399 protein-coding genes, 3 tRNA genes and 4 pseudogenes (2 of these 406 cut by a window edge) are annotated in these 461,373 nt (G+C 61.8%); 161 read left to right on the forward strand and 245 right to left on the reverse strand.

From position 1 onward, the window contains the following. The 9 genes from ispF to nuoH (J8C01_RS08225) form a co-directional block, all read right to left on the reverse strand. Positions 1-116, reverse strand: the beginning of a protein-coding gene (gene ispF / locus J8C01_RS08185; protein WP_211431593.1) for a 2-C-methyl-D-erythritol 2,4-cyclodiphosphate synthase. It extends 403 nt beyond the left edge of the window; the window shows 116 of its 519 coding nt (coding positions 1-116); the start codon lies at positions 114-116; its stop codon lies beyond the left edge, outside the window. Positions 117-123: 7 nt separating this feature from the next. After that, positions 124-729, reverse strand: a complete 606-nt coding sequence (locus J8C01_RS08190) for a thymidine kinase (RefSeq protein ID WP_211431594.1) — start codon at positions 727-729, stop codon at positions 124-126. Positions 730-773: 44 nt separating this feature from the next. Beyond that, positions 774-1,145, reverse strand: coding sequence for a hypothetical protein (locus tag J8C01_RS08195; RefSeq protein WP_014100147.1), 372 nt, complete (start codon positions 1,143-1,145; stop codon positions 774-776). Between the two features lie 50 nt (positions 1,146-1,195). Then, positions 1,196-2,248: an aspartate-semialdehyde dehydrogenase gene (gene asd, locus J8C01_RS08200; RefSeq protein ID WP_211431595.1), complete on the reverse strand. Its 1,053-nt coding sequence runs from the start codon at positions 2,246-2,248 to the stop codon at positions 1,196-1,198. Then, entirely contained in the window at positions 2,245-3,054 is an 810-nt protein-coding gene (locus J8C01_RS08205; protein ID WP_014100149.1) for a WecB/TagA/CpsF family glycosyltransferase, read from the reverse strand. Before J8C01_RS08205 ends, asd begins: the two co-directional genes overlap by 4 nt. After that, positions 3,051-3,611, reverse strand: a complete 561-nt coding sequence (gene rfbC, locus J8C01_RS08210; protein WP_211431596.1) for a dTDP-4-dehydrorhamnose 3,5-epimerase — start codon at positions 3,609-3,611, stop codon at positions 3,051-3,053. The genes J8C01_RS08205 and rfbC overlap by 4 nt, the downstream gene beginning before the upstream one ends. Positions 3,612-3,613: 2 nt before the next feature. Further along, positions 3,614-4,348, reverse strand: a complete 735-nt coding sequence (locus tag J8C01_RS08215; protein WP_014100151.1) for a sugar phosphate nucleotidyltransferase — start codon at positions 4,346-4,348, stop codon at positions 3,614-3,616. A 114-nt stretch (positions 4,349-4,462) separates the two neighbouring features. Beyond that, positions 4,463-5,908 carry a sensor histidine kinase gene (locus tag J8C01_RS08220; protein WP_211431597.1) on the reverse strand — a complete coding sequence of 482 codons (1,446 nt, stop codon included), beginning with the start codon at positions 5,906-5,908 and terminating at the stop codon, positions 4,463-4,465. Between the two features lie 48 nt (positions 5,909-5,956). Continuing rightward, positions 5,957-6,979 (reverse strand): NADH-quinone oxidoreductase subunit NuoH, encoded by a 1,023-nt coding sequence (nuoH, locus tag J8C01_RS08225; protein WP_014100153.1) that lies wholly within the window; start codon positions 6,977-6,979, stop codon positions 5,957-5,959. A gap of 163 nt (positions 6,980-7,142) precedes the next feature. Between nuoH (J8C01_RS08225) and J8C01_RS08230 the strand changes: the two genes are divergently transcribed. The 4 genes from J8C01_RS08230 to J8C01_RS08245 all read left to right on the forward strand — a co-directional run bounded on the left by J8C01_RS08230 (position 7,143) and on the right by J8C01_RS08245 (position 11,730). Next, positions 7,143-7,571 (forward strand): hypothetical protein, encoded by a 429-nt coding sequence (locus J8C01_RS08230; RefSeq protein WP_148263991.1) that lies wholly within the window; start codon positions 7,143-7,145, stop codon positions 7,569-7,571. Between the two features lies 1 nt (position 7,572). Further along, positions 7,573-8,205, forward strand: a complete 633-nt coding sequence (locus J8C01_RS08235; RefSeq protein ID WP_211431598.1) for a ribonuclease HII — start codon at positions 7,573-7,575, stop codon at positions 8,203-8,205. 152 nt (positions 8,206-8,357) lie between these two features. Continuing rightward, positions 8,358-11,429 carry a tetratricopeptide repeat protein gene (locus J8C01_RS08240; RefSeq protein WP_211431599.1) on the forward strand — a complete coding sequence of 1,024 codons (3,072 nt, stop codon included), beginning with the start codon at positions 8,358-8,360 and terminating at the stop codon, positions 11,427-11,429. Positions 11,430-11,469: 40 nt separating this feature from the next. After that, a complete protein-coding gene (locus J8C01_RS08245) occupies positions 11,470-11,730 on the forward strand; it encodes a hypothetical protein (RefSeq protein ID WP_014100157.1) in 261 nt (86 codons plus the stop codon). Between the two features lie 12 nt (positions 11,731-11,742). On the opposite strand, the gene J8C01_RS08250 is transcribed toward J8C01_RS08245, so the two are convergent. The 7 genes from J8C01_RS08250 to J8C01_RS08280 all read right to left on the reverse strand — a co-directional run bounded on the left by J8C01_RS08250 (position 11,743) and on the right by J8C01_RS08280 (position 19,941). Further along, the gene (locus J8C01_RS08250; protein WP_014100158.1) at positions 11,743-13,557 is read right to left on the reverse strand and encodes a multiheme c-type cytochrome; all 1,815 of its coding nucleotides are present in this window, start codon (positions 13,555-13,557) and stop codon (positions 11,743-11,745) included. Positions 13,558-13,583: 26 nt separating this feature from the next. After that, entirely contained in the window at positions 13,584-15,764 is a 2,181-nt protein-coding gene (locus J8C01_RS08255) for a M1 family metallopeptidase (RefSeq protein WP_211431600.1), read from the reverse strand. Beyond that, positions 15,740-17,188, reverse strand: a complete 1,449-nt coding sequence (locus J8C01_RS08260) for a menaquinone biosynthesis decarboxylase (RefSeq protein WP_211431601.1) — start codon at positions 17,186-17,188, stop codon at positions 15,740-15,742. Before J8C01_RS08260 ends, J8C01_RS08255 begins: the two co-directional genes overlap by 25 nt. Before the next feature lie 201 nt (positions 17,189-17,389). Beyond that, positions 17,390-17,465, reverse strand: a tRNA-Ala gene (locus J8C01_RS08265). 63 nt (positions 17,466-17,528) lie between these two features. Continuing rightward, positions 17,529-18,404 carry a 16S rRNA (adenine(1518)-N(6)/adenine(1519)-N(6))-dimethyltransferase RsmA gene (gene rsmA, locus J8C01_RS08270; RefSeq protein WP_211431602.1) on the reverse strand — a complete coding sequence of 292 codons (876 nt, stop codon included), beginning with the start codon at positions 18,402-18,404 and terminating at the stop codon, positions 17,529-17,531. After that, a complete protein-coding gene (locus J8C01_RS08275) occupies positions 18,391-19,374 on the reverse strand; it encodes a S1/P1 nuclease (protein ID WP_041569163.1) in 984 nt (327 codons plus the stop codon). The genes rsmA and J8C01_RS08275 overlap by 14 nt, the downstream gene beginning before the upstream one ends. Before the next feature lie 207 nt (positions 19,375-19,581). Next, positions 19,582-19,941, reverse strand: a complete 360-nt coding sequence (locus J8C01_RS08280) for a hypothetical protein (protein ID WP_014100163.1) — start codon at positions 19,939-19,941, stop codon at positions 19,582-19,584. A 214-nt stretch (positions 19,942-20,155) separates the two neighbouring features. Here J8C01_RS08280 and J8C01_RS08285 point away from each other — a divergent pair, with 214 nt between their 5' ends. Beyond that, complete coding sequence (locus J8C01_RS08285) at positions 20,156-20,914, forward strand: glucose 1-dehydrogenase (RefSeq protein WP_211431603.1); 759 nt, start codon at positions 20,156-20,158, stop codon at positions 20,912-20,914. Between the two features lie 55 nt (positions 20,915-20,969). On the opposite strand, the gene J8C01_RS08290 is transcribed toward J8C01_RS08285, so the two are convergent. Further along, positions 20,970-23,390: a VIT and vWA domain-containing protein gene (locus J8C01_RS08290; protein WP_211431604.1), complete on the reverse strand. Its 2,421-nt coding sequence runs from the start codon at positions 23,388-23,390 to the stop codon at positions 20,970-20,972. A gap of 112 nt (positions 23,391-23,502) precedes the next feature. Next, positions 23,503-24,252 carry a hypothetical protein gene (locus tag J8C01_RS08295; protein WP_211431605.1) on the reverse strand — a complete coding sequence of 250 codons (750 nt, stop codon included), beginning with the start codon at positions 24,250-24,252 and terminating at the stop codon, positions 23,503-23,505. 269 nt (positions 24,253-24,521) lie between these two features. Between J8C01_RS08295 and J8C01_RS08300 the strand changes: the two genes are divergently transcribed. Both J8C01_RS08300 and J8C01_RS08305 read left to right on the forward strand, forming a co-directional pair. Further along, positions 24,522-25,184, forward strand: coding sequence for an RNA polymerase sigma factor (locus tag J8C01_RS08300; protein WP_014100167.1), 663 nt, complete (start codon positions 24,522-24,524; stop codon positions 25,182-25,184). Positions 25,185-25,201: 17 nt separating this feature from the next. After that, a complete protein-coding gene (locus J8C01_RS08305; protein WP_211431606.1) occupies positions 25,202-25,807 on the forward strand; it encodes an energy transducer TonB in 606 nt (201 codons plus the stop codon). Positions 25,808-25,919: 112 nt separating this feature from the next. On the opposite strand, the gene J8C01_RS08310 is transcribed toward J8C01_RS08305, so the two are convergent. Genes J8C01_RS08310 through J8C01_RS08350 form a run of 9 tightly spaced genes read right to left on the reverse strand, consistent with a single transcriptional unit; the run spans position 25,920 to position 34,034 of the window. Continuing rightward, complete coding sequence (locus J8C01_RS08310; RefSeq protein ID WP_014100169.1) at positions 25,920-26,372, reverse strand: molybdenum cofactor biosynthesis protein MoaE; 453 nt, start codon at positions 26,370-26,372, stop codon at positions 25,920-25,922. A gap of 8 nt (positions 26,373-26,380) precedes the next feature. After that, positions 26,381-26,638 carry a MoaD/ThiS family protein gene (locus J8C01_RS08315; protein WP_014100170.1) on the reverse strand — a complete coding sequence of 86 codons (258 nt, stop codon included), beginning with the start codon at positions 26,636-26,638 and terminating at the stop codon, positions 26,381-26,383. Further along, on the reverse strand, positions 26,635-27,381 hold the full coding sequence (locus tag J8C01_RS08320; RefSeq protein WP_014100171.1) for a 16S rRNA (uracil(1498)-N(3))-methyltransferase: 747 nt from the start codon (positions 27,379-27,381) through the stop codon (positions 26,635-26,637). The genes J8C01_RS08315 and J8C01_RS08320 overlap by 4 nt, the downstream gene beginning before the upstream one ends. A 21-nt stretch (positions 27,382-27,402) precedes the next feature. After that, complete coding sequence (locus J8C01_RS08325; protein WP_211431607.1) at positions 27,403-28,416, reverse strand: ABC transporter permease; 1,014 nt, start codon at positions 28,414-28,416, stop codon at positions 27,403-27,405. After that, entirely contained in the window at positions 28,400-29,908 is a 1,509-nt protein-coding gene (locus J8C01_RS08330; protein ID WP_211431608.1) for an ABC transporter ATP-binding protein, read from the reverse strand. Before J8C01_RS08330 ends, J8C01_RS08325 begins: the two co-directional genes overlap by 17 nt. A 3-nt stretch (positions 29,909-29,911) precedes the next feature. Next, positions 29,912-30,973, reverse strand: a complete 1,062-nt coding sequence (locus J8C01_RS08335; RefSeq protein WP_211431609.1) for a BMP family protein — start codon at positions 30,971-30,973, stop codon at positions 29,912-29,914. After that, a complete protein-coding gene (locus J8C01_RS08340; protein WP_211432705.1) occupies positions 30,970-31,674 on the reverse strand; it encodes a DedA family protein in 705 nt (234 codons plus the stop codon). Before J8C01_RS08340 ends, J8C01_RS08335 begins: the two co-directional genes overlap by 4 nt. A 21-nt stretch (positions 31,675-31,695) precedes the next feature. Beyond that, positions 31,696-33,489 carry a hypothetical protein gene (locus J8C01_RS08345; protein ID WP_211431610.1) on the reverse strand — a complete coding sequence of 598 codons (1,794 nt, stop codon included), beginning with the start codon at positions 33,487-33,489 and terminating at the stop codon, positions 31,696-31,698. Next, entirely contained in the window at positions 33,489-34,034 is a 546-nt protein-coding gene (locus tag J8C01_RS08350; protein WP_014100177.1) for a hypothetical protein, read from the reverse strand. The genes J8C01_RS08345 and J8C01_RS08350 overlap by 1 nt, the downstream gene beginning before the upstream one ends. A gap of 173 nt (positions 34,035-34,207) precedes the next feature. Between J8C01_RS08350 and J8C01_RS08355 the strand changes: the two genes are divergently transcribed. Continuing rightward, positions 34,208-34,633 carry a CoA-binding protein gene (locus J8C01_RS08355; RefSeq protein ID WP_211431611.1) on the forward strand — a complete coding sequence of 142 codons (426 nt, stop codon included), beginning with the start codon at positions 34,208-34,210 and terminating at the stop codon, positions 34,631-34,633. 90 nt (positions 34,634-34,723) lie between these two features. Then, positions 34,724-35,077, forward strand: coding sequence for a hypothetical protein (locus J8C01_RS08360; RefSeq protein WP_211431612.1), 354 nt, complete (start codon positions 34,724-34,726; stop codon positions 35,075-35,077). 198 nt (positions 35,078-35,275) lie between these two features. Here the strand turns inward: J8C01_RS08360 and J8C01_RS08365 are convergent, their stop codons facing one another. Then, positions 35,276-37,954 carry a ComEC/Rec2 family competence protein gene (locus tag J8C01_RS08365; protein WP_211431613.1) on the reverse strand — a complete coding sequence of 893 codons (2,679 nt, stop codon included), beginning with the start codon at positions 37,952-37,954 and terminating at the stop codon, positions 35,276-35,278. Between the two features lie 178 nt (positions 37,955-38,132). On the opposite strand from J8C01_RS08365, the gene pilB reads away from it, so the two are divergent. From pilB to J8C01_RS08380, 3 genes are all read left to right on the forward strand, one after another. Continuing rightward, on the forward strand, positions 38,133-39,977 hold the full coding sequence (gene pilB, locus J8C01_RS08370) for a type IV-A pilus assembly ATPase PilB (RefSeq protein WP_211431614.1): 1,845 nt from the start codon (positions 38,133-38,135) through the stop codon (positions 39,975-39,977). Positions 39,978-40,163: 186 nt separating this feature from the next. Beyond that, positions 40,164-41,333 (forward strand): type IV pilus twitching motility protein PilT, encoded by a 1,170-nt coding sequence (locus tag J8C01_RS08375; protein ID WP_014100181.1) that lies wholly within the window; start codon positions 40,164-40,166, stop codon positions 41,331-41,333. A 266-nt stretch (positions 41,334-41,599) separates the two neighbouring features. Then, the gene (locus tag J8C01_RS08380; RefSeq protein WP_014100182.1) at positions 41,600-42,829 is read left to right on the forward strand and encodes a type II secretion system F family protein; all 1,230 of its coding nucleotides are present in this window, start codon (positions 41,600-41,602) and stop codon (positions 42,827-42,829) included. Between the two features lie 99 nt (positions 42,830-42,928). Here J8C01_RS08380 and J8C01_RS08385 read toward each other — a convergent pair whose 3' ends face one another. Next, positions 42,929-43,810 carry a hypothetical protein gene (locus J8C01_RS08385; RefSeq protein ID WP_211431615.1) on the reverse strand — a complete coding sequence of 294 codons (882 nt, stop codon included), beginning with the start codon at positions 43,808-43,810 and terminating at the stop codon, positions 42,929-42,931. A 120-nt stretch (positions 43,811-43,930) separates the two neighbouring features. Between J8C01_RS08385 and J8C01_RS08390 the strand changes: the two genes are divergently transcribed. Further along, positions 43,931-44,575 (forward strand): zinc ribbon domain-containing protein, encoded by a 645-nt coding sequence (locus tag J8C01_RS08390; protein WP_014100184.1) that lies wholly within the window; start codon positions 43,931-43,933, stop codon positions 44,573-44,575. A gap of 80 nt (positions 44,576-44,655) precedes the next feature. On the opposite strand, the gene J8C01_RS08395 is transcribed toward J8C01_RS08390, so the two are convergent. From J8C01_RS08395 to J8C01_RS08430, 8 genes are all read right to left on the reverse strand, one after another. Then, positions 44,656-45,000: a hypothetical protein gene (locus tag J8C01_RS08395; protein WP_211431616.1), complete on the reverse strand. Its 345-nt coding sequence runs from the start codon at positions 44,998-45,000 to the stop codon at positions 44,656-44,658. A gap of 6 nt (positions 45,001-45,006) precedes the next feature. Further along, on the reverse strand, positions 45,007-45,267 hold the full coding sequence (locus J8C01_RS08400) for a TM2 domain-containing protein (RefSeq protein ID WP_211432706.1): 261 nt from the start codon (positions 45,265-45,267) through the stop codon (positions 45,007-45,009). 245 nt (positions 45,268-45,512) lie between these two features. Continuing rightward, complete coding sequence (locus tag J8C01_RS08405; RefSeq protein ID WP_249355427.1) at positions 45,513-45,926, reverse strand: TM2 domain-containing protein; 414 nt, start codon at positions 45,924-45,926, stop codon at positions 45,513-45,515. A 55-nt stretch (positions 45,927-45,981) separates the two neighbouring features. Beyond that, entirely contained in the window at positions 45,982-46,542 is a 561-nt protein-coding gene (locus J8C01_RS08410; protein ID WP_211432708.1) for a zinc ribbon domain-containing protein, read from the reverse strand. Position 46,543: 1 nt separating this feature from the next. Beyond that, positions 46,544-48,085, reverse strand: a complete 1,542-nt coding sequence (locus J8C01_RS08415) for an ABC transporter ATP-binding protein (RefSeq protein ID WP_014100190.1) — start codon at positions 48,083-48,085, stop codon at positions 46,544-46,546. Between the two features lie 41 nt (positions 48,086-48,126). Continuing rightward, positions 48,127-48,203 (reverse strand) — tRNA-Arg (locus J8C01_RS08420). 70 nt (positions 48,204-48,273) lie between these two features. Continuing rightward, positions 48,274-48,774 (reverse strand): peptidylprolyl isomerase, encoded by a 501-nt coding sequence (locus tag J8C01_RS08425; RefSeq protein ID WP_014100191.1) that lies wholly within the window; start codon positions 48,772-48,774, stop codon positions 48,274-48,276. Between the two features lie 75 nt (positions 48,775-48,849). After that, on the reverse strand, positions 48,850-49,527 hold the full coding sequence (locus tag J8C01_RS08430; RefSeq protein ID WP_249355429.1) for a peptidylprolyl isomerase: 678 nt from the start codon (positions 49,525-49,527) through the stop codon (positions 48,850-48,852). A gap of 131 nt (positions 49,528-49,658) precedes the next feature. On the opposite strand from J8C01_RS08430, the gene J8C01_RS08435 reads away from it, so the two are divergent. Beyond that, positions 49,659-52,811, forward strand: coding sequence for a CHAT domain-containing tetratricopeptide repeat protein (locus J8C01_RS08435; RefSeq protein WP_211431617.1), 3,153 nt, complete (start codon positions 49,659-49,661; stop codon positions 52,809-52,811). 112 nt (positions 52,812-52,923) lie between these two features. Beyond that, entirely contained in the window at positions 52,924-53,292 is a 369-nt protein-coding gene (locus J8C01_RS08440) for a hypothetical protein (RefSeq protein ID WP_014100194.1), read from the forward strand. A 68-nt stretch (positions 53,293-53,360) separates the two neighbouring features. Here J8C01_RS08440 and gyrB read toward each other — a convergent pair whose 3' ends face one another. Both gyrB and J8C01_RS08450 read right to left on the reverse strand, forming a co-directional pair. Next, entirely contained in the window at positions 53,361-55,856 is a 2,496-nt protein-coding gene (gene gyrB / locus J8C01_RS08445; protein WP_081464804.1) for a DNA topoisomerase (ATP-hydrolyzing) subunit B, read from the reverse strand. 75 nt (positions 55,857-55,931) lie between these two features. Next, positions 55,932-56,891 (reverse strand): hypothetical protein, encoded by a 960-nt coding sequence (locus J8C01_RS08450; protein WP_211431618.1) that lies wholly within the window; start codon positions 56,889-56,891, stop codon positions 55,932-55,934. A gap of 162 nt (positions 56,892-57,053) precedes the next feature. Here J8C01_RS08450 and J8C01_RS08455 point away from each other — a divergent pair, with 162 nt between their 5' ends. After that, positions 57,054-57,689 carry a UbiX family flavin prenyltransferase gene (locus J8C01_RS08455; RefSeq protein ID WP_014100197.1) on the forward strand — a complete coding sequence of 212 codons (636 nt, stop codon included), beginning with the start codon at positions 57,054-57,056 and terminating at the stop codon, positions 57,687-57,689. Here J8C01_RS08455 and J8C01_RS08460 read toward each other — a convergent pair. After that, entirely contained in the window at positions 57,675-57,881 is a 207-nt protein-coding gene (locus tag J8C01_RS08460; RefSeq protein ID WP_014100198.1) for a hypothetical protein, read from the reverse strand. The two genes, J8C01_RS08455 and J8C01_RS08460, sit on opposite strands and share 15 nt — an antisense overlap. Positions 57,882-58,092: 211 nt before the next feature. Here J8C01_RS08460 and J8C01_RS08465 point away from each other — a divergent pair, with 211 nt between their 5' ends. The 5 genes from J8C01_RS08465 to J8C01_RS08485 all read left to right on the forward strand — a co-directional run bounded on the left by J8C01_RS08465 (position 58,093) and on the right by J8C01_RS08485 (position 62,200). Continuing rightward, complete coding sequence (locus tag J8C01_RS08465; RefSeq protein ID WP_211431619.1) at positions 58,093-59,493, forward strand: hypothetical protein; 1,401 nt, start codon at positions 58,093-58,095, stop codon at positions 59,491-59,493. Positions 59,494-59,664: 171 nt separating this feature from the next. Further along, a complete protein-coding gene (locus J8C01_RS08470; protein WP_211431620.1) occupies positions 59,665-60,063 on the forward strand; it encodes a YtxH domain-containing protein in 399 nt (132 codons plus the stop codon). Between the two features lie 100 nt (positions 60,064-60,163). After that, positions 60,164-60,802 carry a hypothetical protein gene (locus J8C01_RS08475; protein ID WP_211431621.1) on the forward strand — a complete coding sequence of 213 codons (639 nt, stop codon included), beginning with the start codon at positions 60,164-60,166 and terminating at the stop codon, positions 60,800-60,802. Between the two features lie 121 nt (positions 60,803-60,923). Next, positions 60,924-61,901: a tRNA pseudouridine(55) synthase TruB gene (gene truB / locus J8C01_RS08480; protein WP_211431622.1), complete on the forward strand. Its 978-nt coding sequence runs from the start codon at positions 60,924-60,926 to the stop codon at positions 61,899-61,901. Positions 61,902-61,987: 86 nt separating this feature from the next. Next, the gene (locus tag J8C01_RS08485; protein ID WP_014100203.1) at positions 61,988-62,200 is read left to right on the forward strand and encodes a hypothetical protein; all 213 of its coding nucleotides are present in this window, start codon (positions 61,988-61,990) and stop codon (positions 62,198-62,200) included. Here J8C01_RS08485 and J8C01_RS08490 read toward each other — a convergent pair. Then, positions 62,172-63,173: an NAD(P)/FAD-dependent oxidoreductase gene (locus tag J8C01_RS08490; protein WP_211431623.1), complete on the reverse strand. Its 1,002-nt coding sequence runs from the start codon at positions 63,171-63,173 to the stop codon at positions 62,172-62,174. The two genes, J8C01_RS08485 and J8C01_RS08490, sit on opposite strands and share 29 nt — an antisense overlap. A gap of 125 nt (positions 63,174-63,298) precedes the next feature. Here J8C01_RS08490 and J8C01_RS08495 point away from each other — a divergent pair, with 125 nt between their 5' ends. Then, a complete protein-coding gene (locus J8C01_RS08495) occupies positions 63,299-65,119 on the forward strand; it encodes a M20/M25/M40 family metallo-hydrolase (protein WP_211431624.1) in 1,821 nt (606 codons plus the stop codon). Here J8C01_RS08495 and J8C01_RS08500 read toward each other — a convergent pair. Next, positions 65,100-65,444 (reverse strand): hypothetical protein, encoded by a 345-nt coding sequence (locus tag J8C01_RS08500; protein ID WP_211431625.1) that lies wholly within the window; start codon positions 65,442-65,444, stop codon positions 65,100-65,102. The genes J8C01_RS08495 and J8C01_RS08500 overlap by 20 nt on opposite strands. 103 nt (positions 65,445-65,547) lie before the next feature. Here J8C01_RS08500 and folK point away from each other — a divergent pair, with 103 nt between their 5' ends. Next, positions 65,548-66,090 (forward strand): 2-amino-4-hydroxy-6-hydroxymethyldihydropteridine diphosphokinase, encoded by a 543-nt coding sequence (gene folK / locus J8C01_RS08505; RefSeq protein ID WP_211431626.1) that lies wholly within the window; start codon positions 65,548-65,550, stop codon positions 66,088-66,090. Here the strand turns inward: folK and J8C01_RS08510 are convergent. The 7 genes from J8C01_RS08510 to J8C01_RS08540 form a co-directional block, all read right to left on the reverse strand. Beyond that, positions 66,056-67,264 carry a sigma-54-dependent transcriptional regulator gene (locus tag J8C01_RS08510; protein ID WP_014100208.1) on the reverse strand — a complete coding sequence of 403 codons (1,209 nt, stop codon included), beginning with the start codon at positions 67,262-67,264 and terminating at the stop codon, positions 66,056-66,058. The genes folK and J8C01_RS08510 overlap by 35 nt on opposite strands. A gap of 12 nt (positions 67,265-67,276) precedes the next feature. Beyond that, positions 67,277-67,837 (reverse strand): hypothetical protein, encoded by a 561-nt coding sequence (locus J8C01_RS08515; RefSeq protein WP_211431627.1) that lies wholly within the window; start codon positions 67,835-67,837, stop codon positions 67,277-67,279. A gap of 10 nt (positions 67,838-67,847) precedes the next feature. Further along, a complete protein-coding gene (locus tag J8C01_RS08520; protein ID WP_211431628.1) occupies positions 67,848-69,584 on the reverse strand; it encodes a sensor histidine kinase in 1,737 nt (578 codons plus the stop codon). Between the two features lie 109 nt (positions 69,585-69,693). Continuing rightward, complete coding sequence (locus tag J8C01_RS08525) at positions 69,694-73,383, reverse strand: protein kinase domain-containing protein (protein WP_211431629.1); 3,690 nt, start codon at positions 73,381-73,383, stop codon at positions 69,694-69,696. Between the two features lie 39 nt (positions 73,384-73,422). Next, on the reverse strand, positions 73,423-73,710 hold the full coding sequence (gatC, locus tag J8C01_RS08530; RefSeq protein ID WP_014100212.1) for an Asp-tRNA(Asn)/Glu-tRNA(Gln) amidotransferase subunit GatC: 288 nt from the start codon (positions 73,708-73,710) through the stop codon (positions 73,423-73,425). Between the two features lie 39 nt (positions 73,711-73,749). Further along, complete coding sequence (locus J8C01_RS08535) at positions 73,750-74,181, reverse strand: hypothetical protein (RefSeq protein WP_014100213.1); 432 nt, start codon at positions 74,179-74,181, stop codon at positions 73,750-73,752. An 83-nt stretch (positions 74,182-74,264) separates the two neighbouring features. Then, positions 74,265-76,580: a sensor histidine kinase gene (locus tag J8C01_RS08540; RefSeq protein ID WP_211431630.1), complete on the reverse strand. Its 2,316-nt coding sequence runs from the start codon at positions 76,578-76,580 to the stop codon at positions 74,265-74,267. 78 nt (positions 76,581-76,658) lie between these two features. Here J8C01_RS08540 and thiL point away from each other — a divergent pair, with 78 nt between their 5' ends. Further along, on the forward strand, positions 76,659-77,699 hold the full coding sequence (thiL, locus tag J8C01_RS08545) for a thiamine-phosphate kinase (protein WP_211431631.1): 1,041 nt from the start codon (positions 76,659-76,661) through the stop codon (positions 77,697-77,699). On the opposite strand, the gene J8C01_RS08550 is transcribed toward thiL, so the two are convergent. Together J8C01_RS08550 and J8C01_RS08555 are read right to left on the reverse strand one after the other, a co-directional pair. After that, entirely contained in the window at positions 77,648-78,436 is a 789-nt protein-coding gene (locus J8C01_RS08550) for a dolichyl-phosphate beta-glucosyltransferase (protein WP_211431632.1), read from the reverse strand. The genes thiL and J8C01_RS08550 overlap by 52 nt on opposite strands. After that, positions 78,433-79,485 (reverse strand): class I fructose-bisphosphate aldolase, encoded by a 1,053-nt coding sequence (locus J8C01_RS08555; RefSeq protein ID WP_211431633.1) that lies wholly within the window; start codon positions 79,483-79,485, stop codon positions 78,433-78,435. Before J8C01_RS08555 ends, J8C01_RS08550 begins: the two co-directional genes overlap by 4 nt. A gap of 181 nt (positions 79,486-79,666) precedes the next feature. On the opposite strand from J8C01_RS08555, the gene J8C01_RS08560 reads away from it, so the two are divergent. The 6 genes from J8C01_RS08560 (at position 79,667) to J8C01_RS08585 (ending at position 88,214) form a co-directional block, all read left to right on the forward strand. Then, the gene (locus tag J8C01_RS08560) at positions 79,667-80,374 is read left to right on the forward strand and encodes a response regulator transcription factor (RefSeq protein ID WP_211431634.1); all 708 of its coding nucleotides are present in this window, start codon (positions 79,667-79,669) and stop codon (positions 80,372-80,374) included. An 88-nt stretch (positions 80,375-80,462) separates the two neighbouring features. Next, entirely contained in the window at positions 80,463-81,695 is a 1,233-nt protein-coding gene (locus J8C01_RS08565) for an exonuclease SbcCD subunit D (RefSeq protein ID WP_211431635.1), read from the forward strand. Continuing rightward, a complete protein-coding gene (locus J8C01_RS08570) occupies positions 81,692-85,453 on the forward strand; it encodes an AAA family ATPase (protein ID WP_211431636.1) in 3,762 nt (1,253 codons plus the stop codon). The genes J8C01_RS08565 and J8C01_RS08570 overlap by 4 nt, the downstream gene beginning before the upstream one ends. Positions 85,454-85,512: 59 nt before the next feature. After that, on the forward strand, positions 85,513-85,836 hold the full coding sequence (locus tag J8C01_RS08575; protein WP_211431637.1) for a hypothetical protein: 324 nt from the start codon (positions 85,513-85,515) through the stop codon (positions 85,834-85,836). Beyond that, positions 85,823-86,824, forward strand: coding sequence for a KpsF/GutQ family sugar-phosphate isomerase (locus J8C01_RS08580; RefSeq protein ID WP_211431638.1), 1,002 nt, complete (start codon positions 85,823-85,825; stop codon positions 86,822-86,824). Before J8C01_RS08575 ends, J8C01_RS08580 begins: the two co-directional genes overlap by 14 nt. Positions 86,825-86,909: 85 nt before the next feature. After that, entirely contained in the window at positions 86,910-88,214 is a 1,305-nt protein-coding gene (locus J8C01_RS08585) for a UDP-glucose dehydrogenase family protein (protein ID WP_041569779.1), read from the forward strand. 55 nt (positions 88,215-88,269) lie between these two features. Here the strand turns inward: J8C01_RS08585 and J8C01_RS08590 are convergent, their stop codons facing one another. The 10 genes from J8C01_RS08590 to J8C01_RS08635 all read right to left on the reverse strand — a co-directional run bounded on the left by J8C01_RS08590 (position 88,270) and on the right by J8C01_RS08635 (position 100,822). Then, a complete protein-coding gene (locus tag J8C01_RS08590; protein WP_211431639.1) occupies positions 88,270-89,190 on the reverse strand; it encodes a universal stress protein in 921 nt (306 codons plus the stop codon). A gap of 230 nt (positions 89,191-89,420) precedes the next feature. Then, positions 89,421-90,326, reverse strand: a complete 906-nt coding sequence (locus J8C01_RS08595) for a ferritin-like domain-containing protein (RefSeq protein WP_081464808.1) — start codon at positions 90,324-90,326, stop codon at positions 89,421-89,423. 206 nt (positions 90,327-90,532) lie between these two features. Next, positions 90,533-91,354 carry a patatin-like phospholipase family protein gene (locus tag J8C01_RS08600; RefSeq protein WP_211431640.1) on the reverse strand — a complete coding sequence of 274 codons (822 nt, stop codon included), beginning with the start codon at positions 91,352-91,354 and terminating at the stop codon, positions 90,533-90,535. Positions 91,355-91,470: 116 nt separating this feature from the next. Continuing rightward, entirely contained in the window at positions 91,471-92,631 is a 1,161-nt protein-coding gene (gene sucC, locus J8C01_RS08605) for an ADP-forming succinate--CoA ligase subunit beta (protein WP_014100229.1), read from the reverse strand. 25 nt (positions 92,632-92,656) lie between these two features. Further along, the gene (locus tag J8C01_RS08610; RefSeq protein WP_211431641.1) at positions 92,657-93,916 is read right to left on the reverse strand and encodes a HAMP domain-containing protein; all 1,260 of its coding nucleotides are present in this window, start codon (positions 93,914-93,916) and stop codon (positions 92,657-92,659) included. Positions 93,917-94,064: 148 nt separating this feature from the next. Further along, on the reverse strand, positions 94,065-94,871 hold the full coding sequence (locus J8C01_RS08615) for a DUF4388 domain-containing protein (protein WP_014100231.1): 807 nt from the start codon (positions 94,869-94,871) through the stop codon (positions 94,065-94,067). A 120-nt stretch (positions 94,872-94,991) separates the two neighbouring features. After that, positions 94,992-95,480, reverse strand: coding sequence for a hypothetical protein (locus J8C01_RS08620; protein ID WP_014100232.1), 489 nt, complete (start codon positions 95,478-95,480; stop codon positions 94,992-94,994). 50 nt (positions 95,481-95,530) lie between these two features. Then, positions 95,531-96,784, reverse strand: a complete 1,254-nt coding sequence (locus J8C01_RS08625) for a hypothetical protein (protein WP_014100233.1) — start codon at positions 96,782-96,784, stop codon at positions 95,531-95,533. A gap of 47 nt (positions 96,785-96,831) precedes the next feature. Then, positions 96,832-97,671, reverse strand: coding sequence for a DUF4388 domain-containing protein (locus J8C01_RS08630; protein WP_211431642.1), 840 nt, complete (start codon positions 97,669-97,671; stop codon positions 96,832-96,834). Positions 97,672-97,843: 172 nt separating this feature from the next. Then, on the reverse strand, positions 97,844-100,822 hold the full coding sequence (locus tag J8C01_RS08635; RefSeq protein WP_211431643.1) for a zinc ribbon domain-containing protein: 2,979 nt from the start codon (positions 100,820-100,822) through the stop codon (positions 97,844-97,846). Positions 100,823-101,018: 196 nt separating this feature from the next. On the opposite strand from J8C01_RS08635, the gene hisZ reads away from it, so the two are divergent. The 3 genes from hisZ to J8C01_RS08650 all read left to right on the forward strand — a co-directional run bounded on the left by hisZ (position 101,019) and on the right by J8C01_RS08650 (position 103,675). Next, a complete protein-coding gene (gene hisZ, locus J8C01_RS08640) occupies positions 101,019-102,140 on the forward strand; it encodes an ATP phosphoribosyltransferase regulatory subunit (RefSeq protein ID WP_211431644.1) in 1,122 nt (373 codons plus the stop codon). Positions 102,141-102,299: 159 nt separating this feature from the next. Continuing rightward, positions 102,300-102,968, forward strand: coding sequence for a polyhydroxyalkanoate synthesis regulator DNA-binding domain-containing protein (locus tag J8C01_RS08645; protein ID WP_211431645.1), 669 nt, complete (start codon positions 102,300-102,302; stop codon positions 102,966-102,968). Positions 102,969-103,057: 89 nt separating this feature from the next. Beyond that, entirely contained in the window at positions 103,058-103,675 is a 618-nt protein-coding gene (locus J8C01_RS08650) for a hypothetical protein (RefSeq protein ID WP_014100238.1), read from the forward strand. A gap of 180 nt (positions 103,676-103,855) precedes the next feature. On the opposite strand, the gene hrpB is transcribed toward J8C01_RS08650, so the two are convergent. Beyond that, positions 103,856-106,336: an ATP-dependent helicase HrpB gene (gene hrpB, locus J8C01_RS08655; protein WP_211431646.1), complete on the reverse strand. Its 2,481-nt coding sequence runs from the start codon at positions 106,334-106,336 to the stop codon at positions 103,856-103,858. A gap of 121 nt (positions 106,337-106,457) precedes the next feature. Between hrpB and J8C01_RS08660 the strand changes: the two genes are divergently transcribed. From J8C01_RS08660 to mutS, 3 genes are read left to right on the forward strand one after another with little or no spacing between them, the layout of a single operon-like run. After that, the gene (locus J8C01_RS08660; RefSeq protein WP_211431647.1) at positions 106,458-108,662 is read left to right on the forward strand and encodes a S46 family peptidase; all 2,205 of its coding nucleotides are present in this window, start codon (positions 106,458-106,460) and stop codon (positions 108,660-108,662) included. Between the two features lie 33 nt (positions 108,663-108,695). Beyond that, positions 108,696-110,558 (forward strand): hypothetical protein, encoded by a 1,863-nt coding sequence (locus J8C01_RS08665; RefSeq protein ID WP_211431648.1) that lies wholly within the window; start codon positions 108,696-108,698, stop codon positions 110,556-110,558. A 57-nt stretch (positions 110,559-110,615) separates the two neighbouring features. After that, entirely contained in the window at positions 110,616-113,279 is a 2,664-nt protein-coding gene (gene mutS / locus J8C01_RS08670) for a DNA mismatch repair protein MutS (RefSeq protein WP_249355432.1), read from the forward strand. 54 nt (positions 113,280-113,333) lie between these two features. Here the strand turns inward: mutS and mpl are convergent, their stop codons facing one another. Genes mpl through dacB form a run of 3 tightly spaced genes read right to left on the reverse strand, consistent with a single transcriptional unit; the run spans position 113,334 to position 116,783 of the window. Continuing rightward, positions 113,334-114,743 (reverse strand): UDP-N-acetylmuramate:L-alanyl-gamma-D-glutamyl-meso-diaminopimelate ligase, encoded by a 1,410-nt coding sequence (mpl, locus tag J8C01_RS08675; protein ID WP_211431649.1) that lies wholly within the window; start codon positions 114,741-114,743, stop codon positions 113,334-113,336. Between the two features lies 1 nt (position 114,744). Continuing rightward, on the reverse strand, positions 114,745-115,122 hold the full coding sequence (locus J8C01_RS08680; RefSeq protein WP_148263997.1) for a hypothetical protein: 378 nt from the start codon (positions 115,120-115,122) through the stop codon (positions 114,745-114,747). Further along, positions 115,119-116,783 (reverse strand): D-alanyl-D-alanine carboxypeptidase/D-alanyl-D-alanine endopeptidase, encoded by a 1,665-nt coding sequence (gene dacB, locus J8C01_RS08685; RefSeq protein ID WP_211431650.1) that lies wholly within the window; start codon positions 116,781-116,783, stop codon positions 115,119-115,121. The genes J8C01_RS08680 and dacB overlap by 4 nt, the downstream gene beginning before the upstream one ends. Positions 116,784-117,004: 221 nt before the next feature. Here dacB and chlG point away from each other — a divergent pair, with 221 nt between their 5' ends. From chlG to J8C01_RS08710, 5 genes are all read left to right on the forward strand, one after another. Continuing rightward, on the forward strand, positions 117,005-117,919 hold the full coding sequence (gene chlG, locus J8C01_RS08690) for a chlorophyll synthase ChlG (protein ID WP_014100246.1): 915 nt from the start codon (positions 117,005-117,007) through the stop codon (positions 117,917-117,919). Between the two features lie 75 nt (positions 117,920-117,994). Then, positions 117,995-119,182: an ArsA family ATPase gene (locus J8C01_RS08695; RefSeq protein WP_014100247.1), complete on the forward strand. Its 1,188-nt coding sequence runs from the start codon at positions 117,995-117,997 to the stop codon at positions 119,180-119,182. A gap of 184 nt (positions 119,183-119,366) precedes the next feature. Then, complete coding sequence (locus J8C01_RS08700) at positions 119,367-119,594, forward strand: bacteriochlorophyll c-binding family protein (protein ID WP_014100248.1); 228 nt, start codon at positions 119,367-119,369, stop codon at positions 119,592-119,594. Between the two features lie 117 nt (positions 119,595-119,711). Further along, positions 119,712-121,049 (forward strand): hypothetical protein, encoded by a 1,338-nt coding sequence (locus J8C01_RS08705; protein ID WP_211431651.1) that lies wholly within the window; start codon positions 119,712-119,714, stop codon positions 121,047-121,049. Between the two features lie 214 nt (positions 121,050-121,263). After that, positions 121,264-122,490 carry a 4-hydroxy-3-methylbut-2-enyl diphosphate reductase gene (locus J8C01_RS08710; RefSeq protein ID WP_211431652.1) on the forward strand — a complete coding sequence of 409 codons (1,227 nt, stop codon included), beginning with the start codon at positions 121,264-121,266 and terminating at the stop codon, positions 122,488-122,490. Between the two features lie 6 nt (positions 122,491-122,496). On the opposite strand, the gene J8C01_RS08715 is transcribed toward J8C01_RS08710, so the two are convergent. Further along, on the reverse strand, positions 122,497-124,566 hold the full coding sequence (locus J8C01_RS08715) for a (Fe-S)-binding protein (protein WP_014100251.1): 2,070 nt from the start codon (positions 124,564-124,566) through the stop codon (positions 122,497-122,499). 406 nt (positions 124,567-124,972) lie between these two features. Here J8C01_RS08715 and J8C01_RS08720 point away from each other — a divergent pair, with 406 nt between their 5' ends. Beyond that, complete coding sequence (locus J8C01_RS08720; protein ID WP_211431653.1) at positions 124,973-125,740, forward strand: DNA methyltransferase; 768 nt, start codon at positions 124,973-124,975, stop codon at positions 125,738-125,740. 182 nt (positions 125,741-125,922) lie between these two features. On the opposite strand, the gene J8C01_RS08725 is transcribed toward J8C01_RS08720, so the two are convergent. The 6 genes from J8C01_RS08725 to J8C01_RS08750 form a co-directional block, all read right to left on the reverse strand. Further along, on the reverse strand, positions 125,923-126,567 hold the full coding sequence (locus J8C01_RS08725) for a hypothetical protein (RefSeq protein WP_211431654.1): 645 nt from the start codon (positions 126,565-126,567) through the stop codon (positions 125,923-125,925). Positions 126,568-126,572: 5 nt separating this feature from the next. Then, the gene (locus J8C01_RS08730; RefSeq protein WP_211431655.1) at positions 126,573-126,794 is read right to left on the reverse strand and encodes a helix-turn-helix domain-containing protein; all 222 of its coding nucleotides are present in this window, start codon (positions 126,792-126,794) and stop codon (positions 126,573-126,575) included. 86 nt (positions 126,795-126,880) lie between these two features. Further along, a complete protein-coding gene (locus J8C01_RS08735) occupies positions 126,881-129,277 on the reverse strand; it encodes an LptF/LptG family permease (protein WP_211431656.1) in 2,397 nt (798 codons plus the stop codon). 69 nt (positions 129,278-129,346) lie between these two features. Further along, entirely contained in the window at positions 129,347-130,999 is a 1,653-nt protein-coding gene (locus J8C01_RS08740; protein WP_211431657.1) for a GWxTD domain-containing protein, read from the reverse strand. Positions 131,000-131,236: 237 nt separating this feature from the next. Continuing rightward, positions 131,237-132,559, reverse strand: coding sequence for a spinster family MFS transporter (locus J8C01_RS08745; protein WP_014100257.1), 1,323 nt, complete (start codon positions 132,557-132,559; stop codon positions 131,237-131,239). Between the two features lie 42 nt (positions 132,560-132,601). Continuing rightward, positions 132,602-133,054: a BrxA/BrxB family bacilliredoxin gene (locus tag J8C01_RS08750; RefSeq protein WP_041569173.1), complete on the reverse strand. Its 453-nt coding sequence runs from the start codon at positions 133,052-133,054 to the stop codon at positions 132,602-132,604. 158 nt (positions 133,055-133,212) lie between these two features. Here J8C01_RS08750 and tsaD point away from each other — a divergent pair, with 158 nt between their 5' ends. From tsaD to meaB, 3 genes are read left to right on the forward strand one after another with little or no spacing between them, the layout of a single operon-like run. Beyond that, positions 133,213-134,295: a tRNA (adenosine(37)-N6)-threonylcarbamoyltransferase complex transferase subunit TsaD gene (tsaD, locus tag J8C01_RS08755; protein ID WP_211431658.1), complete on the forward strand. Its 1,083-nt coding sequence runs from the start codon at positions 133,213-133,215 to the stop codon at positions 134,293-134,295. Then, the gene (locus tag J8C01_RS08760; RefSeq protein WP_211431659.1) at positions 134,292-136,262 is read left to right on the forward strand and encodes a tetratricopeptide repeat protein; all 1,971 of its coding nucleotides are present in this window, start codon (positions 134,292-134,294) and stop codon (positions 136,260-136,262) included. The genes tsaD and J8C01_RS08760 overlap by 4 nt, the downstream gene beginning before the upstream one ends. A 9-nt stretch (positions 136,263-136,271) precedes the next feature. Further along, on the forward strand, positions 136,272-137,252 hold the full coding sequence (gene meaB / locus J8C01_RS08765; protein WP_211431660.1) for a methylmalonyl Co-A mutase-associated GTPase MeaB: 981 nt from the start codon (positions 136,272-136,274) through the stop codon (positions 137,250-137,252). 67 nt (positions 137,253-137,319) lie between these two features. Here meaB and murI read toward each other — a convergent pair whose 3' ends face one another. From murI to J8C01_RS08780, 3 genes are all read right to left on the reverse strand, one after another. Next, complete coding sequence (gene murI / locus J8C01_RS08770; RefSeq protein ID WP_211431661.1) at positions 137,320-138,132, reverse strand: glutamate racemase; 813 nt, start codon at positions 138,130-138,132, stop codon at positions 137,320-137,322. Further along, on the reverse strand, positions 138,122-139,153 hold the full coding sequence (locus tag J8C01_RS08775) for a suppressor of fused domain protein (protein ID WP_211431662.1): 1,032 nt from the start codon (positions 139,151-139,153) through the stop codon (positions 138,122-138,124). Before J8C01_RS08775 ends, murI begins: the two co-directional genes overlap by 11 nt. A gap of 118 nt (positions 139,154-139,271) precedes the next feature. Then, positions 139,272-140,348 (reverse strand): homogentisate 1,2-dioxygenase, encoded by a 1,077-nt coding sequence (locus J8C01_RS08780; protein WP_014100264.1) that lies wholly within the window; start codon positions 140,346-140,348, stop codon positions 139,272-139,274. Between the two features lie 93 nt (positions 140,349-140,441). Here J8C01_RS08780 and J8C01_RS08785 point away from each other — a divergent pair, with 93 nt between their 5' ends. Next, the gene (locus tag J8C01_RS08785; protein ID WP_187288361.1) at positions 140,442-141,089 is read left to right on the forward strand and encodes a helix-turn-helix transcriptional regulator; all 648 of its coding nucleotides are present in this window, start codon (positions 140,442-140,444) and stop codon (positions 141,087-141,089) included. Here the strand turns inward: J8C01_RS08785 and J8C01_RS08790 are convergent. Continuing rightward, entirely contained in the window at positions 140,997-142,139 is a 1,143-nt protein-coding gene (locus J8C01_RS08790) for a glycosyltransferase family 2 protein (RefSeq protein ID WP_211431663.1), read from the reverse strand. The two genes, J8C01_RS08785 and J8C01_RS08790, sit on opposite strands and share 93 nt — an antisense overlap. A 120-nt stretch (positions 142,140-142,259) precedes the next feature. Between J8C01_RS08790 and J8C01_RS08795 the strand changes: the two genes are divergently transcribed. Then, positions 142,260-142,730, forward strand: a complete 471-nt coding sequence (locus J8C01_RS08795) for a 23S rRNA (pseudouridine(1915)-N(3))-methyltransferase RlmH (protein WP_211431664.1) — start codon at positions 142,260-142,262, stop codon at positions 142,728-142,730. Here J8C01_RS08795 and J8C01_RS08800 read toward each other — a convergent pair. The 12 genes from J8C01_RS08800 to J8C01_RS08855 form a co-directional block, all read right to left on the reverse strand. Then, on the reverse strand, positions 142,718-143,350 hold the full coding sequence (locus J8C01_RS08800; protein ID WP_211431665.1) for a response regulator transcription factor: 633 nt from the start codon (positions 143,348-143,350) through the stop codon (positions 142,718-142,720). The two genes, J8C01_RS08795 and J8C01_RS08800, sit on opposite strands and share 13 nt — an antisense overlap. Positions 143,351-143,486: 136 nt before the next feature. After that, complete coding sequence (locus tag J8C01_RS08805) at positions 143,487-145,094, reverse strand: VWA domain-containing protein (RefSeq protein ID WP_211431666.1); 1,608 nt, start codon at positions 145,092-145,094, stop codon at positions 143,487-143,489. A 6-nt stretch (positions 145,095-145,100) separates the two neighbouring features. Then, a complete protein-coding gene (locus J8C01_RS08810) occupies positions 145,101-145,715 on the reverse strand; it encodes a hypothetical protein (protein ID WP_211431667.1) in 615 nt (204 codons plus the stop codon). Continuing rightward, entirely contained in the window at positions 145,708-146,628 is a 921-nt protein-coding gene (locus J8C01_RS08815) for a phosphoribosylaminoimidazolesuccinocarboxamide synthase (RefSeq protein WP_211431668.1), read from the reverse strand. The genes J8C01_RS08810 and J8C01_RS08815 overlap by 8 nt, the downstream gene beginning before the upstream one ends. A 21-nt stretch (positions 146,629-146,649) precedes the next feature. Further along, positions 146,650-147,426, reverse strand: a complete 777-nt coding sequence (pgsA, locus tag J8C01_RS08820) for a CDP-diacylglycerol--glycerol-3-phosphate 3-phosphatidyltransferase (protein ID WP_211424142.1) — start codon at positions 147,424-147,426, stop codon at positions 146,650-146,652. Between the two features lie 85 nt (positions 147,427-147,511). Then, positions 147,512-148,630 carry an MlaD family protein gene (locus tag J8C01_RS08825; protein WP_211431669.1) on the reverse strand — a complete coding sequence of 373 codons (1,119 nt, stop codon included), beginning with the start codon at positions 148,628-148,630 and terminating at the stop codon, positions 147,512-147,514. Between the two features lie 26 nt (positions 148,631-148,656). Next, on the reverse strand, positions 148,657-149,463 hold the full coding sequence (locus J8C01_RS08830) for an ABC transporter ATP-binding protein (RefSeq protein WP_014100275.1): 807 nt from the start codon (positions 149,461-149,463) through the stop codon (positions 148,657-148,659). Between the two features lie 33 nt (positions 149,464-149,496). Further along, positions 149,497-150,261 carry an MlaE family ABC transporter permease gene (locus J8C01_RS08835; RefSeq protein ID WP_014100276.1) on the reverse strand — a complete coding sequence of 255 codons (765 nt, stop codon included), beginning with the start codon at positions 150,259-150,261 and terminating at the stop codon, positions 149,497-149,499. 164 nt (positions 150,262-150,425) lie between these two features. Further along, the gene (carB, locus tag J8C01_RS08840; protein ID WP_014100277.1) at positions 150,426-153,665 is read right to left on the reverse strand and encodes a carbamoyl-phosphate synthase large subunit; all 3,240 of its coding nucleotides are present in this window, start codon (positions 153,663-153,665) and stop codon (positions 150,426-150,428) included. A 12-nt stretch (positions 153,666-153,677) separates the two neighbouring features. After that, positions 153,678-154,784: a magnesium/cobalt transporter CorA gene (corA, locus tag J8C01_RS08845; RefSeq protein ID WP_211431670.1), complete on the reverse strand. Its 1,107-nt coding sequence runs from the start codon at positions 154,782-154,784 to the stop codon at positions 153,678-153,680. Positions 154,785-154,792: 8 nt separating this feature from the next. Next, positions 154,793-155,545 (reverse strand): MgtC/SapB family protein, encoded by a 753-nt coding sequence (locus J8C01_RS08850; RefSeq protein ID WP_249355433.1) that lies wholly within the window; start codon positions 155,543-155,545, stop codon positions 154,793-154,795. A gap of 29 nt (positions 155,546-155,574) precedes the next feature. Further along, complete coding sequence (locus J8C01_RS08855; RefSeq protein WP_371821092.1) at positions 155,575-156,318, reverse strand: uracil-DNA glycosylase; 744 nt, start codon at positions 156,316-156,318, stop codon at positions 155,575-155,577. A 666-nt stretch (positions 156,319-156,984) separates the two neighbouring features. Here J8C01_RS08855 and J8C01_RS08860 point away from each other — a divergent pair. The 3 genes from J8C01_RS08860 to J8C01_RS08870 all read left to right on the forward strand — a co-directional run bounded on the left by J8C01_RS08860 (position 156,985) and on the right by J8C01_RS08870 (position 160,457). Further along, a complete protein-coding gene (locus J8C01_RS08860; RefSeq protein WP_211431671.1) occupies positions 156,985-158,556 on the forward strand; it encodes an Hpt domain-containing protein in 1,572 nt (523 codons plus the stop codon). A 139-nt stretch (positions 158,557-158,695) separates the two neighbouring features. Further along, positions 158,696-159,955 (forward strand): pentapeptide repeat-containing protein, encoded by a 1,260-nt coding sequence (locus J8C01_RS08865; protein WP_211431672.1) that lies wholly within the window; start codon positions 158,696-158,698, stop codon positions 159,953-159,955. Positions 159,956-160,031: 76 nt separating this feature from the next. Further along, positions 160,032-160,457, forward strand: coding sequence for a bactofilin family protein (locus tag J8C01_RS08870; RefSeq protein ID WP_014100283.1), 426 nt, complete (start codon positions 160,032-160,034; stop codon positions 160,455-160,457). A gap of 110 nt (positions 160,458-160,567) precedes the next feature. On the opposite strand, the gene J8C01_RS15365 is transcribed toward J8C01_RS08870, so the two are convergent. The 4 genes from J8C01_RS15365 to J8C01_RS08890 form a co-directional block, all read right to left on the reverse strand. After that, on the reverse strand, positions 160,568-160,900 hold the full coding sequence (locus J8C01_RS15365) for a YHS domain-containing protein (RefSeq protein WP_249355435.1): 333 nt from the start codon (positions 160,898-160,900) through the stop codon (positions 160,568-160,570). Between the two features lie 99 nt (positions 160,901-160,999). After that, entirely contained in the window at positions 161,000-161,410 is a 411-nt protein-coding gene (gene crcB / locus J8C01_RS08880) for a fluoride efflux transporter CrcB (RefSeq protein WP_014100285.1), read from the reverse strand. Between the two features lie 176 nt (positions 161,411-161,586). Continuing rightward, positions 161,587-162,504, reverse strand: a complete 918-nt coding sequence (locus tag J8C01_RS08885) for an MBL fold metallo-hydrolase (protein ID WP_014100286.1) — start codon at positions 162,502-162,504, stop codon at positions 161,587-161,589. Between the two features lie 25 nt (positions 162,505-162,529). Further along, complete coding sequence (locus tag J8C01_RS08890) at positions 162,530-162,862, reverse strand: hypothetical protein (RefSeq protein WP_014100287.1); 333 nt, start codon at positions 162,860-162,862, stop codon at positions 162,530-162,532. Positions 162,863-163,711: 849 nt separating this feature from the next. Between J8C01_RS08890 and J8C01_RS08895 the strand changes: the two genes are divergently transcribed. Both J8C01_RS08895 and J8C01_RS08900 read left to right on the forward strand, forming a co-directional pair. Beyond that, the gene (locus tag J8C01_RS08895) at positions 163,712-163,936 is read left to right on the forward strand and encodes a hypothetical protein (RefSeq protein WP_211431673.1); all 225 of its coding nucleotides are present in this window, start codon (positions 163,712-163,714) and stop codon (positions 163,934-163,936) included. Then, a complete protein-coding gene (locus tag J8C01_RS08900; RefSeq protein ID WP_211431674.1) occupies positions 163,926-164,354 on the forward strand; it encodes a putative toxin-antitoxin system toxin component, PIN family in 429 nt (142 codons plus the stop codon). The genes J8C01_RS08895 and J8C01_RS08900 overlap by 11 nt, the downstream gene beginning before the upstream one ends. A 202-nt stretch (positions 164,355-164,556) precedes the next feature. Here the strand turns inward: J8C01_RS08900 and J8C01_RS08905 are convergent, their stop codons facing one another. The 7 genes from J8C01_RS08905 to J8C01_RS08935 form a co-directional block, all read right to left on the reverse strand. Further along, complete coding sequence (locus tag J8C01_RS08905; protein ID WP_014100289.1) at positions 164,557-165,327, reverse strand: hypothetical protein; 771 nt, start codon at positions 165,325-165,327, stop codon at positions 164,557-164,559. 59 nt (positions 165,328-165,386) lie between these two features. After that, complete coding sequence (locus tag J8C01_RS08910; protein WP_041569176.1) at positions 165,387-167,261, reverse strand: extracellular solute-binding protein; 1,875 nt, start codon at positions 167,259-167,261, stop codon at positions 165,387-165,389. Positions 167,262-167,282: 21 nt separating this feature from the next. Then, a complete protein-coding gene (locus J8C01_RS08915; RefSeq protein ID WP_211431675.1) occupies positions 167,283-168,578 on the reverse strand; it encodes a DHH family phosphoesterase in 1,296 nt (431 codons plus the stop codon). Between the two features lie 121 nt (positions 168,579-168,699). Beyond that, positions 168,700-169,845 (reverse strand): carboxylate-amine ligase, encoded by a 1,146-nt coding sequence (locus J8C01_RS08920; protein ID WP_211431676.1) that lies wholly within the window; start codon positions 169,843-169,845, stop codon positions 168,700-168,702. 121 nt (positions 169,846-169,966) lie between these two features. Further along, positions 169,967-171,325, reverse strand: coding sequence for a hypothetical protein (locus J8C01_RS08925; protein ID WP_211431677.1), 1,359 nt, complete (start codon positions 171,323-171,325; stop codon positions 169,967-169,969). Positions 171,326-171,385: 60 nt separating this feature from the next. Continuing rightward, positions 171,386-171,985: a methyltransferase domain-containing protein gene (locus J8C01_RS08930; protein WP_211431678.1), complete on the reverse strand. Its 600-nt coding sequence runs from the start codon at positions 171,983-171,985 to the stop codon at positions 171,386-171,388. 9 nt (positions 171,986-171,994) lie between these two features. After that, positions 171,995-172,948, reverse strand: coding sequence for an ATP-grasp domain-containing protein (locus J8C01_RS08935; RefSeq protein ID WP_211431679.1), 954 nt, complete (start codon positions 172,946-172,948; stop codon positions 171,995-171,997). Between the two features lie 216 nt (positions 172,949-173,164). On the opposite strand from J8C01_RS08935, the gene J8C01_RS08940 reads away from it, so the two are divergent. From J8C01_RS08940 to J8C01_RS08960, 5 genes are all read left to right on the forward strand, one after another. Further along, a complete protein-coding gene (locus J8C01_RS08940) occupies positions 173,165-174,520 on the forward strand; it encodes a TldD/PmbA family protein (protein ID WP_249355436.1) in 1,356 nt (451 codons plus the stop codon). Between the two features lie 71 nt (positions 174,521-174,591). Then, on the forward strand, positions 174,592-175,140 hold the full coding sequence (locus tag J8C01_RS08945; protein WP_211431681.1) for a hypothetical protein: 549 nt from the start codon (positions 174,592-174,594) through the stop codon (positions 175,138-175,140). Between the two features lie 33 nt (positions 175,141-175,173). Then, positions 175,174-175,983 carry a ComF family protein gene (locus J8C01_RS08950; RefSeq protein WP_211431682.1) on the forward strand — a complete coding sequence of 270 codons (810 nt, stop codon included), beginning with the start codon at positions 175,174-175,176 and terminating at the stop codon, positions 175,981-175,983. Continuing rightward, a complete protein-coding gene (locus J8C01_RS08955; RefSeq protein ID WP_211431683.1) occupies positions 175,980-176,678 on the forward strand; it encodes a phosphatase PAP2 family protein in 699 nt (232 codons plus the stop codon). The genes J8C01_RS08950 and J8C01_RS08955 overlap by 4 nt, the downstream gene beginning before the upstream one ends. A 12-nt stretch (positions 176,679-176,690) precedes the next feature. After that, positions 176,691-177,149, forward strand: a complete 459-nt coding sequence (locus tag J8C01_RS08960; protein ID WP_211431684.1) for a hypothetical protein — start codon at positions 176,691-176,693, stop codon at positions 177,147-177,149. Here J8C01_RS08960 and J8C01_RS08965 read toward each other — a convergent pair. After that, a complete protein-coding gene (locus tag J8C01_RS08965; RefSeq protein WP_014100301.1) occupies positions 177,128-177,673 on the reverse strand; it encodes a gamma carbonic anhydrase family protein in 546 nt (181 codons plus the stop codon). The two genes, J8C01_RS08960 and J8C01_RS08965, sit on opposite strands and share 22 nt — an antisense overlap. 50 nt (positions 177,674-177,723) lie before the next feature. Here J8C01_RS08965 and J8C01_RS08970 point away from each other — a divergent pair, with 50 nt between their 5' ends. From J8C01_RS08970 to J8C01_RS08985, 4 genes are all read left to right on the forward strand, one after another. After that, complete coding sequence (locus J8C01_RS08970) at positions 177,724-178,458, forward strand: hypothetical protein (RefSeq protein WP_211431685.1); 735 nt, start codon at positions 177,724-177,726, stop codon at positions 178,456-178,458. A 166-nt stretch (positions 178,459-178,624) separates the two neighbouring features. Further along, positions 178,625-179,218 carry a hypothetical protein gene (locus J8C01_RS08975; protein ID WP_211431686.1) on the forward strand — a complete coding sequence of 198 codons (594 nt, stop codon included), beginning with the start codon at positions 178,625-178,627 and terminating at the stop codon, positions 179,216-179,218. A gap of 7 nt (positions 179,219-179,225) precedes the next feature. After that, positions 179,226-179,648: a hypothetical protein gene (locus tag J8C01_RS08980; RefSeq protein WP_211431687.1), complete on the forward strand. Its 423-nt coding sequence runs from the start codon at positions 179,226-179,228 to the stop codon at positions 179,646-179,648. Between the two features lie 18 nt (positions 179,649-179,666). Next, the gene (locus J8C01_RS08985; RefSeq protein ID WP_211431688.1) at positions 179,667-180,473 is read left to right on the forward strand and encodes a ParA family protein; all 807 of its coding nucleotides are present in this window, start codon (positions 179,667-179,669) and stop codon (positions 180,471-180,473) included. A 4-nt stretch (positions 180,474-180,477) separates the two neighbouring features. Here J8C01_RS08985 and J8C01_RS08990 read toward each other — a convergent pair whose 3' ends face one another. From J8C01_RS08990 to J8C01_RS09000, 3 genes are read right to left on the reverse strand one after another with little or no spacing between them, the layout of a single operon-like run. Then, complete coding sequence (locus J8C01_RS08990; protein WP_211431689.1) at positions 180,478-181,470, reverse strand: ATP-binding response regulator; 993 nt, start codon at positions 181,468-181,470, stop codon at positions 180,478-180,480. A 12-nt stretch (positions 181,471-181,482) separates the two neighbouring features. Next, positions 181,483-182,907: a sensor histidine kinase gene (locus tag J8C01_RS08995; protein WP_211431690.1), complete on the reverse strand. Its 1,425-nt coding sequence runs from the start codon at positions 182,905-182,907 to the stop codon at positions 181,483-181,485. 32 nt (positions 182,908-182,939) lie between these two features. Beyond that, positions 182,940-185,516, reverse strand: a complete 2,577-nt coding sequence (locus J8C01_RS09000; protein ID WP_211431691.1) for an LPS-assembly protein LptD — start codon at positions 185,514-185,516, stop codon at positions 182,940-182,942. Positions 185,517-185,900: 384 nt separating this feature from the next. On the opposite strand from J8C01_RS09000, the gene J8C01_RS09005 reads away from it, so the two are divergent. Then, the gene (locus tag J8C01_RS09005; protein ID WP_211431692.1) at positions 185,901-190,844 is read left to right on the forward strand and encodes a S8 family serine peptidase; all 4,944 of its coding nucleotides are present in this window, start codon (positions 185,901-185,903) and stop codon (positions 190,842-190,844) included. 251 nt (positions 190,845-191,095) lie between these two features. On the opposite strand, the gene groL is transcribed toward J8C01_RS09005, so the two are convergent. The 5 genes from groL to J8C01_RS09030 form a co-directional block, all read right to left on the reverse strand. Next, positions 191,096-192,724 (reverse strand): chaperonin GroEL, encoded by a 1,629-nt coding sequence (groL, locus tag J8C01_RS09010; RefSeq protein WP_014100310.1) that lies wholly within the window; start codon positions 192,722-192,724, stop codon positions 191,096-191,098. Between the two features lie 157 nt (positions 192,725-192,881). Then, positions 192,882-193,199 (reverse strand): co-chaperone GroES, encoded by a 318-nt coding sequence (groES, locus tag J8C01_RS09015; RefSeq protein WP_014100311.1) that lies wholly within the window; start codon positions 193,197-193,199, stop codon positions 192,882-192,884. Positions 193,200-193,358: 159 nt separating this feature from the next. Beyond that, positions 193,359-194,066, reverse strand: coding sequence for a DUF1361 domain-containing protein (locus J8C01_RS09020; protein WP_014100312.1), 708 nt, complete (start codon positions 194,064-194,066; stop codon positions 193,359-193,361). A 5-nt stretch (positions 194,067-194,071) separates the two neighbouring features. After that, positions 194,072-195,337 carry a beta-ketoacyl-ACP synthase II gene (gene fabF / locus J8C01_RS09025; RefSeq protein WP_211431693.1) on the reverse strand — a complete coding sequence of 422 codons (1,266 nt, stop codon included), beginning with the start codon at positions 195,335-195,337 and terminating at the stop codon, positions 194,072-194,074. A gap of 51 nt (positions 195,338-195,388) precedes the next feature. Beyond that, positions 195,389-195,904: a glutaredoxin family protein gene (locus tag J8C01_RS09030; protein ID WP_211431694.1), complete on the reverse strand. Its 516-nt coding sequence runs from the start codon at positions 195,902-195,904 to the stop codon at positions 195,389-195,391. A gap of 177 nt (positions 195,905-196,081) precedes the next feature. Here J8C01_RS09030 and J8C01_RS09035 point away from each other — a divergent pair, with 177 nt between their 5' ends. Continuing rightward, positions 196,082-196,543 carry a MerR family transcriptional regulator gene (locus tag J8C01_RS09035; RefSeq protein WP_014100315.1) on the forward strand — a complete coding sequence of 154 codons (462 nt, stop codon included), beginning with the start codon at positions 196,082-196,084 and terminating at the stop codon, positions 196,541-196,543. A gap of 22 nt (positions 196,544-196,565) precedes the next feature. Here the strand turns inward: J8C01_RS09035 and J8C01_RS09040 are convergent, their stop codons facing one another. The 6 genes from J8C01_RS09040 to J8C01_RS09065 all read right to left on the reverse strand — a co-directional run bounded on the left by J8C01_RS09040 (position 196,566) and on the right by J8C01_RS09065 (position 202,734). Continuing rightward, complete coding sequence (locus J8C01_RS09040) at positions 196,566-198,446, reverse strand: hypothetical protein (RefSeq protein WP_211431695.1); 1,881 nt, start codon at positions 198,444-198,446, stop codon at positions 196,566-196,568. Between the two features lie 24 nt (positions 198,447-198,470). Beyond that, complete coding sequence (locus tag J8C01_RS09045) at positions 198,471-200,273, reverse strand: GAF domain-containing SpoIIE family protein phosphatase (RefSeq protein WP_211431696.1); 1,803 nt, start codon at positions 200,271-200,273, stop codon at positions 198,471-198,473. 53 nt (positions 200,274-200,326) lie between these two features. Beyond that, positions 200,327-200,668, reverse strand: a complete 342-nt coding sequence (locus J8C01_RS09050) for an STAS domain-containing protein (protein WP_014100318.1) — start codon at positions 200,666-200,668, stop codon at positions 200,327-200,329. Between the two features lie 79 nt (positions 200,669-200,747). After that, positions 200,748-201,161: an ATP-binding protein gene (locus tag J8C01_RS09055; RefSeq protein ID WP_014100319.1), complete on the reverse strand. Its 414-nt coding sequence runs from the start codon at positions 201,159-201,161 to the stop codon at positions 200,748-200,750. Between the two features lie 123 nt (positions 201,162-201,284). After that, a complete protein-coding gene (locus tag J8C01_RS09060) occupies positions 201,285-202,205 on the reverse strand; it encodes a hypothetical protein (RefSeq protein WP_211431697.1) in 921 nt (306 codons plus the stop codon). A 43-nt stretch (positions 202,206-202,248) separates the two neighbouring features. Then, complete coding sequence (locus J8C01_RS09065; protein WP_211431698.1) at positions 202,249-202,734, reverse strand: SPOR domain-containing protein; 486 nt, start codon at positions 202,732-202,734, stop codon at positions 202,249-202,251. A 326-nt stretch (positions 202,735-203,060) separates the two neighbouring features. On the opposite strand from J8C01_RS09065, the gene J8C01_RS09070 reads away from it, so the two are divergent. The 3 genes from J8C01_RS09070 to J8C01_RS09080 all read left to right on the forward strand — a co-directional run bounded on the left by J8C01_RS09070 (position 203,061) and on the right by J8C01_RS09080 (position 204,827). After that, positions 203,061-203,432 carry a hypothetical protein gene (locus J8C01_RS09070; protein ID WP_014100322.1) on the forward strand — a complete coding sequence of 124 codons (372 nt, stop codon included), beginning with the start codon at positions 203,061-203,063 and terminating at the stop codon, positions 203,430-203,432. Positions 203,433-203,476: 44 nt separating this feature from the next. Further along, the gene (locus J8C01_RS09075; protein WP_148264004.1) at positions 203,477-203,926 is read left to right on the forward strand and encodes a hypothetical protein; all 450 of its coding nucleotides are present in this window, start codon (positions 203,477-203,479) and stop codon (positions 203,924-203,926) included. Between the two features lie 199 nt (positions 203,927-204,125). After that, on the forward strand, positions 204,126-204,827 hold the full coding sequence (locus J8C01_RS09080; protein ID WP_211431699.1) for a Uma2 family endonuclease: 702 nt from the start codon (positions 204,126-204,128) through the stop codon (positions 204,825-204,827). Between the two features lie 2 nt (positions 204,828-204,829). Here the strand turns inward: J8C01_RS09080 and J8C01_RS09085 are convergent, their stop codons facing one another. The 5 genes from J8C01_RS09085 to J8C01_RS09105 form a co-directional block, all read right to left on the reverse strand. Further along, positions 204,830-206,239: an aspartate kinase gene (locus tag J8C01_RS09085; protein ID WP_211431700.1), complete on the reverse strand. Its 1,410-nt coding sequence runs from the start codon at positions 206,237-206,239 to the stop codon at positions 204,830-204,832. Beyond that, positions 206,239-206,673 (reverse strand): hypothetical protein, encoded by a 435-nt coding sequence (locus J8C01_RS09090; RefSeq protein ID WP_211431701.1) that lies wholly within the window; start codon positions 206,671-206,673, stop codon positions 206,239-206,241. Before J8C01_RS09090 ends, J8C01_RS09085 begins: the two co-directional genes overlap by 1 nt. Before the next feature lie 11 nt (positions 206,674-206,684). Then, entirely contained in the window at positions 206,685-207,725 is a 1,041-nt protein-coding gene (bioB, locus tag J8C01_RS09095) for a biotin synthase BioB (RefSeq protein ID WP_014100327.1), read from the reverse strand. Between the two features lie 59 nt (positions 207,726-207,784). Beyond that, on the reverse strand, positions 207,785-208,663 hold the full coding sequence (locus J8C01_RS09100; RefSeq protein ID WP_148264006.1) for a hypothetical protein: 879 nt from the start codon (positions 208,661-208,663) through the stop codon (positions 207,785-207,787). A 176-nt stretch (positions 208,664-208,839) separates the two neighbouring features. Beyond that, positions 208,840-209,811: a hypothetical protein gene (locus J8C01_RS09105; protein ID WP_211431702.1), complete on the reverse strand. Its 972-nt coding sequence runs from the start codon at positions 209,809-209,811 to the stop codon at positions 208,840-208,842. Between the two features lie 733 nt (positions 209,812-210,544). Between J8C01_RS09105 and J8C01_RS09110 the strand changes: the two genes are divergently transcribed. Both J8C01_RS09110 and J8C01_RS09115 read left to right on the forward strand, forming a co-directional pair. Then, positions 210,545-213,775: a TonB-dependent receptor gene (locus tag J8C01_RS09110; protein WP_211431703.1), complete on the forward strand. Its 3,231-nt coding sequence runs from the start codon at positions 210,545-210,547 to the stop codon at positions 213,773-213,775. A 375-nt stretch (positions 213,776-214,150) separates the two neighbouring features. Then, a complete protein-coding gene (locus J8C01_RS09115; RefSeq protein WP_211431704.1) occupies positions 214,151-217,831 on the forward strand; it encodes a TonB-dependent receptor in 3,681 nt (1,226 codons plus the stop codon). A 125-nt stretch (positions 217,832-217,956) separates the two neighbouring features. Here the strand turns inward: J8C01_RS09115 and J8C01_RS09120 are convergent, their stop codons facing one another. The 6 genes from J8C01_RS09120 to J8C01_RS09145 form a co-directional block, all read right to left on the reverse strand. Next, a complete protein-coding gene (locus J8C01_RS09120; RefSeq protein WP_014100333.1) occupies positions 217,957-218,304 on the reverse strand; it encodes an STAS domain-containing protein in 348 nt (115 codons plus the stop codon). A gap of 69 nt (positions 218,305-218,373) precedes the next feature. Continuing rightward, positions 218,374-219,204 carry a TlyA family RNA methyltransferase gene (locus tag J8C01_RS09125; protein ID WP_211431705.1) on the reverse strand — a complete coding sequence of 277 codons (831 nt, stop codon included), beginning with the start codon at positions 219,202-219,204 and terminating at the stop codon, positions 218,374-218,376. 38 nt (positions 219,205-219,242) lie between these two features. Further along, the gene (gene uvrA / locus J8C01_RS09130; RefSeq protein WP_211431706.1) at positions 219,243-222,149 is read right to left on the reverse strand and encodes an excinuclease ABC subunit UvrA; all 2,907 of its coding nucleotides are present in this window, start codon (positions 222,147-222,149) and stop codon (positions 219,243-219,245) included. Between the two features lie 12 nt (positions 222,150-222,161). Next, positions 222,162-222,704 (reverse strand): peptide-methionine (S)-S-oxide reductase MsrA, encoded by a 543-nt coding sequence (gene msrA / locus J8C01_RS09135; RefSeq protein WP_211431707.1) that lies wholly within the window; start codon positions 222,702-222,704, stop codon positions 222,162-222,164. Continuing rightward, positions 222,701-223,624 (reverse strand): cation diffusion facilitator family transporter, encoded by a 924-nt coding sequence (locus tag J8C01_RS09140; protein ID WP_211431708.1) that lies wholly within the window; start codon positions 223,622-223,624, stop codon positions 222,701-222,703. The genes msrA and J8C01_RS09140 overlap by 4 nt, the downstream gene beginning before the upstream one ends. 94 nt (positions 223,625-223,718) lie before the next feature. Then, positions 223,719-224,117: a hypothetical protein gene (locus J8C01_RS09145; RefSeq protein ID WP_014100338.1), complete on the reverse strand. Its 399-nt coding sequence runs from the start codon at positions 224,115-224,117 to the stop codon at positions 223,719-223,721. Between the two features lie 93 nt (positions 224,118-224,210). On the opposite strand from J8C01_RS09145, the gene J8C01_RS09150 reads away from it, so the two are divergent. The 7 genes from J8C01_RS09150 (at position 224,211) to J8C01_RS09180 (ending at position 229,386) form a co-directional block, all read left to right on the forward strand. Then, on the forward strand, positions 224,211-225,392 hold the full coding sequence (locus tag J8C01_RS09150) for an acetyl-CoA C-acetyltransferase (protein ID WP_211431709.1): 1,182 nt from the start codon (positions 224,211-224,213) through the stop codon (positions 225,390-225,392). A 31-nt stretch (positions 225,393-225,423) separates the two neighbouring features. Beyond that, positions 225,424-225,768 carry an AtuA-related protein gene (locus J8C01_RS09155; RefSeq protein WP_211421898.1) on the forward strand — a complete coding sequence of 115 codons (345 nt, stop codon included), beginning with the start codon at positions 225,424-225,426 and terminating at the stop codon, positions 225,766-225,768. A gap of 132 nt (positions 225,769-225,900) precedes the next feature. Beyond that, complete coding sequence (locus tag J8C01_RS09160) at positions 225,901-227,379, forward strand: hypothetical protein (protein WP_211431710.1); 1,479 nt, start codon at positions 225,901-225,903, stop codon at positions 227,377-227,379. Next, positions 227,376-228,110 carry a response regulator transcription factor gene (locus J8C01_RS09165; protein ID WP_211431711.1) on the forward strand — a complete coding sequence of 245 codons (735 nt, stop codon included), beginning with the start codon at positions 227,376-227,378 and terminating at the stop codon, positions 228,108-228,110. Before J8C01_RS09160 ends, J8C01_RS09165 begins: the two co-directional genes overlap by 4 nt. Continuing rightward, positions 228,107-228,349: a hypothetical protein gene (locus tag J8C01_RS09170; RefSeq protein ID WP_211431712.1), complete on the forward strand. Its 243-nt coding sequence runs from the start codon at positions 228,107-228,109 to the stop codon at positions 228,347-228,349. Before J8C01_RS09165 ends, J8C01_RS09170 begins: the two co-directional genes overlap by 4 nt. Beyond that, positions 228,346-228,663, forward strand: coding sequence for a hypothetical protein (locus tag J8C01_RS09175; protein ID WP_058866928.1), 318 nt, complete (start codon positions 228,346-228,348; stop codon positions 228,661-228,663). The genes J8C01_RS09170 and J8C01_RS09175 overlap by 4 nt, the downstream gene beginning before the upstream one ends. Before the next feature lie 3 nt (positions 228,664-228,666). Next, positions 228,667-229,386, forward strand: a complete 720-nt coding sequence (locus J8C01_RS09180; RefSeq protein WP_211431713.1) for a tetratricopeptide repeat protein — start codon at positions 228,667-228,669, stop codon at positions 229,384-229,386. A gap of 60 nt (positions 229,387-229,446) precedes the next feature. Here J8C01_RS09180 and J8C01_RS09185 read toward each other — a convergent pair whose 3' ends face one another. Then, a complete protein-coding gene (locus tag J8C01_RS09185; RefSeq protein WP_211431714.1) occupies positions 229,447-230,826 on the reverse strand; it encodes a hemolysin family protein in 1,380 nt (459 codons plus the stop codon). A gap of 66 nt (positions 230,827-230,892) precedes the next feature. Beyond that, a complete protein-coding gene (locus tag J8C01_RS09190; RefSeq protein ID WP_187288363.1) occupies positions 230,893-231,432 on the reverse strand; it encodes a CarD family transcriptional regulator in 540 nt (179 codons plus the stop codon). Between the two features lie 248 nt (positions 231,433-231,680). Here J8C01_RS09190 and J8C01_RS09195 point away from each other — a divergent pair, with 248 nt between their 5' ends. The 5 genes from J8C01_RS09195 to uvrC all read left to right on the forward strand — a co-directional run bounded on the left by J8C01_RS09195 (position 231,681) and on the right by uvrC (position 236,940). Then, the gene (locus J8C01_RS09195; protein WP_211431715.1) at positions 231,681-232,571 is read left to right on the forward strand and encodes a class I SAM-dependent methyltransferase; all 891 of its coding nucleotides are present in this window, start codon (positions 231,681-231,683) and stop codon (positions 232,569-232,571) included. Next, complete coding sequence (locus J8C01_RS09200; RefSeq protein WP_211431716.1) at positions 232,564-233,901, forward strand: tetratricopeptide repeat protein; 1,338 nt, start codon at positions 232,564-232,566, stop codon at positions 233,899-233,901. The genes J8C01_RS09195 and J8C01_RS09200 overlap by 8 nt, the downstream gene beginning before the upstream one ends. Positions 233,902-233,983: 82 nt before the next feature. Continuing rightward, a complete protein-coding gene (locus J8C01_RS09205) occupies positions 233,984-234,535 on the forward strand; it encodes a hypothetical protein (protein ID WP_148264007.1) in 552 nt (183 codons plus the stop codon). A 68-nt stretch (positions 234,536-234,603) separates the two neighbouring features. Beyond that, a complete protein-coding gene (locus J8C01_RS09210) occupies positions 234,604-235,071 on the forward strand; it encodes a hypothetical protein (protein ID WP_148264008.1) in 468 nt (155 codons plus the stop codon). 42 nt (positions 235,072-235,113) lie between these two features. Continuing rightward, positions 235,114-236,940, forward strand: a complete 1,827-nt coding sequence (gene uvrC, locus J8C01_RS09215) for an excinuclease ABC subunit UvrC (RefSeq protein WP_014100352.1) — start codon at positions 235,114-235,116, stop codon at positions 236,938-236,940. Positions 236,941-236,956: 16 nt separating this feature from the next. Here uvrC and J8C01_RS09220 read toward each other — a convergent pair whose 3' ends face one another. Next, on the reverse strand, positions 236,957-241,237 hold the full coding sequence (locus tag J8C01_RS09220; protein WP_211431717.1) for a translocation/assembly module TamB: 4,281 nt from the start codon (positions 241,235-241,237) through the stop codon (positions 236,957-236,959). Positions 241,238-241,537: 300 nt separating this feature from the next. On the opposite strand from J8C01_RS09220, the gene J8C01_RS09225 reads away from it, so the two are divergent. Further along, the gene (locus J8C01_RS09225; protein WP_211431718.1) at positions 241,538-242,140 is read left to right on the forward strand and encodes a sigma-70 family RNA polymerase sigma factor; all 603 of its coding nucleotides are present in this window, start codon (positions 241,538-241,540) and stop codon (positions 242,138-242,140) included. Beyond that, complete coding sequence (locus J8C01_RS09230; protein ID WP_211431719.1) at positions 242,137-242,757, forward strand: cupin domain-containing protein; 621 nt, start codon at positions 242,137-242,139, stop codon at positions 242,755-242,757. The genes J8C01_RS09225 and J8C01_RS09230 overlap by 4 nt, the downstream gene beginning before the upstream one ends. 59 nt (positions 242,758-242,816) lie before the next feature. On the opposite strand, the gene J8C01_RS09235 is transcribed toward J8C01_RS09230, so the two are convergent. From J8C01_RS09235 to ffh, 8 genes and pseudogenes are all read right to left on the reverse strand, one after another. Further along, the gene (locus J8C01_RS09235) at positions 242,817-243,338 is read right to left on the reverse strand and encodes an NADH-quinone oxidoreductase subunit B (protein WP_014100356.1); all 522 of its coding nucleotides are present in this window, start codon (positions 243,336-243,338) and stop codon (positions 242,817-242,819) included. 79 nt (positions 243,339-243,417) lie between these two features. Next, positions 243,418-243,834, reverse strand: a complete 417-nt coding sequence (locus tag J8C01_RS09240) for an NADH-quinone oxidoreductase subunit A (RefSeq protein WP_014100357.1) — start codon at positions 243,832-243,834, stop codon at positions 243,418-243,420. Positions 243,835-244,069: 235 nt separating this feature from the next. Then, positions 244,070-244,405 (reverse strand): annotated as a pseudogene (rplS, locus tag J8C01_RS09245) (50S ribosomal protein L19); the annotation flags it as partial. 19 nt (positions 244,406-244,424) lie between these two features. Further along, positions 244,425-245,198, reverse strand: coding sequence for a tRNA (guanosine(37)-N1)-methyltransferase TrmD (trmD, locus tag J8C01_RS09250; protein ID WP_014100359.1), 774 nt, complete (start codon positions 245,196-245,198; stop codon positions 244,425-244,427). A 78-nt stretch (positions 245,199-245,276) separates the two neighbouring features. After that, complete coding sequence (gene rimM, locus J8C01_RS09255; RefSeq protein ID WP_014100360.1) at positions 245,277-245,819, reverse strand: ribosome maturation factor RimM; 543 nt, start codon at positions 245,817-245,819, stop codon at positions 245,277-245,279. Beyond that, a complete protein-coding gene (locus J8C01_RS09260) occupies positions 245,816-246,055 on the reverse strand; it encodes a KH domain-containing protein (RefSeq protein WP_249355437.1) in 240 nt (79 codons plus the stop codon). The genes rimM and J8C01_RS09260 overlap by 4 nt, the downstream gene beginning before the upstream one ends. A gap of 83 nt (positions 246,056-246,138) precedes the next feature. Beyond that, on the reverse strand, positions 246,139-246,408 hold the full coding sequence (gene rpsP / locus J8C01_RS09265) for a 30S ribosomal protein S16 (protein WP_041569185.1): 270 nt from the start codon (positions 246,406-246,408) through the stop codon (positions 246,139-246,141). 80 nt (positions 246,409-246,488) lie between these two features. Beyond that, on the reverse strand, positions 246,489-247,976 hold the full coding sequence (ffh, locus tag J8C01_RS09270) for a signal recognition particle protein (RefSeq protein WP_211431721.1): 1,488 nt from the start codon (positions 247,974-247,976) through the stop codon (positions 246,489-246,491). 494 nt (positions 247,977-248,470) lie between these two features. On the opposite strand from ffh, the gene J8C01_RS09275 reads away from it, so the two are divergent. Beyond that, complete coding sequence (locus J8C01_RS09275; protein WP_211431722.1) at positions 248,471-249,229, forward strand: patatin-like phospholipase family protein; 759 nt, start codon at positions 248,471-248,473, stop codon at positions 249,227-249,229. A 47-nt stretch (positions 249,230-249,276) separates the two neighbouring features. Here the strand turns inward: J8C01_RS09275 and J8C01_RS09280 are convergent, their stop codons facing one another. Next, positions 249,277-251,574 carry a S9 family peptidase gene (locus J8C01_RS09280; protein WP_211431723.1) on the reverse strand — a complete coding sequence of 766 codons (2,298 nt, stop codon included), beginning with the start codon at positions 251,572-251,574 and terminating at the stop codon, positions 249,277-249,279. 82 nt (positions 251,575-251,656) lie between these two features. On the opposite strand from J8C01_RS09280, the gene J8C01_RS09285 reads away from it, so the two are divergent. The 7 genes from J8C01_RS09285 (at position 251,657) to J8C01_RS09315 (ending at position 259,675) form a co-directional block, all read left to right on the forward strand. Continuing rightward, positions 251,657-252,466, forward strand: a complete 810-nt coding sequence (locus tag J8C01_RS09285; RefSeq protein WP_371821093.1) for an ABC transporter ATP-binding protein — start codon at positions 251,657-251,659, stop codon at positions 252,464-252,466. A 60-nt stretch (positions 252,467-252,526) separates the two neighbouring features. Further along, entirely contained in the window at positions 252,527-253,783 is a 1,257-nt protein-coding gene (locus tag J8C01_RS09290) for an ABC transporter permease (RefSeq protein WP_211431724.1), read from the forward strand. A gap of 92 nt (positions 253,784-253,875) precedes the next feature. Beyond that, positions 253,876-255,363, forward strand: a complete 1,488-nt coding sequence (locus J8C01_RS09295) for a DNA methyltransferase (RefSeq protein WP_187288366.1) — start codon at positions 253,876-253,878, stop codon at positions 255,361-255,363. Next, positions 255,363-256,472: a hypothetical protein gene (locus tag J8C01_RS09300; RefSeq protein WP_211431725.1), complete on the forward strand. Its 1,110-nt coding sequence runs from the start codon at positions 255,363-255,365 to the stop codon at positions 256,470-256,472. The genes J8C01_RS09295 and J8C01_RS09300 overlap by 1 nt, the downstream gene beginning before the upstream one ends. A gap of 253 nt (positions 256,473-256,725) precedes the next feature. Further along, positions 256,726-257,175: a methylmalonyl-CoA epimerase gene (gene mce / locus J8C01_RS09305; RefSeq protein WP_014100370.1), complete on the forward strand. Its 450-nt coding sequence runs from the start codon at positions 256,726-256,728 to the stop codon at positions 257,173-257,175. 73 nt (positions 257,176-257,248) lie between these two features. Then, positions 257,249-258,394 (forward strand): peptidylprolyl isomerase, encoded by a 1,146-nt coding sequence (locus J8C01_RS09310; protein WP_211431726.1) that lies wholly within the window; start codon positions 257,249-257,251, stop codon positions 258,392-258,394. 96 nt (positions 258,395-258,490) lie between these two features. Beyond that, positions 258,491-259,675 carry an acyl-CoA dehydrogenase family protein gene (locus J8C01_RS09315; protein ID WP_211431727.1) on the forward strand — a complete coding sequence of 395 codons (1,185 nt, stop codon included), beginning with the start codon at positions 258,491-258,493 and terminating at the stop codon, positions 259,673-259,675. A gap of 103 nt (positions 259,676-259,778) precedes the next feature. Here the strand turns inward: J8C01_RS09315 and J8C01_RS09320 are convergent, their stop codons facing one another. The 4 genes from J8C01_RS09320 to J8C01_RS15610 form a co-directional block, all read right to left on the reverse strand. Further along, the gene (locus J8C01_RS09320; RefSeq protein WP_211431728.1) at positions 259,779-260,954 is read right to left on the reverse strand and encodes a lipase family protein; all 1,176 of its coding nucleotides are present in this window, start codon (positions 260,952-260,954) and stop codon (positions 259,779-259,781) included. 145 nt (positions 260,955-261,099) lie between these two features. Continuing rightward, entirely contained in the window at positions 261,100-263,181 is a 2,082-nt protein-coding gene (locus J8C01_RS09325) for a protein kinase domain-containing protein (protein ID WP_211431729.1), read from the reverse strand. 95 nt (positions 263,182-263,276) lie between these two features. After that, positions 263,277-264,317, reverse strand: a complete 1,041-nt coding sequence (locus J8C01_RS09330; protein ID WP_014100375.1) for a 6-phosphofructokinase — start codon at positions 264,315-264,317, stop codon at positions 263,277-263,279. A gap of 214 nt (positions 264,318-264,531) precedes the next feature. Then, positions 264,532-265,308, reverse strand: coding sequence for a J domain-containing protein (locus J8C01_RS15610; RefSeq protein WP_014100376.1), 777 nt, complete (start codon positions 265,306-265,308; stop codon positions 264,532-264,534). 220 nt (positions 265,309-265,528) lie between these two features. On the opposite strand from J8C01_RS15610, the gene J8C01_RS09340 reads away from it, so the two are divergent. Next, a complete protein-coding gene (locus J8C01_RS09340) occupies positions 265,529-266,320 on the forward strand; it encodes an SseB family protein (RefSeq protein WP_211431730.1) in 792 nt (263 codons plus the stop codon). On the opposite strand, the gene J8C01_RS09345 is transcribed toward J8C01_RS09340, so the two are convergent. After that, a complete protein-coding gene (locus tag J8C01_RS09345; protein ID WP_041569187.1) occupies positions 266,317-267,273 on the reverse strand; it encodes an ROK family protein in 957 nt (318 codons plus the stop codon). The two genes, J8C01_RS09340 and J8C01_RS09345, sit on opposite strands and share 4 nt — an antisense overlap. 138 nt (positions 267,274-267,411) lie before the next feature. On the opposite strand from J8C01_RS09345, the gene J8C01_RS09350 reads away from it, so the two are divergent. From J8C01_RS09350 to J8C01_RS09370, 5 genes are all read left to right on the forward strand, one after another. Next, positions 267,412-268,401: a VWA domain-containing protein gene (locus tag J8C01_RS09350; RefSeq protein ID WP_014100379.1), complete on the forward strand. Its 990-nt coding sequence runs from the start codon at positions 267,412-267,414 to the stop codon at positions 268,399-268,401. A gap of 141 nt (positions 268,402-268,542) precedes the next feature. After that, positions 268,543-270,444, forward strand: coding sequence for a molecular chaperone DnaK (dnaK, locus tag J8C01_RS09355; RefSeq protein WP_014100380.1), 1,902 nt, complete (start codon positions 268,543-268,545; stop codon positions 270,442-270,444). 104 nt (positions 270,445-270,548) lie between these two features. Continuing rightward, positions 270,549-271,490, forward strand: a complete 942-nt coding sequence (locus tag J8C01_RS09360; protein WP_041569188.1) for a DnaJ C-terminal domain-containing protein — start codon at positions 270,549-270,551, stop codon at positions 271,488-271,490. A 23-nt stretch (positions 271,491-271,513) separates the two neighbouring features. Continuing rightward, positions 271,514-271,951: a MerR family transcriptional regulator gene (locus tag J8C01_RS09365; protein WP_081464886.1), complete on the forward strand. Its 438-nt coding sequence runs from the start codon at positions 271,514-271,516 to the stop codon at positions 271,949-271,951. Positions 271,952-271,985: 34 nt separating this feature from the next. Further along, a complete protein-coding gene (locus J8C01_RS09370) occupies positions 271,986-273,500 on the forward strand; it encodes a phytoene desaturase family protein (protein ID WP_014100383.1) in 1,515 nt (504 codons plus the stop codon). A gap of 23 nt (positions 273,501-273,523) precedes the next feature. On the opposite strand, the gene J8C01_RS09375 is transcribed toward J8C01_RS09370, so the two are convergent. From J8C01_RS09375 to J8C01_RS09450, 16 genes are all read right to left on the reverse strand, one after another. Then, positions 273,524-274,984, reverse strand: a complete 1,461-nt coding sequence (locus J8C01_RS09375) for an alpha/beta hydrolase (RefSeq protein WP_211431731.1) — start codon at positions 274,982-274,984, stop codon at positions 273,524-273,526. Between the two features lie 40 nt (positions 274,985-275,024). Further along, positions 275,025-275,618 carry a DUF1990 family protein gene (locus J8C01_RS09380; protein ID WP_211431732.1) on the reverse strand — a complete coding sequence of 198 codons (594 nt, stop codon included), beginning with the start codon at positions 275,616-275,618 and terminating at the stop codon, positions 275,025-275,027. Positions 275,619-275,696: 78 nt separating this feature from the next. Then, positions 275,697-277,160: an NADP-dependent isocitrate dehydrogenase gene (locus tag J8C01_RS09385; RefSeq protein ID WP_014100386.1), complete on the reverse strand. Its 1,464-nt coding sequence runs from the start codon at positions 277,158-277,160 to the stop codon at positions 275,697-275,699. 151 nt (positions 277,161-277,311) lie between these two features. Continuing rightward, complete coding sequence (locus J8C01_RS09390; protein ID WP_211431733.1) at positions 277,312-279,687, reverse strand: ATP-dependent Clp protease ATP-binding subunit; 2,376 nt, start codon at positions 279,685-279,687, stop codon at positions 277,312-277,314. A 501-nt stretch (positions 279,688-280,188) separates the two neighbouring features. Then, positions 280,189-280,521, reverse strand: a complete 333-nt coding sequence (locus tag J8C01_RS09395) for a hypothetical protein (RefSeq protein ID WP_148264011.1) — start codon at positions 280,519-280,521, stop codon at positions 280,189-280,191. Between the two features lie 55 nt (positions 280,522-280,576). Further along, a complete protein-coding gene (locus J8C01_RS09400; RefSeq protein ID WP_211431734.1) occupies positions 280,577-281,224 on the reverse strand; it encodes a hypothetical protein in 648 nt (215 codons plus the stop codon). 141 nt (positions 281,225-281,365) lie between these two features. After that, complete coding sequence (gene pyrF, locus J8C01_RS09405; protein WP_211431735.1) at positions 281,366-282,088, reverse strand: orotidine-5'-phosphate decarboxylase; 723 nt, start codon at positions 282,086-282,088, stop codon at positions 281,366-281,368. 107 nt (positions 282,089-282,195) lie between these two features. After that, a complete protein-coding gene (locus tag J8C01_RS09410) occupies positions 282,196-283,518 on the reverse strand; it encodes a lytic transglycosylase domain-containing protein (RefSeq protein WP_211431736.1) in 1,323 nt (440 codons plus the stop codon). Positions 283,519-283,708: 190 nt separating this feature from the next. Beyond that, positions 283,709-284,719, reverse strand: a complete 1,011-nt coding sequence (gene pta, locus J8C01_RS09415; protein ID WP_211431737.1) for a phosphate acetyltransferase — start codon at positions 284,717-284,719, stop codon at positions 283,709-283,711. 30 nt (positions 284,720-284,749) lie between these two features. Continuing rightward, positions 284,750-285,634, reverse strand: a complete 885-nt coding sequence (gene ftcD / locus J8C01_RS09420; RefSeq protein ID WP_211431738.1) for a glutamate formimidoyltransferase — start codon at positions 285,632-285,634, stop codon at positions 284,750-284,752. A 6-nt stretch (positions 285,635-285,640) separates the two neighbouring features. Continuing rightward, positions 285,641-286,135 carry a DNA starvation/stationary phase protection protein Dps gene (dps, locus tag J8C01_RS09425; RefSeq protein WP_014100394.1) on the reverse strand — a complete coding sequence of 165 codons (495 nt, stop codon included), beginning with the start codon at positions 286,133-286,135 and terminating at the stop codon, positions 285,641-285,643. A gap of 97 nt (positions 286,136-286,232) precedes the next feature. Beyond that, positions 286,233-286,748, reverse strand: coding sequence for an NADPH-dependent FMN reductase (locus J8C01_RS09430; RefSeq protein WP_211431739.1), 516 nt, complete (start codon positions 286,746-286,748; stop codon positions 286,233-286,235). 110 nt (positions 286,749-286,858) lie between these two features. Next, on the reverse strand, positions 286,859-287,335 hold the full coding sequence (locus tag J8C01_RS09435; protein ID WP_014100396.1) for a rubrerythrin family protein: 477 nt from the start codon (positions 287,333-287,335) through the stop codon (positions 286,859-286,861). 66 nt (positions 287,336-287,401) lie between these two features. Next, positions 287,402-287,842 (reverse strand): Fur family transcriptional regulator, encoded by a 441-nt coding sequence (locus J8C01_RS09440; RefSeq protein ID WP_014100397.1) that lies wholly within the window; start codon positions 287,840-287,842, stop codon positions 287,402-287,404. Between the two features lie 47 nt (positions 287,843-287,889). Further along, positions 287,890-289,881, reverse strand: coding sequence for a serine/threonine-protein kinase (locus J8C01_RS09445; protein ID WP_211431740.1), 1,992 nt, complete (start codon positions 289,879-289,881; stop codon positions 287,890-287,892). 159 nt (positions 289,882-290,040) lie between these two features. Continuing rightward, entirely contained in the window at positions 290,041-290,415 is a 375-nt protein-coding gene (locus J8C01_RS09450) for a DUF2752 domain-containing protein (RefSeq protein WP_211431741.1), read from the reverse strand. A gap of 46 nt (positions 290,416-290,461) precedes the next feature. On the opposite strand from J8C01_RS09450, the gene J8C01_RS09455 reads away from it, so the two are divergent. Together J8C01_RS09455 and J8C01_RS09460 are read left to right on the forward strand one after the other, a co-directional pair. After that, on the forward strand, positions 290,462-292,474 hold the full coding sequence (locus J8C01_RS09455) for a tetratricopeptide repeat protein (RefSeq protein WP_211431742.1): 2,013 nt from the start codon (positions 290,462-290,464) through the stop codon (positions 292,472-292,474). Positions 292,475-292,610: 136 nt separating this feature from the next. Beyond that, complete coding sequence (locus J8C01_RS09460) at positions 292,611-293,234, forward strand: PilZ domain-containing protein (RefSeq protein ID WP_211431743.1); 624 nt, start codon at positions 292,611-292,613, stop codon at positions 293,232-293,234. Between the two features lie 53 nt (positions 293,235-293,287). Here J8C01_RS09460 and J8C01_RS09465 read toward each other — a convergent pair whose 3' ends face one another. After that, on the reverse strand, positions 293,288-294,442 hold the full coding sequence (locus tag J8C01_RS09465; protein ID WP_014100402.1) for a hypothetical protein: 1,155 nt from the start codon (positions 294,440-294,442) through the stop codon (positions 293,288-293,290). Further along, a complete protein-coding gene (rpsT, locus tag J8C01_RS09470) occupies positions 294,442-294,807 on the reverse strand; it encodes a 30S ribosomal protein S20 (protein WP_014100403.1) in 366 nt (121 codons plus the stop codon). The genes J8C01_RS09465 and rpsT overlap by 1 nt, the downstream gene beginning before the upstream one ends. Before the next feature lie 215 nt (positions 294,808-295,022). Here rpsT and J8C01_RS09475 point away from each other — a divergent pair, with 215 nt between their 5' ends. Beyond that, positions 295,023-295,445, forward strand: coding sequence for a MerC domain-containing protein (locus J8C01_RS09475; protein ID WP_081464823.1), 423 nt, complete (start codon positions 295,023-295,025; stop codon positions 295,443-295,445). 30 nt (positions 295,446-295,475) lie between these two features. Here the strand turns inward: J8C01_RS09475 and J8C01_RS09480 are convergent, their stop codons facing one another. Beyond that, positions 295,476-296,342: a DUF3108 domain-containing protein gene (locus tag J8C01_RS09480; protein WP_211431744.1), complete on the reverse strand. Its 867-nt coding sequence runs from the start codon at positions 296,340-296,342 to the stop codon at positions 295,476-295,478. A 375-nt stretch (positions 296,343-296,717) separates the two neighbouring features. On the opposite strand from J8C01_RS09480, the gene J8C01_RS09485 reads away from it, so the two are divergent. From J8C01_RS09485 to lpxC, 3 genes are all read left to right on the forward strand, one after another. Then, positions 296,718-297,410, forward strand: coding sequence for a hypothetical protein (locus J8C01_RS09485; RefSeq protein WP_211431745.1), 693 nt, complete (start codon positions 296,718-296,720; stop codon positions 297,408-297,410). A 55-nt stretch (positions 297,411-297,465) separates the two neighbouring features. Continuing rightward, complete coding sequence (locus tag J8C01_RS09490) at positions 297,466-298,125, forward strand: arginine-tRNA-protein transferase (protein ID WP_014100407.1); 660 nt, start codon at positions 297,466-297,468, stop codon at positions 298,123-298,125. Between the two features lie 227 nt (positions 298,126-298,352). After that, entirely contained in the window at positions 298,353-299,294 is a 942-nt protein-coding gene (lpxC, locus tag J8C01_RS09495) for a UDP-3-O-acyl-N-acetylglucosamine deacetylase (RefSeq protein WP_014100408.1), read from the forward strand. Here lpxC and J8C01_RS09500 read toward each other — a convergent pair. The 3 genes from J8C01_RS09500 to J8C01_RS09510 are packed head-to-tail and all read right to left on the reverse strand — an operon-like array spanning position 299,230 to position 302,080. Further along, positions 299,230-300,702 (reverse strand): PDZ domain-containing protein, encoded by a 1,473-nt coding sequence (locus tag J8C01_RS09500; RefSeq protein ID WP_211431746.1) that lies wholly within the window; start codon positions 300,700-300,702, stop codon positions 299,230-299,232. The two genes, lpxC and J8C01_RS09500, sit on opposite strands and share 65 nt — an antisense overlap. A 10-nt stretch (positions 300,703-300,712) precedes the next feature. Beyond that, entirely contained in the window at positions 300,713-301,387 is a 675-nt protein-coding gene (locus tag J8C01_RS09505) for an anti-sigma factor (RefSeq protein ID WP_211431747.1), read from the reverse strand. Between the two features lie 48 nt (positions 301,388-301,435). After that, the gene (locus J8C01_RS09510; protein ID WP_211431748.1) at positions 301,436-302,080 is read right to left on the reverse strand and encodes an RNA polymerase sigma factor; all 645 of its coding nucleotides are present in this window, start codon (positions 302,078-302,080) and stop codon (positions 301,436-301,438) included. 262 nt (positions 302,081-302,342) lie between these two features. On the opposite strand from J8C01_RS09510, the gene amrB reads away from it, so the two are divergent. After that, positions 302,343-303,608 carry an AmmeMemoRadiSam system protein B gene (amrB, locus tag J8C01_RS09515; protein WP_211431749.1) on the forward strand — a complete coding sequence of 422 codons (1,266 nt, stop codon included), beginning with the start codon at positions 302,343-302,345 and terminating at the stop codon, positions 303,606-303,608. Positions 303,609-303,722: 114 nt separating this feature from the next. Here amrB and J8C01_RS09520 read toward each other — a convergent pair whose 3' ends face one another. Next, positions 303,723-306,353: an ATP-binding protein gene (locus J8C01_RS09520; RefSeq protein ID WP_211431750.1), complete on the reverse strand. Its 2,631-nt coding sequence runs from the start codon at positions 306,351-306,353 to the stop codon at positions 303,723-303,725. 86 nt (positions 306,354-306,439) lie between these two features. On the opposite strand from J8C01_RS09520, the gene tnpA reads away from it, so the two are divergent. Further along, complete coding sequence (tnpA, locus tag J8C01_RS09525) at positions 306,440-306,847, forward strand: IS200/IS605 family transposase (protein WP_211431751.1); 408 nt, start codon at positions 306,440-306,442, stop codon at positions 306,845-306,847. Between the two features lie 3 nt (positions 306,848-306,850). Beyond that, complete coding sequence (locus J8C01_RS09530; protein ID WP_211431752.1) at positions 306,851-307,993, forward strand: RNA-guided endonuclease InsQ/TnpB family protein; 1,143 nt, start codon at positions 306,851-306,853, stop codon at positions 307,991-307,993. A gap of 26 nt (positions 307,994-308,019) precedes the next feature. Here J8C01_RS09530 and J8C01_RS09535 read toward each other — a convergent pair whose 3' ends face one another. From J8C01_RS09535 to J8C01_RS09585, 11 genes and pseudogenes are all read right to left on the reverse strand, one after another. Beyond that, on the reverse strand, positions 308,020-308,451 hold the full coding sequence (locus tag J8C01_RS09535; RefSeq protein ID WP_211431753.1) for a HEPN domain-containing protein: 432 nt from the start codon (positions 308,449-308,451) through the stop codon (positions 308,020-308,022). Then, positions 308,448-308,933 (reverse strand): nucleotidyltransferase domain-containing protein, encoded by a 486-nt coding sequence (locus J8C01_RS09540; protein WP_211431754.1) that lies wholly within the window; start codon positions 308,931-308,933, stop codon positions 308,448-308,450. Before J8C01_RS09540 ends, J8C01_RS09535 begins: the two co-directional genes overlap by 4 nt. 75 nt (positions 308,934-309,008) lie before the next feature. Next, positions 309,009-312,158, reverse strand: coding sequence for a DUF1156 domain-containing protein (locus J8C01_RS09545; RefSeq protein WP_249355438.1), 3,150 nt, complete (start codon positions 312,156-312,158; stop codon positions 309,009-309,011). Between the two features lies 1 nt (position 312,159). After that, a pseudogene (locus J8C01_RS15615) lies at positions 312,160-312,393 on the reverse strand (nucleotidyltransferase domain-containing protein); the annotation flags it as partial. 89 nt (positions 312,394-312,482) lie between these two features. Continuing rightward, entirely contained in the window at positions 312,483-315,815 is a 3,333-nt protein-coding gene (locus J8C01_RS09555) for a helicase-related protein (protein ID WP_211431755.1), read from the reverse strand. A 517-nt stretch (positions 315,816-316,332) separates the two neighbouring features. Next, positions 316,333-316,677: a HepT-like ribonuclease domain-containing protein gene (locus J8C01_RS09560; protein WP_211431756.1), complete on the reverse strand. Its 345-nt coding sequence runs from the start codon at positions 316,675-316,677 to the stop codon at positions 316,333-316,335. Further along, positions 316,674-316,967, reverse strand: coding sequence for a nucleotidyltransferase family protein (locus tag J8C01_RS09565; RefSeq protein ID WP_211431757.1), 294 nt, complete (start codon positions 316,965-316,967; stop codon positions 316,674-316,676). Before J8C01_RS09565 ends, J8C01_RS09560 begins: the two co-directional genes overlap by 4 nt. A gap of 2 nt (positions 316,968-316,969) precedes the next feature. Then, positions 316,970-317,197: pseudogene (locus J8C01_RS15620) on the reverse strand (SNF2-related protein); the annotation flags it as partial. A 171-nt stretch (positions 317,198-317,368) separates the two neighbouring features. Further along, a complete protein-coding gene (locus tag J8C01_RS09575) occupies positions 317,369-317,671 on the reverse strand; it encodes a HepT-like ribonuclease domain-containing protein (protein WP_249355439.1) in 303 nt (100 codons plus the stop codon). A 38-nt stretch (positions 317,672-317,709) separates the two neighbouring features. Further along, positions 317,710-318,006: a nucleotidyltransferase family protein gene (locus J8C01_RS09580; protein ID WP_249355440.1), complete on the reverse strand. Its 297-nt coding sequence runs from the start codon at positions 318,004-318,006 to the stop codon at positions 317,710-317,712. Positions 318,007-318,321: 315 nt separating this feature from the next. Beyond that, positions 318,322-318,395, reverse strand: a tRNA-Val gene (locus J8C01_RS09585). A gap of 107 nt (positions 318,396-318,502) precedes the next feature. Between J8C01_RS09585 and J8C01_RS09590 the strand changes: the two genes are divergently transcribed. After that, positions 318,503-319,564, forward strand: coding sequence for a homoserine dehydrogenase (locus tag J8C01_RS09590; protein ID WP_211431760.1), 1,062 nt, complete (start codon positions 318,503-318,505; stop codon positions 319,562-319,564). A 197-nt stretch (positions 319,565-319,761) separates the two neighbouring features. Further along, on the forward strand, positions 319,762-320,286 hold the full coding sequence (locus J8C01_RS09595; protein ID WP_014100428.1) for a TlpA family protein disulfide reductase: 525 nt from the start codon (positions 319,762-319,764) through the stop codon (positions 320,284-320,286). Positions 320,287-320,358: 72 nt separating this feature from the next. Here the strand turns inward: J8C01_RS09595 and J8C01_RS09600 are convergent, their stop codons facing one another. After that, positions 320,359-320,901 carry a NifU family protein gene (locus tag J8C01_RS09600; protein WP_041569832.1) on the reverse strand — a complete coding sequence of 181 codons (543 nt, stop codon included), beginning with the start codon at positions 320,899-320,901 and terminating at the stop codon, positions 320,359-320,361. Positions 320,902-321,058: 157 nt separating this feature from the next. Here J8C01_RS09600 and J8C01_RS09605 point away from each other — a divergent pair, with 157 nt between their 5' ends. Both J8C01_RS09605 and J8C01_RS09610 read left to right on the forward strand, forming a co-directional pair. Then, positions 321,059-321,667: a thiamine phosphate synthase gene (locus tag J8C01_RS09605; RefSeq protein ID WP_014100430.1), complete on the forward strand. Its 609-nt coding sequence runs from the start codon at positions 321,059-321,061 to the stop codon at positions 321,665-321,667. 56 nt (positions 321,668-321,723) lie between these two features. Further along, positions 321,724-322,359 carry a hypothetical protein gene (locus J8C01_RS09610; protein ID WP_211431761.1) on the forward strand — a complete coding sequence of 212 codons (636 nt, stop codon included), beginning with the start codon at positions 321,724-321,726 and terminating at the stop codon, positions 322,357-322,359. Positions 322,360-322,455: 96 nt separating this feature from the next. On the opposite strand, the gene J8C01_RS09615 is transcribed toward J8C01_RS09610, so the two are convergent. After that, a complete protein-coding gene (locus J8C01_RS09615) occupies positions 322,456-323,601 on the reverse strand; it encodes an acyl-CoA dehydrogenase family protein (protein ID WP_211432716.1) in 1,146 nt (381 codons plus the stop codon). A 174-nt stretch (positions 323,602-323,775) separates the two neighbouring features. Between J8C01_RS09615 and J8C01_RS09620 the strand changes: the two genes are divergently transcribed. The 7 genes from J8C01_RS09620 (at position 323,776) to J8C01_RS09650 (ending at position 331,350) form a co-directional block, all read left to right on the forward strand. Beyond that, positions 323,776-325,242 carry a DASS family sodium-coupled anion symporter gene (locus tag J8C01_RS09620; protein WP_211431762.1) on the forward strand — a complete coding sequence of 489 codons (1,467 nt, stop codon included), beginning with the start codon at positions 323,776-323,778 and terminating at the stop codon, positions 325,240-325,242. 220 nt (positions 325,243-325,462) lie between these two features. After that, on the forward strand, positions 325,463-327,529 hold the full coding sequence (locus tag J8C01_RS09625; protein ID WP_148264073.1) for an alpha-ketoacid dehydrogenase subunit alpha/beta: 2,067 nt from the start codon (positions 325,463-325,465) through the stop codon (positions 327,527-327,529). A gap of 21 nt (positions 327,530-327,550) precedes the next feature. Further along, positions 327,551-328,303 carry a 1-(5-phosphoribosyl)-5-[(5-phosphoribosylamino)methylideneamino]imidazole-4-carboxamide isomerase gene (gene hisA, locus J8C01_RS09630; protein WP_211431763.1) on the forward strand — a complete coding sequence of 251 codons (753 nt, stop codon included), beginning with the start codon at positions 327,551-327,553 and terminating at the stop codon, positions 328,301-328,303. A gap of 51 nt (positions 328,304-328,354) precedes the next feature. Then, a complete protein-coding gene (locus tag J8C01_RS09635; RefSeq protein ID WP_187288369.1) occupies positions 328,355-329,041 on the forward strand; it encodes a helix-turn-helix transcriptional regulator in 687 nt (228 codons plus the stop codon). Then, a complete protein-coding gene (locus J8C01_RS09640) occupies positions 329,028-330,107 on the forward strand; it encodes an Mrp/NBP35 family ATP-binding protein (protein ID WP_041569194.1) in 1,080 nt (359 codons plus the stop codon). The genes J8C01_RS09635 and J8C01_RS09640 overlap by 14 nt, the downstream gene beginning before the upstream one ends. A 4-nt stretch (positions 330,108-330,111) precedes the next feature. Next, positions 330,112-330,333 (forward strand): hypothetical protein, encoded by a 222-nt coding sequence (locus J8C01_RS09645; protein WP_211431764.1) that lies wholly within the window; start codon positions 330,112-330,114, stop codon positions 330,331-330,333. Between the two features lie 252 nt (positions 330,334-330,585). Beyond that, the gene (locus J8C01_RS09650) at positions 330,586-331,350 is read left to right on the forward strand and encodes a glycerophosphodiester phosphodiesterase (RefSeq protein WP_211431765.1); all 765 of its coding nucleotides are present in this window, start codon (positions 330,586-330,588) and stop codon (positions 331,348-331,350) included. Here J8C01_RS09650 and J8C01_RS09655 read toward each other — a convergent pair. Further along, complete coding sequence (locus J8C01_RS09655; protein WP_211431766.1) at positions 331,337-332,800, reverse strand: trypsin-like peptidase domain-containing protein; 1,464 nt, start codon at positions 332,798-332,800, stop codon at positions 331,337-331,339. The genes J8C01_RS09650 and J8C01_RS09655 overlap by 14 nt on opposite strands. Before the next feature lie 142 nt (positions 332,801-332,942). Between J8C01_RS09655 and larC the strand changes: the two genes are divergently transcribed. Together larC and J8C01_RS09665 are read left to right on the forward strand one after the other, a co-directional pair. Further along, on the forward strand, positions 332,943-334,286 hold the full coding sequence (larC, locus tag J8C01_RS09660; RefSeq protein WP_211431767.1) for a nickel pincer cofactor biosynthesis protein LarC: 1,344 nt from the start codon (positions 332,943-332,945) through the stop codon (positions 334,284-334,286). A 116-nt stretch (positions 334,287-334,402) separates the two neighbouring features. Next, positions 334,403-335,116 carry an inorganic pyrophosphatase gene (locus tag J8C01_RS09665; RefSeq protein WP_211431768.1) on the forward strand — a complete coding sequence of 238 codons (714 nt, stop codon included), beginning with the start codon at positions 334,403-334,405 and terminating at the stop codon, positions 335,114-335,116. 79 nt (positions 335,117-335,195) lie between these two features. Here J8C01_RS09665 and J8C01_RS09670 read toward each other — a convergent pair whose 3' ends face one another. After that, on the reverse strand, positions 335,196-335,492 hold the full coding sequence (locus J8C01_RS09670) for a hypothetical protein (protein WP_211431769.1): 297 nt from the start codon (positions 335,490-335,492) through the stop codon (positions 335,196-335,198). Positions 335,493-335,749: 257 nt separating this feature from the next. After that, positions 335,750-336,604: pseudogene (locus tag J8C01_RS09675) on the reverse strand (formylglycine-generating enzyme family protein). Between the two features lie 288 nt (positions 336,605-336,892). Between J8C01_RS09675 and J8C01_RS09680 the strand changes: the two are divergent. Both J8C01_RS09680 and J8C01_RS09685 read left to right on the forward strand, forming a co-directional pair. Further along, the gene (locus J8C01_RS09680) at positions 336,893-337,471 is read left to right on the forward strand and encodes a thioredoxin family protein (protein WP_014100447.1); all 579 of its coding nucleotides are present in this window, start codon (positions 336,893-336,895) and stop codon (positions 337,469-337,471) included. A gap of 71 nt (positions 337,472-337,542) precedes the next feature. Beyond that, positions 337,543-338,199, forward strand: a complete 657-nt coding sequence (locus tag J8C01_RS09685; protein ID WP_211431771.1) for a riboflavin synthase — start codon at positions 337,543-337,545, stop codon at positions 338,197-338,199. 17 nt (positions 338,200-338,216) lie between these two features. Here the strand turns inward: J8C01_RS09685 and J8C01_RS09690 are convergent, their stop codons facing one another. Then, positions 338,217-339,665 carry a M16 family metallopeptidase gene (locus J8C01_RS09690; protein ID WP_211431772.1) on the reverse strand — a complete coding sequence of 483 codons (1,449 nt, stop codon included), beginning with the start codon at positions 339,663-339,665 and terminating at the stop codon, positions 338,217-338,219. Positions 339,666-340,010: 345 nt separating this feature from the next. Here J8C01_RS09690 and J8C01_RS09695 point away from each other — a divergent pair, with 345 nt between their 5' ends. The 5 genes from J8C01_RS09695 to J8C01_RS09715 all read left to right on the forward strand — a co-directional run bounded on the left by J8C01_RS09695 (position 340,011) and on the right by J8C01_RS09715 (position 346,253). Beyond that, a complete protein-coding gene (locus tag J8C01_RS09695; protein ID WP_211432717.1) occupies positions 340,011-340,226 on the forward strand; it encodes a type II toxin-antitoxin system HicB family antitoxin in 216 nt (71 codons plus the stop codon). Continuing rightward, positions 340,223-340,447, forward strand: coding sequence for a type II toxin-antitoxin system HicA family toxin (locus J8C01_RS09700; protein WP_211431773.1), 225 nt, complete (start codon positions 340,223-340,225; stop codon positions 340,445-340,447). The genes J8C01_RS09695 and J8C01_RS09700 overlap by 4 nt, the downstream gene beginning before the upstream one ends. Positions 340,448-340,687: 240 nt before the next feature. After that, positions 340,688-342,529, forward strand: a complete 1,842-nt coding sequence (locus J8C01_RS09705) for an ABC transporter ATP-binding protein (protein ID WP_211431774.1) — start codon at positions 340,688-340,690, stop codon at positions 342,527-342,529. Between the two features lie 47 nt (positions 342,530-342,576). Continuing rightward, on the forward strand, positions 342,577-344,187 hold the full coding sequence (gene murJ / locus J8C01_RS09710) for a murein biosynthesis integral membrane protein MurJ (RefSeq protein WP_249355441.1): 1,611 nt from the start codon (positions 342,577-342,579) through the stop codon (positions 344,185-344,187). A gap of 398 nt (positions 344,188-344,585) precedes the next feature. Then, positions 344,586-346,253, forward strand: coding sequence for a formate--tetrahydrofolate ligase (locus J8C01_RS09715; protein WP_211421981.1), 1,668 nt, complete (start codon positions 344,586-344,588; stop codon positions 346,251-346,253). Here the strand turns inward: J8C01_RS09715 and J8C01_RS09720 are convergent. The 3 genes from J8C01_RS09720 to J8C01_RS09730 all read right to left on the reverse strand — a co-directional run bounded on the left by J8C01_RS09720 (position 346,237) and on the right by J8C01_RS09730 (position 349,213). After that, positions 346,237-346,800 (reverse strand): hypothetical protein, encoded by a 564-nt coding sequence (locus tag J8C01_RS09720; protein ID WP_211431775.1) that lies wholly within the window; start codon positions 346,798-346,800, stop codon positions 346,237-346,239. The two genes, J8C01_RS09715 and J8C01_RS09720, sit on opposite strands and share 17 nt — an antisense overlap. Continuing rightward, on the reverse strand, positions 346,745-347,131 hold the full coding sequence (locus J8C01_RS09725) for a hypothetical protein (RefSeq protein ID WP_211431776.1): 387 nt from the start codon (positions 347,129-347,131) through the stop codon (positions 346,745-346,747). Before J8C01_RS09725 ends, J8C01_RS09720 begins: the two co-directional genes overlap by 56 nt. 72 nt (positions 347,132-347,203) lie before the next feature. Further along, a complete protein-coding gene (locus J8C01_RS09730; RefSeq protein WP_211431777.1) occupies positions 347,204-349,213 on the reverse strand; it encodes an arginine--tRNA ligase in 2,010 nt (669 codons plus the stop codon). 146 nt (positions 349,214-349,359) lie between these two features. On the opposite strand from J8C01_RS09730, the gene J8C01_RS09735 reads away from it, so the two are divergent. Beyond that, positions 349,360-350,058 (forward strand): peptidylprolyl isomerase, encoded by a 699-nt coding sequence (locus J8C01_RS09735; protein ID WP_211431778.1) that lies wholly within the window; start codon positions 349,360-349,362, stop codon positions 350,056-350,058. Between the two features lie 22 nt (positions 350,059-350,080). Here J8C01_RS09735 and J8C01_RS09740 read toward each other — a convergent pair whose 3' ends face one another. Then, positions 350,081-350,440 carry an MGMT family protein gene (locus J8C01_RS09740; protein ID WP_211431779.1) on the reverse strand — a complete coding sequence of 120 codons (360 nt, stop codon included), beginning with the start codon at positions 350,438-350,440 and terminating at the stop codon, positions 350,081-350,083. Here J8C01_RS09740 and J8C01_RS09745 point away from each other — a divergent pair. After that, on the forward strand, positions 350,439-351,494 hold the full coding sequence (locus tag J8C01_RS09745) for a threonine aldolase family protein (RefSeq protein ID WP_014100459.1): 1,056 nt from the start codon (positions 350,439-350,441) through the stop codon (positions 351,492-351,494). The two genes, J8C01_RS09740 and J8C01_RS09745, sit on opposite strands and share 2 nt — an antisense overlap. 91 nt (positions 351,495-351,585) lie before the next feature. On the opposite strand, the gene J8C01_RS09750 is transcribed toward J8C01_RS09745, so the two are convergent. Then, on the reverse strand, positions 351,586-353,688 hold the full coding sequence (locus J8C01_RS09750) for an elongation factor G (protein WP_211431780.1): 2,103 nt from the start codon (positions 353,686-353,688) through the stop codon (positions 351,586-351,588). Between the two features lie 309 nt (positions 353,689-353,997). On the opposite strand from J8C01_RS09750, the gene J8C01_RS09755 reads away from it, so the two are divergent. Together J8C01_RS09755 and nrdD are read left to right on the forward strand one after the other, a co-directional pair. Continuing rightward, positions 353,998-355,332: a hypothetical protein gene (locus J8C01_RS09755; protein ID WP_211431781.1), complete on the forward strand. Its 1,335-nt coding sequence runs from the start codon at positions 353,998-354,000 to the stop codon at positions 355,330-355,332. A gap of 201 nt (positions 355,333-355,533) precedes the next feature. Then, positions 355,534-357,621 (forward strand): anaerobic ribonucleoside-triphosphate reductase, encoded by a 2,088-nt coding sequence (nrdD, locus tag J8C01_RS09760; RefSeq protein ID WP_211431782.1) that lies wholly within the window; start codon positions 355,534-355,536, stop codon positions 357,619-357,621. 68 nt (positions 357,622-357,689) lie between these two features. Here nrdD and J8C01_RS09765 read toward each other — a convergent pair whose 3' ends face one another. Further along, positions 357,690-358,457, reverse strand: a complete 768-nt coding sequence (locus J8C01_RS09765; protein ID WP_211431783.1) for an anti-sigma factor family protein — start codon at positions 358,455-358,457, stop codon at positions 357,690-357,692. A gap of 7 nt (positions 358,458-358,464) precedes the next feature. Continuing rightward, positions 358,465-359,040, reverse strand: coding sequence for an RNA polymerase sigma factor (locus J8C01_RS09770; RefSeq protein ID WP_211431784.1), 576 nt, complete (start codon positions 359,038-359,040; stop codon positions 358,465-358,467). Between the two features lie 410 nt (positions 359,041-359,450). Here J8C01_RS09770 and J8C01_RS09775 point away from each other — a divergent pair, with 410 nt between their 5' ends. The 6 genes from J8C01_RS09775 to J8C01_RS09800 all read left to right on the forward strand — a co-directional run bounded on the left by J8C01_RS09775 (position 359,451) and on the right by J8C01_RS09800 (position 366,290). Next, entirely contained in the window at positions 359,451-359,654 is a 204-nt protein-coding gene (locus tag J8C01_RS09775; RefSeq protein WP_211425785.1) for a hypothetical protein, read from the forward strand. Positions 359,655-359,882: 228 nt separating this feature from the next. Beyond that, complete coding sequence (locus tag J8C01_RS09780) at positions 359,883-361,397, forward strand: leucyl aminopeptidase (protein WP_211431785.1); 1,515 nt, start codon at positions 359,883-359,885, stop codon at positions 361,395-361,397. Between the two features lie 52 nt (positions 361,398-361,449). Continuing rightward, on the forward strand, positions 361,450-362,643 hold the full coding sequence (locus J8C01_RS09785; protein WP_211431786.1) for a class I SAM-dependent RNA methyltransferase: 1,194 nt from the start codon (positions 361,450-361,452) through the stop codon (positions 362,641-362,643). A gap of 162 nt (positions 362,644-362,805) precedes the next feature. Then, complete coding sequence (gene rsmH, locus J8C01_RS09790; RefSeq protein ID WP_211432719.1) at positions 362,806-363,747, forward strand: 16S rRNA (cytosine(1402)-N(4))-methyltransferase RsmH; 942 nt, start codon at positions 362,806-362,808, stop codon at positions 363,745-363,747. A 72-nt stretch (positions 363,748-363,819) separates the two neighbouring features. Then, positions 363,820-364,158 (forward strand): hypothetical protein, encoded by a 339-nt coding sequence (locus J8C01_RS09795; RefSeq protein ID WP_211421994.1) that lies wholly within the window; start codon positions 363,820-363,822, stop codon positions 364,156-364,158. Next, on the forward strand, positions 364,158-366,290 hold the full coding sequence (locus J8C01_RS09800) for a penicillin-binding protein (RefSeq protein WP_211431787.1): 2,133 nt from the start codon (positions 364,158-364,160) through the stop codon (positions 366,288-366,290). The genes J8C01_RS09795 and J8C01_RS09800 overlap by 1 nt, the downstream gene beginning before the upstream one ends. A gap of 48 nt (positions 366,291-366,338) precedes the next feature. Here the strand turns inward: J8C01_RS09800 and J8C01_RS09805 are convergent, their stop codons facing one another. The 3 genes from J8C01_RS09805 to J8C01_RS09815 are packed head-to-tail and all read right to left on the reverse strand — an operon-like array spanning position 366,339 to position 369,059. Beyond that, positions 366,339-366,764, reverse strand: coding sequence for a DoxX family protein (locus tag J8C01_RS09805; protein ID WP_014100472.1), 426 nt, complete (start codon positions 366,762-366,764; stop codon positions 366,339-366,341). Between the two features lie 24 nt (positions 366,765-366,788). Next, on the reverse strand, positions 366,789-367,868 hold the full coding sequence (locus J8C01_RS09810) for an SMP-30/gluconolactonase/LRE family protein (RefSeq protein ID WP_249355442.1): 1,080 nt from the start codon (positions 367,866-367,868) through the stop codon (positions 366,789-366,791). Positions 367,869-367,895: 27 nt separating this feature from the next. After that, positions 367,896-369,059, reverse strand: a complete 1,164-nt coding sequence (locus J8C01_RS09815; protein WP_014100474.1) for a 1-deoxy-D-xylulose-5-phosphate reductoisomerase — start codon at positions 369,057-369,059, stop codon at positions 367,896-367,898. Positions 369,060-369,216: 157 nt separating this feature from the next. Between J8C01_RS09815 and fabD the strand changes: the two genes are divergently transcribed. From fabD to J8C01_RS09835, 4 genes are all read left to right on the forward strand, one after another. Beyond that, positions 369,217-370,149, forward strand: coding sequence for an ACP S-malonyltransferase (fabD, locus tag J8C01_RS09820; RefSeq protein ID WP_014100475.1), 933 nt, complete (start codon positions 369,217-369,219; stop codon positions 370,147-370,149). Positions 370,150-370,279: 130 nt separating this feature from the next. After that, complete coding sequence (locus tag J8C01_RS09825; RefSeq protein ID WP_211431788.1) at positions 370,280-371,473, forward strand: type IV pilus twitching motility protein PilT; 1,194 nt, start codon at positions 370,280-370,282, stop codon at positions 371,471-371,473. Next, a complete protein-coding gene (gene chrA / locus J8C01_RS09830; protein ID WP_211431789.1) occupies positions 371,473-372,771 on the forward strand; it encodes a chromate efflux transporter in 1,299 nt (432 codons plus the stop codon). Before J8C01_RS09825 ends, chrA begins: the two co-directional genes overlap by 1 nt. Positions 372,772-372,942: 171 nt before the next feature. Then, positions 372,943-376,374, forward strand: coding sequence for a two-component regulator propeller domain-containing protein (locus J8C01_RS09835; RefSeq protein ID WP_211431790.1), 3,432 nt, complete (start codon positions 372,943-372,945; stop codon positions 376,372-376,374). Between the two features lie 46 nt (positions 376,375-376,420). Here J8C01_RS09835 and mgtE read toward each other — a convergent pair whose 3' ends face one another. The 3 genes from mgtE to J8C01_RS09850 all read right to left on the reverse strand — a co-directional run bounded on the left by mgtE (position 376,421) and on the right by J8C01_RS09850 (position 380,650). Further along, complete coding sequence (gene mgtE / locus J8C01_RS09840) at positions 376,421-377,803, reverse strand: magnesium transporter (RefSeq protein ID WP_211431791.1); 1,383 nt, start codon at positions 377,801-377,803, stop codon at positions 376,421-376,423. A gap of 227 nt (positions 377,804-378,030) precedes the next feature. Then, positions 378,031-378,999, reverse strand: a complete 969-nt coding sequence (locus tag J8C01_RS09845; protein ID WP_211431792.1) for a branched-chain amino acid transaminase — start codon at positions 378,997-378,999, stop codon at positions 378,031-378,033. A 112-nt stretch (positions 379,000-379,111) separates the two neighbouring features. After that, positions 379,112-380,650, reverse strand: a complete 1,539-nt coding sequence (locus J8C01_RS09850) for a MocR-like pyridoxine biosynthesis transcription factor PdxR (protein ID WP_211431793.1) — start codon at positions 380,648-380,650, stop codon at positions 379,112-379,114. Between the two features lie 163 nt (positions 380,651-380,813). Between J8C01_RS09850 and J8C01_RS09855 the strand changes: the two genes are divergently transcribed. From J8C01_RS09855 to J8C01_RS09865, 3 genes are all read left to right on the forward strand, one after another. Further along, the gene (locus J8C01_RS09855) at positions 380,814-381,803 is read left to right on the forward strand and encodes a histone deacetylase family protein (protein WP_014100482.1); all 990 of its coding nucleotides are present in this window, start codon (positions 380,814-380,816) and stop codon (positions 381,801-381,803) included. After that, a complete protein-coding gene (locus J8C01_RS09860) occupies positions 381,800-382,495 on the forward strand; it encodes a hypothetical protein (RefSeq protein ID WP_211431794.1) in 696 nt (231 codons plus the stop codon). Before J8C01_RS09855 ends, J8C01_RS09860 begins: the two co-directional genes overlap by 4 nt. Positions 382,496-382,563: 68 nt before the next feature. Next, entirely contained in the window at positions 382,564-384,231 is a 1,668-nt protein-coding gene (locus J8C01_RS09865; RefSeq protein WP_211431795.1) for a hypothetical protein, read from the forward strand. Positions 384,232-384,345: 114 nt separating this feature from the next. On the opposite strand, the gene glnA is transcribed toward J8C01_RS09865, so the two are convergent. From glnA to J8C01_RS09895, 6 genes are all read right to left on the reverse strand, one after another. Next, a complete protein-coding gene (glnA, locus tag J8C01_RS09870; RefSeq protein ID WP_014100485.1) occupies positions 384,346-385,755 on the reverse strand; it encodes a type I glutamate--ammonia ligase in 1,410 nt (469 codons plus the stop codon). 108 nt (positions 385,756-385,863) lie between these two features. Then, positions 385,864-386,955 (reverse strand): glutaminase A, encoded by a 1,092-nt coding sequence (gene glsA, locus J8C01_RS09875; protein ID WP_211431796.1) that lies wholly within the window; start codon positions 386,953-386,955, stop codon positions 385,864-385,866. A 138-nt stretch (positions 386,956-387,093) separates the two neighbouring features. After that, positions 387,094-387,519: a hypothetical protein gene (locus J8C01_RS09880; protein ID WP_211431797.1), complete on the reverse strand. Its 426-nt coding sequence runs from the start codon at positions 387,517-387,519 to the stop codon at positions 387,094-387,096. A gap of 189 nt (positions 387,520-387,708) precedes the next feature. Further along, positions 387,709-388,071: a hypothetical protein gene (locus tag J8C01_RS09885; protein WP_211431798.1), complete on the reverse strand. Its 363-nt coding sequence runs from the start codon at positions 388,069-388,071 to the stop codon at positions 387,709-387,711. A gap of 76 nt (positions 388,072-388,147) precedes the next feature. Beyond that, entirely contained in the window at positions 388,148-388,528 is a 381-nt protein-coding gene (locus J8C01_RS09890) for a hypothetical protein (protein ID WP_211431799.1), read from the reverse strand. A gap of 23 nt (positions 388,529-388,551) precedes the next feature. Then, positions 388,552-388,920 carry a hypothetical protein gene (locus J8C01_RS09895; protein ID WP_211431800.1) on the reverse strand — a complete coding sequence of 123 codons (369 nt, stop codon included), beginning with the start codon at positions 388,918-388,920 and terminating at the stop codon, positions 388,552-388,554. 434 nt (positions 388,921-389,354) lie between these two features. Here J8C01_RS09895 and J8C01_RS09900 point away from each other — a divergent pair, with 434 nt between their 5' ends. Together J8C01_RS09900 and J8C01_RS09905 are read left to right on the forward strand one after the other, a co-directional pair. Further along, on the forward strand, positions 389,355-390,128 hold the full coding sequence (locus tag J8C01_RS09900) for a type III pantothenate kinase (RefSeq protein ID WP_014100487.1): 774 nt from the start codon (positions 389,355-389,357) through the stop codon (positions 390,126-390,128). Positions 390,129-390,161: 33 nt separating this feature from the next. Next, positions 390,162-390,671, forward strand: a complete 510-nt coding sequence (locus J8C01_RS09905; protein ID WP_211431801.1) for an asparaginase domain-containing protein — start codon at positions 390,162-390,164, stop codon at positions 390,669-390,671. A gap of 35 nt (positions 390,672-390,706) precedes the next feature. On the opposite strand, the gene J8C01_RS09910 is transcribed toward J8C01_RS09905, so the two are convergent. Then, positions 390,707-391,123: a hypothetical protein gene (locus J8C01_RS09910; protein WP_014100489.1), complete on the reverse strand. Its 417-nt coding sequence runs from the start codon at positions 391,121-391,123 to the stop codon at positions 390,707-390,709. A gap of 8 nt (positions 391,124-391,131) precedes the next feature. Between J8C01_RS09910 and J8C01_RS09915 the strand changes: the two genes are divergently transcribed. Further along, positions 391,132-393,375: a transglutaminase TgpA family protein gene (locus J8C01_RS09915; protein WP_211431802.1), complete on the forward strand. Its 2,244-nt coding sequence runs from the start codon at positions 391,132-391,134 to the stop codon at positions 393,373-393,375. A gap of 23 nt (positions 393,376-393,398) precedes the next feature. Here the strand turns inward: J8C01_RS09915 and mnmG are convergent, their stop codons facing one another. From mnmG to trxB, 18 genes are all read right to left on the reverse strand, one after another. Continuing rightward, positions 393,399-395,288, reverse strand: a complete 1,890-nt coding sequence (mnmG, locus tag J8C01_RS09920) for a tRNA uridine-5-carboxymethylaminomethyl(34) synthesis enzyme MnmG (protein ID WP_211431803.1) — start codon at positions 395,286-395,288, stop codon at positions 393,399-393,401. Between the two features lie 136 nt (positions 395,289-395,424). Then, a complete protein-coding gene (locus tag J8C01_RS09925; protein ID WP_211431804.1) occupies positions 395,425-396,543 on the reverse strand; it encodes a nucleotidyltransferase family protein in 1,119 nt (372 codons plus the stop codon). Between the two features lie 47 nt (positions 396,544-396,590). Continuing rightward, positions 396,591-396,854 (reverse strand): PqqD family protein, encoded by a 264-nt coding sequence (locus tag J8C01_RS09930; RefSeq protein WP_058866808.1) that lies wholly within the window; start codon positions 396,852-396,854, stop codon positions 396,591-396,593. Beyond that, the gene (locus tag J8C01_RS09935) at positions 396,851-397,897 is read right to left on the reverse strand and encodes a radical SAM protein (RefSeq protein WP_211431805.1); all 1,047 of its coding nucleotides are present in this window, start codon (positions 397,895-397,897) and stop codon (positions 396,851-396,853) included. The genes J8C01_RS09930 and J8C01_RS09935 overlap by 4 nt, the downstream gene beginning before the upstream one ends. Continuing rightward, the gene (locus tag J8C01_RS09940) at positions 397,890-398,879 is read right to left on the reverse strand and encodes a hypothetical protein (RefSeq protein WP_211431806.1); all 990 of its coding nucleotides are present in this window, start codon (positions 398,877-398,879) and stop codon (positions 397,890-397,892) included. The genes J8C01_RS09935 and J8C01_RS09940 overlap by 8 nt, the downstream gene beginning before the upstream one ends. A gap of 90 nt (positions 398,880-398,969) precedes the next feature. Next, positions 398,970-399,125 (reverse strand): hypothetical protein, encoded by a 156-nt coding sequence (locus J8C01_RS09945; protein WP_211431807.1) that lies wholly within the window; start codon positions 399,123-399,125, stop codon positions 398,970-398,972. Between the two features lie 23 nt (positions 399,126-399,148). Beyond that, the gene (locus J8C01_RS09950; protein WP_211431808.1) at positions 399,149-399,619 is read right to left on the reverse strand and encodes a lasso peptide biosynthesis B2 protein; all 471 of its coding nucleotides are present in this window, start codon (positions 399,617-399,619) and stop codon (positions 399,149-399,151) included. A 147-nt stretch (positions 399,620-399,766) separates the two neighbouring features. Next, a complete protein-coding gene (locus J8C01_RS09955) occupies positions 399,767-400,984 on the reverse strand; it encodes an ATP-grasp domain-containing protein (RefSeq protein ID WP_014100492.1) in 1,218 nt (405 codons plus the stop codon). 135 nt (positions 400,985-401,119) lie between these two features. Beyond that, complete coding sequence (locus tag J8C01_RS09960) at positions 401,120-402,067, reverse strand: DUF4097 family beta strand repeat-containing protein (protein ID WP_211431809.1); 948 nt, start codon at positions 402,065-402,067, stop codon at positions 401,120-401,122. Further along, positions 402,064-403,185: a glutamine-hydrolyzing carbamoyl-phosphate synthase small subunit gene (gene carA, locus J8C01_RS09965; RefSeq protein ID WP_211431810.1), complete on the reverse strand. Its 1,122-nt coding sequence runs from the start codon at positions 403,183-403,185 to the stop codon at positions 402,064-402,066. The genes J8C01_RS09960 and carA overlap by 4 nt, the downstream gene beginning before the upstream one ends. A gap of 1 nt (position 403,186) precedes the next feature. Then, a complete protein-coding gene (locus J8C01_RS09970; RefSeq protein ID WP_014100495.1) occupies positions 403,187-403,942 on the reverse strand; it encodes a lysophospholipid acyltransferase family protein in 756 nt (251 codons plus the stop codon). After that, a complete protein-coding gene (hisD, locus tag J8C01_RS09975; RefSeq protein WP_211431811.1) occupies positions 403,939-405,333 on the reverse strand; it encodes a histidinol dehydrogenase in 1,395 nt (464 codons plus the stop codon). Before hisD ends, J8C01_RS09970 begins: the two co-directional genes overlap by 4 nt. Before the next feature lie 10 nt (positions 405,334-405,343). After that, on the reverse strand, positions 405,344-406,450 hold the full coding sequence (tatC, locus tag J8C01_RS09980; protein WP_211431812.1) for a twin-arginine translocase subunit TatC: 1,107 nt from the start codon (positions 406,448-406,450) through the stop codon (positions 405,344-405,346). Positions 406,451-406,497: 47 nt separating this feature from the next. Then, a complete protein-coding gene (locus J8C01_RS09985) occupies positions 406,498-407,061 on the reverse strand; it encodes a twin-arginine translocase TatA/TatE family subunit (protein ID WP_211431813.1) in 564 nt (187 codons plus the stop codon). A gap of 104 nt (positions 407,062-407,165) precedes the next feature. Further along, positions 407,166-408,149, reverse strand: a complete 984-nt coding sequence (locus tag J8C01_RS09990; protein WP_211431814.1) for a hypothetical protein — start codon at positions 408,147-408,149, stop codon at positions 407,166-407,168. A 26-nt stretch (positions 408,150-408,175) separates the two neighbouring features. Further along, positions 408,176-408,781, reverse strand: a complete 606-nt coding sequence (locus J8C01_RS09995; protein WP_211431815.1) for a 2,3-bisphosphoglycerate-dependent phosphoglycerate mutase — start codon at positions 408,779-408,781, stop codon at positions 408,176-408,178. A gap of 48 nt (positions 408,782-408,829) precedes the next feature. Then, the gene (locus J8C01_RS10000) at positions 408,830-409,606 is read right to left on the reverse strand and encodes an enoyl-CoA hydratase/isomerase family protein (protein WP_211431816.1); all 777 of its coding nucleotides are present in this window, start codon (positions 409,604-409,606) and stop codon (positions 408,830-408,832) included. Between the two features lie 104 nt (positions 409,607-409,710). Next, entirely contained in the window at positions 409,711-410,670 is a 960-nt protein-coding gene (gene trxB / locus J8C01_RS10005) for a thioredoxin-disulfide reductase (RefSeq protein WP_014100502.1), read from the reverse strand. Between the two features lie 269 nt (positions 410,671-410,939). Here trxB and J8C01_RS10010 point away from each other — a divergent pair, with 269 nt between their 5' ends. Both J8C01_RS10010 and J8C01_RS10015 read left to right on the forward strand, forming a co-directional pair. After that, positions 410,940-411,527: a 3D domain-containing protein gene (locus J8C01_RS10010; protein WP_211431817.1), complete on the forward strand. Its 588-nt coding sequence runs from the start codon at positions 410,940-410,942 to the stop codon at positions 411,525-411,527. A gap of 115 nt (positions 411,528-411,642) precedes the next feature. Next, positions 411,643-412,809 carry an exo-beta-N-acetylmuramidase NamZ family protein gene (locus J8C01_RS10015; RefSeq protein ID WP_014100504.1) on the forward strand — a complete coding sequence of 389 codons (1,167 nt, stop codon included), beginning with the start codon at positions 411,643-411,645 and terminating at the stop codon, positions 412,807-412,809. Positions 412,810-412,827: 18 nt separating this feature from the next. Here the strand turns inward: J8C01_RS10015 and J8C01_RS10020 are convergent, their stop codons facing one another. The 17 genes from J8C01_RS10020 to J8C01_RS10100 all read right to left on the reverse strand — a co-directional run bounded on the left by J8C01_RS10020 (position 412,828) and on the right by J8C01_RS10100 (position 437,496). Next, positions 412,828-413,865 (reverse strand): hypothetical protein, encoded by a 1,038-nt coding sequence (locus J8C01_RS10020; RefSeq protein WP_211431818.1) that lies wholly within the window; start codon positions 413,863-413,865, stop codon positions 412,828-412,830. A 25-nt stretch (positions 413,866-413,890) separates the two neighbouring features. Continuing rightward, a complete protein-coding gene (locus J8C01_RS10025; RefSeq protein WP_211431819.1) occupies positions 413,891-417,334 on the reverse strand; it encodes a rod shape-determining protein in 3,444 nt (1,147 codons plus the stop codon). A gap of 50 nt (positions 417,335-417,384) precedes the next feature. Then, positions 417,385-418,407: a class I SAM-dependent methyltransferase gene (locus J8C01_RS10030; protein WP_211431820.1), complete on the reverse strand. Its 1,023-nt coding sequence runs from the start codon at positions 418,405-418,407 to the stop codon at positions 417,385-417,387. Positions 418,408-418,542: 135 nt separating this feature from the next. Beyond that, positions 418,543-420,252, reverse strand: a complete 1,710-nt coding sequence (locus J8C01_RS10035; RefSeq protein WP_211431821.1) for a hypothetical protein — start codon at positions 420,250-420,252, stop codon at positions 418,543-418,545. Between the two features lie 46 nt (positions 420,253-420,298). Next, complete coding sequence (locus tag J8C01_RS10040) at positions 420,299-420,757, reverse strand: hypothetical protein (protein WP_211430725.1); 459 nt, start codon at positions 420,755-420,757, stop codon at positions 420,299-420,301. Between the two features lie 37 nt (positions 420,758-420,794). Further along, complete coding sequence (locus J8C01_RS10045; protein ID WP_211431822.1) at positions 420,795-422,231, reverse strand: hypothetical protein; 1,437 nt, start codon at positions 422,229-422,231, stop codon at positions 420,795-420,797. Between the two features lie 111 nt (positions 422,232-422,342). After that, a complete protein-coding gene (gene lipB, locus J8C01_RS10050) occupies positions 422,343-423,440 on the reverse strand; it encodes a lipoyl(octanoyl) transferase LipB (RefSeq protein ID WP_211431823.1) in 1,098 nt (365 codons plus the stop codon). Positions 423,441-423,461: 21 nt separating this feature from the next. Further along, positions 423,462-424,670: a Na+/H+ antiporter NhaA gene (gene nhaA, locus J8C01_RS10055; protein WP_211431824.1), complete on the reverse strand. Its 1,209-nt coding sequence runs from the start codon at positions 424,668-424,670 to the stop codon at positions 423,462-423,464. Between the two features lie 80 nt (positions 424,671-424,750). After that, on the reverse strand, positions 424,751-426,346 hold the full coding sequence (locus J8C01_RS10060) for an NADH-quinone oxidoreductase subunit N (RefSeq protein ID WP_211431825.1): 1,596 nt from the start codon (positions 426,344-426,346) through the stop codon (positions 424,751-424,753). 39 nt (positions 426,347-426,385) lie between these two features. Further along, positions 426,386-428,209, reverse strand: coding sequence for a complex I subunit 4 family protein (locus J8C01_RS10065; RefSeq protein WP_211431826.1), 1,824 nt, complete (start codon positions 428,207-428,209; stop codon positions 426,386-426,388). A 71-nt stretch (positions 428,210-428,280) separates the two neighbouring features. Next, complete coding sequence (gene nuoL, locus J8C01_RS10070; protein ID WP_211431827.1) at positions 428,281-430,593, reverse strand: NADH-quinone oxidoreductase subunit L; 2,313 nt, start codon at positions 430,591-430,593, stop codon at positions 428,281-428,283. A 5-nt stretch (positions 430,594-430,598) separates the two neighbouring features. Further along, positions 430,599-431,009 (reverse strand): NADH-quinone oxidoreductase subunit NuoK, encoded by a 411-nt coding sequence (nuoK, locus tag J8C01_RS10075; protein WP_014100516.1) that lies wholly within the window; start codon positions 431,007-431,009, stop codon positions 430,599-430,601. 20 nt (positions 431,010-431,029) lie between these two features. Further along, a complete protein-coding gene (locus J8C01_RS10080; RefSeq protein ID WP_014100517.1) occupies positions 431,030-431,614 on the reverse strand; it encodes an NADH-quinone oxidoreductase subunit J in 585 nt (194 codons plus the stop codon). A 54-nt stretch (positions 431,615-431,668) separates the two neighbouring features. Then, complete coding sequence (gene nuoH / locus J8C01_RS10085) at positions 431,669-433,033, reverse strand: NADH-quinone oxidoreductase subunit NuoH (RefSeq protein ID WP_249355443.1); 1,365 nt, start codon at positions 433,031-433,033, stop codon at positions 431,669-431,671. Next, the gene (locus J8C01_RS10090) at positions 433,030-434,127 is read right to left on the reverse strand and encodes an NADH-quinone oxidoreductase subunit D (RefSeq protein WP_187288433.1); all 1,098 of its coding nucleotides are present in this window, start codon (positions 434,125-434,127) and stop codon (positions 433,030-433,032) included. Before J8C01_RS10090 ends, nuoH (J8C01_RS10085) begins: the two co-directional genes overlap by 4 nt. Positions 434,128-434,242: 115 nt before the next feature. Next, the gene (locus J8C01_RS10095) at positions 434,243-435,040 is read right to left on the reverse strand and encodes an NADH-quinone oxidoreductase subunit C (RefSeq protein ID WP_211431828.1); all 798 of its coding nucleotides are present in this window, start codon (positions 435,038-435,040) and stop codon (positions 434,243-434,245) included. A 299-nt stretch (positions 435,041-435,339) separates the two neighbouring features. Continuing rightward, complete coding sequence (locus J8C01_RS10100) at positions 435,340-437,496, reverse strand: radical SAM protein (RefSeq protein ID WP_014100521.1); 2,157 nt, start codon at positions 437,494-437,496, stop codon at positions 435,340-435,342. A 794-nt stretch (positions 437,497-438,290) separates the two neighbouring features. Here J8C01_RS10100 and J8C01_RS10105 point away from each other — a divergent pair. Further along, on the forward strand, positions 438,291-438,704 hold the full coding sequence (locus J8C01_RS10105; RefSeq protein ID WP_014100522.1) for a zinc-ribbon domain containing protein: 414 nt from the start codon (positions 438,291-438,293) through the stop codon (positions 438,702-438,704). 199 nt (positions 438,705-438,903) lie between these two features. Here the strand turns inward: J8C01_RS10105 and J8C01_RS10110 are convergent, their stop codons facing one another. Then, positions 438,904-440,082, reverse strand: a complete 1,179-nt coding sequence (locus J8C01_RS10110; protein WP_014100523.1) for a S1C family serine protease — start codon at positions 440,080-440,082, stop codon at positions 438,904-438,906. 23 nt (positions 440,083-440,105) lie between these two features. Beyond that, a complete protein-coding gene (locus J8C01_RS10115; protein WP_014100524.1) occupies positions 440,106-440,933 on the reverse strand; it encodes an SDR family oxidoreductase in 828 nt (275 codons plus the stop codon). A 175-nt stretch (positions 440,934-441,108) separates the two neighbouring features. Between J8C01_RS10115 and J8C01_RS15515 the strand changes: the two genes are divergently transcribed. From J8C01_RS15515 to J8C01_RS10130, 4 genes are all read left to right on the forward strand, one after another. Next, the gene (locus tag J8C01_RS15515; RefSeq protein ID WP_256444015.1) at positions 441,109-441,231 is read left to right on the forward strand and encodes a hypothetical protein; all 123 of its coding nucleotides are present in this window, start codon (positions 441,109-441,111) and stop codon (positions 441,229-441,231) included. A gap of 121 nt (positions 441,232-441,352) precedes the next feature. Continuing rightward, a complete protein-coding gene (locus tag J8C01_RS10120) occupies positions 441,353-442,708 on the forward strand; it encodes a DUF92 domain-containing protein (RefSeq protein ID WP_211431829.1) in 1,356 nt (451 codons plus the stop codon). 58 nt (positions 442,709-442,766) lie between these two features. Further along, positions 442,767-444,701, forward strand: coding sequence for a bifunctional serine/threonine-protein kinase/formylglycine-generating enzyme family protein (locus J8C01_RS10125; protein WP_211431830.1), 1,935 nt, complete (start codon positions 442,767-442,769; stop codon positions 444,699-444,701). A gap of 22 nt (positions 444,702-444,723) precedes the next feature. Beyond that, complete coding sequence (locus J8C01_RS10130; RefSeq protein ID WP_211431831.1) at positions 444,724-445,584, forward strand: formylglycine-generating enzyme family protein; 861 nt, start codon at positions 444,724-444,726, stop codon at positions 445,582-445,584. A gap of 37 nt (positions 445,585-445,621) precedes the next feature. Here the strand turns inward: J8C01_RS10130 and J8C01_RS10135 are convergent, their stop codons facing one another. Genes J8C01_RS10135 through epsC form a run of 3 tightly spaced genes read right to left on the reverse strand, consistent with a single transcriptional unit; the run spans position 445,622 to position 448,236 of the window. Beyond that, entirely contained in the window at positions 445,622-446,515 is an 894-nt protein-coding gene (locus tag J8C01_RS10135) for a dTMP kinase (RefSeq protein WP_211431832.1), read from the reverse strand. Positions 446,516-446,562: 47 nt separating this feature from the next. Beyond that, the gene (locus J8C01_RS10140) at positions 446,563-447,258 is read right to left on the reverse strand and encodes a dTMP kinase (protein ID WP_211431833.1); all 696 of its coding nucleotides are present in this window, start codon (positions 447,256-447,258) and stop codon (positions 446,563-446,565) included. Positions 447,259-447,315: 57 nt separating this feature from the next. Further along, positions 447,316-448,236, reverse strand: coding sequence for a serine O-acetyltransferase EpsC (gene epsC / locus J8C01_RS10145; protein ID WP_249355445.1), 921 nt, complete (start codon positions 448,234-448,236; stop codon positions 447,316-447,318). A 179-nt stretch (positions 448,237-448,415) separates the two neighbouring features. Between epsC and hppD the strand changes: the two genes are divergently transcribed. Further along, entirely contained in the window at positions 448,416-449,534 is a 1,119-nt protein-coding gene (hppD, locus tag J8C01_RS10150; protein WP_211431834.1) for a 4-hydroxyphenylpyruvate dioxygenase, read from the forward strand. 84 nt (positions 449,535-449,618) lie between these two features. Here hppD and thpR read toward each other — a convergent pair whose 3' ends face one another. Beyond that, positions 449,619-450,209 carry an RNA 2',3'-cyclic phosphodiesterase gene (gene thpR, locus J8C01_RS10155; protein WP_211431835.1) on the reverse strand — a complete coding sequence of 197 codons (591 nt, stop codon included), beginning with the start codon at positions 450,207-450,209 and terminating at the stop codon, positions 449,619-449,621. A 47-nt stretch (positions 450,210-450,256) separates the two neighbouring features. Then, a complete protein-coding gene (locus J8C01_RS10160) occupies positions 450,257-452,221 on the reverse strand; it encodes a ligand-binding sensor domain-containing protein (protein WP_211431836.1) in 1,965 nt (654 codons plus the stop codon). Between the two features lie 154 nt (positions 452,222-452,375). On the opposite strand from J8C01_RS10160, the gene J8C01_RS10165 reads away from it, so the two are divergent. From J8C01_RS10165 to hisF, 6 genes are all read left to right on the forward strand, one after another. Further along, positions 452,376-452,606 (forward strand): DUF465 domain-containing protein, encoded by a 231-nt coding sequence (locus J8C01_RS10165; protein WP_211431837.1) that lies wholly within the window; start codon positions 452,376-452,378, stop codon positions 452,604-452,606. A 170-nt stretch (positions 452,607-452,776) separates the two neighbouring features. Next, the gene (locus J8C01_RS10170; RefSeq protein WP_211431838.1) at positions 452,777-453,925 is read left to right on the forward strand and encodes a M48 family metallopeptidase; all 1,149 of its coding nucleotides are present in this window, start codon (positions 452,777-452,779) and stop codon (positions 453,923-453,925) included. Between the two features lie 30 nt (positions 453,926-453,955). Continuing rightward, a complete protein-coding gene (locus J8C01_RS10175; RefSeq protein WP_211431839.1) occupies positions 453,956-454,846 on the forward strand; it encodes a DNA-methyltransferase in 891 nt (296 codons plus the stop codon). Continuing rightward, on the forward strand, positions 454,800-455,546 hold the full coding sequence (locus J8C01_RS10180; protein WP_211431840.1) for a PmeII family type II restriction endonuclease: 747 nt from the start codon (positions 454,800-454,802) through the stop codon (positions 455,544-455,546). Before J8C01_RS10175 ends, J8C01_RS10180 begins: the two co-directional genes overlap by 47 nt. Before the next feature lie 73 nt (positions 455,547-455,619). After that, a complete protein-coding gene (locus J8C01_RS10185) occupies positions 455,620-455,844 on the forward strand; it encodes a DUF433 domain-containing protein (protein ID WP_211431841.1) in 225 nt (74 codons plus the stop codon). Positions 455,845-455,898: 54 nt separating this feature from the next. Further along, positions 455,899-456,669, forward strand: coding sequence for an imidazole glycerol phosphate synthase subunit HisF (gene hisF / locus J8C01_RS10190; protein WP_211431842.1), 771 nt, complete (start codon positions 455,899-455,901; stop codon positions 456,667-456,669). Here the strand turns inward: hisF and cofG are convergent. Then, on the reverse strand, positions 456,630-457,814 hold the full coding sequence (cofG, locus tag J8C01_RS10195; protein ID WP_211431843.1) for a 7,8-didemethyl-8-hydroxy-5-deazariboflavin synthase subunit CofG: 1,185 nt from the start codon (positions 457,812-457,814) through the stop codon (positions 456,630-456,632). The genes hisF and cofG overlap by 40 nt on opposite strands. 64 nt (positions 457,815-457,878) lie before the next feature. On the opposite strand from cofG, the gene hflX reads away from it, so the two are divergent. Further along, positions 457,879-459,600 carry a GTPase HflX gene (gene hflX / locus J8C01_RS10200; protein WP_211431844.1) on the forward strand — a complete coding sequence of 574 codons (1,722 nt, stop codon included), beginning with the start codon at positions 457,879-457,881 and terminating at the stop codon, positions 459,598-459,600. A gap of 277 nt (positions 459,601-459,877) precedes the next feature. After that, positions 459,878-461,373 carry the 5' portion of an outer membrane protein assembly factor BamA gene (gene bamA, locus J8C01_RS10205; protein ID WP_211431845.1) on the forward strand. It continues 1,402 nt past the right edge of the window, so the window shows 1,496 of its 2,898 coding nt (coding positions 1-1,496); its start codon is at positions 459,878-459,880; its stop codon lies off the right edge, out of view.

Below are 461,373 nucleotides of genomic sequence, written 5' to 3' on the forward strand. Positions count from 1 at the left end.
TGACCGAGCAACCCGCGCTCATAGGGAATAGTCACACCACCCAGAATCAACGGGCGACCTTCCACCAGACGATGGATGTCATAACCCATCCCGACCCGATACGCGCCAGACTGCATCGTGCCTTCAGCTATCCTTCGTCGTTTCCCAGGTTACGGCTTCCGAGGGGCGCACCGGATAGGGGACAAAACACCGGCGACAGCGCGCCTCGTACAGCCCTTCCGCCCCAACAACCACCCGCCGCTCGTCGGCGATGAGCCGCTGGGAAAAGTTGGCTGGATGCCCGCAGACGACGCAGATTGCCTGTGGCTTGCTCACGTATTCCGCCATTGCCAGCAAATGGGGAATTGGCTCAAACGGCTCCCCACGGTAGTCCAGGTCCAGAGCTGCCACAATGACCCGCCGCCCTTCCTGGGCCAGTTGATGACAGACGGACACCAGCCCTGCCCCCAGAAATTGCCCCTCATCAATGCCCACGACCTGGGTTTCCGGCCGCAGACACTCCAGAATGTCCTCGGCGCTTTCGACGACCTGGGTTTCGATCCGCAGGCGGCTGTGCGACACGATGAAGTTGGCTTCATACCGGTCATCGAGCCGGGGCTTGAACGCCTGGACATTCTGCCGCGCAATCAGCGCCCGCCGCAGACGTGTGATGAGCGCCTCGGTTTTCCCGGAGAACATCCCGCCAGCAATGACTTCAATCCATCCGCGCGGACGTGCCGACCACTCCATTGACGCTGCTTCCTGCACGTTTCGGCTGGCCTCCAAAAGTCCCGTTACCGCCGGGTGGGTGGGGGCAGGGTCGGCGGTTTGGGCGTCGGAGAAACAAACGACACAATCACCACCGCTGCCACCGCCAGCAACAGAGTAACAACAAACCATACAACATACCTGCGGACAAACTGGCGCAGGCGTATCCGCCACCGGCGCGGCAGCCTTGGAAACCCGGAAGGCTCTGGGGGCGCGACCGGTTCAAACTCAAAGACTGGTGCCTCTGCCACCAGTGGAATCCGCGAGCGCACCTGGTTGTCCCGCGCCACGGCGTCCGGGAACATAAGCTGCCGCCGGGCCGTCACCCCGGTTGGATGCTCGTCAGGCGGCTGATCACTTGGGTCTTCGCGTTCAGGAGAGGCCGGCCGGTCAGGCATAGGTTTATCGCCAGTTTGGTAAAAGATACAGCCCGCGCCGTCTGACTACTCTAGGTGAAGCAGCCCGTTGCGGCCAAGAACTCTGCGTTGAGTACCGCTGCGCCAGCCGCACCGCGTACCGTATTGTGGCCGAGAATCGTCAGTTTGATGTCCAGCAGCGGGTCAGGGCGCACCCGTCCCACGATGCTGGCCATGCCGCGTTCCAGATCGCGGTCCAGGCGGGGCTGTGGACGGTCCGGCTCACGCCGCAGCACGATGGGACGCGCCGGTGCGCTGGGCAGCGCCGCAACTTCCGCCGGCCCGCGAAAAGCCTCCAGAGCCGCACTGACTTCATCCACGGTTGCCGGCTGCCGGAGCTTGATGGAAGCAGCGCAGAGATGTCCGTCGGTCACGGCCACGCGGTGGCAATGGGCACTGAGCCGCAGCACCGCCGGCTCAATCCGGTCACCGACAAGCTGCCCCAGGATTTTGCGCGGCTCGGACTCCACCTTGTCTTCTTCACCGGCGATGTAGGGAATGACATTGTCCACAATGTCCAGCGACGCCACCCCCGGATAGCCAGCCCCCGAAATGGCCTGCATCGTTGACACCACAACCATCTCCACCCCAAAAGCCCGTTCCAGCGCCGCCAACGGAAGCACCAGCGCCAAGGTCGTGCAGTTGGGATTGGTGACGAGAAAACCGCGCGTCCAATCCCGACGCTGCTGCTGGAGCGGGATGAGACGCACATGTTCGGGATTGATTTCCGGTACGAGCAGCGGCACATCGGGGGCCATGCGGTGGGCGCTTGAATTGCTGATGACCGGGTAGCCGGCAGCAGCAAAAGCCACTTCTGTTTCCGCAGCCATATCACCCGGCAGGCTGGAGAACACCAGGTCGCAGTCCAGCGGCGGCCGGCACGGCGCCAGGGTCAGTTCCGCAATCCGCGCCGGCAGAGGCGTCGGAAGCTTCCAGGCAACGGCATCTCCATACCGCTTGCCTTCGGAGCGGTCCGAAGCCGCAACAGCCGTGATGGTAAACCACGGATGCTGCTCCAGAAGTTGAACGAAACGCTGCCCAACCGTGCCGGTCGCGCCCAGAATACCTACCCGCCAGTGTTTCATGATGTTTTCTCCCCTGATGGCTGGCCTACGGATAACCGGTTGGCCAATTGCCGGTCTGCTGCCCGTCGGCGCTCACGCCGAAGAAACCCCAGAAAGGCCAGATTGCCAATGAGATACCGCCGCCACAGCCGTCGTGGCTCCTGCATCAGTCGAAAGCTCCACTCCAGGCCACAGGACTGCATCCAGCGCGGCGCACGCTTGCGTTTTCCGGCCAGAATATCGAAGTAGCCGCCGACGCCAAGCGCAAACCGTACCCCGGTCTGCGGGCCGTAACGGGCCAGCCACAACTCCTGTTTGGGCGAACCCATAGCGACAAAAAGCACGTCAGCGCGGGCACTGCGGATGGCCGCGGCCACGGCGGACGAAGCAGCTTCCGGGAAGTAGCCATCCTGCGCGCCGGCAATGGACAAGGTGGGAAAACGCTGCTGCAACCGCTCACAGACGGCCGTGACGACTTCCCCCGTGGCACCAAGCAGGTAGATGCGCTGTCCATGGTGCGCACACCAGGCGAGAACCCCCTCCATGACCTCGGGCGCCGCCACCCGCGCCACCAGCCGCCCGCCCAAAAAAGGCAACCACCACGTGGCCCATACAACCGACATGCCATCGGCCGTCACCAGATCAGCCGTGGCGAGGGCCGTCTGAAACCCGGCATCGCGCTCGACATCCAGCAGAATCGCGGCATTGACCACTGCCATGCGGCGAAAATCCGGCTCCTGCAGCCAGGTGGCAACCTGGGCCAAGGTTTCATCCAGCGTGAGGTTGGCCACCGGCACACCGGCAAACACTGGCGTCGGACGCTTCATACGCCGTCCGGCGCTTGTTGCAACTGCTGCACGAGCGTGCGCAAGGTTGGCAGCCGCCGGTCCTTTTCCGACAACAACGGCGACTCAATCCCCCAGTCAATGCCAATTTCGGGATCATTCCAGATGACGCCAATCTCATCACCGGGGTCATAGAGCGCCGTGCACTTGTAAAGGACTTCCGCCATGTCACTCACCACGCAAAACCCATGGACAAAGCCCTGTGGAACATAGAGTTGGCGAAAGTTTTCAGCCGACAGGCGCACGCCCAGCCACCGTCCAAAGGTCGGCGAATCCAGACGGATGTCCACCACGACATCAAAAATTTCCCCCGCAATGACCCGGACGAGCTTACCCTGCGGCCGCCGCCACTGGGCATGAAGACCGCGCAGCGTGCCCTGCACCGAACGCGAGTGATTGTCCTGGACAAAGGTCACATCCAGGCCGGCCTGGGCAAACTTGGCCGCATGGTAGGTTTCCAGGAAAAAACCACGTTCGTCCCGGAAGACCTGTGGCTCAATCAGGATGACACCCGGTAGCTCCGTCGGAATGAAGTTCATGGTCAGTGTGGGGCGGCGGCCAGGCGCATCGCCGCGACAAGATTGGAGGCAAGATGCAGGCTCTCGAAAGTTCCGGCATCGGTCCACCAGCCATCGAGGACTTCCCAGGTGAGTTCTCCACGCGCGATGTAGGCGTTGTTGACATCTGTGATTTCAAGTTCCCCCCGCTGGCTTGGCGTGAGCGTGCGGATGATGTCAAAGACGGTGGCATCATACATGTAAATGCCGGTCACAGCGTAGGGCGATGCCGGTTGCGCCGGCTTTTCATCAATGCGCACGACCTGCGAGCCCTTCAGGGTGGGTACGCCAAAACGCTGTGGATCGGGAACTTCCTTGAGCAGAATCCGGGCCCCGCGCCCCTGCTCCCGAAACCGTGCGACCGGGCCGGCAATGCTTTTCTCAATCACATTGTCACCCAACATGACAACAATGGGACCGCCGTCGGCAAAGTCTTCCGCCAGCGCCAGGGCATCGGCAATGCCGCCTTCACCCTGCTGATAGGTGTAGCTCAACCGCTTGAGACCATGTTCCTTGCCGTTGCCCAGCAGTTGCAGAAAGTCGCCGGCCTTGTTGCCGCCCGTCACCAGCAGGACATCATCCACACCGGCTTCAACCAGTGTCTGAATCGGGTAGTAAATCATCGGCCGGTCATAGACCGGCAGCAGGTGCTTGTTTGTTACCTTGGTCAGCGGATACAGCCGCGTCCCAAGTCCACCGGCCAGGATTACGCCCTTCATTGCAAACTTTCCCCCTGTTCAAAAAAAACGCTTGTATTCAAAATGCGCGTCACAGACGGCGGATAATGCCGCAAATGCCTGGCGAAGGAAATGACTCCGAAAAGCCCGGACTGGCTAGCCGGGTGGCGTCGGGCGATGGGGAAGCGTCACGGTGAAGGTTGTCCCCTGCCCTGGCGTGCTTTCGACGGTAATCGTGCCGCCGTGATCCAGGATGATCTGGCGCGTTACGGCCAGCCCCAACCCGATGCCGGTGTCTTTGGTCGAAAAGTACGGGTCAAAGATGTGCTCCAGATCATTGGGCGCAATCCCCAGCCCGCTGTCCCGTACCTGAACCGCCTGCCCGGTGGCCGTGGGTGTAATGCGCAGATGCAGTTCGCCGCCGTGAGGCATGGCCTCGATGGCATTGATGACAAGGTTTGAGAAGCACGATTTGAGCGAGTCGGCATCCGCTTCGATGGGCATCCCGCCGGTTTCATCCACACAGATCAGGGAGACCTGCTGGGCCTCGGCTTTGGAGCGAACCACGTCGAGTACGGCCGCAATCAATTCGCCCAGCCGGACCGGACGCAGTGAAAGCGTAGCCGGACGGCCAATGCGCAGCACATTCGTCACCAGCGTGTTGAGGCGCGCAATCTCGTCCTTGACGGCTGCGGTCAGCCGCTCGAAGGTGGCGCGTTCAGCCGCATCGGAAGGTGCATAGCGGGTGCGAATGTGATCCATGGTGAGGTTGATGAAGTTGAGCGGGTTGCGGATTTCGTGGGCAATGCCGGAAGCCAGCCGGCCGACGACGGCCGCCCGTTCGGCCTGATTGAGACGTTCTTCCAGTTCCCGGACTTCGCGCAGGCGCACCACCATGGCATTGAAGCGCACTGCCAGCAGGCCGATTTCGTCCCGTCGGTTGAGCCGCAGTTGCACCGTCAGGTCGCCAGCTTCAATCCGGCGCGTGGCCGTCACAAGATCGCCAATCGGCTGCGTGAAGCGCCACACCAGGGCAACCGCGACAACCAACGCGACCAGGAGCGCCGCACCGGTGGCCAGCAGCCGCTGGCGCGAAGTCGTGGCAATGGTCTCCGCCAACGTCTGGGCTGAAATCGTCACCACCACGTAGTTGCGCTCCGGCGCCCCGTCTTTGCCCAGGGCCTGAAAAGGAATGAACACCGTTCTGGCCAGACTGTTTTCTGTGGTGTTCGCCGCCAGCGGATCGCCTTCCTGTACCAGGCTTTCATCGGTCGGGAGTGCTAGCCGCTGTCCGCGCTCCGCCCGCAGGGTGCTGTCTGTTACCAGGCCATTCGCGTCCACGATGGCAATCCGCCGGATACGCTGGAGTTGGCTGGGCGTCAGGCGGCGTGACCGGATGAAATCATCCAGGTAGTCGCTTGTGCTGATGCTCTGCAGGCCGACTTCCAGCGCCGTCGTCAGTTGTGCAGTCTGGGCTTCGACCTGTGCCAAAATCTGGCGTTCAGCACGGCGGTTGAGTTCATACAGCACCGCCACCATGCCAATGATGACAATGGAAAGCAGGGCAGCCAGCCGAAAGCGAAGATCGAGATAACGCGGCATCCGTGGAGACCTGCCAGGCCGGGCACCTGAACACGAGTGGGGAGACAACTAAAACCATAGTCCCAGCGTGGCCGACAGAACGACATTGACCAGAGCCAGCGGGAGCAGGAACTTCCAGCCAAAATTCATCAACTGGTCATACCGCAGGCGCGGCGACGAAGCCCGCAGCCAGACATAAAGAAACAAAAACAGGGCCATTTTCAGTACGAAGTACACCGGCCCCAACCACGGTATCTGCGCCACGCCCGGCCCCTGCCAGCCCCCCAGGAACAGGGTCGTGGCCATGGCCGCTGCCGTGACCATGTTGGCGTACTCCGCAATGAAGAACATGGCAAACTTCATGGAGCTGTATTCGGTGTGAAAGCCCGCCACAAGTTCACTTTCGGCTTCGGGCAAGTCAAAGGGGGCGCGGTTGGTCTCCGCAATCATGCTGATGAGGAACACGAAAAAGCCGATCGGTTGAAACCAGAAGACGTGCCAGCCCAGCCCCCACGCGCCGCCCTGCCGTTCCACAATGGTGACGAGATCGAGCGAACCGGCCTGAATCAGCACCCCGATGATGGACAGAGACATCGCCAGCTCATAGCTCACCAGTTGCGCCGAGGAACGCAGCCCGCCGAGCAGGCTGTACTTGTTATTCGAGGCATAGCCGGCCATGACGATGCCATAGACCCCCATGCCCGTCATCGCCAGCACGGCCAGCAAGCCCACATTGATACTCGTGACGTAGAGCGTTATGGGCCGGTCCAGAAAAGGCACGGTCACTTCCCCACCGACTGGAATCAGCACAAAGGTCATGAGCGCCGGCACCAGCGACAGTGCCGGAGCCATAACGTAAAGAAACTTGTCGGCATCCAGTGGAATAACATCTTCCTTGAAAATGAACTTCAGCCCATCGGCGATGGGTTGAAACAGCCCGAACGGCCCGACCCGATTGGGACCATAGCGCATCTGAATGAAGGCCAGCAGTCGGCGCTCGATGAGCGACAAATAGGCCACCGTCGTCATGAGCAGGACGAAGCCGATGGCGATTTTCACACTCCAGGCAAGCAGTTGCTCAAAAGGCACCATGGGGTTTGACCAGTGACCAGCGTCTCCGTTGCAGCCGGATGCAACGGTTTATGTATGCTGGCGTACCCTATCATTGCCAACCGGCGCTGCAAACCCTTCCCAAACCAGCGACCGATTCGGCACACTGCCCCTTACAGACCTTGCCCACGGAGCGACTGAGTTCATGCCACGTTCCAGCTTTTGCCCGGCCAACTTTTGCCCGGCCTGTGGTGAGTCCTTACCGTTGCCGGCTGACGGGCAGCGTGCGCGTGGGCGGGAGACACTGCGCGGCCGCCGTTGCGCCGCTTGTGGTTATCGCATTGGTGGTTTTCACTGGAAAACCTTTGGGTTAGGCGTCTGTCTGGGACTCTCGCTGGGTGCCGGACAAGTGGTTTGGCAGGCCGTTCAACCGCCACCGCCCCTGCCGCCGCTCACCACGGCGCAGGCACTTACCGGCAGCCCCCCGGTTGGCCCAGAGACCAGTCGGGAAACCGCTGGTACAACCCTTTCCCGCGAGCGCCACCGCTGTGGTGCTCCGACCAAAAAAGGCACCCCCTGCCAGCGGTGGGTCAGTGGTGCCACGGGCTACTGCTGGCAACACCGGAAAGACTGAAATGGCACACCGGGCGTACCCGACCACTGAGTTTGAAGCGCCCTACTGGGCCAGGGGACTGAACCATATTGCCGGTGTGGACGAAGCCGGGCGTGGCGCCTGGGCTGGCCCTGTCGTCGCCGCGGCCGTGGTGCTCAACCCGGAGACCATCCCGGCCGGGCTTCAGGATTCCAAGCAACTGACGCCAGCGCAACGGGAACGGCTTGTCCCCCGGATCGAAGCCGCGGCCTATGGCATCGGCATCGGTGTCGTGGAGGCGGCGGTCATTGACCGCATCAACATCCTGGAAGCCACCCGGCAGGCTATGCAGCAGGCGCTGGCGGCGCTGTCTCCCCGACCGGATGTACTGCTCCTCGACGCCCTCTCCCTTCCGAACGTCCCCATCCCTCAACAGTCGGTCGTGCAGGGCGACGCGCGCTCCGTCTCGATTGCCGCCGCTTCCATCATCGCCAAGGTGTACCGTGACCGGCTCATGGAGAAGCTTGATGCCCAATACCCCATGTATGGTTTTTCACGTCATAAAGGGTATGGGACGGCCTACCATCAGCAGCAACTTCGCCGTTGTGGCCCCAGCCCCGTTCACCGGCTGACCTTTCGGGGCGTTGTCCCCAAGCACCTTGAACGAAGTCTCTAAAACTTTGATTACAAACAATTTATAACAAATTGACCCAGCTTTCCGGCGTTTGACACGGTATATTCTTTGTGATACCGTCACCCACCTATCAGCCTTGAGCTTCTATCGTCGCAATATCTTTCAGCGGCGTTTACCGCGACGGGAGCCACGCCATGTCCTATACAAAAGCCAACGATTTACGAAAAGCCGAGAAGCTCGTTCAACAAGGCAAAGTCAAGCTTGCGATCAAGGAGTATGAAAACCTGGTCGCATCGAATCCGGGCGACACCAATTTGCTCAACATTCTTGGCGATTTGTATGTCCGGGACGGGCGGAATGACGATGCCATTATCACCTTTGTCAAGTTGGCTGAAGCGACGCTGCGCGATGGGCACACGCCGCGGGCAATCGCGGTGTACAAGAAAATCTACAAACTGGCTCCCGGTAACGCCGATGTCGCGCTGAAACTGGCGGAACTGTACATTCGCCAGAATCTGATTGTCGAAGCGCGCAAGCAGTACCTTGAACTGGCCGATTACTACACCAAAAATGGCCGCAGTCAGCAGGCGCTTGAACTCTTGCAGCGCGTTGCCGACCTCGATCCCGAAAATGTTCCCGCGCGGTTGCGTCTTGCCGAGAATTACCAGCGGGAAGGCATGACGGAGAAGGCCATTGAAGCCTACATTGCCGCCGGCTCACAGCTCATTCGCAAGTCCAGCCTGGTCGAAGCCCAACAGGTTTTTCAGCGTGTCCTTGAACTGAATCCGACGAGCACCCCTGCCCTCAACTCTCTGGCTACGATTTACATCAAGCAGGGTGATCCCGGCCGGGCGGTTGAGCTGCTCGACAAGGTGGTGCGACAACGCCCGGACGACACCGACCTGCTCATCCTCAGCGGACGCATCTACCTTCAGGCCGAGTTGCTGGAAGAGGCTGAAAAAGCGCTGCTCAAGCTCCTCAAAGTGGATAAAACCCGCTTTGAATACGTTTTGACACTGGCCCAGAAATTCGCCGAACGCGGTTATCACGACCGGGCTGTAAGCCTGATCGAGCAGTGTGTCGAGCCGATGGTCACCCGGCGGCAGGAAACGCGCGGCGTGGAACTGCTCAAATCCATTCTTGAAACTGAGCCATATCACATTGCGGCTCATCAGTGTCTGGTGCTGCTCTACAAGCGACTCGGCGAAAGCAATGAGTTACCGGAGGCGCTCAAGTCCCTGGCCCAGGCGGCCATGCACCACAACAAGCGCGACATCGCCGAACAGGCACTCAAAGAACTCATCGAACTTGAGCCGAATGAGCCGGCCCATCTGGAACTGATGCAGGCCTGGGGCTTCACGAGCACCGTCAGCCCGACCATCGCCGAACGTGACCGTTTGATCAACGCTCCGGTGTACGCCGGTGGCGTTGGACAGCGCGTGGAGTTCGTTGATATTCCGACGGTAAATCAACCCCTTACACCAACCGCCGGACCAGCGAACGACTTTGGCTACACCTCCGGGTCAGGTTTTCAACCCCAAGAAACACTGGCCTACCATCCGTCTGGAGCACCTGGCTTTGGCTTTGGTGGGACGACTGGTGATTGGACGGACTTTACTTCGCCAGCTTCGGGAAACTTTACCCCACAAGCGCCGGGAACCGGCTTTGAAAGCGGGTTCAACGGCATGCAAAGCGGCGGTTTTGGCGTGCAGGGCAGCAGCGGCATGGGGACTCCAAGCGGCAGCTTCGGGCCATTTGGCGCACCTCCACCGCTGGTCGGCGGTTATATCCCACCCACAACTGAGGTGCTCCCGGAAGGGGCGCGGCGGCTCAAAGCTGATGCCGAGCGTTTTGCCAACCTGGGTATGCCGGATCAGGCTATCCACCTGCTTCACGAAGCCGTCCAGCAGGCACCACACAGCATTGAGCTGCGGCTGCTTCTCAAACAGCTTTACACCGACATCGGACAGCCACAGGAAGCTGCCCAACAGGCGACAGTCCTCGCCTCACTGTATGCCCAACAGGGGGATTACGCCCAAAGCCAACGTTTCCAGCAGGAAGCCCAGCAGGCAGCCGGTTCCATCCCAGCCGGAGGGAGCTTTGACCTGTCATCCGCAACTGTCAGTTCACCACCGCCATCAGGTGGGGATGAAGTCGAGATAGACATCAGCGGCGAGGTACAGGCCCCGGCACCGGCCCCCTTCGCCGCCTCAGCCCCGTCCAGCACCAGCAGTCCGGCCGGCAGTGATTTTGGCTACACGAGCGGCGATGGCTTCGTCATTCCGACTGACGCGATTTATTCCGGCCCAGCCCATTTTCCGGCAACGCAGCCGCCGGAAGAACCATTCACGGTTCAGGTTCCAACCTTTGACCTGCGCAAGGATCAACCCGGCGAAGTTTCTGTCTCCATGACAGAAGAAAAATTGCGTGAGCAGTTGGAGGGCGTGAACTTTTACATTGAGCAGGGGTTCTATGACATTGCCCGCGACAATCTGACCAAGCTGAGTTTGGACTTCCCCAACCACCCTGAAATTCTTGCCCTTCTCGCCAAAGTTCAGGCCCCCGTGCAGCCCAAGGCGTCCGAGCCAACACTGAAGAGCCTGGCCGTTCCGACGGATGCGCCTGCCGAAGTTCCCGTCTCCAAACCGGAATCCATCGGGTCGCTGATGAACGGACTGGTGAGCGAACTCGAAAAGGCTCTCGAAGAACTCGAAATGGGCCACTTCGATGCACCGGCCGTCACCAATCTGTCAACCAAACCCGAAGCTGCAACCGACAAGACGCCGACCGGTCCGCTCTTCCTGGGCGAGTCCGGGCTTCAGGATGTCTTTGACGAATTCAAGCAAAGTGTGGAAGTGGATACCGAGGCCACACCAGACTTTGAAACCCACTATAACCTCGGCCTGGCCTATAAGGACATGGACCTCTTTGATGAGGCTATCGAGGAATTCCAGACCGCTTTTCGCGGCACCGACCCTAACTCTCCTGACCCCCACTACTTCCAAGTCTGTAACATGCTGGGGCTGTGCTTTATGGCCAAAAACGAACCACAACTGGCCACGGTGTGGTTCAAGCGTGGCGTCGAAGCCCCCGGACGGACGGAAGATGAATACCAGGCGATGCGGTATGATCTGGGACTGGCCTACGAGCAGATGGGACGCTACGACCAGGCCCTCGAAGTCTTTGAAATGGTCTATGCCGTGGACATCAACTACCGCGAAGTCGCCGAGAAACTCGCTGAACTCCGGCGACGTGTCAAACATTGACGGTCAAACACTACCCCCACACACCTGACGCCTTTGCCCCGTGTCCGTCAAGCTGACCGCCATTCTCTTCATTGCCCTGTGTTTTGAGGTTGGGCTGCTGCTGGCCATCATCCCGTGGACGAACTACTGGGAAAACAACTTCTTTCTGTTCTGGTTGACGGCCCGTTTCCCAGGCAGTCAGCTTGCGGCCATTGTCCAGAGCGGTTACGTGCGCGGCGCGGTCACTGGCATCGGGCTGGTCAACCTTGCCCTTGGCTTCCTCGAAATCACAGGTTTTCGTCGGCTTCCCACTGAGGCATAGCCAGTCCAACGCCTACTCGCCAATGTCAATGGCCTCGGTTTTGCCCAGTTCAGCGCGGAAAGCCGCGAGTCGGGCGGCTGGAATCTGCCAGTTGGTATCAAGGGGTACGCTGGCCGGGCGAACCCAGTCCGCCCCTTTGGGCAAGGTCCGCCACCACGCGGCGTACCGCGCAATGACCGCCTCCCGATCACGTTCATCGGCCAGGTAAAAGAATCCGAAGTCTTCCCCTGAAACACTGCGCAGGGCATCGTAGGCGAAGTACCGGACGGCCGGATAGCGGTCGCGCAGCGCCTCAATGAGAAAAGGAATCGCCCATTTGCGATCACGGGCGCGCCCATCAGCACCGCTCGTTCCCAAAGCCCACGCAGCCGTGATCCGCGCCGAGGGGTCACGGCTGAAGAGTTCCCGTACGATTTCCGCAATCCTGGCTTCCGGGCGTGCCGCATTTGCGGCAGAGAGCGCATACCGGGACCCGTACCACTGCGTCATGTAGCGCGCCGCCCAGTCGGCACTTTCGCCCGGATGACACATGTTGCACCCGTTCGGCATGTTGGTCGAAAGGCTCTTGTCCGGCTCAGGGTTCAGAATGCGGTGGGTTCGTTTGGCAGTGAGCAACCCAAAGGAAATACGCGGCCGGTGGCATTCGTAGCAGGCGCTGCCGCTGCTGTCGGCCCGGTGATGCGTGTGGGCTTCAAGGTTGGCGGCAATGCTGGCATGGCACTGGGTACAGGACTTGTTCCCCCGCATCTCATCGTGCATCAGGGATTGCTGGCGTCCTTTGTGAACATCGTGGCAGCTCACACAGGTCATGTTGCCTTCGGTGTGGCACTTGCTCATCAGCAGCCCCTGATACTCGTAAGCTGTCAGGCGCGGCGTGCCGTCGGGATAGAAACGTGGTGCAAAACTGTAGTTGCCGACTTTGGCTGTGATGTCCAGCGGGCGGTAGTATTTCGACAAATCCTCACCGGGCGTGTAGGGATCGCCTTTGGCCATAATTTCCCGGATGTTGTTGATCTCGACGGGCAGCCGTTGCCCATGGCAGTGACCGCACACCTGGGTGTTGGTGTGCTTGTCCCGCTTCGCCTGGTTGACAATCGTCGGATCATCTGCCCGTGCCTGCCGGCGTAGCCAGGTCCAGCCAAAGGACTGATTTTTTTCAACGTGCAGCTTTCCGGGGCCGTGGCACGCTTCGCAGCCGATGCCCAGTTCCTCGACACTGGTGTTGGTAAACTGCCCGGTTTTCAGGTCCATGCCGGGCCTGCCCTTGACGTTGTGGCAAAAGATGCAGTTGTTGTTCCACACACTGGTGTGGCGGCTGAAATCGGGCAAATCCGGGTGCAGAAACAGCCCCTGCAGGTTGAACCAGTATTTTTTCTCGATGTTCCAGGCAATAGGCAGGCGGTAAAAGGTTGTCCCGACTTGGGTGACATACTGCTGGAAACGACGCGACCCGATGGTGCGAACGATTTTTGCCACGCCCATGCGGCCGCTCGGATCGAGCGTTTCCATGAAAAATTCATCACCCTGCCGGAACATCCGCGAAGTAACCCCCTGATAGGTGTAGGTGGCGTTGTTGAAATCACCCACCACAGTTTCCGGGGTCGCCGGTTGCGTCATTTTGTGGTGATGCGATTGTGACCAGTGGGCAAACTGGTCCTGGTGACAGGCCCGGCAGCTTTCCGATCCCACATAAGCCACCTGCGACAGGTCTGGGGCGTAGGTGCGCAGTTCGTCCACCTGCCGTTGCCAGACCCACCACACCAAGCCGGCCAGCAGAATACAGCCGAGTAGGACGCCGATTTTGAGTGCAGCCGATTTCGAGACCATAGGGACTTCAGAACAAACCGGAGCTTCTATGGTTCGGGGCGGAACGGCCGTTCAAGATACTGCTGGGCCTGCTGACGGGCAGCCGCGTCATCACCGTCTTCAATGACCTTCTTGTACTCGGCCACGGCACGGTCGCGCTGTCCCAGCGCATCGTACGCATTGCCCTTCTTGAGCGCTGCCCATGACTCAACCCACCGTGGACGCAAATCGCCATCAAGCGCCTCATCAAAGGCATCGCGGGCTTTTTCATAGTTTCGCTGGCTTAGATACAGCAGGCCAAGATTGTACCATGCCCAACTGCTGCGGCGATTGACGCGAATCGCCGCCTCGAACTGCTGCTGGGCTTCGGCCAGCTCGCCATCTTCGATGTGCTGGATGCCACGCCGCACAACAACCGCCACGCGCAGTTCATCAGAAGTGCGGAGAATCTTCACATCCGGGTCAATCAACAGGTCACGCGGCTCAGAAGTGGAGGTCAGACTGAAGCTGGCTTCCCGTCCGTCAAACTGGAGCGTGGCCCGTTCCGCGCTGCCCTTGGTCTCCAGTGTCACCTCAACCGGCATGCGAAAGCCTTCCAGCTTTTGTTCAAGCGTACCGCGCATGCGGTAGGTGCCGCCCGGAATCCGCAGAATCTTGTAATCAGGGACGAATTCGGGAACACCCGTCGAATCCACCCACAGGGCAAAGAACCAGCGCAGGTCCTGTCCGGCCGTCTGCGTGGCAAGGTTTTCAAAATCGCTCAGGCTGATGTTCCGGCCGAGATACTGGGTGTAACAGGTTGCCAGCAACCGGAAGAACGTTTCATCACCCAACAGGACGCGCAGCATCCGAAAGACAAACGCCCCCTTGTAAAACATAATCGAGCGATAAGCCGCCGACTGGTCATCGAGTTCCGCCGGTGCGCGCCGCAGCGACGACTGTGATTCAAACGCCAGCGCGCGTTCCAAAAAATCGCGGACCAGTTCGCGGAATTCCGCGTCGTTGCGCCGGGTTTCCTCAACCAGCAGGTAGGCGTAGGTGGCCAATCCCTGGGAAAGCCAGGCGTCGTCAAACGATTTGAGCACGACGCCCTGCCCCCACCACTGGAACGCCACTTCGCGGCAGAGCAGTTCACGGGGCAGCTCACGGGTCCGAAACAGCCGGGAAGCCAGCAGGGTTACACCGGCGCTGGTGGAACTCTCCAGACTTTCGTCGTCAATTTCCGCCATCGCCAGTGTAGGCCCGAAAGCATAGGGGCCGAAGCTCCGTTCGTAACGCTCAAGCGCCTGCACAGCGATGTCGGCATACTCGGCAGCACGGGCTTCATTACCGGGACGGACATACACCCGGATTTCCGTCTCTCCCTGCTGCCGGGTCTGCACCTGGTAGCGACCGACGGCCAGATTCCCGAACAGGACACTTTTGGCCGAAGCAAACGACCAGCGGGTGCGCGGCCCCGTCCCGGCGGGCAATGTCGGTGCGGCTTGTGGCACATCGGCTCCGCGCATGGCAACCGGAAGGGACGGCAAAAAGGCATTTGACGGCCGCCGTGGGCGCGGCCGCGGTGATGGGCGCGGGGACGGACGCGGCGTGGCCGGCGCCGGAGCGGGACGCCGCTCCGGTTCCAGGGACGGCACTCCCGGCCCTGTCACCGGCTGTTTCGCCTGAAATCCGTAACCCACTACCGTCAATCCATCGGGAACGGTCAGGTTCAGCGTAAAGGTTGCCGTATCGGCCGCATAGCCGTGGAAGGGGAACCAGCGTCCGCCGTAGAGCAGATAACTCCCACCGTCCTGACCAACGTAGGCCAGGCGCTTGTTGGTCAGCACGCCACCTTCGGCCGACAGAAGCTGCCCGGCATACTCGACAATGACGACGAAGGGTGTACCGGGCGTGGTTGCCCGTGGGAGCGCAATCCGCAGATCGAGATCGCGGAGCCGGTCCTGGGTAAACTGAAGCGGCTGAAGGTTCTCATCCAGAACGCGCCGGACTTCCAGCGCCCCATTGAATTCAAACACGACCGACTGCACAGGTCGCCGGGCATCCATCCTGACTTTGGCGCGGGCGACAAAGGTTTGCGTGGCGGGAATGATCTCGGCATCAATCTGGTAGTCGAGAACATCCAGCGGGTCATCGGCCGGAGCCGCCCAAGTTGTCAGGCAACTCACCAGAACGGCAAGCAGCCACGGCACCGGACGCCGGGCTACTTCCCAAAAAGCGTGCGCCATTTTTCATCCACCTTGCGCTGAATCTCGGCCGTCATACGGTTTTCCCGCGGCCAGGGGCGGGTAAAGCCCTCACTCGGCCACTTGCGTGTGGCGTCAATGCCCATCTTCGAGCCGTAGGCCGGCAACCGGGAAGCATGGTCGAGGGCGTCCACCGGGCCGAGGGTAAACTGGATGTCACGCTCCGGGTCAATGTTGTTGAGGACGTACCAGGCCACATAGCTCGGGTCCTGAACCGGCACATCGTCGTCCACCACGATGACGACCTTCGTAAACATAAGCTGCCCGGTTCCCCACAGGGCATTCATGATTTTGCGGGCGTGCCCCGGATAGGCCTTCCTGATGGAAACAATTGCCAGGTTGTGAAACACGCCCTCAAAGGGCAGGTGCATGTCCACGATTTCCGGGAACTGCCGACGCAACACCGGCTTGGCAATCTCCCCGACGGCTTCCCCCATCCAGCAGTCTTCCATCGGCGGCCGTCCGACAATCGTCGTCTGGTAAATCGGACTGCGGCGGTGGGTGACACAGGTGACGTGAAAGACGGGATAGTTGTCTGCCTCCGTGTAAAAGCCGGTGTGATCGCCAAAGGGCCCTTCAGTACGGAGTTCCTGCGGGTCAACGTAGCCTTCCAAAACGATTTCCGCCGTGGCCGGGACTTCCAGATCATTTGTCAGGCACTTGACCATCGGCACCGGCTTTCCGCGCAGGAAACCGGCCAGCAGCATTTCATCCACATCATCCGGCAACGGGAAAATGGCAGCAAAGGTCAGAATGGGGTCGCCGCCAATGGCCACGGCCACGGGCATGCGTTCACCGCGCTCCAGCGCCGTGCGCCAGTGCGAAGCGCCATGCTTGTGAATCTGCCAGTGCATGCCGGTCGTACAGGCGTCGTACAGTTGCATGCGGTACATCCCGACATTGCGCCGTCCTGTGACGGGGTGGGACGTAAACACCAGTGGGAAGGTGATGAAGCGGCCGCCGTCTTCGGGCCAGCACTGGAGCACGGGCAGGCGACGCAGGTCGAACTCACCTTCCTGCAACACGATTTCCTGACAGGGCCCACGCTTCACCCGTTTTGGAAAAACCGCTCCCAGTTCGGCAAACTTGGGCAACAGCTTGACCTTTTCCAGAATGCCCTGCGGCGATTTGAAATCCAGAATCTCGTTGAGGCGTCCGGCAATGTCGGCGTAGCTCTTGACTCCCAAAGCCATAAGCATCCGCCGCCGGCTGCCCAAGGCATTGATGAGCACTGGAATGGGCGACTCCTCGACGTTCTCGAACAGCAGCGCCGGCCCGCCGGCCTTCGACACGCGGTCGGTGATTTCGGTAATTTCGAGGTGGCAGGACACCGGTGTTTTGATGCGCTTGAGTTCCCCGGCCTGCTCCAAATCCCGGATAAACTCGCGCAGGTCTTCATAGGGCATGGTGAGACAACAACCCAGTCCGTCACACTGAGAAAATGACGCCGCGCCACTAAACGGTCTCCGCGACCGCGCGGCTCGGCGTGAAACTACTGCATGTCTGTCCACAACCAGAAATGGTTTTGGACCGAACCACTTTGATGCAGCAAAGATTCGGGCACGAAAAAAGGCAAGCGAGCAGTCAACTCACTTGCCTTTCTTGATTGGTGGAGGTAAGCGGGTTCGAACCGCTGACCTCTGCAATGCCATTGCAGCGCTCTCCCAGCTGAGCTATACCCCCACAAGTCCGAACCAACACAAAGTTGGCTCGCAACGTGCAAATTATCCAAGCCGCGTCCTGCCGTCAAGCCCCCTCCTGCGATGTGCCAGCAGACGGCAGCCTTGCCGCCAGCTCCTGTGCTATACGCACGAACGTCTCGACAGAAAGCGTTTCCGGGCGTCTCTCCGGCGCAATGCCGGCCCGGGCAAGTCCTTCCAGCAAGTCTGTACGTGAGAGTCCAAGCCGCATCAAACTTCCACCCAGCATTTTGCGCCGCTGCTCAAAAGCAACACTGACGACTCGGCAGAAATACGGCATCAACTCCGGCGGCACGATGGCCACCGGGCGCGGTGTCAGGCGGACAACCGACGACATCACCTTTGGCGGCGGGTGAAAAGCGCCCGGCGGAACGTCAAACAACCGTGTCACTTCACAGGCCGCCTGCACCACGACGGAAAAATAACCATAGTCTTTCGTGCCAGGCGCGGCCGCCAGCCGCCACACGACTTCCCGCTGGAGCATGAGCACAATGTCCGTCCAGAGGTGACGCGCGGCCAGCAGCTTCTCTACGATTGGCGTTGAAAGGTTGTAAGGCACATTGGCCACGACCTTGACGGGTGCTGAAGTGAGACCCCACGCTGCACCGGCTTCGGTCACACAGGCCGCCAGGTCAGCCTCCAGAACATCGCCGACGTGCAGACGCCAGCGCCGGTCGGCAAACCGCACAGACAGCCAGGCCGCCAGATCGCGATCAAGTTCAAAGGCGATGACGCCAGCCGCCCGCTCCAGCAGCACTTCCGTCAGGGCCCCGCGTCCGGGTCCGATTTCCACCACCAGGTCATCCGGGCCGACTTCCGCTGCCGCGACGATGCGGGCCAGAAGGTGTCTGTCACGCAGAAAATGCTGACCGAACCGCTTGCGCGGCGGCGGCAGCGAGGGCAGGACGTCAGGGACGGTCATAGAGCTGGTTGAGCAGAGCCGCCAGCCGAAAGCCGGCCAGGCGTACCCGTTCCCGGGCCGCAGTGTGCGCTCTGGACTTGTAGGCGTCGGAAAGCACCGGCGGCTCCGGGGTGTCGTCCTGTCCGGCTTGATAGACAAGGTCCCGCGCCAGTTGGGTACTTTCATCCAGCCAGCGTACCGGCGGCGCAGCGATCTGCTGCCGTGACGGACGCTTCCGGCTGAGTTCCTGCGCCAGTGCCTGGATTGCCGGGAGGGAAAAGGTGTCGAGGGCGGCATTGTCCCAGAACGCATGCAGGTTGGGCTTGCGCGGCCCATCCAGCGGCGTCCCGGCCGTGGGACGCACGATGAACAGGTTGCCCCCCTGGTCTCCCTGGGGATTGTTTTTTGAGCAACGCGCCACCGTATGGAGTGGCTGATGGACATCCCCTACCAGGTGAATCAGCCAGGCCAGATAGTAGGCTTGCCGGGGACTGTCAGGGGGGCTATGCCGCAGGATGTCTTCGATTTCGACGATTTTCCCCAGCGCGCCGCCATCCGGGGCGACGATCTGAAAGTCGGGCGGAATGGTGACACCCGGCGCTGCCAGCGGACGGTTGACGTAGTGCCATGTCCCGTGAACCCGCATGTCCGGGTACGCCGGATGGGTGCTCGGCGGCGGCTCGCGGTCGGAAAAGCCCTGCCGCTGGTCAAATTTGATGTCATCCACCCAGTAGGAAGCACTCAGGAAGGCAATGAAGGGAGCCTGTTCGGGCAGTACGTCCCGCGTCCACTCGGCATATTCCGGGTGTTGCCTGAGAATCGCCGCCACCCGCACCCGGGCGCGGGGCTGCAACTGTCCATAAGCAATTGCAGCGACAGTGGCATGCCCGGCCTGGTTCCAGGCGAGTACAGGCGTTGTCCCCAAGGCAAACCAACACACCCCAACCCACAACCACCATCCACTCCGACACGCTTTCTGGCGAATGAGCATGACAGCCTGTACCTGGTTACGAAGTTTCCCCCAGCACTTCTCTGGCAGACAGCCGGGGCTGCACGTCAAAACGATAGCCCAATCGAACGGCCGGCCCCAAACGCCACCCAAAAGCCAACGCTCAGGCAAAAGCCCACCAAGCAAAAAGCACCGACCGGTTAGGTCGGTGCTTAGTGGTTTGCCACCTGGTGGCGGCAAGCTGTTGTCTCAGGCCGCGCGCCGCAGATGACGGCGACTGGCAGGTAGCTGATCGACCGTTGTCACGGCTGGCGATCTGACCGGTGCCAATGTCGGACGGTAGATGGTTTTGGTGGAAGGACGCCGGACGTAGTAGGGTCCAACCATCTTCCACTGCTGGGTGTCGAAGGCCCGGTGCGCGCCACAGTTGAGGCACATCCGGTAGGTCTCTTGGTCAATTGTGAAGGGGCGGCTCATATTCGTGTGCCAGCACCCAAAGATACGATGATAAGTGTTTTCAATAAACTCGATGGCACGCTGGAAAGCTTCCTTCGGCCACGTGATCTCAGGCAGTTGTGGAAATGTGAATGTCAGCGACTTGACTTGCATGGCGGATTCCCCCTTTCATCAACAACCCGGAAGCCCAACACCCATAGGTGCTGACCGTGGGTGCTGGCTAAAACCTGCCCTGCGCAGAAACGCCGGCATCTTTTCAGGACGCCGGAAGACACCAAAAGGTTCGCCCGTTTTGCCGGGTCATTGCCGAATCACAAGCTTCTGAAAATCAACCTGCGGTTATCCACCTCCAGACCAATCTCCCACGATGATGCAGACATTTTACAACACCTCTGTTCTCGTTACAGGCGGGGCATCCGGCATCGGGCGGGCCACGGCCCTGGCTTTTGCGGCGGCTGGCGCTAAGGTGCTTGTGGCTGACCGGCAGGCCGAAGGCAGCGCCGAAACGGTGTCCCGGATTGAAGCCGCCGGCGGGCAGGCCCTGTCTGCCGTCGTGGATGTCACCGATGCCAACGCCGTCGCCGATCTGGTCAAAACCGCCGTGCACGCCTTCGGCAGCCTGGATGTTGCCGTCAACAATGCCGGCATTCTGGGCGCACCGGCCCCCCTGCACGACACCGACGAAGACCGCTTCGACCAGGTGCTGAACGTCAACCTGCGCGGTGTCTTTTTGTGTATGAAGTATGAAATCCGCCAAATGCTCAAACAGGGCGGCGGGCGGATCGTCAATGTCGCTTCACTGGCAGGACTCGTGGGCTTTTCGGGCTTTGCTCCCTATGCCGCCAGCAAGCATGCCGTACTCGGTCTGACCAAGACGGCGGCGCTGGAGTATGCCAAGTCCAACATCCGCATCAATGCCGTGTGCCCGTCCATCATTGAAACGCCAATGACGACTGGCGAGCACATTCCGCCCGACCTGCTGGCCAAGTATCTCCGCGCCCACCCTATGGGACGGGCTGGCAAGCCAGAAGAAGTCGCTAACGCCATCCTGTGGCTCGCTTCCGAAGGCGCATCCTTCATCAATGGCGTCGGCCTCACCGTGGACGGCGGTGCATTCGTCCAGTAAGGCCTGCGGGTTCGCCCGGCGTGAACGTCCCACCCAGCTTTACAAACGGGTTTGGCTAGTTGCCCAAAACATCGAGCGGAACTTCCCGGCTGGCGACATTGTGGGCAAAGTCTTCCGCCGTCACAAGCAGGACGTACCGCCCAGCAGGCAGCCCCGGCGGCAGCCGTAACACCCCGACGTTTGTCTTGCGCTGGGCGTCCCACCTGACCGGTACGGGCAACCCACCGGCCAACCGCGCGGCAATGCGCCGGGTATCGGCATCGGCCGCCACCAGAACCTCGATGTCCTCACCGGCGCGGGCCGGCGTCGGCTTGGTCGTCACCTGCAACTGCGGCGGACGGCTGTCAATCGTAAAACCTTTTTCCTCCTGGAAGACCTGTCCGCGGGCATCGGTCAGCACCAGCCGACAGCGGTAACGCCCATCCTGCATCGTCTTCGGAGCAAGAAAACGGGTTTCCCACACATCTTCCGAAGCGAGATAGGTCAGCGGTTTGACCAAGCCAAAGGGAAAGACGGCGACCACCGAGCGAATCGAAGCGTCTGTCCGTACGCGCAGCACCGGATCACCCGGCTTGATGACCCGTGGGCGCAGCAGCGCCCGTGGCGCGGCCAGAAAAGCCGTGTACGGTGTGACGATGTTGTACTTCTTCGAGAGCGCAATGACCTCAGCAATGAGTGCCTCGTCTTCGCCATCGAGCGCCATCCGGCGCAGCAGGGCGCTGATACGTTCCTGCGCCCACAGCCGGGGCAAGTGGCTGTGTGTGGCATCGCGTTCCGGCAAGGCCCCGGTTGCCGTCGCCGTGACTGACCGGCCAGCCTGGGTGCCGCTGACCGTACATTCCACCTGCGCCACCGGTCGCCGATAGCGCCCTATGAAGCTGACCCGCGAGCCGTCATAACCGGTTGTTTCCTCGGCAGGGTACACCGCGTAGGCATTGTCCGGGTCACTCAGGCGCAGCTTGAGACCCTCAACCGGACGCTGCCCGACCCTGGCAAAGAAGGCATCCAGCCGGAAGGTCAGATCGTCCGTTTCACGCCCGAACTCACTGACGCCCCGGCTGACCCGCGCCAGTTCACTGAGAAATTCCCGGTTGGCGTCCGCGCCCACGCCAAAGGCAAAAACCCGCACCGGCGCGCCCCCCTTGGCATTGGCTTCGGCAAAGTCCCGGATGAGCCGGTTGCCGCGCGTGGTCGTCAGTGTCGGATTGCCGTCTGTAATCAGGATGAGGGTGCGCTCATCCCCCGGCAGAACCTTCGCCAGCGCCAGTCCGCGCTGGAGCGCTTTGGCAAAGTCCGTCCCACCGCTCAGGTAACTGCGCCGGATGAAATCCAGCGCCCGCGTCGTGTTCTCCGCCGTTCCGGTCTGGGGTGTCTCGGAAAAGGCCTGTACGTCGTCGTTGAACAGCACGAGATTGAAGTGGTCTTCGGGGCGCAGCGACTTCAAAAAGAGACTACAGGCTTCATACGCCCGGTCGAGCTTTTCAAAGTTCATCGAAAGCGACGTATCCAGCATCACCACGACCGACCGTGGCGGCGCTGGCGTGCGCCCGAAGTCACTGACCGGTTGCCCCCGCTCGTTGAACAGGGCCGACACTTCAAAGTAGCCATCCTCATCCGGCTTCGTCCGATTGGGATCACGCAGGTCATAGGCCAGCAGTGGCTCCGGCGAACGATACGCAATCAGACTCGCACTGGTGCGGGACACATCGAGTCCGTAGTCAAAGGCCAGGTCCTGGGTCAGCGCCACGCCTGCGCCCTGATATTCGGCCACCACACGGTTGACGCCCATCGGCGTGACCTGAAGCGGGTAAGCCGTATCGCGCTGCCGGAATCCCACCAGTGGGAAACCGCTGGTGATGTCCACGCGAATAGACAGGCTGCCAACAGCTTGCTGGCCGTACTGGGAAGGTTTGAAGGGCAACGAAAAGAACGACCGCAATCCGGCAACCGGCACAGCCTCGACATATTCCAGCTCAACCCGCTTGGTGCCGTAAGCCGGAATGGGCACGAGACGGACGGTAAAGGCCGTGGCCCCACCGGCTTCGTCCTCCTGTGTGACCAACCCCGGATCAATGGCCTGCCGTTTGAGTTCGGCGTAAACTTCCTGGGCACGCGGCAGTTCGAGCATCACGCCCGGAATCCGCACATCACCATCCCAAACAGCAAAATCGGCAATGGCTCCACTCGTCGGCAGCCGGAAGATGTACTTCCCTTCCAACGGCTGATTTGTCCGGTTGGCATAAATCTGGACAATGCGCACCCGTGCGAACTGTTGATCAATGCGGATGTCCACCCGCATGTCATCCAGGGCGATGCGGGTGGGATCGGGCCTGGCTTCATCACCGGGCAGAACGACGCCCGACTGGGCTGCCGCCGGAAGCCCTCCACCGGCAATGACCAGCCACAGGACAGGCAAAACCCAACGTGCCCAGCCGAGCAGCCGGACCCAGTGCAGATGGTAAACGTGTGGGAGCATGGTCTTGAACGGCCGGAGCAGAATTTCTGGATGCGGCGCTACATTACACCTTCACGCCTGTGGCCGGCTACGTTCAAGCTAAAAAGTTTTTCTTGAATCTGTTTCGCCTTGCTTAGCGCGTTATGCCGGGCTGATGATCGCCAAACTCCACAACTTCAACGGCCGGCTCGGCCGGCGGGGCAAACTCATCCCACCCGGCGATGACCACGCCCAACCCACCGTCAGGAAAACGCTCCATCATCCGGGCAATGTCAGGCATCGGTTCGGCCGAAGCTTCCGTGACGGCGCTGGCCAGCAGGTTTCCGGTAGTTTCCACCCACACGTGCTCCCAGTTCTCACCGAACTTCATGCGTCCAACGTAGGCGTAGGGAGAATGTACCGTGTACTCGCGGCTGCGCCACATCCGGGCCGGTGTGCCGTCTGCCGTCGCCACATAGCCGGCCAGATCATACTGCACCTGCTCGGTTGTCGCCGTTGGCGCTTCGCCGGTCAGGTGAGCCGCAGCCAGGGCGGTGGTGACTTTCGGCGTCGCCACGGCAACGCCCGTCGGGGTTTTGCCAGACCGGATTCGGGCAACCGGCTGTGAACCGAAGGTGGCCTTTCGTACGGCTTTCCGCCCACCGTTGCGCATCATCCGGCGGCGGACCTTTTTCCGTACCGTTTTCTTGCCGGAGACTTTCCCGGAAGTCTTCTTCACCGTTCCGGTTGGAAGGACAGAACCGGAACCGGTCTGCGCCAAGGCATCCACGCTCAGAACAGCCAGCAGGACAAGCAGGATGAGGAAGGTACGGCGAAACAGCGCAATCACGGGAAGTACAGCCTCGCGGTGGGTGATGACGTTCCTGCCCTTGAGCTGGAGCAAGTGGCGTGCCAGACCTGTGGCGGCTTTGTATGGACAACCTAAATTCTTGAAAAGAAAAATCTTGGCTACACTGTAAGGCCAACTGACACCAGCCTTCGCCCGGCTTCCGGCGTTCAGCACCCACACAGCCGATGCGTAACCTGACAGTGCCGAAGGTGTGATGCCAGTGCCAGCGCCAGCAATTTTCGGGAACCTTTTGCGCCCAAAGGTGTCAACGCCATTGCATTGCACCCAAGGCTGGCTGCCAGCACTTCATTTGGAGCGCTTCCATGTCATCGGCTTCCGAACTTCCGCTCCCACTTTCACTGCCAGCAGACACGGTGGCCACAGGGTCATCGGAAACCGCCCGGCCGCTTTCCACGGCGGAAGGTGAGTTGCTGGATGGAATTCGCGCCGGCTCACACGCCGCGTTTGAAGTGCTGGTGACGGCGCACCAGAAGCCCCTTTACAACCTGCTCCTGCGGGTGCTGGGCAACCCCGATGACGCGGCCGATGTCCTGCAGGAAACCTTCCTCAGCGCCTATCGCGGCGCCGGCAGCTTTCGCGGAGACTGCGACATCCGCACCTGGCTCTACCGGATTGCCATCCGCCGCGCTGCCAACCATCGCCGGTGGTGGCGGGCCCGGCGACAGACAGCCACGGTTTCGCTCGATGCCGAAACCGAAGCTTCGACGCCGTCACTGTCTGAAACCCTTGTTGCCCCCAATGCCGACCCGGAACAGCAGGCCCTGTGGCGGGAGCGTCAGGCGCAGGTGCTGGCGGCGTTGGCCCGGCTCAAGTTTGACTTCCGGGTGGCGGTGGTCATGCGGGACATCCGTGGCATGAGCTACGAAGACATTGCCGCAGCGTTGGAAATCTCCGTCGGCACGGTCAAATCACGCATCGCCCGGGGCCGCGCCATGCTCCGCGCGGCACTCAACCTTCCGGCTTGAAGGAAAACGGCAAGCACATGACGAACGATACACCCACCGATCTCGATGCCCTTCTGTCTGCCTTGCCCGAAGTGACGCCCCCGGCACACCTTCACCGGCGCATGGTGACGGCGCTTGACGTGGAAGCAACCCGCCGCCGGCAGCCGGGCAAATGGCCCCTGTGGCTGACCGAACACCCCCGGCTCATCGGCTACGGACTGGGGCTGGCGGTGGCCACGTTCCTGTTTGGGGGCCTGTCCATCCGGGTCTGGCAGCCGCTCCACTACCTCACAACCGAACCGGACTACGCCCTCGTGTATGTCCCCCACAAGGCAAACCACCGCTTCGTCGGCGACCTCACCCCAACCGCCACACGCCCCTACCTCACCAGTGGCAAGGGATTTGACACGCTGCCAGCCCGTCTGGCCGGTCAACCGGAGGGCATGCTCGTCATCGCCGAAATCTCCCCTTCCGGCGAAGCCCGCTGTGTGGATGTCGTTGAACCCGAAGCCGATGCGTCACTGGTGGCAGCCGTCAATCAGGCCCTGCGCAGCATGACGTTCCGCCCGGCGACCCGGGCCGACGGCCGTCCGGTTGCCGCCCGCATTGCCCTCTACCTGGAGCAGATAGCTGTCCGGGGCTAGGAACAGCGAGTGGTGAGTAGCGAGTGGCGAGTGGGGAACAGCGAATGGCGAGTGGCGAGTGGTAGGGGCAGTTCCCGGAACTGCCCGTACTGGCGAATGGGGCGGCTGACGCCTACGGCAGCGATGGGCGAACGCCTTCCACCCACACGTCGCCATCCTCAAAGTATTCGTGCTTCCAGATGGGCACGGTTGTCTTGATGCGGTCAATGCCAAAACGGCAGGCGTCAAACGCCACGGCTCGGTGCGCAGCGGTCACCACCACCAGGACACTGGTCTCCGAAACATGCAGTCGCCCGATGCGGTGGATGAGTGCCACACGGTCAATGTCAGGAAACTTGACATGCGCTTCCGCAGCCACCCGGCGTAGCATCTTCACCGCCATCGGGATGTAGGCTTCATAGTCAAGGTGGCGCGTCCGCCGTCCGTGCAGGTTGTCCCGCACAACGCCTTCAAACGTCACGACCGCGCCGGCACATTCGCGCACCAACTGCCGGACGACCGCCTGGGTCTCGATAGGTTCCGCCACGATTCCGACGAGATCGCCATTATCCAGATGTTCGATCATCCCGGCTTTCAACCTCCGGCAATGGGTGGGAAAACGGCCACGTCATCCCCGGCGCGAATGGGGGTGTCGGGCCGTGCATACTCCTCATTGACGGCGACGAGCAAACTGCCCTCAAACGGCGCAAGCTGCGGATACTGCCGGCAGACCGCAGCGAGGACCGCGGCTGCCGTCGTGGGTACGCTGACCTGTACCGAGGCCGTTGGCTGACCAATCAGCGCCCGGCACTGACCAAACACAGCGATGTCAAGCCTTGTGGAGACGGTCATAGCGGCTGACCTGCAACATCACCAAAGGTTGTCTGGAGTAAGCCCACGGCCAGTATAGCAGCCGTTTCAGCCCGCAGGATGCGCGGCCCCAGCGTGATGCCGTGCGCTCCCTGCGCCTCAGCCAATTGCCGCTCGTCCTCGCTCCAGCCACCCTCCGGGCCCACCAAGGCCACAACCGTTGGCAGATGACCCGGAAACCGGCTGACGACCGCAGCCCAACCATTTCCCTGCCGTTCGGTGAAAAAGAATTTGACACCTCCCGACAAAAGCACATCTGTAACCGGCTGCGGTGGCAGAATGGGCGTCAGGTAGCCCCGTCCGCACTGCTTTGTGGCTTCACGACTGATGCGTGACCAACGCTCAAGTTTTTCTGAAGCGCCACGAATCAAACCCGGTTCAACATGGCGCGTCACCAGCGGAACAATACGGGTGACGCCAAGTTCAACCGCCTTTTGGATGACCCACTCAAACTTGTCCGCCTTGAGCAGCGCCACACCCAAGGTCAGATCAAGTGGGGATTCGCCAAGCGCCGGGAGTGGCGCATCCAGCGCCAGCCGTACGCCACGCTTTGAAGCCTCGGTCACTGTCGCCTGAAACACCTGCCCCTGCCCATCAAAGACCGTTACCACCTCGCCCACTCTGATGCGCAGAACATGGACAGCATGGTGCGCTTCATCCTCCGCCAACTGGACGGAAGTCGCCGTAAAGTTTTCTGACGGTGCATAGAAACGATGTCCCGGCACAGTCCAGCTCCACTGAAGACGCTAGGCGGCAACGTCACGCCGTCCGGCGAGAATGACGGCCAGCATGACCAATGCCTCGATGACGCCGGCCAACCCGGCCGACACCCCAACGGCCCGTTGCAAACCAGCAGCGCCGACTTCCAGCGCCCCAAAGGCCACAGCAGCCGGAATCACCCCCAGCGGATGCTGGCGGGCCAGCAGGGCCACAGCTACGGCCATGTAGCCATACCCCGGCGAAAACTGTTCATAGAGACGGTGACTGACGCTGAGCACTTCCACCCCGCCGGCCAACCCGGCGCACCCGCCGCCCACAGCCAACGCCAGCCAGGTCATCCGGTGCAGCGCAATGCCTGCCGTCGCAGCGGCCACCGGGCTGCTTCCGGCCACCCGCAAGCGCAAGCCGGTTGGAGTGTAAAAAAGCCAGACATAACCGACCACGGCCAAAACCAGCGCCCACAGCGTACCGCTGTGCAGACGGGTCGGGGGCAACCAGCGCGTCAGCCACAGGGCTTCGGACACCAACTCTGTCTGCGGATACCCTTTCGAGGCTTCCTGGAGCGGCCCGTGAACCAACCAACTCACCAGCCAGAAGGCGATGAAGTTGAGCATCAGCGTTGAAATGACTTCATTGACGCCGCGCGTGGTCTTGAGCCAGGCCGCCACGAGCGCCCACGCGCTTCCGGCCAGGATGGAGGCTGCCAGCACCAGTCCGACCGCCCACGGCGTTTCCAACCGCACGCCCAGAAACACTGCTGCCAACGCACCGAGCAACATCTGCCCCTCGGCGCCAATGTTGAACTGCCCGCCCCGAAAGGACAGTGCGACCCCCAGCCCGCACAGAGCCAGCGGTGTGGCTTTGACCAGCGTATCGGCCACGGCAAACGGACTCCCGAACGCCGACTGGAACATCACCTGCAGGGCCGGCAACGGCGCGTAGCCGGCCACCCGCAGCACAAGCATCCCGGCGGCCAGAGCCGCCAGCAGCGCCAGAACTGTCCGCCCCACCGGATGCCACTTCTCAATCCCGGCGGCCATAGCGTTCCCAAGTCGGACCGTCGCCGGCCATGAGCCGGCCCAGATCAGCCGGTGGGATGTCAAATGTCAAAGAGGTTGACAGTCGCCCTCGGTAAAGCACAGCAAACCGCTGACAGAGTGCCTGGATTTCGTCGAGTTCGTTTGACATCAGAACCAGCCCCAGCCCCTGCCGGCAGGCCCCGCGCAGGGCCCGGTGAATCGTGGCCACTGAGGCCACATCAACGCCCCAGGTCGGATTGACGGCCACCAGAACCCGTGGCCGCGGAGCCAGTTCCCGCGCCACAAGCAGCTTCTGCTGGTTGCCGCCGGAAAGCGCCGCCGCCGGAGCATCGGCATGTGGGGTGCGGATGTCGAAGTCACGGATGAGCGTCCCGGCGTACTGCCGCAGGGCGGCTCGGTCGAGCAGCACGCCCCACCGGCGCCAGTCTGGTGCGAGTTCGTCTCCCAGAATGACGTTTTCGGCCACCGACAGCTCAAGCGCCAGACCAGCCTGCCGCCGGTCAGGCGGGATGTACCGCAACCCGGCCGCCAGGCGCGCCCGGCGTCCAGCCGGTAGCGGACGACCATCCAGCCACAGGTTTCCCTGCATCGGGCGCAAACCCACCAGGGCTTCGGCAAGTTCAGTCTGCCCGTTGCCATCCACACCCGCGATGCCGAAGATTTCGCCCTCCCGTACCTCGAACGAAATCCGGTGCAGGGCTGTCCGGCTGCCGTCAGCCGGTACGGTCAGGTTTTCGACGCGCAAGCGCACCGTTTCTGCCGGTGGCGCTGTGGCGCTATGACCCAGGGCGGCTGAAGCCAGGTGCTCGCCCACCATGGCGGCTGCCAGCACATCGGCTGTCACCTGGGATGCCGGATATTCGGCCACTACCCGCCCCTGCCGCAGCACGGTAATGGTATCGCACAGCTCCAGCGCCTCACGGAGCTTGTGGGTGATGAAGACAACACCGGCGCCGGCCGCGCGCAACTCGCGCAGCAGGTCAAACAGCGTCTCCACTTCGGGCGGCGTCAGAACGGCCGTCGGTTCATCGAGCAGCAGCAGCGTGGCCTGGCGATAGAGCGCCTTCAGAATTTCAACGCGCTGCCGCACGCCCACCGGCAGCCCGCCGACGGCGACATCAAGCACCTCCCACAGCCCCAGCCGTGCTGCCAACCGGTCCAGGCGCGGACGGTCTGGCGTCCGTTCACCGAGCAGGACGTTTTCACGCACCGTAAAGCTGTCAACCAGGTGGAAGTGCTGGTGAACCAGACCAATCCCGGCAGCAATCGCCAGCCGGGGCGAAGTCAGCCGGAGCGGACGGCCATCCCGCTCAATCCGCCCCCGGTCCGGCTGAACCGCCCCGAACAGGATGTTCAGAAGCGTGGATTTTCCGGCGCCGTTTTCGCCCAGAATGCCGTGAATCTGTCCCGGCCGGAGCGTCAGGGAAACCCCATCCAGCGCCAGCACGGTTCCGTACCGCTTGGAGATGTCGTGAAGCGCAAAGGCGGCCAACAGTTACGGCTGCTCCTTGAAAACGTCAATCTCGCCTTTCTGAATCGCCAGGGTCAGACCGTTGAGCTTGCCTTCGATTTCCTTTGGAATGAAGCCTTTCTTGATGGCAAAGCCAACGGCGTTGTCCCGAATGCCCAGATGCACGACTTCACCCTTCTGCTCTTTTTGCAGGATGCGGCGGACAATTTCAGCCAGCCCCTGCGGGTTGCTGGTCGGACTGCCCACGATGTGGTCAGGGGCCAGATGGGACTGGTCTTTCTGCATCCCAAAGGCGCGGATGTTACGCTCCTTGACGGCCTGAAAGACACCGGCCGCAGCGGCATCGCAGTCGTGAATGAGAAAATCCGCCCCTTTGTCAATCATCGCCAGAGCCTGCTGGCGCGCGGCAGCCGTATCCGTCCAGCTTCCAATGAAAGCAATCATCACATCTATCTTGGGGTTGATGGCCCGCGCTCCGTTGCGGAAGGCATAGAGGTTGCGCGCCGAAGCCGGAATGTTCTGTCCACCAATGGCCCCGATGCGCCCCGTTTTGGACATCATCGCGGCAATGGCTCCGGCCAGATAGGAAGCCTGCCCAGTGTCGAACACGACGCTCACGACATTCGGTGCGGCTTTGTCGCCGGCCGTCACCACGAAGGTTGTCCGGGGAAAGTCTTTGGCAACCGCGAGGGCCTGATCGGTGAACTCGCCGCCGTGGCCGATCACCACGTCAAAGCCTTCCTGGGCAAAGGCCCGGAAGCCCTGCTCGCGGTCGGCTGGACTGTCATTGACCTGCTGCTGGCGCACTTCACAACCCAGCTCTTTCTCGATGATCTTGAGGGCGTCGTACCCAAAGGCATTCCACCCGTCATCGCTGATGGGGCCGGGACTCAGAAGCGCCACACGCGGTTTCTTCTCACCGGAAGTCGTCGGTGCAGCCGGTTGGGATGCAGGAGTTGAAGCCGGTGTATCCGGCGCTTTGCCGCCACAAGCAGCGCCCACGATGAGCCAGAGGAAACCGGCGACACCAAACAGCCAGGAACGTCGCCGATGGTGAAAAACAACGAAAGGGGTTGAGACACTCACGGTACTCTTTCAGAAGAAGCCAGCGGGGTGGTCGTCGGGGGGGCTTCGGCTGCCGGGCGCGGTCTCCATCGCTCGCGCAGCACTTCAATGACAGCCGGCAGCACCGATACGACGATAATCCCCAGAATGACGAGTGAAAAGTTCTTCCTGACGAACGGGATGTTGCCAAAGGCATAGCCGGCGTAGGTCAGCGAGGCAATCCACAACACACCGCCGATGACGTTGTAGATGAGAAACCGTGGATAGTGCATGGCGCCAATGCCGGCGACGAAGGGGGCAAACGTCCGTACGATGGGGACGAAACGGGCGATGATGATGGTCTTCCCGCCGTATTTGGCATAGAAGCGCGCCGTACGGTCAAGATGCCGCCGGTCAAAAAGGCGTGACGTGTCGCTGCGGAAAACGGCCGGCCCAACCCGTTTGCCAATCCAGTAGTTGACCGTATCCCCCAGCACGGCGGCGACACTCAGGGCCACCACCACGAGGTGAACATCGAGCACGCTGCCGGGTGTCGCGGCCAGGGCGCCGATGGCAAACAGTAACGAATCGCCGGGCAGAAAGGGCGTCACCACGAGGCCGGTTTCGCAGAAAATCACCAGAAACAACAGGACGTACAACCAACCGCCAAGCTGACCGCCCAGGGCGTTGAGGTGTTTGTCGAGGTGCAGGATGAGATCGAGGAGGTATTTGAGCAGTTCCATCATCGGGTCTGGTGCGCGGGTTCAGCGTTGCCGGTTCGGCGCAGTGGGCGTGGCAGTTGCCGGTTTGGTCTCGGCTTCGCCCGACGGGGTAAACGTTCCCTGGATGAAAACAGCCGGGACTTCTTTCATGTCCTTACCGTCGCCGGTCACGATCCGTTTAAGCGACGACTGGCGATATTCCGCATCAGCAACCGTCAGGGTGTAGCGCCCTTCCTGCTGGGGTTCAAGCCGGTTGGGGACAAGGTAGATGGTGCGGCGTTCCGGGGGTGCGCCTTCCGGCTGACGGGGATACAGCTCAATCTCGGCCCGCAGTTCATAGAGCGTCTCGTTGGTGATGTTTTTGACGAGACCGGCAATCGTGACCATACGGACGACTTTTCCACCGGCTCCCTTCGGCGCGGAAGAATAGGCGTTGGCATACTGCCGCACTTCCACCTGCTTGACCGGAAGCGGCGGCGGAGGCGGCGACTCAAGCCCCAGGGCGCGTGGAATGGCGGCCACGCGCTCCGCCCAGGCCGGGGGCAGCAGCCAATGGCGCACGGTGGGGAAAAAGACGACAACCAACCCGCCCAGTACGACGGCATACACCACCAGACTCACCCCAAGCCAGGCTGCCTCGCGCCGAATCCCGGTCGGGCGGTCATCGGCCAGAAAGCGCGGTGGCGCAACTGAAGACGCGGACGGCGACCCGGCCGGTGGCAACGTCCCGGCCGGTGGTTGCGGGCGTACGGCCGGCACCTGCTGCACGGGCAGCGGTAGCGGCGGTGCAGGCGGTGCCACCGCCGGAGCAGAAGCATCAGGGCGGGGCTGGTCCGTGACGGCGGCATCCCTGGCTTCCCAGCTCAGGGCCAAAGTTTCCGCGGCCGTAATGACGGCCGTGGTCGCGGCCGAGGTCGCTGGCGTCACAGGTGCCGGCTTCGGGGGGGCTGCCGCGTCTGGCGTTGCCTTCGGTGCCGCTGCCGGTGGGCGCAGGGACTTCCGCTGGACGGGAAGCCGCTCGGTCAAACCGGCGCGCGGAGGATTCGGTATGGTTTCCGGCTCAGGCGCGGGTGGCACAGGTGGCGGAAGCAATGAACCCGTCGGGCGGCTGCCCAGCGGGCCCGTTGTCTTTGGGCCCGTTGTCTTTGGGGAAGCCGGAGGTGGTGCGGGTGACGGTGCCAGTCGCGCCCGGATGTCCTCGGCAAGCAAACCCGATGGGGTGGAGGAAGGTTCAGAGGTGGAAGCCCCGGCCACGGGTGCAGGCGTCAGGGGCGTTGTGGCCGCGTCCGGGTCAGGCAGGGGAGCAGGGTGGACGCCGCCTTCAGACGCTGGGGCCGGTGGGCGCACAGGCTGGTCATTCGTGGCCTTCGGGCGGATTGCAACCGGGAGAACCGGCGCGGCGTGAGGCGCCAGCGAGGACGTTGCCGGGGCGGACGAAGCGTTCTCTGATCCTGACCAGTAGGCGGCAATGTCTTCTGCCACAGCTTCCGGCGGCGCTGGCACTGGAGCTGAAGCCGGGGCAGAGTGCAGGGCAGGCGATGGTGCTGCCGGAGCGGCTGGGACGGGTGCGACCGGTGGGACAGACAACGGAGCCCCCACAGGAGTCTCGGCGACAAGCGTCGGCGCAGGCGGTGCCTCACTGGAGACGATTCCAAGCAATCCATCATCGCCAATGTCCCGCTGGTCAGGGGCAGCCCGCAGGCTCTGCCAGGCCACCCACAGCAACACCAGAGCCAGCAGGACAAAGAACACTATCAGCGTCACGCCGGCAATAAACGACCACTGGGCGGCCGGCATGAGGAAACCAGGGCTGACGAGGGCTTTGAGTACAAACATCAGGATTCGCCGTTGAGGTGTTTGATGATGGCTTCGAGGATTTCATTTTCCTTGATGCCCTTGGATGGGCATTCAACCCAGACGCCACCGGTTTCCGTCTGATACTCCCCTTCGATGCGGGCATAAACTGTCAACTGGGTGCGCTGGGGATCAAGCGGCAGGGCTTCCAGTTCCAAGGCGTAGCGCCCGCGTACCCAGGTGAAGTTCCCTCCACCGGGACGGCGCGCGATGAACTCCAGGTTGGCGCCGGAAGTCAACGCGCCACGGGTGAAAATGACCGGTTTGGTCACAAGGCGTCCGGGCTTTTCGGCGCTCAGTTTTTCATCCAGGACAAGTTCGCGGTCACTGAGCACCTGCCGGATGGCATCCAGCAGCGTATCGCGCGGCACGTTGAAGGTGTAAGGGTTGGGCAGCATGGGCTTTCTTTCCTTGCCCCGCCCCCAACTGATCTGCCCGGTGGCCGGGGCGCACCACCCGCCGGCGAGAACCCCCAGCAGCAGTCCCACGGTGAGTACCCATCCCTGGAAGTTTGTCGTCCTGGTCATCCGAACCCCCTTTGTGCCCGCCGGCACGGTAGATGTCTGGCTGGCATTGCCTCAAATCCAGCCCCAGCATAGGGTGACACCAAACGCTATGGTAGCATTTCACGGCGGACTGCGGCCTCACGTTCCAGCGGATGTTCCCGCGCCGTGAAACGTTTTCCCAACGATGGAGAACCATGACTGACCATTTTTCTGTTGCCGATTTTCAGCGTGCGGCCGACATCGCCTGGATTCTGGAACACTGCCGCCGGATTGCGGTCGTCGGGCTGTCGTCCAAACCCGACCGCGCCAGTCATGGCGTGAGCCGGTTCATGCTCGAATGGGGTTACGACATCATCCCGGTCAACCCCATGGAAGTCGCGGTTTTCGGGCGTCCGAGCTATCCCGATCTTGCTTCCATCCCCGGTGAGGTGGATTTGGTCAACGTTTTCCGGCGCTCGGAAGATGTGCCGCCGATTGTCGAAGCCGCTATTGACAAGGGTGCCAAAGCCCTGTGGCTCCAGCTTGGGGTTGTTCACCCCAGCGTCCAGCGGGCGCGGGAGGCCGGTCTGCGCGTGGTTGTGGATCGCTGCCTGATGATTGAACGGCAGCGCCTGGGCTGACCCCGGTGGTTCGAGCAGGGTGAAGGTTTCAAAGAACCGCTGCACGTCGTCCCGGTCCAGCTCGATGGGAAAGGTTGTGATGACGGCCAGTTGGTAAAGGCGTGGCGCAGCAAAGATGAAGTCCACGCGGCCAAAGATGGCCTTGTCATCGCGCATACCACCGAAGAAAACGGCGCGCGCCGGATGGCCCTGAACGATGTAGCGGTCTTCCTGCTCGATGGCTCCCTTGTACGGGCGCAGCAACGCATCCCGCGCCGCATCCATGACCTGATCCGGCGTGGCGTCTTTCAGTTCCAAGCGGGTAAAGGTTCTGACGGCCACGCTGCACAGGGTTTCATTGGCCGACAGGCTGGTGAATGCAATGACGGAGCCGTTGGCGCTGTCCTCACGCCTGGGCTGCTCGAAGCCGCGCGGCAGACGGACGCGGAAACCGCCGTCGGTTGAAACGAGTTCAAAACCGGTGCGGGGCTTATCATCCGGGCGTTCCCGCTGCCGTCCGCTCTGGGCTGGCACAGCCCCGACCGCGGCCATCAACCAGTACACCGTCAGGAATACAACACACCACCTCATCGCCCTAACCTCACCTGATGCACTCTCCCACGGCGGCCGCTTCCAACCCGGACTGGCATCCCTGGCGCCCCGTCACCAGACACCCGTGCGGCCGGCGTAAGTTGCAACGCGCAGGATGTCGCCATTCGTTTCAAACGTCACCGCACCGTCCCGTCCGGTATGCCACTGCGCGGCCCGCGGCAGAAGTGCCGCATAGCGATTCACCACCTCCGGGTGGGGATGCCCAAAGGGGGACTGTCGCGGCGCGCTGAAGACCACGTGTGCCGCCCGCGTGGCCCCGATGAAGTCAACCGAACTCGAACTGCGGCTGCCATGATGGGGTGCTTTCACGACATCGCAGGTGAGGTTGGCTGGTTGGGCCACAAGCTGGCGTTCCGCCGCAGCTTCAATGTCACTTGTGAGAAGGAAGGCGCGCCGGCCGTACTCGACCCGCAGGACGACGGAATCATCATTGGCGCCGGTCGGGACCGCTCCGGCCGGCGGCCAGAGAAAAGTCAGGGTGACATTGCCAAGCTGAAGGCGCTGACCAGTGCCAACGGCCTGGCGTGGAATAGCCCGGCGATCAAGTGCCTGCACCAACCGCCGAAACACCGGGTCATCCAGGCGCGCTGGCCCGTGCCAGACTTGGCCCCATTCAAAACTGTCCACCAGCGGAATAAGTCCCCCGATGTGGTCGGTGTCGGGGTGCGTGGCCACCACGGCGTCAAGCCGTCTGATACCACGCGCCCACAGGCAGCGGGCAACGACGCGCTCACCGATGTCCAGGTGGTCTTCACGAAAGCCATCCGGCCGGGGGCGGCGGCTGTCGGACTGTCCGCCGCCATCCACGAGGATGCTTTCACCGGTTGGGAACTCCAGCAGGATGCTGTCTCCCTGCCCGACATCCAGGAACGTCACCCGCAGCCAGCCGGCCGGCGGCATGCGCCAGGTGCGCGGCGGAGCCACACTCAGCCAACCGAAAACGACACACAGCGCAGCCCCCAGCATGACCGGGGCCACCTCGTGTCGGCGGCCGGAAGGCGGCGCCAGCGGTTGCCACCGCTCAAGCGCCACAACCAGCAGGAGACACCCCAGGGCAAAGCCGCCATACAGCGCAAGCCCCCACCCTTCCCAGTGTGGCACCCGCCAGCTTCCCCATCGGCTTCCCACTTCGGCCACCCGGACGAGTCCGTGAACACTCCCGGCGACCAGCCATTTGACAAGCGCGGCACCCGGCGGGAAGACCACCAGCAGGGCAAAGTACGCCAGCGTGGACAACAACACGACACTCATCATGAGTTCTGCCACCAGTGTCGCCACCCCGCCGCCCGGCGTGAGACGGTTGAAGTAGAAGAGGTTGAGGGGCAACAGGACGATTTGCACACAGGTACTCGCCAGCAGCAGCCCAAAAGCCCACCGCAACCCGGTTTGGAGGTTCCAGTCGCCAAATCCGAGGCGTTCGAGCCGCGCTGCCCAAGGGGATTTCTCCAGACGGTACGTCACCGGCTCACCCCGCATCCGGGCCTGAAACGCCGAAGGTCGCCAAAAGAGGGCCTCGGCCAGACGGCGGATGAAACGCGGCGCATGGGGCGGATAGGGACTGGTACGTTTCGGCTGCCAGGCACCAATGGCCCGCAAACGGGCATGGATGGGCGCGGCCACGCCGACGAGCGCCAGGACTGCGCCGAATGTCAACTGAAAACTCGCGGCAAAAAGATTCGAGGGCTGCGTCACCAGCAGCACGCAAGCGCAGGCTCCCAGAATGTTCAACCAGTGCGGCCGGCGATACCACAGACCGACGAACTGCCAGATGGAAACCGCCACCACGGCCCGCCAGACCGGCGGATCGAGGCCGACCAACAGAGCGTAGCCCCACGCCGCAGCCAGTACTGCTAGCGCCACGGCCCAGCGGTGGATGCCAAAACGGGTCAGTATCCAGGCCATGAGTCCGGCGACCAAGGCAAAATGCGAACCCGAAATGACAAGCAGGTGAAACGTCCCACTTTGACGGAATGCGTCAGCCCAGGTGGCATCCAGAAAGCGCTCACTCCCCAGCACGACTCCCGCCAACAACCCGGCGGTGCGGGCGTCGAAGTCCCGCTGCAACTGGTAGATGGCATGCAGCCGCAGTTTTTTCAGCCACGAGCCAGCCGGTGAAGCCGTGGGGCGCAGGCGCGTCAGGGTAATGATCTGACCCTGAGCATCATAGCCGCGCCAGTCGAGATAGTCGCCGACCGCGTAGCTTCCCGGATTGGCGTAGCGGCCCCGGCGACTGAGGGTGGCGGTGACAGCAAGCAGGTCGCCTGGCGTCAGGGTTGCCTGCTCCCATTCGTGGACATGCTCGGGGCGGGTCAGCAGCAGCACCAACCGTACCCGTCCGCGTGCCGGGACAGGAACTGACGACGGTGTTGACTGGAGGGTGGCGACATCCACATCGAAGGACAAACGTCCGACGGCCGGTTCAGGCCAGTCGGCAAGCTGGCCTGTCAGCCGAAGCGAGGTATCCGGCGGCAAGGTCCGCAGCCGGACGCGCACCCGGTCAGGGGCTTCCCGTGCCGCCTGCTCCAGGGAAGCACACCAGGCTCCGCCCAGTACTGTACATACAGCAGCCAATCGCAACCCGGATTCCGGGAAAAAGCAAGGCTGCCGTCGCTGGCTGGCCCACAACAGCCAGACGCTGAAACATCCCAGTCCCCACCACCAGGGCGAGGTTTCAGGTAGCCAGGACGCAAGCAGGATGCCGCCGCTCAGCCAGACCGCAGCCCAAAACATTGGGCAGTGACGACAGGCACTCGGCTGCCTGAAGCTCTGGCTTGACATGCTTGCAACCATTCACTTAGTTTCCATGCCAAACTGGAGAAAAGCCAACCTCGTACAGCTCCTGCAAGCTGAGCTTTACACGTAAGCGTTTCTGGTCAGTCTCGACCTCTTACCGCAGGGTATTCGGAAAATGTCAGCAAAACTTGGTGAAGTCCTCATCAAGGAGGGACTAATCACACCCCAGCAGTTGAAGGAAGCGCTTGACTACCAGCGGGCTCATGGTGGTCGGCTTGGCTCCATTCTTGTCTCGCTGGGGATGGTGCAGGACGAGGCCATCACAGCCGTTCTGAGCCGACAGTACGGTGTTCCGGCTGTCAACCTCGACCTGTTTGATGTTGACCCGAACGCCGTCCGACTTTTGCCCGAAGAAACCGCCCGTAAGTACATGGTTATGCCGTTGGCGCGCAACGGCTCGACGATGACGCTGGCGATGGTGGATCCGGCCAATGTCTTTGCCATTGACGACATCAAGTTCATGACGGGGCTCAACATCGATCAGGTCGTTGTTTCAGAGCTTTCGCTTGAACGTGCCTTGGCGCGCTACTACGCCCCGGAAAAGGGACTCGTTCTGGCGGAGAAAATGAGCGAGTTCTCAGCCGGACTCAATGACCAATTCAGCCTCAGCAGCCTCGCTGGCGGGGCTAATGTCCCCACCACAGCACCTGTCAACCTCGATGAGGCCATGAGCGAACTCAACGAGGCGCTGGGCGACAGCGATCTTGAAGTCAGCGAATCCAATGAAGATGTCCTTGACCTTAGTGCGGCCTCAGCCGATGAAGCGCCGGTCGTCAAGCTGGTCAATATGATCCTGGTCAGCTCGCTGGAATACGGGGCAAGTGACATCCACATCGAGCCGTACGAGAAAGAGTTTCGTGTCCGCTTCCGCGTGGATGGTCTGTTGCGGGAAGTTATGCGCCCACCGCTGAAAATGCGTGCCGGGCTGACCTCACGCATCAAGATTATGGCCAAACTGGATATTGCCGAGACCCGGCTGCCCCAGGACGGACGCATCAAAATCAAACTCAAACGCGACACCGGCGTGCGCGACCTGGATTTCCGCGTCTCGACGCTGCCCACGATCTGGGGCGAAAAAATCGTGCTTCGGCTGCTCGACAAAGAGAAGCTGATGCTTGATATGACCAAGCTGGGGTTTGAGCCGGAAAGCCTCGAAAAATTCAAACGCCAGATTGCCAAACCCTACGGCATGGTGCTGGTGACAGGGCCGACGGGATCGGGAAAAACCAACACGCTCTACTCGGCACTGGCCAGTCTCAACACGCCGGACACCAACATCATGACGGCAGAGGACCCGGTCGAATTCAACCTGACTGGTATCAACCAGGTGCAGATGAAAGAACAAATCGGGTTGAATTTTGCGGCTACGCTGCGCTCATTCCTGCGCCAGGACCCCAACATCATCCTCGTCGGTGAGATTCGTGACTTTGAAACGGCGGAAATCGCCGTCAAAGCGGCCCTCACCGGGCACCTGGTGCTCTCCACCCTGCACACGAACGATGCCCCTTCGACCGTCAGCCGCCTGATGAACATGGGGATTGAGCCGTTTCTGGTTGCCACTTCGGTCAACCTTATTCAGGCACAACGACTCATCCGGCGCATCTGTACCGAGTGCAAGGCCCCGGCCAAAATCCAGCCGCCGGCTCAAACGCTGATCGAGCTGGGCTTTACTCCGGAAGAGGCCTCGAAAGTCGTCATCTACGAAGGGACTGGCAAAACCAAGGACGGGCGGGAGTGTCCGAAGTGCAAGGGTTCGGGTTACAAGGGCCGGGTTGGTCTTTACGAGGTGATGGAAATGAATGATGAGTTACGTGAACTCATCCTCATCGGCGCCTCGGCCTTGGAGTTGCGCAAAAAGGCGATTGAGCACGGGATGCTCACACTGCGGCGCAGCGGATTGCGAAAAATTATGGATGGGATCACCACCATCGAAGAAGTGGTGCGGGAGACGGTTCTGTGACCACCCGACTCTGGTCCATCAGCCACCAACCCTGACATAGTGCGGATGTCAATGCTGACGCAGGGGCTATGGTATCAGGCCGGGGACACCAACCTGAGTTACTCCTACCGACGCACACACTGCGTCTGAACCCCAGATATGCAGGCAATCGCCTGCCACAAGCGCCAACCCAGGGAGGGACCTGCCATGTCGTCAAACCTCGTGCTGAGCGACCTGCTTCGGAAAATGATCGAGCTGGGCGGCTCAGACCTGCACATCACCACCAACTCACCACCTCAGGTCCGCGTTCACGGGCATCTGCGTCCGCTGGACTACCCGGAACTGACACCAGCAGACACCAAGCAGTTGGCGTATTCCGTATTGACCGACGCCCAGAAGCACCGTTTCGAGGAGACACTCGAACTCGACTTCTCCTTTGGCATCAAGGGCCTGTCCCGCTTCCGGGCCAACCTCTTCAACCAGCGCGGCGCTGTGGCAGCGGTCTTCCGGGCTATCCCCTACGAAATCCGTACCTTTGAGGAGTTGGGACTGCCGCCGGTGGTCAAGAAGCTGTGTGAAAAACCACGGGGTCTCATCCTCGTCACTGGGCCGACCGGTTCCGGCAAGTCCACAACCCTCGCGGCCATGATCAACAAGATCAACGAGGACCGGCACGAACACATCATCACCATTGAAGACCCCATCGAGTTTCTCCACCCGAACAAGAACTGCCTCGTCAACCAGCGTGAAGTCCACGCCGACACGCACAGTTTTGCCAACTCCCTGCGCGCTGCCCTGCGACAGGACCCTGACGTGGTGCTTATCGGGGAGATGCGTGACCTGGAAACGGTTGAAACGGCGCTGCGCATCGCTGAAACCGGGCACCTGACCTTCGGCACGCTTCACACAAACTCAGCCTACTCGACCATCAACCGGATCATTGACATCTTTCCAGCCCACCAGCAATCGCAGATTCGGACGCAACTCAGCCTGGTTCTTGAAGGCGTGCTGTGCCAGTCGCTGCTTCCTAAAGCCAACGGACAGGGACGCTGCATGGCGCTCGAAATCCTTGTTCCAAACTCGGCCATCCGCAACCTCATCCGGGAAGACAAAATCCACCAGATTTACGGAATGATGCAAACCGGGCAGGACAAATTCGGGATGCAAACCTTCAATCAGTCATTACTCAACTTGTATCTCAGTCGTCAGATTACACTCGAAGTGGCGATGGCACGGTCGCACAATCCCGATGAGTTACAGGACCTCATCAACCGTGCCACCAGCGGGGTCGGCGGCGGCGCCATGCCTCCCGGTGGACGGCCGATGCCACCGGGCGGTCCGGCGCGGCCCGGCATGCCTCCCCCTGTTCGCCGGTAGCCAGGTCTGATCGGATGGATGAATCCTGCAAAGTCACGGAGTTTTCACTTCGTGACTTGCGCTCGGCGCTCATATCGTCAACAATATGTACACGCTTTTCATCGAATACACCACACTTGAGAAATCACCGGCAGTAGGGTGGTGTTGTCGGGCGTTGTCCCGTAAGTCACAGTCGCTGGGCAAGGCGATAGCGCCACAGTCTGTTTGAGGTATAGGGCTTTGTCCAAAGCCGTTGCAGATGCATCCGTGTAAGGAGTGATTCGGTCATGCCGACGTATGTTTTCGTAGGACGCAATCAGCTCAATCAGCAGGTGCGTGGCGAGCGCACGGCTGCCAACCGTGAGCAGCTCGAAAGCATGCTCCGCCGCGAACAGGTCACCGTACTCAGTGTCCAAGAAAAAGGCCGGGACACAGCGATTGCCCTGCCCAAGTTGGCCGGCGGGAGCGTCAGCGCGAAGGAATTGGCCATCTTCACACGTCAGTTTTCCGTGATGATTGACGCCGGCTTGCCGCTCGTCCAGTGCCTTGAAATCCTTGCCTCCCAGCAGGACAAAAACAAATACTTCAAACAGGTTCTTACACAGGTGCGTTCGGATGTCGAAAGTGGCTCAACCCTTTCCGATGCCATGTCCAAACATCCGAAGGTTTTTGACAACCTTTACACGAACATGGTGGCGGCGGGGGAAACCGGTGGTATTCTCGATACTATCCTGCAACGGCTCGCCACCTTCATCGAAAAAATTGTCAAGCTCCGCTCGGATGTTATCTCGGCCCTGATTTACCCAGCAGCGGTCATTGTGCTGGCTGTTGCAGTCATCTCGGTCATTATGGTCGTGGTCATTCCGGCCTTCCGCAACATCTTTGAGGGGCTGCTTGGGCCAGGTGAACGGCTTCCCCTCCCAACCGAAATCGTCATTGGGATCAGCGCCTTCTTGGCTAGCTACTGGTGGCTCCTGCTTATCGCCATAGTAGGTATTGCCCTGTCGATTCGCTCTTGGTACGGGACACCCGCCGGGCGGCTCTTCATTGATCGCCTGATGCTCAAGATTCCCCTCATCGGCGACATCCTGTTGAAGATTGCCGTTGCCCGTTTTTCACGTACGCTGGCTACCCTTTTGTCAAGTGGCGTCCCGATTCTCGAATCCCTCGACATCACCGCCCGTACCGCCGGAAATGTCGTGATTGGCAACGCCATCAATCGTGTGCGCGACTCAATCGAACAAGGACAAACCATCGTTGAGCCGCTCAAGGCCAGCGGTGTATTTCCTTCAATGGTGTGTCAGATGATCGGTGTTGGGGAACAAACTGGCGCTCTCGACGCCATGCTCTCCAAGATCGCCGATTTCTATGAACTCGAAGTGGATGCCGCCATTGCCAACCTCCTGACCCTCATTGAACCGATCATGATTGGCTTCCTGGGTGTCACCATCGGCGGCATCGTCATTGCCATGTACCTGCCGCTCTTCACCCTCGTCGGCAAACTGGCAGGACGCTGATCCAGACTCAAACGTACTGTACGGCTATTCGCTGGGCATCGTCACTAACAGTGTGGCGATGCCCTAAACTTTTTCCAACCGGCTTCCTGCTCTCTCAACTCAATCGCGTGGCGGGCGTCTAGTCATCGCCCAAGAAGGCAACGTCAGCACCGGACGATAGTTACCTTCCTCAAAGCTGAACTTGAAGTAGCCATCAAAGCGCGCCACATCCGACAGTCCCTCACCGCGCGCCAGCGTCGGCATACGGAAGCGGTCATTGAACTGTGAGTAATCCACCGTTGCCGAAATGGACCGGATGTTTTTGAGGTTCTTGTCGAGAACCTCCAGGTTGTACATACCGTCTATGGTGAGCGTCAGCATTTCGCCCTGTTCGTTCAGGTAAATCACTCCGGAAGCCAGCGGGATCGTCCGTGAGCGCGTCCGGGGACGGAACCGGAAGGCCAGTTCCCCCTCACGGGGGGAAGTCGTCGGCTCAAACTCGTAATAGGCAACCCGCTCAGGCGTCAGTGGGAAAAAAATCAGGTCGAAAAAGCCCTGGGCCGAGAGGATGGTCAGTGCCTTTGGGTCAATCCGGCTCTTGGGGCGTCCGTTGTCATCCGTGTCGCTCACGATGCGCGTCAGTACCGGATACTGCCCGGTTTCATCAGGTCGGGTCGCTGGTTCGACGATGACTTCGGTCTCACGATTCTGGCGCTGGCGGCCCGGCGCATCACCGGGCCGGCGTGGTTTCTCGTACCGTTCAATCACCAGCCGTTGCCGATAGGCACAGCGATCACGCACAACAGCCGATTGGAACTGGTTACAGATTGTTCGGCAGATGACGGGGGGAATCCCGCTACAGTCATAGCTTGGACTGCCGGGGCATTCCGGGCTGGGGATGGGTGCCGAAACCGGCGCGCCAACCGTCGTGGACATACCGCTGAAGCCGAGCAGGCCACCGGACAGCGCCATGGCCAACCAGGGTCTGAGTGCATACGTCATGGCTCTGTTTTTCACCTCAATCGTGGTTGCATTCCAGCAGCCTGGCGTTCTACAAGCAAGGCTGACATCGTTCAATAAGGTAGTCCGAACCTTATTGTCATCCAAGTCTGGAGTGCTCGCATGCAAGACCGCACCTATCGCCTTCCCGCAGGATTCAACCTCACGGCGCTGGCCAATGACATTAGGCATTTTTTTCTGATGCGGGACCACCGCGTACAGGTTGTGCCGGTCGGTGGGGCCACGGTCATCCAGGCCGTCCGGGACTCAACACTGACAACCCTGCTGGGCCAGTCCTCTGCCCTGACGGTACGGCTTCAGGTCTTGGGTGACCGTCTGCTTGTCGAGGTTGGTACGAGCAAGTGGCTGGAGAAAGCCGCTCTGGGTGTGGTCGGCTATGTTTTGCTGGGGCCGCTTGTTGTCCTTCCCATCGTTGGTGCATTCAATCAACTCAAGCTGGTCGAGGACTTGTGGACTCACATTGACAGCCGTCTGGCGCAGCCCTTCGAGTTCTACGCGCCGACGGCACCGCCTGAACCGTCGTACCGGGCCTATCAGCCGCCGCCGGCTGCGCCAGAACAACGCTGTCTCGCCTGCCAGTCTCCCATGCCAGCTAATGCCATCTTCTGTTCACGGTGCGGAGCGAAAGCTTCCGTCGTGCCTCACACCGCAGAAGCAACGTCCGGGATGCCGTCCTGTCCTCAGTGCGGACTCGTCAACCAGATGGGGGCCCGTTTCTGCTCCGGCTGTGGCTACCGTTTTCCGTAGGGCTTCACGGGGATGGCGAGTGGCGAGTAGCGAGTGGTGAGTGGCGAGTAGTGAATAGTGAATGCACTCCAAAGCCGAGCTCAGGTTGACGAAAGGTAAAGCCAGAGAAACCGGACGAGGCTCACGAGGAAGAAAACCGTCCCGACTACACCGAGCACCAGACTCCAACGCGCACGGCGTTGAAGCCTGATCAGTCGCTCCCGGACGACTTCCGGCAACGGGTCATGGTCCTCAAGGCGAAGGATGGCAGCCTCAGACTGAATCGCCAGAAAAAGCGCAAAAACGCCCAGCGGAAGAGTACAGAGCCAGCCGATCAGCGCGGAGATAATGCCGAGCACCAGCGCCAACCAGGTACGCCCTTCCAACCGCGCCACTTCATCAAGCGGCAACTTCACGGCTGGCGGGGCATCAGCAGGTTCCAGCACAGTCCCTCAAAACCAGCCACGGCGTCCCTGAATATAGGTCGCCACGAACTCCTGATCGGATTTGGTGAGATACATAATCCCTTCCACCAGTCCGATGATGCCGGAGATCAGGCTGCCAAGGCCACAGGTCAGCACGGTAATCCCCAGCATGATGAGACCTTCCACCGTGTACCCCAGGATGAACTTGTGAACGCCGAGCCCACCCAACAGGATACCGCAGATGGCCGCCGGGATTTTCTTTTCAGCGCCGGGGATGGGCCCACCCACCGGCGGCGGATAGGGCGCGGGTTGATACGACGGAGGAGTTGACCCACCGTAGGGGCTGGAGAAGAGGTTCAAATCAAGGGCCGGTTCGTAGCCATTTGTGGTTGCCAGGCGCATCTGTCGGAGCATTGCCGTTCTCTCAGGTGAGGGGAAAACCAATACAGCAGGGTCAAGACATTTCCCCAAAGCCAGTCGAAGCTGCCTCAAGCTTCGCCTCATCAGAGGACAAGCGTGGGCAGGGGGATTTCTCAAAACCAGGGGCGCCGCCCCTGAACATACGTCCGCACAAACTCTTCGTCGCTTTTGGTCAGATACATCACGCCTTCAATCAGCCCAATGACCGAAACTGCAAAGGGGATAATGAGCAGGAAAAACCCAATGCCACAGGTCACAAGTCCAATGACGATGGAAAGGATGAAGCCGCCCACCGTGCCGGCGGCCATGATAAGCCCTTCCTGCTGATAGCCGAGCAGAAATTTATGTGCGCCGAAACCACCGAGAAAGATTGCCAGCAGGGCCGCTGGCATTCGCTTCTCTGCACCCGGCAGTTGCCCCCCTGGCATGGGGGGCATAGGTGGTGGATAGGACGGTTGCTGGTAGGGTGACTGGGAAGGCTGCCCGTAAGGTGTTGTCAGAATAAAGGAACCAGGTAGTATCGCCAATGTTGTCTTCTCCTCTCAAAATGGAACTCAAACCGCCAGATGGCCCCTGAAAGCATCACCTGGAGACGAGGCTCACCAGCGTCCACAGCAGCCAGAGGGCAGTGGCCACCCCACCGAGAATCATACCGACAAGGGCCATGGTTTGACCTTCCATGACCCCTAGGCGCTGCAAGCTGTTTTTCGCTTGCATCCCAAGCGCCAAGGCAACCGGCCCCAGCAAGCCACAACAGAGCAATCCCAAAATTCCCAAGATAAGCGACGTCCGCGCCCGCCCTTGCCAGTGCTGTGCCTCGACGGAAAATGCCGGGTTCTGATACCCAACCTGTCCGTAGAGTGGCGCCCCATACGCCGGAGTGACATCGGGAGTTACGTAAGGCTGCTGATACGGTGCCGGTGGTGGCATTCCATAGGGCGAGGGCGTTACCGGCGGAGGATAGGGAGGATAGGACGGCGCCTGGTAGGGAGATTGCGGCTGGGTTGGAGCCTCAAAAGGACTGGTTGCTACAGGCGGTGTCGGGTCAGTGGGCCTGACAGTTGGGTTCGGTGCTCCACAGTTGTAGCAGGCCGCAGCCGAATCAGGATTGGAAGCGCCACAGTTTGGGCAGTAGTAAGGCATGTCAGCGATGCTCCACAGCCGTGTCAGAATGGACAGCGCCGGTCATCATCAACCCCAACTCGGCCTGGGAAACCCGGTCTGGCTCAACGTTACCGACGATGCGCCCATCATACATGACCAGAAGGCGGTCACTAAGGGACAAAACTTCCTCCAGTTCCGCCGATACCAGCAGGATGCCTACGCCAGCGTCACGCAGCTTCAGCAGCTTGCGGTGAATGAACTCAATAGCGCCGATGTCCACTCCACGGGTCGGCTGGGCCACGAGCAGAAGTTTTGGCGGCAGCTCAAACTCCCGTCCGACGACAAGCTTCTGCTGATTCCCTCCCGACAGTGACCGGGACAGCGCCCGGCGATTGGGTGGACGCACATCAAAAGCCTGCAAAAGCGCCTCCGTTCGCTCGTTGATGCGCGGGCGGTCAAGAAATCCCAAACGGGCTGCCGGAGGATGGTAATGGTCTCCCAGGATGACGTTGTCCGACAGGTCGAAATCCAGCAGCAGAGCGCGTTTGTGGCGGTCTTCCGGGATGTGCGCCACACCCAGCGCCCGGATGGCACGGGGCGATTTCCCCACCAGCGACTGACCCAGCAACAGTATCTCCCCACCGGTGGGCTTCAGCAGCCCGGCCAGACATTCAATGAGTTCTGACTGTCCATTCCCCTCCACCCCGGCAATCCCGACGATTTCTCCGGCGCGCACTTGCAATGACACGCCTCGCAGAGCTGGCGTCCCATTGGGCTTCAGGGCTGTGAGTTGTCTGACCTCAAGCAGCACGTTCTGGGGTCGGGCCGGCGTTTTTTCAACCCGCAGGAGCACCTCGCGCCCAACCATCAATCGGGCCAGAGCTTCCGCCGAAGTCTCGTGGGTTTCGACTTCCCCCACCACGCGCCCGTCACGCATCACGGTCACACGGTCGGAAATCGCCAGCACCTCGGCCAGCTTGTGGGTAATGAGGATGATGGTTTTGCCCTGCTGGCGGAGCGTCCGCAGCACTGCAAAAAGTTCCTCGACTTCCGGCGGCGTCAGAACGGCCGTCGGCTCATCGAGAATCAGAATGTCCGCGCCACGGTAGAGGGTCTTGAGGATTTCGACGCGCTGTTGCTCACCAACCGACAACTCCCCGATGAGGGCATCCGGGTTGGCGCGCAGCTTGTAGCGCTCACACAAATCAAGCACCTTGCGCCGGGCACCGGCCTTGTCCACCATCCACCCCACCCGCGGTTCTGCGCCAAGGATGATGTTTTCAAGGACGGTCAGCGTCGGCACAAGCATGAAGTGCTGGTGAACCATGCCCAGCCCGGCGGCAATCGCAGCGCGTGGGGAAGTGAAGTGGACCGGCTGACCGCGCAGCCGGATTTCTCCGGCATCCGGTGTGTACAGGCCATAGAGGATGTTCATGGCCGTGGACTTGCCAGCGCCATTTTCCCCGATGAGGGCGTGAACCGTCTGTGGGGCAATGGTGAGCGTCACCGCGTCATTGGCCACCAGAGACCCAAAACGCTTTGTGACCCCGCGCATCTCGACGGCAGCAGTGTGAGTTTCCATGGCAGGAGGGCGGCGGACCGGCGCGCAGGGGAAAAGCAAAGTGGTGCATCCTGCTGGATTCGAACCAGCGACCTTTGGCTCCGGAGGCCAACGCTCTATCCAACTGAGCTAAGGATGCAGCCGTGCAATGCGGGACGTGAAACTAGCGCGTTCATCCCCGAAAAGCAAGTGACCTTCTCAGCCGCGGCTCAACCGGCCGGAACCTCCTCCACCCGCGCCGACTCGATGATCACCGGCTTGAGGGGTCGGTCCTGGGCATTTGTCGGCGTCTCGGCAATGGCGTCCACCACCTCCTGCCCGGCAATGACCCGCCCAAAAATCGTGTAGTTGGGCGGCAGGGCGCTTTTCTTGTGCATGATAAAAAACTGGCTGCCGTTGGTGTTCGGCCCCCGGTTGGCCATGGCGACAATCCCCGGCACATAGCCCGTCCGGTACAACGGCGAGGCAGGATTGATTTCATCTTCAAACTCCCGCCCGAAAGCCGACGTTCCGCCCGCACCGGTGCCGGTCGGGTCGCCGCCCTGAATCATGAAACCGCGAATAACGCGGTGAAAGGTCACGTTGGTGTAATAGCCACGATTCGCCAGCAGCGTGAAGTTTTCAACCGTCCGGGGGGCGTCCTCAGCCAGCAGCTCAAACTGAATCGTGCCGTAGTTGGTGACGAGCGTCGCAATGCGCCGGGTGGACATACCGCAATATCCTTTCCAAAGATGAGTTGCGTAGCAGGATAGGTCAGAAGGCTCCCCTTCGTCATGGCGCGCAGGTCAAAATTCGCTGACCGTCGCCGAAATGATGCGGATGGGCGTCAGGGGCCGGTCCCGCTTCAGCATTTCCGGGCCCTGGTAGGTCGGCGTCTCGGCAATAGCATCCACCACGTCCTGGCCTTCAAACACCCGCCCGAAAATCGTGTACTGCGGCGGAAGCTGGTAATCCCGGTGCATGATGAAAAACTGGCTGCCGTTGGTGTTCGGACCGCGATTGGCCATCGCCACAATACCGGCCTTGTACCCGGCCAGATACAGCGGCGATTTGGGGTCAATTTCATCGGCAAATTCGCCCCCAAAAGCCGATTCACCACCTGTTCCGTCACCTTTGGGATCGCCGGTCTGGATCATGAAGCCCTTGATGACACGGTGAAACGTCAGCCCGTTGAAGTACTTTCGCTCGGCCAGCAGGCGGAAGTTTTCACAGGTTTTGGGCGCATCCTGCGTCAGGAGTTCAAAGCGAATCCGGCCCTTGGTCGTTTCCAGGGTTGCCACCAGACGCTTGGCAGGAGTCGTCGCCGGAGGTGATGCTGGCGCAGATGGCGGCGGAGGCGGAAGGGAGGGCGGTTGCGCCGGGGGTGGAGAGGTGCAGCCAAAGGTCAGAAGCACAGTCAACATCAGCAAAAGCAGCGCCGTCCGGTGTTGCGCCGTGTGCTTTTGATTGCCAGAGAAAGTCATAGGTCGAAAAGGTGTCCTCTTCGTGATGATTTGGAACGTTTCGGTAAAGCAGGTTCACCAGCCATGTATTGGCACGCCAGGTGTACCGATGCAATATGCTCCGAATAGAAAGCCACGGAGACGGGATAGCCATGACCAGCCGGCAACGTGCAAGTGTTGCGCTTGTGCCCTGCCTGTGGCGTATCACCTGGCCGGGAGCCTGGCTGCTGGTGCTGGTTGTCGCTGGCCTGCCGGCCTGCCGGCAGCCATCTCTCACCAGCCAACCTGATGTGTGGCAGAGCCTTCGGCAATGGCCGGTGACTTCGCCCCATGGGTTTCGTCTTTCCGGGGCGCCGGCACCTTCCACCGGGACGACGGCCCGCCTCAACCTGGCACAAACCACAAGGCTGACGGCTGCTGTCGCCGCCACAACAACGCTTGAACCTGCCGCCTGTACCCATGCCCTGCTCTGGCGCGACCTGGCCGCTGGGGAGATACACCTGGCCCGTCGTCGTCTGACATCCCCACACCCCGCTACGGCGGACTGGTCCAACGACGCAGCCATTGTGCAGTCCGAATGGGGACTCCGGCACGGGCGACCGGAAGACTTCGAGGCGGCGCTCAAAGCGCTCAACCAGGCGCTTGAACACCCCGACCACGCCCAAGCCGCCCACTTCAACCGTGCGCTCCTGTTTCAGCAGCTTGGTCTGGCACGCCGCGCGGAAGCCGAGTGGCAACACTACCTTGACGAAGAACAGGACGAAGCCTGGGCCGCCGTCGCCCGGCAGCACCTGGATGACCTCACCCGCCAACCACCTGACCTCTCACATCTTCAGAACACGCTGGCCAAACTTGCCGACCACCCGGAGACGCCCGAAGCACAGAGCTTTTTCACCCACCATCTGGGTGCATTACTCGACGGGGCAGGTGTGCTGGCCGAAGCCTTTGTGACTTCCGGTGCATCGCGACACCTCAAGCTGCTTCACTGCCTGGCTCAGCAGAGCAGGCAACAAGCCGGTGATCTGTGGGCAACCGACCTTGCCCAGGCTGTCGCCAGGCTTCGGGACACAGAACAGGCGGCCCCGTGGCTGGCGGCCCGGCAGAACCTGCGCCAGGCCCGCCAACGCTATCCCATCGAGGGCCAACCCACCGCCGCCGAGCCGCTCTACGAGCGCGCACGCCAGACCTTTCTCGCGGTCGGCGACCTGGCGAGCGCGGCCGAAGCCGAACTGGGACTTGTCTATTGCGCCGTACAGCGCCCCGAAACCGACCTGCTTGACCGGCTAAGCGCGGCCCTGCTGTCCACGGCGCACAGCCGACACTATACCCGCCTGGAAGGGCAAACCCTGCGGGTGCGCGCCCAGCTTGCCCTCCGCCAGGCTCGGCCGGCGCTGGCCGTCGCCCACTGCCAGTCGGCGCTGGCGACCTTTCAGACGCTTTCCGACTGGGAGGAAACCCAACGCACCCTGCTCATTCTCAGTGATGCCCACGAACACCAGGGCAATGCGCCCGCCGCACTGCTGGCGCTGCGCAAACTGCTCCAGACCGGCCGCCAGCGAGGCACAAACCCCCGGCGGTATTCCCAAGCCTGCGCCTTCGCGGCCCGAACCTGCGCGGCGGCCGGGGCTTTTGAACTGGGACTCGCCTTTGCCGAAGAAGCCCGCGCGGCGGCGGCCGGACAAACCTTCCCGGCCTTTCAGCTCGATGCTGAAACCCTGCTGGCGGTGTTGAACATCAAGTCCAGCCGGCCGGCAGAGGCAGCGGCTGCCCTTGACCGGGCCGCCAGGGTTTTGGAGCAGGTCAACGACCCGCGTGTGCGGCGCGTGCTGTCCCTCGACTACCTGCCGACGGCGGCCTGGTGTCGCATGGCGCTAGGGGAACCCGTGGCTGCGCTTCAGCTCTGTACGGCGGCTGATGAAAACCTGCGCACCGGGCAGCACGATGCCTACTGGCCGCTTGTGGAATCCGTACGGAGCGCCGCCCACCTTGCCCTTGGCAACCCCCAGTCCGCTGAAGCCGCCCTGGAAGCCGGTATCCGCTGGCTGGAAACAACGCGCCTTCGCCTGACCCAAACCCCTGACCGCCAACGCTTTTTCCACCGGCATGCCGAGTTGTACGAGCGTCTGGCCGCCCTGCGGCTGAAACGCGGCCAGGTTGTGGAAGCCTTCGCCTGTCTCGAACAGGCGCGGGCGCGAACCCTGCTCGACCGCCGCCGCCCGGACACCGGAGGACCCGGCGGGTCATCCCCCCTTCCAGTCACCGGAGCAGCTTTCATCAGGGCTTTACAGGCACGTTTGCCGGAACAGGTCATCGTTCTGGCCTACGCGGTCGGAGAGGATCAAACCGAAAGTTTCGTACTCACACGACACAGCCTGCATCACACGACACTGGCTATCACCGGCGGGCGGCTGGCCCACGACATCCATACCCTCAACCGCCTTTTAGCCGATGCGACGAGTGACATCGCCCACCTCCGCCACATCGGACAACATCTGTACGCCACACTCATCGCGCCCCTGAACCTTTCCAGGATGGCTTCCACGCGCCTGGTCATCGTTCCCGACGGCCCACTTTACAGCCTGCCGTGGGCGGTTCTCTGTGATGCTGAAGGACAGTGGTTCGCCGGGCACATCCCATTTTCAGTGTGTCCGAGCGTGACATCTCTTGTCCATGTGCTTGAAAAGTGCACTCAGGCGCCACAGACTGCGGGGGTTCTTGTCGCAGCCGATCCAGACCTGTCCGCCACTGCTGAAGCTCAGGACCTGCCGCCGCTTCCCGGCGCGCGGGATGAAATCCGCTGCCTGCAATCCATTCTGGGGACAGGAGTGACACTGACCGGCGGACAGGTCACGAAAGCGAACCTCATGGCGGCGCTGCACCAGGCCCACCTGGCCCACTTGGCCGTTCACGGCCGGGCTGAACCGGATGCACCGCTGCGGTCGGTGCTTTACCTCACATCCACTGCTGAAGATGACGGGGAACTTACGGCTGCCGAAGTGTACGAATGTTCCTTTCCACAGCTCCGCCTGGTGGTGCTTTCAGCTTGCGAGTCGGCGCTTGGAGCTTCGTTGCGGGGCGAGGGCGCAACGGGCCTTGGACAGGCCTTTCTGGCAGCGGGCGCGGCGAGCGTCGTCGCCACGCTGGCCCGTACGGATGACCACTTCATGCGTGACCTGATGTGCGCGTTTCATCGGGTGCGGCAGGCGGGAGCCAGTCCGGCCGTGGCGCTCCAGCAAGCCTGGCGCACGGTCCCAGCCCACCATCCGGCACAGTGGGCAAACGTGATGCTCCTTGGCGCACCGTAATTTTTCGGACTTAATTTTTTCGGACTTACCAAGCCACGGCAGCGCAATGTAGCTTGGAAGCAAGTTTCTCCGGCGTCCCTGCCATTTCTCATCTTTTGCAGGTGAGGCGAGTATGTCGTTTCCCATCAATGTTCAGGTCGAAAATCCCATCAACGATCCGCTCCGCATTGAAAGTTGTACGGCTGAAGTAGCTGAAAATGGTGACATCGTGATCAGCGGCGAGGTTGTCCACACGGGCAATGACGGTGTCCGGCGCTACAATCCGTCCCTGTTGTTTATGGTCTTGGACAAGTACAACGTGCCAATCGGAAGCGGACGCACCATGGCGGGCGGTGAGTTTCTCGTGCCTGGGCAGCGGGCCTATTTCGTCGGGACGGTGCCACGGATTGGCCAGTCGGCACGGTTTGGCAAGGTCGTCGTCAGCGCCATTCCCAACAGCGGCTTCCGGGAAAACAAAAAGCGGGGCAAGGCAGCCAACTGACTTGCGCCCTGCCCGCCTGGGTGTCTGACGCTCCCGGCCATAACACAACCAGGCCGGCAGAGGTTGGGTCAAACGTCGATGTTTTTCACATCGAGGGCGTGTTCGGCGATGAACTGTCGGCGTGGTTTGGCATCATCTCCCATCAGGATGGTGAACAGGTTTTCAGTCTCGACAGCATCATTGATCCGCACTTGGAGCAAGGTTCGTTTTTCAGCATTGAGGGTGGTTTCCCAGAGCTGCTCCGGGTTCATTTCGCCTAAGCCTTTGTAACGCTGGATGGAGATGTCACCCCGGACGAAAGCAAACACCTGCTCGCTGAGCGCAGCGCGTTCCGCCACAGGCGTGGTTGTCGTTCCAAATGAGACCCGGTAGGGACCCGTCATGGCGTCGCGCCACTCGGCATAGATAGTGGCACACCGCTGAAACTCGGCGTGGGTAGCCAACTCCCAGTCCACAGCCACGCTTCGCTCCGGTGAATTCACATCCTGAAGCTGGGTGACAAGGCGGAACAGGTTGTGTTCCTCGTCACGGTCAAGGTGGGCCGCATATCCAGCGGCAGTGAGCTTTTCGGCCAGGTGGCGCAGCCAGGCTTCGGTCTCAAAAAGGGCATGCCACTTGCGCCCTGGGCGGTAGCCACCTTCACCAGTAAGGGTGTGCAGGACCAACTCCATCAGGCGGGTATCCCCACCAAGCCGTCGCGTCAGTTTGGCTGCCAGAGCCTGAAACTCCAGCAGTCCTTCCAGAAACCGCACCAGCTTGCTGCCCTTGAGAACCTGCTGGGTTGGCTCGACCGTCACCTCCACCCGTTCTGTTGCCTGTTTGAGCAGGTACTGGTTCAACGCCTGGTCATCGAGCAGGTACTGCTCCGATTTCCCTTTCTTGACTTTGTAGAGCGGCGGCTGGGCGATGAAGACGTGACCGCGCTCGATGAGTTCGGGCATCTGCCGGTAGAAGAAGGTCAGGAGCAGGGTGCGGATGTGGGCCCCGTCCACGTCGGCATCGCACAGCAGAATGACTTTGTGATAGCGCAGCCGTTCAATTGAGAACTCGCTCTTGCCGATACCCGTTCCCAGCGCCTGGACAAGGGCTTCGATTTCCTTGTGCTCCAGCACTTTGTCCTGGCGGGCTTTCTCGACATTGAGAATCTTGCCCTTGAGCGGCAGGATGGCCTGCGTCCGACGGTCACGCCCCTGCTTGGCGCTGCCGCCAGCGCTGTCTCCCTCGACGATGAAGAGTTCCGACCGGGCCGGGTCGCGCTCGGCGCAATCGGCCAGCTTGCCCGGCAGGGACAGGTGATTGAGCGCGGATTTACGGGACATGTCACGCGCGCGCCGGGCGGCTTCACGAGCCTGCGCCGCATCAACGGCCTTTTTGACGATGGCCCGGGCAATGGAGGGATGCTCGTTGAAATAGGTCTTGAGCTGCTCGCGCAGCACAGAATCCACGATGCCTCGCACATCACTGTTGAGTTTGTTCTTGGTCTGCCCCTCGAACTGTGGCTGGGGAAGCTTCACACTGATGATGGCGACCAGTCCTTCCCGTACATCGTCTCCCGTGAGATTTTCCTTGAGCTGCTTGCCAAGACCTTCGCCAGCCATGTAGGCATTGATGCTCGCCGTCAGCGCCGACCGAAAGCCCGACAGATGTGTGCCACCATCCACCGTGTTGATGTTGTTGGCAAAGCTGAAGACCTTTTCATCGTAGCCGTCATTGTATTGCAGCGCAGCTTCAATCGTCAGGTCCCCCTGCGTCACTTCGCAGTAAAACGGTTTGGGCATCAGAACCGTCTTGTTGCGGTTGAGGTGGGTGACAAACTCGGCAATGCCGCCCGGATAATAGAACACATGCCGCCGTTCTTCGGCGCCCCGCTCATCGATCAGGGTGATGGTCAGGCCCTTGGTCAGAAAGGCTTTCTCGCGCAGCCGCTGCGCCAGGGTATCGAAGTCATAGCGTGTCGTGGTGAAAATCTCAGGGTCAGGCTTGAAACTGACGCGCGTGCCACGCCGGGTGGTGACACCGGTCTGGCGCAAGGGACCGGTGGGGATTCCTCGCTCGAATTCCTGCTCATAGACGTGTCCATGGCGATAGACCTCGACCCGCAGCCATTCTGACAGAAAGTTGACACATGAAACGCCAACGCCGTGCAACCCCCCGGATACCTTGTACGTGTTGTCCTTCCCAAACTTGGCGCCGGCATGCAACTCCGTCATGACGATTTCGACCGCCGACCGCTGCAGGGGGTCATCCCGTTTGATGTCCACCGGGATGCCCCGTCCGTTGTCAATGACCGAGATGGAGTCATCGGGATGGATGAACACCTCCACGTGGGTACAGTACCCAGCCAGGGCTTCATCCACGGAGTTGTCCACCACTTCATAGACCAGGTGATGAAGTCCAAGCTCGCCGTTGGAGCCGATGTACATCGCCGGCCGAAGCCGAACACCTTCCCGCCCGGAAAGGTTTGAAATGGAATCGGCGTCGTAATCTCTGACAGCGTCTTGAGCCGCCACAGCCGGCGGTGCCAATTCGGGCTGAACTCTGGGTTGAACTGTGGGTGTCGTCATGGTGTGAGCCTAATCGTTGAGCCTTTCACAAAAATAATATCCTGCCGCCCCTCGCGGTTGCCTTTGGAATGACGCTCAGGCAGGGCGGGCAATAAAAAAGAGACTTCGGGCAAAACAGGTGAACTGGCGGTCGTTATCCACGTACTCGGTCATCTCCGCCGACACCTTCCCGATGCCAGCCCGTTTGAAGGGCTGCCGGCTTTTGGTTTTCGTCAGCCCCCAGATGGGTTCAATAGCCTGCGCTACGGTGCGAAAGTCGCGGTTGACCACGGTCGGGGCAGACACTGAAGCCAGCAGCCAGTCGCCAAGGCGCACGTGGTTTTCCGCCGCCAGCAACCCCCGGCGCGGGCCCAGACACGAGTAGTCAAACCCATCGGCGCGAATCCGTATGTGGGTGGCCAGGGTTGGACCAAACAGGTCAATGACAGGCACTTCTTCGTCATTGGTCAGAAGTTCCTCGCGCTCGGCCTTGGTGCGGCGTGTGGCCATGGATTCCCGCGCCAGCACCTGACGGAAACGCAGCAGGCCGAAGACCAGCAGCGAGATGTCTTTCCATGGCAGGCGGATAGGTGTCGTCGTTTCACTGCCCCACACTTCGAGGTATTCCCCGACGGACACCAGCGCTCGCGCACGCCGTGGTGGATGAAGGGGTGACAACTGCCTGTCAGACAGAACCACCGTACGCAACCCGGACTGTGCCAGGCGCTGGGTCAGCAACACGGCATCGTGAGAAGTCGCTGCGCGTGCAATCGGCACCGGTGAGGGTGAAGCCAGCAGACGCTCCGCCTGCTCCGGCGTAAGGCGTCCGACCGTGGCCACTTCCTCAACGACTTCGGGAGTTGACAGCACCGGAGGCAGAAAGATGACATTGTAGCCCGGCTCGATGTCATCGGCCTCCCGCAGGCTGGGAATCACCTGGCTTTCCTGCCCCGGAATGAGCAGGGGCTGACCACAGAACAGGCAGGTGGCGCGGTGGAGTCCATTCAGACGGCCGCACTTGGGGCACGCCACGGTCGAGGTTTTGGCTGTCGTCATTGTCGTCACCACACACCCGCCACGAGAGCACGGGCTACCGTTGATTGTCCTTGCAGTTTATCATTTCCACAGCAATGATGGCGTTGGAGTTACCCGTCCGGCCCGGGCTGCGTTTGCCCTGGAAAACCGGCCAACCTTACGGCCCTGTGAGTCGCTGTCTGCGTGAAACATCTGACCGTTGCCATCACCGGTGCGAGCGGTGCCATCTACGCCCAGCGTCTGCTGCACTATCTCGACGCCAGTCCCGCCGTGGCCCGCATCAGCCTGATCATCAGTGCGTTGGGCGTGACGGTCATCCGGGAGGAACTTGAACTGCCTGTCACCGGCACCCGGCAAAGCGACGCGGAATTGCTGCTGGGCCGGCCGACGACCAAGATTACCCTTTTGCCTGCCAGGGATGTCGGCGCGACGATTGCCAGCGGCTCGCACCCCTGCGACGGCATGGCTGTCGTGCCATGCAGCATGGGCAGCCTGGGCTACATTGCCTCCGGCATTGCCCGCGACCTGATTCACCGCGCGGCGGACGTGATGCTCAAGGAACGCCGGCGGCTGGTGCTGGTGCCGCGCGAAACGCCCTTCAATGCCATCCACCTGGAAAACATGCTGCGCGTCGAGCGGGCCGGGGCCTTGATCCTGCCGGCCTGTCCGAGTTTCTACCACCGCCCACAATCCATTCTGGAGCTGGTTGACCATCTCGTTTTTCGCATTCTGGCCCACCTTGATGTCCCACACCCGACCGAAACCACCTGGCAGGGGCGGCGGACATCCGGCAGAGAACCAGCTTCAGGCCAGATGTAGGTCTTCGAGAATCTCGCGCCGTCCATACCCGCGCTGCCGCAGGTCGCGCCCCCACCGTACGTCGGCAGCAATAAGCTGAGTGTCGAGCAGTGGAAACCTGGCGCGCAGGGCCATGATGGCTTCTTCGGGAGACTCAAGGCGAATGGCCTCCAGCAGGGCGTCAAGGTATTCCTGGGTTGTGGAAGCAGGCATAGGTCTCTCTTCGGCAGGTGTCTCTGGTTGAACCTGGCATCCGGTATCGCCACCCTGTCGGCATCACAGCGACGTGGACAGGCACGACATCTTGCCAAGTGTGGGCTGAATACTACACCTTCTGCCACGCAGCTTCAATTTTGCCGGCCATCCGAACCGCCTCCCCATCAGGTTTTGCCGCCCGAAAGTCCCAGGTCTGCAGGAGCAGGTCATGAAACGTGATGCCTACCGCTGTGAGTTTGCGGCCTTTCAGGCGGCGCGCGCCAGCGCACGGCAGGCTGGCTGGCGGCAGATTTCCCCCTTCGAGCCGCTTCCCCCGCCGCTGTATGACCGCTTCAGCGATCTGTGGTCGTCCACGACCATCGCGGCCCTGCGCCAGGCGTGCCAGGACGACACCTCCCGCCCGGCGGTCGAACAGCGCGGCGGGCAGGTTCTTCAGACTTTTGCCGAAAACTGGTTCATCCGCGCCGCCGCCCGGGAACTCGATGCCGAACTTCACCGGGCGCTGACGACACCGTTCATCACCTGGCAGGGGCAACGCCATGCCGCCACGACGGTTGCCGGCTGGCTGGAACAGGAAACCGACCGAACCACCCGCCAGGAACTGACCCGCCAGCTGGAGGCGCACTACGCCAGTCTGGTGGACCTTCAGGCGCAACGCTGGGACCTCACAGCGCAGGCAGCCCGGCAACTTGGCTATGACAGCCTTGCCGCCCAGGCCGCTGCCCACACCCAACGGCTCTGTGGGGAAGACCTGGCCGCCTGGACGACCGCCTGTGAGCGGTTTCTGGCTGAAACCGACACCGCCTATCGCCGCGCCGTGGCTGCCGCCAAGGATACCAGCCCAACCGACCCCTTTGCCCACCGTCGGCAACGGTATCTGGCTGAGGAACTGCTGCGCAGCTTTGGCATCCGCCCGTGGCAGCAAACCAACCTCACCACGACGTGGCAGGCCACCGGCGTCACCGGGGTCTTCCGGGTGCGCGTCCCCGAAGACATCCGCTGGGCGGTTGCTCCACCGCGCGGCTGGCAGAGCTGGCACGGTTTTTTGGGTGAACTGGCGCGCGCCCAGCACGCGGCCTGGACTTCTCCGAACCTGCCCGTTGAACTCCGCAGCTATGGCGACCCCGCAATTGCCGCAACCTGGAGCTGGCTTTTTGCCGGGTTGTTGGCCGACCACCGCTGGCTGGCCAGAATGCTCGACCTCCAGCTTCCCCCGGATGTGCAGCGTGCTATGGCGGCGTGGCGCTGGCATGTCGTACGGCAGGCGGCCTGGCGCTGTATCGCCTGGTACGGACGTGCCACGGCTGACTGGTCACTGGAGCGCCTCCGCACCGAGTTTGAACAACACTTGGGCGCAACCCTCTCCGACTGGGAGCTGTACCGGGAACTCGATCTGGCGGCTCACGCTTTCGGGCAACTCCGGGGAGCCTGGCTGGCAGCCGCCCTCGATGACTGGCTACGCACCCGGTACGGCAGTTGGCCCACCAGCCGGCGCGCCGGAGATACACTGGTTGACCTGTGGAACACCGGCTTCCGCTACCCGGCCGGTGAACTGGCCCAACTGGTCGGTGTCGGGCCGCTGACCATGGAGGCTTTTCTTTCCCGCTGAGGCGTTCGGCTACCCGGCCGGGACAAGCCCTGATTGCTGTGCTGAAACCGGAAGAGGTGGTGAAGTTGCCGCTGCTTCAATCGCATGGTAGTGTGGGTATGTTGGTGGCTTTTCTCACACTCCGTTGTGCGTCAGCCAGCATCGCATCCCCAAGATGGAGGACTTTTCGCCATGTCTGAAAGCTCGAACAAAATCACCTACTTTCTTGCCGGCGCCAGCATCGGGGCGCTGGTGGCGCTGCTCTTTGCCCCCAAGTCAGGACGGGAACTGCGCAGTGACATCAGTGATGCCACCCGGCGCGGCATTGATTACACGACGGAAAGCGCCAAGGCCCTGGGCGAGAAGGCCTCGCACCTGTACACCAGCGGGCGTGAGAAGACGTCGGAGTTGTACCACTTGGGCAGGGAAAAGGCCTCTCATCTGCTCGAATCAGGGAAAGGACTGCTTGACGAACAGCGTGACCGGGTAGCAGCAGCCATCGAGGCCGGCAAACAGGCGTACCGTGAAAAGAAAGCCGAGGCGCTGGCCCTGAATCCAAAGGAAACGACGGATAGCGAACCGGCCCTGTAGAAGCCATCCGTCCCGGATGGCTGTTGCCGGCGTGCCCCTTGTTTGGTGACCACACCTGCCGGGGCAAAACCGATGCTTCACTCTGTGTGGGTTGTGAGCTGTGATTACGAATGAAATTTTCCAGATCGTCATCAGCGTTTCACTGGTCGTTGTCTTTATCGTTCAGTTGGCGCTGCTCATTGTTCTCTACCGGCTCGTCACCAGAGTGATAAGCCTGGTCGAGCAGGTGCGCGTCAAAACTGACCCGGTTGTTGAGCAGACACGCCAGCTTCTGACCTCGGCCAAGCCGATCATCGAGAAGGCACAGGCCACGGCCGAGGCCATCAACCCGATTCTCGTGCGCACCAACGAACTGCTGGGCATTGCCCGTGAAACGACGGTGCTGGTACGGGACACGACGGCGACGATCAAAACCGAAACCCAGGCCTGTCTGGCCGCCGTCACGGCAACAACCAGGGAACTTTCCCGCCTCACCACTGAAAGCGCCCACGAAATCTCCGCGCTCGTCAAAGACACCTCCGAACAACTGCGTACCCAGGTGGACACCTACGCCCACGTTGCCTCACGGACGGCGCTGCGCATTGATGACACAGCTTCCATCATCCAGCAGGATGTCCTGCGCCCGGTACAGGAAATTTCGGCTGTGCTGACTGCCATCAAGACGTTTCTCAGTGTGCTGCTGACACCGGAGCGAAAAACCGTTGACCGCGCCTACCAGGACGAAGAAATGTTCATCTAGCGCCGCCGGAAGCCAGACCAGGAAACGACCGACATCGAAAAACACTTGGTGTCGCAACGTCCTTCCGCTAGGTTTTGACAGCGCTGTTACAACTCAGGTTGATTGTGGTGGGCGTTTCTGAATGTCCCAGATACTCTCCGGGGGTTTGCTCGTCAACAAACCACCTAATGTCACCTCACATGACGTGGTGGCCCTGGTTCGGCGGTTCATCGGCATCAAGCGTGTCGGGCATACCGGCACGCTCGATCCGTTCGCCACGGGCCTGCTGGTGCTGTGCGTTGGCCCGGCCACCCGCCTCTCACGGTTTCTGACGGACACTTCCAAGAGTTACCGGGCCGTTCTACGCTTTGGTTTCGCCACTGATACGCAGGACCTGACCGGCAAGCCCCTGACACCGCCACGCTCCACCAAAGACCTGACCGAAGACCGATTGCGTGAGGTGGCCCGGACGTTTCTGGGCCGGCAGATGCAGACGCCACCCATGTACTCAGCCAAGAAGATTGACGGCGTGGCGCTCTATCAGTTGGCGCGGGCCGGCAAGGTCGTGGTGCGGGCGGCAACGCCCATTGAGGTGTTCCGCTTTGATTTCATCCCGGATGTGGAAGGCCGCATCCTCCGGCAGGACGAGCACGGCAATCCGATTGTCGAATGTGATGTCACCTGCTCATCGGGCACCTACATCCGCACGCTGGCCCACGACATCGGCGAGCGCATCGGCTGCGGAGCGCATCTTGTCGCCCTGCACCGCACAGCCGTGGATGGCTTCACGATTGAGGAAGCCCTGACACTCGAAGACCTGCAACAGTGTGTCATCACCGGCAACTGGACGGACAAGCTGCTGTCACCGCTTGACCTGCTGCGTGGCTGGCCGCGGGTCACGCTGGATGCCCAGCAAGCACGGCGCTTCATCCAGGGGCAGGTCATTGCCATTTCCCCGGATGACATCCTCGCAGGCGATCCCCGGCAGCGACCCTTCCCGGTCACACCGGAAGTCGGGCTGGCTGTCACCGACGACACAGGTCAGTTCCTTGGCGTTGGACGCTATGATGCCCATACGAGACGCCTCCGCCCCCAGACGGTGATGCCACCCTTGACCTGACACGGCCGTGACGGCCTGGCAACAGCCTGTTCAGTCCAAATAACCTGAGTACACGGCGGCCACTTGTGGCCTGACGCAATACCCTTATGACACCTGATGAAGCCCGTGAAAAGTTTGGCCGTCGCATTCAGCGGTGCGCCAGTTGCTATGTTGCCTTTTACGTCAAGGACCTGTGGTGGGCCGATGATGGCAACTACTACTGCCAGCACTGCCAGGCGGACTACCCCGGCGTCGCCGTTCATTTTTCGGACTACGCGCAGGATTTCGACTTCAGCCAGTTGCCGAGCCTGCACGAGTGAGCTTCTGGGCAATGCCCTCCACGACGCGGCGCGGAACGACGGTCGCGTTCTTCATGTGGAGTTCACGGGTCAGATGACCGACCACATACAGTCCCGGCACATTGGTTTCATTCGTTTCGGGGTCATAGACCGGACGCCCGTCGGCGGCAATCGTCACGCCGGCGGCTGCCAGCAAGGACACCTCCGGTTTCGCTCCCAGCAGGGCAAAAATATGGTCACACGGAACTTCGTCCACTGTGCCGTTAGCGTGTTGCAACCGCGCCGCATTGGGTAAAACCTCGATGCAGGTCGTTGCATAGTGGATGGTCAACTCGCCTTGGGCGACACATTCCATCAGGGGCGCGCGTACCCATGGTTTGATACCAACTTGATCCGGGTCATCAGGATGCGGGTCGAGCGTAGGACGCCGCAGTGACCAGTCCACCTGTACACCGGCGCGGCATAAATCCAAGGCGGCTTCCGCTGCCGAATTTCCGCCACCCACCACCAGAATCCGCTTTCCGGCGTAGGGGAAAGCCTCCACGAAGCGATAGGAAACACGCGCTGGCGTTTCACCTGGCACCCCCAACCGGTAGGGATGACCGAAACCGCCGGTGGCGATGATGACCTGGCGTGCTTCATACACCGCCTTGGTGGAGATGACCTGAAATCCCGTTCCGGTCGGGAGAATGGCCTGCACCGGTTCGTAGGTGTGAATCGGAAGACACAGTTCGCGGGTGGCCAGCCGGGTGTAATACGCCAGCACTTCCTCACGGGTGGGCTTGGGGCCAAACCTGGGTTGCAGGGTTCCCGGAATGAGTTCAATTTCATTTGGCGTCGAGAACAGCGTCCGTCCGATTGGATATTCGGCAATGGTCTGCGCAATGGCAGCGCGCTCCAGCACGAGATAGTCGAGCTGGAACTGGCGGGCCGCATAAGCTGCCGTCAGTCCGGCAGGGCCAGCGCCAATGATGATGAGGTCATACGTTGACATAAGGTTTTCGTCTTCCTGAATGTTTTTCCAACCCAGCAACCCGCGCCTTCCAGCCACCAGCCCGTTGCCGGCGGGCAGGCATCAGGTGCCAGATTCCAGCTTGGGGGACTTATCGCAAACGAGCCATGAACGCCGCGTCCCGTTCCGTTTTTCGTTTCTTCTTCGTCACACTGCTGGTGCTCGGTCTGGCGGCACCGCCGCTGGCACGCCACGTCGAGGTTTTTCCTGCCGATGCTGCCGTTGAAACCAACCTGCGCCGGCACATCGGCTATCTTGCCTCCGAGGCGCTGGAAGGACGCCTCCCCGGCACGCCAGGCGCGGAAAAAGCAGCGCAGTACATTATCACCCAGTTTCAGCTCGCCGGGCTACGGCCGCTCGGCAGTCGGGGGTATCGGCAACCGTTCAGCTTCGTGGCGAGTGTCCGCATGGGGCGGAACAACCATCTGACGGCGACGGTTGCCGGCGTCCGGCTGACAGCCAGACCGGATGTGGATTTCCGCCCGCTGGCCTTTACGGCCAACGGAGTCATCGAAGGCGAACCGGTTCTGGCAGGCTATGGCATTTCGGCGGCCAAAGAGGCGCAGTACGACGACTATGCGATGCTGGACGTGAAAGACCGCCTGGTGGTGGTGCTCCCCTACAGCCCGGCCGGCTCCAATCCCTACACGAAGTTCGGGGCGTTTTTGTCGCTGCGTTACAAGGCGACCACGGCGCGCAACAAAGGCGCCAAAGGGTTGCTCGTCATCGCCGAAGATGATGATTTCCAACGCTCGCAAGTCGCCCGTCTGCGCTATGACGACGCCTTCGGAGACGCCGGCTTTCCCTGCGCCGTAGTGAGTCGCGCCTGGGCGACCAGACTGCTCGGCCGTCCCGTGGCGGACATCGAACGCCAGATTGCCACGACGGGCCAGCCGGAAACCCAGCTTCTTTCCGACCGGCGGCTGCGCCTTCAGACGGAAGTTATCAAGGAACGGAAGACAGCCGACAACATCATCGGCTGGCTGGAAGGCTGCGACCCTGCGCTGCGCAACGAAGTCGTTGTCATTGGCGCACACTATGACCACTTGGGCCGCGGCGGACCCAACTCGCTGGCGCCCCGCGAAGGTGACGTGCATCCGGGGGCGGATGACAACGCTTCGGGCACGGCCGGACTGCTCGAACTCGCCAGAAGTTTTGCCGCCGCACGCAACCGACCCCGGCGCAGCCTGCTGTTCATCGCCTTTTCGGCTGAAGAAAAGGGACTGCTCGGCTCGGCTTACTTCGTGGATCATCCCACCACCCGCGACAAACGCATAGTCGCCATGCTCAACATGGACATGATCGGACGGTTGCGCGACAACCGGCTGACGGTGCAGGGCGTCGGCACATCGTCAGTCTGGCGGCCATTGCTGGCCGAGGCCAACACGCGCCACGGGCTGGAACTTTCCCTCGGCGAAAGCGGCTTCGGCCCCAGTGATCACGCCTCGTTTTACAAGCGCAACATCCCCGTGCTGTTTTTCCTTACCGGCAGCCACCCGGACTATCACCGTCCTTCGGATACACCTGACAAAATCAACTACGCCGGTGAGCGGCAGGTTCTGGCGCTGATTGGGGATGTTATTCAATCCACGGTCAATCTGCCCACGCCGCCGGATTTTGTCGCACCCAAGGCAGGCGACCGGGCAGAACGCGCCCGTGGCGGATTTCGGGTTTCACTGGGGACGATTCCTGACTACGCCGCCGAAATCAGCGGCGTCAAACTCGCCGGCGTCCGTGAGGGCAGCCCGGCCGCGGCGGCCGGACTGCAAGCCGGCGATGTCATCGTGGGGCTGGCCGGACGCGACATCAAAAGCGTGTACGATTACACTTATGTCCTTCAGGAACTCGAACCCGACCGGGAAGTGGACATCGTCGTCGAGCGCAACGGGCAGCGGTTGACCTTCAAACTCACCCCGACGCGGCGGTGAGGTTTGATGGCGGCTCGCTGCCGCTCAGGCAACGCAGGCGGATATGCGGACTCAGGCCGACAATGCGCATCCCCTCACGGACCCGAATGCGACAGGAAAGCGCCGGACGCTCGCGGTCTTCGCCGGGGCGGAAGTACCGAATCTGGCAGTTTGTGCAGTCACCGTTCCAGCAGAAATCACCGTACGAAATGCCTTCCATGTCGAGAAACTGGAAGCCGCGCAGAATGACGTTGTTTTCCGGGACGTACACCACCCGTCCCAGCACTTCAATCGGAATAAGCCGCTCGTAAGGCTCGAAGATTTCTGCCGGTGGTGTGGCAAACATGCGCAGGAGAAGCTCGGTAAAGGCAGGATGGAGGCCGTTCAGACCACACCCTTTCAATCGCATGTCCTGAAGGCAGGAAGCAAGTCCTTCTGGTGTAAGACACGTGGCATATCACACGTTCTATCTCGGACTCGGCAGTAACCTTGGCGACCGCGTGGCTTTGCTGACCCGTGCCATCCAACGGCTGACCACCGGCGCGAGGCAGTGGCGGTGCGCCAACTGGTATGCCACGGCTCCGGTGGACTACCTGGAGCAGCCCTGGTTTCTCAATACCGTGCTCGAACTGACGGTTGACCTGACGCCGGAAGCCATGCTGGCGCAGGGCCTTGGGCTGGAAGCCGAAGCCGGGCGGGTTCGCACCGTCCCAAAGGGTGCGCGGCCGCTCGACGTGGACATCCTGCTCTGCCAGACCGCAGACGGTGTGTTTCTGGTTTCCGCAGATTCCGCCCTGACGCTGCCGCATCCCCGGCTGCATCAGCGGCGGTTCGTCCTGACGCCGCTGTGTGATCTCATCCCGGGCGCGCAGCATCCACAGCTTCACCAGAGCTTTGCCCACCTGCTGGCCACCTGCCCTGACCACAGCCCCGTCGAAATCTTTGCGCAGAACGGACTCAGCTTCGGCGGCGCCGCCCGGCCGGAGATGTAGCCGTCGGTAACCGCAGGTCCTCCGGCTCCAGTGTTGTTCCTTCGCAGAGAATGCAGGCCCGCTCGATGCAGTTTTCAAGCTCGCGGATGTTGCCCGGAAAGTCGTAGTCCTGAAGGGCTTTGAGGGCGGCCGGGGAAAGCGTGACCCGGCGGCGGCGGATTTCGCGGCCGTACTTTTCGGCAAAGTAGTTCGCCAGCGCCGGAATGTCCTCCCGCCGCTCACGCAGCGGCGGGATTTCCAGCGTGAATACGGCCAGCCGGTAGTACAAATCCTCCCGAAAAGTCCTGGCCGCTACGGCTGCGGCGAGGTCCCGGTTGGTCGCCGCCACAACGCGGACATCCACACCAATTTCCTGCCCTCCCCCGATGCGTGTAATGGTGCGGGATTCCAGCGCGCGCAGGAACTTGGACTGGACGGCCAGGGGCAACTCGCCGATTTCGTCGAGAAACAGTGTCCCACCGCGTGCCAGCTCGAACTTTCCCACCTGCCGCCCGTCCGCGCCGGTAAAAGCGCCTTTCTCATGGCCGAACAGCTCATTTTCGACCAGGGTTTCAGGGATCGCCGCGCAGTTGATGGCCACAAACGGCGCCTGCCGCCGGTGGCTCAGGTGGTGAATGGCGCGCGCAAACAGTTCCTTGCCCGTGCCGGACTCGCCAAGCAACAGGACGGTCGTCTCCGTGGGGGCGACCCGTTGCAGTTGCTGTCCGACCTGCTGCATGGCCGGGGAATCGCCGATGATGCGCGGAAAACCATAGCGCCGGGCATATTCCTCGCGCATCAGGAGGCAGGCGCGCCGCAGGCGGTGTGTCTCCACGAGGCGCTCCAGCACCAGCAGCAGGTGGTCAGGATCAACCGGCTTTTGCAGGAAGTCTTCCGCGCCGTCCTTCATGGCGGCGACGGCTTCCTCAATGGAGCCATAAGCCGTCAGGACAACCACAGGCACGTCCGGGTCGAGGGACTTGGCAGCGCGAAGCACCTCCAGCCCTGTGCCATCGGGCAGGCGCAGGTCGGTCAGCACGACGGTCGGCGGCTGCCGCCGCAGGGCCTGCCGGGCCTGTTTCAGATCGGCTGCCTCAACGACGCCGTAACCGGCACGCTCCAGTGTCAGCCGCCACATCTGACGCAGAGCATCCTTGTCTTCGACAATCAAAATGTCTGCCGGGGCGGTGGCCATGTCAATTCCATCTCAGGGCTGTCCTTCGGCAGGCTGCTCGCGGTACCGCTTGGCCTTACCTTCTTCGAGCAAACGGCGCAGCGTCTGGCGCGCCTTGAGGACACGCGGGGTGGCATCCTGTTCTGGCGACACCGGACTATCGGCATTGTCCTGCCGCTGCTTTTCTTCCTCGGCTTCACGCAACTCCTGCCGGGCTTCTTCAACAGCACGCCGCCAGGTTTCTTCCGGGTCTTCAGCGGCCGGTGCGTCCGCATCTTCGCCATTTTCTCCACGTGGCGGTGGTGCGCCGAAATCGTAGTTGTCCATCGGCCGCGGTGCGGACAGGCGACTTGGGTTTTCGGACGAAGGATTCCGGGACACGCCCATATTCGTCATCAACAGGTCCTGGGCCCCGAGAGGTAAATCCTCCATAGGCGGCATCTCCGGTGGCGGTGCCTTGGGCGCAGGTTTCCGGGATGACCGGCGGTTCTTTTTCCCGGTCGTTGGTGCCGGTGATTGGGCGGAAGCCGGATCAGGGGCCGCCAGCATCACCTCCAAACCGCCTGTCAGAAACAGACTCAACAGCAGGCTCATGCAGAACACCTCACTTTTCAACACCAATCCGCAACGGTAGCGAGATACGAAACTGCGCTCCACCGGCGGGAAGATTGCAGGCTTCAATGCGCCCATTGTGACTGACGATGATTTTCCGAACAATGGCCAACCCCAGCCCGTGGCCCTGCTTTTTCGTTGTAAAGAAGGGCAGGAACAGGTTGGCCGCGACTTCCGGCGGAAAGCCAGTGCCGGAATCCTCAAGCAGCAGTGTGACGTCTTCCGGGCCGGTGATGGCGCGCAGCCGCACTTCCCGTACCGGTGCGTCATCGGGAATCGCCTCCAGCGCATTGCGAAACATGTTCTCAAAGGCGCGCCGCAGCAGAGCGGCATCGCCCGGAATGACCGGCAGCGACTCCGGCAATACCAGTGTCACCTCCCGTCGGCGGAAGTCCTCCCGCAGCAGGGTGACGACTTCCTCGACCACGCCGGCCAGGTCAACCGGTGCCATAACGGGGCGCAATGGGCGCGCAAAGGTCAGAAAATCCGAGACAACCTGCGTCAGATGCCGGACTTCATCCCGCAACGCCCGGGCGGCCGGGTTGTCGGGAACGTCCTGCATAAGCAGCCGGGCGTAGCCATCCATCGTGGCCAGCGAGTTTTTGAACTCGTGGGCGATACCAGCGGCCATATCCCCCAGACTCGTCAGGGTCTCCCTGGCCTGCGCTGTAGCTCGCAACGCGGCCAGTTCGGTGATGTTGGCAATCAGACACAGGACGCTCGCAGCGCCGGGAATCGGGGCAACACTGGCCTCAAGCGTGCGCTGATGGCCGCCGATGAGCACCGTGATGTCGGACTGTCGGCGTACGCTCCCGTCCTGCAGTCCGGCCGCCACCAGGTTCTGAAGGTCCGGCACATCGGCAAAGAATTCCCGAAACGGTATCCCCGGCGGGCGGCCAAACAAACGCTGGGCAGTCAGATTTGCCAACACGGTCGTACCGTGCTCGTCCACGACGACGAGCGCATCGGGAATACTCGCAATCAGCCGGTCGCTGAACTCGGTCTGCACTAGGGCGCGGTGTTCGGCATCGGTGCGCAGGCGTTCCAGTTCCCGTCCTGCCGATTGCAGGCGGTCAATGACTTCCTGATAGCCGGCCATGACAAACTCGACGGAAGCCGGCCGGTTGGCGTAAGCGCGCGCGGACGACCGTCCCGAAAGGAAAACGGAACGCGCCAACCACAGTCCCGCCGCGCCCACAACAAGCCACAGCGGCAGTTCGTAGGCCACACGCAGGACGACGCCTGAAAGCTGCGCCTGGCGATGGCGCGCCAGCAGGTGCAGATGGCCCAGCCGTTCACCATCAGCCTTGTGCAACGGAACCGTGAGTACCCAAACGCCATGCAGGTACCGGGTCTCTTCCCGGTCAGAGTTGGCCACATCGAGGTTGTCGGGCAGGGCGAGTTCCCCGGTCGGGTCATTGCGCACGACCACGGTACGCCGCTGCCCCAGATGGTCATAGATGCCGACGGCCATCGTCAGGCCAGACGGAAGCCAATCAGGTGTCAGCGGTTCGGTGATGAACTGCCCCGCCGTGAAGCGGGCTGCCAGGCGGTGTGCGGTCAACTGCACTTCAGCCCGGGTCCGGTGCTGCGCCTCCCGGTCATAGGCGCTGCGCAGAGTGTATGTTGCCCACAACCCTATCAGGCAGACCGTCACCAGCAGGGCCACCAGGACAGCCGTCAGCGCCTGGCCGGCCATCGCGCGCCGAAGGCAAAACCTGCCCGCCATGGCGGGCAGGCGGCCAGATGAAACGCACGACGGGACTGACATGGCAAAGGTTGCAGGTCTGGACAGCAATGGCCCACTGGGCCGACCGCAGCACGTTCCCCAACGGCAATCAGGGCTGACTGATGAGGGTTGGAGCGTTGAAAGGATCATCATCAGGCGGCGTGTCCGGTGTCACCTTCGGAAAACCACGACTGTTGACGGCAGTGGATTTGGTCAGATAGCTCCCCAGGGCCACCGCCATTTCACGCGCCGTAGGACGCCGGGCCGGGTCCTTTTCCATGGCTTGCGCCACCAGACGACTGAGTTCCAGTGGAACGTCGGGCACGACCTCGTGAACCGGTCGGGGGTTGTGGGTCAGATGCTGGAGTGCGATACCGACAAAGCCGCTGGCGCTGATAAAGGGCAGCAGTCCCGTCAGCATCTGATACAGCATTACCCCGACGGCATAGACATCCGACCTCCCATCATACTCCAGATGATTAATGCGCTCCGGCGCCAGATAGGCGGCCGTGCCCACGACGACGCCCAGCGCGCTGACGAGCTGCTCGCCCGACAATTCTTCCCGTATCAGCTTGGCTACGCCAAAATCCACAACCTTGACAACCTCGCCGTCTTTTGTCTGGTGCAGAAAGATGTTGTCGGGCTTGATGTCGCGGTGGATCACACCTTCGGCATGGGCGGCATCGAGAACATCGAGCACTGGAATGAGAATTTCGGCGCACCGGGTGGGGGACAATGTGCCATACCGCCGCAACTCGTCGGAGAGCGAGTAGCCCCGCAACAGCTCCATCACGATGTAGGCAATCCCTTCCGCAGACACGCCGGAATCCAGCACGGCCACGGCGTTCGGGTGATTGACGCGACAGGCTGAAATGCCTTCCCGGCGGAAACGCTCCAGCGCCTGGGGAGAATCGTTGCCAGCCATCGGACGAAACACCTTGACAGCCACCTTGCGGTTGAGGGCAAGCTGCGTGCCTTCATACACAACACCGAAGCCACCGGCACCGATCTTCACATCCAGGCGGTACTTGCCATCGAGCACCTTGCCGGGCAGGGCTTCTGCCAGGGCACTGAACACCAGATCGGTGCGGCGTTGCGCTTCGTCGAGTTCTTCGTTCTTGCGCGCCAGGTCGCGGTTGGCTTCCAGCAGTTTAAGGTTCTTTTCAGCCAGGTCCTGATTGACAGCAGCCAGAGCCGCCGTCCGCTCGGCCACTTTGGCTTCGAGGGCGAGTGTCCGCTGGCGCAGCACATACACCCGCCACTGCATGATGCCGAGACCAAGCGCCACACACGCCAGGGCATAGAGCGTAAAGGCCCACCAGCGCACCCACCAGGGCGGGGAAATGGTGATGGAAGCTGTCGTCACTTCCTGCACGTGACCAAGGTAGTCCCGGCTGCGAATCCAAAAGGTGTAGGTGCCGGGCGACAGACTGGCAAAGGTGCGCCGACGGTCAGGCGTCCAAGGCGTCGGATGTGACTCATAACCAATGAGTTGTGTTGAGTACCGGGTTTCGGCGCTGCGAAAGAAACCCAGCAACTCATATTCAAACGTCACCTCATTTTCCCCGTGATGGAGTGCCAGGCGCGCTTCCAACTTCCGGGGTTGCCCGTTGACAAGCAGGCGCACAAGACGTGGCGGTGCTGTCTGGTATTCCCGGTTTTCAAGGCGCTCATCAAAAACGCCCAGACCGGCCACGGTGCCAATCCAGAGGCGGCCTTCACTGTCGCACAGCGCCGACCCACCGTTGCACTCGTTGCTTGGCAGGCCATCTTCGGTGGTAAAGGTTTCAAGTCGTGGGCGACGCCACCCCTGGCCGGCATCCGGCGTCAGACGCGCCACACCGCGATTCGTAAACAGGTAGATGCGCCCCTGCCGGTCGTGACGGATTTCATAGATGACGTTGTTCGGGAGCGCCGGGTCGGTGCTGTCATTCAGGGTATGCCACTTGATGCCGTTTTCCTGCCACTCACCGACGGTGACGCCGCCGTAGGTGCCCACCCACAGCGTACGCCGGTTTCCGTCCACCAACACGTGCAGGGAGCGCACCACGTCGCTGGAAAGTGTGCCGTTGGCGCGGTTGTACACTGTCCACTGCCCACGGTACAGCATAGCCACCCCGCCGCCAAACGTGCCGAACCACAGGCGCTGCCCACCTTCCGGGTCGGGAGTGGCGAGCATGGCCGTCACATATTCATTGCCCACTCCCGACTCGGCGAGGGGAAACCGGCTCCAGCGCCCCTGCTGCCACACGGCTACGCCTTTTTCCGTGCCCACGAGCAGCCGTGGTGTCCCGTTTTCATCGATCGTTTCCAGCAGGCTCCAGATGCCGTTGTCGGGCAATGCCCCATTTTCCCGGTTGAACACCGTCCATTGTCCGTTCTGAAGGCGTACCAGACCGCCCGTGGCGGTTCCGATCCACACGGCCGGGCCGCCGGAGACGCGGTCGGTTTTGAGCAGACACGACACAAAGCGGCTGGGGAGCGGACTGTTTTCCATCTGGAAGATTTCCCAGCGCCCCTGCCGCAGACGGGCCGCGCCGTGGTTGCGCGTCCCGATCCAGAAGGTGCGGGAGCCATCCGGTTCCGTGTATTCCAGCAGGGCTTTGACCCCGACGGTGGGGATCATCTCCGGGGGAAAGGTGACACGCTGCCATGAGCCAAGCCGGAGGCGCGCCAGTCCGCCGCTGTTCGTCCCGACCCACAGCAGCGGCGGGCCATTCCCTGTTCGGGTCTCATATATCGAGGTGACTTCACTGTTGGGGATGACCCGCGTATCCGCATTATAGAGCGTCCAGTTTCCGTTCTGGTAAGCGGCCAGGCCGCCGCCATTCGTGCCGACCCAGACCGTCGCGGTCCCATCCGGCTGGTAGGTCACGGCCAGGCTCCGAATCTGCTTCGTGCCGCCAAAGTCTTCCCGCACCACCTGCCATTGCCCGTTGCGGTAGGTTGCCACGCCATGGTTGGCAAAACCGGCCCACAGGGTACGTGTCCCGTCGGGTTCACGCACTTCACCCAAAGCCCGGATGTCATCGGCTGGCATGGCTTCTGTTGTGGTGGAATGGAGGCGTTGCACCTGCCCGTCCTGCCATTCAACGAGTCCGCGACTGGTCGCCACCCACAGCAGGGGTTGTCCGCCACGTTCCGTCGCCAGCAGGGTGCGAACTTCGTCGCTGGGCAAGCCGGCGTTGGACTGGTTGAAGGTCTGCCACTGTTGTCCATCGAAGCGGGCCAGCCCGCCGGGCGTTCCGGCCCAGAGCGTCGCGCCGCCGCCGGTTTCCGGGACCTCGGCCAGCGCCGTCACCATATCGTGGGGAAAGCCGGCCTGCCCGGACTGGTAGTGACCAACAAACTGCCCATCCTGCCAGGCAAACAGGCCGCTGGCATGCGTGCCAAACCACATCCGGCCGTCTCTGGACTGAAGCAGGGCGCGAACCCAGTTGGATGTTCCTGCGCCGGGCATGTTGATGCGGTGCCACTGATAGCCGTCATAGCGCGCGGCCCCGTCCTGCGTGCCAATCCACAGATACCCGTTGGCGTCGCTGGTCATCGCCATGATCGAGTTCTGGGGCAGGCCGTCCGTATCGGTAAACGTGTGTGCGCCGGGCAGAAACGTCATCGGGGCCGACGCACTTGGGACGGCTGGCGGACGGACCGGCGCAGCCGGCTTTGCCCCGGCACCTGTTTTCCGGGCAGGCACCATCTGACCAGAGGACAGGCACAACAGCAGGCCAAACCCGGCCCGGAGCGCCCGCCAGGTCAGCTCGTGCCAGGTTGAACGCTGCCGTCTGCACCCTGTCATGGAAGCTACGCCGACGATGTGAATGACCGGTGCCGGTTTTCAAAGCACGCGGGGAACCTTGAAGTGCCCGTACCCGGACGCCGGGGCATTGGCCAGGGCGACCTCGGTTCCGGGTGGGGTGTGCGGTATATCGGGACGCAGGGCCGTATCGCCCACGGCACTACAGTGCGACATGGGCGGCACATCCGTGGTGTCCAGCTCATTCAAACGGTCGAAGTAGCCGACGATGGCGCCCATCTGTGCGGCCAGGCGATCAAGGTCAGCCGCCGAGGGACGCAGGTTGGCAAGCTGGGCGATTTTCTCAACATCCTGAGTGGTAATGGCCATCGCTTCCTCCAAAAAAAGAGCGTGAAAGCTGGAAGAAAACTACTCGATGACCGGGTCCGAGGCTGACGCCCGACCGCCACGCCGGTCGCTCCCGCGCAGTTTTCCGGTCTGGTCAATGAAATAGGACATCCGTCCCGAAGCCGGATAATCGGTAGGCACACTATAGCAGGCAAATGTGTTTTCTGAAGCCTCAATGAAAAATTGTGACATCCTGGCTTCGGAAGGGTCGTTCGGCAGAAAACCGGCGTCCACAAGTTCCGCCAGGGACGCATAGCGCCCGTGGGCGGCATGGAAGGACGACTCGACACGGGCAATCGTGAGCATGCTGGCCCGCGTCGCATTGTCCCGTGAGGACTGGCTGGCCGCAACAACAACCTCATCCGGGCTTTCCTGCTTTTTGCAGGCCGGACTCATCCCCAGCACCAGCGCCACACTGACCACCTGACACACACCAAACACAACCTTTCGCATGAACAGCCCTCTCCTGCTCCTTTGGTTTGCTCAACATGTTGGTTTGCTCAACCTTCCACGCTCTGTGCCTTCGGGTTGCCGGCTTACCCGATAGGCATTACAGGCCCAATGGGCAGCGTGGATGCTTCAGCCGCCGTGTGCCGGGAAGGGACCTCGGCGGCCGGAAACTCAAGGACGAACGTGGCCCCCCGTGGATGGTTCGGTTCGTAGCGAATCGTGGCCCGGTGGTCGGCCAGAATGTGCGCGACAATTGCCAGCCCCAGTCCCGTTCCCCGTTCACGGGTCGAAAAATACGGCTCAAACAGGCGGTTGCGGGCTTCCGGCGGAATCCCGACGCCGGTATCCGAAATCCGCAACCGGACGGTTTCCCGCGCCGCCGCATATTCTGTAGTGATGCGAATCTCGCCCCGCGCCGGTTTTTCGCCACCAGCTTCAATGGCGTGCAGCGCATTGTCAATGAGATTGACCAGACACCGCTTGATTTGTTCGGCATCGAGCAACACAGGCGGCAGATTGCCGGCCAGCTCAGTGGTCAATCGGACTCCGCCCAGCCGTTCGGCATACAGGACGACCGTCCGCTCAACGATGTCATCCAGTGAACCCGGCGCAAGCTGGGCATCAGGGAGCTTGGCAAAACGCGAGAACTCGTCCACGAGCCGCTGGAGCGTCGTTACTTCGCCAATAATACTCGCCGCACATTCCTCGACCGTTGCCCGGAGGCGCGGAAGATGCGCCGCCTGCCGCGCGACATTGCGCGCAATCCGCTCGGTGGAAAGCTGAATGGGCGTGAGCGGATTCTTGATTTCATGCGCCATGCGCCGCGCGACCTCGCTCCACACAGCGTTGCGCTGGGCCTGCATGATGGGTGAAATGTCGTCGAGCATTACCACAATGCCGGTGATTTGCCCGCCGGTGTCCGAAAGCCTCGTGGCCGTCAGTGCCACCTGCAGGGAGGGGCGGTTGGGCAACCGGATTTCGGTCTCCAGGGTCGTCTGGGGCACCCGCCGGGCGCGCCGTAGAAGCCGCTCGAAATCCCCCCGATTCCCCGGTGGCACATGCAGCAAAAATTCATCGCCGACCACCAGTGTCGCGCCCAGCATATTGCAGGCGGCGGGGTTGAACGTCGTCACCCGCCACTGCGTATCGAGCGAGACAATGCCAGTACACAGACTTCCCAGAATGGTCTCGATATAGCGACGGCGCTCATCAAGCTGTACGCGGTTGACGCGCAACTGCTGCGCCATGGCGTTGAAGGAATCCACGAGCACCGCCAGCTCGTCCTGGGCTTCGACCTGCACAACATAATCGAGATTCCCCTGTGCGACAGCTTCCGTCGCTTTGGCCAACGCCCGCAGCGGCACGACGACAAAGCGGGCCGTGGTGATGGCAAACCACATCGCGCCGAACATCAGAAAGAGCGTGACGAACCCCAGAATCAGCAGGTAGTTGAGCTTGAGCGTCCGCGACTCGGCGGCGAGGGTTGCCCGCTGGTTGGCCACCTGGGTCAGTTCGGCAATCTTCTGGTCGAGCACCGGCGGCATCGTACGCACAACCACAAGCACGTCTCTGGTTTCCCCGACCGGAACGGCCGCAGCGATAAAGGTACTCAGATTGCTCTCCAGATGGCCTGTCGGAAACGGGTCCGACCGCGCGCGCCGATGCAGACCGGCGATGAAGTCCGGTGGTAGTCCGGCCCAGTCGCCAAAAATGGCGCGGGGCTGTCCCTCTCTGTCCAGCCACTGGCCGGCTTCAATGCCGAGCGCCTGCGCTTCATCCACAAAAAGCTTCCGCGCCTGTTCCATTCGCGCACTTTCCGGCAGCTTTTTTCTTTCCGTCTGTCCCGGCGCTTTTTCGCCCGCCAGCCAGGACACCAGCCGGCGCCCGACGGCGCGCCCGTCATCCTGAAGGGAACGCATTTCGCGGGTCAGCACCAACCGCTGAATAGCCACGGCGCTCTCCCGGTAGCGTTCGGCCGGCAGGTTGAACCACTTGTCCAGACTGCGGTTCAACAGCCCGTAGGCAAAGAAAAACAGCATCAGCAGCGGCAGGGCGGAGACAATGAGTGAAGCCGTCACCAGGCGCGTCTGGAAGGAGGTCCCGAGCGTGCGCTGCCGCCGTTCCTGCTGCAACTTCATGACGTTGCGAATCAGCAGCGCCAGCAGGATGATGAGCGCCAGAAAGTTCAGCGCCGACAGCGCATACAGCATCCACGTCGCCGAAACATTGCGCGGCGCGAGAAAAGGCAGCACATTGAACGCCGACTGAACGACGAGCGCTCCCAGCAGCACGATGACGAGAATGAGCAGGGACAGCGTCCGTACCCGCCGCAAACGATAGGCGCGCAGCGCACGGGTCGCTTCCTGGGGGTTGACGATGCTCACCGGGTGCTCGGAAGACATGCCGACTGAAAAGCCATTCAAGTGGGATGCCCGTTAGTTGTAACACAGCCGCGGCCTGACAACCGACCGGTTTTACCTTTGCCCGAAACTAACCGCGCCATGCCCTCCGAACGGGATTTTCTCCGCCGTCTCCAGTCCGTCGCACGCCGTGGATGTCCTGATCTCCAGATTGGGATTGGAGACGATGCCGCCCTCATCACGCCGCGCCCCGGACGCCACCTGGTCGTCATGAGCGATGCCCTGGTTGAGGATGTTCATTTTCGCCAGCGCTACGTACCGGCTGCGGCCATCGGGCACAAGGCGTTGGCCATCAACCTCAGTGACTGCGCCGCCATGGGCGCGACGCCCCGGTTCTGCCTGCTTTCCCTGGCCCTTCCGCCTTCAGCGCAGCCGCTGGCCGAAGACATCGTACAGGGATTGCTGGCTCTGGCTGACCGGGTGCAGGTCAGTCTGGTCGGCGGAGATACCACGGCCAGCCCACAGTCCATGTTCGTGGACGTGTGCCTGATAGGTGACATCGCTCCTGGCTGCGCCGTCACACGCGCCGGGGCCCGGCCGGACGACTACCTGTTTGTGAGTGGAACCCTTGGCGCGGCTGCCGCCGCCCTTCAGGCGCTTGAGCAGGGGGCCGCGCCGCCTGATGCGGCTTCCGAAGCGCGGTTTCTGTTCCCGGAACCGCGTCTTGAACTGGGCCAACACCTGGCGGCACATGGCTTGGCCACGGCCATGCTCGACATCAGCGATGGACTGTCACTCGATCTGGCGCGGCTGTGCGAAGCCAGCCAGGTTGGCGCGGTGCTGGAAGCAACGGCGCTTCCCATTGCCCCGGCAGCCGTGGCGATCGGCCCCGATCAGACAGCCGCGCGTCGGCTGGCGCTCGACGGCGGTGAGGACTATGAACTGCTCTTCACGGTCTCTCCCCGGCAGGCGGCAACCGTGGCGGCGCTGAGCGGCACAGCGGCGGTCGGCGGCGTTTCCCTTACCTGCATCGGACGCATCACAGCCGGCCACGACATCACCCTGCACATAGATGGAGAAACCCACCCGCTTCCGGCGCGTGGCTATGATCACTTTGTGAGGCCCGGAGGTAGTGCAGGAACGGCCGCCACCTGGGCGTAACCGCCCCGCTGCCAGCGCCACGGGAGCAGGGCCACATCCCAGAACGGCCGCACGGAACGCCAGTTGAAACCGACCTTCGAGCCTTCCGCGTGATTCCACACCACCGGCACTTCGGCCACCCGCGCGCCGATGTTTTGCGCCAGATAGAGAATTTCCACATCGAAGGCAAAGCCCCGCACCTGCTGCGCCTGAAAGACGGGCAGAAAGACATCCCGCCGGAAGGCTTTGAAACCGCACTGGGTGTCGGCGTACTTCAGTCCCGTCAGAACCCGCACGAAGCGGTTGAAGCACCGGCCGGCAAACTCGCGCAGAGCGGACTGATGCACACCAATCTGCGAATCCGGCAGGTCGCGTGAGCCGATAGCCGCATCGTACTGCCCGGCGGTAATCGGTTCCAGCAGCTTGGGAGTTTCGGTCAACGGTGTCGAAAGGTCGGCGTCCGAAAACAGCACAACCTGGCCGCGGGACGCCAGAAAGCCATGCCGCACACTGTAGCCTTTTCCCTGATTGCCCGGATTGGACAACACCTGCAGGGAAAGCCCCTGACGTGCAAGGGTAGGAACTAGCTTTCCCGCAACCGTGGCTGTCCCGTCGGAAGAGCCGTCATCCACGACGATGACTTCCACCCCGCCGGCAAAATCCCGGAAGTAGGCCCCGACGCTTTCCAGCGTCGGGGCAAGACGGGCGGCTTCGTTATAGGCCGGGATGACAAAACTGAGAGCAGGAGTATCGTTCACGCAATGGTCACTTCCCGGGCGAGATACACATCCTGGATGAGGTTGAGCAGCTTGACACCTTCGGACATCGGCCGCTGGAAAGCCTTGCGCCCGGAAATCAACCCCATGCCGCCAGCGCGCTTGTTGATGACGGCCGTGCGGACAGCTTCGGCAAAGTCATTATCACCTGACGCACCGCCGCTGTTGATGAGACCGGCCCGCCCCATGTAGCAGTTGGCGACCTGGTAGCGCGTCCACTCGATGGGATGGTCCGTCGCCAGCTCCGAATAGACTTTTTTGTGCGTCTTGCCGAACTTGAGGGCTTCATAGCCGCCGTTGTTTTCGGGCAGTTTCTGCTTGATGATGTCGGCCTGAAGCGTCACCCCCAGGTGATTGGCCTGACCTGTCAGATCGGCTGCCACGTGGTAATCCTTCTCGGCTGTCTTGAAGGCAGCATTGCGGGTGTAGCACCACAGAATCGTTGCCATACCCAGTTCGTGAGCCGCTTGAAACGCCTCGGAGACTTCCTGAATCTGCCGGCTCGATTCGGGTGAGCCGAAGTAAATCGTCGCACCCACGGCCACTGCGCCCAGATTCCACGCCTGCTTGACCGTTCCAAACATCACCTGGTCGTACTTGTTCGGGTAAGAGAGAAACTCGTTGTGGTTGATTTTGACGATGAAGGGAATCTTGTGGGCATACTTGCGGGCGGCAAAACCCAGCACGCCAAAGGTTGTCGCCACGGCATTGCATCCGCCTTCGATGGCCAGCTTCACGATGTTGTCACCGTCAAAGTAGATGGGATTAGGCGCAAAGGAAGCCCCGGCGCTGTGCTCGATTCCCTGGTCAACCGGCAGGATGGACATGTAGCCGGTTCCGGCCAGCCGGCCGTGATCAAAGAGTTGCTGCAAGCTCCGCAGCACCTGGGGCGAGCGGTCGGATGGGGCAAAGACCCGATCCACGAAATCCGGTCCGGGCAGATGCAGGTGTTCGGCCGAAATGCCTTTCGCGCGATAGGTCAGCAAAGCTTCGGCTTCATCGCCAAGCAGACGTTCAATTTCTCCAATCATGACAGGAAAACCTCCGGGCAAAGATGATGCAGACAATCCACAGGAAAACTGCCGAAGCCGTTTTGTATCACAAGTGCTAAACTGCGGCGCATAACTCCAGGTTGTGGGCTTGGGACTTCCAAATGTACCATACCTCGTACACCTCAACCTGAAATCACGAACTCAAAAATGGTGAAGTGCCATGACTGAACCCGCCAAGACCAGTGTACTGATTGTTGACGATGACCCGACGATTCGCCTGACGGTCGGGGCCTACCTGAGTGGGCAGGGTTATAACGTGCTCGAAGCGGCTACCGGACGCGAAGCCATTGAGACAGCGACCAAGCACCGCCCCCAGGCCATTATCCTCGATGTCATCCTGCCGGACCTCGACGGACTCCAAATCTGCCGTCTGCTCCGTGAATGCAACATTCAGTCGCCGATTCTCTTCCTTTCGACCGACACCGAACTCGACACCCGGTTGCGGGGCTTTTCCTACGGCGGCGATGATTTCCTCACCAAGCCGTTCAACATGCTCGAACTCGGTGCGCGGCTCCAGGCGATTCTGCGGCGGCAGGCGATTACTCCTGACATCGAGGAGGTCATCGTCCGGGGCGACCTTTCCATTGATGTCATCCGGCGGCGCGTCATCCGCAACGGCAAGACGATTGAACTGACGCCAACCGAGTTTCGCATCCTGCTCACTATGGCGCGCCGTCCGGGACAGGTCTTTTCCCGTGACCGCCTGCTCGATGAGCTACAGGATGAGGAAGGCTACCTCCGCAACGTTGACCCGCACATTGCGCGGCTCCGGGCGAAAATCGAACCGATTCCCGGCCGTCCGACCTACGTGCAGACGGTGTGGGGGCAGGGCTACAAGTTCGAGTACGCCAACACCACCAACCCGTAAGCTCAAACCGCTGGCATCCTTCACACACCTGCCGGAACGTCCTGAAGCCGGCCGGGATGTCATCCTGGCAGGACAGCCACGGTGAGTCATGCGCCTGCTACACACGTCCGACTGGCACTTGGGCATCACCTTGGGCGGACACCCCAGGGAGCAGGAGCATGTGCGCTTTCTCACCTGGCTGCGCGGTATGCTCCAAGAGCAATCCGTTGACGCGCTGCTCATCACCGGCGACATCTTTGATGCGGCCAATCCACCGGCGGCGGCGCAACGGCTCTACTATGACTTTCTGGCAGGATGCCACGCGGCGCTGCCGACGCTCGACATTGTCATCATCGGCGGCAACCACGATTCTCCCGGCCGGCTCGACGCCCCGGCCGAACTGCTCAACCGTTTCCGCGTGCGCGTCATCGGCGGCTTCGCCAGCCAGCCGGACGGGAAGCCCGACTTCGAGCGCCTGCTCGTCCCGCTGACCAATGCCACAGGTGACGTGGCAGCCTGGTGTGTGGCCGTACCGTTCATTCGTCCCTCCGATGTGGGGCTGGCAGAGGACTTCCGTCAGGGCGCGCAGGCGCTTTACGCACAGCTTTTTGAGGCCGCACAGCAGCGGCGTCAGCCAGGGCAGGCCCTGGTGGCCACCGGACACGCCTTCATGGTCGGCGGACAGGTCTCCGACACTGAACGCCCAATCGAGTGTGGAGGTCTGTATGCCCTGCCGCCCGATATTTTCCCGGAGGATATTGCCTACGTTGCGCTCGGCCACCTGCACCGGGCGCAGTGCGTCGCCAACCGCCCCAATGTGCGGTACAGCGGCTCACCACTTCCGCTGTCCTTTGCCGAGCGTGACTATGCACACCAGGTCGTGCTCATCGAACTCGAAGGCGAGTGCGCCGCGCGAATCGAGCCGCTTCCGATCCCACGGGTACGTGATTTGTTGCGTGTGCCGCGCCAGGGGGCAGCGCCTCTCGCCGCCGTTCTTGATGAACTGCGCCAGCTTCCCACCACGCCCACCGCACCCGACAAACTGCCGCCGCTGGTCGAGGTATGTGTCCAGCTTGACCGCCCGCAGCCAAACCTGAAAGACGACATTGAACGTGCGCTGAACGGCGTCTGGGCCGAGCTGGCCCGGATTGAACTTGTCCACCCACAGCCGGACAGAGCCGCCTTGCCGGACGGTCTCTCACAAAACAGCCATACAAACCTCACGCCGGAAGCCATGTTTCGCGCCTGCTACCGGGACAAGCGTGGCAGTGACCCACCGGAAGCTCTGGAGCAGGCGTTTCACACGCTGCTTCAGGAAACCCTGCAGGAGATGACGCCATGAGAATTCTCGCCATTCGCGGTCGTCATCTCGCCTCACTGACGGACTTCGATGTGTCCCTCGAACAGGGGCTGCTGGGGCGTGCCGGACTGTTCGCCATTACGGGCCCGACCGGAGCCGGCAAAAGCACGCTGCTTGACGCGCTGTGTCTGGCGCTCTACGACCGCCTGCCGCGTATCAAGCGCGAAAAAGGCGGCTATCGCGTTCCCACTGGCGCAGACGAGGATGAAGCACTGCCATTTACCGATTGCCGGCACATCATCCAGCGCGGTCAGCGGGACGCCTACGCCGAAGTGGACTTCCTTGGGTGCGACAACAAACGCTGGCGCGCCCGCTGGCAGGTACGCCCGCCACAGCGCAAAACCTCCCGGCAGGGACTGCGCCCATCGGAAGTGGAGTTATTTGAACTGACCACACCGGGCGACAGTACATCACCGGGAAACAGCATCCGCAAAACCGAACACGGCAAGGAAGAAACCCTCAAGCTCATCAGTCAGAAAGTTGGTTTGAGCTACGAGCAGTTCTGCCGGTCGGTCCTGTTGGCGCAGGGCGACTTCGCGGCCTTTCTCAAATCCAGCGCCGAAGAACGCGCCAGCCTGCTTGAAGCCATGACCGATACCCGGCTCTACACGGCACTTTCCATAGCCGCCCATGAGCGGGCCAAACGCGAAAAGGAAGCACTGGAAGCGCTGAAACAACAGACGGGCCACCTCAATCCCCTTTCCGATGACGAACGCCATCAACTCGCAGCCGAACGGGAGCAACTTGAAGCGCGGTGCCGGGAACTTGAACGGCAACGCAGCAGCTACGAGCAGGCGCGGCAGTGGTATGACCGGTACGATGCACTGGAAGCCGCTTTCCAAGAGGCAAAGGCCGATCATGACGCGGCTCTTCAGGCGCGTCATGAAGCCGAAGGCCAAGGTGCGTACCTTGCCCGCCTTGATCAGGCCCATCGGCTGCGTCCCCTGTACGAAGACCACTTGGCGTCCGACCGGGAGCAACGGCAGGCAGCGCGACAGGTTACTGAAACCGCAGCGCGGCATGCCGCAGCCTGCCAGCGCCTTGACGCAGCCCGCAGCCGGGCGGAACAGGCCGAAAAAGACCTTGCCTGTGCCAAGGCCGAGCGCACGGCCCGGCAGCCGGCCATCGAAGCGGCGCGCGAACTCGATGTGAAACTTAACCAGGCCCGGCAGCAGGTTTTGGAAGCCGAACACCAACTCGAAGCAGCCAGGCAGGCGTTTCAGACGCAACAGCAGCAACTTGCGGATGCCGAACAGGCGCAGGCACAGGCTGCGGAGTCCCTTGCCCAAATCGGCCAGTGGTTGGAAGCCCATTCGCACCTCCAGCCTGTCTCTGACCAGCATGAGCGTTGGGAACGCGACATCAGAGCTTATCTGGAGGCCCGAACCACACTGGCGCAACTGGAAGAACAGGCAGCCAGACTGACCACCGACCTCCAGCGCGGCAAAACCGAAATGATGCATGCTCGCCAGGCGCTTCAGAACGCGGAAGCACAGCTTGCGGACGACCGGCAGGCATTGCAACGCGCCACCCAGCACCTTGAACATCTCACTCGCACCCAATCGCCCGACGCACGGCGTGAGGCACGCTGCCGGCTTGATGAGCAACGCGCGACACTGAATGCACTCCACAATCTGGTTGAAGCGGCCCACAAAGCTGAACACGAATGCGCGGAAGCTGCGCAGGAAGCCCAGGCCGCCCGCACGGCGCTGGATGCGTTACAACGGGATGCCGAACGCCACACGTGCAAGCTGTCTGTGCTGGAAGCCATAAGGAACGAGCGTCTCCGCGAGCTGCGTCTGGCAGAGGCCGCCGAAGAACTGGCTGCCCGCCGTCCCGATTTGCTTGTTCCCGGCCAACCCTGCCCGCTTTGCGGCTCCACCGAACATCCCGACGCCGACAAACCAGCCCCGCCCGGTGATGTTGTCGCCCGTATCAGAGCCGAAGTCGAAGCCCTTCAACAGCAGTGCGCTGCCTGCTCGCAGGTTGTACTGGAACTGGAACGCAGGATGGCGGCTGAAGAAACCCGGCTGGAGGCCGCGCGCCAGCGTCAGGACAAGGGAGCGCAGGAAAAAGAAAGCCTCCTGACAGACTGGGCAAAGCAACGGAGTCCAGGCCTGCCTGATTCACCGCTGGCGCCGGAAACCCAGCCGATGCTTGCAGCGGCTTCCAAACGGCTCGCAGAAGAACAACGCCAGCTCGAAGCGGAAGAAAACGCCTGCGAAGCGGCGCGTCGGCAACGGGACGCCGCGCAACAGGCCGTTGACCAAAGCCAGGAACAACTCCGCCAGGCACAGGAAACTTACCGGCAGGCCGAAAACGCCTGGCAACGATTGCACAGTGAGTTGGAGACCTGCCGGGTGCAGTACGCAACCCACGCACAACAGCGTGACCGCTACCTTCAGGAACTTGCCACGGTCTTTTCGGGCAACCGCGACTGGCAGGCGCAACTTGATGCCGACGCCAACGCTTTTCTCGCCCAGGCCGGAAGCGATGCCACCGCCTGGAAAGCACATGTTCAGGCCCGACAGGCAGCCACGGCGCAACTTCAGGAAATCGAACGCCGGATAGCCGCCCACCAATCCGCCCTTGCCAGCGCACAAACCGGGCTGGAACAAATCAAACAGGAGGCATCCGCCAGAGCAAGCGAACTCACAGACCTTGAAACGAAACGCGCTGCCTTACTTGGCGGCCAACCCACCGGGGACTTTTGCCGGAGACTCGATGATGCCATAGCGCAGGCTGAACGCGCTTTCCATGACGCGCGTCAGGCGCTTGCCGCCGCCGAACGTGAGGAAGCCCAGGCCACGGCTGATCACCGGGCGGCTGAGGAACGTCACCGCGAAAAAGCCACGGCGGCTGAGGCTGCCCGCCGGGCGCTCGATGCCGGACTGGCCGAAGCCGGCCTGTCTGAAGCGGAGCTGAATGACCTGCTGGCTGTTTCCGAAGCCGAACAGCAGCAACTGCGGGAGCATATCGCGGCGCTCGATGAGAGGGTCAGACAGACGGCAACCGTGTTGGATACCAGGCGGAAGGAACTCGAAGCCCACCAGGCGTCAGCACCACCGGACATCAGTCGGGAGGACATCCAGGCAAATCTTCCGGCCCTTGCAGAGCAGCTCCGCAGCCAGCACCAGACCATTGGAGCGCTGGACGAAAAGCTCAGGCAGGATGCGGAGACCCGCCAACGCCAGGCGGCGCTGGCTGCGGAGATTGATGCGCAGGAAAAGGTTTACCGCCGCTGGGCCGATCTGGATGCGGTCATTGGCGCGGCCGACGGCAAAACCTTCCGCCTGTTCGTCCAGAACCTTCAGTTCCAAACCCTGCTTGACCACGCCAACGATTATCTGCGGCGGCTGCGCCAGCGGTATCGTCTGCAGGCCGTCAAGGGTGCCAGTCTGGAACTCCAGGTTCTCGACCACGACCTGGCCGATACCGTACGCCCGATCAGCACGCTTTCAGGCGGTGAGACCTTTCTGGTTTCACTGGCGCTTGCCTTGGGATTGGCGGCGATGTCGGCCAACAAGGTCACGGTCAAGTCCCTTTTCATAGACGAAGGTTTTGGCACGCTCGATCCCCAGTCGCTTGAAGCCGCACTGGGCATGCTGGACGAACTGCAAGCCACCGGGTGCCAGATTGGCATCATTTCCCACATCCCGGAACTTGCCGAGCGGATTGGCTACTGCATTGCCGTCAAACCCAACGGGCGTGGCACGAGTCAGGTTGCCGTACTTGCCTGAGCCGGGGCATGATCGCGCGGTCATTCCCAAAATGTGCCTGCAAGGAGACAGCCCGCGCCATGCTGACACCGGAACAACAAGCCCAGTACAACGCCCTGCTGCTGAAGCAGTACAAGGGCACGCTTACCGCCGAGGAGCAGGCAGAGCTGGAAGCTCTCCAGTTGCTGCGGGACGCGCCAGATACCGCACCGACCGCGGCCAACATAGCCAACCTGCCGCCCCATCTGGCGCGTTTTGCCGTTGAAGTGGACCTTCTGGAAGCCGACCTGGCGGACATGTCCGGCAAAATTGGCGGACGCAGCGCCCTTGCCGAAGCCAAAACCAGGATGGGAGAAACCGCCACGGATGCTGCCCGGAAACCAGAAGACGATGGCGCACATTGAACGCGGCCGTGAAGTGCTGCGGGTGGAAGCCGAAGCCGTGGCGCGTCTCGTGCACCGGCTCGATGAGCATTTTGCACGGGCGGTGGACATCATTCTCGCCGGACGCGGGCATGTGGTCACACTGGGCATGGGCAAAAGCGGTTTCGTGGCGCGCAAGACTTCGGCAACGCTGGCCAGTCTGGGGACGCCTTCGTTTTTTCTGCATCCGGCCGAAGCCGCCCATGGCGACATCGGGCGCGTAACCGCCGAAGATGTCATCCTGGTGTTTTCACACAGCGGGGAAACCGAAGAAATCGTCCGGCTGCTGCCCAGCTTTCGGGACCTGGCGCTGCCGCTGATGGCCATTCTGGGACGGACGGACTCGACCATCGGGCGGGCAGCGCAGGTGGTGCTGGAAACAGCCGTGGATGCTGAAGCCTGTCCACTCAATCTGGCCCCGACGGCCTCGACGACAGCCGCCATGGCGCTCGGTGATGCTCTGGCCGTCGCCGTCGGTGCGGCCCGGGGCTTTGCCGCCGAAGACTTTGCCCGGCGACATCCGGGCGGCAAGCTGGGACGCGAACTGCTGCGTGTCGCCGATGTCATGCACGTGGGGGCGGAGGTTCCGACCGTCCAGCCGACAACCCTGATGCCGGACATCATCCACGAAATTTCACGCAAAGGCTTTGGCATCACTACCGTCGTGGACAGCGAACGGCGGCTGCTCGGCGTCATTTCCGACGGCGATCTGCGGCGGCTGATGGAGCATCAGCCGGAAGCCTTCCTGCAGCTTACGGCGGCCGCCGCGCTCGAAGGGCGGCAGACACGGCATCCACGTCCACGCACGGCGCGGGCAACCGACCGGGCGGTGGCGGCGCTGCGGGCTATGGAAGCGTACCGTATCACCTCGCTGGTCGTTGTGGATGCCCAACAGCGCGTTGAAGGGCTGCTCCATCTCCACGATCTCTGGGGTGTGCTGTCGCCGGCGGGGGCAGAACCGCGCATTTGACAGCCGGTTTGACAGCCGGGCCGGGGCTTTGCCAGAGTCGCCCCGTGCAGACCCTGAACTTTTCCCAGTTTCCGACTCCATTGCCATGCACATTGCCATCATCGGTACGGGTTACGTAGGCCTCGTCACGGGGGCCTGTTTTGCCGAGTTTGGCGTCAACGTCACCTGTGTGGACAAAGACGCCGCCAAGATTGCCCTGCTCGAAGACGGGCGCGTGCCCATCTACGAGCCGGGCCTCGACGTGCTCATCGAAAAAAACCGCCGGGCCGGACGTATTCACTTCACAACCGACCTGAAGGCGGCCGTCCACCGGGCGCTCGTCGTGTTCATTGCCGTTGGAACGCCGCCCAATCCAGACGGAAGCCCTGACCTGTCACAGGTGGAAGCCGTGGCGGCGCAGATTGCCGAAGCCCTTGACGGCTACAAGGTCATCGTCACCAAAAGCACCGTGCCGACCGGTACGGGGCAGGCCATTCGCCGGGTGATGGAGGAATGCTGCCCGGCCGGGGCGAGCTTCAGTGTCGCCTCCAACCCGGAATTCCTGCGTGAAGGCGATGCCATCAACGATTTCATGCACCCGGAACGCATCGTCATTGGCTGCGAAGACCCGCAGGCCAACGCCATTCTCCGCGACCTCTACGCTCCGCTCATTCAAACCGGCGTGCCTTTGGTGGCGACAACCGTGGAGACGGCAGAACTCATCAAGTATGCGTCGAATGCGTTTCTGGCGGTGAAGATTTCCTTCATCAACGACCTGGCGCTGCTGTGCGACCGCCTTGGCTGCGATGTGCTCGATGTGGCCCGTGGCATGGGATTGGACAGCCGGATCGGCAGCAAGTTTCTGTCGCCGGGGCCGGGCTATGGCGGTTCCTGCTTTCCCAAGGACACCAGAGCACTAGCCCATCTGGCGCGCAGTCACCAGCACCGGCTGCGCATCGTCGAAGCCGGGATTGCCATCAATGACGACATGCACGAGGCCATGCTGGGCAAAATCAAAACGCTGCTGGGAGAACCGTACACTGACAAAGTGGCCGGCATGCTGGGGCTGACCTTCAAACCCGAAACCAGCGACCTGCGCGAATCACCTGCGATGGCCATCGCGGCGGCCATCCGCCGGCTGGGCGTCACCCTGCGGGCCAGCGACCCGGTAGCGATTCCAGAAGCCGCGACATTGCTGCCCGATGTGACGTTCTGCGAAGACCCCTACGAAACAGCGGCCGGCTGCGACCTGCTCATCATCGCCACGGAGTGGAATCTGTACCGCCGGCTCGATCTGGAGCGGCTGCGCGAGGTGATGCGCACACCGGCGATTGCCGACCTGCGGAACGTCTGTGACCCGATGCAGGCGCGGCGCGCTGGCTTCCGTTACCTGGGCGTCGGGCGACGCTGAGGCAACGGGCGGCCATGGCTTCCCTGCCACGGCTGCCACGCTTTCAGGCGCCCCCTCAAGCCGTTTGACTGTCCCTCGGCGGCACGACCAGCACCGGGCAGGGCAACTCCCGAATCACCCGCTCGACATGGTGGCCGAGCGGCTGGCCGGATTTGCGGTCGCCACAGCCCATCACAATAAGGTCGGCCTCGATTTCATGAGCCAGCTTCAGGGTGACTTCATAAGCCCGGCCATCACACAGCCGGGACTCAAAATTGACGCCAGCAGCCTTGGCTTCTGCAGCCAGCGCATCGAAGCGCGCTTCGGCGTTGCGCCGCACGAGCGCCACGGCGTCATCTTCCCCGCTTTTGGCGCGCATGGGGAAGTACCCCAGAACGATATGAATGGCATGGAGGGCCGTGACCTTGGCCCCATGGACTTTTGCCAGATCGAAGGCCAGTTGCTTGGCGGCATCCGTCACCGGGTCAAAATCCGTGGCCAGGAGAATCCGGTTGAGTGCAATCGTCGTTTCAGCGCCTTTGTAGTACACGAAGTCGCGCGAAGGCGGCCGGGCCACCAGGACCGGACAGGGGGTTTCTTCGAGTACGGCCAGGGCTGTCGAACCAATGAGCGGACGACTTAGAAACCCACGCCGCTGCGTTGCCATCACCACGAGGGAGATGTCTTTCTCGCGTGCGACACGCAGGATTTCCGCTGCCGGCTCACCTTCCGCCAGTATGGCATTGGCATTCAGCCCCTGGAGCACTTCGTGCTGAAGTATTTCTTCCAGCTCGCGACGAATACCAACGAGCCATTCAAAGCCGTTTTCGGCCAGGGCCCGCTCCGAAAGCCGCAGCGCCTGGGCCGGCAGGGAGGCGCTCTGAACATTGAGGATGGTCACCTGCCCTTTGGACTGTCGCGCAAAAGCGGCAGCGTACTTCAGCAGTCCACGGGAGAGCGGGGATAAGTCAGTCGGGAAAAGAATGTGCTGGAACATGGCGTCAGAACCGGTACGTATGTGGGTCAGTCATCTGGTGGGAAGTTTCGGTCAGCCGAAACCTTTGCCGTTACTGCGTGAGATTCCAGCGTAGCGCACCAGATGGCGCTGCGCCTATCAGAAAATCTCTGACAGGCGCAGTCGAACGCCACATCATAGTTTACTACACCAGGTCATAACCAACCTGCGTCCAGTTCACCACGCCAGTTCGCCACACCAGGCGAACTCCACTAGGCGGCCTGTGCCTGCGGACGCCACAGGCTTTCAACGGCACGGCGCGCATCGGCCACCAGACGCCCCAGCAGTGAATCGGACGCGAGGGGCTGCCCGGCCAGGATGCGCTGTACATCGGCGCTGACCTGTTCCCGCAGCCGGGCGGAAGACAGGATGGTTTCGACGAGTTGCCACCGGGCGCCAAACACCGGGCGCGGGTCTGCGGCTCGGAAGAACTGCTCCACCACGTAGGGAATCTGACGTTCTGCCGGCAACTGCCGGGCCACTTCCACAATCCGTCGCATGCGGCGGATGGGCGCGCCCGGCATAATGTCCAGCGAAGTTTCATAGGCGGCTTTTTCAATGACTTCAAACTTCGCCTGCGCCCGCCGCACTTCGGCTTCCCGTCCGTTGGCCTTGAGTTCGGCCAGATACTGGTTGCCCCACCGGACGTGCCCGGCTTCTTCGTTTTTGACCTGGTTGAGCAGCTTGAAGGCTTTGCTTTCCCTGGGCAGGGTCGAAACGTGCAGTGCAAAGCTGAACAGCCCGCGCTTTTCCGTCACGTTGAGCGCCGCCAGCAGTTCGACTTCATCAATCCGGTCGGGATCGGTGCTGGCGGTGGCGAGGGCGGCAAACTCATCCACATACTTGATGCCCAGCGGCGGGCGTGGGACATCGCCCAGATCGGTCATGATGTCGGCAATCATCGCGGCGTGACGAAACTCATCGTCCGCGTGGTGAACAAGCGCTTCGGCAAGCTGGGGATTGGTGGCTTCGACCTGTCTGGCCAGCGCAGCAATCCCTTCGGCCCCGTGATATTCCGAGTAGTAGTAAAGGTTCATCGTCGCCCAGTGCAAATCAGGATCGGCGACAATGCGCTCGAATACCTGACGCATGGCGGCTTCCTGGCGAGTAGCTGACATGCAAGGTCTCCCAAACTGGCAAAGAGATGGGTTGTCCTGGGGGATGAAGGCCACAACTGTAAACTACTGCCGGCCAATTGAAAACCCATGGCCGACGCCGCTGTGCAATGTGAGTGGCGAGTGGTGAGTGGCGAATGGTGAGCAGCGAGTGGTGAGTGGTGAGTAGTCAATGGCCGACGCCTCCGTGCAAGCTCGTCCGGGCGCTTTCAGTCCGGCGAAGTCTGTGCCGCCGATGCGATGAGGGCTTCCGTCACGGCGCGTCCCGAAGCCACCAGGGCTTCCAGATCGGAGAGCCGATACAGCAGCATGCCCCGGCCCAGCGCATCCGGCAGGACGACGTGAATGGGCACGTCCGGCCGACGCGCCTGCCAGACCTTGAGTTTGGCCGCATTTTCACGCCGATGGGACAGACGGTTGGCAATGTCACTAACCACGATCTGGCGCGGACAGAAAGGCGCGGCAAAGAGGTACTCGATGGGCAGCCGGTTGCGCCTGCCAGCGTCACTCAGCGACATCCGCCGCCCGGCATAGACAATGCGCCGTGGCGGATAGACCACCGGGATGGCGACAGCGCCACGCATCGCCTCAGCCAGCGGGAAATCCGGCATCTGGTTGTGAAACAGGACTTCCCGCCGGGAAAGCCCATCGAAGGCCAGCAGGCCAATGCGCTCTACGCCGTGGTGCAGTGACCGCCCGGAGGCTTGTTCGAGCCGTTCAAGATAAGCCGGGACAATCCCGGCCCGGCGCTGGAAGTAAGGGCGGGCAAAGCGCGGCGCGCGGCGCGCCGCCGCCCAGGCCAGCAGATGCCGCGAGGAAAGCCCCAGCCCCAGGGTACGCATTTCCTCAAGCGACAGACCAACCCCGGCATAGTAGGCGGCAATCAGCGCGCCGACGCTGGAGCCGACGATTTCCTGTATGCGGAAACCGTGCGTCACCAACGCTTCGAGAACCCCGACGTGGGCAACACCACGCGCTCCCCCGGCAGCCAGAACCAGACTGACCGGCTCTTCTGGTCGCAGTGGACGCATGGCGCACCCTATACCACTGATGACAGGCGACTTCCTGGGAAAAACCGCTCCGGCAAGACGGTGCCCTACAGAGATGGAGCGGCGGCACTTTTGTTCAGCGCAGTCGCCGGAAACGCCTAAGCTGCCAGGGCAACGACCTTCTCAGCGGCATCCCGCATGCCGCTGGCCGTCGTGAAGTTCAGACCTGAACTTTCAAGCAGGGCGCGCCCCTGCTCGACGTTCGTGCCTTCAAGCCGGACGACAATCGGCAGACGCACATCCAGGTTGCGGGCCGCTTCGATGACTCCGGCCGCCACCATGTCGCACCGGACGATGCCGCCAAAAATGTTGATGAGCACCGCCCGGACGCTGGGATCGGCAATGAGGATGCGAAAAGCCTGCTCGACCCGTTCCTGGGAAGCCCCACCGCCAATGTCGAGGAAGTTTGCCGGATGACCACCAGCCAGCTTGATGATGTCCATCGTGGCCATTGCCAGCCCGGCGCCGTTGACCATGCAGCCAATGTTGCCATCCAGCTTGACGTAGTTGAGATCGTACTTCGCAGCCTCGGTTTCCAGCGGTTCTTCTTCGCGGGTGTCGCGCAGTTCGACGTAGTCGGGATGCCGGTACAGGGCGTTGTCATCGAGCATCACCTTGGCATCAAGCGCGTAGAAATCCCCTTCTTTGGTGAGCAAAAAGGGATTGATCTCGACCAGTGAAGCATCGCTTTCCACAAAGGCCCGGTAGAGCGCCATGAGTATCTTCACGACCTGGCCCGCCTGGCTGCCCGTAAAGCCGAGACCGAAGGCGACTTTCCGCGCCTGATACGGCTGCAACCCAAGCGCCGGATCGATGACTTCCCGCAAAATCTTTTCCGGGGTTGCCGCGGCGACTTCCTCGATTTCCATCCCGCCGGCTTCGCTCGCCATGATGATGGGCGAAGATGTGGTGCGGTCAATGAGCAGACTGAGGTACAGCTCGCGGTCAATGTGCAGCCCTTCTTCGACAATGAGCCGGTGGACGGTGCGCCCTTCCGGGCCCGTCTGGGGTGTCACCAGCTTGTGCCCGAGCATGCGCAGGGCAATGGCTTCCACTTCCTCAAGCGAGGAAGCGAGCTTGACGCCGCCGCCTTTGCCGCGGCCGCCGGCGTGAATCTGGGCCTTGAGCACGACCGGGAAGGAACCCAGCGCTTCGGCCGCCATGCAGGCATCCATCGCATTGAGGGCCACGTGGTGCCGCGGCACCGGTACGCCAAACTTCGCCAGCAGGCGTTTGGCCTGATATTCGTGAATTTTCATAAGCAATTTCCTGAATGAGCAGGGCTTAGCGGCGACTGCGCAGACGCTCGATAGCCTGCTTCAGACTGATGCGCATGCGTTCGAGCGATTCGCCCAGTTCGCCGATTTCATCCCCGGTGGCCACCACGATAGGCTCATCAAGTTCACCGAGACTGATGCGGTTCGCCGCTTCGGTCAGTTGCAGAATCGGCTTCGTGAGAAGCTGCGACAGGTAAAAGGCGATGCCAATCCCCAGCACCAGCGAGACGCCGGTCACAATGGCAATGATGAGCAGCGTCGTGTTGAACACCTGACTGAAATAGCTTTCACGCACCCCCACGCCAACGTAGCCGATGATGGTGAGGTCACTGGGCTCCTTGATCGGCGCAAAGGCCGTTTTGTAATCGCCTCCCAGCAGGGTGTTGTTGACGGCCGTGGGTTTGTCGTCGGCCAGCGGACTTTGAATCGCCACGCCCAAGGCGCGGGGATCGCTGGCTGAAATCACCTTCTTGTCTTTCGACAGGACAAGTGTCACCGACACATCCTGAAGGTCTCGGTAGAGCGTCTGCTTGACTTCCCGCGTGAGTGCTGGCAGTGGACGGTTTTCATCCTGGGGCGCGTTGTTGATGAGCTGCCCGGCCACGATGTAACCCAAGGCACGATTGCCGGACACCACCGGTGCGATGCCTTCGAGGGTCAATCCCACCTGCGACACGGTGTTGCGGCTGAACTGTTCGCCCAACCCAAAATCGCGGAGCAGGTCGGGTGTTTCATTGACTGCCCCGGCGACTACGGCCCGCAGCAGGGCGTCTGGCTGGTTGCTCTCGGCGGCATTTTTGGCTTTGATGAACAGTGGGTTGTCTCCAAAGGAGCTGTCCCCGCTGCCGGCGCTGCGTACCAGAACCTGCCCCTTGGTGTTGAGAATGGCCAGGAAATCCACCCCGGAAGATTCAACCCGCTGCTGCAACAACTGATTGAGCTTTTTCTGCCCACTCGCCTGGCTCTGCTGAGCTACCTGGGCCGGGTTCCCGGAAGCACTCAAAGCCCCGGTTGGGGCGGCGGCTGAGTCAATGAGGTTTTCAGCCGCAACAGCTTGCGCCGTTGCCTGAGCTACTTCACGCAGGGTTTGCTGTCGGGAGCGCAGGATGCGGTCGGCAAGGCGGGCATCTTTTTCGATGTCCCGGCGGGCATTCCCGTCAATCGTCCCACTGACGATGACCACGAAAGCCAGCGCCGACAGCGCCAGCGGCGCAAAAATAAGGAGCGCCGCAAAAATGGCAAGTTTATTCCGAATGTTGAGTTTCATGGTCAAAAATGAAGCGTGCCGTGTCCGCTACAGACACGGCCAGAAGGCGCAGCGCCCCCTGCCCCCACCTGCCGGGGCGGGAGCACCTACGATACGAGACCACCCCGACACAGCAAGGCTTGCGCACAACGCCCCTCCTGCGCCGCCATCAGGCATAAAGATGCTGCATAATCTCAAGCATGGCCTCCTGAAACTTGACCCGCCGTTCATTGTCCGGGATTTCTTCGGCCAGGCGCTCGGCCAGGGACGGCATCATGTCTTTGGGCATCTGCCGCAGTTTGAACCCAAGGGCTTCGGCGCAGTCTTCAAGCACAATCGGAGCCATGGGCCCAATGGCGCGGGTCAGCTCGCGCTCGGTCTGATGGATGATGTCGTCTGACACCACATCCACCTGCACATCCTCTTCCTGCCGCTCTCCGACATACTCGACAAGCCCCAAATCGTACAGGCGGACGATCACCTTCGACGTCATCAGTTCGTTGAGTTGCGTAATATCCCCGATCTCACCGACCGTCTGGACGCCATCCAGGTTTTGAATCACTGACCAGTCTTCCGCGCGCAGGGAAAACTCCTTCATTGAGCGTGAAGAGAGCCGAAATACGGCACGTGCTGAAGGCACGACCCGACGGACGCTTTCCCACTCGGTCGCGTAGGTGACACATTCCAGCAGGATTTCCTCGGTCTGAAGATAGGTCGTCCGTTCGTCGGTTGGCGTGTCGGTGGCGGTGAAGCTGAACTTGCCGCTGCCCCAGGAAAACAGACCGTAGACAGCGTCTTCCCCGATGGCGTCCTCATAAACGGCGTGGACAATCTGACCGTTGTCGAAGTAAATCTCCCCCTGCCGTCCATCGTCGTGAACGAGTTCCAGCACCCCCGTCCGGTTGCTCGCATGAAGCAGCCGTAGGACATCCATGAGTTTGAGCTGCGCCAGATTCCCGCTGAATGCATTTGACATGGTGTGCGTCCCCAGGGCCAAGAAAAATATTCATTGGGCGCTCTGACCAACTCCCCGTAGAAGCCGTCACACACCCCCGCTGCCACATCACCTCGCCGTCACCGTACCTTGCCGTCACCGTCAGGCGCGATTCATGGCCTCGAGCAACTCCCAACTCGTCGCATCGAGTCGGTCGCGCGTCAAAAGATTGCGACGCAACACACTGACACTGACCCGCAGCCCAGCCACAGCCCGGTCTTTCTTGAGCTTGTCGGCCGCTACCTTGACGGTCATGCGCATGGTTGGCAAGTTGGCCGTCGGCGCACTGACGAGGATGAGGAACACTTCCTGCGTACCATAGGTGGTCTCGATCATCAAGTCAAGATTCGTGAAAGTCGTGATGCGCCCGTCGGCAAAGACCATCGAGATTTCTTCGACCTTGTTGTACTCAATCTCAGCCACCGCCGAGAGTTGTGCCAGCAAGACCCCCATCTGCACGGTCGCCTGGGAGTTGAGGGCAAACTGCCCGGCGCTCAACAGCACCTCCCCGCGATTGTTGACCAGCAGGGCGCTTTTGATGCCCGGCATGCGCATCAGTTCCTGGAGAAACACTTCATGAGCTTTCGACATGCGCACTCCTTACCAAGAAGCGTCCTACCTGCTGGAACCGGCATCGCCACCTATCCGGCCGAGGGCGCCAAAATTTCACTCGTGGCAATTTCGAGACCATACCGCTCGAACTCTGCGCGCCGGCGCTGATGCAACGCCCGCAACGCCGCTTCAATGTGTCGGCGCAGATGGGTCTCTGGCGAGCGTCGGTCCAACTCGGCGATGGTAAGCCGGAGCGCTTGGGACAGCCCCACCACAAAGTCTGCCGGACGTGCCTTGCCGCGAAAGGTGGCCACGCCATCGGCATACTCAAACTCGGCGGCAAAAGGGTCAAGAAAGGGATAGTGGGGAGCGATGTTGATGAGGGCTTCACGGAATGACGGCACGAAATCCGCCCGGCGCAAAGCCTCCGTAACACCGGATTCAACGGCGTGCACCACCTCGCCCATCAAGCCGACCAGTTCAGCATACTGCTCGCGGGTCAGCGGGCGAATACTTTCATCTTCGAGTTCGAGTGGTGAATCACTGTCTTCATCCTCAACAAGCACCGTATCCACCACCGGGGACGCGCTTGGCAGAGACAGCACCTCCGGGGCACGTAAGGTAGGAGGTACCAGCTCAGACACAGGTGCTGCCGAACTGCTCCGGCCGCCTGGCGGTGGACTCAATGGCGGCATTTCAGGACGTGGCGGCGCAACCGGTGGTTTGATGGTGGTCATCGCCGCCGGGGCGCTCGTCCCACGATAGACGTTGAAGGTGGCTCCGTGCGCAATCCGGTCGTAAATCAGCGCCAAACCCTCTTTTCCCAGCGCTGTGGTGTATTCACCGCCCGCCGTCGGCGCGATGGAAACAACCGCCTCGGCCCGCTCATCGAAAACATAAATGATCCCGCCCCCCTGTTCCTGTTCAAACAGGACCTCGACATACCAAACAGCGCCGGACTTGATAAGCTTCTCGACGAGTTTTTCGAGATTGGTAAAGTCTGAAGACAAATCGCGGTGAACCGGCTCCCCCTCAATGATGCCGGTAATGGCCTGGATGACTTCTTCCGGGTGTTGGAAAAAGCCAACCTTGCCATTGCGTGCCTGGGCGCGTGACAGCAGACTCTCCAGAGCTTGCCGCTCGCGCAGGGTGGCTGTTTCGGTCACTTCATAGGCGTTGACAATCTGCCCGCGCGACAAAAACACATAGCCGCTGTAGCCCCAGAACTCCACTGACACATAGCCCGTGAATTCGTTGACCTGGAGATCAGCCAACAGGGCGGCAACGTTGACGTACGACGTGCTCAGATTTTCATGGACTGGCTTTCCGCGTGGAACAATCATGGCCAAGCGTCAACATCAACCGGTGGCGCAGCGCCAAGCTGACCGCCCTACATTGTCAGCGGCCCTGCATAAGGCCCGGGTGGGGTCAGCGCACCCGTACCACCCAACAAACCCGTCGAAACCCCGTCGGTTGCACCGTTGATGCGCGCCTGCATCTTGCGGAAGATACGGTCAATGTGTGGACTCATGGTTTCAAACCGAACCGCCGCACTGAACTCGATAAGCGCCAGGTAGTTTTCAAGGTCAAAGACCATCACCTTCTTGGGACCAACGCTGATGGTCATCCGGGACAGGGCCCCCACCCGGCTCGGTACGCTGATGAGCCGTCCAAGGTGAACCAGCAGGGCCACCATCATGCCCAGCTTTTCGGCTGATTTGACTTTACTGGCAGCCTGCACGGTGCCATCCCGCGCCACCGCCAGCGCCATGTCAATCCCTTTGACTTTTGTCAGATCATTGACCAGCACCTGGTAAATGTTGACCACCCGGGCAGCCCCACTCGTGGTCGTCGGCGTCCGGGTCGGCGTCACCGCAGTCGGTGTGGGTGTCGCACCACCAGCCTCTTCGCCGCGTCCCGCACGGGCTTCGTCCAGCAGCCGCAGCCCTTCCATGATGATGTTGGCCCAAGGCTCAAAAATCGTGCGGGTCGGCGCTGGAATACCGGTGTCTATCCGAAAAGCCCCCTGGTCATATTCCAGAGCCTTGTACACCGCTTCCACCCCTACCAGATTACCGAGACGCGCATCTACCACCTCACCATCGGCAAAGTAGAACACGCCATCGCCAATCGGGTAGTGCACCGTCAGCCGCGCCGTGTTGCGGCCAACGCAGTTGATTTGGATGATGTCCACCAGTGCGAGGTCGGTGAGATCGCCAACAAGCGGCATAGGGCTTTCTGGGCAGGAAAAACAGGTTTTGGAAGCGTTATGGACTATAACGAAGGTAGGGCTAAGCTAACAGAGTTTTTTCCGTGGTGTCAATTCACGACGCGCCATCTGCGCGCCATCTGATCGGCATCCGGCAGCAAAACCCAACCCCCCGAAACTTTTTGCCAGCGGGCTAGTCGGTCTGATACCGCCGCCACAACCAAATACCAGTCATAAACAGTGCCAGCCCCAGCAAAGCCAGATAGACGCCGTAGGGTACATCACTCCACGACACACTGACCGCCAACACCACCGACAGGTGCAGCCCCAACGCCGACCCGCCGGCAAAAGCCGGAGCCCTCCAGCCCGTGGCTACCCCAAGCACCAGTGCAATCAACGCCGTTGTATCCGCCAGCATGTCCTGGCCCAGAGCCCCCTTGCCATCCAGACGGAGCAGCATGGACTGCACGACGACTGGAAAGCAGAAGACGAAGCTCCCCAGCCAGATGAGCAGGCGCGCCAGCACCGGATGACCGCGCTGCCACCGCCACTTGAGCCAGCCGACGCCCGCCACCACCACGCCATAGGGCACAGTCAGGGCGGCAACCCGCTCAAACGGCGGTAACGCCAGGTGGCTGAGCGCCCATACGTAAGTCACAGCGCCCCACACCAGCGCGCCTACGGCGTACAGGTCATGCGTGGCATCCCTGGCAACGAAACTGGCCACGGCCAACGCGCTGGCGGCGCAGACGAGACTACAGCCGACAAGTACCGGAGAATTACCTTCCAGAACGCCCAGCGCGCCCACGGCTCCAATCCACAGGCAGAGCTGTCCGCCGGCGTTCAGCGATCTCCACAACGGCAGTTCGGCTTCCTCCTTGGCGGCTTCCTCCTTGGCGCGCCGCAGACTTCGCCACCCCAACCACGCCGCGCTGTAGCCATACACAACGCCAACCATAGGCAGTCCTTCTATCGGACACCCACCAAGCCGCGCAGCCTGGACGACCGCCAGCCCGCCACACACCGTTGCCAACAGCCCCAGCAGCGGAACCTGCTGTCTGACGGCGGCTACCCAACCAGCGCCAGCCGCCGACGCCAACGCCAGGAAGTGCCCGGCTTCCGGCCCCGTCGCAGTCACGATGCCCACCAAAGCAGCCAGCACACCCCACCCCAGCACAACCAGCGAGACCTGCCGTGATGCAGCGCGAAGGTGGCTTTCATCCACCACCGGAGCGGACACCACCACGACACTGCCCCCGGCAACCAGTGCCACCCAAGGCAGAATGTCGCGCCATCCCACCCGCCCGGCGCCGCACCCCGTCACCACCAGTCCCACGTAGGCCACACCCCACATCGCCAGGGCATACCCACGCTGAAGCCCCGGCGTACTGCTCAGAAACCATCCCAGGCCGCCATAAAGGGCCAGGATGGCAATCCCAGCCGTGTGAACCGGATGCCATGCCTCCGCGGCCAGCACCACCAGTCCCAGCAGGTGAACAACCGCGCAGAAATCCACCACCCACCGCGACGGCACAATGGCCGGATGATGCGGCAGCCCGAAGTCGAGACCAAAGCTCGTGTCCACTTCCGTGCTGTACTCCCGCCCCAGCCACGCGCCCAGCCACTCAATCCCGAAGCGCGTGGCACACAGCACAACCGGCAGCACCAGCAGGGCCATCGGCCCAGAAATGACCTGTATCTCCCGTGCGCCCATCGTCAGGGCGCTGGAGATGGCCAGAATGGACACGACCGCCAGGCAGAGTGGAAACCACAGGAGCGTTTTCCGCATCTGCCACGCCCCCCACCCCGCCACGAGCGCCCACGCCAGACCGTACCCGACACACTCATGAGCCGTCGCCAGCCCGCGGCCGAGCGTGATTCCAGCCGACGTTGCAAAAAGCCAGATGTCAAAGCCGATGACGACGCCAAGCAGCGCCCACAAACCAAGGACGCCCGCCAGAAGATGCCCCGCCCACCTGCACGGCACAGAGAAACGTCGGGCCTGCTCTTCGTGGTCCGTTTCCGCCCGGCGATCCGCTGCGATCTGCCCCAGGGTGAGCACCCACAGCCAGCCGGCCCAACCCGTTGCCAGCCAGCCCGATGGCAGGTTGTGCAGCGCGAGCCATTGACCATAGGCCAGCGTCAGGACGCCGAGACCGCCGCCCACCCATGCCCAGGCCGCCCTCTGGCTGGCCGTCACCGCTCCCACCACCAGGCATGAAAGACCGGTAAGGCTGCCCGGCCAGGGTTCATCAAACAGCATGAGCAGAGACGTTGCGAGCAGCATGAGCAGAGACGTTGGGAGGGCGCATAACGCTACCGCGACACACCCCCACCACCAGCCAGCGGTAGCGGCCACATGCTCTGGAAAGCGCACTGACCAGACAGCCAGCCCTGCCGCGATGACGGACACCAAGCCACACACTTCCGCTTCCGACGGTAGGACGTCCGCCCCAAACCACAGGACGGCTACCAACCCGACACCCACTGCCAGGTGTGGCACGGCCCGGTCAGCAAGCCACCCGGCCAACAACCAGTACACCGCCGCACATGCCAGTGCATAAGCCCACCCGATGCCGGACGGCAGCCAGCCGTGCCGAACCCCCAACCAGAAATCGAGCGGAAGCAGCAACATCGCCAGCCAGAGCCAGCCCCGGGCCAGGAGATTGTCGGGATCGTGATGCAAACCGCGCACCGCCAACCCGAAAAACCCCGCCATGGCCGCCGTGATGAGACCAAACTGCACCGCCGGATATTCAAGGATGATGCCTCGCAGGTACACCAGCGTGCCGATGACCATCAGCATCCCGCCGCCATACACCAGAACCGGCAGCAACCACGCCACGGAGCCGGTATCGGCATCGGATGGCAACCCGCCCCCCGGCTCCGTTTCGGCAAACACGGTCTCCGTCGGCACTGGCGGCACAGGTCTGCCCGGTGTGGAACCCGCTTTCGCGGCACCAGCTTCCGCAGGCAGCAGCGACCTCAGAATGGCCCGGCGTTCGGCCTCGAGCGCTGCCAACCGCTCAAAGGCGGCGGCGTCGTAGCGCAATCCACACCGGATGCAGTATTTCTGCCCAACCGCCAGCGGCGCCCCACAGTTCGGACACCAACCCCCATACGGATGCCCGGCCGCCCCCCCTCCGCCCAAAGGAACACTTGCTTCTGACATAGGTGACACCCCTTCCTTGTCAGGCAGAAATCACGACCGCCACGGGCGGCTCTTCCCTCTCCGGCAGCGACGCCCGGCCGCAGCTTCTGAAGCAGCCGTTTGGCCTTGACCGCCGGAATGGACTACAAGCACGGTCTTTTGCGCGTGGGAAGATGTTGCCACCTGCTCGAAATCTGAGAAAGCACGGGCCGCAATCATGACGACGATAATGGATACCTGGTTCAAACTCCCGGCTGGCGTCACCTATGTCCTCGGGCCGGAAGTCCGCCGCCGCCGGACCATCGAGCGCATTGTGTTCGAGACCTTTCACGGCTGGTCCTACGAGGAAATCCTGCTGCCGGTCTATGACGCCTATGCCCTCTTTGCCCAGAGCACGGGCAGCCATCCGGCGGAGGCCACCTACTGCTTTACGGATGTCGAAGGCGAGTTGCTGGCGCTGCGCCCGGATTTGACCTCGCTGGTGGCACGCACCGTCGCCACGCGCTGCCGGGACTGGCCGCGGCCCATCCGGCTGTGCTACGGCGGCGAAGTTTTCCGCAACACCCACGCGGCCCGCCGTGTCGCCAGCGCCACCTGGCAACTTGGCGCGGAACTTTTCGGCAATGACCGCCTCGAAGCCGATGTCGAAGTCCTGCTCGTGGCGCTGGAAGCCCTCGAACGGCTTGGACTGGAGGAAGTGCAGGTGTTGCTGGGCCATGCCGGAATCCTCGCCGGTGTCGCCGAAGAACTGGAACTCTCTGCCGGACAGCGCGAAACCCTGCGCCAGCTTATTGACCGGCGGCAGTACGCCGCTCTGGAGACGTGGCTGCGCGAGCAGTCCGCTCCCGCCCTCTGGCGCGACCTGCTGAGCGTCCATGGGCAGAGCGCAGCCCTGCACCACCTGCGTGCGCAGACCCGCAATGACCACATTCTGGCGGCGCTGGACGACCTCGAACACGTTTTTGATGTTGCGTCCGCCCTTGGCATTGCCGACCGCCTGACCTTCGATGCCAGCGCCGTCGGCCGCCTGGGGTACTACACCGGGATGACGTTTCACATTTACGTTCCCGGCAGCGGGCTGGCCGTCGGGAGCGGCGGACGGTACGACGCCCTGACCCGTCTGTTTGGCGTGGATGAGCCGGCCGTGGGCTTTCAGCTTTCGCTCGACCAGCTCATCCGGGTGCTGCCGACGCTTTCCGTGTCCATGCCCCGGACGACGGCGCTCGACGCCGATGGCGACGACCTGACCGCCGCCTTCCGGCATGCCCGGCAGTGCCGGCGGGCCGGTGAACGGGTCGAAATTCGCACCGCGCGCCATTCCAGCCCGCCCGAAAGATAAGTCGTTTCCCTTTTGTTTTGTTGTATTTGCACTCCGGGGCCGGAAAACTTCTGCTGCATTGCGTCACTTTTTGCTTGACTTTTTGACGCACTGCGTTATCCTGCCAGCAGCGTCGGTCTACGACGTAACTTCCGATGCCACAGGATGGAGGCAACGCTTATGGCACGCACGATCAAACGTTATGCCAATCGCAAACTGTACGATGTCGTCGCCCGACGCTACGTGAAACTGGAGGAACTGGCCGACCTCATCCAGGCGGGAGAAGAAGTGCAGGTCATTGACAAGGAAAGCGGCGAAGACATTACGGAAGCCACGCTTTCCAAGATTGCGGCGGTGACGGTGCGCCAGCCGACAGAGCCGATTTCACGCAACGCGCTGGTGTCGTTTATCCGGCAGCCGAGCGATCTGTTTTTTGGCTACATGCGGCGGACGGTCTCAGCCGGGCTGGACACGGTGCAACAGATTGACCGGCAGTTTGAACGGCTCGGGACAATGCTCCGGGATGCTTTCCGCCACAGCCTGAAAGGCACAGCGAGTGCCGATGAAAGCGCCGAGCAACTGGCGCCAGCGCTGCGGGCCGTCATCGAAACCTTTGTTTCACAATGTGTTACTGAGCAGCTTGCGGCGCACGGCGTGCCTTCGGCAAGGGAATTCGGACGGCTTCAGCGGCGGGTGACTGAACTCGAAAAGCAGCTTGGAAAGCTTACCCAGGCTGCGCCGCTGGATGGTGCCGGCGTGGACGGCGCAGGAGCTGCTGAGTCTGCCCAACGTGTCACCAACGGCCACGGGATGACCACCCGGAAGCGCACACGCGCCGTCCGGTCGTAATCCCTCACTGTCAACTGCCCCCCGTACAACCCACCACACGGACTTCATTTTTCTGAATACATACCCTCGCAATAAAGGAGCGCACTCGTATGGCAACGACCAAGACCACCCGGAAAACAACCCGCAAGACGACAACCACGACTTCCAAGCCCCGTTCCCGGGCTGCCCAGCGGTTGGCTGAACAATCAACCTCCCGTCCGCCCTTTGCAATCCTTTCCGAGGCGGCGGTCAAAGGCGTCAAGTTCGGGATTGGCACGACGCTGGTTGTGCGTGACACCGTGAAGAAGTTTTTTGACGATGCCGTGGCCCGTGGCAATGAAGTCGAACTCACCGTTCCGACATTGCCTATGCCCAACCTGAACCTGCCCACGCCGCAGGACATCGAGCGGCAGGTCAGCAAACTCAGTGAAATGCCTGTCGCCCAGATCAGGCAGGTGACGGAGCACCTTCAGAAGTTTTTTGACGGGTTGGTGCGCCAACTCACGGAGCTGACCACCTCGCGGTCGAAGAAGGCGGCACTGGACAAGGAAGCCCTGCGGGAGGAAGTCCTCAACGTCGTGGCGTCGCTTGACCTCGCCAACGGCTCGGACATCAAGCGCATTCTCAATCAGGTTGAAAAGATGTCGCGCAAGCTCGACAAGGAAATCAAGGCACCGACCCGTCGCAAAGCCGAACCGGCCGGTGAACCGACGCCTGCTGTGGCCTAGTTGTTTACTCACTGCGGCACCGGGCTGCCGACCGGGCAGCACCGTCATCCTGCGACGGCTTTCTGGCAAATTCCGCGACGCGCTCCAACCGGGGCGCGTCTTTGCTTTGGGCGTGTACCGGGCCCGATTTCCCGGCAGCCATCCCCCATTCGCCACTCGCCACTCGCCACTCGCCACTCACTACTCGCCACCAACTTCCGGGAAGGCGTGCTTTGGATAGCGCCGGGCAAGTTGCGGGCGCAGTTCACGGTAGGCCCGTTTCCAGAAGCCGGCCAGATCAGTTGTGACCTGAACCGGCCGCCGATTGGGTGCCAGCAGGTGCAGGGTGACAGGAACGCGCCCGTGGGCCAGGCGCGGTGTTTCCCGGATGCCGAAGAAATCCTGGATGGGCGCAGCGATGAATGGCGGCCCATCCACCGGATACCCGATGGACACACGGCGGCGGCCCAGCAGCAGGTTTTCCGGGGCAATGTCATCGAGCTGCGCCCGCTGCGCCGGTGTCAGCCGTGCCAGCAGCAAGGCAGACAGACGCTGCTGCTGAAGCGCCTGCCGGACTTCCTCCAGGGTTACGCAACCGGGACACAGTTCCTCCACAGCCGCCCACACATCATCGTCGGTAAAGGGTTTGAGACCGGCTTCCGGGACATGGGCCGCCGCAAAGGCCAGTCGCGCCTGCAGACGGTCAAGCGCCGGCTCGGCCGGCCAGACACTTCCTCCGCTCGCGCGCAGACGGTCAACAAGCAGCCGGGACGCAACGGCCGGCTCAACTGTCGGAAGCGTCCGTTCCTCAAAGACAATGCCCTGATAGAGCAGCCGCCGGAAGCGGACGACACGCCCTTCGGCGTTCAGCTCGTGCGTGTCCGTTTCCTCGATGGCATCGAAAAACAACTCCATCAGCCAGTCCGGTGAGATTTGGCTTGCCAGCCGCACGAGCGTCGTTCCATCCATCTGCGTTTCGGCATCGAGTGCCAACGCCAGCCCCGGTTCCGTCACTACGCTCGACGCCGCCAGCCGGGCCCGTCCGCCGCCGGGCAGAAGCACCTCCCGTTCTCCGTCGGGCCGCCGCCGTATCCGGCCCACCCGGTCGGGAAACGCCACGAGCAGGCAGCGCCCAAGCCGGGATTCAACTTCCCCGGCAACCTCTCCCGCCGACGCCAGCCGCGGCTCCGGCGGCAGACGGCGCACACACCGCAGCAGTTGCTGCTCGACCTGCCGCACCCGCGCCACCGTGCCGGCTTCGTTAGCGGTCTCAAACGTATCGAGCAGCGCCAAGACATCCGATTGCCCATAGCCGGGCGGGACATTTGCCGCCCGACGGACATCGCGCTCACCCAATAGTGCCGCCACCCGGCAGGCTTCCCGTACCACGCCCTGCCGGCATCCTTCGACGACCAGCCGCGCCAGACGTGGCGCAACCGGTAGTTCGAGCATGGCACGCCCAACGGCTGTCACCCCTTCGGCGTCGAGCGCCCCCAGGCGATGCAGGGCCGCTTCGGCCGCCGCCAGCGCCTCGGCCGTCGGCGGTTCAAACCACGGAAAGGTTGACAGGTCACGGATGCCGATGGCCCGCAGTTCCAGAACGGCCTCCGCCAGATCGGTACGGTGAATCTCCGGTGTCTCAAAAGGCGGGCGCAGGTTGAAATCCGCCTCGGTGTAGAGCCGCAGGCAGCGTCCGGGACGGGTCCGGCCGGCGCGGCCGGCACGCTGAAGGGCAGCCGCCTGAGACACGCGCCCAATCGTCGTCTGGGGCAGGCCCGTCCAGCTTGCGTACTCCACGCGGCGCACCAGACCGCTGTCAATGACAATCGCCACCTGTTCAATCGTGATGGCTGACTCGGCAACGTTGGTCGCCAGAATGACCTTGCGGCGCGGCCCGGGCCGCACGGCGGCATCCTGCTCCACAGCCGGCAGGCTGGCATGCAGGGCATGCAGCGCCAGATCGTGGCGCGCGGCCAGCGGGGCGCACTCGCGCAGACAGGCGCGGATCTCGGCCATGCCCGGCAGGAAGACGAGTACATCCCCGTCGGGTCCCTCCCGAAGGCACCGCTCAAGAGCCGCCGCCACCTGCCGGGACAGGGGCACCGCACCCGGCGGCGGCAGGTAGTCCACCGTCACCGGAAAGGTCTGCCCCGGCACCGTCACCACCGGCGCGTCGGCAAGGAAGGCGGCCACCCGTTCGGCATCGAGTGTCGCCGACATGACCACCACCTTGAGATCAGGACGCACACCCTGCCGCAGCCGGTGCAGGTGCGCCAACGCCAGGTCAGTGGAGAGATGCCGTTCGTGGAATTCATCCACGATGACGATGCCCGTGCCGCGCAGGGTTGGGTCGTGGAGCAGACGGCGCGTGAGAATGCCATCCGTCACGAAGCGCAGGCGCGTTGCCGGGCCGGTGCGGTCATCGAAGCGAACCGTGTAGCCGACCGTCTGCCCGACCGCTTCCCCGTACGACTGGGCCACGAAACGGGCCGCCAGGCGCGCTGCCAGGCGACGCGGGACGACCACCACGATGTCGCCTGATGCGGACAGCCCGGCTTCCAGCAGCGCCGCCGGGACACGGGTCGTCTTTCCAGCGCCGGGAGCGGCCTGAATGACCAGCCGACCGGCTGCGTGCAGGGTCTCAACGATGCCGGGCAGAAAGGCGTCAATCGGAAGCGGCATCACCGGCCCGGCCTCCCTGACAGGCTGCCTACGGACTCTTGCTTTCGGCCGGTGTCATTTCCGGTTATCGTCTGCGAATGCACGACACACAACATCCTGAAATGGAGCGCGTTTGTTTCCTATGTACAAGCGACTGATTGCCGGGGGGCTGGCCCTGGTGCTGTCTTCCGGCTGCTTCTTTACCCTCACCCAGGCCGAAGAAGGCATGTGGCTGCCGGATACGGTCAACACCCTGCCTCTTGCCAAAATGCGGGCCAAGGGTCTCACCCTCAAACCTGAAGACATTTATAACCCGAACGGCCCCAGCCTCAAGGATGCCATTGTCATCATTGACGGCGGCACGGGGGAGTTTATCTCACCCGAAGGACTTTTGCTGACCAACCACCACGTTGCCTTCGACGGCATCGCCAGCCTGAGCACCCCGGAAAAGGATTATGTCGCCCATGGCTTCGTCGCCAAAAACCGGAGTGAAGAACTGCCGACGCCGGGCTACACCGTTCAGGTGCTCGACATTATGAAGGATGTCACGGCGGAAGTCCTTGCCGGCGTCACACCGGAGATGACCGCCGAGGAACGGGAGAAAAAAGTTGCCGAAAACCGCAAAAAGATCATTGACGCCCAGACTCAGCCGAACCGGCAGGCCCAGGTTGTCGAAATGAACAGCGGGTTGCAGTTTTACCTCTACGTCTATGACGTGTTTCCCGACGTGCGGATGGTCTATGCCCCACCCAAGGACATCGGCTACTACGGCGGCGACCCGGACAACTTCGAGTGGCCGCGCCACTGCGGGGATTTCACCTTTTTCCGCGTCTATGCCAACAAGGACAACCGCCCGGCGGCCTATGCCAAAGACAACGTGCCGTACCGCCCGAAGAAGTACCTGACGATTTCGCTGGCCGGCTACAAAGAAGGCGACTTCACCATGGTCATGGGCTATCCGGGACGCACGAACCGCTACCGCGAAGCGTCCTCGGTGGAAACCAATGAACGCCTCCAGATTCCGCTGCTCATTGACTTTTTCACCGGCCAGATTGCCGCGCTCGAAGAAGCCGCCAGGGCCGACCGCAAAACGGCTCTGGCGCTGGCCTCGCAGATTTTCGGGCTGAGCAACTCACTCAAGGCGTACCAGGGCGCCCAGCGCACGCTCCGCCGCGTCCAGTTTCTCGAACGCCGCCGCAAGGAAGAAGCCGCGTTGGCGCAGTTCATTGCCAGCACACCCGAAAACCAGGCCAAGTACGGTGATGTCATTCCCAAACTGACCAAACTCAACGAGGAGCAGCGGCCGTTCGTGCCCACAGATTTCCTGCTGCCGCGGATTCCCGGTTTCGTCAGCCAGGTGGCTGGCGTGGCCAGTCTGGCGGTGGCGCGCGCACTGGACGCTGAAAAGCCAGCCAGTGAACGCAATCCACAGCTTGAAGCTCAGGTGAGCCGGGCCAAGGCTGCCATTCCGAACCTGTTTCGTGACCGGAACGCGAGTCTTGAACAGCAACGGCTGGTGGCGCTCTTTGAACTGGCCGATAAGCAGCCGGCAGGCTACCGTGTGGCTTTTCTTGACAGGCAGTTTGAAGGCAAAACCGGAGAAGCGCGCGCGGCAGCACAGCGGGAACTCGCCCGGCACATCATCGAGTCGCCCTACTACAGCACGCCGGGGCGGCTACAGGTGCTGTTTGAGCTGTCGGCGGCCCAGCTCCGGGCGCTGGACGACCCCGGAATCAACTTCCTGCTGGCGCTGGCCCCCGAAAGCGATGCCGCACGCAAGCGTACGGAACGCTTCAATACTGAAGTTACCCCGCTGCGGGCGCGCTACATTGCAGCACTGGCAGCCAGTCGCGGCAACCAGTCCTTCTACCCGGACGCCAACCGTACGCTGCGGTTCACCTACGGCGAAGTCAAGGGCTACACACCCAAGGATGGGGCCACTTATCGCTACTACACGACCCTGTTTGGGGTTGTCGAAAAGGACCGTGGCGTTGAACCGTTTGCCGCGCCCCAGGCGGTCATTGACCTGTACCGGCGCAAGGATCACGGCCGGTACTTTGAGCCACGTTTCGGCGATGTGCCCGTGAATTTTCTCTCCACGAATGACATCATTGGGGGCAACTCGGGAAGTCCCATCCTGAACGGGCGCGGCGAAATCATCGGCGTCGTCTTCGACGGCAATTTTGAAGGGTTGGGCAACGACTTCCTGTATGATTACGACAGCCAGCGCACCATCAGCGTGGACATCCGCTACGTACTGTTCCTGACCGAGAAAATGGCAGGGGCGGATTACCTGTTCAAGGAAATGACCTTTGCACCGGCCAGCGGCGCGGCAACGCGCCGGTAAACCGCCGGTCAACACGGTGTGTGGGAGGTTGGCATGCTCGGGCGACTCATGTGGCGTGGACTTTGTGGTCTGGTCGGTCTCGTTCTCGTCAGCGGCGTGGTCGTGGCCCATGAACGCGGACATGGCCCTACCCGCGACAGCGCCCGTGCGGCGCTGCGGATGACGGCCGACGATCCCCGTTTCTTTCCGCTGCACGCCATCCGGCCCGGACTGGTCGGCGTGGGCCGCACGGTATTTCAGGGCGACCGCGTGGAAGACTTCGGCGTGGAAATCCTGGGAATTTTGCCCGGCACACCGAATCCGAAACAGTCCTTCATCGTGGCGCGGCTGACCGGCTCCAACGTCGAGCGCACGCTGGTCTTTGCCGGGATGAGCGGCAGCCCGGTTTTCATCGAAGGCAAGCTCGTCGGCGCGATCTCGGCGGCCTTTGCCTTTGCCAAGGAGCCAATTGCGCTCATCATGCCGATTGCCCACATGATTGAAGTCTTTGCTGAAAGCGACCCGGCGCCGCTCGCCCGGCGGACCGGGGCGCTTTCGCCTATCCCGGTTGACGCGGCAGCCGTGGCGCACATTCCGGCGCTGCGTGATGCCTGGCGCGAAGGCGGGGCCTTCCTGCCGATTGCCACGCCACTGGCGGCGTCCGGTTTTGCCGTGGATGTCCTGGCGCCCTTTGCCGCCACCTTTGAAGGGCTGGGCTTCCGGGTTGTCAACGGTGGCGGCGCTCCGGCGCAACCAGCCGGTCTGGGCGTCATCACCCCGGAAACCCTTGCGCCGGGGCGGACGGTCTCCGTGGACCTCATGCGCGGCGACTTCGGTCTGAGCGCCTCCGGCACGGTGACGTGGCGCGATGGCGATGACATTCTGGCGTTCGGTCATCCCTTCTTCAGCCCCGGCGGGATTGGCGGCGTGATGTTTCCGATGTCAGAAGGCGAAGTGGTGACGGTCATCCCGAACGTCGGCAACTCCTTCAAGCTGACGGTGCCCAAAGCCCCGGTCGGAGCCATGACGCAGGATCGCTCGGCAGCCATCCGTGGGCGGCTGGGCATCACGGCCCCGATGATCCCGGTGACGGTTGAGGTCAAAAGCGCGCTTGGTGCTGCCCGGCGCTACCGTTTTGAGATTGTCGAAGACGGCTTCCTGTCGCCGATTCTGGCCAACATCGGCGTCGCGGCCAGTCTGACGACCACGGAACGCAGCATTGGCGAGGCGACGCTCCGCGCCGAAGGGCGGATTGAGCTGGACGGCGCACCGCCGGTCCGGTTCGCCCGTTCGATTGCTTCCAACTTCAGCCCGGCCACGGGCGTCGGCGTCAGCGTGGCGCAACCGCTGGCGACATTGCTCAACAGCGGGCTGGCCAAGGGGAAGGTACGCGCCATCCACGTCACTGTGACAGCGCGGGATGCCCGGCTCAACGCCACCCTGGACGGACTGTGGGCCGACCGCCTGCGCGTCCGGCGGGGTGAAACCCTCCACCTGACGCTTGTGGCCCACAATGCCCAGGGGCAGACTTTGGTCGAGAAGGTGCCCGTCACCATTCCGGCTGATGCGCGTCCCGGTATGGTGACGCTGCTCGTCGGTGATGGCCGCGTCATGGATGCCCTCGATCCGGTTGTGACCGGCACGGCTGAGAATCTGGGACAGCTTGCGGCGGCACTCAATCGCCTGCACCGCCCTGACCGGCTCTACGTTCGGCTCTACCGTACTGAGCCGGGTGCGGTCATCGGCGAGGAAGCCATGCCGGCGCTGCCGGCTTCCTATCTGGCGACCATCAGCAGTGCGCGTATCAGAACCGAAGGAAAAGCCCTGCCAACCCTGACCCTGCTCAAACAGGAACTACCACCCGGCGAGTGCGACGTGAGCGGCCGCCAGCAACTGGAGGTTGAAATCCTGCCGTGAGGCTGGCCGGTCACGGCCGGGGCCGCAACCGCACCCGGTAAGGAGGAACGGAACTCGGTGTCCACGGCAGCGACCCCGATGATGCGCCAGTACTTTGCCATCAAGGCCAAGTACCCCGGCACTCTGCTCTTTTTCCGGCTCGGCGACTTCTACGAGATGTTCTTCGAGGACGCCCACATTGCGTCACGCGAACTCGATCTCACCCTCACCGCCCGCCACAAGGATACCGCCCAGCCTGTCCCCATGTGCGGCGTTCCCTACCACGCCGCCGCCAGCTACATTGCCCGGCTCGTCGAGCGCGGCTACCGCGTCGCCATCTGCGAGCAGACCGAAGAAGCCACCGGCAAGACCAAACTTGTCGAACGCGCCGTCGTGCGCGTGGTGACGCCGGGCACCTCCCTCGAAGAAACCCTGCTGACCGGAGCCGAAAACCGCTTTCTCGCCGCACTCTCCAGCAACGCGGAAGCCACGGCGGTTGCCCTGCTTGACGTCACCACCGGCGAGTTTTCCGTGACGGAACTGCGGGGTGAAGCGCACCTTGAAGCCGCGCTCAACCTGCTCGAACGCTTTGACCCACGCGAAGTCCTCGCCCCGCAAACACTCGCCCCACTGCTCAGTGCAGCCTTCCCGCAGCCGCCTTCGCCGGATGCACCGGCGGAGGGGAAGCCCTCCGGGCCACCGCGCTTCACGGCCGCCCTCACCCTGACCGAACAGCTTTCATTTGCCCCGGACGCCGGTGAAGCCCTGCTGCGGGAGCACTTTGGCGTCCGCTCGCTGGCCGGCTTCGGCCTCGAAGGCCGGCCGCTGGCGATTGGCGCCGCCGCGGCTGTCCTGCGTTACCTCCGTGAAACGCAGATGAGTGACGCGCGTCATGTGACCGGCGTGACGTGGTTCGAGACGACAACCACGCTCGAACTCGACCTGCTGACGCTCAAAAATCTGGAAGTCATCACAGGAGCCAGCGGCAGCAAACGGGATGCCCTGCTGGGCGTCCTCGACGACACCATCACCAACATGGGCGCGCGCCTGCTCAGGCAGTGGCTTCTGCGTCCGTCGCTTGAGCTGCCCATCATCGAAGCCCGCCTCGACGCCGTGGATGAACTGCACCGGAAACCCATCGAACGGGATGGCTTCCGGCAGTTGCTCCGCGAGATTCAGGACATCGAACGCCTCGTCGGACGGCTTTCCCTCAACCTGGCCACGCCCCGCGACGTAGCCGCGCTGCGCACAAGCTGCGCACATCTGCCGGCGCTCAGGGAGCGGCTGCTGAACTGTACGTCATCCCTGCTGCTGACGCTGGGTGAAACCCTCGACCCGTGCGCCGACCTGCACCAGCGCATGGCCGAAACCCTGTCCGATGCGCCTCCGGTCAAACTTGACGAAGGCGGCGTCATCCGTCCCGGCTTCAGCGCCGAACTGGATGAGTTGCGTCATCTGCGCCATGACGCCAGCGGGGCCATGGCCGCCATCGAACAACGGGAGCGTGAACGTACCGGCATTGGTTCGCTCAAAGTGCGCTTCAATCAGGTCTTTGGCTACTACATCGAAGTCACCAAAGCCAACCTCAAGTACGTTCCGGCGGACTACGAACGCAAGCAGACGATTGCCAACGGCGAACGCTACACGACGCCCGAACTCAAGCAGCTCGAAGCGCGGCTGCGCGACGCCGAAGTGCGGCTGCTGGCGCTGGAAACCCAGCTTTTTCAGGAACTGCGCGCCTTTCTCGTCGCCCACGCCCCGCGTTTGCAGACGGCAGCCCGCATCGTGGCCGTGCTCGACGTGCTGGCGGCGCTGGCGGAAGTGGCCGCGCGACGGCGCTACGTACGCCCAGAACTGCACGCCGGCGATGAACTCGTCATCGAAGACGGCCGGCATCCGGTGGTCGAAGCCAACGTCGAGCGGTTTGTTCCAAACGATGTCCGTATGAACAATTCGACCGACCGGCTGCTCATCATCACCGGGCCGAACATGGGCGGCAAAAGCGTGTTTCTGCGCCAGGTCGGTCTCATTGTTCTGATGGCGCACGCTGGCGCGTTTGTGCCGGCCCGCCGCGCCTCCATTCCGCTGGTGGACCGGATTTTCACGCGCATCGGCGCTTCAGACAACGTGGCGCGCGGCCGTTCGACCTTCATGGTTGAGATGACGGAAACGGCCTGCATTCTCAACACGGCCACGCCGCGCAGCCTCGTTCTGCTCGATGAAGTCGGGCGCGGCACTTCGACCTTTGACGGGCTTTCGCTCGCGTGGGCCGTGTGTGAGTACCTGCACGACGACCCGCACCACGCGGCAAAAACGCTGTTTGCGACCCACTACCACGAGCTGGTTGAACTGGCGCAGGTGCTGCCGGGCGTGTGCAACGTCCAGTTGGCGGTTTCGGAACAGAATGGCGACATCGTGTTTCTGCACCGCGTCATACCGGGCAGCGCCAGCAAGTCCTACGGCATAGAAGTCGGACGGCTGGCCGGTCTTCCGGCTTCGGTCATCGCGCGCGCCCGTGAAATCCTCGCCAATCTGGAAGCCAATGAACTCGATGTCCTTGGCAAGCCCAAGCTGGCTCGGCATCTGCCGGCCCGCCGGGGCAGGGCCCAGCGCGCGCAGCCGACGCTGTTTGAAGCCGTCAACGAAAGCGTCATCGAAGAACTCCGCGCGCTCGACCTGAACAGCCTGACACCTGACCTGGCGCTGACCGTTCTGCGCCGCCTGCAGGAACGGCTGTTGTAGGCCACGTTGCGGCCCCGACAGCGCGCGCCGCAGACAACCACCTCCGGGGCGGCTTCACTGGCTTTGCCTGTCCAGCGCACGCAGCAGCTTGTCGTGCAGGCCGTCAAAACCGCCGTTGGACAGAATGGCGACGACTTCCCGTGGCTGGAGATGCCCCAGCAGGTACTCCACAATGGCTTCTGCGCCGGAGCGTACAACTGCCGTTTTCCCACGCGCCGTCAGGTCGGCGCAGAGCTGTTCCGGTGAGAAGCGGTCGTCGGCAGCCACCTTGGTGCTTTCAAACACCGGCGCAACAACAACCTGCCGGGCAGCGTCAAACGCCTCGGCATAGGCCGCCTGAAACACCCGCTTGCGCGACGACCACGAACGCGGCTCAAACACGGCCGTCAGGGGACGCCCCGGAAAGCGCCGCGCCAGGGCTTCCAGGGTTTCCCGAACAGCCGTCGGATGGTGCGCGAAGTCGTCAATGACGGTGATACCGCCGACTTCCCCCCGGACTTCCATCCGCCGTTTGACCGCACGAAACGTAGCCAGTCCCGTGGCGATGCGTTCCGGGGAAACGCCCCAGCGGGTAGCCGCAGCGATGACGGCCAGCGCGTTGCGGACGTTGAATGCACCAAAGGTCGGCAGCTCGAACGTTGCCCACGGCATGCCGGCCCGACTGACACGGAAACGCATACCGTTCGCCGTGTATTCCAGGTCGTGGGCGCGCCAGAGCGCATCGGGTGCATCAAGTGCGAAACCTTCCACCGGGGACCACGCCCGCGCCGCCACGTCGCGCGCGTGCGGCGAGTCAAAGCCGACGATGCATGCACCGTTGCGCGGAATGAGATTGACGAAGCGCCGGAAGGCCAGCTTGACGGCATCCAGGTTGGGGTAGATGTCCGCGTGATCGAATTCGACGTTGTTGACGATGCCGATTTCCGGCAGGTAGTGCATGAACTTCGGCCCCTTGTCGAAATAGGCCGTGTCGTATTCATCGCCTTCGAGCACGACGTAGTCGCTTTCCGTCACGCGAAAGCTGGAGCCGAAATTTTCGGCCACGCCCCCGACGAGAAACGTCGGCTCCAGTCCGCCAACCGTAAGCACATGGGCGGCCAGCGCCGTCGTCGTCGTTTTGCCGTGGGTGCCGGTGACGACCAGAACGCGCCGGCCCCAGAGAAATTCCTGCTTGAGCACTTCCGGCAGTGAGGCGTACCGCCAACGCTGTTCCAGCACGTATTCCACCTCCGGGTTGCCGCGTGGAATGGCATTGCCAATGACGACGACATCCGGCCGGCGGTGCGCCAGGTGCGCCGGGTCATAGCCCAGATGGACCGGAATTCCCAGGCGGGCAAGTTCGTCCGACATCGGCGGATAAACGTGGGCATCCGAACCGGTGACTTCATAGCCCCGCGCCTTGAGCATCCCGGCCAGCGAGGCCATGGCTGTGCCGCAAATGCCAATGAGATAGTAGTGGGTCATATCATGGCGCTCCCGTGACACCTTCCGTTGGTTGGCTCTGGCTCAACTCGCGGGTCAGTGCCGCAAGTGGCCGCCAGTCCCGGTCGGCAATGCGGACTTCGGTGGCTTCCCAACCCCGGGCCGTCCGGGCCAGCTTGAACGTGGCCTCCACCTGCGCTTCGACGATGGCATCGCCGGGTGAAAAGCCGGGCAGAACGCGCCGGATGCGAATGCGGTCACGCTCGTAGCGTCCGCCCAAGGCGCGCTGAAGCACCTGCTGCGCCTCCCGCGCCGAAAGCTGCCGGCCGGCAGCCAGCCCGGCGGCAAAAGCCGCTGCCGCCAGACCACTGCCAACAGCGACCGCCAGGAAGGTGACTTTCCAGAAGCGTCGGTTCATCATTGCTCCGTTTCCACAGCAGCCGTTTTGGCGGCTGCGCCGGTGTATTCGGCCATGGCCTTGCCCAGGTCGTCGCCGGCAGCCACTCCGGCCGTACGGGCGGTGTTGAGATAGTTGGCCACGAAACTGAACACGAGCACCCGTCCATTGGCGGCGGTGACGTAACCGGCCAGCGCGCTCACGTCATCGAGCGTTCCGGTTTTGGCCCGCAGGTTCTCAGCGGCGCGCGTCCCCTTCATACGGCTGCGCAGCGTGCCGTCCACACCGGCAATGGGCAGCGAATCGTAAAACACGTCCCAGGCTGGATGTTTGCGCATGAAGCGGAGCAGGGTGGTCAGTGCGCCCGGCGTCAGGTTGTCGAGCCGTGACAGCCCGGAACCGTCGCGGATTTTCAGTTCGGCAACCGCAACCCCGGCGCGGGAGAGAAATTCCGCCACGACTTCACAGCCGGCCACGTCAGCATCCTTGTCCGCAGTGCCACGGGTTTTGCCCAGATGGCGCAGAAGAAGCTCCGCGTAGAGATTGGAGCTGATTTTGTTGGTCGTCCGCACCCAGAGCGACAGCGGTGGCGATTCGATGAAGGCCACTTCCCGGAGCGTCTCCAGCGCCAGCGGTTGCCGCTGCCGCATGTTGGCATCAGCCCGCCGGACACCGCCCCGCACGACGATTCCCCGGCGCACGAGCATGTCCCGGAACAGGTGCGCGGCAAAGCGGGCCGGGTCGTGAATGGCCACGCCCAACTCACGTCCCCCGTTGGGCGGCAGTGCGCCGTACAGTTCGATGACGTTGTCAGCCAGGCCGCGGTGCAGCCCAAAGGTGTCGGTTTCCTTGCCGGCGGCCGTCACGGCTTCGTTGCGCAGGGTGATGTAATCCGTCGCTGGCGTACAGGTGACGGCCACCTTTTCTCCGGGGCGCGTCGGCGCCACGGTCAGCGTCACGTGGTTGTCAGCGACGGACAGCGCACTGACTTCCGCGCCGTAGTACCACTGCAAGTCATCCCAGCCCCAGCCGTCGCCGAGCGGCGCGGCGCGGAAGTAGCTTTCATCGCCGACGACATCGCCGGTGATTTCCCGGATGCCGGCCGCCGCCACCTGGTCGGCAAGCTGTTCGAGCGGCGTCAGGCGGGTGTCTTTTTTGTCGGCGTTATAGCGGTCGGAAATGGTCGGATCGCCGCGTCCGACGAGCGTCAGATCGCCGGTGACGACGCCGTTGGCATCCGGCAGTGGCACATAGACCGAGGTGCGCACGCGGAAGTCCGGCCCCAGAACATCGAGCGCCGCGGCCGTGGTGACGAGTTTCATGTTCGAGGCCGGTAAAAACCGCTTCTCGCCGGCGACATCGGCCAGGACTTCGCCTGTTTCGGCATCTTCGATGTGGATACCAAGGCGCGCCCCCTGCAATGCCGGACGGGCAGCCAACTGCTCCACAAACGTCTGAAGTGCCCCCGCTGGCAGTGGTTTGCCTGGCGACGCCAACGGGGCCGAAGGTGACTGCGGGGTGCCTTTCGGTGATGATTTCGGCGCTGCTTTCTGTACCGGGCGCGCGGCTGACCGACCGGCCCGCTGCGCTTCGACCACCGGAGCAGGTTTCCAGAGCAGTCCGGTAGTGAGCGCCAGCCCGACGGCCGCCTTCAACCAGAATGCCGGGCACGGTTGCTGAAGCATGTTCAGTCTTCACAAGGTGTCCAAGGTGTGGCACTGGCGGCTTTTGCCCCCGGCACCTCAGATGACTCACCTTAGCATGGCGGACGAAAAGCTTTCGACCGGCAAAGTTTCCGTTGCAGTCAGCCCTACCATGAGCGAAGTTGGAAGGGAAACGTCCCGCTGATTCCTGACAAGCTGACCCACTGACTTTCTGTCAGCCCGTCCATCGGCTGCTGATTCCAATGGCGAACCAATACGTACCACAGGCTTGTTCCGTACCGCTCGCAACGTCGCGGGCCGACTTCTGGCGTGCTGTTCTCGAACTGATGAAACCGCTCACTTGGTTTGCCCCGATGTGGGCGTTCCTGTGCGGAGCCATCAGCAGTGGGGCCGCGCCGACGGGTGAGTTCCTGTGGAACCTGTTTCTGGGAGCCATTCTGGCCGGGCCGCTGATGTGTTCGATGTCACAGGTCATGAATGACTACTGTGACCGGGAAGTGGACCGCATCAACGAGCCGCAGCGGCCGTTTCCTTCCGGGCGGATTACAGAAGCCCAGGGGCTTTGGCTGTGTACGGCGCTGACGCTCGCCTCTTTCGGAATGGCCTGGATTGTTGGCGCCTGGCCGGTACTGCTCATCACCGTTGCGGCTTTTGTGATGTCGTTGCTCTACAGCGCGCCGCCGGTACGCGGCAAACGCAATGGCTGGTTCGGCAACGGGCTGGTGAGTTTTGCCTACGAAGGCGTGGCGTGGGCGACGGGCTGCCTGGCGGTTTCCGGGGCCTTTCCGCCAGCGAGCCTTGCCGGGGCGGTGCTCTACAGCATTGGCGCGCACGGGATCATGACGCTCAACGACTTCAAGAGTGTGCCGGGCGACACGGCGCTGGGGATTCGTTCCGTGCCGGTGCAGCTTGGCATTCCACGCGCCGCGCGGGTGGCCTGCTATGTCATGAACATTCCGCAACTGCTGTGTGTGGGCCTGCTGGCGTGGTACGGGGAATGGCTGTGGGCGGCCGTCCTGATGGGGCTGCTCGTGGCCCAGATACCCCTTCAGGTCAAGCTCGTCCGGGACCCGGAGGCACGCGCCCCCTGGTACAACGCCACCGGGACGACGCTGTATGTGCTGGGCATGATGGCCTATGCCATTGCGATTCGCTGAGCGGCCCGGTTGCCGCAGATGCCCCCTGAACACGCGCGCGGGCGCAGACTTGCACGAGACGAGAAGACGGAACGTATGAGAATCATCATCTACACCGGCAAGGGCGGAGTTGGAAAAACCAGTGTTGCGGCAGCAACGGCACTGCTGGCGGCCGAGCGCGGCCTGCGTACGCTGGTGATGAGCACAGACCCGGCCCACAGCCTTTCGGATTCCTTCGACCTTCCGCTTGGCCCCGAACCGGTACGGATTGCCGACCGGCTCGATGCCCTGGAAACCAACGTCTATCGGGACCTGGAAGAAAACTGGGGCGTGGTGCGCGCCCACTTTGCCGAAATCCTCGCCAGCCAGGGGGTGGATGGGGTTCTGGCAGACGAGTCCGCCATCCTGCCCGGCATGGAAGAACTGTTCAGCCTGACGCGCATTCGGAAGTACCGGGAAAGTGGCGAGTACGACCTGCTCGTGGTGGATGCCGCGCCCACGGGAGAAACCCTGCGCCTGCTTTCGATGCCGCAAACCTTGAACTGGCTCATCCGGCTGGTGCGCGGACTGGAAGCCTCGCTTGTACGTCCCATTGTGCGCCCCCTGGCGAATGCCACACCCGGACTGCGGAAGTACATGGCGTCAGAGAAGGTCTTTTCCGAAGTTGATCGCATGTTCCGCAACCTCGAAGTCATGCACGACATTCTGTGTGACGGCACGACAACGACGGTGCGCCTGGTGATGAACGCCGAAAAAATGGCCATCAAGGAGTCCAAGCGGGCACTGACTTACCTTAATCTCTACGGACTGCTTTCGGATGGCATCGTGGTCAACCGGCTTTTGCCAGTTCACGAAAACAGTGGTTTTCTGGAAGGATGGAAGGACGTTCAGCAGCGTTACCTGGCGGAGATTGAGGACTCATTTCAGCCGTTGCCAATTCTGCGGGCACCGATGTACGGTTCAGAAGTCGTCGGTATAGACCGCCTGCGGGTGCTGGCCCGCGATCTCTTTGGCGACACTGACCCGGCAGCGCGGCTCTACGACGAGCGTCCCTTTGAAATGTGCAAATCCGAGCATGACTGCCGCATTCGCATCCGGCTGCCGTTTCTGGAGCCAGACCGGCTCGAAACCTGGATTGCGGGCGATGAACTCGTCATCCAGATTGGCAACCAGCGGCGGATGGTTGGTTTGCCGACCTCGATGATTGGGCTGGAACCCAGTCATGCCGAGTATCAGAATGAATGGTTGAGTATTTGCTTTGAAACCCCGGTCGGGGTTGGCTGAAACCCGACCGGGGCGGCGGCGTCGCCCTGACGTACCTGACAGGTAGCGCGCCCTGCCGGTTGTTGCGTGTCAGTGTCCAGCGCAAGCAGCCAGGTGCCTGCCAGCATGGCCACGGCGTGTCCGGTTTGCGTCCCCAAAGTTCAGCTCACTTCCTTTCCATCCGAACTTCGGAGGACTTGTTGCTATGGGTCAGTTCAAAAAGGTCGTGGACTCCATCGTCGAAATCGGCGAGATCAACCTTGAAGGTCACATCAACCTCGTGGGCGACATTTACCGCGCCATTGCCTACAACTTCGACCGCATTCAGGGACGTATGTTTGACAACCTGTATGACGGCGGCGGGGCACGGCGCAGTATGGGCGCGTCTCCGGCGGGCAAGACCACGGCTTCCCGCTTCACAGCCGAAGGATAGTCCAGGATGGGAAGTTCGGGTTGGGCGCCGGGAGCCACCTGGTGCGCCATCCGGGCTTCCCGTTTCATCCACCCAGTCCATCCACGCCCCATCAAGGCGGTTTGAGGAGAAACGACGATGGCCAACGTCGCGCTGGAGCTGCCTGTCCCTTACATTGGCAAAAATGTCGAACGGAAACACGTCGAGGAGTTTTTCCGCTATCACCGCGAACCGGATGAAGTGGTCATTGCCCTGTTTGACGGGATCATCTTCGATGGCGACGGCAAGCGGGTTGGCGGGCTGACCCTGCACGACTACGTCATTCTGACCGACCGGCACTTTGTGCTCTGGGCGCGTGGCTTGCAGTCGGATGTTCTCGACCGCCTGGATTACCGTGGCGTGAACCTGAGCGCCAAACCGGCTGATACCCTGCATGGTGAGTTGGCGCTGGAGTTTACACCGCCGGCTGTTCCCAAGCCCCTGACGGCGCGGGTGGACCTGCTGCCCATTATGGACCTGCCGGCGCTGGAAGAGTTGTTTGAACTCACCAAAGCGGTGGTGACACGAAGTGCCGGGCAGGCTGGCGGACAGCAGGCTGGCGGACAGCAGGCTGGCGGACAGGCAGAAACATCCACAGGCCAGCCGCTATCGTCTTCCCAAAGCAGTGCCGCTTCCCAAAGCAGCGCCGCTGACGCCACAGCAGCTCAGACAGCAGCTCAGATTGAGCGCATCCGGGCCATTGTCCAGGAATCCCATGCCAGGCGGGGTACGACGTTCCGGGTCCCGCCACCGACCCCAACGGCGCGGCCTACCCCGCCCGATGCACCATCCGGCAGAGTTCCATCTCCTGATTCCCCCTTTGGCACCGGACGCCCGGTTTCCAACGCGAGCTATGCCGTTTATCGCGTCGCGCAGGTTGCCAAAGATGCTGTCGGGACACTTCCGACGGAAGTCGGCAAAACCATCGGGCTGGATGAAACCCTCTCGAAATTGGTGGACCGCATTCCCAAAGTTGAGGACATTGGTCAGATTACAGCTCTGATCGAGGCGCTCAACAAGCTGCTCATTACGGTGAGCGAAAACCCGGCCGCGCGGGCATTTCTGCTGCAGGCCATTGACCGGATGGTTGAGCAGGGTAGCCCCCTCAAACAGCTTCTGGCCTTCATTCAGAATGCCGGCAAGCCGGTCGCAAAGCCCGCCGGTCAACCTGTGACGGCGGCTGCGGCCCCGGCTGCCGGAGAAGCGGCTTCAGCTACAGCAGGCGTGACCAGCGAAACAGTCGGAAAAGCAACTGAGAGGACAACCGGGCCCATACCCGGGCCGCGCCGGACGGCCGTCAAGGTCAGCTTTGCGACCGACAAGCCACCCAAGCCGGCCGCAGAAGCGGCTGTCTCTTCACCCCCGCCGCTCTCGATTGCCTATAAACCAAACGTGGCGGCTGAAACCACACCCGAACTGGCTAACGCCAACTCGTGAGCACTTTCTGTGCGGCCCGGATGGAACTCGTCTGAAGGCGGTCAAGAGGCTGCCTCCCGACTGGTGACGGATACCACTGCCGGATACCATCCGTCAGTTTGTCTTGGCGGCCGTGGCGTGCAGCGATTAGATTTCGCTTTACGTCGTGACCGCTGGCGCGATCGCGTCGGTTTTGCCCCCAAGCCATCCTGCAAGACGAGGGCATTCGGTCAACATGGCCAGTCAGGTTGCGGTCACGCTTCCCGAAAGCGTTCACACGCGGTCACGTTTATTCGTCCAGTCCAGCACCCGTCAAACCGTCGCGCACCACTTTGGCAGTGCGATTGTCGAAGCCATCCGTCAGCAGGATTATACCTGCCGGGTTGGCCGCCTCACCCTCCACCTGGCACGTGAATTTGGCTTCTGCTACGGCGTGGACGATGCCCTTGAGCTGGCTTACGAGGCACGCCGCCGGTTCCACGACCGGAAGATTTATCTGGCCGGGGAAATCATCCACAACCCGATGGTCAACGGGCAGCTCGCCGCTGTCGGCATCCAACCGCTCGACGGACTGGCCCATCTCACCCCTCAGGATGTGGTCATCATCCCGGCCTTTGGCTTGCCTACCCCGGAGTTGTCCCGGCTGCGCCAGACGGGCTGCACCCTCATTGACACCACGTGCGGTTCGGTCGTCCACGTGTGGAAGCGCGTGGAACGCTACGCGCGCGACGGTTTCACCACCGTCATTCACGGGAAATACGACCACGAAGAGACGGCGGCGACCCGCTCGCAGGTGCTGGCCATACCCGGTGGGCGCTACGTTGTCGTCCGTGACCTGTCGGAAGCAGAGCGTCTGGCCGATGTCATCAGTGGACTGCAACCGGTGGACAGGCTGCACGACTTCTTTGCCCGGTTTGCCTCGCCTGGCTTTGACCCCCGGCATGACCTGGAAAAGATCGGTCTGGCCAACCAGACCACCATGCTGGCCAGCGAGTCCCTGGCGATTGCCGAGCGCTTGCGCGCCGCCATGACAGTGCGGTATGGCGAAGACGAAGTGCCATTCCGTTTCCGGTCCTTCGACACGATTTGCAGCGCCACCCAGGTTCGGCAGGATGCCGTGGCGCAGTTGCTGGCTTACGGTCCCGACCTGATGCTCGTTGTCGGCGGCTACAACAGCAGCAACACTGGCCACCTCTGCGAAATGGCTGCGGCGGTTTGCCCGACCTACCACATTACGGGTGCGGACTGTCTGGTGTCTGCCGAACGCATCCGCCACAAGCCGGCTTTTCAGACCGGTGAAGTTGAATCCCACCACTGGCTGCCTGCCGGCAAGCTCACCATCGGGCTGACTTCCGGCGCTTCCACGCCCGACCGCATCCTTGGGGAAGTGATCGTGCGGCTCATTGACGTGGCCGGCGAGTCCCTTCCCCCGGAATGGTCTGTTTCAGGTGCCGGAGCGTAAAACCACTTACGCCTGTCTGTCGCCACCCGTCGCCTGATCGAGCAGTTCGGCGATGTCAAAGGCTTTGACCCGCTCTTCGTTGTGGGCTTTGAGGCCGTCGGTCAGCATCGTCAGGCAGAAGGGACAGGCGGCCGCGATCATATCGGGCTTGGTTTCGAGCGCCTGGCGCGTGCGTTCGACGTTGACGCGCGGGGCCGCTTCTTCCATCCACATGCGCGCACCGCCCGCGCCACAACACATGCCCTTGTCGCGGGAGCGTTCCATCTCGGTCAATTTCGCGCCAATCTGGACAAGCACCTGGCGCGGCTCCTCATAGACACCATTTGACCGTCCCAGGTAACAGGAATCGTGATAGACCGCCGTGGCTTCAATCTTCTGCGTGGGTGTGATACGTCCTTCGGCCACGAGTTTCGACAGGTACTGGCTGTGATGCATGACCTCGAACGTGCCGCCAAACTGCGACCATTCATTCTTGATGGCGTTGAAGCAGTGCGGACAGGACGTGAGCACCGTCTTGAAACGAGGCTTGTAGTTGTTCAGTGTTTCGACGTTTTCCTGAATGAGCATCTGGGCCAGGTACTCATTGCCGGCACGGCGGGCCGGATCGCCGGTACATTTCTCCTCCTTGCCGAGAATGGCAAAGGAAATCCCGGCCTTTTTGAGCAGGCGCGCCACAGACCGGACGACCTTGCGGTAGCGATCATCGTACGATCCGGCGCAACCAACCCAGAACAGCACTTCGACCTGTTTCTGGTCGGCTTCGATCATGGACATCAGTGGTATTTCCAGCCCTTCGGCCCAGTCGGCGCGCCCGTCATGGCTGAAAGCCCACGGCGAGTATTTGTTTTCGAGGTTTGTAAACAGCGTGTTCAGTTCGCTGGGGAAGTCGGCTTCCTGCAGGACGAGGTTGCGGCGCATATCCACAATCGTGGGCACGTGCTCGATGCTGACCGGGCACTCCTGCATGCAGGCCTGGCAGGTCGTACAGGCCCAGAGTTCTTCGGGTGTGATGAACCGTTCGCTGATGATTTTCTGCGCCAGTACGTCTTTGACATGTTCGGGCAGTTCCCCGTTGCCATTGCCGTGGCCGTTGGCCGCAATGCCTTTGGTGAACGTCCCCAGCTTGCCGATGGTCAACTCGCCCTTTTCCTCGATGCGGTGGCGGATGTCCATCATGATCTTGCGCGGTGACAGCGGCTTGCCCGTGTTGTTGGCGGGACATACGGCTGTGCAGCGTCCGCACTCCGTACAGGTGTAGCTGTCGAACAACTGTTTCCAGGTGAAGTGTTCGATGTCTGAAGCGCCGAAGGTTTCGATGTCCTCGGCTTCGAGGTCCATTTTGGGTAGTACGCCTGACGATTGATGTGAGGCGAAAAAGACATTTGGCAGGGAGGCAATGACGTGCAGGTGCTTTGAGAATGGCAGGTAGTTGAGAAACACGAAAAGCACCAGGGCATGCGTCCACCACGCGGCTTCAAACAGCAGTTCGTTCTGGCTCCCACCCAGATAGAAGCCGACGACATCCGAAATGGGACGGAAGCCGAAAATGACGCTGTTGGTGGCCGGATGCGTGCCGTTGGCGATGAACATCGTCACCATCAGGGCAATGATCATGAGCAGGATGATGGTGGCATCCAGCCGGCTGGCCGGGGTCATTTCGCGCCCGGAAAACCGCTTGGGCTTGGTGACGTAGCGGCGAAACAGGAAGGTCAGGGAAGCGACGAGGACGAGCACGCCAAAAATGTCCTGTACACAGGTCAGCAGCTCATAACCGGGCAGAAAATACAGTGAAGCCTGTGGATGGAAGCCTTCCAGCACGACCTCGAAGGAGGCCAGTGTCAGGATGCAGAAGCCCCAGAAGACAGTGACGTGGAGTGCACCGGCCCACCAGTGGCGCATGATTTTTGTCTGGGCAAACCCGATGACGAGCAGGTCCCGGAGCCGCCGGGGCAGGTTGTCGAAGCGGTTTTCCGGCTTGCCAACCCGGATGTATTCAATGAGCCGCCAGGCATTGAACAGGAAGTAGCCGATGGCGGCGAAGAACAGCACGATGAAGATGGCGTTTTTGATGGTCATGGTGAGAGTGCGCGTCCTCCCGTAAATGAATGATGGCTCATTCATTCTCTCTGCCACAACCCTGCCCGGCGGGGCGGACCGGGAAGGACCAGCAGGTACGTGGAGATGAGGTGGAATGTCGGCTGAAGCTGCCTTCAGCCGGTGGAGCGTATCAAGCCTAACACTCTCCGGCTCGGTTGTCTTGTCGAACTGCTGGAAAATTTCCGAAACATCGCCACCCACCACATCCCTCGGCGGAGCCTCCAGCGGCAGACAGCGCCTTATCAGGACAATTGTTTCGCCGCCTGAGGGACGCGACCGGTGCATGCAGCTTTGCCAATGGAGACGAGCGAACAAAAGCCACACTTGACGGGCAATCACTTGATACGTATAGTCATCAAGCGTCGCAGGGGTTCATGGGTTTCCGATGACAGCCAGGAAAAAGCGTAAATCGCCGGACGGCACACCCACCAACGATCTCGTCTTCAGTGCATACGTAGGCACAAATGACGAGGTATTCCCCTTCGTCCTTTCCCTCTATGTCGAGCCTGGCAGCACTGTCGCCGACGTGACTTATGGGAAAGGGGTTTTCTGGCGAAACGTCCCTCCCGATGCCTACAAGCTCCTGGCGACTGACCTTCAGTCCGGGGTGGACTGCCGGAGCCTTCCATACCAAGATGGGTCTATTGACTGCGTTGTGTTCGACCCGCCGTACATGCACACGCCCGGCGGGACAGCGCATGTTGACCATCAAAACTACGAGGGTTACTACAAGAACAATCTCACCAGGTCAGAGAAGAAGTACCACGAGGCAGTCCTTGACCTCTACTTCAAAGCAGCCCGCGAGGCGTGGCGGGTTCTAAGGGAAGGTGGGACTTACGTGGTCAAGTGCCAGGACGAGGTTTGCGCCAATCAGCAACGCCTGACCCACGTTGAGATCATCAACGAACTTCAAAGTTATGGCTTTGTTGTGGAAGACCTCTTTGTTGTCGTGCGCAACGGAAGACCGGGGGTAAGCCGCCTGCTGAAGCAGGCTCACGCAAGAAAAAACCACTCCTATTTCCTTGTGTTTCTCAAGCCCAGGGGCCGGAAGCGATGGGCGGGACTCAAAAACCGACTGCAGATCACGACCAACGGGACAGGGAAACCACGACTGCCCTCTGCTAAGGATGAAGAATTTTCCCTCTTTCGCTAAAAAACTCCCCGAATTGTTTGATGGATATCAGGTTCGGGAATTGCTGCATCAGCTTTTGGTATCGGACAGGAATATCAAAGTAGTAGATGCGGTCCATGCGGGCGAGCAAACTCTGATAGACCAGCCATTGGTCAGGCACACATATCTCAACAACTTTCAGGGACCGCGAGTCAAGTTTCGTCTCAGAAAATAGCACCATTATTCCTTGGTACGCATGGCTCCCATAGGCTTCGTTGAGAAGCCGCTGGTGCGCCCACGCCTGGACTACCCGCTCCCTGGAAGACATCTTCACCGGCAGGTGCACTTTCCTCCCCCCCGATGTCCATCAAAAAGTCCATGGTCATCAGGATATCCTGCCCGTGAACGGGCAATCTGGCGCGCTTTGTCGGATTTACACCTAAGGCTTGAGCGAAAAGATGTCCTACGTAGCACTCAAAGAATGTCGCCGGCCCTTTTTTGTTCTGGCGGTCAAATATCTCCAGTGCCAGGCATGGCGCGAGCGCCACAGTGTAGGTCAATTGCCCAAACTCCACGGTGGTGATGGTTTCCGCCTGCCACGTTTCCCACAGCCGGGATATGGCGTCAGGGCAGGGTAGAAAGAATCCCTTGTTCGCGGGACGTGCGACGACGTTGTCCTTCCTGAAGCTGAAATACTCCTTTCCGGAAACACAGGAGACAAGATCAAGCTGCTGGCATTCGTTTATGAGAAATGTCAGTGACTTGAGCGCAAGCTGCAATATCGCGCGTCCAGCGTCGTTGCTCTTCAAATCAACGCGGCACAGCCGCTTTGCTTCTTTGTATGCGTTCTGGATCAGGTCGGCTGTCATGCTACCTAAAGCCCGCGCATCAATTCCGAGAGCGACATATCCAGTGCCTTCGCAATGTTTTCGATATTGCGCAGGGCCAGGTTCCGTTCGCCGCGCTCAATACCACCTATGTAGGTTCGGTCCAAACCGCACTTGGCCGCAAAAGACTCCTGTGAGTAGCCTTTGCTCAAACGCAACTCCCGGACCCGGGCTCCAAACCGAACGAGAATATCCTGCCGACGTTCCATGATCCGACCCAATCAAAGCTGCTGTCTATAGGGCTACGGACTATAGGTATCAAACCTGCGCACGGGCTGTCCTACCAGGAATCGCGTCAGGTTTTGGCTGATAGCAGGAGATACAACCCGCCGCTGCTGAACAACAGGTTTGGCCCCCAGGCCGACCAGAACAGCGGCAGCAGGCGATAGTAACCGAGCTGCTCAAACAGGTTGACTGTTCCCCAGAACGCCACGGCCAGCCCAATACCGATGGCAATTCCCACCATGGCCCCGCGCCGCCCGACGGTGAGGGCAAAGGGAATGCCAACCAGCACCATGATGAAGCAGGCCAGCGGAGCGGCGATTTTCACCTGAATGGCCCGTTGCAGGTTTTCGACATCCAGCCCTTGCGCAGTGAGCTCCGCCACCTGCTGCTGCAACTGGCCGATACTCATTTTGGTGATGTCCGTCGTGCTTTGCCGGAAGTAATCCGGTGTTTCCGCCAGTTTGAGACGTAGCTCGCCAATCGGCTGGCGTTGGCTTTCCAGCCCATCCGCCGAGAAGGTGCGACGCCAGCCATTGGTCAGCACCCACTCTTCGGTTACGGCATCCCAGCGGGCTTTGGCCGCATACGTACGCGACACCAACCGCGCCGTCGTGGGATGAAGTTCATACATGCCAAAGCTCGTAAACTCGTTGCGCTCGGTGTCAAAGACGGCAAAGTTGAATATCCGGTGGTCACGCCCACGAAACCACTTGCGGTTTTTCTGATGGAAGGTCTGCGGCGGCAAGGTCCCGCCACGAATCTGGTAACGCAGGTAATCCTGGCGTGGATTCGACACCGGCAAGACAAATTCCTGCAAGCTGACCATCAGTAGTGCGGCCAGCCCGCCGCCCAGAAACAACGGCAGCGACAGCCGGTAAAGACTCTGCCCGCTGGCATAGAGCACCACGAGCTGGGCGGATTTCGCCAGCAGCCCCAGCGTGACAAGCGTAGCCACCAGCACGGCAAAGGGCAGCATGTAGTTTAGGATTTGGGGCGTTAGAAACAGCAGATAGCCAGCGACGATGCCAAAACCGATGCGGTTCTGGACAATCGAATTGATGAGCTCAAACAGCGTGAACACGTGGAAGATGCCCACCAACCCAAGCAGGACGAGCAGAAAAGCGCCCACGGCTTCACGAAAAATCAGGCCGTCCACAATCCGGGGAAACCCCAGCCGGACACGGGGCGCAGAAAACGCCGCTGCTGTTCCCCTGGCCAGCCAGTCCGGGAGGTTCGTGTCAGAAGTCCGGCGCCACAGCCGCCGCCCGATGTACAGGGTCAGTTCCCAGACCCAACGCCCTCCCTGCCAAAACCAGTTCCAGACCGTCCAGCGCCGAATCCACTGCCCGATGCCACCGGACATCACGCCGGCCAACCCCAGAAACAGCAGATTGGGCAACCAGACGGCCAGCGCGACCGGCAGGGCACCGCTGCGTGCAGCCCGCTCGCCCCCCAGCATCAGCAGGTAAAAGGCCAGCGCCAGCATAATGCCAATCAACAAGCCGCCTGACCGCCCGCTGCGCAGGGTTGTCACCCCCAGCACCACCCCAAAGAGTGCAAATATCAGGCAGGCCGCCGGCAGGGCCATACGCTTGTGTATCTCGGTTGCTGCGGCCCGTGCCTGAGCCGGGCTGCTGGGCTTGAAACGCCACAGGTCGGGAAAGGCAAGCAGCTCCGGTCCCGGCGGCGGGGCTTGCAGGTCGGGATCGCCATCATCCTTGCCAAGCGCAAAACTGGCCGTCAGGCTTCCCGAAGCATTCACGAAGTAGCCTGCCACCTCATCCGGCTGCCGTGATTCCTGGCCATAAACCCGCGCCTTTTCCAGCCGCAACTCACTGTCCTGCAACGTTCTGCCGATGATGATCTGCCCGGATTCGGCCGAGTAGATTTTGGGTTCCTCGTTCGGCTGGGACGAAGTCTCGGCAATGAAAATCCGCTGCCACTTCCCTTCCCCGTCGCTCCGGTCAACGTAGAGAATCTTGCCCGGCAGGTCTTCGGTGAACGTGCCGGGCTTGATGTAGGTCTCGATGCTGCGCAGCAACAGCTCGGAGCGTGTTTTCTTGAGCTGGTTAAGAGATTTGACGGCCGTCGGCAGCAGATAAAAGGTGTTGTAGCCGGTGATGCCTGTCACGGCGATGCCGACCAGCAGCGGCGGACGCAACAGCGCCCAGCGTCCCACTCCGCCCGCCTGCAGGGCCACGATTTCGCGGTCGCCAGACAACCGCCCCATCGCCATCGTGACGCCCACCAGAAACGCAATCGGCAGGGTGAAGATGACAATGCCGGGCAGCAGCGACAGAACAAGTTTGACAAGTGGCGTGCTCGACAGACCACGCCGGGCAAAAACGACGAACAGTTCCGAGAAACGTCCGGCCTCGTGAATGAAAATCACCGCCGTCAGCAGAAAAAAGACGGTGGCGACGTAGGGCAGAATTTCACGGATGAGATAGCGGTCGAGAAGCCGCATAGGGCGGGCAGAAAACACAACGGGGCTTCCACTCCGGCGGACGGCCGTGAGCGGAAGCCCCGTTCCCGGTCAGGATTTGGCCGGCTCGACGGTGAAGAACGTCTTGGGCGTGAGCGTCTTCCGGGCCACTTTGTCGGTCACGACCACGGTGATTTCATAGCTGCCCGGCTCCAGCTTTTCGAGCGGGATAAGCCGCCCCAGCACGATCTGCTGCCCGTAACCGCTCAGGTCGGAAATGCCATTTTTGCCGTCCTCACGGATACGCTGCACTTCCTGCCCGGTTTTGACATTGGTGATGACGTATTCGGCTTCAATGGCCGGGCGCAATGAAGCCTGGTCAATCTGGACGTTGTACACCTGCATGTACACGCCCAGTGACTGATTCTGCTTGAAGCGTTGCGTCACACTCGGCCGCACTTTGTTGGCGCCGATGATGAACTGGCTGCCCGAAACGCGCGTGACCGGCTCCACGATGTCCGCCAGAATGAGCGAACTCGTTGAAAGCGCATCCGGTGAGTAGCGCGGCACTTCAAACCCCTGGCGGACGATGCCGGTGTGCCCGCTCGTCACGTCGCGGACAACGAAATCAATCTTGTAGTTGCCCGGCGGCAGGATCAGGCTTTTCTGATAGACGGAGTTGAGCTTGCGCCCGACCTCAAACTGGGACTGCTGATAGGTGATGATGGGTGCTTCCTCGAAAATCCCCACCCGTTTGCCGGTCAGCGCCGACACGCGGGCATAGAGGTTGAGCTGGGCTTTCTGAATGCCACCCTCGTCCTTGAAGCCCAGGTCGGCGTTGTTGAACATCAGGGTAAAGGTCGTCACGATGGCGGATTCGCCGGCGCGCAGGAAGTCCGTGCGTACGTCAAACGGCAGCACGTCAAACTCCACCTGCTGGTCAACCCGCTCGGCCAACTGGCGATAGCGTACTGAAGGAGCGCGTTGCAGGTTGGTGAGAATTGCCAGGCGCTCGAAGGGCATGTCCTGCGTCCGCATCGGATACAGCGGATTGTTGCCATACCGGTTGCCGGGATTGAAGAACGGCCGGTCCACCTTCGAGGCCAGCCCAAGTTGCTCGGCCAGGGTCAAGCCGGCATTCGGGACAAACAACAGGGCGTCTTTTTCGTCCGCATGGCGGGCGATACGGTACTCGCCGCTTCCCGTCGGGTCCACAAACTCAATTTCGATACCTGAACCGACGCCTTCCAGATACCGGTAGAACCAAATCTCGAATGGGTAGGTCGAGGTCGTTCCGCCACCTTCGTAAATCGGGCGCTCGTAGGGGCCTCCAGCCGGACGTGACTCAATGCTATCCGGCGGCCCCCAAGTGATGTAGATGCGCCCCCGGTCGGTCTTCCAGCCGGGAATGCCGGAGGTGAACTTTTCATTGGCGTAGGCAATACGCCGGTAGTACTCCTCGCGGTACTCATTTTCTGGCGTGTCCGGGTCTGGGTCGCGCCGCAGCCAGAACTGCTCGATGAATTCCTCGCGCTCTTCGTCGGTCTGAAGCTTCTTGAAGGCTGCGCGCTCTTCCGGCGTGATGATGTAGTCCACGTCCTCGTTGACCCAACGCTGGTAGATTTTGTCGAGTTCGATCTTGCGCTGTTTCTTCTTCCTGGGTTGTGAATCTTCCTGCCCGTATGTCGCCAGTGGTGCCAGCGCCGTGGCAATCCCCAGCCCCGTGGCTAGCACCAGACGCCCAATATCCTTCAGGCTTAACATGGTCGGCAAAACCTCCACGACCGCTTCCGTGTTTTGAAACCAAGGCCAAGCTGCCCAGACTGAAACAACTCCCTTGAGCGCACTCCAGGCGCTGTTCCTCAAGGCACACGTGAGTTTAGAACACCTGCCGGCCGGCGGCGCAAGTCCAGGGAAACAGGACTTTGCAGCGGCGCGGCGGCTTCCGCCACCTTGCCAGGCGCACATTCAGATGCACCGGGCCGCACAAGGCCGGGCGCACTATGCGGAGGCAGGCTCAATAGCCACCGCGCGCCGCCGTAAAACCGGCGACACGCCGGCAAAGATAATCCCACTGAGCGCCGTGGCGGCCACACACAGCAACATTGCCTGCCGAAGCGCCTCGGTCATCACGGATGCCGAAGCATGCTCACCGGCAATCACATCCGACAGGAATCCCACAATGACCGGCGAAGGCATATCCCCCAGGATATGAATGGCAAACATGTAGAAGGCAATAGCCGTGGCGCGCAGCGAGGCGGGAACGAGATCGGTGACGATGGCTGCAACGGGTCCGTGGTAGAAGCTCATAAAGAACGTGGCAATGAAACCAGCCGTGATGAACTGGCCCAACGTGGGGGCATATAATCCCCAGTACAGGAAAGGGGCGCCGAGCAGAAAGGCCACGGCCATAGTGAGCGCCCGGCCGGCCGCAAATCGCTGCTGCAACCAGTCGGCAACAACCCCCCCGGCAATTACCCCTAGAAAAGCTGCGATGACGATGGGCGTCAGTCGTACGGCGGCCTGTGACGAGGGAACGGCATAGACTTCCGTGACCAGCTTCGGCAGGAAGTGCACCAGAGCCCCGGCGGCGAAGGTTATGCAGGCCGCTCCGGCAATCACCAGCCAAAACGACTTGATCTGCAACACCTGAACCGTGTCGGCCCATTTTGGCGGTTCGGTCAGGTGACTGCGTGGCGGCTCACGAAACAGCCAGACGACAACGGTCAGCAGCAGGCCCGGCAGGCCGACGACGAAAAAACAGGCCCGCCAGCCGATTTTCTCGCTCAACACGCCGCCCAGCACCAACCCCACGGCCGCGCCAATGACCAGTCCAAGATTGAAAATCCCGATGACCTTGGCCCACATCCGCGCCGGGAACATGTCACTGAGCAGGGAGGTGGCCGCCGGCGCATAAGCTGCTTCGCCCACCCCCACCGCGCCACGTGCCAGCAGGAGGTGACTGTAGGATGACGCAAATCCGGCCCCTGCCGTCGCCAGACTCCAGAAGCCGACACCGGCGGCAATGATTTTCCGGCGCGCCACACGGTCGGCGAGAACCCCCAGTGGAATGGCCGCCAGGGAATGCACCAGCATAAAGGCCGTCCCGAGGAACCCGACCGCAGTGTTGCTCAGATTCAGCTCGTCCTGAATGGGCTTGAGTAAGGGCGGGATAATTTGCCGGTCAACGTAGTTGACCACCTGCACCAGGGTAAGGATGAACAGGATGTACCAAGCATAACGCGAAGCTGACGCCGAAGCCCCGGCGTCAGCCGCGTCCGTCGTCGCAGGCGCAACCCGATGGGGCGCCGGAACATGACTCATAGGTTTTTCAATCGGACAACATCACCAGGGTTGTGAGGGAAACTAGGCCGTCGCCACACCAGCCCGGTTGCAGTGCTTCTGAAAGGCCGTACGGATGTCAGCCGCAATATCACTGGCACTCCGGTGCTCGATCTGGTGTCGCTCCAGCTTGAAGACCACCTCACCATCCTTGAGCAGCCAGACCGACGGTGAAGATGGCGCAAACCCCTTGAAGTACTCACGCGCCCGCGCCGTAGCTTCCTTGTCCTGCCCGGCAAAAACGGTGGTGATATGATCCGGCAGGACGGGGCTTGTCTTGAGTGCCTCGACAACGCCCGGACGCGCCGCCCCGGCGGCACACCCGCACACTGAGTTGACGACAACCAGCGCCGTGCCCTCTTTTTTGCCCAGAACGGCATCCACTTCTTCCGGCGTGCGCAGTTCCTGCACACCATGATTGGTCAGTTCCGCACGCATGGCGCGCAGCGCGCGCTCCATATCGAATCCGTACATCATCGGGGGTCATTCCTCCACAAACAGAAAAAATATAAGCCAGAACGGTGACGCAAAGCGATGCCCACGAAACTGGCCCGGTCATTCCTGTTTCACCCTAGCATGACCATTGGCATCCGTCGCCTTGTGCCGCCGTTTTGATTCCTAGTATCGTCTCGCCCATGCGGACGGTGTTGGGCATTGAAACATCCTGTGATGAAACGGCTGCCGCAGTCGTCATCGAGGGACGGCAGGTCATCTCGAACATCATCGCCTCCCAGATGGAGTTTCATCGTCCCTACGGTGGCGTCGTTCCAGAAATTGCTTCCCGCCAGCACTTGGAGGCGATGGCGGACGTGGTTGCATGTGCCGTGGCCGAGACCGGCTTTGATGGTCTCGATGGGATTGCCGTCACTTACGGCCCCGGACTCGTGGGCGCGCTGCTGGTTGGCCTGTCTTACGCCAAGGCGCTGTCTCTGGCGCTGGACATTCCTCTGATCGGCGTACACCACATCGAAGGACACCTGTTCTCAACGGTTTTTGAGTACGGTGACTGGGACTATCCGGCCCTGGCTCTGATTGTCTCCGGCGGGCATACGGACCTGTTTTACCTTCCGGCGGCACTGACCTACGAACGCCTCGGACACACCCGTGACGACGCCGCTGGTGAAGCCTACGACAAAACCGCCCGCCGTCTGGGCCTTGGCTACCCCGGCGGCCCTATCCTCGACCGGCTGGCGCAGACCGGACGCGCGGAAGCTGCGCCGCTGGTGTACCGTCCGCCACTCATCCCCGATGCCCCTTATGATTTTTCGTTCAGCGGTCTCAAAACAGCGGTGTTGCGCTACATCCGCGAACAGCAGATTGTGCCGCTGCCGGAAGGGCTGACCCGGGACGCCATCCTGGCGCAGGCCCCCGACAACATCCGCCATCTGGCGGCCAGTTTTCAGCAGGCGGTGGTCAACACATTGGTCGGCGTACTGGAGCGGGCCATTGTGGCTTACCGTCCACGGGTGGTCCTCACAGGCGGGGGCGTGGTGTGCAATTCAGCCCTGCGGCAGGCGCTGGCCGAACTGGCGGAGCGCATGGGTGTCGGGATTCGCATTCCGCATCCCAAGTACACGACCGACAATGCCGCCATGATTGCGGCCGCCGGCTATGCCCACCTCGTGCGCGGCGAACGGCACGACTGGTCGCTGGAACCTGCTCCGTCGCTGCGCCTTGGAAACCACACTGCCGCGCGCCCGCAGCCTTTTCGAGCATGACCGGAACCGACCAACCAACGGCAAGCCAGAAAAAAACACCTATCTGGGTTGTGTTCCTCTGGGGGCTGCTCATCAGTGTCCTGGGCTGGTACAGCTTTGAAAAGACCCTCACGCACGGCTATGTCATTGATGACGTAGGTATTGTGGAGAGCAACCCCAATGCAGCCGCAACGGCCAGCCTGCCGGCGCTGTTTCGGAAGCACTACTGGCAGGACACTTACCCAACGGACAGAGTGGATCAAAACATTCATTACCAGCATTACCGACCGTTGGCCATTGCCTCTTACGTTCTCGTAGCGCGTTCTTTGGGAAACGGCCCGGCTCCGCAGCACCTTGTGAATGTGGCGCTGCATATTGTCGTTTCCTGGCTCATTCTCTGGGTGGTTTATGCCTGGCTTCAGGAGGCCCTTGTGGCCGGACTGGCTGGAGTCGTCTTTGTCACACATCCGCTCCACACCGAAGTCGTTGCCATGCTTGTCGGTCGGACTGAACTTCTGGCAGCCCTTGGCGCGCTCAGCGCCCTTGGGCTGGCGTTGGCAGCCTGGAAGCTCCCATCAGAACAACCCCTCTGGCAACACTGGCTTCTGGCAGGTGGAGCCGCCCTCTGTCTGTTTGCCGGATGGCTTGGCAAGGAATCCGCCGTGTTGTTCTTCCCGCTCTGGCTGCTCATCGGATGGAGCTGCGCACCCGGCACCGGCTGGCAGCGGTTGGGCGCGCTCGCCGAACGAGGTTGGCGAACTGGCATCGCATGTGCCGTAAGCACGGCCTTCTTCTGGTATCTCCACCAGCGGATTCAGTCCGGTGTGCAAATTGTACCGATTGACTTTGCCATGAATCCCCTCGCTTACGCCGGGTGGTGGGAACGCTGGGCCACCGGCCTTGTCCTGCTGGCGAAATACCTCGTCATGCACCTGTGGCCCTTTCCGCTGCAGGTGGACTATTCCTTCGACAGCATCCCTGTCGTGACCATGTGGCGCGACAGACGGCTGTGGTCGGCAGTGGCCGTTCTTGCCGCAGCCGGCAGCCTGCTCGTGGTCAGCTACCGCCGCCGGTCGCCGGCCTGGGTCGGGTTGGCCTTTCTCGTTGGCGGAGCGGCCCTGTTTTCGCACTTCATTCGGCCGTTTGGCTTCGTTTTCGCCGAGCGGGTGATGTACCTGCCCAGCGTGGGGTACGCACTGGCCGCAGCCGTTGGCTTCCGCGCCCTCTGGAACAGCACCGCGTCACGTCCTTGGGCGCGGTGGCTGGCAGCCGGGGCAATCGCTCTGCTGATAGGGCAGTCCGCCCGGCAGACACGGCAGGAAAGCGTTTTTTACCGCGACAGCCTGACCGCTGTGGCGCACTCACTGGCCGTGGGCAACCAACGCAGCGTCTGGCTGTGGCAGGCTTACGGGACAGAACTGCTCAACGCTGGACGGCTGGAAGAAGCCATTGCCGCCCTTGAACGTGCCCACACCATCCTTCCGCTGGCGGAAACGTGCGCGACGTTGGCCAAAGCCCACCTTGCGCTGGGCAATTCGGACGCCGCGCGGGAGGCGGCACAGGAAGCCGTGACCCGCGACCCCACATGGATGCCCTACCGTGAATTGTTCGGTGTGATACTGTTCGAGGCAGGACAGTTGGATGCGGCCGCCGCCCAATTCGAGGCCGCACTCGTGCTTGCCCCGGAGGATGCCAAACTCCATGCCCAGCTTGCGGTTATCCGCCAGCGCCAGGGACAAACCTCCCAGGCCATCCGGCATTATGAACAGGCGCTCCGCTTTCAGCCTGATGAACTGCGCTGGTGGGCCGCCCTTGGCCGGCTGCACCTCGCCGCCGGAAACCCGGAGCGGGCGCGGTTTTGCTATCGTCAAGTTCTTGAAGGACGCCCTGACCCGGCGCTGCGCGACGCGGTCGAACAGCAGTTGAAAGACCTCGACGCCCAGCGCCAACCCTTTTCAAGCCCAGCACCCAAGCCGCCACAGCACTGACGTATTGGCATGTCCAGCACCACACCTTCCACTGCTGCCCTTGCCGAGGCCATTCTGGCCCGCAGTCCCCGCGCCGTAGCGCGCGGTATTTCCCTGGTCGAAAACGATGCCCCAGAAGCCACGGACCTGCTGAAGCTGATTTTTCCCCACACCGGACACAGTCGGGTGATCGGGCTGACCGGCGCGCCCGGCGCCGGCAAAAGCTCGCTCACCGACAAGCTGGCCCAGGTCTATGTTGACCGGGGGCAGCGGGTCGGCATCGTGGCGGTTGATCCGTCCAGTCCCTTCTCCGGCGGCGCCATTCTTGGCGACCGGATTCGCATGCCCAAACTGGCAACGCATCCGCAGGTGTTCATCCGCAGCATGGCCACACGCGGCAATCTGGGCGGGCTGGCGCGGGCGACGACGGAAGCCGTCCTGCTGCTCGACGCAGCCGGCTACGAGGTCATCATTGTGGAAACCGTCGGCGTGGGACAGGATGAAGTGGACATCGTCAAAACCGCCGATGTGACGGCCGTCGTCGTCGTTCCCGGCATGGGTGATGATGTGCAATCCATCAAGGCCGGCATCATGGAAATCGGCGATGTGTTTGTCATCAACAAAGCCGACCGGGAGGGCGTCGAACGGACGCAGATGGAACTCGAAGCCCTGCTCGAACTCGCCGCGCGCCCGGATGGCTGGCAACCGCCCATCGTGCGGACGATTGCCACGGCGACGCCACCGGTCGGACTCGATGCCCTGGCGACGGCTCTGGACAGCTACCTGACCTTTGTCGCAGCACACCCGGAGGTGCGCGCCGAGCGCCGGCGGCGCATCCTGGAGCGACGGCTGCTCGAACTCATCCGCGACCGCCTGCTGCGCCACGTCTGGCAGCGCGAACTGCACGACGGCAAACTGGAAGCGGCTGTCCAGCGCATCGTCAACCGCGAAACCGATCCCTACACCCTGGCCGATGACATCGTCCGGCGGTTGACCGCCTCCCCGGCCTGAAGTTACGGGCGAACGCCATTCGCCCCTACGCGCCGTGTCTTCGCGTCCGGCCCGGGCTACGGCCCGATTACAGCTCGATGCGGACCTTTTCCAACCGTGTCACTTCCTCGCCCAGACACAGCGTTGCCACGCGGCGGAAACGCTCACTGGCATCCGTGACGCAAAAGCGCGTTGCCGCCGGAAGGTTTCCGGGCGGGGCAAAACAGGCGTTCTGCTCCAGCACAGCCACGACTTCTTCGGCGGCGCAGGCGCCTGAATCCACAAGGGTGACGCCTTCCCCCATGACGCGCCGGATCACGTCTGCCAGCACCGGATAGTGCGTGCACCCCAGAACGAGCGTGTCCACCTCGGCTTCCCGCAATGGTGTCAGGTATTCGGCAGCTACCGTCACCGTCACCGGATGCTGCGCCCAGCCTTCTTCGACCAGTGGGACGAACAGGGGGCAACTCTGCGAGGTGACGCGCACAGCCGGCGCTATGCGGCGAATCGCCCGTGGATAGGCCGCACTGGCCATGGTGGCTTCCGTGCCGATGACGCCGATGTGTCCACAGCGCGTCACGGCAGCAGCCTGCCGCGCGCCCGGCTCGATGACACCCACCACCGGCACTGGAGAGTTTGCCTGAAGCAGGTCAAGCGCCACCGAAGAGGCCGTATTGCAGGCAATGACGATGAGCTTGACACCGCAGGCTAGCAGAAAAGCCGCATCCTGGCGGGCATACGCACAGACAGTTTCCGGCGAGCGCGTTCCGTAGGGGATGCGGGCCGTGTCGCCCAGATACACGAACGACTCCTGGGGCAGCCGGGCGCGGAGCGCACGATAGACCGTCAGACCGCCTACCCCGGAGTCGAAAATCCCAATCGGGCGGGCGTCACCGGGCATCGTCTGTCGGTACAACCGTTACCACCACCTCACCGCCAATGTTGAAGCGGTGGGTGGCAGGAACCGGCTTGAGGGCCTGCGCCAGCGGCTCGATGAGTTCCGGCGTGATGTCGAGCACAAGCACGCCGCTGCCGGCATCCTGCATGCCGGGCGTTGTTGCCGGACGAAACACCAGAGTCTGCTTGGGTCCCCAGATGAGAAACTCCCGGCCAAACTTGAGACGCGCCGGAAAGAGTTCGGCAAAATCCCGCAGCCCTTCGGTATCGAGTTCAATCTCCACGCCCGGCCGGGGCGGCTCGGCCATCTGCCACCGGGCAATCTCGACATATTCGCCCTGAAGCGATGAGCCTTCTGCCGTGATGCCATCGCGGATGCGCGCCAGAATATCGGGGCGGTCTGTAATCGAAGCCCGCTCCAAGTCGGTAATCCACAGCGGACAACTTTCCTCCAGCAGTCCCAGAACGCCGCGCGTGTTCCAGCGTTTGACCGCCTGCAACTCGTCCTTTGTCAGCCCGACAATCTGCAAAAAGTGCATCCGCCCGTTGGGGGTGTCAATCGGGGGCAGTTCCGGGTCATCCACAAAAGCCACGCCCGAAAGCAGGGTGTCCGGTGCTTCCGGCGTCAGCGGCCCGTGCAGGTCCATGTGGTGTCCGGGACGAAAGGGATTGCCAGAGTTGAACACATACCGCGCCAGGTTGTTGAGAAACGGAATCACCCAGGTCGGAACCGTCTTGTCAGCCGCTCCCCGCGCCAGCCGGAACGTAAACTCAAAGCCCCACCCGCTCAAATCAGGCGCACTGCCGGGCGTTTTGGCATACAACTCGCTCATGCCAAAGGAAATGCAGTGCCAGTGGGGGATGGGTGTGTCGCGTTCGTAGAAGGAAATCCCATCCAGGGGATCGGGACCGCCCAGACTGTACCGGACGATGGTTCCAAAATGCGTCGGTTCGGTGTGCGGATAAAGCCGTTCCAGCGCCTCACGAATGGCGTCAATGCCGTAATCTGCCGCAGGGGAACTCACGAAGCTGCCTTCCTTTCAGGATAAACCTTGTTCACGTGGTGCTAACGGGCGACGGCCAGCGCTGACCCTATCCGCCCTGTGTAACGTTTCCGTGACCGGATGAGGGCCATCCAACCCATTACCGCCATGACAGATGATATTCCGGCCACTCGACGGCGCGGGCTGCGTCCGTGACATGCAGTGGACGACGGGTGTCCACCATGACGGCATACTCATCGGTATGCGTCTTGGACCAGCTTTTTTCGATGGCCTTCGGATGCGGCCCGTGGTGGACGCCGTGCGGATGCAGCGTCAGCATCCCGGCCGTGATGTTGTCGCGGCTGAAAAAGTCGCCGGCGTGGTAAAACAGCACTTCGTCGTAGTCAATGTTGCGGTGGTAAAACGGGACCCGCTGCGCGCCGGGCGCCTCTTCCAGCGGACGCGGTACAAACGAACACACCACAAACCCCTCACCCACCAGCGTCACGTGAACGCTTGGCGGCAGGTGGGCGCGGTGGCTCATCACCGGACAGAAGTCGGCAATGTTGAGCGCCCACGGATAGAGATCGCCTTTCCAGCCGGTGACATCGAGCGGATGAAAGGGATAGAAAATCCGCGTCAGCTTCCCTTCGCGCTGGACGCGCACTTCATATTCCTCCGCCTGGGTCGTGACGGGCACGAGGTCGGGCGTCCGTATTGCCGTTGCGTCATAGAGCGAATACTGCCCCAGCAACCCCCGGTCGGGCTGGCGCAGGCGCGTCCCCAGGCTCTGAATCACGAAAAAGAAGCACTCATCAGTGCCGACAAACCGGTAGGTCGTGCCGCGCGGAATCACCAGATAATCGCCAACACCAAAGCGCAACTGCCCGTAGTCGGTTTCCAGAACGCCGCCTCCGACGTGGGCAAACCAGAGTTCGTCGCCGTCGGCATTGCGCTCAAAGTAGGGAGTCGCTCCGCGCCGCCGCGCGACGCCAAGCCGGACATCGGCGTTTTCCAACAGCACCGTCGGCCGGTCAGCGGATGTTTCGACGCGGTTGGTGTAAAAGGCCTGCGGACGACACTCCCCCTCGATGCGCGTCCAGCCGGTCGGGGGATGGCGATGATAAAGATGCGAAACCGGCCCGAAGAACCCCTCCCGTCCGTGCTGTTCCTCATACGTGCCGGCGGGAATTTCGACGTGGGCCTGCTTTGTGATGCGTCCTTTGGTCTGATACATGCAGGATAGCTCCGGGGTGGACTGCGCCTGGCAGACGGGCGCTGCCACGACGAGTGGGTTTATCAGATGCCACGGCTGTGGCAAAATGCCGCCATGAAAACCAGCGGCATCAGCGGAAAAGATACGCGCGAAAAGATTGTTTTTCTACTGAAAACCCGTGCGCCCCTGAGCGTCGAGGAACTGGCGACGGAACTGGCCACGTCCGGCGTCAACGTCCGGCGCTACCTCGAAGCCCTTGAACGGGATGGGCTGGTGGAGTCCACCCTCAAGCGCCGCGAGCGCGGCCGCCCGGTTCACCTCTACCGCCTGACTGAACGCGCCGATGAACTGTTCCCGCACGCCTACGATGTCCTGAGTGTCGAAATCCTCCAGCAGATCGAACAACGCTTCGGACGCGACGTGGTGACATCCATTCTGCAGGGACGCGCCGACACGCTGGCCGCCAAAATCAAGCCCCGGCTGCAAGGCAAAACGCTGCGCAAGCGGGTCGAGGAATTTGCGCGCGCCCTCGAGGAAATGGGCTACCTGGTACGGGTCGAAAACGGTACGCCGGACAGCTATGTCGTCGTCATGCATCACTGTCCGGTGCTGCTCATCGCGCGCGACTTTCCCGAAGTCTGCGACGGCGACTGCCTCATTGCCTCACAGTCACTCGATGCCGAGGTCATCCGTCAGTGCGCCCTTTCGGAAGGGGCTTCCTGCTGCCGCTTCATCATCCGCCGCCCCGGTGCGGAAGCCTGACACCCGCGCCCACGCAGTGCGCAGCGTCATTTCTTCAGCGGGTTTGCGAAAGGTTTTGACGTAGGGACGCTGCCGCACAGCGGCAAAGATGGCGGCGACTTCCCGGTCCGTCCGGCGGCTGTGGGACTGTTCCTCCCGCCGCCGCCGGAAGGCCAACCGCCGGCAGGCCCACGCCTGCCGGAACGCCTCCCGATAGCCGCGCCGCGTCACGACATCGGCCAGCAACAGCAACCCCGTCATCGCCAGATGGGCCAGCCACCAGCGCGCGTCGTGCAGGTGTATCCAGTGCATCAGCAGCCGGTTCCGGGCGGATGTCACCTCAATGGCACGTGCCTCGAAACGCGACCGGATCGTGGCACTCGACTGGTGAAACACCAGACTGCGCGGCTCGTAGCGGACTTCCCAGCCCCGCTTCCACGCGCGGTAGCACAGTTCAATGTCTTCCCAGTAAAACGGAGCCAGCAGTTCCTCGAAGCCACCCAGTGCGCGCAGCTTGGCCGCGTCAAAGAGACTGTAGCCGCCGCTTGCCGCAAAGGTCGGCAGAATCGCCTCCGGGGGCATCCGGTCGGGAAAGACATCGTAGCCCTCAAACACCTTCCAGTAGCCCCGGACACACCGCCCCAGCCGTCCGGCCCCGTCAATGGCGTCGCTTCCCAACCGCTGCGCCCGCGACGCCACGGCAAAGACCGTGGGCGTCGAAAAATGCTCCACCAGCGGAAACAGTGCGTCCGGCATGACTTCAATATCGTTGTTGAGCAGCCAGATGAGGTCGTGGCGGGCGGCGGCGAAGCCCTGGTTGCACGTCGGCGCAAAACCCCGGTTGACCGGCAGGGCGAGCACCCGTACGAAGTCGAAGGCAGTCGCCGTCAGCCAGTCCACGGTGTCGTCCTGGCTGCCGTCATCCACCACGAGGATTTCCACTGGCGCACCCGTGGCCGTCGTGTAGGTACGCAGCGCCTTCACCACCGAGGGCAAAAAACGCGCCAGAAGGGCCTTGCCCTTGTAGGTTGGAATGACAACGCTGACGGAAAACGGCATACGAGGCGTCATGGCAGGCGACTTTAGGCGAGCCGCGGAGAACGGCCAAACCCGATGCCTCCCTGCCTTTCAACGGCGATGCGACCGGGCCGGCCGCAGGCAAACCGGGACACAGCGTTCTGAACAACAACCATGCAGGTGACTTTTTTCGTCGTGGGCAAAACCAAATCACCACACTGGGAGGCCTTGGCGCGCGAGTACGAACAGCGCATCGCGCGTTTCCTGCCGTGTGGCACCAAAATCGTACGCGCGGCGGAAGGGTCTCTGGCTGCGCAACCTGATCCGTCCCGCGCCTACGAAGGCAAGCACCTTCTGGCGGCGCTGCCGGCCGAAGCCCAGGTCGTGCTGCTCGATGTGGCCGGCGAAATGGTTACTTCCGAAGCCTTTGCCGAAAAACTGCGCCGCTGGCGCGACGGCGGCGCCCGTCATCTCGCCTTCATCATCGGCGGCCACTGGGGCGTGGCCGAGGAAGTCCGGCAGCGCGCCAACTGGTGCTGGTCGCTGTCGAAACTCACCTTTACGCACGAGATGACGCGCGTCCTGGCGGCCGAACAGGTCTATCGTGCGCTGGCCCGGCTGGGGAACGTCCCTTATGCAAAGTGAAACATCTTGGCCTGGCCGCTGAACAGCCGCCGCAATTGCTCTTCAGGCGGTACGCCGCCATCGCCCACCACAGCGGCGGCTTTTCCCTCGCGGAAGACAATCTGTCCGCGCGAACCGTCCTGAAGCAGGAAGTGGAGCGTTCCATCCCGCGCGTTATGCACAACGTCCCGCAGCAACGCATCGAGCGTCTTCTGCTCTAGCGGATTCGGCGCCTCTGTGCCGTCGGCGCTCCCGGAAGAAGAGTTCTGCAAAAGCCAGTTGACGCGCGCGATGAGTTCATCGAGCGCGAACGGTTTGGCCAGGTAGTCGTTGGCCCCGCGCGAAAGACCGGCCAGCCGCTGCTCGGTCGCTCCCAAACCGCTCAGAAAGAGAAACGGCACTCCCGCAAGCCGGGGATCAAGCCGCACGAAGTCGCACACTGAAAGCCCTGACAGACTCGGCAACCGGATGTCGCAGATGACCAGTGAAAATGGCTGCCTGTCCCGGAGGGCGTCTTTGAGCAGGACGATGGCCGCAATCCCATCGCCCGTCGCCGTAACGTCGTGCCCTTCGGCTTTCAGGGCCGCGACAACGACCTCACACACGTCCTGTTCATCTTCAACCACCAGAATATGGGCCATCGTTCAGCATGTTCCCCCTCTCTGCGGGTGTGGCGTGACCTTGAACTGTCCACCTGGGGAAGTTTTCCCATGGTACGAGCCAAGAGCGCGGGCAGGATGCCCGCACTCCCAGAAAAGACACTATTCAAGCCAACGATCATTTCGGCATGACGTACCCTTGGCGCGTACGCACCACCGCACCTTCACGCCGTACCTTGACGTGAATCCGCCGGAAGCGACCATCCCGCTGTGCCTGTTTCGGATAGTATCCAAAACTATAAACGGCGCGCAGTTCGGCTGCCACAGCCGCATAGCAATCTTCGAGGTCTTCGACGGTTTTGGCGTAAAACAGCCGCCCGCCGGTCAGGGCGGCGAGTTCGCGCAACTGGTTGCGCGCAATAGCGTAACCCAGTCGCGCGCGCGCGCCGTAGCGCTCCACCACCTCGGCTTCGGTGTCGAGATAAATCGGTAGCAGCATGGCATCGCATTCCTGGGCCAGACGGCGCAACTCCTCGTAGGTTGTCACTGAGCCATAGTCAGGGCCGCCCGGCGGCAGGACGTTGTCCATCCCGTCGGTGACGAGCACAACGGCATTGCGCTCGCCACGGACTTCACGCAGGACGGAGTTCATCGTACCGGCCAGCGCGTCATAGAAGTTGGTTCCGCCTTCCGGCCGGCGGATTTCATCAATGCGCTCCCGCAGTTTCCGGCGGTCATTGGTCAACGGGCACAGCAGGCGCGCCGTATCAGAAAACGTCACAATCGCCATGCGGTCTTCCGGCCGCAGCGTGGCCAGAAACCCCAGCGCCGCCCGGCGGATGACGGCCAGCTTTTCACGGGTACTGCCGCTGAGATCGAGCAGCAACACCAGGTTGAACGGCGTTTCCAGCGTACCGAAATAGGTGATGTCCTGTGGCTCGCCGTCCTCCAGAACGACGACATCCTCAAGCTGTAATCCGCGAATTGGCGCTCCGTTGGGCGTCGTCACCACGGCGTTGAGCACCACCAGCGTCGTTTCCAGAACGACATCGCTGCCTTCAGCCGCACTGACCGGCTCCTCAACCGTAGCTGTTGCCGGCCGATGCAGCACCGGCCGCTCACGGGCGCTGTTTTCCGGCGGCAGGGCCGTGGCGACGACATCCCCCCGGTCGGCCTGAGCCACCAGAATCGCGCCGCCACGTCCCATCTGCCCGTGCAGCGCGCGGTCATCCGGCGTTCCGAACTGTCGAAGCGGCACCTCGGCGCGCACCCGGCCGTGGACGCTCGTCCAGGTCACGTCCGCATCCGCCTCCGGTGGAAGGCACAGCTCGATGTTGCCGTGGTAGGCCGTGGCGATGAGTCCGGCCGGCAGGCCCTCCACGCGCAACGTGCCGATTTCACTCATCAGGCGCAGATAGGTCTGCTCCGGCACGAGCACTTCCAGGTCCACGCCGGTTGTGGTGTCGGGCGGGTCCGTGGTGATGTTGAGCTGCTGCGGGAGTTCTTCAATGATGACTTCTTCAGCGCGCACCGGCGGCCCCGGCGCAGCATGCCGGGTTGCCGTGATGAACACATCCGGGCGCGGGACGATGCGGACAGAAATGTTGCCCCGTGGATTGCGGATGCGCACCGTGCTTTTGGGCGGCAGCAACGTCCGGGTGTCGTCGAAGTAACGCTTGACGGGCATCCGTGGCTCGAACCCCTGCTGGGCGCGGCTTTCGGCACTCCAGAGCGTCCACACCACCAGCAGCCCGGCCATGACACGAAGCCACCGCACGTACCGCATAGCCCACTACGCTTGCCCGTCGGGTTCAGACGCTGCGGCCGCCGTGGCTGCCAGGATGATGTCGGCGATGAACTGACGCTTGCCAGTGGGGTCAAAGGCCAGGCTGGCGGCGACCAGACGGGTGTTGACCACCGTCATGTCGAAGACATCCCAGTGCGTGATGGCATCTGCATCGTCTGTGAAGTTGAGCGGACAGACATCGAGGATGCCGTCGGTTGGGTCATCCTCATCCAGGTAAAGCAGCGGAAACCCGTGGGTGCGGCACAGCACCAGCCGCGCCGGATAGACAGCACAGGCGCCATCCACCAGCGCCGGGCAGGGCACCGCCGCAGGCGTCGGCGCGGCTTCCTGTTCCTGTGCTGCTTGTGCCTGCTGGCGCAGCCGCGCCCGGGTTGGGGCATCCAGACGGGACACATACTCGTGCAACGCGGCAGCTTCGATGGGCAGAACCGTCAGATGTTGCTGGCAGCAGCCGGTACAACCCAGGCGGCAGGTAATGGACGTTGGAAAACGCTGGCGCAGCACGGCGGCAAAACGCTCGATGTCCACCAGCAGTTGACGGTAGGCGGCATGCGGCGCAGTTTCCGGTGAAGGTTCCGGTAAAGGCAGAGCTTCAGACATGTTCTGGACCGCCTTGTGGTTCTCCAACCAGTCGGCGATAAGCTTCCCAGTAGCGTTGGCGGGTCGCCTCGATAATAGCATCCGGCAGCGCCGGCGCGGGCGGCTGCTTGTTCCAGTCGAGCGTTTCGAGGTAGTCCCGGACGAACTGCTTGTCAAACGAAGGCGGGCTGCCTCCCGGCGCATAAGCAGCCGCATCCCAGTAGCGTGAAGAGTCGGGCGTCAGGGCTTCGTCAATCCAGACGAGTTGCCCGTCGCCGTCCAGCCCGAACTCAAACTTGGTGTCGCACAAAATCAGTCCACGGGTGCGCGCATAGGCCGCGGCTGCCGTGTAGAGCGCCAGCGTCAGTTCGGCGAGCCGGCGGGCGAGTTCCGACCCAATCCGGTCAGCCATCTGCACCAGCGAGATGTTTTCATCGTGGCCGGTCGCCGCTTTGGTCGCCGGCGTGAACAGCGGTTCGGGCAGGGGGTCGGCCTCCCGAAGGCCCGGCGGCAGGGGATGTCCGCAGACCTGACCGGTACGCTGGTAATCCTTCCAGCCGGAGCCGGCCAGATAGCCTCGGGCCACACACTCGACCGGCAGCGGCGTGGTCTTGCGGACGAGCATTGTGCGCCCGGCGAGTTGGTCGCGGTAGGGCTGGACGGCGGCCGGAAAGTCCTCCGGCGCACAGGACAGCATGTGATGTGGCACGAAGTTGCCCAGGCGGTTGAACCAGAAGGCCGAAAGCGCCGTCAGAATCCTTCCCTTGTCCGGGATGGGAGTCGGCAGCACACAGTCAAAAGCCGAGATACGGTCGGTGGCGACGATGAGCAGCGTCTCCCCGAGGTCATAGACTTCGCGTACCTTGCCGGAACGGAAGCGCGGCAGCGGGAGAAAGTCGGTCGCCATCAGCGGCGGCACGGGGCTGGGCAGCATGGTGCAATCAGGGCGGCCGGCTTAGGGCGCTTCAGGCAGATCAGGCGTCGTTTTCCGCGCCCGCACCCGGGCAAACAGCGGACGCCGCCAGCGGATGCGTGGGCGCACCCGCCAGCGTTCCCGCAGGGGGATGCGCGGCGCGGTTTCAATCCGGTCGCGGACGGCAACGTAGAAGTCCTTGAAGTAGTTCCACATAGACCACAGCGCCGAAATCACCACGATCCACAGCATGAGCCTTCCGGCACCGTAGGCAATGATCCGCAGGGCTTCGACGCCAAAGGCTCCCTGCCACAGGGCGCGGAACGCCTGCTGCACGGCGGACACCGACGACGTACCGACCGGCAGCGGCGGCCGCCCCTCGTGGCTGCCCAGCATCAGGCAGGTGATGGCCACGACCTGGGAGAGCATCTTGAACTTGGCCATTTTGGAGGCAGCAATCGTCACGCCCTGCTGGGCGGCAATGCTGCGCAGACCGGACACGGCAAACTCCCGGCCGATGATGATGACCACGGCCCAGCCCGGCGCGAGCTTGTTTTCGACGAGCGAGATCAGAGCCGCAGAAATGAGCAGCTTGTCGGCAATGGGGTCGAGCAGCGTTCCCAGGGTCGTGACCTGTCCCCGGCGCCGCGCCAGGTAGCCGTCGAGCAGGTCCGTCAGCGATGCGCCCAGAAAGAGCGTCACGGCAATCAACTGACGGGGCAACCCAAAGACGGACTCCGAGACGCTCGTCATCAGCACGACCACCATGAGGGGGACGATGAAAATGCGCGAAACCGTCAGGGTGTTGGGCAGATTCACGGTCGTTCACCAGGGGCGCCGCGCGCCGGAAACCAAGCGACGCTTGCCGGTCAGGTGACCGGCAAGCGCAGGCTCACAACGGTTGTCAAAACAGCTTGAGACGAATGGTGAGGTACTTTTTCGGGTCCTGGCGAAAATCTATCAGCAACTGGTTGGCCTGGGCAGAGGTTGCCGTCAGATTATCGTAAAGTTGCGGATCGCGCAGCAGCTTTCCGGCTGAACCATCGCCGCGCTCCAGTCCGGCGAGAACGTTGTTGAGGCTGACCAGTGTCTGCTCAGCTTCGCGGTAGAGTTTGTCGTCGCGGAGCAAACGCCCGGCCGTGCCTTCCCCCCGCTCCAGGCGGGTCATGGCGTCTTCGAGCTTAGCCGAGGTCCGGTCCAGCCGCTCCAGCACGGACAGCACTTCCTGGTAGGCCCGGTCATCCGTGGCCAGCTTGCCAAGGGTGCCGCGTCCGTCGCTGATGTCCGCCAGCAGCTTTTCGACGCGCCGCACCGAAGCGTCAAGATCGTCATACAGGCGGGGGTCATTGATGAGTCTGGCAGCCGTGCCCTGTCCCGTCCGCACTTCCTGCACCAGACGGGACGCCTCGGCTACGGTGCGCGTCAGGTTGTCATACAGCTCCGCGTCGGAAACGAGTCGTCCCACCGTTCCCTGGCCGCGATTGATCTTGTCGGCAATCTGCTTGAGCGAATCCGAAAGGGTTGTGAAGTTGGCCAGAATGTCATCGGCGCCGGAGATGATCTGGCGGATGGTCGTCTCGGAAGCCCCACCAATCAGATCGCCATCCTTGACGGGAGCCGCAGCCAGTGTGCCTGGGGTGATGTCCACCACCTTGTCGCCCAACAGACCGACCGAACCCAGAATGACCTGCGAATCCTGCCGGACGCGCTCTCCGGCCGGCTTGCCGTCAATGACCGGATCGAGCGCAAGTTCCAGCTCCACGGTCTGGGCGGCATTCTGATCCTGGGGAACCGGCAGCAGCACAATCCGCTGTACCTTGCCCACCTTGACGCCGGCCAACCGCACTTCCGCCCCCGGACGCAGACCATCCACGTTGGCGAGTCGGGTGCGGACGATGAGTTCCCGCCGGAAGGGATTGAGGTCGCCGCTAATCGTCAGAATGGTGGCAATGAGTACGCCGATGGCCACCAGGGTCATCAGCCCCACCCGCAAATCAAGAATGGAGAGCTTCTTTTTCGCCATACACCAGTCCTGCGTCTTGTCCCGGTTCAGTCCAGCTCCAGAAAGGTCCGAATGTAGGGGTCCGGTGAATTCCAGAAGGTGTCGGCATTCCCCTCCAGCAGCACCTTTCCGTGGTGCAACATGATGAAATTCGTGGAACTTTCTATCTGCCCACGCGGGTTTTTCACAATGACAACTTCGCCATCATCGCCAATGGTGGCGTGGTGGTCAGCCAACACTACAGCATCCTGAATCCGGTGGGTGACAAACAGTGAACTGACGCCTTCCAGGTCCCGCAGCTTGATAGCCAACTCGCAGATCGTGCGGGCCGTGGGCGGATCGAGTCCGGCTGTCGGTTCATCGTAGAGGATGATTTTGGGATTGCCCACCAGAGCGCGGGCAATCCCGACCCGGCGGCGCATCCCGCCGGAAAGCTCGGAGGGCATCTTGTTGATGGCGTGTTCGAGGTTGACAAAACGCAGCATCCGCCGCACGGTTTCCTCGATTTCCTCCTCATCGGCGCCCTGTTCAAACAGGCGGTAGCCGACATTTTCGTACACCGAAAGGCTGTCAAACAGCGCCCCTTCCTGAAACACCATGCCAATCTTCTGGCGCATCACCGTCAACTGTGATTCGCTGAAGTCCGTGATGTCTTCGTTGTCCACGAAGATGCGGCCGCTGTCCGGCTTGAGCAGCCCCAGGACGAGCTTGAGTACGGTGGATTTGCCCGTCCCGGACCCTCCCATGAGAATCTTGGTTTCGCCCGGATGCACGCCAAAACTCACGCCGTCGAGCACCTTCTGCTCGCCAAACGCCAGGTGAACATCCCGGAACTCGATGGCGTATTCGCTCATCGTTCTCCCACAGGACGGCCGCCACTTGGGCGCTTACGCCGTCCCGCTTAGCGTCAAAATCAGTCGGGTGAGGAAGAAATCCGACACCAGAATCAGCACGATGGAGACAACCACTGAGGTTGTCGTGGACTGCCCGACGCCGACCGTCCCTCCGCGCGTCCGCAGCCCACACCGGCAGCCCACCACGGCCACAATCAGACCAAACACACCGGTTTTGAGGAACGTCCCCAGAATGTCGTCGTAGTTGAGCGCCTCACGCGCCGACGACAGATACACTGACGAGGGGATTTGCAACAGGGTGATGGCAACAATCAGTCCGCCGATGGTGCCGATGACATTGGCAAAAATCGTCAGCACCGGCGCCATGGTGATGAGCGCCAGCAGGCGCGGGCGCACCAGTTTGCGGAATGGGTCTGTCCCCAGGGCGCGCATGGCATCAACCTGCTCGCTGACACACATCGCCCCCAGCTCGGCGGCAATGCCCGAACCGGCGCGCCCGGCCAGCAGAATGCAGGTCAGGACGGGTCCCAGTTCCCGCAACAGCGACGTGGCCACCAGCCGCCCGGTGTAATTCTGCGCCCCAAAGGAGCGCAGTGTGCCAGCGGTTTGTAAGGCCAGCACGGCCCCGATGAAAAACCCGGCCAGCAACACGATGGGCAGCGTCCCGAACCCAATCGAATCCATCTGGGCCACGGTCTCACGCCAGTAGCGCGGACGCCGGAACGGATGCCGCAGGGCGCGCCAGACAAGCAGGGTACTTTCCTGAAGCTCTACCAGAATGAGCAGAAAGAAGTTCACGGACGGCGGAACAAAACCGGGGAAATCAGCAGCCCGCGACGGGTTTCGTTCAGAGACACCGCCGACAACGGCACTTTTACGGACGGAAGCCGTCCGGTGTCAAGCCTCCGGCAAGTCACAAGTTTTTGCATTCCGTACACTTTCCACCTCATGGTGCGCCGCCCTCACGAAGCCGAAGCCGCCTGCGCCGGGTAGGTCAGGCTGGGTTTCCCGGCGTGGTAGTCCTGCAACCGCCCTACGCTGAACTGGTCATGTTGCAGGGCATGGATGGCGCTGGTGACGGCAATGGCACCCGTAATGGTGGTAATACAGGGGACGTTGTACTGGATAGCCGCCGACCGGATGGCCTTTTCGTCAAAGTGTGACGCCTTGCCCAGCGGGGTGTTCACGATGAGGTCTATGCGCCGGCTGCGGATGAGGTCCACGATATTCGGGCGGCCTTCGTTGACCTTGAAGACGGGTTCAACCGGCAGACCGGCTGCCGCCAGCATTTCCTGCGTGCCACGGGTCGCCACGAGCTTGAAGCCCAACCGGTGCAGCCGCTGGGCCACTTTCAGGGCAGCCGGTTTGTCGCGGTTGTTGACACTGAGAAAGGCCGTTCCCGTGCGCGGCAGCGGCACGCCAGCGCCAAGTTGCGCCTTCCAGTAGGCCATTCCGAAGCTGTCCGCCACGCCCATCACTTCGCCAATCGAGCGCATTTCGGGCCCCAGCACCGGGTCCACACCGGGAAACTTGATGAACGGAAACACCGGCGCCTTGATGAAGAAGCGCCCGACGGAGAGCATCGGCGGCAGGTTGAAATCCGCCAGACGGCGGCCAATCATCAGCCAGGCGGCAATCTTGGCTATTGGCACGCCGGTGGCCTTGCTTACGAAGGGCACCGTCCGCGAAGCGCGGGGGTTGACTTCCAGGACATACACGATGTCGTCCTTGACGGCAAACTGGATGTTCATCAGCCCCACCACCCGCAGGGCGCGGGCCAACTGCCGGGTGTACTGCCGCATGACATCGAGATGCCACGGCTCAATCAGGTAGGTCGGCAGCACACTGGAGCTGTCGCCGGAGTGAACGCCGGCTTCCTCGATGTGCTCCTGAATGCCGGCAATACATACGTCTTCGCCATCGGAGAGCGCATCCACGTCCACTTCCACGGCCGATTCCAGAAAGTGGTCAATGAGCACGGCGCGTCCCGGCGAAGCGCCCATGGCTTCCGCCACATAGGCGGCCAGGCTGGGTTCGTCGTAGGCAATCATCATTGCCCGTCCGCCCAGCACGTAACTGGGACGCACCAGCACCGGATAGCCAACCTGGCGTGCCACGGCGCAGGCTTCATCCACCGTGGCCGCCATTCCCGACGGCGGCTGTGGAATTTCCAACTCCCGCAGCAGGCGGCCGAACCGTTCGCGGTCTTCGGCCAGGTCAATGCTTTCGGGTGAAGTGCCGATGATCGGCACGCCCGCCTGCCGCAGGCCATAGGCCAGGTTGAGCGGCGTCTGTCCGCCAAACTGCACGATGACACCGTCCGGCTGCTCCCGTTCGATGATGTGCATGACATCCTCGAAGGTGACAGGCTCGAAGTACAGCCGGTCGGAAGTGTCGTAGTCGGTTGAAACCGTTTCCGGGTTGCAGTTGACCATGATGGTTTCGTAGCCGGCTTCCTGCAATGCGAAACTGGCGTGACAGCAGCAGTAGTCGAACTCGATGCCCTGCCCGATCCGGTTCGGGCCGCTGCCCAGAATGACGATCTTGCGGCGGCTGGTAGGCTCGGCTTCGCACTCTTCCTCGTAAGTCGAGTAAAGATAGGGCGTGTGTGAGGCAAACTCGGCAGCGCAGGTGTCAATGCGCTTGAAGACCGGACGAATACCGCTGCGCAGGCGCCGGGCGCGCACGTCCGCCTCGCTACAGCCAATCGTGCGCGCCACCCGGCGATCTGAAAACCCCAGCCGTTTGACGTGCCGCAGTTCGGCATCGGGGATGTCTTCGAGTGTCCGCCCCCGCAGGGCGTTCTGGGCATCGGCAATTTCCTTGAGCTGGTGTAGAAACCACGGGTCAATGGCGGTGAGTTCGTGCAGTTCGGTACAACTCCAGCCGCGTTCGAGCGCCATTTGCAGGTAGCGCACCCGCTCGGGGTTGGGCGTGATGAGATGCCGCCGCAGGTCGTCGTCATTGGTGTAGGTCGGCACCCGCGCCGCGCTGGCTTCCAACGACCGCAGCGCCTTCATGAAGGCTTCCTTGAAGGTGCGGCCGATGGCCATGGCTTCTCCCACGGATTTCATCTGCGTTCCCAGGACCGGCTCGGCCGCCTGGAACTTCTCAAAAGCCCACTTCGGAATCTTGACGACGACGTAATCGAGCGTCGGCTCAAAGCTGGCCGGTGTTTTGCGGGTGATGTCGTTGGGAATTTCGTCCAAGGTGTAGCCGACGGCGAGCTTGGCGGCAATCTTGGCAATGGGAAAGCCCGTGGCCTTCGAGGCCAACGCCGAGGAACGGGATACCCGTGGGTTCATCTCAATGACCCGCACCCGCCCGTCTTTGGGATTGACGGCAAACTGGATGTTGGAGCCGCCGGTTTCCACCCCGATGCGGCGGATGATTTTCAGGCTGGCATCGCGCAGGGTCTGGTATTCGCGGTCGGTCAGGGTTTGCGCCGGCGCGACGGTAATCGAGTCGCCAGTGTGAACGCCCATCGGATCGAAATTCTCAATCGAACACACGATCACGATGTTGTCGGCAGCGTCGCGCATGACTTCGAGTTCGTACTCTTTCCAGCCCAGGACCGACTCCTCGACGACCACTTCGTGAACCGGACTCAACGCCAGGCCCCGCTCGACAATCTGGTAAAACTCCTCGTCGTTGTAGGCGATGCCGCCGCCGGCCCCACCCAGCGTGAAGCTCGGACGTACGATAGCCGGATAGCCAATCGCCGCCCGGACTTCTTCCAGGTTGGTTTCCGGCGTCACGAACATGGCCTTGGTCATTTCGAGACCGATGTCTTCCATGGCGGCTTTGAACTGCCGCCGGGATTCGGCCAGCTCGATGGCGGCAATGTTGGCCCCGATAAGCTGTACTCCGAGGCGGTCGAGAACACCGGTCTGCGCAAGCTGCATGGCCAGATTGAGCGCCGTCTGACCGCCGACGGTCGGCAGCAGCGCATCCGGGCGCTCGCGCTCCAGGACGGCGGTGACGGCTTCCAGCGTGAGGGGTTCGATGTAGGTGCCGTCGGCCATCTCCGGGTCGGTCATGATGGTGGCCGGGTTGGAGTTGATGAGCACCACCTCATAACCTTCGGCGCGGAGCGCCTTGCAGGCCTGGGTCCCGGAATAGTCGAATTCACAGGCCTGGCCGATGACAATCGGGCCGGAACCGATGACGAGAATCTTGCGGAGATCAGTGCGTTTGGGCATGGGAACAAGCGGTCAGAGCCATTTCTTGCGCCGGAAGAACATGAGCATCCCGCCGACGATGCCAATCATGACCACCCAGAGAAACGGGTAAAACCACCACACCTTGAGTTCAGGCATATAGTCGAAGTTCATCCCATACACACCGACGATAAAGGTCAGTGGCATCCAGATGGTCGAAAAAATCGTGAGAAACTTCATCACCTCGTTGGTACGCCGGGAAGCCACAGCCAGGTGCGCTTCGGCGACGTTTGTCGCCAGTTCGATGAGCATGACACAGGTTTCTTCGAGCCGGACGGCGTGGTCGTACACATCCCGGAAGTAAATGGCCGTCTTGGCTTCAATGCAGGGCAGGTCCTCCCGCCGGCTGAGCCGGAGCAGCATTTCGCGCTGAAGCCCCATCAGCCGCCGCAGGGTCATCAGTTCCCGCTTGGTTTTGAGGACAGTGGGCAGAACATCCTGATCCTGCTCTGTGAAGATATGAGCCTCGATTTCCTGAATCCGGTCTTCGACCCCGGACAGCACGGGAAACACCTGATCGATCATGCGGTCCACAATGGCATGCAGCACCAGGTCAAGGTGCTGGTCCATGGTGGTATCACGTGCATCCACAATCTCGGCCACTTCTTCCACGGGCGCAAAGCCACGGTCGTGAACCGTGACCAGAAAGCCGACGCCGAGATAGACCGCCAGGCGATTGGTGGCGCAGTGCCCGACGCCCGCCGTGGGCAACACCGTTTCATCGCTGATGCCGGCCACGCTCTGAAACATCATGAACAGGTAGTCTTCATGCTCATCAATCTTCGGGCGATACTCCGGGCTGAGGGCGTCTTCGACGGTCAGCAGGTGAAAGCCGAACAGCGTTGCCACCGCCTGAAGGGCCGCCGGCGTCGGCGCGGTCAAATCCAGCCAGAAGGCCCGTTGCCGGCGCATCTGCCAGCATTCACGCAGGACAGTTTCGGTGAGTTCCTCCGGCACAGGGCGCAACCCGACACCGTTGTGGATGCGCAGGGTGGCCGCCCGCCGGAGGTCGGCCATGGGGTCAGACACCGGCCGGTGCTCCCCGGTCAGGTGGAGGTTGTCAAGCCGCGTCAGACGGCTGCTCGTCGAGAGTTGCTCCATGGCTGGCGTCACCCTTCATCACTTGTCACGCGGCGCGATTCGAGCGTCGGGGTGGATTCATCATCCACAAGCGTTTCCCACCCAATGGCTGTAACGGAAGGTTCCATCGCCAGGCGGGCCGTAATGTCTTCGAGGCGGCGGGCTTCACTGGCCGTATTGCCGTCGCCGCTGAAGGTCGCTTCGAGGCGAACCTTGTCCGAACCCAGTAAGTCCACACTCCGCAGTGACTGCAACTTGAACTGACTGCGGGCAATCTCCTGGACGAGCAGCGGTCGGATGGTGGCCTGTTGGGAGTCGCCACACGTCAGCTCAATCTGGTATCGGGTTTCAAGGTCAGCCCCCTCGATGGGTTGCCGGTTGATGAGCCGCGCCAGCGGCCGCAGCGTCAGGTGTGCAGCCAGAACAAACATCGTCAGCAAAACAGCTTCCAGCGGTAGCCCGGAGCCGGACAGAACACCAATGGCGGAAGAACACCACAGGGTCGCGGCGGTGTTGAGGCCGCGCACCGACGCCCCCTCTTTCAAAATCACGCCCCCGGCCAGGAAACCAATGCCCGAAACGACCTGGGCGGCGACGCGGGTCGGGCTGGTGTCGGTTTTGTCCACCAGCGCCGGCAGCGCAACATAGGCCGCTGCGCCAATGGCCACGAGAGCATTCGTACGCAACCCGGCCTGTCGTTGCCGCCACTGGCGTTCCAGCCCGACGGCTGCGCCGCAGAGCGCCGCCAGCAGGAGATGCCCTGCAAACATCAACCAAGCCATGCCTGCCTCCCGATAAGCACGCGCGCTGCCTAGTGGGCGTCCGTCTGGCGCTCGCGGAGCAGGGCCATGACCTGCTTGATGTCTTCCCACACTTCGCGCTTTTTGTCCGGCGCGCGCAACAGATACGCCGGGTGAAACGTCGGCATGAGGGGGATGCCGTGGTAGTCCTGGAAGCGCCCGCGAATTTTGGAAATGCCACCCAGTTTGGGATCACCCAGCAACGCGCTTGCGGCTGAAGCACCCAGCGCGACGATAACATGGGGACGGATGACCGCCAACTGGCGATGAAGAAAGCCCACGCAGGCGGCCACCTCATCCGGTTCCGGCGTCCGGTTTTCCGGGGGACGGCACTTGACGACGTTGCAGATATAGACATCCTCCCGGCGCAAGCCCATGGCGGCAATGATTTTGTCGAGCAACTGCCCGGCGCGTCCGACGAACGGCCGCCCGGTGGCATCTTCTTCCGCGCCCGGCCCTTCGCCGACGAAGACCACCGGCGCCCGGGCCGCCCCTTCGCCAAAGACGATGTTGGTCCGGCCGGCGGCGAGCTTGCAGCGTTGACAATCCCCCAGATCGGCGCGGATGGCTTCCAATGTTACGTCTGAAGAAACTGGCAGCGATGCCGGCGGGACTTCCCCAAACAACGAGTTCTGTTGAGGTTTGGAAGCGGTGTGGGCAGGCTGGTTGCGGTTCACCGGGGTTCTGGATAAAGTTTCGTCATCGGCTTTCGAGTGACTTGACAGTGTAAGCTGGCGGTGCAAGGAAGGGTCCATAAGCGGTTGGTGGCCACGACTTGGTTGCCCGGCACCCGGAGACTCCAAGGCCGAAGGTGCGATGACGCCTGCCTTGGCCGTGTCAGAGGATTCGGGTCCAAAGGACTCGGACACGTGAGTATCAGAAACTACTGAAGGATGTGGTGCACTGGAGGATACGGGCACGGATGGCCGCGGAACAGCCATCTGCTCCGCGCTGACAAAGGAAACCCCGTTTCCGGTCAGAAACCGAAGCTGGTTGGCAATGTCTTCCAGCAGAGTGTGGATTTCAGTTTCCGGTGTGTTTTTCACAGGCATCCCACTCCATACGATTTCTGCACAGGCTGGACAACTCGGCTTTGAGACGGAAGTCCGTTTGGAGTAATCTTGAGAAAAGTCTCACATGACACGGCGTAGCGTAGTCCACTGGGCCACAATCCATCAAAGGTTGCGACGCACGACACTTTTCTATGGTCTTTTGCCGGGCAACTTGTATATAAACCACCTATCCACTGGCTGGCTTCACTGACAAGCCTCATGCTTGCTGTCGTCACAAACGCCGGTCTTTGCTTCCTGGAAGCAATGGCGTGTGGTCACGGTGAGCGCGCCGAAGTGTCACGGGACTGACTGGCGCAGGGCCGCCGGCCGCCAGCGCTGGCCGCTAGGGGGAAGACCAAGGGTACGATTATGGGTTTTTTCGACCGCTTTTTTGGCAAGAAAAAAGAAGAACCACCCGTCACACCGTCTCCTACCTACGTTCCACCGGAACCGCCACCGCTTCCGGCACCTCCGCCGCCCCGTCAGGAACCAAGGGAGCAAGTGCCACCACCGCCGGTCGAGTCGCGTTTTGAGACCCAGCCGCTGACGCCCCAACCGGTTCTGGAAACTCCTGCCCCGGCACCAGGGGCAGACGCTCCCACCACGGCTTCCACCACCAAAGCAACGGTTTCTGAAGAAACAACGGACGCCCTCCTCCCCGATGCGCTCGCAGAAGAAGAAGACTTCACACTTTCAGGGCTGACCACGGACACCCACGACACGGCGCTGCCCCAAGTTGAGGAATCCCAAGTTGAGGAATCCCAGGATGTATCGGCAGCCGGGGTGGTTGAAGAAGTTGTCGTCGGCGTCGGGACACGGCTGGAAGTCACCCCTCCTGGTGCACGAGGACTGGACATTGCGGATACCACCTCGGCCGTGGACGAAGCCGAGGCAGACGACACAGATTTTGACATCCCCATGGTGCGCACCGATGGGGACGGTCGGACGGAGGTATCTCACCCCCAACTCGATGGACAGTCCGGCCGGCTTGTGGAGGATGAGGAAGACGACCTGGAAGGCTTTGACGACGCCTTCGAGCGCATTCTCGCGCAGGGCGAAATGGATGACCTCGGCGAAGACACCGAGCCGGCCGTTGCGACGGACCAGACCGAGGTACGGACGCTTTTTTCCGAAATTGCCGCCAATTACATTCGCCCGGTCAAAGCCTTCATCATCGAGTTGCGGTCGGGTGCGGCGCGCAAGGAATGGCTCGAAATGTGCCAACCGGCCATCAGCAGCCTAGGCAAATCCGCCTTGGGCATGGGGATGGAAGATGTCAGCGACGCCGTTCACGAATTTGAAACCCTGCTTGATGAGGCGCGAGCTTCCCGGGAGGGGATGGTGAGTGGTGAACTGCGGGAGCGCATCCTGCAGCACTACCAGACCTTGACCGACATGCTTCCGGCAACCTTCGTCATTGACGACACCACGCTTCAGTCCGAGGGCATGATCGTCAACTCGTTGCTGAAACAAATCCCTGAAGTCGGAAAGGTGACGATTGACAAACTCTACCGGGCCGGGCTGATCACTATCGAAAGCTTCCTTGTGGGCGCCAAGGAAGACTTGGCGGTAGCCACCGGGCTGCCCATCTGGCTGGCCGAAAAAATTGTCGAGAAGTTCAAATCTTACCAGCAACAACTGGAAAGCGGACTGGTCCAGAGCGGCAAGGAGGGATTGCTCAATCGGCTGGAACAGCTCATGCGAGACCTCCACGATGCCCACGAAGCCTATGAAACTGCCACGGCGGAAGAATCCAGCAACCCTTCGGCGGCCGAAGACCGAAGGTTTTACCGTCAGGCGCGCCAGGAAACACAGCTTCAAATCAACGTTCTCCTGGCCGAGTTGGGTGCTGTTGATCTGGCCAATGAGATTCAGCGCCTCTCGTTCGAGAAGCGCATCGAGCGATTGCGGCGCTACATAGCGGAAGAACGGCGGTCATGACGGTTTTGATGACACCGGGTTCGTATGTTGATTTTCAGACACCATCCAGCATGACCTGCTGGGGCGCAAAGGCGATGTATCAAACTGCGCGACCCGCCCCAACCACCATATTCAAAAAAACGGCGAAAGGGGTTCCTCCATGCCTGAGTTCACCTTGGAAGAAGTCATCGAACGAGTAGCGCGCGGCGAATCGCTCGAACGTGCTGACCTGCGCGAACTCGACCTGGCGAAAGCCAACCTGGACAATGCCAACCTGCGGCGCGCCGACCTCGAAGGGGCCAACCTGGAAGAAGCCAGTTTGCGACGCGCCAACCTGGCCAGTGCCAGCTTACGGGATGCGTTTCTCGTGCGGGCCAACCTCGAAGGCGCCAACCTCCGGGGCGCTGACCTGGAAAGCGCCAACCTTGAAGGGGCGAACCTCCGGGGCGCTGATTTATCCCGGGCCAACCTCGAAGGGGCCAACCTCGAAGGGGCAGACCTGACCGGGGCGCGCCTCCCCTCAGCCCAGTTGATAGACGCCAAACTGGGCGTGGCCACCCTTGAAAACGCGGTCTTCGCCAACGCTGACCTGCGCAATGCCTACCTGGGCGGGGCCAACCTCACGGCGGTTGACTTCCAGAATGCCATTCTGGAAGCAGCCAACTTCGAGGAAGCCCTGCTGACTGGGGCCAACCTGCGGGATGCTGTTCTGCGCCGGGCCGTCCTTCCCGGGGCAGACCTCTCCGGTGCCAAGTTGGAGCGCGCCGTACTCGAAGGCGCCGACCTCTCCCAAGTCAGTCTGCTCGAAGCCGACTGCCGGCACGCCACATTCCAGGGCGCGCGCCTCAAAGGGGCAAAATTCAGCCGCACCCACCTCTACGGCAGTGACTTCTCCATTGAAGTGGCGGACGGCGCTGAAGTGGACGAAGTGGACTTCAGTGTGGCCGGCGATGGCTCGAAGTTGGTGCCAGCCTCGGCCTTGGCGGCCTTTCTCAATGGCAGGACAGATGGTGGCACCGCCTCTCCTCAGGCCGTCGCCGTGGCAGTGGCCCCCATCCCAACCAATCGCCGCTACTTCGGTCACGGAGACGTACTGCGGGATGCCTCGCTCGAATTTGATGCTGATTCCATCGTTGAAGTGGATGGACGGTTTTTGAAGTGCAATATCACACTCGGTCAGGGTGCACAGCTCATCATCGGGCGCGAGGGACTGCTGGACGGCTGCCAGGTTCACGGGAGCGGCATCCTGGTTATTCACGGGCGGTTCACGTCTGAGGCCTCACCCGGCATTGATGGGGCGCGTCGCATCATCGTCGGCGCCACCGGCTGCCTCCGGGCAACCGTCAAACAGCCCGCAGGACATACCCACTTTGCCTTTGAACCAGGCTGCGTCCTGCGCCTCAAAACCGAAACGGCTTAGTTTCCAACAGAACCAACATCAACTGATGCACGGTCATTGCGGATGATGCGTTCAACCCCTGACACTGAGGAAAGTCATGGCGGAGAAACTTACAATCGTTGAAGAAGGTAGTGAACTGACTGGTACACTCAAGTCCACCTGTGGCGTCACCGTCAGCGGCAAGGTCAGCGGTGAACTTCATGCACCGGCGCTGGTCGTCGCCGCCACCGGTGCCGTGCACGGCACCGTCAAGGTGGACAAACTCCTCTCCCAAGGCGAACTTTCGGGACGGATTGAAGCTGACACCATCGAGCTTTCGGGCCGCATCAACGACCAGACCACCATTACGGCCCGCTCCCTTGAAGTCAAAAGCTCAAGCGGTGATCAGCCAACGGCTATCTTTGGCAACTGTGTCATTGAGGTCGGTGTTGATCCCAACGAGCCTGCCCCGCCAGCCGCACCACCTGCCAAGGAAGGCAAAGGCAAGAAAGGGCAACCGACACCCGAGCCGACGGGTGAATGACATTCGGCAAGTGACGCCAATATATCGGTCGGGCAAGCCTTGCCTGATAGTCGGTTCTCCGACACTTGGACTGCCGGCAAGGATACCCGACCAGTGGCACTCCGTGACCGTCAGGATTTGGCTTTAGCCATCCGGCGCTGTTTGGCTTCCAGAGCGCGGATGTACCGGCGCGGGTTCTTGTCGAACTTCGGTTTGCAGGCCGGGCAGCAGAAGTAATACCGCTTCCCCTGATAGTCGCTGTAAGCCGCGTCCGCAGGGTCTTCAACTTCATCCAGCATGATCGGACAGATAGGTTTGCCGGAGGGAGCGGTCGCCGCCAGCGGTGGCGGTTCGGCCTGTGCTCCAGTTTGTGCTCCGGTCTGGGGCAGGGCGGCAAAGGTTGCTCCGGGCAGCATCAGCATCGCACCAGTGAGCAGGCCAGAGGTCAGAAAACGGCGAAGCATAACTTCAGAAAACTCTCCTGATTTGGGTTTGGCACAACCGGCAGCCAACGGTTTGTGTAGCGCAGATTGAAGCTTTCCAAAGAAAAACTTTCTGTATGCCTAACCACGCAACATGGCCCACCCGGAAACCAGTCCGTGGCCGGTAACTTCCCCCAAAAGCAACCCAATCGCCCCACACAGGACACTGGCGACAACATATCCAACCGACCAGAGCGCACCGTGCTCGCGCCACACCGTTACGGTTTCGTATTCAAAGGTCGAGAAGGTCGTAAAAGCCCCCAGAAAGCCTGTGGTAAGCGCCAGCCGCAGCCACACGGGCATACCAAGGGCGTCTTTCAGCAAGGCCATGACCAGCCCAAACAGAAAAGACCCCATGACATTGATGAAAAATGTCGGAACGGGAAAACGGAGCGACCACGTTCCCAAAGCGGAAATGCTGATGACATACCGGAGCACCGCGCCCCCTGCTCCCCCAAGGGCAACGACGGCATAGCTTTTGAGAGAAGCCATCACACAAAACCTTGCAGGCGATTTCAGACACAAGGCAACCCCCGCAACGGCGCGAAGCGCTCGCCGGGGACAGCCTGAGTATCAGGAAAAACAATACGGCCGCCGTACGGTGGGATACCAGGTGCAGTTCAGCGCCGTTCCCGGTTCGCCAGACGCGCCAGGGATTCAGATAACCTTCAGCAGCCGGAAAGGGACATCTCCGCCCCGGCGTCAACCGGTTCGCCGGCGTCTGTTTCCACGGCTGACGGACACAGTGGACGGGCAGCGTACTTCCCGTCTCCCGTAGCGACAATGTACCCCCAGGGGCAGTAGTGGTCATGCTCAAACACGTTGATCCACCCTTCGGCGGCTGCCTGGGGAATAAGACGCTTCTTGTTTTCCAGCAACTCAACCGGGTAGAGGTCGTAGCCCATCACCCAAGCAAAGGGAATGTGGGCCGTGGTGGGCAGAATGTCCGCCCAGAAAAACACTGTCTGCCCACCCGGTGCCACGACCCGGACGCACTGCAGGAAGTCGTTGTGGCCGCGCACCGGAATGACCCATACGCCCGGTGACACCTCGGCTTCGCCCTCGATGAAAATGAACTTCCCGGCAGCGGCAATCGGCTCCCAGTCCTCTGGACGGTAACTGGCCCGGTCGCGTTCGTGCGGGTTGCGCGCATGCTCATATTCGGCACGCTGCACGACGTACCGCGCGCGGGGGAAGGTGGGACAAAGCTGCCCATCCGCAGCGCGACAGGTATTGCCCCCGGCATGGTCAAAATGCAGGTGCGTGTTGATGACCAAGGTGATGTCCTGCGGCGCAAGGCCCAACGCCGCCAGCGAGTCCGGAACGGTTGTTTCGTGGGCAATCCCGTACATTTCGATGTGCTTGGCCTGCCAGTTCGAGCCAATACCGGTATCCACCAGAATGGTATCGTGGGGCGTCCGTACCAGCAGCGTATTCAGCCCCAGCACAATCCGGTGCCGGTCATCGGGCGGCATGACCTTTTCCCAGAGCACACGCGGCACGACGCCAAACATGGCACCACCATCCAGGCGGAATGTGCCATCCGAAATGATGTCGAAGCGAAAGTCACCGATTGTCAGTCCCATCCGGGAGTCCTTTCTCCAAACGCGGTCAATAGCCCCCAACAGCGCCAAAGATACTGGTGCCGGCGACCAGAAGGGCGCAAGCGCCGACGAGCAGGACAGGCACCAGAAACGCCAGCGCAGCCCCGGCCAACACGCCCCACCAGCGAAAATACAAGGTTACGAAGAGGATAATGGCCACGCCCAAGCCCGCCCCGCCAAAAAAAATGAGTTCGGTGATGATTCGCGGCACGTAACTCAGGGCTGTGAACAACACGGAAAAGAAAATAAGTGTGCCGTAGGCCAGCGTCCCCAGAAAGCCAAGCACAAGCTGGATGAGGAAGCGCAGGTTCGGCCCTCCCCCTCCGGGAGCTGGCGGCATACGGCCGTAGGGAGGCGGAGCTCCATAGGCCGGCAGAGGTGGAGGCACAGACATGTTGTAATCTTTCAGGCGTCAGCAAAAAGTTTTTTTTTGAAGGCAGCATGATCTGCTCACCAAAGTACGCCCGGCATAACACCAGGCATCCTGCTTCCAGCAAGGCGAAACGTGCGCTCCGAAGCCATGTCGAACCGAAAGTCACCAAACCCCAAACCCTAGCGAGAAAAGCGCCAGACACCCGCCAACCATCAGAGAAGGCATTGAAAACGCCAGCAGGGCTTCAGCTAACACGCCCCACCAGCGAAAATACAGGGTAAGGAAGAAAATGACAACAATCCCCAGTCCACCAGCACCATAGAAAATCAGCTCTAAACTGTTTCCGTCTGATCCGGGGCCGAGAGATCTCAGGTGCCATGAGACAAAGGACACCCGCGTAATAACCGACCGTCCCCAGAAACCCCAACACCACTTGGAGTATAAAAAGGGCACTCTTGCCCACGATGTCAGCCGATTTGTCAAGTGGACTCAGTTGGTATGGTAGCTGTTGTCCGTGAGGCGGCAGAGGAGGATGAGAGGACATAGCAATTCAGGAACAGACAAACAGCCTTAAAGGTGACGTAACCCTCTATCAGAAGATATGTGAGCATGATGCCAAACAGGGTATTGCCCTTCAAGTGGTTTACCGCAGGCAACGCTGACTGCCTGCGGTGCGATCCGTGCATGTCACGTTGTCTGCGCGTTTTGTGTTACAGGCAACAATCTTTGTCAGGGACAGCGGCGGCTGATGTGCGCACCGTCAGCCAGCGCAGCGTAGTCTCAGGTGTGATAATGTCCAACTTTGGAGGTGGAAAGATGAACACGGCGATTACCATTCCTCTGGATGCAGATACAGCAAGACTTTACAATCAGACTTCTGCCGACCTGCAAAGAAAGCTTCAGTTATTACTTAGCCTGTGGCTGCGCGACTTCATCCTGTCACCACGTCCCCTTCAGGTTGTCATGGATGAAATCAGCCAAAAGGCACAGGAGCGCGGTTTGACTTCCGAGACCTTGGAGTCCCTGCTCAATGGCGAATGAACCGCGCTTTGTCTTTGATACCAATGTTGTTATCAGCGCGCTTCTGATGAGACAGTCCATCTCCCGTCAAGCCTTTGACCGGGCAACGCAGACAGGCAAATTGCTTATTTCACATGTGACCGTTGGAGAATTGAACGATGTCTTACGGCGCAAAGGATTTGAAAGGTACATAACTGAGGAAGAACGGATGGAATTCGTGAGTGCTTTTGTCAGGGATGGCATTTTGGTGGAAATTGTAGAGCGTGTGGTGGCGTGTCGTGACCCCAAAGACGACAAGTTGCTTGAACTGGCCGTCAATGGCAAGGCAACCTGTGTGGTAAGTGGTGACAAAGACCTGCTCGTTTTGCACCCGTTTCGCGGAATAGCGATTGTGACACCTCGGGAATTTATGGAATTCCCGCTCCAAAGTGCTGGCTAATCAGCGGCTGAAGCCGACGCTGCCTGCCGCAGCACGAAAAGGATGACTCCGTAATAACCGACTGTCCCCAGAAACCCCAACACCACCTGAAGTATGCAAGGGTGCTCTTCCCCAGTATGTCAGCCGATTTGTCAAGTAGATTCGGGCTGTGTGGTGGCTGTTGTCCGTGAGGTGGCAGAGGGGAATGAGAGAACATAGCGACTCAGGAACGGGCAAACAGTTTTGAAATGAGATCCATGACCTCGGCATAGCCACATGGCTTGCCCGACGACTGCTCGATGGCCTTGAGTTTCCGCGCCATCTGCAGGATCGGGGCTTCCAGTTCCCCAAAAGCAATCTGAAGCGCCGTATGCCGGGCGGCTTTGTCCTCCGGCGGAAGCTGGTTGACCCGGTCGTTGAGATAGTTCACGAACAGACTCAGCATGGCTGCGGCCGTTTCTGCTGTTGTCTGTACGATCTGCTGCTGCTGCTTGAGCAGTTCAGCCAACTGCCGCGTCCGGCGGCGGTAAATGTCCGCCTCAGCTGCAATTTCGGGCGCCGCATAGGCGTTCTGGTCAAAGTTGACCGGCGGCAACTCCTGGGTGATGCGCCGGTACTTGCCGGAGACATACTCCTTGAGGATGGCATCCGATTCCGTCACGCCACGAATCTGAAGCTGCTCCTGCAACTCATGCCGATAGCCAAAGACGCTGCGCAGGTAGTCTTGGAGGTCAGGGCGCTCCATGGCCCCCAGCTCCAGCAACAGAAGGCGCAAAAAGTCCTTGTCTTCCACCAGCCGCGCCAGCCGTTCAAGCCGCTGGCGGTACTCACCGACCAGAAAGCGCGTGAGTTTTTCTCCAAGTTCGGGCTGGAAATGGGCCACCCGCTGACTCTGCTCAAACGCCAACAGCAGTTCCATGTCGTTGATGAGCGAGATCAGCAGTTCACCAGCGATGGTCTCTTGGTCTGGAGGAAAAGACTCAGGAACTCCCATAAACGTCGCGCAAGCAGCAGCCTTTTGAGATTTGGCACCGGGCTCGAGGGGATTGGTGACTACCTGGACTTGATAACTGTCCAATAGTAATCGTATCGCGGCAAAATTGCACCGACATCTTCAATGACGGCACAGCGCCGCAGCCACGTCTCCGGCGGAAACACATAGGGGTTGTTGGCCCAGTCCGGCGGGAGGAAGTCCCGTACGGCGCGGTTGGGTGTTCCGTAACCTGTGACCTGCACGATTTCAGCCGAGGCCTGTGGTTCGAGGACGTAATCAATGAACTGTTCCGCCAGCTCCGGGTGGGCCGCATTGACCGGAATGGCCAGGCAGTCCACGGCCCGCGTCCCGCCTTCCTGCGGCACAACAAAGGCAATGTTGGGATTCTGGCGCGCAGCTTTGGCAATCTGACCGTTGAACCCGTGGACCAGCCAGGCTTCGCCATTGAGTAAAAGCTGCTCAAAGGTCGCGCTGTCGTAGGTTTTGACCAGCGGCTTCTGCGCTGCCAAGTCATCGGCCGCACGCGCAATTTCCTGCTCATCCTGGCTGTTGGGCGAAGCGCCGCGCCGGCGCAGGGCCGCCGCAAAGCACTCCCGCTGATCATCCAGCATGGCAATACGTCCCCGGTAGCGGGTATCCCACAGCGCATCCCAGTGCTCTACCGGCTCCGGCACCTTGTCCCGCCGGTAGCCAATGCCAGTGACAACGAACGTGTAGGGCACCGTGTAGCGATTTTCAGGATCGTAGGGTGCATGCAGAAAATCCGGGTCGAGGTAGTGCCAGTTCGTCAGCCGGGACCGGTCAATCGGACGCAGCAACCCCTGCCGGATGAGTACACCCGCCATGTAGTCGCTCGGAACAATGAGATCATAGCGGGCCACTCCGGTCTGAAGCTTGGCCAGCAGAGCCTCGTTCGAGTCGTAGGTTTCGACCACGACCCGGCAGCGATACCGCTTCTCAAAGTTACGGAGCAGCTTTTCAGAGGTGTAGTTCGACCAGATGTAGATATGCAGGGTCGTGGCCACATCCCCATGCGGTGTTGGGCCCACGGCTACAGCAAGCAGCCCCAGGCAGGTCGTGCCCAGGCTGACGCGGCCCCACCGGGGCAGGCGCTGAAGCCGCTGCACGAGTTGCGCCGCCCCAACCAGCACCACCGTCAGGATAAGCAGCAGACCGGCGGCAGCGTTGATTTCCGGGGATACCCCCGTTTTCATTTTCGAGTAGAGCAGTACCGGCAGCGTGGTGACGCCATCCCCGGCAACGAAACTCGTCACGATGCAGTCATCGAGCGACAGGGCAAAGCACAGCAGTCCACTTCCAACCAGCGCTGGCAGCAACCAGGGCAACGTCACATGCCAGAAGACCGCCGCTGGCGTCGCCCCCAGGTCAAGTGCTGCATCGCGCCACCGTTCGTCAAACCCGGCCAGCCGCGCCCGGACGATGAACACGACATACGGCGTACAGAAGGCTACGTGGACGATGAGTACCGACCAGAAGCCCAGCGGTCGCCCAAACTGCGCCAGCAGCGCCACCGACGCAAAACCAACCACGACTTCCGGGGTCACTACCGGCAGGTAGAAGAGCCATTCGAGCCAGGTCTGTCCCCGGAACCGGTGCCGGCCGAGCGCCAGGGCCGCCGCCGTTCCCAACACCAAGGCAATCAACGTGGCGGAGAGCGCCACGCGCAGACTCGTCTGGATGGCTGCCAGAAAGGCCGGGCTGCGCAGCACCTTCACGTACCACGCGCCGATAAACCCGGCTCCGAAGTCCGCCACCGGCGCTGCCGTGAAGGAAAGCCAGAGGAGCACCAGCAGCGGCGCGTAGAGGTACACATAGACCGCCCCGGCCACACCTTTCAGACCCGTGGCTTCCCAGCCGGGGCGTGGTGAGTGAGACCAGTTCATCCACAACGCGCGCCGGGCCCGGAAAGGCATGGCTTACCAGGACTCCTGACGCTACTCGTCAGGCCGCTCCGGGACCGGCGGACGGATGACGGCAGTGGTGGACTGATTCTCGATGACGCCAATCTTTTCCAGCAGCTTGCGTTTCACCATGGCGTCGTAGATTTTCCACTTCGAGCGCATGAAGTCTTCGTCGTATGTCCCCGACAAAAAGCCAATGGGAATCTCAAAGCCACCGGCTTCGTGCTTGCCGCCACCGTAGTAGTTTCCGTTGGCGTCCCGCCCAAGCGCTGACTTCAGGAACTGGTCCGGGTTGAGGGTGACTTTCGAGGTACGCAGGCTCCCAATGATGACTTCACGCTCACCTTCCTTGGTGATGATGCCGTACACCACGGCCGTGTGAATGTTCTCCTCGGTCAACAGGAAATCGGCCGCCTGCGGAATGGCATCCCGGTCCTCATACCGGACGTAACCCACCCCGGCAATGCTGTAGTTGTCACGGACAATGCGCTTCTCCAGCGCCAGGTTGATGATGTCAATTGCCCGTTTTGACCGCTTGACGTTCAGAATTTCGCTCAGCAGGCTGGCATCCACGAACTGTGACAGGTAGCCAGCCGCCTGAAAGTCACACTCCCGCGCCCGAATCATCCCGTTGGTTTCCGTGCGGATGGCATGCATCAACGCCGTGGCGAGCCGTACGTGCTGGGGATTGTTCTTTTCGAGCGGGAAGGCATCCCGCAGATATTCGGCATAGATCGTCGCCGTGGCGCCAACCTTGCGGATGTCGGTGAACACGGCGTCAATGAGTCCCTGCCGCTCGTGGTGGTCCACAATCACCAGCGGCTTGACGCCGGCCTCACGGAGCTTGCTGGTGAGGGTTGTGGTCGTGCCCTGGTTGTCAATGAAAATGCTGGCCTGATACTGCTTCAGATCGATTGTCGGGTCGTAGTGCAGCAGTTCGATTTGCAAGAGCTGGACGAGCGCCAGGTTTTCCTGATGGCTGATAAAGCCGTCATAGACGATGTCCACCGTAATCCCGAAGGTGGCGGCAATCATCTGGTGGGCAAGCGCCGAAGCAATGGCGTCCGGGTCGGGAAAGTTCTGAATGGCGACGATGTGGCGCTCACCGCGACAGGCGTCCAGCGTGGCGATCAGCTCCAGCACCGGACGCCGTTCATGATACCCACTCGTGCCGTTGACGGTATTGATGGATTCTTTCCCCTCGCGGCGGGGCAGTTCAACGTCTGCTACTGAGGCCGGAACGAGACTCAGGGAAGCCGGTTCCGCCTCTCTCCTTTCGGCCGCGACTGTTTTTTCGCGTCCTGCCGCAGCACTCTTTTCGCGTGACATATTTGATGAACCTTTCCAAGTCCTGCCAAGTCAATTCTTTTTGCAGACTTGCAGCTCAAGTATAGCGCAATCCGGCCCGGCCAATGCACCCAGCCGCACCAACCCGACGGATACCGGACACCTATGCCGGTTGTGGGGAAGCCGCAGAGACCACACCGGGTTCCAGAACACCCTGCAGGGTCTCCTCAATGAGGTTGTCCACAACGGCATGCAGATCGCCGTTGGTTTCCTGAAAAATCCGCAGTTGGCGGTCGGCGCTCGTTCCTTCCTTGAGAATCGTGTGGATGTACTCCAGTTCTGACCGGCTTCCGAGATCGTCCACCACGTCATCCACGAACTCAAGCAACTCCAGAATGAGCGACCGCACCGGTACTTCCGCCTGCTTGCCCAAATCCAGCAGCTTTCCGTCCAGTCCGTAGCGCACGGCGCGCCACTTGTTTTCCTCGATGAGCATGCGGCGGTAGAGTCGGAAGCCCATGTTCTGGCGCAGCAACTTGTAGAGCTTGGCCACCACGGCCTGAAAAAGCGCGGCAATGGCAATGACCTCATCCACCTTGGATGGCAGGTCGCAAATCCGAAATTCGAGCGTGGGGAAAATCGGATGGGGGCGCAGGTCCCACCAGATTTTCTTGCCATTGTCAATGCAACCCGTCTTGATGAGCAGCTTGACGTAGTTATCGAACTCGCTGGCCGAGCCAAAGTAATCTGGAATGCCGGTGCGTGGAAACTGCTTGAAGACTTCTGAACGATAGGACTTCAGACCTGTATTGCGGCCAATCCAAAATGGCGAGCTGGTGCTCAGCGTCAGGATATGCGGCAGAAAGTAACGCGCCGCATTCATGATGTGGATGGCATCGTCGCGGTTTTCAATTCCGACGTGAACGTGCAGCCCATAGATGGACAGCGCCCGCGCCAACTGCTGCATTTCCTCGATGAGCTGGAAATACCGCTCATTGGGCGTAATCTCCTGGTCTTTCCAGTGGGAAAACGGATGGGTCGAAGCCGCCACGATCCGCAGGTTTTTCTTGTGGGCCAGCATCGCCACCGTACGGCGCAGCCTGACCACATCCGCGCGCGCCTCCTGAATGTTGCGACACACCCCCGTGCCCACCTCAACCATGGACTGGTGCATTTCCGGCTTGAGCTGCTCGCCGAGCAGCATCATGCCTTCATCCAGAATTTCGGCGACCCGTGAACGCAACTCACGGGTGTCGGGGTCAACGATTTGGAACTCTTCTTCAATACCAAGGGTGAACTCCTGAGCCATACGCTATCCTCTCGCCAATGCAGACTGACTGACCAAACTCCCAGTTGCCAAACGCCCTGCCACAAACCAACCCGGACCGGCGCCCGCCCGAAAACACCGGCCGCGGGCACCGGTCTGGGTGTCAATCCTTCAGAACAAACGTCGGCACCATGCCGCCGCCAGAGGTGACGTTGCACAGCGCCGTGCTCGACAGCCGGGTAAAGGCGCCGCCCACCTTGCCGTGAAACAGTAACGGGTCGAGGTCCACAAGCTGCTCAATGAAAGTAATCTCGCCTTCTGGCGTGAAGTGGGGAAAGACCTCGTGGGCGGTGGGGACTTTTTCCTGCACCAGGTAGTCGCCGCGCAGCCCTTCAGCAATTGCCGTCTCCCATTCCGCCGGCGTGGCTTCCCAGCCGACGACCACCCCCTTGCCGCCGTATTCATCATTGGGCTTGATGACCAGCCGCGTCTGATGGGCGTGGATGAACTCCAGCAAGTCCACTGTTTCGCCGGCGTAGGTCGTCTTCCCTTCCGCCAGGCGGCGCGTCCACGGAATATGCGCCCGAATGGCCGCCTGCTGCTCCGGCGTAAACAGCGCCGCATACCGTTCATCGGTCAGGACACCAAAAAACATCTTCTTGTGGACAAACTTTGTGCGGAAGCCGTTGACCACACACACGGCGCGGTCGCGGTAGGCATTGACCAGCGCCTTGCACTCCTCCGGGCGCTCCAGGATGTCATTCGTCAACACACGCCGATACACCAGGTCAATCTTGAAGTCCCCACAGCAGAGCCGGCCCGCGTGGTAGTCCAGCTTTTCCGGTGGTGCAATGATGCACTCGAAACCTTCACTTTGGAAGTAGGCCTGAAACTGCTCAAACTCACACTGCGTGGGCAGGCCTTCCCAGTCCACGATGGCGATGCGGGGCTTGTCCGTTCCACCGCTCCATTCCTGGTATGCCGTCAGGAGCGTCTCCAGCAGCAGATGTCGTGCATAGAGCGGCATGACCGGATGCTTCTCCACAAACCGCTGCATCACCGGCAAGTCCATAAAGATACGCGCCATGACCTCGCAGTAGGAAATCCCGGCCGGGTTTTCGGCATTGAGTTCGACGAAGGAAAACGCCTCTTCGGTCAGAAACGAATCGAGTCGGGAGGTGATGGAAATCCCCGTATAGCCGGGGTCAATTTCAATCAGGCGGGCTTCGCCGTCCGTGATGCCCAAGTCATCATAAATGCGGCGGTCGGTCAGCGCCGTGCGCCCCACAATCTCCACACACTCCCAGATGCGTGCACATTCAGCACACAGGTAGCGCCACTGTTCGGCCGTTATGAAGTGAGGGCGCAGGTAGGGCGACAGCGGCCGTCCGCCAAAAATCATCTTCTCTTCGGCGCTGCGGGCAGCCAGAAAATCACGGGATTCAGTCAGTGTGGTAGGCGTTTCCTGGAGCAGGGCATCGTAGTGGGCAATTGCAGCTTTCAACGTCGGGTTGCTTTCCATGGTCTCTCCAAAGAGTGTGTCAACAATGGAACGTTTTGTGCGCCCGGCCGGGAAAGGTCTTCACACCAGGCGCTCAAGGATGGCGGCATACTCAAAAAATCCCGTCGGATGGGGCACTGTGCGCTGGGGCGGCTCCACCCACCGCCAACGCTCCAGCGCAAACAGCACGCGCATCGCTTCCAGCCCGCAGTGGTAGGGCGGCCCGCCGGGCCGGTCGGTTTGCATCCACAGGGCAAACAACCGCCCGCCCGGTCGCAGCCAGCGGCACAGTTGCGCCTCGTAACGGGGCCAGTCCTCCGGCGACAGCGCACACAGGCAGGTCTGCTCATAAACCGCATCGAAGGGCTGCTCCGGCTGCCAGGTGCGGACATCCCCCTCAACCACGTGGGCCGTCAGTCCCGCCTGCGCCAGCTTCGCCTGCAACCGCCGCACCGGAGTCAGCGCAATGTCCAGTCCCCAGACCTCAAAACCGCGCCGGGCCAACGCCAGCACCTCATGACCGTAGCCACAACCGGGGATGAGAATCCGGCCGGGCTTCAGCGCCCCTTCGGCCAGCCAGTGCTCCAGGGCAGGGCTGACGCCACCGCGATCCCAGGCGGTCAGGTCAGCCCGGTATTTCTCCTCCCAGAACGATGCTGTGTCCGCGTCCATGCCCAGCATGATAGACCGCTACATCCGCTCGGCAATCATCTCCTGCCACCGGAAGGTATGCGTCCGCTCCTGGGGACGGCCCTCCTGTGCCAACCGGATGAGCATCTGGCTGACGGTTGAAACCATCCACTCGAAGTTCACCGGGCCGACCGAGAACGAATCGGCGTCCGGCGCAGGATTCATGAAGTCAATGGCATAGGGAATGCCATCCTGAATCGCAAACTCGATGGTGTTGATGTCGTAGCCAAGGGCTTCGCACAACAGGCGGCACTCACGGACGATCCGGGCTTGCAGCTCCGGTTCGAGATAGTCTTCGGGGCGGATGTCGAGGTACTGCGTCGGGTAGGGCCGCGCCGGATCGTACGGCATGATGAGCACGTGCTGCTTGGCGATGCAGTAGCACCGTACGTAACGATCAAATTTGACAAACTGCTGAAGGGTCATGCAGAGCTGTCCGGTCCGGTCATAGACCTGAATCAGCTCCTCCAGCGAGTTGATGCGATAGACATCCCGCCAGCCGCCGCCATCGTGCGGCTTGAGAATTGCCGGCAGTCCGACGTAATCCACAATCGCCTGCCAGTCGAGCGGGAATTGCAGGTTGCGCAACGACTGCGAAGTGATGCGCTCCATGTACTCTTTCTGGGGCAGCAGTGCCGTCCGGGGAATGGCCACCCCCAGCCGGATCGCCATGGAGTAGTTGAAAAACTTGTCGTCCGCCGACCACCAGAAGGGATTGTTGACAATGACCGTTCCTGACAGATAGGCGTTTTTCAGGTACGCCCGGTAGAACGGGATTTCATGGGAGATGCGGTCAATGATGACGGCATAGGGGCACACGGCATCCATACGGATGCCGCCGATGGTGATATACTCGGCCGTCACCCCCGTGTCCTGCGACTGCATGTTGATGCGCTCGATGAGTGCTGGCGGAAAGGTGTTTTCACGCCCGACCAAAACGCCGACCTTTTTCATAACGATTGACGAATCCTTTACGGCAGGACGACGTGCAGACTTCGGCGGTCTGCCTGTCTGCCGGGAAATGGGATGAACTGGATACGGCAACGGTGCGACGCAGCCACGCCATTGTCAAGCGTTCCGCTGCAAGGTTACAGCTTGCAGTTGCCAAAGGCCACCTTCTAGCATAGCCCCGGATTCAGTTCACCCTTGGAGACCCACGTGGAACACACAGTGCCGCAGAGTACGGCTCCTGACCTGGCCATCTCGGTCATCGAACGGGCGCGTCGCCTGGGGGCCACGGCCGCCGAAGTCATTTTCCGTGAGAGCATCGAGTTTTCAGCGTCCGTGCGCCTGGGCGACATTGAAACCGTCAAGGAAGCCGGCAGTCGCGGTCTGGGGCTGCGCGTCCTGCTCGATGGCCGGCAGGCGTCGGTCTCCACTTCGGACTTTTCTCCGGCAGCTCTGGATGAACTCGTCGAGACGGCGCTGACGCTGGCGCGCGCCACTTCGGTGGACGAAACCGCCGGGCTTCCCGACCCGGCCGATCTGGCGACGGAAATCCCTGACCTCGACCTGTATGACCCGGCGGTGCTGGCGCTGTCGGCCGAGGAAAAAATCCGGCTGGCGCTCACGGCCGAACAGGCCGCGCAGGCGTATGACCCGCGCATTGTCAACTTTGAAGGCGGCGGCGTGGACAGCAGCGCCGGGCACACGGTACTGGCCAACTCGCTGGGCTTTGTCGGCGAATACCGCAGCACATCGCTTTCCCTGGCCACGGTGCCGGTGGCGCGCGACGCCGATGGCCGCCTCCAGCGGGATTACTGGTACGACGCACGCCGCCGGCTCGCCAGCCTCGAAGACCCGGCCAGCGTGGGCCGCCGGGCAGCCGAGCGCACGATACGCAAGCTCGGCGCGCGCCGCGTCCCGACCCAGACCTGCCCGGTTGTCTTTGCGCCGGAAGTCGCCGCCAGCCTCATCGGACATGTCTTCGGCGCAGTCTCCGGCGACGCCATCTTCCGCAAGGCTTCCTTTCTGGTCGGCAAACTGGGCGAGCAGGTGGCCTCGGCGCTGGTGACGATCATAGACGACGGGCGGATGCCCAACGGCCTCGGCTCGCGGCCCTTCGATGGGGAAGGCGTGCCGACCCGCCAGACAACGGTCATCCGCGAAGGCCGGCTCGAAAGCTACCTGCACAACACCTACACGGCGCGCAAACTGGGCGAACGCACCACCGGCAACGCCGCACGCGGCCTGACCGGCGCGCCCTCCGTGGGCGTCAACAACATGTACCTCGTTCCCGGCCCGCACCCGCCGGAAGCCATCATCGCTTCCGTCCGCCATGGCTTCTACGTGACGGAACTCATCGGCTTTGGCGTCAACGGCGTCACCGGAGACTATTCACGTGGGGCAGCCGGACGCTGGATTGAAAACGGTGAACTCACCTTCCCCGTCGAGGAAGTCACCATTGCCGGCAACCTGCTGACCATGCTCAAACAGATTGAAATGATCGGCAATGACCTCGACTTTCGCGGACGCATGGCCGCGCCAACGCTCAAAATTGCCGAAATGACCATCAGCGGCACATGATGCCCGCGGCACCTCGCCGTCTGCTGATGCCGGCTGTCCCTCCCTTGACACCCAACCCGGAACCACCCGCCATGTCTCTCCCGAAAACACTGCTGGCCGCCGCCCTTGGTCTGGGGCTTGGTTTTCTGCCCCTGGCTTCAACTCCGCCCACAACCACGGCGGCCCAGAGCCAGAAGATGCTCTGCGCCGCCAACGAAGAACTCATCTTCGGCGCGGTGACGACGGGCGGCAAAATGGTCTGTCTGTGCGGTTCGCCCAATCTCACGGCCCAGCGCGGCTATCTTCAGTACCGGTTTGGACGGCCCGGCCAGATCGAACTGGAATACCCCGCCGAGCGCGCCGGCTCGCAGCAACGCTTCCACTATGCGCACTACACGCGCTTCCAACGGGAGTGGGCGTCCGTCCGCTTTCGGAACCGTGAGTACAACTACCGGCTGTTCTACAGCTTCGACGGTGAAACCGGGCGGCCGACGACCGAATACGGGCTGAACGTCTATCTGGGTGAAGGCGACAAGGGCACAAACTTCACCCTGCGGCGCAACACTGTCGTGGGACGGCTTCAGGCGCTGGAAGACATCCTGCCCTGCGATCGCGAAGACCCAACCAACGATTGTCCCTGAACCTCCACCCGGCGTCGGGTGGGCGCACCGGTTATGTCCGGTCATGCCTGGAAAGTCATGGTTGGAAAGCTGTACCAGTCCGCCCGCCACATCCTTGAAGCCGGAAGCGATGCGGTGCTGCTGCTGCTCGCGCCGCAGGTCTGCCGCCAGTGTGGCGCGTGGGTTGAACGGCAGGCCGACGGCACAGCCTGCCGCGCCTGCTGGGAAGCATGGTTCGCTGAGCAGTCGCGCTACCGTCCGGGCTGTCACCGCTGCGGGCGTTGGGCTGCCGCAGACGCCACCACCATCCGGCTTCAGGAATCCTGCGCCCAGTGCGCCAACTGGTCTCTGACCTGGGCGCGGTCGGGCGGCGCGTACACCGGCGCGCTGCGCACAGCCCTGCTGACACTCAAACACACGCCCCGGCTGCCGACGCCGCTGGTGCAGCGTCTTCACGCCACATGGCAGCAGCACGCCGTGCTGCACACGAGCGACATCCTCGTGCCCATTCCGCTTGCGCCGCGCCGGGAACGGGCGCGTGGCTACAATCAGGCCGTACGGCTGGCCGAAGCCGTGGCGCAGGTGGCGCGCCGTCCCGTGGTGACGGAAGCCTTGGCGCGGGTCATCGAGACCTATCCCCACCGGGCGGGACTCGATGCGCGCGCCCGGCGGCAGGCGCTGGAGGGCGCGTTTCGGGTGATTCGTCCGCGCCTGATTGCCAACCGGCGCGTCCTGTTGGTGGACGACGTGCTCACTTCCGGGGCCACGCTCGATACGGCAGCCCGGGCGTTGCTGGCGGCCGGGGCCGCGGAAGTCAGTGCGTTGACGGCGGCCCGGACCTTACGCCACACATCTCTGGTATGAAACCGTTGCGTGTTCTGTCGCTGCGGCATCAGCTTGGTCTGGCGGCCGGATTGGCGGCGCTGGCGATGTCCGGGCTGGTGCTGGCGCATCCGCAGCCGTGGGCCTGGGAACTGGCCCTGACCCGGCAGGTACAGGGCTGGATGTGGCTGCATACCCCGTTGCAGGTCATTTCGTGGCCGGGCAACGATGTCCTGCGGCAGGGACTGCTGATGCTGGTTGTTTGCAGCCTTCTGGCGCGGCACGGCTGGCGACGGGAAGCGCGGACGCTCGCCGTCGCCGGCAGCGGGGCCTTTCTGCTCAATCTGGGTCTCAAGGCGCTGGTGGCGCGCGCCCGTCCGGCGGCGGACGCCGTTCAGCTCTACGTGACGGCCAACGGATGGAGCTTTCCTTCCGGGCACGTCATGTTCTACACGGCCTTCTATGGCGGGCTGGGCGGCTTTGCCTGCCGGAAGCTGCCGCCGGGAAGCAGGCGTACGGTCATTCTGTCCCTTTGTGCCATACTCGTCGGGCTGGTCGGGCTGTCACGGATTTTTCTGGGCGCACACTGGCTGCTGGATGTCGTTGCCGGCTACGGTTTCGGGCTGGCGTGGCTGCTCGCCATCGGCGCTCCCCTGTGGCAGGCGGACGGATTGGCGTCACCAGCCGCGAACACAACACTGTCGGCGGCGCCCCGGCAGGTCGAACACCACGGATGAAAGGTTGCCCCTATGTCGGAAACATGGCTTCCACCCTGGCTCTTACCCTGGCTTCCGGGCATTCCCTGGATGCGCATCTGGACCTACTTCATCGTTTTCTATGTGACCTATTCCCTGTTCACGCTCTGGTCCTACCGCTTCGCCATCCAGGCCACAGGCATGCGCGAAGCCACCTTCCGGCAGGCGGCGGCGGCGCGGGCCGTGGACATCGGGTTGCTCATCGTGGCGTTTCTGGCGCCGGTGTCGTGGCTTATCAAGTTCCCCCTGCTCTTTCTGGGACAGATCATCGCCTTTGCCGTGGTGTTCCGGGCGCCGCTGGGACGCGCCATCATCGGCGCGATGCTGACGTGGCTGATGGGCGGTCTCTTCACGCTCATCTACCTCGGCCTGCTGGTGCTCTACATCTGGTTTTTCCGCAGTCTGCCCTACGGAGCGCCCTCCGGAGACGGCTACGTACCGGGTGTGGCATAACGCCCCGGCGCGGCCGCGTGCAGGTAGATGTTCTTGAGTTCAACGTAGTGCCGGACGCCTTCGGCAATCCGGGCGCGCTCCACGTCGGTGACGGGACGCTTGACCTTCGCCGGCACACCGGCAACGAGCATCCCGGCCGGCACCACCATCCCTTCCGGGACGACCGCTCCGGCGGCCACGATGCTGCCTTCGCCAATGACCGCGCCATCGAGAATGATCGCGCCCATCCCTATCAGGCAGTGGTCGCCAATGGTGCAGCCGTGCGCAATGACGCGATGCCCAACGACCACGCCCTGCCCAATGCGCAGCGGAAACTGCCCGCCCGTCACATGAAGCACGCTGTTGTCCTGGATGTTCGTCTCCCGCCCGATGCGGATGTCGTTGACATCGCCGCGCACCGTACAGTGAAACCAGATGCTGACATCCGCACCAAGTTCGACATCCCCGATGACATCCGCCGACGGTGCGACGTACACCCCACCGGCCAGTTTTGGAAAGGTCTGCTGAAAAGCGAGAATGGCCATAACCACCTTTGCTGATTTGGATGTATCACCCTTAGCCTACAGGCCAACCTATGCTGGAAGCCAAGCCCAAAGATGTCGTCGGATGGACGCTGCCCATGGCTGAAACCCGGCTCGGCGACCTTGACTGGCAACGCGAAGCGCGCCCGGATGAGTTTCGCCGGGCTGTGTTTGGTGAAGGGACCAAACGGCTGTGGGTCACGGCCGACGGCTGGCAGCTTGCCGGCGGCCGCCTGAGTGCCCGCTATGCGCGCATCCAGACGGCGCTGGCCGATGTGGCCACGCTGATGGTCTATCCGACGGCCAGCCCCGACCGGTTGCCTGTCTTTGCATGTGAGTGGGTCATTCTGGGCGACCGCGCCCACGTGCTCGTGCTCGACGTTGAATGCGTGGGCAACGAAGCGGACCGGCTGCGGGAACGCGCCCGGTCTGTCCTGATGCCGCTCCACGCCCGCTATGCCGACGCCCTGCCCCTGCCGGACGACCTGCCGCCGTGGTTTGCCGAAATTCGGGAAGCTTGGGCGCTGTTTACTTCCGGCGACCTGACGCGGCTCGCCGTGATGCAGCAGGCGTTTGAAGCCTATCTGCAGGCCACGGCCGGGAACCTTTACCGACCGGAGCTGGCCCATGCGCAGGCCGGATACGAACATCCGGCCGTAACCGCCTACAAACAGCACCATGCCGCCCATTCGCCGGGCTATGCCCTGCTGGCGCCCAAGGCCGGCGAAGTCTGGACGCGGGCCTTTCTCTGGGAATGGCACTTCGGCCCGCTGCATCCGCCAGCCTGAAACTCCCTGCCTGAAACTCCCTGGCCACACCCGACGCCCTGCCTTTTATCGGCTTGGTTTCCGGCCGGGCAGGTGTGGTATCTTCCGGTTTCCGATGTACCCTTGACCTGTACGCTCTGCCGCTTCCGACTTCTGCGCGGCGCGTTTCTGACGCTGCCCACGGCCTATGACCGTACCCGCCGCCCTGCCCTTGCCAGTGACCTCTCCGCCTGCCCTGTGGTGGACAGCCGACCTGGTTCTTGCCCTGCACCGGACACTCCGCCAGCGTCTGCCGGATGATGTGGCCCGCACGCTCTATCGCCTGGGCCGGTTTACGGGAGCACGTCTCGCCTGCGAGCAGGCCTGCGACCCGGATGATGTGCATCCGACCGGAGCAACCCCGGCGTCCATCAGCCGCCGCCTGCAGGTCTGGGACGAATGGTTTGCCAATGCCGGCTGGGGCCGCTTTGATGCCATCCCGCTGGGCCCGGCGACGGTCATCAACCACTACGACTCGCCCATCGCCATGGCGCTGCGCATGGAGGGCCCGGCCGACAGCCCCGTGGATGACTTCTTTGCCGGTCTGTTCGCCGAACTTCTGACCCAACAAACCGGGCAGACCCAGGAAAGTGTGGAAATCAGTTGCCTGGCCAGCCACGCCCACTACTGCTGTTTTGTCGTTGGTGAAGCCGGCATCGTCCGCAAGGTGTATGCCTGGCTCACCTATCACCTCGCACCCCACGACATTCTCAAGCGTCTCGCCGACGAGACGGCCCAGTGAACCAGCCATGGCGCGTTTTACGGAAACCGATGAGGCCGCCCAGCTTTTGCAGCAGATTCTCAGCATGCCCACGGACGCACGGCCGACCTACCCCGGCAGCGCCCCGGAAGCTCCGGCGGACTGGGATGAACAGGCCACCAACGATGCCCGGCCCGCGAACGAAAGCCTCACCATGACGCCCGTCACGGAGCCGGGCCTGCCCTCTCCAGCCGGGCCCGCGCCGGACAGGCCACCGCCGGCATTTCCGGGAACAGTCATCCGGGAACTGGTCACCACCCATGCCGGGCAGGTACAACTGACGCTGCACACTTCCCCGCAGCATGCGCCGAACCTGCCGGACGGCAGGGCTGGTTCGGGCGGGGAAACCGTGGCGGAGTTCTTCCGGCGTGTTGTGCGCCCACTGCCCAACGCCAACCTTTCCACCACGTAGGCTTGTCACGGGGTTGTCATGCCGAAAACGCTGGCCGTAGTGAGTCTCAAAGGAGGCGTTGGAAAGACGACGACCTGCACCAATCTGGCCGCTTACGTGGCGGCCATGGGCATTCCGACGCTGCTCGTGGACCTTGACGTACAGAACGGCGTACGGTTTGGCGTCGGGCTGGATGACTATGCCGGCGTCACCCTCGAAGATGTCCTGCTGCATCAGGGACGCCCTTCCGAGGCGCTCGTGCTCACCAACCGCTCGGAGTTGTCGGTCGTGCTTTCCGGCCGCTTCACCAGCGACCACGCGCTGGAAAGTTATGAACGCACCTTTGAGCAGGATGTCACCTGGCTGGCCCGCCTGCTGCCGCACTTCACTACGCCGGACTTTTCACCCCAGCTCGTGCTGCTGGACACCCCCGCCGGCCTCGGTGCTGTAACAACCAGCGCCATCGTGGCCGCCGATGGCCTCATCCTGCCCATCCAGTGCGAGCCACTGAGCCTGCGCACCCTGCCGCCGCTGTTGCGCCGTATTGTCCAGATCAAGACCCAGTACAACCCGCGCCTGGCCATCGAAGGCATCCTGCTGACGATGTATGACGAGCGCCAGGGCGCGGCCGCCGATGTCGTCCGGCAGGTGCGCGAAGCCTTCCCCGGCGAACTCGTCTTTGACACTGTTATTCCGCGCCACGAGGAACTGTCCCTGTCGTTTGCCGTCGGCGCTCCGGCTGTCACCCTCAAGACCCGCGCCGCCGGCGCACAGGCTTATATTCAGCTTGGGCGTGAAATCATCATGCGGCTGCCGGAAGAAGTCGGCTACGCCATGTCGGGCTGACCCGTCAGGCTTCGTCAGCGCCGCCCGGAGACGATGCCGGTTTTTTGGACTTGAAGAAGGCGCTGCGGCAGTTGGGGCAGATACCGTGCGTGAACTGGTAGTTGCACATCCGCCGGAAGTAGGTCTCGAACCGGACCGTGACCGTCTGGCCGCTGGCGTCCCGCTCCATGATGTCGCGGCAGTAGGCGCACACCCGGATGAATTCAGGCAGGCCCGTCTGAAGCGAAGTCAGCGGCAGGGCGTGCAGCAGCAGGACCACATCCAGCTTATCGCTGCCGGACTCTGCCGCCGGCTCCTCTGGAATCGGGATGACATCCACCTGTACGTGGACACGTTTCCCGGCGCGGGTTTGGCACCACACGTGGTCAAGGATGACTTCCTGCCGCAGCGTCAGGCACTGACCCACCGGGTCAAGCCGCTCGCCGGCTTCATTGACGAAACTCAGCACCTCGTGCACCAAGAAATTGTCCGGGTTACCGGCTTCGATACCGGTCAGCGTCATGGCTGCCGGATTGAGAAAGCACACCCGCCCGGCCGCATCCAGCACGAAAACGGCTGATTCCAGCTTCGCCAGCATTGACAGATAGTGCCGTTCGCGCCGCCGGTAGGTGCGCTCCAGCTCGGATTTCTGGAATGCAATGCTGAGCGTTGACCGCAGCGTGGCATCGTCAATGGGCTTGGAAATGTAACCGTAGGGCTGGCTGCTGATGACACGCTCGATGGTTTCCGGGTCGCTGTTGGCCGTCAGATAGACGACCGGCAGCCCGAAGCGGCTGTGGATGTGCTCGCCGGCCGTGATGCCATCCATCGGGCCCGCCAGGCGGATGTCCATGAGCACGAGGTCGGGTGTGGTGTTCGCCACAAGATTCAGGGCCTCCTCCCCACTGTCCACAGTGCCGACCACCTCGCAGCCCATTCTTTCCAGCCGCAGACGAAGTGCCTCGGCAATCAGGATTTCATCCTCGACGATAACGACCCGCCGGCTACTCAAACACATGGCAAAATCTTTTCAGTGATGGTTCGGCTCTCCACCTTCATCCGGTCCAAGTGGAAACGTCAGGGCAGCGCAGAAGCGGCCCGGCTCCGGCATGAAATCCACGCGCCCGTGCAGTTGTCGCGCCAGCAGCCGCACTATCCGCACCCCGAAGTGCCGACTGTTCTCCAGTTGCGCCGGCAAGTCTGGCGGATGATACCGGCCATCGTCAATGACCTCGATGGTGACCGCATCGGCCGTGCGCCGGAACTGAACGGCAATGTGGTGCGCCCCGGCAGGAATGCCGTGCTTGAAAGCGTTCAGCAGCAGTTCGTGAACGATGAGCGCCACCGGCACGGCCACGTTGAGCGGCAGGGCCACCTGCCCCGGCCGCACCTCCACCCGGACGGATGCCGCCGGAAACACCTGCTGCATGTGCGCCGCCAGCGAAGCACACAGCTCGTCCAGCAGCACGTGGCTGAAGTCGCTTTGCTGGTAAAGCTGCTCGTGAATGAGCGCCATGGCCCGGATGCGCGAAGCCATGTCGTGCAGAAGACGGTCGAAGCCGGGCTGTTCGAGATGCACCGCCTGCAACTCCAGCAGGCTGATGATGGTCTGGAAGTTGTTTTTCACCCGGTGGTGCACTTCCTGAAGCAGCACCTGCCGTTCCTCAAGGGCATCCTGGGCATCCTGCAGGATGGCCACCATGGCCTTTTCCCGCGTAACATCCCGCTGAATGGCCACCCAGCAGACGACCTTCCCGGTCGGGTCCCTGACCGGCGAGAGGCTGATGTCCACGAGGAATTCCCGCCCGTCCTTGCGGTAGTTGACGAGTTCGACCCGAACCGGCTGCCACTGTTCGAGTGCGGCCCGCAGCCGGTCGAGTTCTTCACGCCGGGTGCGCGGCCCCTGCAGGATGCGCGGCGTCTGACCGATGACTTCCGCCCGCGTGTAGCCCGTCATGCGCTCGAAGGCTTCGTTGACGTAGAGAATGCGCGGCCCGCCTTCAGCCGCGTCAATCGGCCAGGCTTCGGTGACGAGCACGGCATCCTGCATCTGCGCAAGGATGACTTCCAGCCGCTGCAAAAATTCCCGTTCCTGCTTCCGGGCAGTGACATCCTGGCCCCACGCCAGAATGCCGATGACCTGCCCCTGATCGTCCCGCACAGGCCGGCAGTGGATTTCCCAGATTTCAACGGCTTCCCCAAAGTGCACCGTGTATTCGGCCGTGACCGGTTCGCCGGCTGCGGCCCGCCGGCGATATTTCTCTATTTCCGCACGTAATTCCGGGTCAGGCAGGAAATCAACCGTTGGCTCACCCAGTTGCGGCACACGCCCGGTCAGCCGCAGATATTGGGAGGCAAAGGCATCATTGAAAAACCTGATCCGCTGGTTCAGGTCGTGGCAGAACAACGTGCCGGGAATGCCTTCACCAACGGAACGTAGAATGAACTCCAGCATAGCGGTCAATCCATGGCTTGCGCCGATGCCCTTCACAGATTCCGGATGCGGCTGCCGGCGTTCTGGTCCGGCTGCGTGCCGAACGTTCCCAGTCCACGCAGGGCAAAGGTGAAGGTCAGGCGTCCGGCGCTGGCCACGCCCAGGTTGACGCTTGCGTAGTTGACCTGCACAGCCGCGCAACGGAAGGCATAACCCAGTGAAAACGACGTGAAAATCAGCCCTTTTTGCTGAAGACGGCCGGTGGTTGGGCTTGGAGATCGGGAGAAATCATAGGCCACGGCGGCGCTGCCGAAAAGCCCCCGCGTCGGGTCGCCCAGCGCCAGATTCGTAAAGGACTGGCTGCCGGTGAACGTGCCCGGCTCCGGTTGTCCGTCGGCCAGCCGGCGCGGCTGGCTGTAGTACCAGGTCTGGCTCAGTTGGAAGCGCCGCCGGTACAGCCCGCCGGTAAACCCAAAGCTGCGCACACCACCCAGCACCGGATCGAAATCCAGGCGCAGGTCGGCGGCAAAGGTGGACTGGGGCATCACGCGCAGCTTGACGTTGACAGGCGAAAAGCGCCGCCCGACGCCGCCGTAGGCAAAGCCGCTGAAGGTCAGCAGCGGCGCAATCTGGTTGCGCTGGCCCGGCACGAGCGCGCCGCCAAAGGTCGGGTCGAAAAAGTATTTCTGGCTGATGGTCAGGCTCAGCACCTCCCGCGCCTGGCGCGTCTGCCCGGTCTCATCGCGGACCGGCGCCAGCAGGCGGTTGACGACCGAATACTCCAGCTCGTTTGTGTTGGCAAAGACATCGAGGGCATCGAAACGCAGGATGCGTGGAAAGTCCTCGATACCGGCCACCCGCCGGTAGATGACCGCCGATTCGATGACGTGCCTGAAACGGGCCCGGCCATCCCTGGCGTAGAAGGTCCGCCCAAGGGCCGGCGGACGGACTTCGAGCGCAAAGTCCACGAACCGCCGGAACAGCGATTCGCCGGATGTCCCCAGGCGCGTCCCCGGCGGCACCACGGACGGCGGCGACGGCAGACCAAAGGCCAGCGGCGGACGCGGCGTGAAGGTTGTTTCGGGATCGAACGTCGCGCCGTAGTAGGTGGCCCGGACGCCCAGCGTCGGCGTGATGCTCCAGCCGCCCAGATCGGGCAGCAGCGCCGTCAGGCGCGGCGCGGCATCCAGGCGCTGCACGAACTCCGGCGTGGTGAAGGTGCGCTGGTTCGTATCAGTACGGGTTTCCGTCCGGCGCATCCCGGCCAGACTCGCTTCGCCGCCGGCATACCAGGTCAGACCGGCAAAGCGGCCGAGATAGGTGGGCAGCCAGTCGAAGTTCAGCGCGGGGCTTTTGCGAATCGAAAACTCAACCAGCGTTGAGCCGCTCGCGCCCTGGGGAATGTTCACCCGTGTCGTCCGGTTTTCGTAAAGCGTGCGGAAGCCAAACGTCGGCGTCTGCCGGGTCAGGTGCAGAACGATTTTCGACTCCGGGTTGAAGGCATCCTCGAAGGTGTTGCCGAAAATGGCGCGGAAGTCAAAGCTCGACGTGTAGTTGACATCGGCCACGCCGACGAAGCCGTTGGCAAAGTGGTTGATGGCTTTGGCAAAGAACAGCGTCCCGCCCTGGTTGACGCCGGGCCGTCCAAACAGGCGGTCGGCCACGGTGTAGGTGCCCAGCCGGATGAAGGAATCCTCTGCCAGCGCCGCGCGCAGGGTGGCACCAAAGCCGAGACCCCGCGCGCTGTACAGATCGCCCTGCAGGGTCAGGTCGGCGCTGTCGCCCAGCGTCTGGTAGTAGCCCAGCCCGATGATCCGCCCCTGCAGGGTGTTGTTGCCGAGCGTCGGCAGAAGAAAGCCGGATTTCCGTTCCCGGCGGTCAATGGGCAGCGCCACGTATGGCAACGGCAGAATGGGTGTTCCCTTGATGCGAAAGGCAGCCCGGCGCGCCGAAGCGTAGTCGTTGACCCGGATGCGCGCCTCGCGGGCCGTCACCGTCCAGAGCGGAACGGTGTCTTCGCAGCAGGAAGTCAGCTTGGCTTCATAGAGGATGTAGGTATCGCGTCCGGTGCGTTCCACCCGCGCGGCGGTAAAGGCCAGCAGCCCGCCGTCGGCGGTCTGGTCGGTGTAGCCGGTCACGTCGTAGAACGTTCCGGTTTTGCTGCGCACATTGACTTCGGCCCGCCGCGCGGTCAGGCGCTGGTTGGGTTGTGGGTCATAGATGACATTGCCTTCAGCGCGGGCGTCACCGCTGGTTTCGTCGTACACCACGTGGTCGGCTTGGAGCCGCGCGCCGTCGTACGTGATGACGACATAGCCATCGGCGTAGAGCGTCGTGCCCACGCGGCGCTGTTCATCGGCGTCAATCTGGACTGTGGCTCCGGGCGTTGTGCCGGGGCGGACTTGTCCGCCGGGTGTGCCCGGCGCTGCCGGCTGCGATGTCGGGGGAAGTGGCAGCGCCTGGGGTGAAGCGGGTGTTCCCGGCGGCCCGACGACAATGACGGGCGCGGCGGCTTCGGGTGGCGGGGGCGGCGGCAGGGCGGCCGGGGGTGGGATGTATTGGGCGGCGGCGGGCAGGGTCAGGGCCAACCAGAGCAGTCCGGTCCAGCCGGCAGTGCGAAACAGGGTCATCGCGTCAGTAATAAAGGCGCGCAAGTATCAGGCATGTATCCGAGTCGCCGCGACTCTAGGCCAAAGCGGCCCGCCGTTTGAAGTGCAAAGTCATTCGGACCTGCCCGGCAGCGCCGGATATTCCCCGCACCGATGGATGTTCAGCCCGATTGCACTGAACCCGATTGCGCTGAGCAGACTTTTCTGTTTCTATCATCTGAACTTAAGTTAAAAAACGCACGGACTCCCTGAATATGGTGCTACCTCGTCTCTGGCAACTGTCCCGGCTCTGGTGAACCGCCGGTCACGCCTGTCGCCAGACAGGGTTGCACATTCACCTTCTTCCCAACCGGGAAGAGGATTCAACCCCGCTATCTCCACTCTGATTTGAAAGGAAATCTGCCAATGTCTTCGACCTCGCAACGTCGTCCACAGCGCGCCAAGTGGCTGGCAGGACTGGTGGCAACGGCGGCACTGGCCGGATTGACGGCACTGCCGCTCGTACGGGTCAGCAGCGCCCCGCCAACCGACACGGGCAAAGGGCGGCGCTTTCAACTGGCCGCTCCGTATGATTTCACGGCTGAAACGTACGGTCACAAGTTCATCACCCGGACTGCCGGCGCACGCGCGCAGGCTGAACGCCTGGGGGCGCAACTGGTGGCTGACTACGGAACATTCCAACTCTATCGCACCGGCAGCGACAACACTTCCGCCTTTGGAAACATTGCCGGTATCGAGATGGCCGACGAGTTCAACGTCGTCCACCTGAATGTGCCCATCAACACCACCTCCCGTGGGGCGCGGGAACTGGCGCAGGAACGGCAGCGCCTTGGCAGCGGCAAGCGCCTTCACGTCGTCCAGTTTGCCGGCCCGGTGCGGCCCGAATGGTTTGCCGCCCTGCAGAGCACCGGCGTCCGAATCATCAACTACCTGCCGCACAATGCCTATCTCGTCTATGGCGACACGGCCAGCCTCGAGCGCGTCTCCCGGTTGGGTGAGGACACGCGCCGGGCGGCTGACACCCGTGACGGATCGGGAAGCTTCAAGCAGTGGGACGGCCCCTACCTTGGCGCGTTCAAACTCGATCCAGCCACGGCGGATGTTGCCCCGCAGGGCACACAGCGGTATGCCGTGCAGCTCGTCGCCGACCCGGACACCAACCGGGAGACCATCCAACTGGCGGAAAGCTTCGTCGGCAAACCGGCCGTCCAGAAGTATCAGATTGCCGATTTCGTGAACTTCATCGTGGAACTGCCTTCCAGCGCCTTGATGACGCTGGCGGCGCAGGAAGACGTGATTTCCATCATGCCCTACACCGAGCCGACCCTGCTCGATGAACGGCAGAACCAGATTCTCATCAACAGCCTGACGGGTGGCATCCCGAACCTTTCAACGCCCTATGCCACGTTTCTGACGGCAGCCGGTTTCCCGGCCCTCAACTCGACCTTCACCTCGGATTTCGCGGTGGATGTCGGTGACGAAATGGTGGACATCGGGAACACGGTTGCCGGTTCGACCACACCTCCGCCGGGCGGGCCGCCCAATCACACGAACAGCGGCCTCAACACCACCCACTTCGCGCTCTACCGCGCCGGTAACATCTCGCAACCAAGCCGGCTGGTGTATGCCAAGTGGGAAAGCACAACCTTCCCAGTGCCAGCGGCCGTTGACGTGCGTGGTTGCCGTATCGGCCACGGAACGCTCTGCGCACATATCATCGGCGGCAATGTGCCGGCGTCACTGCCCCGCGCCCTGCCCCACGCCGAAAGTGCCTCCCCGAACTTCTACTACGGTCTGGGCGTGGCTCCCTTCGTGCGGATTGGCAGCTCGGCTATCTTCGGCAACAACGGTGTCACAGGCGGATTTACCAACCCCAACTTCAACGACATGCTTGCGCGGTCATACCAGTACGGTGCGCGCATCAGCTCAAACAGTTGGGGCGCGGCGGTCTCCGGCGCGTACAACACGAGCTCACAAGCCTACGACTTTCTCGTGCGTGATGCTCAGCAACCAGGATCGGCTCACCCGACACCGGGCAACCAGGAAATGGTCATCGTGTTTGCTGCCGGCAACGACGGCCCCGGGGCCCAAACGGTTGGTTCACCGGGCACCGCGAAGAACGTCATTACGGTGGGTGGCAGTCAAAACACCCGCAGCGCCGGTGAGAATGCCGAAAACATGGCCAGCTTTTCAAGCCGCGGACCTTGCGCCGACGGGCGCCGGAAGCCCGACCTGGTGGCGCCAGGGACAACGGTTTCCGGGGGGGTGCTCCAGCTTGGCACACCCGACCCAACCGGCTCCGGCAACCCTGATCCCTGTGTGACGAGCTCCCTCCTGACCGGAACGACCGGCTATTATCGGGCCTCGACCGGAACGAGCTTTGCTTGTCCGGCGGTTGCAGGTGGTGCGGCGCTCGTCCGGCAGTATTTCCTCAACAACCCCGGCCCGCCCTTCAACGGCACCGCGCCCAGCCCGGCAATGACCAAGGCGTATCTGATGAACTCCGCCCAGTACATGACGGGCACGGGCGCGGGAGACACGCTCTGGTCAAACAACCAGGGCATGGGCCGCATGGCGCTTAACCGCGCATTTGACAGCGCCCCACGGGTGCTCCGCGACCAGGTTCCGGCGGACAAATTCACGGCGAGTGGACAGGTTCGGATTCAAACCGTGGCCTTTCCGGCCTCCGGCCCGCTGCGCATCACGCTGGCGTGGACGGATGTTCCCGGCGCCACCACCGGCAGCGGCCCGCGTCTTGTCAATGACCTCGACCTTCAGGTTGCCGTCGGCAGTGACCTCTATCGCGGCAACAACTTCTCCGGGGCCAACTCCATCCCCGGCGGTGCATTTGACCGCCTCAACAACGTCGAGAGTGTTTTCCTTCCGGCAGGCAGCTACCCGGCCGGGACGCCCGTGACCGTTCAGGTGCGCGCCTTCAACATTGCCGGCGATGGCGTGCCCGGCGACAGCCACCCCCTCGATCAGGATTATGCGCTGGTCATCTACAATGCCACGCCGACATCTCCCGTGCCGGTTCTGGGCGCGGCCGGGTCCACAATCCTGGCCGAAAGCTGCACACCAGCCAACGGCATCCTCATTCCGGGTGAAACGGCCACGGTGCGCTTCATCGTTGAAAACGGCGGCGGCGCGGCGACCGGGGCGCTGACGGCGACGCTGACCAGCAGTGGCGCGAGTGGCATCACGCCAGCCAGCCAGAGCGTACCCTCCATTGCGCCGGGCGGTACCGGCACGGCTGACTTCAGCTTTACCGTAACAGCCGGCTGCGGCGACCTGCTTACCCTCAACCTCACCCTGACCGACGGCGTGAATACCTACGGGCCGATCCCCTACACGTTCCGCCTCGGTATCTTCAACCCACCCACGTTCAGCAACCCGGCGGCCATCACCATTCCGGCCCTCGGGACCGCCACGCCTTACCCATCCACGGTTTCGGTATCGGGTCTGACCGGTACCATCACCAAGGTGACGGTGACCATCAACAACTTCAACCACACTTGGCCCAGCGACGTGGGGGTGGCCCTGCGCAGTCCGGGCGGCCAGATTTGTGTGCTGTTCAACAATGCCATCGGGGGTTCCGGCGGTGTGACCGGCCGCACCTACACCTTTGATCAGGACGCCGCCACGGCCCTGCCGACAACCGGGTTCCCGGCCAGTGGGACCTATCGGCCCAACAACAACGGCGGGACACGGACCTTCGCGGCTCCGCTGCCACCGCCGCCCTATCCCGGCACCCTGAACGTCTTCAACGGCACAGCCCCGAACGGGACGTGGGAACTGTTCGTGCAGGACTTCGTCGGTGGTGATGCCGGCAACATCGCTGGCGGCTGGTCCATCAGCATCACCACGACGGGCAACAATGGCTACGTCTGCTGCTGCAGCAGTCCGGTGGTGAACCCGCCCACGCTGGCCAACGCCCTGATTGGCGATCCCTACACACAAACCATAACGGCCAGTGGCACGACCGGCCCCTACACCTTTGGCCTCACAAGCGGCACCCTGCCGCCCGGACTGTCGCTCAATCCCACGACCGGTGTTGTTTCCGGCACGCCAACAGCCCTTGGAACGTACGCCTTTACAGTGCGTGTCACCGATGCCAACGGCTGTATCACCGACCGCAACTACATCATCCAGGTCATTGCAGCGGCTGTGCCACCGGTGCCGCCGCAGGCCTGTACGACCCCCATCTTCACCAATGGTGGTATTGCGAGCCTGCCGACCGGTGGTTTTGGCGGTGCTCCCATCAGTATTCTCGCGCCGCCATTTGGGGTATTTGGGTTTGCGGTGACATCCACCACCGATTTTGCCCTGGCGGAGGACTTCACCGTGCCGGGTGGTTCGACCTGGACGCCCTCGTCCGTCACCCTCTACGCCTACCAGACCGGCTCGCCCACCAGTCCCTCGCCGATTACCGGCGTCCAGCTCCGGCTGTGGAATGGGCCTCCGGGTGGCACCGGCACCGCGTTGACTCCTTTGACACCGGCCACCATCACCACCAACGTCTTCAGCGGTGTGTATCGCGTTCTGAATACAACGCTGACCAACAACCAGCGTCCCATCTTTGCCACCACGGTGAACTGGCCGGCGTCCTTCCCGGCAACCCTGGCGGCGGGCACCTACTGGCTTGAGTGGACGCTGACGCCGCCCAGCGGCGCACTCTTCTACCCACCGCGCGCCGTCTTCAACGGGACGGAAAACGGGCGTCAACGTAACGGCACAAGCTGGGCAACCGTGATTGACACTGGCGCTGGCGTGCCGGTTGACTTCCCGTTCGTCATCTGCGGGACGGCTACGGCACCCTGCGTGCCTTCGGTCATCAATCCGAGTGTGTCGCTGACGGTAACTTCGAGCACGGTTGTGGCGCCGACCTGTGGTGCGTTCGGCTACAGCAACGACTTCGTTGCCAATGCGGTGTTCAAGAACATCAGCACGCAGACGGTGTCGTTGGCTGGCTTCCAGGTGGTCGAACTCCAGGAGTCGGGCGGGCCGCCACCGGGCGTTCCCTTCCGGCTGATCACGGCTGACGGGGCAACCTGCACCAGCGGCGGGCTGGCTGGTTCCGTTCAGTCACTGCCTCAGAGCGTCATCCTGACGCCTGGGCAGAGCATCAACGTCACGTTCAAGATTGCCATGCCGTCGGTACGGCGCTTCCGCTTCTTCGTCAACGTCCTGGGTTGTGCCACCAGCGCCGAGTTGACACGGGAGCACGAGCCGGCCCTGGCCGTTCAACCCCTGAAAATCGAAATTGACCCGGCGCAGGTGAAAGCGCCGCGTATGCTCCCGGACACGGCCGCGCGGCCACAGCGCGCGCCGGGCGCGGGACGGCGCTGAACCGTAACCGACCCTCAAACCACCGGGTGAGCCTTCCACGGCTTCACCCGGCCCTCACCCGGCGGTCACGTCCAGAATGGATGTGACCGCCTTTTTTCGTGGCCGGCTTTTTTTGTGACCTGCTTTTTCGTGGTGTGTGCTCCCGGCGCTGGCCAGCCAAACCCTGGCCACCGGAACAGGTAACGCAGGCAAAAAAAGTGGCGGCGTCACGCGACGCCGCCACGGAGGACAACCCCAAGGGTCTATGGGGATCAATAGTCACCCATCCCTGACATATTGCCCGGTGCACCACCCGCCTTCTTTTCTTCGGGCAGTTCGGTGATGAGGGCTTCCGTCGTCAGCATCAGGCCGGCAATGGAAGCCGCATTCTGAAGCGCCGTGCGCGTCACCTTGGCCGGGTCAATGACACCAGCGTTGACAAGGTCTTCAAACTCGCCCGTCGCGGCATTGAAGCCAAAGCTTTCGGACGACTCACTGGCCACCCGGTTGACAACCACCGCCCCTTCAAGACCAGCGTTGATGGCGATCTGCCGGAGCGGTTCTTCGAGCGCACGGCGGACAATCTGAACGCCAAAGCGTTCTTCATCCTCGCCCAGCTGAATGTTTTCAAGGGCTTTCTGGGCGCGCAGCAGCGCCACACCACCGCCCGGCACGATGCCTTCTTCAACGGCGGCACGGGTGGCATGCATGGCGTCTTCAACGCGGGCTTTCTTTTCCTTGAGCGCCGTTTCCGTCGCCGCGCCCACCTTGATGACGGCCACGCCGCCGACCAGCTTGGCCAACCGCTCCTGCAGCTTCTCGCGGTCGTAGTCAGAGGTGGTGTTTTCAATCTGGACGCGAATCTGCTCCACGCGGGCTTTGATCTTCTCGGGCTTGCCAGCGCCTTCAACGATGGTCGTGTTGTCCTTGTCAACCGTCACCCGCTTGGCGCGACCGAGGTCTTCGAGCTTGACGTTCTCCAGCTTGATACCGAGGTCTTCGCTGATGACCTGCCCGCCGGTCAACACGGCAATGTCTTCGAGCATCGCCTTGCGCCGATCACCGAAGCCCGGTGCCTTGACCGCGCAGACCTGCAACGTGCCGCGCAGCTTGTTGACCACCAGTGTCGCCAGCGCCTCACCATCCACGTCCTCAGCAATGATGAGCAGCGGTTTGCCCTGCCGTGCCACCTGTTCGAGCAGCGGCAGCAGGTCCTTCATGGCGCTGATCTTCTTCTCGTGGATGAGAATGAGCGCATTTTCGAGCGTGGCTTCCATCCGCTCGGCGTCGGTCACGAAATACGGCGACAGATAGCCACGGTCAAACTGCATCCCCTCGACAACTTCGAGCGTGGTTTCGAGCGACTTCGACTCCTCAACCGTGATGACGCCATCCTTGCCGACTTTCTTCATGGCCTCGGCAATGATTTCGCCAATCTGCTTGTCACCATTGGCCGAGATCGTCCCCACCTGAGCGATGGCTTCACCCTGGACAGGTTTGGCCATGCCCTTGATGCAGTTCACGGCGGCATCTACGGCCCGATCAATACCCCGTTTGAGGGCCATCGGGTTGTGCCCAGCGGCGACCAGCCGCGCACCTTCGCGGAAAATGGCCTGGGCGAGAACGGTGGCCGTCGTTGTCCCGTCGCCCGCGACATCCGAGGTCTTGGACGCCACTTCGCGCACCATCTGCGCACCGGCGTTTTCGAGGGCATCCTTGAGTTCAATTTCCTTGGCGACCGTCACCCCGTCCTTGGTGATGGTGGGGCTGCCAAACTTCTTCTCGATGACCACATTGCGGCCCTTGGGGCCAAGCGTGACTTTGACCGCATCCGCGAGCTGATTGACGCCCCGCAGAATGGCCTGCCGCGACTCTTCACCATGAATGACTTGCTTTGCCATAACCGATGTACTCCTTGAAACGTATTTCCTTGAGAATCCTCTTTCCTTGAGAATCCTCTACAGATTGCTGCCAGTGGTGGCGGTTCCAGCGTTGGTGGTCAGCCCGAACACTCCAACGGGCAAGCCCTTGAGTGGACTTGCCCGTTGTGTCGAACCATCACTTGGCAGCAGCTTGGCCTTTCCCTTCGATAATGCCCAGAATTTCGTCCTCACGCATGATGAGAAACTCTTCGCCATCAATCTTGACTTCCGAGCCGGAATACTTGCCAAACAGCACCCGGTCGCCGACCTTGACATCCAACGGCGTCCGGCTGCCGTCATCCCGCAGCTTCCCACTGCCTACGGCGATGACTTCCCCTTCCTGGGGCTTTTCCTTGGCCGTGTCGGGGATGATGATGCCTCCACGGACCTGCTCCGTCTCGGCGATGCGTTTGACGATCACGCGGTCATACAACGGACGAATCGTCGCAGCCATATTGCTTACTCCTTGCCTAAATGTTGATTCGACGTATGATAGCGACGCGGATTAGCACCCGCGCCCTGCGAGTGCTAATATAGCGCAGCGTTCGCGGCTGTCAAGAGGGAACATATCACCGGCGTTTCCGGTGGCTGCCCCCGCCAAGGCCGACCGGCCCTACTGCGATGGGGGCGCAGAAGGTACCGGCCGCCGTTGCCAGGCGCCCTGCGCCCACCAGATGAGATAGGCCACCACCAGCAACCCGCCGAAGCCGAACGTCACCGCCCCAATCCGAAGGGCGTCTGCGGGCGTGGACAACTGCGCCACCACATCGGCCAGCAGAGCCACAGGACGGTGCAGCACATCCCAACTGTTCCACCGTCCAAACCGCCCCAGATACACTCCAAAGCCGGACAGCGGACAGGCCAGCAGCACCACGCCCCAGCCCGCCAGCGGTGAAAAGTGCTGCTCAACCCACTCGTGAACGAGATGCAGTGAAACCAGCCCCAACCACAGCGCCGTCAGCGCAAAGGAAGCCAAAAGCAGCACATCGAACCACATTGGCGCGCGTCCATAGGGCGACAGATGGATGAAATCCGTGAAGACGTAGGGCGCGTTGGGAAGAAAGAGCAGCCATCCGGTCAGTAGCCCCACACCGATCAGCCGCTGCCGGACACAGGACAGCCCAAAGGCCAAGCCAAGCGGCACGGCGGCCAAAAAGAGATTCCACATGAGAAAGGTGTAGCGTAGGTGGTTGGTCAGCCGCCACCGGACGACCAGCAACCCCAGACACCACAGCAGGGCCAGCCCCAGCGCTGCCAGCAGCGGCCACCAGCGCCGCCCGTGCCGGGCCGCCGGGCCACCCACAGTCCGGTCGGCCGGCATCCGTATCACACCCGCTTGAACAGCAGGCCCCCGTTCGTCCCCCCAAAACCGGCCGCATTGGACAGCACATAGTTGAGCGCTGCCGGCCGCGGCTCGTTGGGCGTGTAGTCGAGGTCGCATTCCGGGTCGGGGGTCTCGTAGTTGATGGTCGGTGGAATCACCTGGCGCGCCACGGCCAGGGCGCTGTAGCAGGCTTCAATGCCGCCGGCCGCTCCCAGCGTATGACCGGTCATGGATTTCGTCGAGCTGACGGCCAGCCGGTAGGCATGCGCACCAAAAGCCCGTTTGATGGCAAGCGTCTCGAATTTGTCGTTGTAGGGTGTCGAAGTCCCGTGGGCGTTGATGTAGTCCACCTGCTCCGGGGCGACGCCGGCATCGTGCAGGGTGGCCAGCATCATCCGGTACATGCCTTCGCCTTCCGGGGCCGGAGCCGTGATGTGGTGGGCATCTCCGCTCATGCCGTACCCTACCAGTTCGGCATACATGGACGCGCCCCGGGCCACCGCATGGTCATAGGCTTCCAGCACAAGGATACCCGCCCCCTCCCCCAGCAGAAACCCATCCCGCTGGGCATCGAACGGACGCGAGGCGCGCTGGGGATCGTCATTGCGCGTGGACATTGCCTTCGCCGCCGAAAAGCCGCTCACGCCCATGGGCGTGATGGCTCCTTCCGTGCCGCCGCACACCATCACCTCGGCTTCCCCACGCTGGATCAGGCGGAACGCCTCACCGATGGCGTGCACGCTGGCCGCGCAGGCCGTGGCCGTGGCTCCCAGCGGCCCCTGCAGACCGTGCCGGATGGAAATGTGTCCGGCGGCCATATTGATGAGAAAGGCAATCATGAAGTACGGCGAAATGTGGCGCGGCCCCTCGTCGAGCAGGCGGGCATGCTCACGTTCGATGACATTGAAGCCGCCAATCCCGCTGCTGACATAGACGCCACACCGCTGTCGGTCAAGGCGTGTCAGGTCAAGCCGGCTGTCGGCCAGCGCCTCATCGGCCGCCGCCACAGCATACTGGATGTAAGGCGCAGTGCGCTTGACCTCACGGGCGTCAAAGAACTGTCGCGGGTCAAAGTTCTTGACCTCCGCGGCAAAGCGAACGTCGTAACCACTGGCATCAAAGTGCGTAATGGGACCGGCGCCGGAGCGCCCGGACAGAAGTGCCTGCCAGTTTTCCTCGCGCGTGTTGCCGATAGGCGTGACCAGCCCGATGCCAGTCACCACCACACGTCGTTTCTGGGGGGAAGTCGCCATGGTTTCAGAAGGCATGTGCTATCAAGGAATCTTGCCCCCACAGCCAATGGGGGCAGGTCAAGGGCTTCAGACGCCAAGCAGACGCCCCAGCGTCTGTGGCGGGGGATTGAACAGCAGCGCCGCCGTCCCCACCTTGACGGTCGGCACCACGCGCCGCCCACCGCTCCACCGGATGATCTGCTCCGGCGCGCCGTCCGTTTGTTCAATGTCGGTTTTGGTGTAGGGCGTGCCAGCGGCTGTCAGATAGCTCTCCAGGTGGCGGCAGTCGGGACACCACCCGGCGCTGTACACGTTGACCGGCTCGCCGGTCAACGGCACGCCCACGCCCGGCGCATAGGCCGGTGCCAGCGTGTTGGGGTTGGCCTTGAAAAACAGCGCGCGAATTTTTTCACCAATCCGCACAATCGGAAAACCGGCTTCAGCCACGTCCTTCCAGGCGGCCACGGTCTGGCGTGCGGCCTCATCCTGTGTGATGTCCAGAACTTTGAAATTCACATCGAGACCCTGAAAAAAAGCCTGAAGCTGACCCACTTCCGCTGCGTGGGTGCCGTCGTCGTAGATGTAAACCATTTCATCGAGCATGGGTTCCTGCCTTTTTGCTTCCGGCGCGGCCGCCGGCCATCAGGTATGGCAATCGAAATCGTTGACGCCCAAGGGGATCGAGCCTAACATTCAGCTATTACCGGGCGATACTTTCACTTTCTTCGTTCTCACGTCGAGAGGTCGGGTATGGCGTATTCCTCCGAAGGTCGAAGAACCGTGCATACCATCGAGACGCCGCGCGGGAAAGTTTCCATTCCCGACAAGTTGTACTTCAAAATCGGCGAAGTGTGCGAGATCGTCGGCGTCGAACCCCATGTCCTGCGCTACTGGGAACAGGAATTTCCCCAACTTGCTCCCCAGAAGAGCGCCGCCGGACAGCGCCTCTACCGGCGCAAGGATGTCGAAATCGCCCTGCGGATCAAAACCCTCCGTGAAGACGAAGGCTTTACCATTGCCGGAGCCAAAAAACGGCTTTCGGCCGAACGGGCCGCAGCCGGTCGGCTCAAAGTCGTTCCCATTGAACGCCCCGCCGAAACGACGGCGGACACCGGCCCGGCTGAAGAGACCCCGCCCACTCCCAAAGCAACCCTCACGCCCAGTGAGGCGCTGGCCACGCTCCGGCAGATTCGGACGGGACTGGAGGACATCCTCACGCTGCTTCGCAACGCCCCACGTTAGTCTGTTCCCGTTCAGGGAAGGTTTACCCGCCGGCAGTTGCCGCCGGCCGGAAGGCATAGCTTACCCGTTCCATCCGCACGCGCCCGGCTGCCGCCGACTCCATCGTGACGACATCAAACGCCTCCACGACGGTCAACAGCGACGGGATGTTCTGCCCCATGAAGGGCACCGACGCATCGTCCGCTTCACCTTCCAGCGGCTCCAGCCCCGATGCACCGGGAGCATCAATCAAGCGCAAAGCCCGCTGGTAATCCGGCGCCAGCGCCCGCAGGCGAACCGTCGCCTGCCGGTACGTTCCGGTCAGGTTACTGGCCGGACGGACGGCCGCTCCGCCCGCCGTACCGTCCAGCCGCGCTTTGAGCCGCCTGGCATAGTCGGCCGAACTGGCCATTACCACCAGGTCACCGCTGACGAAATAGGCTCCACAGCGTTCGAGCGGCACGGCCGTACGCGGCACGACGACGCCCGTGGACGTGACCTCCCAAGTCACTGGCGGCGTGGTGCCGGCGACGAAGTACCGCCGCGCGATGGCCCGTGCCAGCGCTGCCTCGTACGCCTTTGTATCGAACGGCCGCCGGCAGTGCAGCGCCAGCGCGCGCTCGAACGTCACAAACGGCGCGCTGCCTTCCGCTGTGGTTTCCCCAAGCCAGGCCAGGCAGGCCGGTTGGGCCGACCGGAACAGGCTGGTGAGTTCGGACTCCAGCGGATCGGGTGGGCGGGTGCCGGCTGCCTGACGTGCAGGCGGACGTGAAGACAAGGCATCGGGGTCATCCACATCCCGGTCAAAGCGTTCATCCAGACGCTCGTAACGCCCACGGCGGGCCGTACTGGAAGCGGTGTCCTCAATGACCCGAATCCGTGGCAGGTCAGAAGCCGCCACCGGGCGCGGCAGCGGAAACAGAATGCCCACAGCAATCTGCGCCGGGACGTTGCCCGCGTCAACCGGCAGGGTTTCAACGACGGCAAAGGGCGAGGCATTCAGCAGACGTGCCACCACCGGCTGCTGCTGGGGCGTGAACGCGGCCGGAACGGCGCGCCCGGAAGTCAGTGACCAGCGGCGCTCCACAAGCCCCTCGGAAGTCAATTCAAGGTCAGCCAGCGTGGCTTCAACCTCATCCAGCCCCGGAGCTTTTGCTCCATGCACCCAGTAGTAGCCAAAGTAGGGCTGCTGGCGCAGACGTGGCAGATCGGTCCACAGCGTTACGTCATGGGGCGTAAACCCCTGCGCCGCCGCCAGTGTCGGGCCCATGGACGCTAACACGTGGTCATCGCCTTTGCCGTCCAGGTTGTCGAGCGTCCGCTGCATGAGCGCTTCACTGGTGGCCACCACCAGCTTGCCGGGCGGCGTGGCGACGCATAGCCCCTGGCGCAGCCGGCCGCCATCCGTCGCCAGTTCACGCACAAGGTAGGGCTGTCCGGCCGCCGTCGTACGTGCTTCAAAGGTGGCCTTGCGGGCCAGCAGGGGCGTTGCGGCCGCCTGCTGGGCGGACAACTCGGTGACAAACACCAGTTCGAGCTTGCCCATGTCATACAGGGCAATCGCCGTGGCTTTGCCGGCCATTTGCATCACGGTGTCTTCTGTGAGGGTGACGCCCACGCCCTCTTCAAACTCCCGGATGCGCTCATTGAGTTTGGCCCAGAGCCGTGACCGGCGAAAGGCGCGGAAGCTGTCGCTGGCGTAGTAGCGGTCGTGTACGGATGACGCACGCCACTGCGCGAGCAGTTTGCCGAGGTCACGCGCCTGAACGTAAGCCAGTGCGCCTTTTGGCAGGAGACGCGCCAGGGCCAGACCGTCCTGCCCGGACACCAGATGCCCCGTCACGCCCAGCAGCGTTCCCGTGGCGACCAGCAGGAGAACGATGCCACCCCAAGCCGGGCGGCTCAACCGGAACACACGACGCATATACAGGCTCCCCTCCGGCTGGTCTTACTTCACCCGCGCCAGGACGTAGGTCAGGTCATCGTGCTGGGGGGCGGCCCCCACGAAATCCCGAATGGCGGCCGACAGCCGGGCCGAAATCTCGGCAAGGGGCAGGTGTGCGGTTTCGGCAAGCAACGCCCGAACCCGCTCCTCGCCAAATTCCTCGCCCTGCTCATTCGTGGATTCGGTCACACCATCCGTGTAGAGAAACAACAAGTCTCCCGGCTCAAGCTGGGTTTCCTGCACTTCGTAGGTTCCCCAGTCAAACATCCCCAAGCAGAAGCCACCGCTTCCAAACGTCTGCCACTCACCCGTTCGCGGGCGGTACAGGAGCGGATCGTTGTGTCCGGCATTGATCGAGCGGAAACGCCGGGTTTCAAGGTCCAAGACGCCGTAAAAGAAAGTGATGTAGTTATACGAGGGCGACGCTTTGTAAATGACCTTGTTCAGGCGCGTCACCGTTTCCGCCAGGTCGTGGCTTTCCACCAGCGCCCGGAAACTGGCCTGCAACGTGGAGACAAGCAGGGCGGCCGGCGTTCCCTTGCCCGATACGTCAGCAATGACAAGACCCAGTTTGGGTTCATCAAAGCAGATGTAGTCGTAGTAGTCCCCGCCGACCTGGCGGCAGGAAATGTTTACGCCGATGGTTTCGACCGTATCGAACACCGGCGAGGTATCCGGCAGGATACGCTTCTGAATGGCCGCAGCGACTTCCAGTTCCTTCTCGATGCGCTCTTTTTCAATGGCTTCCTGGTGCAGCCGCGCATTTTCGATGGCAATGGCCGCCTGCGTGGCAAGCGCCAGCAAAAACTGTTCATCTTCCTCGGTAAAGGGGGCATAACCTTCGCGGGTCTGTTTGTCACAGACCATGAGCGCCCCCACCACCTGTCCGCTGACGATGAGCGGCAGGATGGCATAGTTTCGCGCGCCGCCCTGTTCCCGCTCGTTGAGTCGGCAGCCGCGCTGTTCGGCAATGACAATTTCGTGAATGGCCCGCGGCCGCACCTGGTCAAGTGGTAGCAGCGCCTTGGGGGGATATTCGGCGTACATCCCAAACGAGGCGGCCACGCGCAACCCTTCCTTCTCCAGGGAAAACAGCACGCCCGCGCTGGCATCGAGCAGCATCACTGCCCGCTGGATGATTTCATTGGCCATCGGGTCCAGCTCATGGAGCGCCCCAATGGCCAGCCCCACGTCATAGAGGGACTGCATTTCCAGCACTTTGCGCTTGAGCCGGAAGTTGGCTTCCTGAAGCTCGCCAATGATCTGGAAGTTATAGAGGGCCAGGGAAGCGTGCTGGGCCATCGTCGCCAGCAACTGCAAGTCATCCGATGTGTAATCGCTTCGGCCAAACTTGTCACTCAGGCTGAGCACTCCGACGAGCCGGCCGCCAACCGCCAACGGCACCCAGAGCCGCGCCTGCAGGGCCGCAAAGGCGTCCGGTGCTTTCCGCACCAAATCCGTTAGTACCTGGTCCTTGGCAAGCAGGTCGAGCGGCTTCATAGACAGGCGCAGCCGTTCCACCACATTTGCCGGAAGGGGGATGGACGGCGGCGACTCAATGCCGCGCGCCACCAGCGGGCGGAGTTGTTCGGAAGCCGTATCGTAAAGCAGAATCGCCCCTTTTGAGATTGCCAGGGTCCCCAGAATCAGATGGAGCAGTTCCCGGGCCGTCGTCTCGAAGCTCCCCCCGGCCGTGGTGGCTTCGCCAATATCGGCCAGGGCGGACAGGCTGTAGAGCAGGCGTTCGATGCGGTCTTCACTGATGGCAAGCGACGAATTGGGTGTGGCCGTGGAGGGTAACGACATCGTGGCGTTCCTGGTACGTGACAGTTCTGATCAGATGACACCCCGCCATCCGGCTAACCGGCCAGGGCTTCGGCTTCGGTTTCATAGACTTGGGCGTACTGGGTCAGGCCCATGATTTTGAATGTCTTGGCAATGATGGGCAACAGGCAGCAAAAGGCGATGGAACCCTGAAGTTCCTGGGCTTTCTCGATCATTTCAATCAGGATCGAAATCCCGATGCTGTTGACAAGCTGGGTCTTTTCAAGATTGAGCACGAAGTGGCGGTAGCCTTCGGCCGTCCAGCGGTTGAATTCATCCAGAATGCGCTCACCGGCAAGGTTGTTGATGTAGCCTTCGACGGTAATGACGATGAATTTTCCAGCCTGGCGACTCGTAACTTTGAAAACTTCGCTCATAAGGTTTGTATCGAATATCAGGAGGGTGATGGGCAAGGCGTACTGCGCCAGGGCTGGCGAACCGCAGGGAAGCTGCGGGTCAGGCGCACTTTGGCAGGCGTTTTTTCATCACCAGCCGTGTTCCCTGGGGACTCGTGAAATACTTCACGTCATCCATCAGACTTTCCATCAGCATGCGTCCGTAGCCACGCCGTTGTAGTGGGCGCAGGCTGGGCCGCTCCGAAGGGTCAAAGCCCTGTCCGAAATCCTGCACCACCACTTCAAGTTCTTCGTCATGGACGGCAAACTCGACCCGCACTTTGGGGATGGTGCTGCCACTGTGCTCGAACGCATTGAGAATGCCCTCGACCAGCGCCATCTTGATTTCAGCCAGACAGTCGGGCCCAAGGTGTATCTCTGTTGCCAACTGCTCTGCCACCCGGGCGGCCTCCAGTTCATTGTCGTGAGCAATAGGAATTTCAAGCTCAATGCGCTTTGGGACGTTGGCACTCATCGGAAGCCTCACCGGGGCAGCAAAGTGAAGGGGAAACAACAGGGCGCATCACCTGACAATGTCATCATGCACCATGCTCCTGCGGATGCGCAAAGCCATGCCAGGGTGTGACCAACTGGCAGGTTATTTGACTGGCTCAAAGCCTTTGAATTCATAGGTCACGCCAAAGGTCAGCCCCCGGCGCGGACTCAACCTGGTCAACCCGGCCACCCCGGCCAAGTCCCACTGAAAACCGGCGGCCCGCCAGCGCGCCCCCAGACGCACCTGCGCCTGGCTTTCCAGTCCCGGCACCGGCGTCCGGGGGTTGTAGCGCCCGGCCACTTCCCCAAGCACATCCACCCGTTCCGTGACGCGGTAGATGGCCGCAGCACCGTAGGTCAGTACGTCCTGCTGCGCGCCGGGCTTGACTGGACTTGTCAGGATGCCGACACCCAGATTGCCAAAGAGGTTGAGCCGCTCCCGGGCCATCCGCTTCCCGACAAGCACCATCCCGAACACGTTCGTCGCATTGAGTCCGATGCCGCGTGCCTGATCACTGTTCGGAAGCTGGACGCCAATCCGTACGCCAAGGCTCGGTGCGCGGCGGGTTTCCTTCCGCAGCTTGATTTTCGTCCACAGGGTGAAATCACTTGCCCCGGAAGTCGAGGTGGCGCCGGGAGCCAGGGACAGTGGAATGGCGCTTGTCCCACGCTCACGAATGCTCAGATAGTCGCGCAGACTTCCCTCGACAGAAAAACCGACATTGCTGTTCAGCCCGAAGTGTACGCCCAGTACCACCGGACGGAAGAGATCACCCCGCAGGCCGGACAGACCAAAGCGCTGGTTCTGGAAAAAATCAGCCCCGGCCTGAAGGCGTATCCGCCCGGTCTCCACAATGTCCACGTCCTCGGTCAGGAGCGGCCGCTGCTGCGCTGCCGCTGGCATTCCCAAGGACGACAGCGCCCACCAACCCGCCGCCAGCAGGACAGCCGCCCACCGGAGCCACCTGCCAGGTGTCGGCCGGGCGGAACACAGAGCATCAGGCAGGTCATAGCTGGCAGGCATCTTCCCGATTGACATCCCCCATAGCGCCGTCCGGCGACGGTCATCAGTTTGGCACAACCCGCGCTGCGCGAAATCCGAAGTCGCGCCGCAGCTCCTCGCTGACCTGGTTGGCTGTTGTCAAGTTGTACAGGCCGACTTTGACCAGGTACAACTCATTTCCGGTCTCGGCGGTCGGGCGTGTCACAAAAGCGCTCGTAAATCCCTTGCGATTCAGCTCGGCCACCAACCGGTTGGCCTCATCGGCCGTGGCCACGGCGGCCACCTGCACGGCATAGCGCGCATCGGACAAGTCAATGGCACGTTCCGGCGGACGCTCCGGCGGAGTGTCAGCAACGGGCAGCGGACGCCGCATCGCTGGCGCAAAAGGAAACAGCTTGCCGACATTGACGCCCAGCGCAAAAAAGACGGCACACGACACCACCCAAACCACATAGCCACCCACCAGCGCGCTCACCCGCCGGCGGGGCGTTGCCGGAAGCCAGTCCGGGGATGATTCCGGCGGTCGCGAGGCAGGCCGGGAAGCAGGCATGGCGGGAGTTGACAGCGGTGCTGGCGCAGCCGTCCAACCGGTCGGACTGGACACACCGGTTTTCAGTGACACTTTCATGGCCACCAACGATACCAAATCCCCGGTGCGGCACGGTGCCCTAAAAAGCCGTTCCGCGCTGGAGACAGGGTCTCACCCACCAGGCAAAGTTACGCCCCAGCTCGCACCTGGACAACGAAAAGTTTGAACTCGCGCCCGATTTCAGCGATAGTAGAACTACGCCGGCCTGTTTCCTGCAACCTGACATCATCGGCGACTGCTCGTGTCCCCGGAGCGTACATCCCTCGGTTCCTGCGAGGCACGATGCCATGAGCGAATCGAATGTGCCGCTGCTTGAACGCGGTTTCTCAAATCTGCTTGTGACGGGTATTCTCTACCCGATGACCTGTCTGCCCTTCATGCCCCTGACGGGGATTTACCAAACCGGCAAACTTGTTTTTGAGCAGCTCAAGGATACTCCGCTTGGGAAGACACCGACGGCGCATATCACGGCCACAGCCGTCATCACACCGGTCATCATGATCCCACTGATGGTGCCCCTCGGACTGGCCCAGGGACTCACCTTTGTCTCGGACAACGTGGCCAAACACGGCATTGACAAAGGGGTGGAAAACCTCATCGGCAAGATCACGGGCGTTGTCCGCACGACAGCGGGCAGCGCACTCAATCGCGGGAACTGAAGTTTCCAGCCAGACTTCAGTGACCGGGAAAGTCGGGTGACACGATGCCAACGCTACTTGCTGTTGAAGCACCAGTTGAAGTGTGCACCTGTGGGGCAACCATGGAGGCCGTAGCTCAGCCGGGACCGCGCCGGTTTGACTACCTGTGCCCCGCCTGTGACAACCGGAAGTCCAACTACGCTGCCATCACCCTCCGCAACTCAAAAACCAACCGGGTTCACCGTGGCTGGCTGGTCGGGCGAACCAAGCCCATCTACATTGGCCACGTGCTCTACCACCAACTGACCATCGAAATCTCCCAGCAGGACGGCGCAGAAATGTGCCACGACCTCAGCATGCGCCTGGCCTACGGACGGAAACCACACGTCACGCTGGAGATTGCCGATGGGCGTGCCCGGGGTGATCTCATCTTTTTGTTCAACCGGGGTTGGATGGAGGACGAGCAGCACACCACGATTGTGCTTGAGGAAGTCGGGCGTTCCCTGTTCGAGTAAAACGCCGCCAACCGGTTGCCAGGCGCGTAACGGCCGGTGACCACAGCCGCGCAAAGCCGTAGGAAGCCACCGGCCGCCACGCGCCAGCTTCGGATGGCGGGCAAGTGTGGCAGGTATGCCGACCGGTGGCACTTGGCGGGGCAGCCCGGCTTGTGTAGTCTCCAGCCTGTCCCGGCCCAACCGGCGCGGAGCGCACGCCATGTCTCTCGCCTACATCCTGCAAGACCTCGACGATCCCGACTTCGAGGATATCCACGGCGACGATGAAACTGGCGGTTTTGCCGCCGACAAAGCCCTACGCCTGCTTGTCTCTTCGCTCTACACGAGCTGGCGTCCCGGTGATGGTGTCCCATTTCTGGCGGCCGCGCGGGTGGCGCTGACCTCCGGTGAACCAACCGTGGCGGCCTCGGTTGTCCCGGATGTCCTGCTGGCACGGGGCGTCACGCTGGCAGCCGAGTGGTGGAAACCTGTCCATCGCATCTACCAGGTTTCGCGCCTCGGTAAGGCGCCTGATCTGGTTCTCGACCTTCTGGCGCATAACTCCGGTAAGGCTGAGGCGTCCGACCGGCGGCATCAGATGTATGAACAACTTGGCGTCACCTACCGCGTGATCTATGACCCCTGTGGACTGCTGGCAGACCAGCCGGTAACGGTTTTCGAGCGGCAGAATGGACGCCTGACTGCCCGCCAGGACATGCAACTGCCACACCTGGGGCTGGGGCTGACCCTCTGGCGCGGGACGTTTGAAGGGCGAACCGACACCTGGCTGCGCTGGACCGATGCCCACGGCAACCGGCTTCTGACCGGCGACGAACTGGCCGCTTACTGGCACCGCCGGGCCACCGAACTGGAAGCCGGGCAGCAGTCCACTTCTGCTATGGATAGCTCCACTGTAACCTGAACCTACGTCCTGGCACCCAGCTCAAACCGTTCGTGGATGGCGCTGACCGCGGCTGCGGCTTCAGATTCGTTCACAACGAACGAAATGTTGATTTCTGAGGAGCCTTGTGCGATGGCGATGACATTGACCTGCGCTGCGGCCACAGCGGAAAAAATCCGCGCGGCAATTCCCGGACGCCCCCGCATCCCGGCTCCGACTACGGAAACAATCGCCACCGGCGTGAGCACTTCCACCCGCTCAACACAGCCGTGGTGAAACTCCAGGCTGAGCGCCTTGACCAGCGCCGACCGGGTACGCTCCGCCTCCCGGTCTTCAACCATGAAGCAGAGATTGTTTTCGGATGACGACTGGGAAATCAGCAGCACGTTGACCCCGGCGGCCGCAACGGCGGCAAAGGTTCTGGCGGCAATCCCCGGCACGCCGAGCATGCCCCGTCCGGCGACGGTCAGCAGCGCCAGCCCGGTGATGGAAGTCACCGACTTGACATCGGCATGCCAGTCCCCAGTGGTGGCGGAGACTTTCGTCCCGGCGCCTTCCGGGCGAAAGCTGTTTTTGATGTAGAGCGGAATCCCCTTCGGGATGAGAGGAAGCAACGTCTTGGGATGCAGGACCTTGGCCCCGTAGTAGGCCAGTTCCCCGGCTTCGGCATAGCTGATGTGGGGCAACACCTGGGCATCGGCCACCAGGCGCGGGTCGGCCGTCATGAAGCCGTCGGCATCCGTCCAGATGACCACGGCTTCGGCTTCGAGTGCCGCGCCGAGAATACCGGCTGAGTAATCCGAGCCGCCGCGCCCCAGCGTCGTTGGGACGCCATCGGGTGTAGCACCAATGAAGCCTGTTACCACTGGAATCTGCCCGGCGTCCAGCAGCGGCAGGAGCCGTTCGCGGGTCGCCAGCGCCGTCGCCGCCAGGTCGGGCACCGCTGCACCAAAGGTATCATCGGTGATGATCAGCCGGTCGGCGTCGCACGCAACGGACGCCAGACCACGGCTGTTCAGCGCGGCGGCGACGAGCCGTGCCGAAAGCCGTTCACCGAGACCGGCAATGAAATCCTGCGCCCGTGGCGGCAGTTCACCCACAAGCGCAATCCCTTCCCCGATGCGCGCAAAGCGGTCAAAGAAGGCTTCGAGTTCAGCAGCCACGGCATAGTGGGCCGCACCGTCGGACACCAACTGTTCGAGCGCTTCCAGGTGCCGCGCCCGCAAGGTCGCACCGGCGGCAGTAACGGCCACCACGTCTCCCTGCGCGGCCTTCCGGGTGGCTTCGAGCAGCAGGTTCGTGATGCCGCTCATGGCCGACACCACCACCACCAGCCGCGTCTTCCGTTTCCGTTCAGCTTCCACAATGGCAACGAGCTGCTGAATGCGCTCGGCGTTGCCTACCGACGTGCCCCCGAACTTATGAATCTGCACTAGCGAATCTCAACCGTGAGTGAGTATTTGATGGGAGTGGTGAGCTTCACGGGCTTGATCGGCCAAACATACAGAAAGTAATCCCCCCTCACTGGAAGTGTCACTTCTCCAGTGCGGGTCGGTGGCGCGACACCGGTGAGCGGTTCGCCGCCCGGCTCTTCCTTTCCGTCTATCTCATCATAGACCGAAACGCCCAATTGGGGATTTGTCCGACTCACGGCAAAGGTCAGGGTTTGCCCGGCGTTAGCCCGAAGAACATATTTGCGCCACGTTGTCCGGGGCGGCAGCACCCCCGTCACCGTGGAGGATGAAGCGCCGGGCGTAAAGCGGATGCGCGTCGCCCGCCTGCTTTGCCCCAAAACAGGAGACACCGCCGTTGCCAGCGACACGACCGCCCCGACCATCAACTCGCGTCTTGAAAACCTGCGCAGCATACTTCTGAATCTCATTTCTCCTGAAGGGTTGCGGTAGCTGCCGAAGCACAACCTGCCGTCTTCGCGTTCGGCGCATCCTTGAACGGCACACGCGGATGCAGCCCCAGCTTGTTCAGAAGCTGCGCGTCTTCGTCATAGTCGTTTGTCGGCGACACCCTGGTGAGCATCATTCTGGCATCGCTGGAAAAAATCGAGTTCGCCCCGGCCAGAAAGCACAGCGCCTGGGCTTCTTCGGAAAGTTGTGTGCGGCCGGCCGAGAGGCGAATGACCGAACGCGGCATGGCAATGCGCGCCGTGGCAATCACCCGCAGCGTTTCCCAAACGGAAACCTCAGCCTCGTTTTCCATTGGCGTCCCCGGCACGCGCGTCAGCAGGTTGATCGGCACGGATTCCGGGTGCGGGTTCATTGTCGCCAGCGTGTGCAGCAAGCCGATGCGGTCGTCAGTGCTTTCGCCCAGACCAAGGATGCCCCCCGTGCAGAGGGTCACGCCGGTTTTGCGTACGTTGGCAAGCGTCTCCAGGCGGTCGTCGTACGTGCGGGTCGTGACTACCCGCCCGTAATACTCACGCGACGTATCGAGGTTGTGGTTGTAGGCGTACAGCCCGGCTTCTTCGAGCCGCCGGGCCTGGGCCTCGGTCAGCATGCCCAAGGTACAGCAGACTTCAATGCCCAGCGCATTGACGCTGCGCACGATGTCCAGCACGGCCTCGAACTGGGCATCGTCGCGGACGTTGCGCCACGCCGCACCGAGGCAGACCCGACTGACCCCGTGCGCTTTGGCGCGCTCGGCAATCGCCACGACGGTTGCTTTGTCAAGCAGAGGTTGTGCCGCTATACCCGTTTCATAGTGCGCGGACTGCGAACAGTAACCACAGTCTTCCGGGCAGCCGCCGGTTTTGATGGAAATCAGACGGCAGACCTGGACTTCCTGCGGGTCGTGGCAGGTGCGGTGTACCGTGGCTGCCCGGTGGATGAGTTCCAGCAGGGGCAGGTCGTGAAGGGCGCGCAGTTCGTCGCGCGTCCAGTCGAAGCGAACCAGAGGTTGTGACATGTGAAGTCAGTCTCGATGCCTTTCAGAAATCACCACGGCGAACACAGCCGGGAGGCCCTTCAGAACACGACGACAGTCGGGTAGAGCGGGACGGTCCACACCGGGCTGACGTAGTACGGACTGAGGTACGGCGTATAGTACACATACGGGTCTGTGATGACAAAATCGTAGTCGTACACGGTCTCCGTCGTGGTGGTAGTCGTGGTGGCGGGAGACGCCGAAGCCGCTTCCAGCGCCCGCTGTTCGGCTTCGATTTCCTGCCCGCGCCGTACCAACTCCAGCATGATCTGCCCGCCGCGCGTCAGCAGGTCCTGCATTACGTCATCGGAAGTGACTTCGAGCGTGCGGCTGGGGTCATTGGGATCGGTCGTCGTGTAGCCCAGTTCACAGGGATGCAGATTCGAGTTCACGATGGCCAGGATTTCATCCCACAGTTCGCCTGACAGAATCCCCAGTTCCCACTTTCCATCGGCATAGTCGTCAAAGCGCCCTTCCATCACGAAGGACATAAAGACGATTTCGACCGGATCGAGCTTTTTGTAGATGGCCACAGCCACGCGCAGGTCTTCCCAGCGTTCCTGCTGGAGGTAGAGCTGCCAACCGGCGTCGTCGAAGTCGTAGTAGCGTTCAAAGGCAAACTCGCCGGTCGCCAGGTCCACGGCACAGTAGATGTCATAGACCGTAAGGTATTCCTCATACCGCTGGCGAAAGGTACGTACCCGCGCCTTGCCTTCTTCTGTCGGAACGTAGTAAGCGCCTTGGATTTCGATGAGGTGCTCGTTGAACAGCATCTGGAGTACGTCCCGCAGCACCATTTCGTCCGGGTCGGTGGGAGCCACGGCAAAGCGTCGGCCTTTGCGCACCATCTTGTCGAGCACGAAGATGCTGGCAAAGCTGCGGCGCTGGGCTTCGGTCAGGGTGTAGGTGTGTTTCGTCATGGGCATCCGTCCTCGCTGGTAGGGGTTCAGGGCTGTAGGGTCAGGTTCGCAAGGGCAGACGGCGCATTGCCGGCCAGGGCCGGCCCGGCGGATGGACAACATCCACCGGGGCGGCGCCAGCCGGGCAGGTCTGATGGCAAGTCAACTTCAGGCGCGGAGCGTGTGAACACAGCCCGTCAGTTGCGCCGGCCGCGGGTGTTGAAGTTCCGTGGTGGTGGTGCCGGGCGTGCCACGGAGGGCGGCGGTGCCGCCGGACGAACACTGCCCGGCGGCGTCATCGGACGTGCCGCCGGTGCGGAAGGAGGCGGTGTGGCGCGCTGCGAGGCCGGCCCCTGCCCAAAACCGCCAGAGGCCACTGGACGGTTGCCATCCCGCTGCTGAAACTGCCGCTGGGTCTGGCCTGGCTGGGTGAGCGGCTGGCGGAAGCTGGGGGCCACCTTGGCGGCATTGGGCGACGGCGTGGCTGCCGGAATGGCCGGCTGGGTCCGCCGTTGCACGGGGATATTCCGGGTGTAGTTGGTGACGGTCGTCCGATAGGTGGCCACCGGCACCGGCGCATACGGACGATAATAGGGCGGGAACGCGCCGAAGCCGTAGGGCGAAACGTAAAGGGCCGGCCGGGGCGCCAGCGCCCACGCCAGAAACAGCGCTGTGGCGATGGGAAGCACCGCCGAGTAATAGACATTCGGGCCATAGACGGCCGGATGCCCCTGTACCTGTACCGTCGCCTCCGGCTGCCCCGGCGTCTGCTCGATGACGAGATTGGCGACTTCCTGCTCCTGACCGCCCTTGAGCAGGGCGACAAAGGAAAAGTTCTTCGTGTTGCCGCCGCCGTATTCCTGGACGCGGATGTAATCCACCTGACCGTCTTCATCGAGGTCGAGGTTGTTGATGGAGCCGGGCTGATTGAGCAGCCGTTCAAGGCTTTCGGCGTCTTTGGCCTGCTTGGTCAAACCAATCAGCGCCTGCAAGTCAAGCCCCTGCCCGGGCACATTGCTGGTTGCCGTCACTGTCGAGGGTTTGGCCGGCGGGGCCACAACCGGCTGCGGAGCCGGGCGGGAAGACGAACAGGCAAAGCAGCCACTGGTCAGCAGAACGGCAAGTCCCAAAGCCAGGCTGCGGGTCCAGAACCCAACGTGTGAAGCCATCCCAAACTCCTTTCCGGGTGCGGTCCGTGGTGAGGTTCACCGTTTTGCGGCAAACAGGATCAAACGTTGCGCGCCCGTTGCGCGCCGGACGGGCGGCACGTTGCCAGCCCGTTCAACGTCCAGCCGGCTGGTCTGGTTCCCTAACCCATCCGGGTTCATCCAGGCAGCGTGTGTGGGTCAGCAGTGGCCAGTCAAGATACAGGCACTACAAACTGGCGCGCACCGAAAGCCAGCCGTTTGCAGCGCCTGCCGGAACTGCGGGTCTGCGGGCCCGAGCAACTGCCCGGTGCGAGTCAGGTTGGCAAAGCCAAGCAGCTTGGCAAAGCCCTGGAAGAACGTCTTGTCGCGGATGGTCCCCCTTCCGCGCGGGAACGGTCTCGCCGGGTTCGGGCGGGGCTTTCGTTTGGCACTGGCGGCTGCCCCCTGCTATCCAAAAAGTGCAATGTCATTCAAAAAAATGAAGCATGGTCGAAAAAAATACGGATTGACACCCGTGAACACCGGACGTACGCCCCGTGCGATGTGCCGGTACACCGTCTGCTATGGTGTTATCTGGCAACTGGATCAGTGGTGACAAGTGACTGGCTGGCGGCGTTTGTCAGATTTCTGGCACAGATTTTGCTGCCTGTAACCAGGACAGCTTCTCATAAGCTTGAGGGCGCGCCTCAGCGTCCTCTGCGATCTTTTCTGAGTAAGAGAGGTAATCCCCATGCACGTACAGAAAGCAAACTCTGTGCGGTCCACGCGGCACGGGTGGTACGCCGGTATCCGGTGCCTGCTGGTCGGTCTGGTCCTTGTGGGACTGACCAACGTGGCAGCCATCGCGCAAACCATCTACGGCAACATCTCCGGGCGGGTGACCGACCAGACGGGCGCGGCCATTGTCGGCGCGCGCATCGAGGTCAAGAACATGGACACCGGAGAAACCCGTGAAGTCGTCAGCGGCAGCGACGGCACCTACACCGTGCGCTCCCTGCCCGGCGGGCGGTATGCCGTCCGCATCTCGGCCGACTCCTTCGAGACCCTTGTCCGTGAGCAAATCAACGTCACGGCGGCGCGGGACGCCATCGTGGATGCCGAACTCAAGGCCGGCAGCAGCCAGGAAGTCATCACGGTGACAGGTGAGGCCACCCTCATCGAGACAACCCGCAGCCAGGTGAGCAAGGAAGTGGATGCGCGCCGGATTCTGCAACTGCCCGGACGCAACACGCTCAACGGGCTGGCGCTGCTGCAACCCGGTGTCGTCAACAACCAGAACGGGCGGCCCGGTTCCGGTTTTGCTGTCAATGGTGCCCGGACCCGCTCCAACAACTTCCTCATTGACGGCACGCAGAACAACGACCCGTCGCTTTCGATTCCGGTGCAGAATCTTCCCCCGGAAGCCTTGGCGGAGTTTCAGATCATCACCAACAACTTTTCGGCTGAGTTCGGGCGCAACGGCGGTGCCATCGTGCAGCAGATCACCCGTTCGGGAACCAACGAATTCAGCGGTATCGCGCACTACACCTGGGCAGGCAACGGGCTGGATGCCCTCACCACAGCCCAGCAGCGCACGTTCAGCGCCGCCCGGGCCCAGGGCTTCAGTGAAAAGGAGTCCCTGCGCCGGGCGCGCGCCGTCAACGTGACGAACATCTGGGGTGGCACATTCGGCGGGCCCATCAAGAAAGACAAGATTTTCTTCTTCACCAGCTTTGACCGGAATACGTTCCGCACCACGGCGGTGCCGATTACTGTGGCGCTGGCACCGTCGGGCATTGCGGCCCTTCAGGCCTATGCCGCAGCCAATCCGACCGGTCCCGATGCCCTGGCGCCCGGCGCGCTGACCTTCCTGACCAACACGTTCCCTGTTGCCAACGACCCGACGCCACGTGGCACCATCACCGTCCGGCGGCCGTCGGACAATGCCAGCGTGGCGACCATACCGGTGCAGCAGTTCAACCGGGCGCTGACCGGGAGCCTGCCTTATGGCAGAAATTTCTGGCGGATTCTCGTCAAAGGCGACGTCAACCTGACGAACAATGACCGCTTCTCGCTGCGGTATCTGCAGGACCGCAGCCGCGACCCCGGTGCGCCCACGGCCATTCCCGGCAACGAAATCGGCACGAACGTGGACAACTACAACGGGGCGGTGAACTACATCCGTACGTTCAGCCCGCGGGTTGTCAACGAGTTCCGTTTCAGCTTCGTGGACCGGGCACTCAACTTTCCTGAGAACTTACCGCCAGCCATCACGATTGGCGGCTTCAACTCGGTTGGCAACGCCAACTTCCCGCAGTTCCGCAACAGCCGCGTCATCGAGTTCACCGACGCCCTGACCTGGACCTTCTCCAAGCACACGCTGAAGTTCGGCGGCAGCTACAACCGCATCAACCTCGATTCGTTCTTTGCCCCCAACTTCCGCGGGACGGTCTCCTATGGCTCGCTTTCGGACCTGCTCTTTGACCGGAATGCCAGCTTTTCACAGTATGCCGGCACGGGTCTCGTCCCGGCGCGCGTCAATGAAATGGGCGTCTTCATTCAGGATGATTACCGCATCCTGCCGTCGCTGACGCTCAATCTGGGCCTGCGTTACGAGTATGTCTCCGCGCCCTTCGGCTTCTTCTCGAACGCCGAGCCGGACATCAACAACTTTGCTCCGCGCGTCGGTTTTGCCTGGAACCCACGGGTGGAAGGCGATGGGTTCATCGCCACAATGCTGGGGAAAGACAAGACCGTGATCCGTGGCGGCTATGGCATCTCCTACGACCAGATTTTCCTCAACATTCTGCTCAACAACTCCCGCAACTTCCCACGCGGCGTCAACATCGCCATTGGCCCCATTACCGGGCAGCGGTTGTACGTTCCGGCCAACCGTCCGGCGCCGCCGACGCCCTCGCAGTTTACGGGCAATCCCAACCTGCTGCCGGTGCGGCTGTATTCGCCCAACAAGCGCGTGGCACTGCCCTACCAGCAGTCGTTCAACTTTGGCTTTGAGCGGCAACTGTGGAATGACTACGTGTTCAGGATGTTCTACATCGGCTCACGTGGGTTGAAGCTGGTGCGGGAAGTTGAATCCAACATTGGTTTCAACATTACCGCCATCAACAACAACCCGTCCTTCTATGCCAACATCCTGCCGCAGTTGCGGCCGGTGCTCAATGCGTCCGGACAAACCATTGCGTTTCGACGCGATCCGTCGCGCGGGTCCATCCTGATCGGGGACGGGCTGGCCAGCTCCTGGTACCACTCCCTGCAGCTCACACTGGGCAAGCGGTTCCGCAACGGCATCCAGTATGAACTCAACTACACGTGGAGTGCGTTCATCAACGACAGCGATGACATCCTGGGCGGTCAGACCAACTCTACACTGCCGGCTAACCCGCTCAACTTCCGTCAGGATCGCGCGCGCTCCGGTCTCGACCAGCCCCACCGGTTCGTGGCGAACTACACGTTCGAGCTTCCCCGGATCAACATCTCCAATCCGTTCTTCGACCGTCTCATCAATGGCTGGGCGATGTCCGGTATCTCGACCTTCTCTTCGGGCACGCCGTTCAGCGTCCTGAACGCCTTCAATGCCCTGGGCATTCTGCCGGGTCAGATTTCGACGGTGGAACTGTCGCAGCGCGTCAGCATCAATCCGGCCGGACAGCCCGGCACGGCCACTGGCTTCCCCGGTGTCACCAATCCGTTCTACGTGGCCAACCCGGTCAACTCCGGCATCAACGGCAACTCCGGCCGCAACATTCTCCGCACCGGCGGTGTGGCGAGCACCGACTTTGCTTTCGTCAAACGGTTCCGCACCTTTGGCGAACGGCAGTCCCTCGAAGTGCGCTGGGAAGTCTTCAACGTCTTCAACCGGCGGAACTTCACGGTCATTCCGTCCAACACGGTGAACAATGCCACCAACCCGGCGCTGTTCCTCAACCTTGGGCAGACCAACGTTGGCGGCCGGAGCATGATCTTCACCGCGCGGTACATCTTCTGAACAAAAGCAAAAACCTGTCACCTCTTGCCCGTCAGCGCCCGCGCTGGCGGGCTTTTTTCTTTGGAGCCGGGTTTCCACCGCCCTCGCCCGCGTTTCCTGAAGCTTCAGGAGCGCAAATTATTGAACCTTCGTCCGAAAATCTGGACATACGGCACTCACAGCCGAGGGCGGTGGACGACGCCTCTCCGGCGGTGACTGTCCTGAAAAAGCCGCAATTCTTTGGGAAACCACGGCACGCCACATCCGCCAGCGCCCTTCCCGACTCTCTGGCCAACTCTCTGGCATCGAATTTGCTTGTCAATCCAGCACTGGAAAAAATCTGGATACCGTCTGCCGTCACACTCTCCGGCAGTCATCTTTGGAAAGGATGTTCCTATGCGCATACCTTGGGGAATTCGCCCACGGTTTGGGGCGATGTGTTGGATAACGGGCCTGGTAGTCCTGCTGGGCTGGCTGGGCGCGGCACTGCCGGTCCTTGGACAAACCACCAATGGTCGTTTCGTCATCACGGTCAGAGACCCCAGCGGGGCCGTCGTGGCCGGAGCCAGTGTCTCGGTCACGAATGAAGGCACCAAACAAACCATCACCGGCACCACCACCGACAGCGGCACCTTCACGACGCCGCTGCTCCCGGTTGGGACCTATAGTGTCACCGTTGAAGCCGATGGCTTTACCAAGAGTGTCATCGAAAGTCTCAGCCTCAATGTCGGGCAGGAATACGGTGTGACCGCCACGCTTAAGGTGGGCGGCACCAGCGATGTCATCACGGTTTCAGGCGGGGAGGCCCTGCTCCAGATCACAAACGCCGAAGTGCGGAACACCGTCAACGCCCGGCAAACCCAGGAACTCCCGCTCCTTACGCGCAGCCCCCTGACGCTGGTACAGCTTCAGGCCGGTGTCAACGGGCGGCTGGCCAACACGACCACCGTCATCAACGGGCAACGCGCCTCGACGACCGTCGTCACCCAGGACGGCATCAACATCCAGGACAACTTCATCCGGGCCAATGCCATTGACTTTTCCCCCAACAACCCGACGGTTGCCGGCGTCGGTGAGGCCACCATCATCACCTCCAACGCCTCGGCGGACGTGGCGGGGTCTTCGGCGGTGCGCTTCGTGACGCCGGCCGGAACGGAAGAATTCCACGGCGAAGTGTTCTGGTTCCACCGCAACAAGGTGCTCAACGCCAACAGCTTTTTCAACAACGCGGCTGGCATTCCACGGCCCAACTTCATCCGCAACCAGTTCGGCTTCCAACTGGGCGGCCCGGTTGGCATTCCCGGCGGGCCGCGCATCAAGAACCTGTTCTTCTTTGCCACCTTCGAGGGCATCCGGCAGCGGTCCCAGTCTGGGATAACGACCACGGTACTGACACCCGATGCCCGGCGGGGCATCTTCACTTACATTGACAATGCCGGCGTCCGCCGCACGATTGACCTGCTGGCGCTGCGTGGCATCTCCATTGACCCGACGATTGCTTCCTTCATTGCGCGGGTGCCGAACCAGTCAAACCTCACCACGGTGGGCGACGGCCTGAACACAACGGGTCTTCAAATCGTCCGCTCCGTGCCATTTGACCGGGACACCTCCGCCTACCGCGTGGATTACAACCCTAATGCCCGACACCACCTGGAGTTCATCTACCGGCGGGCCGATGAAACCGTTGGGCGCGCTGACATTGATCAGACGTTCAACAACCCAATCATCGTCAACAATGTCGGGCCGACCAACTTCGGCGCTGCCGCCTGGGTGTGGAGCATCTCACCCCGGTTCAACAATGAAATCCGGTTTGGCGCCAACTTCACCGCGCCGTTTTTCAACGTGAACCGGTCGCAGAACCCGCCCTTTTTCCTCAGCGGGCTGCCCTTCACCAATCCTGACGTGACCTTTCTGCCGCAGGGACGTGACACCCAGATTGTCACCATCATTGACAACGCCTCGCTTCAGCTTGGCGCCCACAGCCTCCGCTTCGGGGTGCAGTTCGACTGGCTGAAAGTGCGCCCCTACAACGAAGCTGGCACTGTCCCGACCCTCGGCCTGAGCCAGCAGGTGCTGGGTGTGGGTGGCAACCCGGCGGCGCTGACCGCCACTCTGTTCCCGGGCGGTATCAATGTGACCCAACTCCAGACGGCCAATACTTTCTTGGCACTTTACAGCGGGGCGATTGGGTCGCTGTCGCGCACCTTCAACGTCAATGCGGCGCGTCCGACAGCCGGCTTTGACCCAACCGCAGCCCAAACCCGTGACCTGCGCCTCAACCAGTTGGGCACGTACATCACTGACCAGTGGCGGATTCATCCCCGGGTTACGGTCAACCTTGGCGTGCGTTACGACTACATTACGCCGCTATCGGAAGCCAATGCCTTCGCGCTCCTGCCGGTCAATCCGGCCGGCGCGACCACGGCCCAGACGCTGCTCAATCCAAACGGCATCGTCAACTTTGCCGGCCGGTTCTGGCGTCCTGACCGCAACAACTTTGCCCCGAACGTCAGCGTGGCGTGGGACATCAAAGGACTGGGCCAGCCAACCGTGCTGCGTGGCGGCTACTCGCTGGCCTATGTCAACGATGAAGCTATCCGCGCAGCGGATAACTCCATCCTGACCAATCCCGGCCTCAGCACATCGCTGGCCCCCACCCTGGCGCAAATCCAGGCTGCCGGGCCGCGGCTCAGCAATGCCACGAACCTGATCAACACCCTGCTGGCACCGCCGCCCTTCAATGTCCCCTACAGCTACGCCAGCCAGTTTGCCATTACCACCAACACGGCCTTCGGCAGCCCTGACCGGAACCTGCAGACGCCGTTTTACCAGCAGTGGAACGTCTCGCTTGAGCGCGAGATTTTCCGCGACGCGGTCCTGACCGTGCGGTACGTGGGCAACCGGAGCACCAACCTCATCCGGGCCGTGGACCTGAACCAGTTGGATGTCATCAACAACGGCTTTGCTGCCGATGTGGCCCGGGCGCGGCAAAACGGCTTCCTGGCGCTCGCTGCAACCGGCGTGTTCAACCCCGCCTTCAACCCGGCCATTCCCGGCAGCCAGCCCTTGACCGTGTTCCCCAACCTGGCCGGTGGGGGGCTGCTGACCAATGCAACGGTTCGCAACCTCATCCAGACCGGGGAAGCGGGTAGTCTGGCCGGTATCTACATCACGAACCGCCTGACGGGCAGCGTGGTCTTCCAGCCCAATCCCAACGCCCTCGCCACGAATATCCTTGGCAACTCCGGCTTTTCCAACTACCACGGGTTGCAGGTGGAATTCCGGCGGCGGTTTTCGAGAAGCATTGCGGGTGATTTCCTCGTTCAGGCCAACTACACCTACAGCAAAACCCTGACCAACACCGCCGGCACGGGGCAGACCCGCTTCGAGGCGCTCCTCGACAACAACCAGCCCTCGCTTGAAAACTCGCGGGCCCCCTTTGACATCCCGCACATTTTCAAGGCCAACGGCATCTATGAGTTGCCGTTCGGACAGGGCAAGACGCTCGACCCCGGCAACGGCTTCCTGCGGCGGCTGGTGGGCGGCTTCCAGGTTGGGTTCTTTCTCGAAATCGGGAGCGGACCGCCCTTTGGCATTTACTCCCGCCGGGGCACTATCAACCGGGTGACGGGCGGAACGCGCGGTGATCTCAACACCGTGGACACGACGCTGACACGGGGACAACTTCAGCGCCTCGTGGGGATTTTCCGTACCCCACGGGGGCTGTTCTTCATCAACCCGAATGTCATCAACTTCGACGGCCGTGCCGTACAGCCCGACGGACAGGCCCCCTTCAACGGACAGGTGTTTTTCAACCCGGCGCCCGGACGGGCCGGTTCGTTGCAGCGGTTCATCCTCAACGGACCCCGGCGCTACAACCTCGACATGAACATCGTCAAACGCACGCCCATCAACGAGCGGGTCAACACCGAGTTGCGGTTCGAGTTTTTCAACACGTTCAACTCGCCCATCTTCAATGTCGGCGACCAGAATGTGAACGCCACCAACTTCGGGCGTGTCACCTCGACCTTCAACGGCCCACGCAACATCCAGGTGGCGTTCAAGATCATTTTCTGATCTGCCCGCCAGCCGGGAACCTGCCCGCCGGCCACGCTGTGGCCGGCGGTTTTTTGTCTGCTTTTATGTCGGGGCTGGCTGCTGCCTTCAGGACAGGGCTGCTTCTGCGAAGACAGGAAAAACCTTCAGGAAGCCGCCTGAAAGCTGGCGACGGCTGCCTCTTCGGTGTCGTAGGTTTCAAGAATGGAAGACAGCTTGGTGATGTTGAGAATATCCACAAGTCGCCGGCTGGGGCTGGCCAGCTTGAGCCTTCCACCGGCGCGCTTGATGGAGGTCATGGCCCGGACGATTTCGCCCAGACCGCTGCTGTCCACATAGGGTACGCCCGCCAGGTTGAACACGACACCACGCGACCCCTGCGCCAGCAGACGGGAGACATGTTCCCGCAACAACGTGTCCCCATTGCCCAAAAGAATGCTTCCCTGGAGTTCCAGGATGGCAATCCCGTCCTTTGTCCGCTCAGTTATCGTCATCGTGTGTCAGAAGTCGTCTTGGATGTTCACTTCCAAAGGCTTGTTCACTTTGGAAAGGCATCCAAAACTCTAACGAGTCGGTAACAGATTTTCAAACCCGGCCTCAATCTCCACCTCCGGGAACAACGTCTGCCAATCCGTCTGCCAGGAGTCAACCTGGGCTAAGGGCTGGCCATATCGCGCCAGCAGGAGATATTCCTGGTTGCCTTCCGCGCCAAGGACCGGCGAAGCCAGCATCCGTTCCGGCGCAAAGCCGGCCTGCCGGGCAGCCGCCAGAACGCCGGCCATGGCTGTCGCGTGCAGCCGCCGGTCACGGACGATCCCGCCCTTGCCGACCTGCTCACGCCCCACCTCGAACTGTGGCTTGACGAGTGCCACCAGCGCCGCTTCGGGCGCGGCAAGTGGACCCAGCGCCGGCAGGATCAGGCGCAGGGAAATGAAGGACACATCCGCAACGATAACGGCAAACCGTTCAGGAAAGTCAGCCGGCGTCAGGTAGCGCGCATTGACGCCCTCGCGCACAACCACGCGGGAGTCAGACCGCAGTTTCCAGTCCAACTGGTTGTGGCCGACATCGAGGGCATAGACCTGCCGCGCCCCGTGTTGCAGCAGGCAATCGGTAAAGCCGCCGGTGGAAGCACCAATGTCGAGACACAGCGCATCGCGCACATCCAGCGCAAACCCGCGCAGAGCCGCTTCCAGCTTCAGCCCGCCGCGCCCGACGTACCGCAGCGGTTCCCCACGCAGCCGTACCCTGGCATCCGGTGCAATGAGCAACCCCGGTTTTTCTGCCGGACGGTCGTTGACCAGAACCTGCCCGGCCAGAATCAGCGCCTGCGCCTTCTGCCGGGAATCCGCCAGACCGGTTTCCACAAGGTAGTGATCCAACCGGCGTTTCATCCTCTCTCACCTGACTGTCTCCGGCTATGCCGGAAAAGCTACGCACCGGACAAAACCTGACGCAGGAAGCGCCCCGTATGCGAAGCCGGCACGGCGGCAATGTCCTCCGGTGTACCCGTGGCAACCACTTCCCCGCCGCCCTCGCCACCTTCGGGTCCCAAGTCAATGATCCAGTCGGCCGTTTTGATGACTTCCAGATTATGCTCGATGACCACCAGCGACGCGCCGCTGGCCAGCAACCGTTCAAAGACCTGAAGCAGGACGGCCACATCAGCCACGTGCAGGCCCGTCGTTGGCTCATCGAAGACAAACAGGGTGCCCTGACCGGCCCCTTCACTGAGGTGCGCCGCCAGCTTGAGCCGCTGGGCTTCGCCGCCCGAAAGGGTTGTCGCCGGCTGCCCCAGCCGCAGGTAGCCCAAACCCACTTCCGCAAGCCACCGCAGCCGGTCGGTCACTTTCCGCAGTCCGGCAAAGTGGGTGAGTGCCTCTGAAACAGTCAGGTGCAGCACGTCGTCAATGTTTTTTCCACGAAAGCGGATGTCCAGGATTTCCGGCTTGAAACGCTTCCCTCCACAGGTTTCGCAGGGCAGTTCGACATCGGCCAGAAACTGCATCTCCACTGTCACCGTGCCGGCGCCCTGGCAGGCTTCACAGCGCCCGCCGGCGATGTTGAACGAAAAATGTCCGGGGCCGAATCCGGCCTGCTGCGCTTCACGGGTCTGGGCAAAGGCTTCCCGAATGGCATCGTAGGCCTTGATGTACGTCGCCGGATTCGACCGCGACGAGCGCCCAATCGGCGACTGGTCAACGACAATCGTCCGGGTGATGTATTCCTGCCCCTCAACAGACGTGCACACAGACGCGGCGGCTTCCGGCGACGCCAAAGCCGGACACAGCACCTCGTGGACGAGCGTGGATTTCCCTGACCCCGAAACGCCGGTCACACAGGTCAGCACGCCCAGCGGAATGGTCACGCCAATGTGCTTGAGATTGTGAACGGCTGCCCCCTGCAGATGAATGGCCTGCCGCCATGGACGACGTGTTTTCGGCACAGGGATGCGCCGGTCGCCGCGCAGATAGGCTGCCGTCAGGGAACGTTCATCGCGCAGCAATGCCTCCTGCGGCCCCTGAAACACCACCTCGCCGCCGCGTTCTCCGGCGCCGGGGCCGATGTCCACGACATAATCCGCCGCGCGGATAGTGGCTTCATCGTGCTCGACAACCACAACCGTGTTGCCGCCATCGCGCAGCCGTTCCAGCGCCCCGATGAGCCGGGCGGTGTCCCGTGGATGCAAGCCGATGCTGGGTTCGTCCAGCACGTAGAGCGCGCCGGTCATGGCCGCGCCCAGATGCGTGGCCAACTGCATGCGCTGCGCCTCGCCCCCCGACAGGGTCGAAGCCATCCGGTCGAGCGTCAGGTAGTCCAGCCCGACTTCACACAGAAAACGCAGGCGGCTGGTGATTTCTTCGAGCAGGCGGCGGGCAATGACGCGGGCTTCCGGGCCAAGCTGCTCTGGCAGCGCGGAAAACCAGTCCAGGGCGGCACGGATGGAGAGACCCACCACCGCCGGCAAATTCCGTCCGCCGACCTGCACCGCACAGGCTTCGCGGCGCAGCCGTCCGCCGTGACAGTCCGGGCAGACGGTGTATCCCCGGTACTTGGCCAGCAAAACCCGGACGTAGAGCTTGTATTTTTTGGTTTCAAGCCAGGCGAAAACACCATTCACTCCCGGCCAGTCGCCCTGTGGTTCACCCTCGATGACCAGCCGCTGCTGTTCAGCCGTCAGGCGCCGGAAGGGTGTTTGCCACGGGATGCCCTGCCGCCGGCACATGGCGCGCAGTTCGCGTTTGGCCCAGTCGAGCTGCGGCTTTTCAAAGGGATCAATCGCGCCTTCAGCCAGCGACCGCCCCGGATCGGGAATGACCTTCGCCATATCCACGCCAATCGTGCTGCCGAAGCCCTGGCAGGTCGGGCAGGCTCCGTAGGGGCTGTTGAAGCTGAACAGGCTGGGTTCGGGCGCCGGATAGTCCAACCGGCACGCCTTGCAGGCAAAGCGTTCGCCAAAGCGCAGCGTTGCCGGCTGCGGCGTCACCACGTGGACGGCCATTTCGCCGTTGCCCTCCCGGAAAGCCATTTCGACCGATTCCGTCAGCCGCGAAACGTCAGCGGCGCGCACAACCAGCCGATCTGCAATGACTTCCACGCCGTCGAGCGTCGGATGGGGAAAGTCATCCGGCGTGTTGAGTTCCAGCGGCTGCCCGCCGACGAGCAGCCGCCGGAAGCCACGTTGCAGGCAGCGCATCAGGCGGGCAACGGTCTGTTCGCGGGCGACCGCCCCGGAGCCACGGGCCGGACTCTTCCGGCCTCTGGCTCCGGGCTTTGCCCCGGACTTCGCGGCCGTCCCGGCCGGGGGCGTTGTCAGCAGGGGAAAGGTCACATACAACCGGGCACCTTCCGGCAGTTCCCGCATGACATCCCCGACGACGGACTGGGGTGTGTCCCGCCGTACCCGTGCGCCGCACTGGTGGCAAAACACCTCGCCAATCCGGGCGTAGAGCAGTCGCAGGTAGTCGTAAATCTCCGTCTGGGTGGCGACGGTCGAGCGCGGCTGGCGGGTCTGGTTCCGCTGCTGGACGGCAATCGCCGGACAGATGCCCGTAATTTCATCCACATCGGGCTTGGGCAGGCGTTCGAGAAACTGGCGGGCATAGGCCGAAAGCGACTCGACATAGCGCCGGTAGCCTTCGGCATACAACGTATCGAACGCCAGCGACGACTTCCCTGAACCACTCACGCCGGTGATGACGGTGAGCTTTTCGTAGGGAATCGCAACGGTGATGTTCCTGAGATTGTGAACCCGCGCGCCGCGAATGACGATTGGCTCAGCAGCCGCAGGCGGGGACACCGCACAGGCAGCAGCAGGTGAAGTGGCAGCGTCTGGCATCGGAACGCAGGGTCAGGCTTTGACTTTCTCAAGGAAGTGCTTGCGGAACTTGGCCACCTTGGGGGCAACGACCGCCACGCAATACGGCTGGTATGGATGGCGGGCAAAGTAGTTCTGGTGATAATCCTCAGCCGGGTAAAAGTTCCGCAGCGGCTCGATTTCGGTCACAATCGGCGCGTCGAAAATCCGTTTGTCCGTCAACTCCGCCACTACCTGGCGCGCCGTCTCATGTTGCGCGGGCGTAAGGTAATAGATGCCTGAACGGTACTGGGTGCCCACATCCGCACCCTGCCGGTTCAACGTTGTCGGGTCGTGGATGACGAAAAAGACATCCAGCAGGTCGCGGTACGACACCTCGTTCGAATCGAAGGTGATTTCAACGGCTTCGGCATAGCCTGTCGTCCCGGAACAGACCTGCTGGTAGGTGGGGTTGGGCGTGTGTCCGTTGGCATAGCCGGAAACGACCTTTTCCACGCCGCGCATGCCGAGATACACGGCTTCCAGACACCAAAAGCAGCCGCCGGCAAGCACGGCGACTTCACGGGATGCAGTCATGCGGATAGCTCCTCTGCCTTGACATCGCCCGGCGTACGGACTTCGGCCGGTTCAAGGTGAATTGTGATGTGGGCCAGACCGTACATCTGCCGAATCTGGGTTTCCAAAAGGTCACTGGTGGCGTGGGCGCGGCGCAAGTCGTCATGCCGGAAAACCAGGGTGAGTTCCGCAAAGCCATAGGCGCCGCGTCCGCGGGACCGGATGTGGCGGACCTCCACGACATCCGGGTGCTGGCGTGCCAGCGCGATGAGCCGCTCATCCTCCACAGCCGCCGTATCCATCAGTTCGTTGATGGCCGTCACCAGCACGTGATACGCGCCCCAGCCCACGGCAGCGACAACGGCCAGCGACACCACGGGGTCGAGCCACGTCCACCCAAACCACATGCCGACCAACCCCACCAGCACGCCCACGGTGACATACACATCGCTCAGCGTGTGCTGGGCATCGGCCAGCAGGAAAGGACTGCCGAGCTGGTGGCCGGCGCGCCGTTCATACCAGACGACCAGCAGGTTGACGGCCAGCGTACCGAGCATGACGGCAAAGGTCAGCGGCGTCAGCGCCAGCGATACGGTCGCCCCGGCCCAGAGCCGCAGCACGGCTTCGCGTCCGATTTCGTAGGCCACCACACCCATCACGGCCGACACGACGAAAGCGCCGATGGGTTCGAGCTTGGCGTGGCCGTAAGGGTGTTCGCGGTCCGGCGGTTTGGCAGCCGCCCGGATGAGCCAGATGCCGACGAGATTGTTGGCCGCGTCAGTCAGCGAGTGAACGGCATCGCTCAGCACGGCCAGCGAGCCGGCCCACCATCCAGCCAGCGCCTTGGCCACGACGACGGCCAGATTGGCGACGAGCAATCGCCAAAGCACACGCCGGACAGCAGCCGAAGTGGTGGGCGCTGGAGCATCCGTGGCGGACATAACCAGCCCATGAAATCACGTCCCGGCCGGCGCCGTCCATGTTCCCGCAGCCCCCGGCGGGGTTGTGGTTGCGTGTGCTGTTTCCAGGCCGGATTCAGGCGGTACGTTCGGCCGGCGTCCACGCTCTGGCGGCAGCCGGACGCACCGGAAACATCACGACCCGCGTCATGTCGGGAACCAGCGCCGTCTTTGGCGGGCCAAACCGGGCCAGAACCAAATCCGCCAGCGCCCAGAGCCGGGGCTGCGTGTTCGGCGTCCCGGAGACTTTCCAGACCACGATCCGCCGCGCCGTATCAAAGGCGGTCAGCACGGTTGGCATCCCTTCACGTCCACCGGTGAGCGTATAGCGCACGCCTTCATCATCGGCGACGAAGCGCATCACCGGCGCCGCCGCCACCGCCTGCCAGCACAACACACCCTGCCGGGTGTGCGCTTCGAGTCGGGCGATGCCTTCAGCTACCTGCCGCGAAAGGGACGTGTGCTCATCAACCATGCTTTGCTCCACCAGAACAACCGTAGTCTGTCCAACCAAAAGTGGCTTATAGTAGGGCTACGTCATGATTCCTTCTGCGAGAAAGCATCCACAATGCCAACTTCCGTCATTCTTTCCGCCGTCCGTCTCCCGATTGGGAAGTTTCAGGGTTCGCTCAAATCCTTCACGGCTCCGATGCTTGGCGCGCACGCTGTGCGGGCCGCCATTGAACGCGCCGGGATTGATGCCGTGCAGGTGGACGAGGTCATCATGGGCTGCGTCCTCCAGGCCGGACTCGGCCAGAATCCGGCGCGGCAGGCCGCCCTGCGTGCCGGACTTCCGCCCGCTGTGGCGGCGCTCACGGTCAATCAGGTGTGTGGTTCAGGACTCCGCGCGGTCATGCTGGCCGCGCAGGCCATTCAGGCCGGAGATGCCGAGTATGTCGTGGCCGGCGGGATGGAATCCATGACCAATGCGCCTTACGTCCTGCCCAAGGCACGTGAGGGCTACCGGATGGGCCACGGCGAACTGCTCGATGTCATGATTCACGACGGCCTGTGGTGCGCCTTTGAAAACTGGCACATGGGCTGCACGGCGGAAGTCGTCGCCGAACGCTATGGCATTTCACGGGAAGCGCAGGACGCTTTTGCCGCCGGCTCCCAGGCCAAAGCCATTGCCGCCCAGCAGGCCGGAGCCTTTCGGGCCGAAATCGAGCCGGTGACGATTCCGCAGCGCAAAGGCGACCCGGTTGTTTTTGCCGAAGATGAGGGACCGCGCACCGATACGACAGCCGCCGCCCTGGCCAAGCTCAAGCCGGTCTTTCAGCCGGACGGGACGGTGACGGCCGGCAATGCCTCCACCATCAATGATGGCGCGGCGGCTGTGGTTGTCACTTCGGAAGCCCAGGCCGCACGTCTGGGACGCCAACCCATGGCGCGCATCGTGGCCCAGGCAATGAGCGGTATCGAACCGAAGCTCATCATGATGGCTCCGGTGGAAGCCACCCGGCGCGTCCTGGCCAAGGCCGGCTGGAAGGTCGAAGATGTGGATTTGTTCGAGTTCAACGAAGCCTTTGCTGCGCAGGCCATTGCTGTCACGCAGGAAGTCGGCGCTGATCCGGCGCGGGTCAACGTCAACGGCGGGGCCATTGCGCTGGGGCATCCCATCGGCGCCAGTGGAGCGCGTGTCCTGGTGACGCTTCTGCATGCGCTTCAGGCCCGCCAGGCCAAACGTGGCGTCGCGGCCTTGTGTCTGGGCGGCGGAAATGCTGTTGCTCTGGCCGTCGAGCGCGACTGAACACCAAAACCGGACAGAGGAAATACGTCACATGCGAGTCAGGCTTTTTGACATTGCCCATGCCCGTTCGGGCGACAAGGGCGACACGTCCAACATCGGTCTCATTGCCCGCCGCCCGGAGTTTTATCCGGTGCTGTGTGAGCAGGTCACAGCCGAGCGCGTCAAAGCACATTTTGCCGAGCTGTGTCACGGCCCGGTCGAGCGGTATGAACTGCCCAACCTCGAAGCCCTTAACTTTCTGCTTCACAAGGCGTTGGGTGGCGGCGGCACGGTCTCGCTGCGCAGCGATGCCCAGGGGAAAACGTACAGCACGGCTCTGCTGCGTATGGAAGTTGAGCTTCCCGAACACCTGGCGCACCTGGTCAACCCGGCGTAAGACAGGCATTCCGCGGCCGGGCTGGCAACCGGGCCGCGACTTTCTTTTTTGCCCAATGTGTTTTCTCATGCGTCTTCGCCCCGCACGACCTGTGTTATGTTTTCGGCACATCACACGCGATGACATTCCACTATGGATCGTTTTACTTCGCTTGAGGCCTTCGTCGTCGGCGTCGAAGACCACACGACGTTGCTCAGGCTTTATCTGGAACGGCTGCGCCGCGCACCGCACAATCCGGCCTACCACCTGGCGGTCTGTGAGCACACGGACGAACTGCTGACGGCCGTCCGCGAGCTGCGCCGCGACCAGAACAACCTGTCGCCACACACCCGCGAGGGCGTCGAGGCGCTGCTGTCCCTGGCGGAAGCCGGTGCAGCCTTGGCGTTGCGTCTGGCCAGCTTTGCCCCGGAACAGCAAACGTCGGCGCTCGATGGGCTGACCCAGGCCACGACCTGCTTTGTGGATATGGTGCGCACGATGAGCGACACAGGCCGGGTGATAGAAGTTTCCCTGACGCATCAGATTACCCAGCGGCTTCAGGGCTTCCTTGCCGCGCCGCTGTCAGCCACGCCCGACACCAACCAACAGACGCGACGGATTACCACCGAAGTCACCTTCGACGGCAATGAAGACCCCTTCGATGACCTTGCCGTGGACCTTGACGACGACTTTCTCGATGACGTGATCGGCAGTCTCGAAGGGGCTTTTGACGCGGCCACGCATCCATCGTCGGAGTTTGCCCTGCCGGAAGGCATCTGGCAGTCCGAAACCGACCCTGGTGTTCCCCCGGAAGTGCGGCAACTGTTTGCGGACATTGCCACAGGCTACGTCCAGCCCATCAAGGATTTCATCACTGAACTGCGCAAAGGGTCCTTTGCCCGCGACTGGCTGGAAGCCTGCCGTCCGGCCGTGGTGAACCTGCGGCGTGCCTCACAGTCCATTGCCTTCACCGATCTGAGCATCCGGCTGGAACGCCTGGAAGCCGTGCTGCTTCAGGACCACAGCGAAGGCGACCGGCGGCGCTACGGCCGGCACTGGAAGCTGCGCGTCCTGAGCGCTTATGCCGATCTGGAGGATTACCTGCCCGCGACCTTCTTCATTCCGCCGGCCCCAACGTCATCAGAGAGCATCGTGCTGACAACACTGCTCAAGCAGGTTGAAGGTGTCGGGCAAAAAACCATCCAGAAACTGTTTGCAGCCGGGATGTCGCGCCTCGAAAGCTACACCACCGGGCTGCCAAGCGATATTGCCCTTGCCGCCGGAATCAAACGCACCCTGGCTGAGCGCATCTGTCAGCGCATTGACGCCTATCTGCGGGCCCGTGAAACCACCGACACCGCCGGGCCACAACGCCTGCTGGGATTGGTCGAAGAACTCAAGCAGCGTCAGTTTGAGTTCAAGCGGGCAACCCTTGAAGAATGGTATCGCCGGACGGATTCAACCGAGAAAAAACGCTGCCGTAAAGCCCGCCAGGAAACCATGTGGCGCATCAACATTGCCCTGGTGGAGCTGGAACAACTCGATGTCCTGCACGAAATCCGCAACGCCGTTTTTGACAAACGCATCCGGCGGTTGGAAGAACTGGTCGCTACGCTGTTGAGAACGCCATGAGCCTTGTTCGTCACCAGACCATTTTGTTTGTGGGAAGCGACCCGGAAACGGCGCAGCTCATCAACAAAACCCTGACGCTGGCCGGCTACCACGTTCTGGTGACAGATGACCCAAACACGGCGCATACGCTGTCTGACCAGCCCCCAACGCTCATCATTGCGGATACCACGCCGGGCGTCGGGGAACTGGCCCCGGCCCGCATCATGCGGGAGCGGTTCGTCACCACGCCGATCATTGCCCTGACGCGCCTGCCGGATGAGATTCTCTCCCGTGCCATGGAGCGGCTGCGGCTTTCTTCACTGGTCAAACCCGTGACGCCGGCACTGCTGCTGGCCACGGTGGCTGACGAAATCGAGTGGTCGCAAAACCAGGGTTCACACACCCGCATCACCTCGCCACTCGAAACCATTGACATCAGCGAAGACCTCGTACTCCTGCTGAGCAACCCACAGTTTGCGCCGCCGCTGGATGTTGCCTACCGCCGCACACCGGCCATGGAATCGGCCCTGGCCGCGGCCAAACTCTCTCCCTCGAATGTGACGCTGCTCGACCTGTTCGACGGTCAGAACTCCCTGGCCGACATCATTGCCAGCCTGCCGCACCTCGAACCCAAGATTCTGTTTCTGGCGACCTACCTTGTGCGGGTTGGCTGGCTCGTGCCGTGGTCGGCCGAGCTTGCGGAAGAACATTCGCAGGACGATGCCCCAAAGGATACAATGACCGGGCTATGAACGTAGATGTCATTCTGTGGGTCAAGGAAGTCGAAGTGCGCGGGCTGCCGCGCGAACTGGAAGCGGAATACGAAAGCCGGGGCGCTTTCTGGGTGACACGCGGGCTGCGGATGACGCGCAGCCTGTTTGAACTTCTTGAAATCGAACACCCGGAGCTGAACTTTCGGAAGTATGAAGTTCCCAGGCCGCCTGCGGCCGGCCAGCCGGAGGCACCACGTCAGGGGGAAGCTGTGATATGACGACGGCACGGCTGGAAGCCCTGCAGAAAATGCTGGCGGCGAATCCCAACAACCCGATGGCGCACTACGGCCTGGCCAATGAGTACTGGAAACTGGCCGACTACCAGGCCGTCGTCAGACACCTGACGGCTTACTTGGAAACCGGCGATGACCAGGGGGCCGGCTACCGGCTGCTGGGACAGGCGTACCAGCGTCTTGGCGACATTGCCGCCGCCCGCGCCGCCTGGGAACAGGGCCAGCGTGCCGCGGAACGCCACGGACATCCCACCATGGCCGCCGAAATTGGCGAGCTGCTGGCCGATCTGGAGACATAAGCCATGCCGTTCTCACCCCAGCCTCCAGTGCCTTCCCGGCGGCCGACGTGGCTCCAACGGCGTTGGTTTGTCCTGGGCAGTCTGACCGTTGGCCTCATCGGGAGTGGCTGTTTCATCGCCTGGCAGGGCCAGACCGTTGGCGCGCAAGCCGAAGCCACGCTGCACCAGGTGTCAGCCAGCGCCGGCTTGACGCTCGACGGACGCCTCACCCACCTGCCGGCGGCCAAACTGGCTCCTGTCCACCGGGGCAACCCTGACAACGACCAGCCCCAACTCCAGCTCAAGGCGACCCGGCAGGCGCTTGAACGGGAACTTATCCGCCGCCCGACCCTGGACGGCCACCGTACGCTGGGCCGCTGCTACCTTGCCGAAGGCAAACCACTCGCAGCTTTTGCCCACCTGCAAATGGCGGTTCAGCAGTTTCCCCGTGATGCCGCCCTGCACAGCGACTTGGGGTTGGCTCTGCTCGAAGTCGCCCGCACCTCACCGGCGGCAGCCGAAGAAGCCCTGGATGCCCTGGATATGGCGCTGCGTTTGGAGCCAAATCTGCTCGAAGCCCGGTACAACCGCGCCCGCGCGCTCGAGATGCTCGGTCGGTGGGACGAAGCACGGCTGGCCTGGCAGGACTACATCCGGCGCGATCCCGACTCGACCTGGGGCACAGCCGCCCGTGAACGGCTTGCCTTTCTCGACCGCTACGACCGCACCACTTCGCAACCCTGACCGCACAGCTTCCTGACCTGAACGGTTCCGGCAGAGACCGTCCAGGCACTCACCAGGCACTCACACCGATGGTTGCCGGATCAGCACCGGCGCAGGCACTGCAGGCGCTTCCGCCCGCCGGGTGACACGCACGCGCGCCACGCGCCGCCGCTCGACCTGCTCGACGCGAAATTCGTAGTCCTGATAGCGGACGACATCGCCCGAAGCCAGCAGCCGCCCGGCCTGGGTCATGAGAAAACCGGCCAGTGTGGCGTAGTCATCCGATTCGGGAAGGTTGAGGCCGAATTTGCGATTGACTTCACGCACTGCGATAGCGCCGTCGAAGATGAGCGTGCCATCCGGTTCCGTCCACACCATGGCTTCCTCGTCAGTGACGTCGTGCTCGTCCCGGATGTCACCGACAAGCTGTTCGAGGATGTCTTCCAGCGTCACGATCCCTTCAACCGTACCGTGCTCATCCACGACGACCCCCAGCGGCGACTGCGCCGCACGCAACTGCCGCAGGGCTTCCTCCAGGTGCGCAGTGTCCGGCACGAAGACCGGCCGGCGCAGCAGCGTACCAACGGACAACGGCTCCTTGCGGGCCAGACAACGCAGGATGTCTTTGGCATGGATGAACCCCACGATGTTGTCCGGGTGGGCATCGTGAACCGGCAGGCGTGAGTAGCCCGATTCACACAGCGTCTGAAGAATGTCATCCGCCGTTGCCGTCAGCGGCAGGCTGATGACTTCCGGGCGCGGCACCATGATTTCCCGTACCACGGTGTCGCTGAAATGAAAGACGTTGTGGATGAGTTCGCGTTCGTCGGCCTTGAGGTGTCCGCTCTGGTGTGACAGGGCGACAAGCTGCTGGATGTCTTCCTGGGTATAGGCTGCCGTGTGATGTCCGCCGGGCAGCGGCGTCACACCGAAAAGGCGCACGGCGCGGGCCCCGGCCCGGTCCAGAAGCCAGATGAACGGATGAAAAACGCGGCAGAAGAGGTCCAACGGGATGGCTACGGTCAAAGCCACCTGCTCCGCCCGCGCCAGTGCCAGCGACTTGGGCGCCAGTTCGCCAAAGACGATGTGCAGCGCTGTGATGAGCGAAAAGGCGACGGCGACGGCAATGGCGTGGGCGGAAGCATAGAGCCACAGCCCGCTGGGCATAAATGCTGCCAGCCAGTGCTCGAAAATCCGGGCAAAGGTCAGCTCGCCAATCCACCCCAGGGCCAGGCTGGCCAGCGTGATACCAAACTGGGTGGCCGAGATCGTGCCGTCGAGATCGTCCATCAGCCGCAGGGCTGTCACGGCTCGCCGGTGCCCACTTCCTGCAAGGGATGACAACCGTGGACGCCGCGCTGCCACGAGGGCAAACTCAGCCGCCACAAAGAAGGCATTGGCGGCCACGAGAAACCCAACGGCGACAACCTTGAAGACGACCAGTGGAACGGGATCACCCATTCTGGACCAACCTGGAATGGCGGCGATGCCAGGGCAGCATCGCCGCCGGGGACAGCCTGACGCCGCTTAGACTGCCGCCGAAGCAGCAGAAGCTTTGCCATTTTTCTTCTCGAACTTGATGAAGGCTTTTTGCAGTGCCTGTTCGACGGCTTCTTCGACTTTTTCCTGGGGCTTTCCTGAAGCCATGGTCAGTTCACTGATGACCAGATACCGCGCCCGTTCAAGCAGACGCTTCTCACGAAACGAGAGGGGCTTGAGACTTCCCAGATAGGTCAGGTGCTTGAGAATTTCAGCCACGCTGAAGATGTCGCCGCTGCGCATCTTTTCTGAAAATTCCTTGAAACGGTCTTTCCAGTCCGACGGCGGCGCAACGAAGTTCGTCGCCAGCAGTTTCAAGAGTTTTTCGCCATCTACGGTCTTGATCGGGGTTCGGATGCCAATCGCCTGAACCTTGTCAACCGGGACATTGACCGTCGTGTTATTTCCACTAAGGCGCAACTGGTAGAATTCCATTTCGACGCCATCGAACTCCATGCGCTTGATAACCTCAATGACGCCGATGCCGTGATTGGGATAAATCACTTTGTCGCCTACTTTAAATCCCACAGTAATGACCTCCTGAGTGATGAAGACGGGGCCGTGCAAGTGTTTGGCACAGTTTGGATAGCAATGGCAGACCGACCATTTCGAGAAAAACTACCCAAAAACGAAGACGTGACCACGGCGCATTTTACGCCGGAGAGGGTGGACGGTCAAACGGATTGCGATAGCATGCCTGTCTCCCGGTTCCGGGAAGACAGTATGCCCCCAGAGGGCGGCGCTCTACACTTTTCCTGTCCAAAGGATGTTGCCCGATGCCCAGCCCGGATGACCGCACGCGCGCCTTTCTGCACGATCTCACCATCAGCCCGCTGTGGTGCGAATGCTTCCATCAACTGCTCACCGAGACCATTCCCCTGCCGGAGAGCGGACACATCCTGCTCGTGGAGTGTGGCACCGGCGGACTGGCCATCGAACTTGCCCACCGGCTGCGCAACACCGGCACCGTCACCGCCAGCGACAGCGACCCGGCACGGTTGCAGATCGTACGGGACAAGTGCCAGGTAGCCAAACTCGACAACCTGCGCATTCTCGACCGTGACCAACTGGCGGATGATCCCGTTGCCGAAGGCTATGATCTGGTCGTGGGCGATGCCTCACTGCTTCCGACCGAGGCTCTGCCGCCTCTGCTGACGCTTCTGCGGGAGCGCGTGGGCGAGGGCGGACAGGTCGCGGCCTACGCGCTCCTGCGGGGCAGCTTCGATGAGTTTTTCTCCATTTTCTGGGAAGCCCTCTATGAGTGTGATCTGGCAGAAGACCTGGCCGTACCACTTGAAACCCTGCTGCGGACCCACCCGACGCCAGCCGACATCCGGGCGCAGGCGGCCGACGCCGGACTGCACAACGTCACCATTACCAGCAGCAAAGAGACCTTTTCCTTCGACAGCGGACACGCCTTTCTCGAATCGCCGCTCATTGCCGGCTACTGGCTCGACCGCTGGCTGTCCATCGTGCCACGGGACTATCTCAACTCCGTCCGGGACTCGCTGTGTGACATCATTGACCGTGACCGTGGCACCTACCCCTTTGAAGTCAGCATCAAAGCAGCGCTGCTCACCGCCCGCGCCGAACCATCCCCCAGCGCAGACGATGAAGACCTGGAAGAAGATGAGGACCCGGAAGAAGACCCGGAAAACGATGTTTAGACGCCCCGGACACACGGACACAACCGGAACTGGGTACAACGCCCGCCCCCTGGCGGCAGCCTGTCACGTGGCTCCATCCTGCCGGTGGACAGGCTGGCGCTGGCTTCTTCCGGCGCTCGGCCTCTGGCTTCAGAGCCTGGCCCTGCCCGTTCCGGCCCAGACGCCTTCCGCCCCGGCGGCCCCGGATACCGCAGCCGCCATTGCGCGGTTCGAGGCCGGCCAGGACGCCCACCAGGCCGGACAACTCACTGCCGCGCTCCGGCTCTACGATGAGGCTCTGGCGCTGGACGACACCCTCGCGCCCATCCACTTCCAGCGCGGCATGGCCCTCCTGGCGCTCCGGCGCACCGCCGAGGCCGTCACGGCCTTTGAACGCTGCGTGGCGCTTCAGCCCGATTTCCTGCGCGGCTGGTTGCAGTTGGGCGCGGCGGCGCTCGCGGCCAACAACACCGTGCAGGCGGAACGGGCCTATGCCACGGTGCTGCAACTCGCGCCGGACCATCTGGAGGCGCGGCTTCACCTGGCGCGCCTGGCGCTTGGCCGCCAGAAACCGGAAGCGGCTCTGGAAGTCCTGGCACCACTCGGCACGTCCGCAGTCCCGCCCGAAGTGAATGTCCTGCGCGGACAGGCACTTCTGCTCGCCGGACAGACCGAGGCTGCCATCAAAGCCTTTTCCCAGGCACTCGCCGGGCAGGCCAACCACCCCGAAGCGCGCCGTGGACGCGGCGACGCCTACGCCGTCCAGGGACAGATGGAAGCGGCCGTAGCTGACTGGCAAGTGGCTTATGCGTCCACGCCACATGCCGAACTGGCCGCCAACATCGTCAGCGCCCTCTACCGGCTCGACCGGCCGGAAGCCGCCCGCGTATTTCTCGAAGCGGCCCGGAAACAGTTTCCCCAGGACGCACAACTGGCCGCGCTGGCCTCGTCGCTTGAGGGCGAGGCCGCCGTTGTCGCTGCCGCGACCCTGCTCCGGGCCGGGCGCTTTGCCGAAGCCGCTGCCGCCTACGCCCCCCTTGTAGCCCAAAACCCCGAAGCCATTGCGCCGCGCGCCGGACTGGCCACGGCCCTGTTCAAACTCGACCGCTTTGCCGAAGCCGCCCGGCACTTCGTCCTTCTTTCGCAACAACAGCCGGAAGTGGCGGCAACCTACTTTTTTCTCGGCGTCTGTTATGACAAAATGGGCGACTACAGACAGGCGCTGGCGGCTTACGAAACCTTTCTTGCCCGCGCCGATGGCGTTCATCACCAGCTCGAAATCGAAAAAGTTCACCTTCGGTTGCCCAGTCTGAGACGGCAGGCCGAACAGTCGAAACCCCGAAAGCCCTGAAACTGGGCCATGGCTTCAATGGCATCCCCAGTCGGGCCGTCTTTACCAGCCGGGCTACCCTGGCGCACAGGAGGGCAGGACGATGCGGCATTCGACCTTATTGCAGCGCGATTGTCGTCAGGCACGTCGAATCCTTGGCCTCTGGCTCTGGATTGCCGTGTTTGGTGTTGGTGTCTGGGCGGATGACCCGGCCGGGTCAGCGTCCGCGTTGCCGGCGGGACTGTCCGAAACCGAGCGGCAGACGCTTCAGAAAGAGACCAATCCCAAGGACCACCTCGATGCCTGCCTGAAAATCGGCACCAGCCGACTGGCCACGGCCGTTGAAGCCGTCAAGCAGGAACGCTACGAAACGGCGGCCCAGGCGCTGCGGGTCTATACCGGGTTGCTTGATTACACCCACGGTTACACCCGGCAAACGGCCAAGGAAAAGGTACGCCAGCACATGTTGCGCAAGCTGGAAACGACGCTCCGCCAGCAACTACCGGTGCTGGAGTGGATGGTCAACGGCATGCCCGAATGTCACGAAGGCTGCGCCCGGCAGGCGCTCAACCGCGCCCGGAGTATTCGCCGGGAATCCCTCAATGCCTACTTCGGCGGTGAATTTCTCAGAGCTGGCGACCCACCGACCGAATAAGCTCACGACGTACCATGACGGCACGATGGTTCGGACTTTGCGGCGGCTGGCGGCGAGGGTTGGTGTTTTTGTTCAGTCTGTTGCTGTTCAGTCCGGGGCTGGCGCAGCAGCGGGGCGACGTACTCAACGAACAGGAAATCGAGCGCGTCCGCGAAGCCCAGGAAATTGACCAGCGCACCGAGGTGTTCCTCAAGCTGGCCGGACGCCGCCTCACCGCCCTTGAAGGCCGTCCTGACCCGCTTACCAAGCGTGAGCAGTGGGGCGAGCCGCCCAACGGTTCACCCCAGCAACTCCTTGCGGCTTACACGCGCATTCTCGAAGAACTTGCCGACAAACTGGACGCCGTTGCCGAAACCAAAGGCGAAAAAGACCCCCGGCTGCGGAAGGCGCTGGCGCGTGTCCGCCACTATATGGAATCCCACCTCACCCGCCTGGAACGCCTTTCCCCCGGCGATGATGAACGACCCGCACACCGGGCTGCCCTGCAGATGGCGCGCCTGCTGCTTGACGGAGCCAGCGACGCCTTGGCGAAATAGCCCCCTCCCCGGCACGTTTATCCACGTCGTTTTACCTATCCAATGTCTCTGGCTGAAAAGCTGTCCAGTCTGCCCACCGGTCCGGGTTGCTACCTGCACAAGGATGCCCACGGGACAGTCATTTACGTCGGCAAGGCCAAAAACCTGCGCCACCGCGTGCGCAGCTACTTTCAATCCAGCCGCCACCACGATCCCAAAACCCAGGCCCTTGTGGCGCACATTGCCGATGTCGAGTTCATCGTCACCGATACGGAAGTCGAGGCGCTGGTGCTCGAAAGCAACCTCATCAAGCAGTACAAGCCGCGCTACAACGTCCTGCTCAAGGATGACAAGCAGTATCCGCACCTCAAGCTGACGCTCAACGAACCGTTCCCACGGGTCATCAAGACGCGGCGCGTACTCAACGACGGCGCGCTGTACCACGGGCCCTACCTGCCGGCTTCACTGGCGCACCAGACACTCCGGCTCGTCAACCAGATGTTTCAGCTCCGCACCTGCGACATCGAGATTGACGGCAAGCGCGACCGCCCCTGCCTCGAATACCACATCAAACGCTGCCTTGGCCCCTGCGTCCGGGAACTGTGCGGCCCGGCGGAATATGCGGAAGCCGTCCGGGATGTAAAGCTGTTTTTCGAGGGCAAAAACAAGCAACTCGTCGCTGAGTTGCAGGCCCGGATGGAACGGGCGGCCGAAGAACTGCGCTTCGAGCAGGCCGCCCGCTACCGCGATCAGCTTCGCCTCATCGAGCGGCTCGGTGAAACCCAGAAAATGATGCTCAAGGACGCTGCCGACGTGGACATTTTCGGCTACCACCGCGACGGCGCGCGGCTGGCTCTCCAGCTTTTCACCATGCGCGAGGGCCGCATCATCGGACGGCGCGAGTTTTTCTGGGAAGACCTCCCGCCCGGCGACGACTTCGACCCGGCCGCCTTTCTGGGCGAGGCGCTGACCCAATACTACGCCCTGGGCAACTACGTGCCCCACGAAGTCCATGCCCCGCACGACTTTGCTGACCGGGACGTACTGGAAGCCTTCCTGTCGGCGCGGCGCAGCGCCAAAGTGCGCATCCTGACGCCCCAGCGCGGGCAGAAGCGCGAACTCATCGAACTCGTTGAGCGCAATGCGCGCGTGGCCTTCGACCAGCGTTTTCGGACGCTCAAACCCGACATGGCCGATGTCCTCGACGAACTGACCGACCTGCTGGCGCTGCCCCGCTTCCCGGCGCGCATCGAGTGTTTCGACATTTCCCACATCCAGGGCGCGGAGGCCGTCGCCTCCCTGGTCGTGTTTGAAAACGGGCAGCCGGCCAAGGATGAGTACCGGAAGTTTCGGATCAAAACGGCCACCGGCGGCGACGATTTTGCCGCCATGCGCGAGGTCGTCGGACGGCGCTACGCCCGGCTGCTGCGGGAAGAAAAACACCTGCCCGATCTGGTCATTGTGGATGGCGGCAAGGGACAACTCAGCGCGGCAGCGCAGGCGCTGCGGGAACTCGACCTGGAGGCCCTGCCGCTGGCCTCGATTGCCAAACGCGAGGAACTCATCTTCGTCAAAGGTCGGGAATCCGACCCGCTCCGGCTGGAGCGCCATTCACCCCTGCTGCATCTCATCCAGGCCATCCGGGATGAAGCCCACCGCTTCGCCGTCACCTTCCACCGCCAGCGCCGCACACTGCGGGATTTCGATTCCGAACTGCTGGCCATTCCCGGCATCGGGCCGAAGCTCAAGAACCGCCTGCTGCGCAACCTTGGCAGTCTGGAAAACATCCGGCGCGCCAGCATCGCCGAACTGACCCCGTTCGTTGGTGTGCAGCGCGCCCGCGCCATCTGGCAGCACTTTCACCCGGAGACCCCGGCCGCTGACGCCTGATACCCTCCAAAGCAGGTCAGAACCGCTTGGTCACGCGCACGTCGAAGCCGAAGTTGCCGCGCTGGTCGCGGATGCCGATGATGGACACGTTGTTGCGCAGACGGTACTCGATGAGGATGATCTGCTCTTCGGCCGTGGCCAGGTTCGTCGAAAAGGTCACGCTCAGGTCCTTCGTGATGCGGCGTCCGACGGTCAGCCGCGCCGTGGGGTCGCCGCCGCGCCCCACCAGCAACGGGTCAATCTGAAACCGGTTGATGCCAAACAGCCGTCCGGTCTGCTCCTCGATGCGTTCTGTCAGCAGTTCGGAAAGCAGGGTGGTGGCGGCGCTCACGTTGGCCTGCTGGGCCGCCGTGGTCGTGTTGGCAATTTCCGGCGGCGGCAGGGTTCCGGTGGCCAGCAGGGACAGAATGCTCGACTGCGGCAGATTTGGCTCCGAACGCAGAATCGGCGTGAAGTTGTCGGCCGTGCCCGTCAGTCCGACGATGATCCGGTAGCCCTGAATTGTCGCCTCGGCCTGGATGTCATAAAACGTCGTGCCGGCCGGCCCTTCGGGAATCACGACCACGCCGCGCGTCACCTCGAAGCGGTCGTTGCGAAATTCAAGCTGCCCGCGCGTGATCAGGACGCGGCCGGAAACATCCGGGTCATCTATCGAACCGCTCAGCCGCAACGACGCCGCGCCCACCACATCGGCAATGTTGTTCCGAATGAACAGTGTGTCCGGCGCTTCCACCCGGACATCGAGCGTCGTGAACGTCGCGCGCCGGGCGCGGGTCTGAAGGGAGCTGCCCACGCCGCCCAGGCCGATGAACTGCGTCCGTACGAGCGTGGCCAGATCGGTATTCGTCGTGTACTCGGCGCGTTTGATGCGCACCACGCCGCTCAGCACCTGAAGCGACCGGTTGCCCTGCAGCACCAGATCGCCATCGGCCAGCGAACGGATGTCACGCGGATACTTCACGCGCACGTTCTCGGCGCGCAGTCCGAACCGCCACCGGACATCGCTGAGGCGCTCGAAGATGGCCCCGCCGGTCACTTCGACCTTTCCGCCGCCGGCGTCGGCCGTCAGCGTCTCGATCTGCGCCCGGTTGGCATTGAACAGAATGCGTCCGCCGCCGTTTTCGAGTGCCAGCGGCACATCGGTAATCCGCAGCCCAAAGTCATCAATGTCGGTGTAGCCGGTCAGGCGCGGATTGAGGAGGCTGCCACCCAGGGTGGCCTTAATGGTCAGCTCGCCCCGCGAGGTGATGCGTTTCGAGAAGCCGCGCAGCAGCTTCAGGTCAACTTTTCCTTCGGCCGTGACGGTATCGCGGCCGCCGGTCAGCCCCAGTTTCCCGGCCAGCGCCAGTGAAGTCGTTTCGCCGGGCTCATCCCGGAGACGAAAGTTCCGAAACTCCAGCGCCCGGTCGCTGACGGAAAACTGAAGAGGGCCGTCGTTGACAATGACGTAGTTATCCTGCACCGCGCCAAGTTCGCCCAGCGGCACGACGAGCCGCAGCGCCGAAAAATCTCCGGTCAGGGCCAGCTTGCCGGTGGTGAAACCGCCTTCGTCGGTGACCGGGTCCACGGCATAGAGCGGTCCCGCAAGGCGCAGGCGGCCGGTGATCTCGCCGTTCAGATTTTGCGGCCCGACATCGAAAATGGACAGCACCGGAGCCAGCGGCGTCTGGTTGAAATCAAATTGGCTTTCGACCAGCAGGGCCAGTTCGCCGTCCGGGTCGAGGTACGTCACGGTCGCGTCCGCACGATAGGCAAAATCGCGGTACTGCGCCGTCAGCGTCAGCCGGGCTTTTTCCCCATCAGGATCACTGGCCGCGTTGAGCCGGACATCCCGGAACATATCATTGCCAATGGTCAGCGTCTCACTCGTCGCCTTGAAGGTGAAATCCAGATGATTCGACAGCACCTGGCTCACGGTTGAACGCGAGGCGACATCGAACCGGATGACACCCGCCAGCGGCAGATCGGTCCGCCCGAAGGTCTGTGCCACGGCGGCGGCATCAAGGCCGTTGGATTGCAGCGCCACGTCGTAAGCGCCGGCCGACGGCTGGTAACGTCCCTGACCGCTGATGACACCGGCCGGAAAGCGGGCCACGAGGCCATCCAGCACCCACTCGTCATCCCGAAAGGAAACCCGTGCTTCTCCACGGCGCAGTTCACCCAGCGGCGTTTTGGTCGAGGTCAGCGCCAGCGTTCCGTTGCCGCGTATCTGCTCGGCGGCTTTGAGCCAGTCACGTGGGGCGAGTCCACTCTTGAGCGTCGCCAGGTTCGGCAGGCCGGTCAGGCTGAATTCGCCGTCGGCGCGTCCGCCCAGATCGGTCAGGCGGCCGCCGAGGGCGTTCGTCGCCGGAATGGTTTGCAGGATAGCGCCGAGGGAAGCCAGTTTGAGTTCGTATGCCTTAAGGTTGACCTGAGTTGGCTGGCTTTCCGTCCAACTGCCATTGAAACCGGCGACGATACAGCCGCCGTCCGGCTGGACGAGCGAAGCCTCGGTCAGGGTCACGGTCGTCGGCGAAGCCTCGAACTTTACAGCCGCCCGGCCGATGCGTTGGTCGTTGACGTAAATTCCGCCCACGCTCGCTGTTCCGGTCAACGTCGGGGCTTTCAGGGAACCGGCGATGGTTCCGGTGACATCCCCGGCCCCGCGCAGCTCCAGCCGGGCGTCTTCGGTTTGGGTCGTCAGTGCAGGAATGTTGAAGCCAAGCCACTTGGCCAGCGTTTGTGCCTGGGCCAGTTCCGGGGTGTGGTAGTCGAGCGTGGCATTCACCTCCCGCGCCCGCCAGCCATAACGGCCGGAGACCGTCAGGACGCCTTCCCCGACACGGGCCACCAGGGATTCCACCTCGACGACGCCCGGCGTCAGGCCGGCGCGGACTTCGGCGGTCAGCGGCAGCGGGGCCGTTTCCGGGCTGCCTTCGGGCGGCACGGCCTCGCCAGTCAGTGTGACTTGGACGCGCCCGCTGGCCCGCAGTGCCTCCAGCCCGGGCCAGGCGGCTTCCAGTTGTACGTTGCCGCGTCCGGTCAGGACGCGCGCTGGCAGGGGGGTCAAGCGGGCCACCTGCCCAACATCAAAGCCCGTGAGGGTGAACCTGGCCTGTGACCGCTCGCGGGTTTCGGCCGAATAGACCAGGCGCATTTGTCCCTGCAACCGGCCGCCCATGACCCGTGCCGTGGCCCCGGTGATGTCCACGGCCGTTGGAGAGACGGCGACGTGCGCAGACAGGCTATCCAGCGCATAGCCGGCAAAAGTGACCCGCCCGGCTTTGACATCGCCTTCGGCGCGGTTTGGAAAACGCCCAAAGGGTGTGTCGAGCACGTACTGGGCTGTCAGCCCGGAGACCGTCACCCCGGCCAGGCGTCCGGTCAGCGGTTCGAGGTTGCCTTCCAGGGCAATCTGTTCGGCGTCGCCAGCCACGCGGACGGGCATCTGCACCCGTCCCGTCAGAGGCAGTCCAGCGAGCAATGTCTGGCTGGTGGCGGCAAGATCGAGCGTCACATAGGCATTGCCTTCGTAGCGCGGTACGTTATCGGGCCAGCGCACGCGGCCGGCTGCCGTCACTTCGCCGAGCGGCGTTGTGAGCAACAGTGTGTCAATCTCGGCGGCCTCTTTTGTGACCGTTCCCGTCAGGCGCAGCCGCGCTTCGTTGAGCGTCCGCTGGCGGCCGTCACCGGCTGTCACCGTGACCGCTGCTGCATCGAAGCCGGTTTCCACGCGCAGGGTGTGTTTGTCGAGTGTGCGCCCAAACAGCGCAAAGTGGTCAATCTGCCCATCCACGCCATAGGTCGCAGCGGCAACCTGCACCGTACCGTCCCGGATGACGATGCGGCTCCCCTCAAGCACCTCATCCACCAGCGGCTCATCTGCTTCGGCCGGCAGCGTCCGGCGGCGTTCCGGCAGGCGGATGCGCGCCAGGTTGATGCCCCGGTCATCGAAGGTCAGGTTGAGCGCCGGGCGGTCAAGGGTCAGGTGACGCAGGGAAAACGCCTGCCGCCAGAGGCTTTCGACGTTGATTTCCGCCGTCAGGCGGTCAGCAGTGAAAAATGGCTGGGCGTCGCCCGGCAGGAAGCAGGCAATCCGCCCGGCTTCCGCCGAGGTCGAAAACAGATGCACCCGCAGATCGCCGATTTCCGCCCGCACGTCCGTCTGGCGTTCGAGTTCGGCAATGAGTTTGCGCCGTACGAAGTCGTCCAGCCCGCCCTGAACCACCCAGACGACACCGGCGCTGAGCAGTCCCGTGACGACGAGCGCCAGCGCCAGGAAGGCCATCCGCCAGCGTTGTCCACGTGTCACAGCCATGTTGCAGTGCTCACACAGGGGAATTTGGGGGACCCGCACGAACCCGCCGCAGGCAGCTTAGCACGCCGGTTCATCCGCCCGGTTTCCGAAAGATAACGCCAGGGACTGTCCTGTTGCCCCTGCCGGACGTATCCCCGGTATTTCCGGTCAGCTACTTTACGCGCGAATCTTATGCGCCAATCTTACGGATGACGTGCGGCGGAGCAGCGGATATAGTCGTGGGCACTTTATCTGTATTCAGTTCACGATCTTTGTCTGACCCTTTTCTTTGGTTATGCCGTATATCGAGGAGAATATCCTGTGTCACCGCCGGATTCCCCACATCGTCATCTGCTTGAGTTGATTCGTCGGATCGCCGCGGGAGACCAGGCTGCCCTGGGAGAGTTTTATGACCTTACATCCCGACAGGTCTTTGGCGTGGCCAGACAGGTTTTACACAACGACAGTGATGCCGAGGAAGTGACCATGGCCGTCTATCTGGAAGTCTGGCGCCGCGCCAAAGATTATGACATCCAGCGTGGAAGCCCCACGGCCTGGCTGCTGATGATGGCCCGCAGCCGGGCCATTGACGCCCTACGAATGCAGCGGCCGGGCCGGCAGCTCCCGATGGAGTCCGTCACCAACGAGAATTATCCTGCCTCCCTGGAATCCCCAGAGAAGGTGCAGGACGTGGAACAATCCCTCCTTGCAATACAGCGGGGAGACCTGGTGCACAAGGCACTCCAGAACCTCTCGCCTGACCAACGACAAGTCATTGAGCTGACATTTTTCCTGGGCCTGACCAATCAGGAAATTGCTGACCGCCTGGCAATTCCACTGGGAACGGTCAAAGGACGCCTGCGCCTGGCGCTTCAACATCTGCGGCGCTGGTTGGGTCCGGCGATGAAGAAAGGTTGGTTATGACAAACAATAGCTGGTCCGAGGAAGAGCAACCGTGGGAAACGCTTCTGGGTTATCTCCTCGAAACGCTCGATGCGGATGAGCGTCGGGCGATTGAAAACCACCTGGTAGATAACCCTTGGCTGCGCACCGAAGGGTTGGAAACGATGCGCCAACTGGCCACGCAGATTCTTGAAAGCTGTGCCGCCGAGCCACCGGCGAAGCTCCGCGCGCGGCTGATGTCCACCATTGGTCAGCCCTCCACCATCCCCCCCTCTCCGCCCGAAGCCATTCCCTATTCGACGCTTTCGCGGGCGCGCGATGGCGCGTGGATCCCCTGGCAGCCGGGGTGGATGACCCGGCTGCTTTATCACAACCCGGCCGAAGACCTCATTGTGGCCTTGGTTCGCGCCGAGCCGGGCGCGTCACTTCCACCACATCGCCACCAAATCGCTGAGGAAGTCTTCGTTCTGGAAGGCGATTTGACCGTGGGTGAAGAACGCCTTGGACCCGGAGATTACATTCGGTCGGAAGCCGGCACGACCCATACCCACAACTTCACGACCACCGGCTGCACGATTCTGGTTCGCCGTTCCCTGAGCGAATGCCGGGCCGAATATCCAGGCAAAGGCGCGCAATAAAGCGCACCCGACCGGCATCGGTCGGGTGCGCTTCAGGGGAATATCTGGCAGGCGTGACCCTAAGCGGCGGCGGATTTTTCCGGCTCGATGATTTCGTTCCCGCGCCCAAACAGGAAGCGCGTCGGGTGCTCCCGCATGATCTTGTCCTGCAGGCGCATCAGCCCGTAGAGCAGGGCTTCCGGGCGCGGCGGACAACCTGGCACATAGACATCCACCGGAATGATCCGGTCCACACCCTGCAGGGTTGAGTAGGTGTTGAACGGCCCGCCGACATTGGAGCACGACCCCATCGAAATCACCCACTTCGGGTCGGGCATCTGCTCATAGACGCGGCGCACCACCGGGGCCATTTTGAGCGTAACCGTGCCGGCCACAATGATGAGGTCAGCCTGCCGCGGACTGGGACGGAAGACCCCGGCGCCAAAACGGTCCAGGTCAAAGCGGGAAGCCCCGGTAGCCATCATTTCAATGGCACAGCAGGCCAAACCAAAGGTCATCGGCCAGAGTGCCGACTTGCGCGCCCAGTTGAAAATGTAATCCACCGACGACAACACCAAACCCGGAGCTTCTTCACGCACCATGGTCTTCACCACCTTTCACGAATGCCAGAGCAGCCTGATGCCGGAGGAATTTCCAGCACGCAGGGCAACCGGGCCACCTTTACGCCCAGTCCAGCGCCCCCTTGCGCCAGGCATAGTAGTAGCCAACCACCAGGATGCCGATAAAAATGAACGCTTCGATGAGTCCGAACAGGGCGAGCTGATCGAAAATCACCGCCCACGGAAAGAGGAAAATGGTCTCCACGTCAAAGATGAGAAACAGCATGGCGATGACGTAGTACCGCACCGAGATGCGTTCCCGCGCGTCGCTGACCGGATCAACGCCACACTCATAGGGCATCATCTTTTCGGGCGTCATGACCGTCCGGCGGATAAACCGTCCAACGGTCAGGGCCCCAACCGGAATCGCCAGCGCAATGGCAAAGAGAAGCGCAATCGGAATGTAGCCCATGATGGGGCCGCGTACCGGCATTTCTGTGGCAGCTTGTTGCAGGAGCAAGAACACCGTGGAAATCATAGCGGGCAGACCATGGGCGATGCGCGGATGACTTTCCGTAACCCAGCATACGCTGGACGGCTGTCACCCGGCGATTGTTCCGGCGGTTGACCGGTTTCGCAGCCGTGAAGTGTGGATGTTATTCGGCCGGCGGCGTCGGTGTGGACTCGCCGGACGCAGCCTCCGAACCAGGCGCGGTCGCAGGCGGTGCGGCCGCCGCTGCTGCGGCTTCCTTGTTGAGCTGCCGGGTGTCCAGTTCGCGGATGCGCGCCGCCTTGCCACGCAGCTTGCGCAGGTAGTACAGCTTGGCCCGCCGCACGCGCCCGCGCCGCACGACTTCGATTTTGTCAATGCTCGGCGAATGCAGCGGAAAGATGCGCTCCACCCCGACACCAAAGCTGATCTTGCGCACGGTGAAGGTCTCCCGGACGCCTCCGTGCTTGCGGGCAATGACAATGCCTTCAAATACCTGAATCCGCTCTTTCTCACCTTCCTTGATCTTGACGTGGACGCGCACAGTATCGCCGGGAATGAAATCGGGATGCTCCCGCAAATAAGACTGCTCGATAGCCTGGAGTTCTGGCTTGATCATGGCTTCCGTTCCTCTCGCACTATGATGATGAATGGCATGTCAGGGGCTGACCGGCTGGCGGCGACGGGTGCAACAGCTCTGTCAGCAAGCGGCGGTCAATCTCATCCAGCCGCGTTTGGTCGGTCAGTAAATCCGGGCGATAGCGCAGCGTTTTGCGCAGGGCGGCCCGCCGCCGCCAGAGTTCGATTTCGGCATGGTTGCCGGTCAGCAGTTCGGCCGGCACGGCGTGTCCGCGATAGACGGGCGGGCGTGTATAGACCGGATAATCAAGGCGTCCGGTCTGGAAGGATTCCTTCTGGGCTGAGGTCGGGTTGCCCAAAACGTCCGGCAGCAGGCGGATAACGGCATCCATCACAACCATCGCGGCCGGCTCGCCTCCGCTCAAAACGTAGTCGCCAATGGAAATCTCTTCGGTGGCCAGGTGTTCCGCGACCCGTTCATCCACCCCTTCGTAGCGCCCACAAATCAGAACAACTTGGGATTGCCGGCTCAGGTGCTGTGCCATGGACTGGTCAAAGCGGCGTCCCTGGGGCGTCAGCAGGACGACCGATGGGTTGGACTGGCGGTGGGTCAGGGCTTCGACTGCCCGAAAAATCGGCTCCGGCTTGAGCACCATGCCATCTTCGCCGCCATAGGGACGATCATCCACGACCTGGTGGCGATCATAGGTCCAGTCGCGCAGGTTGTGGATGCCAATTTCGACCTGGCGACGCTGGCAGGCGCGCCGGACAATGCCATAGGCCAGAAACCCTTCAAAAAACGCCGGAAATATCGTCAGAACATCGAACCGCATGATGTCGCTCGCACTCCCTCCGGCCGTGTGGGTCTGGTCCCCATCAGCCGCCGGCGTTCTCAGCTACCCGGCTGCCTCTCAATCCAGCAGCCCTTCCGGGGGTGAAATCCGAATCCACTTGGCAACCACATCCACGCTGGTGCAGATGGCACGCACAAACGGCACGAGACATTCCTGGCGGCGTCCGTCGGGGTGTATCCGTTCCACTACCAGCGTTCCCCCGCCATACGGGGCCACATCCACGACCGTCCCAACGACTTCCCCGCTTTCCAGTTCCACCCGGCAGCCGATGAGATCATCCTGAAAGAACTCATCGGGCGGCGGGATGACCCGCGCTGAGAGCGGTACACAAACCTGATGCCCGGCCAGCGACTCGACGGCGTTGATGTGGTCCAGACCGACGAACTTCAGAATAACGTTCCCTTTGTGAAACCAGGCCCGTTCAATCACGGCAGCCCGTGCAGTCCCACGTGGTGGGCGCAGCCACACTGGGACGCCAGGCGCAAACCGTTCGGGGTAGTCGCTCAGCGACGTAGCCACGACTTCCCCCCGCAGGCCACGGGGGCGGCGGATAGCGGCAATCGTCACGAGTTCTTCGCGCGGGTCAGCCAACACACTCATTCGACGACCTCCAACACCACCCGGCGGGCGGATGTTCCTTCGACGGCGGTCAGCAGGGTACGGATAGCTGTAACAGTACGTCCCTGGCGGCCAATGACCTTGCCGATGTCCGGCGGAGCTGCGGTCAGCCGGACCACCAACGTGTGGCCGTGCATTTCAGCCGAGGCCGACACGGCTTCGGGGTCATCCACCAGGGCACGTGCCAGATGCTCCACCAAACGAACCACGTCTGCCACGACCGCTCCTCACCAGGCAACCGACCATCCGACGTTGGCGCTACCGGCGTTGGCGCTACCGGTGCGAATCAACCACCACCGGTTCAGGCGGAAGCCTTCGGCACGGCCGCTTCTGCTTCCCGCCGCGCCCGCGCAATCAGGGCCCGGACAGTATCCGACGGCTGTGCGCCGCACTTGAGCCAGTAATCCACCCGCTCCAGGTTGATCACCAGCTTTTCAGGGTCGGTCAGTGGATCACGATAGCCAAGGGCTTCGATAAAACCGCCATCCCGCTTCGAGCGTTTTTCGGCCACGACGATTCGATAAAAGGGCCGCCGATGCGTACCACGGCGCGTCAAGCGTATCGAAAGCACGGCTGATTTCCTCCCAACAGTCTTGAAAAAAGTTTATTTCCCAACACGCGCTGGCAGCCGCAGCCGCCACAGCACCAACATCATTTCCGCTTCTTTTTCTTTTTCGGGGGCGTATGCTGCTTGCTCCGCTTGCCGCCCCCGAAACCGCCGCCAAACATGCCACCACCACGTGGACCGGCCGGGAGCATCCCCCCCAGCCCGCCGCCCAAACCACCTCCGAACAGTCCGCCCAGTCCCCCGAAAAGCCCGCCGCGTGTCATCTGCTGCATCATACGGCGCATGATGGAAAATTCCTTGAGCAGTTCCTCGACCTGACGTACCGAAGTCCCGCTTCCTCTGGCCACGCGCCGCCGCCGGGAAGCGCTGGCTGCCAGCAGGGTATGGTCTTCCCGCTCCTGCTTCGTCATCGAGTTGATGATGGCTTCTGTTTCCTTGAGTTTCCGCTGCATCATCTGGGTTTGCTGGGGCGTCAGCCGCAGGTTCAGCCCCGGTAGCAATCCATCAGGCAGCATCCCCAGCAGTTTGTCGAGCGAACCGAGCTTGCCGACCTGGCGCAACTGGGCGCGGTAATCTTCCAGCGTGAAGCGGTTTTCCAGCATCCGCTGCTGAAGGCGCAGCGCCTCGGCTTCGTCCACCTCCTGCTGCACCTTCTCGATGAGCGACAGAACATCGCCCATGCCCAGGATGCGCTGTGCAATGCGGTCAGGATAAAAGGGTTCGAGAGCGTCGTACTTTTCGCCTACCCCGACGAATTTGATGGGCTGGCCCGTCATGCTCCGAATGGAGAGCGCCGCCCCGCCGCGTGCATCGCCGTCCATTTTCGACAGGATGACGCCGGTCAGCCCGATGCGCTCGTGAAACTCGGTGGCACTGCGTACGGCGTCCTGCCCGATCATGGCATCGGCCACAAAAAGCGTCTCGACGGGATGGAGTTCGGCCTTGAGCTGGGCAAGTTCCACCATCAACTCGTCGTCAATGTGCAGCCGGCCGGCGGTATCCACCAGCAGCGTATCGAAGCCGCGCAGTTGGGCTTCCCGGTACGCCGCCCGTGCCAGCTTGAAAGGATCATCGGTCGTGGGGTCTTCATAGACCGGAATGCCAATCGCCTTGCCGATGACGGACAACTGATCGCGCGCCGCCGGGCGATACACGTCCACAGAAACCAGCAGCGGATGGCGTTTGCGTTGCTGTGCCAGAAAGCGCGCCAGCTTGCCGGTGGAAGTCGTCTTGCCTGACCCCTGCAGCCCGACCATCAGGATGACATTCGGCGTCTGGGAAGTGAACGCCAACTCTGACGTATCGCCGCCGCCCAGCAACTCCACCATTTCGTCGAAAACAATCTTGACAACCTGCTGTGCCGGCGAAAGGGCTTGCCAGACCTCCTGACCCAGGGCTTTTTCCCTGACCCGCTCGACAAACTGCTTGACCACCCCATAGTTGACATCCGCTTCAAGCAAAGCAATGCGGATGTCTGTCATGGCGGCGTTGATATGCGCTTCCGTGAGTTTGCTCTCGCCACGAAGCGTCTTGAGCGTCTTTTTCAGCTTTTCCGAAAGCGCCTCAAACATCGGTCATCCTCCCGCACCCCATTTTCCCGCGTTTTATGGGGTGACATCCGGCAGACAGTCGGGGGCCAGGCTCCCACAAAGGAAAGCGTTGAGCATAGCGACCAGCAGAGTACACGTCAAGCGCGATGCCAACCGTCAGGTGGCGAGTGGTGAGTAGCGAGTGGCGAGCGGTGAGTAGCGAGTGGCGAGTGGGGGCGAGTAGCGAGTGGTGAGTGGCGAGTGGTGAATGGGGGGAGAATAGCGAATGGTTAGTGGCGATAGCGCGCACGGCGATGCATGGCGTGCCGGAGAGCTTTTGCCGCCCCTGGCTTCTCCTGCTTTCCCATTTACCACTCGCCACTCGCTACTCGCTACTCCCCACTCGCCACTCCCCTCCCAACCGGACTAGGCCATTTCAGCCCCGGCCGCTACACTCGTCTTCCCCCTGGCGATGGACGAACCCATCCCCTCCAGTTGCCGCCTGCATCAGAAGCCGGGCGGCTTCCGTGACACCCATGGCAGACCTGCTTTCATCCGCCCGCCTTGGACTGGCCCTGAGCGGTGGCGGCCCGCGCGGACTGGCCCACATTGGCGTCATCAAGGCGCTCGAGGCCTACGGTCTCAAACCGGACTTCATCGCTGGAACCAGCGCTGGCAGCATCGTCGGCGCGATGCTGGCCGCCGGCATGAACTGGCGTGAAATGCGCGCCATCGCTGCTTCCATTTTCTGGCCGGAACTCTTTGACGGCAAAAACCTGGAACGTTTCTGCGCGCAACACCTGCCAGCCACCTTTGCCGAGCTGCGGTATCCCTTCGTGGCCATTGCCGGCGAGTGGCCCTCGCGGCGGCTGGTCATCCTGCGGGAAGGCGACCTGCCGAGCGCCATCAGCGCCAGTTGCGCGCTGCCGGGTGTACGCCGGCCGGTCCAGCGCGACGGGCTTTCCCTGCTCGACGGCGGCATTGCCTGTCCGCTTCCGGCGGAACCGGTCCGTGACATGGGCGCCACTTATGTCATCGCTTCGGATGTCCTTGGGATTTCTTCCGTCCTGCGCGCCGTCGGTGTCGAGCCGACGACGCCGACCGTCCGCCGGTTTTTTCCCCATCACTACCGGCAGGCGCTGGACGCAGCCGACATCCTGATTTCACCGGCCATTCCACTCGTCGGGATGCTGCCCGTCGGTCGCGGACTCGATGCCGTCATCGCCGCTGGCGAAGCCGCAACCTATGCCGTTCTCGACCGCCAACGGCAACTGCGGCTTCAGCAAACGGCCTGAAGTGGCGGCCCTTGCCCCTGGTTCTCTCCGCCATCCACATCCGGCGCTTACAGGTGTTTTTCAATGAAGGCCAGCATGCGCCCGTAGAGGTGTTTGACCCGGTAGGGCGTGACCACCCCGTGGCGGGATTGCGGATAGGGCAGGAACTCAAAGGGACGGTCGGCTTTGTGCAGGGCATCGATGAGCTGCACGGAGTTGCGCGGATGCACATTGTCATCCATCAGCCCGTGAACGAGCAGCAACGGCCCGTGGAGTTGCCGGGCGGCAGCCACGACGGAACTTCGTTCGTAGCCTTCCGGGTTGTCCTGCGGCAGCTTCATGTAGCGTTCCGTGTAGATTGAGTCGTAGTTGCGCCAATCCGTGACCGGCGCACCGGCAATGCCGCACCTGAACACCGTGCTGTGCGTAAGGGCGTAGGCGGTGATGTAGCCCCCGTAGCTCCACCCCCACAGACCAATCCGGTTGCCGTCCACGTAGGGCAGCGTCTTCAAATAGGCCACTCCATCTTCCAGGTCACGCAACTCCAGTTCACCAAGCCGTCCGTAAACCGGCGCCATTGACCGCATCCCCTTGCCGCTGGCCGAACGGTTGTCACACACCCAGACCAGATAGCCCCGCTGCGCCAGCAACTGATGCCAGAGCATGCGCTGGCCGCCCCACCGGTCCACGACCGACTGCGCCCCCGGGCCGCTGTAGGCATAGCACCAGACCGGATATTTCTTCTGCGGATCGAAATCCGGCGGACGCAGCAGCATGGCTTCCATTACGAAGCCATCGCGGGTTTTGACCTGCTGAAAGTCAGGACGCGCCAGGCCGTACTCGGCGGCCAGCGCCCGCGCCTCGGCGTTATCGGCGATGATGCGCACCAGCTTGCCGTCGGACTGGTGGAGTGTGATTTGCGGCGGCGTTGTGGCCGTGCTCGACACATCGAAGTACGCCGTACACGTCGCGTTGAACTCCGCCGCATGGGTTCCTTCGGTCTGGCTCAGGCGGGTCAGCCCCGTGCCGTCCAGTTTGATGCGGTACAGGTGATTGGCAATCGGCGAGTGTGCGGCGGCGGCAAAATACACCTGCCCGTTGGCGACGCCATACACCTCACGCACATCCCACTCACCCTGTGTCACCGCCCGCAGGCGTTTCCCATCCGCCGCGTGGTGGTAGAGATGCCGAAAGCCGGTCTGATCGCTCTGCCAAAGAAACGACCCATCCGGGAGAAAAGTGGGTAGCTCGACCACTTCCACCCACGCCGTCGCACTCTCTTCCCGCAGCAGCCGCTCCGGCGCCGCCGGGCGTGGCAGTGGCGGCATGCTTTCCAGCATCAGTACCGTCGTTGTGTTGAGATCAAGCCGTGTCTGGCGTCGGTTCTGCACCTCGAACAACAGCGTGTTGGGCTGCTGAGGATGCCATCCGACGCGGGTGACGATCCGATCATCGGCCGGATACGCCTGCAAGCTGACTTCGGCGGTTTCACCCTCACAGGTGGCTATGTGCAGCGACACCAGCGGGTTCGGATCACCGGCCTGTGGGTAGTGCGTCCGCTCCACGCGCTGCCGAAAGGGTACGTCATCGGTCAGGACGTGGACGGGCACCGCCGTATCATCCAACCGCAGGTAGGCCAGCAACGTCCCCGTCGCATTCCACCAGTAGCCCCGGCGCTTCCCACGCCCATAGACTTCTTCTTCATACACCCAGTCGAGGATGCCGTTGAACACACTGCTTGAGCCGTCCTGTGTCAGCCGGCGTTCGGCCGGCGGCGTGGCGGTCAGGTCAAGCAGATACAGATCGTTGTCCCGTACAAAACTGACGCGCCGGCCGTCGGGACTGAAGTCATATTCCTCTTCGGCTTCGCCAGGTGACGTGGTGAGCCGCTGGGCGCGGTCAGTCGTGAAGTCGTAGAGATACAGGTCGTTGTCGGCACTGAGCAGCACACGGCGGAAAGCGGTATCGAAAATGGCTCCCCGGAGTGTAGCTGCCGTGCGACTGTCATCCGCCGCCATGCCGGCGGCTTCCAGGGCGGACTGCATCCGCGCCGGGTCGTGGAAGGGTGTCCGTTTGCCGGTCAGCGCCTCGACCTGCACCACTTCGTACTGGCGCGTCTGGGCATTGACCTCAAAGGATAGGTACTGCTTCCCGTCGGGCAACCAGACGAGACGCGGCAGATTGCCGGAAAAATTCACCCGCTGGACGGGATCGAACAGGGCTTCCAGGGTGAGTCGCTTTGTGGACTTGTCTGCCGTCTGGCCGTTCGCAGCCACACGCGACACAGAAGGGGTCAGTGTCGCCGCAACCAGAAAGGCCGCGCCAAGGAGCGCCAGCCGGGACGCCGACCATCGAAAATATGTCATGCCTGTGTTCTCCAGTGATTTGCGCCATTTGCCAACCCGCCATGTTTGACCATGGCGTGCGCCATGTCCAGCCACCAGCGCCATGAGTGCAGGGCTGTCCCCGGTAGCTTGGCCAAAGGCGGCGGCTTCCGGCACACTGCGCCGCATGATTGTCGCCGAGCAGCTCGTCAAGGTGTATCGTGACCGCAGGCGTGGCGAAGTGCGTGCCGTGGATGGCATCAGTTTCACGGTCAAGCCCGGAGAGATTTTCGGACTTCTGGGCGCCAACGGCGCCGGGAAAACCACGACGCTGCGTATGCTCGGCACGCTGCTACAACCCACCGACGGCACGGCCTATGTAGCTGGTTTCGATGTGCGGCTCGAACCGGAAAACGTCCGCGCCAACATCGGTTTTCTTTCGACGACGACGGCGCTGTACGGCCGCCTGACCGTCCGTGAAATGGTCGAATACTTCGGACGCCTCCACGGCCTTGACGAAACGACCCTGCGCCGGCGCATTGACGAGATTTTCACCACGCTGGATATGCACGACTTTGCCAAGGCGCGCTGTGACACCCTCTCGACCGGGCAGAAACAGCGCACCTCGATTGCCCGCTCGATCATTCACGAACCGTCCGTCATGATTTTCGACGAACCGACGACCGGCCTCGACGTGATGACCTCACGGACAATTGTCGGTTTCATCCGGCGCTGCCGGGATGAAGGGCGCACAGTCATTTTCTCGACCCACGTCATGAGCGAAGCCGAACGGCTCTGCGACCGCATCGGGATTGTTCACGCCGGGCGGCTCGTGGCCACGGGCACGTTGGCGGAACTGCGGCAACAAACCGGGGCCACGTTTCTGGAAGAGGTGTTTTTGCGGCTGGTTGCGCCTGACCAGCCGGACATGTGAACCCTCCGCAGCCGCCCGGACGAAACCCGGCCCGGCGAACGAACCGTAAAAAAACGCACCATGCCCAACGACCTGCCTGCTGTCTCCCGTCCCCCGGATGTGGCCCCCCGGCCGCAGTCGCGTCCCGTATGGCGACGCCTCTGGTTCATCTACGAGAAGGAAATGCGTGAAACCCTGCGCGACAAGCGGGTGCTGTTTGGCGTTTTCATCTCACCGCTGCTCATCACGCCGCTGCTGCTGGTGGTCATTGGCTACTTTGCTAACCGGAAGGCAGCGGAAGAAAGGGCGGAAGTCCTGACGATTGCGGTTGTGGGGGCACCTGCAATGCTCCAGGAAGCCTTGGCGCGGACGCCTTCAATTTCACTGCTGCTGGTTGAAGCTGCCCAGGAGGCCGATGCCCTGATTGCCCAGCGCAAGGCACGGGCGGCGCTCATTGCCCCACCGGAGGCTGAACAGGCATTGGCCAACAACCAGACGCTGGCGCTCGAACTTGTCTTCGACCCCTCCAACGAAAAATCCATCGCGGCCATGCGGCGGGTGCAGGACGCGCTGGAGGAGTTCAACCGCGCGACGACCGGCGAACGTCTGAAGCGGCTCAACCTGGACCCGTCGCTCGTGACGCCGACCACCCTGACCAAACGCAGTGTCGCTTCGGACAAAAACATCGGCGGTCTCATTCTGGGGGCGCTGCTGCCTTACCTCATCGTCCTGACGGCGGCTTTTGGCGGAATGACGAGCGCTTTTGACCTGGGCGCCGGTGAAAAAGAGCGTGGGACGATGGAAACGCTGCTGGTGTCACCGGCGACCCGTACGGAGATCATTCTGGGCAAGACCCTGACCATCATGACGGTCAGTTTTGCCTCGGCCCTGTTTACCATCATTGGACTGGTTGGCTCGTTTGCCATCGGGTTGAGTTACTTTGCGCAGCTTACACAGGGCAAAATTGCCATTTCCTACACGGCTGTTGCTGTCATGACGCTGGTGACGCTACCACTCACCCTGTTGACCTCGTCGCTGTTGATGATCCTTTCGGCCTTTGCGCGCAATCAGAAGGAAGCCCAGTCCTATTCGCTACCTTTCGTCATGGTTGTCATTCTGCCGGCCATGGTGTCGTTGTTCGTCGGGGATGAAAACCCGCTGGGGATGAGTCTCATTCCGCTGCTCAACTGTGCTCTGGCCATCAAGCAATCCCTGGCCGGCTCACTGACCGTCGGATTCTTCGGGCTGACCCTGCTTTCGTCCGCACTCTATGCTGCGCTGGCCATTGCCGCGTGCACGGCACTTTTCAATCGGGAGGAAATTCTGTTCCGCTCCTAGTGTCAGATATCCAGGTACCCATGGAAGCCTGGGTTGGGCAGACGAAGTCCATACATGCTTTACCTGTGGACGATACGCGAAGGATACCTAGTATGCAGCTAGCCTTTTCTATGTTCGCTGATTTTTTTACGGATCGTGGCACGGCAAAAACGCTTGCACGTCCGTCAGCATATCGCGGCCTTTACGCTTTTCACAAATACTGGGGGAAGAAACCCTCTGAACCAGTGCGTTATCTCATTCAGAATGTTTCCCCTAAACACGGACTAGTGGTCGATCCCTTTCTGGGATCAGGCGTTTCAGCAGTAGAAGCACTTCAGTTGAAACGCCGCTTTATAGGAGTGGATATCAATCCTGTAGCTGTCAGAATTGCGCGGCTGCTTGTCTCGCCCCCCTCGGTAAATGTCATAAAAGAAGCCTTTGCACGAGTTGCTTCGCATGTCAGGGATGCAATAATCGAGACTTACACAACGGCGCGAAAGAAGACAGCCACGCACTACATCTGGCGTAATGGTACCATGGAAATGGTGTGGCTAACGAGCGGAGAGAAGAGAGGTCGAGTAGAGCTACCACCTGACAAGCATGATTTGGCTCTCTCGGAGTGCTTTGCAGCATATCAGCCGCAACGCTTGCGGGAGCCACGATTCTTCACAAACTCCCGCATCAATTCATCCCCTTCACTTACACTAAAAGACCTGTTCACGGGCCGAGCGCTTCGCAACATCGAGTTGCTGTTGGCGGTAATTGATGACCTGCCAGAGGTGATGCAAGAACCGATGCGACTTTCACTTACAGCGGCCATCGGTCAGATGAGCAAGATGGTCTTTGCCATCACTAGCCGAGGCAAAACTACTGGCGCAAGCAGTAGTCGAATGGAGGTTGGCTCGTGGGTCATTGGCTATTGGCGGCCAGAGCAGCATTTTGAGGTCAATGTCTGGAATTGCTTCGAGCGCCGGGTACAGAAGCTCATCAAGGCGGTCGCTGAGTCCGAATCGGCTCGCGTCTCAGCCAAGGAAGGCACGCTTTCGGCAGTCTGCACTGGTTATACTGACTATGCGCTGCTGGCGGGAGACTGTCTGGCATTGCTCCCACAGATTCCTGACAAATCGGTTGACTTGCTCATAACCGATCCACCGCACAGTGACCGAATTCCATATCTTGAACTGTCAGAAATCTGGAACGTGATCCTCGGCGAAGAACCGTCATTTGAATTAGAAATCGTGGTGTCAAATGCCAAGGAACGCGCAAAAACACTGCACGGCTACAATCAGGCGATGTCGCAGTTTCTGGAAATTGTGAGTCACAAGCTGAGTAGCAGCGGGTTCCTTGTGTTGTTCTTCAACGCACGCACCAAGGAAAGCTGGAAGTTTCTGAACAACTTTGTGGTCAGAGCAAATGAGGCAGACATAGCGTATTGCGGTTGCTTCCCGCTGATCTATTCAGCAGCATCGGTCGTACAGGATAACCGGGAAGGAGCATTACGTACGGACTACGGGCTGGTGTTTGCCCGTACAGTGAACGCGGCTTACCCACTCGCCGATATTCCCGGATGGATGTTTACTCTGCCCACACCAAAAGAGTAATGATACCGCTGACTTTCGAACAAGCTGACGCTCTGTTCCGTCAAGACAAGTTGAACCAGCTCGTTGCTGATCCTGATGGCCGGCGTTTTCTAAAGCTGCGCTCCATGAGCCGCCCCGAGTACCTCGAACGCCTCTTCAAATCGGCAGGCATAGAACGACCGAACATCGGCTCACGCCAACTTTTTGCTGACGCATTCAGCGCTGAAATCAGTGTTGCCACGATTGAGACGTGTATCCGAGAAATCTACCGCGAAGAGCGCGAGCGACGTCTTGCCAACGAAGCGGAGCTGGTAAACCAGCTTTACCGGGTTCAGGAGTTTAATTGGGGCGGCCTTCACCAGAACAGTCTGGAAAAGACGATCGTAGATAATTACGTGAAGAAAATCACTAACTATAAGGTTCTTTGTCAGCACATTGAGAACGAGCTGCTCACGAGTATGCGGAGCTATGTGATCTGCTCTTGGTATAACCATTGGACATCTATCATCATCGAAGACATCTTCAAAGTTCATGAAAATGTGCTGCCTGCAGTGGGATTGGTGAAGAAGATTGATTTCTTCGTCCACGATACACCGTTCGATTTGAAGGTAACATATTTACCTGAAGGCTACCTCTCCCGGAAGCGCAAGGTTGCAAGACAACGGCCGGAACTAACGCTGTTGAAACAAGCGGCACGGGAGAACGGCATCCCCATCGCCGCTGATTTGGCTGATGCCGCCTTACTCCAAGACCTGTGGACCAAAGTATCGGATCACCCATCCAGTACGTGCAAGGAACTGGTCGCGGAGCTTCAGAATTTTCGTAATGAACTGGTCGACGAGATCGAACAAGACCCAACGGACGTCATTCGCTGGCTCTACGAGAATCAAGGAGAACGTCGGTTTGATGCGTCGAATAGGCTGTTCCTTCTACTTGTTGATCAGCGGAACTACTTCGATTCGTGGAAACTGAAACGGGCAAAGCACCTTATGGAGAAAAAGATCAACGATTACTTGAATAGCTGTGGAAACAGTCCCGGGCAACGGATTGAGTTCGATTGGAAAGGCGAGCGCTATTCGACCGTCTCAAACGTGATAGTTGTTCGTCACGATTTAGCCCAACAACGGTAGATAGCGGACGGCGCTCCGCGCTGCCCGCTGATGCTGAGCGCTGGGCTGGCGGGGTATGCTGCAAAGCCAAAGCCTTTTGCGGCGTGGGCCAGTTGTAACAGGCACGAGGCACTAGCATTTGTGGGCGGCTCCGTGCAACATGGGCGACTGACACGAAAACTGCGCGGCCGCCCACATCACCAGCCGGTGCTGAACACGGCCCGCTGCTCCAGCATCACCTTTGTCCACAGTTGTTGGCCCCAAGGAAATCCCCATGAAGATTGACCATCTTGGCATTGCCGTCGAATCCATCGAGCAGGCGCTGGCTTTCTACCGTACGGCGCTGGGACTGGAACTGACCCACACCGAAGTCGTCGCCGAACAGGGTGTCAAAGTGGCGATGCTTCCGGTCGGTGAAAGCCGCCTGGAACTTCTGGAGCCGACAGGTTCCGATACGCCCGTCGGGAAGTTTCTGGCCAAGCGCGGCGGCGGCATCCACCACATCTGCCTTGGCGTGGATGACCTGGAAGCTGTCCTGAGCCGCCTCAAGGCGCAGGGTATCCCGCTCATTGACGACAAGCCACGGGTTGGGGCCGAAGGGTGTCTCGTGGCCTTTGTCCATCCCAAAGGCACGGGTGGGGTACTGGTCGAACTGTCCCAAAAGCAGCCACAATCACTATCTTCCACGGAAGAAACTTCATCGGCCGCCACCCATACAGTTTAGCTGGCCTGGCCGGGGTTGGCGCAGCGACTGCCGCTGCCAACCAACCGGCCTGGCTGAGGAATGACATCGTTTTATGAAAAAATCACTCATCATCTTTACCGTCGTGTGCTTTCTGGCCACCGGTGCACTGGTTGCCCAGAACTACCTGACCAAACCCCAGCCTTCCCTCAATCTTACGACCGAAGACATCAATGCCTTTCTGGCCCAGCTTCCAGACGCCAACCTGGAAGGACTGCGCTCCGATCCCAAAGGCAAGGAACTCTTCCGCCAGCAGATTGCCCGCTCCCTGGCCATCGTGGCGGAAGCCGAGCAGCGTGGACTGTTCCAGAAGCCCGAAATCAAGAGCCAGCTTGACATTGCCTACGCGCAAATTGTCGGTGAACTGTGGAAACGCCGCCCCGAAGCTCAGGAAAAACCCATCACCCCACAAGACGTTGCTGCCTTTTACCGGGAAAAACCCACGGCCTTTGAAGATTTCCTGGCGCAGAACCCACAGTACCGCCAGGCGCCCAAAATGGATGAGCTGAAGGAAAAGTACGGTGAGTTCCAGGTGGCCCGGATGCGTGGTGAGGCAGCCGGCATCAACAAGACACCGACGTTCCAGCTTCAACTGCGCCTCGTGCAGGCCCAGATCGTTGGCAACGACATCATCACCAAGCTCCAGGAAGCCGCCAATCCCACGGATGAGGAAATCGAAGCCTACTACAAAGCGCATCCAGAGGAATTTGAGGAATACAAAGCCAGCCACATTCTGATCTCCACTCTGCAACCGCCCACGGGACCTGACGGCAAGCCAACCTCGAAAAAGCCCCTCACTGAGGAAGAAGCCTTGGTAAAAGCCGAAAAACTCATCAAAGAGCTTCAGGCCGGTGCTGATTTCGCCAAGTTGGCCGAACAGCAATCCGATGATCCCGGCTCGAAAAAACAGGGCGGCGATCTGGGCTACTTCCGCGAAGGCATGATGGTGCAGCCTTTCTTTGAAGGCGTGAAGGCGCTCCAAATAGGGTCTTTCTCAACCACCCCCGTCAAGACCCAGTTCGGCTATCACATCATCAAGCTGCTGGATAAACGCACCAAAACCATTGACGAGCCGCTCAAGCGCGAAATCACCGAGAAGCTCCGGCAACGCAAGGTCGAAGCCAAGCTCGATGAGCTGGTCACGCGCTACGGCATCGTTGTTCCCGCAGATTTCACGATTCCCCCGGCGCCAACCTCATAGCCCCCGCACTCGTAAACCTGCGCGATTTCAGGCCGGCTGGCAGCGACAAGCTTTGTCCGGCCAACGTCTCAAACCTACGGCAAGGAGGCAGCCCCGATGCAATTCACCGAAGAACACCAGCTTTTCCGCAAGACGCTCCGCGACTTCATTGAAAAGGAAATCAACCCGTACGTTGACCAGTGGGAAAAGGACGGGATATGGCCCGCCCATGAGGTACTCAAGAAAATGGGCGACCTCGATTTTCTGGGCGTGAACTATCCACCTGAGTATGGCGGCCTCGGTCTGGACTACTGGTACAACGTCATCCGGGCCGAAGAACTCGGCCGGATTCCCTGCGGCGGCGTACCAATGGGCATCACCGTGCATACGGACATGTGTACGCCGGCGCTGGCTGAGTTTGGCTCCCACGAACTCAAAAAGCGCTTCCTGGAACCTGCCATTCGCGGCACGCAGTTGGGCGCCATTGCGGTCTCCGAACCTGATGCTGGCTCGGATGTCGCCCGCATCCGCACCCGCGCAGAATCCGACGGCGACCACTACGTGATTACCGGCAACAAGATGTGGATTACCAACGGCACCCAGGCGGACTGGGTTTGCCTCCTGGCGCGAACCTCACCCGGTGAATCGTATGAGGGTATGTCGCTCATCATGGTGCCGACCGACACGCCGGGTTTTATCGTCAGCCGCAAGATTGAAAAACTGGGCAACTGGTCTTCGGATACAGCCGAACTGGCCTTTGAAGGCGTCCGGGTTCCCAAATCCTTCCGCATCGGTGAGGAAGGGCAGGGGTTCAAACTCCAGATGCAGCAGTTCCAGAAAGAGCGCCTCATTGCCGCTGTGACGTGCTACTCCGGCGCTGAACGCATTGTCAACCTGACGAAGAACTACCTCAAAACCCGCAAGACCTTCGGCAAGCCGCTCATTGACAACCAGTACATCCAGTTCCGCCTGGCCGAGGTTGTCACGGAAATCGAATGTCTGCGCCAGCTTTGCTACTACTGCACGGAAAAGCTCATTGCCGGACAGGATATGACCCGCGAAGCCTCGATGGCCAAGCTCAAGGGCGGGCAGCTTGTCCGCCTCGTCGCCGATGTCTGCCTCCAGTTCCACGGCGGCATGGGTTACACCGAAGAATACCCACTGGCACGTTACTTCCGTGATTCGCGGCTGTTTCCGATTGGCGGCGGCGCGGACGAAATCATGATGGGCATCATCGCCAAGTACGAAGGCTTTTACAGCGAGCGTCCACGTCCCGCGACGAAAGCGGCGACGGCATCGTGAGCCTTGGCCGGGAATCACCTTACACCATGACACAACGCGGGGTGGCTTCGATTGAAGCCACCCCGCTTGCTCTTCTGCACCCAGGCGTCTTCGGATGCCGGGACTAGCCGCGATAATCAGGCAGGATGACGTTGCGATCCACTGCGGCCGGATTCTGTATCCAGTCCTGCATCCGGCGTGCAACTTCAGGATTGCCGTTCGGGCCAAAGTAGTTCAGGTGCTGGGGAATGCCAAACCCATCCCGGACGAAGTTGAAGAAGTCGATCACATTCCCGCGCCCAAAGGCATCGCGGTTGGCACCGAAGTACTGGCTGACGATGTCGCTCCGGTGGGCGATGGAAGTGACGTTGACAGCCGCCGGAAAGTCATTCGCGTTGGCTGCGCCACCCAGCGTCATGACCTGCACGCGGGCAAGCATCTGGTTGGCCGTAGCAGAACCATGCCGCCGCACAAGTTCCTGTTCGACCATGCGGAGCGCCTCGGCGCTGATGGCAGCCCCCTGGCTGTAGCCAATGACGCGCACCGGTTCGTTCGGATAGTTGGCAAGCTGCGACAAGATCATATTTGCCTGCGTCTGGGCCGCTGGTGGGTTCTGGAGCGCATTCCGTTTGACCCAGTCGGCCGTCGCCGGATTGACCGTGGCTTCTGCCAGATACCGTGTCGTCCGACCGAGGATGAAGGCTTCCCGGTTGGCAGGGCTGATGATGTTCATGGCCACCCGTACTGCCAGCGGCAGGTTGTTGTAGTCAGCTTCGGCGCGCGCCCGCGCCTGGCGGGTGTGGTGTGCCAGAGACACCCCGGCGGCCACGGCTGGGTCGGAGTTGTTATAGACCATCTCGACCGGTCGCCCAGTCATCCGGGACATTTCCTGAGCAAGGCTCGTTGCGCCTGCAAAGGGGGTGCTGATGCCGTTGACGACAATGACCGGCGGCCCAGCGTTGGGATTGACGCCCGGCGCCGTCACCCGAAAGGCTGCGCCGTTGAGGTGGCTATCCGCGGACAGGGGTGACACCCGTGGTGGCGCAGCCGGGTTGGGGCGCGCGCCAGTGATAGGCCCGGTTGGGAAAATCCGGGTGGGCGTCGCCGTCGCGGCCGAGGCCGCCAGGATTTGTCCCTTGCGAAGTGCACCGGCGGTCTGAAGTTCGCCCAAGCGGGTCGTGTTGGCCGGCGTGGCGGCCGCAGTGACTGGTGTTGCTGGCGGTTTGCGCGGGGTGGAGACCTTCGGTTGTACCGCTGGGGTGAGCGAAGCTGGCCGCTGGGATTGAATCCGGTTCGTCATAGGGGCAGGTTCCTCGGCAAGACCACCTGGAGCTTGACCAGGGGGAAGTCGTTATGATGTCGTATTCGCTCAGGTTATCGGAGCCGGGCCGGCGTTGTTGCGTCCGAAAGGTTGGCAGTTTCAGAAATGTTGCCCCGACAGAACCCTAGCGCCGGTACTGGCGAAGCGCCCGCGCCAGTTTTTGATAGTCCTTGTTCTGGGGGTCAAGCTGAGTAGCGCGTTCGGCGGCTTCGGCGGCTTCCGCATATTTCTTTTCAAAGAAGGCGACGACGGCCAGTTGAGCATAGACCATCCCACGTTCCCGGTCGGTCTTGATCGCGTTGTCCTGCATCAGCTTTTCAAGCTGCTCACGCGCCAGGGCATACTGCTGACGATCAATGAACAACTCGGCCAGGACGAGCCGGGGTGAGACTTCCAGACTTTTCCGGGTTGCCGTGGATAACGCCCACCGTGCTTCCATTTCAGCTTCGTTTGACCGCGCCGCAAACTTGCGTTTGTTGGAAAAGTATTGTTCGGCATAGATCTGCGCCAGGTTGCCGTGGGCGTAGCAGGCATATTCCGGTTCGGGATCAAGTTCCAGGCAACGCTTCTGATTGGCAATGGCCTCGGCCACTTTTCCCTGGCGGTATTGCAGCACGCCCAGGTTTTGGTAAGCCGGCCCGTAATTCGGGTGGGAGCGCAGCACGGCATAGACGATGTCTTCCGACTCCACGAAGCGTTCCTGCTCGAACAGGATTTCCGCCTTTTCGATGCGCAGTTGGGGCGAAGTCGGATTGGCCGCCAGCGCCTCATCCACCAGGCGCAGCGCCGACTCGTAGTTGCTGACTTCGCGCAACGAACGTGACTGCTGCAGGATGGCCGCTACATCCTTTTCAACAGGAACCGGCCCTGGGTCGGTTCTCACGTAAAAGACATACAGACCGACGCCAACCACAAGGGCGAGCAGCACGATTCCCACCCCGGCCACGAGTCCGCCAATAAGCCAGAAATTGGTTCTCGCTGCACCAGACGGGGTGGTGAGGGGTGGGCGGGCCGCGGGTGTGGGGAGTGTCGGAGACAGAGGGATGGCCGCCATCGGCGGCGGGGATGGGTTGGGTTGCACAACCGTGCCCGACGAAACCGGCGACACACCGGGCATACCCGGCGGACGGAATCCCTCGTGGGGAGCCGGCTGTGGTGGCTGTGCCGTGGCCGGCGCTGAGCCACCGGCAGTGGAAACCGTCGCCCCCTGATACTGGGTGGGCACACTCCCCGGCGGCGGAGAGGTCACCGGCTGGGTGCTCTCCATCACTACCAAAGCTTTTTCGAGCTGTGCGGCAAAAGCCCCGGCCGAAGCCGGTCGGTCCGCCGGCAACCGTGCCAACGCCTGCCTCACAACTCCCTCAATAGCGGCCGGAACAGCCACGTGTGGCGCTGCAACAGACATTGGACGGGGCGGCTCCGACAGCCGGGCGACCATCTGGGCCTGCATCGAATCCCCGGCAAAGGCCCGGGCGCCGGTCAGCATTTCGTAGGCGACAAGCGCCAGAGAATACACATCCGAACGGGCGTCCAGCGGGCTGCCCATCACCTGCTCGGGCGACATGTAGTGCGGCGTCCCGACCACAAAGCCGACTTGGGTCATCGGCACAACGCTTTCCTGTCCGCCAACGGCCTTGGCAATCCCAAAGTCCACGACCTTCACCCGGTCGCCTTCCATGACCATGATGTTGTCGGGCTTGAGATCACGGTGAATGACGCCCAAGTGATGGGCCGCATCCAGAGCCGAAGCCACCTGGCGGATGATGTTCACCACCCGCGCCAGCGGAAGAGGTCCTTCCCGCTGCAGCAGCTTCGTCAGCGACTGTCCCTGGATGTATTCCATCGCCAGGAACGTCACGCCGGATTCCGTCTGTCCAAAATCGTGGATGACGACGGCGTTCGGATGGTTGATGCTGGCCGCCAGCTTGGCCTCCCGCAAAAAACGGCGTCCGGCGTCGGCATCGGCCGCCTCCGGGCGCAGGACTTTCACGGCATCAACCCGCCCCAGGGTGCGGTGGCGCGCCGCATAGACACTCCCCATGCCACCTTCGCCCAGTTTGGACAGGACTTCATACCGCCCGGCCAACACCTGCCCAATGAAGGGATCATCCGGGGCAGCCGTCACTGAAACCAGAGTTGCGCCATCGTGTGGACAAAACTGGGCATTGTCCGGGTACTCGGTCCCACAGGTTGGGCAGCGTTTCATCGGTCGTCGGGGCCTCGCCTGAAAACATCGTGCTCACGGATGGCACGGGCGCGACGCCCGACCACCCGGCTGCATCTACAGATCAGGCACGAAGTTTACCCGAAGAAGACACGTGCTGTCTCATACAGTTCATCATCCAGACGTTTGATGCAGGAAACGGCCTGTTCAATCGGCACGGAAACCATACGCATGCCCTGAAGCGCCGCCATACAGCCAAACTCGCTGGCGCGCACCATGTCCACGGCCTTGACACCCAACCGGGTTGCCAGCAAACGGTCATAAGCCGTCGGCACACCGCCACGCTGCGTGTAGCCCAGCACCGTCACCCGCGTTTCGATGCCTGTCAGTTCCTCAATCTTCCGCGCCAGCAGGTGCCCGATGCCTCCCAGGCGGGTGTGCTGAAAGACACGTTCCTTTTCTTCGGGCGTGAGAAAGTCCTCGTCGGGATGCGGATGGGCATCCTCGGCCACAACGATGATGGAAAAAAACCGCCCCAGCGACTTCCGGTGATTGAGAATCTGGCACACCTCGCTGATCCGAAACGGATGCTCCGGGACGAGGATGATGTCGGCGCCGCCAGCAATCCCGGCCCCGGCCGCAATCCATCCGGCATGGCGTCCCATGACTTCAACTACCATGACGCGGTCGTGGGATTCCGCCGTGGTGTGCAGCCGGTCAATGGCCTCGGTCGCCACGGACAGCGCTGTATCGAAACCGAAGGTCATGTCCGTCCCGCACAGATCGTTGTCAATCGTCTTTGGTACGCCAACAATCGGATACCCATACCGGCGGTGCATCTCCAGCGCAGCGCTGAGGGTGCCTTCGCCGCCGATAACCACCAGCGCATCGAGTTCGTACTTGCGCCAGTTGGCACGTATCCGTTCGGCGACCTCGTCAGTTTCCAGGGGATTAACCCGCGACGTGCCGAGAATCGTCCCGCCCCGGGGCAGGATGCCCGAAATGGAATACCGGGTCAGCGGCTCAACCCGCCCGTGAATGAGACCGTTCCATCCCTGATGAATGCCCAGCACCCGTATCCCGTACTGCATGGCGCGACGGACAACGGCACGCAGCGCGGCATTGAGTCCGGGGGCATCCCCACCACCGGTCAATACACCCAACGTACGAACTTCCATGACGCTCCCTTTCCCTGTTCATCCCGAAGTTGCCAGGCGCAGAGGACACCCAGGCCGGCATCCCGCCACACACGCCGTCACTATAGCAAAGCACGAGGGGCATTTCGTTTCACCAGCGTGACATTTCGCACATTTGATCCCATGCCACGGCCGTCCAGGGACGGTCACACACCCGTCGGCAGCCGGTGCGGCCAACCATTGCCCCACAGCACCATCAGATGCGGCGCAGCGCCTGTTCCCAACGGTGCAGGGTGCTGAGCAGCAACAGCGTGATCGGCGGAAACAGCAGCCCGTCGTGGATGGCATCAAACACCGGGAACGGCGCGTTTGGACGCCGGTTGACCAGCGTCCCCAGCCAGTACCCCATCACCAGCGCCGAAGCGTAACCGGCCAGAAGCAGACCAACGACGGCACTGCGGCTGAAGGGCTGCGCCGGGACGGAGGGCGCAGTCACGGAAAGCAGGGTCTGCCGGTAGGTGTAATGCTCCAGCATCACCCACAGCCGCCGTCCCAGAAACCACAGACTGAATAGGCACGCACCCCACAGGATGAGTCGTACAAAAAGATCATCCGGCCCCAACAGCAGGGAGGGCTGAACGGCCGTGGCCGCCAGCGTGGAAAACCAGCCCACGACGACAAACAGCACGGCTTCCGCCCGAAACGCAGCCTCCCGGCGCTCGGCTTCGAGCATGTCATTGATGATGCTTTCGATGCGAATCTTGTAGGCCCGCGCCCGCGCCGCCCGCCGCCGCCGGCTTTCACGCGGATGTGGCGGAGGCGGCGCCACCGACTCGCCCCGGTCATACCGCGCCCGCAACTCCGGGTTGCCCAGCACCCGGTAGGCCGCCGTGATGTCCGCAAAGCGCGCGGCCGCATCCGGCAACTGGCTTACGTCGGGATGATACAACCGCGCCAGCCGGCGAAAAGCAGACCGGATTTCATCCGGCGAAGCCTCACGGGACACGCCCAGGGTTGCGTAGAAGTCCCCCATAACGCCACATGCGAGCCACAGGTGAATTTTGGGTTCGATACGGGCGAATCCTAGCGCAACCGGATGGCATCGGCCGACAGCTTTGCACCTGGCACGCATCACGGTTTTCCACCCGGCCGTTTCGCCTTTTTCCAACCATCCAGTACACTGAAGATGTACCCGTCACCGGCCCTTACGCCTGCCTGACGCCAAAACCCATTATCCGGGGAGAACCTGCCCTATGTCTCTGCCTGATGCCCGAACGGCTGTGTGTGAGCACCTGGCCGGACGGTTGTCGTCTGCAACGCTGTTCCGCAGCCTTATGGCGCATCCCGACTGGCACGTGCCGGTGTACGCCAGCTCCGAGGGTGAAGCGGCCGTGATGACCTTTGTGGATGCCGCCGGAGCGCGCTGGATCAAGGTGTTTACCGACCTGGCTGCCGTCGAAGCCTGGGCTGAACAGGGCGGTGGGGTTCCCGGTCAACAGTGCGTCGTCACGGACGGTGCCAACCTCTTTGGCGCTCTTGAGGACACCCTGGCCGGTGTCGAAATCAATCCCGGCTTGCCTGAAGGCGTTCACTACCAGCAGCAGCATCTCCCGCTCCTGCGCCAGTGGGCCCGGATTGTGGAACTCGAAAGCGCCCTAGAAACGATTGACACGGGAGAGACCCCCATCGGGTTGCTGCGCGACTATGATGCTTATGTGATTGTCCTGAAGCGAACCGGCCCCGACACCGCCCAGTTGGTGCTGGCCCCTGACGCCGACGGCCGTCTGCTTGCCGCCGTCTTCACCGCCGAGGACACCCTGGCGGCGTTCTTTGACCAAGTGCTCGCTACGGCCGACTTTGAGCCAATTCCGGTACGGGTCAACGGCAGGCAACTTTTCGGACAACTCCAGGCACTGAACCTTGACGGACTGGTGTTCAACTGCAGCGGCCCGATACCACCCCGCGCCTTTGGCAGACGGCTGGCGGACTATGTTCTCACACCGGACAACGGACCCGCCCGCCAGTCACAACCAGGTGACCACTAGGCTGCCGTGGACAACGCCTCCTGACGGGCGGCTTGGGCAGCCCCCACCGCCGCGCCCACCGTGGCCGGCAGCAAACGACACACGGCCAGCGCCGAAGGTGCTGTCCGGCGCTCGACTTCCGCACGGATTGGAGCCAGCAGAACCTCGCCAGCGGAAACCAGGTCGCCCCCAATGATGAGCAGCTCAGGATTGAGCAGGTTGATAAGGCGTGCTGCCGCTATGCCCAGGTGAACTCCGGCGCGGGCAATGATGACCTGTGCCAGCTCATCCCCCAAGCGTGCCATGGTGAGCAGGTCCTCAAGGCCAATTTCCCGGTCCCGTGGGATGCCGCGCCGGGAGAGCGAAGAAGTACGATCACGGTACATCCGCTCTTTGGCCCGCCGAATCAGCCCTTCGCTGCCGACCCGTTCCTGCAGGGTGAGGTCGCCGTCCACGTCCACCGAATCGTAACCAATGGCACCGGCAATCCCCGTTGCTCCTGTCCAGAGCTGCCCGGCGTGGAGCATGGCCGCCGAAAGTTCCGGTCCGACTTCAACATAGACCACTGTCTGGCAGCCCTGGGCCACGCCGCACCGGTATTCGCCGAGCAGAGCGGCTGTCGCCCGCGAGACCAGACGGGCCGTTCCCAGGGCACCGCACGGCCGAAGCTCATCCAGGACCACGGACGACCAGAGCGTGTTCGATTCGCACCGGTCGGTCGCCCGGTTGAGATTGCCCGGCAACGCCAGTCCGACACCGCCAAACAACGCCGGATCGGACTCAGTCGCCGCCAGTTCGGCGACAAGGGCACGCACGGCAGCCACAGCTTCCGCTGGCGCATGCCCGGTCAGCGGTCGCTGACGCTGCGTGATGACTTCCCCGCTCGCTTCACAGACAATGCCCCGGAGAAACGTGGCCGCGCACTCTATCCCAATCCACAAGCGCCCGTCTGTCGCGTCTGATGTGTGTACCATGGTGCTAGTATTGCCTACGCCAAAAGGAGTTGGGGACATCCGACGCGGCACGTGCCGACATCGGATACCCAGCATAGCAAACGGCCGGGCCGGCCACATCAATCCCGAAAGTCCACACCGACCTTGGAATCCCTGCCTGTGAGACTGTCAAACCGCCTGACGCTATGCTCCGGCATCCGGCCGGAAAGGCTGCCCCGGCGCGCATTCCTGCTGCGGGCTGGCCTGGGGTTGCTGTGCGGACTGGGGCTGGGCCGGGATGCCTGCCAGCCTGTCTGGGGGCAATCCGGGCGGGTTGGAGACAGCCCAGTACCGTACCTCTCGCTCACAGTCATCGCCCAGGTGCCCACACCGGAAGCCCCGCCGACCCGCCTGACAACAACCGATCTGACCCTGTATGACGCCGGGGTGGAGCAGGTCATCGAAAGCATCGAGCCGGACCCATCGGCGGCCACCATCGTCTTTCTGGCCGATAACTCGGCCACGTTTCAGGTCGAAGTCGGCGATATGGAGCAGAAGGCACGTTCGCTCATCCGGGAACTCTTTACCGGCGACCGGCTGATGCTTGTCGGCTACGCCAAAGCGCCGGAAATCCTGTGCGATCTGACGGACGACGCAGCGCAGCTCGTTGCCGGGGCCAAGCTCTTCCGCAAAAGCTCCGTACCACACCTTTACGATGCGCTTCTGGCTGTAACCGAAGATGTCTTCCGCCCGGCGACGACCGTCAGCAAGCGCGTCATTGTCCTGCTGTCAGACGGCTACGACGAAAGCTCCCAAACCTCATTTGACGCGGCGCTGGCAGCGCTCCAGTCGGCAGACGTGGTGGTGTATGCCCTCCAGGCACCAGACCGGACGTACGGTGCGCCCCGCGCCAAACGGCTCGGCCCCAAGCCGGCCGAAGCCCTCCGGCGGCTGACCGAGGAGACGGGCGGGCGCAGCTTCAAGCTGGACGAAACCCAGGCAGCGGCGGTGCTGACCGATGAAGTACGGCGGCGCTGGTTTCGCCTGCGCTACCGTCCGCAAGGCGTGAACAGCACCACGGCCCGGCGGCTGTTCCTGGTGGCAGCCAGTGAGCAGGTGGTGCTGCGCACCAAGAAGAGCCAACCGCCGGCATCCACAATCCTGAAATAAGAAAAAGTTGACAACACCACACTCAAATCTTATAGTCCTGTACAGGACACGTCCAACGCCGGCCGGTGAGCGTCACAGCGCCCTCCAGCGGCGTTTGGTGAGCCTGATTTCAACGATTGTGTGGAGTGCAACAGGAAAGCCATGGGCAAAATCATAGGCATCGACTTGGGAACGACCAACTCAGTGGTCGCCGTGATGGAAGGCGGCGAGCCGGTCGTTATCACAAACTCTGAAGGGTCACGGACGACACCTTCTGTGGTGGCCTTTACCAAAGACGGAAGCCGCCTGGTGGGACAGGTCGCCAAACGTCAGGCGGTCACCAATCCCGAAAACACGTTTTACTCCGTCAAACGCTTCATCGGCCGGCGTTTCAACGAGGTCAAGGGCGAAATCAAGCAGGTGCCGTACAAGGTCATTGAAGGCCCGAACGGCGATGTGCGCCTGGTCGGCGGCGGGAAGGAGTGGGCGCCGCCGGAGATTTCCGCCATGGTGTTGCAGAAGCTCAAAACGGCGGCGGAAGACTACCTGGGGCAGCCCGTCACCGAGGCGGTGATTACCGTCCCGGCGTACTTCAACGATGCTCAGCGTCAGGCCACCAAGGATGCCGGCAAGATTGCCGGTCTCGAAGTCAAACGCATCGTTAACGAGCCGACGGCAGCGGCGCTGGCCTACGGGCTGGACAAGAAGAAAGACGAAACCATTGCCGTCTTTGACTTCGGCGGCGGCACGTTCGACATCTCCATTCTCGAAGTCGGCGAAGGCGTAGTCGAAGTCAAGTCCACGAACGGTGACACGCACTTGGGCGGCGACGACGTGGACGAATGCCTGATCAACTGGATCGTCAGCGAGTTCAAGAAAGACCAGGGCATTGATTTGACGACCGACAAGATGGCGCTCCAGCGGCTGAAGGAAGCCGCCGAAAAGGCCAAGATTGAGCTGTCGTCGGCGATGGAGACCGAAATCAACCTGCCCTTCATCACGGCGGACGCCTCCGGGCCCAAGCACCTGGTGATGAAGCTGACGCGGGCGAAGTTCGAGCAACTCGTTGACCATATTCTCCAGAAGACGCTTGAACCCTGCCGCAAGGCGCTCGAAGACGCCGGTCTGAAGCCCTCCCAAATTGACGAGGTGATTCTGGTCGGCGGTTCGACGCGCATTCCCAAAGTGCAGCAGATGGTCAAGGAGTTCTTCGGCAAGGAGCCGAACCGTTCGGTCAACCCGGATGAGGTCGTGGCCATCGGGGCGGCCGTCCAGGCCGGGGTGCTGGCCGGTGATGTCAAGGACCTGCTCCTGCTCGATGTCACACCGCTCAGCCTGGGGATCGAAACGCTTGGCGGCGTCAACACCGTCATGATTCCGCGCAACACGACGATCCCGACGCGCAAGAGCGAAATCTTCTCCACGGCCAGCGACAACCAGACCTCGGTCGAAATCCACGTTCTCCAGGGTGAGCGTCCCATGGCGCGCGACAACCGGACGCTCGGCATGTTCCGTCTCGTGGACATCCCACCGGCGCCGCGTGGCGTGCCGCAGATCGAAGTCACCTTCGACATTGACGCCAACGGCATCGTCAACGTCACAGCCAAAGACCTTGGGACGGGCCGCGAACAGAAGATTACCGTCACCTCCGGTTCGGGTCTGAGCAAGGAAGACATTGACCGCATGGTGCGCGAAGCCGAAGCCAACGCCGCCAAGGACCGCGAGCTGCGTGAACGCATTGAAGCCAAGAACAAGCTCGACTCCCTGATCTACTCCACCGAGAAGCTTATTGCCGAAAACCGCGAGAAGATCGCAGCGGCGACGCTTTCCGAAATCGAGGGGGTTCTGTCCGAGGCCAAATCGAAGCTCGAAACTGCATCGCTTTCCGAACTCAACAGCCTGTACGACCGCCTGACCAAAGCGACGTACAAGGTTTCGGAAGCTATGTACAAGGATGTGGCCGGTAGCCGTGCGGCCGGTGCTGGCACCAGCGGGACGGAATCCGGCAAGGGCGATGACAACGTGATTGACGCGGAATACGTGGACGTGGATGACAAACGCTAGGGACCTGCACGCCGGGGCTATCTCCTTGTGCCAGAACGGGCATAGGGGACGTGATGGCTCCGGCGTAACGGCCCGGTTCTTCACATGTGGTCACGGAGGCGACCATGGCGAAGCAGGACTATTACGCGACGCTCGGCGTTCCCAGAACGGCCTCGGCTGAAGAAATCAAGAAGGCTTACCGTCGGCTGGCGCGCAAGTATCACCCGGATGTCAATCCGGGTGACAAGGCCGCCGAGGAGAAGTTCAAAAGCATTTCCGAAGCATTCGACGTGCTCGGCGACGAAGAAAAGCGCAAGGTGTATGATCGCTTCGGCGTGTACACCGAAGCCCATGCCGAAGCCGCCAAACGCGGAGCCACCGGAAGCGGCATCCCCTTTGACTTTTCGACGTTTGACTTTGGCGGTGCTGCTGGCGGCACCTCATTCCGGGACATTTTCGCCGAGATGTTTGGTGGCGGCCGTGCCACCGGCCGGAGTCCCTTCCCGCAGGCCGGACGTGACATCGAACAGCCGGTCTCCATTACCTTCGAGCAGGCCATGGAGGGCGCCACGGTCAAGGTCACATTGCCGCCGATGGCCGGGCGACCGGCTGAAACCATCACAGCCCGTATTCCGGCCGGTGTGGACAACGGCTCCAAGGTGCGTATTGCCGGCAAAGGCTATCCCGGCGTCAATGGTGGGCCGCCCGGCGACCTCTACCTGGTGACCAACGTCGGGTCACATCCCTTTTTCACGCGCAAGGGCGACAACATTTACTGCACCGTGCCGATTACCGTGCCGGAAGCGGCGCTGGGCGCCAGAATCGAAGTTCCGACGGTCGGGGGCAAGGCGCAGTTGCGCATTCCACCCGGAACACAATCCGGGCAGAAGTTCCGCCTCCGCGAAAAGGGCTTCCCGGTGCTGCGCAGCCCCGGACAGCGCGGCGACCAGTTTGTGGAAGTCAAAATCGTCTTGCCGTCAGTCATCAGCGAAGAAACCAAGGAACTGTTGCGCCAGTACGAGCGCCTGAACCCGGAAAACCCACGCAAGTCACTCGGCGTCGAGTGACGTCACCTGTGCAGGACAAAGCCATGACGACACGCGGCCGGAAGCAGACCAAAACACGCCGATACTCGATTGGCGTCGTCGCTGAAACCTTTGGCATCCATGAACAGACGCTCCGCATGTACGAGCGGGAAGGCCTGCTTGTCCCCTCGCGCTCGGCGCGCAACACCCGTTATTACACCGATGCCGACCTCGAACGCCTCAAGTGCATTCTCAATCTCACCCGCGAGATGGGCGTCAATCTGGCTGGCGTTCAGGTCATTCTGGGGATGCGCGACCGGATGCAGGAAATGCACCAGAATATGATGGCTTTGCTCGACTACATCCGCGAACACATGGCCGACCATGCCGCCCACGCTCTAGTGCGCATGCCGCCCATGTCCTTGGTGCAGATTGAACCCATCATGTCGGAAAGGCACACGACCGTCCACGTTGTGGACACAGTGCACCACAGGCAGCCGTAGTCAGGACTGAAGCCGCATCCGTGGAGCAGCCTTCATGAAGGCCAAGCGTGTCATCATCGTCGGCGCCGGACTCGGTGGCCTGTCAGCAGCGCTGCACCTTGCCGCCAACGGCTTTCAGGTGACACTCCTGGAAAAAAATCCGACGGTGGGCGGCAAGCTCAACCGCATCGTGGCGGATGGCTACACGTTCGATACGGGACCGTCACTCGTCACGATGCCGGACATCCTCCGCGACACCTTTGCCGTCGCTGGCGCATGTCTTGACGATTACCTCACGCTTCAGCCACTTGACCCGATTTGCCGCTACCGCTGGCCCGATGGGGCACAGCTCGATCTTTCGGCCGATCTCTCCAAAACGGTCGCGGCGCTGCGCCGCATCGCCCCGGAAGATGAAGCCGCTTTTTTTCGCTTCCTGAGCTACGGCGCTGACCTTTACACGGCCACGGCACCGGTGTTTCTGTTCAGTGACTTTCGGAACTGGCGCCAGCTCTGGCAACGCCTTGACCGCCAGCTTCTGCGGCAACTGCCACGCCTGGCCACGCTCAAAACCGTTGCCGACCGCACGACGGAATTCTTTTCCAGCCCCTACCTGCGGCAGTTGTTCAACCGTTATGCCACCTACAACGGCTCCTCGCCCTACCGGGCGCAGGCGACGTTTTGCCTGATTCCCTACGTTGAGTTTGCCTTCGGCGCGTGGTACGTGGCCGGCGGGCTGTACCGCATTGCTGAAGCCCTGCTTCAGGTGGCGGCGGCGCGGGGCGTCACCATCCAGACGAATGCCCCCGTGGCCGAAATCGTCGTGGAAGGCGGGCGCGTCCAGGGGGTACGCCTTGAAGACAACACCTTGCTGGCGGCCGAGGTCGTGGTATCGAATGCCGACTCGCTCTACACCTACGCCAGACTGCTTCCCGGACTGCGGCGGCGCACCTACGATGACCGGCGGCTGGCGCGCATCGAACCATCCTGTTCGGGCTTCATCCTGCTGCTCGGTACGCGCCGCCGTTTTGACACGCTGGCCCACCACAACATCTTCTTTTCGGGCGACTATCCCAGGGAGTTCAGCGAAATTTTCGACACCCTGACGCCGCCCCGGGACCCGACGATTTACGTCTGCGCCACAAGCCGTACGGACCCAACCCAGGCCCCGCCCGGAGGCGAAAACCTGTTCGTCATGGTCAATGCCCCGGCCGTCTGTGAAGCTTATGACTGGGACGACATTGCCTCCGAATACCGGCACCACATTGTGGCGCGGCTGGAAGCTCTGGGACTGACCGGGCTTTCGGAAAGCATCGTGGTCGAAGAAAGGCTCACACCCAAGCGGTTTGCCGGCTGGTTCAACGCCCATCGCGGCGCCATTTACGGGCTGTCCTCCAACAGCCTGCGCAATGCCTTCTGGCGTCCGCCGATTCGGGCACAGGAAGTCCGGGGACTCTACTTTGCCGGTGGCGGAACGCATCCCGGCGGCGGGATTCCGCTGGTCCTGCTGTCGGGCAAGCTGGCGGCCGCGGCTGTGGCTGAAGACTTCGGACTGCCGTCCGCGACGGCCTGAGCCGAAGCCGCCTTCGCCCGGAGTCAGCTTCGGTTCTGACCGCGCACCAGCGCATCCATCCAGGCAAAAATATCCGGCAGCGCGTCGGGCACGACGAGCAGGTGTTCGGCTTCGTAGAGCTTGAACGTTGTGGGTGTTCCCTGCGCCCGGAGACGTTCGGCAAGCTGCTCCGAACCCGGACGTGAGAAGTCCTTTGTCCCGGCAGAAACAAAGGCCGGCACGGCTTTGAGGGCGGACAGGCTGCCAAGGGCACGGCCGGAAATGGGTGCAATACCGGCCAGGCGGTCGGCGTACCTGGCGGCCACCGCCAACGTCGTTGCTGCGCCGAGCGAGTGGCCGACGATGAACAGGCGCGTCGCCCTGGGGGCCACCAGTGCCGGCAGCCGCTCGATGACCGGACTGTAGTCATCCAGCGGACTCGTCACCCGTGGGCAAATCAGCGCCCAGCGCCGCGCGCGGCACAGGCGGACGATTTCGCCGTCGCCGTAGCTGTCAAAAAACATGTTTTCGCTGCCGCCCGCTCCGTGAAAGGCCACGACCACGACGGGCGCTTCCGGCACTGCCAGGGCGCGTACCGGAAGGGGTCCCTTGGCCGTCGGAACGCTCAGGAACAGCTCGCCCTGTCGCCCAGCGAGGGTCGAGGCCGCCGGTTTGGCGCGAAGCTGCTGCGCCATGGCTTCGGTATCCTGCAACAGCCGGACGCCGGGCACATCGGTCTCGGCCGGGGCGCTTTCGCGCATGGACTTGAGCATCGCCAGCCGGCTGGAGAGCGTGGCCAGGTCCACATCCAGCGCGTCAGGCGGGGGTGTTTTCGTCAACTCGGCCGTGGCGGTCTGCAAGGCGGCCAGCCGCCGGTCGAGATCGCGCGCCCGGCTGAGTCCAACACGCCAGCTCCGGCGTGCTGGTGCGTCCGGCGTCCCCACTACGATGTCGAGGCTTGTATCCGCTTCCTGCCGTGCCGGTTCACAGGCCACACGCACCCGGTGCGGCAAAGCAGCTTGAGGTGAGAGCCGGACGTTGGTCGTCTGCCGGCCAACCCGGAGTTGCAGCACCAGTTCGGGACGCGGCGCAGTGACCTCGTAGAGCGTGTTGATAACGACTTCACAGGCTGTTTCCCGCAGGTCGAGCAACGCCCGCGCCGGCGTGACGGACAAGGACATGGCCCAGCGGTCGGCCGCCTCCAGCGGCTGGTTGCCCAACGCCGCCGCCGTTTCATCGAGCACCTGGGCAACGGCGCCGGTATTGCCCGAAAAAAAGCCCAGCACGGCGGCCTGAACCCGTGGAATCGCCGCCGCGCGCCGCTCCGGGTCGCGGCACTGCATCCAGGCGCGTTCAAGGGCGCGGGTGCGCCGGCCCAGTTCATAACGTCCTTCAGCAAAACGGATGGGGCCCGACGGCCCCTGTACGGACGGCGCGGCCAGTACGACCCCGGCCAGCGCCAGACTCACCATCCCCAACATCACGCGCATTGGTTGCTTCATCACCAGGCATCCCACCTGTGGTCTTGGCCCACAAACGCCTCCGTCACTTTTCCGGTGTGCCTTCCCCGGCTGCCACAGCCCGGCGCATGGCGCGGCCGGAATCGGCAGCGAAGCGCCATTGGAACAGCCGTGCCACCGGATACGCCAGTTGGGTGAGCGGATGCGCCGGACGTGAAAAAGCCAGAATGTCATACGCCACGGCGTCTGTGGAAGCCTCCCACTCGATGAGAAACCGCTCTTCCCCGGACTCGACATGCGCCGGCAGCGTTCCGTAGCCAAATCCAAACCGGCGTTCCTCGGCAATGACATAGACAATCCGGCAGGCATTGAGCGACCAGAACCCGAAGTGCCACGGCACAATCGCCATCACCTGCCCGACTTCAATCGGTGTATCGCAGGGGTGACAGGTGAGCCAACCCAGGTTGAACATCTCCCACCGGCGCAGGGCGGCGCAGGCCCGCCGGAAGACGGCTTCACCAGAGCCAAGCACAACGCGCGTATGGTCAACCGTGTAGCCGTCCGGCAGGGCGGACGCCAGGCGTGTGGCCCCTTCGGCCGTGTAGGTCAGAGGCTGCCGGGCCTGGCTTTCCAGAAAGGTTTTCAACTGCTCTGCTGTCGGCGGCGTGAAAAGAAACATCACCAGCCTTCAAACAAAAAGCACCGGCGTGAAACCACGCCGGTGTGCAGGTGTTGTCAACATGCCCGGACTGTACGGCTAATCTTCACCCTGCGCCTTGGTATAACCGGCTTCACCGTCAAACTCCGGCAGCTTCTCGATGTGCATCCAGCGATACTGGCTGCCGATGCGCTGCACCAGATCGAGAATCTGGGCGTCGGTCAGGTCGCTGGCGGCATCCCGTGCTATGAAGCGGCAGCGGTAATGGTCAACGCAATCCGTCATCGCTCCCACCGAGGGATAGACCTTTGTTCCACGGTTGGAAATCATCTTGAGCTTGAGGGCGCTGCCTTCGGCAAGGGCTTCAAGTGCCGGCCCGAGTTGTTCCGGCAACTGGCCCGTCTCCACGAAAATGTCCGCGCCAACCGTCCGCCGCACTTCAGCCTTGACCATATCCGGGGCCTTCGGGAAATCAGGCAGCACCATCGGCTTGTATTCACGCACCCGCCAGTTTTCCGACTGCCTGCCCAGATTGCCGATAATGGCGTCCGTAAAGGCCCGCGTGCCGACGGCTTTGGCATCGCCCACAACATCCCGGGTCAGAATGCCCTGTTCAAGGGTGACGAGCAGGGCGTTTTCGATCTTGGCCGCTGCCTCGAACTCGCCCAGATGCCGCAGCATCATCACCCCGGACATCAGCACCGCCGTCGGATTGATGACATCCTTCCCGGCATACTTGGGCGCTGAACCATGGACGGCCTCAAAGATAGCGACTTCACTTCCGATGTTGGCGGAGGGCGCAAAGCCCAACCCACCAATTAAACCGGAAGTCAGGTCACTGATGATGTCGCCGTTCATGTTCGTGGTGACGATGACATCGAACTGCTCCGGGCGCTTCACAAGCTGGTGAGCGCAGTTGTCAATGATGATGTGGTTGGCCTCGATGTCGGGATACTCCGGCGCAATGGCCTCGAAGGTACGTTTGAGCATCCCTTCGGTCTGCTTCATAATGTTGGATTTCGTCGCACAGTGGACTTTCGTGCGTCCCTCGGAGCGGGCAAACTCGAAGGCCAGACGTACGATTTTCTCGCATCCCTTGCGGGAAATGAGCTTCAGACACTGGGCGACGCCGGGCGTCTGCATGTGTTCAATCCCGGCATACAGGTCTTCCACGTTTTCACGCACGACCACCAAATCCAGCCGCCGCCCGGTGAAGGGGGTCGGCACGCCGGGCATCTCGCGTACCGGACGGATGTTGCCGTAGGTCTCAAACAGCTTGCGCAGCGTCACGTTGGCGCTCTTTTCACCGAAGCCAACCGGTGTTTCGAGCGGCCCTTTCAGAACGACGCGCGTTTTGGTGATGGATTCAATGGTTTCGGGCAAAACGCCGGAGGGCACGCCCTGCCGAAAGACACTTGCCCCGGCCGCCCGCTCCTCCCAGGCCACAGCCGCGCCGGACGCCTCAATGATACGCCGGGTTGCCTCAACACATTCCGGCCCAATCCCGTCACCAGGGATCAGCGTGACGAGCTTCTTCCCATCCGCAGTGATGTGAAACGCCATGTAACGATGTCCTCGAAGAAAAGTGTGCGAAAGCGCACATAATATCAGGCAGTCTAGTTCCCGGATGCCGTCCGGTCAAGAAACAGCAACGGCGTCGCGCCACGTGGACGCAACGCCGTCAGAAGCAAGGTCCGGAACTGGAAACGGGGAACTAGGAAGTTGCCAGGGCTTCAGTTGGTTCCGGCGTCAGGGCGCGGAACTGAATCTGACCGTTTTCGATGAACACCTCGATGTGCGTGGCATCCTTGAAGTCGCCACGGATGACGGCGTCCGACAGCGGGTCCTCAATGAACCGCTGGATGGCACGCCGGAGAGGACGCGCGCCATACTGGCGCTCATGCGCTGTCTGCTGCACGATCCAGGCCAGCACTTCCGGCGTGGCCGACAGGGACAGCCCCCGGAAACTCAACGTCTCGTTGAGATGGGCCAGCAACAGGGCCACAATGGCTTCCAGATCGGCTTCGACAAGCGGCTCAAAGATGATGATGTCGTCCAGCCGGTTGATGAACTCCGGGCTGAAGGTCTGCCGGACGGCATTCATCACGGCGGCTTCATCGTCCGGGACACTGCCGGGATGAAAACCGAGCCGTCCCCGTTTCTGGATGTGGCGGGCGCCGATGTTTGAGGTCAGAATGATGATGCAGTTCTTGAAGTTGACCGTCGTGCCCAGGCTGTCCGTGAGTTGTCCGTCTTCCAGAACCTGCAACAGGAGATTGAACAGGTCGGGATGGGCTTTTTCGATTTCGTCAAACAGCAGCACGGAGTAGGGATGCCGCCGGACCTGCTCGGTCAACTGCCCGCCTTCCTCGTGGCCCACATAGCCAGGCGGTGAGCCGATGAGTTTGGCGACCGAGTGTTTTTCCATGTATTCCGACATGTCGAACCGGATGAGTGCCCGCTCACTGCCAAAGAGCAGTTCGGCCAGGGTGCGGGCCGATTCGGTTTTCCCAACCCCGGTCGGACCGAGGAAGAGAAAGCTTCCGACAGGCCGTTTCGGGCTGCGGACACCGGCGCGGGAACGGCGGATGGCCCGGGCCAGCGCCGAAATCGCACGGTCCTGGCTGATGACCCGCCGGTGGAGTTCATCTTCCAGACGCAACAGCTTCTGGACTTCATCTTCCTTGAGCGCCGACACGGGAATACCCGTCCAGCGGGAAATGACTTCCTCAATGTCGGCGCGTGTCACCACGGGAGTGGACAGCGGCGGGGGCAGGGTCTCCAGGGACGGTGGCACTTCGCTGCCAAAGCTGGTGAAGTAACTCGTGCGGCGGGGCGCTGGCGTTGTCACTGGCGCTGGGGCACTCTGCTGCGCTGCCCGCAGTTTGACCTGGGTGCCGGCCTCATCAATCACGTCAATGGCTTTGTCGGGCAAAAAGCGATCCACAATGTAGCGGTTTGACTGGTGAACCGCGGCAGACAGGGCTTCAGCGGTGTAGATCACACCGTGGAAGTCTTCATACTTTTCCTTCAACCCCATGAGGATCGACAGGGCCTCTTCCTCAGTGGGCGGCACGACCGGAACCGACTGGAAGCGGCGTTCGAGTGAACGGTCTTTTTCAATGCTCCGGCGGAAATCGGCCGGTGTCGTCGCGCCAATGCACTGAATTTCCCCGCGCGAGAGCGCTGGCTTCATGATGTTGGCCGCGTCGAGGGAGCCTTCGGCCGAACCGGCACCGACAAGCGTATGGATTTCGTCTATGAAGACAATGATGTTCCTGGACTCAGCCAGTTCCCGCATGATGTTTTTGAGGCGTTCTTCAAACTGCCCGCGGTACTTCGTTCCGGCCACAACCAGACTCAGGTCAAGGGCGACGATGCGCTTGTCGGCCAGAAAACGCGGAACATCCCCGTTGACGATCCGTTCGGCCAGCCCTTCGACAATAGCGGTCTTGCCAACGCCCGGTTCCCCAATGAGCAACGGGTTATTCTTGTTGCGCCGACAGAGAATCTGAATCACCCGTTCGATTTCGCTCTGCCGTCCGATGAGGGGGTCAAGCATCCGCCGCGCTGCCAGGTCAGTCAAATCACGGCTGTATTCAGCAATCCCGGAAGATTCCTTCTTATTGCCGCTGGTGGGCGTCGTCGCAGGTGCAGGGGAGAGGGTTCGCAGGATTTCTTCCCGGATGGCCTGCGGCCGCAAGCCATGCTCGTACAGGATACGCGCCGCCAGGGTGTTTTCTTCACGCAGCAGCGCCAGCAACAGGTGCTCGGTGCCAATGGCACGCAGGTTCATCCGCTCGGCCTCTTCCGCCGCATGGACAAGAATCCGCTTGGCTTCCGGCGACAGGGGCAAATCCATGGCGACCGTCGTCCGTTCCCGCCGCACCGTGCGCGCTTCGATGTCACGGCGCACTCCGTCCAGCGTCAGGTGCGCTTTGAGAAAGAAGCGGTTAGCCAGCGCCTTGTCTTCGCGCAGCAAGCCCAGCAACAGGTGCTCGGCATCAATGGCCGGCGCGCCAAACTGCCCGGCTTCATACCGGGCAAAGAAGACAACCCGTCGGGCCTTTTCGGTATATCGCTCGAACATACAGTGAGTTCCTAGCCGTAAGGTCAGTGTGAAGCTGGCTATCGGATGAGGACGTAACCGGATAGCCAGGGAGGTCCCGCTCATGCCTCCTGATTATGCGCCGACGCACAGGGGTTGTTCGTACCGAAAACGACACTGGTGTATTTTCCATGCTCCTGCCTTGGCGAAAAAGGCAGGAAGGCAGCACGTCCCAGCTTCAAAGCGCCAGCGGGCAACCTGTTTCAGGCAGCGTCTCTTTTCAGGCAGCGTCCCTGGGGGAAAGAACCTGCCGGTCAGAAACAGAAGGCCGGATACTGTCCGGGAAATCAAGCGTGTTTTGGGAGGGGAAAAAGCAGCCGTGCCGCCAGGAAACACGCCAGGCAGCAGGATGAGCCGCAGATGGCAGGATGCCTGACCGGGCGCTCCTGCCATTTTTGCTCCGGCTGTCAGGGCTGGGCTGGAGGAACCACACCGTTTCGAGTCAGGCTCCCCAACAGGACGGGAGATGATTCAGGGCGGGTTTCACTCTTTGGCTTCACCCTTTTGCTCACGTCCGAGATTGCTGCTCAATTGACGTGCCAGATTTTCCCGTAAATCTTCCGCCGCACGCGCCAGAAGTTTCCCGGCAACAGCACTGGCCGAGGTCGCCTGGCCGAGCATGACATAAGTTTCAAGGACGGCCATTGTCTGACGACTGACCGGTACCGTGATACTTTGCGCTACCCTGCCACGACGCTTCTTGGCTTCGCCCTGTGCTGAGTTTTGCTTTGTGTTTGCCATAGCTTTTACGTTTCCCCTTTTTTCGAGCTGTTTCGGAAATGCTTTCAAGTACCAGAAGTGACTTGAAAGTGTCATCCCGTTTATAGACGAAATAACTCAAAAAAGGGAAATACTTTTCTCTGAATTGCCCCTAACCAGCCGCCGACAACGTTGTTTCCGGGGTAAATGAGGATGATTTTGCAGCACATCGCGCCGAATCAATCGCAGCGCCGAGCTTTTCGGTTACGTTTCGTTTCCCCTGGAGCAATACCGTTTGGACGGTACCATCCTGATTGCGTATGAGCATGCCAAGGTAATACCGCTTTTTCTGAACGAGATAGGCCAACGGGCCCAGAATCGCCGCCCGAATGCCTGTCAATTGCCGTTCGGAGTAGCTTTGTACCGCTTCCAGATCGGTGTAGCGCACAGCCAATTCCGACTGCCAGCCCTGGTGATGCAGGCTGACCAGAACAAATCCATGTTCGTGCAATTGGATGGCACTGTAGGCCCGTTCAGATTCGTCCGTATCCGCGATGTTCAAGCGATCCAGAACTACCGGTCGTTCCATGACCGCGCCAAGCTGGTGAGTTTGCGCCAGACGTTCCAACCGCTCCATATCGCGGGCTTCAATCCGGGTCGCCTGACGGACCAAATCCCGAAAGACAAACACCCAGATGGCATACATCGTGCCGATGGCAACAACCGTAAAGGTGATGCGCATGGGCAAAGGCAACTGATTGAAACCTGGTGCGTCCTGAAGGAACACAATCCAACCAAACATCATGGGCAGCAGTGGCATGGCAGGAACCTCGGATGAAAAGCAGTCAGGCAACCTGCTTCCAACATAGTCAATTGTCTTCCAGGGTGTGAGAAGAAAAGCGGCCCGAATGAAAAAAGCCGGCCATTCCGGCCCGCTGCTCCACCGTTACCGGGCAGTATTTCAGAGTGCAGCCAGGTCTTCTACGATGCGCTGCGCAGCGGCGGCCGGGTTAGCAGCCGCCGTGATCGGACGCCCCACCACAAGGTAGGTAGCCCCGGCCGCCAACGCCGCGCGCGGCGTCAACACCCGCCGCTGGTCGTCCGGGATGGCATCCGGCAGACGGATGCCCGGCGTCACAATGGCGAAATCCTTGGGCACGAGACGCCGCACTGCCGCGACTTCCTGGGGCGAACACACCACGCCCCCCAGCCCGCAGTCCACGGCCAGACGCGCCAGACGGAGAACAACCTCCTCCGGTGTTCCAGCCAGCCCAATCTCATCAAGTGTCGCCTGATCGGCGCTCGTCAGCAGGGTCACGCCCAGAATGGTCGGCCGCTGGCGGCCCGGCGGTAGCGCAGCCAGTGGCTCGACAGCAGCTTGCAGCATCGCCCGTCCGCCCAGCGTGTGGACGGTGCACAGGTGTACGCCGAGCTGCATCACCGCCGCCACCGCGCCGGCCACCGTGTGGGGAATGTCATGAAACTTCAGGTCCAGAAAGACACGTGCGCCGGTCGCCAGCGCCGCTGCCACGACCGGTGGACCGGCCGCCGTAAACAGCGTCTTGCCAATCTTGAAGCCTCCGACATAGGGGGCGACCTCCTGCATGAGCTGCTCGGCCGCAGCGCGGTCGGACGTGTCCAGTGCAACTAGCAGCCGCTCAGCAGGCGAGGACGGATGATGCATAGGCGCGGCCAAGCCAATCTGCCGTCCGTGGCAGCCACAATGCCACGGACGGCAGGCGGGAAGTCATCCAGACGGCGTGCCCGGTCAGGGTCAACCGTGGAACGCCATCAGTAACGGGTCCGGTACCGGCGTCCCGTCGTACGTGCATTGCGCGTGATATAACGCGGGGCGGCTGCCGGCCGGCTTTCCGCCAGGGTAGGTGCCGCTGCCGCGCCCAAGCGGTCCTGGGGCGTCAGCGCCGCATAGGCCACGGCAAAACGCTCACGGGTGCCCACTGGAAGCTTGAGGTTGAAACCCGCTGGTGCCAGCGCCCGGTGCAGTTCGGGGTTGAGGGATGTCAACTCGCTGACTGGGACTTGGAGCAGGTCGGCCGCCACAACCAGCGAGGTTGGCGTATCGAGCTGAAAGGTGTCGTACCGCATTGGCGGCTCCGGCGTTACATCAAAGCCGTATTGCTTGTGATTTTTGGCAATGGCAATAACGGCCAGAATCGCCGGAACATAGTTCTGTGTTTCACGCGGCAGAAGTCCGCGCTGGTGCAGTTCCCAGAAGTCGGCATAGCCACACCGCTCGATGGCGCGCTCGACATTGTGCTCACCGCAGTTATAGGCCGCCATAGCCAGCAGCCAGTCACCGGCAAAGTAGTCGTACAAAAATTTCAGATAGCGGGCGGCCGCGCGGGTGGAAGCTTCCGGCGCCACGCGCTCATCCATGTAGGCATCTTGCCGCAGCCCAAAGCGTGCGCCAGTTCCCGGAATGAACTGCCAGATACCCCGCGCCTTGGCAAAGGACAATGCCCGTGGTTGCCACACCGACTCGACCTGAGCCAGCCAGATGAGGTCTTTCGGAACACCTTCTTCGGCAAAGATGCGCTCGGCCATCTCGCGGTAGCGCCCGGAGCGGATCAACCCACGCTCCATCGTGATGCGCCCCCGCCCAGTCGTGTAGAAGTTCATGAACTGATACACCTGCGCCGTCACCGTGAACTTGAAGTCGAAGTTCGACATATCCAGCTCACCCATCGGACGGGCGCTGATGCGGCTGATGTCCAGGGCCGCCAGTTCGTCGCGGTAAGTCCCCTGACCGGCTGCCAGCGCCGCCTGTCGCAAACCGGTGTGCAGCAGTTCAATGCGTCCCTGGAGTTCAAAAGCGTAAGCCTGCACATCCTGTCCGGCGCGCAACTCGGCTGGAGCCTGTTCAAGAACGGCCCTGGCCTGCGCAAAACACTGCCTGGCATCTTCAAACTGACCGTTGCGGAAGGCTTCTTCACCGCGTTTGAAATGACGCTCCGCAGCCGCAATGAGGGCGCGCCCCGACGTTGTTGGAGTGGACACCAGAGGCGCTGGCGACTGCGCAACCGCGACGACCGTTCCGCATAGCGTCAACGCACAGAATGCGGATACGCGCCAAAGACCAAGGCATGACGTCATGGCATCTCCTGAAAAGTCCCAACTTGAATGGTGGTGAGCCTCCGAACGCATCAACCTGCGAGAACAGATCAGGGCGGAGTACGCAAAACGCTCGAAAAGCTCAGCCGGAAGTGCCAGCCTTCTATCATCAGGGTGAAGGCAATGTCAAACCCTGTCTCATATTTTTGGGGTCAATCGCCGCCTGCAAAGGCTATTCGGCAGCCGGGGTCTGCGCCGCCTGGAGTGCCGTCAGGGCAATGGCGTCCACGATGTCGCTGGCATCACAGCCACGGGAAAGGTCGTTGGCTGGCTTGGCCAATCCCTGCAAAATCGGCCCGATGGCTGTCGCCCGGCCCAGGCGTTCGACCAGCTTGTAGGCAATGTTGGCCGCTTCCAGACTGGGAAAAATCAGCACGTTGGCGTAACCGGCCACCGGGCTGCCAGGCGCTTTGCGCGCCCCGACGACGGGCACGATAGCGGCATCGGCCTGCATTTCACCATCCACGAGCAGTTCGGGACGCCGCGCCGCCACCAGCCGCACGGCTGCTGCCACCTTGTCCACGAGCGGATGCTCGGCACTGCGCCGCGTGGAAAACGACAGCATGGCAATCTTTGGCTCGACACCCAGAAAGGTACGGCAGTTTTCCGCTGCGGCCAGCGCAATGTCGGCGAGTTCAGCCGCGGATGGTTCGATGACAATCGCGCAGTCCGCAAACAGAAAGTTTCCGTCAGCACCAAAGGACGGGTCCTGTACCGTGACGAGCATGAAGCTGGAAACGATGTTGAAGCCCGGCGCCAGGCCGATGACCTGAAGGGCCGCCCGCACGGTTTTGGCCGTCGAATGCGTAGCCCCAGCCACGGAACCGTCGGCGCGTCCCGTCTGCACCATCATGTTCCCGAAGTAGAGCGGATCACACATTACTTCGCGGGCCTGCTCCAGAGACAACCCCTTGGCTTTGCGGCGCTCATAAAAAGCCTGGGCGAAGGCTTCGCGCTCCGGGGCGGTGGTGGGTTCCACGATGGGAAAGCGGTCCGGGTCAATCCCCAGCGCCTGCGCCTGCTCACGAATACGCGCGGCATCCCCCAGCAATGTCACCCGTGCCATTCCCTGTTCCTGGCACATCACGGCCGCGCGCAGTGTGCGCGGGTCCTCCCCTTCCGGCAGAACAATATGCCTGGACAACTGCGCGGCCCGCTGACGCAGGCGTTCAAGTAGTGTCATAGCGGTGCTCCTTGCGGATAAGGCGTCCGTTCATTCGAGCCGTAAGCGACGACTGAGGATTTTTTCGTCGGGAAACAGGCTCGCTTGTGTAGCCGCATCAAATCCGATGGTGGAATCCGGCGTCGGTACGAGACCAACCAATTCCGGCCGCCCAACCCGCACCCCATAGCGTTTCGCCGCCGCCGCCACGGCATAAAAAACGTCCGCCGGGCGCGTCCGGCGCACATCGGTCAGGTTGCAGGAAACCTGTACCGTACCACGGGAAGCCAGGCGCAACCCCAGCGCCTTGACCCCTGGCAGGCCGCCCTGCGCTGCCCGCAGTTCCCGCGCGATGGAGCGGGCAATGTCCGGCGCGTCCGTTTCCAGTTCGACGTTGAAGGCAATCAGGTAATCGCGCGCCCCAATGGCCACGGCTCCGGCCGTGGGATGCGGCCGGGGCGGGCCGTAGTCCGGCGTCGGAAATGTCGGTGCCGTCCGCACCGCCCGCCGAAGTGCGGCCAAATCACGGTACACCGCCTGGTGCGCCGCCTCGCCATAGCAGAAGACCGGAAGCCCATGGCGGACGGACACCTGCTGGCTGACCTGATGGGCCAGGGCCACGCAATCGGTCATGGTCACGCCGCGTACCGGAATGAACGGCACGACATCCACGACGCCAATGCGCGGGTGAACGCCCTGATGTCTGGAGAGATCAAGGCATTCCACCGCCCGGGCCAGGCCGGCTATGGCGGCGGCGCGCACGGCTTCGGGTGAACCGGCAAAGGTGATGACCGACCGGTGGTGATCGGGATCAAGATGCTGGTCAAGGATCGGTTGCCCCAGGGCGTGCTCTATTGCCGCCACAATGGACGCCACGACCTCCGGCCGCCGACCTTCACTGAAGTTAGGGACGCACTCGACCAGCGGTGCACCCATAGCTCGTCAGCGCGCTGCCTGCAGGTGGGCTTCAAGAAACCACAGCCGCTTGTCCATCGCGCGCGAAATGCCGGTGTAGAGATCGGCCGTATCAGCATCGCCCAGTTCATCGGTTTCGGCAATGGCTGCCCGAACATGATGGGCAAATGGGGCATACCGCTCGGCCAGTGCCTTGACGTGATCCAGCCCGTCCTGAATGTCAGTGGGATATTCCGCCAGAATCGACTGCGCCGCCGCGATCCGCGCCGTTCCCAGCGCTGTACCACCCAACGCCGTCACGCGCTCGGCAAGGTCATCCACGAAGCCGTCCAGCTCGGTCGCCATCTCGTCAAACATCTCGTGCAGGGCAATGAACTGCGGCCCTTTGACATTCCAGTGGGCCTGTTTGACCTGGGTTTTGAGGTCGAGTGCCGTGGCCAACGATTGATTGAGAAGCCGAATGACCGCAACCCGAATTTCTTCGGGCAGGTCAAGGCGTGTTGCGTGCAGTTGCTCACCCATAACGCTATCCTCCTGTGGAAAAAACTGTGAAAATGTGGAAACCAGTAACCAAGCCCCGGCACCCTCTGGAAAGGCCTTGCCTTTACACGTAGCGCAGTTACACGTAGCGCAGTCGCATGGAAGTTTCCGCCAACTCATCAACGCGGGCGGCGATTTCCGGTGAGATGAGTTGCCCGTCCTGGAAGTCGGCTTTCGTAGCATAGACGAAGCGCGGGACAATCAAGGCCCGAAAATCCAGCATCAGGCTGTTGGCCAGTCCAAGCACTGACATATAGCTCCGCTGTCCGCCAGCGGCGCAGAGAAAGGCTACGATCCTGCCTGCCCAGGCCGGGCCGGTAAGTTCGACAAGGTTCTTGGCCGCCGCATTCACATCGTAGTTGTAAATAGGGACGGCCAGCGTCACCACCCGCGCCTCGGCAATGAGTGCCGACAGGGCCGCCACGCCGGGGTCATCGTAGGCTGGCCCGCCATCGCAGAGCGGCAGGGGATAATTGCGCAAGTCCACGAATGCCACCTGTCCACCACGTTGGGCATAAGCCTCCGTCACGTGGCGGGCCAGAATCCGGCTGTGGCTGTCCGTACGCAGTGACGTGGCCAAGACAAGGTATTCCATAAGAGTGATCCTTAACGTGCCAGAACGCGCGCCCGGCGCATCGGGGCAGGCGACTCCAAAGAGGCCAGCCAGTGCCCGGGCGCGCATCACATGGCCCGGAAGATGAACGTTCAGCGCGCCGTCACTTTTTCCAGCGCCTCGGCATAACGCTTGGCGTGGGCTGCTTCAACTCGTCCAAAGGCTTTGAACTGTTTGGCAGCCCGCTGAAGCATAGCCTTGAACCGCTCGGCATGCTCACGGGATTCAGCCCCCTGCTCGATGAATTCCGCCACGGCGGCAGACTCCCCTTCCTGCCGCGCTTCTTCGGCAAAGGTCGGGTACATCTGCTCGGTTTCGTACATTTCGCCTTCATAGGCGATTTGAAGCAGCTTTTCGACGGTCATTTCGGACTCTGGATACATCAGTTGCAGGTGGGCAAAGGCGTGCCCGGTTTCTTCGTCAGCCGTACGCTCGAACAACTGGGCGACTTCCTCGTTGCCCAGCTTGCGGGCAAGCTGGCCGAAGTAGAGGTAGCGGCGGTTGGCCATGGCTTCACCGGCAAAGGCCGCCTGGAGGTTCTGCTGGGTTTTGGTCTGTGGTTGGTTCATGGTGTGGTCTCCTTCATAGACAAGATTCTGATTTAGATTTTGTCTAAATCAGTGGGTAAAAAAATTTCAGGCCCCGGCCGCCTGGCCCGACTGGGCACAGTCCGCACACAGGCCACGCAAGGTCAGGTCGAAGCCCTCGATGACGTGCCGCCCCGGTAACGTGCACTGTGGCCACGGCCCGACCAACTCTGACTCAACATCCTCAACCCGTCCGCACTGACGGCAGACAAAGTGATGATGTGGCTCAAGGTTGGGATCGAAACGCATCACGCCCCCTTCGTGGATTTCCATCAGATGCCCGTTTTCCCGAAGCCAGTTGAGCGTGTTATAGACCGTTGCCCGCGACGCCATGGGAAACCTGGCGTTGACGGCAGCCAGCACCTCTTCGGCCGTCGGATGGTGGGTGCACTGCTGCAAATACTCGACGATGGCCAGGCGCTGCGGCGTCAGCTTGAGGCCACGGGTGCGAATCAGGGCAATTACTTCTTGGGCCGTGAGTCGTTTCATAACACTGGCTAGACTAAGTCCAAAAAAGGAATTTGTCAATACCCTTTTCACCGGCCCAGCGACCCGCCAGATTGCCGCTCGCTACGGTACCGCTCTATCTCACGTGGCGACACATTCACGACTTCCGCCTGGGACGGAGTGATACCAGCCAGGGTGTCAAGCGTCATCGGAACCGGCTGCGCCTGCCCTTCGGCCTCAAAGCGCAGCGGCAACCACCCAAGCCAGGTGCGCCGGTAGCGGACATAGAGCATGACCCGCTGATTGGGGGGGTCCAGCCGGACACGTACACTTTCCACCTCCAGCTTCCGGGCGGCAAGCCGGGCTGCCGTCTGCTCGCGCAAGGTGGCCAGAGGCTGCTGCCGATCCCGGGCCAGCGCCGCCAGTTCTGCCCCCAGGCGGAAGTTTGCCTGGCGATAGAGAAGATAGGTCGCCAGGGCGTAGGTCAGGACCACCAAACCAGCCAGCAGCATGGTCATTTTCATCCACGGCCAGGCTGCGCCCCGCCGGATGGCCCACACCGGTTGCGACTCAAACGTGGGACTGGAGGAACGCACTGGCTCCGGGGCGGCTTTCAGAGCAACGCCCTTTGACGCACGGGCCAGGGCAGCAGCCGCCGCGGCTGCACTTTCCATAGCGGGGAGTGACGGCTCGGGTGCCCGGTCAACCGTTCCGGCAACCGGCGCAGCCGCTTCGGGCCGGGCTGAAACCGCCTCCGGTGGCGGCGGCACGGAAACTACGGACGGCGGCGATGCCGGGACAGAAAGTGCTGGAGCCGAAAGCTTTTCCGTGGATGAACGCGCCTCAGCCGCCCGAATGGACTCAGAGCTATCGGCAGGTTTCCCGACGTTATGCACCGGCAACGGCATCACTGACGCAGGAGGCAAGTCTTCGGATGGGAGTCTCCCTCCCCGCTGGAGCAGCACTGGCGGCGCAACAGCCGCAGCCTGGCGAAGCTGGGCGCGAAAATCCAGGGCCGGATTCGACGCCGGTTCATCCGTGTGCAGACGTGGCGTGGGAGCAGGCACCAGCGCTGGATCAGACAGCGGGGCCACTTCCGGCGTCGAGGCCGAGGACAGCGCAGCCTCGAACTCAAGAGCAAAGTCGAGCGCCGTCGCATGCCGGGCTGCCGGATTTTTGCTCAAGGCACGCATGACGCAGAGTTCGACGGCTTCCGGTAAATCCGGGCGCAGGTCACGGAGCGGACGCGGCGCGGCAGTCACCTGCTGCATCATAACGGTGGTTGTGACCTTGCCCGGAAAGGGCACATTGCCGGTCAACAGTTCGTAGACCAGTGTCCCCAGGCTGTAGATGTCAGAGCGGGCATCGAGCGGTTTGCCCTCACACTGCTCCGGCGACATGTAGTGGGGCGTGCCCATGACACTGCCGGTTTCGGTCGTGAAATCCGTGCCGACGGTGACGGCATCCATGAGTTTGGCAATCCCGAAGTCGAGCACCCGCGGGATTTCCTCGCCATCCACAACCTCAATCATCACGTTGTCCGGCTTGAGGTCACGGTGAATGATGCCCTTGCGGTGGGCGGCATGGACGGCCGAGCAAATCGGTTTCAACCAGCCGACGAGCTTTTCCGGTGCCACCGTTCCCTGCGCATTGAGAATGCGACGCAGGCTCCTGCCCTCAATGAAATCCATAACGAGGTAGGCCACGCCGTCCGGCGTAAGGCCGAAGTCCGTTACGGAAACAATGTTGAAGTGCTTGAGGCGTCCGGCCATGGCGGCCTCGCGGCGGAAGCGGGCCAGCGCATCGTCATCCGAAACCAAGTCCAGGGACAGCACCTTGACGGCAACCGTACGGTGGATGAGCAGGTGACGCGCCCGATAGACCGTACCGGACCCGCCGCGGCCGATCCGCTGCTCGATGCGGTATTTGCCATCCAGTGTCCGCCCCAGAAAGGGGTCGTTCTGGGAGGCTTCACGCGGGGCAGGGTCCGAAGTCACATCCAATGGCAGGCGCATTGTCAAGCCGGCCAGCAAAGCCGGTGGCACGGCCGACGCGCCGTGGGGAACAGAAGCGTCGCGCATGGCGAATCCTCAGAAGATGGGTCGGGAAGAAGTCAACCTGGCTGAAACGAACGCCACGTCCGGGAAGGCGGTGAAACTTTCTCAGAAAAGGATTCCCAAACCTTGAGGAACCATAGGTTATACGCCCACAACCGCAAGTTCAACCCGGAATCCAGCCCCCTATTGGAGCCACAGTTTGAACAACCAACTGACGAGCACCCCCACCAACACGACCAGCACCGTCAACAGCGGTGGAAACCAGGTCTCCACCCGGTTCACCCAGTTTCCCTTTCCCAGCAGATACAGCAGGGAACGCAGCCACCACCAGCCAAACAGGGCAAACACCACCGGCGAGAGCGGATGAAAACGCAGGGCGCGCTGCCACTCCCCCTTGGCCAGCGCGCAGAAGGCGCGGGTCATACCGCAGGTCGGACAGTCCATTCCGGTGGTGGACTTCAGCGTGCAGAGCACCACCGTCGGCACATCTGGCGGGCGATACCAGAAGCTGACCAGAAAGACAAGCGTCGTAAAGACGAATCCCGACAAATATGCCATGATGGCAACTTGGTCAGGAGTTTTGGGTGTATCAGGTGTGGGACGCATGTCCGAAAACCATCAAATACGGGATGCCGAAATGCCGCTTTCTCCCGGATTGGAAACCCCGTCAGCCAATTCGCCAACCACCACAGCGGGGCTGGCGCGACGTACCGCCTACCTCGTCATTGCTCTGGTGGTCACAATTGGCTATGCCAACAGTCTCAACTGCGGGTTTGCGCAGGATGATGTGTATGTCGTCACCCTCAACCGCGCCATTCGTGATTTGCCGCACATCTACCGCGTGTTTGCCCAACCTTACTGGGGAATAGGTCATGAGGAACACGCCACCTACCGCCCTGTGGTCAACGTCAGCCTGGCGCTCAACTACGCCGTTCACGGATTTCACCCCCTTGGTTATCACTTCGTCAATCTGGTGCTCCACACCATCAACTGCTGGCTGCTGTATGGTCTGGTTTGCGCCTACACCCGCTGGAGCCAACTCGCCCTGTTTACGGCACTCCTGTTTGCCGCCCATCCGGTGCACGTCGAAGCCGTAACGCAGGTGGTGGGGCGCACCGAGTTGCTGGCTGCTGGGTTTGGTTTTCTGAGTTGGCATGCCTACCTGCGCATCGGCGAAGGACGCCACTGGCGCTGGCTGGCCTGGGCGGCCTTTGCCGGTGGGATGTACGCCAAGGAAAGCGCCTTGACCCTCATTGGCGTCATCGGCTTGGCCGAACTGTGCGCCGGACGCCTGCGCACCCGGCAGGAGTGGCAACGCGCAGCACTTGATGCCACAGGCTATCTGGTTGTCGCCGCGAGTTACATCTTCATCCGTCGCATCATCAACGGACAGTTCGGCGTTCACAGCGAGCATACCTACTTTCAGGGCGATCCCTGGTACACGCGCGTTCTCACCATGTCGCAGGGTATGGTGGAATACTTCCGCCTGCTGACGTTTCCCTACAAGCTCTGTGCTTTCTACGACTTCAGTTTCTTCCCGAAAGTTTCGACCATCACCCCCCGCGTGGCTGGGTCACTCATGCTGGTAGCGTCAGTCATCGGGGTCGGTCTCTGGGCCTGGCGGCGGCAACCGCTCGTCGCATTTGCCATCCTGATGTTTTTTGTCCCGGTGTCGCTGGTCTCCAACATCATTTTCCCAACAGGTCTCCTTATTGCTGAACGGGTACTCTATGTGCCATCAGTTTCCATCTGTCTTCTCGGTGGGCTTGGCCTGGCCACGCTCTACCGGCAGTCACGACATGGACGCTACGCGGCCGTCGGGTTGTGTGTCGTCATTCTGGGGCTGATGTGCTGGCGGACCATCACCCGCAACCCCGACTGGACGGACAATAAAGCCTACGGTCGGGCGCTGGTACGCGATGCCCCCGGCAACCCCAAGGGCTGGATGGCTATGGCCAAAACCTATAGAGATGAAGGCGACCTGATCGCAGCAGAAGTGGCACTTCAGTATGCCATTGCGATTAGCACTTACCCATCAGCACCACGTGTAGCCTTGGGAAATCTCTATCTGCTCCAAGGCCGGTTGGCAGAAGCTGAGGAATCATTCCGTGCAGCCATTACCAGCAGTAATCCCCCTGGTTGGCATGCCTACTTTTCCCTGGCCAATCTGCTGGCCCGGCAGGGACGCACAGCGGAAGCCCTGCAGTGTTATGAGACCGGGAAACGCGAAGCCGAGAAACGGCGGTACGTGCCCTCCGCCGAGATTTTGGCTGGAACAGCCGCCGGATTCTACCGGGGTGGTCACTACTTGGAAGCCCTCCGTATCTACGAAGATGCCCTGCGCCGTGATCCCCTTCTGGCAGAAGCCTGGGCCGGATACGGCCTAACCCGGCTCCGCCTCCATCAACTGGATGAAGCGCGGATGGCTCTGGAGCAGGCCGTTGCCCTTGATCCCAGCCTGGCCGATGGCTGGATGAACTTGGGGAGCGTCTATGGTGAACAAGGTGACTACCAGGCGGCCCGGCGGGCCTTTGCCGAAACCCTCAAACTGGACTCGGCCTCAGCAGAAGCCTATGCCAATCTTCGGTTGGCAACCAGCTTGGCCTTTTCTCAGTAGGCCGGACGGTGCACAATCGGGAACACCCGCACGGTCAGGCTTGGGGGGTGACTTGCATCGTCCAGACCCGCAGCACAACGTCATCTACACAGAAGCCAGAGCGCTGAACGTAAACCACCCTGGCAGTTGATGAGCGATGACCACTTCAAACAATCTGGCTCAGAGCACATCTGCGACAAACCTTGAACTGGCACGGCAGGCCTTTCAGCAGGGCAAGTATGAGGAAGCCCTGATGCAAATCTATGCTGCGCTGTGGAGTGGCGTTCACGATCCAAACATCCACTTGCTTTTGTGGGATGTTCTCGAAGCCCAACGGCTGGAACGCAGTCGGGTCAAACTGCTGCGCAAAGCCATCGAGGAAGTGGCGTTCTCACGCAAGCCCAAAGCTCCTCTGCCGGTCATCGAACCCGATCCCGATCCGAACGGGAAGCGGCGGGCGCCGCGTTTTCCGGTCTCGCATCCGGTGATCCTCGTTGCGAATGATCCCCGGCGCAAGCTCTGGGCTGAGCTGGCCGTGGTCGAAGTCACAAGTCTGGTCGGTGCGCAACTGCGTGTGGCTACAGAGTTTTTGGTGGGCGAACACGTCCACCTGTTTGGCACCCGGGGCGACGCCCAGGAGTCCATTGAGGCTGTCATCCGCAACCTTCGCCCTGATGATGAGGAAGAAGGGCGTTTTCTCGCCGGCGTTGAATTCCTGACGCCTGCCGGCCACTGGCTGCTTCCCAACCAGAACCAGGCTGAAACCGCAGATGCTTCCTGAAAACTGAATTCCCTGTTCCACAGCAACCACAGCCGGTCAACCATTTCCGTCCATCACCGTTGGGCCCGGCGGCCAGCACGCAGGAGTGGATGAGCGGTGTAGCTCGTCGAAAAGTTGTTCCCCAACTGAAAATGGCGCTTGATGGTGGCCGCCGGGTCGAAGTACCACTCACCGAGTGGGCGGTGTCGCTCGTTGCGGTCAAACCATCCCCACGGGGGACGCGCCATGTTGCGGCCGCCGTTGATCCCCAGGAACGCCGAACCCAGCACGCCCAACCAGACTGCCCGGCGCTTCCCGGCCACGGTGATATGGCGTGTGCCGTAGTTGAACTGCTCGCCGTAGGTTTCGTTGCGTCCCGCCTGCGCGCGTGCCCACAGGGTGGTCTCCAGCGGCACGAGGGCATAGCCCAGGCGGCGCGGCGGTTCGCCATCACCGGGCACATCCGCCTGTCCCGTGTACTCATAGCGCACGACGCCTTTGACTGCGGCGCGAAGCTGGCGCTGGCTGCCCCGGTACGCCTCGATGCCATGCCCGCGCGGCTCGATAAACAGCAAGGGCCGCTGCCCTTCAAGTCGGATTGAATTTGCGGACTGCCCGGTACCGGGGGTGTAACGGAGAAACTTGTTGTGCGCCAGCGACTCCACAAAGACGACCCGCTCCCTGCCCTGTCCGGTCCGGGACTTGGCCACAACAACAAGACACCCTTCGAGGTCGTTTTCGTGGGCCAGCACCAGATCATCCACCGCGCCGGTGGGGTCGTACTTCCGCCCGTAGCGCGCCCCCAGACGCAGGAGATCACTCATCACCACGCCCCGGCGGTTGCCCCCCTTCCAGTCGCGGGGATGAAAGACGGCATAGTGGATGAAATAGTGGGTCGCCGTTTCGCAAACCGAAAAATAGACCCACGCGGCCAGCGGAAAGCGCAGGTCGTCAGCATTTTGCCAGTTGTTGTCGCCGCGCCAGTCACCATCGAAATCAAAGTTGGTGATGTAGTCAAAACGCGGCGTCTGCCCCAGCCCCTGGTAGAAAATCGGCGCATAGCGGGCAGCCAACGCCAGGTCGGCGTCAAAGCCCGGCGACTGGGCGTAGCCAAGAACAGACGACGCAGCCAACAGAACCCAAGTCAACCAGCAGAAGTCAACCAGCAGACCAGCCAGCCTGTTGCCCACCGAAGCCAACCTTGTGCACTGCGGGTTGGCATGAAACATCAGGCACTGGGCGTTGACGAGGCCGTACCGCCGGCTTTGTGCTGGTTCAGTACGGTTGTGATCCGATGCCAGAGGCGGGATTTGTACCGGGCCGCCGTGTTGCGGTGAATGATGCCTTTCTGCACCGACTTATCAATGACTGAAATGGCATCCAGATAGACTTTCTGAAGCCCCGTCGCCGTCTTCCGGTTGACGCCCGAAAGTTTCTTCGGTTCGACCAGCGCCAAGTCCTCAGCCGTTGGTTTTCTCAGGGCAGCGCGAAGCTTTTTGATAAAGGTGCGCAAGCGGCTGCGGTTGCGGCGATTGATGGCGTTGCGCCGCTCGGTCTGACGGACCCGTTTGATGGCAGAAGCCTTGTTCGGCATGTGGCTTGATTCGTCTCCTTCGTAAAACGCTGGCTCAAAGCAAGTCGCTTAGGATAAGGATTCAGCCTCTTTCCGTCAACGTTCACCGCATGACGGGCTGGCAAAAATTTTCCCTGACGGAAACGCCCACGGCGCTGACGCTTGCCAGGTGCATCGGCAGGCCGGTATGGTTGCTCCCACGATTCAAACAATAATTTTCCTTGATTGGATGCGCCATGACCGAGCCGCACACCCCACTAACCGACACACCTTCCTGGATGGACCGGCTCAACTGGGTCGGAGCGACGGCCTCACTCATCTGTGCCGTTCACTGCCTGGCCATGCCGCTGCTCGTCGGTGTACTCCCGATTCTGGGGCTGAGCCTGCTCACGTCCCCATGGCTTGAATGGTCTCTGATTGGCTTTACGGGCGCAATTGGTCTGCTCACGCTGCTGCCCAGCTACCATCGGAAACATCGCCGGTTACAGCCACTGGCCCTGTTCCTGCTGGGCTTCGGACTCATCCTTGGCACAAAGTTCCTGCTCGATGAAGGCTCCTCGCTGGAAACCTCCGGCATGGTCACGGGAGCGCTCTTCGTGGCCAGCGCCAATCTGACCAATCACCGCCTTACACACACCTGCACTGTCTGTCGGCACTGACGGGCCACACCAGCAACAGTCACAGAGCACTCACTTCCCGGAAGGCAGGGCTTCCAACGTGTCGCTCCGGCTGGGAAACCGTGACAACTCGGCCTTGAACTCGCCGATCTCATTGCCGCCCGTGATCCGTACGGCATAGCGATAGGCATCATCCGTAATCCACAGTCGGATTCTGCGTTCATCGGAGGGCTTCCCGTTGGCGTCGAGTGGGCGCAGCGCAAGCTGTACGACCGGGACAGTCTGCCCGGCAACCTCCAGGGTCTCACGTCCAAGGCGCTCAATCTCGACCGTCACAAGGGTGCCGTTGCGTTCGTTCAGAGCCGACAACCTGATGGTCGTTGGCCCCTCGAAATCGAGGTTGCGCGTCGTCCAGAGCAAACCGGCCAGGTCATAGGTGTCGCCACTCAGCTTGATCAAACGGCCGCCGTTGACCTGCGCCGTTCGTCCCGACTGGTCAAAAACCGTCACCGTCCGCTCAACCCGCCCTCCTTCCTTGAGGTCAGCTTCGGCGCGGTAGGGCAGCCGCGTAACCGGATCGAGATAGGTTACAAAGCGGTCGTCGAGATCAAACAACGTTGCCTTGACAAACCCGATGGTTTCAGCGCGCACAAGCAGCCGCAACCCCTCCCGCCCGTGGAACATCCCCTGCTCCACGACTTCCGTCGAGAAACGCGCCACCGGCGCATCGCGTAGCCCCAGACTCGGTACCGTGACCCGCACGCTGTACAAAAGTTTTTCTCCAACGACGAACTTGTGGCGGGCTGCTGGCGGCACAACCACACGCCCGTTGGCAGCCGAGGATTCCCCTGGCCCGACGACCCGTGGCCGCTGCTGGGCCGCAGCCGACACGCCCGCAACCCATGACCAGCCAACCAGCAGCAGGATACCTATCCGCATCCCACACCGAATCCTGCGACAGCCTGGCCGTTCACTCTGTTCATCAATCTTCGTTCTCATGTCGGCAAGTCACCTTTCCTGTAGGACGAAGCCCTCTTTTTGGAACACACCCGATGTGCGGCATCGGATGCCGCCCCCGGGCCGGATGTTGGTTAGGGTACGGCGCGATGAAAGCCCAGGTTTGTATTCTGGTTCGCAAATACTACAGCAAGCAGGTGTCACCCCAGCCTGTATTTATCCCCGCGAGCCATTCTTATGCTTCAGTTCAGGCTTCGACGTGGTCATTGGCGGAAACTGTCTTTCCTGGCCTGCCTGACCGTTCTTTTTGCACTGACGACAACTCACTCCCAAGGACAATATGTCCCCGTGCGCGCCATGGACAGCGTGCCTTTCGTTCCTGACCAGGATCAGTCCGGTGGAGCAGCCAACCCAGCCGCTCAGGGAACCGGAGGGCCGCTCCAATCCGCAGACCAAACCAAAGATGTTGCGAGCAAGGACCGCACCGGCGTCAATTTTGCTTCTGGCAAGGGTACGGTTTCCGAAGATGACTACCATCCCCTCACCGGAAAAGAGCGGTGGGAGTATTACTTCCGGGCAACTTACTGGAGTCCGGCGGCGGTGTTCGGGGCGGCCGGCCCCGCGCTGGGCGCACAGATTGGCAACTCTCCGCCAGAATGGGGCGGCGGCATCAAAGGCTACAGCCGGCGGCTGGCTTCGGAGTTTGGCAATAACATCATCACCAACAGCATCCAGTCCGGCCTGGCAGCACTCATCAAACATGAGCCGCGCTATGTTCGGAGCGCCAAGAAGGGTGTCCTGAAACGAACCGGGCACGCCCTGGCCTTTGTCTTCGTCACCTACAACGACGAGGGCAAGGTCCGGCCCGCCATCGCCAACCTGGTCGCCGATTACGGCGGTGCGTTTGCGCAAATTGCCTGGTATCCACGCCGCTACACGGTGCGCGGGGACGGCGTGCGGTTTGGCAACCTGGCGCTCGGCTTCAACTTCATTGCCAATCTCATCAATGAGTTCACGCCGGACATCAAACGGGTTTTCAAGCGCAAGTAGGCTGCGCCACGTGCACGCAGATCACGGCTGACGCCTTCCGGTTTCCAACTGGACTATGGCTCATGGACAGTACTTTGAAACCTCCCATGTCTCGCCGCGACAGTTGGACGTCCTGTGGGCCAACGGCTGGCGTCACTTCGGGACGTACTTTTACCGCTACTGGATCAATCTGACGGACGAGGGCGTACGGCACGTCCTCCCCCTGCGGATCAGACTGTCCGACTTTGCCCTTTCTGAGAGCCAACGCCGTATCCGCCGCCGCAACCGGGACCTGCGGGTGGTCATTCAACCCACGGTCATTGATACAGCGACGCTTGTGCTTTTCGAGCGCCACAAACAGCGTTTCACGCACAACATCCCGGACTCCATCTACTCCTTCCTGTCGCAGGAGCCGGCGTCAGTGCCCTGCCGCAACGAGGAAATTGCGGTCTATGACGGAGAACGGCTCGTTGCCAAAAGCTTCCTGGACTTGGGCAAAGAGTCCACCTCCAGCGTCTATGGCATCTTCGACCCGGATTACGCCAAACGCAGCCTGGGCATTTTGACGATGCTGCTCGAAATTGCCTACTCGCAGGCGCGCGGAGACAAGTTTTATTACCCCGGCTACGCCTACCACGAACCTTCCCACTACGACTACAAAAAGCGGTTCGTGGCGCTCGAATGGTTTGACTGGCAGGGCAACTGGCATCCCCTTCCCAACGGCCACCGTGGGTAGTGTGGACAATCGTTCACACTACAGCGCCTCTTTGCGGACAGCCGGCCACACCAAACCACTCACCGAACCGGCGCGAACAGCCAATCAGCTCACGTAACATCTTTTGTTTTCAGACACTTGAACATTCTGCCGCCCCTGCCCGGCGCGTGGCACGGAAACTGCCGCTTTGTTTCGGGTTGACATCATCCCTTTGGTTTCATCCTGTGACGACCTGAGCTTTCGTTTCCATGACCTACCAAACGACGCTGCGCCGCGCGGTCTCCCTTCGCGGCATTGGACTTCATACGGGACAGGAAGTTGAACTCACCCTGTGTCCGGCCCCGGCAGACACCGGTTATGTTTTCCGCCGCACGGATTTGAACGGTTTTGAAGTGGCAGCCGTACCTCACCATGTCACGCACGTCAGCTATGCCACGACGTTGATGCGCGCCGGTGTGATGGTGTCAACCGTTGAGCATGTCCTTTCAGCGCTCTACGGTTGCGGCATAGACAACGCCATTCTCGATGTCACGAACTGCGAAGTGCCCATTCTGGACGGAAGCGCGCGCCCCTTCGTCGAGGCCATTGCTGAAGCTGGAATCCTCACGCTGGAAAGTCCCCGGCAGGTTTTACAGGTCGAGCAACGCATCGAAGTGGTCGAAGGAAACCGCCGGTTGGCCATCGAGCCGGATGACAGTTTCTTCATCGAAAGCACAATTGACTTCGACCATCCGTGCATCGGGCGTCAGTCGTTTGCCTGCGAAGTGACTCCGGCAACGTACCGGCAGGAGATTGCTCCGGCGCGCACCTTTGGCTTTCTCGCCGAAGCCGAGACGCTGCGCCGGCACGGGCTGGTGCGCGGGGCAACGCTCGAAAATGCCATCGTCCTCGATGCCGATTCGATCCTCAGCCCGGAGCCGCTGCGCTTCCCGGATGAATTTGCGCGTCACAAGGTGCTGGACATCATTGGTGACTTCGCCCTGCTGGGGTTGTCCCTGCGGGGACGCATCATCGCCGAACGCTCCGGGCACGGCCTGCATTCGGCGCTCATCGGGCGCCTGCTCCGCGAAGCCCGGGCCTGGACAGTCAACGGACTGCCCCACGGGAACGGGCGGCCCCCTGCAACTACAGCTTCGGCGGGGGCAGCGGCAGGGTCAGGAGCAACTGCTGCGCTTGCCGCTCCCGGATGATTTCCACCGTTACCGGCGCTTCCCGCTGCTGACTCAGGGACTGAAGAATCACCGCCGAGAGGTCGTGGCTGCGCCGGACCGGTTGCCCATCTACCCGGACAATCACATCGCCCGAACGCAGCCCGGCCGCGGCGGCCGGGCTGTCGGACAAAACATGCGTCACCAGCAGACCGCCCGCCACACCAAAGAACTGCGCCAGTTGGGTGGTCAGGTCGGATGTCACCAACCCGATGGCCAGGTGTTCGGCGGCGGGGACTCTGGGCGTCGGCATATCTTCCGGTGAGCCAAGTGTGACCTCGCACACCCGCGGCTGACCGTCGCGCTCCACCAACAGCGTGAGCGTCTCTCCGGCAGCGTGGCTGACAACGATTTCATTGAGTTCACGCCGGGACTCCAGCGGTTGGTCATTGGCGGACAGGATGACATCGCCTGGCACCAGGCCGGCTTCCTCAGCCGGACTTCCTGGTACCACGGCCGTGACCACCACCCCCTGGGTGGTAGAAGCCCCGAAACGCGCACGTTCTTCGGCCGGGAACGTCGCCAGGGTTTTCCCTTCAATGCCGAGCCAGCCGTGAGGGACACTCTTCCCGGCGGAAATGATGCGGTGCATCACCCGCTTGATGTCCGCAACGGGTAGCATGCGCAGTTGCTTGCCTTTTGGTTGCACAATCGCCACCAGCCGGTTCTGGCTGTCCACGGCGACGCCGCAGTTGGCTTCAACCGGCGGGGCCAGCGATGGGTCCACGGCCCAATCCGTCACCACCTCATCCCACACCAGGCGCGAAGTGGTCTCCTCCGCCCGGCCGGGTGTCACGTGCGCAGCGGGCGGCTGAAACATGGGCAGCATGATGCGTACGGTGACGGGTTTGGCCGAAGCGCGCGCGTCCCGAACAGTCAGTTTGTGCCGCGGCGCAGCCAGAGCGTGCATGGTTGGCGGCGCGACCTGTAGCCCCGGAACCTGCAAAACACACAGCCCCGTTGCCCCGTCCCGGCCAATGAACCGGGCCTGAAACTCCTGACGGTCCTGGGTCTGAACCACAATGGTTGGATTGCCGGGGCCGGGTGGTACGTTGACAAGTTGGGTCAGCACGTGCCCTTTGTCATCCACCACGATCCCTGTCGTGACATTTGTCAGCACGACATCCGAGGGCGCACATGTACCGTCGAGGGCAGCTGTGGAGACATCTTCGGCCGCGGCCGTCAGTTCTCCCATCGTCACGTGATGGTTGACGATGACGAGCCAGCGCCCCACACCAGCGGCATCTGATTTACGGAGGTCAGGCCTGCGTGGCGCCGAGGCCGCGTCACGCGGGCGCCCGGCAATCTGGGCGTAGCCACTCACACCCAACAGGAGCGCACCCGCCAAAACCTTCATGGTCAATGCGCGCGCGCTGTGCGACAGCATCATGGGTGTCACGTTAGAATATGGAGTCGTCAGATGACTCTCCCTCTGTGGATGGACGCCGGTCCACGATGGGCTGCGCGCCGTACACCACGGTGGGCAGGCGCAGGACCCGCTCACCAGAGCGTCCCCGCCACAAGACGACGACGCCATTGGCTTCCCGGGCCGGCAACGATGTCTGGCGCACGGCAGCCGGTGTCATGCGTCCGGGACGTGCAACGGCCACTGCGGCCCGGGCCGGAGCCGGCCGCGAGCCTGGAAGACTTCCATCAAGCTGACGACTCAACGCCGTCACCAGCGTCCGCTCCGGCAGGGTGGGAAGCACCAGTGCCGCTGCCACCGTGGGCGCAGGATGGAGCACCATCTGCAGGGACGAACGGACGGCGAGGGCGCTGGTGACAACCACTGCCAACGCCACGGCAGCCAGTACGGGCGTGGGTACCCAGGCCAGGAAAGGTTCCCGGAAACGATGGGCATCGCGCCCCAAACGCAGGCGAAGTTCCGCATCGAAGGTGGCGGGCGGCAGAACGCGCGGCTGCCCGGACAGTAGGGCCCGCAGGGACTGCATTTGGGCCGCATAGGCCCGGCAATCCGCACAGGCCATCAGATGGGCGGCTGACTCTGGCAGCAAGGCTTCCGGGTCATACTCGACGGCTTCCAGTTGACGACGAATCGTGGAGCAGCTCACCATAACGATCACTCCTGACACACCGCCCGGCAACGTCACAGGACAGCAACATCACAGGTAAGCGCGCAGCTTGTCGCGCAGCAGTCCACGGGCGCGGTTGATGCGCGATTTCACGGTTCCTTCCGAGATGTTCAGGATGCCGGCAATTTCGTCATAGCTCAGCCCTTCGACATCCCGGAGCACCAGCGCCGCCCGGTATTTCTCCGGCAGCGTCTGAATGGCGCGCCCCACGGCCGCCCGGCGCTCACGTTCAATCAGGTCTTCATCCTGGAGGGGGCGCTCGTCAGGAATATCCAGTTGGGTTTCTTCCTCATCCTCGTGACGTGCCCAGGGGGTGAACAGCGAAACCAGTTTGCGGCGGCGACGCTGCCGTAGCTCGCTAATCGCCAGGTTCGTCGCAATCCGGTAGATGTAGGTCGAAAAATGAAACGTCGCCCGATAGCGCGCCGCGTTGGCATAGACGCGCAGGAAGGTTTCCTGCGCCAGTTCCACGGCGCGGTCGTAATCATCGAGCATGCGAAAGATGAAGTTCGTAATGGGCGTGCGGTAGCGCCGGACAATCTCCTGAAAGGCCTGTTCATCGCCGGCCTGGACGGCGGCAATGAGTTCGTGGTCGCTGGCCGCATCCACCGTCACGACACGGTGTATCTCGCCAGGTACGGGGTATGTCAGGGCGCTACTCATCAGATGCGACATCAACGCTCATTCCTCGCTCACAAAGTCAACATTCCACACAACCCGCAGTGACAGAGTTCGTTGGGGTTACACGCGCCAGACAGTCCGAAGTTCCACGATCTCAAAACGTTCTGCCGAATCGTCGGCGGGCCGTCGCCATGGCGCGCGTGGATGCCGGCGCGTTTCATGGCTATAGCGTGTTCACACGGCGCGCACAAGTGTTACATTGGCAGACAGGTCTCCCCCGCGCCATCCTGAATCCGTCCGTATGTCGCTTCATCCGATGACTGAATTTCCACGTCTCCGTCCGCTCCAGCTTTTTGCCGACGAAACTGCCCAGGTCATCATTGCCTATGATCCCCAAGGCTTCACGGAACCCATCGGTCTTGACATCCGCCTGGCGCCGCTGCTCCTGCTGTGCGACGGACAGCATTCCCTGTCCGAACTGCCGGCGCTGCTTCTGCACCGTTTCGGACAGCGGTGGTCGGCCGATGACCTGGCGGACATCATCCGCCGTCTCGACGAGTGGTTGCTGCTGGACAGCCCACGTTTTGCCGCCCTGGCAGCGCGTCAGATGGCGGAGTTTCGCGCGGCAACGGTACGGCCGGCAGCACATGCCGGCGTCAGTTACCCGGATGAGCCAGAGGCGCTCCGCCAGCGCCTGGATGCCATTCTGGCGCACACGCCGGCCTGTCCGCTTGGGGCAGCCCGGCCTGAGCAGCTTGTGGGCGTTGTGGCCCCGCACATTGATTTGCGGGTCGGGGAGCGGGCTTATGCTCCGGCCTACCGGCTCATCGAACAACTTGCCGCCACCCTGCCGGACGGCGAACCGGTGACGTTCGTCGTGTTGGGCACGTCGCACTATGGCGGCGACGGGCTGTTCGTCGCCTCGCGCAAGGACTACGCCACGCCCTTGGGCGCGCTGCCCTGCGACCGTGAATTCCTTGACCGGCTGGAAACCCGCCTGGGCGCTTCCATCAGTGCCGACGACACCCCTCATCGGCAGGAACATGCCATTGAGTTTCAGGCGGTGTTCCTGCGGCACATCTTTGACCGGCATCTGGAAGCCGGGCGGCCGGTACGCATGGTGCCCATCCTGTGCACTTCCCTGCACGAACTGTATGCCGCAGACGAGGCCTGCCGCGAGCGCACGCAGGCGGAGTACCGGGCATTTATCGAGGCGTTACAGGCGACGCTGGCTGAACAAACCCACCGGACGCTGTTGCTGGTTGGCGGCGATCTGGCGCATGTGGGCCCCAAGTTTGGCGACCGCTTCGATGCCCGGACCAGGGCGGCGGAGCTGGAGCGCGCCGACACGGAACTGCTCGACTACGTTGCCGCCGGCGACAGCGCAGCGGTACTTGACCACATTGCCCGCGACGAAGATGCGCGGCGGGTCTGCGGTTTTCCGCCGCTGATGGCTTACCTGGACGCGCTGGCGGCGTTTGGCCCTACAGACGGGCAGGTTTTGCACTATGAACAGTGGCAGGAACGCCCGACCCGTTCGGCCGTCACCTACGGCGCAGCCGCCGCCTGGCGTAGCATTTGATGGCGTGAAACATTGACCAGCAGGATGGCTAGTGCGCCAGTCGGATGCTTTACCCGTGGCGCTTTGGCATTACTTTCACCAGGCGGACGCACAGACTCTCTTTCTGCCCAGCCCTCACTCGCATTGCTCTTCCACGATCTCGGCATTGATTTGCCGGAGTGTCTCCTTGACTTTGTTTTCCCAAGTGGCTGGCTTGATGCCGCCAGATTCTGCACGCGCCTGAACAAGTATTTCCACTTCCAGCTCCGCTCCATCGTTGCGCAGTGGCAGGATCACCCCCCGGACAACATCCGAGAGCTTGTCCCAAGGCACCTTGACACGCAGTGTTACGCAGCGCCTTTCCAGTGTGCTTCGATCTGGCGGCGGCGTACCTCCACCCGGCCTGGTTGTATCGGTGCCGTCCGGTTTTTGTGGCTTATCAACCGGCTCAACCTGCAGGTCAGATCGTGGGACGAATTCCTTTCGGATCAGAACCCACCCGGCTTCCACCGGGACAGGTAAATCATCTCCAAAGTACACTTTATCGCCGCTCTTTACGGCAAAGACATGTTCGCGTACCCCCTGGATGATGGCCTGCTCGATTACTGCCGGACTTTGAACCATTGGCAACTGCGGGTAGCACAAAAAGGCCTCTCGGATGGCAGAAACCGGTTTTTCCGGTTCATCTTCCCGAAGTGCCTTCCTGAGAAGATTGTGCGGCGAGATGCGCTCCAGCAGGAGTTCCTGGCTTTTCAGATACGCGAGCGTGCGTTTGGATAGCGAGCCTTTCTCGCCAACCGTGGGTAAACCCAAGTCGCTCCACTCCAGACCGCCTTCGCCGAGCTTTGCCAGATGCCGGTACGCCGAGTGCAGACTGAAAGGTATGTCACTTTCCAAAGTTCTCAACTTGCTCTCCAGCGTTCTTCGGTTGTCCTCCGACAGTTGGCGCATGAACGCTTTGTCATCGTGGATGGCGCGCAAAGCGAGAAGCCGCTTGACCTTCTGCCGCAGAGAAGAAAGTTCGCCCTCGTCAGGAGCCAGCACAAGGAGTGTGTTCTGATAGGTGCGAAAGGTTGCACCGCACTTTTTCAACAGCTCATCCACAAAGGCATCGGTTGCGCGGCTCTGCTTTGGGTGCTCAGGCGGGAGGATCGCCAATTTCAGGTCTTTTGTGTCAGGCACATCCTGCGCCCCTTTGGGCCAGAGCGTCACGCGCAGCTCAGTACCGGCAAGCTTTTCAAGCTGAGCGCGAATCTCTTCAGCCATGCGCTCATCCCCAACCGCCTCCTCTTTCTCCACAATGACGCGGTTGAGGTTGGGCTGACTGGAGAAAGAACAAATGCCCCCCTCCACGTGCAGATACCAGAGTTCCTCCTCAAGCCGGCGGAGCGCATCGCCGACCAGCGCCGGCGGGATGCCTTCGCGCAACACTGCCAGGCGCAAACGCTGAACGCCGAGGCCCTTCCTCTCACTTCCACTAAAGGAGCCAAAAAAGATGGCGGTCGCCAATCCGCTGGCAATCCCGAAGCGGGTGTATTCGGAGCCTACCTCACGATCGATCTTCTGGGCTTTGGCATTGCCGCCGGCGATGTCTGCTGCGATAACGCCCTCGTACTCATTCCCAATGTGCTTGACCAGCTCCCGCCGCACCGTGGCATTGGCAAGGTTGAGGTGCGCCGGCTGAATGAGCGGTGCCGGGTGCTGGCGTTGGTAGAGGTCGGCCACCACCTCCGCCAGCAGCCGCAGCACGCCGCGCGTGCGTTGGAACGTGGAATATGTACTCCACCGCTCAAACAGAAGGTCAATCAGCTCCGGGTGGAACGGGTACGCCTTGCGCAGTTTGTCGCGATAGGAAGGCTCGCGCACTTCGCGTGGCACTTCATCGCCAAGCCGCTGATACATCTCCCAGTAGCCATTGGCGACCTTGCGCGCTTCGTCGGAAGGTTCGTGGGCCCACTCAAACAACCTGCAGCGGATGATCTCATACATTTCTTCGCCTTCGACCGGCGTGTAGATGGCTTCCACCCGCCCGAAGACCTGCTGTAACTGATGCAGCACCCGCTCCCCATCTTCGCCGTAAGGCGCACTGGAAGGAAGCGTGACCACCAGCGCACACCGGGGCAGCACCTTCACCGCTTCGGTCAGCTCCTGAAAAAAGGCCACAATCTGCTCCCGGAAATCTTTGGCTTTCACGACATACTCGGCCACTTCGTCCATCAGGAGCAGTGTGGGCTTGTCGGCAAGGACCTTGTGGAGCAGGTCCTTGCCCGGAGCGCGCTGCTTCCGGTCATGCTCGGCAAGCAGGGCGTACTGGCCCAACTGTTCGGCAATCTCTCCCCATGGCGTCCGGCCCAGCGGGTCGGCCGCCGTGCCGGTAAAGGTCACCACCCGGACGGCAGGGACACTATCCAGTTGCGCCTTCTCCAGTACCTGCGAGACCGGCCCGGCGGGGCGGCCTGCCTGGGAATTGGTAAAGAGGTGATACAACGCAATCAGGCTGTGGGTCTTGCCGCCACCAAAGGGCGTCTGGATTTGAATGACCGCATTGCCGGCTTTCTGACCGGACAGGCGTGAGGCAATCACGGCGAGCAGGTTCACCAGGCCCTGCGTCGGATAGGTTTTGCGGAAGAAGGTCTCCGCATCGCCGTATTCCAGCGGGCCGCGGCCGGCAACAACATCGGAGAGATCGGCCGCAAAAACGGATTCGTCAAACTTGCCCGCCCGGATGTCCGGGTGCGGGACGGCGATTTCATGCCACGGCTTCATAGAACCTCCGCCAGGAAACCTGCGACTTTAGTCGCGGGAGGAATGGCGCTTGCGCGGTGCGCACCCTGTGGTGTGTAATACAGCCTATGGTTGACATCGCCAGCAACAGGAACTGCGTCTATCAAACCGCATACCATGTGGTTTGGTGTCCGAAGGATCGGCGAGATGTACTGACAGGGCCGGCGGCAGAGGAAATGGCGGTGATGCTGGATGCGATTTGTGCGGAGCGTGGCTGGCCGGTGATCTCCAAAGAGATTCAGCCCGACCACATCCACCTGTTCGTCAGCATTCCGCCTGCCATGGCTGTGGCCGATGCCGTAAAAATCCTGAAAGGAACAACGGCGCGCAAGCTGTTTCAGCGGCATCCCTGGCTCAAGAGCCGACTGTGGGGCGGAAATCCCTGGTCGCCCTCTGTCGGCACAGCCGGCAACGTCAGCGCCGAGACGATCCGGCGCTATATCGAACGATCCGAACACGTCACCAAGCGGCGATAACCCATGCTGCGCACTGCCTCGATTCGCCTGAATGTTGGCCCCGACCAGGCAGCGGCCTTGGCGGCGCTGCAAGCGGCTTATGCCGATGCCTGCAACCGCCTGGTGCCGACGGTGGTGGAGCATCGCTGCTGGAACCGCGTGGCCCTGCACCACCTGGCCTACGCCCGGCTGCGCAAGGAAACGCCGCTGGGCGCCCAAATGGTCTGCAACGCCATCTTTTCGGTCTGCAAAGCCTACAAAGCACAAAAGGAGCTCGGCCGCATCAGGAAGGACGCCCCCGTACCCGCAGTGCACTTCAACCGCGCCAGCGTCCATTTCGACAAGCGAACCTACGCCATCCATGGGGAGCGCCTGAGCCTTTACACCCTTTCTGGCCGCATCGCCGTCCCGATGGTGCTGGGCGAGCACCAGCGTCGCATCCTGGCGTCGGGCAAGGCCAAAGAGGCCGAGTTGGTTTGTCGCAAGGGGCGCTGGTACTTCAATCTCGTCGTCGAATCTGAAGATTCGGATCCAATCGCATCCGGCCCCGTCATGGGCGTGGATGTCGGAGAGAACCATCTCGCTGCCACCAGCACGGGCAAGGTATGGGGCGGCGGGGAACTGCGCCACAAGCGCAACGGCTACCTTGCTCTTCGTCGTCGTTTGCAGTCCAACGGCAGCCAAAGCGCCAAACAGAAGCTGCGGCAGGTCTCTGGCAAAGAGCGGCGACGCATTACCCACATCAACCACGAAACGAGCAAAGCGATCGTTGCCGAAGCGCTGCGCCTCGGGGCGTCCAAGATCGTGATGGAGGACCTCACCCACATCCGCGACCGCATCCAGGCCGGCAAGCGCATGAGGGCGAGACTGCACGGCTGGGCATTCCGGCAGCTTCAGAGCTTTGTCGAATACAAGGCCAAGGCGGCAGGGATCGCGGTCGAGTACGTCGATCCCGCCTACACCAGCCAGACGTGCTCTTGCTGTGGAGCGCTGGGACGGCGCATCAAGCATCGTTTTGTGTGCAACAAGTGTGGTCTCCGGGCGCACGCCGACTGCAACGCCAGTCGAAACCTTGCCTGGATTGGCAGTGGTGCCCCGCTGCCAAGGGCGGCCGTAAACACGCCTGATGTTGGGGATGTCAGCCATAATTGCTGCGTCTCACAATAAAGCCTTCGACTTTAGTCGAGGGTTGTTTACTGTTTTCCTTCCCGCGCGATGATTTCCTGGGTCAAGTTGACGGCTTTTTCAGCCAGTTCCAGAAGTGTGGAGGCTTTTGCCTGGTCAAAAAGCTCCCATGGCGTTCGCCAACGCGCTTCGTCGCCATAGTCGCTTTCAAAATGCACGTCGGGACCCAAGCGCTCAGCACACTCGGCCACCTGCCGTACTCTGTCCCCTGTTGTCCAAGGGAAGCAACCCTCCTCCAGCGCCTTGAGTAACATTTCCCCAGGGTTGTGGGTACGACCAACAGGACCTATGAGCGCCAGCAGGGCTTTTGCAGCATTCTCGGCCGCAAGTTGACTGTTATCGGCACAGGAGCGCCAGCGTCCGAGCTGCAGGTCGTGGCGCGCTTCCTCCAGAAAGCCCTGGGCCAATTTCAGTCGGTACTGGACTTCGGGATTGCTCATGCTTCACCTATTTTTTCCCACGACATCATCCAACGGCCGCGAGGTGGAACCTTCCAACGCCAAAGGTCGCCTGCCGGAGTTCTTTCTCTGAAAAGCCCGGCCTCCTCGATCAATCGCTGCAAAGTAGCCAGGCGCTTTGCTGCATAGCCTTTGGGGTCGTCAAGGATTTGACCATCAACGGCAATGTCCAGATACAGGGAAGAAACGTGAGCCTCAAACTCTTGCGGCGTCCTGGCAAGGAAGGATACGCCAAGCCGGCACCGTATGGGGAGAAACTGCCTGAGAAAACGCCCTCGTTCCAGCGGGTCATCGGGCAACGCCTCGGCAATCACCAGCACGTCCCAGTCGCTGTCCTCCCGTGCCTCCCCGCGCGCCCGAGAGCCGAAGAGAACAACAGCCACCAGACGGTCTCCGAGCGCCGTCCGCAAGGCGGCCACTACCTGGTCAAGAAGCTCCTTCTTGTGATTTGCAGGCAATGTCATTCCCATCTGTCAAACCGGCCCCTGCGGGATGTCCCCGTAAGAAACGGCAACTTGATGCCACAGTTTCATGACGCTTCAGGAGGTAAACAGACCTGCCTGATACGTCCCCTGTTTCTGGTAGCTTTTCCGCCCGTAGAGCAGGCCCTGCAGAAGTTGCTTTTCCTTGTCGCCATCGGGCAAGACCTCGGCAATTGCCTGCGCCACCTGCCAGAAGATTTCGTTGTCACCGTACGTCAGCCCCAGGTGTTCCTTCAGCCTCTTCGGCTCATTCTGCTCCCACAACCAGACCGCGTAGTGCATGGCGTCAATCAGGGTGTCGAATCCTGTCTTGCCGGCAAAGTTCCGGCTGCGGGCGCGTTCCAGCGGCAGCGGGAGGCGGATGTATTCTTTCTGCTTCTCCACCAGCCCGCCCTCGCCCCAGAGCGTGGCAAGTTCCACGCCGATGCCCTGGGCCAGCTTGCGTACCTCGTCAAAAGGGACGCGGGCATGGTTGTACGTCCAGCGATACAGCAGGTAAAAGCGGGTCGGAGCGTCCAGACCGCCCAGTTGCGCCGATTGCAGGATGCGCTTCAGGGCAAACTCGCTCACCACTTTGCGGACATATTCCAGCAACTCGGCCACCGTGACCAGCTCGCCGGAGAGCTTTTCCACGCGCTGATACTTGCCGAAGACCTCAACGGCCGGGCCGATGGCGCTCATAAAGAAGTCCGCGCCGCGAATCCCTTCGTCCCAGAACTGCGCCAGCCGGCGGCCGATCCGCTCCTCGATCTCACGGCGGACTTTGCCGAATTCGCCCGTCTGGTCGGTAGTACGTTTGCGACAGACCATGTAGATGGAGGACGCCAGCGCCGCCGATTCCTGCGCGCGCAACCGCGCCTGCATTTCGGTGTGAATGGGCCACGAAGCGGTCATGTAGAGGCTGGCGTTTAGAATCGCATTGATAACAGCTTCCCAAGCGTCTGTCCGTGGATAAGCGAATACGATAACTGCGACGCCGTCGGGTTTAAGGACACGATGAATTTCTGAGAATGCCTTCGTTAGCATTTCCTCAAACCATTCTTTCGTCTTTTCGGCGTAGCGTTCGGGATCCCAATGCTGCATCTGGCAAATCTCTTCGCTCTTTGGCGTGAGCGGCGTGGCGAATAACTCAGAGTATAGGTCGCCAATCGTGCGCTTGAGCCAGACGTAGAAGAAGTCTGAAAGGTCGGCGTATGGAACGTTGATGTAATACGGCGGGTCGGTCAGCACAGCGTCGAAGAAGTTCTCTGGCCAGGGGAGAGCAGTGGCGGTGCTATGGACGACGATGGGGGTTACAGGTTGGGGATTCGCAGGCGGGATGCGGGTGAGGTCGGCGAGGACGTCCAGGATTTGTCCAAACATGCTCTCAAACGTGCCCGTCAAAATTGGCGAGAGCGGCACCAATTCTGCATAATCCCAAGCCATTGGGAGGGCCTGACGGGCGAAAGTATTCGGGATGAATTCCCATTGAGGATGCCAGCGGCAAATTGTGCTCTCAAAATCGATCATCCTTGATATAACCAGCGCCAGATACGTCGCCACCGCCTTGGCGAACTCCGGCTCGGCGCCTTGGGCGAGCATCTGGGCGTGCGCCTGGCGCACCTTCTCAGCGAAGGTGATGAGCGCCAGCTTCTGCCGCGGGTTGAACAGGTCGCCCCAGCGGGTGAGGCCGTAGATAGGCACATTGAAAACGCCACTCATCAGCGGAAGCGGCTCATCCGGCACGGGGGCGATGCCCCAATCCTGGGCGAGGCGATGCCTCGCCCCTACAAGGGCGGCTTCGGCAGCGCGGAAGGCTTCGAGATCGCGCTCGGTCGGCAGGCGGTAGGTCTTGCCGGTGCGCTTCGGATGGTGGAGCACGACGGCCATCAGGCGCTGGCCTGATTTGCCCTCGCGGAAAAGGCGGCGGGTGGTCTTGTCGTCAATCGTTCCGCCGCAGAGCGGGCAGCGCACATGCGCGCGGGAGACAGTGCCTTCTTCGGGGCTAAAGTCTATAGGCTCTCCGTTTGCTCCGACGATTTTGACATCCACGCGCTGCGCTTCCCGATTCGGGATGAGCTTGAGGGCGATTTTGCGATTTTCTTTTTTGGCCAGCCAGGTCTGACGCATGAGGGGGATTTCGGCGCCGCAGGCCGGATTCTGGCAGGGCAGTGTCCGCGCCCAGATGTAACCGACAGGAATGCTGCCGTCTGGATCGCGGGGATAAAACTGTTCGAGTTCCTTGCGGGCTTCTTCGAGCACCCACTGCCCCCAGGCGGAGACGGCTGCGAGAAGCGGGTTTTCCGCCCCCTGTGGGGAGAGCGTCAGGCCTTCCAGCCGGTCCGTGTTGGAACGTTTCGTCTGGGGTGGAAGAGGCACATGCGGGACACGGCCTGCATCACCGAACATCTGCGGGAATTCGAGTACGGCCTTGTTGAGGAGCACGGCCACAGGGTTGTAGTCCAGCGCGTAGGTTTCACGGCCTAGGCGTAGGGCTTCCAGAGGGATGGATCCCCCGCCAGCAAAACAGTCCAGCACGCGCGGGGCGCGTCCGCCAAAGGCTTTGCGGATGAGTTTGCGCGCTTCCTGAAGGCGCGGGTTATCGCCGTTGGACACCGCTTCCCACATCGAAATATCGCCCACGAGTGCCAGAAGTTCTTCACGGCGCTGTGGGTCATCGGGCAGCAGGGCAGCCAGCGCGGTAGCGCGGGAAGCGGCCAGCGGACGCCGCGCCCACCAGATGTGGAGCGTGGAGATATGCCCGTGGCGGATGGTTTTCTCGTGTACCGATGCCTCGGAGACCCGGCGTAGAGGGAAATCCACTTCGATCAAACGCTGGTTATTCACAGCAGACCTCGCTGCCTGAGATATTCTTCGGTCCACAACACAAATTGCTCCGCATGGGGTTGTAGAACCCTCTATATCTTCTTCTTCCAGTCCACTAATGGTTTCATAGTCACCCGCCTGGCATTTCTCGAAGGCATCAATCAACCAGCGGTGCATCTCGACAGGCATTTCGTTGGTTTTAGCAAAATGTTGACCAAAGGCAGAAATGACAGCCTGGTGATTTGAAAAGGTCAAGCCTTTGGAGAACAGAAGAGCTTCCGCACAATAAAACATGGCATAGTACAACCTTGAGGCCGATGAGTCATAACCCCGCACATCCTTGAGGAGCTTTGCGGACTTCAGGAATTGCCGTGCTTTCTGGATAGCGGGCTGGAATTCCATTTCATACCCCGATCTGTTCCCTTCTGACATTGACCATAAAGGGTGACTGACGCGCTTTGTGCTTCTCGGCCGAAACCGGGAAAACAGAAAGAAGAAGCCCATGGCGCAGGCATATTTCTGAAAGAAGCGGACTCAGCCTCGTCATCTCGGCTCCCGGTTTCACCTCCCCCTTGAGAACGATAAGCACATCAATGTCTGAATCTTCGGTGAAATCGCTGCGCGCGTACGAGCCGTAGAGATAGACGCCCCCCCAACCGCTCGCCGTAGAGACTGATCAGCGCGGCTTTGAGTTCCTGCAGGGCCGGGCGCACCGACTGGGGCAGCTCACCGGTCTTCATCGCTTGCCTCCTGCCAGTTTTTCACCACGTACCGCACGATTTCGGCCTGCTCTTCGGGTTGGAGTCGGGCAGCGGGGTTCTGGATGGTGTGGAGCACCGGCCGCGCTGCCGCATGCTCGACAACGTAGAGCCAGTAGTCGTTACCCAGACGCTGCGCCATCAGCCATTCGTTGGGGGTGAGCACGATGGCGCCGGTTGTGGCGCGGGCTTTGACCTCAATGTAGCGCACACTTTCCGCCTGTTTCTCTTCCGTAGGTGGCGTCCTTGAGCGGATGTCATAGCCAAGATTTTGCGTTGAGACATCTTCCGGCACACGCCCGTGCTCCCGTTCGTACGCCATGGCCACCTGCATACCGATGGCTTCAATCTGCGCATCAGACCGCATGGCTCCATTGGCCGCCGGTTGGGGGATAACCCGCGCCACACCCAACACCTTTGGGGTTGAGGGCAGCAGGCTGGTTTCGCGGCGGATGGCTTCTTCAAGCGCCCGTTTACGTCCCTCCAGTTCTTCCCTTCGCCGCTGTTCGTTGAGCACTTCCATGTCGGGAAGGTTGTCGCCCTTTGCGCGGCGGGTCTCGTAGTCAATCAGTTTTGCGTCGGATTCCACAATCATCTGCTCCAGCGAACGCAGCCCGTATTTGCGTTTGATAGCCGCACGGCGCTGACGCTCTTCGAGCAGTTCCGCGCGATAGGATTCCAGGACCTTTTCAATGGCGAAGGCCAAGGCCTCGTTTTCGTCCGGGATGGTCCCTATCTCCGATGGGAGCTGCGCGGGTTTCAAATCCCAGAGAATGGAGGGATGGACAGAGGTCAATGCTCCCTGGATGGGATGGTAGATGACAAAGATGCGCTTTCCGGCTACCTGATTGGCGCCATCGCAGATTTCCCCCTCCAGGAAGAAAAGCCAGCCGTCCATCCGTCCATCTGGGTCAGCAAAGACGGCCCCACGGCGCACATCTTCGGCGCACCCGCTCAGCAGGCGGTCCAGCAGCGCTTCGAGCAGGGGGTGACCGGGCGCAACAAATTCTGCCTCCTGACGACGAGCCGTCTGTTTGTCGAAGGCCAGTTTGCCGTACTCCCGGAAGACCTCGCCGAAACGATCCTTGAATTCCTGTGAGACGTGGCGAATTTCGTAAGGCACGTTGGATGCGCGCCACAGGCCATCGCGGCGGCGTTCGAGGTGGATGTTGAGAAAATGGCAGGCGCGCTCGAAGAAACGTTCGATGTATTCCGGCACCAGGCGGTTTTCACGGGCGCGCCGATCCTCGCCCAGGACACGCTGCAGGTCAATGTGGCGTGTCGCCAGACCTTCCAGGGCAGCTTTTCGGGTTCTGTCCACAGCTTCCTGGTCAGGCAGCGCCTCGATCTCCGCGATGATGGCCTCCAGCGTGCGCCGGCTGGTAATGGCTTCCACGATCAGCTCCTTGAGGCTGCGGCCCGGGATGACTTCGCCGATGACATCGAAAACGCGGTCGCTCCCCAGTGCAGCCTGAACCTGTTCGAGCTTATGGAAGAGCGCCGTCAGCACCTTGCCTTCGCGGGTATCGGCGGCGACCAGGTTGTAGATATGCACCTCTTTCTGCTGGCCGTAGCGGTGAATGCGCCCCATGCGCTGTTCGAGACGGTTAGGATTCCAGGGGATGTCGTAGTTGACCATCAGGGAGCAGAATTGCAGGTTGATGCCCTCTCCGCCCGCCTCGGTGGAGACCATCACCTGTGCCTGCTCACGGAACTCATGCTCGGTGCGGATGCGCGCCTCCAGGTTCAGGCCGCCGTGCAGGGTGACGACGGTATAGCCCCAGTCGGTGAGCTTCTCCTTCAGGTATTCCAGCGTCTCCCGCGATTCGGTGAAAATCAGAAGTTTCTCGCCCGTGCGCCGGATGTGCTCGGCTTCCATGACGTTCCGCAGCTCGTTGAGCTTGGTTTCTATCTCGTGCCGTTCAGCCTCGCGGGCCAGGCGAATGAGATCGGCAAGGGTAGCGATTTCAGTTTGCAATTCCTCGCGGGTTTCGGCGGCGGTGAGTCGTTCCAGCAGCTCTTCTTCGTGCCTGAGGCGCTCGGCTTCGGGAACATCTTCCAGCATGTCCTCATCCACCGTGCCGCGTTCGGCGAGCCAACTGCCCAGCCGGAGAAGTTCTTCCAGCCGCTCCCGGCGGCGTTCAAGCGAGCGGCGCACGGCCCGAACGCTGGAGGCCAATCGTCGCTGCAGGATCAGCAGGGCAAAGGCCACGTTCCGCTTATCCGCAACCAGGGCTTTGTTGTAAGACTTCTCCACATATTCGGTGACGGCGTTGTAGAGGCGTTTTTCCTGGTCGTTGAGCTGATAAGTCTTTGTGGCCACCCGGCGCGGCGGGAAGAGGAGTCGCCCCTCAAAGTCTTTCAGGTCTTCCTTCAGGCGGCGCAGGAAGAGCGGATTGTCAGCGTTCTGCACCGCTTCGCGGAGCTGCTCGGGATTGGCGAAGAACCCGGGCTGGAGAAGCTCCAGAAAAAGGTGAAAGTTCTCCGGGTCGCCGCGATGGGGAGTGGCGGTCAGAAACAGCAAAAAGTTGCTTTTGCGCGAGAGAAGTTCACCCAGGCGATAGCGCCCGGTACGGGTTGTCTTTTCGCCATAGCGGTAGGCGGCCATTTTGTGGGCTTCGTCAACCACCACCAGGTCCCAGTGCGCCTCGCCCAGGCTCGCCAGCACGTCGTCCTGTTTGGCAAAGTCCATCGAGGTGACAATCTGGGCGTTCTCCTGCCAGATGTTGCGGCCCCAGGAGGCATCCATGACGCTGCGGTCAACCACGGTGAAGGTTTCGCCAAAGCGTTCTTTCATCTCCCGCCGCCACTGGTCTTTGAGGTGGCCCGGCACAACAATCAGCGTACGCTGCACCAGCCCGCGATACTTCAGCTCCTTGAGCAGCAGGCCGGTCATGATCGTCTTCCCCGCACCAGGGTCATCGGCCAGCAGAAAGCGGATGCGCGGGTTGGGCAGAATGTAGTGGTAAACAGCCTCGATCTGATGTGGCAGCGGATCGACCTGCGAGACATTGACCGCAAGCAGTGGGTCAAACTGCTGCGCATAACGGATACGGTGCGCTTCCATGGCGAGGAAGAAGGCTTCGCCGCGTCCACCAAAGTCGCGCCCTGTCTCGGTCGTTGCACTTACATGCGCCAGGTCAGACGCACTGAGGATACACGAGTAAGACTGCCTGGTCTTCGTACCAACGGCTTCAATCTTGATATGGCTTCCAAGCTGCTCGTGCGTGAGCAGGCGCACCGGCTCGGGCCAAAAATCCCCTTCAAGTAAGGCACCAACTTTCAGCACAACGTTGCCCATCAGCTCTGTGACTCCTTCAGGGGAATGGTTCGGGTTCGCAGGTCAGGTTTTTGTCTTCAATCTTGCAGCGCACAAAGCACGTCCGAAAGTTGGAGACACGCTGCAAGGCAGGTCAACCTAAATCGCTTGTACTTTGCCCACCAGGCTTGCTCTAAATCAATCTGGCAGACAGATACCTGGCTTGAAAGGGGCAAACACCGATAAAACCTAGCTATCTCAGCGTTGCAGGTGTACCCGTGTTTGCTACGTACGGCATATCTGCTTCCGGCTAAACGGTTCAAATCCTCGCCGGCGAATACAGGCGGCCTGTTGACCAAGACTACGCTTGAGCCAGACGTAGAACCAAGTCAGAGAGGTCAGCGTAGGTTCACGTTGCCGTAGTACAGCGGGTCGGTCAGCACAGCGTTGAAAGAGTTGTCGGGACAGGGAAGTTGCGTCGCTGCCCCCAGTGAACCTGTGGGATGCTCAAAACTTTCATTATGCTCTTCCTTGCTGGCTGAACCTCGTCGAAGAACTCTCACTGCAAGGTCTCTCTGGCTAACCGCTCCAGTACCGGAAGCAAGGGCGGAATATCCTGGGAAACTGTTTTCCAGATAATCTGCAAGTCAACACCGTGATATTCGTGAATGAGTTTATCGCGCATCCCTGCGATTTCCTTCCAGGGAACTTCGGGATACCTGCTCCTGGTATCTTCCGGTATCTTCTTTGCTGCCTCGCCCATGACCTCCAGCGAACGAATCACTGCATTGGCGGTCTTCCGATCATGGATGAATTCTTCGGGCCTCATCCCCTCCACAAACTCCAAAGCCTCTCCGGCCGCGTTCCACATGTCCTCCAGATAGTCCTTCAAGGTTCGGCTCATATTGGCAACGCCTCTTGGAGGATGTACTTGCCGATGTGGGGTTTGAGGGCCTGGCGTGTCACCAGCTCCACCCGCACGCCCAAGAGATCGCTTAGGTACTGCTCCAGTTGAAGGAACCGAAAGAAGCCGGGGGGATCGTCAAACTCCACCAGGATGTCCAAGTCACTTTCTGCCGTCGCCTCTCCCCGCACATGGGAGCCGAAGATGGCAAGCTCCCGAACCCCGTAGCTTTGCGCCAGCTCTCCTTTGTGCTGCCGGAGAATCTGTATAAGCCGCTCAAGATTTTTCATTTACTTTCCTCCCAGATGTTGCGGCCCCAAGAGGCATTTATGACGCTGCGATCAACCACGGTGAAAGTTTCATGAAAGCGTTCTTTCATCTCCCGCCGCCACTGGTCTTCGAGATGGCCCGGCATGACGATCAGCGTGCGTTGTACCAGCCCGCGATACTTCAGCTCTTTGAGCAGCAGGCCCGTCATGATCGTTTTCCCTGCGCTGGGGTCATCGGCCAGCAGAAATTCGGGCTTCTGAAGCAGCTTTGCAGCATCACACGCTTGAGCCGGACGTAGAAAAAGTCCGAGAGGTCGCCATAGAGCAAATTGTCGTAATAGGGTGGGTCGGTCAGCACACATCAAAGAAGTTATCCGGGTATGGAAGAGCAGTAGCAAAGCCTTGCTGAACATGCAGAAATCTCATAGCCCTTGCAATTGTTCTAGAATTTGCTTCAGCCTGGGCTTGAGCCTGGGCAATTCCCTGTGAATCGTTTCCCAGAACAGATCATTCTTGATGCCAAAGTAAAAGTGAATGAGCCGATCCCGGAATCCAGCCATGGCTTTCCAGGGAATGTCGGGGTATTGGTGTTTGATGGGGTCGGGAATATGCTTTGCGGCCTCGCCAATGATTTCAAACTTTCGTATGACGGCGCTGGAGCGCATGTCATCCCGGCAAAAGGTCTCAACGTCTATGCCTTCTGTGAATCGCTCTATGGCCTCCATAGCCTCCAGGATGTCCTTCAGGTAGAGGGTGGGGTTTCTTATAAGTACACGGCCTCTTGCAGAACCCGATCGCGGATTTCTTCCCGGAGAGTGTCCACCGGAACGATATCCACGCGGATGCCCAGCCTTTCTTCAAGGAAGTCGGCCAAGCCGACCAGGTCAAAGAGGGTAGCTCCTGGAGTAAACCTGACCAGCACATCCAGGTCGCTGGTCTCGCGCTGCTCTCCGCGCACATAAGAGCCGAAGATACCCACTATCTCGGCCCGGTAGCGACGCCGCATCTCTTCCGCAACCCCCTCCAACTGACGAAGCAAGCTCTGCACGTCCCCAGCCATCGCTACCCCCTTCCCCCGACGGAATGTTGCCAAGGTGAGCAAGAACCCCAAGCACAACTGCCTCGCGCTTCGCTGAACGGGTTTACCTCTCCGTAATCCCATACCATTGGCAGCGCCTGGCGATCAAAACTGCGCTCAAAAGAGAGCACATCGGAGCGCCATCGTGTCAAAACGCATAGGCAGGATGTGTCCTCTACGTCTCCGCGCGCCGACTGATGACTGATTCTGTCTGGCTTTCAACAGCCCCCCACGTTCCGAGTACAGCTTGGCCCGGTGGGAAGGACTGAATCCACTGGCTGTGCAGGAAAGCTGGAGTGGGCGGTACAGGACTCGAACCTGTGACCCCTCGCGTGTGAAGCGAGTGCTCTACCAACTGAGACTAACCGCCCCCGCAACGAAGGCCCCAGACCCTAACAAACTCTTGCGCCAACGTCAATTCAACCGATACAAACCAGCGCACAGGCACGCCATCCCACCACTGCATACATAACCCTTTATGCAAACACGAACCCTGCGCTGCATCCTGACCGGACTGGGCAACATCGGGCGTACCTTTCTGGAAATGCTCCCCAGCCGCACCGCGCTCCTGCGCGAACGCTACGGACTGACCCTTCAGTTCGTCGCCGTGGCCGATACTTCAGGCTGCCTCGTCAGTGAACAGGGGCTGGACCCCGCCGCCATTGTGGAAGCCAAACGCCGCCGCCAGGGCGTCGTCACACTGGCCGGCGGCAACCTCCACGTCACGGACATGCTGACTGCCGTCCGGCAACTGCCCGCCGACCTGCTACTGGAAGCCACCCCAACCGACATCCAGACCGGACAGCCGGGACTCGACCTCGTGCGCGCGGCCCTCCAACGCGGGATGCACGTCGTCATGGCAAGCAAAGGCGCGCTCGTCGTCGCCTTCGATGAACTGGCCCGACTTAGCGACTGGTCCGGCAACCGCCGTGCGCCACGGCTGCGTTTCAGCGGTGCAGTGGCCGGAGCGCTCCCCAGTGTCAACGTTGGCTGGCGCGACCTGGCCGGCGGCGAAATCACCACACTTGAAGCCGTCCTCAACGGCACAACCCAGGTCATGCTGACCATGATGGGGGAAGGAAAAACCTACGCCGAAGCCTTGGCGGAAGCGCAGCGCATCGGCATTGCCGAACCCGATCCGACCCTCGATGTCGAGGGCTGGGATGCCGCCAACAAGCTGCTCATTCTGGCCAATGCCGTCCTGCGCCAACCCACGCGCCTTTCCGACATTGCTGTGGAAGGCATCACGCACATCACCCCGGATGACATCCGGCAGGCCCGGCATAACGGCGGCAATCTCATTCTTCTGGCCCGGGCCGAACGCGGAGCCGATGGCCGCTATGCCCTGAGCGTCCGCCCAACGGCTGTTCCAGCCCACCACCCGCTGGCGCGTCTGGGTATGCAGGAAGCCGGCATCGTCTATCACAGCGATATTTTCGGACGGACGGCAGCCTTCAGCATGGAAGACGGCCCCCTTGGAACCGCCGCCGCCATGCTGCGCGATATTCTCTCTATCGCACCTGACGTCCTGCCCGAATAATCCCGGTCCAATGCCGTGCAAGGTACGCTTTCCAGCCAAAGCGTATGGCTGCTACCAGGCAACGTTCGCGGATGGCTTCGCTTCGTAAGCTTACGTTCACTGCCCGAACGTCGGCTTTCGCTATGTTTTTGCCGTGGATTCAACCCATTATTCGGGCAAGACAGGATTCCAGACGTAGAGGAGGACTGACTTCCACGATGGTTCGCAAGGCAGCGGCTTGGCTTTTACTGGCAGCACTTCTTAGCTTCATACCGAGCCGGACGGCACACGCTGGCGTTCCTACCGCTGACAACCTCATTGGCGGACAATCCCAGTCCTTTACGCTCACCGACCAGTACAACCGTCCCCGTACAATTGCTTTCCCAACGGACAAACCGCTGGTGCTTATGCTTGGCGACCGTGGCGGTTCGGAACAAATTGAACCCTGGGTGCGGGAACTGTACCAACGCTACGGCGACAGCATCGAGATTCAGGGCATCGCCATCCTGCGCGGCGTGCCGGCGCCGATCCGTCCCATCATTCGGAGCCAACTGCGCAGCCGCGCGCCCAAAAGCGTCCTTCTCGACTGGGGCGGCGCGATTGCCGACATGTACCGTTGCCAAAGCGAAGTCTGTAACGTAGTGGTCATTGACCGCCAGGGGCGCATTTCCACCATCGTACGCGGCGGCGTCTCACCCGAACGTGCCCGGCTGGTCTGCCAGGCCCTTGACCGCATACGCTAACCTCACGGCTTCGCTCCTTGGACATCACCGGCCGGGCGCAACGCGCTGACCGGCAATGACCAAATCCCATCATCAAACAGCGATAACTGTTATCTCCGGGTTGAACTCATCCCGCAGGATGCTCTGAATGCCATACAGCGTGCCGGAAATCGAACTCGGACAACTGCCACATGCTCCCTGGTAACGGACGGCCAGCGTGTTGTCTTTGTAACTGATGACCTCCAGGCCGCCACCATCCCCTGCCAGCCCCGGACGAATCCGGGCGTCCAGAATGTCGTTGATTCGGTCAAGGTCGGGATTTTCCCCCCGCTTGATGTTCGGCGCAGCCGGCGCACTCACACTGACCGGCTCCGCCGCACGGATGGGAATCGCCACCTGACGTAACAACTCATCCCACTCCACTTCATTGTCTTTGGTGATGGTGATGAAGCGGTCCATCATAAAGACGCTCTTTACGTGGGGAATAGCCAGCAACGCCTCGGCCAAAGGATGGGCTGCCGCATCCTGAAGGTTGGAAAAACTAAGCGAAACGCCCGGCGCAGTAATGGGTTCCTTGAGTACGATTTTCCGGGCTGCCGGATTGGGCGTGTACTCAATGTCATAAATCTTTGGCATGGCAACACAGTCCTGAACAACAAGGTCTGACCACTGGGCCAGACAGAACACATCTGCCCGACAACGCGCGTGGTCTCTGCCAGCATCATAAGCAACCCGCCCGCCTTCGGTAGGCCGAATTTCCGTCACGGGCGCATACGTACCTTGCTGATAGTCTATGCAACGCTACCTCATCACTGACCGCCGCCGTCTGTTCCGGGAAGGCGAACCCTACACCGAAGCGATAGCTGTACGGCGCCTCGTGGCGCTGGCCCGCTTCGCCGCCAGGGAAGGCATAGACTACCTTCAGTTGCGGGAAAAGGACTGGCCGGTGCGCCAGCTCACCGAAGTGGCAGCGGCGATGGCCGCCGCTCTGGCTGAAACCCGAACCAGACTGTTGGTCAATGATCGCTTCGATGTCGCCCTGGCTGCCCGGGCCCATGGTGTTCACCTCACCACGCAGTCGCTGCCGGCAAGGGTTGTCCGGCAGTGTGTTCCGTCGGGCTTTCTTATCGCCGTCTCAACCCACAGCCGCTGCGAAATTGCGGAAGCGGAAGGCTTCGCCGACTTTGCCGTGTGCGGCCCCGTTTTTCCGTCGGGAGACAAACCGGTTCTGGGGCTGGAAGCCTTTGCCGAACTGGCACGGACGACTTCCCTGCCGCTCTTCGCACTGGGCGGGATCGGCCCCGACCAGGCAGCACACGTACGGCAGGCCGGCGCTGCCGGCATCGCCGCCATTCGCGCCTTTGCCAATGATTTTCTCGCCAGCTCCAGTCCTGACACTTGACGGGACAACAATTGTGATGACATTTCATCCACATCTCATCCAAGGAGAAAATAACCATGGCATTCCGTCTGTTCAGTTTTGTGGTGTGGTTGGCATTTTCCCTGATGGTGGCGACGCCCGTCGGTGCCCAGGAGGGTGAGCGTACCGGTAGTGCCACGCCCTCACAAACCGGCTCGGTCATGCCCGTGCCGGATATTCTGACCGGCAGTGGTCAGGCAGCCGTGCGCGTCTGGGGGGTGGCACAGACGGCCCAACCCTACGCGGCGGCTTTTCTTGTAACCCACAACCGCACCGGGAAGTACATTTCAACCCTGCAACTCAAATGGCTGCTCTTTGACCTTCAGACGGACAGGCTGCTGGAAGAAGGGCGCGCAACAGCCCGCCGGCTGCCGGTCAGCATCGTTGAATCACTGCAGGAGAAGTCGCGCCTTGAGGACTTTGTCAACCTTCTCGGAACGTCCGACTACGGACTGCCACTTGAGCCTTTCTGCAAGAAGTATCCAGACAGGGAGCTGAAGCTGGTTTTCGTCGTTGAGCAGGCCCAGCTTCTGGGGGGCGAAACCTGGTCACGGGAAATCGTCCCGACGTTTGCCGGCGAATCGGAAGGTGGAGTCAGCCACCCGAAGTATCCGCTCTGTGACACCCAGGGCAAACCTTCGTTTTGCGAAGACTGGTGGGCCATTTTCCCCTGAATGCCAAAAAACGTAGGGGCGGTTGGCCAACCGCCCCTACTCCCACGGCCAACTGTCCCCACGGACACCGGCCCTACGGGCCCGGTCCGGTCCTGGTTACGGCTGCCGCAGTATCTCACGCGCAATGACAAGGCGCTGAATTTCAGATGTTCCCTCGCCAATCGTGCAGAGTTTGGCATCGCGCCAGAACTTCTCGGCCGGATAGTCTTTCGTGTAGCCGTAGCCGCCGTGAATCTGGATGGCTTCTTCCGCCACTTTGACAGCCATTTCTGAAGCGTACAGCTTGGCCATGGCGGATTCTTTCGTCGTACGCCTGCCGGCATCCTTCATTGCCGCCGCTTTCCAGGTCAGCAGGCGGGCGGCCTCAATCTGGGTCGCCATATCGGCCAGCTTCCACTGAATGGCCTGAAACTCGGCAATCGGACGCCCGAAGGCATAGCGTTCCCGGGCATAGCGCAGGGCCGCCTCATACGCCCCCTGAGCAATGCCAACCGACAGGGCAGCAATGGAGATGCGCCCGCCGTCGAGAATCCTGAGCGCATCCACGAAACCTTCGTTTTCCCTGCCGAGCAGGTTTTCGGCCGGCACTTTCATATCCACAAAAGCCAGGCTGGCCGTGTCGGAAGCGCGCATGCCGAGCTTGTTTTCCTTTTTGCCCCGCACAAAGCCCGGCGTGTCCGTCGGGACAATGAAGGCTGAAATCCCATGCGTCCCCTTTGACCGGTCAGTGCTTGCCAACACAACGCACGTGTCGGCATAGCTTGCGTGAGTGATGAAGTTTTTGTTGCCGTTGAGAACAAAATGCCCGTTCTGCCGCACGGCCGTGGTGGATAATCCGGCGGCGTCACTGCCGGAACCGGGTTCGGTCAACGCCCACGCGCCCAGCTTTTCACCACGCGCCAGCGGCGTGACGAACGTCTCCCGCTGCGCTTCTGTGCCGGCCATGAAAATGTGATTCGTCCCTAGCGAGTTGTGGGCAGCAACCCCCAGCGCCACGGACGGGTCCACCCGTGCCAGCTCCTCGATAATGGTGGCATACTCGATGTAACCCAAACCTGCCCCGCCATAAGCTTCAGGGATGATGATGCCCATCAGCCCCATTTCCGCCAGCTTTGGCTGGAGTTCCAAAGGGAACTGCTGCGGCTCATCCCACGCCATCACGTGGGGGGCAATTTCGGCTTCCGCAAATTCCCGAACGGAAAACTTGATCCGGGACTGTTCTTCGGTGAGGTCCAGATGCATAACGCCCATGGTCTGACTCCTTGTTGCCGACGACCGGCGGAAAGAAACGAACACCCAGCCGAAGCCACCCCACACGGCTTCGGCTCTATAAAAAAACCTTATTCAACGATAAGCTAAAACACCATCCAGAACAACCCCGGCCGAGCCGGAAGCAGAAGCGGACACCAGAGGTTCATGACGCAGCCTGCCCCCGATTCCCAACGTCCGGCGCGCTGGTGGCGCTGGCTGGCAACCCTTGGCGTCGGAAGTCTGGCGTGGGCGTTGACTCCGACCGATCTCGCCCCGAACACCCGTCCTCTGGCCGCGGTTTTCGCCGCCGTCATCACGGGACTCATCGTGCAGCCGGCCCCGGGCGGACTCGTTGTGCTGCTGGGCGTGATGGCAGTGGCCGTCACTGGCGCGTTACCGCCCAAGTCGGCGCTGGCCGGTTACGGCGATCCCACGGTCTGGCTCGTGCTGGCGGCGTGTCTGATGGCGCGTGCCATGACGCGCACCGGCTTCGGGCGGCGGCTGGCCTTCTGGTTCATTCGGGCCATGGGCCGCCGGACGCTGGGCCTGGGCTACGCGCTCGTCGCCACGGATGTCACGTTGGCAGCCGTCATTCCATCGAATGGCGCGCGCGCTGGCGGCGTGCTGTTTCCCATCGTCAAGAGCGTCGCTGAAGCGTACGACTCGCACCCCGGACCCACGGCGCGTCGCCTGGGCGCTTTCCTGGTGATGATGGTCTATCAGTGCGAAGTCATTGCCTGCGCCCTGTTCCTGACCGGGCAGGCCTCGAACATCCTCATCGCCCGGCTGGCCAAAACGACCGCCAATGTGGATTTGACCTACGGTGGCTGGTTTGTCGGCGGCAGCGTCCCGGCGCTCATTTCGCTGGCGGTGGTGCCGCTGCTGCTCTACCGCCTGTTTCCGCCGGAGATCACCCACACGCCGGATGCCACCCGCCTGGCACAGGACGAACTGGCACACCTCGGGCCCATGAGCCGCGCCGAATGGATACTCGCCGGCATATTCGTAATCGTCATCGGGTTGTGGCTGGTGCCGACAGTCCCCGTTTTTGCGGCCCTGCTGCGCAGTCTCGGACTCGAAGGCTTGCTCAACTACACCAGCGTGGCGCTGATCGGCGTCGGAACGCTGCTGCTGACCGGCGTCCTCACTTGGGAAGATGTAACCGGCGAAAGCTTCGCCTGGGATGTCTTCCTGTGGTACGGCGGGCTGGTCCGGCTCGCTGAAGCCTTGGGCGAAACCGGGCTGACCGACCGCTTCGCGCAGGTTGTCGCCGGCAGTGCGGCGGGATGGGCGTGGCCGCTGGCCGGACTAATGCTTCTCGCTGCCTACTTCTATGCCCACTATGCCTTCGCCAGCATTACCGCCCACGCCACGGCCATGTATGTGCCGTTCCTGGTGGTTCTGACGGCCGCCGGCACACCGCCGCTCCTGGCCGCTTTCGCACTGGCCTATGCCTCAAACCTGTGCGCCGGACTGACCCACTATGGAACAACGCCCGCCCCCATCTACTTTGCGGCTGGCTATGTCTCGCAGCGTACGTGGTGGCGGCTGGGACTGGTGGCCTCAGTGGTCAATCTGACCATCTGGCTGACCGTGGGACTGCTCTGGTGGCGCTTCCTTGGTTACTGGTGACGGCACGCCGGCTGGAAGGAAAAGTACCAAAACGTACACTTTACATTTTTGGGCTTGAAAAACGACGCGCAACCAACGACAAACAGCATTTTACGCTCCGTCGTCCGGCGGCGCGGCGTGCTTCCCCGACACGCCCGGATTTCTTTCCAAAGGAGATTGTCTCGTGCAGCCCCAACCTGTCCTTCATCCGACCTACGCCGGACTCGAACCGGCCGACCTGATGGCGATGTACCGTACGATGGTGCTGTCGCGCCGTCTCGACGACAAGGAAATCCAGCTCAAGGGCCAGAACAAGGTCTTTTTCCAGATCAGCGGCGCCGGCCATGAGGCCATTCTCGTCGCGGCCGGACGGGTTCTGCGCCCCGGCTACGACTGGTTTTATGCCTACTACCGCGACCGCGCGCTGTGCCTCGAACTCGGCATGACGCCGCTGGAGATGCTGCTTGCAGCCGTCGGCGCGGCGGCTGATCCCAACTCCGGCGGGCGTCAGATGCCCTCCCACTGGGGACACAAGGACCTCAACATCGTCTCGAAATCAAGTTGCACGGGAACGCAGTTTCTGCAGGCGGTCGGCTGTGCCGAAGCCATGTACCGGCAAGCCCGATTGCAGCTTGATGAAAGGACGTTGGGGCGTACATTCCCACCTGATGCCGTCGTCTATTGTTCGGCCGGTGAAGGGACGACGAGTGAAGGCGAGTTTTTTGAATCCCTCAACACGGCCTGCAACCTCAAGCTGCCCGTCGTCTATGTAATTGAAGACAACGGCTATGCCATTTCCGTGCCGGTCGAAGTGCAAACGGCCGGTGGCAGCATCTCCCAACTTGTGCGCAACTACCCCGACCTGTTGGTGCTGGAAGTGGATGGCACCGACCTGCTGGCCAGCTACCAGACCATGCGGACGGCCGTGGACTACGCCCGCGCGCGGCGCGGCCCGGCGCTCGTGCACGCGCATGTCATCCGCCCCTATTCCCATTCCCTGTCGGACGATGAGCGGCTGTACCGCACACCAACCGAACGGGAAAGTGATGCCCGGCGCGATCCGCTCGTAACCTTTGCTCACTTCCTGCTGCGTGAGGGCATTGCCACCGAACAGGACCTCGAAGCGCTCCGGGCCGATGTCGAACGGGAAGTCAATGCGGCGGCCGATGCGGCACTGGCCAGCCCGCAGCCAGCGCCGGAAACGGCCACCCGGTATGTTTATTCGCCGGATGTGGATCCGACTTCACCCGCCTTTGACAGCCCGCGTACCAACACAGAAGGGACGCCGGGCACGATGGTGGACCTGCTCAACGCCTGCCTCCGTGACGAAATGGCGCGCGACCCACGGATTCTCATCTTTGGCGAAGATGTGGCCGACGCAAGCCGCGAGGAAAACCTCAAGGAAGTCAAAGGCAAGGGCGGCGTCTTCAAGGTGACGCACAACCTGCAACGGCTCTACGGCAGCGACCGCGTGTACAACTCGCCGCTGGCCGAAGCCAATATCATCGGACGGGCCATCGGGCTGGCCACGGCCGGGTTCAAGCCGGTCGTCGAAATCCAGTTTTTCGACTACATCTGGCCAGCCTACATGCAGCTTCGCAACGAGCTGGCGCTGCTGCGCTGGCGCTCCAACGGAGCGTTCAAGTGTCCGGTTGTCGTACGTGTGCCGATTGGCGGCTACCTCAAGGGCGGAGCGATTTACCACAGCCAATCCGGTGAAGTGCTCTTTACCCACATTCCCGGCTTGCGGGTGGTGTTTCCCTCAACAGCCGAAGACGCCAACGGCCTGCTGCGGACGGCCATCCGCGCCGACGACCCGGTGATCTTTCTCGAACACAAGCACCTGTACCGCCAGGCCTACAACAAGGGCATCTACCCCGGACCGGACTACATGATTCCGTTTGGCAAAGCCAAGGTCGTCCGGGAAGGCGATGACCTGACCGTTGTGACCTACGGCGCGCTTGTCCAGCAGGCGCTCGTGGCCGCCCGGGAAGTTGAACGCGACCATGACATTTCCGTGGAAGTCATTGACCTGCGGACGCTTTCGCCCTACGACTGGGAAGCGATCGTGGCTTCGGTGAGAAAGACCAACCGCGTCATCGTAGCCCACGAGGAACCGCTTTCCTGGGGCTACGGAGCCGAAATTGCCGCGCGCATCGGCGAAGAACTCTTTGACGACCTTGACGCTCCGGTGCGGCGGATTGGGGCCCTGGATACCTTCGTCGGCTATGCGCCGCAGCTTGAAGACTACATCCTGCCCCAGATTCCCGACCTCATCGGGGCCATAGTGGCGCTGGCCGAATACTGAGGCCGTTCCGTGATGAACCCCATGTCACAGGATTTTGAAGTCATCCCGGCGATTGATTTACGCCACGGCAGATGTGTCCGTCTGCGGCAGGGAGAAAAAACCAACGTTACGGTCTATGCCGATGATCCTCTGGCTGTTGCCCGGCAGTGGCAGGAAGAAGGCGCCACGTGGCTTCACGTCGTCAATCTGGACGGCGCTTTTGAAGACAGCGACGCTGAAAACCTTACGGCCACGGCGTGGCTGGCGCAGCACATTGACCTTCCGATCCAGTTCGGCGGTGGCATCCGCCACCCGGCCGACGCTGAACGGCTCTTTGATCTCGGCGTCAAGCGCATCATCCTTGGCACGGTGGCTGTCGAGCAGCCGGAGGTGCTCGATCAGTTTCTGGCGCGGTTTGGCCCGGCGGCGGTCGTCGTCGGGATTGACGCCCGTCACAACCGCGTGGTCACCCATGGGTGGCAGACTGACAGCCAGCACACGCCCATCGAGCTGGCGCTTCAGGTCAAGGCGCAAGGCGTCGGGCGTGTCATCTACACGGACGTTGCCCGGGACGGCATGCTCAGCGGCGTCAATGTCGCGGCCACGGCGGAACTGGCGCGGGCAACCGGGCTTCAGGTCATCGCTTCAGGGGGCGTGGCCGAACTGGCAGACATTCAGGCGCTGGCCGCCACCGGTGTGATTGAAGGGTGTATCGTCGGCAAGGCGCTGTATGAGCAGCGTTTCACCCTGGGTGAAGCCCGGCAGGCCGCGCAGCGTGGGATTTTGGAAAAATAAAAAGTTTTTTATTGACAAAAATCCCCCTTCTACGGCATGCTCCGGCATGCCATGACAACGTTTTCGGCGCTTCTCAAAGAACATCGCAGTGACATCATCCGGCTGCTCAAGCAGCACGGTGAAATGACGAACGAGGCACTGGCGGCTGCCTTGGGGTTGACCCGTGTCAGCACGCGCCGTCACCTCGAAATCCTGGAGCGCCAGGGGTATGTGACCTACCGTGCTGTTGCCCACGGGCGCGGGCGACCAAGTTACTACTACTCCCTGACGGCGCAGGCCGCGGAGCTTTTTCCCCGCAGTTATGACGTTCTGGCGTGTGAACTGCTCCAGATGACCCACGAGTGCTTTGGCCGGGAGGGCATGCTGCGGGTCATCAGCGCCCGCGCCGAACAGGTGCTGCGGCATCTGGCACCGCAGTTGGCGCCACTGGATTTTGCCGCGCGTGTAGCAAAACTCGCAGAGTTTCTCATCGAGCGGGGGTATCTTGCCGAGTACGAAGCTCTCCCCGATGGTTCGTTCCGGCTCATCGAGCGTAACTGCCCAACCATTAACGTCGCCACGGCTTTTTCGGAGTTGTGTACGCAGGAACGCCAACTGTACGAAGCGTTATTAGGGGGAGAGGTCGTTCGTGAGCAACGGCTTGCGGACGGCGACAGGGCCTGCGCCTACCGTATCTTTCCACCTTCACAGCAACCCACGACCAATCCACAGGAACGATCCCGTCATGCGAATTCTTGAACAGCAAGTCCTCGACGCACTCCGGGCGGTCCACGACCCCGACTTACACCGGGATGTCGTCTCACTGGGGATGATTCGGGACGTGACGATTGACAACGGGGCCGTGTCCTTTCGCTTTGTCCTGACGACCCCGGCCTGTCCGGTCAAGGAGCAGCTCGAACATCAGGCGCGGGAGGTCGTGGCGGCCATTCCCGGCGTCAAACAGGTGACAGTCAAAATGGAAGCCCAGGTTCCGCAGGGACGTGGCATCCCGGAAAAGGCCGGCATCCCCGGCGTGCGCAACATCATTGCTGTCAGCTCCGGTAAAGGCGGCGTCGGCAAGTCCACGGTCGCCGTCAACCTGGCCGTGGCGCTGGCCCAGACCGGCGCGCGTGTGGGATTGCTCGACACGGACGTATATGGCCCGAACGTTCCCATCATGATGGGCGTTATTGAAGAGCCACGGGTACGGGGCAACAAGATCATCCCCCGCGAAGCCCACGGCGTGAAGTTTATGTCCATTGGGTTGATCAATCGCGGCGACAAGCCGGTCATCATGCGCGGGCCGATGCTCCACGGCGTGGTGCAGCAGTTTCTGCGGGATGTCGAGTGGGGCGAACTGGATTACCTGGTGGTGGACATGCCGCCGGGCACTGGTGACGTACAGCTTTCCCTGGCGCAGCTTGTGCCGGTTTCCGGCGCCGTACTGGTGACGACCCCGCAGGAAGTGGCGCTGGCCGACGTACGCAAGGCTTTCAACATGTTCAAACAGGTTGGCATCCCGGTTTTCGGGATTGTCGAAAATATGAGCTACTTCACCCACCCCAACATCCCCGAACCGATCTACATCTTCGGGCAGGGTGGGGGCGAGAAAATGGCCAAACAGTTTGAGACAGTTTTTCTCGGCGAAATCCCCCTGAGTATCGAAGTCCGGGAAGGCGGCGACAGTGGCGTGCCGGTCGTCGTTGGTTACCCCCAGAGCACGCAAGCCAAAGCCTTTCAGGCCATTGCCGAACGACTGGCCGCCCAGGTTTCCGTGGCGGCGATGGCTTCCCCTGAACTTCCTGAACTGAACCTTGGAGGGTAAAGACATGGGACAGATGGTCAAAATTTGTGAAGAAAACCGCTTTTCCACCTTTGTCAAGAGCAAGAAGTCCGAAGGTTATCGTGACTTGGAGCGTTGGCAGCGGTGGTTTGCCGAACGTGGCATTCCATCCATCATCGCCAGTACCCCCAGTGGTTATGCCCTGTACCGCAACGGACTCATCCAGGTGGACATCCACGACGATAGTCCGGCGCGGGCAGCAGCCTGACCTCGTCTGAACCATTCTTCCCCACAATGGGGAAGAAGCCCCCTTCCCGATTGGGAAGGGGGCTTCCGATTCACAGCGCGTTGTGATCGAGGCGGGTTGACGGATTTCGTTTCGTGGCAGGAAACGAAATTTGCTGGGTTTTTGACGACCCATGCCCTGCCGTCACAGGGCAACTGAACTAACGCAGTTATACACCTCTTGGTTCCAACTGGCAACCCGGTTTCCTCCTTTTTACGCAGGTTTTCCCCTTTTATGTCTTCCGTGCCCCGGCGCCCACTGGTTTTTGGACACCGTGGCGCGGCCGGCACCTGCCCGGAGAACACTCACGCGGGTTTTCAGCAGGCGTTTGCTGAAAGGGCCGATGGGATTGAACTCGATGTGCGCTGCTGTGCGTCGGGTGAGGCCGTCGTCATCCACGATGAGACGGTTGACCGCACCTCGGATGGCACCGGGCGGATTGCCCATCTCTCCCTGTCTGACCTGCGCGGCTTTGACTTTGGGCGGGGGACAGGCTTTGGGCGTGAAACCATCCCTACGCTCGAAGAGGTCTTTGCCCGGCTTCCGGCGGACAAACTCATCAACGTCGAAATCAAAAACGACGACCTGCACAGCCACGGGGAAGAGCGCGCCGTGGCACAGCTTGTTGCCCGGTTCGGTCTGCACGGGCGCTGTCTGGTGTCCTCATTCAATCCTCTGGTGCTGTGGCGGCTTCAGCAGGCTGATGCCCGTCTGTCCCTGGCCTATCTGTACCGCCCGCAGTCGCGCTGGTATTTGCGCCCTCTCCCGATCACCTGGTGGCTCCGGTTACGGGCGCTGCATCCACACCACAGGCTGGTTACGGCGCACGGGGTGGCGCAGGCGCACCGCCGGGGGCTTCAGGTCAACACCTGGACGGTCAATGATGAAGCCGACCTGGAGCGCGTGGTGGCCTGTGGCGTGGATGGCATCGTGACCGATTACCCGACGCGGGTCGTGGCCTGGCTGGATGCCCGGATGGAACGGCTCACGGCAGCGTGAACGAAAAGAAGTTGGTGACGGCGCGGCGTTCGCCCTGTGGCGTCCTTCCGAGCGGACGGCTCACGGCCAGCACCAGGTCATCGCCCGGACGCAGCGTGCCCAACCGCGCCAGAAACTCATCCACCGTCCGCACCGTGTGCCGATTCACTGCTGTAATCAGCATCCCTTCCTGCAAACCGTTTTCGGCCGCCAAGCCCACCGGACTGACTTCCGTGATCAGGACGCCTGCCTGCCCGGCATACAGGTCCTTGACGCCAAGCTGCATGAGCTTGAGCGGCGAGGCATCCGCCACACTCAGCCCCAGGCGGCGCAGAGCTGTCTCCGGTTCCTCCGGCAACGCATCGCTGGAGGGCCCACCTCGCCGCTCGAAACGCGGGCGCATGGTACGCACCGCTGGCGATACACGCTCTTCCGTTCGGAGCATCACCGAGGTTGGCTTGCCATCCCGGAAGTAACGGACTTCCACCGTAGTATCGCCGGGGGTTGCTGCCAGTTCACGGATGAGGTCCCGTTCGCTGGTAATGGGTCGTCCGGCATACGCCACCACGACATCCCCACTGCGCAACCCGGCGGCGTAGGCGGCACCGCCTTCTTCGACGTGCTGGATGAGCGCCCCGTGGTCATTGGGCAGGCCGTACACCCGCGCAAACTGCGGTGTGACGCGATCCACCTGCACGCCCAACAAACTGCGTGAAACCTGTCCCCGCTCAATCAACTGGCGGACAACTTCGCGCACCGTCGCCGACGGCAGGGCAAACCCAATGCCGCTGTAGCTCCCGTCGCGTGAAGCTATCTGCGTGTTGACGCCGATGACTTCACCGGCGAGGTTGAGCAGTGGGCCGCCGGAGTTGCCAAAGTTGATGGCAGCATCGGTCTGGAGAAACTGTTGCAGCGTATTCCGCCGGTCGGTCACACGGTCTTTGGCGCTGATGACACCCGTGGTCACGGTCTGATCCAAACCAAAGGGACTGCCAATGGCCACGACCCACTCGCCGACGCGCAGAGCGTCGGAATCTCCGAAAGTCAGCGGCTGAATGTCGGCGCGTCCGATGAGCTTGAGAACGGCGATGTCCGTTTCAGCGTCGCCGGCCACCAGGCGCGCCGGGAGCTGCGTGCCGTCGGCCAAGCGTACGGTCAGGCGTGTGGCCTGCTGGACGACGTGGAGATTCGTCACGATGTGACCTTCGCGGTCAATGACAAAGCCCGAACCGGTTGCCCCGCCCATGCCACGCGCCAGGCTCGGCCCGGCAGCACGGATGTTGACTACGGCTGGCCGCGCCTGCTGGGCAACGCGGCTGAAGGCCAGACTGAGGGCATCAGCCGTCGGGTTGGGCATCGCCTGGGAAACCGGCCACCGGGCAGGAGGCCATCCCCACAGCAACCCCACGCCGGCAACGGCCAGGACAAAGCCGACGCCCATCCAACGGATACGCTGCCACCTCGTCGCCATCCTCTTTGCCCTCCCCGGTGAGACTGGTTGTGACGGCTGTTCAGAAGTCGGCACGTTGCGTTACCGAACAGACTTGCATCATGGCAGTAAGCGCCCCATGGTGCAGCGTCGAATTCCATCCGCGCAAGTGAGAAACGCCCGCATGTCCACGGTTCACGCCCGTCACCTTCACTTCGATACGTTTGCCGGTGCCAGCGGCGACATGATCATCGGCGCCCTGCTGGATGCCGGCGCTTCCTTTGACCGCCTCCAGTCTGACCTGGAACAACTCGGACTCGGCGGCTATACGCTTTCCCTGCGCCGCGTCCGGCGTGCCGCCATTGACTGCGCCAAATTCGATGTACGCCTCACGGATACTTCTGATGCCGAAGCCATCCCGCACCGGCATCCGCACGAAGGCCACCATGAGCATCATCACCATCACCCTGAACCGCATCACCACGAACCGCACCCACCGGAGCCGCACCATCACGGGCACCGGCACGGGCGCGGTATCCGTGAGATTCTGGCCCTTCTGGATGCCGCCAATCTGAACGCACGGGTCAGAGCCAGGGCCAAGGCAATCTTCTGGCGACTGGCTGAAGTCGAAGGGCGCGTCCACGGCATTTCCCCGGAGGACGTTCACTTCCACGAAGTCGGTGCAGTGGACGCCATCGTGGACATCGTGGGCGCATGTCTTTGCCTTGAGCAGTTGGGCGTCGAACACATCACCTCCGCGCCGTTGCGCGTTGGCTTTGGCTTTGTCGCCTGTGCGCATGGACGCTATCCGATTCCGGCTCCGGGCACGGCGGAACTGCTCAAAGGCGTGCCGTTTTATGCCGGCGATGTAGAAGGCGAATTCACGACGCCGACCGGCGCCGCCATCATCACCACCCTGTGCCGGAGCTACACCCGGACGCCGCCGTTTACCGTCACCCACACCGGCTACGGCGCCGGCACGCGCGACACACCGGGATTTCCCAATGCCCTGCGGGTGTTTCTCGGCGCGGACGGGCAGCCGGCCGACCGCCCGGATGAAGAAACGCCGTCCCTCCAGCGCATCTCCACCCTTGAAGCCAACCTGGATGACCAGTCACCGCAGGAACTGGGCTACGTTCTGGAGCGGCTGCTCGCCGCCGGTGCGCTCGATGTCTTTTTCACGCCCGTCTATATGAAAAAAAACCGGCCGGCGGTGCTGCTGAGCGTCCTCTGCTGCCCCGCAGACGAGGAGCGGCTGACGCAGCTCATCTTCCGTGAAACCACGACTCTGGGCGTCCGGGTACGTCCCGCGCTGCGCCACATCCTGCCGCGCCGGCAGGTTCGCGTCGTCACGCCAGACGGCGAAGTGGAGGTCAAGGTAGCGACACTGGCGGACGGCACGGAAAAGGTTAGCCCGGAATATGAAGCCTGCCACCGTCTGGCGGAAGCGACGGGACGCCCGCTGCAGCAGGTCTATGCTGCGGCGCGTGAAGCGTACGAAAAGCAACGAACTGCCAGTGCAGAATAAGCACGAAACCCACAGCCGCACCGGCCGGAGGAGCCACCCACCGCGTCACGGTTCATCATCCGTGCGATGTCCCCCGCCGTGCGGACAAATGTTTGAGGAGACTGGATATAGCCGTCATGGACAAAACACTGGAAGCCATTTTGTGGAAGATGATGCGGACCCTGTTCAAAGCCCACCCGTGGCATGGCGTCTCCATCGGCGAGCAGGCCCCCGCGCAGGTTACGGCCTACATTGAAATCGTGCCGACGGACGCCATCAAATATGAACTCGACAAGACGACCGGGCACCTCAAGGTTGACCGTCCGCAGAAGTATTCCAACCACTGCCCGACGCTCTACGGTCTCATTCCGCAGACCTACTGTGGCAGGCGGATTGGAGCATTCTGTGCTGAACGCACCGGGCGGACAGACATGGCGGGCGACGGCGACCCCCTCGACATCTGTGTGCTGACCGAAAAGCCAATTCACCACAGCGACATTCTCGTGCAGGCCATCCCGATTGGCGGGTTGCGGATGATTGACGGCAACGAAGCCGACGACAAAATCATTGCCGTGCTCCGCAACGATGAAGTCTATGGGGAATGGCGCGACATTTCAGAGTGCCCGAAGAATCTGGTCGAGCGGCTGCGGCACTACTTTCTGACCTACAAGGAAATTCCCGGCGCCACCGAGCGGCGTACGGAAATCACCCACATCTATGACGCCGCCGAAGCGCAACACATCATCCAGTTGAGCCGGGAGGATTACCTGGAGTCGTACGGTGAGTTTGAAACCCTGCTCAACCGGGCGCTGGCCGGCGGAGAAGCTGAAGCGCAGGCGATGCGCGCCTGACCGGCCAGCCCGGCTCCCCACGAAGCGATTCCCTTGGCTCCCTTACGTACAACGCCCGGTTGGGGGGCATCAGTGCTACTTATTTGTTGGTAGCCATTCTCATGTAGTTCAGCATCACGGTTGTCTTCTTCAGCTCTTTGTTGGGCATCGCCGAAACCATGACCACCTCACCGGATTGACGGCGGGCGCTGACGGCCTGGGTCTCACCGGAACCCGTGCGGACGACGGTGAATTCGCTGTCCTTGAGCAGCTTCTCATAGAAATTGGCCACGGTTTCCGGTGCATCATCCGAGGCCATGATGAGGCGCCCGGCCAGTGTGTTCGGGCGATCAGCCTGAATGTTGTTCTTGATTTCCGCGTTGGGGTAGATCACCACCCACGGCGGCAGGTCTTCCGGCTTGACCTCCTTGATGCCGGGCTGAAGCTGCGGCTGGGCCTTTTGCGCGCGCGCCTTCTCCCGCTCGCTGGCGCGTTTGTAAAACTCATCCAGCCGTTCTTCTTACCGGCCAACGTTCTTTTTGGAAAGTGAGGGTAAGACCGGACGGACGCACAAGAGAGCGGAAAGTCAGCACATCCACGCTCGCCGACCTTGGGGTCAGCGCCGGTCCAAATGCCCGCGGCCCAATACCGGAGCTAGCGAACGCTGGCCGCCACCCGAAAGCCAACCGAATCGAGCTTGAGTTCGGGGTCGAGTTTGTAGCGTACGGCTGATCGGCAGGCAGCAGCATTGGCAAAGTAGGAGCCACCGCGAATCGCCCGCCAGGTGCCGTTCGTCGGCCCGGTCGGGTCCTCACCGGGCGTCTTTTTGTAGTAGAGGTCATCGTACCAGTCCTAGCACCACTCCCGGACGTTCCCGTGCATGTCGTGCAGGCCAAAGGCGTTGGGTTCTTTCCGCCCCACCGGGTGGGTCCTGCCGCCGGCGTTGTCGAAGTACCAGGCCGTGGCATCGAGATTGCCCGCATATTTGCCGGTTCCTCCGGCGCGGCAGGCATATTCCCATTCGGCTTCCGTCGGCAGGCGGTAAAAGAAGGGGTCGTCCGCATCATTCAGACGCTGAAGAAAGGTTTGCACGTCCTTCCAGGAAACGCTGTCCACGGGCAGGTCGTCGCCGACGAACTTGCTCGGGTTGTTGCCCATAATCTGCTTCCACTGGGCCTGGGTGACTTCGTATTTGCCAAGGTAGAAAGGCTGGCTGATCTTGACCCGGTGCGCCGGCTGCTCATCCGGTTCACCACCGGCTTCCCCCATGGTGAACTCGCCGGCCGGAATGAGTACCAGTTCAATGCCGGCCACGCCCGCCATGGTCTTGGGCAGGTTGTTGAGGTCAAGCGGTTGGGCTTTGCTTTTCGCCCGCGCAGCAGCGCCGGGTGTACTGCCGGCGGCCGGCGTCGCCTCCCGATCACAGCCGGAGGCGAGAAAGCAACTCGTCCACACGACACACCAACCGACCAGGATTGGCAACCGGTTTCCCAACAAAGCACTTCGCATTTTCCAGTCTCCTCAGTTCCTGCGTGTTGCGTCTGGCAACAGCACCAGAAGCTACTCGTTGTCGTGGCTTTGGAAGCCAACACGATAGGATGAACTCTTGAGGGTGAACTTTTCAGGAACAGCATGAGACAGGAAAAAGCTTAATACCGTGTTACGAAGCCGGATTCCCAGCGGAAGTCACAGCCTGGCCACCGCACCGGACGGTTCATTCGAGTTTTGTTTGCGCACCAGTGCTCTCCCGGCTAGAACTTCCGCATCACGCCTTGCGCACAAGGGAGGCACTCATCCATGGCCTTGACGCCATCCACCATGCTCGCGCTGGGAACGCCGCTGCCGGATTTCACGCTGGCGGATGTCACCACCGGACGCCCTCTGTCACCAGCCACCTTTGCCGACTGTCCGGCGCTGCTCGTGATGTTCATCTGCCGCCATTGTCCTTACGTCAAGCACGTCCAGCGGGAACTCACGGCACTGGCCAATGAGTATGTCGCCAAAGGCGTCGGCGTCCTCGCCATCAGCTCGAATGACGCCGCCACCTATCCCGAAGACGCGCCGGAATCGCTGAAAGCCATGGCGCAGGAACTCGGTTTCCAGTTTCCCTACGCCTATGATGAGACCCAGGAAGTAGCCAAAGCTTTCCAGGCAGCCTGCACCCCGGATTTCTTTGTCTATGACCGGACACGCAAACTCGTCTATCGTGGGCAGATGGATGACAGCCGCCCCGGCAACGGCCTTCCGGTTACGGGGCAAGACCTGCGCCGGGCGCTGGATGCGGTGCTGGCCGGTGAGCCGCCGCTGGACGGACAAAAGCCCAGCGTCGGCTGCAACATCAAGTGGCGGCCGGGCAATGCGCCGTCCTATGCCTGATCCGGTGTTTGAACAAGGGTGTACCTGACGAAGGCAGGCCTGAACAAAGGCAGGCCTGAACGAGGGCGAGTATGTTTACCGGCATCATCGAGGAAGTCGGCCATCTGGAACAGCTCCGGCGGCGCTCTACCGGCGGCGTTCTGTCCATTGCCGCCAGAACCGTTCTGGAGGGCACGCACATCGGCGACAGCATTGCCGTCAATGGCGTCTGCCTGACAGTGACTTCCCTGACCGGCACGGGCTTTACGGCCGACGCCTCCGAAGAAACCCTGCGGGTGTCCAACCTGGGCCAGCTCACCCCCGGCGCAGGCGTCAATCTGGAGCGGGCCGTTGCCGTCGGCGCGCGCCTGGGCGGACACATCGTGCAGGGCCACGTGGACGCCATCGGCCGCTTTCTTTCGCGCCGTCCCAGTGGAAACGCCGTCACGATGCGCTTTGGTTTTCCGCCGGACATCGGACGCTACCTCGTGCACAAGGGCAGCATTGCCGTGGATGGCGTCAGCCTGACGATTGCCGCGCTCGGCGAGGACTGGTTTGAAATTGCCGTCATCCCGACGACGCTTGCCTGGACGACGCTGCCCCACCTCACGCCCGGCGCGCCCGTCAACCTCGAAGCCGATGTGCTCGCCAAGTACGTCGAACGCCTTTTGCAGTATTCATCGGCTTCGTCATCACCTTCGTCGGCGTCCCGGCTGACGGCCGAGCACCTGCGCGCGCTGGGTTACTAGGCAGCCGGGCAAAACGGTCAATGCGCCGTAGCCAGGGCCCGTTGCTCACCAACGAGTTCGGCTTCGGTCAGCTTCAGACTGGAAGCTGCTTCGGGCGACATCAGGGCAACAGCGACGTGAGGCTGCCCCAGAATGTAGCGGCGAAGGTAACGCTGAATGTCGGCCCGCGAGGTTTTCCGCAGGGTTGGCAGGTAGCCGCGAAAGTAGTCCAGTCCGGTTGAAGCCCACCAGAAACTCAGCGAGTGAACGTGCTCGCTGACCTTCTCCCGCGAAAACAGGTCTTCGGCCTCAAGCAGGGTTTTGGCCACGCTGAGTTCTTCATCCGTGAAGTAGTCGGCGTCGGCAAAATGTTCGATTTCGGCATAGATGGCGCGCAGGGCGGCGCGGGCTTTCTCCGGTGTGGTTTGCAGCGTGAGGGTAATCGGGCCGACGTTGCGCTGGGTCAGGTAGATCAAATCCACGCCGGTAGCGAGACCACTGTCCACGAGCGCCCGCTGGAAACGGCTGTTTGGCTGCCGCAGGATGAACGAGAACACATCTGCCGCGTAGGTGGCCGCATCGTCCTTGCCAATCGAAGGGCCGTGCCAGCCGATCTGAATGGTGACGTTCTGCACGGGCTGCGTCACCACGACGCCTTCACTTGCTTTCAGCGGCGGATGTTCCACCAACGGGTACTTTTTGAACGGGTCTTCACCACGCGGCCAGTCTCCGAAATACGTTGCCACGAGGCGAAAGGCCTCTTCGGGTTCGACATCGCCGGCAACGAGGACGGCAGCGTTGTTCGGCACATAGTACCGCTGCTGGATGAGCCGCATCTGATCGGTTGTTGCCGCAGCCACGGTTTCGCGCGTCCCAAGGGGATTTTTGCGGCTGGTGTAGGTCGCAAACAGCCGCCGCGTCATTTCGGTTGAAAGGTAGTAGTAGGGATTTGACTCATTGCGGTCTATTTCGCCCAGTACGACTTCTTTTTCGCGGGCAAATTCCTCCTCGTCGAAAGCCGGGTACAGGGCGGCATCCCGCATGAAGCGCAGCGCTGTGGGCAGATGCCGGCTGAGCGTGGTGAAGTAGTAGTTGACCAGCTCGGTGTTTGTTGTGCCGTTGTAAATGATGCCCAGTTCGCCAATGGTGCGCAGGTAGGTTTCCTGATTTTTCACGGCCCGGTTGGCCTTGAAGAACATGTGCTCGTAAAGGTGCGACAGGCCGTTGAGTTCGGGCGGCTCGGTGAAGGAACCGTTGCGGCAGGCAAGTTCAATCGTCACCAGCGGTACGGCGTGGTCTTCATAGACGATGACTTCGAGGCCGTTTGGCAGTTGGCGGTTGAAAAGCTGGGCGTACTCCGGGGCCGAAGCATCAGGCGCTTTGGCGGGAGCAGGTCTTTGGGCAGCGCGCTGGCTGCTGCCCGGCGGCAGGGCGGTTCCTACGGTTGAAAACCAGAGCGTCAGGCAGATGAGAAACCAAAGGCGCATGGTGCAGGCGTTTCCAGTGTGGGAGCATGGAGTACGGCGGCGGCAGGGGCTGGCCCGGAGGGCATCTTGGCGGGACGCGGCCGGGCCGTCAATGCCGTCGGCCGCTGTGGCGACACCCGCCGTATGTTGACTATCCACGGCTCAGGCGCATGTGCGCGGCGCTTTCGTGGGCTTGTTATCCAGAATCCTCAAAGACAACGATGTGTAAGGTGTACACTGAAACCGGCGTGTGCCATTCCTCCGACAGGTCGGCTTGAGCCGACATCGTTTGCGACCTGGAGCTGCACATTGCCGGACAGTACCCTTCAGAACAACTTATCAGGAGCAAAAACGGAGAAAGAACAAATGCAAAGAGAATTCAGCGTCATCATTGAGCGCGATCCGGAAGGTTACTATGTAGCCAGTGTTCCTGAATTACGCGGCTGCCATACTCAAGCCAAATCCCTGGATACCCTGATGAAGCGAGTCCGCGAAGCCATCGAGCTGTGCCTGGAAGTCGAAGGGGAACATACCTCACGTCAGGAATTCGTAGGGATTCAGCGCGTCTGGGTTGAAGTATGACGAAACTGCCGCGCGTCAAAGGTCAAGAACTTATTGCGGCGCTGCACAAGGCTGGCTTTGACGTAGTGCGTATCAAGGGAAGCCATCATTTTCTGCGCCATTCTGATGGCCGCTGTACCGTTATACCTGTTCATCGCGGAGAAACCATTGGACCAGGTTTGATGTCCAAGATTCTGCGCGATTGTGAGATCACGTCTGAAGCGTTGCTGGAGCTTCTGTAAGGACGCTCATCCTCTTTGTAAAACGCTGCGCCCGCTTTCAAACAGGCAGACTTGGGGAGGATCACCCGGCACAACCCAGTGCAGGCCAGGTCACGCCATTGCCAATACCACCTTTGTTTCAGGAGATAAAACTGGCGGGGGCGCGTGTTATCCCAACCGGTTCTCGACTATAAAGACACCTGCGCGCCGGGCGCGACCACGGCGCACCGAAACCGGCAGACGGCTTCAGCCCTGTAAACCATGAGTTCTTCTCCCACAGCCTCACTCGCCTCGCCCGTTGCTTCAGCGCCAACCGCTGCATCTTCAGCCCAACCTTCCAGCCCCACGCTCACCCCGTGGCAGCGCCTGCTCCGCTTCTGCGCGCCCTACTGGCCCAGCTTTCTGCTCGGCGGGCTGTGCATTCTGGCCAGCGCCTATATCAACCTGCTGTCGCCACAGGTGATTCGTACGGCTGTGGATGACCTTGGCAAGGGCGTCACGCAGTCCAAGATCGCACGCTATGCCGGGCTGGTTGTCGGCATCGCCGCCATCCGGGGGCTGTTTTTGTTCTGGCAGCGGCGCATCCTCATCAACCGCTCGCGCGACATCGAATACGACCTGCGTCAGGCCTTCTACGCCCATCTCCAGCAGCAACCGCCGTCCTTTTTCCATCGCCAGCGGATTGGCGATCTGATGTCGCGTGCCACGAACGACATCGGCGCCGTACGCATGCTCATCGGCCCGGCCGTACTCTACGGTCTCAACACGCTGTTCACCGTCCTGCTCGTTCTGCCCGCCATGGTGGCCGTCAACGTCACCCTCACCGCCTTCGCCCTCATCACCCTGCCGCTGGCGGCGGCCGCCACGAAATACTTTGGGGCGCGCATCCACGACCAGTCGGAGCGCATTCAGGAATACTTCGGACTGGTGACGGCCAAGGCGCAGGAAAACTTTTCCGGCGTCCGTGTCGTGCGCGCCTTCGCCCAGGAAGCCGCTGAAGAAGCCGCCTTCGACGCCATGAACCGGGAGTTCGTCCGACGCAACCTGCAACTCATCCGGCTGTCGGCCCTGTTTCGTCCGGTTCTCGACATCCTGTTCGGACTCGGCCCGGCCATTGTGCTGTGGTACGGCGGGCGGCTCGTTCTGCGTGGGGAGCTGACCCTGGGGCAGTTCGTGGAATTCAACCTCTACCTGACCATGCTCGTCTGGCCGATGATTGCGCTGGGCTGGGTTGTCAACCTCACCCAGCGCGGACTGGCCAGCATGGGACGATTGTCCAAAATTTTCGATGAAGCTCCGGCCATTCATGACGCAGCCGCCGTTCCCAACCTGCCGCCCGTTGCCGGCGACATCGAGTTCCGACACCTGACCTTCGCCTACCCGGGCCCTGACGGCATGCCGGGTCCGCCTGTGCTGCGCGACATTTCGCTCACCATCCCACGCGGTGCGACCCTGGCGATAGTTGGCTCCACCGGCGCCGGCAAAAGCACGCTGGCCAATCTCATTCCCCGACTGCTCGATGCACCACCTGGGACGCTGTTTATTGACGGGCGGCCCATCCACGCTTACCCACTGCATCAACTCCGGGCAGCCATCGGCTACGCGCCCCAGGAAGCCTTCCTCTTCAGCGATACCATTGCCGCCAACATTGCCTTTGGCGTTGAGCATGCAACGCCTGAAGCCATCGCCCAGGCGGCCGAACAGGCCGGCCTGCGCGAAGATGTGGAACGCTTCCCAAAGGGCTTTGAAACTGTCATCGGTGAACGCGGCATCACCCTTTCCGGCGGACAGAAACAACGCACGGCGCTGGCCCGCGCCATCCTGCGCAATCCCCGCATCCTCATCCTCGACGATGCCCTTTCGGCCGTGGATACCGACACCGAAGCGCGCATCCTGAGACATCTCCGGCAGGTGATGCGCGGACGGACCACCATCCTCATCGCCCACCGGATTTCAACCGTCAAGGATGCCGACCACATCGTGTTTCTCGAAGACGGGCAGATTGTCGAACAGGGAACGCATGACCAGCTCGTGGCCCTTGGCGGCCGCTACGCGGCGCTGTATGAACGGCAAAAACTCGAAGCCGAACTCGCGGCGCTCTGAACGATGGCGGGGCCACCGGGCGGCGGCCCCTTTCAGGTAATCCCTGCATGCCGACGTTTCCCAAGCTTCCGGCGGCGCTTCTGGTTGGAATGGGCATTCTGGCCAGCCGGGTGTCGGGACTCATCCGCAACAAGGTTTTTGCCTACTACTTCGGCGACACCGATCTGGCCGGGGTCTATCGCGCAGCGCAGCGCATTCCGAACGTGCTGCAAAACCTGCTCGGCGAAGGCGCGCTCTCGGCCTCGTTCATTCCAGCCTATGCGCGGCTGCTGGCCGAAGGCCGGACCGACGAAGCCGGACGCCTCGCCGGGGCCATCTTCAGTCTGCTGGCCGTCGTCGTGGCCGGACTCGTGGCCGCCGGCATGGCGCTTGCGCCCTGGCTGACGCGCCTCATTGCGCCCGGCTTTACCGGTGAAAACTACGCCCTGACGGTCACACTGGTACGGATTTTCTTCCCCGGCATCGGCCTGCTGGTGCTGTCGGCCTGGTGTCTGGGTGTTCTCAACAGCCACCGGCGGTTTCTGCTGCCTTACGCTGCGCCCGTGGCGCTCAATCTCGTCGTCATCCTGACGCTGCTGGTGTTTGGCGGACAACCGCTCGAACACCTCGTCGTCTGGACGACCTGGGGCAATGTCGTGGGAAGCGCCGTCATGCTGGCCGTACAGCTTCCGACGGTCTGGCGCATGGCACCGCCGCTCCAGTTGGGTTTTCAGCTCGACGGTGCGCCCACCCGCGAGGTCATCGGTAACTTCTTTCCGGCGCTCGTCAGCCGGGGCGTCGCACAGATCAGCGGCTATCTGGACAACATCCTGGCCAGCCTCATTTCACCAGGCGCCGTCGGCATTCTGGGCTACGCGCAGGACGTGTACATGCTGCCCGTCAGCCTGTTCGGGCTGGCGATTTCGGCAGCCGAACTTCCAGCCCTGTCCAGCGCCACCGGCACGCCGGAAGCTGTGGCCGCCCAGATGCGCGAACGCCTGAAGCAGGCCGTACGACAGATGTCGTTTTTCGTCATTCCCTCAAGTGTGGCTTTTGTCGTGTTGGGCGGCAGTATTGTCGGCGTGCTCTACCGGGGCGGACGTTTCGATGACAACGCCACGGCGGCCGTCTGGCTGACACTCGCGGCGGCAGCGATTGGCTTGCGCGCGGCGACGCAGGCCCGGCTCTACGCCTCTGGATTTTATGCCCTGGGCGACACCCGCACACCACTGCGCTACGCACTGGCACGGGTTGGGTTGGGCGCGGGGGGCGGCGCGGTCGCGGCGCTGTACCTGCCAGGCCGGTGGGGCCTGCCGTCGGCGTGGGGCGTCGCCGGACTGGCCGCGGCTTCGGGGCTTGCCGCCTGGGTGGAGTTCGTTCTGCTGCGCCGCAGCCTGCACGGACGCATCGGGCCGCTGGCTGACAACCGCCTCGAACGTGCCGGACTGTGGCTGTGCGCGCTGCTCGCGGCCGGAAGCGCCTGGGCGGTCATCTCGCTCGTCGCTCCGGCGGTCAGTTCAGGTGCATCGTGGCGCTGGCTGGCTGATCTCGGCGGGCTGGCGCTGTACGGCGGTGTGTACCTGACAGCGACCGTTGTCCTGCGACTGACGCCGTTCGATCTTCAGGCACGGTTGCGCCGCCTGGCCGGAAGGGATGAGGGAGGGGCGGATAGCGAATAGCGGATAGCGAATAGCGAGTGGCGAATAGCGAGTGGCGAGTGGCGAGTGGCGAGTAGCGAGTGGCGAGTGGCGAGTGGCGAGTGGCGAGTGGCGAGTGGCGAGTGGGGAGTAGCGAGTAGGGAATAGGGAATGGTGAATAGAAAACAGGAAACAGAAAAGTGAGAAGCAAGAAATGTAAAACAGATAGTCATCAATTCCTTATTCCTTATTCCTTATTCCTTATTCCTTATTCGCTATCCGCTACTCCCCACTCGCCACTCCCCACTCCCCACTCGCCACTCGCCACTCGCTACTCGCCACTCGCCACTCGCCACTCGCTACTCGCCACTCGCCACTCGCTACTCGCTACTCGCCACTCGCTACTCGCTACCCCCTATTCTCCACTTCGGGAAAATTCCATGTCTGACCTTGCCATTGCACGCTCTGTCAAACTGCAACCGATTGCCGCCATTGCCGAACGTCTCGGTGTGGCCGCCGACCAACTGGAACCATACGGGCGGTATGCCGCCAAACTGCCACTTGCCTTCAGTGCGCCGGAGAGTTCCCGACAAGGCAAACTCATCCTTGTTTCCGCCATGACACCAACCCCGGCCGGAGAAGGAAAAACCACGGTCACAATTGGTCTGACCGATGCCCTCAACCGGATCGGGCGGCAGGCCGTTGCTGTCCTGCGGGAACCTTCCCTTGGGCCGGTGTTCGGCCTCAAGGGCGGCGCCACCGGCGGCGGACGGTCGCAGGTAGCGCCTATGGACATGATCAACCTGCACTTCACGGGTGATTTTGCCGCCGTGACCGCCGCCCACAACCTGCTGGCCGCCATCGTGGACAACGCGCTCCACCAGCGGCGAAACCCCGGCGGAATTGATCTCACCAGTGTGCGCTGGAAGCGCGTTCTCGATACCAACGACCGGGCGCTGCGTCAGATCATCGTCGGCCTCGGCGGCCGCGCCAACGGCCTGCCCCGTGAGGCCGGTTTTGACATCACGGCGGCTTCGGAAGTCATGGCCGCCATGTGTCTGTGCGATTCGCTGCACCACCTGAAGGAAAAACTCGGCGGCATCTTCGTCGCCCTCACCCACGACAAACAGCCTCTGTATGCCCGCGACTTCAAAGCCAACGGCGCCATGGCCGCCCTGCTGAAGGACGCCATCAAGCCCAATCTCGTGCAGACGCTCGAAGGCAGTCCCGCCATCATTCACCTGGGGCCGTTCGCCAACATTGCGCAGGGGACAAACTCGATCATTGCGACCCGCACCGGACTGCACCTGAGCGAATACGTCGTCACCGAAGCCGGATTCGGCTTCGATCTGGGTGGCGAGAAGTTTCTGCACATCAAATGCCGAACCGCCGGCCTGTCGCCGGCCGTGGTGGTTGTGGTGGCTACGGTGCGGGGCTTGAAATACCAGGGCGGCGCTGCGCTCGAAACCCTGTCCACCCCGGATATGGCAGCCCTGGAACGGGGTTTTGGCAACCTTGAAAAGCACCTGGAAAACGTCCGTCAGTTCGGACTTGAACCCGTCGTGGCCATCAACCGCTTCACCAGTGATACCGCCGAAGAAATGGCGTGGATTCAGGCGCGCTGCGCGGCACTGCACGTGGCGGCAGCCGTGTCCGAAACCTGGGCCCACGGTGGGGCCGGAGCCGAAGCCCTCGCCCACGAAGTCCTGGCTGCGGTCGGGCGTTCCACGTCGTCGTGGCAGCCGCTCTACGACCTGACGGACTCCATCGAGCGCAAAATCGAGACGGTGGCCACGCGAGTCTATGGTGCCGGCGAAGTGCAGTGGTTCCCCAGGGCCCGGCGCGATCTCCGCCTGATTGCCGAACTGGGACTGGAGCAGCTTCCGGTGTGCATCGCCAAAACCCAGAAGTCGTTTTCCGACGACCCAACCCAACTCGGACGCCCCACCGGCTTTACGCTGACCATTCGTGAAATCGAAATTGCCGCCGGCGCTGGTTTTGTCATTCCAATTGCCGGCGACCTGGTGCGCATGCCGGGACTGCCGGCTGTCCCGGCTTCCGAGCGGATTGACATTGACGCCGAAGGAAACATCATCGGTCTGTCGTAGGGCTGCCGGTTTCGGGCAGCCACAGCAGCCCTTTGCGCAGGACGGTGATCTGTCCCGGCTGGAGACCGATTTCAAACGGGTCACAGGCGGCGGCCGTCTCCAGGCAGCGGGTACACAGGGCGTTCAACTGCCGGCGGACATCCGCCTCGATGTGAAGCAGCGTTTCGTGCAGGTCCGGGTCGCTCACCACGCTGTTGAGCGGCTGGTTGTCTTCGGCCGCCACGATGAGACGCTCCCCACTCGAAAAGAGCGCTTCAAGACGGGTAATGGACGAAAAAAATTCCTGCCGCCGCTCGGTCAGGATTTCATTGAGCTTGGCTTCCGGCAGGTTCTGCCCAAGGCCCTTGCGCTCGGCGGCAGACTGCACCTGCATGAGCTTCAGGTTGACGCGCGCCGTGAGTGCCGCCAGCTCGTCCTCGATGGTTTCGGCCGCCGATTCCGCCAGCCGTTGGACGAAGCTTTCGCGGCTCTCCCCAACTTCGGAAAACGCATCAAACTGCTGATTGAACCACAGGCGCAGCTTCTCCCGCCGTGAAAGCCGCGCCACCAGACTCCTCGACGTGGCGCGTCAGCGCCGTCTGTGTAAGCAGGTAGCCTTGTTGCCGGTGGGGCAGATCGCGTGGCGGAGACTTCCACAACTGGTTGACCTGCACCGTGGACGGCTCGCGTGGGGGCGCATCCCAGTCCGGCTCGCCTTCCCCCCGTGGCACCCAGGCCAGAAACAGGCGCTCATCCGTATGCTTGAGCCGCGCCCGCAGGCTGTGAAACTTCAGGCTGCACTCCGCAAACCACGCCGGCCGGTAAGCCTGTGCGGTGTCCGGCACATCCGCCAGCCAGTATTGCGGCACGTCGAGCGTCGGTGGTGGTGAAGTCGTCATGGCAGCCAACCTCGCAGGGACACAAAGGAAAAGCTGACCGTAGGGGGACACGGCCCGGGCAGCTACATACGCTTACATGCGCTCTGGAGCGTCAATCCCAAGGACATCCAGCGCCGCCCGCAGGCGGCTTTCCACCAGGCTGACCAGCGCCAGCAGAAATGCCCGCCGAACCTCATCCGGTTCATGCCGGATGTTGTGCCGGTTGTAAAACCCGCTGAATGCCTGGGCGAGTTGGAAAGCATACTTGGCGACGACAGAAGGTTCCAGCGTTTCACTGGCTTCCACGAGCACGGTGTCATAGCGCAGCACCAACCCGATGAGCGTCCAGAACTCATTGGCGGTTTTCCCTTCGTCCCGCAGCCAGGCTTCGAGCTGTGTGTGGTTCCCGGCAAGCACGGCCGCCGGGTTGGGGCAATCCAGACCGGCCTCGCGCAGCTTGCGGCGGATGCCGGCCACGCGCACCAGGGAATAGAGCAGATACACCCCTGTTTCGCCCTGCTCGGCCATGGCGTCGGCAAAATCGAAGGCAATGAGTGTCGTCCGGGCAAATTTGAGCAAAAAGTAGCGTACCGCCGCCACGGCGATTTTATGGGCAATGGCACGCTGTTCGGCTTCGGGCAGCGTGGGCTGGTGCGCCTGGACGTGCGCCAGGGCCTTGCTTTCCAGCCGGTCCAGCAGGTCATCGGCTTTGACGCCCAGCCCCTTGCGTCCGCTCATGGAAATGAACGGGCGCTGACGGTCAGCTTCGGACAGCTCGAAACCCAGCTCCAAGCAGCTTGCCGGCGTCAGCGCCACCTTCTCGTAGGCGACATGGGCGCTGGCGGCCACGGCGTCCCGCAGGGCATCCGGGGCCAACGACAGGACACCCCGTTTGACAAACTCCTGCGCATAGCTCTGCCCCACATCAATGACGTTCAGATAAGCTGCGCCGCGCCCAAACGCCGGCGGCGGAGAAGCATCATCCGCTTCGGCGGCCGTTCCCATCCACACGGTATGGCCGTCGGCGTAGCGGTGAAACGCCCGGTAGTGGAAATCCCGCTCCAGAATGCCCAGTTTCCACAGGTGATAGGCAATGTCCTTGCCGGTGTAGTTGACCGTGCCGTTTGAGCGCACAAGTATCTTGTCGGCGTCGTGTTCGTCGTCGGTCGTGGCCGCTTCCTGCCCGGCCCGCATCACCCAGCAGCCAGCGCGCCGCCCTTCGGCTTCATAGACAATCGCCCCGGCCGCCTTGAGGCGCTCAAACGCCTCGGCCCAGAAATCAAGCCGCAAAATGGCGCTTTCACAGGGAAGTACGTCGTAGCGGATGCCCAGCCGTTCCATCGTGGCCAGATGACAGTGCACGATGCGTTCGGCAATATGGGCACCCAAGGCGGCCAGTTCCCCTTCGTGGCGTTCAATGGCGTGGAGTGTCTCCGTCCGCCAGCGCAGGCGCGACTCATCTTCGGCATACCACGCACCGACGCGGGCATAAAGGTCCCAGCAGTAGTCATCGAACTTCCCATCAATGGCCGCCACCTCGCACAGTGACCTGCCTTCAATGTGCACGAACCCCACCACCACATCGGCCACCTGAACCCCGGTGTCGTCAATGTAGTTGTGGACTTCAACCGTCTCGCCGGTCGCGCGCAGAAGGCGCACCAGGGCATCGCCCAGCACGGCATTGCGCAGGTGGCCGATGTGGGCGGCTTTGTTCGGGTTGACGCTTGTGTGCTCGACGATGACCTTTCCCCTGAAACGTGGCGCATGCACGCCGGGCGGGGCATTGAGCGCCCGCAGCAGGGTTTCGGCGCGGTTCAGAAACAGGTTGATATAGCCGGCGCCGGCAACTTCGATCCGCTCGAAATCGGGCAGCACCGTCCGCAACCCATCGGCCAGTGTCTGGGCGATGTCACGTGGTGCGTGTTTTTCGCCGGTGATAGCCTTGCGGCGTTTGGCTACCTCGAAAGCGACCGGCGTTGCCAGATCGCCCAGGGTCACGTTGGGGGGAAATTCGACGGCAACATCCGGCAGGACAACGCCAAACTGTCGCTCAACCAGAGTTTTGACCGCCTGGCGAACGGTTTCTCGCAACGGGTGTAACATAACGCCATGTTTAGCATGAAATACGGCCGGGCAGTACGGGCGTTTGTCCTCCGACCTTCCCGGCTGTGCTATCTTCAGCCGCAACAACCTTCACAAAATGCAGCATCAGGCACGATTCACGGCAGTGTGCAGGGAGGATGCCAGCCATGGTGTGGCGAGTCGCAGGATGGATGTTGATTCTTGGCAGCCTGTTGGTGTTTGGCGCGCAGGCCGTCGCGCAGCAGCGGCGTCCGGCGGCGCGTCCGGCACCCACACGCCCGACCGTTCCCCCTGAGCCGGCTGCCCCGAAACCCAGCCGGGCCGAAAAGCTCTCCGTCGAAGAACTCAAACAGGTACGCGCCGTCATCGAATCTTCAGCCGGCAATATCGTCCTGGAGTTTTTCCCCGAAGTCGCCCCCAACCACGTGCGCAACTTCCTGCGCCTTGCGGAACAGGGCTTTTACGACCGTACGGAATTCAACCGCATTGCCAAGGATTTCGTCATTCAGGGCGGCGACCCGGCCAGGTGGCCGGCTGACAGCCCCAACCGCCGTCTGCGCTTTGACACTTCACCGCTCAAGGCGGAATTCAACGAAACGCCCCACGACAAGGGCATTCTCTCCATGGCGCACGGCAGCAACCCCGACAGCGCCACGACCCACTACTTCATCTGCCTGCGGCGGCTGGAGTCGCTCGATGGCAAGTACACGGTCTTTGGGCGGGTCATCGAAGGTCTCGATGTCGTGGACAAAATTGCCGAGACCCCCATCGAGCCGGGCACGGCCGACAAACCTGCCGAGCGGGTTGAAGTGCGCACAATTCGGGTCATCTATCCGTCAACCGTGACCAACGCCGCCAAACCGTAACCAAAGCTTTGTCGGGCTTCCGTCAGACCTCCGGCTGCCAGCCATACTCGGCCAGATCAAGCGTCCCGTCAGCGCGGAACACGACGCCTTCGCCTTCCAGCCGCGCCCGTTGCTCTGCGGCGAGATGAAGCGATAGCCTGCCCGTGCTGATGCCGCCACGGGCATTGACCACCCGGTGCCAGGGCAGCCCGTCTGCCTGCCGGATACTCGCCCGCAGCGCCCAGCCGACGCCCTGCGCCGAAAGACGTTCCCCGATGAGACGTGAAATCTGCCCGTAGGTCATGACGCGCCCCGGCGGAATCCGGCGCACCCAGGCATAGACGGCCGCAAAAGGCGGCAGTTCATCGTTTTCATCTTCATTCGTACAGGAATCCGGTTTCATGACGCTTGATGACGCACCTGTTGACTTACGCAGCGACACCGTGACGCAGCCTTCGCCAGCCATGCGCGAAGCCATGTACCGGGCAGCGGTTGGCGATGATGTTTATCTTGAAGACCCCACCGTAAACGCATTGCAGGAGCGCGCGGCTGCGCTGCTTGGCTTTGAGGCGGCGCTCTTTGTCCCAACCGGCACCATGGGTAACCAGATTTGCCTCCGCCTGCACGCACCACCGGGCAGCGAAATCATTGTCGAGGCGCGCGCCCACATTTACGAGTGGGAACTGGGTGCGCCAGCAGCGCTTTCCGGGCTGACGCCCCGGCTCGTACCGAGCGAACGGGGACTGCCAACCTGGGAAGCCATTGCCGCCGCCATCCAGCCCAGAGTGTACTACCGTACCCGGACGGCGCTTCTCTGCCTTGAAAACACCCACAACATGCACGGCGGAACCGTTGCCCCGCCCGCTGCCGTCGCCCGCATTCTACAGGAAGCGGCTGCGTGCGGCCTGCCTGTCCACCTTGACGGGGCGCGACTGTTCAATGCCGCCGTGGCCTGTGGGCTTCGGGTCGCTGAACTGGCACAGGGCTTTTCGAGCGTCATGATTTGCCTTTCCAAGGGTTTGGGCGCACCGGTCGGCTCGCTTGTTTTCGGCACGCGCGATTTCATCGAACGGGCGCGCACGGTTCGCAAGATGCTTGGCGGCGGCATGCGGCAGGCCGGCGTTCTGGCGGCGGCCGGACTCGTTGCCCTCGAAGAAGGCCCGGCCCATCTGGCTGACGACCACGCCAACGCCCGCTGGTTGGCTGCTGAGCTGGCACAACTGCCAGGGCTGGACGTGGACCTGACCCGCGTCGAAACCAACATCGTCATGTGCGACGTGACGCCAACCGGGATGACCGCCTCCGACTTCTGCGCCGGACTGAAAAGCTGCGGCGTTCTGGCCGGGCCGGCCGGGCCGTACACCGTTCGCTTTGTGACGCACCGTGACGCGCCCCGCAGCGCCTGCCAGCGCGCCGTCGAGGCCATTGCCGGATTTCTGAAAAACCGGCTTTCCTGAAAGCTCTCAAACGTCACGAGCCGCGCCAAAAAACTTGGCCGGAAGGGCAACCCTTCCGGCCACAGGCAAGGCTCTGCGGGAGCCATCAGGTTCAGACTTCTTCCAGCGCCCGGACGCGCCCGGCTGCCTGTGCTTCCGCCACGACCCGCTGCGTCACCTGCGGTGGTGCTTCGTCGTAGTGGGCAAAACGCATCGTGTAGCTGCCACGCCCACTCGTCAGCGAGTTGAGCGCCGTGGCGTAGGTCAGCATTTCACCCAGTGGCACGTGGGCTTCGACAATCTGCCGGTTTCCCTTGGCGTTGATGCCCAGGATGCGGCCGCGACGGGTGGAGAGATCGCTCATGGCGTCGCCGGCAAACTCGTTGGGTACGCTCACAACCACGTGCATGATTGGTTCAAGCAGCACCAGCTTGACCTTTTCCATTGCAGCGCGGAAGGCTTTGCGTCCGGCCAGCTTGAAGGAAAGCTCATCTGAGTCAACCGTGTGGTAGGAGCCATCCACCAGTTCGACCTGGAAATCCACTACGGGATAGCCCGCCAGCGCTCCGTGTTCAGCCGCTTCCAGAATTCCCTTTTCGACCGCCGGGCGGAACTGCTGCGGAATGACGCCGCCGACGATTTTATCCACGAAACGGAAGCCTGCACCGTGGGGCAGCGCTTCAAAGATGCACTTGCAGTCGCCAAACTGACCGCGTCCGCCGGTTTGTTTCTTGTGCCGGGCGTGAACTTCGACCCGCCCCTTGAAGGTTTCCAGATAAGGCACTTTGGGAGCATGGATGGCAACTTCCACTCCGTAACGCACCTTGAGACGTTCGACGGTCAGCTCAATGTGCTGCTGGTTTGTTCCTGAAAGGATGAATTCCCTGGTTTGCGGGTCACGTGCATAACGCAGCGTGCCGTCCTGTTCGAGGATGCGCAGCATGGCGCCGGAGAGCTTGTCTTCATCGGCGCGCGATTTCGGTTCGATGGCAAAGGAAATGGCCGGTTCCGGCATGGTCACGGGAGCAAACCGCACCGGGGCTGCCTTGTCGCACAGGGTGTCCCCCGTGTGTGTGTCCTTGAGTTTGGTCAGGGCGACGATGTCGCCGGCGTGGGCTTCCGTCAGTTTGTCGAGTTGCCGCCCCTGGAGTGTGTAAAGGGCCGCAACCTTTTCCAGTGCACCCCGGCTGCCGTTCAACACGAGGGAGTCCGGGCGCAGGATGCCGGAAACGATTTTACAGAGCGAGATTCGATTGAACTGCTCATCGAGCGTTTTGAAGACATAGCCGGCAAATGGCTCATCGTCAGTCACATGACGCGGCGACACGAGGTTGTCGTCGAGCGGCGACATCCCCAGCCAGCCGCCGACGTGCGCCGGGTCAGGGGCAATTGACACCAAGGCATCGAGCAGTTGCGGGATGCCGATGTTGAGCGTCGCCGAGCCGAGGAAGACCGGCGTCAGGGATTGGGAGCGGATAGCAGCCGGCAATCCGGCCAGCACCTGCTCGTCCGTCAACGTGCCCTGCTCGAAGAAGGTTTCCAGCAGGCGGTCGTCGCTTTCGGCCACCCGCTCGATGAGGGCTTCCCGCGCCTTGGCCACGGCAGTCTGCAGGTTGGCCGGCACATCGGCTTCGACAAAGGCCCCGCTGCCGTCCGTCTGGTAGAGAAACGCCCGCTGGCGGACGACATCCACAAGACCGCGAAACTGCTTCTCAATGCCGATAGGAATCTGGAGCAGCACCGGCCGCAAATCACACTGCCCGGTCAGCGCCTGCAGGCAGGACTCCACATCGGTTTGCTCCTTGTCGAGTTTGTTGATGAAGACGAAACAGGGAAGATTGAATTCAGCCGCGTACTGCCGGACGGTTTCCGTTCCGATTTCGACGCCGTTGTGCGCGTCGAGGACAATGAGCGCCGTTTCGGCCGCGCGCAGGGCCAGGCGGCTGTCGAGAATGAAGGCCGTTGCCCCCGGAGTGTCGAGAAGATTGAGCTTGTGGTCGCGCCAGACGCCGTGCGCGACACTGGTCTGCGTCGAAAGTTGGTGCGCAATGGCAATTTCATCAAAGTCCGTCAGGGCCGTTCCATCCGCGACTTTGCCAAGGCGGGGCGTCGCCCCCATGGCGTAGAGCATCGCCGCAACAAGTGAAGTCTTGCCGGCGTGACCATGACCAACGAGGGCGACGTTGCGTAGGTGAGGGGTGGCGAAAACTTTCATGCCGCAAAAACTCCTTTCCAGTCTGAGGGTTGTTCGGGGAGTGCGCCCATCGTTGGCGTGGTGGTGCAGCGATGACGCACTGCTGGAATCGAGCGATGACCACGGCATGCCACCAGGTGAAGACAGGTGGCGGAAAGCGTAGGTGTTAAAACTTACTTTGCGGAGGCGCCCGCAGGCAAAACTTTTCGGGCCAACTTTTATCTGCTGCCCACTTTGACCTACCATCGCGCGACGCCCCCGGCGAAACGGGCGGCTGTCTCACTTCACGCACCGCGCATCAGGGGGAACATCACCATGTCAGCAGGTTTCATGCCACGTTGGGTTGGCCGGGCAGTCAGTCTCTGGCTTCTGTTGCTTCTCATTCCGCTGGTGCCGGCCCAGCAACGCGCCGTACCGCCCAAGGTGGCCAGGGCCCTGGCGGAGACGCGGACCATCCTGCGGGATGTGTCACGGCTGCGGGAGCTGCCCATCAAGCGTCCGGTGCAGTCGGGCTACCGCTCCCGCAAGGAAGTCGAGCGAGTGGTCATCCAGGACCTCGATGCCTCGCAAACGCCTGAAGAGTTTGCCAACCAGGCCAAAATGCTCGTCGCACTGGGGCTGATTCCCAAAGACTATGCGCTGCGCGATGAGCTGATCCGCGTCCTGACCGAGCAGATTGCCGGGTTTTACCGGCCGAAAACGGGCGAGTTTGTGCTGACCGAGAGCCTGGACGACGACGACCCCGATAGCCAGCGGGTTGCCATCGCCCACGAACTGACGCACGCGCTGCAGGATCAGCACTTTGACCTGCGCCGGTTTGAAAAACCGACCCAGGGGAACAGCGACCGCGACCTCGCCATCCACTCACTCATCGAAGGGGATGCGACCGTGACCATGATCGCCTATGCCCTGGACGGCCGGATGGACATCCAGAAACTCCCGGTTTCGATTGGCACCCTGCTGGAAAACTTCGGCGTCATAGATAACGACCCCCGGAAATCCCCGGCCCTGACGGCAGCGCCAAAAGCCATCCGGCTGTCCCTGCTCTTCCCCTATGCCAGTGGGGCGGATTTCGTCCAGGCGCTGTTGCGCAAAGGTGGCTGGACGCAGGTTTCACAGGCGTTTACCGACCTGCCGGAAAGCACAGAGCAGGTCCTGCACCCGGAAAAATACCTTGCCCGCGAACGCCCGGTCGCCATTGCCCGGCCCGACCTGGCGGCACTGCTGGGCCCCGGTTGGCAACGGCTGACCGACGATGTGCAGGGTGAGTTTGGCTACCGGCTGATTCTGGGCGAATTTCTCGATGAAAAGCAGGCCCGCCGGGCCGCCCAGGGGTGGGGCGGCGACCGCTCAACGCTCTACGAACACCGTCCGACCGGCCAACTCTGCCTCGTACAAGTCACCCGCTGGGACAACCCCGCCAGCAGCCAGGCCTTTTTTGAGGCTTACGGGGCGCGGACGGCCCGCCGTTTTCCCGAACGGCGCTTTGACCATGCACCGGCCGAACGCTCGACATCAGACGTGGTGACGGGCGAGGGGGTACACATTGAGCGGCGGGGCGTGGATGTCTTCATCCTGGAAGGCCTGCCGCCGACGGCCGACCTTCCGGCCATACTCAAGCATCTGGCTGGCACGCTGCCGGGCACTTCCGGCAAACCGTTGTGAGTTCAGGCCGGGGCATCGGTTTTTGAGCTGACCGGAGCAATGTGTTACTTTTCCAGTGTTTGGCCGGACTGTCGGCGGGCCGTTCGGGCGTTGGCAACCAGGACGGCCGCCACGCACACCGCCAGTTCATTCACACGGCCAGGCTTGACACCCCGTGGCATCGCGCACGAAGACCGTTCTGCCAGCGCAGGAGAGAGCCGCATGAACGAGCCATCGCCTGTCGAGTCGTTGTCTGAACCGCCGGACGCCACGACGGCACAGGTCGTCGTTCGTCGTTCAGACGACAGCGTCGCCGGCTTTGACGCACGGCGCATCGTGGAGTCACTGCGCCGCGAGACCGGACTTCGCCCCGAACTTGCCCAGCGCATTGCTCAAGACATCGAAGCCATCATCCAGCAATCGGCGCTGCGCCGGGTGACTTCCTCGCTGCTCCGCACGCTCGTGGATGCCAAGCTCATCGAATATGGTCTTGATGCCGAATACCGCGCCTATTCCCGCCTGGGGCTGCCGTTGTCCGACATTGACCGTCTCATCAAGCAAGGTGGTTCGCCGGCGTCTCTGCTGCCGCTCACCCCGGAAGGCACGGGGCTTGAAATTGCCGCCGCCATCAAACGCGAATACGCCCTGCTCGCTGTCTTTTCGGCGCCGATTGCCGAGGCACACCTGGTAGGGGACATCTTTATTCAGGATTTGGGGGCGATTGACCGCCCGTACGCCATCATGCAGTCGCCGGATGTCGTCAAACGCCACGGCTTTGCCCTGCCCAACCGCTTTGCGGCTTCCCGTCCGGCCCGGCATCCCGAAGTGCTCGTAGCACACCTGGTGAAGTCGGCGGCGGCGCTTCAGGGCTATGTCAATGGCGCGGTCGAATGGGATGCCGTCAACTTCAGTCTGGCACCCTACCTCGCAGACCTTGGCGAGCGTGAACTGCTCCAGGTGGCGGAAGCCCTGATGTTTGAGCTGTCGGCCCCGGCCGTTGGGCGGGGTGGGATCACCCCAACGTGCGTCATCCACCTTGACTGGCACGCGCCGGCCTACCTGGCCCGGCAGCCGGCGATTGGTCCGGGCGGCGACCTGACCGGAAAAACCTATCAGGACTACACCCCAACGGCGCGGCGCTTTCTCCGGGCGCTCTTTGCGGCCTACCGGGACGGCGATGGACAGAAGCTTCCCCTTTCCGGGCTGCGTCTGGTTCAGCACGTCACGCCGGAAGACGATGATGCGGAATGGCAGGCCCTGGTGACAGAAGCCTGCCGGGCCGTACTTGAACGGGGCAACGTCTGGTTTGTCTTTGACCACACCCCGGAGCAGGCCTTTCTGCATCGGTTTGGCCTGCCGTACGCAACGGTTTTTGCCGACACGACCACAGATGAATGGTGCACGGCTGCCTTTCAGGCCATAGCGATCAACCTGCCCCGTGCCGCCTACCGCGCCTCCCCCGGCAAAACTGCCGAGATATTTGAGGAACTGACGCGGCTGATGGACATTGCCGCGCAGGCTCACCTGGAAAAGCGGGTGTTTCTGGAAAAACTTCTGGCCCGGGGCGAGGATGGGCCACTGGCCCTGCTGACGGCGCGCCGGGGCGGGCGTCCGTTTCTGCGATTGCACCGCACGACACACCGCCTCTGCCCGGTCGGGCTGGACGATCTGGCGCAGGCCGTCACAGGCTACCGGCTGCACGAGTCTTCCGTCGCACGCGACTTCGGTGCCCAGGTCATCGCCCACCTGACGGCCGAGGCGATTCGCCTCACCTCCCGGCACAAAACCCACTTCACGCTGGCCGAATCCCACACGGAAGGCATGACGGAACGCTTTGCCCACATGGACGCGCGGTTTTTTCCCAAAACGATTGCCGAGGGCTATTCGCCGGCGGATTTGGACAACGAAGGGAACTACGTCAACGGCGCGAAGCTGTCACCGTCCGTCGCTCTTCCGCCCCGCCAGCGCGCCCAGTGGGAGGGGCAGATTCAGCGCGGCAGCCTGCTCAACGCCACCACGGATGTCTGGCTTGGCGATGAACTGCCAACGCCGGAGCAGCTTGCCCAACTCGTGGCCGACCTGCGTACCGACGGGCTGGCGACGGGGCTGATGGTGTCACCCGAATTCACCCTGTGCCGGAGCTGCGGTCATGTCGCCGTTGGAAGCCATGGGAACTGTCCGTCGTGCGGCTCAAGCCACGTGGAGACGCTGGCCAAGTCCACCAACCGCTACAGTCGTGTTTCGGGCTGGTCGCCCGCCGCGCAAGCCGAACGACGGCAGCGTGCGCGGCTCACACCTGCCGACCTGTGAGCCGTTCGCCGCAGTCCGGCTGAGCCATCCAGTATGGACGGCACGGTGTGGATGGCGGCCGTCTCCAGTTATTCATCCCCACCCTCGGCCACGGGAAAGGTGCTGACCAGATCGAGCAGGTCGGGACTCGACCGCTGCTCGCTTTCCCGAATCCAGGCGGCCAGTTGCAGACGCTGCTCACGATTGAGCTGATTGACAAGTCGCACAAGTTCCGCGCGTTGCTGCTTCAGGCGGGCATCGAGCCGGGCGTTTATCCGGGCTTCCAGCTCGGCGTCGCGCGCCTGTGGCTGGGTCGCCAACGCTTCTGCCACCAGGCGGGTCACGGCCTGTTGGAACGCGGGGTCATCTGCGGCCGGTGAAGTGCCTGTCTGGCGTGGCAGGCTGTCGGGCACGGTTGGCGCGGGGGCTGAAGGACGTGGGGCTTGGGCAAGTTCAGCGCCGTTCAGCCAGCCGGTGGACAGCGATACCCCCTGGGGGCCAACGGTCAGCCGCAGGTTGGCCAGTGACAGTACGAGAACGATGGCTGCCGCCCCGGTAGCCAGTCTGCCCCACATCGGGAGCAGGGCGAAAAACTCCCGCCACGCCTGCCACACCGTCGGACGGATGACGAGCTGTAACCGGGGCGCTACGGCATCCATTTCCCAGCTCTGGAGCGCCGTGCGTACGGTCTGCAAACCTTCGAGTTCAGCCCGGCAGACAGGACAGGTCTGCAGATGGCGCTCGAAGCTGGCTATTTCGGCGGGCGTCGCTTCGCCGTAGAGATACGCCACCAGGTCCGAACTGCGGTCACAGGCCATTGCGGATTTGTCCGTCGCGGGTTTGCGTGGTGTGGTCATGACAGTGCTACTCCTTGCCGGGGGAGAACCCCAATCCTTCCAGTCGCCGGCGCAGCAGGGTCAGCCCCGTGTAAAGCCGGGTCTTGACGGTGCTGACCGGAATGCCGAGCACCTCGGCGATTTCGTGAAACTTCAATCCCTCGTATTCCTTCATCACGATGACCTGCCGCATCTCGGCTGGCAAAGCCGCCAGGGCACGGCGGACGAGTTGCGCCCGTTCATCCCGCAGCAGCCGCTCGTCGAGGGCATTGTCCGTATCCGGCGGATCAAACCCACGGGTTTCAGCCTGCTCCTCCAGCGACAGGCTTTCTGCCGGCTGGCGGCGCTGGCGCGAATGCCACGCATTGAGCGCAATCCGGTAGAGCCAGGACGAAAACTTCGCCTCTCCGCGAAAGGATTTGAGATGGCGGAAGGCGGCCAGGAAGGTCTCCTGACAGACATCGCGGGCTTCTTCGTCCGAACCGCTCAGGCGGTAGGCCAGGCTGAAAATCGGGCGTTCCCAGCGCCGTACCAGCACTTCAAAGGCACGATGTTCACCTTCCAGCGTACGCTCGACCAGTTCCAGGTCTGACGCTTCCACCATAGAGCCGTGTTCTCCCTGCCGGCCACGTTGGTTGGTCATCTCTTGCGCGCCCTTCGCCAGCGCACGACATAAGACGCCGCCGAGGGTCGCAAAGTCGGATTTTCAAGGCTGGATGTTCAAGGACCGGCTTCCCTGCCGGGCGCGCGTCACGGCCGGGCTGCCCCGGACAGCGTGGCAGTTTGGTCGCGGTGACTGCCAGGCATCCGGCCAATTTGCCCCACAGCCCGGACAAACCAGCTCCGCAACCATCCGTAGCGGACAGACAAAGTATTGTTTTTGAATAACTTGGTCAGACAAACCGCCCCTTTCCCGGTATGGCACGCAAGTTGTTCCGGGAACAGTGTGGACAGCCGCCCGACGGGGCGGCATCCACAGTCAAACGCCATTTCACAGGAAGGAAGCGCAACACGATGAAGAAAGCAGCTCTTGCACTGTTCGTTGCCCTCGTCATGGGGGTCACGACCTTCGGCGTCATCGAGACGGCCTATGCCCAGGAACAGCCGACGGCCGGCAGCGGCTCCGGCACCACGAAGACGATGAAGAAGAAACGCCGCCGCCGCCGCAAAAAGAAAGCCGAAACGCCCAGTGGCTTTGTGATGGCCAACCAGTTCTAAACGCATCCGTCCGCAGGTACTGCGGAGGGTTTGCATCTCAACTTCGGGTATGGGAAGGGTGCTTCCCATACCCGTTTTTTTGCGTCATGGCTGCTGTTTCCGGGCATTGCCGTCCGGGGCAGGGGTCCGTGCCGGCCGAGGCAGGGCTTGTTTCTGAGGTCCCGCCAAGTAGTATAGAAGCTCACCACAACCCAGGCATTCCCACACCCCAAGGAGTTCCTTTCCGGCATGAACGTTGACATCTGGACGCGCGACGCGCGTACGTTGGCCACAGATGCGGTGGCCGTTTTTGTGTTCGAGGAAGAAACGCCGGCCAGCCCGGAGCTGATGCCCTTTGACGCGGCTCTCCCAGGGCTGCTGCCCACGGTCTTTGGCATGGAGATGCGCGGCAAGGTCGGGGACATCGTTACCCTGCATGCGACCAGTGGCCTTGAAGCCAAACGCCTGATCCTCGTTGGCGCCGGAGCCAGGGAGAAGTTTGACTACCGGGCGCTTCGCCAGCGCAGCGCGCAGGTTGCCCGGGTTGCAGCCAAAAAAGGCGTCACTTCCCTTGGCATCGTGTTGCGCGACCACCTCGACCCCATGCTGGCAGCCGCGGCCGTCACGGATGGCGTCATCACCGGTCTCTATGACCCGGCCCTGTACCGGAAGCCAAAAGAAGACACCAAGACGATCGCTTCCCTGACTCTGTGCCTGACGCCGGCCATGAGCGCGGCGGAAGCCACGGTTCGCCAGGGCGTGGACCGGGGCATCACGCTGGCCGAGGCCGTCAACTTTGCCCGTACGCTGGCGCAGGAACCCAGCAACAAGCTCACTCCGGCTGAAATGGCCCGGCGGGCGCAAGCCATGGCGGAACGTGAAGGGCTGGAATGCACGATTTTCGGGCGTGACCGTATGGCGGAGATGGGCATGGGGGCGCTGCTGGCCGTCGGACAGGGCAGCGCCCAGGAACCACAACTCATCCGGTTGAGTTACCGTCCGGCCGGAACCAACGGAGACCAGGGGCCGCGCCTCGCCGTCGTCGGCAAGGGTATTACCTTTGACACCGGCGGCATCTGCCTCAAGCCACGGGATGCGATGTGGGAAATGAAGTACGACATGTCGGGCGGGGCGGCCGTCATCGGCGCCATGCAGGCCATTGCCCGCCTCAAGCCGCCGATAGCTGTGGATGGCTACGTTGCTGCTGCCGAAAACATGCCTTCATCCACATCTTACAAGCCCGGCGACGTGCTGCATTCCTACGATGGCAAAACCATCGAGGTCATTGACACGGATGCCGAGGGGCGGCTCGTGCTCTGTGACGCTCTGGCTTACGCCCGCAAGGACGGCGGCGCGACGCACATCCTTGACCTGGCCACCCTGACCGGCGCCGTCATGGTGGCGCTCGGTCAGGAGCGCGCCGGGCTGATGGGCACGGACTCCGCGTTCATCGAAAGTGTCAAGCAGGCGGCGGCGGCGGCCGGTGAAAAGGTCTGGCCGTTGCCCCTGGACGAGGAATACGGCGAGCTGATGAAAAGCGACATTGCCGACATCAAGAACCTGGGCAACCGGTATGCCGGCTCGATTACAGCCGCCTGGTTTCTGCGGGAGTTCGTCGAAGACGTGCCGTGGGTCCATCTGGACATTGCCGGCGTGGCCTGGCTCGATAGCGACAAGCCGGACATGGCAAAAGGACCGACAGGCTTTGGCGTCCGTACCGTTGTGCAACTTGCCGAACAGATGGCCGCCGCGCAGGTGAACTAGAAACAGGGCGCTCTCACGCGACACCCCGTGGTCGTCAGGAAGGGGGCGCCCGATGGACGACTCCCTCGAACTCTGGATTGAACGTCTCGTCGCCGGCGGCGAAGGGCTGGCCCACCTGCCCGATGGGCGTGCCGTCTTTATTCCGCAGACAGCGCCGGGTGAACTCGTGCGCGTTCGCCTGGTTGAAGAAAAACCCACCTTTGCGCGCGGCCGCCTGCTGGAAGTACTCCAGCCTTCGCCGGTGCGGCGTGCCGCGCCCTGTCCGCACTATGGCACGTGCGGCGGCTGTCAGTTGCAACACGTCCAATATGCCGCCCAGGTCGAGGCCAAGCAGGCGTTCATCCGCGAGGCGCTGCTGCGCCTGGGACAAATTGCCTGGGATGGGCCCATCCCGATGCGAACCGGCCCCGAATGGGGCTACCGCAGCCGCGTCCAGTTCAAGCTGGCCGCTGATGGTCGGCGGTTGCGGGTTGGGTTCTATGCGAGTGGCACCAATGACCTGTGTGACATCGAGACCTGTCCGCTGCTGGCGCCGCCGCTGGCCCGGCTTCCGGCTGTCCTGCGACAACAGGCACCGTCCTCTCTGGCTGGCAAAACCCTGGACATTGCCCTTGGGGATGACGATGGGCTGTCTGCCTTCCCGGCTTTTGCTGACCTTCCCGGTCGCCCTGTTACCCGCCGCATCGGGCATTTCGTCTATACCTACGACGCACGCTGTTTTTTTCAGGTCAACCGGGAACTCGTGGCGGCGCTTGTCGCTGAAGTCGTGCCGGACGACCTGCCTTTCGGCGGGTTGGCTCTCGATCTCTATGCCGGCGTGGGCTTGTTCACCCTGCCGCTGGCGCGGAAGTTCCGGCAGGTGCTGGCCATTGAAGCCTCTCCGAATGCCGTGGCCTTTGCCCGCGAAAACATCCGGCACAACCAACTGACCAACGCCCAGGTCGTCGCCGAAGACTGCGCCCGGTGGATGCAGATGCGGGCGGCTGCCTTTACCGACCGGGTGGACTGGCTTGTGGCGGACCCGCCGCGTGCCGGTCTCGATAGCGCCGTCCGCACGGGGTTGGTGACAATTCGCCCCCGGCAGATTGTCTATGTCTCGTGTCATCCGGCGACCCTGGCGCGCGACCTGAAAGTGCTGCTGGCGCACGGTTATCGCCTGACGAAGCTCGTCGGACTGGACCTGTTTCCCCAGACGGCCCACGTTGAAGTCGTGGCGCAGCTTGTACGGGGCGATGCCGGCAACTGACGCCGCCCACGCACCGGAACATCAGGTAAAACCTTTTCTTCCAGCAACTAAACCTTTCCAGAAAGGCCGGTTGTTCCCGAAAAAAGCCTTCTTCCGGCTTGACCCCCGGCCGGAGGCTGCCTACTATCCCGCTCTGGCAAGGTGATTCTGAAGTCGCTCATGATGCCTGACCCGCTCCCGCAACACACGCCGGTCCTGGCGGCTGAAGTCCTGACGGCACTTGCGCCGGCGCCGGGCAAGCGGTTTGTGGATGGGACGGTCGGGCTTGGCGGTCACAGCGCCGCTCTTCTGGCGGCCGGCGCACAGGTGCTTGCCATTGACCGGGATGCCAGCGCGCTGCGCCAGGCCGCAGAACGTCTTGCCCGGTATGGCGACCAGGTGTGTTTCGTTCACGCTGACTTTCGTTCCTTGAAAACGGTACTCAACCAGCCGGGATGGTCGGAGGTGGACGGCATCCTCGTGGACTTGGGGGTTTCTTCCTGGCAGCTCGATGAACCGGTGCGTGGTTTCAGCTTTCGCCACGACGGACCGCTCGACATGCGCATGGACACCTCGCAGCCGGTCACGGCCGCGGACATCGTCAACACCTGGGAAGAAGAGCCGCTGGCGGAGGTGATCCGGCAGTGGGGCGAAGAACGCTATGCGCGCCGGGTTGCGTACCGCATCGTTCAGGCCCGCCGCCAGACCCCCATCAGGACAACCGGCCAGTTGGCGGCCATCGTCCGGCAGGCCATTCCACAGCGCGGCCCGCAGCGGATTGATCCGGCAACCCGTACGTTTCAGGCCCTGCGGATTGCCGTCAACCGGGAACTGGACGGCCTGGAAACCTTCGTCTCGGAGGCCACGGATGTCCTTGTACCAGGTGGACGATTGGCAGTCATCACCTTTCACTCGCTCGAAGACCGCCCCATCAAACAGGCCCTGCGCCGGGAAGCCGGCATCCCCGATGATGACGCGCCGACGGACTTCTGGGGACGCCGGGTGACGCCGACGCCACGCCTACGGCTTCTGCACCGGCGGCCCATCGTGCCGACGGCCGCCGAAGTCGCTTCCAATCCACGGGCGCGCAGCGCCAAACTCCGTGTGGCAGAGCGACTTCCATAACGTGGCAGCCGCGCGCCCGTGCCAAGAACGAACTCAGGGGGGACATCTCAACGACATGGTGGAGAGGCTGGTATGTCTCACTATCGCTATGTTTCCCCGGTTGCCAACCGGCCGCGCCGCCCCTCTCTCGACTGGCGGCTGTTTTTCCGGTGGTCAACGGTAGGGATCATCGGGCTGGTGCTGGCCGCAGGTTTTGGCTTCGCGGCCTGGCAGCAGTTGGAAGCCCTGCGCCTGAGTTACGAAACCGACCAGTTACGCAAACAACTCGACGAACTGACCCGTGAACGGCAACGGCTCGAAATTGAGCGGCAGCGTAAGCTTTCGCCGTTGCTGCTCAGCGGCACCACCCGCGCCCACAACTTTTCCCCGCCACGGCCAAGCCAGACCGTCCGCGTGGAGGTGCGTCGCTGATGCCGACGGGTCGGGCCCTGACCACACGCATTGCCGCGCCAATCCGCAACGCCCCAACGCCCATGACGCGCCGGCGGCGGGTTTCGGCCGCCGACGGCCCGGCAGTGACGGTGGACTGGAGACTGGTCACCATCGGCGGGCTGCTCGGCCTCTGGATGCTCATTGTCATCGGGCGACTCGTCCAGCTCCAGGTCTACCAGGCCGCAACGCTGCGTGAAAAAGCCGAGCAGCAGCAGCAAAAAACCTTCAGGACAACGCCGGCGCGCGGCACCATTCTCGACCGCCAGGGCCGTGAACTCGCGACGAGCCTCAAGGTCGCTTCGGTGTATGTGGCCCCGCAGAATATCCGTCCCGAAGAAGACCGGCGGAAACTGGCGGCCACGCTGGCAGCCGTTCTGGGGCTGGATGCGGACAAGGTGCTGGAAAAGCTCACCAGCAAGCGGCCCTTCGTGGCTCTGAAGCGCAAAGTCAGCCCGGAAGAGGAAAAGGCCATCCAGAATCTGGGGCTGCCGGGCGTTGAACTCGTGACCGAAATGCAGCGCCATTACCCCCAGGGACTGGTCGGCGCATCGGTCATCGGTTTTGTCGGCCTCAGCGAGGATGAAGTGGAAGAACGCGGCAAAGCCGGCGTCGAACGGGCGTTCGAGCAGCATCTTCTGGGCCGTCCCGGACGGGTCATCGTCGAACAGGACGCGCGCCGCAAGGTGTTCAACGTCCTCGAAACCGCCCCCGAAGTCGGGCAAAGCCTCATCCTGACGCTCGATGCGCAGATACAGTTTGAAGTTGAACGTATCCTGACCGAAGCCCTCCGGGAACAGGGGGGCAAAGGGGGGGCGATTGCCGTTCTCGAACCGGCGACGGGTGAAGTCCTGGCGCTGGCTTCTTCCTTCGGCGACCCGCTCCACGAACCGCCCCGAGACGCCGAGGCGCTGCTGCGCCGGTATCGCAACCGGGCCGTGATGGACCACTACGAACCCGGCTCGGTCTTCAAAATCGTCACCTACGCCGGGGCCTTCGAGGAAAAGCTCCTGACGCGCCAGCAAAAGATTGACTGCCAGGGCGGGTCCATCCAGATGAACGGCCACACCATTCTCGACGGTGGACGCTACGGGGCGCTGACGGCCGAAGAAGCCTTTGCGAAATCCTCGAACGTGGCTGCCATCAAAACCGGCCTCCGGCTGGGACGCGACCGGCTGCTGCGCTACGTCGAACGGTTTGGCTTCGGGCAGCCAACCGAGGTTGGTCTGGCCGGAGAAACGCCGGGCGGGGTCGGCCAGTTGAGCGATACCCTGCTGGGCGCGGTGCCTATGGGCTACAGCGTCAATGTGACGCTGCTTCAGTTGTGCGCCGCCGCGGCCACAATTGCCAATGGAGGCGTCTGGGTTCAGCCCCATGTGGCCCGGCGTATCGTCTCGACCACCGGGGATGTGCTGCTCGACATCAAGCCGCGTACCCGCCGCGTGGTCAGCCGCGAAACCGCCCGTGAGATGACCGAGTTGATGCGGGCCGTAGTTGAACGTGGCACAGGTAAACGGGCCTCCGTGCGCGGTTACACAACCGCCGGCAAAACGGGGACGGCCAAAAAGGTCGAGCGTGGACGCTACTCCGAAACGCGCTACGTGGCCTCGTTCGTCGGCTTTGCGCCGGCAACCCGCCCGGCGCTGGCGATTGCCGTCATGATCGATGAGCCACCCTACGGACGCCACCACGGCGGGGATGCTGCCGCCCCGATCTTTGCCCGCGTCGTGGAAACCCTGTTGCCGCTGCTCAAGATACCGCCCGACACTTCACCGGAGATTGACCCGGCCTGGGCCGCCGGAGCGCCCATTCCCACCGAAGCCACCCCCGACGGCGAGGTGGCAGACCGCCCGGCGCCGCTACTACTCCCCATGACACAGGCAACGGTTCTGGCTGCGCCCCCGAACCCGGAAACGACTTCCGTCGTCACGGTCGGCGACGCCCGGCGGATGCCCGACCTGCGCGGACTCAGCCTGCGGGCGGCCCTGACGGCCTGCGCCAAGGTTGGTGTCCGGCTGGAAGCGACCGGATTCGGCACGGTACGGACACAATCCGTCCCTCCCGGCACCCTGATCACCGAAGGCATGGCGTGTCAGGCCACACTTGATCACTAGGCGTTTTTGTCGGCAACGCGCCGCAACCGCACCTGGACGTGCGCAGGGTCAGTCCGCTTTGGAAAACCTGGAAAGCTGGGCATCGAGCGACCACGCGCCCGCGCCTGAAAACAGCAACGACAGCGCGCCCAGCATCAGCACGAGCGGATATTCCTGCTTGTTGAAGCCATCGTTGGCATGGGCGATGAAAGCAGCGACACCCATCGTCAAAGCCACAAACACGGCGGCCCAGCGCGTCGCCAGACCAAGCACGAGGGCCAATCCACCCAAAAACTCGGCGGCAATGGCCGCCCAGCCGAAGACCGTCGGCAGCGGAAATCCCAACTTCCCGACAAAACCGATGAACCGGCCCGGATCGCCAAAGAGCTTTTGCGAACCGTGAATGACCATCGCACCGCCAACAGCCAGACGCAGCAGAAAGGGGCCGCCAGCCGAGAGCCGGTCAAGCCACGGCAGCCAGAGCAGGTTTTTCACGTTATCTCTCCATCCGGTTGGAATTTATTTTGGTGGCTCAAGCGGAAAGACACCGATGCCTTTGTCTTCCAGACTGCCCAGGTAAAGCCTTCCCCCGTATTCGACCACATTGGTGACGGGCGCAAAGGCCGTGGGCGCCGGGTCCTGCAAGTTTCGGATGACTTCCCCCCGGTCGTTGATGCCAAGGACGAAACCGTAGTGGTCGGGCTTCGGCTGAAAGGTGCGCGGCAACCGCACCACCATTTTCCGCCAGAAGGGCTGTGGCAGCAGACGGTCAAGCACGGGGTTGCGCCGGGCAAAGAGCGCCACCCAGAACACGCCGTTCTGACCCGTTGAAACGCCGTCGGGAAAGCCCGGCAGATTCTCGATGAGCGGCTCAACCTGGCCGCGCCGCTCGCCGGCCAGCCAGTAGCGCAGCAGCCGGTACTTGGCCGTCTCGGCCAGCACCAGAAACTGCTGGTCAGGACTGACGGCAACGCCATTGGCAAAGTACAGGTTGTCGAGCACGACGCGCGTCGTCTTCGTTGCCGGCTCATAGGCGAGCAGGCGTCCGTTGGGGCGGTGCTCCAGGAAGTCCAGACGGTATTCAGGCTGGCCGAACTTCCACGAAGCATCGGTGAAATAGATGGTTCCGTCAGCGGCAATGTCGAGATCGTCGGTAAACCGGAAGGGCTTGCCGCCAGCTTCCGTGCTGAGTACCGACACCGTGCCGTCGGGGGCGATGTCCAGCAGGCCGCGAAAGCAGTCCGCCACGATCAGGTGGCCGCGCTGGTCAAACTTCAGGCCCAACGGTCGCCCCCCCGTGGAAGCGAACCGTTCCGGCGTCCCTCCCTCGACCGGCAGGCGGTAGATGGTGCCATCCTTCGCGCCGGCATAGAGACGCCCATCGGGGCCGACCGCCACATCTTCCGACCCGACAATGACATCGGCCCCAAGTCGGGCCACTCCAGCCAACGCCTGGTTGACGGCATAGACCCCTTCCAGCTTTGGAGCCGGCGGCGGCGTCCAGGCAGCGGCATCAATCCCGACCGGGTAAAAGAGCAGGTAGAGAACGCCCAGCAGCACGATGCTGACGCAGGCGAGGATGAGATTCCCAACTTTCACAGGCACTCCTTTTCACTTCATTCCCGGCTACCGGCCAAGGGCGGTAATCATCTGCTGCGCTTCACGCCGGGCCCAGGCATCCGCTGCCAACACAGCTTCAAGGGACGTGGTGGATTGTCCATCGTGCCGGGCCAGCGTGGTCTCGATGACGTAGGGAATATCCACGAACCGGATGCGTTCTTCGAGAAAGGCTGCCACGGCTTCTTCGTTGGCGGCATTGAGTGCGGCCGGGAACGTACCGCCGGCGCGCAAGGCTTCGTAGGCCAGCCGCAGGCACGGAAACTTCACCGGGTCCGGCGGATAAAACTCCAGCCTGGCCACGGCCGTCAGGTCGAGCCGTTCAACCGGCGCCGGCCGGCGTTCCGGGTAAGTCAGGGCGTACTGGATCGGATGCCGCATATCGGCCACGCCCAACTGCGCCATCGTTGAGCCATCCACAAAAGCCACGAGCGAATGCACGACCGACTGCGGATGAATGACGACTTCGATCTGCTCCGGCGGCAGGTCATACAGCCACCGGGCCTCGATGACTTCCAGCCCCTTGTTCATCAGGGTGGCGGAATCAATGGTGATTTTGCGCCCCATGGTCCATGTCGGATGCCGCAGCGCCTCCGCCAGGGTAATCCGGGGAAAGTCCTCCACCGGCAGCGTCCGAAAGGGGCCGCCGCTGGCCGTCAGCACAAGGCGGTACACTTCCGTGCGGGCGTTGCCCCGCAGGCACTGGTGCAGGGCGTTGTGTTCGCTGTCCACCGGCAGGACTTCCGCCTGACATTCCCGCGCCCGGCGCATCATGAGTTCGCCGGCCATGACGAGCGGTTCCTTGTTGGCAATGCACACGCGGCGGCCCAACTCAATGGCGCGCAACGTCGGGAGCAGTCCGCGTCCGCCGACCACGGCAGACATTACCACGGCGGCTGCCGGGTGGGTGGCCACAGCCACCATCCCTTCCACACCAACGGCAACGTCACCCGTCCAGTCCGGCGCAACGAGTTGCCGAAGCTGCTGCGCGGCAGCCTCATCCGCCACGGCGACGAGCTGTGGACGGTAGCGCCGGATTTGTTCAGCCAGCCGTTCGACGTTCCGCCCGGCGGCGAGCGCCACGACCGTAAAGCGGGGCGCCAGGTGCTCGACGACATCAAGCGTGTTGCAACCAATCGAACCCGTCGAGCCGAGAATGGCCAGTCCTGTCATGAGCTGTTTCCAGAAACAAAAAAGTGCGCTGCCGGCGCATCCGTGCTTGACGCGAGTCTATCGGTTCCGAAAACGTATGCAACCACAAAGCCTGAGTCTGCTTTAGCGTTGATGACCGCTTCCGGTGAACCGGTCCGGCGCGGATGGATGTTTCACTATGCTGGCTTTTCTTTTTCCCGGACAGGCATCGCAGTACGTCGGCATGGGGCGCGACCTCGCCGCCGCATTTCCCGAAGCCCGCGAAACCTTCCAGGAAGCCGATGATGCCCTGGGATTTGCCCTCAGTACCCTGTGCTTTGAAGGACCCGAAGCCGAACTCAACCTCACGGCCAACACCCAACCGGCCGTGCTGACCCACGCCGTAGCCACCTGGCGCGTCCTGCGCCGGCAGGGCTTTGCCCCCGGCATCGTAGCCGGGCATTCCCTGGGGGAATACAGCGCCCTTGTCGCGGCTGGTGTGCTCGACTTTGCCGATGCCGTCCGGGTGGTGCGGCGACGCGGACAGTACATGCAGGAAGCCGTTGCGCCGGGGGTGGGGGCCATGGCGGCCGTTCTCAAGCTGGACGCCCAGACCGTCACGGCGCTGTGCGCCGAAGCTGAGCAGGACGGCGAGCTGTGCCGCCCGGCCAACTTCAATGCCCCGCAGCAGACGGTCATTGCCGGCCATCGTCCGGCGGTGGAACGCGCCACCGGGCTGGTCCGGGCACGCAAGGGCCGGGCCATTGAGCTTCCCGTCAGTGCGCCGTTTCACTGCCCGCTGATGAAACCGGCGGAAGAAAAACTGGCGCGGGATTTGGCCGAGCTGACCTTTCACCCGCCACAGTGTGCCGTGGTGGCCAACGTCAACGCCCAGCCCACGACCGAAGCCGAGACGGTGCGGGCAAACCTCATTGCGCAGGTCTGCGCGCCGGTGCAGTGGGTCGCGTCGGTTCAGACCCTCGTTGCCCAGGGTACGACGACTTTTGTCGAAGTTGGACCCAAAACAGTACTCACCGGGCTGGTACGGCAAATCGTGCCCGAAGCCGTCACCTTCCAGGTGGAGTCCCCGCAGACCCTCGAAACCTTCGTAGCCGGGATGCGCCTGCCTTGACAAAACGCCGGCTTGTGCAACAGTCAGCAGCAACCCTGCCAGATGCTTGCCCCAAACGACCCGATGGCTTCCGTTCCGCTGTCACGATGTGCGTGTTCGTTATCACCTTGCGTTGACGGGATGACTGCTTATGGACAAAAAAATCCTTGACCGCATTCTCACCATGGCCGTCAAAAGCGGCGTCTCCGACATTCACTTTCAGGCTGGGAGCGTTCCCCTGTTCCGCTACAACGGGACGTTGATGGATGTCAAATATGATGTTCTGACGCCACAGGACACGGAACTCATCGCCCAGATTCTGCTCAAGAATGACCGTCTGCACGCTTACGATGAGTTTGTCGAAAGGGACGTGTCCTACGGCGTCGAAAATGCCGGCCGCTTCCGGGCCAATATCTTCAAGCAACGCAACAGCTTTGCCATCGTGTTGCGCGCCATTTCCATCGAAGCCCGGACGCTGGAACAACTGAACCTGCCGCCGACGCTGGCGCACATTGCCGACCTGGGCCGCGGCCTCGTCCTTGTGACCGGGGCCACGGGCAATGGCAAGTCCACCACCATGTCGGCCATGATCGAGCACATCAACCGCACGCGCAAACTCCACATCATCACGATTGAGGACCCGATTGAGTTCCTCTACAAAAACGACCGCAGCATTATCACGCAGCGCGAAATCGGGCAGGACACCCGCTCGTTTCCGGAAGCCCTGCACGCGGCCCTGCGCCAGGACCCGGATGTGATTCTGGTTGGGGAAATTCGGGATGCCGTCACCTTCGACACAGCCCTGCGCGCAGCCGAAACCGGGCATCTCGTCTTCAGCGCCATTCACACGACCGATACCCAGAAAACGATTTCCCGCGTCCTGGGCTTCTATCCGCCGGAAGAACAGGCCGTGGCGCGGGCCCGGCTGGCCGACAACCTGGCGGCCGTTATTTCGCTGCGCCTGTTGCCGATGGCGAACCAGCAGGGGCGCATTCCGGCCGTCGAAATTCTGCGCATGTCGAGCGCCGTCCAGGAATGCCTGCGCAATCCCGAAAAGCTCAACGATCTTGGGTTCGTCATTGCCCGCAGCCGTGAGTACGGCATGATGACCTTTGACCAGCACCTTGTGGAGCTGTGCAAAGCCGGCAAGATCACGCCGGAAGTGGCCCGCGCCGCTGCGACCAACCGCCTTGAGTTTGACAAGGCGATGGCCGCTGAACGGGCAGCCGCCCCGCCGGCTTCGGAAGCTGCGCCGGCCGCGACCAGTCCGCCTCTGACAACGGGGGGGCCTGAAGCCAAATCCGGGACAGATGATGGCACTGGCAAAACCTATTCGTTTGTCTGATGACTGCCGCACCTGAAGCCGAAGCGGCCGGGCCAGACACCGGGCTGGACATCGCGCTGGACGCCGAACCGCGCCCCACTCTGCGCCAGTTGGGTGGGGATTGTCTTTTGCTCGGCGCGACGGCCTTCGGTGGCGGAGCCATGATCAGCCTGCTTCAGGATCGGTTCACGCAGCGCCGCCGGTGGCTCCGTGACCGGGAGTTTCTCGAAGCGGCAACGCTGGCGCAGAGTCTGCCGGGTGCCATTGCCACGAACACAGTGGCGTTCGTGGGCTACCGGCTGCACGGTCCCGTTGGCGCGCTGGTGAGCATGACACTCTATGCCCTGCCGTCCTTCGTGCTCATGCTCGTCTTTGCCGCGCTCTATGGGCACCTCCGGGACATTCCTTCTGCGACGGCCGTCCTGACGGGACTCAACGCCGCAGCTTCCGGGTTGGTGGCGGTGACGGCTGTGCGCCTGGGACGGCAAGCCGTTGCCATGCGCTGGCAGGGGTTGCAGGCCGCGGCCGTCTTTGGATTGGCCATATCCTTTCCGGCGCTGACGCTGTATCTCATCCTGCTGTCGCTCCTCGGCGGGTTGCTCTGGGCAGCCTGGCAGCGTCGGATGCCTCCCGTACCTGAAGCCACAACACCTGAAACAATCGTACATGCCGGCGCATCGCTGCCACTGCGACACCACCTGCTGCTGGCCACAGGGCTGGGCCTGCTTGTGACCGGCCTGTGGCTTGGCAGCGGCTTCATCACTGAGCCATTCCTCCGGCGGCTTGTGCAGCTTGCCCTGGTCACGCTCAAGGTTGGCGGGCTGACCTTTGGCGGCGGCTTCGTCATCATTCCATTGCTGGGGCATGAAGTCGTGGATGTGCACCTCTGGCTGACACCGAAGGAAGTGTCCGACGCGGCGGCGCTGGGACTGTTGACGCCGGGGCCATTCGTCATTGCCGCCGCCTTTATCGGCTACCGGGTGGCGGGGCTGGCCGGGGCAGCCGTGACGACCCTGGGCATCTTCGGCTTGCCCCTGTGGCTCGTTGTCATGGTCGCCGGGGCCGTCGAACGCTTTCGGCAGAATGCTCTGGTACAGGGTGCGTTGCGCGGTGTGATGCCCACCGGCGTGGCGTTGCTCGCCGCAGCGGCCGTCACCATCGGAAAGGGCGCCTATACACCTGACCTCTACACGTGGGTGCTTGCTCCCGGTCTGGGCCTGACCAGCGCCTGGCTGGCCGGACGCCACCACACCAACCCAATGTTCATCCTCTTTGGCGGCGCCTTGGTTGGTCTGGCCGGCCAGTGGCTGTTTGCCTGACCATTTCTGTGCGGCATCTCACGGAAACACGGTTGAAGCCCGGAACGCAGCACAGTAATCCTGTTCCGGTTACTGAAAGCATCACTTCGGGGGCTTCAACAGGCTTTCAACCAGGCCGGGCTTGATTCAACCAAAGGCGCTTTCGATTTTGCTGCCCTGCCGCCGCCCCTTATGCCCGCTCTGGCCTGGACCTTCATCCTGATCATCCTTTGGTGGAGTATTGCTCCAGGGCAGGCCACAACTCCGGTGCCCCGCAATCCGACCTCGGCCGGCGCCGTCTTTGAGCCGTTCACGCAGGACCAGGGGCTTTCCAACAACGGCATCACCTGCCTGCTTCAGGACCAACGCGGCTTCCTGTGGATTGGGACGGAAGACGGACTCAATCGCTACGACGGCTACGGCTTCAAGGTCTATCGCCACCGCCCTACCGACCCCAACAGCCTGCCCGCAAACTTCATCCGGGCGCTGGCGCAGGGCCCGGATGGGACGCTGTGGATGGCCACTGATGGGTGCGGGCTGTGCCGTTACGATGCCTGGACGGATCACTTCGTAAGCTATGCCCTCACACTTTCCCCAAAGGAACGCTATTTCAGCAGCATCGAAGTCAGCCAGGATGGGTTGGTGTGGTTGGGTGGCAATGACGGCCTCGTTTGCTTTGATCCCCAACCCAACGTCAGCGCCGTATATCCTCTCTGGCGTGACCTTCACCTGCGGTCGCCCGCCACGTATGTTTCAAGCACCCTCGAAATTGCCCCGGACCGCCTTCTGGTGGGGAGCAATCACGGCGTTCTGCTGTTCGACCGGCAGAACAAACGGTTTTCCATTGTCCTGCCCTCTCCTCCACACTTGCAGAAAGGAGAGGTTGTACAGCTTCAGTTTTCCGGCCACATCGTCGGACGACTTCGGGATGGTCGCATCTGCGTTGGCTTCATCAACTGGGCCCTGTTTCTGCTTGATCCACAAACGCTGCGCGTCACCCAAGGATACGACCTGGAAGGACGCCCGCTCACCGGCGACAACCGGGGGCTGCCACTGCCACATGACGCCTCACAGCATGGCAAGGCCGTGTTTCTGGATCAGTCCGGGAGTGTCTGGATTTTCAAACGCTTCTCGGCTCCCAGACGCCTGGACCTCGCCACGGGTGAGTTGACCTTCATCCAGAACACAGTCCCTTCGGGCACATTCAAAGCCCAGGAACCCATGGTGATGATGCAGGATCGCTCCGGGGTCTTCTGGTTTGGCGACCGCATCAACGGTCTGCTGAAGTTCTCTCCGATACGCAACCGGTTTGAAACCTATCGCCACCACCCGTTTGACGACAAATCACTCGTCAACAGCTACACCCGTGGCATTCTGGAAGACAGCCGCGGCCGGCTCTGGGTCTGCTCGCAGTTTGGCGGTATCAGCCGGCTGGACCGGCGCACCGGGCAGGTGGAACGCTACAACCTCCACTTCGCCTCAGCCACCAGGCGCCCAACTGAGGCGGTCTTTACCATCTGCGAAGACCGGCGCCAGGTGCTGTGGGTTGGGACGGAATACGGACTCCACATCCTGAACCCGGAACAACGCCGTCTTCAGCCAGCCCCACTGCCGCAACTGCCAATCCTCGCCACCCAGGCCCTTTATGAAGACCACCGGGGCCACCTCTGGATTGGCATGGCGGGTCGGTTGTTTGAGGTCTCACCCGATCGCAGGACCGTCACCGACCAGACGAAAGCCTTTGGTCTCGCCCCCACGCCGCCCCCGCCGGACGCCGTGGGGGATGACATACAGTGCTTCTATGAGGACCAGCGTGACCGGCATCTCTGGATTGGGGGCATTTATGGGGCGGTGCGTTATGACCCGGTACACCAAACCCACCGGACGTACCGCATTGAGCGCAAACCGGCCTGCGGCGTCCCTTATGTCACAGGGTTTGCGGAAGGGATGGACGGCACGCTGTGGATGGTGACCAAGGGTGCCGGGCTGTGCCGCTTCGACCCACAGCGCGAGACATTCACCCACATCACCGAAGAACAGGGACTGCCACACAACAACTGCTATGCCATGTTGCCCGACACCGATGGGACGTTCTGGCTCAGCAGCGACGCGGGACTGTCACACGTTGATCCGCAGCACCTGACCTTTCGCACCTACACCGTGGACGACGGACTGCAAGGGCGCGAATTCAACCGCTTTTCGGTTTTTCAAAATGCCCGTGGCGAAATGTTTTTCGGCGGCACGCAGGGCCTCACCATCTTTCATCCGTCCCACGTGAAAGAGGACCGGTCGCCACCGCCGGTCGTGCTCACCAAAGTCAGCATTAACGGCCAGCCACAGCCGGCCATTGAAGGGAAAAACCTCACGCTCGACGCCGACCAGAACACCCTGGAGGTGAGTTTTGCCGCCCTGGATTTCCACGTTCCCAAAAACAACCAGTATCAGTATTGGCTGGAAGGGTTTGACCGGAACTGGCGCGACGCCGGTACACGGCACGAAGCGACCTACACGAACCTTCCCGCCGGACGCTACACCCTTCACGTCAAGGCGGCGAATCACGATGGTGTGTGGAATGCCGGGACCGTGCTGTTGCAGATGGTGATCCGCCCGCCGTGGTGGCAGACCTGGCCGGCGTACCTGTGCTTTGCTCTGGCTGGAAAGCTGGTTTTGTATGGTGGCCTCCGCTGGCGGCTGCGCCAGTTGACGGCCCGGACGCAGGCGCTGGAAGCCACCGTGGCGGAGCGCACGCAGGAAGTTCTCCGCAAAAACGAGGAACTCATTGCGCGCAACGTGGACATCGCCACCGGCAAACGCGAGATTGAAATTCAGCAGCGCAACTTTCTGGAGAGTCTGACCTACGCGCAGATCATCCAGCGGTCCACCCTCCCCACCAGTGCTGAAATCCAGCGGTTGCTTGGCGAGCACTTCATCCTCTGGAAGCCCAAGGACATCGTTTCTGGGGACTTTTACTGGGTTCACCGGCACCACGACCTTGTCATCTTTGTGGTGGCTGACTGCACAGGTCATGGCGTGCCGGGGGCGTTTATGTCCATGATCGGCAACGACCTGCTGGGGAACATCGTCATCGAGCGGCAGGTACTCGCCCCGGCTGAACTGCTCCAGCAGCTTCATCAGGGCGTCAGCCGCGCTCTCAAACAGCAGGACGACACCGGACTTCCTGATGGCATGGAAGCATCAGCGTGCCGACTGGACCTGACGACGGCCACGGTGACTTTTGCCGGGGCGCGGCAATCGCTGTATGTCGTGGCCGACGGAGCGCTGGCCGAAGTCAAAGGCGACCGGCATGCAATTGGCGGCCGGCAGTCCCGGCGGCAGGCGCGGGTTTTCACCAACCACAATGTGGACCTGACGCCCAACACCATGCTGTATCTGGCTACCGATGGCTTTGCCGACCAACCCGACCCCCAAGGGCAGAAATTCAGAACCCGTCGCCTACGGGAGTTGCTGGTCAAGGTGGCTGACCTGCCGCTGCCGGAGCAGCAAAAGCGTTTGGAAATCGAGCTGGCTGCGCACATGGGCCCGGAACCACAGCGCGATGACATCACCCTGGTGGGTGTGCGCTGGGTTCCACACCACCACGCCGCGCAAAACGGTGAGGCATAGCACTGGAAGCTGAGCGGCTGGAAGCCGGTTTCCGGGAGTTCCCGCTTCACACGCCGAGCAGCCAGCGCGCGGTGAAGAAGTAAATCAGCAGTCCCGTGATGTCCACGATGGTCGTAAGCGCCGGGCTGGCAACCACGGCCGGGTCAAGCTTCAGGCGTGCGGCCGTCAGTGGCAGCAGCGCCCCAATGAGCGTTGCCGTCACCACCTGCATCGCAAGCGCCAGACTGATGACGCGCGCAATGTTGCCTAAGGAAAACCCGGGCGGAATCTCAACGCCCTGCGAAAGCCACATGACCTTGGCCCAGGCCAGAATCCCCAGCACTGCCGCCAGAAACACACTGACTTGCAGTTCCTTGAACAACACCCGCCAAACGTCCCGGGGCGAGATTTCACGCAGCGCCAGCGCGCGCACGACCACCGTTGCCGACTGGCTGCCCGTATTGCCGCCGGTATCCGCCACCATCGGCATGTAGAGCGCCAGAATGATGACCTGCGTCAATGTGGCTTCAAACTCGTGGATGATGATGCCCGACACCAGTCCCAGCGCCCCCAGCCCGACGAGCCATCCCACCCGGTGCTGCACGTGCTTCCAGACGGATGTCCGCAGATAGCCATCCGTGCCGGTGCTTCCGGTAATGGCCATGAAGCGGTGCATGTCTTCCGTGTGCTCCTGGGTAATGATGTCAATGGCGTCGTCGTGCGTGATGATGCCAACCAGCGCCCCTTCCTCATTGACGATGGGGAGCGCAATGAGGTCGTACTTCTGGATGATGCGGGCGGCGTCTTCCTGGTCGTCGCTGGTTTTTGCCGAGATGACATCCTCGTGCATGATGTCGCGCACGGTGGCGTCCCGGCGGGCCAGGATCAGGTCTTTGAGCGAGACGAAGCCGAGCAGCCTGCGATCGTCGTCCACCACATAGGAGTAATAAATTGTTTCCTTGTCGGGCGCGACCTCGCGCAAACGTTCGATGGCGGCGGCTACCGTCAAATCCGGCGACAGCGTGGCGTAATCCGAAGTCATCACGGCGCCGGCCGTGCCGTCTTCATAGTTGGTCAGGCGGCGAATGTCTTCCCGTTCGGCCTCGGCCAGTGCTGGCAGGACGGCGTCGCGGGATTCCTCCGGCAGACGACGAAACAGATCGGCCCGGTCATCAGGCGGCATATCGGAAAGCAGCCGCGCCATGTCGGCACGGGGCAGCGTCCCGACCATGTCCACCTGCAGATTGGGTTCCAGATGGCTGAAAATCTCCGTCCGCAGGACAGGATCAATATCGCGCAGCACCTCCCACACCGCCTTGGGTTCGAGCGCCGAAAGCGCCTCGGCCGCAGCAGCCGGATGGCTTTTCTCACACAGATGACGCAGTGCGCCGTTGGAACCAGGCGCAACTTCCTGGCTGGTGGAAGGACGGGCGGCTGGTTGGCGTTTCACCGGAGCACACCTCGACAGGCAGGATGGTGCGAAGCCGGTGGTCTATCCAAGGAAGACCACACAAAAGGCGGAAGTATGCGCCTTTGTGGTGCGGAGCGTCAAGCCGTCCTGGCCTGACCGGTGATTTTACCCTGATGGGCATCACCACCGGCCAGGCAGCGGCAAAACGGTAACGATTTCAGCCGCCATAGCAGCCAGGTCCGTGGCAGGGCCTTGTGAATGGGCGTTCAATCACCAAACCCGGCCAGACAGGCGGTATCTTCGACATACGCGGAAGCCATCTGGCACGGCAGCAACCAGTGGCGGTAGTGCGGCACCCGTCCGCGTACCACATCGGCATACAACGCCTGCAGGCGGCGCGTCACCGGCCCGGACTGTCCGTTGCCAATGGGACGGCGATCCACCGCACCGATGGCGGCAATCTGCGCCCCTGTCCCGCAGAAAAAGATTTCATCGGCAATGTAGAGTTCTGAGCGGTCAATGGGACGGAACTCGGTTTCGATCCCCAGCTCCCACCGCGCCAGTTCCACGACCGTGTGGCGCGTGATGCCTTCCAGAATGTCAGCATAGACCGGGGTTGTCACCAGCCTGCCGCCGCGCAGGATGAACAGGTTCATCGCCGCCCCTTCCGCCACCTTGCCGGCGGCATTCAGGACGATGGCTTCATCGTAGCCGTTGTCGCGGGCTTCGGTGGCGGCCAGAGCCGAGTTGACATACGCCCCGCAGATTTTCCCCCGCGCCGGAATGGCGTTGTCTTCAAGGCGTCGCCAGGAAGAAACGCCCACGGACAGCGGACGGGAAGTATCCACGTAGTCGCGCATCGGCACGACAAACATGGTGAAGTCTTCGCCAGGGGAGAGTTTCGTGCCGATTTGACGCGCGGTTTTATAGACCAGCGGGCGGATATAGACATCCTCACGGTAGCCGTTGCGACGCACCAGCTCCGCCGTCAGCTCGCATAGTCCATCCGCGTCATAGGGCAGGCTCATTTTGAGCAGGGAAGCATTCTGGATGAGACGTATGAAGTGTTCCCGAGGGCGAAACAGGTACATTTCCTCGTCGTCCCCGTTCCAGTAGCCACGAATACCTTCAAAAACGGCGGTGCCGTAGTTGAACGCATGCGTCATGACGTTGATGTTGGCTTCGGCCAGCGGCACGAAGCGTCCTTCAAAAAAGGCAATTTCACGATGGCGCATGAGGTGTCATCTCCCTTGAATAAGGACTCTCTCAACCAACTTACACGCCCGACCGGAAGATCGGAGCCAAAAAGTCATGACGCGCGTAATTGCGCACAAACACTGCGCCGCACTACACAAGCGGCACGGTCTGGCTGTGAAAACGCTCGGCCGTACGCCCGGTCGCACGCCCCAGCATGGCTTTGGCCGTCGTACCAATAACGCGCATGCCGCGCTCGATCTGTTCGAGCGTGACATGACCGTAACTGAGCCGAAGCGTATTCCGCTTTGGGTTATCGCTGTAAAACAACCGCCCGCGACTGAACACCACCCCCTGCTGGCGTACCTGATAGAGCAGTTCCGTCGCATCCAGGGACGGCGGCAGTGTCACCCACAGGAACAGCCCCCCGGCCGGCTGTGTCCACACGGTTTCAGCCGGAAAGTCCTCCGCCAGCCGCCGCAGCATCAGATCGCGGCGCGCCCGGTAAATCGGACGGATTTTCTCCAGGTGCGCTTCATATCGCTTGCGGCGGCAAAAATCCCACAGGGCGGCCTGCAGCAGTGGCGAGGTTGTGATGTCGTTGTTCTGCTTGAAGGCGGTCAGACGGGCAATCACCGGACGCGCCGCCGCACACCACCCGATGCGCAGGCCCGGAAGCAGACTCTTGGAGAAGTTGCTGACGTAGATGACGTGTTCGGTGTCATCCAGCGCCTTGAGATGCGGTAAGGCGTCGCCGTCGAACCGCAGGTGTGAACCGTAGTCATCTTCGACAATCGGCAGGTTGTGCTCCCGCGCCAGTGCCAGCAGGCGGCGGCGGCGCTCCCAGCTCAGACAGGCCCCCGTCGGATTCTGAAAACTCGGCACGACATAGACCAGCTTGGGACGCTGCACCTTGAGCACATTTTCCAGTACGTCCACACACAGCCCGTCTTCATCCACCGGAATGGGCAGCAGGCGGGCGCCCGCCAGGGCAAAGGCCGTCATGGCGCCCGGATAGGTCGGATTCTCAATGGCCACGGTATCGCCCGGCGAAATCAGGGCGCGGGCAATCAAATCCAGCGCCTGCTGTGACCCGCTGGTGACAATGATGTTTTCAGCCGTGACCTCCGAGCCACTTTCGCGCATGCGCTGGGCAAGGTATTCACGCAGCCGCTCGTACCCGGCCACCGGCCCGTAGCGATAGATTTCATCCCCCAGCGTCCGCTCGGCAAAATGGAGTGAGTTGCGGAACTCGCGTGTCGGAAACGACGCCGCATCAGGAAAGGACCCGGAAAAGGAGATAACGTCGCGCAGCGTGCTGACCTGATAAAGATCGAGCAGCGATTCAACCACCGGACTTTGCGCCCGTTCGGAAAACATCCCCTCCCAGACCATCTTGCGCGCCGGAGTCCGCCGCGCCGCGCGCTCATCAAGCCGGGCCACTTCCGCCAGCTTCTGCCGGGCGACGAATGTTCCCCGTCCGACAAACGATTCCACCACGCCATCGGCCAGCAACTCGTCGTATGCCATGGCGACCGTACTGCGATTGACCCCAAGCTGCCGCGCCCATTCGCGTGTGGCCGGCAGACGCGCGCCCGGCGCGAGCCGGCCCTCCCGGATGGCCTCCAGAACCGCCTGCTTGATTTGCAGGTACACCGGCGTTCGGGAATGATGGTCAAGCGGAACGTGCATGCCGTGGCAACCAGTGGGGGACGCGAAAGGCTGGATTGATTTTTGGCGCTTGGCACACCATTTTATGCCGGAGCAGCGTGAAGGAAACAGCCATTTCACATTTTTATCCCAGCCATTTTCGCCGACCGGAAACCGTCAGACCGGGAGTGGAGGTGCAACAACGATGTCGCAGACGTGGCTTTTTGCTCCCCCAACCCATGCCAACCACCTCACAGGAAGCCATCACCCTGAAACCGCAGCGCGCACGACCCGCATCATCCGCGCCCTTGAGCAGGACGTACACGTGCAGACCGCCTGCCAGTGGGGAATGCCGCGCCCGGCGACAACCGACGAACTGGCGCGGGTTCATACGCCAGACCACCTGGCACGGGTCGCCGAAGCCAGCCGGGCAGCGCAGGCGCGGCAGCAACTCGTGGCGCTCGACCCGGATACAGTTGTGTCGGCCGGGTCATACGAAGCCGCTGGCGATGCGGCCGGGGCCGTCCTGGCCGCCGTTGAGGCCATCCACCAGGGAAAGGCCCGGCGGGCTTTTGTGGCCGCGCGCCCGCCGGGACATCACGCCACCCCGAATCGGGCAATGGGCTTTTGCCTGTTCAACAATGTGGCGGTTGGCGCGCGGCATGCCCAACATCTGGGCTTTCAGCGGGTTCTCATCGTGGACTGGGACGTGCACCACGGCAACGGCACGCAGGACATCTTCTATGCCGACCCGTCGGTATTCTTTTTTTCCATCCACCAGTTTCCGCACTATCCCGGTACGGGAAGCCAGTGGGAACGTGGCGTCGGTCCGGGCGAAGGTTTTACGCTCAACGTTCCACTACGCGCCGGAACGCCGGCTGCCGCGTATCTGGAAGCCTTTGAAGCCGGGTTGGAAACCATTACCAGTCACTTTCACCCCGACTTTGTGTTCATTTCGGCCGGTTTTGATGCCCACGTCGCCGATCCGCTTGGCAACCTGAACCTGACCGACCGGGATTTCGTGCAGATGACGCATCTGGTCAACAAAGTGGCTGACCGCTTCAGCGCCGGGCGGCTCGTGTCGGTGCTGGAGGGGGGCTACAATCTGGACACCCTGCCCCAAACGGTTTGTCACCATGTGGCGGCGCTGGCCGGCGTGGCGGAAGAGGCGCCGGCAGCCGGGGAAAAACCATGACACGCTCTGTCATCGCCAAGCGCCTGTCCAGACGACACCGTTACGTCAAGGGAAACGGCCAACGCCCGACTGGTGGCAGACGGCCCCCGCTGGCACGGGCGCTGGCCCAGTTGCGGCGCATCAAGCAGCGTTTTGCGCGCTACATCGGGAAAACCTACGGGCACCTGGCGGCCGACTGTGCGACCTGCCCGACACCCTGCTGCGCCGACGCCCAGTTTGTCAACGTCCACATTGTACGGCTCGAAGCCAAAGCCATGCTGGCCACCCTTCAGCACAGCCCCAAGTATGGCCCGGCCAAAGTACGGGAAGTGCTTGCCCGGGCGGCTCACGCTGTGGCGCGCTATGGACTGACTGAAACCGGCGACACCTTCGGGCAGACTTACGCATGTCCACTCTTTGAGCCGGGCGTGGGCTGTCTTGTCCACTGGAAGGCCAAACCGGCGGCCTGTATTCAGCACGGGTGCTATGAACGCTGGGAAGACCTGCCGGAGACAGGCACGCAACGGCGCGTCGAACGCCAGGTGGCGGCTTTGGATGCGGCTGTCCACGGCGCACCTTCCACCTGGCTGCCCATTCCGCTGTGGTTGCTCAGGGCAGCCGATGAGGCGGATGAAAGCCTTGATTTCCGGGACGAAGCCGAGCCCCCGCCCCGCGTACAAACAGCACGCGAAGGCTTTTCCAGCCCGGATTGACCGCGTAAGATGCTTGGCCGCAAGGCAAGCCAGCTTGCCAAACGGAGAGGTCAAGCAGAGAGGGCGTCATGCCACCCACGGTCTGGTGCGCACAGCATGCCGTGCGCTTCCCTTTCAATCCGGGATCAGATGAGCAGACCTGTCCGGCCGGACACAGCATACGGCTTGAAGGCATAGTGGGCTACTGCCCAAGCTGTGACCTGCAGTGGGACGTGCGTGAGGTCGAACAGCCGGAAACCTGCCCCTACTGCCAGACAGGCAATGTCCGGCGGTATCTCTGCCACACCTGCCAGCGGCTGACCTACCTGCCCCCTGAGTCGGCAGATACCACTTGCCGGGGTTGTGGGACGCCTTTTGCCCAGACAGTGCTTCCCCATGCGTGTCGCGTTCTGCGGGCAGAAGTTGTGACCGGTCGGCAGGTGTGCCCGGCCTGCCAGGAATCCATCCGGCAACGGGCACCTGCGCCGACGACCAAACAGAGCACAAACGGAGTGACGCCAGCCGCCGTACCAGTGACCGTACCGGCGGCGGCATCGGAGACCGGTGCAGAACAGACGGACAGGCCAGCCGAAATAGAAGATGCCGGGGGCATCCGGCTCACCGGACCTGTCCGGGTGCGGTCGTTGCACGCCACCTATGGCTCCCGCCTCGTGCGCGTTCACTTCGACTACAACCGGCGTCGCTTTTTCCGCAACGAGAAAGGGCTGTTTTTTGCCTGCGGCGTCGGCGCTCCGCCAACGCACTATCACATCATTCCGAGTTGGTCGCGTTTTGGCGTCGCGGGTGATTTCGTCCACTGGTTTTCGGAGATATTCGACTGCCCACAACCAAAAGGTGGAGACATCTGGGTTCATGCGCCGGCGGTGGCGGACGCCGAAGGAACCCTGCTCCACAAAGGACTGCTGGAGATTGACCGCCCGCCGGAAGCTGTCCTGTGGCCCCGGCCACAGTCGCACCACACACCCGTTGAACCGGAAGCTCCGGCCCGGTATTTCCCTGCGCCGGTACCACCGCTGACCGCCGGTGTGCCGGTCAGTTCGGTCGTGGATGTGACTCCCGCAACGGTTGCTCAGCCCCAGCCGGCGGCGCTGCGTACCGGACAGCCGGCTGGCGCAACGGTCAACCGGCAGCCCCAACCGGCAAGGCGGCGGTGGATGCTCGCCGGACTTTTGCTGCTCTTTGTCGCCATCGGTGTCGGGCTGGCGATCTACTTTGTTGCACTTGCCCCTTACCGACCGGCAAACCCAACTGTCAACAGCGGGAATCCAGCGCCAGCTCCTCCTCCAAATCAGCCGCAGACGACAAACCAGACCAATCAGCAGGCTATCCTGGTTGCCCTGGAAGGGCTGACGCTCGCCTTCAACGGGCAACTGACAGAGACCTACGCCACCTATTTTGACCGTACGTTGCGCCCGTATGGCAATCGCCGTGAAGCCCCGGCCAGGCAGGCAGTGGATGACCTGCAAAAGCTGGCCGAAACCTACACCGTGACGATGACGCACGAGAATCCGCAGGTGGCAGTTGACGCCCAGGGTGCCCAGGCGACGGTCACGGCCAACCGCCTGCTGAGCGGCCGTCACCGGCAAACCGGACAACTCGTGAAAGCTACGGAGCGTGTGACCTACCGCTTTGTCAAGAAGGGATCGAACTGGCTGATCGCCGGCATCAGCCACCCGGCCGTTTTCCCATCTGCCACGGCCACGCCGAAGCGTACACCTGGCACCTCCCAACGCTGAACATCGGCGACAGATGCCAGCCACCGCGCCCAATCGCTGAAAAACAACCGCCGGCGCATCGGGTTTCCGAAACACCGGCGGCTGAGGTAGCGCGGGTGAAATTCCCCCCTTGGGCTATACGTCGAAGTACAGTTGAAACTCAATCGGGTGCGGACGCAGGCGCAGCGCCTCGACTTCACGCTTGCGCTTGTACTCAATGTGGCGCGTAATCAGCTCCCTGGTGAAGACACCGCCGGCAAGCAGGAACTCGTGGTCGGCTTCGAGCGCCGCCAGAGCTTCTTCAAGCGAAGCCGGAAGACGCGGAATGTGCAGTTTTTCCGCTTCGTCCATGTCGTAGATGTCCTTTTCGAGCGGCTCACCGGGATGGATTTTGTTCAGGATGCCATCGAGTCCGGCCATGAGCATGGCGGACAGGGCGAGATATGGGTTGCAGCTTGGGTCAGGTGGGCGAAACTCTAGGCGCTTGGTCTTGGGATTTTTCGAGAGCACTGGAATCCGAATCGCTGCCGAGCGGTTGCGTGCCGAGTATGCCAGATTGACCGGGGCTTCATAGCCCGGCACCAGCCGCTTGTAGCTGTTGGTGGTCGGGGCAGCAAAGGCTACGACGGCCGGGGCGTGCTTGAGCAGGCCGCCGATGTAGTAGAGCGCCATTTCCGACAGGTCGGCATACTGGTCACCGCCAAACAGGGGCTGTCCGTCTTTCCACAGCGACTGATGGCAGTGCATCCCGGAGCCATTGTCGCCATAGAGGGGCTTGGGCATGAACGTCACCGACTTGCCGTACTGAAGGGCGGTGTTCCGCACGATGTACTTGAACAGCATCAGGTTATCGGCGGTCGTCAGCATCGAGGCAAACCGGAAGTCAATTTCGCACTGGCCGCCGGAAGCCACCTCGTGGTGGTGACATTCGGGGGAGATGCCAACCGCTTCCAGGTTGAGGGCAATTTCAGAGCGCAAATCCTGCAGGGAGTCGAAGGGCGGAACTGGCACGTAGCCTTCCTTGGTCCGAATCCGAAAACCCAGGTTCTCGTCAGGGTTATCACTTGTCCAGTTGCCTTCGCCGCTCTCAAAGCGGAAAAACGCATGGTGCGGCTCGTTGAGAAAACTCACGTGGTCGAAGACGAAAAACTCAGCTTCCGGGCCGAAGTAGGCCACGTCCGCCAGACCGGTTGAGCGGAGATAGGCTTCGGCGCGCTCGGCAACCGAGCGGGGGTCGTAGATGTACCCTTGGTGCGTCAGGGGTTCAACAACATCCGCGAAAAGACAGAGGGTGGGTTCCTCGAAAAAGGGGTCAATCCAGAACCGCGACGGGTCTGGAATGAGCAGCATGTCGCTTTCGCTGATGTTGGCCCAGCCCCGAATGCTCGACGCATCAAAGCCGAAACCTTCGGTAAAGCTCTCTTCCGTCAGTTGCGAGATAGGGAAGGAAATGTGTTGCCACGAGCCGGGGAGGTCGGTGAAACGCAGGTCAACGAACTTCACGCCTTCGTCATTGGCGAAGTTCAGGACGGATTTGGGATCCATGTGGATACCTTTCGCAGTGCAAGACTCAACACAATATGCTGCCCGCCGCCGTGGGGGAGCAGCGGCCAGGGTTCAAAAATCTTCAGGCCGGATGGAAAGTGGCACAGGTCACGCCACACGGTGCGGCTCCGGCGGATGGGATGCTGTGTGACCATTGCGTGCATCGGCTGTCCGGGTGGATTGCTCCAGGTGGACTTCGTGGGCAGCCGGCAGGTCAAAGGCCAGATCAAAGATGTGTGCGCCAAACTCCTGCACAATTCCCTCACAAACCCTGATGGCCCGGATGCTGTTGCCGCGTTCATCAAGACGCGGTGAGAACACGCCAATCCCAAATCGCCCCGGAACGACAGCCAACAGCCCGCCACCAACTCCACTTTTGGCCGGCAGTCCCACGCGATAGGCCCATTCGCCGGCATAGTCATACAAACCGCAGGTGAACATGACGCTGAGAATGTCCCGGACATACTCGGCAGCAATGGCACGTTCGCCCGTCAGCGGATTGACGCCCCGGTTGGCGAGTGTCGCGCCCATCACAGCCAGATCACGGCAGGAGACCATCAGCGAACACTGCTGAAAGTACAAGTCCAGAGCTTCATCCACGTTGCCGTCAATCATACCGAAGTTGAGCATCAGATGCGCAATGGCGCGATTGCGGTGGCCGGTCGTCCGCTCGGACATAAACACCGACATGTCGGCAAAGATGCTGTGGCCCGTGTAGCGTTGAAACAGGTCAAGCAGGCGGTTGAGCTTGTCGGTCGGGTCAGTTCCCTTGATGATGCTCGTCATGGCAATAGCACCGGCATTGACGAGCGGATTGTGCGGACGCTTGGAACGCTCATCGAGCTTGATGATGGAGTTGAAGGCATCGCCCGTCGGCTCGACGCCCACCCGCGTCCGAACATAGTCGCGGCCGTGGTCTTCGAGCGCCAGCCCATAGACAAAGGGCTTTGAGATGGACTGGATGGTGAACAGGTAGTCGTAGTCTCCCACCTCAAAGATTTGCCCATCCACGGTGGCAATGCAGATGCCGAACAGGTCCGGTGGCACCTTGGCCAACTGTGGAATGTAGTCGGCTACCCGGCCGTCCTGAAGGGACTTGTATTTCAGGTGCAGGTCATTGAGAACGGAAAGGATACGCAGCCGTTCAGCACTCTGGCGAACGGATATGGCTTCGGCTGAAACGTTGGCTTGAAAGCTCATCAGAAAACTCCGCCGGTGAACAAGACCACAACCCCCAGACCGGTTTCAACCTATGGAGCAAAGACTCATCCGGTTCACCCTCTGCCGTGTCGGCAGCGGTGGGATTCAGCCCGGCTCCGTCCTTCACCCAAGCCCAATCTAACGCATAATTCCAGTGCCGTGGGAAGCGTATCCCATCCCGCCCCCCGGCGCATAGCGACGCCGGGAATTGTCGCGTAGTGACGGACCGCCTGGGAGCGCGGGCATCCTGCCCGCATGGGGGTATGGGGCGACCGTGATCCGTGGGTTGAAACCCATCGTGGGTGAACCCACGATCCCGTGGGTTTCAACCCACGGATCACGTCGCCCACCAATCGTCCCCGTCGCGTCAGCGACGGCTGAACCCCACCGTGGATGTCCCGATTCGTGGTGTATCCGTACGATGGCGCCCGCATTCCTATGCGGGCGGGAAATTGTGTCGTTCGGGGGATATTCATCCGTCGCTACGCGACGGGGTGTGGGGGTGTCGCGCTCCGTGGGTTGAAACCCACGGCTAAATTCATCCGTCGCTACGCGACGATGCATAAGGTGCAAACCTACAATGGGTTTCAACCCACGGTCGCTTGCTCACACACCCGTGCGGATGGGACGCCCGCGCTCCCAGGCCTGTCGCGCCAGCCGTGAGACAGAAACCCGTGGCCGTGGGCGTTGGTCGTGGGTTGCAACCGCATGTTTGCCGCGTAGCGGCAACAGAATTTTGCCGTGGGTTTCAACCTACGGTCGCTTGCTCACACACCCGTGCGGGTGGGACGCCCGCGCTCCCAGGCCTGTCGCGCCAGCCGTGAGACAGAAACCCGTGGCCGTGGGGCGTTGGTCGTAGGTTGCAACCGCATGTTTGCCGCGTAGCGGCAACAGAATTTTGCCGTGGGTTTCAACCCACGGATCACGTCGCCCACCAATCGTCCCCGTCGCGTCAGCGACGGCTGAACCCCACCGTGGATGTCCCGATTCGTGGTGTATCCGTACGATGGCACCCGCATTCCCATGCGGGCGGGAAATTGTGTCGTTCCGGCGATATTCATCCGTCGCTACGCGACGGGGTGTGGGGGGTGTCGCGCTCCGTGGGTTGAAACCCACGGCTAAATTCATCCGTCGCTACGCGACGATGCATAAGGTGCAAACCTGCAATGGTTTTCAACCCACGGTCGCTTGCTCACACACCCGTGCGGGTGGGACGCCCGCGCTCCCAGGCCTGTCGCGCCAGCCGTGAGACAGAAACCCGTGGCCGTGGGCGTTGGTCGTGGGTTGCAACCGCATGTTTGCCGCGTAGCGGCAACAGAATTTTGCCGTGGGTTTCAACCCACGGATCACGTCGCCCACCAATCGTCCCCGTCGCGTCAGCGACGGCTGAACCCCACCGTGGATGTCCCGATTCGTGGTGTATCCGTACGATGGCGCCCGCATTCCCATGCGGGCGGGAAATTGTGTCGTTCCGGCGATATTCATCCGTCGCTACGCGACGGGGTGTGGGGGGGCCGCGCTCCGTGGGTTGAAACCCACGGCTAAATTCATCCGTCGCTACGCAACGATGCATAAGGTGCAAACCTACAATGGGTTTCAACCCACGGTTGGTTGCCCACACACACCCGTGCGGGCAGGATGCCCGCGCTCCCAGGCCTGTCGCGCCAGCCGTGAGACAGAAACCCGTGGCCGTGGGCGTTGGTCGTGGGTTGCAACCGCATGTTTGCCGCGTAGCGGCAACAGAATTTTGCCGTGGGTTTCAACCCACGGATCACGTCGCCCACCAATCGTCCCCGTCGCGTCAGCGACGGCTGAACCCCACCGTGGATGTCCCGATTCGTGGTGTATCCGTACGATGGCGCCCGCATTCCCATGCGGGCGGGAAATTGTGTCGTTCCGGCGATATTCATCCGTCGCTATGCGACGGGGTGTGGGGGGTGTCGCGCTCCGTGGGTTGAAACCCACGGCTAAATTCATCCGTCGCTACGCGACGATGCATAAGGTGCAAACCTACAATGGGTTTCAACCCACGGTCGCTTGCCCCCACACACACCCATGCGGGCGGGACGCCCGCGCTCCCAGGCCCTTCCCCCCGGAGTCCAAACGGCTTGCCCCACATCCCGCCTTCGCCTATCGTCGCAGGTGGTCGTCGTCCGTTCTATGCCGTACGTGCTGGGCGCCAGTGTTTGGGCCGATGCCGTTTGAACGGGAAGCTGCGGCCTTCACTTTGGGGCAAGACGCCATGGGCGTCGTGCGATGAAGTGCAGCCAGGCTACCCACCTGTCCATGCAGGTTCAAACGACGCGCCACGACGGCGGTGGTGGTTGGCGACGACCTCCTTTGGCATCTCCCTCGTCAGGCGTGGGGGCCAGCCGACTTCCCCACCGGGTTTCCCAAGTATGCTCCTCGTGATTGACGTTGGTAATACCAACACGACGCTGGGCGTTTATGCCGGCGAAACGTTGATTGCCCACTGGCGGCTGACGACCGAACGTGAACGCACCACAGACGAGTACGGCATTTTGTGCCGCAACCTGTTTACCATTTCCCAACTCGATCCGCGCGACATCACCGGCATTGCCATTGCCTCGGTCGTGCCGCCGCTCAACTTCACCTTTTTCCGCATGGCCCAGACGTACTTCGGGCGCGAGCCATTTTTCGTGCGCCCGACGGAAAACGTCGGCATGCCCATCCGGTACGACGTGCCGCAGGATGTCGGCGCAGACCGCATCGTGAATGCCGTGGCCGCTTATGCGCGCCACGGCGGACCCTGTGTCGTCGTGGACTTCGGTACGGCGACGACGTTCGATGCCATTTCTGAAGACGGAACCTATCTGGGCGGCGTCATTGCGCCGGGCATCGTCATCTCGGCCGAAGCCCTCTTTCAGCGGGCGGCCCGCCTGCCACGGGTGAGCATCGCCCACCCGGCTCAAGTTATTGGCGCCTCCACCATCGGCAGTATCCAGTCGGGACTGTACTTCGGCTATATCGGACTCGTGGAAGGGATTTTGCAGCGCATGCAGGCGGAAATGGGCAGTTTGCGGGCCGTCATTGCCACGGGTGGACTGGCACGGCTGATTGGCAAGGGTTCGCCGCTCATCACCGAAATTGACGAAAACCTGACGCTTGAAGGGCTGCGCCTGATTTACCAGCGCAACGCCCGGACGGCTTAGCCCGGCGCAGCTTCCAGCACCTTCGCATCGCCTATGTCACCGACTTCTCCGCCCCTGCGCATTCTGCTGACCGGCGGAACGCTCGATAAGGTCTATGACGAGCGCACCGGCAACCTCGTTTTTTCCCGGACGCACCTGTTCGACATGCTCGATCAGGCGCGGTGCTACCTGGCCAACATCACAATTGAGCCGGTCATGCTCAAGGACAGCCTGGACATGACCGAAGCTGACCGGGCCATCATCCGTGCCGCCGTGGCGCGTGCGCCGGAACACCACATCATCGTGACACACGGGACGGACACCATGACCGAAACCGCCCAGGTCGTGGCCGCCCAGGTTACAGACAAAACCGTGGTGTTTGTGGGAGCGATGATTCCCTATTCCTTTGGCGGCTCGGATGCCCTGTTCAACCTGGGCTTTGCCCTGGCCTCGGCCCGGACGCTGCCGCCGGGCGTCTATATCGCCATGAACGGCACAGTCTTTGACTGGCGCAATGTACGCAAAAACCGCGAGCGGGGACGCTTCGAGCCACTCCATCCCTGATGCCACACGGCAAGGAGACCGTGACCTGCATCAACTTACGTCAGAAGGTGAATGGATGTCCCGGACCAGACGCTGGTGAGGGTGTCTGCATCGCCGATAACCTGCATGTGCGTGGTGTCGCCGACGGTGTAGAGGGTCACATCCTCAATAGCGCCGATCGTCTTGGGCGGAGCCATGAAGTGCCGGACAGCCACTCCTGGTCCCTGCTCGCGTAAGGCAACGGCTTCTTCGTACAGTGCCCGGCGGGTGTCTTCCGGCAGGTCGAGTGCGGCAATGGCTTCTTCATCCTGTACGAGCGCCATGCTTCCGTCCGCATCCACACTCCACAGGTAAGGGATGTCGAGAAGGAAATGCAGGTGTTCAGGTTGCACATAAACGCCTAGAATCTGGCAACCAAACACATGCTTGACGACGTGTTCCTGGTGTTTCGTAAGCTGTCGGACTTCCATCATTGACGCCCATGAACATCGAGCAGTTTTTCAAAGCGGCATCCTATGCCCTGGTTACGGGTGGCTTTTTGACGCTGGCGCTCACCGGACGGGTGGATGTGGCGACGTGTATCCTCTACAGCCTGGCGCTCATCGCAAGCTGGTTTGCCGACCGTCCGGGGCTGCGGCTGCAAATCAGTGAACGGGTTGCCAACTGGTGCGTCGTGGGATATGCGCCCTTTGCCTACCTGGATTTGCGGTATCTCAGCAGTTCGTGGATTACGGCGCTCATTCACTTCGTGCTGTTCGTCTCGATTTTCAAGCTCTTTCAGGTCAAGCGCGACCGTGACTGGGTGTTTCTCTACCTGCTGGCCGTGTTTGAAATGCTGCTTGCGGCCGGTCTCACCATTGATGCCCTGTTCCTGCTGCTGCTTACGGGTTTCACGCTGACCGGACTGGCGGCCCTTCAGGCGTTTGAAGTGGTGCGGACGGGTCGGAATCTCCGTCAGCCCCTGCGCACGGTGACCTTGTCCTATGACGGTCAACAGGCGCGGCAGGCCAGTCGTCCGGTACGCTACCTGCTGGTGATGACACTGGTCATGGCGGCGCTCATCGGAGCCCTGAGCGTCCCGACCTTCTTCCTGTTGCCGCGCTGGAACACGGGCCTGCTGTCCCAGACCTTCAGCGAAGACACGGCGATGACCGGCTTTTCCGACCTTTCCATCACGCTTGGCTCAGTGGGTAACATCAAAAGCGACGAGCGCACGGCCCTGCGCGTCCGGGTTGAAACGCCGCTGCCGCCCTACCTTCACTGGCGCGGCATGGTGATGACGCACTTCGATGGCAGGGAATGGACACGGCCGGAAGCCAACCGGCGCGTGGCGGTCAGGCTCCAGAATGGGGAGTACATCCTCAATGAACGCCAGCCACGGGGACAGGTAGTGGTGCAGAGGGTGTACCTGGAACCGATGAACACCAGCGCCCTGTTTCACTGCGGCCAGCCGGTACTTGTCTCCAATCTGCGTGGCCTGGCGCAGGATGCAACCGGAACGCTCTACCGGGCGGAACACGGAGCACGCCTAAGCTACACTGTGCTGTCCCATCTGGATGAAACGCCGGAGGAGCAGTTACGACAGGACCCGCTCCAGTATGATGCCCAGACCCGCGCCACCTTCCTGCAACTGCCGGCGACGTTTGATGCACGGGTGACGCAACTCGCCCGTGAGATCACCGCCGGTGCCACTAATGGCTACGACCGGGCGCGTGCCATCGAGCAACACCTCAAAACACGCTGTGCCTACACGCTTGAACTCCAACGGGGAAACGAGCCGGACCCCATTGTGGACTTCCTGTTCGAGACACGCCGCGGCCACTGTGAGTATTTTGCTTCGGCGATGGTGCTGATGTGCCGCTCGCTGGGGCTGGCCGCGCGACTGGCCGGAGGCTATCACCTTGGCGAGTACAATGATCTCAACAATACCTACCTCGTTCGGCAATCCGATGCTCACGCCTGGGTCGAGGTGTATTTTCCGCAAACGGGGACGTGGGTCGAATTTGACCCCACACCAGCGGCAGCCGCCAGCCCACGGACCGCAGCCTCCGGGTTGCTGACTTCAGCACGGCGCTACATCGAGGCTCTGCGCACGTTCTACATTGACTATGTCATTGCCTACGATGCTCAGCGCCAACGCATGCTGGCGCAGGATGTTGGCCGCACTGCCGTGCAGTATCAGACAACGGCGGAAACCCGCCTCTACCGCTACCGCGAGCAACTCAGAATGTGGACCATCTCCCAGTTGATATGGATGTACTCGGCCGTGACGGGTACGGAATTTTTCCATCACCTTACGGTGTTGCTGGTGCTGGCGGGCATCCTGTTGCTGATGCTGGCCGGCTACCTGCTCTGGTGGCGCATCCGGCGCACGCCACGGCTTCTCTTTGAACGTCGGTGGTTGAGCTGGTTTGCCCCGCTGTTCCGCTGGACGCTGCGGCGGGACGAACGTCAGTCGGCCGTCCTGTTTTACGATGAGATGGCCGCGCTGCTGAGCCGCGCCGGACACCGCCGCGCACCACATCAAACGCCACTGGAATTTGCTTTGGCAACCGGCTTCGAGGAAGTCCTCACCATCACCCGGGCCTACAATCAGGCGCGCTATGGCGACCGGCTCGAACTCGACACCCGGCAGATTGACCGGGCACTCCAGGGGCTGCGCCAGCGTTTGCGGCAGCGCCGGTCAGGGTTCTGGCGCGGGTTCCGGTGGCTTGGGGGCCGCTAGGCGGCAACTGGGCCGCGGCTGATTCAAGCCGTTTGGGCAACCCGTTTTCCATTCCCAAGGTGCAGGCTGAGAATGGCCAGCGCCGCCGGTGTCACACCCGGAATCCGCGCGGCCTGTCCCAGGGTTGCCGGACGGATGCGCGCAAACTTGTCAGCCATTTCACGCGACAGTCCCGGCAGCCGCGTGAAGTCGAGGTTTGCCGGAATGGCCACATCGGCGGCTTTGGACAGCTTCCGGGCCGTGGCCTCGTGGTGACGAACGTAGCCAGCGTACTTGAGGTCATTGACGGCAACTTCCAGTTCGGACTCGTCAAAGTCCGTCACTCCGGCCCGACGCAGGGCGGCCGCCAGATGTTCCGCCGTAACTTCCGGGCGCCGCGCCAAAGCTGACAAGCGCTGCTTTTCCCGCAGGACAATCCCGGTCTCGGCGGCAAGGGCGTCGGCTTCCCAGGAGTCCGGGCGGATGGAACAGGCTTCAAGCAGCGTGTGGCAGGTCTGGATGCGTGCCTGCCGCTGCTGGAAACGCTGGTAGTCGTCTTCACTGACCAGGCCGATGGCGTGGCCGAGTGGCGTCAGGCGCTGGTCGCTGTTGTCAATCCGCAGCAGAAGCCGCACTTCGGAGCGGGAAGTAAACATCCGGTAGGGTTCATCCACGCCTTGGGTTGTCAGGTCGTCCACGAGGACGCCAATGTAGCTGCTGGCGCGGTCGAGCACCACTGGCGGGAGACCCTTGGCCAGACGGGCAGCATTGATGCCGGCAACCAGTCCCTGGCAGCCGGCTTCCTCATAACCCGTCGTGCCGTTGATCTGCCCGGCATGGAACAGTCCCCGGATGCGCTTGGTTTCCAAAGTCGGCTTGAGTTCCGTGGGGTCGACCATGTCGTATTCGATGGCATAGCCCGGACGGATGAGTTGCGCCTGTTCGAGACCGGGAATCGTGCGCACGAGGCGTTCCTGCACCTCAATCGGGAGGCTCGTCGAAATCCCGTTGACATACACCTCGTGGGTTTCAAAGCCTTCGGGTTCGAGAAACACCTGGTGGCGCGGTTTGTCGGGAAACTTCACAACCTTGTCCTCAATGGACGGACAGTAGCGGGGCCCGATGGACTGAATCTGCCCGCTGTACATGGGCGACTTGTCCAGGTTATCACGAATCACCCGGTGGGTTTCTTCATTGGTATAGGTGATGTAGCAGGACAGTTGGCGGCGAGTGATGGCTTTTGTCCCAAAGGAAAAGGGTGTGGGGTTGGGGTCGCCCGGTTGCTCCTCACACTTTGACCAGTCAATGGTTTTGGCATGGACGCGCGGCGGCGTGCCGGTTTTGAGCCGTCCCACGCGAAATCCGAGGCGGCGAAAGCTTTCGGCAAGCAGCAGGGAAGGCAGTTCTCCGGCGCGGCCGGCCTGGTAGGTGCGCGTACCGATGTGAATGAGGCCGTTGAGGAATGTCCCGGTACAGATCACCACGGCTGACGCGCCGAGCCGCCGGCCGTCCCACATCTCGACGCCGACGATGCGTTCCTGTTCGACCATCAAATCAATGACCTCGCCCTGCCGCAGGTGGAGGTTTTCGATGGTTTCGAGAAAGCGCCGCATTTCGGTTCGGTACAGCGCACGGTCGGCCTGCGCGCGTGGCGACTGCACCGCCGGCCCACGGCTTCGGTTGAGCATCCGAAACTGGATTCCCGTCCGGTCAATGATCCTGCCCATCAGCCCGCCCAAGGCGTCCATTTCGCGTACCAGGTGCCCCTTGGCAATGCCGCCAATGGCAGGGTTGCAGGACATCTGGGCAATGAGGTCGAGGTTGAGCGTGATGAGCGCCGTCTGGCAGCCGAGCTTGGCAGCGGCGTGGGCAGCCTCGCATCCGGCGTGTCCGGCGCCAATAACAATGACATCAAAAACTTCGTTGAACGGCATACCCTCTGGGAGCGCGGGCATCCTGCCCGTGGAACAACCTGGGAGCGCGGGCATCCTGCCCGCATGGAAACCCGTCTGAAAACAAAGGGGAGTGTACCGAGGGGCCAACCGGACTGACAACCACGCCCGGCGCGTCTCACGCCTCTCCGGGGGCCAGTTGCCGTCGCTGGAGGGTGCGCAGCACGGTCAGCCCAAGGAAGCGCAGGCGGCTCGGCCATCGGTCGTGAAGGCTTGACTGGTAGAGGTGTGCTGCCAGAAAAAAGCCGAGCTTGGCGCCTAGCGAGCGACGCGGACGGTTGTAACGGCGCATGGCCTGGTCAAAAAGGCGCTGGTTGAAGTGTAGCCACCGGCGGCGGCCGGGGGTCAGGCGTGCGAGCAGGGGGGTCTCCACATGCAACCGCTGGCGCAGCAACTCGCAGGCGAAAATGACGGCGGTCGTCACCTGCCAGTCGTGCATGCGCCGACACAGGGTTTCCCAATCAAAAGCGGGATGCCGGTGCAGGAGCAGTTTCAGGTCAAACAACCAGGCCAGACGGGCAAAACTGTGGGCCGCCGCATGGACACACAGAAAGAGAAATTCGTCTTCCGGGGCCAGCACCTGGATGAGCCGTCCACGCTGCGTTCGATACGGCACGGCACGCGCCAGGAAATCCTCGGCCTGAAGCGTGACGCCGAAGCGCCGGAACAGGTGGAAGTGCAGCTCCAGCGGCGGCGAAATGTTGTCGAGAGCGATGTTGTGATCGCCGGCGAGCGCCTTTTCCAGCGTGGCGGCATCGGTTTGGTAGCCTAGGGCCGCCACGGCCGCCAGCGCCGGATGAACCTGCTGGTAGGGCACCAGCACGTCCAGGTCACTGGATGACCGAAAACCATCGGCGCCGTACAGCCGCTCCCCAAGCAGTGGGCCTTTGAGCGGAACGGCCGCAATGCCAGCCGACTGCAAGGCATCCAGAATCCGGTCCATCTGGGCTATGAGCTGGAGTGTCCAGGCCGCCTTGTGTGCCTGAAGCAACCGAACGTGTTCCCGGATGACATCGGGCAGCAGCACACCAGTTCGGGTGAGCCGTCGAAACAGATAGTCTTCCAGCCCGTGCTGCTGGGCGCTCGTCAACAGCGCCGCCCAGTCCGTGACTTCAGCCGCCAGATCGGACATGGCCGCTTCCTGCTCCGGCAAACAGGCCATGAGGCATTCAAGCTGGCGTTCCGCGACAACGCCGTTGTCCCGATGCGGCATGATGTCCGGGTAGCGCGTCGGCATGGTCTGTGCTGTCCATAAAGGTGGCCGAAGGACTCCGGCAAGTCACCTTAGACCCGCTCGATCAGCGCCGCCGCTTCGAGTTGGGCAAGCAACCGCCGGGTACTCTCCGCAAGGTGTGCTTCGTCAGCATCGTATTCCGCGGCCAGGGCGGCGACAATCTCCGCTTCGGCTTTGCCCTGGGTGAGGTGGTGCCAGATGGCGGCCCCTGTACTGTTGAGCGTGAAATAGCGTTTTGTGTCGAGGTGCAGGATCACCAGAGCATCTTCCACTTCGGTGGAGACCACGGAGGGATGCGGCCGAAAAGTCGTCATACCGACACACTCCAAGGCAACGGTTTGGAGTCCGCGGCTCGCCTCCGCCCAAGCTGCACGAGCGCAGACCCCTGCCAGGCTGTCTTGTCAAACGTGGCAATGCAAAAGTGACACGGAAACTCAGCAGTGGCGTCTCCAGCAGCCAGCGCCGCGTTGCGACGTTCACGCTGGAAGCGTGCCAGACGGTGAACCTGCTCACAAGCCTCCTGAAAAGAAGTCGTGCGCATATCGGCGATGACATCGGCTTCGCCCACCGCATGGCGGAAGTCTGACAGGTTGCAGCACAGCGTCAACCGCCCACGACAATCGAGATTGACCGTCTCTCCGGCAAGGGACACGCAGGGGGTGCCAGGAACGGGCATCGAATGACCGGCGGCAAACTGCACAGGCATCCTGAGTATGGCATTCACGGCCATGGCTTCCTGCTCGGCCGCCCGCCGTTCATCCGGCGTCAGGGATAGCGTCCGGTCATACTCCTCTGAAGTCGGCAGCATGTGCATGAACTGCACGACATCGGCCCCAAGGCGTGCGCCCAGAACGGCCATGGCTTCAATGCTCCCGACGCTGCGTTTGGTCACAACCATGTTGATGCCAAAGGGAAAGCCATGAAACCGGCACAGGGCTATCGCAGCCATGAGTTTGCGAAACGATCCCTTGCCCCGAACGGCATCGTGGGCGGCTTCTGTCGGGCCATCCAGGCTGAAAAAAATCCGGTACAGCGCCGCTTTCGTTTCGCGCAGCACTGGAACAGCCTTTGGAAAGTGCCACCCGTTAGTGACGAACGAGTAAGCCAACCCAAGCTCGGCCGTGCAGCGCAGAACATCCTGAAAACGCGGATGGAGCAGCACTTCCCCGCCCGTGTAGGTCACGGCCGTCACACCGTAATCCCGCGCCTGGCGCAGCACCTCATGCAACAGATCGAAATCCAGATGCTGTGTCTCAGCGACACGGAGGCAGTAGTCACAATCAAGGTTGCACAGGTTGGTCAACCCGACCGTGAGGCGTTTGACCGGCAGGACATCCGAAAGGGTAGCTTCAGGCATAGTTGCAATGGAGCCGAACAAGGTCAGTGGCCGTCAAATAGGCAGCCAGCCGGGAGGGTTCATGCCACACATCGCGTCCGGCCAGCAGGGTGAAGCTATAGCACGACTCAGCCAGCTTACGGTATGTCGCCAGGTGGGCCGCAGCGGTTTCGCGGTCAAGCGCCAGCCATGGGCTGTTCACCATCAACTGGGACAGGGCATCGGTTGCCGCCAGCGGCAGGACCCGGGTTTCCTCAGCCTCCCGGAGTTGACAGAAAAACAGAAATGCCGGTTGGACGGACAGCACCTGCCGCTGCGGCCAGAGCATGGCCGGATTGACAACCCATTTCCCGGCGCGTTGCCAGCGCCGTTCGGCGTGGGGCTGCAGAGCCGGGAAACGGTCGAGCGTCGCACCTGTCACGGAAAACAATATCCGCCCGGCACGCAGCCGAACCGCGGCGGGGGCTCCGGGCTGCGGCGCCTGCCTGACAAGCAGGGCGTCGTCAGAAACGTAATCCCAGCCGGCGTCAATGAGACCCAAAACGGCACTCGTTTTGCCACTCCCCGGTGGGCCGGTGAACACGTACCCTTTCCCGGACTGGACACAGGCTCCACCGTGCAGCTCAAACCAGCCAAGCCGCCGGAGCAGAAACAGCAGGACGAGTCGCAGATACGAAAAGACTTCGTACGACGCCCTGGCGTCCGCCACCAATGGAACCTGTATCGGGATGATGCGCCGGCGAAAAACATCCAGCACAACCTGCCAGTCCCCGTAGGCTACGCTCAGCAGGCTGCCCTGGCGGTGAACCGTCAGTCCTTTCCACACCAGCCATGGCATCAACTGGCGGACGCCCCCGGCTGGTCGCTCATCCGTCAGGATGATGTCCGCCGTCCCGGAAGCTGTCTCCGGCAGGCCAAGGTAGCGGCAGGTTTCAATGACGAATTGCAGCGACGGGGACACCTGCCCCAGGACACCAAATGAAGGTCCCTGGCTTGCACTCATTCAGTAAACCTGGAGAGCCGGACGATCTGGAGAGAAGACAAAGGGCTGGTTACATACAAACCAGCCCGGTCATAACCTCAAGAGGCAAACTTATGGGGCAAGGAAGCTGGAAGTGAAAGCTTCCAGCACACGCAGCCCCTGGATTTGCTTTTCCAAGTGATCGAAGGCCTTGAGTTCGGGTTCAACAAAGACTTTTTTGGCCGGCATCGAATCGGTTGGAACCGTTTTGGTTTCAAGTGTGTTCATTGTATGACTCCTGAAATCTTGGGTTAGGGGGTTAGGGTGGTCAACCTGGGCATCCGGTGACGAAACATCACGCGGAAGCGTTCCCCCAGGTTATTCGTCTCCAGCAATGGCTGCCCATTGACTTCAATCCAACAATGAAGCGCCGGACGCCCAAGGCCGTCCAGGGAGCCAGCGCCCAAAACAAACGAAATATCTGTCTGCTGTTGGCAACGCAGCATAGCATAAATCACCAGCGAGCGCAGCAGACACTCGCCAACACCCAAACGCGGCAAACGACGCACGATAGCACGCGCCGTCTGCGCTATTGTCTCCGGGGACGCCGCTCCCGCCGAAGCACGAACCGGCAGCCGGTCCAAGTGGTCAAGCACTTCCAGCAATGTCTTCCGTCGTACCCGAAACCACAGCCAACCGGACCACAGCAGACAGTCCACAATCCTGCCCAAAGGATGCTGCCGCCACACGAAAAAGGAAGGCTTTCCGACGTCAACCCACAAGATGCAGCAACCGCTTGACTTAACGCAGATGAAAGGGCTTGCCTGTAGCCCTCACTCTACACAACCTCAACCATCAGGTGCAAGCCTTTTTTCGGGCGCATGCGGGTTTCAGGACAGTCTGCCTCCCGATTCCCTCCTGGCTGGCCATTACTCCGGCCGCTCCAGGGGCGGCACGACGGCGCAGTAATCCCGCTCAAAACGCGCCGTGTAGTCACGCAGCAGTTCCGTCACCCGCTCATGGCGGTCAGAGCGCACAACCAGTCCAACGTGATACCGTTTCTTGACCCGGTACACAATTTCCGGGTCGGTAAACGAGGACGTGTCCGGGTACTCCTGACGTGCCAGGGAAAGGGCGACACCACCGTATTCCTGGCGCGTCGGCGGCAGGACATAGGGAACCTCCCCACGCCCCAGCTCAATTTTCGCCCACTCCGCCCAGATGTTGACTCCGCTGGCGGCCTCAAGCGCCTCGGCAATGTAGGCGCCGCCCACCCGACTGGCAATTTCCAGAAAATAAAACTCGCCGTCTTCGGCACTCTTGATGAACTCGGCATGCGTCGCGCCACGCCGCATGCGCAGCCCCGTAATGAGCTTGCGGTTGATGTCCAGCAGGGCGGCCCGCTCCGGGCTGTCGTAGGGCAGGGTTTGGGTGGTGAAGACCCCGCCCTCGTGCGCGACACTCATCGGTGGCCGCCCATATCGGTTCACCCCGGCAAAGACGACCTCTCCGTTTTCGACCAGCGAATCCACGTGATACACATCCCCGGCAACAAATCGCTCCAGGACATAGTTGCTCGACCGCTCGCTGAGACGGTCGCGGGCATCGAGATAGTCAATCGTGCGCCAGACCTGCTCGCTGTCGTAGAGCTTCTTGATGCCAATGGCCGAGACATCCGAGCGCGGTTTCATCACCCAGGGCGGCGGGATGCGCTTCATGTAGTCTTCCAGGTCCTGATAGTTGAGTACGTGAACGAAGTCCGGCACCCGCACGCCAGCCTGCTGTGCTTCGATGCGCATGGCGAGTTTGTCGCGGAAGTGCCGCGCCGTCGTGCTGCCCATGCCCGGCAGGCGCAGGTGTTCCCGGATGAGCGCTGCCGTCAGTACGTCGAGTTCTTCCAACGCCACGACCGTGTGCAGCTTGCGCGGCCGCGCCAACTGCGCCACGGTGTAGATGAACAACTCCGGCGAGGCATCATTCGGCAGGGGGATCAACTCGTCGAGGCTTTCAAACGGCCAGTCCTCGTGGCGGAACTTCTCTTTCGTCACGAGAACGACCCGGCATCCCTGGCGCTTGACTTCGCGCAGGAATTCGACGCCTTTGAAATAACTCGCCAAACAGACAACAGTTCGCTCGTGATTCGTCATGGGTTGGGCCCTGACCTCTCCTGAAGCTTGGAAAAGCGACTTGAAATGGCAGCGGTGACCGCAGGATAACCCGCCAACCCGGCCGCAGGCAATCGCCAATCTGATGAACTGTCCGGTGCAGACACCGGTCAGTTGTCATGGGTTCTCCGGGGGATAGGGTTCAACCCGGAGTGTGCCGCGCGCCGTCATCAGTTGTAACGCCGCGCCCCCGACCCCAAATCGCCCACGGGTGCGCAGCCCAAAGGGTCTGTCCGGTGGAATGTCCGCATCACGGTTGATGGGATAGCGAATATCCAGTGGTGTGCTGGCCGCCAAAGTGACGTCAGCGGCAAAACCGCGTGGCACACTCAACACAATGTCTCCAACCCCTACCTGCAAATCCAACCCAGAACCGCGCCAGCTTCGTCCATTGAGTTCGACTCTGGCCGCGCCCGTCGCCAGTCGTCCGACCACCGTTCCGGCTACGCCGCTCAGCACAACCCGGCCGCGCTGCACGGTAAACACAATGCCGCCGTAGATGTCAGCCAACGACAGATCGCCGTCAAAAACGGCGATTTCCAGGTCCGTGTATTCCGGGACGACGACCTTGTAATCCATGCGGTAGGGCAGGCGCAGCAGCGGACTGGCCAGCCCTTCGGATACTGCGCGGCGCTCTTTGCGGGACAGGTTTTTGACAGCCGGACCCAGTGACATGAGGTGCAAACGGACATCGCGGGTGTCAATCTGGAAGCCAATCCGTTCCGCCAGAGCCGCCAACTCGGCGGACGATGCGCCTTCCACCCGAATCGTCGCCTGAACCACGAGTTCCGACCGTTTGCTGCCGGTAACGGTCAGACTGCCCTGCGGCGGAAGGGTGATTTTGAGCGCCCGGCCATACTCGAAGCGCATTTTCTGCTCGCGGACATATTCCTGAAAAAGACGCCCGTCGTCAGTCTTTCCTTCGGCCTTGAGCGTGGCAGTGGCCGGCGGCACGGTTGGCGACGGCGGCACTTTTTGCGCCAGTGCACCTGTTTCGGGCCAAAGAAGCCAGACCAGACCAGCGCCGACCAGCCACAGCCGGCAGACCTTCCCGCCCGGCCTCATGCGGCCACCTCGGCTGAACGGACAGGCAGCAGCGCCGTAAACGCCTCGAACAGGTACGCCGCATCGTGCGGTCCCGGCGCAGCCTCCGGGTGGTACTGCACACAGAACACCGGCAGGTGGCGATGGCGGAAACCTTCGAGCGTACCGTCGTTGAGATTGATATGGGTCACTTCCAGTTCCTCCGGCAGACTTTCCGGGTCAACCGCAAAGCCGTGATTCTGCGAGGTGATTTCAACCTTGCCGGTCATCAGGTTCTTGACCGGATGGTTGGCCCCACGATGCCCATACTTGAGTTTGAAGGTTCTGCCGCCAAACGCCAGCGCCAGCACCTGGTGTCCGAGGCAAATGCCGAAGGTGGGCAGGCGTTCCGCCAGGAGGCGCACCTCGCGGGCAATATCGGTGAGTGGCTCCGGGTCGCCGGGCCCGTTCGAGAGAAACACACCGTCCGGCTGAAGACGCAAAACCTCTTCGGCCGTGGTTGTCGCCGGCACAACCGTAACGCGGCAGCCGAGCGCCGCAAGATGACGCAGAATGTTGAACTTGACGCCGAAATCATACGCGACGACATGCCACCGTCGTCGTTGGTACTCCGTGGAGTCTTCAGCGGCAGCCAGCGGCCACGTGTAGGGTGCGGTGCAGGTCACGGTTTTTGCCAGAGCTGCCCCAACCATACCCGGCGCACCGGCCGCTTTGGCCACCAGGCGGGAGGCCTCGCGCTCAACCGTGGAGATGACGCCGCGCATCGCCCCCCGCTCGCGGATGTGCCGCACCAGCGCCCGCGTGTCAATGCCCTCGATGCCGACAATCCCATGCCGCTTCAGGTAATGGCCCAGCGACTCCGTCGCCCGCCAGTTACTGACCACCGACGACAGTTCCCGCACGATAAAACCGGCCACGAAGGGTTGCCGTGACTCCACATCTTCGGGGTTGACCCCGTAGTTGCCAATGTGCGGACAGGTCATCGTTACCAACTGTCCGGCATAGGAAGGGTCGGTGAGCACTTCCTGGTAGCCCGTCATCGCCGTGTTGAACACGACTTCACCCGTTGTCTCACCGGCGGCGCCGATGCTTCTTCCGTAAAACAGGCGCCCGTCTTCGAGCGCGAGGATGGCTTCCACGTCAATCCGTCTCCACGTTTGAGGCTGTTTCCGCCGCAGCGGTTGGGGATGAGTCTAGCACGCGCCGGTCAGAGGGCGGTGCGCCTGCCCTGCGTTGTGCGGCCCTGCATTGTGAGGGATGTTCTGTTTCCCACCGGTGCAGCATGGTGTCCAGCTCTGCCTGCAACCGGGCCGTTGCGGCGGCAATGTCTTCTGCCGTTGCGCCCCGCCGCACCCAAATCGGTGGCCCGTAAAACACATGCCCGACCGTGAAGGGCTTGGGAACCCGGAAGGCATCCCAGGTGTTCAGCGTCCAGTGGCGTTCCGTCACGATACAGACCGGCTGGATGGGCGCGCCACTCAAGCTGGCCAGCATCGCCGCCCCATCTTTGGCGCGGTAGCGCGGCCCTTTGGGACCGTCAATGGTGAAGGCCGCATCGGCTCCCTGCCGAATGGCTTTGACCATGGCTTTGAGCGCCGTCACGCTGCCCCGCGTCGCCGATCCCCGCGCCGCCCCAAAGCCGAAACGCCGGATGACCTCGGCAATGATGTCCCCATCCCGGCTCTGTGAGGTCATCACCACAATGCCACGTCGCTGAAAAAACAGCGTCGCGGCCAGAATCTGGTTGTGCCAGAAGGTGTAGATGATGGGTGTCGTCGGAGGCAGATGGCCGTGCAGCGGGTCGGGCAGGTCGCGCAGGTTGGACGTATCCAGGCGTATCGTCCACCCCAGAATCCGCAGGACAAGCGTTGCCAGTCCGGCCCACCACCGTGTCATGGCTCGTCGTTCGAGGCAGTCTCCGGCGGTGACTCCACGGCCGGAAGGTTCTGTTTGCTTTCGGTCAGTGGATTGGTCGTCGGGGCCAGGGGGCCGCTGTGGCGCTCCATCCGCAGGCGAATCGAGCGCGCATGCCCGTCCAGACCTTCGGCCTCAGCCAGGCACGTTATCATGTCGGCCGTTTTGACCAACCGCCCCATCGTGTAGCGGACGAGGTTTGTCCGCCGCACAAAGTCATACACGCCCAGCGGGGAGAAAAAGCGCGCCGTGCCGCCCGTCGGCAGCACATGGCTCGGCCCGGCAAAGTAGTCTCCAACGGCCTCCGCCGAGGCAGCGCCGATGAAAACCGCGCCGGCAAAGGTGATGTCCTCAGCCAAACGCTCTGGCTCAGCGGTCATGACCCCGACGTGTTCCGGCGCCATCCGGTTGACGAGCCGGACGGCCTCAGACAGGGACGCCACCAGGAAAATCGCCCCGAACCGCTCCAGCGCCGCCTCAACAACTTCCCGCCGCGAAAGGGTTGCTGCCTGATAGGCAAGCTGCTCAGCTACGGCCATGGCCAGCGTTTCGCTTGTGGTGACACAGACGGCTGCCGCCAGCTCGTCATGCTCGGCCTGGGCCAGCATATCGGCCGCCACGAGCACCGGGTCGGCCGTATCGTCGGCAATGATCACCACCTCGCTCGGCCCGGCAATGGTATCCACATCCACCACGCCGTACACCTGCCGTTTGGCCTCAGCTACATACCGGTTGCCCGGCCCGACGATCTTCGCTACCCGTGGAACGCTCTCGGTTCCATACGCCAGCGCAGCAATCGCCTGCGCACCGCCAACGGTATAGACCTCGCTGATGCCGGCCTCGATAAGCGCCGCAGCCAGCACCGGCTGGGTCAGAAAGGACTTGGCCGGAGTGACGGCCACCAGCCGGGGGACGCCCGCGACCTGTGCCGGGACGGCCGTCATCAGAACCGTCGAAGGATAGGCCGCCTGTCCACCGGGCACATAGATGCCCACCGCGTCCAGCGGCTGGATGCGGTGCATGAGCTGGACGCCATCCGCCTGCTCCATCACCCGTGTGTATTCGCGCTGGAGTTCGTGGAAGTGGCGAATGTTTTTGGCCGCCATCCGCAGCGCCGTCCGTACTTCCGCTGACACCTGCCCGGCCAGCTTTTCGAGCAGGGCCGTTTCGACGCGCACGTTCTGCGCCGACAGGGATACGCCGTCGAACTTCTCGGTCAGAGCGAACAACCCTTTGTCGCCCATCTCCCGTACCATCTGGATGATGTCCGATACCGTACGGGTCACATTCGGGTCAGCAACGAGCGTGTGACGCCTGAGAATCGTGGCAAGGCGCTCCTGCCCTGCCGCCTCATCGAGCCGAAAAACCTGCATAAGCTTCAGACTATCCTACGGAACGAAGTTCTTTGCCGGTCTCTGCGGCCGGAGCGCTTGCATCCGCTTCACGCGGCCGTCCGAACACATAGGCAATCCCCACGCTCAGGAAGTACAGCGCCAGCATCGGAACGGCAAAGATCATCATGTTGGGAATATCCGAGGTTGGCGAGATAATGGCCGCCAGAACCAGGATGATCATCACGGCCAACCGCCAGATGCGGAGCAGAAACCCGGCCGTCACCAACCCCAGACGCGCCAGCACGAAGACAACTGTTGGTAACTCAAAGACAATGCCCAGGCCAAGCACGATGGTGATGATGAGGTCGAAGTATTCATTGACTTCAATCATCGGCTGGAAGTCCTTGGCCGTGTCCAACAGAAACAGACACGCCCGGGGAAAGGCGATGTAGTACCCAAAGGCCGCGCCGAGCAGGAAAAAGCCGGTTCCCAGGATGAGCACCGGGTACACATAGGCGCGCTCGTGCCGGTAGAGTCCGGGCGCAACAAAGGCATAGAGCTGATAGAGCGCAAACGGGATGGAAAAGAAAATGGCGGCGTAAAAGGCGACCTTGATATACAGGTTGAAAGCGCCCTGCACGGTATGCACCACCAACTGCCCCAGCGGATCAGGCGCGGCTGCCAGCAGTTCCGCCGAAGGCAGGGCAAAGCCCTCCGGCACGACCCGCTGCTGGATGACGAGCGTCTGGGCGGTTTCCAGGCGGCGTTTTCCCTGGGCATCCCGCGCAATTCGCGCTGGCACGGCCGTTCCCGGCGGCACGGTCAGCCCATCAATGGCGACGCCAGCGCCAAAGACATACGTCACCTGGGTGCCATCAGGTAAGTCAGACAGGCTTGGCAGTGGAGCATTGGTTTTAATCTGTGCCAGCCGTGAGGCCCGCAGAGCTTCCGCCACGGGCTTGGCCAGAAAACCATAGATGACATCGGCAAAGCCCCAGCACACGATGAAGGCCACGGCAATGAACGCCACGACATAGAACACCCGCCGCCGGAGTTCGTCCAGATGGTCGAGAAAGCCCATTGTGGCGGCAGCTTCCTCTTCTTCAGGCGGCCCGGCAAAAGGCTCGTCGGGTCTGATTTTTGGTTCATCCGCCATGGCACACACCCTGGCAGCGGCCAGCGCCTGCACGCCGGCCGCCGGACCTAGCCTTCATAGCCAATGGTCTCGACGGCTTCTACCGTCCCCGGACGGGGAACGAACACCGGGCCGGGAAACGCCACATCCGCCGGAGCTTCCACGGGCCGGAAGACCACAGCCGAAGCCGCAGAGGGGGAGACTGGTGGCGCTTCTGCCAACTCCGCCGCCGGTAATGCCTCGGCAAAGGACTCAGCGGGCGGCTGGGCTGACGATGCGGCCGCTGGGCGGACGGATGCGCGGGACAGGGACCCTTCGGCCGGCATGACTTCCGGCACGACTTCAGCCTCGGCCGCAGACGGCTCGGCCGCAGACGGCTCGGCCGCAGACGGGGCGGCAAGGTCAACCGAAAGGTCTGGCAGCTTCACCTTCGAGGACAAATCCCTGGTCAGGCGCAACCGCTCGCTTTCCACCTCCGCTTCCCAGGTTTGCTTGAAGTCGTCGGCAGCCCGGCGCAACTGCGCCATGATTTCTCCCAGCCGACGACCAATCTCTGGAAGCTGGCGGGGGCCAAAAATGAAAAACCCAACGAGAAAGATGAAGATGAGTTCTGGCGTGCCGATTCCAAACATCGTGTCCGTTGACGCTCCCGGCCGCAGTGGCGGCGCGTTTCCTCACTTTACCGGAGAAACCCACGCAACGCATCCTTCGGCTGGCAGGTCAGCGTGGCGGGGTTTCAATCGCCTTCAAGGTAAAACAGGCTCAGGCGCGGTACACCGTAACGTTCCCGCAGTTGCCGCGCCACGTAGTTGGCATGGGTCTGGGCATAGACGGCGGCTGACATCCCCTTGCGGTGCGCCTTGAGCGCGGCCGTGGCGGCTTGTGCGGCTTCCGCCTGGACTTCCGGCGGCGCATCCGCCTGAAGTGCAGCAAGCAGGCGGTCTTCCAGTTCGGACAAGGTCATTTCAACGGCTTCGAGATGAAGCGCCGCTTCCCCCTGCACCTGCCCGCCGAGCGTCCGAAGCTGTGCCACCACCGTTGGGAGCAACGTCCCAAGGTGCGCGTGTGGTGCATCAGGACGAATCCGGGCAGAAAGCTGCTGGTGTGCGGCTGCGAGCGCGGCGGCCGCCGTTTCCAGAAAGGCCGCGACTTTGGCGCGTGACATGCCGCCGGTTTCAGGAGCAGTGGCGGCGGCCGGCGGCAAAGCCGCCCCAACTTGGGAGGCCCGATAAGCGGTGAAAGCATCTTCGACAAACGACTGGCAGTAGCCCAGGGAACGCACGGGGCGCGGACGCCCCTTTGGCTGGCGGGACATTTTCCTCGCATGCGCTTCGCACGCCTGGGCAATGGCGCGCAGCACCACCGGCAGCGGAATGCCGGCTTTCTGCCAGCTTTCAACCAGCGCCCAGTCGAGCGGCGACAGGTGATAGGGCTTGCCACGGTGCGCCGTGAAAGCAGCTTCGATTTCGCTGAAGTAGCTGTAGTGGTTGAAATGCTTTTCAGGCAGCGCGGCCGGATCAGGCGTCACCGTGCCGGTTGGCGACGGCAAAGGCGCTACTTCGTCCGGCTCAGGAAAGGGCAGATCAAGCGCCACGTTCGGCGGAGGGGCGTCCGCCGGCAGAGGAGTGGCAGGCGGCTGGGGGCGCTTCCCCGTGGTCCGAAAGCCCAGGACGGGAAACGGAAAGGTCAGGAAGCGCGGCGGCTTTGGCGGATCACCCATGGGCGATACTCAGCCGGCAGGTCTGGCTACAGATAGCGTTTGGCGAGGACGTTGCCCTCGGCATCCAGTTCATAGTAAAGCGGCGCACCGGTGGGAATGTTGAGTTCGAGCACTTCCGCCGGCGACAGGCGATCCAGGTGCATCACCAGTGCCCGCAGGCTGTTGCCGTGCGCCACGACCAGCACGTTCTTTCCGGCCCGCAGCAAAGGCAGGATATGCGCTTCGTAGTAGGGCAACACGCGCGCCGCCGTGTCGGCCAGGCTCTCGCCGTTCGGCGGGCGCACGTCATAGCTTCGCCGCCAGATTTTGACCTGCTCTTCACCGTATTGCCGGGCAGTTTCTGCCTTGTTCAGTCCCTGCAAGTCCCCGTAGTGACGCTCATTGAGCGCCTGATCGCGTGTGGTGGGCAGGTTGGTAAAACCGGCAGTGGCGCAGACCAAGTCAGCCGTCTGAATGGCCCGCTGCAACACGGAAGTAAACAGATGGTCGAAGGTCAGGCCGGCCAGCTTCGCACCGGCAGCACGGGCTTCCTCCTCCCCCTTGGGAGAAAGCGGCACGTCCACCCAGCCGGTGAAGCGGTTTTCAAGATTCCACTGGGACTCCCCGTGGCGAAGCAGAACCAGGTAGGGCATGCGCAGCCTCGAAAGGGTTTTTCAGGTTGACGGCGCACCACACGTACATCAGCGCCCGATGAAGTTGGGTTTCCGTTTTTCAAGAAAAGCGCGTACGCCTTCCTCCTTGTCCTCGCTGGCAAAACACAGGGCAAACAAATCCACTTCCCGGCGTAGCCCTTCGTCCAGGCCGGAGCGGGCCGCAGTTTTGACCGCCTCTTTGGCCATGCGGAGCGCTACCGGGCTTTTCTCGGCAATTTTGGCGGCCAGCGCCATGGTTTTCTCACGCAGCTCCGCGTGGGCAAAAACGTGGTTGACCAGTCCCACGGCATGGGCTTCCGCGGCCGTGATCATCTCCCCGGTGAGGATCATTTCCATGGCCTTGCCTTCCCCGACGAGACGGGTCAGGCGCTGCGTTCCGCCGCCGCCGGGAATGACTCCCAGATTGATTTCGGGCTGTCCCAGCTTCGCCTGTTCGCTGGCCACCCGGATGTCGCACGACAGAGCCAGTTCCAGCCCCCCGCCCAGGCAGAAGCCGTTGATCATGGCGATGACCGGCTTGGGGAAGGTTTCCATGGCATCAAACGCCCGGCGCTGGGTCATGACTTCCCGCTGGCTGAGTGCCGTCTGCCCGGCAAACTCCCCAATATCCGCCCCGGCAATGAAGGCCTTGTCTCCGGCACCGGTGATGACCAGTACCCGCACCTCCGCATCTGACTGGAGGGCATCGAGCGCCGCCAGAATTTCGTTTCGCGTTGCAATGTTGAGCGCGTTGAGCTTGTTCGGCCGATTGACCGTCAGCACGGCAATGCGCTCGTGTTTTTCGATAAGCAGATTTTCGTACATAGCCCTATGTCCCGCGCCCGGCTGCTGGTTTGCCTGAGCTGCCTGCGTTGTTACCTGCGTCCGGGCAGGCGATTTCCAGTGGTTTCAGTGTGGCGTGCCGAGGTCTAGTGGGCCGCGTGAGCCTGCTCTTCGAGCCACCGCTCGGCGTCAATGGCAGCCATACACCCCGTGCCGGCGGCCGTCACGGCCTGGCGATAGGTAAAGTCCTGTACGTCGCCGGCCGCAAAAACGCCCGGCACGCTGGTATGGGTCGAGCCGGGTTTTGTCAGGATGTAGCCCTGTGGATTGAGTTCGAGCTGCCCGACAAACAGGGACGTGTTCGGCTGATGGCCGATGGCGACAAACAGTCCGTCGCATTTGTAATCGAACACTTCGTCGGTCTTCAGGTTACGTAGCCGGAGACCGGTCACGCCCGTTTCCCGCTGCCCGTACACTTCTTCCACAACGGTCTCCCAGAGAAAGGTGATCTTGGGATTGGCAAAGGCCCGCGCCTGCATGATTTTCGAGGCGCGCAGCTCACGCCGCCGGTGAATGAGTGTCACCTTCGTGGCGTATTTCGTCAGGAAGGTCGCTTCCTCAACGGCCGTATCGCCGCCGCCCACAACGGCGACTTCGCGATCCTTGAAGAAAAAGCCATCGCAGGTGGCACAGGCGGAAACGCCGTAACCTTTGAGATGTTCTTCCGACGGCAGCCCCAGCCACTTGGCGGAGGCGCCAGAGGAAACGATGACGGCATCGGCTGTGTATTCGTCATCCCGCGACCAGACCCGGAAGGGGCGGGTTTTGAAATCCACGGCCGTTACGTTGCGCGTCAGGATTTCCGTCTCAAAGCGCAAAGCCTGGGCGCGCATGTTGGCCATCAGCTCCGGGCCCAGGATGCCGTGCTGAAAGCCGGGATAGTTGTCCACATCGGTCGTAATCATCAGTTGCCCGCCGGGGATGTTTTCCGGGCCCTCGCCTTCAAAAAGCAACGGCTTCAGGTTGGCTCGCGCGGCATAGATGGCGGCTGTAAAACCGGCCGGCCCCGAGCCAATGATGATGACTCTGCGATGCTGACTTGTCACGTGGGGAACTCCTCCAGAGACCGACGTAACCAAACCACTTGGCCGGTTCGTCACAAAGTGCCCGGCATCTTATGTCTGCCACCTTTGGCACTGCAAGCTTGTGCGCCATGCACTGGCCAGACCGGCCGGCAGACAGGCGTCCAACCGACCGTCCCGGCCGGGCAATTTGACAGCCCGTGATACAGTTCCGGGTTTGATCGCCCGCTGGTCAGGGACGTGCCCCCCAAGGGCCCCGTCCAGCGGCGTATGTTCACCAGGGAGGACATCGCATGAGCTTACGTGCATCAGGTGAAACGGTACGTCGGGGGCTGCGTTTCTTTTCATTCAAGCCCTTGTTCACCTTTATCCTCGTCCTGCTGTCCATGGCCGGCAATCTGGCTGCCCGCGCCCAGCAGGGCCGCCCGACCCCGACCTCGCCCCAGACACCACAGCCGGACGAAGCATCACAGACCTCATCACCTTCAACCCCATCCGCTGAGTTGACCCTCGACCTGCCCGCCACACCACCACTGCTCGGTTCTTTTTTCCTGCGCAACGCTGAACCTTCCCCGCAGGCCGTTCCGTTTGTCGCCACGGCTTACAGCCTGAAAGGACGCACGGCGTCGGGGGAATACGTCCGGCCCGGCATTGTCGCGGCTGACCCCCGCGTGTTGCCGCTCGGCTCGGTCGTCAAGGTTCACGCCGGGCAGTATTCCGGTGTCTATCACGTCAAAGATACCGGCGGCCGCATTCGGGGACGCCACATTGACATCTACATGCCCTCCACCCGCGATGCCATCCGCTTTGGGCGGCGCACTGTCCGGGTGGAAGTCATCCGTACTGGACGGCCACAGCGCACCAGACTGGGAACGCGGTAGCCGCGCTCGTCCTTTCGGGCGGTGCCTGGCAGCGCGGATGGATGAAAACCTCATCCGCGCTTTTTTATGTCGTTCCACGGCCCTCACCTCTGAAAGCCAGCCCTGAACACACCCCATGCAGACCGGACTTGACCGCCTGTTCACCCACCACCTCGACCTGCTCCGCGACCGCCGCGTAGGACTCATCTGCAGCCCGGCTTCGGTGGATGTCATCTACCGCCACGCGGCTGACCTGTTTGCCGCCTGCCCGGATGTTCATCTGACGGCGCTGTTCGGCCCGCAGCATGGGTTTCGGGGCGAGACGCAAGACAACATGATCGAATGGGAAGGCTGGCCGCGTGATCCACGGCTGGGCGTCCCAGTGTTCAGCCTCTACGGGCAGACGCGCCAGCCAACCCCGGAGATGCTGGCCGAGGTGGACATTCTCGTGTTCGACGTGCCGGATGTCGGCACGCGCGTCTATACCTTCATCTGGACGATGGCGCTGGCGATGCAGGCGGCCCAGGCGCAGGGCATTCCGTTTGTCGTGCTGGACCGCCCCAACCCGATTGGCGGTCTCGACATCGAGGGGGCCGTTCTCGAACGTGAATGGGCATCCTTCGTCGGGATGTACCCCATCCCGATGCGGCACGCGATGACGGTCGGCGAACTGGCGCGCATGTTCAATGCCACCGAGGGTATTGGCTGCGAACTGTATGTCGTTCCCATGGAAGGCTGGTCACGGCCGCAGTGGTTTGACACCACCTGGCTGCCGTGGGTGATGCCTTCCCCGAACATGCCGACGCTCGATACCGCCACCGTCTATCCCGGCATGGTGCTGCTCGAAGGCACGACGCTTTCCGAAGGACGCGGCACGACGCGCCCGTTTGAAATCTTCGGCGCACCGTTCATTGACCCCTATGAACTGGCAGCCGCGCTCGAACCGCTCCAGTTGCCGGGAGTCCACTTCCGGCCGCTCTGGTTTCAGCCAACGTTCAACAAGTTTGCCGGACAGGTGTGCGGCGGGCTTCAGCTTCACGTACAGAACCGCAACACATTTCGCTCGTACCGCACGGCCGTCGAAATTCTCAAGGCTGTCCGACGCCTGTATCCACAGGAACGCCTGTGGCGTGAGCCGCCCTACGAATACGTCTTTGACCGGCTTCCCTTCGATGTCATTGCCGGACAGGCGCGGCTGCGGGCTGCCATCGAGGCCGATGCCGACTGGGCCGATATTGCCGCAGCAGACGAACCGGCCCTGGAAGACTTCCGCCGCCGCCGCACCGCCTATCTGCTCTATTAGCCACGGGAGCGGTGTGCCTTACTCGATACGCAGGCGTCCCCGCGCGGCAATCTGCCCACGGGCATCGAGCCGCGCCGGCGTCACCACCACGACATAGCCGCTGCCGGGCCGGTCGCAGTCATAGACAAAGCTGTAGTTCTGCTGAAAGTCGCTGCCGTAGATGACTTCCTGCGCCGGAAAGACGAACCGTTCACCCCGCTCTTCGAGTTCCAGGAACAGTCCGCTTGGATTGAGGGAAAAATGCCGGGTGAGGGCGTCCACGTGGCCGGCCCGCAGGCGGTCCCGGTAGCGCGCAATGATGTCCGAAACCCGCTGGTTTTCAAACGGATCGGGCGGGGGCAGCGTATCGGCGGTGCTGGCTTGTGGCTCGGCGGGCAGGGTTTGCGCCACAGCCATCCCGGATGACAACGCCGGCAACGGATGAGGTGGCGTCTCCGGCGAGACCAACAGCGTCGAAAGTTTGTTTTTCAGGTAGTCCACTTCGTCACGCAGCGAACGCAGGTCGGACTGAAGGGCTGTCAAATCTGCGCGCAGCGCCGTTTCGGGGGCGGGCCCGCCGGCCGCCTCCGGTCTGGAAGCGTTGCCTGGTTTGGGCGGCGCGGGTTGGCTTTCAAGCCGCTGGAGACGTGCCTGCAACGCGCTGATTTCACCTTCGAGTTGCTGCCGCTGGGTACGCAGAAGCCACCAGAACACAACGGCCACAACCACGAGTCCAACCAGCGCCACCACAAGGGTCAGCAGTGCCACCGGCCACACATCAGGAGCGGCCGCCACGGACGGGTCATCAAGCTTCCACCCGGCAGCTTTCACCGGCCAGACTTCCGGCGGCGCCCCTGGCTGCCCGGCGAAGGATGCCAACAGCCCGGCCAGGATCGCCAACCGGCAGACGGCTGGAAAGACACAGCAGCGTTTCCGAACCCAGCCCCACACCGTTCGCCACTGGCAGGCCGGTGTCGGCTCACCCCGGCGATGCTTTTGCCGGGCTTCCAACGCGCCGGCGCACCATCCCGTGCCTGGCAAACCTGCCGGCCGCTGCCTTACCAGCCGGTCACTCATAGGTCATCGCTCCCCCCGGCGCGGCTCAGGTTCTGTCCATCTGTGGCGGCTGGTCGTCATAAAAACCAGCCCGGCGGGCCATGTCCTCAATCAAGGGATAGGGCTGGTCGGGCAGGCTCGTGACCAGTTTCAGGTCTGGGTCGGCATAGAGCACGCCGGTCACAAAGACCGAAAGTGGCGTCATCGCCGGATAGTGTCGTCCACCGGACAGGTAGCCGTTGATGGTCGGCCAGCGTTTCTCCGGGATAAGGTCCGTGTTGCCCCGCGAAGTAAACAAGGTGAGCAGCACGTCCAGCGGAGCGTTGGCCCCCGGCAGGCGGATGTTGACCTGGCGGATGTCAACGTCCGTCTCCATACCAAAACGGCGTTTGAGGTCAGCTTCACTCCAGCGGTCAAACCAGTTCACGGACTGCGGGCCATACTCCTGGGCGCCATCGCCAAGTACCACCTGCGCCAGATTCACCCCGGTAAACGGAGCCGTTCGCCGGCTGAGGTTCTGACTGGACGCCACCGCGAGCGCCCCAATCGGGACGTTGGTCTTGGCGCGACTGATGTCGCCTTCATTGAGCAGGGTCACATCGTGGATATGCAGGTCGTGCAGGCAGGCGGCGGCTTCCGGCAGCAGGCTGCCGCTGGCCCGCGTCTTGAGCCGATCCAGCAGTGTTTCGGCTTCTGCCAGCAATGCCTGCCCGGAACGCTCAAAGTCGGCAAAGAGCAGCAAACCCCAGGCATTCCCGCCCAGCACCACATGAATCCCGTGCGGCAACTGGTCTCGTCCCAGCCGGCGCTCGATGGCCGCACCGGCCGCCTGAAGAATGCCGTAGGCCAGAATGTGGCGGAAAAAGAGCTGGGCGCAAAACCGCTGGTAGGCATCGCGGTAGCTTTGGTTTTCGGGCAGGGTGGTATCGCGCTGGCGCTTCAGAATGAGGTGTTCCCGCTGCACGAAGGTTTCGCTTTTGAGTTCATTGACGCGCAGCAGATAAAAGGTGGGAAGGCTCAGATTGTGGTCACGCAGACCCGGCATGTCGCTGACATCCATTTCCATAGGCGCCGCTTCCTCATTCGGCGCCAGCAACAGCCCCAGATGACGGCGAAACACACTGGCCTTGCGCAGCCTGACGCGGGAGGACAGGTTTTGCTCGGCGGTGCGGAAAAACTGCCGTCCGGCCAACCGCAGGCTGTCCAGCACCAGGATTTCCGTCCCGCGCCGGACGGCCAGATCGGTTGTGCCGCCGCCCACGTCAATGAACAGATCGAGCCGGTCGGAACTGGGCGGCAGGTTGGCCCCGGCTGCAGCGGCAGCGCTTTCATCCACGTCAGCGCGGTAGTGGGAAGCCGCTTCAAAGTTGCGCACGCCGTGGCAAAGCCACTGGATCACCTGGATGTTCTCCCGGTTCTGCTTGTGGAACACATCCCGGTCGGTGCGGCTCATCGCCAGCGGAAAGGTGAAGGTGTAATCCGTCACCTGCGCCCGCCGGTTGAAAAACAGCTCGGCGTGGGCAAACAGCAGCAGCAGACGCAGAAACAGTGCACGGTAGGCAGAGGTCTGGGACTGTCCCCACTTGAGGTTGTCGTGCAGGTCCCAGGCATTCGCGCCACTGCCGGCCGCCAGCAGCATGCGGTTGAGACCATCGGAGTAGAGGTTGGGAATGGCGGCGGCAAACAGGTGTTCGACCGTCAGCATCTCCGGCGCTACTTCCCGCAGCGATGCAGAGCGGCGCGTCAGCAGGGTCGTCGAGAAATAGCCTTTGGCTCCGCCCCAGTTGAACGGTGCAAACCCCAGCCGGTTGGCTCCGTCGCCATTCCACAGACGCAGCGGGGCGAGAGAAAACCGCAGGGTGTCGGTCACACCACCGGCCGCAAAAGCCGCTGACGTGTTGCTCGTGCCGAAATCCACGGCGAGGTGGGCCGAAGTCGGCGTCCTTGCCCCGGCGTCCGGCAGCCGGGCGAGCCAGACAACGCCCCGCTCCACATCGCGTCCCTGGGCCGGCCACCACCAGCTCAGGGCGCGCGGACGATTCGCCCGGACCTGTCCGGTGGCATCCGCCGTTTCCTGCGGACGCAGCAGGGTGACGTATTCATCCTGCGACGCACCAAGCTCATACAGGTCGCCCAAGCGCCCGTTTTCATCCACCAACCGCCAGCGCCCGGAACGTTCCCGCAGACCCAGCCCGTGGGCCGCGTAAAAGTACCACTGCGGGTCCACCCTGGGCGGCCAGAGGGACAGAGAAGCCACGGCCAAATCCCGGGCCTCAAAGTAGCGCGCCGTCCAGGTGACTTCCCGCCCGCAGAGCTGAAACGTCCACACCACCTGCTGCCCATCAAAGGCGATGCGGGACTGCAGGCCCGTTCCGTCTTCCGCCAGCAACTCCGGGAAATACGCCAGGAACCGGCTCGTGACTGGCGCCATACACACAGAAATCCGTGAGGCATCGGTCAGTCCCTGAAGCTTGTGCACCGGATGAATGAGCGCCAGCCGCTGGTCTTCACGCGGATAATCCACCCGTCCGACGAAATCGCTCACAAAGAGACTCGCCAGGTCAACGATCTCATCCCTGGCGTCAAGCGCCAGCGTTTCGAGCCGACCGCGCACTTCGACCCCGATGGCATTCGGTCCCAGGGCGCGGTAGCTGACCGGCGAGGGCTGTCCGGGACCCAGGGCGGTTGTCATCCAGGCTGGCGGCTGAGGAAACTTGTCCACCAGGAAGTAGGTCTGCCCGCCGCGCTCATTCGGCTTGCGTAAGGGGTAGATGTCCAGCAGGTCTGTCGGTTTGGGCTGTTCGCGTACAAGCGGCCAGGCGGCCGGGCTGGAAGCCAGCCGTGGGGCCTGGTCAAGGCCGTAGGGTGCCGGCCCGAAGGCTTCGTCACACAGCCGTTCGAGAAGCCGGCCGAAGCTGAGCGGCAACACGTCCCGTGCCAGGCAGCGCAAATGCCGGTGGCACTTCTCACGCTCAAAGGTATCGGTCAGCAACAGGGTCTGTGTGCGCGCCCAGGACAGGTGTTCACCTTCGAGATACGGGCGCAGATAGTTTTCCTGCGACCAGTGTGAACGGGCGCGCGCTGGAAAAAACACGACATCGGGATAGACTCCGCCCAGGGTTGTCGTCCCCACGCACAAAAGCTGAAACTCCCGCAACCCACCGCCCTGCGGATAGGTTGTCTCCAGCGCCGGTTGCAGCGCCGGCGGATATTCCCGTGCCAGCAGCGCCGGTGTCAGCGGTTCGGTCAGATAGGCCACGCCCATGGCGTGCAGGACGAACAGCGTCAACCACTCCCGGCACGCCAGTTCGTCGCCCTGTTCGACGGCCTGACGAAAACGATAGGCCGCTGCCCAGACCGTGGGGAGCGTCTCAAAAAAGCGGGGATTGGGGGCCGGCGGCGTGACCCGATGGGGATCAATCGGGAAAAAGGTCTGCGCCCGAAACCCGCCGACTTCGCCGAGCATGCCCTGGTTGATGAGAAGCCCCATAATTCCTCCCTGCCCTGTCCGTCTTCACACCCGCCCGGACACCACTGCGTTCAGGCGGCTGTATCCCGCTTTTGCACGAGAAACGTGTTTGACAGTTCGCCGTAGCGATAGCCCGTCCAGGCATCCTCCAGCACTTCCAGCACCTGACAACCTGCCTGGGCAATGATCCCGAAAACCCGCCGCTGCGGCAACACGTGCATTTCAACTTCCCCCAGGCGCGCCTTGGCCGTGCGCAGGTAGTCTTTGGCAACGAACGCATAGCCTTCCCGGTAGGTCGTGACCTGAAACAGCGCCACCCCACCGGGCAGCAGCGCCGACAGCAGCCCCTGCAGGATCATCCGAATCACCGGCGGCGGATTGTGCTGCAGGACAATGACGGTGTACACCGCGTGTACTTTGGGAAGGCGGACCACATCCTGTGGGTGTTGTATCTGAGAAAAGGCGATGTTGGTCAGTCCCAGCCCGTCCGTCCACTGCTTGGCCAGCGCCAGATGGGGCGCGGAAATGTCGTAGGCGTAAACCCGGCCGAAATGTTGGGCCAGCGCATGCGTCACCCGCCCGACGCCACAGCCGTACTCCAGCACAGCTTTGTCAGCCACCCCATCGGGAAAACAACCGTTGCGCCGCAAAAGATGGAGAAACTGCTCGGCATTGCCATGACCGGAGGCATAGAACCACTCGCGATTGGCAGCGAGGTTGGTCTGTTTGAATTCTTCGCTCGTCAGCACCGACCAGTGCGGCTCTTCCCGGCCGAGCTTCTGCCAGCTTGCCTGAATGTGGGCGAGCAGTCGTTCCAGTGTTGTGGCATTCACTTCATCTTCGAGCACCAGGGGAGGCTCGAAACCACTCAGGGATGGGCCACAGAGGATGCGCTCACGCTCCCGAAACTCCCGGCAGCCAAAGAATGCCTGCCGCAGACTCGTCAGGTCCGGGTAATGCAGATGGGCTGGGATGTCTTCGGGCAACGGCTCCCGCCCCAGAATCAACCGGTACGCCCACCGTACAGCTTCCGGGGTGACTTCCGAGGGCAACGGCGGAGCCGGCTGGGAGGGCTTGGTGTCAGTGGACATCATTGGTGTGTGGGAAAGGGCTTCAAATTGAAAGCTGTCTGGGAATCTGCGGCTGTCGGTCAGCACCCGGTTGTTTCTGCCTGCCTCACGGCCCACCACGGAGACGCGCTGCATCGCCCGTACCGGGTGGTACCACAACTAGCTGGCCGCCCCGGTTCGGGCAAAGACATTTGCCCAGACGAGCCGGGCATAGTCGCCGCGTTTGAATTCCGGCGGCGGTGTCCAACCGTAGAAGTCAAACGAGGTCAGTTCCACCTTCACCCGTCCAAAGCGCAGGGCTTCCTGGGGGGCATTGTCCGCCGCCAGGCCAAACAACCGCGTCCGGCGCTTCATGCGCTCGATGACGGCACTTTCCACCCCCGGTGCAATGAGTTTGTCCAGGTCGGCGCGAATGTCGGGACTCCAACCCATGGTACGGTCGGGCGAGACCATATCCACCATGATTTCGCGGATGAGGTCGAGCGCCAGCCGATAGGCCAGCCGGTCCCGCTCCTGCCGCGCCGGATCAAGTTGGTAGAGGTGACGCAGCCCGCCCGGATCGTCACTCCAGCCACGGGCATCGGCATCCCATTCAATCTGGTATTGCAGCAGGTGGACGAGTACGGCCGTGGACAAAAACACCTTTTCGGCATCCACCGGCTGTCCCCCGACCATATAGACCGGAAGATCGGCCAGCCGCAGCACACTTGGCGACATATCTTTCGCACCCGAGGCCAGACTGTAGGACTGCCCGCTCCCCACGCGATTTCCGGCAAAGTAGTTGAGGGCGGTGATCGCGGCGGCAACTTCGGTGGCGTTGAGGGGATTGCGTTGGGTCTGCCCGCCGTTGCTCCAGCGCTGAAGGGCGTCCGGCTGGGCTTTTCCAATGAGGTAGAGTTCGTCGAAGGTCGGCGCCAGAATGTCGCGGTAATAGACCAGACTGTGACGTGAACGCAGGGTCAGGTCCTGCGGATCGGCATAAAAACCGGTCAGCACCTGCCGCGCCAGCGCCACGCGCTCTTCCTCATTGAGGACAGCAAAGGCTTCGTGCGTGGCAAACTGCTGCGCCATCCGCCGGGCTTCTTCATTCACGTAGCGCGCGTCGGACTGCCGGTCTTCGGGAAGCGGACTGAACGGCGGCGGCGGCGGCAGGAAGTAGGGCATCAGCAGACAGCCGCCGATGCTCCAGTTGAGGTTGCTGCGCTGGCGCTCGCGGGCCAGAAACTGTCCGATGACCGGCAGCGCACAGGCACCGGTGCCGCCATAGACGCTACCGCAGATGAAGAAACGCACCTGGGTTTGCTTGAGCGTGTTGAAGTCAATCTGACTTCCGGCCGGTGAGTTGCGGTCCATCAGCGACGCCGCAAAGGCCGCAATGACGGGCGAACCGATGAAAGGTTTTTGATAAAAGCCCCGGTTGATTTTCACATCCAGGTCCTTGTCCTCGTAGAAGGCGTGGAGCAGAGGCGTCCCGTCCTTCTTGCCCGGAAACTGGCCGAGCAACTCGCGCAGGGTCGAAATGGGTTTGTCGAAGCCGGGCAGTGCCAGCGGGTCAAAGTCCCGTACCTTGGTGTTGACCGTCATCGCCCACGGGCTGGCCGCCAGCGGCTGGGCGTCCAGCGGCGGCGGCTCGCCGTTGCCGTCCTGCATCAGGTGCTGAATTTGGCGATAGCGGCGCAACGTCTCGTTCAGGACAGTGAGCGCACCGGCGCTGCGGTCGGGGTCAATGCGCCAGATTTCGAGTTCGTCACTGGCGCTTGTGGGAAGGTTGCCCTGCATCCGCGTCGGAAAGCCGATGGCCAGCAGCCGCACGAGCGCATCAGCGACGCGCGTTCCATTCCCACCGGTCACGATGATGATGTTTTTCATGACACAGGCCCCCGCATCTCAAATCAGAACGTCCCCGGCACAGTTCTCACCGTCGCCGGGGATAGAGATCACGCCGCCACGGACTCACTGCATGAGCCAGCAGCATCAGGAACGCATAGAACAGAATGCCAAAGACCATCCCGACCATCAGACCATAGCCGCCGATGATGTTGGCGTTGGACACGACGAACTTCCAGCCAATGAAACACAGCACAATGAGCGGGATGAACCCCAGGCAGACAAAGCCAACGGTTTCTCCCAACGACCAGTTGCGGGCCTGTGGGTTGGGCGCACTTTGCTTGCGGAGAAACTTCACCCCCAGCATTCCCAACGTGCACAGCAACCCGGTAGCGACAAGGTAGAGAAACCACTTGTCACCAACCACCTGCCACTCGCTGTCGCTCGTGTCGCTGACGAAATACTGGATGAGTTGTTCCGGCAGCGCCAGATGATAGCCAGTCAACCCAAACCATGGCCGTTGAATGTATGCTGCACCGAACTCCATAACGACTCACCCCAATATCGAAAATGCCGGACATCCCTCACTTGGGGCCAACGGCCAGGTAGATGTTGGCCACCATCTGGTTGCCCACCGGCGACCGTTCCCAGGTTCCCTGCCAGGTTGCCAGCAGATTGTAGGTGCGATTGGCCTGTGCAGCCACGCGATCATCGCGGGTGTTCCACTGTTCCAGCCAGGGCGGCAGGCGCTTTCTGGGGTCCAGGCGTCCGGTCAGGCGAAAAATGCGCCAGACCGGTGTTTTGGTTTTGCTTTCCCAGGTCGGCTGAACGGTCATCACTGTCCCTTGGGGCCCGACCGTTACCTGCAGATCGTCCAGCCGGGGATAGGCTTTGCCCGGTTCCTCCTGCGCCGGATACACCGGCGTGAGTTCCCACGTCACCAACTCCGCAAGCTGTGCAGCATCGGCTGTGTTCGTCGCCGCCTCAGACCACTGCGGCGCAATGGTGATGGACAGGCGGCGGTTGTTTTCCCGGTCAATCTGCACGTTGAACGATGGCAACGTCTCCGACTGTTTGTGTTTGATCCTGGCCACGCGCGGTCCCAGCCCCGCGCCGGACGCCGCGCCGGCCACCTCGACCTGCGGCGGCCCGGCAACAAAACAGGCAGACAAGGGCAGTTCGTGAATTTCCGGTTTGCTTTCAAGCTTGCGCAGCTCGCGTCGCAACCGCGCCACATTGTTGTCGTGCTGGCTGGCATCGCTTGAAAACACGAGCAGGTAAAACGGCCGCCAGGTCTGCCTGTCCTCTTCCGTCCGGTACGTAATAACCTGTCTGCGGTCCAACTCTGAGAACACTCTGCCGTCGAATTGGCTCCGAATGCCAAAGAGCGTGGCCTGCCAGGGCGGGTTTCCGTCACGGCCGGCCAGGAGTTTGAGACATTCATCCCGGAAGGCCACCGACAGCGTCGTGCCAATGGACTGCACACCATCCGTGACGAGCACGTGCATGCGCGGCGGCGGGCCCTTGGGTTTGCCTTCCAGATTGACGGAAAAACTGCGCACCGCCGCGGCCAAATCCGTATCAGGCAGGTTGTAAAACGCTTCCGTGTCCGGGGTTGGCGTCAGAGCAGCCCACGGGCGAGGCGGTTCGACCACACCGCCCACTCTGCGGAACTGAATCCTCATGGGCGGCTCAAACAACGGGCCGATTTCCGTCAGCAGGCGCAGGGTTTCGCGGTAGGCGCTTGCGCCCCGCTGATTCAGATAACCACGCATGCTGCCGCTGCCGTCCAGATACACAATCAGGTCATCACTGGCCGGCGCTGCGCCCGACGCCGCACACACCGGCTGGTCAAGACCCGCGAGGGCATTTTTTTCAATCAGTTCGTTCCAGCGTGGCGGAGGCGTTGCACAGCCGCCAAGCATCCCCAAAAAGGCGCTCAGGAAAAAGACGCATCCGACTCTCCAGCGCCACTCAGGCCGCCGGTGCTTCAGCGTCAGTCGTATCTGTCCTTGGAACATGAGGTTATGTCTCACGGTAGCCCTGCCAGGTCGGCAGCCACGGAAAACGCCTTGTCAGCGGTTGTCGGGCAAAACTTGGGACAAATACTTGTTTTGAAAGCCATCTGCAAGTCATGGGAAGCCTTGGCAGTGAAGATGCCGCAGGGCGCGCCGATGGCCGGCCCAGTGCAGGCGCATCAACGCCGCTTCAAAGGGCAGCCAGGCATAGGCGTCGTGCTCATCCGCCTGAAGCTGCACCGTGTCCGTCTCAACCGGTGCGGCAAAGGCATGCTCCCGGTTGAAGACTGGCCCGGCGGCCGCCGGCGCAAACCAGGCGGCGTTCATCAGAGAGGTTTCCACCAGCTCCAGCGCGGTCGGTTCGGTTGCCTGTCCGGTTTCCTCCCACACCTCGCGCCGGGCGGCTGCCGCTGGCGTCTCACCCGGCTCCACCCGCCCGGTGACGGGCTGCCAGAAACCGCCACGGGCGTCTGTCCGCCGCAGCACGAGGTATTCCGTCTGCGCGCCTTGCCGCCGGAAAAGCCAGACCTGCACAGAAGCCTGCTCCACCTGCCGCCAGACGACCGCCCGCTCAAACACGTCGCCGAAGTGCCGTGTGACGTGACCGGCTACGTCATGGAGTGTTGGAGTCTGTCCGGTTTCCCTGGCAATGGACGTTACGGCCTTGTCGGTAATGCCGCAGGGCACGATGAAATCAAAATCCTCCAGGTGTGTCGTCACGTTGAGGGCAAAACCGTGGGACGTGATCCAGCGCGAGATGCGTACTCCCAGAGCTGCCATCTTGCGCTCACCGGCCACCCAAACCCCCGTCAACCCCGCAACCCGCCCGGCGGCAATCCCGTACTCAGCAACAGTGCGGATGAGGACTTCTTCCAGATCACGCATGTAGCGGCGGATGTCGCGGCGGTCCGGGTTGAGATCGAGAATGGGATAGCCAACGAGTTGTCCCCACCCGTGATAGGTAACATCCCCGCCGCGCCCTGTTTCATAGACGGCAATGCCCCGCCGCTCCAAAACCGCCTTTGGCGCAACGATATGCTCCGGCTCAGCCGCGCGCCCCAGCGTGATGACCGGCGGATGTTCCAGCAGCAGCAGCGTATCGGGAACTTCTCCCTGCCGCCGCCGGGCGACGAGCTGCTCCTGCATGGCCAGCCCGGCGGCGTAATCCACGACACCGAGCGGCCAAACCTCGACGATCCGTTGTGCGGACATAAACTCCTGACCACAGACGAGCTACGGAGACGTAGTGACGTAATCCATCGTCTCCAGGTCACGGTCAGCGACATCCGGCTGTCCGAAGAACTTCAGCCACAGGAAGCCCACCGTGCCAGCCGTCAGTGAAGCCAGCAGAATAGTCATCTTGGAGGCGCTTACAATCAGGGCATTGTCGGGAAAGGCCAGGTTCGTGATGAAAATGGACATCGTAAAACCAATGCCCCCCAGCAGCCCGGCGCCAAGCAGGTGTTTCCAGTTCAAATCCAGTGGCATCCGGCAGATGCCCAGCAGCACGGCCGCAATGCTGGCCAGAACAATACCGACCGGCTTGCCAATGAACAGTCCCACGAAAATCCCGACCCCGTTGGGGCTGGAGATGAGCGAAAGCACCCCCTGCTCGATGACAATGCCCGTATTGGCCAGTGCAAACAGCGGCATGATGCCAAAGGAAACCGGCCGTTGCAGCCAGCGTTCGAGCCGATGGGAAGGCGAAGTCTCATCCTCGCTTTTTTCCGTGAACGGAATGGCAAAGGCCAGCAGGACGCCGGCAATCGTGGCGTGAACGCCCGACTGGAACATACAGAACCACATGACGGCCCCGCCCAGCAGATAGGGCCAGAGCGCCATGACGCCCCACCGGTTGCACATCAGGAGCACGACCAGAATGGCCAGCGTTGCGCCCAGGTAGCTCCAGGCCAGCGCCCCGGAGTAAAACAGGGCAATAACCACAATAGCACCCAAGTCATCAATCACGGCAAGTGCCGCCAGAAACACCTTGAGCGAAGCCGGAACACGGTTGCCCAACAACGCCAGCACCCCCAAGGCAAAGGCAATGTCCGTCGCCATCGGGATGCCCATACCCGGCTGGGTGGCCGTGCCGTTGTTGAATGTGAAGTGAATGGTTGCCGGCACGACAATCCCACCCAGCGCCGCCACAATGGGCAACAGCGCATGACGAAGGTTGGATAGCTCGCCGACGTACAGCTCACGTTTGAGTTCCAGCCCGATGAACAGAAAAAAGACCGCCATCAACCCATCATTGACCCAGACCTCGACCGGAAGGCCCGCCACCTTGACGTGCCAGGCATGCAGATAGGCGTGCCCCAGTGGCGAGTTGGCCAGGATGAGGGAAACCACCGTGCAGACCAGCAGCAGAACACCACTCGCCTGCTCCGACAGCAAAAACCGCTTGAAGGTCGGCGACAGTCGAATTTCGATGATGGGCATCAGACGTTCTCCGCTGGCAAGGGGCAGACTTTCCCGAAAACATTTCCGGGGCATCCAAAGCACACGCTGACCGACTACGGTCAACGCACGGCAATTCCGGGACTTTGAGCGTAAACAGTGGTGATACTTCCGGCAACTATCTCGGCCACATCAATCAGTGGTTGCGGATAGATGCCGAAAAACAGGACGGCGGCGGCCGATACCACCATTGCAGCCCGTACGCCGGGCGTCAGGAGCAGCGGCGCGGCGTCCGCCAGGTTTTCACTGGGCGGATTCAGGAACATCGCCCGCAGGAAACGGGCATAGTAGTAAAACGCGACTACCGCATTCAAAACGGCAATGACGGCCACATACGTCAGCCACGGCTTGCCACTTTGAATGAGCGAACCAAAGAGCAGGTACTTGCCGACAAAACCGGCTGTGGCCGGAATCCCCGCCAGTCCCATGACAAAGATGAGCATGAGCACGGCCACGCTCGGCGCTTTGGCAAACAGGCCGTTCAGGTCGTCGAGCTTTTCACCGATGACCCCCTGCCGATGCAGGGCGATAATGACGGCAAAGACGCCGGTGTTCATCAGCGTGTAGGTCATGATGTGAAAGGCCACACCCTGGTAGCCCATCGGCGTGCCGGAGACGATGCCGAGCAGGATGTATCCGGCATGGGCAATGCTTGAATAGGCCAGCAGCCGCTTGACATTGTCCTGCGTCACCGCAGCCAGGTTACCAATGGTCATCGTCAGCACGGCCACGATAGTCAGCATGGCGGCCCAGCCCGGCAAATCCTGCATCTCCCGCAGGGGAGCCAGCGCAAACAGCAGCATCCGCGCCAGCAGGACGTATGCCCCGGCCTTGGGGCCAACCGACATAAACGCCGTCACCGTCGTCGGCGCGCCTTCGTAGGCGTCGGGCGCCCACATGTGGAACGGCACAGCAGCAATCTTGAACAGCAGCCCGGCCGCCACAAGCACCATGGCCACGAGCAGCAGCAACCGTGGGTCGCCACTTTCTGCACCAGCGCCCTGGACGTAATCGGCGATGGTTTCCGCAATCAGCCCCAGGTTCGTGTGCCCGGTCACGCCATAGACCAGCGACAGGCCGTACAGAATGAGCGCCGAGGAAAAAATCCCCGTCAGAAAGTATTTCATCGCCGCTTCGTTCGAGCGCCCGTCGCGCTTCAGATAGCCCACAAGCACATAGACGCTCAGCGACATCAGCTCAAACGACACGAAAAGCGAGATGAGGTCGCCGCTGACGGCGACAAACATCATGCCCAGCGTCGAGAACAGAATCAGCGCGTAGTATTCACCGCGCTGCTCCCGTTCAAATTCGAGGTACTTGATCGAGTAGAGAATCGAGAACGCCGCCGCGACAATGAACACAAAGCGGAACACGACGGACAACCCATCAATGAACAGCATCCCGTAGAAGGCGCTGACAGGCAGCCGCTCGGCCACGCCCATGACCTGCTGGGCCAGCGCCAGCGCGACGAACCCCAGTCCCACCAGACTCAGGTAGGCCGTCACCTGCTTTTTGCCACGCGGCAGCGCCACGTCCAGCACCAGCGCCGCGCAGGCAAACAGGGTCAGGATGATTTCCGGCATGATGAGTGCCGTCTCACGCAGGGTCGGCAGCGGAGGCAGTTCAACAAGCAGAGGCAGCATGGTCAGATTCAGCATAACGGTAGATGATTCCCGGAGATGACCCAGCAGTGATTTTCACTGCGGTGTTTCGGACGCACGGGTTGGCGAAACAGCCGCTTTCCCGGCCGCAGCTTTCTCAATGCGTGCCGCGTCGCGCTGGGCAAAGTAGTTCGGCCGCATCTGGCGCACGACGACTTCCGTCGTACCATTGAGCAGGGTGACAAGCGGCTTCGGGTACACGCCAAAGATGATCATGGCCGCGACGAGCGGCGTCAGGTAGGTCCATTCACGGGCGTTCAAATCCGGCAGGTCGGCATTTTTCGGGTTTTTGACCGGCCCCAGAAACACCCGCTCATAGAGCCAGAGCATGTAGGCCGCACCCAGAATAATGCCCGTCGTCCCCCAGAAAGCCCAGGTGATGTTGGCTTCAAACACACCGCGCAGCCCGATGAACTCTCCCACGAAGCCGTTGAGCAGCGGCAGACCGACGCTGGCCAACGTCGCAATCATGAACATCACCGAAAAGGCCGGCATGCTGCTGACGATGCCGCCGTAGTCGGCAATCTGGCGCGTATGCCGCCGCTCGTAGAGAACCCCAATCATGATGAACAGGGCCGCGCTCGTGACCCCGTGGCTCAGCATCTGCAGGGCCGCACCGTTGATGCCGTTCGGGTTGAAGGCAAACAGCGAAAGCATCGTCGTTCCCATGTGCGCCACGGATGAGTAGGCAATCGTCTTTTTCATGTCCTTCTGCGCCAGCGCCACGAGTGACCCATACACGATGCCGAGAATGGCCAGTGTGGCCATCACCGAGGCGACGCGCGCATCCAGGGCGGCGTCGGGAAACATGGGAAAGTTGAACCGGACAAAGCCATACGTGCCAATCTTGAGCAGAATCCCGGCCAGAATCGCCGAACCGGCCGTCGGCGCTTCGACGTGCGCATCCGGCAGCCACGTGTGAAACGGCACCATCGGCACCTTGATGGCCAGCGCCAGGGCAAACCCGGCAAACAGCCACAACTGCAAGGACAGCGGCACCAATGGGTTGCCTTTCTCGTCGCGGGCGCTGCCAATTGCCTGAAGCGCGTAGATGTTGAAAGTCCCGTATGCCGTCGGCTCGGCGTCATAGGTTCCGCCGCCGGCCAGCGCCGCGCGGTACACCCCGGCCCGGCGGGCCGTTTCAATCCCCTCCAGCACCATGCCGCGCATCGGTGCATTGTTGCCGACGATGACCTCCGCCGCGGCCCTGACCTCGTTCGGATACCTGGCCGCGGTTTCAGCCGCCGTGAAGTAAAACTTGAACACGGCCACCAGCATCAGCAGCGAGCCAACCAGGGTGTAGATGAAAAATTTGATGGCCGAATACAGCCGTCGCTCGCCGCCCCAGATACCGATGAGCAGGTACATGGGCACGAGCATGACCTCGAAAAACACATAGAACAGAAACAGATCGGCAGCCGCAAACACGCCAATCATGAACGACTGCATGATGAGCAGCAGCGCGTAGTATTCCTTCTCGCGCTTTTCGATGTAGCTCCACGAGCACAGCGCCACAATCGGCCCCAGAAAGGTTGTCAGCATCACCAGCGTCAGGGCCAGCCCGTCCACGCCCATCTGGTACTTGGCCCCGATGGCCGGAATCCACGCGGCCGTTTCCATAAACTGCAACCCGCGCACGTCGTAGTTCCACATCAGCACGAGCGGGAGCGAAGCCAGGAAACACAGCGTCATCCAGAGGGTGGCGAACTGCTTGATGAGGTCAGTGCGGCGCTTGTCAAGGAAAAGGACGATGACGCCCCCGACCAGTGGCAACCAGGTGACGAGGCTCAGAATGCCGATGGGCCCGAAGTACAGCTCGGCCGGGCCGGAGGATGCCAGAAAAACGTTACTCAGTATCATGCCGTGTAATCCCTCGATGAACTCCCTGAATACGCTCTTGTTTCAACGTCCGGCGGTGAGGTGCAACGCACCTACGGAGCCAGAACGCGCCCGGTCTGCGGCGACGAGGACGCCGGCGCCGGCGTGCGGCTCGGCGCAAACAGTTCCTTGAAGAGCGGATACCCCATACCGGTAATGAACAGGAACAGCCCCAGCGCCATGACCAGGACGTAGTTCTGCATCAGCCCGGTCTGCAACGTGCGGAAGACCACCGAACCGGCGCGCGTCAGCCAGGCGAACAGGTTGACGATGGAATCCACAACGAAATCCAGCCCCCACGCCCCCAGGTTGATCTTTTTGAACGCGCCCACCAGATAGACATCAATGAACTCATCCCAGAACCACTTGCGCACACTCAGCACATACAGCGGGCGCAGGGTCCGGGCCAGTTTGTCGGGCAGTTCCGGGCGTACGACATACAGAAAGTAAGCCAGCCCCATCATCGCGAGCGCCCAGACGACGCTCACCATGGCCAGCAGCCATTCGGTCGGGTTGACGCCGGTGACGGGCTTTTCAGGATACAGCGTGGTGTCCATCACCGGAGCCAGCCAGTGGTGGACGTAGTTGGGTATCGCGCCGCCCGTCAGTTCCTCCGAAAAACCGGCAAATCCAGCTCCGAAAGCAAATACTGCCAGTACAATGAGCGGTATGGTCATCACCGGCGGCGACTCGTGCGGATGAAAATCCTTTGTCGCCGGAGCGTGATGGTCGTCGCCGTGATGACCTTCCTGGAAATCCGGCCCTTCCAGGAAGCGTTCTTTGCCGAAGAAGGTCAGGCACATCAGGCGCGTCATGTAAAACGCCGTCACACCCGCCGTCAGAAAGCCCATCACATAGAGCGCCAGCCCCACGTCGTGGCTGAACACGGGCGTGTGCAGCGTCTTGGCCAGAATTTCGTCCTTACTGAAAAACCCGGAGAACGGGAAGATGCCGCAGATGGCAAACAGCGAGACCATCATCGTGGCAAAGGTGATGGGCATGTACTTTTTGAAGTTGCCGTAGTAGGTCATCTCCTGCTGGTGGCCGCTGGGCGAGCCGCCGTGGATGACACTGCCGGAACCCAGAAAGAGCTGGGCCTTGAAAAACGCATGCGTCACGACGTGGAACACGCCGGCGACAAAGGCCCCCACCCCGCAGCCGACGAACATGTAGCCAAGCTGCGAAACCGTCGAGTAAGCCAGAGCCTTTTTGATGTCGGTCTGGGTAATGCCAATGGTGGCCGCCACGAAGGCGGTCGCCATCCCAATGACGGCCACGGTCAGCATGGCCGTTGGCGCGCGCTGGAAGAGCGGATTGCACCGCGCCACGAGATACACCCCGGCCGTCACCATCGTGGCCGCGTGGATAAGTGCCGACACCGGTGTGGGGCCGGCCATGGCGTCCGGCAACCAGGTGTAGAGCGGAATCTGGGCGCTCTTTCCGGCGGCACCCAGAAACACCAGCAGGGCAATGACCGTCAGCGTGCCGGTCGTGAAACTGAGCGCCGCCAGCCCCAGCGGCTCCTGTGGCAGCGCCTTGACCATCACCATCACGTCGGCATAGTCGAGCGTGCCAAAGACGGCAAAAATCGCCATCATCGCCAGCATCAGCCCGAAGTCGCCGACACGGTTCATCACAAAAGCTTTCTTGGCAGCCACCGCAGCTTCGGGCTTCTTCAGGTAGTAGCCGATGAGCAGATAAGACGCCAACCCAACCCCTTCCCAGCCGACGAACGTCATCAGGAAGTTCGCGCCCAACACCAGGTTGAGCATCATGAACATGAACAGGTTCAGGTAGGCGAAAAACCGGTGAAAACCTGGATCGCCGTGCATGTAGCCGATGGCGAACAGGTGAATGAAAAAGGCAACAAAGGTGACGAACAGGATGTACAGCCCGGAAAGCTGGTCGAGTTGGTACGCCCACTTGATGGAAAAGTCCGCCAGGCGTCCGGCACTCGGTCCCAGCGTCGTCGTCAGTGCCCCGCCCGGCATCCACTCAAACAGCGTGACCACATAAGGTGTGGCCACTTCTTCGGAAGCGCCGGCTTTTTCGGGTGCAGCCTCCGACGCCTGCGGATTTTCAGCCGCTTTGGCCGCTTCCTTGGCGCGTCGGGACTCCACATCCTCGCCGGACACCCGCGCCATCAACTCGGCTTCGCGCTGCCTAGCTGCTGCCTGAACCTGGGCATCGTGCGCATGGTGACTGAACGCATAGACGGCAATCGCCGAGCAGATGAATGAAGCTGCCACCATCGTGCAGGCAATGCCGCCAATGACCTTTTCAGAAAAACCAAGCCGTTTGGCAAACAGGCCGTTGATGATGAAGCCGAGCAGCGGAAAGAACGGAACGAGTGCAACGAATTCCATCGAAGTCACCACTTGAGCAGGTTGATTTCGTCAGCCGCCACCGTTTCGCGGTTGCGGTACAGCGCCAGAAGCAGTCCCAGCCCCAGTGCGGCTTCGGCTGCGGCCACCACGATGACGAAAATCGTCATGACGTGGCCGTTGTAGGCGTAGAGACTCCCCTGGGTCTGCCAGTAGCGCGCGAAGGCAATGAAGTTGAGGTTGGCGGCGCTCAGCATCAGCTCCACCGACATAAAGATGACGATGATGTTGCGCCGGATGAGCACACCGCCAATGCCAATGCTGAAAATGATGGCGCTCAGCACCAGAAACTTCGAGGTGTCCACCTCCTTCAGCCCCTGGAGGTAGCGTTCCATGAACGAGGCTTCGGAAGCCTGTTGCGCGACCCATCCGGCCGCCAACGCCAAAAACGTCATCATCGGGCTTTCTCTCCCAGGGTCTAGTCGTAGATTTCTTCCTGTCGCCGGTCACGCGCCAGCAGGACCGAACCCACAATCGCCATCAGCAGCAATACGGAAGCAATCTCGAAGGGCAGGACAGCGCGTGTGTACAGTGTCACCCCCAGCGTCTCCGTATCGGCCGAGATGACACCGGCTGGAGCGTTCGGGTCAGGACGGGCGTTTTCGATGGCCATCCGGTCGGCGGACGGACGGGTTTTGAAAAAGCCCCCCCGCTGCTGCGTGTAGGTCACAGCGCCCAGCAGCGAAAGCCCCACCAGTGCCGCAATCACGGCCCCTGCCTTGTCCTGCCGATTGAACGGATTTTCGACTTCGCTGCGGGTGTTGACGAGCATCAGCACAAACAAAAACAGCACCAGAATGCCGCCCACATAGACCAGAATCTGCGCCCCGGCCACAAATTCCGCCCGCAGTAGCAGGAACAGCCCCGCCGTGGCAATCAGCGTTGAAATCAGAAACAACGCGCAGTGAACCGGATTACGCGCCGACACGGTAAAAACGGCAGCAAAGAGCGCCACCAGCGTCAGCACCCAGAAGAAGACGGCTTCCCAGCCAACGAGCAACATACTTCTCCCCTTTCATCCAGCGGACCGACCAGCCCTGACGGGTATCACCCCAGGTCAGACTCCGGCCGGCTTGACGCCGGGCGACAACTTGACCTTGCGCGTGCTGACGGGAATCGTCGTCCGCTGCGCACGCAGGTTGAAACTCTTGGAATTGCGGTTGATGGCGTTGAGCAATGCCAGAATCGGAAATACCGACAGAAACCCGGTAACGGTGAAAAACACCTTGCCCTGCCATTCCATTTCCAGCACGCCCCCGACGGAGCGCACCAGCCCCAGTTCTTTGCCAATGATGAACACTGTGGCCGTCAGGACGATGTTGGCCAGCGCCGCTGGCATCAGCCACTTCCAACCCAACTCCATAAGCTGGTCATAGCGGTAGCGGGGAAACGTCCAGCGCATCCAGATGAAGAGATAGAGGATGAGGCCGCACTTGATGGCAAAGGCCATAACGCCGATGAGCGTCAGGACGGCTTCGCGGTACGCTTCAGGTGCCTGCGCGGCAATGGCGTCCATCCCTGGTACATACCATCCGCCCAGGTAGAGCGTCGTCCCAACTGCCGAAACAACCACCATGTTGGCGTACTCGGCAATGAAAAAGATGGAGAACCGAAAGCCGCTGTATTCCGTGTGAAACCCGCCGACCAGCTCGGACTCCGCTTCAGCCAGATCGAATGGCGCGCGGTTCGTTTCAGCGACGACCGAAACCAGAAAGACGATGAACGACGGAAACAGAAAGAGCACAAACCACACGCCGAGACTTTTCTGGGCCTCGACAATGCCCTGCATCGAAAACGTGCGGGTGAAAATAAGCGCCGAGACAATGGTCAACCCGATGGCGGCTTCATAACTCACCATCTGTGCCGAAGACCGCAGCGCACCGAGCAGCGGATACTTGCTGTTCGACGCCCAGCCGCCCAGGATGATGCCCAGCACCCCAACCGACGAAACCGACAGGATGAACAACAGCCCGATGTTGATGTTGGTGATGCTCGCGTAGTGCGGGCCGTAGGGCAGCACTGCCAGAACCACAAACGCACACACCATGCTGATGATGGGTGCCAGTGTGAAAACGGTCTTGTCGGCTTTGAAGGGAATGACATCTTCCTTGATGAGCAGTTTGATGCCATCGGCGGCCGGTTGGAGCAGACCCAGCGGCCCTGTGCGATTGGGGCCGACCCGCACCTGAATCCAGGCGCTCACCTTGCGTTCCGCCAGGGTCAGATATGCCACGGCGGTCAACACCACCACCAGCATGACGCCAATCTGAATGAGCGGCCACACGATGAAGTCCGCTGCGTCGGTTGCCGTCAGGTTGGCGGTTATCCACGTCGGCAGGTACGTATAGAGCCACTCCACCAGCGACTCAATCCACTTCGGAGATGCGTTCAGCGCCAGCATCCAGGGCCACACAGTCATCATCGGTCAATCTCACCCAGCACAATATCGAGCGAACCAATCACGGCCACGACATCCGACACGAGCGAACCAATGGCCATCTTGCGCAATGCGCCCAAGTTAACAAATGAAGACGGACGCATGCGCAGCCGGTAGGGCTTTGTTCCCCCATCGGAAACCAGATACAGCCCCAACTCGCCTTTCGGGCCTTCGACCGAGTGATACACCTCGCCGGCCGGAACACGTATGACTTTTGGAACCTTTCCCATCACCGGGCCATCCGGCAGCCTGTCGAGCGCCTGCATGATGATGCGGCGGCTCTGGCGCATTTCTTCCATGCGCACAAGGTAGCGGTCGAAGGTATCGCCGTTTTCGCCAATCGGGATGTCAAACTCCAGGTCGGCATAGCACTCATAGGGATCGGTCTTGCGCACATCGTAATCTACACCTGACCCGCGCAGCGGTGCCCCGGTCAGGCCCAGACTGATGGCGTCTTCGGCCGAGATAACCCCAATCCCAACGGTACGCCCCAGCCAGATGCGGTTTTCGTTGAGCAGCGTCTCGTACTCCTCCAACCGCTTGGGAAACAGGTCGCAGAAGGCGCGTACCTGCTCCTCGAACCCCGGATAGGCGTCGTAGGTCATCCCCCCAATCCGAAAGGCGTGACAGGTCAGGCGCGCCCCGAAGAAATTCTCGAAAATCTTGAGAATTTCCTCCCGCTCGCGAAAGGCATAGAGAAAAACGGTAAAGCCACCGATGTCGAGCGCGTGCGTTGCCAGCCACAGCAGATGGCTCGACAACCGGTTGAGTTCAGTCAGAATGACCCGCAGGTACTGCGCCCGGGGCGGCACTTCAATCCCCATGGCCTTTTCAACCGTTTCGACATAGAGCAGCCCGTTTGAGACGGCGGCAATGTAGTCGAGGCGGTCAAAATACGGCGCAATCATCGGATAGAGCCGGTTCTCGAAGATTTTCTCCGCACCCCGGTGGAGATAGCCAATGTCGCAGTCGAGGTCCACGACGCGCTCTCCATCGAGCTTCAGGATGACCCGCAGCACGCCATGGGTCGAAGGGTGCTGCGGCCCCATGCTGAGTACCATCTGGTCGGCGTCGAACAGGGTCTCCGTGTGATGCGTAACAAGCGGAATCTGGTTCATGGGCACTTCCTCACAGCGTTTCGGGCGCGCAGCCTGGGAAACAGCGCAACCCAGGCAGGGGCACCGGGGCCAACCATCATTCAAACTTCCCGGTGAGATCAGCCCCTTCCGGGATTTCAAGGATGTTCAGGTTCTCGGCCACCCATTCGTTATGGCGGTATTCAACCGGGTACTCCTTGCGGAGTGGAAACCCGACCCAACCCTCCGGCAGGAGGATGCGGCGCAGATCGGGATGCCCCTCGAAGCGGATACCGAACATGTCGTACACCTCACGCTCCAGCCAGTTGGCTGCGGCCCAAATATCGCAGACGGTGTAGATCGGTTGCTCCTCGGGCAACTCCGCCTTGACCCGCAGCCGCCGGTTTTCCGCGATGGAATACAACTGATAGACCACCTCAAAGGCCTTGCGGTCGGGATAGTGAACGGCCGTGACATCGGTGAGCATGTCGAACTTGATGGAGGCGTCGTAGCGCAGATACCAGAGCAGGTCGCGCGCACGTTCCGGCACTACCCGCAGGATTTGCTGCCCATTGCTGGTGACGGCCTCCTTGATGTCGTCCTGAAAAGCCGCGCGCAGGGACGCAATGAAGGCGTCGTCCTTGATCTCGGCATAGGCCGGCGCAGCCTCTTTCTTGGCTGCGGCAGCCTTGGCCGGGGCCTTGGCAGCGGCTTTCGCCGGAGCTTTGGCCGGTGCGACCGGAGCAGCGGACTCGCCTTCCGGCGGTGCTGCCGCCGCCGCTTCACGGGCGGCTTTCGCCGCTGCCGCCTTGGCCTTGGCAGCGGCTATCTTGGCCTCACGTTCCGCATCCGGCACGGCCCCTGCTTCGGAAGCCGGCGGCGCGGCATCTGGTGTCGGCTTGGTTTCCTCAGACATGCGTTGCAAAAACCCCAATCTGTGCAGGTTTGGGCGTCCTACAGGGGCGGAGATACCCTGCGCACGGGCTGCTTATAGCCCAGAGTTGGCGCTGGCGACGAGTCTTCTTTCCGCCTTTTTTCCGTTGCAAGTATATGATTCTGAATGTGTTAGAAAACTTACGCTGCCCATTCGGCGTCATTTGCGGGCCGGGCGGCCGGTGAACCTGCTGCCCCCAACTGGAGATGATGACGGGCACGAAAAAGGGCGGAGGACTGTCCCCCGCCCCGGTCTCCTAAGGATGGTATGGCTGCCGGCAGTTACTTTGCAGCCGGGCGACCGTTGCTGCCAGTTGCCGTAGCGACCGCCGCAACGGGCGCAGATGCTTGCCCGGCGGCGACGGCGCTTACTCCGTTCCCGTTGACAGCCCCCTTGGCGGTCGCGCCAGCGCCGTTGATTGCAGACTTTTTGGCACGCCCAAGCTGCACGAGCTTGGTCTCGCCGTTCCTGATGCCGAGCACTTTCTCGCGGAAAAGTTTTTCCATCATCCGCTTTTCTTCGGCTGCGGTCATCGGCACTTCGCCGTCACGTGGACGCACACGCGCCGCGTCTTCAGGATTGACGTTGAGGGTGCAGGGCCCATCCGGCAGCTCGACATTCCGCCCCTTGGCGTAGATTTCGTGCTTGCCGTGCTCCTTGTACCACTTCGCCACCGTGGCGTTTTTGTGCATATCCTCGATGATGTTCCGCCAGCCAACCCCCGTGTTGTAGGCGCAGAAGGAAATCTCACCTTCCTGAGTGCCGTAAGGGATGATGCACATCTCGGTCCGGCGGAAGTCATAGTTGAACAGGTCTTGGAACCACATGCCGGCGATGAACAGGAAGTTCCACCGGTCACGCCGGCGCTTCTCAATATCTTCCCGTGTCCGGTTGCCCTTGACACTGCCGTAGTCGCGCCCGGAAATGCCCAGCGACTTGTCAAATTTTTCCAGCAGAGCCTTGAGTGTGAAGTGCGTCGGCGACTTGTAGGGATCATAGTTGCGCAGCAGCGACAGGGCCATCATAAACGACGAGAAAACACGCCCCCGCCCGGCATCCGTAATCGCCTGCATATCCTTGAGAAGCTGCGGCACATTGATGAACTCCGGCACCGGCACCATCTCTTTGGTTTCCTTGTCAATCATCACGGCCGTCCCAACGCCGCAGTTGGGATGGCAGCCGCAGCTCAGATGACCGAACTGGGCTTCCGGTCCATGGGCCAGATCGGCAAAGTCGGCAATCGTGCTCATGACGGAGATGGGAAACCAGTCGCGGGTTGGTTCCGTGATGCCAACCTGTTCTTTGACATCGTAGGCCAGGTGCGAAAGCGTGTAGCGCTGGCGCAGCCGCCGCTCGTCGGTGATGTCCTCGTCGCGTCCGGTAAAGGAAACCGGCTGGAAGGAGATGAAGGCAATTTTCTTGGGATTGTCCAGCGCGAAACGAATCACCGGGGCCACCTGATCGTTGGTGACACCGTTGACCAGCGTGACGACGAGCACGATTTCCACGCCGGCTTCGTGCAGGTTTTCAATCGCCCGGAGCTTCACATCAAACAGGTTCCCCACCTGCCGATGGCTGTTGGCGTCGTTGCCGATGCCGTCGAACTGGAGATAGACATACCGCAGGCCGGCTTCGGCCGCCTTGCGGCAGAACTCCTTGCTTTTGGCAAACTCGATGCCGTTGGTGGCGCACTGGACGCTGTTGTACCCCAACTCACGGGCATACCGGATGGCCTCAAAGAAGTGAGGCGACAAGGTTGGCTCGCCGCCGGAAAACTGCACCGACATCTGCCGCCGTGGCTTGATGCGGATGGCGTTGTCGAGAATTTCCTTGACTTCCTCCAGGGACAGTTCATGGACAAAGCCAACCTGGTTGGCGTCCATAAAGCACGGGTCGCACATCATGTTGCAGCGGTTGGTCAGGTCAATGGTCAGTACGGAACCGCGTCCGTGCTTGATGGAACTTGTGCCGTGGTTGTGCAGCCCGGCGTCGTTGTGGGCGTCAATGTCACGTCCCGGAAACTGCGATTCGATATGAGCCAGAAAATTGGCGTCAATGGCCATCAGGTCCTCAAAGCGGCCATGAATTGGGCATTCTTTCTCCATCCAGACTTCGTCCCGCCCGGTCTCCGGGTTGTGGCGCTTGACGATCTGGGCCTTGATTTCCCCCACTCGCTCATTGATGAGAATGGTGTAATCCACCTCACCGCTCAGAATTTTCTCGCGCGCCTCCTTGACACACTTCGGGCAGAGCGAGTCGGTTGTCCGTGGCCAGCCGAGCGTCGGCTTGGTTTTCTGCCACGACTTGAGCATGGGCTTGTCAGACCACTTGGGGGTGAAGGAAGGGGCTGGGCGGTACTTGTTGACTGACTGTATGGCTTCAAACAGCCCTCCTGCGAGCTTTGACAACGCCTTCTCAGCGTGTTTGATGGGCTTCATGAGTCCTGTGTTTCTCCTGTGTGGGTTTTAGTGATTCCCCGGTATGAGTTTCTGACTTCGGGTAACAAGCTTTGGTTGCACCCGTTGCCACCTTGTGAGCACCGCGCAACCGGCATCAACCGACGGCTTCAGCCAAGGTAATCAAGCCAGCAGCCACCGGTTAGGATGCTGCCCTTTGGGTAAAACACAGAAACCGTCCTTTGATGCGCACGCATCTTGTTGTCCCTCCTGCAAGGTGTCAAGACAAACCCGTGCAGCGCCGGTGTATCCGCTGTTCTTCATCCACCCGAAGCCGGCGCGTTCAAGCCGTACGGGCAGTTCCGGGAACTGCCCCTACCACTCGCTACCACTCACCGCTCGCCACTCGCAGGTTCCACAAAGCTTCCACAGGTGACTGTAAACAACCTGTGAGAAGCTACACTAGCTCTCATCAACTAAACCAAACAAAAAAAAAGATTTCAACCTATAAAGAAGGATAACTCAAAGTTTCTCAACAATTTGCCACGGATACAGCGCTTCGCTGCCGGATGTGAGCGCAAAAGAGGGCTTGACACTTACTTTAGCCTTCAATAGATAACTCTCTGTCCAGAAAAGATTTCACAGATTCATCCAAGGGTGAGCAAGGGGAACGCACCACCAACCGGTCGCGGCAGCGGAGGGTTGTCTCTTTTCACAGCGCCGGAGGCTGCTGAAGAACGTGCGGTGGAACACGCAGCAGTATCGGTCAGGGTAAAACCACCCGCGCCCCGCATCTTGCGGCAGGAGGGAGACACGCACGAAGGAGCAACTGGATCATGGAAGCTGAGGACAAAGCACTTACGCCGGTGTTTGAAGACATCCACCTCAACTGTGTCGAGTGTGGCGCGCCTTTCGTCTTCACCGCTGGCGAGCAACAATTTTTCTTTGACAAGGGTTTGAAAAATGCACCCAAGCGGTGCAAGCCGTGCAAAACACGCAAGAATGAGCGTTTCAATCAACTGCTCAGCATGATGGCGACGGATGGGAGTCGTCCGCGCATCCAGGTCGAAGTGGAATGTGCGGAGTGCGGTATCCAGACGACCGTGCCATTTTTACCAACGCAGGGGCGCCCGGTGCTCTGCCGGGATTGCTTCGTCCGCGCTCAGGTCACGGCCCAGGTCACGCCGCCAGTCGCGGCACCAGCCTGTACCAAACCAGCCGTCAAGTACGTGCCGCCAACCGCGGCCTGAACCTTTCGCCTTGAAACACGGGAGACCAGACAGGCTGAAGGCAGCCACCAACGAGCCGGGTTCACCACTTCACCCCTAGCGAAAGGCCCACGACGTTCCATGAACGCATCACACGGGCGATGTCACGGCAACACAGCCGTTGACATCGCCTTTTTTCGGTCCGCTGTGCTTTTCCGGCAGCGCTTCCTGAACTGGCGCTCTATCCGTACGGCCTCTCCTGCAACGTCACATTGACCGTCAGTGTCTGCCCGGTGCGCACGATGGTCACGGGGATAGTTTCGCCAATTTTTCTCTCCCGGAGCGAACGGTACAAATCCTCATTGGACCTGATGGGTACGTCACCCACTTTGACCAGCACATCCCCAACGATAATCTGTCCACCCCGCTGGATGACCCGGTCACTGGCATACAGGCCCGCCTGTGCGGCCGGGCCGCGCGGTGCCAGGCCTGTCAGAATCAGCCCCTCACTGACCGGCAGGTTCAGCCGCTGCGCCAGCCGGGCGTTGAGCTGATACGTTCCGGTAATCCCCAACCACGGACGGCGTACCCGGCCATATTCGAGCAGGTCGGGGATAATCTGCTTGGCAATATCTACCGGAACGGCAAAACCGATGCCGACGCTGCCTCCGCGCGGGGAATAAATTGCCGTATTGATGCCAATCATCTCGCCGGCTGAGTTGAGCAGCGGCCCGCCGGAGTTGCCGGGATTGATGGACGCATCCGTTTGGATGACATTCTCGATGGTACGCCCATTCTCACTGCGGAGCGGCCGTCCCAGGGCGCTGATAATGCCCGAGGTGAGGGTCAGGTTCAGCCCAAACGGATTGCCAATGGCCAGCACCTTCTGGCCGACTTTCAAATTACGTGACGACCCTAGCGGCACGACGCGCAGGCGCTCCGGCGGCGCCTGGATGCGGATGATGGCCAGGTCATTGTCCGGGTCCGCTCCAACGACCGTTGCCGGGTAGGAAGTGTTGTCTGCCAGGGTGACATCCAGCCGGCTGGCCCCCTCGATGACGTGGTAGTTGGTCAGGATGTGACCTTTGGTGTCAATGATCGAGCCCGACCCGCTTCCCTGCTGGGGATATGCGCCGAAGAAGAAGTCTTCGACAAACGAGGTCGTGTTGATGTTGACCACGCCGGGGCTGACCCGCTCGTACACGCTGATGTTGTTGCGCTCATCCGCTTCAAGCTGCGGGGCGGACGCCTCCGGCAGCGGCTCGGAGCCGGAATTGACCGTGGAAGGCAGGGGCGGCGGTGTCTGCCGGGCATCGAGCCATTTGGCGGTGAAGTAGGCCGCAACTGTAATGCCACCGCCGCCAATAATGGAAGCTGCAATGACCAACCAGATGACTTGGCGAATCGTCAGGCGAAGCATGGTTAGTATCCAAGCAATCGAGTTCAGATGAAAAAGTCCGGCAGCAGCTCGGCTGAAGCATCTACGGCGTAGGGCGTGAAGTCGGTAACGCCAGCGCTCCGCAAAACGTCTTCGTCAATGAAGAAGTTGCCCGTGCAGGCGCGGCTCGGCTGGGTCAGAATGGCATAGGCGGCATCGGCCATGATTTCCGGCTTCCGGCAGCGCCGAATCGTCTCGTCGCCACCGAGCAGGTTGCGGACGGCAGCCGTAGCAATCGCTGTGCGCGGCCACAGCGCATTGACCGCCACGCCCTGTTCACGAAACTCCTCGGCCATGCCCAGCACGCACATACTCATCCCGTACTTGGCCATGGTGTAGGCCACGTGGGGCGCAAACCACCGGGCTTCCATATTGAGCGGCGGTGAGATGTTGAGGATATGCGGATTGTCCGCCTTGAACAGGTGCGGCAGGCACGCCTGCGAGCAGACGAACGTGCCACGGGTGTTGATCCGGTGCATCAGGTCATACCGCTTCATGGGCGTTTGCAGCGTCGGGGTCAGGCTGATGGCGCTGGCGTTGTTGACCAGAATATCAATGCCGCCGAAGGTTTCGACCGTCTGCGCCACGGCTGCGGCCACCTGGTTTTCGTCCTGAATGTCCACGACAAGCGGCAGGGCTTTTCCGCCAGCGGCTTCAATTTCCGCTGCTGCCGTATAGACAGTTCCGGGCAGCTTCGGGTGAGGTTCGGCCGTTTTGGCGGCAATGGCGATGCGGGCGCCATCGCGTGCAGCCCGGAGGGCAATGGCCAGCCCAATCCCACGGCTGGCGCCGGTAATGAACAGCGTCTTTCCGGTCAGATTTGCAGTTGTCATTGACAGTTTTCCATTTTGGTCCAAGGTGCGGCCACCGGGAAATGCCCTGCGGGCCGGACTGTCTTGTAACACAAGTGTCCGGGAAAAAGGGCGTCTTTCCTACGGATGGACTGTGTTAGCATGGGTTCAACAAGCGTCCCACACTTGAACACTGCAAGTCATGGAGGGAGTCGCCATGGAAGACATCAGCAAGGTTGCCTGGGCGTGGTTTGGGGTTTTGCTGGCAATTTGCCTGATCGGGGCTTTTGGTAACTATGTGCCAAAGCTCTTCGTCAAAATGCTTATGTTTCTCAACTGAGGCTTTTCCTTACCGGGGGCAACGCCTGTACAAAGGTTTGCCCGACCGGGACGAGTTCAGTAGGTTGAAGGCAGGTGGCACTGGCGTCCCCTGCCTTTTCCTTTTGAAGTGAGTATGCGTCATGGAAGTCTTCGATCCCGCCTGGCGCGCGGCGTCGCTGGCCGGCGCAGCGGACAGCTCGGAGATGCGCCGGCGGCTGGTGCATGTCGGTATGGGGATTTTCGCCCTGGCCGTCGTTTCGTTCTGGCAAACCCTGTTGATGGGGCTGTCCGGGTTGGCTCTGGCCTGGGTACTCCCCAAGTGGATGCCCAGCCTGCTCCGCCCGCATGAGCAGGCGCAGGGTTACTCAGTGGGCGTCATCGCCTACCCGGCAGCGGTAGTGGTGCTCACCCTGATCTTTCCGAAGGACTTGTGGGTTGTGGCCGGCGGCTGGGCCATGATGGCGTACGGGGATGGCATGGCGGTGGTCTGTGGGCAGGGCATCCGCGGCCCGAAGCTGTGGTGGAATCCACGGAAAAGCCTCTTCGGAACACTGGGATTCATCCTGTTCGGATGGCTGGGCACACTCGTCACAGTGCTCGTGGTAGGCGGCCATCCCTTCACGCCACTGGGACTCGCCCTGGTCATTCTGGCGGCCGCTGGCGTGGCAGCGCTGCTGGAGTCGCTGCCCTACGACATCTGCGACAATCCCCTCGTGGCCGGTTCGGCGGCTGGCGTGCTGTTCCTGGCCACCCAACTCGACTGGACGGCCTGGCAGGCCGCCCAGGCCGGCGTCCTTGCCCGGCTGCCCTTGGCCTTGGCGCTGGCCGTCGTTCTGGGGCTTGTCGCCCGCGCGACAAAATCCGTGGACTGGTCAGGGGCGCTCACCGGCGCTGGCTTTGCGCTGATCCTCTATGCAACGCTGGGCTGGCTGGGAGTGGGCGGACTCATGGCGTTTTTCATTGTCGGCACAGTCGCCTCGAAAATCGGCTATGAGAAGAAGCGCGCCAAGCGTACGGCGCAGGAAATCCGTACCTGGCGCAATGCCGTCGCCAATGCCGGCGTTGCGGCCTTGTGTGCCCCCCTGGTCGTCCTGACCCCCCACGCCGGACTCTTTACGGTTGCCGTCCTTGGCTCATTTGCGGCGGCGGCTTCAGACACCGTGGCCGGAGAAATCGGCCGGGTCTATGGCGGCGTGCCCTACTCCATCACGACCTGGCGGCGCGCCCGGATTGGCGACAATGGCGCGGTGTCGGTCGTCGGTCTGCTCGCCGGATTGCTCACGGCAATTGGCTTTGGCGCACTGGCCTACGCTGCTGCCGATACCGATCTGCACCGCGCCGCCTGGTGCATTGCCATTGGGGGCATGGGTGGCAATCTGATCGACAGTCTGTTGGGCGCTACGGCCGAAAACGCCGGCTACCTGGACAACGAAGCCGTCAACTTCGTCTGCACGCTGTGCGGCGCGCTGCTTGCCGTTTTGCTTTTCGCGTTGTAAAAGCGAAGGCAAACCTGAGACTTGGCACAAGGCGCAACGTGCGGCGAGGTAGCGTGGCATGACGCTTCTCCAAAACCGGTATCGTCTGGGTGAGGAACTCGGCCAGGGTTCGTTCGGGAAAACGTATCTGGCCACAGACACGCACTTGAACCGGAAGTGTGTTGTCAAGGAACTGATCTGGAGCGGCGACCCAAAGATGGTCAATGAAGTGCGTAATCGCTTCGCACAGGAAGCCCTCATGCTGCAAGGCCTGGGCTACGGTTCGCAGGGGGGCATTCCCGAACTGTATGCCTACTTCAGTGAGAACGAGCGCCATTACCTGGTTCAGGAATGGATTGACGGCGAGACCCTCACGCAAAAGCTGAAACGTGAAGGGCCCCAGACGGAAGCGGCTACGGTGCATCTGCTCCTGGGGGCGCTCCGGGTGCTGGACTACATCCACACACGCCCTATCCCGATTATTCACCGCGACATCAAGCCGGACAACATCATGCTGCGCCGCACCACAGGGCAGGTCGTTCTCATTGACTTTGGTGTAGTCAAAGTAGTGACCCCTTTGAAGGCCTGGACTATCATGGCTGGAACGAAAGAGTACATGCCAAAGGAGCAGGACGACGGATACCCGGTCTTTGCCAGCGACCTCTATGCTTTGGGGATGACAGCAATTCACTATGCCACCAATCAGTCTCCGCCTTCACTTGTGGACCCAACTTCACTTGTGGACCCAAGCAGTAGGAAACTCAACTGGCGTGGGAAGGCTCCACAGATTTCCAAGGAGCTGGCCGATCTTTTGGACCGGGCCACCCGAGACGACCCGCAGGAACGGTTTTCATCAGCCCGGGAATTTGCGCTGGCTATCGTTCAAATCCCGACGCTTCCTGTGCCTGCCGAAGAGAAGGCATACTGGCTGGCACAGATTCCACCGGCTCAGGATGTGGAGGTGAAAACTCTTTTCCTGTTCTCATCGCCGGGAAAATCCTTTGCCCCACCCCCATCACCCGCAGTGCAGCCGTCTCCAGTGTCTGTGCCGTCAGCTACCTCTGATCCATCCCTGGCACCAACCAGCAGAAATGCAGCAGCACAACCGCACGTCAAGGCAGCACCGGCGATACAAATGCTCTCCCAGCCGCCGACGCGCCGCTTGTTACCTTTGTTCAGCCTGACTCTGGCACTGGCACTATTTCTTGCTGCCGGGCTGTTGATGTGGTGGATTTTCATCCCCACTACAAGTCAGTCCACTTCCAAACCGACACAGCAGCCATTGAGCCAAGAGACTCAAGTCTTGTCGGTGATTCCTCCCGAAGGAATGGCTTTCATTCCAGGTGGCGTTTTTCGGATGGGCAGCCCGAGCGCGGAAGACCCGGCTAAGCCCTATGAAGTCCCCGCCCACGAGGTCATTGTCAGTCCTTTCTTTATTGACAAATATGAAGTGACCAATGCCGCCTACGCTGCCTTTGTCAAAGCCACGGGACACCCGGCACCACCGGACTGGAAAAACGGCACCTATCCCGTCAGCAAAGCCAACTATCCCGTAGGTAATGTTTCCTGGGAGGATGCCCGGGCCTACGCTGCCTGGGCTGGGAAACGCCTGCCGACAGAAGCTGAGTGGGAATTTGCCGCCCGTGGAACCGAAGGCCGCCGCTACCCCTGGGGGAATGAGTTCAACCGCTGGCTGCTCAACTCGGCCGAGACCAACGTGGGGCATACGGAACCGGTCGGCAGTTTCCCGGCTGGTGCGACGCCGGAGGGTGTGTTTGATTTGGCGGGGAATGTCGCTGAATGGACGGCCTCTGATGACGCACCCTATCCGGGAAGCGCCCGCAAGCCGGTGCCTGGAACCAAGATCGTGCGCGGCGGTGGGTTTTCGCTGCCAGGCAAGTATGCGGCGGCGACAAAACGTACCCAAGTCCCACCTGACACCCGCGACCCGGCGCTGGGTTTTCGCTGCGCGCGGGATGTCGAAACTGCCACCGTCCAAAAACCAATGAACTGATGCCCTAAAAACTCCACAGCCCATGCCTGCCCGATGGTGTATCACCCATCCCGTAACCAGGGTACTTACCTGCGTATTTGGTGTCAGTTTCAGTCTGGGACTCGATCTGGGCTTCACCATCCGGGCTTGGGGACAGGGCGACAACCCTTTCAGGAAAGAACCGGTCAGGAAAGAGCCGGTCAAGCGCAAGCTCGTTCGCAAACCATCTCCTGCCACACGCCCGTCCGCCTCGACGACACCGGCAACTTCCACTACGCAGCCAGCCAACCCCACAACACCAGCAAGTCCAGCCACGCAGCCGGCCAATGTGCCATTGCCGCCGGCCTCCCGTCCCCTGGTCAACACCCTGGGCATGGAAATGATTCCACTTCGCTTCAACGGGCAGGTCCTGTACTTCAGCAAGTATGAAGTCACCCAGCAGCAGTGGTACGCCGTGATGGGCAACAACCCCAGTTACCAACGGGGCGACACCGTGCCGGTCAACCGCGTTTCGCTGGAGGATGTCTTGCAGTTTATCGAGATGCTCAACCAGTTGGAACGCAACAGCTCCTTCCGGTACCGCCTGCCAACCGTCGAGGAGTGGGAATTTGCCGCCCGGGGCAGCGGTTCACCTGGTCTCGACGCCGTGGCCTGGTACCAGCCCAATTCGGGCGGGCGGCCCCGTCCCGTCGGCGGCAAACAGGCCAACGGGTTTGGCCTGCACGACATGTTTGGCAATGTCTGGGAGTGGTGTGCCGGCGGATTCATCCGCGGCGGTGCCTATGACAGCCCTGCAGAGCAGTGCAGTCCGAGGGGCGGGCGCAAAGAATTGCCCCAAGCACGCGACAGCAACATCGGCTTTCGGTTGGTGGCGACACCGGTCGCGGAATCACCCCCTCAGTGACGCCTGGCCCTCCGCCACACCGCCGGATTGGAACCCGTCAGGATTTCTTCGCTGTCCTGCGCCGCGCCGCCGACGGTTTGTGGTTGTCAGCCGCCGCTGCTCCGGTAATGCCTTTCAGCTTGCTGGCTTCGACTTCACTTAGCGACACGATAGCTTCGCGCCGACCTTCCAGATCGGCTTCAGCCGCAGCAACACCGGCTTTGGAAGGCGGATTCAAAGCCGCCGGTATCTCTACAACCGGGGCGACCTTGGGCAGTACCCTCCGAATCTTGCGCTGCAACACGCTGAACACCTTGTTGACGGTCTGGGTCGCGTCCACCGTCTCAAAATCATACTGCCGCGCCAGTTGATCGAAGGTCGCCAGCAGCCGGGTCTGGTACTGCACGAAGCAGTCGTACATGTCATCACCCGGCAGGAAATCCATCCCGGATTCCCAGTAATCAAAGCCGGTACTCGTCAGCACCCGTGGAATGAGATGCGCCAGGTCAATCTTCAGGTACAACACCGCATCCGGCTTGAGGGCAAAACCATAGACGCTCTGAATCCAGTCCAGCGCCGCGCCGCGCACGATGGCACGCGCCATCAGTGAATACACATAGCGGTCGGTCAGGACGATGAACCCGGCCCGCAGCGCCGGAATCATCTGGTTTTCCAGCCGGTCGGCCAGGTCGGTCGCATAAAACAGGTCCATAGTCCTGGCACCAAGGGTGTGACCTTCCTTGGCTTTCTTAAGACCGCGCCCGGCAAGCAGTGAGCGTGTCAGTCCGGTATCCAGGACGGCAAACCCGGAGGATTCAAGCCAGGTCTTGAGCAGGGCAATCTGGGTCGAGCGCCCGACACCATCCGTGCCTTCGAGAACAATCAGGCGGCCCGGCAGGTCTTTTTCCTGAAAGCCCGGAAGTCCGGCGCCAAAAAACTGAACCTTGGTCATAAGGTACTCCAACGTTGACCGTCGCGGGACGGCCGCCACGGCAGCCCTCACCGCCGGCGACGGCGAAACTGCGGATCGCGCAGAACATCCTTCAGGTGCGGCCTGACCAGACTGCGCACAATCCGCTGCTGTTCGGTGATGGGAAGCGTGGCGTCAATGACCGTCAGATTATACTCCTCCACGAGCCGTTCGTATTCCTCCAGTATCTTCCCCTGAAAGATGCGGAACGACTCATAGGGGTCATCTGACCATCCCATGTCGAGACCGGCTTCGTAGTATTTCAGCTCCGGCCGTCCCACCAGAATCCGGTCCAGCGCCGTTTCCAGCGGCACACGAAAATAGAACCCGATGGTTGGTGGAACGGCAAAACCATACACCTTGCGGACCCAGTTGCGGTCGTTACCCCGGACGGAATCCCGGGCAAAGGCCGTGTAAACGTAGCGGTCGGCCAGCACAATCGCCCCAGCTTTAAGTGGAGGAACAATCTCGCGTTCGGTACGGTCAGCAAAGTCCGTCGCATGAATCAAACTGAACGTGGTCGGAGAAAGGGAATGGGTTTCCTTGCCGAGCTTGGTTGTCTTTTTGACGAGCGGCGAGGAGTTCCACGCGCTGAAAAAAACGCAGTATCCTTCGGCAATCAGCCACTTGTGCAACAGATCAAGTTGCGTGCTTTTGCCCGAACCATCAATTCCCTCGACGATAAACAGTTTCCCGGGAAATCCAGTTGTCAAACCAGCTTGCATGTCGTTGCTCCGGGCGGCCGGCCGCGCCCTGTGGCCACAGTGGCCGCGCCAGGCCGTTCAGGTCGTGCGCGCCGTTTCTGTACGGGTCACAATCCGTATGTGGGGTTCTTCGATGACGACCTTGCTGTAGGGCGCGACGGAGTGCGTCAGCCACACATTACCGCCAATGACGCTGCCCCGTCCAATGACGGTCTCGCCGCCCAGAATGGTGGCCCCGGCGTAGATCACCACATCGTCCTCGATGGTCGGATGCCGCTTGATGTGGCGGACCAGCGAGCCGTTGGCATCCTTGGGAAACGACAGCGCACCCAGGGTCACGCCCTGGTACAGCTTGACGTTGTTGCCAATGACCGTCGTCTCCCCAATCACCACGCCTGTGCCATGGTCAATGAAGAACCGCCGGCCAATCTGTGCGCCGGGATGAATGTCAATCCCCGTTCGCCCGTGAACATACTCGGACATGATGCGCGGAATGAGCGGCACGCCACGGACGAACAGATCATGGGCGATGCGGTGGACAAAAATCGCCTGCACACAGGGATAGCTCAAAATCACTTCATCGTGGTCATGCGCGGCCGGGTCGCCCAGGTATGCCGCCTCCACATCTTCGGCCAGCATCTCCCGGAGTGCCGGCAGCCGGTCGAGCAGGTCCCACACAATGGCCTCGGCTTCCGCCTGGCAATCCGAACATTCCGCACAGTGTTCCCTGGGCAGCTTCCGGTCGTGGCACAGCGCCAGCGCAATCTGCTTCGGCAACTCAGCAGCAATGTCTTCCACCAGCTCCCTGACCCGTTCCCGTGTGGCCGCCTGCGCCACGATGCCATAGTAACCCGGAAGCAGCAGCTCCCGAAAATCCAGCAGGGTCTTGATGATGGCATCGCGTGACGGAAGTGACCCGTGGTTGGTCTGCAACACGGATGGTGACGTATATGCCTGCATCAGCGCCTGAACGGCGTGGGTCAATCGGGAGTGCGTCATGGCAGAACACTTGTGGCGGGCCGGATGATAACGACCGCAGCCACAACTCTAAACGAGAACCGCCCGGGCGTGAAACCATTCCGATGCCTTTGTGACGTGGAACACCTTGCACATCGGGCCCGGCCGGATGACAATCAAATGTGCGTTTTCTTACCTGCTCTCCAGGGGGTTATCATTCTATGTCCGCACCCAAAGAAGCAACCCGGCACGAGCGCGCGCCGCTGGCCGTGGCGGATTTCGACCACGTTGAGTTTTACGTCGGCAATGCAAAGCAGGCGGCCCATTTCTACCGTACGGCGTTCGGCTTCGACATTGTGGCCTACCGCGGCCCCGAAACCGGCGTGCACGATTGCGTATCATACGCCCTCCAGCACGGGACGATTCGCCTGGTCGTCACCGGCGCGCTCACCCCGGACCACCCGGTTGCCGAACACGTCCGCCGGCACGGCGATGGTGTTCAGGCCGTAGCTTTTCGCACCCCGGATGTCGTCGGGGACTTCACCCGGGCCGTCGAACGTGGCGCGACAGCGCATCGCGCGCCGGAAACGCTGCGTGATGACCACGGCATCGCGCATATCGCCGAAATTGCCGCCTATGGCGACACAATCCACCGTTTCGTCGGCCGCGACGACTACACCGGCCCATTCCTGCCCGGCTTTGTGCCGCGTCTGGTCAAGGCCCCGCACACCGGCTTTCTCCACCGCATTGACCACGTGGTGGCCAACGTCGGCTGGCACCAGATGGAAACGTGGGTGAAGTTCTACGAAGACATTTTCGGCTTCTTCCAGTTCCGGCACTTCGACGAGAAAGACATCTCGACGGAATACACGGCGCTGCGGTCAAAGGTGATGGCAAGCCCGAACCTGGCCATCAAACTGCCCATCAACGAGCCGGCCGAAGGCAAAAAGCGGTCTCAAATCGAGGAATACGTGGATTTTTACGGCTCGCCCGGCGTCCAGCACATCGCCATTGCCACGCCGGACATCATCGGGGCCGTGTCCCGGTTGCGGGACAACGGCGTGGAGTTGCAGAGCGTCCCGGCAACCTACTACGACACCATCACGGAACGGGTCGGCAACATCGAAGAAGACCTCGCCGTGCTGCGCGATCTCAACATCCTCATTGACCGGGATGACCAGGGCTACCTGCTTCAGATTTTCACCAAGCCGGTTCAGGACCGGCCGACGGTGTTTTTCGAGATCATCCAGCGCAAGGGCAGCGAAAGTTTCGGCAAGGGCAATTTCAAGGCACTGTTCGAGGCCATCGAGCGCGACCAGGCTGCGCGCGGCACGCTCTGAACCGGAACTCCCCAACCGGAACAACCTGTCTGCCGGGGATGTCCAGCCAGCGACACCCCGGCATTCTGGCGGCGTTTTGACCGCTCACCCCTCAGAGGGGTCGTCAGATGTCTGGCGCGGGCCGACCAGCAGAAAGCGTTGCTGTTCGGTGTAGATGGGCCCTGCCGGCGTCAGGGTGCTCTGGTAGAGCACGAGTGCATCGGCCCGGAAACCGGTTCGGGCCGGAGCAATATCCAGTTTCGGGGAGACGGTCAGGGTCGGGCGCATCCGTCCCAGGGTGATGTGCGCGCGGAAAGGTCTTTCTTCGGGGGTCAGTCCGGCATCGCGGGCGCTGGCTTCGGCCAGCGCCGCCAGCGCCATCAGCGGCGGTGTTTCCGGCACAAGACAGGCCAGTGTCCGGGGCTGCCGCGCCGAGGGAAACCAGCGCGGCTCGGTCAGTTCCAGCTCCAGACGCCCCGGCGCGCCAGGTCGGGAAAGTGCCGCTTCCAACCGGCCGACCAGCTCCGCCTGCACCGCCGGCGTCACCTCGCCCAGAAAGCGAATCGTCAGGTGCAGGTTGGTTTCCGCCACCCATTTCACCTGGTGCGCCCATGAAGCCTGCGCCAGCCGCCGTTGGTAACGGCACAGCACGGTCTGGGCGGCAGGGTCAGGCGCAAGGGCCAGAAAAGCGCGCATCGGTCGTTTTCTCCATCCGGTACAGGGCGGCTGCCACGCACAGCCGCCTACTCAAAACGATACTTTTCAATGCGGGCCAGGCCGCCGGTCGTCCCCACAAACAGGGCGTCGGGACGAACCGCCAGCGCCGTGACGTTGGCCGAAGGCAGCCCGCTCTGCCAGATATGCCATTGCCGCCGCCGAAGGTCATACACCAGCAGACCACGGTCGAGTGTTCCGACGTACAGCCGCTCGCCATCCGTCGCTATGGCGTTGAGGTTGACTTCGATGCCTTTCGTTTCAGGAAAGCGCACTATGTCACCATTCGGATGCAGGGCACAGACGCCGCCGCCGTAGGTCCCGATGTAGAGCAGGCCGTCCACACTCAGAAGGGCGCTAATCCAGTTGGCGGGAAGTTCCGCGTTGTCGGTGCGCCACGTCCGCACCACGCGCAGCCCGTCGAGTTTTGCCAGTCCGCCGAGCGTCCCGATGTAGAGCCGGCCATCATGCACGGCGCAGCAGTACAGGTAGTTGCTTGGAAGCCCGTGAAAGGCTGTCAGACTGCGGCCGATGCCATCCTGCCAGAGGGTCAGTCCCTTGGCTGTGGCCACAGCCAGCGCCGCCGGGCCGCTTCCGCCATTGACCGGACACAGGTGTGAGACGGCATTGCCGATCAGCATGGACGAGGCGGTATCGTAGCGCCGTACCACGCGGCCGTTGGACTCAAAAGCCACAATTCCCTGCGAGGTTGCCGCCAGCATCGGCGACAGACGCGACGTGGCGCACAGGTAGTTGATTTCGCGTACGGTTTCATCCTGCACGTGGCGCAGCACGTCGCCGGTTTCGGGGTCCAGAATGTCCAGCCCCTGCTCGAACGTGCCGACCCAGAGCCGTCCGGTGGCATCAAAGGCCAGGCTGGTCACATGGCCGGACTTCAGACGTTGCCTCGGACTTCCCGGACGGTCAAACCGCTCCCATTCAAAACCGCCATTGGCTTTGGGAGACACCACCTGCACTCCGTCTGGCGTGAGCGCCAGCAGCCGCTCGCCGACAACGGCCAACCTGACCTGACGGGGTGCCTTCGCCGACGCCTGGGCGGGAGACAGGCGCGCGGCGCGCAACATGGCTTCTGTCATCGGCTGGACTTCGACCACGCCGCCAACCACCAGACCGGCGTAGAGTTTGCCCTGATGCACGGCCAGCGAGCAGACGTTGGCCTGGCGCGAAACCAGTTCGAGCTGTTCGTCGCGCGTCAGCCGCGCGATGCCGGCGTCGGTTGCCACGTACAGATGCCCGTCATGCCAAGCAAAGTCTGTCACGTGGGGGGAGGGCAGCCCGCTTGCCGGAGGCAGGTGTTGCAGACTGCCCTCCCGCCAGATGAACAGCCCCTGCGCCAGTGTGCCGACGTACAGGCGCGTCCCCTGGGCATGCAGCGCGGTGATGCCGGTCATCCGCGTCGCCTGCGACGGCTGAAAGCGTTGGGCGAACACGCTGCCGTCGAAGTCATACAGGCCGCCGTCGAGCAGCCCGATGATCAGGTAGTCTGGCGTAGCCAGCAGACAACTGACGTGGACGGCCGGCGGACGGCGAAACTCGTGCCGGATGAGTTTGGTGCCGTCGTATTCGAGCAGGCCCGCCGCGCGCGTCCCGATAAAGAGCCGATCACGAAAGACGGCCAGCGCTGTCAGGGCGTGGTCGGGCAGGCCGTCAGCCGGCGTAAGCTGGCGGACTATCCTGCCATCGGCGGACAGAATCAGCAGCCCGCCGTCGGTTGCGGCGTAGAGCTGTCCGCGAAACTCCACCAGCGCGTGGATGTCGGAAGTGTCGAGCCAGAGCACAACACCGCTGGTGTCCGGCGCAGAGAGCGGCAGCGAACGGATGTCCGGCTGCCCGGCCGCGGCCGCCGCCAGCCGTACTTCCCGGACGGATTGCCGGGCCGACCACCAGAACCACACCCCGGCCGCGGCCACGAGCAGGACGGTCAGCCCCAGCGACAGCCACAACGTACGTGACGACAGGGAGCGTATCACCACAGACACTCACTTGCGTTTGAAAATGCCGCGTAATACATTTGAAACCTCACCGCTTCACGAAACCTTCTCTCGTCCCTCGCTGGTTTGCACCCTGTCCTGGTTTCGATGACCATCGCGATCGTCCTATGCAGTTCTCACCAAGGAGAATACACCTATGAGCCTTGCCACGTTGGAGTCGCTCAAACAACATCTGTTCCAAACCAACGCGGAGTATCGCAGCCTCGTCCGTGAACACCAGCGCGCCGATGCCCGCTTACAGGAAATTCTGGCGCTGCCTCATCCCCGCCCCGATGAACTGGAAGAATCCGCCCTGCTCAAACGTCGTAAGCTGTACCTGAAAGACCGGATGGAAGAAATTTTACGGCAAGCCCGAGCAGCCGTATAGCCAGCTTTTGACCCTCTTCCCCAGCGAGGGGCATGCGCTTTGCGCGGAGCGCCGCCTGTCACAGGTGGCGCTCCGTCGTTTTTGGTGTCGCCTGTGCTATAGGTTACGTGCGCCCGGCGCTTCGCCGGGCAGTCTGCCCCACGGGCAGCCATTTCACAGCGAGGCCGACCATGACAGCGCCACGACGGGAACGCATCCGTTTGCCCAGGCTGCGGGCAGCCGACTTTCAGCACCCACTGGACGTGGCGGCCCTGGATGCCGTCAAGCAGGCGCGGGGGCTGGACTTCATCATTCGCAAACTGAACGAATATGGCTGGGAACGCTGGTTCCGGGTGACGAACATCGCCGACAACGTGCGCGTCACGCCCCGGCAGTGCAAGCGCATTCACGACCTGCTCCGTGAAGCCTGCGCTATTCTGGCCCTGCCGGAGCCGGAGCTGTATCTCGACCAGGACCCGATTCTCAACGCCTACACGTTTGGGACGGAACAGCCCTTCATCGTACTTCAGTCCGGGCTGGTGGATTTTCTGTCGGAGGACGAGCTGCTGGGTGTCATTGCTCATGAACTGGGTCATATCAAGTGCGGCCACGTGCTGTACAAGATGATGGCCAACTTCCTCTCGATCATCATCGAGCGGATTGGGGAAGCGACCTTTGGGCTTGGCTCGCTGGTGGGAACGGGTCTTCTGCTGGCGCTGTATGAATGGGACCGCAAGGCTGAACTTTCCTGTGACCGGGCGGGGCTGCTGGTGGTTCAGGACCTGGACACCTACCTGACGCTGCTGCTGAAGCTGGCCGGGGGGAGTCGGGCGGTTTTCGACCAGCTCAACGTCGAGGAATTCCTGCGTCAGGCTGAGGCCTACGAAGAACTCGACCGCGACCTGCTCAGCCGGGTGTACAAGTTTTTGCAGGTGTACCGGCGCACGCATGCCTTCCCGGCCGTACGCGCCAGGGAAATCAAGCAGTGGGCGGAAACCGGTGCCTATGCGTCCCTGCTGGACGGCAGCTACTGGATGCGTCCGATGCCGCCCGATGACGTGCCGGGCCGGGCGTGGTCTCCGGCGGACAGCCCCGGCCCGCCGCCGACGGGTGGCGCGGTGGTACTGCCGGTCTGTCCGGCCTGTGGTGCCGGGCAGGTCGATCCCCAGGCGCGGTTCTGTTACCAGTGTGGGCATCCGATGGACCGGCCGGCGGCCAGGTCAGCCCTGCCGCCACCGTTGCTGGCAGAAACGGGGCTTCGTTGCCCCAACTGCGATGCGGTCATCTCGAAAAGCGACGTGTTCTGCCCGGTCTGCGGCTTGAACACGCAACTTGGATAAAGCCAGCCCTCAGCCGCCAGGTCGAAAGCGATGCGCGAAATCAAAACCGAACTGCTTCAGGGAGACTGCCTCGATGTGCTTTCCGAAACGTTCCCGGACAACACCTTCGATCTCATCATCACCTCGCCCCCCTACGCCGACAGCCGGGCAAAAACCTACGGCGGCATTCACCCGGATGACTACGTGGAGTGGTTTCTCCCGCGCGCCGAGGAATTCCGGCGTGTCCTGAAACCGAGTGGGACATTTATCCTGAACATCAAGGAAAAGGTGGTTGACGGCGAACGCCATACTTACGTGTTGGAACTTATCCTGGCGCTCCGCCGACAGGGGTGGCTGTGGACGGAAGAGTACATCTGGCACAAGAAAAACTGCTATCCCGGCAAGTGGCCCAATCGCTTCCGGGATGCCTGGGAACGCTGTCTGCAATTCAACAAAAGCAGGAAGTTCAAGATGTTTCAGGATGCCGTCCGTGTTCCGATGGGAAACTGGTCCGAGACACGCTTGAAATCACTCGGCAAAAATGATGTGGTGCGCTTTGATTCCCGTGTAGGCAGTGGTTTCGGCAAAAATATTGCCAATTGGCTGGGCCGCCATCTGGCCTATCCGACAAACGTACTTCATCTGGCGACGGAGACTGGAAACAAACAGCATAGTGCTTCATTTCCACTGGCCCTGCCGGAATGGTTTATCAGGCTCTTTACCGAAGAGGGTGACTGGGTCCTTGATCCATTCGTCGGTTCAGGAACGACCTGTGAGGCGGCGCAGAGGCTTAGGCGTAACTCAGTCGGAATCGACATCAAGTCAGAATATATAGACTTGGCACAAACACGTCTCCATCCAGTTAAGATGACCTTGTTTGAGCTTGGTGAAGACTATGGCATCAACGACGAAAAAAAAGCTCATAAAGAAGAAGCTGGCTGATTATATTGAGCAAAATATCGTTTCTTTTCATCAGGCTCGAAAACAAAGTCTCGAACAACTGAAATTAGAAGATATTCTTCGAAGGAAAAACCCATACCTGTACCGTGCGAAAGACATACAAACAGCAGAAGCCCTTGTAAGAAGCATCCTTGATGCACACCTGTCCTCACAGGAAGAGTCTATGTTCGGAGGATTTCTGGAAGGATTGGCTATCTTTGTTTGCAGTCAAGTTCACGGGGGACGCAAGTCATCGGCCACAGGCATTGATCTGGAGTTTGAAAAAAATGGAAAACACTACATTGTTTCAATAAAGTCAGGCCCAAACTGGGGAAATAGCCAGCAGATTGCTCGGATGATTTCCAATTTCAAAAATGCCAAAAAGATTTTGCAGCAAAACTCCCAAATAACATACGTTGAAGCAGTAAATGGTTGTTGCTATGGACGTTCTGTAAAACAACACAAAGGTGACTATATCAAGCTTTGTGGCCAGGCATTCTGGGAGTTCATATCAGATGAGGAGACACTCTACATTGATATTATAGAACCACTTGGAAAAGGGGCATATCAACCTAATCTACAAGTGCAAAAGCTTTACAACCAACTGGTAAATAAAATGACCGCAGAATTGCTACAAAAATTCTGCAAAAGTAATGGAAAATTGAACTGGGAAGAGATTTTAGCCTATAACTCCGGTAAATAACCCTTCTAACTTTGATATGTAAGATGGTTTCAGACACTTATGGTCTCTTACCTTTTTATGGAGACTTCTTTAAATGTCAGAGCTACTTGAACGGATTACGGCCAATCCCAAGCAGTGTACAGGGCGTCCATGCATTCGCGGTATGAGAATCCGGGTGTCTGATGTTCTGGATTTGTTTGCAGCAGGGCTGAATTCTGAACAAATTTTACAAGAGCTGCCCGATCTGGAAATGGATGATTTGAGGGCCGTGCTTACCTATGCGTCGCGTAAACTTGATCATCCCGTACTCATTGCCTGACCACGATTTACCCACGATAGAGTGAACACCAACCAAGGTATCTGAAACACCGCGATGCTGGCCAAGCGCATCATTCCCTGCCTCGATGTCAACGCCGGGCGGGTTGTCAAAGGCGTCCGCTTCCTCGATCTCGTGGACGCCGGCGACCCCGTTGCCCAGGCGCGGCGCTACGATGCCGAAGGCGCGGACGAACTCGTTTTTCTCGACATCACCGCCTCATCCGACCGCCGGGCGATTGTCACCCAGATGGTACGCGCCGTGGCTGATGCCGTGTTCATTCCCTTCACGGTCGGCGGCGGCATCCGTACCGTGGACGACATGCGCGCCATTCTCCTCGCCGGCGCCGACAAGATTTCCATCAACACGGCCGCCGTCCAGCAACCACAGCTCATTGCCGAAGGCGCGCTGAAATTCGGCAGCCAGTGCATCGTCGTCGCCATTGATGCCCGGCGCATCCCGGAGACAAACCCGCCACGCTGGGAAGTCTTTCTGCACGGCGGACGTACTCCGACGGGCAAAGACGCCATTGCCTGGGCCATCGAAGCCGAACGGCTGGGCGCCGGCGAAATCCTGCTGACCAGTATGGACCGCGACGGCACACAGGACGGCTACGATCTCGAACTCACCGCGCAGGTGGCCGCCGCGGTGTCCATTCCGGTCATTGCTTCAGGCGGCGTGGGGAAGCTTGAACACCTGCATGCCGGTTTGACCGTCGGCGGGGCCAGCGCTGCGCTGGCCGCTTCCATTTTTCACTTCGGGCAGCACACCATCGCCGAGGCCAAAGCCTACCTGCACGCGCGCGGGGTGTGCGTCCGGCAGGTCTGACCGCCGGGCGCATCAGCCGCCGGAGCCGGAACCGGCGCAATCGCACCCAGAGCGTCCAGTTCCGCCTGCTTGGAGCGCACGAGGTCATAAACGGCCGTATCCAGCCAGGCACGGGTTTGAAACCGGGGATACACCGCCAGACGCGGACGCAGTACAAAACCCCACGCCGCCAGTTCGGCTGCGTAGCGCGCCGGAGCCAGCCAGGGGGCATCCGGGTTGATCTGGTCCGGTTCCGGCGAAATACCGCCCAGGTCACGCGCTCCGGCCAGCACCAGTTCCCGCCGGTCGGCAGCCTCTGGCACGAGGTTGGGCGGAATCTGGATGACGATGTCCGACGGCAGAATGGCGCGCGCCAACCGTACGACGGCGGCCAGCGTTGGAACGTCCGGCCCCGTCCAATCCGCCATGGCCGTTCCCGGATGGGGAACGAACGGCTGAAGGATGACCTCCTGAATGTGTCCGTACTGGTGATGCAGTTCGGCAATCGCCTCCAGCGAGGCTTCGCGGTCGGCCGGTGTTTCACCGATGCCGATGAGCAGACCCGTTGTAAACGGCACCTGCGCCCGTCCGGCCGCAGCCAGTGTCGCCAGCCGCAGGTGGGGTGCCTTTCCTGGCGCATGCTGATGGGCTGGCTGCCGGAGCAGCTCCCGGCTGGTTGTTTCCAGCATCATGCCCATCGAAACACAAACCGGGCGCAGACGGCGGAATTCTTCCTCTGTCTGATTGCCGATGTTGATGTGCGGCAGCAAACCCTGTTCGAGCGCCAGCCGGCACACGGCGGCCAGATAGTCGTGGTAGTCCCGGAAACCCCAGGCAGCCAATGTTGCCCGCAGGCGCGGAAAGACCATGACGCCTTCGCCGCTCATAATAAGCACTTCATGACAACCAGCCTGTTTTCCGCGAACAAAACAGCTCGCCGCTTCTTCGAGGGAAGCCAGCGGGGTCGGGCGCGCGAAAGCGCAGTAGCCACAGGCAAAAAGACAACTGTAGGTGGGAATGAACGTCAGGCTGTGCGAGCAGGTGACGACTTCCAGCCGGTGCGGTTCCGAACCGGAGGCTTCCCAACCTGCGCCGGTGCCTTCCAGGCCTGTGGGCTGGGAACCGCCCCGTTGCATCTTTTCCGGGCGTGCGTATGCTGAAACCAAGTCAACCATCCTGCCGTTGGCGTGCCGGACCATAGCGGGTCACGCAATGGCTGAAATGTGAGGGATGCCTATTTCCAAGGTCGAAGGTAACACACAAGGTCTCAAATCCAGTCAGGTCAGGCGGCTCGAACGCCTGCTTGCGCGCCGGGTTCCGCCACGGGACATCATCACTCCGGAGTTGGCGCGGCAGATGACGGAACTTTCGGCTGAAATCCGGCGGCAGGTCGGCGTGCTCATCAGCCGGCACGGACAGGTCGAATGTGTCATGGTCGGTGACGCCGGTAGCATCGTCATTCCCGACCTCAAGCGGGTGCGCGTCGGACAGGGGCGTTTTCGCGGGTTGCGGTGTCTGCACACGCAGCTTTCCGGGCCGGGGCTGACCCGCGACGACCTCAACGACCTGGCATTGCTGCGTCTCGATCTCATGGGCGTCATCAGCGTCGGCGACAACGGCCTGCCAAACTGGATTCACGCCGCCCATCTTCTCCCCGCCACCGATGCTGTCACGGACGATACAGCAGAACCTTGGGCCTACTTGGACAAAGTGCACCCCGGTCAGCTCCAGGTGGATTTCCTCGACCTCATCGAACATCTCGAAGCCGAGTTTGCCCGCACCCGGCGGCTGCGGGACGCGCGTGACCTGCGGGACCGCGCCATGCTGGTCGTGGTCACGACCGGGGCGCTGGCAGACGCCGAAGCCTCCATGGAAGAACTCGTCGAACTGGCGGAATCGTGCGATCTGGTCGTGGTGGACAAGCTCATCCAGCGGCGACGCGAACTCGACCCCAAAACCCTGCTCGGCAAAGGCAAGCTGCAGGAAGTCATCATCCGCAGCCTCCAGCATGCGGCCGATGTCCTGCTCTTTGACCAGGACCTGTCTCCAGCGCAGGTACGGACCATCGAAGCGGCAACCGACCTGAAAATTCTCGACCGCACCCAGCTCATTCTGGACATCTTCGCCCAGCGCGCCCGCAGCCGCGAAGGGAAAGTTCAGGTCGAACTGGCGCAGCTCAAATACCTGTTGCCGCGTCTGGCCGGACACGGGGCGGATATGTCCCGGCTGGCCGGCGGCATCGGCGCCCGTGGGCCCGGCGAGACGAAACTCGAAGTGGACCGCCGCCGGGCCCGCGACCGGATTGCCGACCTGGAAAAACTCATCACGAGCCTGCGCAGCCAACGCCAGACACGCCGTGCGCAACGTGACCGGCAGCAGTTGCCAGTGGTTTCCATCGTCGGCTACACCAACGCCGGAAAGTCCACCCTGCTCAACACGTTGACCTCCAGTGAGGTCGTGGCCGAGCGCCGCATGTTTGCCACCCTCGACCCCACAAGCCGCCGGCTCCGCCTGCCGCGCGACCGCGACATCATTATCAACGATACCGTCGGGTTCATCCGGGACCTGCCACCCACGCTGATGGCAGCTTTCAAGGCGACGCTCGAAGAAATCGAAACTTCCGATTTGCTCCTGCACCTGGTGGACATTGCTGCTCCCGACTACGAACGGCGCATCGCCGCCGTGGAGGACATCCTGGCGCAACTGGGGCTTTCGCACCTGCCACGCCAACTTGTCTTCAACAAGGCGGATCTCCTTCCGGCCGAGCAGGTCGCAGCGCTCTGCGTCCGCCATCAGGCAATTGCCATCGTGGCTTACGACCGGGCAACGCTGCCGCCGCTATTGCAATCCATAGATGCCTGGCTTTCTTCACCTGGCAACCGGGAAGCAGGCGTGGGCGCCGGATATGCCCCCTGGGAACCGGTTGGCAACGCCAGCGCGCTTGTTTCCTGAAGCACGTTCCCGACGGGTACTTTTGCCCTCAAGCCGGTGGCTGCCTGCTGCCCAGGCCTGAAACGTCGTCAAACGCCACAAAATGACTTTTCTTGATTGCACCTATGATTCAGCTATGATGCGCGCCTTGTTGCGCGATTCCTACCTTTGCTGGGCGATGTGACTTTCTTTTATCGTGTTACGTTTCATGTTCCGGTCTTTTCCATCATCCGTTTTTCCTCTTCACGCCGCCTGGGCCGTCCTGACCCTGGCGGCCTGGCTGTTCTGTGGGGTGGTGATGACCACGCCGGTCATGGCCCAGGGAGGACTCCAGGCCGATGCCATGCAGGACCCCCTCCAGCCGCAACTCATTGAAGACGTGCAGTTCCGGGGCAACCGCCGGATTCCTACTGACACCCTGCGCCTGTACGTCACCATGAAACCGGGCGACCTCTACAGCGCCGAGCAGGCCCAGCGCGACTACCAGGCCGTTCTCGCCCAAGGCTTTTTTGACCCCCTGCGCAGCAATGTCACCCTCGAACCGGGCAATACAGGCGGCGTCATCGTCGTCTTCAACCTGACCGAATATCCGGTCATCCGGGACATTCAGTACGAAGGATTGAAGTCCATTCAGCTCAGCGATGTGCTGACCCGCTACAAAGAAAAGCGCATCTCGCTTACCAAGGACTCCCCCTACGATCCCGTCCAAGTCAAGCGGGCAGAAGCCGAACTCAAGACCATGCTCAGCGAACGTGGCCGCCCCAATGCCATCGTGACGGCCGAAATCGAGGACGTATCGAAGACCTCCATCATCATCATCTTCAATGTGGACGAAGGCGCGCGCGTCCGGGTCGCCAAAATTGACTTCGAGGGCAATCAGGTCTTTTCGAGCCGCACGCTCCGCAAGCAGATGAAATACACCAAACCGTCCGGCTTTCTCACCCGCTTCACCTCCAAGGATGTCTATTCACCGGAGAAGTTCGAGACGGACATGCAGTTGGTGGCGCAGTTCCTGCGTGAAAAGGGCTACCTGCGCCCGACGATTGGCAAGCCTCGCATCGAGAACATCGGCAAGGTCGGCGGCGGCATCCCGCTTATCAGCAAAAAGTCCGACGGACTGCGGATTGTCGTCCCGATTGACGAGGGCATCCGCTACCGGTTTGGGGAGATCACCACGGAAGGTTCAACCATTTTCACACCCGAACAGGTGCTGCTCATTTCAGGGATGCGCAAGGGCGACATCGCCAGCGCCAAAACCATCCGGGAAGGCGTCTATGAGCGCCTCAAAAAGGCCTATGGCAGCCGGGGTTACATTCAGGCGGATGTCAACGTCCAGCCCACCTTCAAGCCACCCGCCCCCGGAGAATCCGAAGGCGTCGCGGATTTCACCATTTTCATCGAGGAAGGTTCGGTCTATACCATCGAGCAGATCGAGTTTTCCGGCAACAACACGACCCGCGACAAGGTGCTGCGGCGCGAACTGCTCGTCAGCGAAGGTGAGCCGTACAATCAGGAACTGATGGAGTATTCCATCCTGCTGCTCAACCAGCTTGGCTACTTCGACGAAATCAAAAAGGAAGACATCCAGACGACGACCGACGAACGCCGCAAGACGGTCAACGTCGTCATCAAGGTCAAGGAACGTGGACGCCAGCAGATTCAGTTTTCTGGCGGTGTTTCCGGCATTGGCGGCTCGTTCATCGGCCTGACCTACACGACAAACAACCTGTTTGGCTACGGACAGAGCGTTGCGGTGGACATCCAGGCCGGAAACCTCTTTCGCAACATCGCCCT

Source organism: Chloracidobacterium sp. D (assembly GCF_018304685.1).
In the GTDB taxonomy this organism is placed as follows: domain Bacteria; phylum Acidobacteriota; class Blastocatellia; order Chloracidobacteriales; family Chloracidobacteriaceae; genus Chloracidobacterium; species Chloracidobacterium thermophilum.

Bases quoted from the DNA above. Each gene is read 5' to 3' on its own strand.
- J8C01_RS08740 (WP_211431657.1), bottom strand. From the start codon at position 130,999: ATGTTAAGCCTGAAGGATATTGGGCGTCTGGTGCTAGCCACGGGGCTG.
- J8C01_RS10020 (WP_211431818.1), bottom strand. From the start codon at position 413,865: ATGAGTGACCGGCTGGTAAGGCAGCGGCCGGCAGGTTTGCCAGGCACG.
- J8C01_RS09020 (WP_014100312.1), bottom strand. From the start codon at position 194,066: ATGCCGGCCGACCGGACTGTGGGTGGCCCGGCGGCCCGGCACGGGCGG.
- J8C01_RS10110 (WP_014100523.1), bottom strand. From the start codon at position 440,082: ATGCTTCGCCTGACGATTCGCCAAGTCATCTGGTTGGTCATTGCAGCT.
- J8C01_RS09925 (WP_211431804.1), bottom strand. From the start codon at position 396,543: ATGCCGACGCGCTACCCGGACATCATGCCGCATCGGGACAACGGCGTT.
- J8C01_RS08965 (WP_014100301.1), bottom strand. From the start codon at position 177,673: ATGGCCATTCTCGCTTTTCAGCAGACCTTTCCAAAACTGGCCGGTGGG.
- J8C01_RS08515 (WP_211431627.1), bottom strand. From the start codon at position 67,837: ATGAGCCTGCTGTTGAGTCTGTTTCTGACAGGCGGTTTGGAGGTGATG.
- J8C01_RS08920 (WP_211431676.1), bottom strand. From the start codon at position 169,845: ATGGCTCAGGAGTTCACCCTTGGTATTGAAGAAGAGTTCCAAATCGTT.
- J8C01_RS08305 (WP_211431606.1), top strand. From the start codon at position 25,202: ATGACGAACGATACACCCACCGATCTCGATGCCCTTCTGTCTGCCTTG.
- J8C01_RS09300 (WP_211431725.1), top strand. From the start codon at position 255,363: ATGATACCGCTGACTTTCGAACAAGCTGACGCTCTGTTCCGTCAAGAC.
- J8C01_RS09905 (WP_211431801.1), top strand. From the start codon at position 390,162: ATGTCACCGACTTCTCCGCCCCTGCGCATTCTGCTGACCGGCGGAACG.
- J8C01_RS08580 (WP_211431638.1), top strand. From the start codon at position 85,823: ATGGCGCACATTGAACGCGGCCGTGAAGTGCTGCGGGTGGAAGCCGAA.
- J8C01_RS08660 (WP_211431647.1), top strand. From the start codon at position 106,458: ATGTACAAGCGACTGATTGCCGGGGGGCTGGCCCTGGTGCTGTCTTCC.
- tnpA (WP_211431751.1), top strand. From the start codon at position 306,440: ATGGTTGACATCGCCAGCAACAGGAACTGCGTCTATCAAACCGCATAC.
- lpxC (WP_014100408.1), top strand. From the start codon at position 298,353: ATGACCTACCAAACGACGCTGCGCCGCGCGGTCTCCCTTCGCGGCATT.
- J8C01_RS08805 (WP_211431666.1), bottom strand. From the start codon at position 145,094: ATGCGGTACGTGCGGTGGCTTCGTGTCATGGCCGGGCTGCTGGTGGTG.
- J8C01_RS08350 (WP_014100177.1), bottom strand. From the start codon at position 34,034: ATGACCAGGACGACAAACTTCCAGGGATGGGTACTCACCGTGGGACTG.
- J8C01_RS08285 (WP_211431603.1), top strand. From the start codon at position 20,156: ATGATGCAGACATTTTACAACACCTCTGTTCTCGTTACAGGCGGGGCA.
- J8C01_RS09765 (WP_211431783.1), bottom strand. From the start codon at position 358,457: ATGACCACACCACGCAAACCCGCGACGGACAAATCCGCAATGGCCTGT.
- hisD (WP_211431811.1), bottom strand. From the start codon at position 405,333: ATGCAGGTTTTTCGGCTCGATGAGGCGGCAGGGCAGGAGCGCCTTGCC.
- J8C01_RS09705 (WP_211431774.1), top strand. From the start codon at position 340,688: ATGAGTTCTTCTCCCACAGCCTCACTCGCCTCGCCCGTTGCTTCAGCG.
- J8C01_RS09400 (WP_211431734.1), bottom strand. From the start codon at position 281,224: ATGCCACTGCTGCCCATGATGTTTGGTTGGATTGTGTTCCTTCAGGAC.
- J8C01_RS09440 (WP_014100397.1), bottom strand. From the start codon at position 287,842: ATGAAACGACTCACGGCCCAAGAAGTAATTGCCCTGATTCGCACCCGT.
- ffh (WP_211431721.1), bottom strand. From the start codon at position 247,976: ATGTTTGAGGCGCTTTCGGAAAAGCTGAAAAAGACGCTCAAGACGCTT.
- J8C01_RS08665 (WP_211431648.1), top strand. From the start codon at position 108,696: ATGCTCGGGCGACTCATGTGGCGTGGACTTTGTGGTCTGGTCGGTCTC.
- hisZ (WP_211431644.1), top strand. From the start codon at position 101,019: ATGACGACGATAATGGATACCTGGTTCAAACTCCCGGCTGGCGTCACC.
- J8C01_RS08240 (WP_211431599.1), top strand. From the start codon at position 8,358: ATGTCCTATACAAAAGCCAACGATTTACGAAAAGCCGAGAAGCTCGTT.
- J8C01_RS09935 (WP_211431805.1), bottom strand. From the start codon at position 397,897: ATGCCTGAAGCTACCCTTTCGGATGTCCTGCCGGTCAAACGCCTCACG.
- J8C01_RS09725 (WP_211431776.1), bottom strand. From the start codon at position 347,131: ATGACGACTTCACCACCACCGACGCTCGACGTGCCGCAATACTGGCTG.
- J8C01_RS10080 (WP_014100517.1), bottom strand. From the start codon at position 431,614: ATGTTGCTCGTTGGCTGGGAAGCCGTCTTCTTCTGGGTGCTGACGCTG.
- J8C01_RS09640 (WP_041569194.1), top strand. From the start codon at position 329,028: ATGCGAATTCTTGAACAGCAAGTCCTCGACGCACTCCGGGCGGTCCAC.
- J8C01_RS08850 (WP_249355433.1), bottom strand. From the start codon at position 155,545: ATGGCTTGGTTGATGTTTGCAGGGCATCTCCTGCTGGCGGCGCTCTGC.
- J8C01_RS09995 (WP_211431815.1), bottom strand. From the start codon at position 408,781: ATGCCCTACCTGGTTCTGCTTCGCCACGGGGAGTCCCAGTGGAATCTT.
- J8C01_RS08615 (WP_014100231.1), bottom strand. From the start codon at position 94,871: ATGTCAAATGCATTCAGCGGGAATCTGGCGCAGCTCAAACTCATGGAT.
- J8C01_RS08785 (WP_187288361.1), top strand. From the start codon at position 140,442: ATGAAAACCAGCGGCATCAGCGGAAAAGATACGCGCGAAAAGATTGTT.
- J8C01_RS09385 (WP_014100386.1), bottom strand. From the start codon at position 277,160: ATGGCGTTTCACATCACTGCGGATGGGAAGAAGCTCGTCACGCTGATC.
- J8C01_RS09000 (WP_211431691.1), bottom strand. From the start codon at position 185,516: ATGACCCTGTTTCGCACTGCCGGCTGGACCGGACTGCTCTGGTTGGCC.
- J8C01_RS08630 (WP_211431642.1), bottom strand. From the start codon at position 97,671: ATGCCGCTTGTTGGCGATCTCACCGACCTCGCACTGGTGGACATCATC.
- J8C01_RS09365 (WP_081464886.1), top strand. From the start codon at position 271,514: ATGACGACACGCGGCCGGAAGCAGACCAAAACACGCCGATACTCGATT.
- nuoH (WP_249355443.1), bottom strand. From the start codon at position 433,033: ATGATGACTGTGTGGCCCTGGATGCTGGCGCTGAACGCATCTCCGAAG.
- J8C01_RS08560 (WP_211431634.1), top strand. From the start codon at position 79,667: ATGACTGAACCCGCCAAGACCAGTGTACTGATTGTTGACGATGACCCG.
- J8C01_RS09485 (WP_211431745.1), top strand. From the start codon at position 296,718: ATGGACAGCGTGCCTTTCGTTCCTGACCAGGATCAGTCCGGTGGAGCA.
- J8C01_RS09105 (WP_211431702.1), bottom strand. From the start codon at position 209,811: ATGGCTTCACACGTTGGGTTCTGGACCCGCAGCCTGGCTTTGGGACTT.
- J8C01_RS08435 (WP_211431617.1), top strand. From the start codon at position 49,659: ATGACCAGCCGGCAACGTGCAAGTGTTGCGCTTGTGCCCTGCCTGTGG.
- J8C01_RS08635 (WP_211431643.1), bottom strand. From the start codon at position 100,822: ATGTCAGAAGCAAGTGTTCCTTTGGGCGGAGGGGGGGCGGCCGGGCAT.
- J8C01_RS10130 (WP_211431831.1), top strand. From the start codon at position 444,724: ATGCCTGCCCGATGGTGTATCACCCATCCCGTAACCAGGGTACTTACC.
- J8C01_RS08510 (WP_014100208.1), bottom strand. From the start codon at position 67,264: ATGGCCACCGCCCCGGCAGACATTTTGATTGTCGAAGACAAGGATGCT.
- truB (WP_211431622.1), top strand. From the start codon at position 60,924: ATGTCCCAGATACTCTCCGGGGGTTTGCTCGTCAACAAACCACCTAAT.
- bioB (WP_014100327.1), bottom strand. From the start codon at position 207,725: ATGTCACAACCTCTGGTTCGCTTCGACTGGACGCGCGACGAACTGCGC.
- pta (WP_211431737.1), bottom strand. From the start codon at position 284,719: ATGACACTACTTGAACGCCTGCGTCAGCGGGCCGCGCAGTTGTCCAGG.
- lipB (WP_211431823.1), bottom strand. From the start codon at position 423,440: ATGTCCGCACAACGGATCGTCGAGGTTTGGCCGCTCGGTGTCGTGGAT.
- J8C01_RS09775 (WP_211425785.1), top strand. From the start codon at position 359,451: ATGAAGAAAGCAGCTCTTGCACTGTTCGTTGCCCTCGTCATGGGGGTC.
- J8C01_RS09185 (WP_211431714.1), bottom strand. From the start codon at position 230,826: ATGGGTGATCCCGTTCCACTGGTCGTCTTCAAGGTTGTCGCCGTTGGG.
- J8C01_RS09155 (WP_211421898.1), top strand. From the start codon at position 225,424: ATGCGAGTCAGGCTTTTTGACATTGCCCATGCCCGTTCGGGCGACAAG.
- glsA (WP_211431796.1), bottom strand. From the start codon at position 386,955: ATGAGCTTTCAAGCCAACGTTTCAGCCGAAGCCATATCCGTTCGCCAG.
- chrA (WP_211431789.1), top strand. From the start codon at position 371,473: ATGACTGCCGCACCTGAAGCCGAAGCGGCCGGGCCAGACACCGGGCTG.
- J8C01_RS09120 (WP_014100333.1), bottom strand. From the start codon at position 218,304: ATGACGATAACTGAGCGGACAAAGGACGGGATTGCCATCCTGGAACTC.
- J8C01_RS09600 (WP_041569832.1), bottom strand. From the start codon at position 320,901: ATGCCAAAGATTTATGACATTGAGTACACGCCCAATCCGGCAGCCCGG.
- J8C01_RS08460 (WP_014100198.1), bottom strand. From the start codon at position 57,881: ATGCCTGCTTCCACAACCCAGGAATACCTTGACGCCCTGCTGGAGGCC.
- J8C01_RS09770 (WP_211431784.1), bottom strand. From the start codon at position 359,040: ATGGTGGAAGCGTCAGACCTGGAACTGGTCGAGCGTACGCTGGAAGGT.
- J8C01_RS09615 (WP_211432716.1), bottom strand. From the start codon at position 323,601: ATGCATCTGGACCTCACCGAAGAACAGTCCCGGATCAAGTTTTCCGTT.
- J8C01_RS08310 (WP_014100169.1), bottom strand. From the start codon at position 26,372: ATGATCGAACATCTGGATAATGGCGATCTCGTCGGAATCGTGGCGGAA.
- J8C01_RS08955 (WP_211431683.1), top strand. From the start codon at position 175,980: ATGAAACCGTTGCGTGTTCTGTCGCTGCGGCATCAGCTTGGTCTGGCG.
- mpl (WP_211431649.1), bottom strand. From the start codon at position 114,743: ATGACCCACTACTATCTCATTGGCATTTGCGGCACAGCCATGGCCTCG.
- J8C01_RS09785 (WP_211431786.1), top strand. From the start codon at position 361,450: ATGGACGACTCCCTCGAACTCTGGATTGAACGTCTCGTCGCCGGCGGC.
- nhaA (WP_211431824.1), bottom strand. From the start codon at position 424,670: ATGCCCATCATCGAAATTCGACTGTCGCCGACCTTCAAGCGGTTTTTG.
- J8C01_RS09330 (WP_014100375.1), bottom strand. From the start codon at position 264,317: ATGGAAGTTCGTACGTTGGGTGTATTGACCGGTGGTGGGGATGCCCCC.
- J8C01_RS08890 (WP_014100287.1), bottom strand. From the start codon at position 162,862: ATGCCGCCAGCTCCCGGAGGGGGAGGGCCGAACCTGCGCTTCCTCATC.
- amrB (WP_211431749.1), top strand. From the start codon at position 302,343: ATGACTGAATTTCCACGTCTCCGTCCGCTCCAGCTTTTTGCCGACGAA.
- J8C01_RS09605 (WP_014100430.1), top strand. From the start codon at position 321,059: ATGCAACGCTACCTCATCACTGACCGCCGCCGTCTGTTCCGGGAAGGC.
- J8C01_RS09845 (WP_211431792.1), bottom strand. From the start codon at position 378,999: ATGCGCCATCGTGAAATTGCCTTTTTTGAAGGACGCTTCGTGCCGCTG.
- J8C01_RS09290 (WP_211431724.1), top strand. From the start codon at position 252,527: ATGCCCAACGACCTGCCTGCTGTCTCCCGTCCCCCGGATGTGGCCCCC.
- J8C01_RS09170 (WP_211431712.1), top strand. From the start codon at position 228,107: ATGAACGTAGATGTCATTCTGTGGGTCAAGGAAGTCGAAGTGCGCGGG.
- uvrA (WP_211431706.1), bottom strand. From the start codon at position 222,149: ATGCCAGACGCTGCCACTTCACCTGCTGCTGCCTGTGCGGTGTCCCCG.
- J8C01_RS08985 (WP_211431688.1), top strand. From the start codon at position 179,667: ATGCCGAAAACGCTGGCCGTAGTGAGTCTCAAAGGAGGCGTTGGAAAG.
- J8C01_RS08450 (WP_211431618.1), bottom strand. From the start codon at position 56,891: ATGACGACAGCCAAAACCTCGACCGTGGCGTGCCCCAAGTGCGGCCGT.
- J8C01_RS09635 (WP_187288369.1), top strand. From the start codon at position 328,355: ATGACAACGTTTTCGGCGCTTCTCAAAGAACATCGCAGTGACATCATC.
- J8C01_RS09145 (WP_014100338.1), bottom strand. From the start codon at position 224,117: ATGGTTGATGAGCACACGTCCCTTTCGCGGCAGGTAGCTGAAGGCATC.
- J8C01_RS08865 (WP_211431672.1), top strand. From the start codon at position 158,696: ATGCCTGAGTTCACCTTGGAAGAAGTCATCGAACGAGTAGCGCGCGGC.
- msrA (WP_211431707.1), bottom strand. From the start codon at position 222,704: ATGACTGCATCCCGTGAAGTCGCCGTGCTTGCCGGCGGCTGCTTTTGG.
- nuoK (WP_014100516.1), bottom strand. From the start codon at position 431,009: ATGATGACGTTTTTGGCGTTGGCGGCCGGATGGGTCGCGCAACAGGCT.
- J8C01_RS08610 (WP_211431641.1), bottom strand. From the start codon at position 93,916: ATGAAACTCAACATTCGGAATAAACTTGCCATTTTTGCGGCGCTCCTT.
- J8C01_RS09490 (WP_014100407.1), top strand. From the start codon at position 297,466: ATGGCTCATGGACAGTACTTTGAAACCTCCCATGTCTCGCCGCGACAG.
- J8C01_RS09665 (WP_211431768.1), top strand. From the start codon at position 334,403: ATGGACAAAACACTGGAAGCCATTTTGTGGAAGATGATGCGGACCCTG.
- J8C01_RS09930 (WP_058866808.1), bottom strand. From the start codon at position 396,854: ATGACGACTTTTCGGCCGCATCCCTCCGTGGTCTCCACCGAAGTGGAA.
- J8C01_RS08800 (WP_211431665.1), bottom strand. From the start codon at position 143,350: ATGGCCCATATTCTGGTGGTTGAAGATGAACAGGACGTGTGTGAGGTC.
- tsaD (WP_211431658.1), top strand. From the start codon at position 133,213: ATGCGGACGGTGTTGGGCATTGAAACATCCTGTGATGAAACGGCTGCC.
- J8C01_RS09825 (WP_211431788.1), top strand. From the start codon at position 370,280: ATGGACAAAAAAATCCTTGACCGCATTCTCACCATGGCCGTCAAAAGC.
- J8C01_RS09740 (WP_211431779.1), bottom strand. From the start codon at position 350,440: ATGAAACCGGATTCCTGTACGAATGAAGATGAAAACGATGAACTGCCG.
- J8C01_RS08780 (WP_014100264.1), bottom strand. From the start codon at position 140,348: ATGTATCAGACCAAAGGACGCATCACAAAGCAGGCCCACGTCGAAATT.
- J8C01_RS09745 (WP_014100459.1), top strand. From the start codon at position 350,439: ATGACGCTTGATGACGCACCTGTTGACTTACGCAGCGACACCGTGACG.
- J8C01_RS10065 (WP_211431826.1), bottom strand. From the start codon at position 428,209: ATGATACTGAGTAACGTTTTTCTGGCATCCTCCGGCCCGGCCGAGCTG.
- J8C01_RS09050 (WP_014100318.1), bottom strand. From the start codon at position 200,668: ATGAGCGAAGTTTTCAAAGTTACGAGTCGCCAGGCTGGAAAATTCATC.
- J8C01_RS08700 (WP_014100248.1), top strand. From the start codon at position 119,367: ATGGGTCAGTTCAAAAAGGTCGTGGACTCCATCGTCGAAATCGGCGAG.
- J8C01_RS08990 (WP_211431689.1), bottom strand. From the start codon at position 181,470: ATGTGTTTGAGTAGCCGGCGGGTCGTTATCGTCGAGGATGAAATCCTG.
- J8C01_RS10165 (WP_211431837.1), top strand. From the start codon at position 452,376: ATGAGCCTTGCCACGTTGGAGTCGCTCAAACAACATCTGTTCCAAACC.
- J8C01_RS09160 (WP_211431710.1), top strand. From the start codon at position 225,901: ATGGATCGTTTTACTTCGCTTGAGGCCTTCGTCGTCGGCGTCGAAGAC.
- groES (WP_014100311.1), bottom strand. From the start codon at position 193,199: ATGGCTGCGACGATTCGTCCGTTGTATGACCGCGTGATCGTCAAACGC.
- J8C01_RS09090 (WP_211431701.1), bottom strand. From the start codon at position 206,673: ATGCTGCGCAGGTTTTCAAGACGCGAGTTGATGGTCGGGGCGGTCGTG.
- ftcD (WP_211431738.1), bottom strand. From the start codon at position 285,634: ATGGGTGCACCGCTGGTCGAGTGCGTCCCTAACTTCAGTGAAGGTCGG.
- epsC (WP_249355445.1), bottom strand. From the start codon at position 448,236: ATGACGCACTCCCGATTGACCCACGCCGTTCAGGCGCTGATGCAGGCA.
- J8C01_RS09645 (WP_211431764.1), top strand. From the start codon at position 330,112: ATGGGACAGATGGTCAAAATTTGTGAAGAAAACCGCTTTTCCACCTTT.
- uvrC (WP_014100352.1), top strand. From the start codon at position 235,114: ATGTCTCTGGCTGAAAAGCTGTCCAGTCTGCCCACCGGTCCGGGTTGC.
- J8C01_RS08385 (WP_211431615.1), bottom strand. From the start codon at position 43,810: ATGACGTATGCACTCAGACCCTGGTTGGCCATGGCGCTGTCCGGTGGC.
- pyrF (WP_211431735.1), bottom strand. From the start codon at position 282,088: ATGCATCATCCGTCCTCGCCTGCTGAGCGGCTGCTAGTTGCACTGGAC.
- J8C01_RS09850 (WP_211431793.1), bottom strand. From the start codon at position 380,650: ATGCACGTTCCGCTTGACCATCATTCCCGAACGCCGGTGTACCTGCAA.
- J8C01_RS08520 (WP_211431628.1), bottom strand. From the start codon at position 69,584: ATGGCGGGCAGGTTTTGCCTTCGGCGCGCGATGGCCGGCCAGGCGCTG.
- J8C01_RS09235 (WP_014100356.1), bottom strand. From the start codon at position 243,338: ATGGTGCGTGAAGAAGCTCCGGGTTTGGTGTTGTCGTCGGTGGATTAC.
- J8C01_RS09295 (WP_187288366.1), top strand. From the start codon at position 253,876: ATGCAGCTAGCCTTTTCTATGTTCGCTGATTTTTTTACGGATCGTGGC.
- glnA (WP_014100485.1), bottom strand. From the start codon at position 385,755: ATGGATCCCAAATCCGTCCTGAACTTCGCCAATGACGAAGGCGTGAAG.
- rimM (WP_014100360.1), bottom strand. From the start codon at position 245,819: ATGAGTGTGTTGGCTGACCCGCGCGAAGAACTCGTGACGATTGCCGCT.
- J8C01_RS09285 (WP_371821093.1), top strand. From the start codon at position 251,657: ATGAGTGCAGGGCTGTCCCCGGTAGCTTGGCCAAAGGCGGCGGCTTCC.
- J8C01_RS09580 (WP_249355440.1), bottom strand. From the start codon at position 318,006: ATGGCTGGGGACGTGCAGAGCTTGCTTCGTCAGTTGGAGGGGGTTGCG.
- J8C01_RS08870 (WP_014100283.1), top strand. From the start codon at position 160,032: ATGGCGGAGAAACTTACAATCGTTGAAGAAGGTAGTGAACTGACTGGT.
- J8C01_RS08950 (WP_211431682.1), top strand. From the start codon at position 175,174: ATGTCCGGTCATGCCTGGAAAGTCATGGTTGGAAAGCTGTACCAGTCC.
- murI (WP_211431661.1), bottom strand. From the start codon at position 138,132: ATGCCCGGTGACGCCCGCCCGATTGGGATTTTCGACTCCGGGGTAGGC.
- J8C01_RS09625 (WP_148264073.1), top strand. From the start codon at position 325,463: ATGGCGATGTACCGTACGATGGTGCTGTCGCGCCGTCTCGACGACAAG.
- J8C01_RS08745 (WP_014100257.1), bottom strand. From the start codon at position 132,559: ATGAGTCATGTTCCGGCGCCCCATCGGGTTGCGCCTGCGACGACGGAC.
- J8C01_RS09955 (WP_014100492.1), bottom strand. From the start codon at position 400,984: ATGACGAATCACGAGCGAACTGTTGTCTGTTTGGCGAGTTATTTCAAA.
- dps (WP_014100394.1), bottom strand. From the start codon at position 286,135: ATGGGTGAGCAACTGCACGCAACACGCCTTGACCTGCCCGAAGAAATT.
- J8C01_RS08810 (WP_211431667.1), bottom strand. From the start codon at position 145,715: ATGTCTGAAGCTCTGCCTTTACCGGAACCTTCACCGGAAACTGCGCCG.
- J8C01_RS09100 (WP_148264006.1), bottom strand. From the start codon at position 208,663: ATGACGAAACACACCTACACCCTGACCGAAGCCCAGCGCCGCAGCTTT.
- J8C01_RS08235 (WP_211431598.1), top strand. From the start codon at position 7,573: ATGGCACACCGGGCGTACCCGACCACTGAGTTTGAAGCGCCCTACTGG.
- J8C01_RS09560 (WP_211431756.1), bottom strand. From the start codon at position 316,677: ATGAGCCGAACCTTGAAGGACTATCTGGAGGACATGTGGAACGCGGCC.
- J8C01_RS09890 (WP_211431799.1), bottom strand. From the start codon at position 388,528: ATGCATCGTTGCGTAGCGACGGATGAATTTAGCCGTGGGTTTCAACCC.
- hrpB (WP_211431646.1), bottom strand. From the start codon at position 106,336: ATGCCGCTTCCGATTGACGCCTTTCTGCCCGGCATCGTTGAGACCCTG.
- J8C01_RS08930 (WP_211431678.1), bottom strand. From the start codon at position 171,985: ATGCTGGGCATGGACGCGGACACAGCATCGTTCTGGGAGGAGAAATAC.
- J8C01_RS09940 (WP_211431806.1), bottom strand. From the start codon at position 398,879: ATGAGTGCAAGCCAGGGACCTTCATTTGGTGTCCTGGGGCAGGTGTCC.
- J8C01_RS09360 (WP_041569188.1), top strand. From the start codon at position 270,549: ATGGCGAAGCAGGACTATTACGCGACGCTCGGCGTTCCCAGAACGGCC.
- J8C01_RS08790 (WP_211431663.1), bottom strand. From the start codon at position 142,139: ATGACGCCTCGTATGCCGTTTTCCGTCAGCGTTGTCATTCCAACCTAC.
- nuoH (WP_014100153.1), bottom strand. From the start codon at position 6,979: ATGGTGCCTTTTGAGCAACTGCTTGCCTGGAGTGTGAAAATCGCCATC.
- J8C01_RS09750 (WP_211431780.1), bottom strand. From the start codon at position 353,688: ATGAAAGTTTTCGCCACCCCTCACCTACGCAACGTCGCCCTCGTTGGT.
- J8C01_RS08895 (WP_211431673.1), top strand. From the start codon at position 163,712: ATGAACACGGCGATTACCATTCCTCTGGATGCAGATACAGCAAGACTT.
- J8C01_RS10170 (WP_211431838.1), top strand. From the start codon at position 452,777: ATGACAGCGCCACGACGGGAACGCATCCGTTTGCCCAGGCTGCGGGCA.
- J8C01_RS09030 (WP_211431694.1), bottom strand. From the start codon at position 195,904: ATGCTCGATGAAATGGTTTACATCTACGACGACGGCACCCACGCAGCG.
- J8C01_RS08355 (WP_211431611.1), top strand. From the start codon at position 34,208: ATGACTGACCATTTTTCTGTTGCCGATTTTCAGCGTGCGGCCGACATC.
- J8C01_RS15610 (WP_014100376.1), bottom strand. From the start codon at position 265,308: ATGGGGGACTTCTACGCAACCCTGGGCGTGTCCCGTGAGGCTTCGCCG.
- J8C01_RS08280 (WP_014100163.1), bottom strand. From the start codon at position 19,941: ATGCAAGTCAAGTCGCTGACATTCACATTTCCACAACTGCCTGAGATC.
- J8C01_RS10060 (WP_211431825.1), bottom strand. From the start codon at position 426,346: ATGCTGAATCTGACCATGCTGCCTCTGCTTGTTGAACTGCCTCCGCTG.
- J8C01_RS09505 (WP_211431747.1), bottom strand. From the start codon at position 301,387: ATGGTGAGCTGCTCCACGATTCGTCGTCAACTGGAAGCCGTCGAGTAT.
- trmD (WP_014100359.1), bottom strand. From the start codon at position 245,198: ATGCGGTTCGATGTTCTGACGATATTTCCGGCGTTTTTTGAAGGGTTT.
- J8C01_RS09530 (WP_211431752.1), top strand. From the start codon at position 306,851: ATGCTGCGCACTGCCTCGATTCGCCTGAATGTTGGCCCCGACCAGGCA.
- J8C01_RS09880 (WP_211431797.1), bottom strand. From the start codon at position 387,519: ATGCATCGTCGCGTAGCGACGGATGAATTTAGCCGTGGGTTTCAACCC.
- fabD (WP_014100475.1), top strand. From the start codon at position 369,217: ATGCTGGCTTTTCTTTTTCCCGGACAGGCATCGCAGTACGTCGGCATG.
- J8C01_RS08825 (WP_211431669.1), bottom strand. From the start codon at position 148,630: ATGGCGAAAAAGAAGCTCTCCATTCTTGATTTGCGGGTGGGGCTGATG.
- J8C01_RS08375 (WP_014100181.1), top strand. From the start codon at position 40,164: ATGTCGTCAAACCTCGTGCTGAGCGACCTGCTTCGGAAAATGATCGAG.
- J8C01_RS09620 (WP_211431762.1), top strand. From the start codon at position 323,776: ATGACGCAGCCTGCCCCCGATTCCCAACGTCCGGCGCGCTGGTGGCGC.
- pilB (WP_211431614.1), top strand. From the start codon at position 38,133: ATGTCAGCAAAACTTGGTGAAGTCCTCATCAAGGAGGGACTAATCACA.
- J8C01_RS10025 (WP_211431819.1), bottom strand. From the start codon at position 417,334: ATGGGGCTTCTCATCAACCAGGGCATGCTCGGCGAAGTCGGCGGGTTT.
- J8C01_RS09795 (WP_211421994.1), top strand. From the start codon at position 363,820: ATGTCTCACTATCGCTATGTTTCCCCGGTTGCCAACCGGCCGCGCCGC.
- J8C01_RS09540 (WP_211431754.1), bottom strand. From the start codon at position 308,933: ATGACATTGCCTGCAAATCACAAGAAGGAGCTTCTTGACCAGGTAGTG.
- J8C01_RS08960 (WP_211431684.1), top strand. From the start codon at position 176,691: ATGTCGGAAACATGGCTTCCACCCTGGCTCTTACCCTGGCTTCCGGGC.
- J8C01_RS08260 (WP_211431601.1), bottom strand. From the start codon at position 17,188: ATGCCCTATGAAGACCTGCGCGAGTTTATCCGGGATTTGGAGCAGGCC.
- groL (WP_014100310.1), bottom strand. From the start codon at position 192,724: ATGGCAAAGCAAGTCATTCATGGTGAAGAGTCGCGGCAGGCCATTCTG.
- J8C01_RS09320 (WP_211431728.1), bottom strand. From the start codon at position 260,954: ATGACGAACCGGATTCAATCCCAGCGGCCAGCTTCGCTCACCCCAGCG.
- J8C01_RS09045 (WP_211431696.1), bottom strand. From the start codon at position 200,273: ATGTCGTTACCCTCCACGGCCACACCCAATTCGTCGCTTGCCATCAGT.
- J8C01_RS09075 (WP_148264004.1), top strand. From the start codon at position 203,477: ATGCCAACGCTACTTGCTGTTGAAGCACCAGTTGAAGTGTGCACCTGT.
- J8C01_RS08795 (WP_211431664.1), top strand. From the start codon at position 142,260: ATGCAGGTGACTTTTTTCGTCGTGGGCAAAACCAAATCACCACACTGG.
- J8C01_RS09555 (WP_211431755.1), bottom strand. From the start codon at position 315,815: ATGGGCAACGTTGTGCTGAAAGTTGGTGCCTTACTTGAAGGGGATTTT.
- J8C01_RS09475 (WP_081464823.1), top strand. From the start codon at position 295,023: ATGACCGAGCCGCACACCCCACTAACCGACACACCTTCCTGGATGGAC.
- J8C01_RS08995 (WP_211431690.1), bottom strand. From the start codon at position 182,907: ATGCTGGAGTTCATTCTACGTTCCGTTGGTGAAGGCATTCCCGGCACG.
- J8C01_RS09340 (WP_211431730.1), top strand. From the start codon at position 265,529: ATGTCTCTGCCTGATGCCCGAACGGCTGTGTGTGAGCACCTGGCCGGA.
- J8C01_RS10045 (WP_211431822.1), bottom strand. From the start codon at position 422,231: ATGTTCCAAGGACAGATACGACTGACGCTGAAGCACCGGCGGCCTGAG.
- rsmH (WP_211432719.1), top strand. From the start codon at position 362,806: ATGCCTGACCCGCTCCCGCAACACACGCCGGTCCTGGCGGCTGAAGTC.
- J8C01_RS09325 (WP_211431729.1), bottom strand. From the start codon at position 263,181: ATGAAACGCTGCCCAACCTGTGGGACCGAGTACCCGGACAATGCCCAG.
- J8C01_RS08205 (WP_014100149.1), bottom strand. From the start codon at position 3,054: ATGAAGCGTCCGACGCCAGTGTTTGCCGGTGTGCCGGTGGCCAACCTC.
- J8C01_RS09800 (WP_211431787.1), top strand. From the start codon at position 364,158: ATGCCGACGGGTCGGGCCCTGACCACACGCATTGCCGCGCCAATCCGC.
- J8C01_RS10100 (WP_014100521.1), bottom strand. From the start codon at position 437,496: ATGAAGCCCATCAAACACGCTGAGAAGGCGTTGTCAAAGCTCGCAGGA.
- J8C01_RS09345 (WP_041569187.1), bottom strand. From the start codon at position 267,273: ATGGTACACACATCAGACGCGACAGACGGGCGCTTGTGGATTGGGATA.
- J8C01_RS09815 (WP_014100474.1), bottom strand. From the start codon at position 369,059: ATGACAGGACTGGCCATTCTCGGCTCGACGGGTTCGATTGGTTGCAAC.
- J8C01_RS09835 (WP_211431790.1), top strand. From the start codon at position 372,943: ATGCCCGCTCTGGCCTGGACCTTCATCCTGATCATCCTTTGGTGGAGT.
- J8C01_RS08915 (WP_211431675.1), bottom strand. From the start codon at position 168,578: ATGTCACGCGAAAAGAGTGCTGCGGCAGGACGCGAAAAAACAGTCGCG.
- J8C01_RS09460 (WP_211431743.1), top strand. From the start codon at position 292,611: ATGACCACTTCAAACAATCTGGCTCAGAGCACATCTGCGACAAACCTT.
- J8C01_RS09065 (WP_211431698.1), bottom strand. From the start codon at position 202,734: ATGCCTGCTTCCCGGCCTGCCTCGCGACCGCCGGAATCATCCCCGGAC.
- J8C01_RS09860 (WP_211431794.1), top strand. From the start codon at position 381,800: ATGACACGCTCTGTCATCGCCAAGCGCCTGTCCAGACGACACCGTTAC.
- J8C01_RS08715 (WP_014100251.1), bottom strand. From the start codon at position 124,566: ATGACCATCAAAAACGCCATCTTCATCGTGCTGTTCTTCGCCGCCATC.
- J8C01_RS09370 (WP_014100383.1), top strand. From the start codon at position 271,986: ATGAAGGCCAAGCGTGTCATCATCGTCGGCGCCGGACTCGGTGGCCTG.
- J8C01_RS08680 (WP_148263997.1), bottom strand. From the start codon at position 115,122: ATGATGAACCGACGCTTCTGGAAAGTCACCTTCCTGGCGGTCGCTGTT.
- J8C01_RS08830 (WP_014100275.1), bottom strand. From the start codon at position 149,463: ATGAGCGAATACGCCATCGAGTTCCGGGATGTTCACCTGGCGTTTGGC.
- J8C01_RS08275 (WP_041569163.1), bottom strand. From the start codon at position 19,374: ATGCTCATTCGCCAGAAAGCGTGTCGGAGTGGATGGTGGTTGTGGGTT.
- J8C01_RS09960 (WP_211431809.1), bottom strand. From the start codon at position 402,067: ATGAGGCCGGGCGGGAAGGTCTGCCGGCTGTGGCTGGTCGGCGCTGGT.
- J8C01_RS15515 (WP_256444015.1), top strand. From the start codon at position 441,109: ATGGAAGACATCAGCAAGGTTGCCTGGGCGTGGTTTGGGGTTTTGCTG.
- J8C01_RS08735 (WP_211431656.1), bottom strand. From the start codon at position 129,277: ATGCGGCTTCTCGACCGCTATCTCATCCGTGAAATTCTGCCCTACGTC.
- J8C01_RS08495 (WP_211431624.1), top strand. From the start codon at position 63,299: ATGAACGCCGCGTCCCGTTCCGTTTTTCGTTTCTTCTTCGTCACACTG.
- corA (WP_211431670.1), bottom strand. From the start codon at position 154,784: ATGGAGCAACTCTCGACGAGCAGCCGTCTGACGCGGCTTGACAACCTC.
- J8C01_RS10010 (WP_211431817.1), top strand. From the start codon at position 410,940: ATGAGCTTACGTGCATCAGGTGAAACGGTACGTCGGGGGCTGCGTTTC.
- J8C01_RS08600 (WP_211431640.1), bottom strand. From the start codon at position 91,354: ATGCGTCCACTGCGACCAGAAGAGCCGGTCAGTCTGGTTCTGGCTGCC.
- J8C01_RS08945 (WP_211431681.1), top strand. From the start codon at position 174,592: ATGTCTCTCCCGAAAACACTGCTGGCCGCCGCCCTTGGTCTGGGGCTT.
- J8C01_RS09535 (WP_211431753.1), bottom strand. From the start codon at position 308,451: ATGAGCAATCCCGAAGTCCAGTACCGACTGAAATTGGCCCAGGGCTTT.
- J8C01_RS08290 (WP_211431604.1), bottom strand. From the start codon at position 23,390: ATGCTCCCACACGTTTACCATCTGCACTGGGTCCGGCTGCTCGGCTGG.
- J8C01_RS09945 (WP_211431807.1), bottom strand. From the start codon at position 399,125: ATGAACACACTTGAAACCAAAACGGTTCCAACCGATTCGATGCCGGCC.
- J8C01_RS08470 (WP_211431620.1), top strand. From the start codon at position 59,665: ATGTCTGAAAGCTCGAACAAAATCACCTACTTTCTTGCCGGCGCCAGC.
- J8C01_RS08720 (WP_211431653.1), top strand. From the start codon at position 124,973: ATGACAGCCAGGAAAAAGCGTAAATCGCCGGACGGCACACCCACCAAC.
- J8C01_RS10115 (WP_014100524.1), bottom strand. From the start codon at position 440,933: ATGACAACTGCAAATCTGACCGGAAAGACGCTGTTCATTACCGGCGCC.
- J8C01_RS09680 (WP_014100447.1), top strand. From the start codon at position 336,893: ATGGCCTTGACGCCATCCACCATGCTCGCGCTGGGAACGCCGCTGCCG.
- J8C01_RS08695 (WP_014100247.1), top strand. From the start codon at position 117,995: ATGAGAATCATCATCTACACCGGCAAGGGCGGAGTTGGAAAAACCAGT.
- J8C01_RS09435 (WP_014100396.1), bottom strand. From the start codon at position 287,335: ATGAACCAACCACAGACCAAAACCCAGCAGAACCTCCAGGCGGCCTTT.
- J8C01_RS09575 (WP_249355439.1), bottom strand. From the start codon at position 317,671: ATGGAGGCCATAGAGCGATTCACAGAAGGCATAGACGTTGAGACCTTT.
- hisF (WP_211431842.1), top strand. From the start codon at position 455,899: ATGCTGGCCAAGCGCATCATTCCCTGCCTCGATGTCAACGCCGGGCGG.
- J8C01_RS08590 (WP_211431639.1), bottom strand. From the start codon at position 89,190: ATGTTCCAGCACATTCTTTTCCCGACTGACTTATCCCCGCTCTCCCGT.
- J8C01_RS09780 (WP_211431785.1), top strand. From the start codon at position 359,883: ATGAACGTTGACATCTGGACGCGCGACGCGCGTACGTTGGCCACAGAT.
- J8C01_RS10000 (WP_211431816.1), bottom strand. From the start codon at position 409,606: ATGTACGAAAATCTGCTTATCGAAAAACACGAGCGCATTGCCGTGCTG.
- J8C01_RS09735 (WP_211431778.1), top strand. From the start codon at position 349,360: ATGGTGTGGCGAGTCGCAGGATGGATGTTGATTCTTGGCAGCCTGTTG.
- J8C01_RS08465 (WP_211431619.1), top strand. From the start codon at position 58,093: ATGAAACGTGATGCCTACCGCTGTGAGTTTGCGGCCTTTCAGGCGGCG.
- J8C01_RS08730 (WP_211431655.1), bottom strand. From the start codon at position 126,794: ATGGAACGTCGGCAGGATATTCTCGTTCGGTTTGGAGCCCGGGTCCGG.
- J8C01_RS08190 (WP_211431594.1), bottom strand. From the start codon at position 729: ATGGAGTGGTCGGCACGTCCGCGCGGATGGATTGAAGTCATTGCTGGC.
- J8C01_RS08645 (WP_211431645.1), top strand. From the start codon at position 102,300: ATGGCACGCACGATCAAACGTTATGCCAATCGCAAACTGTACGATGTC.
- J8C01_RS08625 (WP_014100233.1), bottom strand. From the start codon at position 96,784: ATGATTGTTCCACGCGGAAAGCCAGTCCATGAAAATCTGAGCACGTCG.
- J8C01_RS09195 (WP_211431715.1), top strand. From the start codon at position 231,681: ATGCCCAGCCCGGATGACCGCACGCGCGCCTTTCTGCACGATCTCACC.
- J8C01_RS09115 (WP_211431704.1), top strand. From the start codon at position 214,151: ATGCGCATACCTTGGGGAATTCGCCCACGGTTTGGGGCGATGTGTTGG.
- J8C01_RS09990 (WP_211431814.1), bottom strand. From the start codon at position 408,149: ATGGGTGATCCGCCAAAGCCGCCGCGCTTCCTGACCTTTCCGTTTCCC.
- J8C01_RS09915 (WP_211431802.1), top strand. From the start codon at position 391,132: ATGAACATCGAGCAGTTTTTCAAAGCGGCATCCTATGCCCTGGTTACG.
- J8C01_RS08650 (WP_014100238.1), top strand. From the start codon at position 103,058: ATGGCAACGACCAAGACCACCCGGAAAACAACCCGCAAGACGACAACC.
- J8C01_RS08725 (WP_211431654.1), bottom strand. From the start codon at position 126,567: ATGACAGCCGACCTGATCCAGAACGCATACAAAGAAGCAAAGCGGCTG.
- J8C01_RS08250 (WP_014100158.1), bottom strand. From the start codon at position 13,557: ATGGTCTCGAAATCGGCTGCACTCAAAATCGGCGTCCTACTCGGCTGT.
- J8C01_RS09985 (WP_211431813.1), bottom strand. From the start codon at position 407,061: ATGTTTGGAATCGGCACGCCAGAACTCATCTTCATCTTTCTCGTTGGG.
- J8C01_RS09055 (WP_014100319.1), bottom strand. From the start codon at position 201,161: ATGAGTGCCAACGTCCCAAAGCGCATTGAGCTTGAAATTCCTATTGCT.
- J8C01_RS09715 (WP_211421981.1), top strand. From the start codon at position 344,586: ATGTCTGACCTTGCCATTGCACGCTCTGTCAAACTGCAACCGATTGCC.
- J8C01_RS09005 (WP_211431692.1), top strand. From the start codon at position 185,901: ATGTCTTCGACCTCGCAACGTCGTCCACAGCGCGCCAAGTGGCTGGCA.
- J8C01_RS08925 (WP_211431677.1), bottom strand. From the start codon at position 171,325: ATGGAAAGCAACCCGACGTTGAAAGCTGCAATTGCCCACTACGATGCC.
- J8C01_RS09700 (WP_211431773.1), top strand. From the start codon at position 340,223: ATGACGAAACTGCCGCGCGTCAAAGGTCAAGAACTTATTGCGGCGCTG.
- dnaK (WP_014100380.1), top strand. From the start codon at position 268,543: ATGGGCAAAATCATAGGCATCGACTTGGGAACGACCAACTCAGTGGTC.
- J8C01_RS08760 (WP_211431659.1), top strand. From the start codon at position 134,292: ATGACCGGAACCGACCAACCAACGGCAAGCCAGAAAAAAACACCTATC.
- J8C01_RS09730 (WP_211431777.1), bottom strand. From the start codon at position 349,213: ATGTTACACCCGTTGCGAGAAACCGTTCGCCAGGCGGTCAAAACTCTG.
- J8C01_RS08490 (WP_211431623.1), bottom strand. From the start codon at position 63,173: ATGTCAACGTATGACCTCATCATCATTGGCGCTGGCCCTGCCGGACTG.
- J8C01_RS15365 (WP_249355435.1), bottom strand. From the start codon at position 160,900: ATGCTTCGCCGTTTTCTGACCTCTGGCCTGCTCACTGGTGCGATGCTG.
- J8C01_RS08710 (WP_211431652.1), top strand. From the start codon at position 121,264: ATGGCCAGTCAGGTTGCGGTCACGCTTCCCGAAAGCGTTCACACGCGG.
- J8C01_RS09655 (WP_211431766.1), bottom strand. From the start codon at position 332,800: ATGGCGACGAGGTGGCAGCGTATCCGTTGGATGGGCGTCGGCTTTGTC.
- J8C01_RS08230 (WP_148263991.1), top strand. From the start codon at position 7,143: ATGCCACGTTCCAGCTTTTGCCCGGCCAACTTTTGCCCGGCCTGTGGT.
- sucC (WP_014100229.1), bottom strand. From the start codon at position 92,631: ATGAAAATTCACGAATATCAGGCCAAACGCCTGCTGGCGAAGTTTGGC.
- J8C01_RS08900 (WP_211431674.1), top strand. From the start codon at position 163,926: ATGGCGAATGAACCGCGCTTTGTCTTTGATACCAATGTTGTTATCAGC.
- rpsT (WP_014100403.1), bottom strand. From the start codon at position 294,807: ATGCCGAACAAGGCTTCTGCCATCAAACGGGTCCGTCAGACCGAGCGG.
- J8C01_RS08380 (WP_014100182.1), top strand. From the start codon at position 41,600: ATGCCGACGTATGTTTTCGTAGGACGCAATCAGCTCAATCAGCAGGTG.
- J8C01_RS08855 (WP_371821092.1), bottom strand. From the start codon at position 156,318: ATGGACCCTTCCTTGCACCGCCAGCTTACACTGTCAAGTCACTCGAAA.
- J8C01_RS09275 (WP_211431722.1), top strand. From the start codon at position 248,471: ATGGCAGACCTGCTTTCATCCGCCCGCCTTGGACTGGCCCTGAGCGGT.
- J8C01_RS09310 (WP_211431726.1), top strand. From the start codon at position 257,249: ATGAAAAAATCACTCATCATCTTTACCGTCGTGTGCTTTCTGGCCACC.
- J8C01_RS09595 (WP_014100428.1), top strand. From the start codon at position 319,762: ATGGTTCGCAAGGCAGCGGCTTGGCTTTTACTGGCAGCACTTCTTAGC.
- J8C01_RS09390 (WP_211431733.1), bottom strand. From the start codon at position 279,687: ATGTTCGAGCGATATACCGAAAAGGCCCGACGGGTTGTCTTCTTTGCC.
- J8C01_RS08705 (WP_211431651.1), top strand. From the start codon at position 119,712: ATGGCCAACGTCGCGCTGGAGCTGCCTGTCCCTTACATTGGCAAAAAT.
- J8C01_RS08585 (WP_041569779.1), top strand. From the start codon at position 86,910: ATGCACATTGCCATCATCGGTACGGGTTACGTAGGCCTCGTCACGGGG.
- J8C01_RS08300 (WP_014100167.1), top strand. From the start codon at position 24,522: ATGTCATCGGCTTCCGAACTTCCGCTCCCACTTTCACTGCCAGCAGAC.
- J8C01_RS09240 (WP_014100357.1), bottom strand. From the start codon at position 243,834: ATGATTTCCACGGTGTTCTTGCTCCTGCAACAAGCTGCCACAGAAATG.
- J8C01_RS08620 (WP_014100232.1), bottom strand. From the start codon at position 95,480: ATGTCGAAAGCTCATGAAGTGTTTCTCCAGGAACTGATGCGCATGCCG.
- J8C01_RS09500 (WP_211431746.1), bottom strand. From the start codon at position 300,702: ATGATGCTGTCGCACAGCGCGCGCGCATTGACCATGAAGGTTTTGGCG.
- J8C01_RS09900 (WP_014100487.1), top strand. From the start codon at position 389,355: ATGCTCCTCGTGATTGACGTTGGTAATACCAACACGACGCTGGGCGTT.
- J8C01_RS08750 (WP_041569173.1), bottom strand. From the start codon at position 133,054: ATGATGTACGGATTCGATATGGAGCGCGCGCTGCGCGCCATGCGTGCG.
- J8C01_RS10095 (WP_211431828.1), bottom strand. From the start codon at position 435,040: ATGTCTGAGGAAACCAAGCCGACACCAGATGCCGCGCCGCCGGCTTCC.
- J8C01_RS10140 (WP_211431833.1), bottom strand. From the start codon at position 447,258: ATGCAAGCTGGTTTGACAACTGGATTTCCCGGGAAACTGTTTATCGTC.
- gatC (WP_014100212.1), bottom strand. From the start codon at position 73,710: ATGGCCATTACCACTCAGGATGTTGAGAAAATCGCCCAGCTTGCCAAC.
- J8C01_RS08415 (WP_014100190.1), bottom strand. From the start codon at position 48,085: ATGGAAACTCACACTGCTGCCGTCGAGATGCGCGGGGTCACAAAGCGT.
- J8C01_RS08555 (WP_211431633.1), bottom strand. From the start codon at position 79,485: ATGATTGGAGAAATTGAACGTCTGCTTGGCGATGAAGCCGAAGCTTTG.
- J8C01_RS09280 (WP_211431723.1), bottom strand. From the start codon at position 251,574: ATGACATATTTTCGATGGTCGGCGTCCCGGCTGGCGCTCCTTGGCGCG.
- J8C01_RS08215 (WP_014100151.1), bottom strand. From the start codon at position 4,348: ATGAAGGGCGTAATCCTGGCCGGTGGACTTGGGACGCGGCTGTATCCG.
- J8C01_RS09150 (WP_211431709.1), top strand. From the start codon at position 224,211: ATGCCAACTTCCGTCATTCTTTCCGCCGTCCGTCTCCCGATTGGGAAG.
- J8C01_RS08365 (WP_211431613.1), bottom strand. From the start codon at position 37,954: ATGTTTTGGGCTGCGGTCTGGCTGAGCGGCGGCATCCTGCTTGCGTCC.
- J8C01_RS08220 (WP_211431597.1), bottom strand. From the start codon at position 5,908: ATGCCGCGTTATCTCGATCTTCGCTTTCGGCTGGCTGCCCTGCTTTCC.
- J8C01_RS09970 (WP_014100495.1), bottom strand. From the start codon at position 403,942: ATGACACGGTGGTGGGCCGGACTGGCAACGCTTGTCCTGCGGATTCTG.
- thpR (WP_211431835.1), bottom strand. From the start codon at position 450,209: ATGCGCGCTTTTCTGGCCCTTGCGCCTGACCCTGCCGCCCAGACCGTG.
- meaB (WP_211431660.1), top strand. From the start codon at position 136,272: ATGTCCAGCACCACACCTTCCACTGCTGCCCTTGCCGAGGCCATTCTG.
- J8C01_RS09695 (WP_211432717.1), top strand. From the start codon at position 340,011: ATGCAAAGAGAATTCAGCGTCATCATTGAGCGCGATCCGGAAGGTTAC.
- tatC (WP_211431812.1), bottom strand. From the start codon at position 406,450: ATGGCGGATGAACCAAAAATCAGACCCGACGAGCCTTTTGCCGGGCCG.
- mnmG (WP_211431803.1), bottom strand. From the start codon at position 395,288: ATGCCGTTCAACGAAGTTTTTGATGTCATTGTTATTGGCGCCGGACAC.
- J8C01_RS09910 (WP_014100489.1), bottom strand. From the start codon at position 391,123: ATGATGGAAGTCCGACAGCTTACGAAACACCAGGAACACGTCGTCAAG.
- J8C01_RS08815 (WP_211431668.1), bottom strand. From the start codon at position 146,628: ATGCTGCCCAGCCCCGTGCCGCCGCTGATGGCGACCGACTTTCTCCCG.
- J8C01_RS09610 (WP_211431761.1), top strand. From the start codon at position 321,724: ATGGCATTCCGTCTGTTCAGTTTTGTGGTGTGGTTGGCATTTTCCCTG.
- J8C01_RS09395 (WP_148264011.1), bottom strand. From the start codon at position 280,521: ATGACACTTTCAAGTCACTTCTGGTACTTGAAAGCATTTCCGAAACAG.
- J8C01_RS09315 (WP_211431727.1), top strand. From the start codon at position 258,491: ATGCAATTCACCGAAGAACACCAGCTTTTCCGCAAGACGCTCCGCGAC.
- J8C01_RS09070 (WP_014100322.1), top strand. From the start codon at position 203,061: ATGAGCGAATCGAATGTGCCGCTGCTTGAACGCGGTTTCTCAAATCTG.
- J8C01_RS08980 (WP_211431687.1), top strand. From the start codon at position 179,226: ATGGCGCGTTTTACGGAAACCGATGAGGCCGCCCAGCTTTTGCAGCAG.
- nuoL (WP_211431827.1), bottom strand. From the start codon at position 430,593: ATGGAATTCGTTGCACTCGTTCCGTTCTTTCCGCTGCTCGGCTTCATC.
- J8C01_RS09180 (WP_211431713.1), top strand. From the start codon at position 228,667: ATGCCGTTCTCACCCCAGCCTCCAGTGCCTTCCCGGCGGCCGACGTGG.
- dacB (WP_211431650.1), bottom strand. From the start codon at position 116,783: ATGCTTCAGCAACCGTGCCCGGCATTCTGGTTGAAGGCGGCCGTCGGG.
- J8C01_RS08430 (WP_249355429.1), bottom strand. From the start codon at position 49,527: ATGACTTTCTCTGGCAATCAAAAGCACACGGCGCAACACCGGACGGCG.
- J8C01_RS08390 (WP_014100184.1), top strand. From the start codon at position 43,931: ATGCAAGACCGCACCTATCGCCTTCCCGCAGGATTCAACCTCACGGCG.
- J8C01_RS09220 (WP_211431717.1), bottom strand. From the start codon at position 241,237: ATGGCTGTGACACGTGGACAACGCTGGCGGATGGCCTTCCTGGCGCTG.
- J8C01_RS08910 (WP_041569176.1), bottom strand. From the start codon at position 167,261: ATGCCTTTCCGGGCCCGGCGCGCGTTGTGGATGAACTGGTCTCACTCA.
- J8C01_RS10015 (WP_014100504.1), top strand. From the start codon at position 411,643: ATGCAGACCGGACTTGACCGCCTGTTCACCCACCACCTCGACCTGCTC.
- J8C01_RS09865 (WP_211431795.1), top strand. From the start codon at position 382,564: ATGCCACCCACGGTCTGGTGCGCACAGCATGCCGTGCGCTTCCCTTTC.
- J8C01_RS09565 (WP_211431757.1), bottom strand. From the start codon at position 316,967: ATGAAAAATCTTGAGCGGCTTATACAGATTCTCCGGCAGCACAAAGGA.
- J8C01_RS08425 (WP_014100191.1), bottom strand. From the start codon at position 48,774: ATGTCCACCCGGCGCATTGCGACGCTCGTCACCAACTACGGCACGATT.
- J8C01_RS10135 (WP_211431832.1), bottom strand. From the start codon at position 446,515: ATGACCAAGGTTCAGTTTTTTGGCGCCGGACTTCCGGGCTTTCAGGAA.
- J8C01_RS09480 (WP_211431744.1), bottom strand. From the start codon at position 296,342: ATGCGGATAGGTATCCTGCTGCTGGTTGGCTGGTCATGGGTTGCGGGC.
- hflX (WP_211431844.1), top strand. From the start codon at position 457,879: ATGCCTATTTCCAAGGTCGAAGGTAACACACAAGGTCTCAAATCCAGT.
- asd (WP_211431595.1), bottom strand. From the start codon at position 2,248: ATGAAACACTGGCGGGTAGGTATTCTGGGCGCGACCGGCACGGTTGGG.
- J8C01_RS08860 (WP_211431671.1), top strand. From the start codon at position 156,985: ATGGGTTTTTTCGACCGCTTTTTTGGCAAGAAAAAAGAAGAACCACCC.
- J8C01_RS10175 (WP_211431839.1), top strand. From the start codon at position 453,956: ATGCGCGAAATCAAAACCGAACTGCTTCAGGGAGACTGCCTCGATGTG.
- J8C01_RS08565 (WP_211431635.1), top strand. From the start codon at position 80,463: ATGCGCCTGCTACACACGTCCGACTGGCACTTGGGCATCACCTTGGGC.
- J8C01_RS09590 (WP_211431760.1), top strand. From the start codon at position 318,503: ATGCAAACACGAACCCTGCGCTGCATCCTGACCGGACTGGGCAACATC.
- J8C01_RS09080 (WP_211431699.1), top strand. From the start codon at position 204,126: ATGTCTCTCGCCTACATCCTGCAAGACCTCGACGATCCCGACTTCGAG.
- J8C01_RS10105 (WP_014100522.1), top strand. From the start codon at position 438,291: ATGGAAGCTGAGGACAAAGCACTTACGCCGGTGTTTGAAGACATCCAC.
- J8C01_RS08500 (WP_211431625.1), bottom strand. From the start codon at position 65,444: ATGTTTGCCACACCACCGGCAGAAATCTTCGAGCCTTACGAGCGGCTT.
- fabF (WP_211431693.1), bottom strand. From the start codon at position 195,337: ATGCCTTCTGAAACCATGGCGACTTCCCCCCAGAAACGACGTGTGGTG.
- J8C01_RS09685 (WP_211431771.1), top strand. From the start codon at position 337,543: ATGTTTACCGGCATCATCGAGGAAGTCGGCCATCTGGAACAGCTCCGG.
- J8C01_RS10125 (WP_211431830.1), top strand. From the start codon at position 442,767: ATGACGCTTCTCCAAAACCGGTATCGTCTGGGTGAGGAACTCGGCCAG.
- J8C01_RS09430 (WP_211431739.1), bottom strand. From the start codon at position 286,748: ATGGAATACCTTGTCTTGGCCACGTCACTGCGTACGGACAGCCACAGC.
- J8C01_RS08935 (WP_211431679.1), bottom strand. From the start codon at position 172,948: ATGAAAAAGGTCGGCGTTTTGGTCGGGCGTGAAAACACCTTTCCGCCA.
- hppD (WP_211431834.1), top strand. From the start codon at position 448,416: ATGTCCGCACCCAAAGAAGCAACCCGGCACGAGCGCGCGCCGCTGGCC.
- J8C01_RS09520 (WP_211431750.1), bottom strand. From the start codon at position 306,353: ATGAAGCCGTGGCATGAAATCGCCGTCCCGCACCCGGACATCCGGGCG.
- gyrB (WP_081464804.1), bottom strand. From the start codon at position 55,856: ATGACGACACCCACAGTTCAACCCAGAGTTCAGCCCGAATTGGCACCG.
- J8C01_RS08485 (WP_014100203.1), top strand. From the start codon at position 61,988: ATGACACCTGATGAAGCCCGTGAAAAGTTTGGCCGTCGCATTCAGCGG.
- nrdD (WP_211431782.1), top strand. From the start codon at position 355,534: ATGAACGAGCCATCGCCTGTCGAGTCGTTGTCTGAACCGCCGGACGCC.
- J8C01_RS09465 (WP_014100402.1), bottom strand. From the start codon at position 294,442: ATGTTTCATGCCAACCCGCAGTGCACAAGGTTGGCTTCGGTGGGCAAC.
- J8C01_RS08255 (WP_211431600.1), bottom strand. From the start codon at position 15,764: ATGGCGCACGCTTTTTGGGAAGTAGCCCGGCGTCCGGTGCCGTGGCTG.
- J8C01_RS08315 (WP_014100170.1), bottom strand. From the start codon at position 26,638: ATGACCGTCTCCACAAGGCTTGACATCGCTGTGTTTGGTCAGTGCCGG.
- J8C01_RS09755 (WP_211431781.1), top strand. From the start codon at position 353,998: ATGCCACGTTGGGTTGGCCGGGCAGTCAGTCTCTGGCTTCTGTTGCTT.
- murJ (WP_249355441.1), top strand. From the start codon at position 342,577: ATGCCGACGTTTCCCAAGCTTCCGGCGGCGCTTCTGGTTGGAATGGGC.
- J8C01_RS09040 (WP_211431695.1), bottom strand. From the start codon at position 198,446: ATGCGTCGTGTGTTCCGGTTGAGCCGCCCGGCTTGGGGTGGCATCGTT.
- J8C01_RS09450 (WP_211431741.1), bottom strand. From the start codon at position 290,415: ATGGCATATTTGTCGGGATTCGTCTTTACGACGCTTGTCTTTCTGGTC.
- J8C01_RS09165 (WP_211431711.1), top strand. From the start codon at position 227,376: ATGAGCCTTGTTCGTCACCAGACCATTTTGTTTGTGGGAAGCGACCCG.
- J8C01_RS09230 (WP_211431719.1), top strand. From the start codon at position 242,137: ATGACAAACAATAGCTGGTCCGAGGAAGAGCAACCGTGGGAAACGCTT.
- J8C01_RS08975 (WP_211431686.1), top strand. From the start codon at position 178,625: ATGACCGTACCCGCCGCCCTGCCCTTGCCAGTGACCTCTCCGCCTGCC.
- J8C01_RS09855 (WP_014100482.1), top strand. From the start codon at position 380,814: ATGTCGCAGACGTGGCTTTTTGCTCCCCCAACCCATGCCAACCACCTC.
- J8C01_RS10035 (WP_211431821.1), bottom strand. From the start codon at position 420,252: ATGAAAAACATCATCATCGTGACCGGTGGGAATGGAACGCGCGTCGCT.
- J8C01_RS09650 (WP_211431765.1), top strand. From the start codon at position 330,586: ATGTCTTCCGTGCCCCGGCGCCCACTGGTTTTTGGACACCGTGGCGCG.
- rfbC (WP_211431596.1), bottom strand. From the start codon at position 3,611: ATGAACTTCATTCCGACGGAGCTACCGGGTGTCATCCTGATTGAGCCA.
- J8C01_RS08970 (WP_211431685.1), top strand. From the start codon at position 177,724: ATGCTGGAAGCCAAGCCCAAAGATGTCGTCGGATGGACGCTGCCCATG.
- J8C01_RS09455 (WP_211431742.1), top strand. From the start codon at position 290,462: ATGTCCGAAAACCATCAAATACGGGATGCCGAAATGCCGCTTTCTCCC.
- J8C01_RS08525 (WP_211431629.1), bottom strand. From the start codon at position 73,383: ATGACAGGGTGCAGACGGCAGCGTTCAACCTGGCACGAGCTGACCTGG.
- J8C01_RS09060 (WP_211431697.1), bottom strand. From the start codon at position 202,205: ATGCCTGCCAGCTATGACCTGCCTGATGCTCTGTGTTCCGCCCGGCCG.
- J8C01_RS09140 (WP_211431708.1), bottom strand. From the start codon at position 223,624: ATGTCCGCCACGGATGCTCCAGCGCCCACCACTTCGGCTGCTGTCCGG.
- J8C01_RS09200 (WP_211431716.1), top strand. From the start codon at position 232,564: ATGTTTAGACGCCCCGGACACACGGACACAACCGGAACTGGGTACAAC.
- J8C01_RS10185 (WP_211431841.1), top strand. From the start codon at position 455,620: ATGTCAGAGCTACTTGAACGGATTACGGCCAATCCCAAGCAGTGTACA.
- crcB (WP_014100285.1), bottom strand. From the start codon at position 161,410: ATGGCTTCTCTCAAAAGCTATGCCGTCGTTGCCCTTGGGGGAGCAGGG.
- J8C01_RS09545 (WP_249355438.1), bottom strand. From the start codon at position 312,158: ATGGAATTCCAGCCCGCTATCCAGAAAGCACGGCAATTCCTGAAGTCC.
- J8C01_RS08905 (WP_014100289.1), bottom strand. From the start codon at position 165,327: ATGGGAGTTCCTGAGTCTTTTCCTCCAGACCAAGAGACCATCGCTGGT.
- J8C01_RS08595 (WP_081464808.1), bottom strand. From the start codon at position 90,326: ATGTCAGCTACTCGCCAGGAAGCCGCCATGCGTCAGGTATTCGAGCGC.
- J8C01_RS09445 (WP_211431740.1), bottom strand. From the start codon at position 289,881: ATGCGCGACGCTTCTGTTCCCCACGGCGCGTCGGCCGTGCCACCGGCT.
- J8C01_RS08340 (WP_211432705.1), bottom strand. From the start codon at position 31,674: ATGGAACTGCTCAAATACCTCCTCGATCTCATCCTGCACCTCGACAAA.
- J8C01_RS08570 (WP_211431636.1), top strand. From the start codon at position 81,692: ATGAGAATTCTCGCCATTCGCGGTCGTCATCTCGCCTCACTGACGGAC.
- J8C01_RS09175 (WP_058866928.1), top strand. From the start codon at position 228,346: ATGACGACGGCACGGCTGGAAGCCCTGCAGAAAATGCTGGCGGCGAAT.
- J8C01_RS10120 (WP_211431829.1), top strand. From the start codon at position 441,353: ATGGAAGTCTTCGATCCCGCCTGGCGCGCGGCGTCGCTGGCCGGCGCA.
- J8C01_RS08575 (WP_211431637.1), top strand. From the start codon at position 85,513: ATGCTGACACCGGAACAACAAGCCCAGTACAACGCCCTGCTGCTGAAG.
- J8C01_RS08195 (WP_014100147.1), bottom strand. From the start codon at position 1,145: ATGCCTGACCGGCCGGCCTCTCCTGAACGCGAAGACCCAAGTGATCAG.
- J8C01_RS08540 (WP_211431630.1), bottom strand. From the start codon at position 76,580: ATGTCTTCCGAGCACCCGGTGAGCATCGTCAACCCCCAGGAAGCGACC.
- J8C01_RS08885 (WP_014100286.1), bottom strand. From the start codon at position 162,504: ATGGGACTGACAATCGGTGACTTTCGCTTCGACATCATTTCGGATGGC.
- J8C01_RS08325 (WP_211431607.1), bottom strand. From the start codon at position 28,416: ATGGCCGCCGGGATTGAGAAGTGGCATCCGGTGGGGCGGACAGTTCTG.
- J8C01_RS09410 (WP_211431736.1), bottom strand. From the start codon at position 283,518: ATGACGTCATGCCTTGGTCTTTGGCGCGTATCCGCATTCTGTGCGTTG.
- J8C01_RS08345 (WP_211431610.1), bottom strand. From the start codon at position 33,489: ATGTTTGTACTCAAAGCCCTCGTCAGCCCTGGTTTCCTCATGCCGGCC.
- J8C01_RS09205 (WP_148264007.1), top strand. From the start codon at position 233,984: ATGCGGCATTCGACCTTATTGCAGCGCGATTGTCGTCAGGCACGTCGA.
- rsmA (WP_211431602.1), bottom strand. From the start codon at position 18,404: ATGACCGTCCCTGACGTCCTGCCCTCGCTGCCGCCGCCGCGCAAGCGG.
- J8C01_RS09510 (WP_211431748.1), bottom strand. From the start codon at position 302,080: ATGTCGCATCTGATGAGTAGCGCCCTGACATACCCCGTACCTGGCGAG.
- J8C01_RS09125 (WP_211431705.1), bottom strand. From the start codon at position 219,204: ATGAAACGCCGGTTGGATCACTACCTTGTGGAAACCGGTCTGGCGGAT.
- J8C01_RS10040 (WP_211430725.1), bottom strand. From the start codon at position 420,757: ATGGAGTTCGGTGCAGCATACATTCAACGGCCATGGTTTGGGTTGACT.
- larC (WP_211431767.1), top strand. From the start codon at position 332,943: ATGTCCACGGTTCACGCCCGTCACCTTCACTTCGATACGTTTGCCGGT.
- J8C01_RS08535 (WP_014100213.1), bottom strand. From the start codon at position 74,181: ATGCGAAAGGTTGTGTTTGGTGTGTGTCAGGTGGTCAGTGTGGCGCTG.
- J8C01_RS10030 (WP_211431820.1), bottom strand. From the start codon at position 418,407: ATGATGTCCACTGACACCAAGCCCTCCCAGCCGGCTCCGCCGTTGCCC.
- mce (WP_014100370.1), top strand. From the start codon at position 256,726: ATGAAGATTGACCATCTTGGCATTGCCGTCGAATCCATCGAGCAGGCG.
- carB (WP_014100277.1), bottom strand. From the start codon at position 153,665: ATGCCCAAACGCACTGATCTCCGCAAGATTCTCGTCATCGGTTCCGGC.
- J8C01_RS08440 (WP_014100194.1), top strand. From the start codon at position 52,924: ATGTCGTTTCCCATCAATGTTCAGGTCGAAAATCCCATCAACGATCCG.
- J8C01_RS08410 (WP_211432708.1), bottom strand. From the start codon at position 46,542: ATGCCTTACTACTGCCCAAACTGTGGCGCTTCCAATCCTGATTCGGCT.
- J8C01_RS10180 (WP_211431840.1), top strand. From the start codon at position 454,800: ATGGCATCAACGACGAAAAAAAAGCTCATAAAGAAGAAGCTGGCTGAT.
- J8C01_RS09380 (WP_211431732.1), bottom strand. From the start codon at position 275,618: ATGTTTCTTTTCACGCCGCCGACAGCAGAGCAGTTGAAAACCTTTCTG.
- J8C01_RS09690 (WP_211431772.1), bottom strand. From the start codon at position 339,665: ATGCGCCTTTGGTTTCTCATCTGCCTGACGCTCTGGTTTTCAACCGTA.
- hisA (WP_211431763.1), top strand. From the start codon at position 327,551: ATGTCACAGGATTTTGAAGTCATCCCGGCGATTGATTTACGCCACGGC.
- chlG (WP_014100246.1), top strand. From the start codon at position 117,005: ATGGCGAACCAATACGTACCACAGGCTTGTTCCGTACCGCTCGCAACG.